Origin of the sequence: Woronichinia naegeliana WA131 (assembly GCA_025370055.1) — a bacterium.
In the GTDB taxonomy this organism is placed as follows: Bacteria; Cyanobacteriota; Cyanobacteriia; order Cyanobacteriales; family Microcystaceae; genus Woronichinia; species Woronichinia naegeliana.
In genome coordinates, this window is sequence record CP073041.1 from 3,344,946 (window position 1) to 3,806,318 (window position 461,373).

General features: G+C 40.8%; 386 protein-coding genes, 1 tRNA gene, 3 rRNA genes, 68 pseudogenes and 2 CRISPR repeat arrays (2 of these 460 running past the window's edge). Of the genes and pseudogenes, 211 read left to right on the forward strand and 247 right to left on the reverse strand.

The window, feature by feature from the left end; all coding sequences use genetic code 11:
- A protein-coding gene (locus KA717_16905) for a ComEC family competence protein (protein ID UXE64054.1) crosses the window boundary here: on the forward strand, positions 1-805 show its 3' end. It extends 1,196 nt beyond the left edge of the window; the window shows 805 of its 2,001 coding nt (coding positions 1,197-2,001); its start codon lies off the left edge, out of view; its stop codon occupies positions 803-805.
- A gap of 303 nt (positions 806-1,108) precedes the next feature.
- Positions 1,109-2,444, forward strand: a pseudogene (locus KA717_16910) (IS5 family transposase).
- 836 nt (positions 2,445-3,280) lie between these two features.
- On the opposite strand, the gene KA717_16915 reads toward KA717_16910, so the two are convergent.
- Together KA717_16915 and KA717_16920 are read right to left on the reverse strand one after the other, a co-directional pair.
- Positions 3,281-3,598 carry a transposase gene (locus KA717_16915; GenBank protein ID UXE64055.1) on the reverse strand — a complete coding sequence of 106 codons (318 nt, stop codon included), beginning with the start codon at positions 3,596-3,598 and terminating at the stop codon, positions 3,281-3,283.
- A complete protein-coding gene (locus tag KA717_16920) occupies positions 3,576-4,184 on the reverse strand; it encodes a transposase (GenBank protein UXE64056.1) in 609 nt (202 codons plus the stop codon). Before KA717_16920 ends, KA717_16915 begins: the two co-directional genes overlap by 23 nt.
- Positions 4,185-4,251: 67 nt before the next feature.
- On the opposite strand from KA717_16920, the pseudogene KA717_16925 reads away from it, so the two are divergent.
- The 4 genes and pseudogenes from KA717_16925 to KA717_16940 all read left to right on the forward strand — a co-directional run bounded on the left by KA717_16925 (position 4,252) and on the right by KA717_16940 (position 7,816).
- A pseudogene (locus KA717_16925) lies at positions 4,252-5,193 on the forward strand (IS630 family transposase).
- Between the two features lie 145 nt (positions 5,194-5,338).
- A complete protein-coding gene (locus KA717_16930; protein ID UXE64057.1) occupies positions 5,339-6,223 on the forward strand; it encodes an IS1 family transposase in 885 nt (294 codons plus the stop codon).
- 55 nt (positions 6,224-6,278) lie between these two features.
- A pseudogene (locus tag KA717_16935) lies at positions 6,279-7,560 on the forward strand (ISKra4 family transposase).
- Between the two features lie 103 nt (positions 7,561-7,663).
- Positions 7,664-7,816, forward strand: coding sequence for a hypothetical protein (locus tag KA717_16940; GenBank protein UXE64058.1), 153 nt, complete (start codon positions 7,664-7,666; stop codon positions 7,814-7,816).
- A gap of 51 nt (positions 7,817-7,867) precedes the next feature.
- Here KA717_16940 and KA717_16945 read toward each other — a convergent pair.
- Positions 7,868-8,089, reverse strand: a pseudogene (locus KA717_16945) (helix-turn-helix domain-containing protein).
- A 125-nt stretch (positions 8,090-8,214) separates the two neighbouring features.
- Between KA717_16945 and KA717_16950 the strand changes: the two are divergent.
- Positions 8,215-8,658, forward strand: a complete 444-nt coding sequence (locus KA717_16950) for a hypothetical protein (protein UXE64059.1) — start codon at positions 8,215-8,217, stop codon at positions 8,656-8,658.
- A gap of 410 nt (positions 8,659-9,068) precedes the next feature.
- On the opposite strand, the pseudogene KA717_16955 reads toward KA717_16950, so the two are convergent.
- The 3 genes and pseudogenes from KA717_16955 to KA717_16965 form a co-directional block, all read right to left on the reverse strand.
- Positions 9,069-10,404, reverse strand: a pseudogene (locus KA717_16955) (IS5 family transposase).
- A 370-nt stretch (positions 10,405-10,774) separates the two neighbouring features.
- Positions 10,775-12,112: pseudogene (locus KA717_16960) on the reverse strand (IS5 family transposase).
- Between the two features lie 641 nt (positions 12,113-12,753).
- Positions 12,754-13,833 carry an IS1 family transposase gene (locus KA717_16965; GenBank protein UXE64060.1) on the reverse strand — a complete coding sequence of 360 codons (1,080 nt, stop codon included), beginning with the start codon at positions 13,831-13,833 and terminating at the stop codon, positions 12,754-12,756.
- 208 nt (positions 13,834-14,041) lie between these two features.
- On the opposite strand from KA717_16965, the gene KA717_16970 reads away from it, so the two are divergent.
- Positions 14,042-14,170 carry a hypothetical protein gene (locus KA717_16970; GenBank protein UXE64692.1) on the forward strand — a complete coding sequence of 43 codons (129 nt, stop codon included), beginning with the start codon at positions 14,042-14,044 and terminating at the stop codon, positions 14,168-14,170.
- Positions 14,171-14,305: 135 nt separating this feature from the next.
- On the opposite strand, the gene KA717_16975 is transcribed toward KA717_16970, so the two are convergent.
- From KA717_16975 to KA717_16995, 5 genes are all read right to left on the reverse strand, one after another.
- Complete coding sequence (locus KA717_16975) at positions 14,306-14,599, reverse strand: hypothetical protein (protein UXE64061.1); 294 nt, start codon at positions 14,597-14,599, stop codon at positions 14,306-14,308.
- A gap of 1,005 nt (positions 14,600-15,604) precedes the next feature.
- Positions 15,605-15,925 carry a type II toxin-antitoxin system PemK/MazF family toxin gene (locus tag KA717_16980; GenBank protein UXE64062.1) on the reverse strand — a complete coding sequence of 107 codons (321 nt, stop codon included), beginning with the start codon at positions 15,923-15,925 and terminating at the stop codon, positions 15,605-15,607.
- Positions 15,919-16,101 carry a hypothetical protein gene (locus KA717_16985; GenBank protein UXE64063.1) on the reverse strand — a complete coding sequence of 61 codons (183 nt, stop codon included), beginning with the start codon at positions 16,099-16,101 and terminating at the stop codon, positions 15,919-15,921. The genes KA717_16980 and KA717_16985 overlap by 7 nt, the downstream gene beginning before the upstream one ends.
- Positions 16,102-16,338: 237 nt before the next feature.
- Entirely contained in the window at positions 16,339-16,653 is a 315-nt protein-coding gene (locus tag KA717_16990; protein UXE64064.1) for a HigA family addiction module antitoxin, read from the reverse strand.
- A 6-nt stretch (positions 16,654-16,659) separates the two neighbouring features.
- Complete coding sequence (locus KA717_16995) at positions 16,660-16,941, reverse strand: type II toxin-antitoxin system RelE/ParE family toxin (GenBank protein ID UXE64693.1); 282 nt, start codon at positions 16,939-16,941, stop codon at positions 16,660-16,662.
- Between the two features lie 159 nt (positions 16,942-17,100).
- On the opposite strand from KA717_16995, the gene KA717_17000 reads away from it, so the two are divergent.
- Both KA717_17000 and KA717_17005 read left to right on the forward strand, forming a co-directional pair.
- Positions 17,101-17,316, forward strand: a complete 216-nt coding sequence (locus tag KA717_17000) for a hypothetical protein (GenBank protein ID UXE64065.1) — start codon at positions 17,101-17,103, stop codon at positions 17,314-17,316.
- The gene (locus KA717_17005) at positions 17,316-17,573 is read left to right on the forward strand and encodes a type II toxin-antitoxin system RelE/ParE family toxin (GenBank protein ID UXE64066.1); all 258 of its coding nucleotides are present in this window, start codon (positions 17,316-17,318) and stop codon (positions 17,571-17,573) included. Before KA717_17000 ends, KA717_17005 begins: the two co-directional genes overlap by 1 nt.
- A 416-nt stretch (positions 17,574-17,989) precedes the next feature.
- On the opposite strand, the gene KA717_17010 is transcribed toward KA717_17005, so the two are convergent.
- The 15 genes and pseudogenes from KA717_17010 to KA717_17080 form a co-directional block, all read right to left on the reverse strand.
- Positions 17,990-18,319: a DUF5615 family PIN-like protein gene (locus KA717_17010; protein ID UXE64067.1), complete on the reverse strand. Its 330-nt coding sequence runs from the start codon at positions 18,317-18,319 to the stop codon at positions 17,990-17,992.
- A complete protein-coding gene (locus KA717_17015; GenBank protein ID UXE64694.1) occupies positions 18,303-18,539 on the reverse strand; it encodes a DUF433 domain-containing protein in 237 nt (78 codons plus the stop codon). The genes KA717_17010 and KA717_17015 overlap by 17 nt, the downstream gene beginning before the upstream one ends.
- Positions 18,540-18,673: 134 nt before the next feature.
- Positions 18,674-19,111, reverse strand: a pseudogene (locus KA717_17020) (DUF29 domain-containing protein).
- Positions 19,112-19,236: 125 nt separating this feature from the next.
- Positions 19,237-19,572, reverse strand: a complete 336-nt coding sequence (locus KA717_17025; protein UXE64068.1) for a type II toxin-antitoxin system PemK/MazF family toxin — start codon at positions 19,570-19,572, stop codon at positions 19,237-19,239.
- Positions 19,565-19,756: a hypothetical protein gene (locus KA717_17030; protein ID UXE64069.1), complete on the reverse strand. Its 192-nt coding sequence runs from the start codon at positions 19,754-19,756 to the stop codon at positions 19,565-19,567. Before KA717_17030 ends, KA717_17025 begins: the two co-directional genes overlap by 8 nt.
- Before the next feature lie 162 nt (positions 19,757-19,918).
- On the reverse strand, positions 19,919-20,140 hold the full coding sequence (locus tag KA717_17035; protein UXE64070.1) for a type II toxin-antitoxin system HicB family antitoxin: 222 nt from the start codon (positions 20,138-20,140) through the stop codon (positions 19,919-19,921).
- A 2-nt stretch (positions 20,141-20,142) separates the two neighbouring features.
- Positions 20,143-20,370, reverse strand: a complete 228-nt coding sequence (locus KA717_17040; GenBank protein ID UXE64071.1) for a type II toxin-antitoxin system HicA family toxin — start codon at positions 20,368-20,370, stop codon at positions 20,143-20,145.
- A 183-nt stretch (positions 20,371-20,553) separates the two neighbouring features.
- Entirely contained in the window at positions 20,554-20,874 is a 321-nt protein-coding gene (locus KA717_17045; GenBank protein ID UXE64072.1) for a type II toxin-antitoxin system PemK/MazF family toxin, read from the reverse strand.
- Positions 20,868-21,050 carry a hypothetical protein gene (locus KA717_17050; protein UXE64073.1) on the reverse strand — a complete coding sequence of 61 codons (183 nt, stop codon included), beginning with the start codon at positions 21,048-21,050 and terminating at the stop codon, positions 20,868-20,870. Before KA717_17050 ends, KA717_17045 begins: the two co-directional genes overlap by 7 nt.
- Positions 21,051-21,241: 191 nt before the next feature.
- The gene (locus KA717_17055; GenBank protein ID UXE64074.1) at positions 21,242-21,571 is read right to left on the reverse strand and encodes a DUF5615 family PIN-like protein; all 330 of its coding nucleotides are present in this window, start codon (positions 21,569-21,571) and stop codon (positions 21,242-21,244) included.
- Positions 21,555-21,791 carry a DUF433 domain-containing protein gene (locus KA717_17060; GenBank protein UXE64695.1) on the reverse strand — a complete coding sequence of 79 codons (237 nt, stop codon included), beginning with the start codon at positions 21,789-21,791 and terminating at the stop codon, positions 21,555-21,557. The genes KA717_17055 and KA717_17060 overlap by 17 nt, the downstream gene beginning before the upstream one ends.
- 703 nt (positions 21,792-22,494) lie before the next feature.
- Entirely contained in the window at positions 22,495-22,677 is a 183-nt protein-coding gene (locus tag KA717_17065; GenBank protein ID UXE64075.1) for a hypothetical protein, read from the reverse strand.
- Positions 22,678-22,960: 283 nt separating this feature from the next.
- Positions 22,961-23,806, reverse strand: coding sequence for a tetratricopeptide repeat protein (locus KA717_17070; GenBank protein ID UXE64076.1), 846 nt, complete (start codon positions 23,804-23,806; stop codon positions 22,961-22,963).
- On the reverse strand, positions 23,803-25,047 hold the full coding sequence (locus KA717_17075; GenBank protein UXE64077.1) for a tetratricopeptide repeat protein: 1,245 nt from the start codon (positions 25,045-25,047) through the stop codon (positions 23,803-23,805). The genes KA717_17070 and KA717_17075 overlap by 4 nt, the downstream gene beginning before the upstream one ends.
- 50 nt (positions 25,048-25,097) lie before the next feature.
- Positions 25,098-25,622, reverse strand: a complete 525-nt coding sequence (locus KA717_17080) for a hypothetical protein (protein ID UXE64078.1) — start codon at positions 25,620-25,622, stop codon at positions 25,098-25,100.
- Between the two features lie 702 nt (positions 25,623-26,324).
- Between KA717_17080 and KA717_17085 the strand changes: the two genes are divergently transcribed.
- Positions 26,325-26,918, forward strand: coding sequence for a DUF3782 domain-containing protein (locus tag KA717_17085; protein UXE64079.1), 594 nt, complete (start codon positions 26,325-26,327; stop codon positions 26,916-26,918).
- Positions 26,919-27,030: 112 nt separating this feature from the next.
- Here KA717_17085 and KA717_17090 read toward each other — a convergent pair whose 3' ends face one another.
- Complete coding sequence (locus KA717_17090) at positions 27,031-29,595, reverse strand: arylsulfatase (protein ID UXE64080.1); 2,565 nt, start codon at positions 29,593-29,595, stop codon at positions 27,031-27,033.
- A 793-nt stretch (positions 29,596-30,388) separates the two neighbouring features.
- A complete protein-coding gene (locus KA717_17095) occupies positions 30,389-30,652 on the reverse strand; it encodes a DUF3146 family protein (protein UXE64081.1) in 264 nt (87 codons plus the stop codon).
- Between the two features lie 161 nt (positions 30,653-30,813).
- On the opposite strand from KA717_17095, the gene KA717_17100 reads away from it, so the two are divergent.
- The 6 genes from KA717_17100 to rrf all read left to right on the forward strand — a co-directional run bounded on the left by KA717_17100 (position 30,814) and on the right by rrf (position 38,094).
- A complete protein-coding gene (locus KA717_17100) occupies positions 30,814-31,656 on the forward strand; it encodes a YaaW family protein (protein ID UXE64082.1) in 843 nt (280 codons plus the stop codon).
- A gap of 258 nt (positions 31,657-31,914) precedes the next feature.
- Positions 31,915-32,628, forward strand: a complete 714-nt coding sequence (gene cysH, locus KA717_17105; GenBank protein ID UXE64696.1) for a phosphoadenosine phosphosulfate reductase — start codon at positions 31,915-31,917, stop codon at positions 32,626-32,628.
- A gap of 499 nt (positions 32,629-33,127) precedes the next feature.
- Positions 33,128-34,620: ribosomal RNA gene (locus KA717_17110) — 16S ribosomal RNA — on the forward strand.
- Between the two features lie 172 nt (positions 34,621-34,792).
- Positions 34,793-34,866, forward strand: a tRNA-Ile gene (locus tag KA717_17115).
- 167 nt (positions 34,867-35,033) lie between these two features.
- Positions 35,034-37,915, forward strand: a 23S ribosomal RNA gene (locus KA717_17120).
- Between the two features lie 61 nt (positions 37,916-37,976).
- Positions 37,977-38,094, forward strand: a 5S ribosomal RNA gene (rrf, locus tag KA717_17125).
- The 16S, 23S and 5S rRNA genes sit together here with 1 tRNA gene alongside, the layout of an rRNA operon.
- 111 nt (positions 38,095-38,205) lie before the next feature.
- Here the strand turns inward: rrf and KA717_17130 are convergent.
- On the reverse strand, positions 38,206-39,486 hold the full coding sequence (locus tag KA717_17130) for an ISKra4 family transposase (protein ID UXE64697.1): 1,281 nt from the start codon (positions 39,484-39,486) through the stop codon (positions 38,206-38,208).
- A 223-nt stretch (positions 39,487-39,709) separates the two neighbouring features.
- Here KA717_17130 and KA717_17135 point away from each other — a divergent pair, with 223 nt between their 5' ends.
- The 6 genes from KA717_17135 to KA717_17160 all read left to right on the forward strand — a co-directional run bounded on the left by KA717_17135 (position 39,710) and on the right by KA717_17160 (position 42,490).
- Positions 39,710-40,036, forward strand: coding sequence for a type II toxin-antitoxin system HicB family antitoxin (locus KA717_17135; GenBank protein ID UXE64083.1), 327 nt, complete (start codon positions 39,710-39,712; stop codon positions 40,034-40,036).
- A 266-nt stretch (positions 40,037-40,302) separates the two neighbouring features.
- On the forward strand, positions 40,303-40,533 hold the full coding sequence (locus KA717_17140) for a hypothetical protein (protein UXE64084.1): 231 nt from the start codon (positions 40,303-40,305) through the stop codon (positions 40,531-40,533).
- The gene (locus tag KA717_17145; GenBank protein ID UXE64085.1) at positions 40,523-40,834 is read left to right on the forward strand and encodes a DUF6516 family protein; all 312 of its coding nucleotides are present in this window, start codon (positions 40,523-40,525) and stop codon (positions 40,832-40,834) included. Before KA717_17140 ends, KA717_17145 begins: the two co-directional genes overlap by 11 nt.
- A gap of 268 nt (positions 40,835-41,102) precedes the next feature.
- Entirely contained in the window at positions 41,103-41,486 is a 384-nt protein-coding gene (locus KA717_17150; protein UXE64086.1) for a hypothetical protein, read from the forward strand.
- A gap of 232 nt (positions 41,487-41,718) precedes the next feature.
- Complete coding sequence (locus tag KA717_17155) at positions 41,719-41,964, forward strand: DUF4926 domain-containing protein (protein ID UXE64087.1); 246 nt, start codon at positions 41,719-41,721, stop codon at positions 41,962-41,964.
- Between the two features lie 238 nt (positions 41,965-42,202).
- A complete protein-coding gene (locus KA717_17160; protein UXE64088.1) occupies positions 42,203-42,490 on the forward strand; it encodes a hypothetical protein in 288 nt (95 codons plus the stop codon).
- A 138-nt stretch (positions 42,491-42,628) separates the two neighbouring features.
- Here KA717_17160 and KA717_17165 read toward each other — a convergent pair whose 3' ends face one another.
- The 6 genes from KA717_17165 to KA717_17190 form a co-directional block, all read right to left on the reverse strand.
- Positions 42,629-42,811, reverse strand: a complete 183-nt coding sequence (locus KA717_17165; protein UXE64089.1) for a hypothetical protein — start codon at positions 42,809-42,811, stop codon at positions 42,629-42,631.
- 652 nt (positions 42,812-43,463) lie between these two features.
- The gene (locus tag KA717_17170; GenBank protein ID UXE64090.1) at positions 43,464-43,724 is read right to left on the reverse strand and encodes a hypothetical protein; all 261 of its coding nucleotides are present in this window, start codon (positions 43,722-43,724) and stop codon (positions 43,464-43,466) included.
- 174 nt (positions 43,725-43,898) lie between these two features.
- Positions 43,899-44,672 (reverse strand): Rpn family recombination-promoting nuclease/putative transposase, encoded by a 774-nt coding sequence (locus KA717_17175; protein ID UXE64091.1) that lies wholly within the window; start codon positions 44,670-44,672, stop codon positions 43,899-43,901.
- 101 nt (positions 44,673-44,773) lie between these two features.
- The gene (locus KA717_17180) at positions 44,774-44,980 is read right to left on the reverse strand and encodes a YgiT-type zinc finger protein (protein UXE64092.1); all 207 of its coding nucleotides are present in this window, start codon (positions 44,978-44,980) and stop codon (positions 44,774-44,776) included.
- Positions 44,981-45,481: 501 nt separating this feature from the next.
- Positions 45,482-48,040 carry a tetratricopeptide repeat protein gene (locus KA717_17185; protein UXE64093.1) on the reverse strand — a complete coding sequence of 853 codons (2,559 nt, stop codon included), beginning with the start codon at positions 48,038-48,040 and terminating at the stop codon, positions 45,482-45,484.
- 48 nt (positions 48,041-48,088) lie between these two features.
- Positions 48,089-48,493, reverse strand: a complete 405-nt coding sequence (locus KA717_17190; GenBank protein UXE64094.1) for a hypothetical protein — start codon at positions 48,491-48,493, stop codon at positions 48,089-48,091.
- Positions 48,494-48,653: 160 nt separating this feature from the next.
- Between KA717_17190 and KA717_17195 the strand changes: the two genes are divergently transcribed.
- A complete protein-coding gene (locus KA717_17195) occupies positions 48,654-48,824 on the forward strand; it encodes a hypothetical protein (GenBank protein ID UXE64095.1) in 171 nt (56 codons plus the stop codon).
- 16 nt (positions 48,825-48,840) lie between these two features.
- Here the strand turns inward: KA717_17195 and KA717_17200 are convergent, their stop codons facing one another.
- On the reverse strand, positions 48,841-49,431 hold the full coding sequence (locus KA717_17200; protein ID UXE64096.1) for a GUN4 domain-containing protein: 591 nt from the start codon (positions 49,429-49,431) through the stop codon (positions 48,841-48,843).
- A gap of 192 nt (positions 49,432-49,623) precedes the next feature.
- Between KA717_17200 and KA717_17205 the strand changes: the two genes are divergently transcribed.
- Positions 49,624-50,622 carry an aspartate carbamoyltransferase catalytic subunit gene (locus KA717_17205; GenBank protein UXE64097.1) on the forward strand — a complete coding sequence of 333 codons (999 nt, stop codon included), beginning with the start codon at positions 49,624-49,626 and terminating at the stop codon, positions 50,620-50,622.
- Between the two features lie 52 nt (positions 50,623-50,674).
- On the opposite strand, the gene KA717_17210 is transcribed toward KA717_17205, so the two are convergent.
- From KA717_17210 to KA717_17240, 7 genes and pseudogenes are all read right to left on the reverse strand, one after another.
- On the reverse strand, positions 50,675-52,048 hold the full coding sequence (locus KA717_17210; protein ID UXE64098.1) for a UDP-glucose/GDP-mannose dehydrogenase family protein: 1,374 nt from the start codon (positions 52,046-52,048) through the stop codon (positions 50,675-50,677).
- Positions 52,049-52,144: 96 nt separating this feature from the next.
- Positions 52,145-53,077, reverse strand: coding sequence for an SDR family oxidoreductase (locus KA717_17215; protein UXE64099.1), 933 nt, complete (start codon positions 53,075-53,077; stop codon positions 52,145-52,147).
- Between the two features lie 111 nt (positions 53,078-53,188).
- A pseudogene (locus tag KA717_17220) lies at positions 53,189-54,514 on the reverse strand (IS4 family transposase).
- Positions 54,515-54,647: 133 nt separating this feature from the next.
- Positions 54,648-56,078, reverse strand: coding sequence for a DUF3370 domain-containing protein (locus KA717_17225; GenBank protein UXE64100.1), 1,431 nt, complete (start codon positions 56,076-56,078; stop codon positions 54,648-54,650).
- Between the two features lie 56 nt (positions 56,079-56,134).
- Positions 56,135-58,156 (reverse strand): ATP-binding protein, encoded by a 2,022-nt coding sequence (locus KA717_17230; protein UXE64101.1) that lies wholly within the window; start codon positions 58,154-58,156, stop codon positions 56,135-56,137.
- Between the two features lie 529 nt (positions 58,157-58,685).
- Positions 58,686-59,840 (reverse strand): ISL3 family transposase, encoded by a 1,155-nt coding sequence (locus KA717_17235; GenBank protein UXE64102.1) that lies wholly within the window; start codon positions 59,838-59,840, stop codon positions 58,686-58,688.
- Between the two features lie 11 nt (positions 59,841-59,851).
- Positions 59,852-60,598: a transposase gene (locus tag KA717_17240; GenBank protein ID UXE64103.1), complete on the reverse strand. Its 747-nt coding sequence runs from the start codon at positions 60,596-60,598 to the stop codon at positions 59,852-59,854.
- A 256-nt stretch (positions 60,599-60,854) separates the two neighbouring features.
- On the opposite strand from KA717_17240, the gene KA717_17245 reads away from it, so the two are divergent.
- Positions 60,855-62,099 (forward strand): bifunctional oligoribonuclease/PAP phosphatase NrnA, encoded by a 1,245-nt coding sequence (locus KA717_17245; protein ID UXE64104.1) that lies wholly within the window; start codon positions 60,855-60,857, stop codon positions 62,097-62,099.
- Between the two features lie 282 nt (positions 62,100-62,381).
- On the opposite strand, the gene petE is transcribed toward KA717_17245, so the two are convergent.
- On the reverse strand, positions 62,382-62,765 hold the full coding sequence (gene petE / locus KA717_17250; GenBank protein ID UXE64105.1) for a plastocyanin: 384 nt from the start codon (positions 62,763-62,765) through the stop codon (positions 62,382-62,384).
- Positions 62,766-63,156: 391 nt separating this feature from the next.
- Between petE and KA717_17255 the strand changes: the two genes are divergently transcribed.
- Complete coding sequence (locus KA717_17255; protein ID UXE64106.1) at positions 63,157-64,677, forward strand: serine/threonine protein kinase; 1,521 nt, start codon at positions 63,157-63,159, stop codon at positions 64,675-64,677.
- 198 nt (positions 64,678-64,875) lie between these two features.
- Complete coding sequence (locus tag KA717_17260; protein UXE64107.1) at positions 64,876-65,952, forward strand: pentapeptide repeat-containing protein; 1,077 nt, start codon at positions 64,876-64,878, stop codon at positions 65,950-65,952.
- A 464-nt stretch (positions 65,953-66,416) separates the two neighbouring features.
- On the opposite strand, the gene KA717_17265 is transcribed toward KA717_17260, so the two are convergent.
- Positions 66,417-66,662 (reverse strand): hypothetical protein, encoded by a 246-nt coding sequence (locus KA717_17265; protein ID UXE64108.1) that lies wholly within the window; start codon positions 66,660-66,662, stop codon positions 66,417-66,419.
- A 72-nt stretch (positions 66,663-66,734) separates the two neighbouring features.
- A complete protein-coding gene (gyrA, locus tag KA717_17270) occupies positions 66,735-69,395 on the reverse strand; it encodes a DNA topoisomerase (ATP-hydrolyzing) subunit A (GenBank protein UXE64109.1) in 2,661 nt (886 codons plus the stop codon).
- Positions 69,396-69,691: 296 nt separating this feature from the next.
- On the opposite strand from gyrA, the gene KA717_17275 reads away from it, so the two are divergent.
- Positions 69,692-70,597 (forward strand): sigma-70 family RNA polymerase sigma factor, encoded by a 906-nt coding sequence (locus tag KA717_17275; GenBank protein ID UXE64110.1) that lies wholly within the window; start codon positions 69,692-69,694, stop codon positions 70,595-70,597.
- A gap of 7 nt (positions 70,598-70,604) precedes the next feature.
- On the opposite strand, the gene KA717_17280 is transcribed toward KA717_17275, so the two are convergent.
- Together KA717_17280 and KA717_17285 are read right to left on the reverse strand one after the other, a co-directional pair.
- A complete protein-coding gene (locus KA717_17280) occupies positions 70,605-71,048 on the reverse strand; it encodes an HNH endonuclease (protein UXE64111.1) in 444 nt (147 codons plus the stop codon).
- 9 nt (positions 71,049-71,057) lie between these two features.
- Entirely contained in the window at positions 71,058-71,315 is a 258-nt protein-coding gene (locus tag KA717_17285; protein UXE64112.1) for a hypothetical protein, read from the reverse strand.
- Between the two features lie 403 nt (positions 71,316-71,718).
- On the opposite strand from KA717_17285, the gene KA717_17290 reads away from it, so the two are divergent.
- The 3 genes from KA717_17290 (at position 71,719) to KA717_17300 (ending at position 75,830) form a co-directional block, all read left to right on the forward strand.
- On the forward strand, positions 71,719-71,901 hold the full coding sequence (locus tag KA717_17290; GenBank protein ID UXE64113.1) for a LysM peptidoglycan-binding domain-containing protein: 183 nt from the start codon (positions 71,719-71,721) through the stop codon (positions 71,899-71,901).
- Positions 71,902-71,990: 89 nt separating this feature from the next.
- Positions 71,991-72,422, forward strand: a complete 432-nt coding sequence (locus KA717_17295) for a CAP family protein (protein UXE64114.1) — start codon at positions 71,991-71,993, stop codon at positions 72,420-72,422.
- A gap of 135 nt (positions 72,423-72,557) precedes the next feature.
- Positions 72,558-75,830, forward strand: a complete 3,273-nt coding sequence (locus KA717_17300; protein ID UXE64115.1) for a glycoside hydrolase family 18 protein — start codon at positions 72,558-72,560, stop codon at positions 75,828-75,830.
- A gap of 206 nt (positions 75,831-76,036) precedes the next feature.
- On the opposite strand, the gene KA717_17305 is transcribed toward KA717_17300, so the two are convergent.
- The 5 genes from KA717_17305 to KA717_17325 form a co-directional block, all read right to left on the reverse strand.
- Complete coding sequence (locus KA717_17305; GenBank protein UXE64116.1) at positions 76,037-76,243, reverse strand: type II toxin-antitoxin system RelE/ParE family toxin; 207 nt, start codon at positions 76,241-76,243, stop codon at positions 76,037-76,039.
- 37 nt (positions 76,244-76,280) lie between these two features.
- Complete coding sequence (locus KA717_17310; protein UXE64117.1) at positions 76,281-76,505, reverse strand: hypothetical protein; 225 nt, start codon at positions 76,503-76,505, stop codon at positions 76,281-76,283.
- Between the two features lie 167 nt (positions 76,506-76,672).
- Positions 76,673-76,882, reverse strand: a complete 210-nt coding sequence (locus tag KA717_17315) for a hypothetical protein (GenBank protein UXE64118.1) — start codon at positions 76,880-76,882, stop codon at positions 76,673-76,675.
- Positions 76,883-77,108: 226 nt separating this feature from the next.
- Positions 77,109-77,378, reverse strand: a complete 270-nt coding sequence (locus KA717_17320; protein ID UXE64119.1) for a type II toxin-antitoxin system YafQ family toxin — start codon at positions 77,376-77,378, stop codon at positions 77,109-77,111.
- Between the two features lies 1 nt (position 77,379).
- Positions 77,380-77,640, reverse strand: a complete 261-nt coding sequence (locus KA717_17325) for a type II toxin-antitoxin system RelB/DinJ family antitoxin (protein UXE64120.1) — start codon at positions 77,638-77,640, stop codon at positions 77,380-77,382.
- 652 nt (positions 77,641-78,292) lie between these two features.
- On the opposite strand from KA717_17325, the gene KA717_17330 reads away from it, so the two are divergent.
- Complete coding sequence (locus KA717_17330; GenBank protein ID UXE64121.1) at positions 78,293-81,085, forward strand: CBS domain-containing protein; 2,793 nt, start codon at positions 78,293-78,295, stop codon at positions 81,083-81,085.
- A gap of 23 nt (positions 81,086-81,108) precedes the next feature.
- Here the strand turns inward: KA717_17330 and KA717_17335 are convergent, their stop codons facing one another.
- Positions 81,109-81,672 carry a Crp/Fnr family transcriptional regulator gene (locus KA717_17335; protein UXE64122.1) on the reverse strand — a complete coding sequence of 188 codons (564 nt, stop codon included), beginning with the start codon at positions 81,670-81,672 and terminating at the stop codon, positions 81,109-81,111.
- 468 nt (positions 81,673-82,140) lie between these two features.
- Here KA717_17335 and KA717_17340 point away from each other — a divergent pair, with 468 nt between their 5' ends.
- Complete coding sequence (locus KA717_17340; GenBank protein ID UXE64123.1) at positions 82,141-82,686, forward strand: Rpn family recombination-promoting nuclease/putative transposase; 546 nt, start codon at positions 82,141-82,143, stop codon at positions 82,684-82,686.
- On the opposite strand, the pseudogene KA717_17345 reads toward KA717_17340, so the two are convergent.
- Positions 82,678-84,003: pseudogene (locus KA717_17345) on the reverse strand (IS4 family transposase). The gene KA717_17340 and the pseudogene KA717_17345 overlap by 9 nt on opposite strands.
- Positions 84,004-84,271: 268 nt before the next feature.
- Here KA717_17345 and KA717_17350 point away from each other — a divergent pair.
- A pseudogene (locus tag KA717_17350) lies at positions 84,272-85,328 on the forward strand (ISKra4 family transposase).
- 68 nt (positions 85,329-85,396) lie between these two features.
- The gene (locus tag KA717_17355) at positions 85,397-85,678 is read left to right on the forward strand and encodes an Rpn family recombination-promoting nuclease/putative transposase (protein ID UXE64124.1); all 282 of its coding nucleotides are present in this window, start codon (positions 85,397-85,399) and stop codon (positions 85,676-85,678) included.
- Between the two features lie 115 nt (positions 85,679-85,793).
- On the opposite strand, the gene KA717_17360 is transcribed toward KA717_17355, so the two are convergent.
- On the reverse strand, positions 85,794-86,210 hold the full coding sequence (locus KA717_17360) for a PIN domain-containing protein (GenBank protein UXE64125.1): 417 nt from the start codon (positions 86,208-86,210) through the stop codon (positions 85,794-85,796).
- Positions 86,210-86,458, reverse strand: a complete 249-nt coding sequence (locus tag KA717_17365; GenBank protein ID UXE64126.1) for a hypothetical protein — start codon at positions 86,456-86,458, stop codon at positions 86,210-86,212. Before KA717_17365 ends, KA717_17360 begins: the two co-directional genes overlap by 1 nt.
- Positions 86,459-86,881: 423 nt before the next feature.
- On the opposite strand from KA717_17365, the gene KA717_17370 reads away from it, so the two are divergent.
- From KA717_17370 to KA717_17385, 4 genes are all read left to right on the forward strand, one after another.
- Complete coding sequence (locus tag KA717_17370; protein ID UXE64127.1) at positions 86,882-87,955, forward strand: hypothetical protein; 1,074 nt, start codon at positions 86,882-86,884, stop codon at positions 87,953-87,955.
- 98 nt (positions 87,956-88,053) lie between these two features.
- Complete coding sequence (locus tag KA717_17375) at positions 88,054-89,379, forward strand: IS4 family transposase (protein ID UXE64698.1); 1,326 nt, start codon at positions 88,054-88,056, stop codon at positions 89,377-89,379.
- A 55-nt stretch (positions 89,380-89,434) separates the two neighbouring features.
- On the forward strand, positions 89,435-90,862 hold the full coding sequence (locus KA717_17380) for an FG-GAP-like repeat-containing protein (protein ID UXE64128.1): 1,428 nt from the start codon (positions 89,435-89,437) through the stop codon (positions 90,860-90,862).
- A 321-nt stretch (positions 90,863-91,183) separates the two neighbouring features.
- Positions 91,184-91,498 carry a VCBS repeat-containing protein gene (locus KA717_17385; protein UXE64129.1) on the forward strand — a complete coding sequence of 105 codons (315 nt, stop codon included), beginning with the start codon at positions 91,184-91,186 and terminating at the stop codon, positions 91,496-91,498.
- Positions 91,499-91,884: 386 nt separating this feature from the next.
- Here KA717_17385 and KA717_17390 read toward each other — a convergent pair whose 3' ends face one another.
- Positions 91,885-93,495: a 2-isopropylmalate synthase gene (locus KA717_17390; protein ID UXE64130.1), complete on the reverse strand. Its 1,611-nt coding sequence runs from the start codon at positions 93,493-93,495 to the stop codon at positions 91,885-91,887.
- 170 nt (positions 93,496-93,665) lie between these two features.
- Between KA717_17390 and trxA the strand changes: the two genes are divergently transcribed.
- Both trxA and KA717_17400 read left to right on the forward strand, forming a co-directional pair.
- Positions 93,666-93,983: a thioredoxin gene (trxA, locus tag KA717_17395; GenBank protein UXE64131.1), complete on the forward strand. Its 318-nt coding sequence runs from the start codon at positions 93,666-93,668 to the stop codon at positions 93,981-93,983.
- A 61-nt stretch (positions 93,984-94,044) separates the two neighbouring features.
- Positions 94,045-95,643 (forward strand): Hsp70 family protein, encoded by a 1,599-nt coding sequence (locus tag KA717_17400; protein UXE64132.1) that lies wholly within the window; start codon positions 94,045-94,047, stop codon positions 95,641-95,643.
- A gap of 724 nt (positions 95,644-96,367) precedes the next feature.
- On the opposite strand, the gene KA717_17405 is transcribed toward KA717_17400, so the two are convergent.
- Positions 96,368-97,282 (reverse strand): ISKra4 family transposase, encoded by a 915-nt coding sequence (locus KA717_17405; GenBank protein ID UXE64133.1) that lies wholly within the window; start codon positions 97,280-97,282, stop codon positions 96,368-96,370.
- A gap of 163 nt (positions 97,283-97,445) precedes the next feature.
- On the opposite strand from KA717_17405, the gene KA717_17410 reads away from it, so the two are divergent.
- Entirely contained in the window at positions 97,446-98,558 is a 1,113-nt protein-coding gene (locus tag KA717_17410) for an IS630 family transposase (protein ID UXE64699.1), read from the forward strand.
- A gap of 12 nt (positions 98,559-98,570) precedes the next feature.
- Here the strand turns inward: KA717_17410 and KA717_17415 are convergent, their stop codons facing one another.
- The 7 genes and pseudogenes from KA717_17415 to KA717_17445 form a co-directional block, all read right to left on the reverse strand.
- Entirely contained in the window at positions 98,571-98,864 is a 294-nt protein-coding gene (locus KA717_17415; GenBank protein UXE64134.1) for a hypothetical protein, read from the reverse strand.
- A gap of 228 nt (positions 98,865-99,092) precedes the next feature.
- A pseudogene (locus KA717_17420) lies at positions 99,093-99,557 on the reverse strand (transposase).
- A gap of 157 nt (positions 99,558-99,714) precedes the next feature.
- A pseudogene (locus tag KA717_17425) lies at positions 99,715-99,999 on the reverse strand (hypothetical protein).
- 34 nt (positions 100,000-100,033) lie between these two features.
- The gene (locus KA717_17430) at positions 100,034-100,696 is read right to left on the reverse strand and encodes a hypothetical protein (GenBank protein ID UXE64135.1); all 663 of its coding nucleotides are present in this window, start codon (positions 100,694-100,696) and stop codon (positions 100,034-100,036) included.
- Positions 100,697-101,074: 378 nt separating this feature from the next.
- Positions 101,075-101,671: a type II secretion system GspH family protein gene (locus tag KA717_17435; protein UXE64136.1), complete on the reverse strand. Its 597-nt coding sequence runs from the start codon at positions 101,669-101,671 to the stop codon at positions 101,075-101,077.
- Between the two features lie 152 nt (positions 101,672-101,823).
- On the reverse strand, positions 101,824-102,405 hold the full coding sequence (locus tag KA717_17440) for a prepilin-type N-terminal cleavage/methylation domain-containing protein (protein UXE64949.1): 582 nt from the start codon (positions 102,403-102,405) through the stop codon (positions 101,824-101,826).
- Complete coding sequence (locus KA717_17445) at positions 102,335-102,919, reverse strand: prepilin-type N-terminal cleavage/methylation domain-containing protein (protein UXE64137.1); 585 nt, start codon at positions 102,917-102,919, stop codon at positions 102,335-102,337. The genes KA717_17440 and KA717_17445 overlap by 71 nt, the downstream gene beginning before the upstream one ends.
- A gap of 464 nt (positions 102,920-103,383) precedes the next feature.
- Here KA717_17445 and KA717_17450 point away from each other — a divergent pair, with 464 nt between their 5' ends.
- Positions 103,384-103,578: a transposase gene (locus KA717_17450; GenBank protein UXE64138.1), complete on the forward strand. Its 195-nt coding sequence runs from the start codon at positions 103,384-103,386 to the stop codon at positions 103,576-103,578.
- Between the two features lie 17 nt (positions 103,579-103,595).
- Positions 103,596-104,771: an IS4 family transposase gene (locus tag KA717_17455; protein UXE64139.1), complete on the forward strand. Its 1,176-nt coding sequence runs from the start codon at positions 103,596-103,598 to the stop codon at positions 104,769-104,771.
- 102 nt (positions 104,772-104,873) lie between these two features.
- Here the strand turns inward: KA717_17455 and secA are convergent, their stop codons facing one another.
- Positions 104,874-107,660, reverse strand: a complete 2,787-nt coding sequence (secA, locus tag KA717_17460; protein UXE64140.1) for a preprotein translocase subunit SecA — start codon at positions 107,658-107,660, stop codon at positions 104,874-104,876.
- A 195-nt stretch (positions 107,661-107,855) separates the two neighbouring features.
- Between secA and KA717_17465 the strand changes: the two genes are divergently transcribed.
- Both KA717_17465 and KA717_17470 read left to right on the forward strand, forming a co-directional pair.
- Positions 107,856-108,173, forward strand: a complete 318-nt coding sequence (locus KA717_17465; GenBank protein UXE64141.1) for a BrnT family toxin — start codon at positions 107,856-107,858, stop codon at positions 108,171-108,173.
- Positions 108,154-108,378 carry a BrnA antitoxin family protein gene (locus KA717_17470; protein ID UXE64142.1) on the forward strand — a complete coding sequence of 75 codons (225 nt, stop codon included), beginning with the start codon at positions 108,154-108,156 and terminating at the stop codon, positions 108,376-108,378. The genes KA717_17465 and KA717_17470 overlap by 20 nt, the downstream gene beginning before the upstream one ends.
- A gap of 21 nt (positions 108,379-108,399) precedes the next feature.
- On the opposite strand, the gene KA717_17475 is transcribed toward KA717_17470, so the two are convergent.
- Entirely contained in the window at positions 108,400-108,624 is a 225-nt protein-coding gene (locus tag KA717_17475; GenBank protein UXE64143.1) for a hypothetical protein, read from the reverse strand.
- A 153-nt stretch (positions 108,625-108,777) separates the two neighbouring features.
- Here KA717_17475 and KA717_17480 point away from each other — a divergent pair, with 153 nt between their 5' ends.
- Both KA717_17480 and KA717_17485 read left to right on the forward strand, forming a co-directional pair.
- Positions 108,778-108,999, forward strand: coding sequence for a hypothetical protein (locus KA717_17480; protein UXE64144.1), 222 nt, complete (start codon positions 108,778-108,780; stop codon positions 108,997-108,999).
- Complete coding sequence (locus KA717_17485) at positions 108,996-109,280, forward strand: type II toxin-antitoxin system mRNA interferase toxin, RelE/StbE family (GenBank protein ID UXE64145.1); 285 nt, start codon at positions 108,996-108,998, stop codon at positions 109,278-109,280. Before KA717_17480 ends, KA717_17485 begins: the two co-directional genes overlap by 4 nt.
- A gap of 207 nt (positions 109,281-109,487) precedes the next feature.
- Here KA717_17485 and KA717_17490 read toward each other — a convergent pair whose 3' ends face one another.
- The gene (locus KA717_17490; GenBank protein ID UXE64146.1) at positions 109,488-109,859 is read right to left on the reverse strand and encodes a DUF433 domain-containing protein; all 372 of its coding nucleotides are present in this window, start codon (positions 109,857-109,859) and stop codon (positions 109,488-109,490) included.
- Positions 109,860-110,167: 308 nt separating this feature from the next.
- Between KA717_17490 and KA717_17495 the strand changes: the two genes are divergently transcribed.
- Positions 110,168-110,746 carry a Uma2 family endonuclease gene (locus tag KA717_17495; protein UXE64147.1) on the forward strand — a complete coding sequence of 193 codons (579 nt, stop codon included), beginning with the start codon at positions 110,168-110,170 and terminating at the stop codon, positions 110,744-110,746.
- Positions 110,747-110,967: 221 nt separating this feature from the next.
- Here the strand turns inward: KA717_17495 and KA717_17500 are convergent, their stop codons facing one another.
- The 4 genes from KA717_17500 to KA717_17515 all read right to left on the reverse strand — a co-directional run bounded on the left by KA717_17500 (position 110,968) and on the right by KA717_17515 (position 118,702).
- Positions 110,968-115,158, reverse strand: a complete 4,191-nt coding sequence (locus KA717_17500; protein ID UXE64148.1) for a PAS domain S-box protein — start codon at positions 115,156-115,158, stop codon at positions 110,968-110,970.
- A gap of 396 nt (positions 115,159-115,554) precedes the next feature.
- The gene (gene larE / locus KA717_17505; protein ID UXE64149.1) at positions 115,555-116,367 is read right to left on the reverse strand and encodes an ATP-dependent sacrificial sulfur transferase LarE; all 813 of its coding nucleotides are present in this window, start codon (positions 116,365-116,367) and stop codon (positions 115,555-115,557) included.
- Positions 116,368-116,392: 25 nt separating this feature from the next.
- Complete coding sequence (locus tag KA717_17510) at positions 116,393-117,889, reverse strand: ATP-binding protein (GenBank protein ID UXE64150.1); 1,497 nt, start codon at positions 117,887-117,889, stop codon at positions 116,393-116,395.
- Positions 117,890-118,108: 219 nt separating this feature from the next.
- A complete protein-coding gene (locus tag KA717_17515; GenBank protein ID UXE64151.1) occupies positions 118,109-118,702 on the reverse strand; it encodes an ISAs1 family transposase in 594 nt (197 codons plus the stop codon).
- A 121-nt stretch (positions 118,703-118,823) separates the two neighbouring features.
- Between KA717_17515 and KA717_17520 the strand changes: the two are divergent.
- Positions 118,824-119,408 (forward strand): annotated as a pseudogene (locus KA717_17520) (ISAzo13 family transposase).
- 5 nt (positions 119,409-119,413) lie between these two features.
- Here the strand turns inward: KA717_17520 and KA717_17525 are convergent.
- Positions 119,414-120,136: pseudogene (locus KA717_17525) on the reverse strand (IS630 family transposase).
- Positions 120,137-120,307: 171 nt separating this feature from the next.
- On the opposite strand from KA717_17525, the pseudogene KA717_17530 reads away from it, so the two are divergent.
- Positions 120,308-121,540, forward strand: a pseudogene (locus KA717_17530) (IS66 family transposase).
- Positions 121,541-121,574: 34 nt separating this feature from the next.
- Here the strand turns inward: KA717_17530 and KA717_17535 are convergent.
- Positions 121,575-122,856, reverse strand: a pseudogene (locus KA717_17535) (ISKra4 family transposase).
- A 73-nt stretch (positions 122,857-122,929) separates the two neighbouring features.
- Between KA717_17535 and KA717_17540 the strand changes: the two are divergent.
- Positions 122,930-123,109 (forward strand): annotated as a pseudogene (locus KA717_17540) (IS66 family transposase).
- Between the two features lie 45 nt (positions 123,110-123,154).
- On the opposite strand, the gene KA717_17545 reads toward KA717_17540, so the two are convergent.
- On the reverse strand, positions 123,155-123,589 hold the full coding sequence (locus tag KA717_17545) for a helix-turn-helix domain-containing protein (protein UXE64152.1): 435 nt from the start codon (positions 123,587-123,589) through the stop codon (positions 123,155-123,157).
- Positions 123,590-123,769: 180 nt separating this feature from the next.
- Between KA717_17545 and KA717_17550 the strand changes: the two genes are divergently transcribed.
- On the forward strand, positions 123,770-124,288 hold the full coding sequence (locus KA717_17550; protein ID UXE64700.1) for a transposase: 519 nt from the start codon (positions 123,770-123,772) through the stop codon (positions 124,286-124,288).
- A 48-nt stretch (positions 124,289-124,336) separates the two neighbouring features.
- Here KA717_17550 and KA717_17555 read toward each other — a convergent pair whose 3' ends face one another.
- Entirely contained in the window at positions 124,337-125,158 is an 822-nt protein-coding gene (locus KA717_17555; protein ID UXE64153.1) for an IS3 family transposase, read from the reverse strand.
- 236 nt (positions 125,159-125,394) lie between these two features.
- On the reverse strand, positions 125,395-125,574 hold the full coding sequence (locus KA717_17560; protein ID UXE64154.1) for a transposase: 180 nt from the start codon (positions 125,572-125,574) through the stop codon (positions 125,395-125,397).
- Between the two features lie 143 nt (positions 125,575-125,717).
- Here KA717_17560 and KA717_17565 point away from each other — a divergent pair, with 143 nt between their 5' ends.
- Positions 125,718-126,329, forward strand: coding sequence for an IS1634 family transposase (locus tag KA717_17565; protein ID UXE64155.1), 612 nt, complete (start codon positions 125,718-125,720; stop codon positions 126,327-126,329).
- A gap of 24 nt (positions 126,330-126,353) precedes the next feature.
- On the opposite strand, the gene KA717_17570 is transcribed toward KA717_17565, so the two are convergent.
- Positions 126,354-127,055, reverse strand: coding sequence for an ISL3 family transposase (locus KA717_17570; GenBank protein UXE64156.1), 702 nt, complete (start codon positions 127,053-127,055; stop codon positions 126,354-126,356).
- Positions 127,056-127,066: 11 nt separating this feature from the next.
- Positions 127,067-127,234, reverse strand: coding sequence for a transposase family protein (locus KA717_17575; GenBank protein ID UXE64157.1), 168 nt, complete (start codon positions 127,232-127,234; stop codon positions 127,067-127,069).
- 275 nt (positions 127,235-127,509) lie between these two features.
- Between KA717_17575 and KA717_17580 the strand changes: the two genes are divergently transcribed.
- Entirely contained in the window at positions 127,510-128,586 is a 1,077-nt protein-coding gene (locus tag KA717_17580; protein ID UXE64158.1) for an IS1634 family transposase, read from the forward strand.
- A gap of 64 nt (positions 128,587-128,650) precedes the next feature.
- On the opposite strand, the pseudogene KA717_17585 reads toward KA717_17580, so the two are convergent.
- Positions 128,651-129,049, reverse strand: a pseudogene (locus tag KA717_17585) (ISAs1 family transposase).
- 147 nt (positions 129,050-129,196) lie between these two features.
- Between KA717_17585 and KA717_17590 the strand changes: the two are divergent.
- Positions 129,197-130,534, forward strand: a pseudogene (locus KA717_17590) (IS5 family transposase).
- Between the two features lie 275 nt (positions 130,535-130,809).
- Here KA717_17590 and KA717_17595 read toward each other — a convergent pair.
- The 3 genes and pseudogenes from KA717_17595 to KA717_17605 all read right to left on the reverse strand — a co-directional run bounded on the left by KA717_17595 (position 130,810) and on the right by KA717_17605 (position 133,589).
- Positions 130,810-131,004 (reverse strand): annotated as a pseudogene (locus tag KA717_17595) (IS1 family transposase).
- 246 nt (positions 131,005-131,250) lie between these two features.
- Positions 131,251-132,588 (reverse strand): annotated as a pseudogene (locus KA717_17600) (IS5 family transposase).
- Positions 132,589-132,632: 44 nt separating this feature from the next.
- Positions 132,633-133,589, reverse strand: a complete 957-nt coding sequence (locus KA717_17605; GenBank protein UXE64159.1) for an IS1 family transposase — start codon at positions 133,587-133,589, stop codon at positions 132,633-132,635.
- Between the two features lie 82 nt (positions 133,590-133,671).
- Here KA717_17605 and KA717_17610 point away from each other — a divergent pair.
- The 5 genes and pseudogenes from KA717_17610 (at position 133,672) to KA717_17630 (ending at position 139,397) form a co-directional block, all read left to right on the forward strand.
- Positions 133,672-134,935: pseudogene (locus KA717_17610) on the forward strand (ISKra4 family transposase).
- 216 nt (positions 134,936-135,151) lie between these two features.
- Positions 135,152-135,346 carry a transposase gene (locus KA717_17615; GenBank protein ID UXE64160.1) on the forward strand — a complete coding sequence of 65 codons (195 nt, stop codon included), beginning with the start codon at positions 135,152-135,154 and terminating at the stop codon, positions 135,344-135,346.
- Positions 135,347-135,363: 17 nt separating this feature from the next.
- Entirely contained in the window at positions 135,364-136,539 is a 1,176-nt protein-coding gene (locus KA717_17620; GenBank protein ID UXE64161.1) for an IS4 family transposase, read from the forward strand.
- 345 nt (positions 136,540-136,884) lie between these two features.
- Entirely contained in the window at positions 136,885-137,988 is a 1,104-nt protein-coding gene (locus tag KA717_17625) for a transposase (protein UXE64162.1), read from the forward strand.
- A gap of 92 nt (positions 137,989-138,080) precedes the next feature.
- Positions 138,081-139,397: a sugar ABC transporter substrate-binding protein gene (locus KA717_17630; protein ID UXE64163.1), complete on the forward strand. Its 1,317-nt coding sequence runs from the start codon at positions 138,081-138,083 to the stop codon at positions 139,395-139,397.
- Between the two features lie 101 nt (positions 139,398-139,498).
- Here the strand turns inward: KA717_17630 and KA717_17635 are convergent, their stop codons facing one another.
- From KA717_17635 to KA717_17715, 17 genes and pseudogenes are all read right to left on the reverse strand, one after another.
- Positions 139,499-139,690, reverse strand: a complete 192-nt coding sequence (locus KA717_17635; protein ID UXE64164.1) for a replication restart DNA helicase PriA — start codon at positions 139,688-139,690, stop codon at positions 139,499-139,501.
- 420 nt (positions 139,691-140,110) lie between these two features.
- Positions 140,111-140,815, reverse strand: coding sequence for a hypothetical protein (locus KA717_17640; GenBank protein ID UXE64165.1), 705 nt, complete (start codon positions 140,813-140,815; stop codon positions 140,111-140,113).
- 438 nt (positions 140,816-141,253) lie between these two features.
- Positions 141,254-142,669: a hypothetical protein gene (locus tag KA717_17645; GenBank protein ID UXE64166.1), complete on the reverse strand. Its 1,416-nt coding sequence runs from the start codon at positions 142,667-142,669 to the stop codon at positions 141,254-141,256.
- A gap of 12 nt (positions 142,670-142,681) precedes the next feature.
- A complete protein-coding gene (locus KA717_17650; protein ID UXE64167.1) occupies positions 142,682-146,023 on the reverse strand; it encodes a hypothetical protein in 3,342 nt (1,113 codons plus the stop codon).
- A 519-nt stretch (positions 146,024-146,542) separates the two neighbouring features.
- Positions 146,543-147,106 carry a Uma2 family endonuclease gene (locus KA717_17655; protein UXE64168.1) on the reverse strand — a complete coding sequence of 188 codons (564 nt, stop codon included), beginning with the start codon at positions 147,104-147,106 and terminating at the stop codon, positions 146,543-146,545.
- Between the two features lie 34 nt (positions 147,107-147,140).
- On the reverse strand, positions 147,141-148,640 hold the full coding sequence (locus tag KA717_17660) for a hypothetical protein (GenBank protein UXE64169.1): 1,500 nt from the start codon (positions 148,638-148,640) through the stop codon (positions 147,141-147,143).
- A gap of 5 nt (positions 148,641-148,645) precedes the next feature.
- A complete protein-coding gene (locus KA717_17665) occupies positions 148,646-149,140 on the reverse strand; it encodes a hypothetical protein (GenBank protein UXE64170.1) in 495 nt (164 codons plus the stop codon).
- Positions 149,141-149,315: 175 nt separating this feature from the next.
- On the reverse strand, positions 149,316-150,578 hold the full coding sequence (locus KA717_17670) for a hypothetical protein (protein UXE64171.1): 1,263 nt from the start codon (positions 150,576-150,578) through the stop codon (positions 149,316-149,318).
- Between the two features lie 344 nt (positions 150,579-150,922).
- Positions 150,923-152,032 (reverse strand): hypothetical protein, encoded by a 1,110-nt coding sequence (locus KA717_17675; GenBank protein UXE64172.1) that lies wholly within the window; start codon positions 152,030-152,032, stop codon positions 150,923-150,925.
- 38 nt (positions 152,033-152,070) lie between these two features.
- Positions 152,071-152,715 carry a Uma2 family endonuclease gene (locus tag KA717_17680; protein UXE64173.1) on the reverse strand — a complete coding sequence of 215 codons (645 nt, stop codon included), beginning with the start codon at positions 152,713-152,715 and terminating at the stop codon, positions 152,071-152,073.
- Between the two features lie 131 nt (positions 152,716-152,846).
- Positions 152,847-153,488 carry a Uma2 family endonuclease gene (locus KA717_17685; protein UXE64174.1) on the reverse strand — a complete coding sequence of 214 codons (642 nt, stop codon included), beginning with the start codon at positions 153,486-153,488 and terminating at the stop codon, positions 152,847-152,849.
- Between the two features lie 92 nt (positions 153,489-153,580).
- Entirely contained in the window at positions 153,581-154,246 is a 666-nt protein-coding gene (locus tag KA717_17690; GenBank protein UXE64175.1) for a neutral zinc metallopeptidase, read from the reverse strand.
- 265 nt (positions 154,247-154,511) lie between these two features.
- On the reverse strand, positions 154,512-154,721 hold the full coding sequence (locus KA717_17695) for a hypothetical protein (GenBank protein UXE64176.1): 210 nt from the start codon (positions 154,719-154,721) through the stop codon (positions 154,512-154,514).
- Positions 154,722-154,870: 149 nt separating this feature from the next.
- Positions 154,871-155,509, reverse strand: a complete 639-nt coding sequence (locus tag KA717_17700) for an ISAs1 family transposase (GenBank protein ID UXE64177.1) — start codon at positions 155,507-155,509, stop codon at positions 154,871-154,873.
- Between the two features lie 50 nt (positions 155,510-155,559).
- Positions 155,560-156,841: pseudogene (locus tag KA717_17705) on the reverse strand (ISKra4 family transposase).
- Positions 156,842-156,896: 55 nt separating this feature from the next.
- On the reverse strand, positions 156,897-157,157 hold the full coding sequence (locus KA717_17710; GenBank protein UXE64178.1) for a hypothetical protein: 261 nt from the start codon (positions 157,155-157,157) through the stop codon (positions 156,897-156,899).
- A gap of 51 nt (positions 157,158-157,208) precedes the next feature.
- A pseudogene (locus KA717_17715) lies at positions 157,209-157,685 on the reverse strand (ISAs1 family transposase).
- 235 nt (positions 157,686-157,920) lie between these two features.
- On the opposite strand from KA717_17715, the gene KA717_17720 reads away from it, so the two are divergent.
- Both KA717_17720 and KA717_17725 read left to right on the forward strand, forming a co-directional pair.
- Positions 157,921-158,136, forward strand: coding sequence for a type II toxin-antitoxin system HicB family antitoxin (locus KA717_17720; protein UXE64179.1), 216 nt, complete (start codon positions 157,921-157,923; stop codon positions 158,134-158,136).
- A 221-nt stretch (positions 158,137-158,357) separates the two neighbouring features.
- A complete protein-coding gene (locus KA717_17725) occupies positions 158,358-158,903 on the forward strand; it encodes a hypothetical protein (protein UXE64180.1) in 546 nt (181 codons plus the stop codon).
- 32 nt (positions 158,904-158,935) lie between these two features.
- Here KA717_17725 and KA717_17730 read toward each other — a convergent pair whose 3' ends face one another.
- From KA717_17730 to KA717_17755, 6 genes and pseudogenes are all read right to left on the reverse strand, one after another.
- Entirely contained in the window at positions 158,936-160,015 is a 1,080-nt protein-coding gene (locus tag KA717_17730; protein UXE64181.1) for an IS1 family transposase, read from the reverse strand.
- A 129-nt stretch (positions 160,016-160,144) separates the two neighbouring features.
- Positions 160,145-160,879: a hypothetical protein gene (locus tag KA717_17735; GenBank protein ID UXE64182.1), complete on the reverse strand. Its 735-nt coding sequence runs from the start codon at positions 160,877-160,879 to the stop codon at positions 160,145-160,147.
- An 8-nt stretch (positions 160,880-160,887) separates the two neighbouring features.
- The gene (locus KA717_17740; protein UXE64183.1) at positions 160,888-161,130 is read right to left on the reverse strand and encodes a hypothetical protein; all 243 of its coding nucleotides are present in this window, start codon (positions 161,128-161,130) and stop codon (positions 160,888-160,890) included.
- A 195-nt stretch (positions 161,131-161,325) separates the two neighbouring features.
- On the reverse strand, positions 161,326-161,976 hold the full coding sequence (locus KA717_17745) for a hypothetical protein (protein ID UXE64184.1): 651 nt from the start codon (positions 161,974-161,976) through the stop codon (positions 161,326-161,328).
- A gap of 240 nt (positions 161,977-162,216) precedes the next feature.
- Positions 162,217-162,573 (reverse strand): annotated as a pseudogene (locus tag KA717_17750) (transposase).
- A gap of 81 nt (positions 162,574-162,654) precedes the next feature.
- A pseudogene (locus KA717_17755) lies at positions 162,655-163,936 on the reverse strand (ISKra4 family transposase).
- 367 nt (positions 163,937-164,303) lie between these two features.
- Here KA717_17755 and KA717_17760 point away from each other — a divergent pair.
- Together KA717_17760 and KA717_17765 are read left to right on the forward strand one after the other, a co-directional pair.
- A pseudogene (locus tag KA717_17760) lies at positions 164,304-165,707 on the forward strand (IS66 family transposase).
- A 35-nt stretch (positions 165,708-165,742) separates the two neighbouring features.
- Positions 165,743-166,456, forward strand: a pseudogene (locus KA717_17765) (IS630 family transposase).
- A 200-nt stretch (positions 166,457-166,656) separates the two neighbouring features.
- Here the strand turns inward: KA717_17765 and KA717_17770 are convergent.
- Positions 166,657-167,322: pseudogene (locus KA717_17770) on the reverse strand (transposase).
- Between the two features lie 146 nt (positions 167,323-167,468).
- Here KA717_17770 and KA717_17775 point away from each other — a divergent pair.
- The gene (locus KA717_17775; GenBank protein ID UXE64185.1) at positions 167,469-168,548 is read left to right on the forward strand and encodes an IS1 family transposase; all 1,080 of its coding nucleotides are present in this window, start codon (positions 167,469-167,471) and stop codon (positions 168,546-168,548) included.
- A gap of 52 nt (positions 168,549-168,600) precedes the next feature.
- On the opposite strand, the pseudogene KA717_17780 reads toward KA717_17775, so the two are convergent.
- Positions 168,601-169,299, reverse strand: a pseudogene (locus KA717_17780) (transposase).
- A gap of 126 nt (positions 169,300-169,425) precedes the next feature.
- Between KA717_17780 and KA717_17785 the strand changes: the two are divergent.
- Positions 169,426-169,749: pseudogene (locus KA717_17785) on the forward strand (transposase).
- 202 nt (positions 169,750-169,951) lie between these two features.
- On the opposite strand, the gene KA717_17790 reads toward KA717_17785, so the two are convergent.
- The 6 genes from KA717_17790 to KA717_17815 form a co-directional block, all read right to left on the reverse strand.
- Positions 169,952-171,262: an IS1634 family transposase gene (locus KA717_17790; GenBank protein ID UXE64186.1), complete on the reverse strand. Its 1,311-nt coding sequence runs from the start codon at positions 171,260-171,262 to the stop codon at positions 169,952-169,954.
- Positions 171,253-171,561 carry a DUF4277 domain-containing protein gene (locus KA717_17795; GenBank protein ID UXE64187.1) on the reverse strand — a complete coding sequence of 103 codons (309 nt, stop codon included), beginning with the start codon at positions 171,559-171,561 and terminating at the stop codon, positions 171,253-171,255. The genes KA717_17790 and KA717_17795 overlap by 10 nt, the downstream gene beginning before the upstream one ends.
- 926 nt (positions 171,562-172,487) lie before the next feature.
- Entirely contained in the window at positions 172,488-173,519 is a 1,032-nt protein-coding gene (locus tag KA717_17800; protein UXE64188.1) for an ISAs1 family transposase, read from the reverse strand.
- A 235-nt stretch (positions 173,520-173,754) separates the two neighbouring features.
- Positions 173,755-174,105: a helix-turn-helix domain-containing protein gene (locus KA717_17805; protein UXE64189.1), complete on the reverse strand. Its 351-nt coding sequence runs from the start codon at positions 174,103-174,105 to the stop codon at positions 173,755-173,757.
- Positions 174,106-174,159: 54 nt separating this feature from the next.
- The gene (locus tag KA717_17810) at positions 174,160-175,335 is read right to left on the reverse strand and encodes an IS4 family transposase (GenBank protein UXE64190.1); all 1,176 of its coding nucleotides are present in this window, start codon (positions 175,333-175,335) and stop codon (positions 174,160-174,162) included.
- A 17-nt stretch (positions 175,336-175,352) separates the two neighbouring features.
- On the reverse strand, positions 175,353-175,547 hold the full coding sequence (locus KA717_17815) for a transposase (protein ID UXE64191.1): 195 nt from the start codon (positions 175,545-175,547) through the stop codon (positions 175,353-175,355).
- A gap of 802 nt (positions 175,548-176,349) precedes the next feature.
- On the opposite strand from KA717_17815, the pseudogene KA717_17820 reads away from it, so the two are divergent.
- Positions 176,350-177,375, forward strand: a pseudogene (locus KA717_17820) (IS5 family transposase).
- A gap of 58 nt (positions 177,376-177,433) precedes the next feature.
- On the opposite strand, the gene KA717_17825 reads toward KA717_17820, so the two are convergent.
- Positions 177,434-178,312, reverse strand: coding sequence for an ISKra4 family transposase (locus KA717_17825; GenBank protein UXE64701.1), 879 nt, complete (start codon positions 178,310-178,312; stop codon positions 177,434-177,436).
- The gene (locus tag KA717_17830; protein UXE64192.1) at positions 178,300-178,542 is read right to left on the reverse strand and encodes a hypothetical protein; all 243 of its coding nucleotides are present in this window, start codon (positions 178,540-178,542) and stop codon (positions 178,300-178,302) included. Before KA717_17830 ends, KA717_17825 begins: the two co-directional genes overlap by 13 nt.
- 60 nt (positions 178,543-178,602) lie before the next feature.
- On the opposite strand from KA717_17830, the pseudogene KA717_17835 reads away from it, so the two are divergent.
- A pseudogene (locus KA717_17835) lies at positions 178,603-178,929 on the forward strand (transposase).
- 445 nt (positions 178,930-179,374) lie between these two features.
- Here KA717_17835 and KA717_17840 read toward each other — a convergent pair.
- Together KA717_17840 and KA717_17845 are read right to left on the reverse strand one after the other, a co-directional pair.
- Entirely contained in the window at positions 179,375-181,828 is a 2,454-nt protein-coding gene (locus KA717_17840) for a DUF3769 domain-containing protein (protein ID UXE64193.1), read from the reverse strand.
- A 130-nt stretch (positions 181,829-181,958) separates the two neighbouring features.
- Positions 181,959-182,075 (reverse strand): photosystem II reaction center protein I, encoded by a 117-nt coding sequence (locus tag KA717_17845; GenBank protein ID UXE64194.1) that lies wholly within the window; start codon positions 182,073-182,075, stop codon positions 181,959-181,961.
- A gap of 135 nt (positions 182,076-182,210) precedes the next feature.
- Here KA717_17845 and KA717_17850 point away from each other — a divergent pair, with 135 nt between their 5' ends.
- On the forward strand, positions 182,211-182,777 hold the full coding sequence (locus KA717_17850; GenBank protein ID UXE64195.1) for a DciA family protein: 567 nt from the start codon (positions 182,211-182,213) through the stop codon (positions 182,775-182,777).
- A gap of 34 nt (positions 182,778-182,811) precedes the next feature.
- Here KA717_17850 and malQ read toward each other — a convergent pair whose 3' ends face one another.
- The 3 genes from malQ to KA717_17865 form a co-directional block, all read right to left on the reverse strand.
- Positions 182,812-184,320, reverse strand: coding sequence for a 4-alpha-glucanotransferase (malQ, locus tag KA717_17855; protein ID UXE64196.1), 1,509 nt, complete (start codon positions 184,318-184,320; stop codon positions 182,812-182,814).
- A 108-nt stretch (positions 184,321-184,428) separates the two neighbouring features.
- On the reverse strand, positions 184,429-185,367 hold the full coding sequence (locus KA717_17860) for a permease (GenBank protein UXE64197.1): 939 nt from the start codon (positions 185,365-185,367) through the stop codon (positions 184,429-184,431).
- Between the two features lie 344 nt (positions 185,368-185,711).
- Positions 185,712-186,590, reverse strand: a complete 879-nt coding sequence (locus KA717_17865) for a hypothetical protein (protein ID UXE64198.1) — start codon at positions 186,588-186,590, stop codon at positions 185,712-185,714.
- Positions 186,591-186,627: 37 nt separating this feature from the next.
- Here KA717_17865 and KA717_17870 point away from each other — a divergent pair, with 37 nt between their 5' ends.
- Positions 186,628-187,275, forward strand: coding sequence for a Crp/Fnr family transcriptional regulator (locus KA717_17870; protein UXE64199.1), 648 nt, complete (start codon positions 186,628-186,630; stop codon positions 187,273-187,275).
- 7 nt (positions 187,276-187,282) lie between these two features.
- Here KA717_17870 and glgX read toward each other — a convergent pair whose 3' ends face one another.
- Positions 187,283-189,538 carry a glycogen debranching protein GlgX gene (gene glgX, locus KA717_17875; GenBank protein ID UXE64702.1) on the reverse strand — a complete coding sequence of 752 codons (2,256 nt, stop codon included), beginning with the start codon at positions 189,536-189,538 and terminating at the stop codon, positions 187,283-187,285.
- Positions 189,539-189,899: 361 nt separating this feature from the next.
- Here glgX and ppsA point away from each other — a divergent pair, with 361 nt between their 5' ends.
- The 4 genes from ppsA (at position 189,900) to KA717_17895 (ending at position 194,389) form a co-directional block, all read left to right on the forward strand.
- Positions 189,900-192,341 (forward strand): pyruvate, water dikinase, encoded by a 2,442-nt coding sequence (gene ppsA, locus KA717_17880; GenBank protein UXE64200.1) that lies wholly within the window; start codon positions 189,900-189,902, stop codon positions 192,339-192,341.
- Positions 192,342-192,459: 118 nt separating this feature from the next.
- Positions 192,460-192,627 carry a hypothetical protein gene (locus KA717_17885; protein ID UXE64201.1) on the forward strand — a complete coding sequence of 56 codons (168 nt, stop codon included), beginning with the start codon at positions 192,460-192,462 and terminating at the stop codon, positions 192,625-192,627.
- Between the two features lie 374 nt (positions 192,628-193,001).
- Positions 193,002-193,196 carry a transposase gene (locus KA717_17890; GenBank protein ID UXE64202.1) on the forward strand — a complete coding sequence of 65 codons (195 nt, stop codon included), beginning with the start codon at positions 193,002-193,004 and terminating at the stop codon, positions 193,194-193,196.
- Positions 193,197-193,213: 17 nt separating this feature from the next.
- Positions 193,214-194,389, forward strand: a complete 1,176-nt coding sequence (locus KA717_17895; GenBank protein ID UXE64203.1) for an IS4 family transposase — start codon at positions 193,214-193,216, stop codon at positions 194,387-194,389.
- Positions 194,390-194,722: 333 nt separating this feature from the next.
- Here the strand turns inward: KA717_17895 and ppk1 are convergent, their stop codons facing one another.
- Positions 194,723-196,903: a polyphosphate kinase 1 gene (gene ppk1, locus KA717_17900; protein UXE64204.1), complete on the reverse strand. Its 2,181-nt coding sequence runs from the start codon at positions 196,901-196,903 to the stop codon at positions 194,723-194,725.
- Between the two features lie 546 nt (positions 196,904-197,449).
- A pseudogene (locus KA717_17905) lies at positions 197,450-197,626 on the reverse strand (ISKra4 family transposase).
- A gap of 397 nt (positions 197,627-198,023) precedes the next feature.
- Here KA717_17905 and KA717_17910 point away from each other — a divergent pair.
- The gene (locus KA717_17910) at positions 198,024-199,103 is read left to right on the forward strand and encodes an IS1 family transposase (protein UXE64205.1); all 1,080 of its coding nucleotides are present in this window, start codon (positions 198,024-198,026) and stop codon (positions 199,101-199,103) included.
- 61 nt (positions 199,104-199,164) lie between these two features.
- A pseudogene (locus KA717_17915) lies at positions 199,165-199,437 on the forward strand (ISKra4 family transposase).
- Between the two features lie 37 nt (positions 199,438-199,474).
- Here KA717_17915 and KA717_17920 read toward each other — a convergent pair.
- From KA717_17920 to KA717_17940, 5 genes and pseudogenes are all read right to left on the reverse strand, one after another.
- Positions 199,475-199,639 (reverse strand): hypothetical protein, encoded by a 165-nt coding sequence (locus tag KA717_17920; GenBank protein ID UXE64206.1) that lies wholly within the window; start codon positions 199,637-199,639, stop codon positions 199,475-199,477.
- Between the two features lie 9 nt (positions 199,640-199,648).
- The gene (locus tag KA717_17925; protein UXE64703.1) at positions 199,649-200,716 is read right to left on the reverse strand and encodes an IS4 family transposase; all 1,068 of its coding nucleotides are present in this window, start codon (positions 200,714-200,716) and stop codon (positions 199,649-199,651) included.
- Between the two features lie 557 nt (positions 200,717-201,273).
- Positions 201,274-202,555: pseudogene (locus KA717_17930) on the reverse strand (ISKra4 family transposase).
- 74 nt (positions 202,556-202,629) lie between these two features.
- Positions 202,630-203,943: pseudogene (locus tag KA717_17935) on the reverse strand (IS5 family transposase).
- Between the two features lie 767 nt (positions 203,944-204,710).
- Complete coding sequence (locus KA717_17940; GenBank protein UXE64207.1) at positions 204,711-206,108, reverse strand: Rieske 2Fe-2S domain-containing protein; 1,398 nt, start codon at positions 206,106-206,108, stop codon at positions 204,711-204,713.
- 492 nt (positions 206,109-206,600) lie between these two features.
- Here KA717_17940 and KA717_17945 point away from each other — a divergent pair, with 492 nt between their 5' ends.
- Positions 206,601-207,158 (forward strand): 1-acyl-sn-glycerol-3-phosphate acyltransferase, encoded by a 558-nt coding sequence (locus tag KA717_17945; GenBank protein UXE64208.1) that lies wholly within the window; start codon positions 206,601-206,603, stop codon positions 207,156-207,158.
- Here KA717_17945 and KA717_17950 read toward each other — a convergent pair.
- Positions 207,141-208,190, reverse strand: a complete 1,050-nt coding sequence (locus tag KA717_17950; protein UXE64209.1) for an ABC transporter permease — start codon at positions 208,188-208,190, stop codon at positions 207,141-207,143. The genes KA717_17945 and KA717_17950 overlap by 18 nt on opposite strands.
- 10 nt (positions 208,191-208,200) lie before the next feature.
- A complete protein-coding gene (locus KA717_17955; GenBank protein ID UXE64210.1) occupies positions 208,201-208,719 on the reverse strand; it encodes an adenine phosphoribosyltransferase in 519 nt (172 codons plus the stop codon).
- 187 nt (positions 208,720-208,906) lie between these two features.
- Here KA717_17955 and KA717_17960 point away from each other — a divergent pair, with 187 nt between their 5' ends.
- The 3 genes from KA717_17960 to KA717_17970 are packed head-to-tail and all read left to right on the forward strand — an operon-like array spanning position 208,907 to position 211,211.
- Positions 208,907-209,536 (forward strand): DUF3038 domain-containing protein, encoded by a 630-nt coding sequence (locus KA717_17960; protein UXE64211.1) that lies wholly within the window; start codon positions 208,907-208,909, stop codon positions 209,534-209,536.
- Positions 209,533-210,207 carry a DUF4335 domain-containing protein gene (locus tag KA717_17965; GenBank protein ID UXE64212.1) on the forward strand — a complete coding sequence of 225 codons (675 nt, stop codon included), beginning with the start codon at positions 209,533-209,535 and terminating at the stop codon, positions 210,205-210,207. The genes KA717_17960 and KA717_17965 overlap by 4 nt, the downstream gene beginning before the upstream one ends.
- A 53-nt stretch (positions 210,208-210,260) precedes the next feature.
- Entirely contained in the window at positions 210,261-211,211 is a 951-nt protein-coding gene (locus tag KA717_17970) for a tetratricopeptide repeat protein (protein ID UXE64213.1), read from the forward strand.
- A gap of 188 nt (positions 211,212-211,399) precedes the next feature.
- Here the strand turns inward: KA717_17970 and KA717_17975 are convergent, their stop codons facing one another.
- The 4 genes and pseudogenes from KA717_17975 to KA717_17990 all read right to left on the reverse strand — a co-directional run bounded on the left by KA717_17975 (position 211,400) and on the right by KA717_17990 (position 214,836).
- A complete protein-coding gene (locus tag KA717_17975) occupies positions 211,400-211,981 on the reverse strand; it encodes a prohibitin family protein (protein UXE64704.1) in 582 nt (193 codons plus the stop codon).
- Positions 211,982-212,080: 99 nt separating this feature from the next.
- Positions 212,081-213,362 (reverse strand): annotated as a pseudogene (locus KA717_17980) (ISKra4 family transposase).
- Between the two features lie 55 nt (positions 213,363-213,417).
- A pseudogene (locus KA717_17985) lies at positions 213,418-214,581 on the reverse strand (ISL3 family transposase).
- A 27-nt stretch (positions 214,582-214,608) separates the two neighbouring features.
- The gene (locus KA717_17990) at positions 214,609-214,836 is read right to left on the reverse strand and encodes a hypothetical protein (GenBank protein UXE64214.1); all 228 of its coding nucleotides are present in this window, start codon (positions 214,834-214,836) and stop codon (positions 214,609-214,611) included.
- A gap of 207 nt (positions 214,837-215,043) precedes the next feature.
- Here KA717_17990 and KA717_17995 point away from each other — a divergent pair, with 207 nt between their 5' ends.
- The 5 genes from KA717_17995 to KA717_18015 all read left to right on the forward strand — a co-directional run bounded on the left by KA717_17995 (position 215,044) and on the right by KA717_18015 (position 219,624).
- A complete protein-coding gene (locus tag KA717_17995) occupies positions 215,044-215,433 on the forward strand; it encodes a hypothetical protein (GenBank protein ID UXE64215.1) in 390 nt (129 codons plus the stop codon).
- Between the two features lie 116 nt (positions 215,434-215,549).
- Positions 215,550-216,593, forward strand: coding sequence for an IS630 family transposase (locus tag KA717_18000; protein UXE64216.1), 1,044 nt, complete (start codon positions 215,550-215,552; stop codon positions 216,591-216,593).
- Positions 216,590-218,155, forward strand: coding sequence for a tetratricopeptide repeat protein (locus KA717_18005; protein ID UXE64217.1), 1,566 nt, complete (start codon positions 216,590-216,592; stop codon positions 218,153-218,155). Before KA717_18000 ends, KA717_18005 begins: the two co-directional genes overlap by 4 nt.
- A 5-nt stretch (positions 218,156-218,160) precedes the next feature.
- Positions 218,161-218,517, forward strand: coding sequence for a hypothetical protein (locus KA717_18010; GenBank protein UXE64218.1), 357 nt, complete (start codon positions 218,161-218,163; stop codon positions 218,515-218,517).
- A gap of 828 nt (positions 218,518-219,345) precedes the next feature.
- Positions 219,346-219,624 carry a type II toxin-antitoxin system Phd/YefM family antitoxin gene (locus tag KA717_18015; GenBank protein UXE64219.1) on the forward strand — a complete coding sequence of 93 codons (279 nt, stop codon included), beginning with the start codon at positions 219,346-219,348 and terminating at the stop codon, positions 219,622-219,624.
- A 303-nt stretch (positions 219,625-219,927) separates the two neighbouring features.
- On the opposite strand, the pseudogene KA717_18020 reads toward KA717_18015, so the two are convergent.
- The 3 genes and pseudogenes from KA717_18020 to KA717_18030 all read right to left on the reverse strand — a co-directional run bounded on the left by KA717_18020 (position 219,928) and on the right by KA717_18030 (position 223,156).
- A pseudogene (locus KA717_18020) lies at positions 219,928-221,209 on the reverse strand (ISKra4 family transposase).
- Between the two features lie 103 nt (positions 221,210-221,312).
- Entirely contained in the window at positions 221,313-221,735 is a 423-nt protein-coding gene (locus KA717_18025) for a TerB family tellurite resistance protein (GenBank protein UXE64220.1), read from the reverse strand.
- A 68-nt stretch (positions 221,736-221,803) separates the two neighbouring features.
- Positions 221,804-223,156: a 16S rRNA (cytosine(967)-C(5))-methyltransferase gene (locus KA717_18030; GenBank protein UXE64221.1), complete on the reverse strand. Its 1,353-nt coding sequence runs from the start codon at positions 223,154-223,156 to the stop codon at positions 221,804-221,806.
- Between the two features lie 462 nt (positions 223,157-223,618).
- Here KA717_18030 and KA717_18035 point away from each other — a divergent pair, with 462 nt between their 5' ends.
- On the forward strand, positions 223,619-225,043 hold the full coding sequence (locus tag KA717_18035) for a hypothetical protein (protein UXE64222.1): 1,425 nt from the start codon (positions 223,619-223,621) through the stop codon (positions 225,041-225,043).
- A gap of 190 nt (positions 225,044-225,233) precedes the next feature.
- Here the strand turns inward: KA717_18035 and KA717_18040 are convergent, their stop codons facing one another.
- The 4 genes and pseudogenes from KA717_18040 to KA717_18055 form a co-directional block, all read right to left on the reverse strand.
- Positions 225,234-225,953 (reverse strand): PEP-CTERM sorting domain-containing protein, encoded by a 720-nt coding sequence (locus tag KA717_18040; GenBank protein UXE64223.1) that lies wholly within the window; start codon positions 225,951-225,953, stop codon positions 225,234-225,236.
- A gap of 216 nt (positions 225,954-226,169) precedes the next feature.
- Positions 226,170-226,901: a class I SAM-dependent methyltransferase gene (locus KA717_18045; protein UXE64224.1), complete on the reverse strand. Its 732-nt coding sequence runs from the start codon at positions 226,899-226,901 to the stop codon at positions 226,170-226,172.
- 61 nt (positions 226,902-226,962) lie between these two features.
- Positions 226,963-228,609, reverse strand: a complete 1,647-nt coding sequence (locus tag KA717_18050; protein UXE64225.1) for a hypothetical protein — start codon at positions 228,607-228,609, stop codon at positions 226,963-226,965.
- 915 nt (positions 228,610-229,524) lie between these two features.
- Positions 229,525-230,593 (reverse strand): annotated as a pseudogene (locus KA717_18055) (IS4 family transposase).
- A 193-nt stretch (positions 230,594-230,786) separates the two neighbouring features.
- Between KA717_18055 and KA717_18060 the strand changes: the two are divergent.
- Complete coding sequence (locus KA717_18060; GenBank protein ID UXE64226.1) at positions 230,787-231,803, forward strand: 2-hydroxyacid dehydrogenase; 1,017 nt, start codon at positions 230,787-230,789, stop codon at positions 231,801-231,803.
- Between the two features lie 628 nt (positions 231,804-232,431).
- Here KA717_18060 and KA717_18065 read toward each other — a convergent pair.
- Positions 232,432-233,769, reverse strand: a pseudogene (locus tag KA717_18065) (IS5 family transposase).
- Positions 233,770-234,406: 637 nt separating this feature from the next.
- Between KA717_18065 and KA717_18070 the strand changes: the two are divergent.
- The 4 genes from KA717_18070 (at position 234,407) to KA717_18085 (ending at position 238,775) form a co-directional block, all read left to right on the forward strand.
- Complete coding sequence (locus tag KA717_18070; protein UXE64227.1) at positions 234,407-234,667, forward strand: hypothetical protein; 261 nt, start codon at positions 234,407-234,409, stop codon at positions 234,665-234,667.
- Complete coding sequence (locus KA717_18075; protein UXE64228.1) at positions 234,664-234,870, forward strand: DUF2283 domain-containing protein; 207 nt, start codon at positions 234,664-234,666, stop codon at positions 234,868-234,870. The genes KA717_18070 and KA717_18075 overlap by 4 nt, the downstream gene beginning before the upstream one ends.
- A 4-nt stretch (positions 234,871-234,874) precedes the next feature.
- On the forward strand, positions 234,875-235,054 hold the full coding sequence (locus KA717_18080) for a Uma2 family endonuclease (GenBank protein UXE64229.1): 180 nt from the start codon (positions 234,875-234,877) through the stop codon (positions 235,052-235,054).
- A gap of 430 nt (positions 235,055-235,484) precedes the next feature.
- Positions 235,485-238,775 carry an efflux RND transporter permease subunit gene (locus tag KA717_18085; protein ID UXE64230.1) on the forward strand — a complete coding sequence of 1,097 codons (3,291 nt, stop codon included), beginning with the start codon at positions 235,485-235,487 and terminating at the stop codon, positions 238,773-238,775.
- Between the two features lie 123 nt (positions 238,776-238,898).
- Here the strand turns inward: KA717_18085 and KA717_18090 are convergent.
- Positions 238,899-240,031 (reverse strand): IS630 family transposase gene (locus KA717_18090; protein UXE64231.1). Its coding sequence is split into 2 segments (ribosomal slippage): positions 238,899-239,611 and positions 239,611-240,031, totalling 1,134 coding nucleotides; the frame shifts between segments, so codons are not numbered across the junction.
- 125 nt (positions 240,032-240,156) lie between these two features.
- Here KA717_18090 and KA717_18095 point away from each other — a divergent pair.
- From KA717_18095 to KA717_18135, 9 genes and pseudogenes are all read left to right on the forward strand, one after another.
- Positions 240,157-240,444 carry a type II toxin-antitoxin system HigB family toxin gene (locus KA717_18095; GenBank protein ID UXE64232.1) on the forward strand — a complete coding sequence of 96 codons (288 nt, stop codon included), beginning with the start codon at positions 240,157-240,159 and terminating at the stop codon, positions 240,442-240,444.
- Between the two features lie 142 nt (positions 240,445-240,586).
- Complete coding sequence (locus KA717_18100; GenBank protein UXE64233.1) at positions 240,587-240,985, forward strand: transcriptional regulator; 399 nt, start codon at positions 240,587-240,589, stop codon at positions 240,983-240,985.
- Between the two features lie 96 nt (positions 240,986-241,081).
- The gene (gene mtnA, locus KA717_18105) at positions 241,082-242,122 is read left to right on the forward strand and encodes an S-methyl-5-thioribose-1-phosphate isomerase (GenBank protein ID UXE64234.1); all 1,041 of its coding nucleotides are present in this window, start codon (positions 241,082-241,084) and stop codon (positions 242,120-242,122) included.
- 15 nt (positions 242,123-242,137) lie between these two features.
- Positions 242,138-243,364, forward strand: coding sequence for an NAD(P)/FAD-dependent oxidoreductase (locus KA717_18110; GenBank protein ID UXE64235.1), 1,227 nt, complete (start codon positions 242,138-242,140; stop codon positions 243,362-243,364).
- A gap of 1 nt (position 243,365) precedes the next feature.
- Complete coding sequence (locus KA717_18115) at positions 243,366-244,295, forward strand: S-layer homology domain-containing protein (protein ID UXE64236.1); 930 nt, start codon at positions 243,366-243,368, stop codon at positions 244,293-244,295.
- 206 nt (positions 244,296-244,501) lie between these two features.
- Positions 244,502-245,839 (forward strand): annotated as a pseudogene (locus KA717_18120) (IS5 family transposase).
- Positions 245,840-246,099: 260 nt separating this feature from the next.
- Complete coding sequence (locus KA717_18125; protein ID UXE64237.1) at positions 246,100-246,345, forward strand: DUF4277 domain-containing protein; 246 nt, start codon at positions 246,100-246,102, stop codon at positions 246,343-246,345.
- Positions 246,336-247,646: an IS1634 family transposase gene (locus KA717_18130; protein UXE64238.1), complete on the forward strand. Its 1,311-nt coding sequence runs from the start codon at positions 246,336-246,338 to the stop codon at positions 247,644-247,646. The genes KA717_18125 and KA717_18130 overlap by 10 nt, the downstream gene beginning before the upstream one ends.
- Positions 247,647-247,851: 205 nt before the next feature.
- Positions 247,852-247,974, forward strand: a pseudogene (locus KA717_18135) (ISAs1 family transposase).
- Between the two features lie 98 nt (positions 247,975-248,072).
- On the opposite strand, the gene KA717_18140 reads toward KA717_18135, so the two are convergent.
- From KA717_18140 to KA717_18150, 3 genes are all read right to left on the reverse strand, one after another.
- On the reverse strand, positions 248,073-248,531 hold the full coding sequence (locus KA717_18140) for a divergent PAP2 family protein (protein ID UXE64239.1): 459 nt from the start codon (positions 248,529-248,531) through the stop codon (positions 248,073-248,075).
- A 59-nt stretch (positions 248,532-248,590) separates the two neighbouring features.
- Complete coding sequence (locus tag KA717_18145) at positions 248,591-249,499, reverse strand: polyprenyl synthetase family protein (protein UXE64240.1); 909 nt, start codon at positions 249,497-249,499, stop codon at positions 248,591-248,593.
- Positions 249,500-249,641: 142 nt separating this feature from the next.
- Positions 249,642-249,974 (reverse strand): hypothetical protein, encoded by a 333-nt coding sequence (locus KA717_18150; GenBank protein UXE64241.1) that lies wholly within the window; start codon positions 249,972-249,974, stop codon positions 249,642-249,644.
- Between the two features lie 1,055 nt (positions 249,975-251,029).
- Between KA717_18150 and KA717_18155 the strand changes: the two genes are divergently transcribed.
- A complete protein-coding gene (locus KA717_18155; GenBank protein ID UXE64705.1) occupies positions 251,030-251,272 on the forward strand; it encodes a reverse transcriptase N-terminal domain-containing protein in 243 nt (80 codons plus the stop codon).
- A gap of 48 nt (positions 251,273-251,320) precedes the next feature.
- Positions 251,321-251,575, forward strand: a pseudogene (locus tag KA717_18160) (transposase family protein).
- A gap of 34 nt (positions 251,576-251,609) precedes the next feature.
- Here KA717_18160 and KA717_18165 read toward each other — a convergent pair.
- From KA717_18165 to KA717_18175, 3 genes and pseudogenes are all read right to left on the reverse strand, one after another.
- Positions 251,610-251,864 (reverse strand): annotated as a pseudogene (locus KA717_18165) (ISKra4 family transposase).
- Between the two features lie 185 nt (positions 251,865-252,049).
- Positions 252,050-252,253, reverse strand: a complete 204-nt coding sequence (locus tag KA717_18170; protein UXE64242.1) for a hypothetical protein — start codon at positions 252,251-252,253, stop codon at positions 252,050-252,052.
- A gap of 249 nt (positions 252,254-252,502) precedes the next feature.
- Positions 252,503-253,582, reverse strand: a pseudogene (locus tag KA717_18175) (ISL3 family transposase).
- A gap of 76 nt (positions 253,583-253,658) precedes the next feature.
- On the opposite strand from KA717_18175, the pseudogene KA717_18180 reads away from it, so the two are divergent.
- The 4 genes and pseudogenes from KA717_18180 (at position 253,659) to KA717_18195 (ending at position 256,828) form a co-directional block, all read left to right on the forward strand.
- Positions 253,659-254,940: pseudogene (locus tag KA717_18180) on the forward strand (ISKra4 family transposase).
- A 177-nt stretch (positions 254,941-255,117) separates the two neighbouring features.
- Positions 255,118-255,424 (forward strand): annotated as a pseudogene (locus KA717_18185) (transposase).
- Between the two features lie 205 nt (positions 255,425-255,629).
- Positions 255,630-255,958, forward strand: a pseudogene (locus KA717_18190) (IS5/IS1182 family transposase).
- A gap of 255 nt (positions 255,959-256,213) precedes the next feature.
- A complete protein-coding gene (locus KA717_18195; GenBank protein UXE64243.1) occupies positions 256,214-256,828 on the forward strand; it encodes a hypothetical protein in 615 nt (204 codons plus the stop codon).
- Positions 256,829-256,983: 155 nt separating this feature from the next.
- Here the strand turns inward: KA717_18195 and KA717_18200 are convergent.
- Positions 256,984-258,320, reverse strand: a pseudogene (locus KA717_18200) (IS5 family transposase).
- Positions 258,321-258,452: 132 nt separating this feature from the next.
- Between KA717_18200 and KA717_18205 the strand changes: the two are divergent.
- The 4 genes from KA717_18205 to KA717_18220 all read left to right on the forward strand — a co-directional run bounded on the left by KA717_18205 (position 258,453) and on the right by KA717_18220 (position 262,125).
- Positions 258,453-259,585, forward strand: a protein-coding gene (locus tag KA717_18205) for an IS630 family transposase (GenBank protein ID UXE64244.1) whose coding sequence is annotated in 2 segments (ribosomal slippage) — positions 258,453-258,873 and positions 258,873-259,585 — 1,134 coding nt in all. Because the reading frame shifts where the segments join, the coding sequence is not laid out codon by codon here.
- Between the two features lie 150 nt (positions 259,586-259,735).
- Positions 259,736-259,936 (forward strand): DUF4277 domain-containing protein, encoded by a 201-nt coding sequence (locus KA717_18210; protein UXE64245.1) that lies wholly within the window; start codon positions 259,736-259,738, stop codon positions 259,934-259,936.
- A gap of 118 nt (positions 259,937-260,054) precedes the next feature.
- Positions 260,055-261,134, forward strand: a complete 1,080-nt coding sequence (locus KA717_18215; GenBank protein UXE64246.1) for an IS1 family transposase — start codon at positions 260,055-260,057, stop codon at positions 261,132-261,134.
- Between the two features lie 184 nt (positions 261,135-261,318).
- Positions 261,319-262,125, forward strand: coding sequence for an IS1634 family transposase (locus KA717_18220; protein ID UXE64247.1), 807 nt, complete (start codon positions 261,319-261,321; stop codon positions 262,123-262,125).
- On the opposite strand, the pseudogene KA717_18225 reads toward KA717_18220, so the two are convergent.
- Positions 262,081-263,125: pseudogene (locus tag KA717_18225) on the reverse strand (IS630 family transposase). The gene KA717_18220 and the pseudogene KA717_18225 sit on opposite strands and share 45 nt — an antisense overlap.
- Before the next feature lie 143 nt (positions 263,126-263,268).
- Here KA717_18225 and KA717_18230 point away from each other — a divergent pair.
- A pseudogene (locus KA717_18230) lies at positions 263,269-263,622 on the forward strand (IS1634 family transposase).
- A 48-nt stretch (positions 263,623-263,670) separates the two neighbouring features.
- Here KA717_18230 and KA717_18235 read toward each other — a convergent pair.
- Both KA717_18235 and KA717_18240 read right to left on the reverse strand, forming a co-directional pair.
- Complete coding sequence (locus tag KA717_18235) at positions 263,671-263,961, reverse strand: IS1 family transposase (GenBank protein ID UXE64248.1); 291 nt, start codon at positions 263,959-263,961, stop codon at positions 263,671-263,673.
- 182 nt (positions 263,962-264,143) lie between these two features.
- A complete protein-coding gene (locus KA717_18240; protein UXE64249.1) occupies positions 264,144-264,272 on the reverse strand; it encodes an IS1-like element transposase in 129 nt (42 codons plus the stop codon).
- A gap of 139 nt (positions 264,273-264,411) precedes the next feature.
- Here KA717_18240 and KA717_18245 point away from each other — a divergent pair.
- Both KA717_18245 and KA717_18250 read left to right on the forward strand, forming a co-directional pair.
- Positions 264,412-265,748: pseudogene (locus tag KA717_18245) on the forward strand (IS5 family transposase).
- A gap of 349 nt (positions 265,749-266,097) precedes the next feature.
- Positions 266,098-266,460: a hypothetical protein gene (locus KA717_18250; GenBank protein ID UXE64250.1), complete on the forward strand. Its 363-nt coding sequence runs from the start codon at positions 266,098-266,100 to the stop codon at positions 266,458-266,460.
- A gap of 111 nt (positions 266,461-266,571) precedes the next feature.
- Here KA717_18250 and dnaN read toward each other — a convergent pair whose 3' ends face one another.
- Together dnaN and KA717_18260 are read right to left on the reverse strand one after the other, a co-directional pair.
- Complete coding sequence (dnaN, locus tag KA717_18255; GenBank protein UXE64251.1) at positions 266,572-267,768, reverse strand: DNA polymerase III subunit beta; 1,197 nt, start codon at positions 267,766-267,768, stop codon at positions 266,572-266,574.
- A gap of 63 nt (positions 267,769-267,831) precedes the next feature.
- Positions 267,832-268,278, reverse strand: coding sequence for a VOC family protein (locus tag KA717_18260; protein UXE64252.1), 447 nt, complete (start codon positions 268,276-268,278; stop codon positions 267,832-267,834).
- A gap of 435 nt (positions 268,279-268,713) precedes the next feature.
- On the opposite strand from KA717_18260, the pseudogene KA717_18265 reads away from it, so the two are divergent.
- Positions 268,714-268,884 (forward strand): annotated as a pseudogene (locus tag KA717_18265) (Uma2 family endonuclease).
- Positions 268,885-268,924: 40 nt separating this feature from the next.
- On the opposite strand, the gene KA717_18270 reads toward KA717_18265, so the two are convergent.
- Complete coding sequence (locus KA717_18270) at positions 268,925-270,067, reverse strand: transposase (GenBank protein UXE64253.1); 1,143 nt, start codon at positions 270,065-270,067, stop codon at positions 268,925-268,927.
- A 129-nt stretch (positions 270,068-270,196) separates the two neighbouring features.
- Positions 270,197-270,352: a hypothetical protein gene (locus tag KA717_18275; protein ID UXE64254.1), complete on the reverse strand. Its 156-nt coding sequence runs from the start codon at positions 270,350-270,352 to the stop codon at positions 270,197-270,199.
- A gap of 134 nt (positions 270,353-270,486) precedes the next feature.
- On the opposite strand from KA717_18275, the pseudogene KA717_18280 reads away from it, so the two are divergent.
- The 4 genes and pseudogenes from KA717_18280 (at position 270,487) to KA717_18295 (ending at position 274,494) form a co-directional block, all read left to right on the forward strand.
- Positions 270,487-270,894: pseudogene (locus KA717_18280) on the forward strand (Uma2 family endonuclease).
- Between the two features lie 297 nt (positions 270,895-271,191).
- Positions 271,192-272,226, forward strand: a complete 1,035-nt coding sequence (locus KA717_18285) for a hypothetical protein (protein UXE64255.1) — start codon at positions 271,192-271,194, stop codon at positions 272,224-272,226.
- A gap of 63 nt (positions 272,227-272,289) precedes the next feature.
- Positions 272,290-273,342, forward strand: coding sequence for a 4-hydroxythreonine-4-phosphate dehydrogenase PdxA (pdxA, locus tag KA717_18290; GenBank protein ID UXE64256.1), 1,053 nt, complete (start codon positions 272,290-272,292; stop codon positions 273,340-273,342).
- 24 nt (positions 273,343-273,366) lie between these two features.
- Complete coding sequence (locus tag KA717_18295; GenBank protein UXE64257.1) at positions 273,367-274,494, forward strand: CIA30 family protein; 1,128 nt, start codon at positions 273,367-273,369, stop codon at positions 274,492-274,494.
- Positions 274,495-274,608: 114 nt separating this feature from the next.
- Here the strand turns inward: KA717_18295 and KA717_18300 are convergent.
- Positions 274,609-274,764, reverse strand: a pseudogene (locus KA717_18300) (IS982 family transposase).
- Positions 274,765-274,968: 204 nt separating this feature from the next.
- Between KA717_18300 and KA717_18305 the strand changes: the two are divergent.
- From KA717_18305 to KA717_18320, 4 genes and pseudogenes are all read left to right on the forward strand, one after another.
- Positions 274,969-275,241 (forward strand): hypothetical protein, encoded by a 273-nt coding sequence (locus KA717_18305; GenBank protein ID UXE64258.1) that lies wholly within the window; start codon positions 274,969-274,971, stop codon positions 275,239-275,241.
- An 81-nt stretch (positions 275,242-275,322) separates the two neighbouring features.
- The gene (locus KA717_18310; protein ID UXE64259.1) at positions 275,323-276,348 is read left to right on the forward strand and encodes an ABC transporter permease; all 1,026 of its coding nucleotides are present in this window, start codon (positions 275,323-275,325) and stop codon (positions 276,346-276,348) included.
- Positions 276,349-276,408: 60 nt separating this feature from the next.
- The gene (locus KA717_18315; protein UXE64260.1) at positions 276,409-276,762 is read left to right on the forward strand and encodes a DUF6464 family protein; all 354 of its coding nucleotides are present in this window, start codon (positions 276,409-276,411) and stop codon (positions 276,760-276,762) included.
- Positions 276,763-276,832: 70 nt separating this feature from the next.
- Positions 276,833-278,158, forward strand: a pseudogene (locus tag KA717_18320) (IS4 family transposase).
- Between the two features lie 158 nt (positions 278,159-278,316).
- Here KA717_18320 and KA717_18325 read toward each other — a convergent pair.
- The gene (locus tag KA717_18325; GenBank protein UXE64261.1) at positions 278,317-278,454 is read right to left on the reverse strand and encodes a hypothetical protein; all 138 of its coding nucleotides are present in this window, start codon (positions 278,452-278,454) and stop codon (positions 278,317-278,319) included.
- Between KA717_18325 and KA717_18330 the strand changes: the two genes are divergently transcribed.
- The 3 genes from KA717_18330 (at position 278,454) to KA717_18340 (ending at position 280,024) form a co-directional block, all read left to right on the forward strand.
- Complete coding sequence (locus KA717_18330; GenBank protein UXE64262.1) at positions 278,454-278,939, forward strand: allophycocyanin; 486 nt, start codon at positions 278,454-278,456, stop codon at positions 278,937-278,939. The genes KA717_18325 and KA717_18330 overlap by 1 nt on opposite strands.
- A 196-nt stretch (positions 278,940-279,135) precedes the next feature.
- Positions 279,136-279,621, forward strand: coding sequence for an allophycocyanin subunit beta (apcB, locus tag KA717_18335; GenBank protein ID UXE64706.1), 486 nt, complete (start codon positions 279,136-279,138; stop codon positions 279,619-279,621).
- A 199-nt stretch (positions 279,622-279,820) separates the two neighbouring features.
- Complete coding sequence (locus KA717_18340) at positions 279,821-280,024, forward strand: phycobilisome linker polypeptide (GenBank protein UXE64263.1); 204 nt, start codon at positions 279,821-279,823, stop codon at positions 280,022-280,024.
- A 96-nt stretch (positions 280,025-280,120) separates the two neighbouring features.
- Here KA717_18340 and KA717_18345 read toward each other — a convergent pair whose 3' ends face one another.
- The 3 genes and pseudogenes from KA717_18345 to KA717_18355 all read right to left on the reverse strand — a co-directional run bounded on the left by KA717_18345 (position 280,121) and on the right by KA717_18355 (position 282,258).
- Positions 280,121-280,891, reverse strand: a complete 771-nt coding sequence (locus tag KA717_18345) for an IS4 family transposase (GenBank protein UXE64264.1) — start codon at positions 280,889-280,891, stop codon at positions 280,121-280,123.
- Between the two features lie 232 nt (positions 280,892-281,123).
- Positions 281,124-281,333, reverse strand: a pseudogene (locus KA717_18350) (transposase).
- A gap of 157 nt (positions 281,334-281,490) precedes the next feature.
- Positions 281,491-282,258: a YdcF family protein gene (locus KA717_18355; protein UXE64265.1), complete on the reverse strand. Its 768-nt coding sequence runs from the start codon at positions 282,256-282,258 to the stop codon at positions 281,491-281,493.
- A 96-nt stretch (positions 282,259-282,354) separates the two neighbouring features.
- On the opposite strand from KA717_18355, the gene KA717_18360 reads away from it, so the two are divergent.
- Positions 282,355-283,487 (forward strand): IS630 family transposase gene (locus tag KA717_18360; protein ID UXE64266.1). Its coding sequence is split into 2 segments (ribosomal slippage): positions 282,355-282,775 and positions 282,775-283,487, totalling 1,134 coding nucleotides; the frame shifts between segments, so codons are not numbered across the junction.
- Here the strand turns inward: KA717_18360 and KA717_18365 are convergent.
- Both KA717_18365 and KA717_18370 read right to left on the reverse strand, forming a co-directional pair.
- Positions 283,466-284,047 (reverse strand): hypothetical protein, encoded by a 582-nt coding sequence (locus tag KA717_18365; GenBank protein UXE64267.1) that lies wholly within the window; start codon positions 284,045-284,047, stop codon positions 283,466-283,468. The genes KA717_18360 and KA717_18365 overlap by 22 nt on opposite strands.
- A gap of 336 nt (positions 284,048-284,383) precedes the next feature.
- A complete protein-coding gene (locus KA717_18370; protein ID UXE64268.1) occupies positions 284,384-284,596 on the reverse strand; it encodes a hypothetical protein in 213 nt (70 codons plus the stop codon).
- A 123-nt stretch (positions 284,597-284,719) separates the two neighbouring features.
- On the opposite strand from KA717_18370, the gene KA717_18375 reads away from it, so the two are divergent.
- The 4 genes from KA717_18375 to KA717_18390 all read left to right on the forward strand — a co-directional run bounded on the left by KA717_18375 (position 284,720) and on the right by KA717_18390 (position 288,233).
- Positions 284,720-285,136, forward strand: coding sequence for a DUF4164 domain-containing protein (locus KA717_18375; protein ID UXE64269.1), 417 nt, complete (start codon positions 284,720-284,722; stop codon positions 285,134-285,136).
- Positions 285,137-285,278: 142 nt separating this feature from the next.
- Positions 285,279-285,680 (forward strand): hypothetical protein, encoded by a 402-nt coding sequence (locus KA717_18380; GenBank protein ID UXE64270.1) that lies wholly within the window; start codon positions 285,279-285,281, stop codon positions 285,678-285,680.
- A gap of 102 nt (positions 285,681-285,782) precedes the next feature.
- Positions 285,783-287,729: a tetratricopeptide repeat protein gene (locus KA717_18385; protein UXE64271.1), complete on the forward strand. Its 1,947-nt coding sequence runs from the start codon at positions 285,783-285,785 to the stop codon at positions 287,727-287,729.
- A gap of 123 nt (positions 287,730-287,852) precedes the next feature.
- Complete coding sequence (locus tag KA717_18390; protein UXE64272.1) at positions 287,853-288,233, forward strand: hypothetical protein; 381 nt, start codon at positions 287,853-287,855, stop codon at positions 288,231-288,233.
- A 140-nt stretch (positions 288,234-288,373) separates the two neighbouring features.
- Here the strand turns inward: KA717_18390 and KA717_18395 are convergent.
- Together KA717_18395 and KA717_18400 are read right to left on the reverse strand one after the other, a co-directional pair.
- Positions 288,374-288,529, reverse strand: a pseudogene (locus KA717_18395) (hypothetical protein).
- Between the two features lie 161 nt (positions 288,530-288,690).
- A complete protein-coding gene (locus KA717_18400; GenBank protein UXE64273.1) occupies positions 288,691-288,801 on the reverse strand; it encodes a PetM family cytochrome b6-f complex subunit 7 in 111 nt (36 codons plus the stop codon).
- Between the two features lie 274 nt (positions 288,802-289,075).
- On the opposite strand from KA717_18400, the gene KA717_18405 reads away from it, so the two are divergent.
- The 6 genes from KA717_18405 to KA717_18430 all read left to right on the forward strand — a co-directional run bounded on the left by KA717_18405 (position 289,076) and on the right by KA717_18430 (position 295,559).
- A complete protein-coding gene (locus KA717_18405) occupies positions 289,076-289,510 on the forward strand; it encodes a hypothetical protein (GenBank protein ID UXE64274.1) in 435 nt (144 codons plus the stop codon).
- 18 nt (positions 289,511-289,528) lie between these two features.
- Complete coding sequence (locus tag KA717_18410) at positions 289,529-290,695, forward strand: lipid-A-disaccharide synthase-related protein (GenBank protein ID UXE64275.1); 1,167 nt, start codon at positions 289,529-289,531, stop codon at positions 290,693-290,695.
- Between the two features lie 241 nt (positions 290,696-290,936).
- On the forward strand, positions 290,937-292,598 hold the full coding sequence (locus tag KA717_18415) for an ABC transporter ATP-binding protein/permease (protein ID UXE64707.1): 1,662 nt from the start codon (positions 290,937-290,939) through the stop codon (positions 292,596-292,598).
- 21 nt (positions 292,599-292,619) lie between these two features.
- Positions 292,620-293,762 (forward strand): DNA replication/repair protein RecF, encoded by a 1,143-nt coding sequence (recF, locus tag KA717_18420; GenBank protein UXE64276.1) that lies wholly within the window; start codon positions 292,620-292,622, stop codon positions 293,760-293,762.
- 77 nt (positions 293,763-293,839) lie between these two features.
- A complete protein-coding gene (locus KA717_18425) occupies positions 293,840-294,733 on the forward strand; it encodes a glycosyltransferase (protein UXE64277.1) in 894 nt (297 codons plus the stop codon).
- 55 nt (positions 294,734-294,788) lie between these two features.
- The gene (locus KA717_18430; GenBank protein UXE64278.1) at positions 294,789-295,559 is read left to right on the forward strand and encodes a glycosyltransferase family 2 protein; all 771 of its coding nucleotides are present in this window, start codon (positions 294,789-294,791) and stop codon (positions 295,557-295,559) included.
- Positions 295,560-295,579: 20 nt separating this feature from the next.
- Here the strand turns inward: KA717_18430 and KA717_18435 are convergent, their stop codons facing one another.
- On the reverse strand, positions 295,580-296,563 hold the full coding sequence (locus KA717_18435; protein UXE64279.1) for an aldo/keto reductase: 984 nt from the start codon (positions 296,561-296,563) through the stop codon (positions 295,580-295,582).
- A 276-nt stretch (positions 296,564-296,839) separates the two neighbouring features.
- Between KA717_18435 and xth the strand changes: the two genes are divergently transcribed.
- Positions 296,840-297,643 carry an exodeoxyribonuclease III gene (gene xth, locus KA717_18440; GenBank protein UXE64280.1) on the forward strand — a complete coding sequence of 268 codons (804 nt, stop codon included), beginning with the start codon at positions 296,840-296,842 and terminating at the stop codon, positions 297,641-297,643.
- Positions 297,644-297,861: 218 nt separating this feature from the next.
- Complete coding sequence (locus KA717_18445) at positions 297,862-298,305, forward strand: sterol desaturase family protein (protein ID UXE64281.1); 444 nt, start codon at positions 297,862-297,864, stop codon at positions 298,303-298,305.
- Position 298,306: 1 nt separating this feature from the next.
- Here KA717_18445 and KA717_18450 read toward each other — a convergent pair whose 3' ends face one another.
- The gene (locus KA717_18450; GenBank protein ID UXE64282.1) at positions 298,307-299,095 is read right to left on the reverse strand and encodes a zinc-dependent peptidase; all 789 of its coding nucleotides are present in this window, start codon (positions 299,093-299,095) and stop codon (positions 298,307-298,309) included.
- Between the two features lie 125 nt (positions 299,096-299,220).
- Positions 299,221-300,732, reverse strand: a complete 1,512-nt coding sequence (ilvA, locus tag KA717_18455) for a threonine ammonia-lyase, biosynthetic (GenBank protein ID UXE64283.1) — start codon at positions 300,730-300,732, stop codon at positions 299,221-299,223.
- 178 nt (positions 300,733-300,910) lie between these two features.
- Between ilvA and egtC the strand changes: the two genes are divergently transcribed.
- Positions 300,911-301,663 (forward strand): ergothioneine biosynthesis protein EgtC, encoded by a 753-nt coding sequence (gene egtC / locus KA717_18460; GenBank protein ID UXE64284.1) that lies wholly within the window; start codon positions 300,911-300,913, stop codon positions 301,661-301,663.
- Between the two features lie 137 nt (positions 301,664-301,800).
- On the opposite strand, the gene KA717_18465 is transcribed toward egtC, so the two are convergent.
- Positions 301,801-302,160 carry a hypothetical protein gene (locus KA717_18465; GenBank protein ID UXE64285.1) on the reverse strand — a complete coding sequence of 120 codons (360 nt, stop codon included), beginning with the start codon at positions 302,158-302,160 and terminating at the stop codon, positions 301,801-301,803.
- Positions 302,161-302,284: 124 nt separating this feature from the next.
- Between KA717_18465 and KA717_18470 the strand changes: the two genes are divergently transcribed.
- Complete coding sequence (locus KA717_18470) at positions 302,285-303,565, forward strand: ISKra4 family transposase (GenBank protein ID UXE64708.1); 1,281 nt, start codon at positions 302,285-302,287, stop codon at positions 303,563-303,565.
- Positions 303,566-303,584: 19 nt separating this feature from the next.
- Here KA717_18470 and KA717_18475 read toward each other — a convergent pair whose 3' ends face one another.
- Together KA717_18475 and KA717_18480 are read right to left on the reverse strand one after the other, a co-directional pair.
- Complete coding sequence (locus KA717_18475) at positions 303,585-303,998, reverse strand: FkbM family methyltransferase (protein ID UXE64286.1); 414 nt, start codon at positions 303,996-303,998, stop codon at positions 303,585-303,587.
- Between the two features lie 82 nt (positions 303,999-304,080).
- The gene (locus KA717_18480) at positions 304,081-305,718 is read right to left on the reverse strand and encodes a Ppx/GppA family phosphatase (protein ID UXE64287.1); all 1,638 of its coding nucleotides are present in this window, start codon (positions 305,716-305,718) and stop codon (positions 304,081-304,083) included.
- Between the two features lie 348 nt (positions 305,719-306,066).
- Between KA717_18480 and KA717_18485 the strand changes: the two genes are divergently transcribed.
- The 7 genes from KA717_18485 to KA717_18515 all read left to right on the forward strand — a co-directional run bounded on the left by KA717_18485 (position 306,067) and on the right by KA717_18515 (position 311,900).
- Entirely contained in the window at positions 306,067-306,258 is a 192-nt protein-coding gene (locus KA717_18485; protein ID UXE64288.1) for a hypothetical protein, read from the forward strand.
- A 260-nt stretch (positions 306,259-306,518) separates the two neighbouring features.
- A complete protein-coding gene (gene metG, locus KA717_18490; protein UXE64289.1) occupies positions 306,519-308,129 on the forward strand; it encodes a methionine--tRNA ligase in 1,611 nt (536 codons plus the stop codon).
- Between the two features lie 116 nt (positions 308,130-308,245).
- Positions 308,246-308,851, forward strand: a complete 606-nt coding sequence (locus KA717_18495) for an NYN domain-containing protein (GenBank protein UXE64290.1) — start codon at positions 308,246-308,248, stop codon at positions 308,849-308,851.
- A gap of 60 nt (positions 308,852-308,911) precedes the next feature.
- On the forward strand, positions 308,912-310,075 hold the full coding sequence (lptC, locus tag KA717_18500; protein ID UXE64291.1) for an LPS export ABC transporter periplasmic protein LptC: 1,164 nt from the start codon (positions 308,912-308,914) through the stop codon (positions 310,073-310,075).
- An 18-nt stretch (positions 310,076-310,093) separates the two neighbouring features.
- A complete protein-coding gene (locus tag KA717_18505; protein ID UXE64292.1) occupies positions 310,094-310,774 on the forward strand; it encodes a response regulator transcription factor in 681 nt (226 codons plus the stop codon).
- 89 nt (positions 310,775-310,863) lie between these two features.
- Entirely contained in the window at positions 310,864-311,373 is a 510-nt protein-coding gene (locus KA717_18510; protein ID UXE64293.1) for a DUF192 domain-containing protein, read from the forward strand.
- A 305-nt stretch (positions 311,374-311,678) separates the two neighbouring features.
- Positions 311,679-311,900: a DUF2949 domain-containing protein gene (locus KA717_18515; GenBank protein ID UXE64294.1), complete on the forward strand. Its 222-nt coding sequence runs from the start codon at positions 311,679-311,681 to the stop codon at positions 311,898-311,900.
- Positions 311,901-312,132: 232 nt separating this feature from the next.
- On the opposite strand, the gene KA717_18520 is transcribed toward KA717_18515, so the two are convergent.
- Positions 312,133-313,278, reverse strand: coding sequence for an alanine--glyoxylate aminotransferase family protein (locus KA717_18520; GenBank protein ID UXE64295.1), 1,146 nt, complete (start codon positions 313,276-313,278; stop codon positions 312,133-312,135).
- A gap of 207 nt (positions 313,279-313,485) precedes the next feature.
- Here KA717_18520 and KA717_18525 point away from each other — a divergent pair, with 207 nt between their 5' ends.
- The 5 genes from KA717_18525 (at position 313,486) to KA717_18545 (ending at position 320,979) form a co-directional block, all read left to right on the forward strand.
- Entirely contained in the window at positions 313,486-315,315 is a 1,830-nt protein-coding gene (locus KA717_18525; GenBank protein UXE64296.1) for a DnaJ domain-containing protein, read from the forward strand.
- Between the two features lie 86 nt (positions 315,316-315,401).
- A complete protein-coding gene (locus KA717_18530; GenBank protein ID UXE64297.1) occupies positions 315,402-315,656 on the forward strand; it encodes a hypothetical protein in 255 nt (84 codons plus the stop codon).
- A 118-nt stretch (positions 315,657-315,774) separates the two neighbouring features.
- The gene (locus tag KA717_18535) at positions 315,775-318,021 is read left to right on the forward strand and encodes a glycoside hydrolase (protein UXE64298.1); all 2,247 of its coding nucleotides are present in this window, start codon (positions 315,775-315,777) and stop codon (positions 318,019-318,021) included.
- Positions 318,022-318,352: 331 nt separating this feature from the next.
- The gene (locus tag KA717_18540) at positions 318,353-318,751 is read left to right on the forward strand and encodes a hypothetical protein (protein ID UXE64299.1); all 399 of its coding nucleotides are present in this window, start codon (positions 318,353-318,355) and stop codon (positions 318,749-318,751) included.
- A 179-nt stretch (positions 318,752-318,930) separates the two neighbouring features.
- Positions 318,931-320,979: an NACHT domain-containing protein gene (locus KA717_18545; GenBank protein UXE64300.1), complete on the forward strand. Its 2,049-nt coding sequence runs from the start codon at positions 318,931-318,933 to the stop codon at positions 320,977-320,979.
- A 167-nt stretch (positions 320,980-321,146) separates the two neighbouring features.
- Here KA717_18545 and KA717_18550 read toward each other — a convergent pair whose 3' ends face one another.
- The gene (locus KA717_18550) at positions 321,147-322,130 is read right to left on the reverse strand and encodes an IS110 family transposase (protein UXE64301.1); all 984 of its coding nucleotides are present in this window, start codon (positions 322,128-322,130) and stop codon (positions 321,147-321,149) included.
- A gap of 610 nt (positions 322,131-322,740) precedes the next feature.
- Between KA717_18550 and KA717_18555 the strand changes: the two genes are divergently transcribed.
- Both KA717_18555 and KA717_18560 read left to right on the forward strand, forming a co-directional pair.
- Complete coding sequence (locus KA717_18555) at positions 322,741-323,046, forward strand: hypothetical protein (protein ID UXE64302.1); 306 nt, start codon at positions 322,741-322,743, stop codon at positions 323,044-323,046.
- Positions 323,043-323,462, forward strand: coding sequence for a PIN domain-containing protein (locus KA717_18560; GenBank protein ID UXE64303.1), 420 nt, complete (start codon positions 323,043-323,045; stop codon positions 323,460-323,462). Before KA717_18555 ends, KA717_18560 begins: the two co-directional genes overlap by 4 nt.
- A gap of 274 nt (positions 323,463-323,736) precedes the next feature.
- Here the strand turns inward: KA717_18560 and KA717_18565 are convergent, their stop codons facing one another.
- The 5 genes from KA717_18565 to KA717_18585 form a co-directional block, all read right to left on the reverse strand.
- Positions 323,737-324,711 (reverse strand): helix-turn-helix domain-containing protein, encoded by a 975-nt coding sequence (locus KA717_18565; protein ID UXE64304.1) that lies wholly within the window; start codon positions 324,709-324,711, stop codon positions 323,737-323,739.
- A 57-nt stretch (positions 324,712-324,768) separates the two neighbouring features.
- Positions 324,769-324,996: a Txe/YoeB family addiction module toxin gene (locus tag KA717_18570; GenBank protein UXE64305.1), complete on the reverse strand. Its 228-nt coding sequence runs from the start codon at positions 324,994-324,996 to the stop codon at positions 324,769-324,771.
- Between the two features lie 2 nt (positions 324,997-324,998).
- Positions 324,999-325,211: a DUF2281 domain-containing protein gene (locus KA717_18575; GenBank protein ID UXE64306.1), complete on the reverse strand. Its 213-nt coding sequence runs from the start codon at positions 325,209-325,211 to the stop codon at positions 324,999-325,001.
- 328 nt (positions 325,212-325,539) lie between these two features.
- A complete protein-coding gene (locus KA717_18580; protein ID UXE64307.1) occupies positions 325,540-325,989 on the reverse strand; it encodes a hypothetical protein in 450 nt (149 codons plus the stop codon).
- 605 nt (positions 325,990-326,594) lie between these two features.
- Positions 326,595-326,915 (reverse strand): hypothetical protein, encoded by a 321-nt coding sequence (locus tag KA717_18585; protein ID UXE64709.1) that lies wholly within the window; start codon positions 326,913-326,915, stop codon positions 326,595-326,597.
- A gap of 278 nt (positions 326,916-327,193) precedes the next feature.
- On the opposite strand from KA717_18585, the gene KA717_18590 reads away from it, so the two are divergent.
- Positions 327,194-327,817, forward strand: a complete 624-nt coding sequence (locus KA717_18590; protein UXE64308.1) for a CPP1-like family protein — start codon at positions 327,194-327,196, stop codon at positions 327,815-327,817.
- A 60-nt stretch (positions 327,818-327,877) separates the two neighbouring features.
- Here the strand turns inward: KA717_18590 and KA717_18595 are convergent, their stop codons facing one another.
- On the reverse strand, positions 327,878-328,561 hold the full coding sequence (locus KA717_18595; protein ID UXE64710.1) for an HAD family hydrolase: 684 nt from the start codon (positions 328,559-328,561) through the stop codon (positions 327,878-327,880).
- Positions 328,562-328,950: 389 nt separating this feature from the next.
- Positions 328,951-329,655, reverse strand: a complete 705-nt coding sequence (gene psb29 / locus KA717_18600; protein UXE64309.1) for a photosystem II biogenesis protein Psp29 — start codon at positions 329,653-329,655, stop codon at positions 328,951-328,953.
- 263 nt (positions 329,656-329,918) lie between these two features.
- On the opposite strand from psb29, the gene KA717_18605 reads away from it, so the two are divergent.
- On the forward strand, positions 329,919-330,365 hold the full coding sequence (locus KA717_18605) for a hypothetical protein (protein ID UXE64310.1): 447 nt from the start codon (positions 329,919-329,921) through the stop codon (positions 330,363-330,365).
- A 1,360-nt stretch (positions 330,366-331,725) separates the two neighbouring features.
- On the opposite strand, the gene KA717_18610 is transcribed toward KA717_18605, so the two are convergent.
- The gene (locus tag KA717_18610) at positions 331,726-332,160 is read right to left on the reverse strand and encodes an acyl-CoA thioesterase (GenBank protein ID UXE64311.1); all 435 of its coding nucleotides are present in this window, start codon (positions 332,158-332,160) and stop codon (positions 331,726-331,728) included.
- A gap of 86 nt (positions 332,161-332,246) precedes the next feature.
- On the opposite strand from KA717_18610, the gene KA717_18615 reads away from it, so the two are divergent.
- Positions 332,247-333,131: an ABC transporter permease gene (locus tag KA717_18615; GenBank protein UXE64312.1), complete on the forward strand. Its 885-nt coding sequence runs from the start codon at positions 332,247-332,249 to the stop codon at positions 333,129-333,131.
- 29 nt (positions 333,132-333,160) lie between these two features.
- On the opposite strand, the gene KA717_18620 is transcribed toward KA717_18615, so the two are convergent.
- Positions 333,161-335,389: an ATP-binding protein gene (locus tag KA717_18620; protein UXE64313.1), complete on the reverse strand. Its 2,229-nt coding sequence runs from the start codon at positions 335,387-335,389 to the stop codon at positions 333,161-333,163.
- 208 nt (positions 335,390-335,597) lie between these two features.
- On the opposite strand from KA717_18620, the gene cobN reads away from it, so the two are divergent.
- On the forward strand, positions 335,598-339,545 hold the full coding sequence (gene cobN / locus KA717_18625; GenBank protein ID UXE64314.1) for a cobaltochelatase subunit CobN: 3,948 nt from the start codon (positions 335,598-335,600) through the stop codon (positions 339,543-339,545).
- 39 nt (positions 339,546-339,584) lie between these two features.
- Positions 339,585-340,460 carry a formylglycine-generating enzyme family protein gene (locus KA717_18630; GenBank protein UXE64315.1) on the forward strand — a complete coding sequence of 292 codons (876 nt, stop codon included), beginning with the start codon at positions 339,585-339,587 and terminating at the stop codon, positions 340,458-340,460.
- Here the strand turns inward: KA717_18630 and KA717_18635 are convergent.
- From KA717_18635 to KA717_18645, 3 genes are all read right to left on the reverse strand, one after another.
- Positions 340,457-341,737, reverse strand: coding sequence for a family 10 glycosylhydrolase (locus KA717_18635; protein UXE64316.1), 1,281 nt, complete (start codon positions 341,735-341,737; stop codon positions 340,457-340,459). The genes KA717_18630 and KA717_18635 overlap by 4 nt on opposite strands.
- Before the next feature lie 130 nt (positions 341,738-341,867).
- Entirely contained in the window at positions 341,868-343,208 is a 1,341-nt protein-coding gene (locus KA717_18640) for a peptidoglycan-binding protein (GenBank protein ID UXE64317.1), read from the reverse strand.
- 133 nt (positions 343,209-343,341) lie between these two features.
- Positions 343,342-344,622, reverse strand: a complete 1,281-nt coding sequence (locus KA717_18645; protein ID UXE64711.1) for an ISKra4 family transposase — start codon at positions 344,620-344,622, stop codon at positions 343,342-343,344.
- Positions 344,623-345,047: 425 nt separating this feature from the next.
- Between KA717_18645 and hemC the strand changes: the two genes are divergently transcribed.
- The 3 genes from hemC to KA717_18660 all read left to right on the forward strand — a co-directional run bounded on the left by hemC (position 345,048) and on the right by KA717_18660 (position 347,903).
- On the forward strand, positions 345,048-346,010 hold the full coding sequence (hemC, locus tag KA717_18650; GenBank protein ID UXE64318.1) for a hydroxymethylbilane synthase: 963 nt from the start codon (positions 345,048-345,050) through the stop codon (positions 346,008-346,010).
- A gap of 49 nt (positions 346,011-346,059) precedes the next feature.
- Complete coding sequence (locus KA717_18655; GenBank protein UXE64319.1) at positions 346,060-346,446, forward strand: hypothetical protein; 387 nt, start codon at positions 346,060-346,062, stop codon at positions 346,444-346,446.
- Positions 346,447-346,604: 158 nt separating this feature from the next.
- Positions 346,605-347,903, forward strand: a complete 1,299-nt coding sequence (locus KA717_18660) for an AAA family ATPase (protein ID UXE64320.1) — start codon at positions 346,605-346,607, stop codon at positions 347,901-347,903.
- Positions 347,904-348,107: 204 nt separating this feature from the next.
- Here the strand turns inward: KA717_18660 and KA717_18665 are convergent.
- Positions 348,108-349,176 (reverse strand): annotated as a pseudogene (locus KA717_18665) (IS4 family transposase).
- An 88-nt stretch (positions 349,177-349,264) separates the two neighbouring features.
- On the opposite strand from KA717_18665, the gene KA717_18670 reads away from it, so the two are divergent.
- Positions 349,265-349,714 carry a hypothetical protein gene (locus tag KA717_18670; protein ID UXE64321.1) on the forward strand — a complete coding sequence of 150 codons (450 nt, stop codon included), beginning with the start codon at positions 349,265-349,267 and terminating at the stop codon, positions 349,712-349,714.
- A 388-nt stretch (positions 349,715-350,102) separates the two neighbouring features.
- Here KA717_18670 and KA717_18675 read toward each other — a convergent pair whose 3' ends face one another.
- Complete coding sequence (locus tag KA717_18675) at positions 350,103-350,654, reverse strand: site-2 protease family protein (GenBank protein UXE64322.1); 552 nt, start codon at positions 350,652-350,654, stop codon at positions 350,103-350,105.
- Between the two features lie 205 nt (positions 350,655-350,859).
- Here KA717_18675 and KA717_18680 point away from each other — a divergent pair.
- The 4 genes and pseudogenes from KA717_18680 to KA717_18695 all read left to right on the forward strand — a co-directional run bounded on the left by KA717_18680 (position 350,860) and on the right by KA717_18695 (position 353,825).
- Positions 350,860-352,197, forward strand: a pseudogene (locus tag KA717_18680) (IS5 family transposase).
- A gap of 379 nt (positions 352,198-352,576) precedes the next feature.
- A complete protein-coding gene (locus KA717_18685; protein UXE64323.1) occupies positions 352,577-353,065 on the forward strand; it encodes a hypothetical protein in 489 nt (162 codons plus the stop codon).
- A 200-nt stretch (positions 353,066-353,265) separates the two neighbouring features.
- On the forward strand, positions 353,266-353,523 hold the full coding sequence (locus KA717_18690; protein UXE64324.1) for a hypothetical protein: 258 nt from the start codon (positions 353,266-353,268) through the stop codon (positions 353,521-353,523).
- Positions 353,517-353,825 (forward strand): putative toxin-antitoxin system toxin component, PIN family, encoded by a 309-nt coding sequence (locus KA717_18695; GenBank protein UXE64325.1) that lies wholly within the window; start codon positions 353,517-353,519, stop codon positions 353,823-353,825. The genes KA717_18690 and KA717_18695 overlap by 7 nt, the downstream gene beginning before the upstream one ends.
- Here KA717_18695 and KA717_18700 read toward each other — a convergent pair.
- The gene (locus tag KA717_18700) at positions 353,822-354,700 is read right to left on the reverse strand and encodes an ISKra4 family transposase (GenBank protein ID UXE64712.1); all 879 of its coding nucleotides are present in this window, start codon (positions 354,698-354,700) and stop codon (positions 353,822-353,824) included. The two genes, KA717_18695 and KA717_18700, sit on opposite strands and share 4 nt — an antisense overlap.
- On the reverse strand, positions 354,688-354,930 hold the full coding sequence (locus KA717_18705) for a hypothetical protein (GenBank protein UXE64326.1): 243 nt from the start codon (positions 354,928-354,930) through the stop codon (positions 354,688-354,690). The genes KA717_18700 and KA717_18705 overlap by 13 nt, the downstream gene beginning before the upstream one ends.
- 48 nt (positions 354,931-354,978) lie before the next feature.
- Between KA717_18705 and KA717_18710 the strand changes: the two genes are divergently transcribed.
- Entirely contained in the window at positions 354,979-355,128 is a 150-nt protein-coding gene (locus KA717_18710) for a hypothetical protein (protein UXE64327.1), read from the forward strand.
- Positions 355,129-355,182: 54 nt separating this feature from the next.
- Here the strand turns inward: KA717_18710 and KA717_18715 are convergent, their stop codons facing one another.
- Complete coding sequence (locus KA717_18715; GenBank protein ID UXE64328.1) at positions 355,183-356,034, reverse strand: hypothetical protein; 852 nt, start codon at positions 356,032-356,034, stop codon at positions 355,183-355,185.
- Positions 356,035-356,080: 46 nt separating this feature from the next.
- On the reverse strand, positions 356,081-357,739 hold the full coding sequence (locus tag KA717_18720) for an ATP-binding protein (GenBank protein ID UXE64329.1): 1,659 nt from the start codon (positions 357,737-357,739) through the stop codon (positions 356,081-356,083).
- Between the two features lie 703 nt (positions 357,740-358,442).
- Between KA717_18720 and ribBA the strand changes: the two genes are divergently transcribed.
- Positions 358,443-360,125 (forward strand): bifunctional 3,4-dihydroxy-2-butanone-4-phosphate synthase/GTP cyclohydrolase II, encoded by a 1,683-nt coding sequence (gene ribBA / locus KA717_18725; protein UXE64713.1) that lies wholly within the window; start codon positions 358,443-358,445, stop codon positions 360,123-360,125.
- Between the two features lie 97 nt (positions 360,126-360,222).
- Here the strand turns inward: ribBA and KA717_18730 are convergent, their stop codons facing one another.
- The 6 genes from KA717_18730 to KA717_18755 all read right to left on the reverse strand — a co-directional run bounded on the left by KA717_18730 (position 360,223) and on the right by KA717_18755 (position 367,331).
- Complete coding sequence (locus KA717_18730) at positions 360,223-362,394, reverse strand: glutamine synthetase III (GenBank protein ID UXE64330.1); 2,172 nt, start codon at positions 362,392-362,394, stop codon at positions 360,223-360,225.
- 304 nt (positions 362,395-362,698) lie between these two features.
- Positions 362,699-363,751 (reverse strand): TOBE-like domain-containing protein, encoded by a 1,053-nt coding sequence (locus tag KA717_18735; GenBank protein UXE64331.1) that lies wholly within the window; start codon positions 363,749-363,751, stop codon positions 362,699-362,701.
- Positions 363,752-363,970: 219 nt separating this feature from the next.
- Positions 363,971-364,780, reverse strand: a complete 810-nt coding sequence (cysW, locus tag KA717_18740; GenBank protein ID UXE64332.1) for a sulfate ABC transporter permease subunit CysW — start codon at positions 364,778-364,780, stop codon at positions 363,971-363,973.
- On the reverse strand, positions 364,767-365,627 hold the full coding sequence (gene cysT / locus KA717_18745) for a sulfate ABC transporter permease subunit CysT (GenBank protein ID UXE64333.1): 861 nt from the start codon (positions 365,625-365,627) through the stop codon (positions 364,767-364,769). The genes cysW and cysT overlap by 14 nt, the downstream gene beginning before the upstream one ends.
- Before the next feature lie 294 nt (positions 365,628-365,921).
- Positions 365,922-366,230, reverse strand: a complete 309-nt coding sequence (locus tag KA717_18750; GenBank protein ID UXE64334.1) for an NIL domain-containing protein — start codon at positions 366,228-366,230, stop codon at positions 365,922-365,924.
- Between the two features lie 60 nt (positions 366,231-366,290).
- Positions 366,291-367,331: a sulfate ABC transporter substrate-binding protein gene (locus KA717_18755; protein ID UXE64714.1), complete on the reverse strand. Its 1,041-nt coding sequence runs from the start codon at positions 367,329-367,331 to the stop codon at positions 366,291-366,293.
- Positions 367,332-367,562: 231 nt separating this feature from the next.
- Between KA717_18755 and KA717_18760 the strand changes: the two genes are divergently transcribed.
- The gene (locus KA717_18760) at positions 367,563-368,315 is read left to right on the forward strand and encodes a Crp/Fnr family transcriptional regulator (GenBank protein UXE64335.1); all 753 of its coding nucleotides are present in this window, start codon (positions 367,563-367,565) and stop codon (positions 368,313-368,315) included.
- 99 nt (positions 368,316-368,414) lie between these two features.
- Here KA717_18760 and KA717_18765 read toward each other — a convergent pair whose 3' ends face one another.
- From KA717_18765 to KA717_18775, 3 genes are read right to left on the reverse strand one after another with little or no spacing between them, the layout of a single operon-like run.
- Entirely contained in the window at positions 368,415-369,629 is a 1,215-nt protein-coding gene (locus KA717_18765) for a type II secretion system F family protein (GenBank protein ID UXE64336.1), read from the reverse strand.
- A 42-nt stretch (positions 369,630-369,671) separates the two neighbouring features.
- Positions 369,672-370,790 carry a type IV pilus twitching motility protein PilT gene (locus KA717_18770; protein ID UXE64337.1) on the reverse strand — a complete coding sequence of 373 codons (1,119 nt, stop codon included), beginning with the start codon at positions 370,788-370,790 and terminating at the stop codon, positions 369,672-369,674.
- A 60-nt stretch (positions 370,791-370,850) separates the two neighbouring features.
- Positions 370,851-372,869 carry a GspE/PulE family protein gene (locus tag KA717_18775; protein ID UXE64338.1) on the reverse strand — a complete coding sequence of 673 codons (2,019 nt, stop codon included), beginning with the start codon at positions 372,867-372,869 and terminating at the stop codon, positions 370,851-370,853.
- 239 nt (positions 372,870-373,108) lie between these two features.
- On the opposite strand from KA717_18775, the gene KA717_18780 reads away from it, so the two are divergent.
- The 3 genes from KA717_18780 (at position 373,109) to KA717_18790 (ending at position 376,995) form a co-directional block, all read left to right on the forward strand.
- Entirely contained in the window at positions 373,109-374,578 is a 1,470-nt protein-coding gene (locus KA717_18780; protein UXE64339.1) for a TldD/PmbA family protein, read from the forward strand.
- Between the two features lie 14 nt (positions 374,579-374,592).
- Positions 374,593-375,570 carry a DUF4351 domain-containing protein gene (locus KA717_18785; GenBank protein UXE64340.1) on the forward strand — a complete coding sequence of 326 codons (978 nt, stop codon included), beginning with the start codon at positions 374,593-374,595 and terminating at the stop codon, positions 375,568-375,570.
- Positions 375,571-375,654: 84 nt separating this feature from the next.
- Positions 375,655-376,995, forward strand: a complete 1,341-nt coding sequence (locus tag KA717_18790; protein ID UXE64341.1) for a TldD/PmbA family protein — start codon at positions 375,655-375,657, stop codon at positions 376,993-376,995.
- Between the two features lie 16 nt (positions 376,996-377,011).
- Here the strand turns inward: KA717_18790 and KA717_18795 are convergent, their stop codons facing one another.
- Entirely contained in the window at positions 377,012-380,017 is a 3,006-nt protein-coding gene (locus KA717_18795; protein ID UXE64342.1) for a DEAD/DEAH box helicase, read from the reverse strand.
- 116 nt (positions 380,018-380,133) lie between these two features.
- Between KA717_18795 and KA717_18800 the strand changes: the two genes are divergently transcribed.
- Positions 380,134-381,426 (forward strand): bifunctional folylpolyglutamate synthase/dihydrofolate synthase, encoded by a 1,293-nt coding sequence (locus tag KA717_18800; GenBank protein ID UXE64343.1) that lies wholly within the window; start codon positions 380,134-380,136, stop codon positions 381,424-381,426.
- 225 nt (positions 381,427-381,651) lie between these two features.
- Here KA717_18800 and iscB (KA717_18805) read toward each other — a convergent pair whose 3' ends face one another.
- Positions 381,652-382,929: an RNA-guided endonuclease IscB gene (gene iscB, locus KA717_18805; GenBank protein ID UXE64344.1), complete on the reverse strand. Its 1,278-nt coding sequence runs from the start codon at positions 382,927-382,929 to the stop codon at positions 381,652-381,654.
- A gap of 961 nt (positions 382,930-383,890) precedes the next feature.
- Positions 383,891-384,220: direct repeats of the CRISPR family, unit length 37 nt; unit sequence TCCCTACCGATTGGGTTAAATCGGATTAGTTGGAAAC.
- A gap of 1,106 nt (positions 384,221-385,326) precedes the next feature.
- On the opposite strand from iscB (KA717_18805), the gene KA717_18810 reads away from it, so the two are divergent.
- From KA717_18810 to KA717_18850, 9 genes and pseudogenes are all read left to right on the forward strand, one after another.
- Entirely contained in the window at positions 385,327-385,578 is a 252-nt protein-coding gene (locus tag KA717_18810; protein UXE64345.1) for an AbrB/MazE/SpoVT family DNA-binding domain-containing protein, read from the forward strand.
- 14 nt (positions 385,579-385,592) lie between these two features.
- On the forward strand, positions 385,593-385,943 hold the full coding sequence (locus KA717_18815; protein UXE64346.1) for a type II toxin-antitoxin system PemK/MazF family toxin: 351 nt from the start codon (positions 385,593-385,595) through the stop codon (positions 385,941-385,943).
- 186 nt (positions 385,944-386,129) lie between these two features.
- A complete protein-coding gene (locus KA717_18820; GenBank protein ID UXE64347.1) occupies positions 386,130-387,788 on the forward strand; it encodes a hypothetical protein in 1,659 nt (552 codons plus the stop codon).
- On the forward strand, positions 387,781-388,830 hold the full coding sequence (locus KA717_18825) for a type III-B CRISPR module-associated protein Cmr3 (protein ID UXE64348.1): 1,050 nt from the start codon (positions 387,781-387,783) through the stop codon (positions 388,828-388,830). Before KA717_18820 ends, KA717_18825 begins: the two co-directional genes overlap by 8 nt.
- 17 nt (positions 388,831-388,847) lie before the next feature.
- The gene (locus tag KA717_18830; GenBank protein UXE64349.1) at positions 388,848-389,705 is read left to right on the forward strand and encodes an RAMP superfamily CRISPR-associated protein; all 858 of its coding nucleotides are present in this window, start codon (positions 388,848-388,850) and stop codon (positions 389,703-389,705) included.
- A gap of 2 nt (positions 389,706-389,707) precedes the next feature.
- The gene (locus KA717_18835) at positions 389,708-390,133 is read left to right on the forward strand and encodes a hypothetical protein (GenBank protein ID UXE64350.1); all 426 of its coding nucleotides are present in this window, start codon (positions 389,708-389,710) and stop codon (positions 390,131-390,133) included.
- 42 nt (positions 390,134-390,175) lie between these two features.
- A complete protein-coding gene (locus KA717_18840) occupies positions 390,176-390,856 on the forward strand; it encodes a hypothetical protein (protein ID UXE64351.1) in 681 nt (226 codons plus the stop codon).
- A 122-nt stretch (positions 390,857-390,978) separates the two neighbouring features.
- Positions 390,979-392,316: pseudogene (locus KA717_18845) on the forward strand (IS5 family transposase).
- Between the two features lie 207 nt (positions 392,317-392,523).
- Positions 392,524-393,573, forward strand: coding sequence for a hypothetical protein (locus tag KA717_18850; GenBank protein ID UXE64352.1), 1,050 nt, complete (start codon positions 392,524-392,526; stop codon positions 393,571-393,573).
- A gap of 103 nt (positions 393,574-393,676) precedes the next feature.
- Here the strand turns inward: KA717_18850 and KA717_18855 are convergent, their stop codons facing one another.
- Together KA717_18855 and KA717_18860 are read right to left on the reverse strand one after the other, a co-directional pair.
- On the reverse strand, positions 393,677-394,279 hold the full coding sequence (locus tag KA717_18855; GenBank protein ID UXE64353.1) for a Uma2 family endonuclease: 603 nt from the start codon (positions 394,277-394,279) through the stop codon (positions 393,677-393,679).
- A 202-nt stretch (positions 394,280-394,481) separates the two neighbouring features.
- A complete protein-coding gene (locus tag KA717_18860; protein ID UXE64354.1) occupies positions 394,482-394,697 on the reverse strand; it encodes a hypothetical protein in 216 nt (71 codons plus the stop codon).
- 168 nt (positions 394,698-394,865) lie between these two features.
- On the opposite strand from KA717_18860, the gene KA717_18865 reads away from it, so the two are divergent.
- Together KA717_18865 and KA717_18870 are read left to right on the forward strand one after the other, a co-directional pair.
- Positions 394,866-395,060: a transposase gene (locus KA717_18865; protein UXE64355.1), complete on the forward strand. Its 195-nt coding sequence runs from the start codon at positions 394,866-394,868 to the stop codon at positions 395,058-395,060.
- 17 nt (positions 395,061-395,077) lie between these two features.
- Positions 395,078-396,253, forward strand: coding sequence for an IS4 family transposase (locus KA717_18870; protein UXE64356.1), 1,176 nt, complete (start codon positions 395,078-395,080; stop codon positions 396,251-396,253).
- Here KA717_18870 and KA717_18875 read toward each other — a convergent pair.
- Positions 396,250-397,206 carry an SAVED domain-containing protein gene (locus KA717_18875; GenBank protein ID UXE64357.1) on the reverse strand — a complete coding sequence of 319 codons (957 nt, stop codon included), beginning with the start codon at positions 397,204-397,206 and terminating at the stop codon, positions 396,250-396,252. The two genes, KA717_18870 and KA717_18875, sit on opposite strands and share 4 nt — an antisense overlap.
- Positions 397,207-397,284: 78 nt before the next feature.
- Positions 397,285-398,610 (reverse strand): IS4 family transposase, encoded by a 1,326-nt coding sequence (locus tag KA717_18880; protein ID UXE64715.1) that lies wholly within the window; start codon positions 398,608-398,610, stop codon positions 397,285-397,287.
- A gap of 819 nt (positions 398,611-399,429) precedes the next feature.
- A CRISPR array of direct repeats spans positions 399,430-399,772; the repeat unit is 36 nt; unit sequence CCCTACCGATTGGGTTAAATCGGATTAGTTGGAAAC.
- Positions 399,773-400,959: 1,187 nt separating this feature from the next.
- Here KA717_18880 and KA717_18885 point away from each other — a divergent pair.
- A pseudogene (locus KA717_18885) lies at positions 400,960-402,285 on the forward strand (IS4 family transposase).
- A 128-nt stretch (positions 402,286-402,413) separates the two neighbouring features.
- On the opposite strand, the gene KA717_18890 reads toward KA717_18885, so the two are convergent.
- Positions 402,414-402,644: a ferredoxin-thioredoxin reductase variable chain gene (locus KA717_18890; GenBank protein ID UXE64358.1), complete on the reverse strand. Its 231-nt coding sequence runs from the start codon at positions 402,642-402,644 to the stop codon at positions 402,414-402,416.
- A gap of 548 nt (positions 402,645-403,192) precedes the next feature.
- Between KA717_18890 and rpsN the strand changes: the two genes are divergently transcribed.
- A complete protein-coding gene (gene rpsN, locus KA717_18895) occupies positions 403,193-403,495 on the forward strand; it encodes a 30S ribosomal protein S14 (GenBank protein UXE64359.1) in 303 nt (100 codons plus the stop codon).
- A 107-nt stretch (positions 403,496-403,602) separates the two neighbouring features.
- On the opposite strand, the gene KA717_18900 is transcribed toward rpsN, so the two are convergent.
- Entirely contained in the window at positions 403,603-403,935 is a 333-nt protein-coding gene (locus KA717_18900) for a hypothetical protein (GenBank protein UXE64360.1), read from the reverse strand.
- A gap of 134 nt (positions 403,936-404,069) precedes the next feature.
- Here KA717_18900 and KA717_18905 point away from each other — a divergent pair, with 134 nt between their 5' ends.
- From KA717_18905 to aat, 6 genes are all read left to right on the forward strand, one after another.
- Positions 404,070-405,155, forward strand: a complete 1,086-nt coding sequence (locus tag KA717_18905; protein UXE64361.1) for a site-specific DNA-methyltransferase — start codon at positions 404,070-404,072, stop codon at positions 405,153-405,155.
- A gap of 63 nt (positions 405,156-405,218) precedes the next feature.
- Positions 405,219-405,998, forward strand: a complete 780-nt coding sequence (locus KA717_18910; GenBank protein ID UXE64362.1) for a site-specific DNA-methyltransferase — start codon at positions 405,219-405,221, stop codon at positions 405,996-405,998.
- Positions 405,999-406,003: 5 nt separating this feature from the next.
- A complete protein-coding gene (locus KA717_18915; GenBank protein ID UXE64363.1) occupies positions 406,004-406,339 on the forward strand; it encodes a nucleotidyltransferase domain-containing protein in 336 nt (111 codons plus the stop codon).
- A gap of 19 nt (positions 406,340-406,358) precedes the next feature.
- Positions 406,359-406,685: a DUF86 domain-containing protein gene (locus tag KA717_18920; protein UXE64364.1), complete on the forward strand. Its 327-nt coding sequence runs from the start codon at positions 406,359-406,361 to the stop codon at positions 406,683-406,685.
- Positions 406,669-409,311: a DEAD/DEAH box helicase family protein gene (locus tag KA717_18925; protein ID UXE64365.1), complete on the forward strand. Its 2,643-nt coding sequence runs from the start codon at positions 406,669-406,671 to the stop codon at positions 409,309-409,311. The genes KA717_18920 and KA717_18925 overlap by 17 nt, the downstream gene beginning before the upstream one ends.
- A 13-nt stretch (positions 409,312-409,324) precedes the next feature.
- A complete protein-coding gene (gene aat / locus KA717_18930; GenBank protein UXE64716.1) occupies positions 409,325-409,933 on the forward strand; it encodes a leucyl/phenylalanyl-tRNA--protein transferase in 609 nt (202 codons plus the stop codon).
- 125 nt (positions 409,934-410,058) lie between these two features.
- Here aat and KA717_18935 read toward each other — a convergent pair whose 3' ends face one another.
- The 6 genes from KA717_18935 to iscB (KA717_18960) all read right to left on the reverse strand — a co-directional run bounded on the left by KA717_18935 (position 410,059) and on the right by iscB (KA717_18960) (position 414,270).
- Positions 410,059-410,343: a type II toxin-antitoxin system Phd/YefM family antitoxin gene (locus KA717_18935; protein UXE64366.1), complete on the reverse strand. Its 285-nt coding sequence runs from the start codon at positions 410,341-410,343 to the stop codon at positions 410,059-410,061.
- A 188-nt stretch (positions 410,344-410,531) separates the two neighbouring features.
- On the reverse strand, positions 410,532-411,575 hold the full coding sequence (locus KA717_18940; protein ID UXE64367.1) for an IS630 family transposase: 1,044 nt from the start codon (positions 411,573-411,575) through the stop codon (positions 410,532-410,534).
- Between the two features lie 77 nt (positions 411,576-411,652).
- A complete protein-coding gene (locus KA717_18945; GenBank protein ID UXE64368.1) occupies positions 411,653-411,880 on the reverse strand; it encodes a hypothetical protein in 228 nt (75 codons plus the stop codon).
- Between the two features lie 325 nt (positions 411,881-412,205).
- Entirely contained in the window at positions 412,206-412,421 is a 216-nt protein-coding gene (locus tag KA717_18950) for a hypothetical protein (GenBank protein ID UXE64369.1), read from the reverse strand.
- A gap of 178 nt (positions 412,422-412,599) precedes the next feature.
- A complete protein-coding gene (locus KA717_18955; GenBank protein UXE64370.1) occupies positions 412,600-412,815 on the reverse strand; it encodes a hypothetical protein in 216 nt (71 codons plus the stop codon).
- Positions 412,816-412,992: 177 nt separating this feature from the next.
- Positions 412,993-414,270 (reverse strand): RNA-guided endonuclease IscB, encoded by a 1,278-nt coding sequence (gene iscB, locus KA717_18960; GenBank protein UXE64371.1) that lies wholly within the window; start codon positions 414,268-414,270, stop codon positions 412,993-412,995.
- Positions 414,271-414,944: 674 nt separating this feature from the next.
- On the opposite strand from iscB (KA717_18960), the gene KA717_18965 reads away from it, so the two are divergent.
- A complete protein-coding gene (locus tag KA717_18965; GenBank protein ID UXE64372.1) occupies positions 414,945-416,228 on the forward strand; it encodes a UDP-N-acetylmuramoyl-tripeptide--D-alanyl-D-alanine ligase in 1,284 nt (427 codons plus the stop codon).
- 46 nt (positions 416,229-416,274) lie between these two features.
- Here the strand turns inward: KA717_18965 and argS are convergent, their stop codons facing one another.
- The 4 genes from argS to KA717_18985 all read right to left on the reverse strand — a co-directional run bounded on the left by argS (position 416,275) and on the right by KA717_18985 (position 419,371).
- Positions 416,275-418,041 carry an arginine--tRNA ligase gene (gene argS, locus KA717_18970; protein ID UXE64373.1) on the reverse strand — a complete coding sequence of 589 codons (1,767 nt, stop codon included), beginning with the start codon at positions 418,039-418,041 and terminating at the stop codon, positions 416,275-416,277.
- A gap of 106 nt (positions 418,042-418,147) precedes the next feature.
- Entirely contained in the window at positions 418,148-418,501 is a 354-nt protein-coding gene (locus tag KA717_18975) for a 30S ribosomal protein PSRP-3 (GenBank protein ID UXE64374.1), read from the reverse strand.
- Positions 418,502-418,531: 30 nt separating this feature from the next.
- Positions 418,532-419,131 carry an aminoacyl-tRNA hydrolase gene (gene pth, locus KA717_18980; protein ID UXE64717.1) on the reverse strand — a complete coding sequence of 200 codons (600 nt, stop codon included), beginning with the start codon at positions 419,129-419,131 and terminating at the stop codon, positions 418,532-418,534.
- A 15-nt stretch (positions 419,132-419,146) separates the two neighbouring features.
- Entirely contained in the window at positions 419,147-419,371 is a 225-nt protein-coding gene (locus tag KA717_18985; GenBank protein ID UXE64375.1) for a DUF2811 domain-containing protein, read from the reverse strand.
- 547 nt (positions 419,372-419,918) lie between these two features.
- On the opposite strand from KA717_18985, the gene KA717_18990 reads away from it, so the two are divergent.
- The 6 genes and pseudogenes from KA717_18990 (at position 419,919) to KA717_19015 (ending at position 425,525) form a co-directional block, all read left to right on the forward strand.
- Positions 419,919-420,137 carry an NAD(P)H-quinone oxidoreductase subunit O gene (locus tag KA717_18990; protein UXE64376.1) on the forward strand — a complete coding sequence of 73 codons (219 nt, stop codon included), beginning with the start codon at positions 419,919-419,921 and terminating at the stop codon, positions 420,135-420,137.
- Between the two features lie 27 nt (positions 420,138-420,164).
- Complete coding sequence (gene mdh / locus KA717_18995; GenBank protein UXE64377.1) at positions 420,165-421,142, forward strand: malate dehydrogenase; 978 nt, start codon at positions 420,165-420,167, stop codon at positions 421,140-421,142.
- Positions 421,143-421,147: 5 nt separating this feature from the next.
- Complete coding sequence (locus tag KA717_19000; protein ID UXE64378.1) at positions 421,148-421,579, forward strand: DUF29 domain-containing protein; 432 nt, start codon at positions 421,148-421,150, stop codon at positions 421,577-421,579.
- Positions 421,580-421,715: 136 nt separating this feature from the next.
- Positions 421,716-423,476, forward strand: coding sequence for an ABC transporter substrate-binding protein (locus tag KA717_19005; GenBank protein ID UXE64379.1), 1,761 nt, complete (start codon positions 421,716-421,718; stop codon positions 423,474-423,476).
- A 112-nt stretch (positions 423,477-423,588) separates the two neighbouring features.
- Positions 423,589-424,927 (forward strand): annotated as a pseudogene (locus KA717_19010) (IS5 family transposase).
- A gap of 253 nt (positions 424,928-425,180) precedes the next feature.
- Positions 425,181-425,525 carry a GGDEF domain-containing protein gene (locus tag KA717_19015; GenBank protein ID UXE64380.1) on the forward strand — a complete coding sequence of 115 codons (345 nt, stop codon included), beginning with the start codon at positions 425,181-425,183 and terminating at the stop codon, positions 425,523-425,525.
- Positions 425,526-425,615: 90 nt separating this feature from the next.
- Here KA717_19015 and KA717_19020 read toward each other — a convergent pair whose 3' ends face one another.
- The 7 genes and pseudogenes from KA717_19020 to KA717_19050 all read right to left on the reverse strand — a co-directional run bounded on the left by KA717_19020 (position 425,616) and on the right by KA717_19050 (position 430,083).
- Positions 425,616-425,912, reverse strand: coding sequence for an antibiotic biosynthesis monooxygenase (locus KA717_19020; protein UXE64381.1), 297 nt, complete (start codon positions 425,910-425,912; stop codon positions 425,616-425,618).
- Positions 425,913-425,918: 6 nt separating this feature from the next.
- Positions 425,919-426,785: a fructosamine kinase family protein gene (locus KA717_19025; GenBank protein UXE64382.1), complete on the reverse strand. Its 867-nt coding sequence runs from the start codon at positions 426,783-426,785 to the stop codon at positions 425,919-425,921.
- 257 nt (positions 426,786-427,042) lie between these two features.
- Positions 427,043-427,423, reverse strand: coding sequence for a hypothetical protein (locus KA717_19030; protein UXE64383.1), 381 nt, complete (start codon positions 427,421-427,423; stop codon positions 427,043-427,045).
- A gap of 190 nt (positions 427,424-427,613) precedes the next feature.
- Positions 427,614-427,871: a hypothetical protein gene (locus tag KA717_19035; GenBank protein UXE64384.1), complete on the reverse strand. Its 258-nt coding sequence runs from the start codon at positions 427,869-427,871 to the stop codon at positions 427,614-427,616.
- A gap of 125 nt (positions 427,872-427,996) precedes the next feature.
- The gene (locus tag KA717_19040) at positions 427,997-428,845 is read right to left on the reverse strand and encodes an Rpn family recombination-promoting nuclease/putative transposase (GenBank protein ID UXE64385.1); all 849 of its coding nucleotides are present in this window, start codon (positions 428,843-428,845) and stop codon (positions 427,997-427,999) included.
- Positions 428,846-428,943: 98 nt separating this feature from the next.
- Positions 428,944-429,042 (reverse strand): annotated as a pseudogene (locus tag KA717_19045) (DUF4351 domain-containing protein).
- Between the two features lie 360 nt (positions 429,043-429,402).
- Positions 429,403-430,083, reverse strand: a complete 681-nt coding sequence (locus KA717_19050; protein UXE64386.1) for a cadmium resistance transporter — start codon at positions 430,081-430,083, stop codon at positions 429,403-429,405.
- 314 nt (positions 430,084-430,397) lie between these two features.
- Between KA717_19050 and KA717_19055 the strand changes: the two genes are divergently transcribed.
- A complete protein-coding gene (locus KA717_19055) occupies positions 430,398-431,666 on the forward strand; it encodes an aliphatic sulfonate ABC transporter substrate-binding protein (protein UXE64387.1) in 1,269 nt (422 codons plus the stop codon).
- Between the two features lie 101 nt (positions 431,667-431,767).
- On the opposite strand, the gene KA717_19060 is transcribed toward KA717_19055, so the two are convergent.
- The 5 genes from KA717_19060 to KA717_19080 form a co-directional block, all read right to left on the reverse strand.
- Positions 431,768-432,697, reverse strand: a complete 930-nt coding sequence (locus tag KA717_19060) for a TauD/TfdA family dioxygenase (protein UXE64388.1) — start codon at positions 432,695-432,697, stop codon at positions 431,768-431,770.
- A 247-nt stretch (positions 432,698-432,944) separates the two neighbouring features.
- The gene (locus KA717_19065; GenBank protein ID UXE64389.1) at positions 432,945-433,175 is read right to left on the reverse strand and encodes a hypothetical protein; all 231 of its coding nucleotides are present in this window, start codon (positions 433,173-433,175) and stop codon (positions 432,945-432,947) included.
- Between the two features lie 197 nt (positions 433,176-433,372).
- Positions 433,373-434,215, reverse strand: coding sequence for an ABC transporter ATP-binding protein (locus KA717_19070; protein UXE64390.1), 843 nt, complete (start codon positions 434,213-434,215; stop codon positions 433,373-433,375).
- 309 nt (positions 434,216-434,524) lie between these two features.
- Positions 434,525-435,589, reverse strand: coding sequence for an aliphatic sulfonate ABC transporter substrate-binding protein (locus KA717_19075; protein ID UXE64391.1), 1,065 nt, complete (start codon positions 435,587-435,589; stop codon positions 434,525-434,527).
- A gap of 37 nt (positions 435,590-435,626) precedes the next feature.
- On the reverse strand, positions 435,627-436,478 hold the full coding sequence (locus tag KA717_19080) for an ABC transporter permease subunit (protein UXE64392.1): 852 nt from the start codon (positions 436,476-436,478) through the stop codon (positions 435,627-435,629).
- Positions 436,479-436,845: 367 nt separating this feature from the next.
- On the opposite strand from KA717_19080, the pseudogene KA717_19085 reads away from it, so the two are divergent.
- The 6 genes and pseudogenes from KA717_19085 to KA717_19110 all read left to right on the forward strand — a co-directional run bounded on the left by KA717_19085 (position 436,846) and on the right by KA717_19110 (position 442,735).
- Positions 436,846-438,504: pseudogene (locus KA717_19085) on the forward strand (iron uptake porin).
- A gap of 566 nt (positions 438,505-439,070) precedes the next feature.
- Positions 439,071-439,649: a Uma2 family endonuclease gene (locus KA717_19090; protein UXE64393.1), complete on the forward strand. Its 579-nt coding sequence runs from the start codon at positions 439,071-439,073 to the stop codon at positions 439,647-439,649.
- Between the two features lie 82 nt (positions 439,650-439,731).
- Positions 439,732-440,865 (forward strand): FAD/NAD(P)-binding protein, encoded by a 1,134-nt coding sequence (locus KA717_19095; GenBank protein ID UXE64394.1) that lies wholly within the window; start codon positions 439,732-439,734, stop codon positions 440,863-440,865.
- Positions 440,813-441,049: pseudogene (locus tag KA717_19100) on the forward strand (MBL fold metallo-hydrolase). The gene KA717_19095 and the pseudogene KA717_19100 overlap by 53 nt, the downstream one beginning before the upstream one ends.
- A 166-nt stretch (positions 441,050-441,215) precedes the next feature.
- Complete coding sequence (locus KA717_19105; GenBank protein ID UXE64395.1) at positions 441,216-441,962, forward strand: sulfite exporter TauE/SafE family protein; 747 nt, start codon at positions 441,216-441,218, stop codon at positions 441,960-441,962.
- 152 nt (positions 441,963-442,114) lie between these two features.
- A complete protein-coding gene (locus KA717_19110) occupies positions 442,115-442,735 on the forward strand; it encodes a hypothetical protein (GenBank protein ID UXE64396.1) in 621 nt (206 codons plus the stop codon).
- A 173-nt stretch (positions 442,736-442,908) separates the two neighbouring features.
- Here the strand turns inward: KA717_19110 and KA717_19115 are convergent, their stop codons facing one another.
- The 7 genes from KA717_19115 to KA717_19145 all read right to left on the reverse strand — a co-directional run bounded on the left by KA717_19115 (position 442,909) and on the right by KA717_19145 (position 449,494).
- Positions 442,909-444,084, reverse strand: coding sequence for an IS4 family transposase (locus KA717_19115; protein UXE64397.1), 1,176 nt, complete (start codon positions 444,082-444,084; stop codon positions 442,909-442,911).
- A gap of 17 nt (positions 444,085-444,101) precedes the next feature.
- Entirely contained in the window at positions 444,102-444,296 is a 195-nt protein-coding gene (locus KA717_19120) for a transposase (protein ID UXE64398.1), read from the reverse strand.
- A gap of 905 nt (positions 444,297-445,201) precedes the next feature.
- Complete coding sequence (locus tag KA717_19125; GenBank protein ID UXE64399.1) at positions 445,202-446,377, reverse strand: IS4 family transposase; 1,176 nt, start codon at positions 446,375-446,377, stop codon at positions 445,202-445,204.
- Positions 446,378-446,394: 17 nt separating this feature from the next.
- A complete protein-coding gene (locus KA717_19130; protein UXE64400.1) occupies positions 446,395-446,550 on the reverse strand; it encodes a transposase in 156 nt (51 codons plus the stop codon).
- 21 nt (positions 446,551-446,571) lie between these two features.
- Positions 446,572-447,747, reverse strand: coding sequence for an IS4 family transposase (locus KA717_19135; protein ID UXE64401.1), 1,176 nt, complete (start codon positions 447,745-447,747; stop codon positions 446,572-446,574).
- 158 nt (positions 447,748-447,905) lie between these two features.
- Positions 447,906-449,261, reverse strand: a complete 1,356-nt coding sequence (locus KA717_19140) for an ISNCY family transposase (GenBank protein ID UXE64402.1) — start codon at positions 449,259-449,261, stop codon at positions 447,906-447,908.
- A 50-nt stretch (positions 449,262-449,311) separates the two neighbouring features.
- Complete coding sequence (locus tag KA717_19145) at positions 449,312-449,494, reverse strand: transposase (GenBank protein ID UXE64403.1); 183 nt, start codon at positions 449,492-449,494, stop codon at positions 449,312-449,314.
- Between the two features lie 410 nt (positions 449,495-449,904).
- On the opposite strand from KA717_19145, the gene KA717_19150 reads away from it, so the two are divergent.
- Complete coding sequence (locus KA717_19150) at positions 449,905-452,286, forward strand: tetratricopeptide repeat protein (GenBank protein ID UXE64404.1); 2,382 nt, start codon at positions 449,905-449,907, stop codon at positions 452,284-452,286.
- A gap of 75 nt (positions 452,287-452,361) precedes the next feature.
- Entirely contained in the window at positions 452,362-455,022 is a 2,661-nt protein-coding gene (locus tag KA717_19155; GenBank protein UXE64405.1) for a tetratricopeptide repeat protein, read from the forward strand.
- 27 nt (positions 455,023-455,049) lie between these two features.
- Here KA717_19155 and KA717_19160 read toward each other — a convergent pair whose 3' ends face one another.
- The 7 genes from KA717_19160 to sbcC form a co-directional block, all read right to left on the reverse strand.
- Positions 455,050-455,874 carry a hypothetical protein gene (locus KA717_19160; protein ID UXE64406.1) on the reverse strand — a complete coding sequence of 275 codons (825 nt, stop codon included), beginning with the start codon at positions 455,872-455,874 and terminating at the stop codon, positions 455,050-455,052.
- Complete coding sequence (locus KA717_19165; protein UXE64718.1) at positions 455,855-456,277, reverse strand: type IV pilin-like G/H family protein; 423 nt, start codon at positions 456,275-456,277, stop codon at positions 455,855-455,857. Before KA717_19165 ends, KA717_19160 begins: the two co-directional genes overlap by 20 nt.
- A gap of 206 nt (positions 456,278-456,483) precedes the next feature.
- Positions 456,484-457,101: a prepilin-type N-terminal cleavage/methylation domain-containing protein gene (locus KA717_19170; protein UXE64407.1), complete on the reverse strand. Its 618-nt coding sequence runs from the start codon at positions 457,099-457,101 to the stop codon at positions 456,484-456,486.
- A gap of 88 nt (positions 457,102-457,189) precedes the next feature.
- On the reverse strand, positions 457,190-458,518 hold the full coding sequence (locus KA717_19175) for a class I SAM-dependent methyltransferase (GenBank protein UXE64408.1): 1,329 nt from the start codon (positions 458,516-458,518) through the stop codon (positions 457,190-457,192).
- A 51-nt stretch (positions 458,519-458,569) separates the two neighbouring features.
- Positions 458,570-459,901, reverse strand: a complete 1,332-nt coding sequence (locus KA717_19180; protein ID UXE64409.1) for a methyltransferase domain-containing protein — start codon at positions 459,899-459,901, stop codon at positions 458,570-458,572.
- A gap of 112 nt (positions 459,902-460,013) precedes the next feature.
- Positions 460,014-461,009 (reverse strand): chlorophyll synthase ChlG, encoded by a 996-nt coding sequence (chlG, locus tag KA717_19185; protein ID UXE64410.1) that lies wholly within the window; start codon positions 461,007-461,009, stop codon positions 460,014-460,016.
- A gap of 125 nt (positions 461,010-461,134) precedes the next feature.
- Positions 461,135-461,373: the end of an exonuclease subunit SbcC gene (gene sbcC, locus KA717_19190; GenBank protein UXE64411.1), read on the reverse strand. It continues 2,785 nt past the right edge of the window; 239 of the gene's 3,024 nt are visible here — the last part of the coding sequence; the start codon falls outside the window, past its right edge — the gene reads right to left on this strand; its stop codon occupies positions 461,135-461,137.

The following is a 461,373-nucleotide window of genomic DNA, read 5'->3' on the forward strand; positions in this document are numbered from 1 at the left end:
CAGTGCGATCTCCGCCTTAGTTATTCCTCTGGCCGGTAGTGCGATCGCCTGGCTTTTGTATTATCCGACTCACTGGTTAATTCTCCTGGCCCAGACCTTTAAACAGTTTCCAAATGTGGCAGTAGGTAATATTTCTGTCGCAGTTTTGGGGTTAACCTATGGGGCAATGATTTTAATTTGGTTACATCCTGAGTGGCAAAAACGTTGGCCTTGGATAACCGTCGTTTTATTGAGTTTTTTAATTCTACCGTTGTTCTATCAGCAGCTTACCCTGGTACGAGTAACCGTTTTTGATCAAACTTCCCAACCGATTCTGGTCATTCAAAATCCAGGTCAAACCATCGTCATTGAAGACGGCAACTCTGAAACAGAGCAATTCCTTCTCAAACCTTTTTTAGCAGCAGCCGGCATTAATCGCGTAGATTGTCGTCTCAATCTAAACAAGGTGTCTCCCCCGCCCTGTACAGAGTTAACCTGGTTTAGCCAGAATCCTCCCATACTCCAATTATCACTCAAAACCAGACGGTGGTTAGTCTTTCCCTCCACCATTCCTGATGCTCTCCCCGATAGTCTATTCAGACAAATTCCTCCCGATGTTGTGGTTTGGGCGGGTAAGTTAACAACAATCGATGGCTTAGAAAAAATACGTCCCTTAACGGCGATCGCGGTTAGTCCCTACGTCAGTAAAAAGTTAAAGCGTCGGTTAACCAAAAAAGGGATTCAACTCCAGGTCACAGGGCAAGAGGGCACAATACAATGGACACCTCAACAGGGTTTTCAATCGGCGGTTGGTTTTCGAGATTAGGGGACAAATATTTCTTTCGCCTTGAAACTCACTTTTTTCGCGCCTTGAAACTAACTTTTTTTGCTCCTTGAATGAGTTGCAATGCTAAATCATCAGAAGTAAAAGGATTATTTTCTTTGTCCTTATCACTACGATTAGATCGCCCATCAATTTTATCTGACAAACTTTTAATCTTAATTAGGGCTTGCTGAAAAAAGCTGAAACCTTTACGGAGAAAAATAGTAGGCGAATTAAGAACCGCTAGAATGCACGAAAATAGGGTAGAATGCCTCAAAACCATTGCATTAAGAAGAGAGAAAGCAGATGTACCGAAAGCAACAGTACTCAATTGAAACACCAGAAAACTTGAAAAATCTGTTCGGCGGGCAGTTAGACGAAGAAAATCGTTGGATAGAAATGTCAAAAATGATTCTTTGGGAAGAATATGAGGAAGAATATGCAAAAAACTTCACAGAAAAAAAGGAGCCCCAGCCAAATCATTTAGAATGGCATTAGGAGCATTAATTATCAAAGAAATTTCAGGAAAAAGTGACAGAGAAACAGTAGAACAAATAAAAGAGAACCCTTATTTACAGTACTTTATAGGAATGGAAAGCTATAGTAGCAAAGAAGCATTTAATGCGTCAATGATGGTTCATTTTCGTAAAAAAATAGGAATGGAATTAATAAATAAAATTAATAAAGAAATAGAAAAAAAGCGACGGGTGTAGCGTCAGAAAAAAAAGAAAATGAAGGAAAGTTATTGTTAGATGCGACTTGTACACCAGCAGATATAAAATATCCAACGGATATAGGAATATTGAATGATGCCAGAGAAAAAACAGAAAAAATAATAGATAAGCTGTATGAAGAAATAAAAGAGAAAAGGAAAGAAAAGCCGAGGACTTATAGGGAAGTGGCAAGAAAAGAGTACTTAGCCATAGCAAAAAAACGTCGTGTGTCAAAAAAAGAAAGAAGAAAAGGAACAAAAAAACAACTAGGATATATAAAAAGAAACTTGTCTGATATAGAAAAAATGATAGAAGAGGGAGCAAAGTTAGAAAAACTAACGAAAAAAGAGCAAGAAGAGCTTGTAACGATAGGAAAAGTGTATGAGCAACAGTTAGAAATGTATGAAAAAAAGACAAATAAAGTAGAAAACAGAATTGTGAGTGTAAGCCAACCTCACGTGCGTCCAATAGTGCGTGGAAAAGCGGGAAAAGCAGTAGAGTTTGGAGCTAAAATATCGGCAAGTAATGTGAATGGCTTTGTCTTCTTAGACAAATTAAGTTGGGATAATTACAACGAATCGGGAGATTTACAAGCGCGAATAGAAGAATATAAAAGGGAAACAGGATGTTATCCGGAATCGGTTCATGTGGATAAAATCTATCGAACAAAAGCGAATCGAGCTTATTGTAAAGAAAGGGATATAAGAATGAGTGGTCCCCGATTGGGAAGACCGCCGAAAGAGGTGAGCAAAGAAAAAAAGAAAGAGGCACGCTCAGATGAAAGAGTGCGTAATGCCATTGAGGGTAAATTCGGACAGGGAAAGAGGAAATTTAGTCTTGGTCGAGTGATGGCCAAACTACCTGAGACCTCGGAAACGGTAATTGCGATGAACTTTTTGGTAATGAATCTTTCTACTCTACTTCAGAAGACAAAAAGTAAAAAGTTGTAGAGTCGTTTTTCTTGTGAAAAATGGTGTTAATTTTCCTCTCTTTTGTGAGGAGTGATTTGTGTTGACCTTTTTAGACAGAAAGGAACAATAGATTAAACAAAATCTGTATTTTGATTTGTTTCCATAAGGATAAGTTATCTATGCTTTTTCAGTCCATACTTCCCTAACCCACATTTCTTTCGTTTTTTGACTTTTTCAGCAAGCCCTAATTACCCGATCGCCTTCATTCCAAAAGTTATCGTTGAGATCAATTCGATATTTTTTCTTTTCTCCTTCTGAAGTGGGAAGTTTTCCATCTGGATCACGTAATTCTAGAAATAATTCGTTATCCTTATTTTTATCAACATCAAAACCAAAATGTAATTCTTCTAGTTTGAGAGAAATATCTAGGGCTTGCTAAATTTTTCCATCAAATAAGCAAATCATCACGTCCGTTGAGAGGCGATCGCCTCTTAGTAATCCAATTTTATTTTTTTCGTCATCAAAACCATCAATCTGTAAATCTGGCCAACCAGCCACAACTTCAGATCGTAATAAAAAACCTGTAATTTCTTTATTTTTATGCGTTAAAGGATTATTATTTAAATCATTTTTTGCATCAGATTTTTGTACTCGTTTAATGCTAAAAGCTCCATCTAATAAAGATTCAACCCAAAACCAGTCTAGTAGGCTTGGGCGGGAATAGAGCGACCGTTTATCATTGCTTTAATGCCTTGCCTTGATAAGTCCATTTGAAGGGTTTAGCCATAGTGCGATTAAAAGATTCAACCCAAAACCAGTCTAGTAGGCTTGGGCGGGAATAGAGCGACCGTTTATCATTGCTTTAATGCCTTGCCCTGATAAGTCCATTTGAAGGATTTAGCCATAGTGCGATTAAAGTAATCAATGAAGTCAAGGATGCGAGTTTTGAGCTGTTCTCTGCTCATGAAATTGCCTCGTCTGAGTAACTTACTCATCAGCATACTGAACCACATCTCAATTTGATTGAGCCAAGAGCAATGCTTGGGGGTGAAGTGGAAGACAATTTTATGACTGGGCTCTCGCAAAAATTCAGAACGGCTTTGCATTGATTGGAGAATGCCTGATTTTCCTTTGATGCCCAAGTCGGTCTCAAGTCCTTCGACTTGCGCCACCCAAGCCTACTAGTGATTCTGATTGATGGGTGTTCAAGCAATCCATCAGCAGGTGCCACTTGACAGTCTTTGGGTCACTGGCAACCAACTGTTGAACATGATTGAGATAGTCTATCTCAGTGCGCGTGTCTCCCACACTGGCTTGGGCAATCTGACCTGAAACCACATTAAAACTGGCAATTAACGTCTGGGTGCCGTGACGAATATACTCAAATTCTCGCCTTTCTGGTTTGCCAGGTCGCATTGGTTGGGCAGGAGCCTTTCGTTCCAAGGCTTGAATGCCGGTCATCTCATCAATGGAAATTGTCTGTTCTCCCTGTTCTGCTCGCTCCATTGCACTCAGGTAGGTCTGACAAATGTCACTAACTTTCTCATCAAACTCAGGGTCGGGGGGAGGATTTAACCAATATTGCGATTGGTGTGGTTTCAAGTCGGCTTCCGCCAGCAATCGTCCCACATGGCGAGGGGAGATGCTCTCAACAATGCCTTGTTTGAGCATTTCATCCGCCAGTTCCCGCGCTGTCCAATGACTGAGCGGTCGGTCATAATCCGCCGGTGGCTCACAAGCTATACTGAACACGGTCACAAGTTGCGAATTTTAAAAATAAGAGATAATATAGTAAAAATAGAAAAAGTAGTCAAGAGGCTGAGAAATGATTAAGTTAGAATTTACGGAAGAAGACAAAAGACTGTTGTCTTACGGTCGGTTTAATCACCCGCATCCTAGAGTACAGCTAAAGATGGAAGTTTTATGGTTAAAAAGTCAGGGATTATCTCATCAAAAAATTGCTCAATTCGCAGGAGTTTCAGTAAATACGGTGACAAGCTATATCCGTGATTATCAAGAGGGCGGGATAGAAAAACTAAAAGAAATAAAATTTAATCGCCCGAAAAGCGAGTTAACAGAGCATCAAGGGAAAATTGAGGCATATTTTGAGTCAAATCCACCAGCAAAAATAAATGAAGCAGTAAAAAGAATAGAAGAATTAACGGGAATAAAAAGAAGTCCAACGCAAGTCAGAAAATTTTTAAAGTCAATAGGAATGAGGTGTCTAAAGGTGGGAACATTTGCATCAAAAGCAGATGTAGAAGCTCAGGATAGCTATAGAGAAAAAGAGCTAGAACCAAGGCTAGAAGAGGCAAAAGCAGGAAAAAGGGCAGTTTTCTTTGTAGATGCCTCTCATTTTGTAATGGGAGCATTTGTAAATTTTATATGGTGCTTCAAAAGGATTTTTATTAAGTCACCATCAGGGAGAAAACGTTTTAATGTGTTAGGAGCATTAAATGCAATTACCCATGAAGTAATTATGGTAACGAACAGTTCTTATATTACGGGAACTCAGGTTTGTGAACTCCTAGAAAAGATAGCAGAATTAGGACTATTAATACCGATTACGTTGGTATTAGACAATGCTCGTTATCAAAAATGCCGAATTGTGCAGGAGTTGGCAGAATCATTAGGAATAGAGTTACTGTACTTACCTCCTTATTCTCCTAACTTGAATTTAATTGAAAGACTGTGGAAGTTTGTGAAAAAGAAGTGTTTATACGCAAAATATTATGAAGATTTTACGCAGTTTTCTGCAGCAATTTGGAACTGGTATCGTCTGATCAAAGTTGGAAAAAGTTATGGCGTAAGGCTTTGAGAAAATAGAAAAATAGTTTAAGACTAAACATCGGCCCGTTTTTATTATACTATTATTATTGTCATTATATCAAAGAAGAAGGAAACAGAAAACAATGTCAATATTAAAGAAAAGCTCTATGGAAATCCTGAATAATGTTGGCTTGTGCCAAGAGAAAGAGGATGCCTTATTCAAGGACAACTGTCCTCATTGCTATAGTGAAAACGTAAAAATACATTCTCATTATCAAACGAAAGGTAACGGGGAACGTAAAATGTTCATTTGTCAAGAATGTAGTTCTTGTTTTGCTGAGACTTATGGTAGCGTAATCGCTGGCTTAGAAACCCCATTAAGTGAAATTGTAAAAGTATTAAAAGCCAGAATGGAAGGAATAGGATTAAATGCAGCAGCTCGAGCATTCGGCTACGCGAAAACAACAATATTGAATTGGGAAAAGAAATTATCAGGATTACAAGAGACATTATTTTTATACGCCTTAGTGAATGAATTTGTTAAATTAGTAATAGAAGGGGATGAACTATACACAAAAGTTGGAAAAAATAAAGAAGCAAGTGCCTCTGAGGGGTGGACAATCGTGCTCATGGACAGGGCTAGCCGCTTTATTTGGCATTTAAAATGTGGTCGAAAAGAGCAGAAATTATTTCTAGAAGCAATGATGACGGTAGCGGAATTATTTGAAAGGAGTGCAGAATCTCTCCAGTTATTTACAGATGGAGAAAAGCGATATAGTCAACTGCTATTTGATATTTGTCACGAAGTATTAAGGACTGGAAAGCGAGGTCGTCCCACCAAAGTATTACCGAAGGGTCTTGTGGTAAGACTAAAAAATAAGAGTAGTAAACGTCGAGATTCTGAGGGTAAACTCAAGAAAGTAGAAACTCCGAAACCAGAACATCCTGAGACAACAGAAAAACCAGAAGAAAAGGACGTCCATGCCAACCACGTTGAGGCATTTAATAGGGGTGTGACCTTTAGTTGATGAAGGAAAAGAAAAGTGTTAACATGAGATGAAAAGTGACAAAGAGGAAACAATGATGACAGCAAAACTAATTAATGTAGAGGGTTCAAAGATAAAAATAGAACTAACATTAGAACTCAGTCGTTCAATGTTGGATACAGAAATAAATATTCAAAAAGGCTTAAACGAAGTAGGTTGCATCGCCAGCAAAGAAGCCTTGAAATATTTAGATACAGATGGTTCACCCTTAAAAATCGGTGAAGAAATCTGGAAGAGTAAGGGAGAGCAACCGAAAGAATATCAAACACCTTATGGTGAGGTTATAGTGAATCGTCATGTATATCAGCGTTCACCTTTGAGGAAAAACGTATTGCCCCTTAGAAAGAGAAGCAAGGATAATCATAACATCAACGCCATTATTGGCAAAACAGGTATCCTCAAAAATGTCAGGGATGGCAGGCAAAGAGGTGAAAAATGATTTATTAGAAAATCATGGTAGAAAAGTAGCGCTATCCTATATCCAAAGATTGAGTGAAGCAGTAGGAAGTGTGGTACAGGCAAAAGAAGAAGCGTGGAGTTATGCCCCGCCCAAGGAGGATAGCCAAATTGCAACAGTGGGAATAGGATTAGATGGAACCTGTATGCTGATGTGTGAGGATGGCTACCGTGAAGCAATGGTGGGAACCGTTTCCCTATACGATAGTGAGGGAGAACGTCAACAGACAATCTATCTAGGTGCGGCACCAGAGTACGGAAAAAAGAGTTTTCTAGAAAGATTGGAAAGAGAAATTGAGCGAGCGAAAAACCGTTATCCAGAGGCAAAATTTGTCGGTATAGCAGACGGGGCAGAATCAAATTGGAAGTTTTTAGAAAAGCAGACGGAAGAACAGATATTAGATTTCTATCATGCCTCTGGTTACTTAGGAGCGTTGGCAGAAGCGTTGCATCCGAATACCGTGTCAAAACAAAAAGAATGGTTGACTGAAAATTGTCGAGAACTCAAGCATGAAAAAGGAAAAGCAGGAGAACTGCTAAATCTGATGAAAGAAGTCAAAGAAGAAAAAAGTCATTCTAAGAATCTTACCGAGAAACTACAAGCGGCGATTACTTATTACGAGAATCATCAGCATCAAATGGATTATGCTGAATACTTAGAGAAAAAGTATCCGATTGGTTCAGGTGTTACGGAAGCAGCTTGTAAGACGTTGGTCAAACAACGATTATGTTGTTCAGGAATGCGATGGAAGGAAAAAGGAGCAGGAATTATTTTGAGCCTACGAGCTTTGGTATTGACCAAGGAACGATGGAGTCAATTTTGGGCAAAACTTGATCAATATGGGTTCCCTGTAGAACCCTGATTACAACAGCTTTTATCAACTAAAGGTCGCACCCTTTAATAGTGCTATCCGACGCTATTTATCTGCCTTTCGTCGTCGTACAAATACTTATGCTAAATCGGTTGTGGGATTACAGCGAGTCCTAGATATTTTCTGGATGGTTCATAACTTTGTTCGCAGCCATTTTACTACGAGAAAAGTTCCTGCTGTAGCTCTCGGTATAATTGAAAAAGGGTTAACTTGGGAGGACTTACTCCAAATTCGCCTGATTTCTTGAACATCCCGTATTGCAACGTTTGTAGCTTCTAGCTAGACGATACCAGTGCCTTATTTCTTTTAGTTTTTCTATCCCGCCCTCTTGATAATCACGGATATAGCTTGTCACCGTATTTACTGAAACTCCTGCGAATTGAGCAATTTTTTGATGAGATAATCCCTGACTTTTTAACCATAAAACTTCCATCTTTAGCTGTACTCTAGGATGCGGGTGATTAAACCGACCGTAAGACAACAGTCTTTTGTCTTCTTCCGTAAATTCTAACTTAATCATTTCTCAGCCTCTTGACTACTTTTTCTATTTTTACTATATTATCTCTTATTTTTAAAATTCGCAACTTGTGACCGTGTTCAGTATATCTCAATAAAATTCCCCTACGAGACCAACAGCCTGCTTTGTTGGTTAACTGGTGCGAGCTGAAAATCTACCGCGAATCCGATGCTCAACTTCTTTATCACAAGAGTTGGATTACCAATCATTTTCTCACCCCTCACATCGTTCTTGATGTCTGTCGTGCTGGACGGACTCGTTGGCGTACTGAGAACGAGAATCACAATATTCTCAAAAATCGAGGCTATCACTTAGAGCATAATTTTGGGCATGGTAAACAACACCTCGCCTCTGTTTTGCTTACCCTGAATTTGCTGGCTTTTCTCTTGCACACGGTTTTAGGTTTGGTTGATGAACGTTACCAGAGAATTCGCGTCCAACGCGGCACTCGTAAGGGATTCTTTCAAGATATTCTCTCTTTGACCAAATATCTGTTCTTTGAAAGCTGGCATCATCTTTTAGATTTTATGCTTGATGACTCAGTTTCTCTCGCTGTCTCGAATTCTTCCTAGTTGATTAATTGGCAATTTTCATAGCAAAACCCTTGCCAGTAAACACATTGAGCTTTTTTGTGCCTTTGGTTACATTCTAAATTTGGAATTGCTGGCCACTTTCCCCTTCAATCTCCAAAGTGATCGCCTCCTCCAATCTCATTCCCACAAAAAGCGATCACTATTTTTAAACAATGCTAAGTAGGGCTTGCTGAAAAAGTCAAAAAACGAAAGAAATGTGGGTTAGGGAAGTATGGACTGAAAAAGCATAGATAACTTATCCTTATGGAAACAAATCAAAATACAGATTTTGTTTAATCTATTGTTCCTTTCTGTCTAAAAAGGTCAACACAAATCACTCCTCACAAAAGAGAGGAAAATTAACACCATTTTTCACAAGAAAAACGACTCTACAACTTTTTACTTTTTGTCTTCTGAAGTAGAGTAGAAAGATTCATTACCAAAAAGTTCATCGCAATTACCGTTTCCGAGGTCTCAGGTAGTTTGGCCATCACTCGACCAAGACTAAATTTCCTCTTTCCCTGTCCGAATTTACCCTCAATGGCATTACGCACTCTTTCATCTGAGCGTGCCTCTTTCTTTTTTTCTTTGCTCACCTCTTTCGGCGGTCTTCCCAATCGGGGACCACTCATTCTTATATCCCTTTCTTTACAATAAGCTCGATTCGCTTTTGTTCGATAGATTTTATCCACATGAACCGATTCCGGATAACATCCTGTTTCCCTTTTATATTCTTCTATTCGCGCTTGTAAATCTCCCGATTCGTTGTAATTATCCCAACTTAATTTGTCTAAGAAGACAAAGCCATTCACATTACTTGCCGATATTTTAGCTCCAAACTCTACTGCTTTTCCCGCTTTTCCACGCACTATTGGACGCACGTGAGGTTGGCTTACACTCACAATTCTGTTTTCTACTTTATTTGTCTTTTTTTCATACATTTCTAACTGTTGCTCATACACTTTTCCTATCGTTACAAGCTCTTCTTGCTCTTTTTTCGTTAGTTTTTCTAACTTTGCTCCCTCTTCTATCATTTTTTCTATATCAGACAAGTTTCTTTTTATATATCCTAGTTGTTTTTTTGTTCCTTTTCTTCTTTCTTTTTTTGACACACGACGTTTTTTTGCTATGGCTAAGTACTCTTTTCTTGCCACTTCCCTATAAGTCCTCGGCTTTTCTTTCCTTTTCTCTTTTATTTCTTCATACAGCTTATCTATTATTTTTTCTGTTTTTTCTCTGGCATCATTCAATATTCCTATATCCGTTGGATATTTTATATCTGCTGGTGTACAAGTCGCATCTAACAATAACTTTCCTTCATTTTCTTTTTTTTCTGACGCTACACCCGTCGCTTTTTTTCTATTTCTTTATTAATTTTATTTATTAATTCCATTCCTATTTTTTTACGAAAATGAACCATCATTGACGCATTAAATGCTTCTTTGCTACTATAGCTTTCCATTCCTATAAAGTACTGTAAATAAGGGTTCTCTTTTATTTGTTCTACTGTTTCTCTGTCACTTTTTCCTGAAATTTCTTTGATAATTAATGCTCCTAATGCCATTCTAAATGATTTGGCTGGGGCTCCTTTTTTTCTGTGAAGTTTTTTGCATATTCTTCCTCATATTCTTCCCAAAGAATCATTTTTGACATTTCTATCCAACGATTTTCTTCGTCTAACTGCCCGCCGAACAGATTTTTCAAGTTTTCTGGTGTTTCAATTGAGTACTGTTGCTTTCGGTACATCTGCTTTCTCTCTTCTTAATGCAATGGTTTTGAGGCATTCTACCCTATTTTCGTGCATTCTAGCGGTTCTTAATTCGCCTACTATTTTTCTCCGTAAAGGTTTCAGCTTTTTTCAGCAAGCCCTAAGTAAGTGGGCTTAATTAGGGCTTGCTGAAAAAGTCAAAAAACGAAAGAAATGTGGGTTAGGGAAGTATGGACTGAAAAAGCATAGATAACTTATCCTTATGGAAACAAATCAAAATACAGATTTTGTTTAATCTATTGTTCCTTTCTGTCTAAAAAGGTCAACACAAATCACTCCTCACAAAAGAGAGGAAAATTAACACCATTTTTCACAAGAAAAACGACTCTACAACTTTTTACTTTTTGTCTTCTGAAGTAGAGTAGAAAGATTCATTACCAAAAAGTTCATCGCAATTACCGTTTCCGAGGTCTCAGGTAGTTTGGCCATCACTCGACCAAGACTAAATTTCCTCTTTCCCTGTCCGAATTTACCCTCAATGGCATTACGCACTCTTTCATCTGAGCGTGCCTCTTTCTTTTTTTCTTTGCTCACCTCTTTCGGCGGTCTTCCCAATCGGGGACCACTCATTCTTATATCCCTTTCTTTACAATAAGCTCGATTCGCTTTTGTTCGATAGATTTTATCCACATGAACCGATTCCGGATAACATCCTGTTTCCCTTTTATATTCTTCTATTCGCGCTTGTAAATCTCCCGATTCGTTGTAATTATCCCAACTTAATTTGTCTAAGAAGACAAAGCCATTCACATTACTTGCCGATATTTTAGCTCCAAACTCTACTGCTTTTCCCGCTTTTCCACGCACTATTGGACGCACGTGAGGTTGGCTTACACTCACAATTCTGTTTTCTACTTTATTTGTCTTTTTTTCATACATTTCTAACTGTTGCTCATACACTTTTCCTATCGTTACAAGCTCTTCTTGCTCTTTTTTCGTTAGTTTTTCTAACTTTGCTCCCTCTTCTATCATTTTTTCTATATGAGACAAGTTTCTTTTTATATATCCTAGTTGTTTTTTTGTTCCTTTTCTTCTTTCTTTTTTTGACACACGACGTTTTTTTGCTATGGCTAAGTACTCTTTTCTTGCCACTTCCCTATAAGTCCTCGGCTTTTCTTTCCTTTTCTCTTTTATTTCTTCATACAGCTTATCTATTATTTTTTCTGTTTTTTCTCTTGCATCATTCAATATTCCTATATCCGTTGGATATTTTATATCTGCTGGTGTACAAGTCGCATCTAACAATAACTTTCCTTCATTTTCTTTTTTTTCTGACGCTACACCCGTCGCTTTTTTTTCTATTTCTTTATTAATTTTATTTATTAATTCCATTCCTATTTTTTTACGAAAATGAACCATCATTGACGCATTAAATGCTTCTTTGCTACTATAGCTTTCCATTCCTATAAAGTACTGTAAATAAGGGTTCTCTTTTATTTGTTCTACTGTTTCTCTGTCACTTTTTCCTGAAATTTCTTTGATAATTAATGCTCCTAATGCCATTCTAAATGATTTGGCTGGGGCTCCTTTTTTTTCTGTGAAGTTTTTTGCATATTCTTCCTCATATTCTTCCCAAAGAATCATTTTTGACATTTCTATCCAACGATTTTCTTCGTCTAACTGCCCGCCGAACAGATTTTTCAAGTTTTCTGGTGTTTCAATTGAGTACTGTTGCTTTCGGTACATCTGCTTTCTCTCTTCTTAATGCAATGGTTTTGAGGCATTCTACCCTATTTTCGTGCATTCTAGCGGTTCTTAATTCGCCTACTATTTTTCTCCGTAAAGGTTTCAGCTTTTTTCAGCAAGCCCTAATTAATTGTTAGATGGTGGAACAGGCTAGAAGCCTGTGAACGGGCAGGATGCCCATCCCACGTTTTATATTTAATTGCAACCAGCTACTTATAGTCAGAACAAAGAGTTTTAGGTGCAAGAATGCAAGTTAAAGACCTAAGTGTTGACGATTTTAAGTTTTTGATTCAAGAAACTGTTACGGAAACAGTTCAATCTCTACTAAGTGATCCAGATGTTGATAAATGACTTAAGCCTGAAGTAGCTCAGTCTCTAGCTGACTCTTTACAGCGAACTCGAAACGGAGAACGCGGGATTTCTGCGGAAGAAGTAGCTCAAAGATTAGGATTAAGTTGGTAATGCGTCACCGTATAGAATTTACCGATAAAGCCGTTGAAGGTTTGGAGTCGCTTACGGCAATGGTTCGGGAGCGTGTCTTTAAAAAAATTCGTTGGATGAGTGAAAATTTTGATGATATTAGACATCAAGGGCACTGGTATCGTCTAGCTAGAAGCTACAAACGTTGCAATACGAGAGGTTCAAGAAATCAGGCGAATTTGGAGTAAGTCCTCCCAAGTAAACCCTTTTTCAATTATACCGAGAGCTACAGCAGGAACTTTTCTCGTAGTAAAATGGCTGCGAACAAAGTTATGAACCATCCAGAAAATATCTAGGACTCGCTGTAATCCCACAACCGATTTAGCATAAGTATTTATACGACGACGAAAGGCAGATAAATAGCGTCGGATAGCACTATTAAATGCCTCAACGTGGTTGGCATGGACGTCCTTTTCTTCTGGTTTTTCTGTTGTCTCTGGATGTTCTGGTTTCGGAGTTTCTACTTTCTTTAGTTTACCCTCAGAATCTCGACGTTTACTACTCTTATTTTTTAGTCTTACCACAAGACCCTTCGGTAATACTTTGGTGGGACGACCTCGCTTTCCAGTCCTTAATACTTCGTGACAAATATCAAATAGCAGTTGACTATATCGCTTTTCTCCATCTGTAAATAACTGGAGAGATTCTGCACTCCTTTCAAATAATTCCGCTACCGTCATCATTGCTTCTAGAAATAATTTCTGCTCTTTTCGACCACATTTTAAATGCCAAATAAAGCGGCTAGCCCTGTCCATGAGCACGATTGTCCACCCCTCAGAGGCACTTGCTTCTTTATTTTTTCCAACTTTTGTGTATAGTTCATCCCCTTCTATTACTAATTTAACAAATTCATTCACTAAGGCGTATAAAAATAATGTCTCTTGTAATCCTGATAATTTCTTTTCCCAATTCAATATTGTTGTTTTCGCGTAGCCGAATGCTCGAGCTGCTGCATTTAATCCTATTCCTTCCATTCTGGCTTTTAATACTTTTACAATTTCACTTAATGGGGTTTCTAAGCCAGCGATTACGCTACCATAAGTCTCAGCAAAACAAGAACTACATTCTTGACAAATGAACATTTTACGTTCCCCGTTACCTTTCGTTTGATAATGAGAATGTATTTTTACGTTTTCACTATAGCAATGAGGACAGTTGTCCTTGAATAAGGCATCCTCTTTCTCTTGGCACAAGCCAACATTATTCAGGATTTCCATAGAGCTTTTCTTTAATATTGACATTGTTTTCTGTTTCCTTCTTCTTTGATATAATGACAATAATAATAGTATAATAAAAACGGGCCGATGTCTAGTCTTAAACTATTTTTCTATTTTCTCAAAGCCTTACGCCATAACTTTTTCCAACTTTGATCAGACGATACCAGTTCCACATCAAGGGTTAAGTGCTAATTTAAGCGGTTTGTTTAAACTTAGAATTGGCGATTATAGGGTGATATATTCTTTTGATGATGAGTTTATTACGATTCATCAAGTTGGTCATCGTCGAGATATTTATTCTGATTGTTTTGGTTTAATCTTTCTTGGGTTAATTCCCCGCTGCTTGCAGCGAAAAATTTAAAGTTGCAATGGAAACCGTCGGTTTGCGAGCAAAACATCTTCCATACCCCGTCCGCTTGCGGCGGGGAAATTTTGATTTATGCCCCATTTCCTACAAGCGATCGCCCCTTACCCTAAAATAAAAAGCGATCGCTATCTATGAATCTGGAGTGAGACGGTTAAGAATTTCCGTTAGTTTTTCATCCATTTGTTCAGATTGAGTCATGTAATAAGCCTGAGCCTCGTAAAAATCCGCTTGGGCTGCCGCTAAACGAGCCATCCATTCAAACACATGAGCGCGGTCACGACGTTGATGCTCTAAAATCTTCTTCATTTCCGCACGATCCTGCTTGGCCTCGTCACGGTCTTGATTCATTTGGTGGGTCAACGCCTCAATACTTTTCGCATTGGATTCAATCAGTGCCTCAATACGTTCTAAGCGATCTGTCATCCGTAAAAATTTCCCTATTTACCTAGCTTCTTGATGTCAATATAACACAGCCCTCAAGTTTGTTATCAATTAGAAAGCACTTCCTCCTCAACAGTGATCGCCCCTTACCCAAAGATAAAAAGCGATCACCTAAAAATCACGATCCACAGTAATAGCGATCGCATACAGCAAAACCTTTAACAGATAGATAATTGAGGTGATCGCGCTTCATCAGAAAAAGTGATGGTAGTGACTTGACAATTAGCCAAAAACACAGTTAAAATGCTTTCATAAGATTCAGCAAAAACTTGAGTCGGCACGCAAGTAAGCCACAATCGAGGATAAAAAAGTGAGCCTGTCAAAATACGTAGTATCTCTTGCTATATCATTACCTACATACCTCGCTATATCATTACCCACAATTGCTAATGCTGCCTTTCCAGTTGGGCAGTGGGAGGCGAAATTCTATGTAGCTGGCAATGGAGCAACCTTTTCCAGTTGGGGGGGAACGTCCCCTCCTAATGGTTCTCTCTACTCTACACATGGTATTTGCATTTCTAGTACAGGCCAATGGTACGGAACTTCCTTCGCATGGCAAGGTTATTGGTTCATGTCAGGTCTGGATGTTCATTTACACGGAAACACTGCCCCACCTTTAACGTGGATGGAGTCAATGGAATTAACTTATATTAACCCAACACTCATGACTGGATATCTACAGGAATGGAAGGTTACTCCCCCCCCCATTGACAATAGATATGCCACAACAGCATGGACGTTTAAATCAGCGACGTGCCTTCCACCGGCGTAAGCCGTAGTATGGGTCAACAGAATGTGCGATATAGCTTGGAAGTGTTTCTCGGTCTTAGTGCGATCGCCGATCTTGTAACTTGGATTAAGGAACGCAACTATGGGAAATGATAACCTCATTGTCGAGTTACTGCAATCACTTTCTCTGATGAAGCGCGATCGCCCTTTACCAATTCGATAAAAAGCGATGCTAAAACCGAACAAATTCAGTAACAATCAGTAGTGAAAAAATTCAACCAATCGATCAGCTGCTACCATTGCTAATTGTTCGTCAAGACTGCCAATTTTGGCAACAATTCGGATCTTGTCAATCGCTCTAATTTGATCTAAAGCGATACTCCCTCGCACATTTTCTTGATCAATTTTGATTCTAGTCGGGTAATTTTTAACAGTACTGGTAATTGGCGCAATAACGACTGTTCTTAACCGAGCATTAATCTCACTGGGAGAAACAACAACACAAGGTCGAGTTTTTTGCAGTTCAGACCCCCTAGTTGGGTCAAGTGCTACCAATACGATCGCAAATCTTTCTACCATTGATTTTCTCGCTCAAACTCGTTTTCTACCTCCAACCAATCCTCTAACTCAGTTTCAAGAGGGGCATCGTCAAACAACTCAGCCCAGCCTTCTCTTACCTTCTTTTTAGCACTCAGAATAACCCTTTTATCCTCAACTATCGCCTCAACTTCCTCTGTGAGTTCACATTGTTCCATTATTGCTTGAGGAATTGTAATTGCTTGGGAATTACCGATTTGTACGATTTTCAGCAACATTTTGACGACCAGATAAACATACGATAATTATATCAATTGATGCTGATCATGGTGCGATCGCCCTTTACCCGATGATAAAAAGCGATCACCGTTTTCCCCTTTATCTTACAAAAGAGATCGCCCCTTACCCAAAGATAAAAAGCGATCGCGATCTGCAATTATAATCCTATTGGAAAATCAGGCAATTTGTTCTGAGATACGGGGCTGAATTTGTTGGATAATTTCATCACGGTTAGGTAATATTTTCAGATCATACATTGCTTGAAGATTAAGCCAGGAAGCAGCATCACCACCAAAATAACGGGCTAATCTTTCCGCAGTATCAGCCGTAATAGAACGACGTTCTTTAACAATTTCGTGAATACGAGACGCAGGAACATTTAAGGCTAAAGCTAAAGCATTTACACTCATATTAAGAGGAACAAGAAAATCTTCCAGCAAAATCTCGCCTGGATGAACGGGACGCATTTGATTAATTGGACGGTTAGTCATGGTTATTTACGAATGATAATCAATAATTTCAACATCAACAGGGCCATTATTTGTCCAGATAAAACATAATCGAAACTGGGAATTAATCCGAATACTGTATTGTCCTTTTCTGTCGCCTTTTAAAGCTTCAAGTTGGTTGTCTGGTGGAGAGCACAGAAATTCTAAGGTTTGGGCCGCATCCAATTGAGTTAATTTCCGAATTGCACTATCTTTGAAAGCACGAAAACGAGGTGGGTCTCCTCCTTCAAAAAGAGATCGCGTCTGCTTGCATCGGAAAGATTGAATCATATTCAAATGTTATTCCGTTTCGCGTAATAGCGCAAGGGCGATCGCCGTTTTCACCTTCACCTTCCAAAAGCGATCGCCTCCTCTAATCTCATCCCCACAAAAAGCGATCACTATTTTTAAACAATGCTATAGTCAGAACAAAGAGTTTTAGGTGCAAGAATGCAAGTTAAAGACCTAAGTGTTGACGATTTTAAGTTTTTGATTCAAGAAACTGTTACGGAAACAGTTCAATCTCTACTCAGTGATCCAGATGTTGATAAACTACTTAAGCCTGAAGTGGCTCAGTCTCTAGCGGACTCTTTACAGCGAACTCGAAACGGAGAACGGGGAATTTCTGCAGAAGAAGTAGCTCAAAGATTAGGATTAAATTGGTAATGCGTCACCGTATAGAATTTACCGATAAAGCCGTTGAAGGTTTGGAGTCGCTTACGGCAATTGTTCGGGAGCGTGTCTTTAAAAAAATTCGTTGGATGAGTGAAAATTTTGATGATATTAGACATCAAGGCTTAAGTGCTAATTTAAGCGGTTTGTTTAAACTTAGAATTGGCGATTACAGGGTGATATATTCTTTTGATGATGACTTTATTACGATTCATCAAGTTGGTCATCGTCAAGATATTTATTCTGATTAGTTTTAGTTTAATTATGCCCCATTTCCTACAAGCAATCGCCCTTTACTAATTCGATACAAAGCGATCACCAATTAAGAAAAACTTTGTAACTCGCACAAATGATCGCCTCTCACCCAAAGATAAAAAGTGATCGCCTCTACGAAATTAATTAGGGCTTGCTGAATAAGTATAGAACCCTTGCCAGATAATGCTTTCAAGCATTTTAAAAACGATCAGGTACAAGGTTATGTCCTTTGGAGGCTCAAAGCCCATGCACGTCGTTGGAAAACTGGGGGTTGAAATTGGAAACAACTCTCTGAAGTCACCATTTTTCGCCTCCTGTGGCATCTAGGTTCGTTTTGTGGACTTTTTCAGCAGACCCTAATTATAACGAGATCGCCCCTTACCCAATAATAAAAAGTGATCGCTGAAAAATATCAAGCAAGGATTAATATTGAGTTAGAATTATTAGAAAAATCCTTGATCTGTTCTTTATATTTTATGATTAATTGCAAGAGAATGTCACGATTACAATTCCCAATCCGAAGCCAAATTAATTTGGGTGGATAACCGTAAAGTAAAGCCCGTTGATAAAAATCCGAATCTTTAGAAATTACAGTAAAATTATTATGTTTGGCATATTCCCAAATTATTTCATCAGCAAATCCCTTCATCCCAATATCCCTAACGTGAAGACTATTAGGAAATTCAGTGATAAGTAAACGCGGCAATTTGGGGGATAAATTTTCATCAAACAGTAATTTCATCGGGAATAATCATTAGATGGCGATCGCGGTCAGCAGCAAAAGCGAAACAGGCTTGTATATCTTCTAAGGTTAGATCGGGAAAATCGTCTAAAACTTCCTCAATAGTCATCCCTCCCCCCAAGTAGTCTAAAACATCATTAACGGTAATCCGAGTATTAATAATACAGGGCTTTCCGCTACGAATGGAGGAGTTAATTGTAATTCTTTGACGATAATTCATCATTTTTTCTCAAAATTAACATAATAAACTCATTTTTGATCGCCCTTTACCTAATGATAAAAAGTGATCGCCAATGTTGATTCAGCTTATCTAACAACAAATTCCCTCTGAACAGGACAATTGCAGTGATCACACTAATTTTCCCAAATATCTTCATTTAAAATTGTCTCAATTGTTTGCTCAAATGGACACTCTTCTGGAAAAGAAACTTTTTGATATTCTTTTTTGACTTTTAATAAAGCCCGCTTCCAGGCATCATTAAAACTGATTTCCCATCGAGATTGAAGACTCGGTACTTAACTAATCAACAAATCAATTTCGGCTCGTTGATTACGAATTGTTCTTTCCCAACCATTGTAATCATAGGGAGAATCTACATAAAGACGTTTCAATAAATGTTCTAGTAGAACCATTAAACGAGAAATTAATTCTTTTTTCTGAGAAATCCCCAATGATTCAACCTCCTCAATTAAATTTTTAATATCTAAATTTTCAAAATCATGTTTTTTTAATTTACTAACGGTATCTTCCACCCACAGTAAAATATCTTTTTCATAAAGTGTGCTATCCATTTTTGTTCCTCTAAAGTTTTTCTATTCATTACTTATTTTATCTTTTTTGATAGCGATCGCCCTTTACCAATTCGATAAAAAGCGATCGCGTTTCATCCCTCAACCTGAAATAACGATCTCATTGCTTAGTCTTCATATTCTTCAGACTCCAATCCCAACCATAGGAGTAAGATAGCTTCTAAGCTTTCCATTTGCTCTGATGTTAGTTCACCCAATTTGCGTAAAAGTTTGGCATGGGGGATTGTAATCAGATTTTGTACATCAAATGCACCTTCTCGTAAAAATTTAGCTTTTACTTGGACTTCAAATCTGGAATCGCGTAAACTTGTTGTATGTGGTACTAGCGTTACTAATGCTCGATCTCTTTCTAGGGTGGGGATGCTGATCACTAAACATGGTCTGACTTTTGCAACATAACCGAGATCGACTAACCAAACTTCTCCGCGTTTGGGACTACTCATAAGCTAATTCTTCTTCATCTAGTGCCAGAAAGATGTCCTCAGCATTCAGCGTTAATTCTTCGTCAGATAATGGATCAAAGTCTAAATAAACTGTGCGTCTTAGAATTTCTGATAATAGGTCTAGTCTTTCTGAATATGTCAGATTGTCAAAGGTATTTAGAAGTTTTTGTACTATGGTAGTCATCGCTTTTCCCTAATTTTTATCTACAGCTTAACATAATCGCCCCTTACCAATGCGATAAAAAACGATCGCCACCCCCAAAAAATTGACTCTCCCAACAATGATCGCCGATTAAGGAAAAATTCGTAACTCACAAAGAGCGATCACCTTTTCAAAAAAATTGCTCTATACAGTGCTTAATGCTTTAACTTTTGCCATCTCTGTTTCTAGGTTGGGAAGTTTTTGGTTATATTTTTGGGCTGTTTCTAACCATAAATTTTTTACTATAATTAATTCCTGTAGGGTTTCTTCTAAGGTTTCACCTTGGGCTAAACAACCAGATAAGGCTGGAATTTCAGCCACAAAACCGCCTTCTTCACAGGGATAAATAATAATTGGATAATTCATGTTTACTTTTCTCCGATGATTTCAAGGACTCGACGAATATAAACAGATTTTACTTTTTTATTGTGAACAGGTATGACCAAAATAAGATCATTTCTTTTAAAAATGTGGTGGCTACCTGTAATTCTATCAAGGGAAAATCCTTCTAACTCTAGCAGTTTACAAATATCGCTAAATTTTCCGTTATTAGGACTATTCTTTAATAGTTCAAGTAGTTTATCTCTTTTAGACACGAGTGAATGCTATTCAATAATAAGCTTGAGCAGAAGTCTATCATAACCTAAAGCGATCGCCACTTTCCCCTTCACATCCCAAATAATGATCGCCGATTAAGGAAAACTTCTTAACCCCCAAAAGCGATCACCCTTTACCATTCGATAAAACGCGATGCTAAAACCGAACAAATTCAGTAACAATCAGTAGTGAAAAAATTCAACCAATCGATCAGCTACTACCATTGCTAATTGTTCGTCAAGACTGCCAATTTTGGCAACAATTCGGATTTTGTCAATCGCTCTAATTTGGTCTAAAGCGATACTCCCTCGCACATTTTCTTGGTCAATTTTGATTCTAGTCGGGTAATTTTTGATGGTACTGGTGATTGGCGCAATAACGACTGTTCTTAACCGAGCATTAATCTCACTGGGAGAAACAACAACACAAGGTCGAGTTTTTTGCAGTTCAGACCCCATAGTTGGATCGAGTGCCACCAAGACGATGGCAAATCTTTCTACCATTGATTTTCTCGCTCAAACTCGTTTTCTACCTCCAACCAATCCTGTAACTCAGTTTCAAGAGGGGCATCATCAAACAACTCAGCCCAGCCTTCTCTTACCTTCTTTTTAGCACTCAGAATAACCCTTTTACCCTCAACTATCGCCTCAACTTCATCTGTGAGTTCACATTGTTCCATTATTGCTTGAGGAATTGTAATTGCTTGGGAATTACCGATTTGTACGATTTTCAGCAACATTTTGACGACCAGATAAACATACGATAATTATATCAATTGATGCTGATCATGGTGCGATTGCCCTTTACCCGATGATAAAAAGCGATCACCGCTTTTCCCTTTACCTTACAAAAAGTGATCGTTGAAAAATATCAAGCAAGGATTAATATTGAGTCAGAATTATTAGAAAAATCCTTGATCTGTTCTTTATATTTTATGATTAATTGCAAGAGAATGTCACGATTACAATTCCCAATCCGAAGCCAAATTAATTTGGGGGGATAACCGTAAAGTAAAGCCCGTTGATAAAAATCCGAATCTTTAGAAATTACAGTAAAATTATTATGTTTGGCATATTCCCAAATTATTTCATCAGCAAATCCTTTCATCCCAATATCCCTAACGTGAAGACTATTCGGAAATTCAGTAGCTAGTAAACGCGGTAATTTGGGTGATAAATTTTCATCAAACAGTAATTTCATCGGGAATAATCATTAGATGGCGATCGCGGTCAGCAGCAAAAGCGAAACAGGCTTGTATATCTTCTAAGGTTAGATCGGGAAAATCGTCTAAAACTTCCTCAATAGTCATCCCTCCCCCCAAGTAGTCTAAAACATCATTAACGGTAATCCGAGTATTAATAATACAGGGCTTTCCGCTACGAATGGAGGAGTTAATTGTAATTCTTTGACGATAATTCATCATTTTTTCTCAAAATTAACATAATAAACTCATTTTTGATCGCCCTTTACCAATTAAGAAAAAAGCGATCGCACTACGAAATTAATTATAACGCGATCACTCTTTACCAACTCGATAAAAAGCGATCGCCTTTACAAAATTAACTATAACGAGATCGTCCCTTACACAATGATAAAATTGATCGCCTTTACGAAATTAGTTATAACGAGATCGCCCCTTACCCTAAAATAAAAAGCGATCGCCTTTACGAAATTAGTTATAACGAGATCGCCCCTTACCCTAAAATAAAAAGCGATCGCCTTTACGAAATTAGTTATAACGAGATCGCCCCTTACCCTAAAATAAAAAGCGATCGCCTTTACGAAATTAGTTATAACGAGATCGCCCCTTACCCTAAAATAAAAAGCGATCGCCTTTACGAAATTAGTTATAACGAGATCGCCCCTTACCCTAAAATAAAAAGCGATCGCCTTTACGAAATTAGTTATAACGAGATCGCCCCTTACCCTAAAATAAAAAGCGATCGCCTTTACAAAATTAACTATAACGAGATCGCCCCTTCCCCTAAAATAAAAAGCGATCGCCTCTACGAAATTAATTATAACGAGATCGCCCCTTACCGAAAAAACTGATCGCCTCTACGAAATTAAGGATAACGAGATCGCCTCTTACCCTAAAATAAAAAGCGATCGCCTCTACGAAATTAATTATAACGAGATCGCCCTTTACCCACTCGATAAAAAGCGATCGCCTTTACGAAATTAGTTATAACGAGGTCGCCCCTTACCCAAAGATAAAAAGCGATCGCCATTCCCAAAAAATTGACTCTCCCAAAATGATCGCCGCCTCCAATCTCATCCCCACAAAACACGATCGCCACCCCCAAAAATTGACTCTCCCAAAATGATCGCCGATTCCCAAAGAAATTGACTCTCCCAAAAATGATCGCCAATTAAGAAAAACTTTGTAACTTGCACAAGTGATCGCTCCTTCCCGAAAGAGAAAAACAGATCGCACTACGAAATTAGTTATAACGAGGTCGCCCCTTACCCAAAGATAAAAAGCGATCGCCTCTAAAAAATTAATTATAACGCGATCGCCACTCCCCAAAAATTGACTCTCCCAAAATAATCGCCTCTTACCAATTAGATAAAAAGCGATCGCCCTATTCAAAAACCAAACAAAAATCCACGGCTTGATTTATAGGCTAATTCACGAAAATAATAAGCTGAGGTATTTGTAGGATCAAGTTGTATTACTTTATTAAAATCAGAAGCAGCCTTCACATACTTTTGTAATTGAAGATAAACATGACCACGCAGATAGTAATTATTTTTATCGTCAGGATCAAGTTCTATCACCTTATTATAATCAGAAATAGCCTTTTCATATTTGTTTAAGTGAACGTAAGTTAAAGCACGATTCCAATAAGCACGTGTATAGTTAGTATCAAGTGTGATCGCTTTATTAAAATCAGAAATAGCCTTTTCATATTCGTTTAATTTAAGGTAAGCATAGCCGCGATTATAGTAAGCAAGATTGGTAGGATCAAGTTCTATCAATTTATTACAACCATAAATTACCCGTGCATAGTCATTTAATCGAAGGTAAGCATTGACACGATTCGTATAAGCAAGTATATAGTTAGGATCAAGTTCTATCGCTTTATTAAAATCAGAAATAGCCTTTTCATATTCGTTTAATTGAAGGTAAGCGTAGCCACGATTATCATAGCAATAAGATATATCGTTGGACTTAAGTGAGATCGCTTTATTAAAATCAGAAATTGCTTTCTCATATTCTTCTAAGTGACAGTAAGCGATACCACGTCGATAGTAAGCATTTGTATGGTTAGGATCAAGTTCTATCGCCTTATTAAAATCAGAAATAGCCTTTTTGTGTTCGTTTAATTCAAGGTAAGCTGAACCACGAAAGCAGTAAGTACTCGGTTCATTAGGATCAAGTGCAATCGCTTTATTAAAATCATAAATAGCCTTTTCGTTTAATTTTTTCATAATTCGTTTAAGGTAAGGTAAGCTACACCACGATTTTTGTAAGCTGGTGCAAAGTTAGGATCAAGTTCGATCGCCCTATTATAATAAGAAATAGCTTTCGCATATTCTTTTAATTCATAGTAAGCATAGCCACGCTCATTATAAGTATAAACGAGTGTATCGTTAGGATCAATAGATTCTGTCGAGCTATATTGCTCTAAAAACCTAATTTGTTCCTCTCTGTAGTATATTTCTGCATTCAAATCACGCTCTTCTTTACAAAGGCGATCATAAACGTCACTTACTTGAGAAACTAATACTTTCAAATCTTCGGAATCCAAACTAAACTGCTGTAAATTGGGAGATTTTTTGAAATGATAGAGGTGATAAAAAGAACAAACTAAACCAATAATATTAGTCAACAAATCGGCAATTTTATCTTGTCGATTTAAACTATAGAGTCCTAATTTTCGATAAAAAGAAGGATCGACTTTTTCTTCTAAGCGAAAATCGTAGTTAACAGCTTCACAACTAAAAGTCGTGTAACTATTTTCTGAATCGGGAAATAAATTCCAGAATCTTAACTGAGGATGAATTCTTTGAATATATTGTTCTTTTGCTTCAACTCCCTGAATCGTGCCATAAACTAAAATAGTGGGAATATCATGTAAAAGGCTCTGAATATAATCTGTATCTAGATCCGCATTAAATAAAGGACGTTTAATATAGCCTGATTTTTTAATAGCTAAATCATGCCAACGAGCTTTATTATAACTCAAATCAAAAGCTGTACTATAATTAACAAAACCTCCTTCTTCATTTTCCGACTTTGAATAGTTAGTATGCCAAAAAGGAGCAATTAAAATTAAAGGTAATTTCGTTTGCTGATAGAATTGCAAAAGATCTTCTCTAGTCTTTTCATGATGATTAGTAAAAGGACTATTCTTTTCCTCTGACGTTTCTTGTCTGATCCATTTTTGCGTTTTTATGTGATAACTCGATTTGATTTCCTCAATTGAATCTTGCTCCTTTACTCTCAAGTCAGAATTAAATGACGCTTCTTCTTTTCTAATGTCAAATGATTTTTCTAACTCGTTCATACGATGATCATGACGCATTGGTTCGAGAAATACACACTGACACAAATTATTAATAAGAGATGCACCAATAGCCCCAGAAGCACTCAAAGCCGCCGCAATAACCGATGTACTAACAGGTTCAACCATAGAGTGTGAATTTAAATCTTCCTTAGTGTCGTTCATAAAAAAACTGCTTTTAAAAATTAAATCTTCAGAAAAAACTTAGGGTTTAATTATGCTGCCCCTAAAATATCAGCACCATAAACGACAAAAACCGTCCCACTATTTTTTTTCTCAACTTTAAAAACATAATGATTACTTTCCCAATGTATAGACAAAATTTTTCCTGTCATTGTCTGTCCCTCTTTCTCAAATACGATCATTTCCCCGTCATGGTAATTAGGTGTTGACTTAGGAAAAGGATTTTGTTCACTGCCACTACGCTGGGTATCAATATGATTTTCATCATTGTTTAATTCTTCATAGCTTGAATGTTGGCTATCATGAAAACCATTTGTTGATGTGTGATTGTGATGACTATCATCGGAGAAATAAGAATCATCAGAATTATAATGATCGTAACTGGAATGATCGTGATCGTTTCCATAATAACTACCATCATTTTCATTATGACTTGAGTGATCATGGTGAGTGTCATAAGGATTATGTTCATGGAGATTACTATGATCATTATAATTAGCTTGATCAATAGAATAATCAATAGAGTGCGAATACAAATCTTCGTTACTGTAGTTCATAATTTTGTCTGACAAGTGGAAGAATCGCAAAAACAAGTGCGATCGTCGACCCTGTAACTTGGGTTAACGAACACAATCCAATGATAACCTCATTTTTGGTTACTGCAATCACTTTCTCTGATGAAGTGCGATCGCCCCTTACCCAAAGATAAAAAGCGTGCCTATACTGGTGTGTCGCAATTATGAGACAGTTTGCGAATTGAGATGTTGATCAACCAACGTAGAAAACTGCTGAATATCCACCTCGTTATATACCTGAACTTGTACCTGAGAATCAACTCGATCCATCAGGGCTTGAAACGCAGCTTGATCGTTTCGATGCTCTAAAACATACTTTTTCAACTCTCGCAGAGTCATTGTTTGAAAATTAGACTTCATTGACAAACCTCCAATTCCCATTTTGGTAAATTTCGATCAAAATTTCTTCTCCTGAGAGAATGATAACATTCCCCGTTCTCTGATCTAACCGTACCAAATCAACAGAGAGATACAGATTGGTTAAATTTTGACATAACTGAAAGCATCGTAATGCCTGTTGAGTTGTTGGCAATCTATTGATCTCCTTTTTTCATCGAATAGCGATCGCCCCTTACCCAAAGATAAAAAGCGATCGCCAGTCTCCCAGAAGATTAGAGGAGCGATTCTTAAAACGTAATTTAGAATGATTAGGATAACCCAATATTCTTTAATACCCAACTTTCCATGCCTGAAAACGCGATTACCTTAGACGACATTTACGCTCTGTTCCGCGAAAGTGAACAGCAACGCAAAGAGTATCAACAAGACTTTGAGGAACGTCAACGTAACCATGAGAACACTTACAAGCAGGAAATGGCTGATCTTCGCCAGATTGTTGCCCAAACCAATAAACAAGTCGCTGGATTAAGCAGTCGGTGGGGAGAATTTGTCGAGAATTTGGTCAAACCCGCCGCCGCCCAATTGTTTCGGGAACAAGGTATTGATGTTCACCATACCGCCTTGCGAGTTGATGCTCAGGATAGCGAGGGTTCCCTGGAAATAGATATTTTGGTTGAAAATACCAATGAAGTTGTGGCGATTGAAGTCAAATCTCATTTAGAAGTCCGCGATGTTAAACGATTTTTACAAACCCTAGAACGTTTTAAAATAGCCTTTCCAAAATATCAAGATTACAAACTCTATGGAGCCGTAGCAGGAATTAAGATAGACGAACGATCTGATGTTTATGCAACTCAGGAAGGACTATTTCTAATTGAACCCGCAGGGGATTCTGTCATTATTGCCAATAGCCAAAAGGTTAAACCGAGAATTTGGTGATTTGTTCTCTTGTTCAGCAATCATCATGCTCAACTTGCGATCGCCTCTTACCCAAAGATAAAAAGTGATCGCCCTTTACCAACTCGATAAAAAGCGATCGCCAAAATTGTCCTTACTCGGAAACAGGATTGTTCCGTTGGGCAGTTTCGAGTTTCTTGATGTCTTCTGGTGACAGTTGAGGGCGATCGAGTTTCACCGTCAGCTTGTTGAGCTTACCAGTGAAAGCAAATGGCGGCTGATAATCCGCATCATTCACCCCCGTCAGGGTATCGGAGCCAACGTCAAAGCTCTCATCCCATTGCAGAATCATCGGCAGGGTCTTGGGCATCGTCTTCGTGGCAACGACTTGGCTGTCAACCTTGAGTGTACCAACGCCAGGACGACCGACACCAGAGAAGTTATTGAACGCAAGTGTACCCGCACCCAGACCATCGTACTTGAAGTCGAACTCCACCGTATGCTGGCCGGGGGTGAGTGCTTCCGTCCCCTCCCACTTGAGTCGTTCCATGTCAACCAGATTCCAGAGCCAAACGGGTTTACCCTTGAGCAGGTAGAAGCCATAGCCTGCAAAGCGACCACCAGAGGTCAGCATAATCCCCTCCGCACCGCCTTGGGGCACCTCAATGTCCGCCGTGACGGTGTAGGAGGTGTTGAGCAAGACCGGAGAATCACCCTGGGGCAGACCGACCATCGGACGAGTGTAAACGAACTCGCTACGGCCTGCGGTAACGTTGGGTCGAGGGGCAACAATACGGGCAGCCACCGAGGCATCCAACGGTAAGACCTGGTACCTTTTGGCCTCTGCCAGGAACTCCTGCCTCATTTCCTTCAGCTTCTGCGGGTTTTGCGCCGCAAGGTCTTGAGTTTGGGAGAAGTCCTCATTCAGGTTGTAAAGCTGGAATACCTGGTTATTGAGCGGATCGGGGTTGGCGGGGCCAAACGCTTCCCAGGGGGCCCGATTTACCTTCGTACTGAGAACCCAGCCGTCCTTATACAATGCCCACTGACCAAACATTTCAAAGTACTGAGTAGTGTGGCGTGAGGGAGTCTTGGCATTCTTGGGGTCAAAGGTGTAGAGAAAACTGGTGCCTTCGATCGGTGCCTGCTTAATGCCATCAACCACTTCGGGTGGGCGAATACCAGCGGCCTCCAGAATGGTCGGCACGACATCGATCACATGGACAAACTGCTCGCGCAAAGCTCCTTTATCCTTGATGCGCGCTGGCCAGGACACCACCATATTCTGGTTGATGCCGCCCAGTCGCGACGCATTTTGTTTGAACCAGTCGAAGGGCGTGTCAAAGGCCCACGACCAGCCGGCCGACATATGGTTGTAGGTTTGATCCGTACCCCAGACATCATAAAATTTCAACTGTACATCGGCGGGTAGTTTATTCAGACCATTGAAGAAAGCCACCTCGTTGGGCGTACCTAGGGGGCCACCCTCGGCACTGGTACCGTTGTCGCCGTTAATGTAGATGACTAACGTGTTGTCAAGCTTACCGATATCCTGGAATTGCTGAACTACACGCCCGACTTCGTAGTCGTTATAGGCACTGTAGGCGGCGAAGACTTCGACCTGACGAATGAAGAGCTTTTTCTCCTCCGCCGTGAGTTGATCCCAAGGTTTCAGGACATCACTGGGCCAGGGCGTTAACTTCGCATCCTTGGGAATTACGCCGAGTTGCTTCTGGTTCTCGAAAATGCGATCGCGTAGCTTTTCATAGCCGTCGTCAAACAAGTGCATCGCGTGAATTTTATCCACCCATTCCTGGGTCGGATGGTGCGGTGCATGGGTAGCACCTGGTGCGTACTTGATGAAAAGCGGCTTGCTGGGATCAATCTGGTGCATCCGCGTCATGTAGTCGATCGCATCGTCGGCCATACCAGTGATCAGGTTCCATTTCCCTTCCTGACCCTTGAAGGGATAAATCTGCGTCGTGTTGCGGAATAGGTTGGGTTGCCACTGGTTAGCATCGCCACCGACAAAGCCGTAGAAGTACTCGAAGCCCATGCCAGTCGGCCATTGATCAAAGGGCCCAAGCTGACTAGCCTGAAACGCGGGTACGTTGTGATCCTTACCGAACCAAGCGGTGGAATAGCCATTGTCCTTCAGCAGGCGGCCGATCGTCGCCTTATCTCGTTCAATGATGCTGTTGTAGCCAGGAAAGCCAGTGGACTGCTCGGAAATCACGCCAAACCCAGCGGAGTGATGATTGCGTCCGGTAATCAGGGCCGCCCGTGTCGGCGAACACAACGCCGTCGAGAACATCCGGTTGTAGCGCAAACCCTCTCTGGCGATGCGATCCATAGTCGGGGTTGGAATCACACCGCCGAAGGTACTCGGTACGCCGAACCCAGCGTCGTCGGTGATGATCAGCAGTACGTTAGGGGCATCCTTGGGTGGCACGATACGGGGGGCCCACCAAGGCTTGGATTGTAGAGCAGCGTCTTTGATCACACCGCCAAATTTGGGAGCGGGGGCTGGAAGTTGCTCCCCACTGATGGACATGGTGGCACTGGGAGAACCTGGTACGCCGTTGATTTTTTGGGCCAGTACAGGAAACCACCAAAAACCAGAGGTAACGACCATCACTAGGGCGAGAAGTCCTGTTATTATCGGCTGGAAAAGATTTGGCAGAAGGCGATCAAGTAGGGATTTTAGATTTTTGAACATGGTCGTTGCATCACAATTTTTCAGGAACAATCAAGAAGTTACAATAACGTTAGCAATGGCAGAGAACAAGCAAGTTATGGGTATAGAAAACATTTGATGTCTATTCTATAGTGAAAACAAATTGTTTTTAGCGTTGGTCTTCCTTTCATCAATTTAACCTAATCTACAAAGCAGCGATCGCACCATGAAGGCGGTAGCACAAGATCACAATTTTAAAGTTTAATCAACAAGATCGGCGCTCTCGCTACAATAACCGAATAAATTCTTCTACACTTAAATCAATACCTCGAAGAATAGCGCGTAGGGTTCCTTTTGCCAATCATAGATGATCTGGTATAAAGACTTGAGTAAAAAAGTGAATAAATAAATCAACTATATTGGTATGTTTTTTAATAGTTTTGAGAACATATTTGTTGGCCAGAAATTGGCCAAATTCCTGACTATATTTCTCAAGTTACTCCCGAAAAGGGGCGATCGCTTTTTCCGCTTCGACTAGCTACTGTAGATGCTTCAAATTGATCACCAAGGATGACAACTGTGCCAGAAAAAACTGTGCCATTGCTTTGCCCCCAATTTTATTTCCTAAAATGACTGGATTTCTACGACTAAATCTTAACGAGGTGATCATACCGCTCAACCAATCTCTTGCCAATCAGGGCATTGCTGATTTGTAGGCTACTACCCTGCAAAAGCTAAACTATTCAGAGGGTACTTACTGGAGCTAGTCAGAGTTGTTCCTTAGCATTTCCTCAGCCCGTTGCTAAAACACCTGAAAAATTTCCTATTTTGTCTCTCATAATTTGGCACGAAGCACCAATTCATAGTCGCTCCCTGGCTCCAATTGATAATCACTGCGTTCTAAAAAGCGACCCAAAGGTTCATAGATCAGCGATCGCCCCAGGGAAGGCTGAACCAATAATCGTCGTCGTCGAAAATGCCACTGGAACTGCCACTGGTAAACATCCGTTTGTATCTCCCCTTTGAGCAAGCCCTCTTGCCAGGATAAATGGGTGACACGAATATGAGCAACGGTTTCAGGAAGAGGTTTAGAGGACACGAATCAGCTCTAGCAACAAAAATTTGTCAGATTAACCATAGCAAACCCCACCCTTTTTGTCAGAAACTCAAAAGTTGGAGCATCGTCAATTCTAAAGTTTCTGCTATAAAATAGGAAAGTTAACAAACTCCTAAATACATTAAGTGGTAGAGGGTAAATCCTTGGATGAACTGCGGTCAGCACTGGAACTAGCCACAGAAGATGAACTAAAACAACTTACCCAAATTCTCTTTTGCCGTAAATTTAATCCGCTAGATTATTGGAAAACACCGCAGCCGATTGAAATACAAAGCCAAGATTGGCAAGCCTGGCTCGATTCCCTTGAAAAGCGTTTTCGTTATCTTGCCGCCGATGGTTTAACGGTATTGCGAGGCAAAACCCGACAATTTAGTTATCGTCAAACACTGATTCAAGTCTGTCACTATTTAAAGGTTCCCTACGCTAACCAGATGGCTACGACTGACATTGAAGCAGAGATATTTTTACATTTGGTTAATAAAGCCTGGAAAAAGCTGCCCAAGAACGAACAAAAATCCCTCTCAATTCGCATTCAACAAGCCCTAGCGCGATCGCCCTGGCCCGAACCCCTACCCGTTCAGTTACAACATAATCCTGTCGATGTGCTATTAAAAGGAGGCAGCGCGATTACCATCAGTTCTGTTCTCAAACCTTGGATTCTTAAACAAATTATTCAGGAATTTACGCTGCATTTTGCCCGTTATCAAGTTGCTAAGACTGCCTTGGTTGAAGGAGGTACAGCGATCGCCCTACAAGTAGAAAGTCAAGTGGCCCTGCAAGCGGCTAGACAAGGAATGACAATGACTGCGGCTCGGTATGGAACAGTTAGAACTATTTTCTCGTTAGTTGGCCCCGTGCTCTGGGGATGGTTTTTAGCTGACTTGGGTTGGCGAGCGATCGCCACTAACTATGGACGCATTATCCCCGTTATTTTTGCTTTAGCCCAAATTCGTCTAGTGCGTACCGAATACTGGCAACTAGCCTAACTTGGCCCTTGGCCGTTGAAATATCAATTTTCCCAAAAAATTTTGTGACTCAGATTACGACGAGAGCAGCGAGGGGAGCGTAAAATGGGATACAGAATTTTTGATATTGTTGCTCTACCAATTTCTATGCCCCAATCGCAACTGATTGATTCTCCCAATGGACAGGTTAAGGCTCAATTTTCTCCCCATAACACTATAACCAACGGGAAAACAGACACAGCAGATTTCAATTCCTTTCCCGATCTAGACTTAGCCTTCATAAACGAACAGTTAGATAAAGCAAAAGCTGAACAGATCGTTGAATGGGCCGACCAAACCTTCGGAGAAGGCCTGGTCATGAGCACTAGTTTTGGAATTCAAGCCGCAGTCATGCTTCATCTTGTTACTCGTATTGTTCCCCAAATTCTCGTCATTTGGATCGATACCGGCTATCTTCCCCCAGAAACCTATCGTTTTGCCGACCAACTCACCCAACGGCTTGATTTAAACCTAAAAGTCTATCAATCGTCCCTCAGTCCAGCCCGTATGGAAGCCCTATATGGGCAACTATGGCAACAGCAAGACCTAGAAGCCCTGAATCGTTATGATCAAATTCGGAAAGTCGAACCCATGCAGCAGGCCTTACAAGAGCTAAAGGCGATTGCCTGGCTAGCCGGTTTGCGACGAGATCAAACAGCCCATCGCCAATCCCTACAACCCTTGGTCAAACAAGGTCAACGCTATAAAGTTCTGCCTATCCTAGATTGGAACGCAAAAGACATCTATCAATATTTAACTGCCCATGACTTGCCCTATCATCCCTTCTTTGATCAAGGATACGTCTCCATTGGTGATTGGCACTCAAGTCGCCCCCTAACCGCTGACGACAATAACGAACGAGATACTCGCTTTCATGGACTTAAACAAGAATGTGGGTTACATCTGCCCCTTAGTGTCGAAGCAGCTCAAAGTCTTGACTCCAGTACCTTATAGACAAAGAAACGACGAATCACTGACTGATTTTCAAGATCACCAGAACTTCATGGGATTGGATATCGTTGGATTACAAAGGGCGTACACCATCATGATGCGAAAAAGGGGCGAATAGCAGTCTTGACCTATCTCCCCCCAGATATTCCTAATTCGCCAAGGACAAAATGCTTAAGCCAAGGAACTAAAAGCTCCATCCCCATCGGCATGAATATCCGTAGAAAGTAAGAAGAGAGGGTGTTGAGTGGTTGTTGTAGAGAGTGTAAAAACTTTTTTTAGAAAAAGGGGTTGACAAAGCAGGGAAAGATCCCTATATTGGTAAATGCGCGGTTGAGAGCGGAAGCGAAGGAAACGCGCCGAACCTAGACAAATCAATAGTTTGAAAGAAAAAGCCAAACCCTTGTAAATTAAAAAACTAATTCTTTCATTGGTGGTTTAGTTTACTAGACATCAGTGAAAAAAGCAAGAAAAAAGAGCCGATAGACTTAATAAATTGGTAAAAACAATGGAGAGTTTGATCCTGGCTCAGGATGAACGCTGGCGGTATGCCTAACACATGCAAGTCGAACGGAGTTCCTTCGGGAACTTAGTGGCGGACGGGTGAGTAACACGTGAGAACCTACCTTCAGAATGGGGACAACAGTTGGAAACGACTGCCAATACCCGATGTGCCGAAAGGTGAAAGATTTATCGTCTGAAGATGGGCTCGCGGCTGATTAGCTAGTTGGTAGTGTAAGGGACTACCAAGGCGACGATCAGTAGCTGGTCTGAGAGGATGAGCAGCCACACTGGAACTGAGAAACGGTCCAGACTCCTACGGGAGGCAGCAGTGGGGAATTTTCCGCAATGGGCGAAAGCCTGACGGAGCAATACCGCGTGTGGGAGGAAGGCCCTTGGGTTGTAAACCACTTTTATCAGGGAAGAAGCTCTGACGGTACCTGATGAATAAGCATCGGCTAACTCCGTGCCAGCAGCCGCGGTAATACGGAGGATGCAAGCGTTATCCGGAATCATTGGGCGTAAAGCGTCCGTAGGTGGTTTGTCAAGTCTGTCGTCAAAGAATGGAGCTTAACTCCATAAAAGCGGTGGAAACTGAGAGACTAGAGTTCGGTAGGGGTAGCGGGAATTCCCAGTGTAGCGGTGAAATGCGTAGATATTGGGAAGAACATCGGTGGCGAAAGCGCGCTACTGGGCCGAAACTGACACTGAGGGACGAAAGCTAGGGTAGCGAAAGGGATTAGATACCCCTGTAGTCCTAGCCGTAAACGATGGATACTAGGCGTAGTCTGTATCGACCCGGACTGTGCCGAAGCTAACGCGTTAAGTATCCCGCCTGGGGAGTACGCTCGCAAGAGTGAAACTCAAAGGAATTGACGGGGGCCCGCACAAGCGGTGGAGTATGTGGTTTAATTCGATGCAACGCGAAGAACCTTACCAAGACTTGACATGTCTGGAATCCTGATGAAAGTTAGGAGTGCCTTAGGGAGCCAGAACACAGGTGGTGCATGGCTGTCGTCAGCTCGTGTCGTGAGATGTTGGGTTAAGTCCCGCAACGAGCGCAACCCCCGTTTTTAGTTGCCATCATTAAGTTGGGCACTCTAGAGAGACTGCCGGTGACAAACCGGAGGAAGGTGGGGATGACGTCAAGTCATCATGCCCCTTACGTCTTGGGCTACACACGTACTACAATGGTCGGGACAACGGGCAGCTAATCCGCGAGGACAAGCGAATCCCAACAAACCCGGCCTCAGTTCAGATTGCAGGCTGCAACTCGCCTGCATGAAGGAGGAATCGCTAGTAATCGCAGGTCAGCATACTGCGGTGAATTCGTTCCCGGGCCTTGTACACACCGCCCGTCACACCATGGGAGCTGGTCACGCCCGAAGTCGTTACTCCAACCGTTCGCGGAGGAGGATGCCTAAGGCAGGGCTAGTGACTGGGGTGAAGTCGTAACAAGGTAGCCGTACCGGAAGGTGTGGCTGGATCACCTCCTTATAGGGAGACCGTACCCACTGAATTCTGAAAGCAATCAGCAAATAAGAAAAAAGTAGGTTATCCCAAGGTCGTGCAAGGGAGAAAAGGTAAAAACTTTCAAACTATTAGAGTCGGTTCGTACCTAAGACTAACTTTCCGAAAGGGAGGGTAAAACTTAGAAAAAACCAGACAAGGGCTATTAGCTCAGTTGGTTAGAGCGCACGGCTGATAACCGTGAGGTCTCTGGTTCAAGTCCAGAATGGCCCACTGGATTAATCTTTTAGATTAATCATCACGAGCGCGTAAAGATTGGTAAAAAGAATCGGCATCCTATCTAAACAGGAAAAACTGTAATAGAGGGAATGCTGGTTGAAAAACCAGTAAGAACCTTGAAAACTGCATAGAAAAAGAGAAAAGCAGGGATAAAAGCCAAAGGTCAAGCTACAAAGGGCTAACGGTGGATACCTTGGCACACAGAGGCGATGAAGGACGTAGTTACCGACGAAACGCTTCGGGGAGCTGGAAACAAGCACTGATCCGGAGATGTCCGAATGGGGCAACCCTAAATACTGCTCACTGAATAAAATAGGTGAGAAAGAGCCAACCTAGTGAATTGAAACATCTTAGTAGCTAGAGGAAAAGAAAACAATTGAGTGATTCTCCGAGTAGCGGCGAGCGAAAAGGGAACAGCCTAAACCAACTTCTACGGAGGTTGGGGTCGTGGGACAGCAACGTGGACTGAATAGATTAGACGAAGCAGCTGAAAACTGCACCAGAGGAGGTGAAAGTCCTGTAGTCGAAAATCGAAGCAGCCTAGCTGAATCCCGAGTAGGCCGGAGCACGTGGAATTCCGGTTGAATCAGCGAGGACCACCTCGTAAGGCTAAATACTACTGTGTGACCGATAGAGAAAAGTACCGCGAGGGAAAGGTGAAAAGAACCCCAGTGAGGGGAGTGAAATAGAACATGAAACCGTTAGCCTACAAGCAATGGAAGGCTGATTAAACGGCTGACCGTGTGCCTGTTGAAGAATGAGCCGGCGACTTACAGGTTGTGGCAGGTTAAGGTGTGTTGCACCGAAGCCAAAGTGAAAGCGAGCCTGAAAAGGGCGATAGTCACAATTTGTAGACCCGAACCCGGGTGATCTAACCATGGCCAGGATGAAGCTTGGGTAAAACCAAGTGGAGGTCCGAACCGACTAATGTTGAAAAATTAGCGGATGAGCTGTGGTTAGGGGTGAAATGCCAATCGAACCCGGAGCTAGCTGGTTCTCCCCGAAATGTGTTTAGGCGCAGCGGTTGTAAAGTCAACTTGGGGGGTAAAGCACTGTTTCGCTGCGGGCTGGGAGACCGGTACCAAGGCGATGCAAACTAAGAATACCCAAGAAGAAACGACCAGTAAGACGGTGGGGGATAAGCTTCATCGTCAAGAGGGAAACAGCCCAGACCACCAGCTAAGGTCCCCAAATCATCACTAAGTGAGAAAGGAGGTGGGAGTGCATTGACAACCAGGAGGTTTGCCTAGAAGCAGCAATCCTTAAAAGAGTGCGTAATAGCTCACTGGTCAAGCGCTCCTGCGCCGAAAATGAACGGGGCTAAGTGATGTGCCGAAGCTGTGGACTACGAATGTAGTGGTAGGGGAGCGTTCTGTATAGGGTGAAGCACTAGCGGCAAGCAGGTGTGGACAGTACAGAAGTGAGAATGTCGGCTTGAGTAGCGAAAACATTGGTGAGAATCCAATGCCCCGAAATCCTAAGGGTTCCTCCGGAAGGCTCGTCCGCGGAGGGTTAGTCAGGACCTAAGGCGAGGCTGAAAAGCGTAGTCGATGGACAACGGTTCAATATTACCGTACTGATTATAGATTGTGGCGGGGGACGGAGAAGGCTAATGCTGCCGGATGATGGTTACCGGTCTAAGCATTCAAGGCGATGAGAGACGGAGAAAACGTCTTGAGCTGAGGTGTGATGGGGAGTCTCCACGGAGACGAAGTGCATGAGGTCAAGCTTCCTAGAAAAGCCCGAACCACGTTAATTTATAATTACCTGTACCCGAAACCGACACAGGTAGGAAGGTAGAGAATACCAAGGGGCGCGAGATAACTCTCTCTAAGGAACTCGGCAAAATGACCCCGTAACTTCGGGAGAAGGGGTGCCCTCAGCAATGGGGGTCGCAGTGAATAGGCCCAGGCGACTGTTTACCAAAAACACAGGTCTCCGCGAAGTCGTAAGACGCGGTATGGGGGCTGACGCCTGCCCAGTGCCGGAAGGTTAAGGAAGTTGGTCAGGAGCAATCTGAAGCTAGCGACTGAAGCCCCGGTGAACGGCGGCCGTAACTATAACGGTCCTAAGGTAGCGAAATTCCTTGTCGGGTAAGTTCCGACCCGCACGAAAGGCGTAACGATCTGGGCACTGTCTCGGAGAGAGACTCGGCGAAATAGGATTGTCTGTGAAGATACGGACTACCTGCATTTGGACAGAAAGACCCTATGAAGCTTTACTGTAGCTTGGGATTGGGTTCGGGCTTTGCTTGCGCAGGATAGGTGGGAGACGTTGAAGTAGTGCTTGTGGGTGCTATGGAGTCAACGGTGAGATACCACTCTGGTGAGGCTAGAATTCTAACTCTGACCCCTAATCGGGGGAGAGAACAATTTCAGGTGGGCAGTTTGACTGGGGCGGTCGCCTCCTAAAAGGTAACGGAGGCGCGCAAAGGTTTCCTCAGACTGGTTGGAAATCAGTCGAAGAGTGTAAAAGCAGAAGGAAGCTTGACTGTGAGACAAACAGGTCAAACAGGGACGAAAGTCGGCTTTAGTGATCCGACGGCACTGAGTGGAAGGGCCGTCGCTCAACGGATAAAAGTTACTCTAGGGATAACAGGCTGATCTCCGCCAAGAGTTCACATCGACGCGGAGGTTTGGCACCTCGATGTCGGCTCATCGCAACCTGGGGCGGTAGTACGTCCCAAGGGTTGGGCTGTTCGCCCATTAAAGCGGTACGTGAGCTGGGTTCAGAACGTCGTGAGACAGTTCGGTCCATATCCGATGTAGGCGTAAGAGTATTGAGAGGAGCCTTCCTTAGTACGAGAGGACCGGGAAGGACGCACCGCTGGTGTACCTGTTATCGTGCCAACGGTAAACGCAGGGTAGCCAAGTGCGGAGTGGATAACCGCTGAAAGCATCTAAGTGGGAAGCCCACCTCAAGATGAGTACTCTCATGGCATAAGCCAGTAAGGTCACGGGAAGACTACCCGTTAATAGGCTCTAGATGGAAGTGTAGCAATATGCGAAGTCAAGAAGTACTAACAGACCGAGGGCTTGACCTTATTCTTATCTCAATTATTTCTCTTTTTTATGCAGTCTTGAGGGTTCTTGTGAGAACCACTTCTTGGTGTGTTTAGCGTCATGGAACCACTCCGATCCCATCCCGAACTCGGCTGTGAAACGTGTCTGCGGCGACGATACTTTTGGGGTTGCCCTCTGGAACAATAGCTCCATGCCAAGATTATTCTTTCTACAATAAACAATTCCTTTCTCATGCAAGTGGGGAGGGTTTTCATTTTTGGGATACTCGTTTTGATGGGGTGCGACCTTTAGTTGATAAAAGCTGTTGTAATCAGGGTTCTACAGGGAACCCATATTGATCAAGTTTTGCCCAAAATTGACTCCATCGTTCCTTGGTCAATACCAAAGCTCGTAGGCTCAAAATAATTCCTGCTCCTTTTTCCTTCCATCGCATCCCTGAACAACATAATCGTTGTTTGACCAACGTCTTACAAGCTGCTTCCGTAACACCTGAACCAATCGGATACTTTTTCTCTATGTATTCAGCATAATCCATTTGATGCTGATGATTCTCGTAATAAGTAATCGCCGCTTGTAGTTTCTCGGTAAGATTCTTAGAATGACTTTTTTCTTCTTTGACTTCTTTCATCAGATTTAGCAGTTCTCCTGCTTTTCCTTTTTCATGCTTGAGTTCTCGACAATTTTCAGTCAACCATTCTTTTTGTTTTGACACGGTATTCGGATGCAACGCTTCTGCCAAGGCACCTAAGTAACCAGAGGCATGATAGAAATCTAATATCTGTTCTTCCGTTTGCTTTTCTAAAAACTTCCAATTTGATTCTGCACCATCTGCTATACCGACAAATTTTGCCTCTGGATAACGGTTTTTCGCTCGCTCAATTTCTCTTTCCAATCTTTCTAGAAAACTCTTTTTTCCGTACTCTGGTGCCGCACCTAGATAGATTGTCTGTTGACGTTCTCCCTCACTATCGTATAGGGAAACGGTTCCCACCATTGCTTCACGGTAGCCATCCTCACACATCAGCATACAGGTTCCATCTAATCCTATTCCCACTGTTGCAATTTGGCTATCCTCCTTGGGCGGGGCATAACTCCACGCTTCTTCTTTTGCCTGTACCACACTTCCTACTGCTTCACTCAATCTTTGGATATAGGATAGCGCTACTTTTCTACCATGATTTTCTAATAAATCATTTTTCACCTCTTTGCCTGCCATCCCTGACATTTTTGAGGATACCTGTTTTGCCAATAATGGCGTTGATGTTATGATTATCCTTGCTTCTCTTTCTAAGGGGCAATACGTTTTTCCTCCTACTGAACGCTGATATACATGACGATTCACTATAACCTCACCATAAGGTGTTTGATATTCTTTCGGTTGCTCTCCCTTACTCTTCCAGATTTCTTCACCGATTTTTAAGGGTGAACCATCTGTATCTAAATATTTCAAGGCTTCTTTGCTGGCGATGCAACCTACTTCGTTTAAGCCTTTTTGAATATTTATTTCTGTATCCAACATTGAACGACTGAGTTCTAATGTTAGTTCTATTTTTATCTTTGAACCCTCTACATTAATTAGTTTTGCTGTCATCATTGTTTCCTCTTTGTCACTTTTCATCTCATGTTAACACTTTTCTTTTCCTTCATCAACTAAAGGTCACACCCTTTTGATGGAGGATGCGGGGGAGAGGTAATACTCGGTTGACTAGTATCAATAATGAGACTATGATCGAGATAAATTTCCTACGGTGAAGCGAAATCCTATCAAGTCAAGCAAATTTTATCTGCTATTGAAAAATTAGAGGCACAGAGCGATGATTAATCCCGATCACTACGTTTATAAGGTTATTTGGTCAGCCGAAGATCAAGAATATGTGGGACTGTGTGCTGAATATCCCAGTTTGTCCTATCTCGATGAGGATCGGCTACAGGCTCTTGGAGGTATCACTGAGTTAGTGCGCTCTGTTGTGGAAGATATGGAGGCAAATGGGGAATCTTTGCTTGAACCGATTCCAGAAAGACAGTACAGTGGCAAGTTTCAAGTTAGGATTACCCCAGAATTGCATCGTCGTTTAGTGATTGAAGCGGCGGAAGAAAATGTCAGTCTCAATCGCTATATTAGCTATAAATTGGCTTCTTAAAAGAATCTTCAATTAAATTAACTAAGCCGACTAAATCTTGAGGGAAGTTTTATATTGAGCCTTATACTAAAGATTACGATGAAGATAAAACGCGATCGCGGTTTTCGGTGAATCGTTACAGGAAAACTCATAGTATAATCTGAATTGGTAGTTCAATGAATCGGGTTTCTAGCAGCAAGATTGGCGAGGCGATCGCGTTACTTGCTAAGAGTTGGAAATTACAACTTAATTTTTTAACCAATTATGATAATTTCTAGGAGGAAAGTATGCGTAAACAAAGAATTGAATATTTTTCGCCGTTAGATGCTTTGATTATGGTTACGAAGCGTCTCAGTCTTTATGAAAATAAATATCAATGGGATTCAGAGGACTTTTTTGACCGTTATAGCAAAGGAAAGTTAACGGATGAGGTTGATTTTATTGAATGGTCTAATGATTACCGTCATTATTTGGCTTTACGTTTAGAATTAGCAAATTTATTAGCCAATGCTGCATAAAATTTTAGAGGATTATTTAAAAGGGATTGAACTTGCTTTACTGGCTTTAGAGCAGGTTTATGTTGAGCGTTATACGGAGGAAATATTAACACCGAATAGAGTCAATTTACGACTTCGTATTCGTTGGCATAAGGGGTGTGTACTGGAAATCAATGAAGCGGTGATTGTTACAGATCATATTTTAACGTTTTTAGATTATCGTTATCATTGTCAAGATCAGCAAAATTCCCTGATTTTTCGTTATGATAGCACCCCTCATTTTCCTAACTTATCTAGTTTTCCTCATCATAAACATTATTAGGAGATGTAATTGCTTGCGAGAAACCTGAACTGATTCAAGTATTGCAGGAAGTTACCATTTTAATTTAGTTTTAACGTTAAAATACAATACGATCGCCATTTAACCCTAACCCAAAACGCGATCACCGATTAATTGATAGTTGATAGTGAATAGTTGATAATTATCCATTGTCAATTGTCTTTAGCTTATTGGGATGCGATCGCATTTTTTACGTTATTAAGTGGCATTAATTAATACATGATCACATAACTGATTATTATATTAAGCGATGAAACATGATTGGCAAGTCGGTGAAGTTTTACCAAAGGCTGCACAAGCAGAGATTGATTTTCGTAAATTTACCGAATATTCTATGAATCCCTCAAATTTGAATAATCAGGGTAAGTGGAAGGCTTTTGATCTGTTAGGTTATAATGTAGATAGTGTTCGAGGTCGTTTTATTGCAACCCAGCACATTGTTGATCAAATTCGATTTCACTTAGAAAGAATACCAGCAATTTTAGATGATCCTAGCCAATATGGAATGCGATTTTCTGTCAAAATCCCTATTATTGGTTTTAATGATAGAAAAGGTATTCTGGTTACAAAATGGCAAATTGACAACAATAAATGTATTCCCAGACTTATTACGAACTGGCTTAAGATTATTTAGGGTTTGCCGAATAAAGGCAGAACCTTTATCAGATAAGCTTTTCAGCCATTTTGAACACGATTAGGTGCAAGCTTATGGCATTTGAAGGCTCAAAATCCATGCACTTTGCTAGAAAATTGTGGGTTAAAATCGGAAACTGATTTCTGAAGTCACCATTTTTCGCGCCCTGTGGCATCTAGGTTCGATTTGCAGACTTATTCAGCAAGCCCTATTTAATAAAGGAGTAAAAATCATGAAAGCAAAACTTTATGATCAAATTGTTACCTTGGTTGATGTGGAGGTTGATTTTGGTCAACGTTTAATTAAAAAAGAAACAAAGGGGACTATTGTAGAATGTTACGAAAATCCCGAAGGTTACGCTGTTGATTTGGCAATTCCTGATAATAATTCTGTGACAGGCTATGATTATGAAAATGTCATTCTTTATCCTAAACAATTCATGATAGCGAGTTTAATTTCTCGAAAATTGGCGGTGTGATGATCGCGGTTTTCCATAATGTTTTTAAGGGGCGATCGCCCTTTAATCCTAACCCAAAACGCGATCGCCGATTAATTGATAGTTGATAATGAATAGTTGATAATTATCCATTGTCAATTGTCCATTATCCATTGGAAACGCGATCGCCTATAAAAAACCTCTATGATAGAGTTACTCAAACTGTTACCAAAGTCACTGACGACATTTTTGTTTGCAGTGGCGGCTTTATTAAGATTTTATGGAAACTCAGACACCATCCTCTTCTCCTTCTTCCCCTTCACCACAATCCAAGGGAGTCTTCTGGTCTTCGCGTTGGGGTCAGCGTCTCTGGTGGTTAATCTCGGCCTTGAGTGGTACGCTGGAAATCGAAACAGAAGGGAAACGACAGCAGCAAGAATACGAATCGAGAATGAAAACCTTGCAGCAAGAGAACGAGAGACTCGCTATACTCGAATCCAAAATAGATGGATTATTCTCCAAATACAACATCAACTCGAAGGCTCATCAGACACCAGAGCAGCCTTGAGAGACTTTCTAGTATTTTTGTCGGAATATGGTGAGTAGAAGGGCGATCGCCGATTAATTGATAGTTGATAATGAATAGTTGATAATTATCTAGCCTTTATATCGTATTGCCTTTATATCGCATTAATCTACTCCTGTTTTAATCTAAAAATAAATTTTCAAATGTATGGGTATTATTCCAGCGATAAGTTAAAAAATCTCGGCGATCGCAGGTTAAAATACGCCCATGACCTAGATGTTCAGCTAAGACAACTAAGGCGGCATCGGCTAAGTCCATCGGCAGATCATCATAACGTTCTAAAAGCTCTTGAACTCTTCTCATTTGATGAGTCTTTAATTCAAAAACTTCAAATCTACCTGCTAAAAAATTTTGAATAAATAGGGCTTGCTGAAAAAGTCCACAAAACGAACCTAGATGCCACAGGGCGCGAAAAATGGTGACTTCAGAGATCAGTTTCCAGTTTTACCCCACATTTTTCCAGCAAAGTGCATGGATTTTGAGCCTCCAAATGCCATAACCTTGCATCTGATCGTTTGTAAAATGCCTGAAAGTATTGTCTAGCAAGGATTTCATCCTTATTCAGCAAGCCCTAAATAGGGCTTGCTGAATAAGTCTGCAAATCGAACCTAGATGCCACAGGGCGCGAAAAATGGTGACTTCAGAAATCAGTTTCCGATTTTAACCCACAATTTTCTAGCAAAGTGCATGGATTTTACGCCTTCAAATGCCATAAGCTTGCACCTAATCGTGTTCAAAATGGCTGAAAAGCTTATCTGATAAAGGTTCTGCCTTTATTCGGCAAACCCTAAATAATACTTGAGAATGATTACCCAGACGGGTTAGTAGTAGATAACAGATTTCTGTAAAAACAAACCAGGTTGTAATTAGTGGTTCTCTAAGATTTTGCATTACCTGTCTCGCTTTTGTGTGATGTTTATCGTCTTGGTTTGCAAGGGCTAACCAAAAGCCTGTGTCAACTATAATCATGCTTTTCAGACCAGGATTCTTTCAATATTTTTTTATAATTAGTTGAAAGGTCGGCATCACTTTTTCCGCAGCCAATAAAGCCACTTTCTTGCCATCCTTTGATGGGATCAGGATCAGCTACCTGAAGTTTTTCGTATTTTTGATTGATAGTCATTTCTAGTAGAGCCAGAATATTGTCTGAACTATGTTGTTCGATAAAGGTCATTTTTTGCCATTGTTCGTCACTGAGATTGAGGGTGATTTCCATTTTTATTCCCAAATTCGACTCGTTTATCACCAATTTAACACATTATCTCAGCTTGCGATCGCCCTTGAACCATAACCCAAAACGCGATCGCCGATTAATTGATAATTGTTAATTGATAGTTGATAATTATCCATTGTCAATTGTCTATTGAAAACGCGATCGCTTTAACAGCCATCAATTATTTCCCCACAATTGAGTTACCTCTTCTCTTGATAATGCCAACATTTCTGCTACTTCATTCACTGAAAAGCCCCGTTGCTGTAATCGTGCAATAAGCTGTTGTCGTTCCTCTTGACGACCTTCCTGACGACCTTCCTGAAAAACTTCACGATAAAATCGGGTTTGTTTAATATCTGTATCGGTAAACATGGCTTGTAAAACCTCCTTAGAAAAATCGGGAAAGCGGTAAATTAACATCTTCTCTACTAATTCTATAAGTTGTTCTTGTAATCTTTCATCGGTTAATGTTCTGAGTTGAGTAACTACTTTTTGCAATCGTTCAGGGACTGTCGCCTCCGATACTGTTACCAAGCTCAACACGGAGGTTCCCAAGGAGTTTGAGTCTAGCTCTTCTAAATAAATTAGGCGTAATAATCCTGCTTCCGCTAGGGCTTGATAATGTCGAGGAATAGGTACGGCGATGCTTTGACGTAACCACAGGGCTACACAGAGCCATTCGCGTTCTGGGCGATATTGCCCCAAGTACAAAAAGGTTTCTGTGATGAGTCGTTCATAGAGGCGTTCATCGGCTTGGAATTGTATTTCCGCAAAATAGATGGGTTGTTGTGTATCATTGTTTTTCGGTAAAAAGACTCCATCAATGCGTCTTGATAGTTCTTTGATTTCTACGGATTTGAACTGATAATCAGCCCCAACTTTTCCCAATAGTTCACTGAGTAGGTTCGGCATCAGTTGAAATAGCTGATAGAAAATAGTATCTGTTCTCATGGATGGTGAGCAAATTCCTCAAGTCTATTATGCACTTTTTCAGGGGCGATCGCCAAATAATTGATAGTTGATAATTACCTGTCTCAAAAAAACAGGAATCTCTAACTAGCAAGAATGGCTGTTTTTTTCTCCAAAACCGTTAGAGCCTCTTGAATTAAATCTACTTCTTGCACCTCAAATAAGACCTCACCGCACTGAGGACAAACCCAAGCGGGAAGAGCATCCCAAGAAACTGAGTACCCAGGGCGATCAGCCCTAAAAGGAGCTTTTTCCCAACGCATTTTTCCCTTACAAGATAAACATTCCATACTACAGTCTCATGATTGAAATCTGATGACCATTGTAACGCATCAGGAAGATAAGCAGTAATAATCGCAAGATACTCATTCTTTGGCGCACAAACAACATGAATCGGACGATTGTTTTGTCCCAAACCTAGAATTAAACAGCTATGCCCCCTTGAGTCTTGAGGATAATCTTCAATTACCTCACCTGTCATAATGATTCTCTCAATTTCCTATGTTGAAATCATACGATCAGGACGTGACATCTGCCGAATGGTATGCGGAAGAAACAACAACTTTTGGGTTGCGGCTTGTCTAACTTGTGCGTAAATATCGTCATTGATCATATTCTATTCTGTAATCTGCGATCGCCTACCCATTATCCATTGAAAACGCGATCGCTTTTTTAATTGATAGTTGATAATGAATAGTTAATAATTATCCATTGTCAATTGTCCATTATCCATTGGAAATATGATCGCGGATTAATTGATAGTGATTGATAATTGTCAATTGGGTTTGGGGTTATTTTTTGAGATACCAGATAAGGATAGTTAAGGCTAGGCCAGCGACGAACCAGAGTCCATATTTTTGTAAACGTTTTCGAGCTAAAGATTTTTCTTTTTTCTGATTGAGTTTACTGATTACCTGTTTGCATTTTTCGATTTTATGATCAAGCCCAAGATTTTGATTGATGGTAAGGGCTTTTTGTAAGTATTCTAATGCTTCGTCGTGTTGATCAAGAAGAGTTAGAGTAAGTCCTATATTATATAATGAAGTTTCTTCTCCATTCATATCGCCAATCTCACGTTTAATTGCCAAGGATTGCTGATAAAAATTGAGAGCCTCTTGGTACTGGTCTAACGAATAATACACACTTCCCAGATTTATTAAAGAATTTGCTTCTCCAGTAATATCGCCGATCTCACGTTTAATCTCTAAAGATTGCTGATGATATTTGAGAGCCTCTTGGCACTGTCCCAACAAATTATATACACTCCCCAGATTGTCTAAAGAATATGCTTCTCCTTGAATATCACCGATCTCACGTTGAATCTCTAAGGATTGCTGATAAAAATTGAGACCCTCTTGGTACTGTCCTAATAAACTATATACAACCCCCAGATTGCCTAAAGCTTTTGCTTCTCCATTCATATCGCTGATCTCACGTTGAATCTCTAAGGATTGCTGATGAAAATTGAGAGCCTCTTGGTACTTCCCTAACGAATCATAAACATTCCCCAGACCCATTAAAGAATATGCTTCTCCTTGAATATCGCCGATCTCACGTTGAATCTCTAAGGATTGCTGATAAAAATTGAGAGCCTCTTGGTACTTTCCTAACGAATTATATACACTCCCCAGATTGCCTAAAGCTTTTGCTTCTTCATTGCGATTGCCGATCTCACGTTGAATCTCTAAAGATTGCTGATAAAGATTGAGAGCCTCTTGGTACTTTCCTAATGAATAATACACATTCCCCAGATTCATTAAAGAAGTTGCCTCTCGTTGAATATTTCCGATCTTACGTTGAATCTCTAAGGATTGCTGATGAAAATTAAGAGCCTCTTGGTACTTCCCTAACGAATCATACACAAGTCCCAGTCTGTTACAAAGCTCTCCATAGTTTTGCCTTTCTTCGATCATTGGTTGCCAATCTTGATGAAGTTGATCATAAAGATCAAGCAATGTTGTGTAATGACCCCGCAATCTTAAACAATTGTCGCAGACCGATACCGCACCAAACGCATCTTGATAACGCCCTAATTGACACTCGTGATAAAAAGTTTCCTCATACTCCGCAATTCCTGATAAGGGCGTATCATTGTCCCAAATTTTCAGACGATGCTCCCAAAAATAAACAATCGCTCGCTCGTGGGCTGTCGTTAAATCCGCCGTTCGTTCCTTCACAAATTCCCGCAAACGAGGCTGAAACCGAAACTCCCCTGGACTCAGATATTGCAGAATAGACCGCCGCTCTAAATCCTCCAAAATCTCCATCGTCACCACTGCATCAGGAAACAACGCCTGGGCAAGCTCCAGCCCAAATGCCCCGCGCAAAACCGACAACTGTGCCAATAACAACCGTTGCGTCTCCGTTAGACGGTCTAAACTCCACTGCAAAACCTGCTCAACCGTTAACTTTTCGCCGCGATGGGAACCCACTAACTGCTGCCAACCTTCCAAAGACTGCAAAAAACGCTGACCTGGCCAAAAAGTCACCCGCAACCAACCCGCTATCAACGACAACGCCAAGGGATTGCCCTGTACCTGCTCCGATGCCCGTTCCCGATTTTGTTGGCTGTCCTCCACTTCCAACGCCGCCAATAACGCCGCACCTTCCACCGTCGTTAAACCTTGATCGAGCAGTTGCCAACGCGATCGCAGAAAACCCAGATAACGGGGCGGATATTCCCGACTCGCTAACAACAGCACACTTTCACTGCCAATATCCTGAAAACCCTGCCAAAACTGCTCATAACCACTCAGCCAGGCTCCTTGGGGCGTTAACACCGATTCCAAATTATCAATGGCCAACAAATAACGCCCCTGCTGAAGTAGCCGCAATAAACGGGGAATGAGGTCTTTTTCCTCGATATTTTCCACCTGTTCAGGCAAAACCCCAAATTCCTGTAAGGCCCTCGCCGCCAACACTGTCATCGAAGTCTGCGATCGCACATCTGCCCAAAATTTGCCCCTAAAATCGGGAGAATCGGCAAAAACCTGGGCCATCAGCGTTGATTTACCGATGCCGCCTTCCCCCCGCAATCCAATCAGAGAAACATGGCGATCGGCCATCCAAGCTCGTAATTCTGCCTGTTGCTCCGTCCTACCCTGGAAAAAACGGCGATCGGGTAAGGGATCACTGTAAATCAAAGAAGCTTGTTGACCATTAATCGTAATGATATTGGTCTGATTATCGACAGAACTTTGGTTGACTACTGCAATTGTTTTGGCTAATGGTTCATTCATTCGTTTACCCAAATTCCGTTTAAATTCCGTAGGGGTTTGGTTTCCAAATCCATAAACCATAATGATTACAGACCAAATCCATAAATTCCGTAGGGAGTTTTCCAAATCCATAAAGCATAGGACTTGGAGACCAAGCCCCTACCTAGACCAAGCCCCTACCTAGAGATTAATGGTGTTGGTTTGATTGGTAATCGGGCCTTGATTAACCACACCAATTTTTTCAGCCAATTTCGTCAGATTAACCACTGCGCCAGGTTGAGCTTGTACAGCCGTCTGGATTGCTTCGGTTAATTTTCGCAATTCCCTATCATTCTGTACCAAATTTTCAACTTTTTCAATCAAAGCTTGCTGACCGTAAACAGTCGGTTGCTGTTGGGCTAATTCAGGTTGTTTGGCCACAACGGCGATCGCTTCAGCCGTTTTCGGGTCTTTTCGTTGCAAATGGGCTGAAAATTTCTCAACGGAGTTCCAAACGCTTTCCGTGAGCTTTTCTCCCGTTTTCTCAAAGGCTTTGGTGGCAATTAAAACAGCGATCGCACTGGCGGTTAAAGTTACAGGTTCCATTGTTAGTCAATTCTCGATCTATTTTTCTCTATCATAAACACTTTCAGTACAAATAAACAAAGGCGATCGCGTTTTTAATAGATAATTATCAACTATTCATTATCAACTATCAATTAATCTGCGATCACGGTTTAGATTTTGGGGGAAGGGGCGATCGCTGTTGGGTTTAATGGTTATCTTCAATGCTTCACTGTTCTGGAATGGCTTGGTTCAAGCCAAAAGTTTAATTCCCTTGGAACTCTATCGGCAGGATCGGCTCAAAGATACCCTCTCAACGGCGACTAAAACGGGGAAACGGGAGGCGATCGCCACCAAGTTATCGCTTTATTGACGTGGATGGCTTGTCTTTATTTGTTTTTTTTCGGGACAGAACTTGGAATGGCAGGCAATACGCTTGGTAGGGTTGGAATCGTTACCAACTGACAATCATTGATCCGTTTAGTTAAGTTAGTATAGTCTAAGCGACCGCCATTGATTTGATACTCATCCCTGGGATTAGGAAGATGACCTCTAGGGGCATTAAGGCTATAATCTAAACCTTGTTTAAATAGTATCCATTCGTTATTTTTACGCCAGCCGACCTGATCTCCAAATTTATCGTAGGCTTCTGGTGCCATTAATCGTCCTGGTTTATTTCCTGTACTAATAAAAATACCGTATTGGACACTAAAGCCAAAACGTCCGTTGGAAGCCTGAGTCCAAAGATCATCCACAGTTTTCAAATCCCAGCAAGCCAGTTTAGCAATATCTTCCGCCGTGAGCCAGCCCTGGAGATCACGATTCATCGCTTTGAGCAGTAGCGATCGCGTCAGTTCATTAGCCTGTTGCCACTTTTGCTCGGCCAGTAAATTTTTTAAAGGAGTATAGTCGATGCCTGTGCTTGGAGAGACCAGGGTCGCGGTCGTGGGGAGAGGGGACACCGTTGGTTTTGGAGACATGTGCGGGGTAAGGGACTGAGCAAAGACACGATCGAGGGGACAGAGTAAAAGCAAGAGTGCCAGAACTACTTTGTTGATTGCCACTATTTTTGTCATATAATTTGCCCTAAAAATGGGAACTCCCAAGAAGAGACATCCGAATCATAGAATAACATAGGAGCCTGTGGATTCTGCTCCTCAGAGTGACAATCAATGATGGGTTTTACTTGGACGCGATCGCATATTTTAGGCTTGTCGGACTGGCAAGCAGCGGAATATGATGCCCTCTTACAAACAGCAACAAGTTTTCGGGATGTATTAGCAGGACAGACAAAAAAGGTTCCGGCCCTTCAGGGTCAGGTCGTTACTAATCTATTTTTTGAACCTTCTACTCGTACCCGCAGTAGTTTTGAATTGGCGGCCAAACGGCTCTCGGCTGATGTGATGAACTTTGCGCCTGGGAGTTCTTCGCTCACCAAGGGGGAAACCATTCTAGATACCGCTAAAACCTATCTGGCCATGGGAACCGATATTATGGTCATTCGCCATCAACAGGCGGGGGTTCCCCAACTAATCGCCACAGCCATGGATCAGTTAGGGGCAGGGGTGAAAGTTTTAAATGCTGGAGATGGTCAACACGAACACCCTTCCCAGGCTCTGTTAGATCTCTATACCATGACCACTTTGCTAGAACCAGAGCAACCCTGTTTAGCCGTCTTAAAAGGTAAAAAAATCGCGATCGTGGGGGATATTCTCCATTCCCGTGTAGCACGGTCTAATATTTGGAGTTTGACAGCCGCCGGAGCCGATGTTCATCTGGCCGGGCCACCCACGCTTTTACCAGAATTATTTGCGAAGATGATCGACAGTCAAACCGCCGGAAAATTAACGCTCCATTGGCAATTGGAACCCGCCCTGGTTGAGGCAGATTTTGTGATGACTCTACGCCTACAAAAAGAGCGGATGACCGCCCATTTATTGCCCAGTTTACGGGAATATCATCAACAGTTTGGCATTACCCGCGATCGCCTTAAGGTCTGCCAAGAAACCGTAAAAGTGATGCACCCTGGCCCTGTTAATCGGGGTGTGGAACTAAGTTCAGATCTGATGGATGACCCACGATTAAGCCTCATTCAAGATCAAGTCACCAGTGGTGTAGCTATTCGCATGGCCTTGCTCTATTTGATCGGAACATCCACCGATACTGAATAGCCACGTTTGAAACTTGAACTTGTCTGAAGCCCAATGGTCGGTGTCAGGTCGTTTACCGATGGCCAATACCAATGTAACGGAAACCGGCTTTTTGTAGTTCTTCGGCCACGAGAAAATTACGACCATCAATAACGAGAGGTTGATTCATTAGAGTCCCCATTTTCTGGAAGTCGAGCTTCAGAAATTCTTGCCACTCCGTCACCAACACTAAAACATCACAACCATCCGCCAACATTTCCGGGTCAGTTTCAATAATCACATTAGAAATGCCATGACTCAGGCCGGATTGAGAAACAATGGGATCATAGGCCTTGACTTTCGCGCCTAAACGATTTAACTGCTCAATAATGTTAAGGGCCGGAGCGTCGCGCATATCATCCGTATCGGGTTTAAAGGTCAAACCGAGCAGCCCCACCACTTTCCCCTTCAGGATTTTGAGTTCCTGTTGTAATTTTTCAATGATAATGGTGCGTTGACGGGTGTTAACATTAACGGCCGCGTTCAGCAATTCAGCCTGATAACCATAGTCTGAAGCCGTGTGAATGAGAGCGGAAACATCCTTGGGAAAACAGGATCCCCCCCAACCAATCCCCGCCGACAGAAATTTGCTACCAATACGGGAGTCTAGACCAATGCCCTGGGCCACCTGGGTGACATCGGCCCCCACGCGATCGCAAATATTGGCAACTTCATTAATAAAACTGATTTTAGTAGCCAGAAAAGCATTGGCTGCGTATTTAATCATTTCCGCCGAATTGAGATCGGTTACGACTACCGGCACAGGAGCCTGGGAAGACTCTTCCGCAAATTGACGATTAACTAAGGGTTCATAGAGCTTTTGCATCAGGGCGATCGCCTTAGCACTATTACCGCCTAGAACAATGCGATCGGGATTAAAGGTATCATAGACCGCCGAACCTTCTCGTAAAAACTCAGGATTACTGACCACATCAAAATTAAAAGTGCTCCCTTTTGTCGGTAGATTATCTGAGTTGAGTTGACGTTCCTTGAGGCCATCTAACACCAGCATTCGTACCCAATCTCCAGAACCAATCGGAACTGTTGATTTATTAACAATAACTCGATAGCCATCATCTAAATGAAAACCAATACCTCGTGCGACAGCTTCCACGTAACGGGTGTCACTTTCGCCCGTCGGTAAAGGCGGTGTGCCTACCGCAATAAATAAAATCTCTCCATGTTTAACCCCTTCCCCTAGATCACTGCTAAAGGTGAGACGATTAGCCTGCATATTGGCCAGCATTAATTCTGACAGTCCGGGTTCATAAATAGGAGATTGACCAGACTTCATCAACTTCACTTTTTCTTCATTATTATCAACACAAATGACCTGATGGCCAATTTGAGATAAACAAACTCCTGTCACTAAACCGACGTAACCAGTCCCGATTACACAAACACGCATGGTTAATAACTCCTCACTTTAAATTAAATAAACTCAATCTTGGCAATATAGACTAAATAGACTAGGAAAGATCTAGGCTTTCGTCAACTTTCCTCTTCAAGTTCCAGTTACCCGCGCCTGAAAATCGGCGATCGTCGTTTTTAAACCGTCATCAAGTGCAATAGTGGGTTCCCAGTTCAAATAGGTTTTTGCACGGGTAATATCAGGCTGACGTTGCTTCGGATCATCCTCTGGTAAGGGCTTGTAAATGAGTTCAGCATGGGGGTTGATATAGCCCTGGATTTTCTGAGCCAATTCTAGAATTGTGTATTCTCCCTGATTGCCGAGATTAACGGGCCCAATAAAATCACCATTCATCAACCTTATTAAACCTTCTACTAAGTCTGAGACAAAACAAAAACTACGAGTTTGAGAACCATCTCCATAAACGGTCAAAGGATTTCCTTGTAACGCCTGAACAATAAAATTACTCACAACCCGTCCGTCATTTTCCAGCATTCTGGGGCCATAGGTATTGAAAATGCGAGCCACTCGAATATCGGTATGATGTTCGCGATGATATTCAAAGGCTAAGGTTTCTGCAACCCGTTTACCTTCGTCATAACAGGCCCGACTGCCAATACAGTTCACATTCCCGCGATATTCCTCTGGCTGAGGATGAACATCGGGATCGCCATAAACTTCTGAGGTAGAGGCCAACAAAAAACGCGCACCGACCCTTTTTGCCAACCCCAACATATATAGGGTTCCCATGACATTGGTTTTAATGGTTTTGACGGGATTGAACTGATAGTGCACGGGAGAAGCCGGACAGGCAAGATGATAAACCTGATCAACTTCTAAACGAATGGGTTCAGTGACATCATGGCGCACGAGTTCAAATTGAGGATGCCCCAACCATTTGACAATATTTTGTTTAGTGCCTGTGTAGAAATTATCTAAGCAAATTACCTCTTGGCCCTGTGCCATTAAGCGGTCAATTAAATGGGAGCCGATGAAACCAGCCCCACCTGTGACAAGAATTCTCATAGTATTCCTTGAGTAGTACTAAAACGGGAGGAGTTCTTTTCTAAAATAGCTTGGGTTGTGACTTTTGATCCTATCTTTATGCTACTTTTGGCGAGGAATCCAGCATCCGTGTCAACTTAAAGGAATGGGTTCCCAAATTTGTTGATTGAGAGCGGCCTTTTCTCGATGTCGCTTTCTCTCAGCTTTGACCAAACCAAATAACTTAGCACGTTCAGCCAGATAGGTTACTGTATCAGGCTTTTCTCCTCTAGCAATAGCCTTCGCTACATAGTATAGACTCCGAAACACCATCTCTACTGAGATTTTTTCTTTCGGTTGATTTAGAGCAATCGCCACTTCCCCTACCAATTGATTTAAGACCGTATAGAAAATCAAAGTGCAAATAATCTGGATTTGGACACCATTCTTATTCCCTACCCATAAATAGGCTAGTCCTAAAAGTCTTTTCGTTAATAAAAAGGCTTCTTCGATTGTCCATCGTCTTCGATATAAATCACAGACCTCTTCGGCGGACAGTTGTTCGGGAGACAACACATTTGTTAAATACTGATACCAGATTGTTCCCCATAATACTGAGACTAATCTCACCGGATGCTTGCAAGGATTAGAACGGTAATTTCCCATAATGATAATCTCATCTCTGTAATGACTACCTTGAGACAATACTTGTTTGGTTTTGTAAGATGTACCCGCTCTAAATCTGGTTAGAAAAAACTTTTTAGCTTCTGTTAACAAATCAAACCACACAAAGCTAAAAAATCCCATATCTACGAGAATTAAACCATTTTCTGGTAATTTAGCTGCCAATTCTTCACACCATATTTTATCATTTGATTTATCATTTTCTGTGTACCATAAAGTAACGGGTCTTTGGGTAAAGGCTTCCACTACCATCATTATTTTACCCCCCAATTTACTCTTTTCTTCTTTACTTATTTTCATATTTTTCCTTATCTGCTCTAGCGTTTAGCCATCTGCTATCCACACTGCACTAAACTTTTCTCTTATTTTTTCCCATTTTTCTCCTACTTGGAGCTTCTTCCCTTTTTCGGCTGCTTTTTCTAACACTCCTTTTAGTAATATTGCAAATATTTCGGCTGGCACATTCATCATTCTTTTTGATACTGCCTGTTTGCTTACTTTTAATGATGCTACCCATAGCAATCCCTCTTCCTCTAACAGTCTTACCGCTTCACTTATACCCGCTATTTGACGATACACTATACTTAACACTAATGCCACCATTACTGGTAAATTTAGCACCCTATCTCTCATCATTTTCTCATGAGTTCCCTGTAAATATTTTAATGGTGTAAACATTGTGGGTTCTAGTAATTCAAACAACTCTTTTGTTATTTCAGGGATTTCTACCCCTGGCTGATTTGTCTTACGACGTAAGTCTGGGTTTCCTTTTCTCCGAGGATGTTGTCTTGCCATTTGTTTTTTGCTCACTTTTTTATATACTAACCTTTTTTTCAGCCTACTCTTACTTCCGCCTGCTTTTAGGCTAATCTTTTGTGAGTAGGCATTTTGGCTTAAGTTGACACCAATGGGAATCCAGTCGCACAGGCTATTTTGTTTTCACCGTGAGAATTTGGGGGGGAGTCGCATCGGGAGGATAAACAAGATCAACTTGTACAGTACGTCGATCGCCGGGAGGCATAGTCAGGGTAACGAGAGCCTCTCCCTGTTGGCCACGACGTTGCACCAGATGAAAATAGCGGTTTTGTGCTGTGCCACGCTCATCACGATAGCGAACCTGTACCGTTCCTCGGAAAAAGACATTTTTGGCGGGGGGGACGAGGAAATGGAGGCCATTCGTTAATTTATCCTTTTTAAGCGGAGTTTCAATGGCGATCGCCACCTGTTGAGTCTGGGAACCCGTATTTTGCAAAGGTAATGTTAAGCTGTACTGAATACCATAGTTGCCATGAGCTTCATAGGCAGTATCAGGATACCGTTCTGCCATTTTAGCGGCTTGATTTTGGTTTGTGCCTAACCGTCCACCTTCTAAAGTACTAATCGCATAGGAATAGGCTTGGCCAGGAGCCGGAATCGCTAAAGTGGAACCATTCGGACTATCGGTTAAGGTGGCCTGCCATTGAGAACCCAGAGAAACTCCAGCTACCCGACTATAAATACGCCGTTGACTGTTGCGGGGAATGCGATCGCGGGGAGTCATCAAACTGGCGTTTTTTAAAAAAGATTCCCACTCCTTGAGGTTGGGTGGACGTTCGTTCCCTTGAGCATCTAGGGGAGCATACATTGCCAGGCTGGCCCCATACACATCTCCATTGCTCTTGAGCCGAAAATAGGCAGAAAAACCATTGCGGGGTAATTTTGATGGCGGTGGTTGACTCGGATCGGGCGTATATTTAACCGGAATAGGCGCGTTTAGCAACATTTGACTTTGACCCGGAGCAAGAATCATTTGAGCAGGAAGGTTAGCAGAGCGTTTTCCCCGCAAAATATCTCCCATACTACGGCTGCCAGGCCCTGAATAAATGTTTCCCGTCGGATCTTCCACTTGAGGGGGTAAGTCTAAAAAGAGAGCATCAGGTGAGGTTAAATAGGCGGCTCCTTGCAAAATATCCACCGTAACGGTTTGCCGACTAGCATTAAAAAATAAAACCCCTAAATACAAGGTGCGTCCTTGGGGAGAGGCCTGCACAACATGGTGCGCGAAAACATCAAAGCGACCCCTAAAAGCAAAATTGAGATGGGCATAGGGACTTTTCATGCCAATGGATGGCAAGGTCGAAAGAATAATACCTTCATTAAAAATGAGTTCAGGGTTATTGCTGTTCAGGACGGGGATATTATCGAGTTTGCCAGATAAAGGTCGAACGGTTTGGGAACGAATAATCTTCTGGGGTTCTTCAATCACCGTCGGAAAAGTTGGATTGGGAGAAGGGGCGGGGGATAGCGGTGGTGGAATTACCTGTATTGGAACGGGATTGACTTGGGCGAGGAAAAAAGGGAGTAACAAAGGAAAGGTCATGGGGTCAGGGCATGCAAGATACTATTTCCACTGGCATTAAAGCATGTCAAAACCGACTAGGAAAGGCTTTTCTTTTTTCGAGGAGAACGACGGTTTTTAATTGGCAGATTGGCGATCGTAGGTTTTTTCGTGCTGCCTTCTCCTTTTCCTTCTGGAGCAATTGGTACTGTGAAATGAAACTGACTGCCTAGACTTTTACCGAGGGATTGGGCCCAAATTTCGCCGCCCCAACCACTGACAATTTGCCGACAAATGGCTAATCCTAAGCCAGTTCCGCCTTTGCTGCGTCGTAAGGCTCCTTCTTCTTGATAGAAACGATCAAAAACGATTTCCAGGCGATTGGGTTCAATGCCCCGTCCCGTATCTGAAATCATCACTTCTAGATAATTTAATTGGTTTTGAATAACGGCGATCGCAATTTCTCCATCAGGATTGGTAAATTTCACCGCATTGTCGAGCAGTTTGGCTAAAAGTTCCACCAACCATTCGCCGTCAGCTTGTACTAGGGGCAAGTCGGCCGAGACTCCATTATGAATTTTAGGCAGTTTATTATGGCGATTATGGGCATTGATATGGCTGAGGGATAATTCCACACATTCCAATAAAGATAAGGCTTCCGTGTTCCATTCAATGCGACCACTTTCTAATTGAGAGAGGGTCAAAAAGTCCTGCACTAATTTCCGCATCCGTTCCGCATCATTGAGGGCAGTGGAAAGCATCACCTGTCGCAATTCCTGGGGCATATCTGGTTCCGTAGCCAGGCTTTCGAGACAAACTTGAATGGTGGACAGGGGGGTTCGCAGTTCATGGCCCGTAATGGCTACCAGATTAGAACGAGTTCGATCCAAGGCTTCTAGTTGTTCATTGAGTTCTTGAAGATTGGCATAGGCTTCGGCCTGAATCAGAGCGACTCCCACCTGAGAGGCGATCGCATCCACTAGGGCCACATCATCAGGACTCCAATTCGTAGGCAAGGGGCCACAGTGGTGTAACTCCATCATCCCCAAAAGGCGATCGCGGTAAAAAATGGGAACCAAAAGCCAGGACAAAATTGAACAACTTTGGACAAGACGAGCGAGGGAGGTGCCAACCTTAGGGGGAATTTCTAGCACAATGCGGGGATCATTGAGAACATTATCAATGGTGATCGCATCCTTTCTCTGGACGACTTGTTGAAAAAGAGGGTTATCTCGCAGGGGCCAGGATTGTCCCTTCAGGGAACTGATTCCAGTGTTCAAAAACTCATGGGTAATGGTAGCGGTAAAATCATCCTGTTCGCAGCGATAAATTAAACAACGACAAACCCCTAAACCTTCTCCTAGATATTCCACTGCCACTTGCAAAATTTCGGCTGGATCAAGGGAACGACGAATGGCGGTAGTAATCGAGTTGAGTAGCCGCTCTTTTTGCTCCTTAATGGAAAGGGAACGATTCGCCTTGATCAGCTTATATTGTCCGGCTTGCAAGTAGGTGACTAAACGCTGAACGAAGGGATCGGGATTATTATAGGGAGAAGTGCTTAACGGGGTAGGGACAACCACCTGAAGATAGCGGGAGTGAGCCACCTGGACTTTGGTGTTTAACTCTGGCCGATAATCCAGAATTTTTTGTAACAACAACGCTGCTGCTTTTTGACTGACCTGACGCTCAAATGTCCAAATCCCTTCAAAACGTCGATTATTATCAATACTACTAGCCGAGATCCTCTCCCGACAAATCAGACAACTGGCGTAATGATTACCGATCACGACTAAATGCCATTCCTGACTTAACGTATCTTCTGGCTCAAAGGCGATCGTTTCATGGAAATCCGAACTATGTTTAAACTCTGTTTCTGGAGCCGCTAAAACATAAACCTGATCGCTCTTTTCGGCAATGCGGCGATAACGATGGGCTTCCTGACGGTAAAAACGTTCTCGCTGAAAACTAGCAATAATCAACGGTTGATCACTGTCCGCCATGACCTGATCTTCCATCGCATGGGACAGGGCCGTCAGGGAAGACTTGAAGTACACTTGTTGTCGCCACTGGGGGAAGACCTGTAGCAGTTCTGTTAGGACAGAGGTTGAAATACTCATTGCTCCTATGTTTAGACGTTCCAGGGAAAGATAAGTCGGTCTAATTCGGTCTATGTATTCAGGATAGCAGGCAGGGAGTTCTATCTTGCAAATCCCCCACTGTCTTTCCCGTCACGAAGGATTCTTATTAGACATCTCCAAAAACTGGAAAGCCTAGTCTAGCAAGCAGTGTAGCTAAATCTAGACTCAGTAGACTTCTTGGTACATAGACGAGTTTACAGGGCTTTCAGACCTCCAAATTCAATTCTGGCAAAAAACAATGACTCATCTTTACCTCAATTACCTGCCCTGATTCGCTACATTTTATAATGCTTAATATCAGCGCATTTATCCTTAGTCTCACCAATCCACATACTGTTGAGATTAATGACTTATATCTTCCCTTTCTTAGTCTAAATTTTTCTTGCATCACTTTGAATACTTTGAGCAATCGAATCATATGTTCAACCACTACTCGTCGAGACGATAACCAACTATTTCTTTCTTTTTCTTCTGGTTCTCCTGAACAAAGAGTGATAATTAAAGCTTATCATGAAAAGCAAGCTAAAAAACGATTTCGCATATTATCAAAGTTCATAAATCCATAAGCTTGACGCTTGATTAGTTTAAGACGATTATTGATGCCTTCCATTGCCCCATTCGTCGTTCGACTCAAAAAGTAGTTACAAATAGAGTCCAAATTCCTACGAATTGTGCTAATTACATCTGTATAAATGCTCTTTGCATTCTCTAACCATTCTGTAAATTTTAATCTTCCTTCTTCCTTATCATTTACTTTTTCATATATCTCTCTAAATGACTCTTTATATTCATACGCTTTACGCAAACGAGCAGATTGCTTTAACACCAATTCTAGTTTTTCTAACTCTTCCTCTTTTAGGTCTTTTTTATTTTTTAATAATAGCCACTTTTCTCCCTTGATTTTTACATTCAATTTTGTCTGTTTACGGATTTTATTCAATTCTTCATTCAACGCCTTCATTACATGAAATCTATCTGTTACAATTACTGCATTCGGAAATACTTTTTCTATTACTTTAGGAAATCCTCCCCACATATCTACACTCACTTGTTCTACTCCTTCCCTCACCTCTAATTCTTTCTCCATCAGCACTTCGATGATTTTATCTTGTTGATGACTATCTATCACTTCTATTAATTCTCCTTTCTCTATATCTCCTAACACTGTTACAAAATTCTGATGACCTTTTCGTTTCGCTATTTCATCCATCCCGAGGTGTTTTACTCCTTGCCAATCTTTTTTTTTAGCTTCACATTGACGTTGGTAAATTCCATTCACTTGATCCCATGATAGAGATTCCTCTCTACCTACTTGTTCCACACTGCTCACATTTACTCGTCCATAAATATATTCTTCATACCTCACTGTGTATTTCCTACGGGCTTCCATAAATTCTAGATTTTCTGTAAAAAACCTTTGACAATCTTTACAGTAAAATTTACGACGAGGGACTTTCAGATATACCATTTGACCAGAGATAGACAAGTCCCTTACTAATACACTGTTCGTCTGATGTAATTCATCCGTTAAGCTACCACAATAATTACATTTGACTTCTTCCTCTTGACAACTCAGTATTAAAAACGCTTGTTTTCCCTCTTGAATCACATTTCTTATGTTTACCTTTGGCAAATCTACCAGATTTTCTAGAAAAAATAACATTGATGCCATCCTCATATAGTGTATCTTATTATACATCTTCTACCGCAAAGCCAGAAGAACCTTTCTTCTTTGCTTAATTCTCGCCCCTTTGGTTTCTTTTTTGGTGTTGTTAATTGGAATTCTCCCTCGTAGGCTTTATCACCTAGAAAGCCTTGTTCTTGATGGAATTTAGCCAATCTTTGACGTAATATTTGTACATCGCTCTTTGAACCTATTTCTCCTATCACAACATCCACAATCTCCTTGATTTTTGGGCAAATGATTATTTGGCTTTTTGAGGTATGCCTTTTTTGTTTACCTGAGTAGTATGGTTTTTGTGCCTCCTGCCCTAAAGGTCTTTCTACTGGTTGTTCTGTCGCATCCACTATTAGTTCATGTTGGATTAGCTCCTCTTTAACTTTTTCTATTTCTTCTGGCAACTTTTTTAGTTGTTCAAATAGACTTGCTGGTAAATTTTCTCCGAATAGTGACTGCCAATAATTGAATATATTATGGGCAGACGATTCACTTATTTCAAACATTATTCCTAGTAGCTGAAAGGTCGGATAATGCCTTAAGTAAACTAGCATTAAAACTATTTGCTCCTCCTCTGATAATTTCGGTTTATTTCCACCACCTGCTTTAATCAGTGTGGTTTTGCTTTCTTCAAATTCTTTTTTAAGTAATTTGCCATAGGTTATAAGCTCTAATAATTTTGGGTACTCTATTCCTAACAACCTCTTTGTTTCTTGAGGCTGTTTTTGAATATAAGCCCACATATAGATGTATTCAGGCATAGTTACTCCTGTCTAAATTTCTATGATTATAGCATATTTGTCGATTTTATAGTATTATGGAGATGTCTATTGGGTATTGGGTTGAGCCATCTGGTCGGCGATCGCTTCTGGGATAGAGGGTTCATCAATCAGCGAATCGTCTATAATTGAAGGTATCTCTGCAACGCCAGAAACATTTTCATTAATTAATCATTTTCAGATTTTCTTTTAATCACTAATTTTTATCGATATTGTTGCGATGAATTCAGATTTTGTTCTTTCGCTTCCGACTAAACATTTTGAAGGGGAATTAGTCACTGATCCCGATGAGTTTGAACTGCTGGCTGTTACGGAGTCGCTGATTCCCGTGAATGGGAGTTCAGTGCTCTATCCTGTTGTCTCTTTACCGTTGGATAAACTTCAGCAACTTTTAGAACGTCATCATCAAGAGCGTCATATTTTAGTGATTCAGGATTTTCCCGATCCTGACGCGCTTTCTAGTGCTTGGGCCTATCAATTAATTGCAGAACAATATGCGATTCAATGCGACATTGTTTATGCAGGAATCCTATCTCATCAGGAAAATATTGCCCTAGTCAAGTTAACCGGACTACCGGCGAAACGTTGGGGGCCGCAAATCTTAAAAGACTGTGATCTTTCTGTTTATCAAGGTTGTGTTTTAGTGGATAGCCAGGGAACCAATAGTCAACTGATGCCTTTAGTCAAACAAGCTCAGATTCCTATCCTGGTTGTAATTGATCATCATAGTAAGCAAGAAGAACTCAATGCTGAATTTCTGGATATTCGCCCCCAAATACGAGCAACGGCCACCATTTTGACTCAATATTTACAGTCAGGATTATTAGATTTTAATAATGCTAATCCGACCCATGTGAAATGTGCCACGGCTTTAATGCATGGTATTCGCTCCGACACGATTAATCTGCTCCAAGCTCAGGAATCCGACTATTTGGCAGCGGCCTTTCTCAGCCGTATTTATGACCCGCAATTGCTTAATTCTGTTCTTCAATCTGCTCGTTCCCGTCGTGTCATGGAAATCATTGAGCGATCGCTGCAAAACCGTATCTTACAAAATAATTTTTCTATTGCAGGTGTTGGTTATTTGCGCTATGAAGATCGGGATGCCATTCCCCAAGCAGCCGATTTCTTGGTTACAGAAGAGAATGTTCATACTGCCATTGTTTATGGCATTGTCCATGATCTTGCCAACGATATTGAATTGGTGATTGGCTCTCTACGCACCAGTAAATTAACCCTTGATCCCGATGAATTTTTGAAGGAAACCTTGGGACAAGATAATCAAGGTCGTTATTATGGTGGAGGGCGTAATATGGCCGGTGGTTTTGAAATTGCTGTCAGCTTTTTAGCCGGTTATAATAATCAATCAGATTATACTAAACTCAAATGGGAAGTCTATGATCATCAGATTAAGCAAAAGTTTTTAAGATTTATTAATCCTGATCATAAGGTTATTCATTCTTGAGATCTTTATTGCTCCTTAAGGCTCAGTTTTAAAACAGCTTTAAAATGGCTTTAAAACAGCGATCGCCGGTTAGTCTCTTTTTTATTTGCGCTCCAGATTTAGGCTTTCTGAAACCCTTATACAGTAAGGCTCGATCTTTTATCTTTGACCCAGCGCGAAAGATTCGTGACACTAACAAAAAAGCCCGCCTTAGCGAGCCAAATAGTATTTAGAATATTGATTGAGTTGTTCTAGGTGCTTCTAATACGTCAAAAAGACAACAGCACCCCCGTTAATTCAGGATTATTGAACGGTTACTGTACCGACCATACCGGCACCACGGTGGGGTTCACAGTAATAGCTATATTTCCCAGGCTCATTGAAGGTCGTTTCAAAGGTTTCGCCAGGAGAGAAGAGCATGGCTTTGTGAGACAGTTTAGTGGCTTTGCTTTCATCAAGACCATCACTTTTCGGGAAAACGACATTATGGGGAGACATTTTATTGTTAACCCATTGGACAGTATCACCCGCTTTGATCGTGACACTAGGGGGATCAAACCCTAAACCACCTACATCGGTTCCCATTTTGACCTTGACCGTGTCGGCTGCGGCTGGATTAACGACGAGGAAAAAGCTAGTAACGACCAGAAAGAGACTGGCCAACAATAATCCTAATTTTTTAGACATGGAGGTTGTTTCCGTTAATAATTTTTAGTAAGCAACTTAAGAAACGCTGCAAGGTCGGGAGCAGTCCTAAAGCTGGCATTAAATTGTTTTCTGAAAATCATTTTACTACGAAGTTTGACAGGTTGTCGTAGAAATTATCAAAGATTTGGGGATCGGACTGGATTGGCGATCGCCCCCTTCTCGTTAGGCGTAAACTTTGGGGTCAAAAGCTCATGGCTGTTATCAACTAACGGGCAAGCTTTTTATGGAGCAACCAGCCATCCCCTGTCAGGTTAAGCTAATCTAGGACAGGGCTGCCGGTTTCTTTTGACCATTGATCCAGTCAGAACAAGAATAAATTGTCAGTAAAAAGATTGATTGCAAGCATTGATGCAGGGGATTAACGATCAAAATGACTACGCCGCTATTAAACAATCGGTATCAAATCCTAAAAACCTTAGGTAGAGGTGGTTTTGGTGAAACTTTTCTGGCGATCGATACCCATATGCCTTCGGCCCGTCAATGCGTAATCAAGCTACTCAAACCTGTGGTTGAAGATCCCGAAATTCCCCAATGGCTAAAGGAGCGATTTCAACGGGAAGCCATCATTCTAGAAGAATTGGGCGAACATAATCCCCAAATTCCTCGACTCTATGCCTACTTTACTGAGCAGGGAAACTTCTATTTAGTACAAGAATGGATCGAAGGGTTAACCTTGACCCAAAAACACGAGCAGATTGGTAATTTTGCCTCCGATACCGTTCAAGATCTGTTAATTAACCTTTTGCCTGTTCTCGATTACGTCCATCAACGTCGCATTATCCACCGCGATATTAAGCCAGACAATATTATTCTGCGGGACAGGGATTGCAAACCAATCCTTATCGATTTTGGCATTATCAAGGAGGCGATCGGTACGCTCGTCAATCCCGATGGCAAAAGTGCTTATTCGATCGCCCTAGGAACGCCAGGTTATATGGCTTCTGAACAGGCAGCCGGTCGGCCGGTTTATTCCAGTGATCTCTATAGTTTGGGTCTAACCGCCATTTTTCTGTTGACGGGCAAAACCCCGCAATATTTAAAGACGGATACCTATAGCGGCGAGATTCAATGGCGTAATGAGTCCTCCCAGGTTTCTTCCCATTTGGCAAATGTTCTAGATCGTTGTATTTGTTTTCATCCCCGCGATCGCTTTGCAACGGCCAAAGATATGCTAAAGGCCCTTGTCAGCCGCATTCCAGACCATACCCCTGCCACTCTTGTCGTTGCAGCCCGGCCCTATCCCCTATCCCGTCAACCTCGTTTTCCCGTCACACCACCGTCGAGCTTAGAGGAAGAAGAAGAGGACAATTCCACTACGCCTAACCCTTTTGTAACCTGGTTTCTGCTCCCCCTCATCTTTTTAGTGGTTATTGTAGGTGGCCTAACGGCTGGCTTTTTAATTGCCACCCATAAACGTCATTCCCCCCAACCAACGCCCACCCCTCTAGAGAGTGTGGAACCAACCTCACCCCCACCAGAGTCCTTTCCGACTCCGACCCCCTCCCCTAGATTGTCCCCTCAAGCAACCCCTACGCCTCAACCCCCCCCCGTTGTCTCCCCCTCTCCCGTTGTCTCCCCCTCTCCCGAAATTTCTCCTTCTCCCGAAGTCTCCCCCTCTCCCGAAGTCTCCCCCTCTCCCGAAGTCTCCCCCTCTCCCGAAGTCTCCCCCTCTCCCGAAGTCTCCCCCTCTCCCGAAGTCTCCCCCTCTCCCGAAGTCTCCCCCTCTCCCGAAATTTCCCCGTCCCCCGTCCCCTCCCCGTCCCCCGTCCCCTCCCCCTCTCCCCTGCCATCCGTCTCCCCGTCTTCCTTGCCTGAAAATCCAAATCCAGCCCCAGCCATTAGTCCCCCTGCCCCACCGGCCATGGAAAAACCCCTGAATGAGCCAAAATAAGGGTTAATTAACGGCAAGAATGGTTTTCTGGAAAATTAAACTATGACCTTGGAATCCGATCGCTCCTCGGCTTCGAGCCAAACAGACCCAGATGTTTCCCTGATATCACCGACTTCAGAGATATCAGCTTTCCCCCCGGCCAAAACCAATGGCAAACTGTTCTACACTCAAACCATAGAACCCTCTAATCCCTGGCCCTTGTTAAGTACCGTAGGGGCAATGGTCTTGGGATTAATTCTGAATTGGCCTTGGTTGGGATTTACGGGAGCGATGGTCGCCTTGCTCCTTGCCCTACAAGTTTTACTCCCTTCTCTCCAGGATTGGATTCGTCAATATTTAACCCCCCAGGAACGTCGTTCGGTGATTGCGGCCGGAAGTTTTGTTTTGGCGATCGCCGTTTTAGGGAAATATTTTGGCTTTTATGACGCAGTCAGTCATTGGTTAAACCAGTTTAAATACGATGAATTTGGTTCCTGGGCAGAATGGGTGGGAGCCTTGGGGCAAATTATGATTGCTATGTTAGCGGTCTATGTGGCCTGGGCCCAATACGTAATTTCTAAGGATTTAACCATTCAACAGAATCGCATTACCCAACAACAAACGATTGATGCCTATTTTCAAGGCGTTTCTGATTTGGCCCTGAATGAAGAGGGGATGTTAGAGGATTGGCCCCAGGAACGGGCCTTTGCGGAGGGGAGAACTGCTGCGATTTTAGCCAGTATAGATGCTAGTGGTAAAGCCAAAATTTTGCGCTTTCTTTCCCAGTCCCGACTCCTCACACCGCTACGTCGAGATTATTACCTAGGCAGACCAATCTTTGATGGTTTGGGAGGCTATCAGGAAGATCGCGTCCATGGCATTCGTGTTATTAACCTTTCCGTGATGTTGGTAGCAGCCGATTTAAGAGGTCAGGATTTGCGTTGGGTCGATCTCAGTGATATTTACTTAATTCGCGCCAATTTAAGAGATGGAGATTTAGTAAAAACTAATTTTGCCCGTGCCGTTCTTTACGAAGCGAATTTAGAAGGAGCCGATGTTAAAGGAACACGTTTTTTCTACGGGCCAGTCCAATCCGCTAGTCCTCGTAGTCGCACCCAAGTCCCTAATTACGAAACGGGTGAATACACTGGAGCAGTGGTGGAGAAGGTTAACTTTACTGGGGTTAAAAATCTCAGCGACGAACTGCGTTACTACTGTTGTGCTTGGAGTGGAGAAGCCAGTCGTCACACTATTCCAGGGGGCTGTGAGGGAATTCCTAATCACCTCGGCCATTAAAAAAGCCTGTTTCCCCTCCTGAATAACATTTCTTATACTTATCTTTGGCAAATTCAGGAGATTTTCCAGAAAAAATAACATTGATGTTATTCTCATCAGAAAAATGGGTAGAAACCTCGTCCTTTAGCGATAGCGGAGGACGACTTTATATGGGGTGGGTTGACACTTTCAACCCACATTCCGCAGGTAGTTCAAGAGATAAAATAGTATTTTTGACAGGAAGAGCCAAGAAAAGAAAGAATATGTTTGTGTTTGGAGGTCAAATTAACGATAGTTTCTTGCTGTAAAATTTTCGTTGATTACATCTGACGCGAGCTCGAAAGCCCTATCGTACCGTTTCACAGGATAATCTATCAACGAATTATTTACAGGTAGAATAATTTCGTCTCATTACTTAATGAAGGCGGATTGACAATCTGTTGGGGGCGCAAAATCGAAAACAAGGGCTTAAGTACTATTGCAAGTTAAACTGATGACAGCTTAGGATCGTTTTTAACAGTTTCCCAGCTTACACGCTCCTGATTTTCGGGAGCAGCTTCTGCAATCATTGCATCTCTAACATCCAATAAATCTTCCAATTCTTCAGCATTAACAACGGCTAAATTTCCTTTAACAATTTGCTCTAATAAGCTATCAATAGAAAGGTTTAATTGATTCGCTAAATCAGAAATACCCTGTAGAATTTCATCAGATAATACAAGTTGGTTCATTGACTTTTTCTCCTAAAAGATTTAATCTACCAATTTTGTGTATGGGCGCATTTTGTACGCCCATAACCTAACTTATTCTCCCTCTTCTCCCTCGCCTTCACCTTCTGCTAAAGGAGGAACCAAAGCTACCGCAGCGATCGCGTCATCCTCATCCAAACGTTGAACTCTTACCCCTGTGGCCATGCGAGATTGGGGAGAAATAGCATCCGCCGCTTGACGGATAATAATACCGCGATTGGTGATTAGCATCAATTCATCTTCCTGGTTAACCACCTGGAGAGCCACTAAGCGATCGCTCTGAGACTTGAAACGAATCGCCTTAACCCCCATACCGGCCCGCCGTTGCAGACGGAATTGCGTCACTGGAACCCGCTTCCCAAAACCACCAGAGGTAATAGCCAATAACCAGGGGCCTTGCACTTCCCCCGTCATTTCCTCCGATTCTGATGTTTCTGCTGTATCGAGTAGTTCTTCCTCCGTTCCCTCCTCATCGCTGACAATTTCCACCTCCGAAATAGACAGAATATCTGTTGTTTCAGCCGTATCGGGGTGATCCTCCGCGAGCGCATTGTCATCACTGGCAATTCGGGCTACCACCTGACTAGGCAAAATATCCATACTAATAAGTTCATCGCCAGATCGCAGTTTCATGGATTTAACACCTTTGGTTGCCCGTCCCAGGGGCCGCAATTGTTCTGCATCGGCTCGAAAATGAATGGCCATACCGTTACGAGAACCAAGGATAACGCTATCTTCCTGTTTTGCTAACCGTACCCAGCGTAATTGATCCCCTTCCACCAGGGAAATGGCAATCAAACCATTGGCTCGAATACTACTAAAGGCCGATAGAGCCGTTTTCTTAATCGAACCCTGACGGGTCAACATAATAAAATAGGTATCTTCCGAAAACTCTGAAACCGCCGCTAAAGAGGTAATTTTTTCATCCTTGGGAATGGGTAACATCTGCACAATGGGAATGCCCCTGGCAGTGCGGGAAGCGACAGGAATTTGAAAGGCGTTTAATCCGTAAACCACACCGCGATCGCTGAAAAAGAGAATCCGATCATGGTCACAACAGGAAATAAAATGTTCAACCCCATCATCTTCCTTAATTTTGGCTCCCGCTTTCCCCCTGGTAGCACGGTTTTGAGTACCAAAAGTATTGGCTGGCATTCGTTTGATGTAACCCTGTTCCGTGAGTAGAATAATCGCCTGTTCATTGGCAATTAAATCCCGATCAAAAATTTCGCCATCATCCTGGATAATTTCGGTACGACGGGGAGACGCATGAAGAGTTTTAATTTGGGTCAATTCTTCTTCGATGAGAGCATCAATGCGTTCACGACGGTCGAGAATATCATTTAAGTCTGTAATTTTGGACTGTAACTCTTCATGTTCCGCCTGAATTTTTTCTGCTTCTAGAGCCGTTAATCGCCGCAATTGCATCTGTAAAATAGCATCAGATTGAACTTCTGATAAACCAAATTCTTCTACTAAGCCAGTTTTTGCAGTGGCGGTATCTGCTGCACCCCGAATCAAACGAATAACAGCATCAAGATTCCCCAAAGCAATCAATAAACCCTGAAGGAGGTGATCCCGTTCAGCCGCTTTTCGCAATTCGTAACGAGTACGGCGGGTGATGGTTTCTACCCGAAATTCCAGAAAAACGGTTAAAAAGTCTCGAATGGTTAGAATTTGTGGTTCGCCATTGACCAAGGCCAGCATATTGGCCCCAAAGTTAGCTTGTAGAGGTGTTTGTTTATAGAGATTGTTTAAGACAACTCGTGGGTAAGCATCCCGTTTGAGTTCAATGACAATTCGCATACCGTCGCGATCGCTTTCATCTCGAATATCGGAAATACCATCAATTTTTTTATCGTTAACTAATTCCGCAATCCGTTCAATCAGGGCTGCCTTATTGGTTTGATAGGGCAGTTGGGTAACAATAATGGCTTCTTTATCTTGGCGACCCCTGGCTTCTACCGTTTCAATCTGGGCCACCCCGCGCATGGTGATCGAACCGCGTCCCGTCTGGTAAGCATCTCGAATGCCTGATCGCCCTAATATTTGTGCGCCAGTGGGAAAATCCGGGCCCGGAATAATTCGCATTAAGTCCGTGTTACTGAGTTCGGGATTATGAATCAAGGCGATCGTGCCATCGATCAATTCCCCTAAATTGTGAGGCGGAATATTCGTGGCCATTCCCACCGCAATCCCCGATGAGCCATTGAGTAAAAGCTGAGGAATTCGTGAGGGTAAAACAGTGGGTTCCTGTTGTGAACCATCAAAGTTATCGATAAAGTCAACAGTATCGGCTTCAATGTCGCGCATGAGGGCATTGGTGGCCAAACTTTGCAGACGACATTCGGTATAACGCATGGCCGCAGGCGGATCATTATCGACCGAACCAAAGTTCCCATGGCCATTGATGAGAGGATCGCGCAGGTTAAAATCCTGGGCCATCCGCACCAGGGCATCATAGACCGCCGTATCACCATGTGGGTGATATTTCCCTAACACTTCCCCGACAACCCGCGCACATTTCCGAAAAGGACGATCCGGCGTTAGTCCCAACTCATACATCGCAAAAAGAATACGACGGTGAACGGGTTTGAGACCATCCCTCGCATCGGGCAAGGCCCGCCCCACAATTACGCTCATGGCGTATTCCAGATAGGAACGCGACATTTCGATCCTGAGGTCGGTGGGAATAATGCGATCGGCGGCGGTCATAAAATCACTCCAAGGGATTGATGCCAGTCAGGTTTTGGGATTAGTCTCTCAACTGAAGACAAGCGGTTATTAGTTTAGCATTTTTAGTTGACATCCTCCCGACTCGGAGCCGATGGAGCCGATGGAGCCAATGGAGATGCACGTCTTGCTCGAATACCAAGAACTTTCTTTCGTCAAAAACGTACAGACAATTGACCAAGAGTTTGATATTCTTGTTTGACAGTACAAACATTAGGCTTATTGTCGCGTTTAATAAAATGACAATGCAGTTATCCCGATCTGAAGAACCACTTCTTTTGAAAAGGTTATGCCAAGGCGATCGCCCAGTTTTTTGGCAGTTGTGGCAACCGTACCAGGATTGTCTTCAGCAAAAATGTTTGCTTTGGATGAATGGCAATGTTGAGAACGCTGAAGATGCGTTTTCTCAGGTCACACTTAAAGCCTGGGAACAATTATTTATCCACGCTGATAAAATCACTCATCTTAAGGCTTGGTTAATTCGTTTTACCTATAATTTTTGTATGGACATCCATCGTGCTAAGGGTAAAACCGCGATCGCGGTGGATAATATTGAGGAATTGGCAGAAGCAACAAGGGCGATTGAGGCACCTGAGTTATCGCCCTTGGGTAGTGAGGTAGAAATAAGGATGCGTTTGGCGATTAATAATTTACCGATGCGACTGCGATCACCTTTTTTGATGCGATTTGAAGAGGAAATGTCCTATGCCGATATTGCCCAAAAACTGAATATTTCTAGGGATAATGTTTATAAACGAATTTCCCAGGCAAGAGCTATTTTAGAACCTCAAATGATGGCCTATTATTCAGACAATAAGGATTTTTCTTTCCTGGAAATTTCTCTGCGTTCTATTAAGAAGGAGTCAGAAATTGAGAATACCATGAATCTAGATTTATCACCCAATTTGTCAACGGAAATTTTACCACGTCAATGTTTGGAATGTTGTTATTGTCAATCTCTTCACGTTCGCAAAAATGGTAAGAAAAGAGGCAAACAAAATTATTTCTGTAAAGACTGCGATCGCCAGTTTGTTGAGTCCCATGCGGTTCGGGGTTACGAAGCAGAAATTAAGGAACGTTGTCTTGCTTTGTACGCTGATGGTCTAAGTTATCGGGCGATCGGACGGAAAATGGGAATTCCTCACACAACAGTTATTAATTGGGTTAAGGAAAAAATTTTATAACCAAAATTTAGGGATTCATTCTTTTGATTGCCGAGGAAGAAGGGTATTTTCTTCTGTTAATCAGCAATTGACGTTCCAATAAACGAGTTTGATCATTAAAACCTAAAATCCTAGCCGTTACTTCCCCTATATTGCTTACGGCTTCAATTACACAATCATTCAGTTTAAAATGTGATCCCCAATTATCCCAACGAGGATGATAAAAACGAGAGAATTCTCTTTTATCTAAAATAATTGAACCAATGTCACTCCCTTTAAAACGATTACAATAGACACAACAATAAGCTAAATTATCTATTTCAGATGAGCCACCGTGTTTTATACTAATAATATGATCAATGGCACATCCTAAAATTGTATCCCGTTCAGAAATCAGGCAATATTCACATAAATAGTCTGCCCTTGTTGCGACCAAACGACGAATTTCTTTGTTTAAATAAAGACGCTCCATAAATAAATCTTAAGTCTCCTGTTGAATAAAATCGTATGCACGAATTTTTGCTAATCTTAATAAATGTTCTATTACTAAATAATGATCTAATTCTAATTTTTCGTTTAGAGAAATTCCTCCATTTTTTTCACGGAAAATCAAGTCGGCAACTCTTTCCTTGACTGACTCTGAGACTTGAAACTGAACGAGGCTTTGAGAGGTAATTCCAGCCGCAAGAAAGTCTATTATTTCTTCATAAGCTGGATGAATATCAATGGATGTTTTCATACAATTGGGATTAAGCTTTGAACGTAGAACAAGTACCTATTCTATGATTTTAACATAACTAGAAAACTTAATAATCTGTTTTGTTCTCAGGGTAAAACTGTGATCGCAAATTTTCGTACTTTCATAACTATAGTTGCAGATAATTTTATTCTATTTCGTGACAAGTTTTGGTTGGTTTCAGAAAAAACATCCTCAAATTGACCAGTAATTGTAAAGATTTGTTGAGAGGCTGTAAGTCTTGCTGTACAAGGGCTTTTTGTTTTGTAAAGGAGGTTTCAGTAGGGAAAAAGCATCAAAAACGGGATCACAAAATTCAGAAAATGACCACTGCGATCGTCTTTGTTAATAGAACATCGCTGAAAAGCAACTGTGAATTCTGAAATTTTAGATAAGGAGAAAAACTATGTCCCGTAAACAAGGTCAACCGCCCTGTCAACATACCGTAGAGTCTGGCGATACGTTTTCCAATCTTGCACTCGCCTACTATGGTGACGGCAGTGATGTAAACTCGCAAAGAATCGCAAATGCTAATCCAGGTGTTTCTGCTACAGGTTTACAAATTGGTCAGCAACTTCAAATTCCGTAAATCTGAATCACAGTAGAAAAGCGACTTGCTACAACAGTCATTAAGAATATTAACAAAGCAAAAAATTAGCCAATTGTGGAGATTTAATTATGTCAATGGCACAAGAGATACTGGATGCTCACAACTCGTACCGATCACAAGTCGGTGTCCCACCTCTTACTTGGTCTGATACCTTGGCGAGGGAAGCCAATGAGTGGGCAAAACACCTTAGTGACACTGGAACATTTGGGCATAGTGGAGCGAAAGGGGAAGGAGAAAATATTTGGATGGGAACTGCCAATTCCTACTCTTTCGCGCAAATGATTCAGAGTTTTGGTAACGAAAAGCAACATTTTGTCGCTGGAACTTTCCCCAATGTTAGTAATACTGGCAATTGGGCTGATGTTGGTCATTATACTCAAATGGTTTGGAGCAATACTACGCAAGTAGGATGTGCGGGTTGGAACCGTAGTGATGGGAAATACGTACTTGTTTGTCGCTACAGTCCTCCAGGAAATGTTTTAGGCCAATCAGTTTTCTAAGCTTTTGTAGGGTGCGGAAACGTGTAACGCATCCTAATAATTCCCCTGTAAATGACTTAAATGACTTTGACACTACTTCAAGTATTGTTCCTGAATCTAAAGCTACTAATTCACGAGAAAAAAAGGAGTTGAAAAATGGGATTTACTCAAGATTATCCAAATGTTCCTGACTGGGTAGCTAACAGTGAAGAAATCCAGAATGGAGAAATGGTCAAGTACCAAGGAAATGTATTTCAAGGTGGCTTCAAATTCCCAAACCAAGCACCAGGGGTAGGAGATCCCGCATATAACGGTTGGCGATTTTACGATGAGTTGTACGATCAAACACCTCACACCCCAACAGAACAAGCTAAAGTCATCGCCTATATTCCTACCTGGAGAAAGGAAGAGGGATTTAATTATGCCAATGATGAGATGTATCAATATATCACGCATGGAATAATCGCTTTTCTTCAATTTAGCGAGATCAATCTGGGTGAGTTTGAACCTAAGTCAGTCAATGATGTTTATGCAGTCCTCTCCGATGTTGTTAACACTGGACATCGCAACGGTACTAGAATCTCAATTGCATTGGGAGGTGCAGTTGATTACGGATTTCTCAATTTGATGACATCTATCGGAAATAACCCTGATAATCCGCTTCTGGATCAAGCAGTCCAAAATGTAGTAAATTTTGTCAACTTAAATAATTTAGATGGGGTAGATCTGGATTTAGAGTGTTGGTGGGATAGAAACGGCGATGCTAGTAAAGAACAAGGGGGAAGGCCTACAAATCAAGGCGCACACCAGGCAGGATATGCTCTGACTTTGTTTGCTCAAAAATTAAAGCAAGCTATGCCTGATAAATTGATCTCAGCAGCTATTTTTGGTACTTCATGGTTTGGAAATAATTATGATCCAAGATTGGCAGATTATGTAGATTGGCTGGGAATTATGACCTATGATCTTACTGGATCTTGGAATGCTTCTCCAGTGGGTCCACATACAACCCTCTTTAAAATTCGCAATCAAGAGTCTTATGTTGAAGAACAACAGGGAGAGTGGCCTGGTGGAAAGGATGAGGCTGGAAATTTCAATAATCCGATTTTTTCAGTCGAGGATTCTCTTTGGTATTGGACTAATCCCTTGTTTATTACTTGGAATGGATCTGGACAGAATGTCCCCAGAAATAAAGTAGCAGGAGGAGTGCCAATCTTTGGCTATGACTTTGCCTATGGAAAAGATCCAGACGATCTGAGTGGTCAGGTAGCTCCAGGATATAAGGTGATTCGGTATAAAGATATTCTGGCTCAATTTCCTGATGCTCATACCGCTCCAAACGCCAATATTAAAGTGTCGGGAAGTACGCCAAGACCTGCTTTTATCTCTGCTTCGGGCAACTATCCCTATGCTCACAATATTTATCTTGAAACTCCAGATACTGCTGTTACCAAACTAAATTTTTTAAAGGATGTCGGAGCGCAGGGAGTGATTATTTGGGAACTTTCCAATGAAGTTTGGGAAGAGGGTAAGAGTATTATTAAAGCACTTTACAGAAATTCGGGAAATCCAGAAACTCGACCAGCATTACCTTCTTCGGAGAATACGACAATTTCCGAGGATTTTCTTGGTGTCTTTAGTGGGTCATGGCTTGCAGTTGATAGGTCTTCCAATGGCTTCCCCCAGAAGTTTACCATTGACCGAAATATTGCGGGACTAAGAATTGCCATGATATCAACAAACATAAGAATATCTGGTACTCCTGCCTTAGCGGAATACAAGGGTAAGCTTTATTGCGTTTATGAAGGTCCAGATCAACAAGGAACGCTATACTGGGCGACTTATGATGGTAGTCAATGGTCTAATGAATCTGACTTTGGCAAAAGGGTTGAAACAACTGGTCCTCCAGCACTTGCAGTGTATAAAGATAAGCTTTATTGTGTTCACAGGGGAGGCAAGGCAAATTCATACTTATGGTATACCATTTATGATGGGGAGAGTTGGACTGACGACATTAATATGTGGCGGGGAGTAGGGACAAGTAGACATAATATGCCTGCTGTCGCTCTAGCTGAATACAATGGGAAGTTATACTGTATTCATGAGGGAGCAGGAGAGTTAAGTAAATTTGGTACATTTGATCCAAGAGGGAGTTTAGGAGATGGATATTTATGGTGCTGCACTTTTGATGGAAATGGTTGGTGGTCAGACGATGTGCGACTGGATATCCCAACATCTGGAGGACCAGGACTTGCAGTCTTAAAAGGTAAATTATATTGTTTTCATGAGGGAGCAGAGAAAGATGGACAACTTTGGTATTGCACTTTTGAAGGTAATACCTGGTCAAAAGATGAGTTATTTCGTGCTTTTAACAGCGACATTTCTGATGGATTTGGTCGGAGTATAAAGGCTCAAACCATGTTTATTCAGAAATCAAGCTCAGGTGAAGGTCGCCCTGTCCCTTTGTCTGGCCCCCCAGCCAGTGCGGTAATGAATGATGCGTTATTCGTCATGTTTCAATCGGAGAACGAATCAGGTACGCTTTTGACTTTAAATAACAATAGAACACATCAGCCTGAACCCCCTCTTCCTGATAATACATTTCTAACGAGTTCCCCTTCCCGTATAAGAATATCCAGTTCACCTGCATTAGCAACATTTAGAGACGGGATTGTAGCCGTTGCAGAGACGGTAGGTGACACGGGTAATCTAGCTTATACAGTTAATACACCAGCACAACAAACAGGAGGTTTTAATTTGTTAATGGGTGAGCGTCCTGCTCCTTACGGGTCACTTCCTCGGTACAATATAGCCTTAAACGAAACTGGGACGAACCCAGAGAACTATCCAGTAGAGCTTACCCGTCATCACATTGTCCCATACAATCGGCTGAGGACTTTATGGAACACGATGGTTCAAAGCGGTAACTTGACCAATTCAGCAGGCGGTTTGTTCGTCGAGATAGGGAAGTTATTGAGAGGTGTCAACAGTTTTAATTTAGCGGAGCAAGACCGATCAGCAGTAATCCAACTTTCGGATGATATTCGTTCTGGAAGAGTCAGTCATAACCCAAATGGTCCCGTCGCAAGTGGCTGGGATTCACTACAACAGGTTTATACATGGTTGCCTGGCAATGTTTTCATTGGACCATCTCAACGCAGTGACGATCCAGGCAACGGCTTTGAAAGGGATGCAGGGAGTGTTGTTGGTAACTTAAGCAATTGGTCCGACTTTAATGCTGCGATCACCACATATGAAAATAACCCGACCAGTGGAAACGCGCAAATGGCGGTGAGAAGACTTGCTCTTATTATTCGACGGCGAAACCAGCCCTTCTCTCTTAACCCTGAGAATTGGATAATATCAAACAATAACGCCAACTCCCCAACCTATCGCCTTAGAAACGATACCGATCATGATGAACTGTAAAGTGCGATCGCCACTTTTATCGGGTGCGTTAATACAACATGACGCATCTTTTTTCATGCCTATCAAATTTATAATATTTGTGCATTACTACTTTTTTCGATTAGGCTTGCAACTCAATGTGAAAAGGCGATTTTTGTAGATTAAATTATTAGTGCGATTAACATTGTGAATTGCGATCAGTATGAAAAAAGGCGATCATTGTGTATCTAGTCATAAACAGATTGACGTGATCCCACTTTAACAACTAAAACAAGCATTTGAGTATCCAAAATTTCACAAATAATACGATAATTCCCCACACGATAACGCCAAAGACCCTGCTTATTTCCCTTTAAACTACGCCCCAATAAACGAGGATTAGATTGAATGGCAACTTGAGTTTTTAGATATTGGATAATTCGTTTCTGTGCCACCCTATCTAACTTTTTTAACTCCTTTAAAGCTCTTGGATCAAACTCTATTTGCCAGCCCAAGTTCCTGCTCCACTTCAGCTAATGTTAAATAGTTTTCAGGACGATTAGATAAACGCTCATTGGCATCTTGAATATCTTCAAAATCCTCTAAATAATTGAGAATTGCCTCTTCTATTAATTCATTTTCTTTGCATCCCATTTGTTGACAGATAGCCAGCAATCGTTCTTCAATACTCTCTGTTAAATTAATCGCTTTGATCATAAAGTAGTCCTCTCTTCGGAACCTGCGGCAATTATTCCTCCCTATTTTATCAGTAAAATAGAGATCCTGGTTGAGAGCTTGTAAATTTTAAAGAGGCGATCGCGGTTTGGTGATTTTGTGAAAAGGCGATCGCGGTATTTCATAACGTTTTTTTCGGCGATCGTGTTTTAGGGTGATTTTGTGAAAAGGCGATCGCGGTCTTTTGTAACGTTTTTTTTTCGGCGATCGCGGTTTAGGATAATTTTGTGCAAAAGTGATCGCGGTATTTCATAACGTCTTTTTCGGCGATCGCGGTTTAGGATAATTTTGTGCAAAAGCGATCGCGGTATTTCATAACGTTTTTTTCGGCGATCGCGGTTTAGGATAATTTTGTGCAAAAGCGATCACGGTATTTCATAACGTTTTTTTCGGCGATCGCGGTTTGGTGATTTTGTGAAAAGGCGATCGCGGTATTTCATAACGTTTTTTTCGGCGATCGCGGTTTGGTGATTTTGTGAAAAGGCGATCGCGGTATTTCATAACGTTTTTTTCGGCGATCGCGGTTTAGATGGTTTTGTGAAAAGGCGATCACCATGATGAAATTTTAGAGAAATCTGAATATTTTTAGTCAAATAGATCACTATGACTCCCTGTTCTAACCAAAATCAACTCAGTTTCTGTGAATTGATAAATCAATAACCAATCAGGTTCAATATGACATTCCCAATAAGCAGACCAATTGCCTATCAAACGATGATTACGATAACGAACATCGAGATTGTCTCCAGATTGCAAAATATTCACAACATTTTCCATTTTGTTTATATCCTTTCCCCTTTTGCTAACTCGTTTTAAATCCTTTTTAAACTGACTGCTGACAACAACGTTAAACAACCTATACCTCCAACTCTTGACGAAGTTGAGCAAAACTTGAATAGCTTGTTAAACCCTCACTATTTTCTACCTTTTCTATCGCTTCCATGGTTTCACGATTTAGATTTTTTTGAATAAAATAAATGTCTTTTGTCAATGCCACTTGACGATAAAATAATTCTATCGCTTCACTTTTTGTCATACCCAACTGCTCAAAAATTGCCTCAGCCATCATTTTGATATTGGATTCGACGGAAATAGTAATTAACTCTTGTTCTTGCATAAGACCAATATACTCTTCAGTAAAAGCTCATCTTCTATTGTAAGGGTAATCTCAGTTTTCGGTAACGTTTTTTGCGATCGCGGTTTAGCTCTTTTGGTGCAAAGGCATCGATACAAGCAATAACTACGTCCGCATTAATCGTCTGACTCGAAATATAAGTCTCTAAATGGTTCTTCCTATTCATTATTCCTAACACATTTAGACGGGGATTTTTACGACTTGGAATTTCTATATATTCTCCTATCTCTTGCCAACCATAAGGTACTCATGGAATTGAGCAAAATCCTGACTCATCTAAGTAATATAAGTCAATTTCTCCCTCTTCATCTAATTTTTTAAAGACTTCCAGTTGTTCCTTTTTTTTTAATATATATGAGGTCATGGTTCACCTCCTACACCTCTACGCATACGATGCCAACTCATTTTCATCTCTTTTAGCACTCTTTTAACTGTTTTTGTACTTATCTCTATTCCCCATTCTTCTTTTATCTTTTGTATTACCTTTTTTACCTGTCTTGGTTCTTTTTTCGTCCACTCCTTAACTTTTTCTTTCTGCTCTTTATTAAATCAAGAGCGTAAATTCTAGTAGTCTTACAGTAATGCAGGCGAAGCCTAGATTCAACTCTGAACGGTATTATTTTGGATCATCGACATGGATTTAATCTTGTGTCATCAAACAGTGGATTTCGATGCTCTAGGAGCGGCGGTGGGTCTCTCTCGACTCAGGCCAGGTAGTCGCATTGTGTTAGCGGGGGGAGCCCATCCTACAGTACGGGATTTTTTAGCCTTACATCGAGACGAATTAGCGTTAATGGAAATGCGAAGTGTTAATCCTCACCATCTTCGATCGCTTTTTATTGTGGATAATCAAAGGCGCGATCGCCTGGGAAAGGCAGCCCAATGGTTAGATTTAGCTCATTTAGCCAGCATTGAAGTTTACGATCATCATTTGCATCAGTCGGGCGATATTCCAGCCACCTTCACACAAATTGAGGCAGTGGGAGCGACCACCACTTTAATCGTGGAAAAGTTACAGGCCACTGAATTACAACTCCAACCCGTAGAGGCTTCGGTGATGGCCCTGGGAATTCATGTGGACACAGGTTCTCTCACCTTTCCCCAGACTACCGTTCGAGATGCTAAGGCCCTAGCCTGGTTAATGGAACAAGGAGCGCAAGTGCGGACGATCGCCGAATATGTGGAGCCAGGACTATCACCCATTTTGCAAACTCTCTTAACGGAAGCGATGGAAAATTTAGAGAGTTCGATGGTTTCTGGTTTTCGGATTACTTCGGTTTTACTGCACACAGATACTTTTATCCCTGGACTATCGAATCTGGCGGAAAAGCTGCTGGAATTGACGGAAAGTGATGCGTTACTGCTCGGTCATGGCTATCGTCAACGCCAGGATGAGGGTTTTTACCCCGATGTGAGGTTAACAGTGATTGGGCGCACCCGCATTGAGGGAACCAATTTGCAGCCCTTGTTTGTCCCTCTGGGCGGCGGGGGGCATAGTCAGGCGGCTTCGGTTAATTTACGGAATGTTGATCCGCAAAGCTGTTTAGCTCAACTGCGATCGCAACTGATTGACCAGATTCCCCAACCCCTGACGGCCAGAGATTTAATGTCTTCTCCAGTGCGTACCATTCGACCCCAGACCACTATTGAACAGGCCCAACGCATCCTATTTCGCTATGGCCATTCAGGCCTGTCGGTGGTGGATCGACCCGAACCCCTGGCCGATCAGGTTCAAAAACCCAACCAGGAGCGAGGGGAAGCCGGGCAAATTGATCGTCTGGTGGGAATTATTTCTCGACGAGATATTGATCTGGCCCTACATCACGGTTTTCGTCATGCTCCCGTGAAAGGCTATATGACCCGCCAGGTCAAAACCATCAGTCCCGATACCCTTTTGCCCGATATTGAAGCGATGATGGTGACGTTTGATTTGGGACGCTTGCCGGTGGTGGATCAAGGAAAATTAATTGGCATTGTTACCCGCACCGATGTTTTAAGGCAATTACACCGCGATCGCCAATTTTTGCATCGTCAACAGAGTAAAGATCCCCTCGTATCCTGTTTATTACCCGATTTCCGCGATCGCCTCCATCCGGCCCTTTGGCAGTTTTTAGAACAAGCGGCCCAAATTGCCCAGGCCCAGGGTTGGCATTTATATTTGGTCGGCGGGGCCATTCGCGATCTCTTATTAACAGGGCAAGGAGAAACCATGCTCTTACAGGATATTGATCTGGTGGTGGATGGTTTTCACGAAGCGGCTGAGGCTGAAGCCGGAGTGCAATTAGCGCGTCATTTACAGAACTGTTATCCCCAAACCCGACTTTCTGTTCACGGAGAATTCCAAACGGCGGCTCTGCTTTGGCATAAAGATCCCGAATTGGGGTCGCTTTGGGTGGATATTGCCACAGCCCGCACTGAATTTTATCCCTATCCGGCGGCTAATCCCCAGGTCGAAGCCAGTTCCATTCGTCAAGATTTGTACCGACGGGATTTTACCATCAATGCTTTAGCTTTGCGGCTGACAACGCCTAATCAGGGGGAATTGTTAGACTTTTTTGGCGGTATTTTAGATCTGCGATCGCGCCAAGTGCGAGTACTCCATGCCAACAGTTTTATCGAAGATCCGACGCGCATTTATCGGGCGGTGCGTTTTGCTGTGCGTTTAGGGTTTGCGATCGAACCTCAAACCGAATCCTACATTCGTTATGCTGTTGAAAGCGGTATTTATGAAAATCTAAAATTAGCGGATCATCCGGCTCCGGCCTTAACCACTCGCCTGAAAGCTGAGTTAAAGATCATCTTAGACAGTGTTTTTTGGCAAGCAGCCCTTAAAAAGTTATCGGATTTAGGCGCGTTGAAATGTTTGCATCCCCATCTGCAATTTAATGCCCCATTAGCTTGGCAGATGCGCTGGATAACACGATTAGAAAATGAGCCTAGAAAATCACGTTTGAGCAATTTTCAGACGACTGCCCTTCCCGAACCTTGGCTAGTGCGTTTGTTGATTTTATTAGCCTCTTTACCGGAGCGCGATCGAGGTAAAATTGCCACTAATCTCCAGTTACCCCAACCTCTGATTGATATTTTACAAAATTTAGCAGAAGCGGAAAAATGTTTAATTGAAACATTACCTCTCTGTCAGCGAGCCAGTGAAATTGCCAAACGATTACGAGCCTATAAACCCATCACATTAATCCTGGTAGCGGTGAGAAATAATAAAGCCATTCGCCGTCAAATTGTCTGGTATATAACCCAACTTTCCCAGGTGCAACTGCTCCTCAATGGCGATGATCTCAAAGCTCTAGGCTATAGACCAGGGCCGCAATTCAAAATTTTGTTAGAGGCTCTATTGATGGCGACTTTAGACAAAGAAATTACCAATCAAGCAGAAGCAGAAGTCTGGCTCAAAGAATTTTATCAAAATTAAGATTAAAATTAAACCCTGTCAATTTAGAGATTATTGAGTTTTTGCCGATCTTGAATGATAATTTTACCGCCTCTACGATAGCTAATAACGCCTTTTAATTGTTTAAATAGACGCGCACATTCTTCATAACTAATACCAATACTACTGCCTATCTGCTCGTAAGTTAATGAAATATTTAATAATTCTCCCGCTTGCAAACGACGAGTTCCATGAACATCTTGATAATATTGAATGAGTTTGACTAAACGCACTATTGCTTTCTCGGCAATTAAGCTATGTACTGTATTATGAAGTTGTTGCAATCTTTGATTATACACGGATAAAATTCTGAAACTAATTTCGGGAGTTTGACTAATTGCGTTCAATAAAGTCTCTCGTTCAATCGTCAATACCTGGGATGGCGTGAGACACAAAACGGTTGCAGGAGCTACTCCATTCCCAAAAATAGCCGAAGCCGCAAACAATTCTCCCCCCAAAATTAAACGGATGATGCTTTCCTTGCCAGTACTGACAGAGAGCTTTTTGAGTTCTAGCGTTCCTTCTCTTAAGCAATATAATTTCGGCGGAATCTGCTCCCCTTCTTTCATAATTATTTCCTTTTATTGATATTCTTGCCAATAACTAAAAGGTAGGAGGGACTGGATTTGTAATGGCTCTAAGTCCTGAAAAATAGAGATTTGTTGGAGTTGAAAAGCCGAGGCACAACCTTTAAGAATCATCTTTTGCTGACCCTCACTACGCTTTCTTGATGTTGTTAACAAAACTTTACCTGAAACTTGAGCTACTTCAAGAAAGAAATCAGAGTCGGATGTCAGAATGCGGTTATTGGGTCGAATATCTATTTCCCCTTATCAGGATCAGGATTAAAAGGATTAAGGGATATTCAGGATTAGATTTTGGTGGGCCAATATAACAAATTCAATTAAACACCATCCTCCCCCTCTCCCCATCCTGTCAATCCTACCATCCTCAAAATCCTGATACTGACGGGAGAAAATAATGGTTGACATCTAAATGGGGGGAAGTTGCGATCGCAGAAATGTTAAAATCTGTCTATGTTTGACACTTTATGCAAATTTCTGGCGGAAAGCTTTTCTGAAGATTATGCGACTTGGTTACTGGGTCGTCCCGTTACCTTGACAAAACTGAGTCCAACAGAGTTATCTTTAGAACCCATTCGTGCAGATTCTCTAATTCTCGAACAATCGGAAGATTTAGTGTTACACCTAGAATTTCAGACGGAACCCGATGAAAAAATGGGTTTTCGGATACTGGATTACCGACTGCGAGTTTATCGTCGTTTTCCTGCTAAAACGATGCACCAGGTGGTTATTTATCTAAAAAAAACCAAATCGCCCTTGGTCTATCAGGATAGTTTTCAAGTGGGAGAAACCATTCATCGTTATCGGGTAATTCGTCTTTGGGAACAACCTTCAGAGGTTTTCTTAAAAAAAGGAGGGTTATTACCGTTGGCAATATTAACCAAAAGTGAGGAGCAAATAATACGGTTAGGGGAGATTGCTCAGAGATTAGATACAATAGAAAACCCAGGGGTGAGGGCTAATCTAGTGGGGAGCATCTCACCATCCGTGTCAACTTAAAGGAATGGGTTCCCAAATTTGTTGATTGAGAGCGGCCTTTTCTCGATGTCGCTTTCTCTCAGCTTTGACCAAACCAAATAACTTAGCACGTTCAGCCAGATAGGTTACTGTATCAGGCTTTTCTCCTCTAGCAATAGCCTTCGCTACATAGTATAGACTCCGAAACACCATCTCTACTGAGATTTTTTCTTTCGGTTGATTTAGAGCAATCGCCACTTCCCCTACCAATTGATTTAAGACCGTATAGAAAATCAAAGTGCAAATAATCTGGATTTGGACACCATTCTTATTCCCTACCCATAAATAGGCTAGTCCTAAAAGTCTTTTCGTTAATAAAAAGGCTTCTTCGATTGTCCATCGTCTTCGATATAAATCACAGACCTCTTCGGCGGACAGTTGTTCGGGAGACAACACATTTGTTAAATACTGATACCAGATTGTTCCCCATAATACTGAGACTAATCTCACCGGATGCTTGCAAGGATTAGAACGGTAATTTCCCATAATGATAATCTCATCTCTGTAATGACTACCTTGAGACAATACTTGTTTGGTTTTGTAAGATGTACCCGCTCTAAATCTGGTTAGAAAAAACTTTTTAGCTTCTGTTAACAAATCAAACCACACAAAGCTAAAAAATCCCATATCTACGAGAATTAAACCATTTTCTGGTAATTTAGCTGCCAATTCTTCACACCATATTTTATCATTTGATTTATCATTTTCTGTGTACCATAAAGTAACGGGTCTTTGGGTAAAGGCTTCCACTACCATCATTATTTTACCCCCCAATTTACTCTTTTCTTCTTTACTTATTTTCATATTTTTCCTTATCTGCTCTAGCGTTTAGCCATCTGCTATCCACACTGCACTAAACTTTTCTCTTATTTTTTCCCATTTTTCTCCTACTTGGAGCTTCTTCCCTTTTTCGGCTGCTTTTTCTAACACTCCTTTTAGTAATATTGCAAATATTTCGGCTGGCACATTCATCATTCTTTTTGATACTGCCTGTTTGCTTACTTTTAATGATGCTACCCATAGCAATCCCTCTTCCTCTAACAGTCTTACCGCTTCACTTATACCCGCTATTTGACGATACACTATACTTAACACTAATGCCACCATTACTGGTAAATTTAGCACCCTATCTCTCATCATTTTCTCATGAGTTCCCTGTAAATATTTTAATGGTGTAAACATTGTGGGTTCTAGTAATTCAAACAACTCTTTTGTTATTTCAGGGATTTCTACCCCTGGCTGATTTGTCTTACGACGTAAGTCTGGGTTTCCTTTTCTCCGAGGATGTTGTCTTGCCATTTGTTTTTTGCTCACTTTTTTATATACTAACCTTTTTTTCAGCCTACTCTTACTTCCGCCTGCTTTTAGGCTAATCTTTTGTGAGTAGGCATTTTGGCTTAAGTTGACACCAATGGCATCTCACTTATGCCATAAGTATTAATACTTATGGGCAGAAAAATAAGACTTTGAACTTTATCGAACTTTATCAAAAAAAGAAATGAGAGTATAATAGTCGAGACCCACTTTCCAAAATCTATCCCAATTGAGGAACAATCTCATGTTATCAGTGTTATCAGAAAATGAAAAAAGGATTCAAGAGTTATGTCAAGAGTTGGGAGAATGTCTCTATCAACAATCTCAAGTTAAAACATTTAATAATTTGGGCGAAATAGAGGAGACTGTCAGAGACTTAATGATTCAGTATGTCAACCCAGAAATAGGTATTTTTTTGTCAAAACAAGTACCGAGGAAACCACAGGTCGGATACGAACAGTAAAAAGTATTTTGGGGGAATTGCCCATTACAGAAAAACAAGCGAAGAAATTAGAACTAAAGCCTCGAACTCAGATGAGTCCAATGTTAGAGAAGAACTGTTTGCTACTGAGTGGCGATGAGTCTTATGAAAAAGCAGCTAAGAAAATCCAATCATTGACGGGAATTGCTGTTTCTCACAGTACGCAACAACGCCTTGTACATCGCTATCATTTTGAAGAATTACCCTCTAACACAGAAGTCGAAGAAATTAGCATAGATGGTGGGAAGGTACGACTCAGAACTCCCAAGGGAGAACCCTTAATTTGGCGTGATTATAAAGGAGTCAGTTTCATCAATTGGGGGTAGCTGCCTTTTTTCAAGATAACTCGGCTTTATTAGATTTGGTTAATTCTCAAATTTTGGCTAAGCCTTTAATTTGTTTGGAAGATGGACATGATGGTATCTGGAACTTATTTCGTGAGATAGGACAGAAACATGAGCGAATTGAAATTTTGGACTGGTATCACTTAATTGAAAACCTCTATAAAGTTGGGGGGTCATTCCAGCGAATTGAGGAGGTCAAGTCTTTTCTTTGGACGGGTGAAGTGGATGCCGCTATCTCCTGTTTTGAGGGATGGTCAGAGCCTCAAGCTGAGAATTTTATCATTTATTTAAACAAGCATAAACATCGGATTGTCAATTATGGTTATTTGCAGGCAGAGGGCATTTCCATTGGCTCTGGCTCTGTCGAATCTCAAGTTAAACAAATTGGTCATCGTCTTAAAATTACTGGTGCGAGTTGGAATTCTGACAATGTACCACAAGTCCTTCGTCATCGCTGTTCCTATTTAAATGATTACCTTTTTTGACTCTTTCATTTACCTCGTTAAGTATTTCTACTTATTGCAAAGGTGAGATGCTCCCTCAGGAAAATCTAGTGGCTGCAACGGCAGTATTCGCAGGATTAGTGATGGAACCTGAAACGATTAAAACAATTTTAAGGAGTGACATTATGAAAGAATCAGCTTTCTATCAGGACATTCTTCAGGAAGGTCGTCAGGAAGGTCGTCAGGAAGGTCGTCAGGAAGGTCTTCTTGAGGGCAAGCTTAAAACAATCCCTCTACTTAAAAAATTAGGATTGACGATCGCAGAAATTGCTGAAGAATTAGAGATTGATATTGCTTTAGTCAATCAGTTTGTGGCTAATCAGAATAATTAAAAAATTAGATAACTATTGATCGGCGATCGCTTTTTATCATCGGGTAAGGGGCGATCGCATTCTCTAAATTTGAGAGGGCGATCGCTTTTTGGCGTTAGAAACAGGATTGATTATTTTATTCAGGCATAACAACAGGAATAATCTGATTTGTATATTGACGATAAATTCTAAAATCACTATCTAAAGTAAAAACACTACTTCCTCTAATTAATTCACTCATTCTCACTAAGCAAGCATCGGCTAAAGACATAGGAACAGCTTGATATTGTTTCATTAAGAGCTTAATTGCTGTTACGTCTTCATTTAAATGAAAAGGTATTTTAACGACTTCTAATTCCAACAAAGATAAAATAGCATTTTCTCCCCCATAAACATTCTGTAATAAAAAACAAGACTCAGCAACAACGGCTTCACAGGTAAACAAAGGAGGATGTAACTTTTTCCATTGTTCTACTGTCCATTGATGAAAATCATCACTTTTATCAACAAAAGCGACCAAGGTCGAGGTATCTATAATGATTGCTGATTTCATTATCTCCCAAATCTCTGAAGATATTTTTTATTAGTAGATAAATCACCTATCTTACTTTCGACAGAACCTGCCCATTCTTTCGCTAAGTCATAGGCAGAAACTTCTTGGTGATCTTGCAATTTATTTTGTGTGCTATCCATAAATTCCACAGAATTTACGATGCTCTGTTGTTGTTCAGGGGTTAGATTTCTGAATTTATCTAACAAGTTATTTTCTTCAATTACAGGTTTGTTGATGGCTTGAGTCATAAGTTCGCTGAAATATTAGATGAGCTTGGTGAAGATCGTATCATATTTTTCTGTTTTCTGTAATCCATTTGGCGATCGCATTCTCTAAATTTGAGAGGGCGATCGCTTTTTTCTTAACTCAGGAAGAGGCGATCGCTTCATGTGAGGTGTTGATGCTTGTCCAAACCCACTTTTCTTTTGCCTGCCCATAACCTTCCAAGTTTTGTTAACAAAACTTTACCTGAAACTTGAGCTACCTCAAGAAAGAAATCAGAGCCGGATGTCAGAATGCGGTTATGGGGTTGAATACCTATTCCCCCCTCTCAGTATCAGGATTAATAAGGATTAAGGAATTTTCAGGATTAGATTTTAGTCAGCCAACCCAACCAATTCCCTTAAACCTTCCCGTCTCCCCATCCCCCCATCCCCCCATCCCCCCAAATTATGAACCTCTCTCTCAGCCTTGTTTACGACCAGTTGAACGCCGTTGCCCAGTCCCCCGACTATTGGACAATTCTCAACACAGCTTTCGGCATTAACTACAACACCACCCTTGCCGCCACGCTCCAACAACAGTGGCAAACAGGAGACTTTAGCGCGTTACCGCCCATTCAAATTCTCAGCAGTGAGGTTTTAGGCAATGCCAGTGGAGCCTATGCCGCTAGTAATAACACCATTTACCTGGCCGATAGCTTTGTTGCCACTGCCACCCCAGAAGCATTGAGCGCGGTCATCCTCGAAGAAATTGGGCATTTTGTGGATGCTCAGATTAATACCGTTGACACCCAGGGCGATGAAGGAGAATTATTTTCGGATTTGGTGCGCGGCATTACTCCCACGGCGACGGAGTTAAATCGCCTGCAAACGGAAAATGACCAGGCAATGATTACCATTGATGGGCAACAGGTGGCGATCGAGATGGCCACGAACGTTTTTACTGAGAAAACAGGCACGGCTAACCCCTTTAATGGCGTTAATGTCGGAGGAAACGCCGCCCCCTTCTTACAAGATATTGATGGCGATCGCGACCTGGATTTGATCGTTGGCAGGGCTGACGGCACTCTCAGTTACTACAAGAACACGAGTACTGCTACCGCGCCTGTCTATACCGCCCAAACAGGTACGGCTAACCCCTTTAATGGCATTGACTCTGGGAATAACAGCACACCCACCTTAGCAAAGGTTGATCAGGATGTCTTGTTTGATTTGGTGGTTGGTAACAATGGCGGTACCTTATCCATCTACAAAAACACAACTCCTAATATTGCCAACCCCGTCTATACCTTGCAATCAAGCTGGATTAACGTTGATGTTGGGACTTACAGCACCCCCACTGTAGTGAATGTTAATGGTGATGGCTTTAATGATGTCGTCTCCGGTGAAAGTGGCGGCGTTATTAACTACTATAAGTACACAGGCTCACTAACTGTGCCTGCCTACACCGCCCAAACCGGCACGGCTAACCCCTTCAATAGCATTAATCTCGGAGCCTCGATTCTTACATTGGTGTCAACTTAAGCCAAAATGCCTACTCACAAAAGATTAGCCTAAAAGCAGGCGGAAGTAAGAGTAGGCTGAAAAAAAGGTTAGTATATAAAAAAGTGAGCAAAAAACAAATGGCAAGACAACATCCTCGGAGAAAAGGAAACCCAGACTTACGTCGTAAGACAAATCAGCCAGGGGTAGAAATCCCTGAAATAACAAAAGAGTTGTTTGAATTACTAGAACCCACAATGTTTACACCATTAAAATATTTACAGGGAACTCATGAGAAAATGATGAGAGATAGGGTATTAAATTTACCAGTAATGGTGGCATTAGTGTTAAGTATAGTGTATCGTCAAATAGCGGGTATAAGTGAAGCGGTAAGACTGTTAGAGGAAGAGGGATTGCTATGGGTAGCATCATTAAAAGTAAGCAAACAGGCAGTATCAAAAAGAATGATGAATGTGCCAGCCGAAATATTTGCAATATTACTAAAAGGAGTGTTAGAAAAAGCAGCCGAAAAAGGGAAGAAGCTCCAAGTAGGAGAAAAATGGGAAAAAATAAGAGAAAAGTTTAGTGCAGTGTGGATAGCAGATGGCTCAACGCTAGAGCAGATAAGGAAAAATATGAAAATAAGTAAAGAAGAAAAGAGTAAATTGGGGGGTAAAATAATGATGGTAGTGGAAGCCTTTACCCAAAGACCCGTTACTTTATGGTACACAGAAAATGATAAATCAAATGATAAAATATGGTGTGAAGAATTGGCAGCTAAATTACCAGAAAATGGTTTAATTCTTGTAGATATGGGATTTTTTAGCTTTGTGTGGTTTGATTTGTTAACAGAAGCTAAAAAGTTTTTTCTAACCAGATTTAGAGCGGGTACATCTTACAAAACCAAACAAGTATTGTCTCAAGGTAGTCATTACAGAGATGAGATTATCATTATGGGAAATTACCGTTCTAATCCTTGCAAGCATCCGGTGAGATTAGTCTCAGTATTATGGGGAACAATCTGGTATCAGTATTTAACAAATGTGTTGTCTCCCGAACAACTGTCCGCCGAAGAGGTCTGTGATTTATATCGAAGACGATGGACAATCGAAGAAGCCTTTTTATTAACGAAAAGACTTTTAGGACTAGCCTATTTATGGGTAGGGAATAAGAATGGTGTCCAAATCCAGATTATTTGCACTTTGATTTTCTATACGGTCTTAAATCAATTGGTAGGGGAAGTGGCGATTGCTCTAAATCAACCGAAAGAAAAAATCTCAGTAGAGATGGTGTTTCGGAGTCTATACTATGTAGCGAAGGCTATTGCTAGAGGAGAAAAGCCTGATACAGTAACCTATCTGGCTGAACGTGCTAAGTTATTTGGTTTGGTCAAAGCTGAGAGAAAGCGACATCGAGAAAAGGCCGCTCTCAATCAACAAATTTGGGAACCCATTCCTTTAAGTTGACACGGATGCGATTCTTACCGCCCCCACCCTAATAGATTTCGATCTCGATGGCGACTTGGATTTGATTGTTGGTTCATCCGATGGTCTTATCTACTACTACAAGAACACGGGCACTAAAACCGCGCCTGTCTATACCGTCCAAACAGGAACGGCTAACCCCTTCAATGGTATTAATATAGGGACTAACAGCATCCCCACTGTACAGGATGTTGATGGTGATGGCGACCTTGATTTGGTTGTTGGTACAAGTACCGGCACTATCCGTTACTTTATGAGTGGCCCTAACACAGCCCCCACCATCACCAGTGGCGCAACAGCCAACTTTGCTGAAAATGGCACAGGCACTGCCTACACCGTCACCGCAACCGATCCTGATGCCGGAACCACTCTTACCTACAGCATTAGTGGTACAGACGCGGCTCTGTTTAACATCAACAGCAGTACAGGCGCGGTCACTTTCAAAACAGCACCCAACTTTGAAGCCCCTACCGACAGTGGCGCGAATAAAGTCTATGACCTCACCGTAACTGCCAGCGATGGTTCCCTCAGCAGCACTCCCAAAGCTGTAGCCATCACTGTCACCAACGTCAACGAAGCCCCCACCAACCTCACCCTACAAAATCAAGTTACCAGCCTAGCGGAAAACACAAGTACTATCAGTCGAATCAAAGTCGCCGATATTACCGTTACCGATGACGGAGCAGGAACCAACACGCTCTATCTAACCGGAGCCGATGCTAGTTTCTTTGAAGCCGATGCGACAAGACTGTATCTCAAAGCCAATACCGCCCTCAACTACGAAGCGAAAACCAGTTACAACGTCACTGTTAACGTAGATGACACCAGCGTCGGCAACACTCCCGATCGCACAACGAACTATACCCTCAATGTCACCAATCAGATAGAAGTAACCATTGCCCCAGGCACCACCCCCGTCGAAGGCGGAACCGTTGGCACTTATACCATCACCCTTGATACCCCCGCCCCTACAGGTGGTCTAGTCGTCAACTTCAATACCACTGGCAGTACCGACACCCTCAATACCGACTACACTCTCTCTGCTGGCAACAACATCAGCAACCTCACCGCCAACAGTTTAACCGTAGCCGCAGGGCAAACCACCGCCACCCTCAACCTCAACGCCCTGAGTGATGTCGTTAATGACCCTGGCGAAACCGTCAAAATCAACCTCACCAGTGGCACAGGCTACAGCCTCGGTCAAAACAGTACCGCCCTTCTCAGCCCCGCAACCAACTACAGCGTCGGGAGTAGTCCCTATTCAGTAGCAGTGGGAGACTTTAACGGCGATGGCAAACTAGATCTCGCCACAGCCAACGCAAACGGCAACTCTGTATCAATTCTGTTGCGAAATAGTGCGAATACGGGCTTTGATGCCAAAACCGACTTCTCCGTTGGGCCTACTCCCCATTCAGTAGCAGTGGGAGACTTTAACGGTGATGGCAAACTAGGGCTTGCTGAATAAGTCTGCAAATCGAACCTAGATGCCACAGGGCGCGAAAAATGGTGACTTCAGAAATCAGTTTCCGATTTTAACCCACAATTTTCTAGCAAAGTGCATGGATTTTGAGCCTTCAAATGCCATAAGCTTGCACCTAATCGTGTTCAAAATGGCTGAAAAGCTTATCTGATAAAGGTTCTGCCTTTATTCGGCAAACCCAAACTAGATCTCGCCACAGCCAACTACAGCAGTAATTTTGCATTAATACTCTTAAGAAATAGTACTAATACGGGCTTTGATGCCAAAACCGACTTCTCCGTTGGGCTTACTCCCTATTCAGTAGCAGTGGGAGACTTTAACAGCGATGGCAAACTCGACCTCGCTACAGCCAACTTCAGTTCTAGCACTGTATCAATTCTGTTGCGAAATAGTGCGAATACGGGCTTTGATGCCAAAACCGACTTCTCCGTTGGGTTTGGGCCCAATTCAGTAGCAGTGGGAGACTTTAACGGCGATGGCAAACTAGACCTCGCTACAGCCAACGAAAACGGCAACTCTGTATCAATTCTGTTGCGGAATAGCGCTAATACGGGCTTTGATGCCAAAACCGACTTCCCCGTTGGTTATTATCCCTATTCAGTAGCAGTGGGAGATTTCTAGATGAATCATCAGCTTTATTTTTATCTTCACCTGGTTTGAAATAGCCACCCCCGTTAAATAGCCTAGGGCTGTTTCATTTCTCAATGGCCGTCGTCCCCTCTCTTCTCATAGACACAAACCCCTGCAGAACTAGTTTCTTTTTGGCGATCGCTGTCCCTAGTCTTCTTGGAAAAATAGGGTCATCGCGGATTTCTCTCTAACAACATAAAAAATGCGATCATAGCTCTTAGTTCGTTTAAAAAATACAAAGAAAATTCATAAAATATGAATGGGTAGAAGTAAGTGCGTATAAAAGTAAAAAGAGTTTACGCAATTACTTCACAAAACGGACTGAAGGCTTCGGGACTAAGTATGTAGTTAATTTTGCATGATCACTTAATAACCCCTTACAACGAAGCCACAATGGGTTCTGATGCCATTGTATTTTGGTTTGCTAAAATAGCCACATAGAGACGATTTAAGCCACTGAGATAGGCTTGGGCCGAAGCCACAATAATGTCGGTATTGGCAGCATAACCCGTATAAATTCGCCCTTCATGACGCAGACGAATGGTAACTTTACCGAGCGCATCAATACCTTCACAAACCGATGTGACCGAATATTCCATCAATTCATTGGGAACATTGACAATCGCAGCGATCGCCTTATAGACCGCATCCACAGGGCCAGTACCGATCGCCGCATCGGTTAATTCTTCACCATCGGGAGTCCGAATCGTCACAGTAGCAGTGGGTTTAGCATGATCACCACAGGAGACTTGTACCAACTCTAGACGGAATAATTCGGGAGCTTTGCGAATTTCATCATTAACAATGGCTTCTAAATCCCAATCGGTAATTTCCTTGCGTTTATCAGCAAATTCTTTAAACCGCAAAAAGGCATTATTTAACTCGTTATCAGTTAATTCAAAGCCCAATTCCGTTAAGCGCGATCGAAAGGCATTGCGTCCCGATAATTTACCGAGAACAATGAGATTATTGGTTAACCCGATGGATTCTGCATCCATAATTTCGTAGGTTAACTTATGTTTTAAAACCCCATCTTGATGAATGCCCGACTCATGGGCAAAGGCATTAGCTCCCACGATCGCCTTATTGGGTTGAACCAGCATTCCCGTTAACTCGGATACTAGGCGAGAAGTCGAGGCAATCTGTTTCGTCTCAATCTGGGTCAAGGGTTGAGTAGAATCGACTGGACGACCGAGGAAGGGATTAAAGTAAGCGCGACGCACATGGAGAGCCATCACTAACTCTTCTAGGGCAGCATTACCGGCCCGTTCTCCAATGCCATTAATGGTGCATTCCAATTGACGCGCCCCATTTTTAACCGCTTCGAGGAAATTCGCCACCGCTAAACCCAGATCATTGTGACCATGCACGGAAATAATGGCTTGATCGATATTGGGTACGTTGTCCTTAATGCCCTTAATTAAGGCTCCAAATTCCGAAGGGGTCGTATAACCTACCGTATCTGGAATATTAACCGTTGTGGCTCCCGCCGCGATCGCTGCTTCTAGAACTTGATATAAAAATTCTGGATCACTGCGGCCAGCATCTTCAGGGGAAAATTCCACATCGTCCACCAAAGACTTGGCATAGGCCACCATTTCCGGCACAATTTGCAACACCTCTGAGCGAGTTTTCTTGAGCTTGTACTCTAAATGAATATCAGAAGTGGCTAAAAAGGTATGGATGCGGTGATGGGCAGCCGGTTTAACAGCATCGGCGGCGGCTTTAATATCATTGCGAGAAGCTCTGGCTAATCCACAAATCGTCGGGCCATTTTCAACCCCAACGGTCTGGGCAATCTTCTGGACTGCTTCAAAATCCCCAGGGCTGGCGTAGGGAAACCCCGCTTCAATCACATCAACTCCCAGTCGGGCAAGGGCGCGGGCGATTGTCAGTTTCTCATCAACATTTAGGGTAGCACCAGGGGACTGTTCCCCATCGCGAAGAGTGGTGTCAAAAATGATAATACGGTCTGGATGAGTTGTCATAAACGCTTGCACTTCCCACGGTCTGGAAATTTGTCACTATCTCTGCATTATAAACGAGGATTGAGTGTGATTAGGTGTAAAAAAATGAGATCCGGTTTTTCCCTTGCTGTCCAGGAGACTCTTTCCTATGGCAAAATCAAAGCATATTCTTCTGGTTGGAGACTGCGATCATGACCGTCAAAAAACAATTTTCCAGTTTTCAAGAAATGTTAAGCCAGGCAAAACGTCCTGTCTTGGTGGATTTCTATGCCACGTGGTGCGGCCCCTGTCAGATGATGGCTCCGATTTTGGAAGAAGTGGGTCTGCAACTCCGCGATCGCGTCCAAATTGTTAAGATTGATTCCGATAAATATCCGCAATTAGCCTCTCAATACCAAATTCAAGCTTTACCGACTCTGGTACTCTTTAAAGGAGGTCAACCGGCTCACCGTATTGAAGGGGTTGTGCCAGCCTCACAATTAGTCCAACAACTACAGATGTTCCTCTAAATCTTTTTTTAGTTAACCATTTTTCAATCATCATTTTTTTATCAACTATTGTCCTTTTCCTGTGTCCTACGCCATCGACTTTGGTACAAGTAATACTGTGATTGCCCGTTGGAATACAATTACCCAGCAGGCTGAGTCCTTAAAGTTAAAAGCTCTATCGGGGCAAATCTCTCCTAATCCTCCTTTAATTCCCAGTTGGGTCTATGTCAACAATGCCGCCTTAAATCAGATCTGGGTGGGGCAAGAAGTGGGCGATCGCGGTTTGGATCTGCGCGGTGATCAACGCTTTTTTCGCAGTTTTAAACGGGGAATTGGCTCTAAGATCCAGGGATTTTTACCGGAACTGGATGAAGTACCGATTTCCTTTGAGCAAGTGGGAACCTGGTTTCTAGATCGTCTAGTTCAAGAATTGGAGCAGGAAGAGGGTCAGAAAATTGATTCTTTGGTTTTGACCGTTCCCGTAGATAGTTTTGAAGCCTATCGTCACTGGTTAAGTCAACGTTGTCAGGCCTGGGGCATTGAACGGGTGAGCCTTTTGGATGAACCGACAGCAGTGGCTCTGGGCTATGAGGCAACCCAGGCAGATATTTTGCTAGTTGTCGATTTTGGGGGTGGTACAATTGATCTATCCCTTGTACAACTTAATAAATCCCAGAAGTCCGATTCTCCCCAGGGCTTTTTGTTAAAGTGGGGCGATCGCTTAATGGGAAATAGTTCAGGACAACGAGCCAAGTTAGCCCAGGTCATTGCCAAGGCTGGTTGTAATTTGGGCGGTACGGATCTAGATCATTGGATTCAGGATTATTTCACCCAAACTCAAGACCTACCTAGCTCGTCCCTCACAACTCGATTGGCAGAAAGATTAAAAATTGAACTCTCTAGGGAAGAATCTGCCACAGAAGTCTATTTTGATGACCAAAGTTTTGAAACCTGGGAGTTAACGCTAGATCGGGCTAGCTTGACGGAAATCCTACAGAAAAACCAATTATTTGAACAATTAGATGCCTTGATGAATCAGGTATTACAACAGGGTCGCCGCAGTGGCATTAGTCCTGAATCGATTGATCAAGTGCTTTTGGTGGGGGGAACGTCCCAAATCCCGGCTATTCAAACCTGGTTACAGAGCCATTTCGCGCCTGCTAAAATTCGCAGCGATCGCCCCTTTGAAGCCGTTGCCCTGGGAGCTTTGAAACTATTTCAGGGGCAAGAAATCCAGGATTTTTTGTATCATAGTTATGGCATTCGCTATTGGAACCGTCGTCAGAATTGTCATAGTTGGCATCCGATTATTAAGGCAGGCCAAGGCTATCCCATGCAGCAACCTTTAGAATTAACCCTCGGAGCTTCCCTCGAAAATCAGCCTAGTATTGAACTGATTATTGGGGAGTTAGGTTCCTCTTTAGGGGCGACTGAAGTTTATTTTGAAGGCGATCGCTTAGTGACTCGTTCTTTAGGCAATGAAGAATTTACGGTGCAACCCCTCAATGATCGCAAAGGCGCACGCACTATTGCTCAATTAGATCCTGCCGGTTTTCCTGGCCGCGATCGCATTAAAGTTCAATTTTGGATTGATGCCCAGCGTTTTCTCCGCATCTCTGTGGAGGATATCTTGCTACAAAAAAACTTGCTTGAGAATCAGATTGTCGCTCAACTAAGCTAGTTAAAATCAAATTAAATAATCTATCTAAGTAGCTGGACAGTGCGAAGTTCTAGGAAAATCAACGAGTTTACTAGGGTTTCAGCCCCCAACGTCCTTCACCCCTCTTCCAGACTCACAATCGCTGAAAGGCTTTCAATGCAAGGCTTTTAGGCATTTTGTCAAAATGTCTGACAGAGAACTTCGCACTCTCCAGTAAGTAGGTAGATCTTAAAATTTATAACCCATATTCCGTACTGATTAAGAGGAAGTAAAAAATAAACTCAGAAATAGCGACGGAATAGCTACAATCAAATTAACCAGTCAATCACCTTACAACCCATATTTCGTACTGATTTTGAAAAAATAAAAATAAAGTGAGAAATGGTAACGGAATAGTTAAAATCAAATAAGCGAATAAACCTCAAGAGAAAATGACTAAGTTAAGCGTTAAAAATCTGGACCATTTAGGGATAATCGCCAGCAATTCCAAATTCAAACGGTAACATAGGATACAGACACGATCTTGTTTTTATGAATATAAGAGATATTAACCTAATCTCTGAGTTTTTTTGCATTCCCCCCTCGAATCTCGGTCTCTTAGAGAGTCAGTAACCTGCAAACAAACTTGATCAATCACTAAATAGAGCATTACATTGATTCTAAATATTGGCATTAAACCCCTTGACCGTAAGCACTTCAGGGATTTTGTATGGGTGCGACCTTTAGTTGATAAAAGCTGTTGTAATCAGGGTTCTACAGGGAACCCATATTGATCAAGTTTTGCCCAAAATTGACTCCATCGTTCCTTCGTTAATACCAAAGCTCGTAGGCTCAAAATAATTCCTGCTCCTTTTTCCTTCCATCGCATCCCTGAACAACATAATCGTTGTTTGACCAACGTCTTACAAGCTGCTTCCGTAACACCTGAACCAATCGGATACTTTTTCTCTAAGTATTCAGCATAATCCATTTGATGCTGATGATTCTCGTAATAAGTAATCGCCGCTTGTAGTTTCTCGGTAAGATTCTTAGAATGACTTTTTTCTTCTTTGACTTCTTTCATCAGATTTAGCAGTTCTCCTGCTTTTCCTTTTTCATGCTTGAGTTCTCGACAATTTTTACTCAACCATTCTTTTTGTTTTGACACGGTATTCGGATGCAACGCTTCTGCCAAGGCACCTAAGTAACCAGAGGCATGATAGAAATCTAATATCTGTTCTTCCGTTTGCTTTTCTAAAAACTTCCAATTTGATTCTGCCCCGTCTGCTATCCCGACCAATGTTGCCTCTGGATAACGGTTTTTCGCTCGCTCAATTTCTTTTTCTAATCTTTCTAGAAAACTCTTTTTTCCATACTCTGGTGCCGCACCTAGATAGATTGTATGTTGACGTTCGCCTTCACTATCGTATAGGGAAACGGTTCCCACCATTGCTTCACGGTAGCCATCCTCACACATCAGCATACAGGTTCCATCTAATCCTATTCCCACTGTTGCAATTTGGCTATCCTCCTTGGGCGGGGCATAACTCCACGCTTCTTCTTTTGCCTGTACCACACTTCCTACTGCTTTACTCAATCTTTGGATATAGGATAGCGCTACTTTTCTACCATGATTTTCTAATAAATCATTTTTCATCTCTTTGCCTGCCATCCCTGACATTTTTGAGGATACCTGTTTTGCCAATAATGGCGTTGATGTTATGATTATCCTTGCTTCTCTTTCTAAGGGGCAATACGTTTTTCCTCCTACTGAACGCTGATAAGCTGTCATCACTCTAAGTGGATATAAGGTAGAATATATAGACTTACTTTTTTGTATGACTATGCTGACGTTAAACTTCTTAGACCAAAAGACCAAGAAAGAGCTACAAAAAGCCCTTAAAACGGAAGAGCACGCAGTTACAAGAGAGAGAATATTGATTATGTTACTGAGAAATGAAGGAAAAACGTATGATGAAATATCAGGATTATTAGGATGTTGCAAACGACAAGTATGGTACTGGTGTAATAATGGAAATCCGAAAGAGATAGAAAGCTTAAGAGACAAAAGAAAAAAAGGAAATCACAGGAAAGTAACAGAAGAATACATAGAGAAATTGACGGAGATAATAATGAAAGAGCCTGAAGAGTTTGGATATGAATTTGGACGTTGGACAGTAGCAAGACTATCAACTCATATGGAAAAAGAAACGGGTATATTGTTAGGAAATACACAACTTAGAAATATTCTTAAAAAAAAGAGATTTGTCTACATCTGGGCAAAATATAGTCTAGAAGATAAACAAGATGAGCAAAAAAGAGAGGAATTTAGAAAGAAATTTGAAGAGTACAAGAAGCTTTTGAAAGAAAAGCCAGAATCAATCCAGATATGGTTTTGGGATGAAAGTGGCTTCAGCTTAAGAGTAATACGGAGAAAACATTGGACAAAAAAAGGAAAGCGTAAAAAAGTGAGGGGAGATAGAAGAAAAGGAAGAGTCAATGTAATGGGTGGTATTAGATATACTGACAAAAAACGGTGGGTTGATTTGATTCCCACTGGTAACTCTCAGAACTTCAAGAGTGTATTATTAAAATTTTACAAAGACATACAAAGAGAATGGATAGAACAAGGAAATAAAAAAGAAGACTTTGAAAAGAATGGTCCGAAGATTGTGATTATTTTAGATAATGCGAGCTTCCACAAAAAGCAAGAAATTCTAGACGAGAGCACGGAAGAAATGCCAAACATTATTTTGGAGTTTTTACCCCCCTATAGTCCCGATTATAATTTAATGGAATTGGTATGGCATTCAGCCAAAGAATATATTGCAAATAAATTATTCAAATCAATTGAAGAATTAGAATCTCTCATCCATAAACTTCTTAATGAAGGTGGATTGACAATATGTTGGGGACGTAAAATCAAAAACAAGGGCTCAAGTATTATTGCAAGTTAAACTGATGACAGCTTATACATGACGATTCACTATAACCTCACCATAAGGTGTTTGATATTCTTTCGGTTGCTCTCCCTTACTCTTCCAGATTTCTTCACCGATTTTTAAGGGTGAACCATCTGTATCTAAATATTTCAAGGCTTCTTTGCTGGCGATGCAACCTACTTCGTTTAAGCCTTTTTGAATATTTATTTCTGTATCCAACATTGAACGACTGAGTTCTAATGTTAGTTCTATTTTTATCTTTGAACCCTCTACATTAATTAGTTTTGCTGTCATCATTGTTTCCTCTTTGTCACTTTTCATCTCATGTTAACACTTTTCTTTTCCTTCATCAACTAAAGGTCACACCCTTTTGTATCTTTAGCTACATTCTGAATCTGGAATTGCTGTCCTACAATACAGGGCAAACGCATCTAAATTCTAGACTCCTTATCTGATAAGACTTTCAGCATTTCATAAAAAATCAATCATGATCTCGGAAACCTTTATCCAGCCTACCTTTCAAAAATAAGATGCGTTCGCCCTGTCCTACAATATTCCTATATCCGTTGGATATTTTATATCGGCTGGTGTACAAGTCGCATCTAACAATAACTTACCTTCATTTTCTTCTTTTTTTTCTACTCCCTCAACCTTCTTTACCATTTCTTTATTGATTTTATTTGTTAATTCCATCCCTATTCTTTTACGAAAATTAACCATCGTTGATGCTTCAAACGGCTCCTCGCTACTGTAGCTCTCTATTCCGATAAAGTATTGTAAATACGGATTTTCTTTTATTTGCTCTACTGTTTCTCTATCACTTATTCCTAACCTTTCTTTAATGATTAATGCCCCTAATACTATTCTAAATGACTTCGCTGGTGCTCCTTTTTCTTCTTTGAAATTTTTAGTATATTCTCCTTCAAATTCCTCCCATGTAATCATTTTTGACATTTTTATCCAACGATTTTCTTCGTCCAATTTCTCCTCAAACAGGTTTTTGAAGTTTTCCAGTGTTTTTTCTGCGTACTGCCTTTTTTGCGATACATACTATTAAGGGGAGGGATGCAAAGTTTTCGGCTCATTTTAGCTTATTTTCCTACACCTTTGACATTGTTATTATGGCTATACTTTTTTCTCTATAAGGGTTTTAGCCTTTTTCAGCAAGCCCTAAATAAATAACGGTTTGATGTAGTTTTCTTTGGGGAAATTTGCGATAGAGCCGCAGGTAATAGTCGGCCATACGAAAAGGAATATTGGCATTAGGTTCGGTTTGAAATTCTAAAGGTAGGACAATTTCTGTAGATTCCAAAAAAATAATCGAATCAGCGCGAATCGGTTCAAGAGAAAGTTCGGATGGTTCAATTTTAGTAAGAGAAATTGGCTCTCCTAGTAACCAATTGGCAAAGTCGGCAGAGAAGTTTTCAGCTAGAAATTTACAGGTATTATCGAACATTATTACAAAATTTCTATCCTCAAGTAATCATAATTTATGGGACAGTTACAGTTGCCGAGCTTGTACCGCTAATCGTATAACCTGTACCCGAAGTAACACTAACAGTGAGACTATTACCTGAAGCCACCGTATTATTAGCCGTAACAACTAAGGTTTTAGAAGATTCCCCCGCCGCCATACTAACCGAAGAGCCAAGACCTGTGAATTTAGAATTTATCCCAGAGGGTGTGTAAGTAGGAGTGTAATTAAGCGTGATAGCATTACTTGTATCTCCCGCTCGACGAAAGGTGAACGTTACGTTACCACCTGTTCCTGCTGTCAGGGTGCTAGGGCTTACGGATACAGAAGCATCGCTAGGTGCTCTGACAAAGGTTTGAGTCACAATCTCATAGGTTGCCATACCTCCTAATCGAGAGGATGTATTAGGGTTGATCCATTGTGTTGTCTGGGCCTTACTAGTGTTAATATCCAATGCCGATGCGCTGAGATGAAGCTCAATCATTTTGTTTTTAGGATCAATGCAGACAAAAAAGCCCTTGGGCGTACCACTTGGGATTCGAGTCCAGGCACTCGGAGTAGTCGGACAGGTAGAACTTTGGGGTGCTTCAGCAATGAGATCAACCAATGGTTGAGGGTTTGTTGGCCATGAACCATAGGAACCATCTGAATTAAGGGCTGGGCCCCACCGATAGATCATATTTTTTCCTAGCCAGGGATCAGTCGTTGTGCCAATACAGTATATTACTGGAGCAGATTGTCCCGCGATATTGAGTCCAAGAATAGGAGTCTGAGTACCTGAATTACAACCTGTGGCCGTACCGAAACTGGTTAAAACTGAGTTTGCCATCTTTATTTCCTCAGTGATAAAGTCGGCCGCTCGATTAAGATTGTACTGAGTATCGCTGGCTATACTGGAGGCCGTATTTTCCCGTAGCATGACTACTGTGCCATAGCCTGCTGCACCTACCACCACTAAAGTCAGCATTGAGGCCATTATTAGTTCAATAAGAGTAAAGCCGGATCGCACTCTTTGATTAATAAGTAGATGATGATAGATTTTCATAAATATTAAGATTTATAACGATGATTTACAATTGTCCGAATAGTCACTGGTTGCATCGGTTACGGCTCCTGTATAAACACCACTTCGCATAATTCCCAGAGCAGAGATCACTAAACAGTATTTTGTACTGGTATTGGGAGAATGAATAATGATCGTTCCCCAATTATTTGTATTGCCTTTATAGGAAAAACGGATGCTTGCACTATTGTTTGCACCATTGAAGTTTTCTAACAAACTTAGATCGGTCAGAACAACTGTTTGACTTAGGCATCCTGCATAGGAATTACCTGCGACACTAGCAGCAACAGCGATGGAGGGAGAATTACTACCGGCGTTAACAGAAACCTTACATTCTTTTCCCATTCTAATCGCATTCCGTTGGGCTTCTTGTAAGGCTCCCTTTACTTGAGCGAGTCCTCCTTGTACTTTGTTTTTTGCAGCCATCGCCATCATGCTCGGTATGGCTAGAGAGGCTAAAACCCCAGCGATAACGGCAACGATCGCCAGTTCCAGCAGTGTCCAGCCTTGGGGATTAACTTGTTTTGGCTCTTGATAAACGATCGCTGGTTTGGGAAGCCAGCCTAGAGAATGGATTACTCTTATCATCATTGTTATAGATGCGAACTAAGCATGAAATTAAAATGAGTATATTCAATTCATACTTAGTTTTCAAGATGATGATTTAAAGATCTAACTTTTTTCTTACTTTCCTTCCCCAAAATGTCCTTAGAGAATTGACCATGCAGCAAAATACTAACGAACTAAAACGCTGTGCTGCAAGTGTTGTTGGTATAGGTTCCTGACCGCATAATACCAATACCGGCGGCAATGACAACACAACGTTGTTCGGTGGTTTTGGTAGAAGCCAAAATAACTGTCAGATTTGCAAAGTCGTTGGTGGAGTTACCTGGATTGCCTTTATAAGAGAACAAAACCGATGATGGCAGCCCCACAGGAGTAATCGTAGAACTCGTTGAAAATGGCCGAGTGTTGGCAGTGAGATTCATGCCAGAAGTAAGGGTGACAGGACTAGTAATACAACCGGCTGGACTCCCTGTTATCCCCATCCCCATAGAGGCGAAATTTACCGTACAAGCCGAACCATTTCTGATGGCTGCCCGTTGAGCTTCCTGAAAGGCTCCCTTAACCTGATTGGCACTGGATTGTAAGGAACTACGACCCATCATGCCCATCATACTAGGAATAGCAAGGGAGGATAAAATGCCAGTAATCACCGCAACAACGGCAATTTCAATTAATGTCCAACCTTGATTATGGACAGGCCATGGCCGCAGAGGGAATAATTTCTGTGTATAAATTCGCCAAGGTTCTAGTATTATCACTGGTTTCCCCTATAGTATAGTTAATCGTTAAAATTTGTGGATTTGGATCAGTCCCTGACGTATTACGAGTCATCGTATAAGATTTACCCATAATAGTCCTGTTCACTGGCGTAGTCGCATCTACTTTTGCCTCTAGTCTTCTCGCGAAACCAGCGTTATAAGTCGGCGTTGTCTGGGGGCAACAAGTGTTAGGAGTGCTAGAAGTGCTAGGAGTACAAGCTGTAACCCCACCAGATGGACTTGTATAAATCGCATCAGTTTCTGGCAAAACTGCTTGTGAACGTATATTTTCTAAATCTTGCTGAATCCAATAATTTGCTTGCGCTTGTCGTTCCGCCTTTACTTGCATCCAAACTGCCATCGTAATCCCGTTCAAGGCTCCCATCAGAAAAGCAAAAGATATCATCAGGGCCGCTAAAACCTCTAACATGGTGAATCCCTGATTGGGAAATGTGGAAGTTAGTAACAACTCTTTGAATGGCAAAAATTGAGCTTTTTTTTCATCAGGAAACATTAAATAGAGAGCGTGTCCGATAAAAATATTAACAGGATTCAGTAGCTCAGATAAAGGGAATCGTATATCTACTTAATAACTATTATCTTGGATAAAAAGTCTGGGTGACAAGAGTGCGTTAGAAAATTTAGTAAAATCTGTGTAAAAACAAGAGAATACTGAGTATTTTGACTAAGGAATTCCGTATTTTCTCAATGGTGTTTTCACTCCCATCAGAGTTAAGCTGTTTTTGCCTGGCGTTCTAACTCGGTAGATAGGTCAGTCTGACTTTTCCCGTTAAGTCCAAAATCCAGCAATGCAAACTTCTAGAGGCTTTATCTGGCAAGGGTTTGAGTAATGATTCTCTTGACAGGAAAAAAATATTCTGAAGCCATCATCCCGCTTATCGTTCAAATTTCAAAAACAAAGGATGAAGGGAGTATGAGACTGTAAAATGGAGAAAATCTTAAAGGGCAGGTCAAAAAATGTTGGAATGGTGGACAAAAAACTTTGCCAGTTGTGAATTGGGAGACGAGAGGCTAAACAATCGTGCCTTCTCGATTGGGAAAAAGTTAAGTGAGGGGTTTGGAAAAGCCTTATCAGAAGTGTTTAAGGGAGGAAACGAGTTAAAGAGGGCCTATGAATTTTTGGGAATCCGAAAACAGACTTTGTCAAGATAATAGAGCCGCACTGTGAAATGACAACTGCCGCCGTAGAAGAATATAAGATAATGCTATCAGTCGGAGATACGACCTTCTTAGATTATCGCAATATCAAGGAAAAAAGGGAAGGGTATGGGCCGACTGGAAAAGGAGGGAATGGATTAATACTGCATAGTGCTTTAGCAATTGAGCCAGAAAAAGGACAAGTATTAGGTTTATTATGGCAAAAACTGTGGAATAGGGAGGTAAAAGAAAAGCCCCCAACAGATGAAACGGCGAAGCAGAAAAAAGAAAGACAGAAAGAACAAAGAAAAGCAGCTCGTCAAAGACCATTTGAGGAAAAAGAATCCTACAAATGGGTAGAGGCTCTAAACACCTGTGAGAAACAGGTAGAAAGTTCAACGAGGGTAATTCATGTATTTGACAGAGAAGGAGATGTTTCAGAAGTCTTTGACTCAGTGCGTCAACTCAAGCATACAGGAGTGCTGGTCAGAGCGTCTCATAATCGTAGTTTAGACAAAAATAGTGAACGACTTTGGCAACATTTGGAATCAGAACCGATTCGTTTTCATCAAGAAATCGAGATTCCGAGTACAGGAAAAAGAAAAGCACGGAAGGTTAAGCTTGCCGTCCGATTTTGCTCAGTTAATCTACGAACTCCCTATCGTTTCGATAATCGTGACCCGTTGAATGTCTATGCTGTTTATGCGACAGAAATCGATTGTCCCGAAGGCGAAACTCCTTTATCTTGGATGCTTCTGACTACAGAAGTTGTTGAGACTATTGAGATGGCTGTCACTATTCTTCGTTGGTACACCTACCGATGGCGGGTTGAAGAATTTCATAAAGTCCTTAAGTCTGGTTGTCAGAGTGAGCGTTATCGACTTGCCTCTGATGGAATGAAAACTCTTTTGGGTTTTTTAAGTGTCATTGCTGTTGAACTTTTACACGTTACTTATCTTCATCGTACCCAGCCCGATGCTCTCGCGATTGAAATTCTTAATCCTCTTCAACTTCAGGTGTTAAAAGCAGCCGCCTCTCAAAAACTTCCCCCTATTTTGACTGTTGCTTGGGCTGTCGAGTCTGTTGCTTTTCTTGGTGGTTATCTTGAACATCGTCGTAAAACTCCTCTCGGTATCCAAGTCCTTTGGCGCGGTTGGTTGAAGTTGCATGACCTTTGCCAAGGCTGGCAGCTTGCAATCCGCACTTAACGGGAAAAGTCAGATAGGTCAGTCTGCGATCGCGGCAATAACTACGATCCAGAAAACCGATCCACAGATCTACCAGGTCTCTGTCACAGGAGAAAAGATCAACTAAACTGCCTGAGGCTGGGGCTGAGGCTGAAACTGGAAGAGAGAATAGACGACATTGCGACGAATATCAATCATCATCTCTAGGAACATTTCATAACCCTCCTGCTTGTATTCAATTAAGGGATCTTTTTGACCATAACCCCGTAAGCCAATCGATTCCCGTAAAGCTTCCATTGATTGCAAATGTTCGCGCCAGAGATTATCAATTTGTTGCAGAATAAAAAAGCGTTCGGCTTCTCGCATCAGTCCAGGACGAACTTGATCAACTTGATGTTCTTTGAGATCGTAGGCTTTACGAACTTCTTCATGGAAGAAAATTTTCATTTCGGGAACCGTCATGTCGCCCATATCTTCCACCGTCACATCTTCCAAAAGATAGATAAATTCCTTGGCTTTGTTAAGCATATTTTCCAAATCCCACTCTTCAGGTGGTAATTCCATATTAACGTAGGCATCCACAATTTCATCCATTGTTTTTTCGGCATAAACTAACACCTGCTCTTTAAGATCAAAGCCTTCTAAGACACGACGACGTTCCGCATAAATGGCTTTCCGTTGATTGTTCATTACTTCGTCATACTCGAAAACCTGTTTCCGAATATCGTAATAATAGGTTTCTACTTTTTTCTGAGCATTTTCCAAAGAACCAGTCAACATTCTTGATTCGATGGGCATATCCTCTTCCACTCGAAAAGCTTCCATTAAACCGGCTACGCGATCGCCGCCAAAAATACGCAGTAAATTGTCACCTAAACTCAGGAAGAAACGGGTAGAACCAGGATCACCTTGCCGTCCCGCCCGACCCCGCAACTGGTTGTCAATACGACGGGATTCATGACGCTCTGTACCAATGACGTGCAAGCCACCCAACTCAACAACTTCAGAGTGTTCCTTACTGGTAAATTTTTCGTATTCCTTGCGGATGAGATTGTAGGCTTCCCGTAGCTTTTGAATCACCAAGTCTTTTGTGGGAGCCTTTTCTGAAGCGATCGCCAATTTATCCTCAGCTTCTAATTCCGTTAAACTTTGCAAGCCGTACTCACTAACGGCTACCTTAACCGCTTCCTTCAGCACGATCTCCGCCTCTTTGGAAATCTGAGTGGGGAAAATTTCTGCTGATACTTGCCAGGTCTTTTTCTTGCCCGTTGCCCCAAAACCCTGGGGACGCTCCCGACCCCCAAAACCTATACCAGCAGTGGTTAACGAACTATCTTCAGGCTGGACAATTTGGGGCATAAAATACTCGCGGACTTTCAAGCGGGCCATATAGTCCGAGTTACCGCCGAGAATAATGTCCGTTCCTCGACCCGCCATGTTGGTGGCAATGGTGACAGCCCCCTTGCGACCGGCCTGGGCAATAATTTCTGATTCCCGTTCCACATTCTCTGGACGCGCATTAAGGATATTGTGGGGAATTTTCATGTCTGCCAATAAACGGGAAATGACTTCCGATTTTTCCACACTGGTTGTTCCCACCAAAATCGGGCGACCTTGTTGATGTAATTCTTCGCATTCCAGGGCGATCGCCTTCCATTTTGCCTCTTCATTTTTATAGACCACATCGGGCCAATCCTGACGACGAGAAGGGCGATTAGTGGGGGTGATTGTCACCTGCAAATTGTAAACTTTTTCTAATTCCGTTTCTTCGGTTTTAGCGGTTCCCGTCATACCGGATAATTTGGGATAAAGCAGAAAGAAATTTTGATAGGTAATGGTTGCTAACGTTTGACTTTCCCGTTGAATTTCTACCCGTTCTTTGGCTTCAATCGCCTGGTGCAGTCCATCACTCCAACGACGACCCATCATAATCCGTCCTGTAAATTCATCCACAATGACCACTTCATCATCACGGACGATATAGTTAACATCTTTGAGAAATAATTCCTTAGCTTTAACTGCATTGAAAATATAATGGGCCCAGGGATCATCCTTATCAAATAAGTCCTTAGTATTGAGTAATTGTTCTGCTTTTTCAAAACCTTCATCAGTCATGAGCACATTGCGTTGTTTTTCATCCACGTCATAATGTTCATCCTTAATGAGTTGGGCAGCGATCGCGGAGGCTTCCATATACTTTTCCGTCGGTCGTTCCACTTGACCCGAAATAATTAACGGGGTTCGCGCTTCATCAATTAAAATCGAATCCACCTCGTCAATCACACAAAAATTAAAGGGACGCTGTACCACTTCTACCATCGTCGTGGCCATATTGTCGCGCAAATAGTCAAAACCTAGTTCACTATTGGTTGTATAGGTGACATCACAGGCATAGTTTTTCTTCCGTTCTTCAGGAGTCATGCCCGATTGCACTAGTCCAACGCTTAAACCGAGAAAACGATGAATTTGCCCCATCCATTCCGCATCTCGTCGCGCCAGGTAATCGTTAACCGTGACCACATGAACCCCTTTGCCCGTTAATCCATTCAAATAGGCCGGTAGGGTTGCCACCAGAGTTTTCCCTTCCCCCGTCTTCATTTCCGCGATCTGGCCTTTGTGGAGAATGATGCCACCAAGTAATTGCACATCAAAATGGCGCATTCCTAGCACCCGCTTGCCTGCCTCTCGGACTACAGCAAAGGCTTCGGGGAGAATTTCATCTAAAATTTCCTCGGTTTCCTCATTGGTTTTAGCTTTTTCCAGTGCCTCCCGAAAAGCGACGGTTTTTTGCTTGAGTTCATCGTCACTCAATACCGCAATATCCTCTTCTAGCACGTTTACTTCGGCAACGTAGGGCTGGAATTTCTTGAGTTTGCGAGCGTTGGGATCACCAAATAGTGCTTTAAACATAGGAATTTTAGACGGTTTAGGCGTTTACGGTTCTGACTGGGGACGACTCCCTGTTCAGTTTGCTATTTTTTAAGTAACGTAACAATCTATTCTATCACTGCTGTTACGGACAGGGGCGGTTCAGGGTAAGTCAGGGGAGACGGCGATCGCCTTATGTATTGACATTATGTATGTCAATAAGTTAATTTTAGGATTATGGATTTTGAGTGGAATGCCAAGAAAAATCAAGCGAATATTGAAAAGCACGGCATTGATTTTGAGTTTGCTAAAGAAATCTTTGCGGGAATTTGGCTCAGTAAGCGCGATAATCGAAAAGACTATGGTGAAGATCGTTTTCTTGCTTTAGGCTTATTCGATCAGTTTGTTTTGTTAGCTGTCTATACCCAAAGAGATCAAAAGATACGCTTAATTTCTGTTAGGCGAGCTAATGCTCAAGAAAGGAGGATTTACTATGGCTATATCGAGAGAGGAACAATTGAAGATTCTTGGTCTGATGCAAGACTCCGAGATTGATTATGCCGATATTCCTGCAACTGATGAAGCATTTTGGCAGGATGCGAGAGTTAATTTTGCGGCGGTTAAAGTTCCTGTAACAATTCGCTTAGAGCCTGATGTTTTGGCTTGGTATAAAGCCCAAGTTCCGCGAGGGTATCAAACCTTAATTAATCACGTTTTAAGAAAGTATATGTTAGAGAACCAACCCATTGAAAAGGTTTAACGATTAATATAGGATCAAAGCTTACAAGCCAGATACTTCTGAGTCCATAATCGCTGCGGTTTGGCATTCTTCTGTCCATCCTAAATCTAATTCATCTATAATTGAACAAGCTTGAGCTAGTTCTTGATCTTCTTGTTGTCGTTGCCATTGTTGCAAGATTGAGATGATTAATAAGTTTTTATCTTCAACTTTTTGGTCGAGATAATAAACTAATTCATCGGGTAGAGAAATTGAAATAGTAGTCATTTTTACCTTTGAGTGAATTTGTTGGCGATCGCGTCTCTACTGGTTAAACTGATCAGCGATCGCACCCATAACATTGTACTAAAAAGTGTTGTTAGAGTTATGTTATAATTTTGATTGTTTAGTGGTTTACGCAAAATTGAAACAAAAAAACAGATGGCTGCAACACAAATTTCCCTATATCAACAAGCATTGGAAGCGGTAGAAGCTTTGTCTGTAGAGGATCAAAGAGAATTAATTGAGACTCTAAATCATCGTTTTAACTTACGTCAACGTCAACAGCTTATTACAGAAGTTAAAGAAGTTCAAACTGAATATGAATTAGGTCAAGTTAAGTTTGGTTCTGTCAGCGATTTTTTAGAGGAGTTAGATAATTGAGAGAAATTGGCTGGACTCCCAAATCTTTGAGGGCTTTTAAACGTCTTGTTCGTAAAAATCCTCACTTACGCTCTTTAGTTGCTAAAACCTTACAAAAACTAACTGAAGATGCTTTTCATCCTAGCTTAAGAACCCATAAGTTAATGGGAGAATTGAGTGATATTTGGTCATGTTCTATTGATTATAACTACAGAATTTTATTTAGGTTTATAGAAGATTCGGAAAATCACTCTTCGTCAATCCTTTTGCTGAATATTGGTACTCACGATGAAGTTTATTAACAATTTTAAGAGAATAAATGGCGATCGCCTCTCTACTGGTTAAACTGATCAGCGATCATGGGGAAGGACGATAGGGCGATCGTTAGCCGCCCATTCCAAAATAACTGGATCTTTAGTATGTATCAGCCTACGTCTTGGACACGAACTAAATCCAGTTCAGGCAAACGTCTCATTAGACCACGCAATATTGCTCCGTTAAAATTTTCGTCACTTAGAAGGCGCATTTTGTCCCGATTCTTTTTGTGACTGACGAGTAAGCAAGCGTTGCCTCAGATCGACTAAGTTGTGTTTTTGGGTAAGTTGTTGTCTGAGTTGTTGAGCTTTTTGATTGCGCTGCTCTAAATAATTGTCAATTTCCTGACGATGGCTCAGATAATAAGCGATCGCACTGTATATGTCTTCTAAACTCAGAACTGAAAATTGAATAGCGATTTCTTCAGGAGTGGAGCCATTGTGGTATGTGGCGAGTAAACTATCTAAAGTCACTCGGCTCGAACCTATACGGATACCTCCCGCTTCATCCCAACGTAGAGGGGGAGAGGCCGCTTGGAATTTCGCTGGGGCGTTCATTAGGGACATATTGCACCTGAGTTGAACTGTGTAAAAATATTGTAGCAAGAAGCATTATGCTTTGTGATTTCTAATAATCTAACTCAAGATCAAATTTTGATTCCGCAAGTATTCTAACCAGACTTTACAAAAAAATCAATTAGCATCGCTTTTCTATTAGATGATTTATGGGCGATCATGGGAAAATATGGCAGGGCGATCGCGTCTCTACTGGTTAAACTGATCAGCGATCGCGATGGAAATAGAGAAGTTTGCGATCGCTCTTATCTTGACTATAATAAAATTAAACCAACCTTATTAAAAAAAGGTGTAAACTTATGCAAGCCCAGACAAAAATTGCTTATACTCCCGAAGAATATCTGGCGATCGAGATTGCCTCGGAGACAAGACATGAATATATTAACGGAGAAATTATTCCTATGACGGGCGGCACTCCAGAACATAATGAAATTGCGAGTATTCTTAATGCCATACTCAGAATTAACCTGAGAGGAAAACCCTATAGTATTTTTATCGCCGATCAAAGACTGTGGATTCCAGAAAGAAAACTTTATACTTATCCTGATGTGATGGTAATTCAACGCCCAATTCAATTGCAAACAGGTCGAAAAGATACGGTTATAAATCCTATTTTTATTGCAGAAGTGCTTTCTCAATCTACTAAAAGTTATGATAAAGATGAAAAATTTGCAGCCTACCGCACTATTTCTAGTTTTCAAGAATACCTATTGATTGATCAATACAGCCAACATATTGAACATTATTCAAAATCTAATTTTAAGCAATGGATTTTTAGTGAATATAATAACTCAGAAGATTTTATAAACCTGACATCAATTTCCTGTGAAATTTCTTTGTTAGAAGTTTATGAGGGCATTGACTTTAAAACTAACTAACTTAAATTATTTAACCGCGATCGCGTCTCTACTGGTTAAACTGATCAGCGATCGCGATGGAAATAGAGCCGTTTAGAGTACAGCTTATCCTTGAGCTTATCCTTGGTCACGGCACGGTAAGACTTCCGCCATTAGATCAGAAGATATCATCAACGAAAAATTTACAGCAAGATATTATCTGTTGTCATAAGAGTTTTTATTATTTTCTTTGTCCTTAGTTTTTAAGTACGGATGTGGGTTGAAAAAATGACTGACTGATTCCGTCCTAGTCTTTTCGCTTCTAATAATGCCTGATCTGCTTCCTCAATCAAGAGCTTAATGGAACTTTCTGGGGTCGGAATTTGAGTGCGAATGCCTAAACTAATCGTAACAACTCTAATATCAGAATCCTCCAGTTTTGAACCTTGGTGGGGAATCGCTAAGGTTTTAATCGCCAGATGGATTTTTTCGGCAACAGTGCTCGCACCGGCTAAGTCAGTGTTGGGCAAAATAACGCAAAATTCTTCCCCGCCCACACGAGCAACCAGATCCGCCGGACGTTTTAAGGTATTACGGACAGTCTGAGCAATCTTAATCAGACAAGTATCTCCTTTGGGATGACCATATAAATCATTATAGTACTTAAAGTAATCCACATCAAATAGGAGCAGTGATAAGGGGTGCTGTTCTCGATAAAGTCTTTTCCATTCCTGTCGAATGTGAATATTAAAGCAACGGCGATTAGCGATCTTAGTTAAAGGATCTTTATTAATTAATTTGAGCAATACTTGGTTGCTTCGTACAAGCTTAATTTGAGTTTTTTTCAATTTTGCTTCGGCGGCTTCGGCCTGTTCTTTGGCTGCAATCAACAAAATTTCTGCCTCTTTGCGATCGCTGATATCCTTCATCATACTGATCACACAATCATCTCCGTTTAGCCAAGTTAAAGCCGCAGAAATTAAAACGGTCTTTCTTTCCTCTGTCGCCGTCCGAATAATAATTTCAAAGTTTTGTACAATTCCTTGCTGAATTAATTGTTGTTTCAAACGATGCAAATTCTCCAAATTGTCCCAGATACTGAGTTCGATACAGGTGTGACCAAGGATTTCTTGCCTCGTTTTCCCTAAAAGTTGACACAGACTGGTATTTATATCAATTAAACGCCCTGATTCTAAATGGGCAATCCAAACAGGATCCGGACTGGTTTGAAAGATGGTGGAAAACTTTTCCTCCGATTCCCGTAGCGCGATTTCAGCCTGTTTGTGATCGCTAATATCTTTAATGTAGCCATACCAAACAGTGCTGCCATCTAGTATGCGTTGAGGAGTTGCGTAACCGATAACCCAAATAACTCGACCATCATCAAAACGAACTCGATATTCACAATGCCAGGGGGCAAGATTAGCCGCCGAGTCTAAAATAGATTGATAAACACGCTCTAGATCATCAGGATGAAGTACACTTAAAACTGGCGTGGCATCTTCTTGAACTTCCTGAGGAGTAACACCATAGATGAGTTGAATACCTTCACTTGCATAGGGAAAATGGAATGACCCATCTACCCGCATTCTAAATTGATAAATCACACCTGGCAGATGACGAGCAATTTGCCTTAAACGATATTCCGATTCCATCTGCTCCGTAATATCTTCAGAAATCCCTAGCAAATATTGAGGTTGTCCAGATTCATCTAAAATTGGAATTTTTTTAGTGTGTAAAATGCGGATGCCTTGATGTTTCGTCTGAATCGTTTCTTGAGGAATATCAACAATACTCGTTTGGGCTAAAACTTCTTTATCCTTTGCATTAAAAAAGGTAGCTTCTTCTGGTGGAAAGAAATCAAAGTCATTTTTTCCTAGTAATTCTTCTCTAGAGTAACCCAATAGCTTTTCTCCGGCTGTATTCAGACGAAGAAATCTCAATGTTTCTGCATCTTTAACAAAAACCATGTTAGGAATATTTTCAATGATCGAATTCAAAAAGTTCTGCATTTTCGCAGTTTCCATCTCTGCTCGTTTGCGATCGCTAATATCCTGGGCCGTTCCCAGGGTTTGCCATACCCGACCTTCCTCCGTGCGAGAGAAGACAAGATACCGACTTAATAACCAATGCCATTCACCCTGAGCATCCCTAACTCGATAATCTAATTCAACGACTTCATCGTGCTTTAAATTCCGAATTTTTTGCAAAGCATCATAAAGTTTGGGCAGATCGTCAGGATGGCTAATGATGTTAAATAAATCTGCTCCCATTGCTTGGATTTCGGTAGAGGAATAGCCCAAAACTTCTGCTACCGAACGATTGGCATAAACATTCCGCTCTTCAATATGGTCATAAATATATAGAAGAGTCGGGGTTGCTTCAGTAATTTGTTCAATAAATCGTTGACTTTCCCTGAGTTGAATTTCTGCATATTTGCGATCGCTAATATCGAGAACAATGCCATACCAAGCAAGTTCACCGTTATCTCGATATTCAGGGCGACAATTAATTTGTAGCCATTTCACCTGCCCACTGGGTGTAATAAAACGCAATTCATTGTTAAGGGGTAATTTATTATCTACATAATCACTAACATTAGCGAGATAATCAATAATCGTTTGTTGATAGCTGGCTACATCATCAGGATGAATTTGTTGTAAACAAAGATTGGCATCGGCGAGAGCAGCTTCTACACTAATTTCGTGAATATTGACAACAGCTGAATTGAGATACTCAAATCGCATGGAGCCATCCACTCCCTGAATCAAAATATAGATAACCCCAGGAGAAGAGTCGGCAATTTTTTGAAAGCGTTCTTCTGAGGCTCGAAGTTCCTGCTCAATTTGTTTAAGGGTTGTAATATCTCGGCCCGCTGACTGAATTTCGATTAATTGCCCTTGCTCATTAAAAATCCCCTGGTTCATCCACTGCGTCCAACCGATCTGTCCATCAGTCCTAAGATCTCGATTTTCGGCAATAAAGCTAGGATGAGCAGGCGTTAAGGTTAATAATTGGTGATGTATGGATTCTAAATCGTTGGCATCAGCAAAATCGATCCATTTCAGTCCTATAACCTCTTCTAAAGGCCGCCCTAAAGCCTTACATAACGCTTCATTGGCAAAGGTAATGGTGGTATCAGGCGAAGAGCGTAGAACAAAGTCTGCTTGAGTTTGCACTACCTTTTGATACATTGCCCTAGAATCTTGCAGCGCGTTTTCTACCTCCTCAAAGGATCGACGCATTTGAGCCGACATCTGATTAAACGAGACCGATAAACTCTTTAATTCCGCGATCGCACTATCTTCTGGTAAAGGTTTTTGCCAATCTCCCTGGGCTAACGCTTGACTCGCTCGGCTCAATCGTTGAATCGGGTGCGTAATCCAACGGGCTGTTACCACTCCTATTAGGGTAGTCGCGACTAGGGTGAGTCCAGAGAGTAAAAGAGTTCGTTCTCGATTGGATTGGATCTCTTTCATAAAATGGGCTTCGGGAACCACTGTCACGACGAGCCAATCTAAGCCATACCGATCTTGATAGGGGCTGATTCTAACCCAAAAATGGGGCAATTCAGGCAATCGCAAAAGTTGTGAGCTAGTAAAGGCTGAAGCAGGAATGGTTTTTAAACTGCCAAATTTTTGGATTAAACCCTGGGTCAGATCACGAATGATCGGGTTTGGGCTAGTTAAGGCTGATTGTCGTTGGGCCTTACCGTTGACGAGGGAAATAGAGGCATCTTTGTCTGAACTAGCAATCATTAATCCCGATCGCTCCAGAATAAAGATTTTTCCTGAGGTATGACGATTGAGGGTTTGCAAAAAATAGCTAATTTGGGAAAGTTCCAAATCAATGCCTAATACCCCCTGCAATTGTTTTTGGGCATTATAGACGGGGGTACTAGCGGAAAGGCTGATGTGATCGGGTAAGTCTGCCCAGGTATAAACATTACTCCAGATCGGTTTACCTGTTTTGACCGCATCCAGATACCAGGCTCGATTATTGGTTTGAGGATTCGCTTCGGTTCCTAATAATTTTTGGCGATCGCCGGTTTGGTTAACGGCATAAGATCGCAGGACATTCGGGTTAGAACGGGAAATTTCGGCAATTTCTAAGATATTATTTTCCCCATTTCCGGATCCAATAAACCCCCCATCGGGACTCCCAAAATTCACATAGGCAAAATCAAAGGACTTTTTCTGACGATAAAAATATTTACCCAGGGCGGAAAAATTATTCAGGTCTAAAACTCCGGCTTGGACGGCTTCCAGATTCATCTGGTTAATTTTTTGGGCATTGCCGAGATAGGTATCCAAATGTTGATTAACGCGATCGCCGATCTCTGCCATTAAGTCATTCGCTAAATGTTCTACCGCCTTTTGACCACTACGATAGGAAAAATAACCGACTAAACCGACAGCTCCCACAATTTGCACCACAAAAGGAAGGATCAACACCCAGCTTAGAGGGATGTTGGGGAATTTTGATCGCTTGGGTGAGGATGAAGACATTTAGAAATTGCGGGGCAAAAAAGACGGATATCACCGAATCAAGATATGAATCTATGGCAATAATCGTTTTAGAGTCCCCTAAAGCCCCGAACATTAGAGGATTTTTGTATTGCAATTTCTGTTACCATGGGAGGTTAGTCGGCTAAAACAGTCCTAAAGACAGCAATTCTAAAGACCAATCGACAATATGGCTCTGTTGGTTGAGTATTTTGGGGAAATTAGCCGATTGAGAGGCAAGAATGGCGGTTTAACTTTCTCTCTAATACAGAAACTTTACTTATCATACCCAAATAAATGGGAACTCTGTCATTCGTATGAAGCCTAATGATGAATAAGTAAATATTATACAGTACCTTGCAGAATACGGTTTAATTTGCCGCTCCGATAACCTTCTAGATCTAACGTGACATATAAGAAGCCAAGCTCCTGAAATTTCTGCACCACCTGGCTAAGCTCCGTTTGTTGGACAAAGGCTTGAATTTGTTCGGAAGGTAATTCAATTCTGGCGGTATCGCCTTCTGACCGCACCCGCAACTGTCGATAGCCCAAGGTTCTCAGATAAATTTCTGCCCGTCCGACCCGTTGTAGTTTAATCAGGTTAATTTCCTCGCCATAGGGAAAACGAGAACTGAGACAGGGTTGGGCCGGTTTATCCCACCAAGGCAAACCTAATAATTGAGATAACTCTCGCACTTCTAATTTACTTAACCCAATTTCGGCCAACGGCGATCGCACTCCCCGTTCCTGGGCCGCCTGAATGCCTGGTCGATAGTCCTGTAAATCATCGCCATTAACGCCATCGATCACATAGGGATAACCCCGCTCTAGGGCTAAGGGTTTAAGGGTATCATGCAGTTCACTTTTGCAAAAATAGCAACGATTCACGGGATTGCTAGTATAGTTAGGATTCAGCATTTCCTGAGTTTCTACCCATTCCTGGGCAATGCCGATCCATTCCGCCTGATCATTGGCTTCCTCTAATTCCTCTGGTAACAATGACGGAGAAATAGCTGTCACCGCCAGGGCGCGATCGCCCAGCACATCGTAGGCCACCTTGGCTACTAAAGCACTATCCACCCCGCCCGAATAGGCAATTAAGGCACAGTCCATCTCCCGAAAAATGGATTGCAATTGTTGTAAGCGTTCCCTGAGCATTTGGTTATCAAACTCCTGATTGTGACTAAATCGGTAGATGTAAGATAAAACAACTACCCTTCCCTTCCTCTGACACTAACGTAATATCGCCTCCATGTAATTGAGCTAACTTTTTAGAAACGGCCAACCCTAGCCCCGTTCCCTTCTGTTTACGGCTTAGGGAGTTATAAATTTGTTTAAAGGGTTGAAATAACAGTAATTGATCCTCTGGCTTAATGCCGATACCAGTATCAATCACCGAAAAGGTTAACTTATTAGAATATCGTTCTACCTTAAGAGTAACAGAGCCGCGCTCAGTAAATTTAATCGCATTGGATAGTAAATTGAGGAGAATCTGTTTTAGACGTTTTTGGTCGGTCATACAAACATCCACATCCTGAGCAATCTCCAAATTGAGATCTATACCCTGTTCCCTCGCCTTGCTTTGCACAATCGATAAAGAGGAAAGACAAATATCCTCTACTGCCACCATTTCTAAAAATAGCTCCTCGCGATGGGCGTCTAATTTAGAGAGATCCAAAAAATCATTCACTAAAGATAATAAATGTTCTCCTGAATTGACAATCCCTTGGATATACTGCTTTTGCTTCTCATTGAGAGGGCCATAAAGTTCCTCCCGTAGCATTCGGGAAAATCCTAAAATTCCTGTGAGAGGTGTTCGTAGCTCATGGTGAATATGAGACAGAGTTTCGCTATTGCTCTGGTGAAAAGCTTCTATCGTTTCCTGATGAAGGGTTAATTCTTGCAGTTTTCGGTGACACTTAAGGGTTTGATAAAGTAAAGCCAATCTTCCACAGATCTGTTCTAATAGTTGAATTTCTTGAGGCGTAAAATTGCGATTAGAATGGGACGTTTTTAAGACCAAATTGGCGACCAATTCTTCTCTAACCACAATAGGCAAGTTGAGCATGGAATTAATGGCACAGCCTGACTCATTGTACCATTCTCCCAAAACCTGATCGGGCTTTTCTTGATCTAATAGAGCAGTATAATCTACCTCAAAGTATTTACCAATTAACCCTAAAATCTTAACGACAATGGCGGGTATATCAAGATTGATATTGAGGGTCTGGGTAATCATTTCTAGCAAATCTCCCCGCAACTGGAGTGGATATTCATTGGCCAGAAAATGATGGATCCAATGCTGACTGCAAGCGTATTGTTCAACAAGTTTTCTTAGTAACTTAATGTCTCTTTCTTCCCCAAAATCATTATCGTCCGAAGAATGAAGATAAATTCCCCCTAAGTACTGCTGCTGATAAAGACATGGCAGGAAAAGATGGGAATAATGTTGGGAAATTGCTTCATTAAGGACAAAAGCTTGACTGTGATCCTGCTGATTACAGCCGAGAAGAATCCCTTGACTGAATAAGGGTTGTTTGGATTCAATAATATTTTGACAAAAAATTAATAATTGCTCTGGTGGTGATGAAGGAAAATTAAAACCATAGAGACGGAGCGTATGATTAGGATGGAATTCCCAGAAAAAGCAACCCTTAGTACCAACTACGATCCGTAGCAACTCAACGGTTTTCAGTCGCATTTCTTGAGTGGCATCTCTGGTGTCTGTGCTTTCTCCCCAAGATGCTGAAAGATTCAGTTTTGGTTGTGGTTGTGTAGAAAACACTGAGGTCTGACTCAAAATGAAAGTTTAACTAAAAACATTATATTTCGACTTTATATTATCGAGTTTACTGTTAAAAAGCAAAGAGAAGGGGAGTTGATGCAGGGCAAACGCATCTTATCCGAGTAACACCTTAAGGAGATAGTTCTCGTCCCAACCAGCGCGTAGCCGTTGATTCTTGATACCAAGTTTCAGAGTATTTTCCTTTGTGAGCAAGTTAAGAGCGATATGGCGTAAGACGGCTAAATTCTCAGGAGCAAAATCCTTACGAATGCGACAAGCATCCTCATTGAAGGCCAAGTCTAGAACCCAATGTAAAGAGTTTTCTATCAACCAATGACTACGAACAGATTGGGATAATTTTTGAGCATTACTCGGCAGGCTACTGATATAGCGGGTCTCATACTCTGTTTTGCCCTTTAATCGTCTCTCCGCTTGAATCATACAGATGCTCGTCAACTTTGCCCATTTTTCCCCACCCAGCAAAAATTCTGTTTGTTCCATCGTCCAGCAACGGCGAATTTCAATCCGTCCATGTCCCTTGTCTATTGTTTGATGGAAATCATGCTTAATTCCCACAAAATTAATCGCTTGAGCATGAGCGAATAATTGCTCAACATCCTCACATAGATTACCTTGATTGCCTTTTAGTGCCAGAACATAATCTCCTCCTCGCTCTACTATCTGTTGGGCAATCTGAGGTGGCCCCAATAGACTGAACAAAAATAGCGGGGAGTAAAGCTCTGAAGTTAACGGACTCCCTAAGAGATAGCCATAAAATAAATGATCCGATAGAATAGCAAAAGACAGTTTTAACAAAAAGGTAAATTGTATGCTGAAAAAATCAGTACCGGAAATCAGTGAAGACCTAAAATCGCTGTACATCGAAACAGCCAAAAAACTAAAAGGTAGCGACAGGAGACAATTCATGGCACAGGTTGTACAAGGGTTTGGGAATAGGGGGACAAACCTTCGCAGAACGCGAATTAGGGTGGAATAGACGAACAATCCGCAAAGGAACAGAAGAATTAACGAGTGGTCAAGCATTCATAGATGGTCGCAGCCGTAGTGGGCGCAAAAAAAAAGAAACAAAATTACCGAATATCTTAGAAGATATAAAGTCGATAGTGGAGCCGAAAAGTCAAACAGACCCAAGTTTTAAAAGTACGCGATTATATACGAGAATAACAAGTGAAGAGGTGCGTAGGCAACTGATTGTACAATCAGGTTATCAAGAGGAAGAACTACCATTATCGGAAACAATCAGAAGAAAATTGAATGATTTGGGGTATAGCTTAAAAAGAGTATTAAAAAGCAAACCGAAAAAAAGATAGCAGAAACGGAAGCTATTTTTGAACAAATCGAAAAAATCAACAGGGAAGCAGATGAAGACCCAAAGACATTGCGTAAGCTGTCATCAGTTTAACTTGCAATAATACTTGAGCCCTTGTTTTTGATTTTACGTCCCCAACATATTGTCAATCCACCTTCATTAAGAAGTTTATGGATGAGAGATTCTAATTCTTCAATTGATTTGAATAATTTATTTGCAATATATTCTTTTGCTGAATGCCATACCAATTCCATTAAATTATAATCGGGACTATAGGGGGGTAAAAACTCCAAAATAATGTTTGGCATTTCTTCCGTGCTCTCGTCTAGAATTTCTTGCTTTTTGTGGAAGCTCGCATTATCTAAAATAATCACAATCTTCGGACCATTCTTTTCAAAGTCTTCTTTTTTATTTCCTTGTTCTATCCATTCTCTTTGTATGTCTTTGTAAAATTTTAATAATACACTCTTGAAGTTCTGAGAGCTACCAGTGGGAATCAAATCAACCCACCGTTTTTTGTCAGTATATCTAATACCACCCATTACATTGACTCTTCCTTTTCTTCTATCTCCCCTCACTTTTTTACGCTTTCCTTTTTTTGTCCAATGTTTTCTCCGTATTACTCTTAAGCTGAAGCCACTTTCATCCCAAAACCATATCTGGATTGATTCTGGCTTTTCTTTCAAAAGCTTCTTGTACTCTTCAACTTTCTTTCTAAATTCCTCTCTTTTTTGCTCATCTTTTTTATCTTCTAGACTATATTTTGCCCAGATGTAGACAAATCGCTTTGTAATTAGTCACCGCAATAAAGAAGGAAATTATTGAGAATGAGAAGCAAATGAAAAAAGTAAAGAATAATGAAGAAAGGAAAGGCGGTTAAAGAGATAGGTTAGAATAGGGAGACTATGAAAAAACTAGACCCAGTTCCAGACTTAAACCAAGAAGAAGTGAAAATGCCATGGCAAAAAGAAGTGGCAAAAGATTGGTATGAAGATTATCAGAAAGAAAAAGAAGAGAACGAAAAGCTGAGAAAAGAATTGGTAGAGTTAAAGAAAGAGATAGAAAAGTTGAAAGAAAAGCTGAAAAAGCTTAACCAAAGAACGAGTGAAAATAGCTCTCAGCCCCCAAGCAGTGACGGTTACAAAAAGAAAGTCGCCAAAACCTTCGGTCAAAAAGGAAAAAAAAGAGGTCCAAAGTACGACCATGTGGGTAAAACCAGAAACGGGTTTGGTCGGGTAGATGAAATAGTAGATTTAAGGATGGAAAAATGCCCAAAATGTGGTGCGTCAGTGGAAAAGCAAAAGGAGACTATCATCAAAAAAAATCAAATAGCTGAATTAGTCAGTAAACCAGTAGAGGTAAGGGAATATGTTAGGGAAAAGTATCAATGCTCAAAATGTGATTGGGAAGGTTATGCCCCACTTCCTTTGGGATGTCGTGAAGATTTTAGCTACGGTGCAACCTTATCCAGCTTAGTGGGATGGCTGGGATATGGGGGAAATTTGACTTGGCTAAAACAACGATACTTGGTAGAAACGGTCTTTGGCATTCCTCTGTCTCAAGGGAGTTTAGCTAAAATGCACCGATGGTTTTGCGAAAGCTTGTATCCTAGTTATGAACAGTGGTGGACTTACATACAGGAGCCTGGAGTCCGTTGTGTGGACGAAACCAGCTATCGCGTCAATGGGGTTAACTATTGGATGTGGGTGGCTACTTCCTCCTCTGTTTGTGTTTTGTTTCTGGCTCCCAGCCGGAGTTCCGATGAGGTTCATTCCCTATTAGGTAAAGATTTTCATGGGCTTCTCAGTACGGACTGTTGGGGGGCTTACCATCGCCAAAATGCCCAGCATAAACAGAAATGTCTGGCTCATATTGGGCGGGAATTGAAGGCCTTGGAAACTTCCCACTTTTCTGAAAATAAACTTTTTGCTCAGAGAGTTTTTCCTATTCTAGAGCAAGCTCGTCAATCCCATCGAGATTATCATCAAGGCAAACTGAGCTTAGAAGCTTTACAACAACAGCGACCCCTAGTAGAAGCTCAACTTCAAGAGGTTCTGGATAATCCGCCGCCCACGGGATGGGCAAGTGATTCCCAATTGTTATCTAATCGCTTTCGACGTTATTGGCATGATTGGTTTACTTTTCTTACTTTTCCTGAAGTTAAACCTGATAACAATGATGCCGAGAGAGCCTTGCGTCCTGTTGTTATTCATCGTGGGTGCGACCTTTAGTTGATAAAAGCTGTTGTAATCAGGGTTCTACAGGGAACCCATATTGATCAAGTTTTGCCCAAAATTGACTCCATCGTTCCTTGGTCAATACCAAAGCTCGTAGGCTCAAAATAATTCCTGCTCCTTTTTCCTTCCATCGCATCCCTGAACAACATAATCGTTGTTTGACCAACGTCTTACAAGCTGCTTCCGTAACACCTGAACCAATCGGATACTTTTTCTCTAAGTATTCAGCATAATCCATTTGATGCTGATGATTCTCGTAATAAGTAATCGCCGCTTGTAGTTTCTCGGTAAGATTCTTAGAATGACTTTTTTCTTCTTTGACTTCTTTCATCAGATTTAGCAGTTCTCCTGCTTTTCCTTTTTCATGCTTGAGTTCTCGACAATTTTCAGTCAACCATTCTTTTTGTTTTGACACGGTATTCGGATGCAACGCTTCTGCCAAGGCACCTAAGTAACCAGAGGCATGATAGAAATCTAATATCTGTTCTTCCGTTTGCTTTTCTAAAAACTTCCAATTTGATTCTGCCCCGTCTGCTATCCCGACCAATGTTGCCTCTGGATAACGGTTTTTCGCTCGCTCAATTTCTCTTTCCAATCTTTCTAGAAAACTCTTTTTTCCATACTCTGGTGCCGCACCTAGATAGATTGTAGGTTGACGTTCGCCTTCACTATCGTATAGGGAAACGGTTCCCACCATTGCTTCACGGTAGCCATCCTCACACATCAGCATACAGGTTCCATCTAATCCTATTCCCACTGTTGCAATTTGGCTATCCTCCTTGGGCGGGGCATAACTCCACGCTTCTTCTTTTGCCTGTACCACACTTCCTACTGCTTCACTCAATCTTTGGATATAGGATAGCGCTACTTTTCTACCATGATTTTCTAATAAATCATTTTTCACCTCTTTGCCTGCCATCCCTGACATTTTTGAGGATACCTGTTTTGCCAATAATGGCGTTGATGTTATGATTATCCTTGCTTCTCTTTCTAAGGGGCAATACGTTTTTCCTCAAAGGTGAACGCTGATATACATGACGATTCACTATAACCTCACCATAAGGTGTTTGATATTCTTTCGGTTGCTCTCCCTTACTCTTCCAGATTTCTTCACCGATTTTTAAGGGTGAACCATCTGTATCTAAATATTTCAAGGCTTCTTTGCTGGCGATGCAACCTACTTCGTTTAAGCCTTTTTGAATATTTATTTCTGTATCCAACATTGAACGACTGAGTTCTAATGTTAGTTCTATTTTTATCTTTGAACCCTCTACATTAATTAGTTTTGCTGTCATCATTGTTTCCTCTTTGTCACTTTTCATCTCATGTTAACACTTTTCTTTTCCTTCATCAACTAAAGGTCACACCCTTCATCGTAAGGTTAGTGGCGGTGCTAGAAGTCATTGGGGCGGACAACTTGTTGCCATGATGTTTAGTTTTCTTGAAACCATGAGACTTCAAGGTAAAAGTGCGGTCGAACAGTTATCTCTTATTTTATCTTCCTCTGGTCTTTCTCCTCCTTCCATTGATGACTTTCTTCCTCTCTAGTATTTTTGGGGCTTAATGAGAATTAAGCCCCACTTATTGCTGTGACTAATTACATCGCTTTTTTTTAAGCATATTTCTAAGTTGTGTATTTCCTAACAATATACCCGTTTCTTTTTCCATATGAGTTGATAGTCTTGCTACTGTCCAACGTCCAAATTCATATCCAAACTCTTCAGGCTCTTTGATTATTATCTCCGTCAATTTCTCTATGTATTCTTCTGTTACTTTCCTGTGATTTCCTTTTTTTCTTTTGTCTCTTAAGCTTTCTATCTCTTTCGGATTTCCATTATTGCACCAGTACCACACTTGTCGTTTGCAACATCCTAATAATCCTGATATTTCATCATACGTTTTTCCTTCATTTCTCAGTAACATAATCAATATTCTCTCTCTTGTAACTGCGTGCTCTTCCGTTTTAAGGGCTTTTTGTAGCTCTTTCTTGGTCTTTTGGTCTAAGAAGTTTAACGTCAGCATAGTCATACAAAAAAGTAAGTCTATATATTCTACCTTATATCCACTTAGAGTGATGACAGCTTATATCGCTAGATGGCAAGGTAGGGGTCAAAGTGGGAGAATTTGACAGGGGTGGAAAAACGCGGGTAAAAACAGAGGCATTCTTACCATGACTTTGGAGCAGAAGTTACTCTAATTCCTTACGGAATTTTTCTACCTGAACAGAATGAATTATCTTTATTTTTTGTGTCGTCCAAATTAACAGCAGATTGCATTGGTGACATATTAGAAAGTTGGTGGGAAAGTGTAAAGCATCGCTTTAGTCATATTGAGAAATTGGTGATAAATCAGGATAATGGACCTGAAAATCATTCACGTCGTAGTCAATTCATGCGGCGTATGATTGATTTTACAGAATCGTCAAAGCTAGATATACAATTGGCTTATTATCCGCCGTATCACAGCAAGTATAATCCGATAGAGCGTTGTTTTGGTTGGTTAGAAAAACATTGGAATGGGAGTTTACTGGATACGGTTGAAACCGTGCTTAATTTTGCTAAAACGCTAACATTCAGGGGTCAAAATCCTGTAGTGAAACTGATAGAAAAAGTTTATGAGACAGGAGTGAAGCTGAGCAAGGCTGGGATGGAAAAGGTTGAAGCACGGATTAATCGCCTTCCTAGCCTCAAAAAATGGTTTGTGGAAATCTTTGCCAAACCGCTATAATCATTGGATCATCTTTTTTTCTGGTGTTCTCTAACTAAAAACGCCCTCTCAAGCCAAATTCAAACTTGTCCAGTAGACTTGGTCTGGCATCTGATATTCTAAAGCTTGATGGAATCGCTCTTTGTTATAGAAATTAAACCATTTTTTTACCTCTTCTGTCAAGTGTTTTCCATCCTCAAAAGAATAAATGTAAATTAACTCGTATTTTAGAGAACGCCACAATCTTTCAATAAAAATATTGTCATAGCAACGTCCCCTTCCGTCCATACTAATTTGGATGTTTTCTTGCTTTAAACATCCTGTAAATTCCTTCGAGGTAAATTGGCTTCCTTGATCACTATTAAAGATGTCTGGTTTGCCATAAATTGACAATGCTTCCTCCAATGCTGACTTACAAAAATAAACATCCATAGTGTTGCTAATCCTCCATGACAAGACCTTACGACTAAACCAATCCATAATTGCTACTAGATAAAAGTGTCCTTTTCCTATTGGCAAATAGGTGATGTCGGTACACCAAACTTGATTGGCTTTTTCAATGCTTAAGTCTCGTAATAAGTAAGGATAAATTTGATGCTCAGGGTTTCGCAACGTTGTTCTTTTCTTGGGGTAAATTGCTTGTATTCCCAATTGATTCATCAATCGTATCACTCTTTTTCGATTTACCTCATAACCTAATGTGTTGAGGTATACTGTCATCTTTCTGCTCCCATAAAATGGTGTTTTCATATATTGTTCATCCAACAGTCTCAATAGTGTCAATTCTTCGGAACTAATTTCCTTTGGTTCGTAATAATAACTCGAACGATTTATTCCTAATAATTCACATTGACGTTGAATGCACAATTCAGAATGTTTGGGGTCTACCAAGGTTTTTCGGTCGGTAGCCCCAATTGTACCGACCTGTCCACTAAAAAATCTCGCTCGACTTTTAGCTTTCCTATTTGCCGATATAGCTCATTTATCTGAGTTTCAGCATTTTCTTTGATTTCTTTTCCTTGGTTTTCTGTTTCAAAGATTTGACTAGTGGCACGTCAACTTTATTTTGATGGGTTGCTAGATTCTCAAAGCCTTGCCAAAATAGACTTACGGGTTCTTGTAGCCCCTCATTTCAAGCTTGATAGACCACTAGCTTCGTCTAATACTTTTCGTTTCCATCCATTAATCATTGTTGGATGAATTTCATATTGACTGGCTAATTCAGATACCGTTTTCTCTCCTCGAATTGCTTCTAAGGCGACTTTGGCTTTGAACTGGGCTCCATACTGTTTTTTCTTGTTGCTCATACCCACATTCCGCAGGTTGTCGAAGAGGAGCACTAGTTCACGCGAGCTAGTATCGGTACTTGTGCATTGATTTCGGGCAAGGATAAAAAATGTCAATAAAGTTCTAAAATGGAGTCTTGTCTTAGATAGAATCAACAGTAAAAATGAATAACCTAAATATTAAAGACCTCGACCACTTAGGAATCGTAGCGGGAATTATAGATGAAATGGGTTTAGTAGAAATTATCGATGAGGAAGTGGGAACTCATCCTCAAGAAAAGCTCAGTGTAGGTACAATAGTAAAAGCAATGATATTAAACTGCTTAGGATGTATCAATGCTCCGTTATATTTGTTGAGTGAGTTTTTTAAAGGAAAAGTATTAGAACACCTATTAGGAGAAGGAATAAAAGCAGAAGATTTAAATGATGACAAGCTAGGAAGGTCATTGGATAAGGTATTTGGAGTGGGGGTAAAAAACCGGTTCACGAAAATAGTCCTAAAAGCGGCAGCAATCTTTGGAATAGAACAAAAGTCAAAGCATTTAGACTCAACCTCAATGTCTGTACAAGGGAAGTATAAGGAAAGGATAGAAGATGAGGAAGACGAGCAGACAAAAGCCATAAAAATAAAATTTGGTTATTCCAGAGATAAACGACCAGACCTAAAACAGTTTATGTTAAATATGATATGTAGTGGAGATGGTGGTGTCCCTCTCTTTATGCAATTAGGAGATGGCAATGAATCGGATAAAAAGGTGTTTCCCCGGTTCTCCTGAACAAAGAGTGATAATTAGAACTTATCATGAAAAGCAAGCTAAAAAACGGTTTCGCATATTATCAAAGTTCATAAATCCATAAGCTTGACGCTTGATTAGTTTAAGACGATTATTAATTCCTTCCATTGCCCCATTCGTCGTTCGACTCAAAAAGTAGTTACAAATAGAGTCTAAATTCCTACGAATTGTGCTAATTACATCTGTATAAATGCTCTTAGCATTCTCTAACCATTCTGTAAATTTTAATCGCCCTTCTTCCTTCTCATTTACTTTTTCATATATTTCTCTAAATGACTCTTTATACTCATACGCCTTACGCAGACGAGCAGATTGCTTTAACACCAATTCTAATTTTTCTAACTCCTCCTCTTTTAGGTCTTCTTTATTTTTTAATAATAGCCATTTTTCTCCCTTAATTTTTACATTCAACCTTGTCTGTTTACGGATTTTATTTAATTCTTCATTCACCGCCTTCATTACATGAAATCTATCCGTTACAATTACTGCATTCGGAAATACTTTTTCTATCACCTTCGGAAATCCTACCCACATATCTACACTCACTTGTTCTACTCCTTCCCTCACCTCTAACGGTTTCTCCATCAGCACTTCTATTATTTTATCTTGTTGATGACTATCAATTACTTCTATTAATTCTCCTTTTTCTAGGTCTCCTACCACTGTTACAAAATTCTGATGACCTTTTCGTTTCGCTATTTCATCCATCCCCACGTATTTTACCCCTTGCCAATCCTTTTTTTTACTTCACATTGACGTTGATAAATTCCATTTACTTGATCCCATGATAGAGATTCCTCTCTGCTTACTTGTTCCACACTGCTCACATTTACTCGTCCATAAATATATTCTTCATACCGCACCGTATATTTCCTACGGGCTTCCATGAATTCCAGATTTTCTGTAAAAAACCTTTGACAATTTTTACAGTAAAATTTACGACGAGGCACTTTCAGGTATACCATTTGACCAGATATAGACAAATCCCTTACCAGTACATTGTTCGTCTGATGTAATTCATCTGTTAAGCTACCACAATAATTACATTTGACTTCTTCCTCTTGACAACTCAGTATTAAAAATGCCTGTTTCCCTTCTTGAATAACATTTCTTATGCTTACCTTTGGCAAATTCAGGAGATTTTCCAGAAAAAATAACATTGATGTCATCCTCATATACTGTATCTTATTATACATCTTTTACCGCAAAGCCAGAAGAACCGTTTCCCCAGATAATCAAAGACTGTCAAGAAACGTTGAATATGGAAGGTTTATCGGTGATGGATGGAGCTTTTTATACGGCGGAAAATGTGGGCATGGCGAGGTCAATTCAATGGTTAAGTCGTGTCCCTCTGAAAGAAGCCACTGAGACTTTGGCAAATATATCAGAAGACCAATGGCAGCAGGGTGAACAGGACGGTTATCGTTGGCAAGTGAGGGCTTCGGAATATGGGGGTGAACAGCAACGATGGCTTGTGGTCGAAAGTGCTCAACGTATCCAGTCCGATAATAAAGCTATAAGTCAAAAAATTGAGAAAGCCGATAAAGTTGTCAAAAAAGAATGGCAGAAACTTTGTGGACAGAATTTTGCTTGTGAGGCCGATGCTCTTACTGAGGCTCAACTCTGGCCAAAAACCTTGACTTATCATCAACTCAGTCAAGTTGAGGTTCAGACTATTCCTTACTATGCCAAGGGAGGAAGACCGAAACAAGGGGCTACCCCTCTCGGTTTTCATTACCGCTTAACTGGGCAATTAAGCCTTGATTCCTCTTGCTTGGAAGCCGCATCTAAACGGGCTGGACGTTTTATTTTAGCTACTAATATTCTTGATTCTCAGGTTTTGAGTCCCGACCAGATGTTGGCTGAATATAAGGCTCAACAAAACACCGAGCGCGGCTTTCGCTTTCTCAAAGACCCTTTCTTTTTTGCCTCTGCTCTTTTTCTCAAGAATCCTCAACGCATTATGGCTTTGATGATGATTATGGTTGTCTCTTTATTGGTTTATACTTTGGCACAACGTCGCCTACGACAGGCTTTGGCTCTTGCCCATCAGACTATTCCTAATCAAAAGGGTAAACCGACCGCCATTCCCACTCTGCTTTGGGTCTTTCAGTCTTTTCTGTTTATCCGTTGGTTAGAGATTGACGGCATTCAAACTATCGTTAATTTGACCTCCAAACACAAACATATTCTTTCCTTTCTTGGCTCTTCATGTCAAAAGTACTACTTTGTCTCTTGACTTACCTGCGGAATGTGGGCTCATAGCTCTCCTGATTTCGATTTAGAGCTTACACTACTGTCCAGTTTTGGGGGGCCACCTCAATCTTTGTCTGGGTTCCCATGGCATCAATTGTGACGATACAACCTTTGACCTCCAGCATTTTCAGGAGTTTGGGTATCGCCGTTATTTCATTCGATTTGCTTTCCACTTTGCACTGTCCTAGCACTAAGCGATTCGCTGTTGCCCATGCACTCACCATCTGAATTGCACCCTTCCCGTTGGCATTGTCATAGGATTGGCGGAGGGTTTTTCCGTCAATTGCTATCACTTCCCCTTCACTTACCTCCGCTATACTTTTGACCCAATCGAGAAAACAGTCTTGAAATTGCTCTGGGTTCAGACTAGCAAATACACGCGCAAACGTATCGTCGGAGGGGATGCCATTCGGCAATTCCAAAATTTTTTTTAGCCATTGATGTTTAGGCACTGGTATCGTCTAGCTAGGGCTTGCCGAAAAAAAGCTGAAACTCTTACGGAGAAAAGATAGTAGCCGAATTAAGGACAGGCAGAATACAGGGAAATAGGTTAAAATGGCTTGAAAACCTTGCCGGAAAAGGAGGCAAAACATATGTACGGAAGACAACAGTACGAAACTAAGACACCAGAAAACTTCAAAAATCCGTTCGATGGGCAGTTAGACGCAGAAAATCGTTGGGTAAAAATGTCAAAAATGATTCCCTGGGAAGAATATGAGGAAGAATATGCAAAAAACTTCACAGAGGAAAAAGGAGCACCAGCGAAATCATTTAGAATGGCGTTGGGGGCATTAATCATCAAAGAAATGTTAGGAATAAGTGATAGAGAAACAGTGGAACAAATTAAAGAAAATCCTTATTTACAGTATTTTATAGGAATGGAAAGCTATAGTAGCGAAGAAGCATTTAATGCGTCAATGATGGTTCATTTTCGTAAAAGAATAGGAATGGAATTAATCAATAAAATTAATAAAGAAATGGTAAAGAAGTTCGAGGGAGTAGTGTCAGAAAAAAAAGAAAATGAAGGACAGCTATTGTTAGATGCAACTTGTACACCAGCAGATATAAAATATCCAACGGATATAGAAATATTGAATGAAGCAAGAGAAAAAACAGAAGAAACAATAGATGAGCTTTATAAACAAATACAAGGAAAAGAGAAAAAAAAGCCAAGAACGTATAGAGTAGCAGCAAGAAAAGACTACCTAGAGATAGTCAAAAAACGTCGTGTGTCAAAAAAAGAAAGAAGAAAAGGAATAAAAAAACAACTACAATATGTAAAAAGAAACTTGTCTCATATAGAAAAAATGATAGAAGAGGGAGCCAAGTTAGAAAAACTAACGAAAAAGGAGCAAGAAGAGCTTGTAACGATAAGAAAAGTGTATGAGCAACAGTTAGAGATGTATGCAAAAAAGACGAATAAAGTAGAAAACAGAATTGTGAGTATAACCCAACCTCACATCCGTCCAATAGTGCGTGGCAAAGTAGGAAAAGCAGTAGAGTTTGGAGCTAAAATATCGGCAAGTAGTGTGAATGGCTTTGTCTTCTTAGACAAATTGAGTTGGAATAATTATAACGAATCGGGAGATTTACAAGAGCGAATAGAAGAATATAAAAAGGAGAGAGGATGTTATCCCGAATCGGTTCATGTGGATAAAATATATCGAACAAAAGCGAATCGAGCTTATTGTAAAGAGAGGGGAATAAGAATGAGTGGTCCCCGCTTGGGAAGACCACCGAAAGAGGTGAGCAAAGAAAAAAAGGAAGAGGCCCGCTCAGATGAAAGAGTGCGTAATGCCATAGAGGGTAAATTCGGACAGGGAAAGAGAAGATTTAGTCTGGGTCGAGTGATGGCCAAACTTCCTGAAACCTCTGAGACTGTGATAGCGATGAATTTTTTGCTAATGAATCTTTCTACTCTACTTCAGAAGACAAAGAAGAAAACAAAAAGTAAGAAGTTGTAGAGTCGTTTTTCTTCTGAAAAATGGTGTTAATTTTCCTCTCTTTTGTGAGGAGTGATTTTTGTTGACTTTTTGTAGAAAGAAAGGGACAATAGATTAAACAAAATCTGTATTGTGACTTCTTTCCATAAGGAAAAGTTATCTGTGCTTTTTCCGTCCATACTTCCCTAACCCACATTTCTTTCGTTTTTTGACTTTTTCAGCAAGCCCTAGCTAGAAGCTATAAACGTTTCAATACGGGAGGTTCAAGAAATCAGGCGAATTTGGAGTAAGTCCTCCCAAGTTAACCCTTTTTCAATTATACCGAGAGCTACAGCAGGAACTTCTCTAGTCGTAAAATGGCTGCGAACAAAGTTATGAACCATCCAGAAAATATCTAGGACTCGCTGTAATCCCACAACAGATTTAGCGTAAGTATTTGTACGACGACGAAAGGCAGATAAATAGGGCTTGCTGAAAAAGTCAAAAAACGAAAGAAATGTGGGTTAGGGAAGTATGGACGGAAAAAGCACAGATAACTTTTCCTTATGGAAAGAAGTCACAATACAGATTTTGTTTAATCTATTGTCCCTTTCTTTCTACAAAAAGTCAACAAAAATCACTCCTCACAAAAGAGAGGAAAATTAACACCATTTTTCAGAAGAAAAACGACTCTACAACTTCTTACTTTTTGTTTTCTTCTTTGTCTTCTGAAGTAGAGTAGAAAGATTCATTAGCAAAAAATTCATCGCTATCACAGTCTCAGAGGTTTCAGGAAGTTTGGCCATCACTCGACCCAGACTAAATCTTCTCTTTCCCTGTCCGAATTTACCCTCTATGGCATTACGCACTCTTTCATCTGAGCGGGCCTCTTCCTTTTTTTCTTTGCTCACCTCTTTCGGTGGTCTTCCCAAGCGGGGACCACTCATTCTTATTCCCCTCTCTTTACAATAAGCTCGATTCGCTTTTGTTCGATATATTTTATCCACATGAACCGATTCGGGATAACATCCTCTCTCCTTTTTATATTCTTCTATTCGCTCTTGTAAATCTCCCGATTCGTTATAATTATTCCAACTCAATTTGTCTAAGAAGACAAAGCCATTCACACTACTTGCCGATATTTTAGCTCCAAACTCTACTGCTTTTCCTACTTTGCCACGCACTATTGGACGGATGTGAGGTTGGGTTATACTCACAATTCTGTTTTCTACTTTATTCGTCTTTTTTGCATACATCTCTAACTGTTGCTCATACACTTTTCTTATCGTTACAAGCTCTTCTTGCTCCTTTTTCGTTAGTTTTTCTAACTTGGCTCCCTCTTCTATCATTTTTTCTATATGAGACAAGTTTCTTTTTACATATTGTAGTTGTTTTTTTATTCCTTTTCTTCTTTCTTTTTTTGACACACGACGTTTTTTGACTATCTCTAGGTAGTCTTTTCTTGCTGCTACTCTATACGTTCTTGGCTTTTTTTTCTCTTTTCCTTGTATTTGTTTATAAAGCTCATCTATTGTTTCTTCTGTTTTTTCTCTTGCTTCATTCAATATTTCTATATCCGTTGGATATTTTATATCTGCTGGTGTACAAGTTGCATCTAACAATAGCTGTCCTTCATTTTCTTTTTTTTCTGACACTACTCCCTCGAACTTCTTTACCATTTCTTTATTAATTTTATTGATTAATTCCATTCCTATTCTTTTACGAAAATGAACCATCATTGACGCATTAAATGCTTCTTCGCTACTATAGCTTTCCATTCCTATAAAATACTGTAAATAAGGATTTTCTTTAATTTGTTCCACTGTTTCTCTATCACTTATTCCTAACATTTCTTTGATGATTAATGCCCCCAACGCCATTCTAAATGATTTCGCTGGTGCTCCTTTTTCCTCTGTGAAGTTTTTTGCATATTCTTCCTCATATTCTTCCCAGGGAATCATTTTTGACATTTTTACCCAACGATTTTCTGCGTCTAACTGCCCATCGAACGGATTTTTGAAGTTTTCTGGTGTCTTAGTTTCGTACTGTTGTCTTCCGTACATATGTTTTGCCTCCTTTTCCGGCAAGGTTTTCAAGCCATTTTAACCTATTTCCCTGTATTCTGCCTGTCCTTAATTCGGCTACTATCTTTTCTCCGTAAGAGTTTCAGCTTTTTTTCGGCAAGCCCTAAATAGCGTCGGATAGCACTATTAAATGCCTCAACGTGGTTGGCATGGACGTCCTTTTCTTCTGGTTTTTCTGTTGTCTCTGGATGTTCTGGTTTCGGAGTTTCTACTTTCTTTAGTTTACCTTCAGAATCTCGACGTTTACTACTCTTATTTTTTAATCTTACTACCATTCCCTTCGGTAATACTTTGACGGGACGACCACGTTTTCCAGTCTTCAATACTTCGTGACAAATATTAAATAGCAGTTGACTATATCGCTTTTCTCCATCTGTAAATAACTGGAGAGATTCTGCACTCCTTTCAAATAATTCCGCTACCGTCATCATTGCTTCTAGAAATAATTTCTGCTCTTTTCGACCACATTTTAAATGCCAAATAAAGCGGCTAGCCCTGTCCATGAGAACGATTGTCCAACCCTCAGAGGCACTTGCTTCTTTATTTTTTCCAACTTTTGTGTATAGTTCATCCCCTTCTATTACTAGTTTAACAAATTCATTCACTAAGGCGTATAAAAACAATGTCTCTTGTAATCCTGATAATTTCTTTTCCCAATTCAATATTGTTGTTTTCGCGTAGCCGAATACTCGGACTGCGGCATTTAATCCTATTCCTTCCATTCTAGCTTTTAATACTTTTACAATTTCACTTAATGGGGTTTCTAAGCCAGCGATTACGCTACCATAAGTCTCAGCAAAACAAGAACTACATTCTTGACAAATGAACATTTTACGTTCCCCGTTACCTTTCGTTTGGTAATGAGAATGTATTTTTACTTTTTCACTATAGCAATGAGGGCAGTTTTTCTGAAATAAGGCTTCCTCTTTCTCTTGGGGTAAGCCAATATCACTTAGGAGGTCAATTGAGCTTTTATTCAATGTTGACAGGGTGTGACCTTTAGTTGATGAAGGAAAAGAAAAGTGTTAACATGAGATGAAAAGTGACAAAGAGGAAACAATGATGACAGCAAAACTAATTAATGTAGAGGGTTCAAAGATAAAAATAGAACTAACATTAGAACTCAGTCGTTCAATGTTGGATACAGAAATAAATATTCAAAAAGGCTTAAACGAAGTAGGTTGCATCGCCAGCAAAGAAGCCTTGAAATATTTAGATACAGATGGTTCACCCTTAAAAATCGGTGAAGAAATCTGGAAGAGTAAGGGAGAGCAACCGAAAGAATATCAAACACCTTATGGTGAGGTTATAGTGAATCGTCATGTATATCAGCGTTCACCTTTGAGGAAAAACGTATTGCCCCTTAGAAAGAGAAGCAAGGATAATCATAACATCAACGCCATTATTGGCAAAACAGGTATCCTCAAAAATGTCAGGGATGGCAGGCAAAGAGGTGAAAAATGATTTATTAGAAAATCATGGTAGAAAAGTAGCGCTATCCTATATCCAAAGATTGAGTGAAGCAGTAGGAAGTGTGGTACAGGCAAAAGAAGAAGCGTGGAGTTATGCCCCGCCCAAGGAGGATAGCCAAATTGCAACAGTGGGAATAGGATTAGATGGAACCTGTATGCTGATGTGTGAGGATGGCTACCGTGAAGCAATGGTGGGAACCGTTTCCCTATACGATAGTGAAGGCGAACGTCAACCTACAATCTATCTAGGTGCGGCACCAGAGTATGGAAAAAAGAGTTTTCTAGAAAGATTAGAAAGAGAAATTGAGCGAGCGAAAAACCGTTATCCAGAGGCAACATTGGTCGGGATAGCAGACGGGGCAGAATCAAATTGGAAGTTTTTAGAAAAGCAAACGGAAGAACAGATATTAGATTTCTATCATGCCTCTGGTTACTTAGGTGCCTTGGCAGAAGCGTTGCATCCGAATACCGTGTCAAAACAAAAAGAATGGTTGACTGAAAATTGTCGAGAACTCAAGCATGAAAAAGGAAAAGCAGGAGAACTGCTAAATCTGATGAAAGAAGTCAAAGAAGAAAAAAGTCATTCTAAGAATCTTACCGAGAAACTACAAGCGGCGATTACTTATTACGAGAATCATCAGCATCAAATGGATTATGCTGAATACATAGAGAAAAAGTATCCGATTGGTTCAGGTGTTACGGAAGCAGCTTGTAAGACGTTGGTCAAACAACGATTATGTTGTTCAGGGATGCGATGGAAGGAAAAAGGAGCAGGAATTATTTTGAGCCTACGAGCTTTGGTATTGACCAAGGAACGATGGAGTCAATTTTGGGCAAAACTTGATCAATATGGGTTCCCTGTAGAACCCCTGACTTTTCCCGTTAAGTCCAAAATCCAGCAATGCAAACTTCTAGAGGCTTTATCTGGCAAGGGTTTGAGTAATGATTCTCTTGACAGGAAAAAAATATTCTGAAGCCATCATCCCGCTTATCGTTCAAATTTCAAAAACAAAGGATGAAGGGAGTATGAGACTGTAAAATGGAGAAAATCTTAAAGGGCAGGTCAAAAAATGTTGGAATGGTGGACAAAAAACTTTGCCAGTTGTGAATTGGGAGACGAGAGGCTAAACAATCGTGCCTTCTCGATTGGGAAAAAGTTAAGTGAGGGGTTTGGAAAAGCCTTATCAGAAGTGTTTAAGGGAGGAAACGAGTTAAAGAGGGCCTATGAATTTTTGGGAATCCGAAAACAGACTTTGTCAAGATAATAGAGCCGCACTGTGAAATGACAACTGCCGCCGTAGAAGAATATAAGATAATGCTATCAGTCGGAGATACGACCTTCTTAGATTATCGCAATATCAAGGAAAAAAGGGAAGGGTATGGGCCGACTGGAAAAGGAGGGAATGGATTAATACTGCATAGTGCTTTAGCAATTGAGCCAGAAAAAGGACAAGTATTAGGTTTATTATGGCAAAAACTGTGGAATAGGGAGGTAAAAGAAAAGCCCCCAACAGATGAAACGGCGAAGCAGAAAAAAGAAAGACAGAAAGAACAAAGAAAAGCAGCTCGTCAAAGACCATTTGAGGAAAAAGAATCCTACAAATGGGTAGAGGCTCTAAACACCTGTGAGAAACAGGTAGAAAGTTCAACGAGGGTAATTCATGTATTTGACAGAGAAGGAGATGTTTCAGAAGTCTTTGACTCAGTGCGTCAACTCAAGCATACAGGAGTGCTGGTCAGAGCGTCTCATAATCGTAGTTTAGACAAAAATAGTGAACGACTTTGGCAACATTTGGAATCAGAACCGATTCGTTTTCATCAAGAAATCGAGATTCCGAGTACAGGAAAAAGAAAAGCACGGAAGGTTAAGCTTGCCGTCCGATTTTGCTCAGTTAATCTACGAACTCCCTATCGTTTTGATAATCGTGACCCGTTGAATGTCTATGCTGTTTATGCGACAGAAATCGATTGTCCCGAAGGCGAAACTCCTTTATCTTGGATGCTTCTGACTACAGAAGTTGTTGAGACTATTGAGATGGCTGTCACTATTCTTCGTTGGTACACCTACCGATGGCGGGTTGAAGAATTTCATAAAGTCCTTAAGTCTGGTTGTCAGAGTGAGCGTTATCGACTTGCCTCTGATGGAATGAAAACTCTTTTGGGTTTTTTAAGTGTCATTGCTGTTGAACTTTTACACGTTACTTATCTTCATCGTACCCAGCCCGATGCTCTCGCGATTGAAATTCTTAATCCTCTTCAACTTCAGGTGTTAAAAGCAGCCGCCTCTCAAAAACTTCCCCCTATTTTGACTGTTGCTTGGGCTGTCGAGTCTGTTGCTTTTCTTGGTGGTTATCTTGAACATCGTCGTAAAACTCCTCTCGGTATCCAAGTCCTTTGGCGCGGTTGGTTGAAGTTGCATGACCTTTGCCAAGGCTGGCAGCTTGCAATCCGCACTTAACGGGAAAAGTCAGGTAGAACCCTGATTACAACAGCTTTTATCAACTAAAGGTCGCACCCTTTCCATAGAGCTTTTCTTTAATATTGACATTGTTTTCTGTTTCCTTCTTCTTTGATATAATGACAATAATAATAGTATAATAAAAACGGGCCGATGTCTAGTCTTAAACTATTTCTCTATTTTCTCAAAGCCTTACACCATAACTTTTTCCAACTTTAATCAGACGATACCAGTTCCAACAATCACCAACTTTGATTAATATTTGTCAAGAGAGGGAACCGTCTGCTCACTCATCTCAAATTTTGTTTATCATTACACTTATGGCTGGAAAACGTTGTATTAACCATGTTGTTGGGATTTAAAACAGAGTTAAAGTTGAATAACAAGCAACGGACAACACTAGCGAAACATGCTGGCACTGCCCGTCATGCTTGGAATCAAGGCTTGGCCCTCACTAAAGCTGTATTAGACCACAATCAAGCCCATCCCGACGACAAGATTAAGTTTCCTTCTGCCATTGACCTACATAAATGGTTGGTCGCCTATGTCAAACCCCAATTCCCTTGGTATTACGAAAGTTCCAAATGCGCTGGACAGTGGGCATTGATTCACTTGAAAGATGCTTGGTCTCGCTGTTTCAAAAAAATCGGCGGCGCGCCTAGGTTTAAGAAAAAAGGGGAGCAAGATTCCTTCACCTTAGATGGAACGCTCAAAATCTTGGGAGCGAACAAAATCCAAGTGCCAGTGATTGGTGTTCTGAAAACCTATGAGTCCTTGCCCCAAAATGTTAAGCCTAAAACCGTAACCATTAGTCGTCAGGCGGACAAGTGGTTTATGAGTTTTCGCCTAGAAATTGACCCAATACCTGTGGAGAAAACCAATCCATCGGTAGGAGTTGATTTAGGGGTGAAGCATTTTGCGACTTTATCAAACGGCGAGGTTTTTGATGTCCCTAAAGATTACAAGCGAATTAAAGCTAAAATTGCTAAACTCCAATACCTCAACCGTCACAAACTCAAAGGTTCCACTAATTGGAAAAAAGCCAATCAACGGCTCGCTCGTCTGTATTACCGTCTCTCCAGTCTGCGGAAGGATTGGTTACATAAGTTGACCAGTTATCTCGCTAAATCCTTTGCGGTGGTCTGCATTGAGGATTTAAACGTCTCAGGCATGATGGCCAATCCTAAGTTAGCAGGGGCGAGCTCGGAATTAGGCTGGTACGAATTTCGTAGGCAATTAACCTATAAATGCGAGTTGTACGGCTCGGAACTTAAGGTAATTAGTAGATGGACACCTTCGAGCAAATTGCATCATCAATGCGATTATAAAAACGAGGAATTAACACTGAAAGATAGAATTTTTGTCTGTCCGAGATGTAATGAATCCCTTGACAGAGACTTAAACGCTGCTCTGAATATTGAGCGTTTCGGACTGAGCCTCAGTTCGTGAAGGTCTGTGGACAGAGTAGTGCCGACACCTCTGGTTGAAGCAGATAAAAACCCTTTTATTAGCAAATGTTAGTGTTTTAGGAGCGGCAATTCATGGCACTGTTCAAAAAATTGAGAAAAGGCTTACTGTGGGGACTCTGCGGCTTATTCCTAAGCTGGTTAATCAGTTGTGGCGGAGGGTCAACGACGACTTCCAACAATTCTACCGCCCCAAATCCGACGGGGGCAGCCAATCTAGCCTTTTGGACAATGCAGCTTCAACCCCAACACACTACCTTTTTTAATAATCTAATTCGTGATTTTAGTCGTGATCATCCTGGGATTCAGGTCAATTGGGTAGATATTCCCTGGGAAGCGATGGCGAGTAAAATTTTAACGGCGGTTTCTGCCAATACCGCCCCGGATGTTGTTAATTTAAACCCGACCTTTGCTTCCCAGTTAGCGGCGAAAAATGCCTGGCTCAACCTTAACGAAAAAGTGCCTCCTGCCGTCAAAGCTCAATATTTACCTAATATTTGGCAGGCTAATACCCTTAATGGAGCCAGTTTTGGGGTTCCCTGGTATCTCACCACCAGAGTGACCATTTATAATCAAGACCTTTTAAAACAAGCCGGTATTCAAAAACCACCCGCTACGTTTGCTGAATTGGCCCAGACCGCAAAAACGATCAAGGAAAAAACGGGCAAGTATGCCTTTTTTGTCACCTTCTCTGCCAATGATTCGGCGGAAGTGTTAGAGAGCCTCGTACAAATGGGGGTTAATTTAGTGGATGAGTCGGGCAAAGCGGCTTTTAATAGTCCTGAAGGCAAAGCGGCTTTTCAATATTGGGTAGATCTTTACCAGCAAGGATTATTGCCTCCTGAAGTTTTAACCCAGGGCCATCGTCATGCGGTGGAATTATATCAATCTGGGGCGATCGCCCTTTTGGGATCGGGAGCAGAATTTTTAAACAGTATTGCCACCAATGCCCCCACCATTGCCAAGATTTCGGCCGCAGCCCCCCAAATTACCGGCAAAACAGGGAAAAAGAATGTGGCGGTCATGAACTTAACCATTCCTCGTACCACAAAAAATGAGGAGGCTGCCCTAAAGTTTGCCCTTTTTGTCACCAATACTCAAAATCAATTAGCCTTTGCCCAGGCTGCTAACGTTCTTCCTTCCACCACTGAAGCAGTCAAACAATACATTGCCGCGATCTCCAAAGAGAAAAAGGTTTCTTCTGTTCAACAGGCCCGACAAGTGAGTGCAACCCAACTCAAAGATGCGGAAGTACTGATTCCGCCCATGAAAAATCTTAATCAGTTACAAAAAGCGATCTATGAAAACTTAGGAGCCGCCATGCTCAAACAAAAAACCGTTGATCAGGCCCTAGAGGAAGCTGCCCAAACCTGGAATTCCCTCGGCTCCTAAATTAAGAAACTCCCCAAAAAGAGAAAGGACGCACTCACCGCGTCCCTCAGCTAGATTATGAAATGACTACATTTCTTGACCAAAAAGGAATGAACTATTTTTCAGGAGACAGCTTGACTAAAACCCTTTAGCCCTGGCGCGTAGGACTCTAGAACGTTACCAGTACTTGTACAATTAATCATGAGATAATCACAGACAGGGCAAGCCGTTTCCGTCACATTAAGATGAACAATTTGTTGACGAACAGCATGATTACCACAATTGGGACAACGAATCGTTTGAGAATGAGTCATAACGGTCTCCTGTCTTAAATATGTTTTTGTATCCAGTAATTTATTCATGGTAGGGAAGCTAGAGTCCTAAAAATATAGATATTTTATTAAATGGGGATCGCCCTATAATTCATAACTTAACATGGGCAGGGATCGAGCGACAACCTTGTTTTCGTTACGTTTTATACATTTTCTTGTTGATCCCCAGCTTTTTTTCTCTCTTTATCCAATATTTGTTAGGGCCAATCTGTTTTATAGGGAATTGTTAATTTAATCTTAAATATTTATTTCACTAAACTTTACGAAGGAAATCTTTCTTTAATAAATCCAACTGGCAATATCACTGCTCAGTCAATACCTTCGATTTCTTAAGAATCAATTAATATTTATTGTATTCTGTTTAGACTACTGAGATTTGGTAAGGGGTAAGGGACGATAAATTCAGAGAGTACCTGTCTGGAGACTATCCACATCAATTTGTCCTTTTTGTACCGTTTTTTGGCGTTGGGGATCATTGCCCACATTTTGCTGGAGCAGGAAAATCTGATGTCCAGAAATCCCCGCCACAATAGCTGTATGGTGGGCATAACTATCCGTCCAGGATTGCCAGGAACCATCGGGTTGAGTAATTTTTTTATAGGTTGAGACATTCCGAAACTGAACAATGTCACCGATTTGCACTGAGGAGAGATTTTTTTGTTGAGGAGTAATGGTCGCAATTAATTTGCCCCAAACATAGTCCGCATCCAATCCGGTGGGCCCTAACTCATCAAAATTTTGAGCTTGAGCCGCTTTGAGCGCGTTGTAAGTCAAGGTTGCACATTCTCCATCTCCGACTTGTTTCCCCAGATGATTGAGGGCATAGTGATAAATTTTTTGATTTAGGCCCCTGGGTTTTGATGAAGAGGGTTGGGAAGTGGGGGAAGTGGGGGAGGATGGTCTCTGGAGGGAATCAAAACATTCCTGTTTACCGGTGCGAGGATTAATGGCGTAATTGAGGCAAGGATAAGCTTGAGCCAAGAGGGGAGAACTCAAACTACTCAAAACTAAAGTACTAAAAAGTAATGTCTTCGGCGATCGCCCCGTTTTACCATTTTTACGGTGAATTGATCCCACATTCAGCAGATATTTTGACAATTTAGACATTTTTAAAATCCTTACTGGGCAATGCTTTTAGAGCTTCACAATTTATTTAGTATTTTAAACTTAAGTGCAGAAAATAGACAAATTTAACTTATTTTCAATTCGTAAAAAATGACAAAAAAATTCAATCATTTGTCCTATGCCCTTCAAGATCCTGTAGCTCAGTACATAACTTGATTTTCTGGGAAAAAGGGCTACACTTCCTATCTAGGATAAGTTAGATTTCACTTAGCTAAATCATTATTTTTACTCTAAAAACCTGCCGGAAATTTTTTAAGTACAAATTATGTGCTGAATGTGGGTTATAACATCATCGGGAACAGGGTTGATCACAGGTTTTGATGACAGAGTTGCTGGCTTTGATGGTAATGGTAGAAGAAGACTGTAGCCAGGTTTAAAAGAGTAATCCCCCAGAAACAGTGCTAACTTTTTATTTTTTCATTACTGCCGAAACTCTCCAGGTTCAGCAACTTGCCAAACTCCTGTCATGATTTCTATAAGCTTGGCAGGGCGTACTAATTGAGACTTAATCAAACTGTTTGTATTTAGAACAGTGAAAATTCCAGCGTTTTTCCTTAAGTAATCAGTAGTAACAAGGTTATTGAAACTTCTCTCAAAGGAAGATGAAAGAATATTGGGAATCAACCATTGATTATTATCTAACTCGACCTGAAGAAAAGCAGGACTAGAATTGTCTGGAGAAATTTCAAACTGTAAAGTCCGACGCATATTTCGACCAACTGAACTTTCGACGGATGCCTTGGTTAAACTAAGAAACCGATGTTTGCTATTCTCAAAGTAGTTAGTGTTTCTACTATTAAACTGCTCAACTAACTCAGTCCACTCTGCTTGTTGATTAAGTTCTTGTTGATTAAGTTCTTGTTGATTAAGTTCTTGTTGATTAAGTTCTTGTTGATTAAGTTCTTGTTGATTAAGTTCTTGAGATGTTGATGGAAATAACGATAATTGAGATTCGATAGGTTTTACTGGTATTATTTCTTCATTTTTATCTGTACCTTTTTTTAAAATTTTAACAATTTTTAAAAATTCTTCCTTAACCAAAGCAGATAAATCTTGAATTGAATAATGGATAATTGAAATATCATTACCAAACCGATTTAATTTTGTTGAGAAAGTATTGATTTTATCTGGCAAGTCCTGCAATGTTTGATCAGATTTCTTTTTCTCATCGCGTATTATATCTGATAATTCCCTCAATGTTTGATCAGATTTCTTTTTCTCATCACGTATAACTCTTCTCTGCTTTTCATTAGCTACAACAAATACAATGGCTAGAACTAATCCACCGATAATGATTACAGTTTGAATTATTTGAAACAATAATAACTTCTGAAGACTATCCTCTACTAGAGAGTATTTGGGAAAATCTAGAAGATTCTTTTTGGAAATCCAAAAATACGTTGCCTGTTTATTTCCTGATAAAAGACGAGGAAACTTTTCTTTGAGAGCTTGAGTTAATTCAACTTGATATTTACATTTATCTTGATCTTGAGAACCCAAATTAGTTTGCTCGATTCTAGCATTTGGATCCAAAATCCGAAAACCATACCCATTTTGCAAATTTGATGAATCAACTGTTAGTGATCCTCCCGTAGAAATATTTAATTCTAATTGATTATTGTTCGCTTTTTTCAGGAAGACTCTATCCAAAGCAATGGGACAATCAACGGCTGCTTTTGCCTGAAGCTGAAAAGCAATGCAAAAAGTAGGAGTTAGCAACAGCAAAACCAGATGATTCCCACAAAAATTTTTACCAAGAAAAAACTTAAACATTGAAGTTTGGTAATATGGCAGAAATGGAATATCCTTTGTTAGAAAAGCCCATAATTTTTTCATTGATCATTTTCCTCAATTTGCAGTTTTAGACCATTGATCAGCAAGAACGCCAATAAAACACCGTAGAGTCAACAAGAAGGCTGGTTCAGGTTCAAACTCAGCAATGGGTCCGTGCTTTTTAATACAGGCATCCCTGACTGAATCTGTTAAAAGACGTTTGATAGAATCTTTCATTTGAAATAATCCCCCCTGATGAAAATCACGCAGTTGGTCAATTTCTTCAATACTTTCATCAGCAATAATCTTGTTAAAGTTGCTAATATAGTTTTCTAATTCCGTAAAAGAGGTAATACGAAAATCATCAATGGTTTGCCAAGTATCTAATAGCATTAAACGATCTTCTGGTGCAAAATCTTTCCCATTAATTGTGCAACTTTCTCCCCAAAAAGGATAATCCTTCTGTTTTTGCGATAATCCCTTTAGTTTAGTAGTACTGGGCAAAACGGAAAGTCCTCCACAGGCTTCCTCCTTTGGTTTTGTGGAAAGGGTCATTAAGTCAGGATAAGGTTGCAATCCAGATGATTTTACTAATATCCCTCTCAAGAGGTCGTTAATTTCTGAATTAGCAGTGTATCGTCCACTGGGACTTAACCAGTTCAGAAAACGCGCACCATTTCCTCCCACTAAAATTGAGGTGACATTTTCAGTTTGAAGTAATAACTTCTCGCTCGGGTGTTGTAAGTATTTATGTAACAAACCAAGGTAATGGTAAAGTCCGCCCCAAGCCAAAGCAACTAGGGTACGAAACTCTCGATTGCGAGGCTTGTTGGAACTCATTACATAACCGTCAGTCAGAATCTCGTTAGCATTAGCTCTCAAATACAAATCCAATGCCGAGTTGAAATTACTAACGGTTTTAAATTCCGAGCGAAAATCGTCGCTATCTTGGACTGACAAGCCAAAAATATCACCTACAAAAGCTAAATTATCCCTTAAAATACGATGAAACATATTGCGTCCAGCATAGGGAACAGAAGCCTGGTGGACCAAAGTGTTTTCCTGCCAAATAGAAATATCTGAGGTTCCTCCTCCTATATCTACGCAGGTAGTATGCACCAAGTTCTTGTTTAAAATATCAGCAAAAAATTGGGCAAAAGCAATACTTTCTGTTCTTAAACCTTGAACGGCGGGATTTTCACTTTCCGTACCTTGGGAGTAGGATTTCCCATTAATGCGATGAGTTTGTTCTGAGAGTTCACTTAATGACTTTAATAAATTTTGCCAAGTTCGCTCATAAAGATTCAGTTTCATCAACGAAAAAGCAGAAGGATAAGATACAACCCAATCAATCGTGTTAACTCCCTCAATTGAGGCTTGGGCCACGATTAATCTTAGTAACTGCCCTAAAAAGGGGCGTTGATACTCGACTTGTTGCCACTTAATATTAGTCTTGATGTAATCCTTGTTAAAATCATACTGCTCTTGTGGAAAATAGGTACGAGCATGGCTAATTAGATCGGGAATCTTGCCCTGAATTTCTTGCCATCCTCTGGTTGTCAAAATACTAGACAACGGAGGATTTTCTCCCCTTGGTAAAAACACATCTGGAATAAAAAATTCCTGGTAGATGAGAGCAGTTTGACTCTCTTCCAATCCACCCTTAGCAATCCGTAAAAGATGCGATCGCAGGTTAATACGATCAGCTTTTCCATTACCTTCACGAACATAAATATTAGTAAAAGACGTGCCAAAATCAACACCAACCGTCCAACTTCCTGCACCACCAGCTTGAATTTTAGGGATAGTCAGAGGTAAAAATCCTAAAAATTGCTTATCTCGATTGATGGCGGACAGTATGCTAGGATAACGCTCACATTTCCAGTATTGAAATTTTTCCTGCCCCGATTCACGAATCTCTTGGGTTGCTTTCTCTGTCGGTTGTTCAATGCTAAAGGCAAGACCTCCCAAATCTTCCGTAACATCAACAAAAACAAAATACTCACGCCATCTATTGGGAGGGATATTCGGCCAAAGAGATAGTTCTGGAAAAGCCAGGAGCATCTCATTTTCGGCCTTGAGGGGGAAATCCTTATAAACCTGATAATCAACTGTTTTTTTGTCAAAACCCGATAATTGAAGACCCAATGTCACCCGTACCCCTGGCCCTTCAGGAGCATTGCAAGAAGTCAACTGAACATTTTTTTCCAAATCTTCGCTACTAAAGTAGTCTTTAAGAATAGGATTCAACGGCAACAAAATCGTAAGATTGTCTAAATTTAACTTTTTATCTAGCCATGTACCAGGCAACAACCCCTTTATTCTTGCGTAGAACAAATTTTCTGTAAACAATTCTGCATCTGTTAAAAACAAAGCATCACTACGACCATGTAAATCACGATTAAAATTAGCTAAAGAAGAAGAATCAATAACAGTAATTTCCCTCGCATCCCGTCCCATTAAGGCAGGCAATTTAATCGGATCAAAAAGATACAATTGTCTGGCGGGTTTTAATCCTGCGGAAACCTTGACCATAACGTTGGACTCTTCTGTCACTCGTTCGACGGGGGCTAGAGCATCCAATGGAGAGGGTGTTAAGGGTTCTCCAAAAGGAATTGCCTTGTCACAAGGCTTAAATACATCTAGCTGACTAATGCCTAAATCAGTTCTAAACTTTTCTAACTCATTTGCGATGCTTCCTGCTAAGTCTATATTCACAGGATTTCTCATTAATTCAGTGCGTAAATTGTTAAGCCAGGAGGCTAATAAGGGCTTTTGAGTTGTATTTAAGCCATTGGCAATGGGATCAACAAAGAAGCCATTTCTAACCCAGGGTATTCGTCTTTCTATGTCTATTTTTAGATAACCAACAGGAACAACCAAGGTGGCTGGACTGGTAAAGCCAATAACGTTCTCTCCCAACTCAAAGAGAAAAAGCTGAGACCAAGAACCACTTGGGGGAATCATGCTCAGAGCAGTGTAGTCATCGCTAGGTTTTAATTTTCCTAAACAACGCCCAAATTCAATTTTTTTGTATAGGCTAGGGTCTCTTTCTTTATCAACATTTCTGTAAAACTCCAAGTCAACCCGCACCGCTTGTAACGATAACCCTAAATTTTCGGAAAGCGCGATCGCCGCTAACAAACCTCGATACTGGGCGATTAACCAGTCCCGACTAGGATAATTAGTCTCTTGTATCGCCGACATAAACTGTAATGATTTCGACCAGGGACTGGGAATCGAATTGATTTCCGTATATTTGGCCGTATCAAAATCCAAATTGTCCGCAATGTCTCTAAACAGAGACTTTTCACCTATAGTCCATTCTCCAGCCGCAACACTACTGCCAAAATTTTTCATTTTCGGCAAAAGGGGACGATATTTCAGCTTTTCCGATTTCTCTTGAGAATTTGACATAATTAATTAATCGCTAAAATTTCATTAACAATAATCGTTGTTTCAAAAAATGGAACAGATAAGACAGCCATATTCCCTGTTTTTTGATTATAGAGACCTTCGTTAAAGGTCAAAATCGCTACAATCGCTACAATCGGTGATCGCTAATCAACAATTCAACCGTTAAGCCAGGCACGAGTATAAGGGTCTTTCCTACAGAACAAAATTTAAGGGAGACAGTTTTCACTAGCATACTAGAAAAATTGAACAATGGTTAAAATTAGGGAAGATTTTTTTACAAATCTTAAGAAAGTCTCAAAACACATCTAATAAATTTGTTCAGGATCAATACCTAAAGAGCGCAAATAGTCGGCCAAAGTGTCAGCCCGTTGTTTTTCCCGTTCGGCGATCACTTTTTCCTGTAAAACTTTCGCTTTTGCCCTTAAGTTAGGCAGTTGGAATTAAATACAAAACGTGGGATGGGCATCCTGCCCGTCCACAGGCTAGAAGCTTCACGATCTAACAATTAATTAAGCCCATTTACTTAATATTAAATATCTCATTAACAATTATTTGTAAATTAGCAAACTGGTTTGAGGTGATCATATTTTCTCCTGAAAAAACTTTTTCATCATAAAGACCTTCATTGAAAGTTAACACAGTAATTTTTTGTAAGAGAGGATCAACAATCCAATATTCAGGAATCTCTAGGGCGGCATATTCCGAACGTTTATAACGATAATCCCTTTGGATAGATTCAGGACTGACAATTTCAATCGCCAACAGAGGGGGAATTTCGGAAATAGCGGATCGTTCCAAGGATTCTAATACCTGACTACGCGAAACCACGACTAAATCAACAATACGAGATTTTCGCCAACCCGTTCGGACTCCCATTTCTGGTAAACAAAATAATGGACGTTTTTCAATAGCGATCGCCTCATTAAGAATGGCTCTGAGTTTATCCGCAATTAATAAATGCCGAAAACTAGGCGGGGTCATAATCTCTAACTGGCCATCAACAAGTTCATAGCGGTTATCGGTGTTGTCATCATAGCAACAATAATCCTCGAAACTATAGGATTTAAGGGCAGTAGTAACCATTGACCTTACCTCAAATTTTGTTCACAGTATTTACCTAAAGTAAACTAAAAAGTTCATGGGCTAATCCAATCACCCCTTTACTCTTTTTACCCTGATCCGCTAACTTATTTTTGAAAGTATCCAGGCGATCGCGGGCTTTTTCTTTGGCACTTTTTTCAGGAAAATCAATAATCAGTTTACTGAGGTCTTCTCCGTAGTTGCGATCTTCTGATTCTAGGTTAAACTCTTTTAAGCGAAAAAGCTGTTCCCCTTTGGGATGGGATTGGGCAATTTGTTGCGCCCAAAGGAGAAACCCCTTTGTCCATTTGGTTAGGGTTTCTGCCTGTTTTTTTTGCTCTTCGTCACCAACTGGTGGCCATCCCGAATCGTCCTCTTTTTTGAGACTGAAAAAGAACCGAAACCAGGGCGCACCGATCGCAAATTTTTTAGCTCCCAAGGTCTGAGCCGCCACTAATTCCAAGGAAAAATTATAATACCAACTATAGGCAAACCGAACCCCTGTGCTGAGGAGCTTTTTCACCTTATCGCTGTCGGGTAAATCCTGCCAACCTAGGCGATCAGGACTGGTGACACTAATATAAGCTGCCTGGGTTTCCTTGTTAATTGGTTGTTTAAAGCCATGGTTAATCGCTAAAGCGGCATACAATTCAACAAAATGGGCCTCATTTTGCTGTTGAGTTCCGCCCGTATGGGATTTATAATTTTTTCTACTTTCATGCCCTATCACATAAACCGTATTAAAGTTTTTGTCGGAATGTTCCTTTAAATGTTGTAACGCTGCTTTAGTATTCAGCGCAAAAAGATGAGTTTCCGCAAATATATCACCATCATTCGGTTTTTCAAAACCAAAATAGGGCAGTAAAACAGAAGCGTTAAGGTGAACGTTATCGCGCAAACTATTTTTGGTTAATTGCTCGGCAATAAGTGTGGCTAAAGTCGGCACACCAGAGGCTCCCGTCCCCCCAAAAATGCTACCAAAAAGATGAATTGAAACTTCTTCACCGTTACCACGAGCATCTTGAACGTCCTTAAAAAGATCTGTCCACTGTTTTTGCCCCGATTCGCTTTCTAAAGTTTGCAATTCCAAACGTCCCATAATTGCCGAACCAATGGGAGGACGACCCCGAAAGCCTACCTTTAAATCAGCCACTTGTTCGGCGGGACTATAAAGCGCATTAAATAACTTAGCTAAAGGCGGTTCACTGCTAGTGAGGGCCTGTTTTTGGAAAATCTTACTCAGATCACTGCTGGAAGTCTCATCACGAAGAGGATTCCAAGGAGGACTGAAATGCTTAAATTTTCCTGCCATAAATTGACTTTTTTCACCTGAATAGTTATCAAAAGCCTCCCGACATTTTAAGGCATTGTCTATATTGATTCGGGTTCGATTGCCGTTACCGTTCTTATGATCAGCATCTACTAACAAAATGTTGAGACAGCTATCTCCAAAGATACCGATCGCGTGCAGAAAAGTTACTGCTTCTAAACATTTGGCTCCACTGCCACCAATACCGATCGCATAAATTCTTCTCATTGGGTTTAACCTCCATAAAGTTTGCGTAATTCAGCAGAAAAAGGGGGGACATAACGTAGAGATTTAGGGGTCGCCAGGGCTGTGGGCAACCAATAAAGAACGATCACATCCACACAGAGACAAATTAAAGAAGCAACTGCTCCTTCTACCTCTCCTAACCAGTTATTCAAGTAAGCAACTAACAAACAAGCGATCGCTCCAATCACCCCATAAAGATAGAAAAGAAACCACCACCAAAAACCATTGCCGATCACTGGTTTAGCCGCCATAAATTGAAGATTATAGGCTCTGATATACCAAAATAAAGAAGTGAGAATGCCTAATAGTAAAATTCCGTTATTGACTGGAGAAAACACCGAGTCCATCCACTCATCTCGCACTTTATTCGTCATCGAAAAGGGAACTTGTTGAAGAAGAAAAGGTTGTAGCCAACCGGCGATCACTATGCCCAGGGTCGTAATACCCACAAGACAAATAACTTCCCTCTGTCGTGTATTCATAAAAATAAACCTTCCAAAAGTTAATTAAGTTTACAATGCCAAAATCTTAACTCAAAAATGAACAATGGCGACAAATGGCAATTTTTCTTAAAGCCCTATAACAAGGGGCTTAAGCAACTTGCTCGTTAGCATTTTAGATGATTGATAGCTTACCTTGTATTATAAATTTAAGAAGCTACTTTTTGTCTTGGTCTTTATCATAGCGGGCAAAGCCTAAACAATACTTAACCGCTTCCTGGGCGGCTTCTTTTTGCTGATTGCCTTGTACCGCATTTTCTACTGAATTGCGTAGTCCTCGAATAAAGTAATCTAAATTCTGGGTTTTTGAACCTTCTGGAGCCTTGGTGTCTGTGTCCCAACCGTCCCAGGTTGCATCATCTAAAGCCCGTTTTTTCAGGGTAATCGTGATAAATTCTCCTTTCTTTTGAGAAAATTTTGTTCGGTCAAGAAGTAGGGTTAAGGCTAACTGATTACCAAGGTCTTTTACCTCTTTAATGGTGACTGCCTGGTTAGAACTTTCAAAGGATTCAGGAGTTAGTTTTTCACTCCCCGCCAAAATAACCGATTTTTGGGAGAGAAGGGTTAATTCTAAAGGTTTTCCGTTACAACTTTGTTCTAAAAATAACCATTGTTCCTGTTGATTTCCTTTCGGACGTTGACGATTAATTGATCCTGTTTGCTCAATACATTCATCAAGTTTATCGGGAACTTTGCTTTTATCCATAACCAATGCATCGCCACCCGCGATCGCAAAGGACGAGGCCCGCAGAGCTTTATTGACATCTCTACCAAAGGATTGAAAACCATCAATAATCCTATCCACTGCTGCACTAGGGCCAGTCATCAGGACATAAAAAGGTCGGCCCTCCTGATCCAAGTCTTTGTCAACGGTCTCGTAGCGGTCATCCTTCGTTTCAGGTTTGTTGTCTAGGTCGGCCTTCTTATCAGGTTCGTCTGCAATAAAAATCGCACCACTATACTGACTGCGGACTCCCAAAAGCACAGCTTTATAGTCGGGATGGGCCTTGAGTTCTTTACTAATACTGTTTACCAAGCTTTCAACGGCGGCATTGTTAGGCTCCAGATCCGTAATTAATATCCTTAATGTTTCTTGCTTGGGATTTGCATCACCAACATCATAAATTTGTTGAAGAGTGCTACCAACACAGGGAAAAGATACCGTTGACGGAGAGAATGTAGTATTTTCATTGGGGGAAACTAAATTTTTCGGACAACCAGGATAAAACTTGCCTGTTTTTGCGATCAAAAAATCTGTGGAACTCAGCTTTTGGGCTTCCACTACATTATTTTTATTGCTACCAATACGCCAAAAACGAGTCGGAATCGGTTTGTTTGTGACTAATTGATTGGCCAATAAAGTGGAAAAAGTCTCAATCGCTTGGCTATAGCGTGTATTTTTTTCTTTGACGTAACCCAACATGGAGGCGCTACCGTCAACACCGATCTCTACCTGAACATTTTTAAAGGGATCGGCCTCATCTTGACCTGATTGATCAACGCATTGCAGACTGTTATTACCGCAACCCGCAAGCAGCAACAGGAGAGTGCCACACCCCAAAGAACGCAAGCTCACAAAACTCATAAGTTTGTAAAAATTGGTATATTTACTATGATAAACAGTCTGATCAGGAAAAATCAGCGTAGGCTCCCCAATGTTTATCTATGATATAACAAAAATCGAAGATGGTACTGTGATTGTTTGTTAGCTGTGGTCTTTGCCGAATTCCTTGTTGAACCCTAGATATGTCAGGCTTGTGGCCTTCAGTCTCTCCTCTGTGCCAAGGAACCCCAATTGCCATTAAGACTTGTAACAATCCGCGAAGCATCCTCATAATTATTGGCGATCGCCCAGGTGTGGCTCGTTTCCCAATTAATTTCTACCAAATAGGGTTGGTTAGGGAGGAAAGGATGATCAGGAGCAGAACGCAATACGTTTTTGTTATGTTTACTGTGAAATTTAGCATAAATTGACGTTTCCCAGGGAATACCACGATCCCAGGCGGGAACGACTAAACAATTTGTAGCGGTAATCAGATTACAAGGAACTAACATCGGGCCTTTGTAAATAGCATAGGCCATAGGCATACAAGTATTAATAATAATACTCACAGGTGGGCCATACAGTAACTCTAATTGTTGTTGCCAACGTTGAACTGCAATGGTAGATTCTAAGCCAGCTTCACCAACGGTTTTAAGCAAATTATTAAATTTTTGATATTGATCTCTTAAGCCTTGAAGTTCTTTTTGCCATTGATATTCTAGGGGGGCTTCTCCGAATTTAATTATGCCTTTTTCTTCTAGTTGCCAACGTTGATTCGTTTTAATATTAATTAATTTAGCAGGTTCTTTTAGCATGAATTCCTGTACGCCAACTTCGGGTACTTTCCCTTCAATACTAAATAAACTTTGCAAACTTTCCAAAGCAGCAATTCTAGCAAAAGCACCAGGTCGTGGTAACAAAAATAAATGCTTTTTTCCGCGTAGTTGTAAGACCCAATAATTACCTAAAGGATTACGTTCTAAAAGTGGGCGATCGCGGTCATAATTAAGGGGAACTGTTGCACGACGACAAACGGATTCTAATATCTGAGGAAGTTCTGAATAAACTTCGATCACCCGACTCAATGGAAGGTCTAGGATTGCGTTACTTTCTTCCGTTGTAAAACCATAATTGCTAACAGGAAATGCTCCTATCCCAGGTTGACTTTCTTCTAGTTTTATTAGTCTATTTTCTAAATCTTCTAAGTCAGTTGTTAGAGTATCTTGACCATTTTTTAAGTCTGTAAACTGCTCAGTTAATTTACGAATATCTCTGAGCAAAAATTTAACGGTATCTAGGGTATTCTCATCCATTGAAGTGTTTAGCCACATTTAAAAAACAAAATTATTCTACAGTAGTTTGTAAGCATTTAATACAAAGCAATATCCTCCTCAAATTCTCGTAGAGCGACACTAGAACCTTTAAACCAAGCAAGTTCGACATATTTAGGCAATAGGGTTTTAATATCCCAATTTTTAAATAAATTACTGTGATTTTTTTCTTGATAATCATTATTTTCAAAAATATAAATTTTCAAATCACCAGGAGAATAAATCCACAGTTCGGGAATGGCTAAGGGGGTATAGGAACCAAGATTGGTAATGGAAGTAAAATCTACTTCAATCGCCAAATCAGGAGGAGGATCAACCGTCAAATTAATACGTTCTTTACCTAAAATTGCTTGACGGTTTTCGATGTAAAAACAAGTATCGGGTTCGACTCCAGCCCGTTTCAATTGTTTAAGGGTAATCGGATCAAAACATTCCCAATCCTTACCTTCAAAATGTAATAGAGCTTTAACTAAATCTCTGAGGGTATCAACTCTTTTTCCGTGACTAGCGAGGGGAGACATAAGACGAATTTCTTGGGTTTGGGCGTTGAAATAGAGTTTAGGCAAGTTCTTATCTTGACGAATAGCCAGCAGGTCTTCGTAGTCTTCCCAGGTCTGATGTCTGAGGATGATTTCACTACCAGGTTCTAGGCTTAGAGTTTCGGGACTAACGGTGATTAACATAATTTTTGATTAAGGGGATTAACATAATTTTTGATTAAGGGGCGATCGCTTTTATAATTTTAACACTTAGCTATTTAGCCCTATTTAGATAGCATAACAAACCTAGCTTATAACAGTAATATTAGCAAAAGCTACTTTAAAATATCCTCCTCAAATTCTCGTAGAGCGATGCTTGAACCTTTAAACCAGGCAATTTCGACATATTTGGGAAATAGGGTTTTAATGTCCCAATTTTTAAATAAGTTACTTTGAGCTTTTTCCTGATAATTATTATTTTCAAAAAGGTAAATTTTTAAGTCACCAGGGCAATAAATCCACAGTTCGGGAATGGCTAGGGGGGTATAGGAACCAAGATTAGTAACGGAAGTAAAATCTACCTCGATCGCCAAATCAGGAGGAGGATCAACACTCAGATTAATGCGTTCTTTACCTAAAATTGCCTGACGATTTTCAATATAAAAACAAGTATCGGGTTCAACGCCAGCCCGTTTCAATTTTTTAAGCGTGATAGGATCAAAACATTGCCAATCTTTTTTTTCAAAGCGCAATAAAGCTTTAACTAAATCTCTAAGAGTATCAACACGGTTTCCATGACTAGCGAGGGGGGACATAAGACGGATTTCTTGGGTTTGAGCATTGAAATAAAGTTTAGGCAAGTTGTTATCTTGACGAATAGTTAACAGGTCTTCGTAATCTTCCCAGGTCTGCTGTCTGAGGATAACTTCACTACCTGGCTCTAGGCTTAAGGTTTCGGGACTGACGGTGATTAACATATTCTTATAATTAAGCGGCGATCGTCTTTATTAGGATGTGTTATTAAAATTTATTTATTTTATAGGGTTGATAAACAGTCAGTTCCTGATTTTTACTCATCTTCGCGCAACAATTGATAAAGACCAAAACCGATCAGAGGTAAAAGCAGTAATAAGACTGGAATCCAAAGGACACCTTTAGCAAAGCGACGAGTTACTTTGGGGGAATTATCATCTAGGGGGGAGGACATGGTTGTCGGTTCGGGTTCTGGCGTTCTGGTTTCATGAGTGGGTTCTGGGTTTGCTGAATCTTTGAAGGCAAAGGTGCTAGAGTCTCCTGTTAATCCTAACCGAAAAGCTTCTTCGCGTTCGGCGGGTGTGCCATGATGGCCCTTATCCCAATAGTCATAGTCACCAGAGGCAAAGGCAAATTTGAGAGCTTCTTCCACATCCCCTTCTTCTAACAAATTTTTCTGTTGTGCATAGCGAGTAAAAACGCCTGCAAATTCATCGGCTTTGAGTTCTCCCTCTTTTGTAGATGGATGAATTTTGGTTTGCATCATGTAGGAATGACCATATTCGTGGGCTAAAACTGCATAGGCAGCATAATCCCCGATCGCCTGATTAGCAATTTTAAGAAGTTTAGTTTCAAGGTAAATGGTGTTATCGCCAGAACAATAGGCAGGTGTAGCAACTTCTCCGCAGGGTGTCATGGCCACACCTTCATAGACAAAAACTCTGGGTGCTTTTATATTTTTCCCATTCGGTAGGGTTTTCACAAATAAATTCAATTGTTCTTCTACATCCTTAAGGGTTTGGTAATTTTAGGCGGCTAAGGTGGGTTTGCCGAAAAAAGTGATAAGTGCGGTGATCGCTAGTATAGTCAGAATTTTCGTTTGATTGAGAGCTAGTGGTAATTTGACAAAATGCTTGGTAGTATATCTTGATTGCATGACAACCCTTGATAAGTAAGACTTTGTTAATAAATTTTAATATTGTTAATAAATTTTAATTAGAATTTGAGTATTTTAGGGAAAGTTGTATTCATCTGCGGCCCAACACAACAGAGATCACAATCGCCGCAGTTGCTGCCAAAATTAGACTAAATGCCAAATTCACAACTTGCTGAGAAGCCTTTTGATAAGTTTCGACTCTATCATTAGTCCTAGTTGTTTCTTGTTTTAAAGATTCCACATCCTCAGTTAAATGATTGATTAAAACTTTGATTTCTGCTAACTGTTCGGAGTCCGTCATTGTATCCCCAGTTATTTAAAGGTATCTGAATTATAGCAAATCGGGAGGTGATTAATCTCTCTAACTTAATGGCAAGTTGCGATCACGGCTCCTGTTTCCCAACTTTATTTCCCTTTGTATTAAAAAATCACCTTCAGGGCAAACGCATCTTATCCGAGTAAAACCTTAAGGAGATAGTCCTCGTCCCAACCAGCGCGTAGCCGTTTATTCTTGATACCAAGTTTCAGAGTATTTTCCTTTGTGAGCAAGTTAAGAGCGATATGGCGTAAGACGGCTAAATTCTCAGGAGCAAAATCCTTACGAGTGCGACAAGCATCCTCATTGAAGGCCAAGTCTAGAACCCAATGTAAAGAGTTTTCTATCAACCAATGACTACGAACAGATTGGGATAATTTTTGAGCATTACTCGGCAGGCTACTGATATAGTAGCGAGTCTCATACTCTGTTTTGTCTTTCAATCGTCTCTCCGCTTGAATCATACAGATGCTCGTCAACTTTGCCCATTTCTCCGCACCCAGCAAAAATTCTGTTTGTTCCATCGTCCAGCAACGGCGAATTTCAATCCGTCCATGTCCCTTGTCTATTGTTTGATGAAAATCATGCTTAATTCCCACAAAATTAACCGATTGAGCATGAGCAAATAATTGTTCAACATCCTCACATAAATTACCTTGATTGCCTTTCAATGCCAAAACATAATCTCCCCCTCGCCCTACTATCTGTTGGGCAATCTTTGTCTGAGTTCCCATGGCATCAATCGTTACGATACAACCTTTGACCTCTAGCATTTTCAGGAGTTTAGGAGGGTGCGACCTTTAGTTGATAAAAGCTGTTGTAATCAGGGTTCTACAGGGAACCCATATTGATCAAGTTTTGCCCAAAATTGACTCCATCGTTCCTTGGTCAATACCAAAGCTCGTAGGCTCAAAATAATTCCTGCTCCTTTTTCCTTCCATCGCATCCCTGAACAACATAATCGTTGTTTGACCAACGTCTTACAAGCTGCTTCCGTAACACCTGAACCAATCGGATACTTTTTCTCTAAGTATTCAGCATAATCCATTTGATGCTGATGATTCTCGTAATAAGTAATCGCCGCTTGTAGTTTCTCGGTAAGATTCTTAGAATGACTTTTTTCTTCTTTGACTTCTTTCATCAGATTTAGCAGTTCTCCTGCTTTTCCTTTTTCATGCTTGAGTTCTCGACAATTTTCAGTCAACCATTCTTTTTGTTTTGACACGGTATTCGGATGCAACGCTTCTGCCAAGGCACCTAAGTAACCAGAGGCATGATAGAAATCTAATATCTGTTCTTCCGTTTGCTTTTCTAAAAACTTCCAATTTGATTCTGCCCCGTCTGCTATCCCGACCAATGTTGCCTCTGGATAACGGTTTTTCGCTCGCTCAATTTCTCTTTCTAATCTTTCTAGAAAACTCTTTTTTCCATACTCTGGTGCCGCACCTAGATAGATTGTAGGTTGACGTTCGCCTTCACTATCGTATAGGGAAACGGTTCCCACCATTGCTTCACGGTAGCCATCCTCACACATCAGCATACAGGTTCCATCTAATCCTATTCCCACTGTTGCAATTTGGCTATCCTCCTTGGGCGGGGCATAACTCCACGCTTCTTCTTTTGCCTGTACCACACTTCCTACTGCTTCACTCAATCTTTGGATATAGGATAGCGCTACTTTTCTACCATGATTTTCTAATAAATCATTTTTCACCTCTTTGCCTGCCATCCCTGACATTTTTGAGGATACCTGTTTTGCCAATAATGGCGTTGATGTTATGATTATCCTTGCTTCTCTTTCTAAGGGGCAATACGTTTTTCCTCAAAGGTGAACGCTGATATACATGACGATTCACTATAACCTCACCATAAGGTGTTTGATATTCTTTCGGTTGCTCTCCCTTACTCTTCCAGATTTCTTCACCGATTTTTAAGGGTGAACCATCTGTATCTAAATATTTCAAGGCTTCTTTGCTGGCGATGCAACCTACTTCGTTTAAGCCTTTTTGAATATTTATTTCTGTATCCAACATTGAACGACTGAGTTCTAATGTTAGTTCTATTTTTATCTTTGAACCCTCTACATTAATTAGTTTTGCTGTCATCATTGTTTCCTCTTTGTCACTTTTCATCCCATGTTAACACTTTTCTTTTCCTTCATCAACTAAAGGTCACACCCGGTTGCTCTCCCTTACTCTTCCAGATTTCTTCACCGATTTTTAAGGGTGAACCATCTGTATCTAAATATTTCAAGGCTTCTTTGCTGGCGATGCAACCTACTTCGTTTAAGCCTTTTTGAATATTTATTTCTGTATCCAACATTGAACGACTGCGTTCTAATGTTAGTTCTATTTTTATCTTTGAACCCTCTACATTAATTAGTTTTGCTGTCATCATTGTTTCCTCTTTGTCACTTTTCATCTCATGTTAACACTTTTCTTTTCCTTCATCAACTAAAGGTCACACCCGTTTAGGAATCGCCGTGATTTCATTCGATTTGCTTTCCACCTTGCACTGTCCTAGTACTAGACGATTTGCTGTTGCCCATGCACTTACCATCTGAATTGCGCCCTTTCCGTTGGCATTGTCATAGGAGTGGCGAAGGGTTTTGCCGTCAATCGCTATCACTTCTCCTTCACTTACCTCCGCTATACTTTTGACCCAATGCAGAAAACAGTCTTGAAATTGCTCTGGATTCAGACTAGCAAATACACGCGCAAACGTATCGTCGGAGGGGATGCCATTCGGCAATTCCAAAATTTTTTTTAGCCATTGATGTTTAGCCTTGCCGAAACTTTCCATGGCTACCCAACCTTCTGCTCCACAAATGACGGCTAAGATGGCAATCGTTAGAATATCAATGAGTTTATGCCGTTTTGTTCGTTCGATGCGAGGGTCATCTATTTCGGCAAAGTGTTCTACCAGTCTATATTTGGGTCGGAGTTTCATCGCTTTTGTTTTCTATGCACTTTCCCTTATTTTCCCTTATCCATCCCTCTATAATGTTCTTGTATCTGTATCATTTTTAGATGCGTTCGCCCTGAAATCACCTTTTCAATTATTGTCGAAAAAGCGATCGCCATATTACAATGTCGAAAGGACTTCCCAGTTTATTCAAACAAAACGCCGAAAATGAAGGTTAAAGAGGTACTGAAAAGATTGCATCTCAATTAGGAGATTAACTATGAAAAAATACACGGTGATTTATGAAAAGGGCGAAACAAATTGGGGGGCGATCGTTCCTGATTTACCTGGATGTGTCAGTATTGGCGATACTTTGGAAGAGGTACAGGAAAATGTAAAAGAAGCAATTTCTCTTTATTTAGAGGTTTTAGCAGAACGAGGGGAAGTTTTACCTGAGCCATTGATGAGGGTTGGATCAGTGGAGGTCGCGGCTTAAAATAGAACATCAAAAATGATTAATTTCACCAACCCCTATAAAAAATCGCCTTTTCAATTATTATCGAAAAAGCGGGAACTGGTATCGTCTGATCAAAGTTGGAAAAAGTTATGGTGTAAGGCTTTGAGAAAATAGAAAAATAGTTTAAGACTAGACATCGGCTCGTTTTTATTATACTATTATTATTGTCATTATATCAAAGAAGAAGGAAACAGAAAAAAATGTCAATATTAAAGAAAAGCTCTATGGAAATCCTGAATGATGTTGGCTTGTGCCAAGAGAAAGAGGATGCCTTATTCAAGAAAAACTGTCCTCATTGCTATAGTGAAAAAGTAAAAATACATTCTCATTATCAAACGAAAGGTAACGGGGAACGTAAAATGTTCATTTGTCAAGAATGTAGTTCTTGTTTTGCTGAGACTTATGGTAGCGTAATCGCTGGCTTAGAAACCCCATTAAGTGAAATTGTAAAAGTATTAAAAGCCAGAATGGAAGGAATAGGATTAAATGCAGCAGCCCGAGTATTTGGCTACGCGAAAACAACAATATTGAATTGGGAAAAGAAATTATCAGGATTACAAGAGACATTATTTTTATACGCCTTAGTGAATGAATTTGTTAAATTAGTAATAGAAGGGGATGAACTATACACAAAAGTTGGAAAAAATAAAGAAGCAAGTGCCTCTGAGGGGTGGACAATCGTGCTCATGGACAGGGCTAGCCGCTTTATTTGGCATTTAAAATGTGGTGGCACTGGTATCGTCTAGCTAGAAGCTATAAACGTTGCAATACAAGAGGTTCAACAAATCAGGCGAATTTGGAGTAAGTCCTCCCAAGTTAACCCTTTTTCAATTATACCGAGAGCTACAGCAGGAACTTCTCTAGTCGTAAAATGGCTGCGAACAAAGTTATGAACCATCCAGAAAATATCTAGCACTCGCTGTAATCCCACAACAGATTTAGCATAAGTATTTGTTCGACGACGAAAGGCGGCTAAATAGCGTCGTAGAGAACTATTAAATGCCTCAACGTGGTTGGCATGAACATCCTTGTCTTCTGGTTTTTCTGTTGTCTCAGGATGTTCAGTTTTCGGAGTTTCTACTTTCTCTAGTTTACCCTCAGAATCTCGACGTTTACTACTCTTATTTTTTAGTCTTACTACAAGACCCTTCGGTAATACTTTGGTGGGACGACCTCGCTTTCCAGTCCTTAATACTTCGTGACAAATATTAAATAGCAGTTGACTATATCGCTTTTCTCCATCTGTAAATAACTGGAGAGATTCTGCACTCCTTTCAAATAATTCCGCTACCGTCATCATTGCTTCTAGAAATAATTTCTGCTCTTTTCGACCACATTTTAAATGCCAAATAAAGCGGCTAGCCCTGTCCATGAGAACGATTGTCCACCCCTCAGAGGCACTTGCTTCTTTATTTTTTCCAACTTTTGTGTATAGTTCATCCCCTTCTATTACTAATTTAACAAATTCATTCACTAAGGCGTATAAAAATAATGTCTCTTGTAATCCTGATAATTTCTTTTCCCAATTCAATATTGTTGTTTTCGCGTAGCCGAATACTCGGGCTGCTGCATTCAATCCTATTCCTTCCATTCTGGCTTTTAATACTTTTATAATTTCACTTAATGGGGTTTCTAAGCCAGCGATTACGCTACCATAAGTCTCAGCAAAACAAGAACTACATTCTTGACAAATGAACATTTTACGTTCCCCGTTACCTTTCGTTTGATAATGAGAATGTATTTTTACATTTTCACTATAGCAATGAGGACAGTTTTTCTTGAATAAGGCATCCTCTTTCTCTTGGCACAAGCCAACATCATTCAGGATTTTCATAGAGCTTTTCTTTAATATTGACATTGTTTTCTGTTTCCTTTTTCTTTGATATAATGACAATAATAATAGTATAATAAAAACGGGCCGATGTCTAGTCTTAAACTATTTTTCTATTTTCTCAAAGCCTTACACCATAACTTTTTCCAACTTTGATCAGACGATACCAGTTCCCACATCACCAGAACCAATCACAATACCAAGCTGTTGATAGTATTGGTAATCAGGGATACGCTGATAATGCTTCGTCAAATAGGCTTGAAAATTCTTTGCCTTCTTGCTTTTGACTCCATCAAACGCATCTATTGCCTTGTTCACAAAACCCCGCCACAGTAAATGCTCCACTGCTTCTAGCCGTTTGAGAGAGCCACCCACTTTGAACAGATTCTCCTTGAGATGATACCAATCCAACACCTCTCGTCGTATCAGCCACGATTGAGTGGCGAAACTCTCTACCGCATTCCAGATTCCGGGATGACCATCTCCCAAAAAGGTCACTATTGGGGACAAAGGTTGAACATTGCTCCAATTCTTTAAGCCCTCTGGGTCTTGGAAAAAGGCTTCACAGACATTGCCATGAAGACTCACCAGTTTATAATCTCGCCACTGTCCCCCTTCCTTCTCCTCGCCCCGCAGACAAATCTTTCCCCCATCTATACTGACCCCCGCACTCTCTGACTGAGCTTGAGCTAAGGGCAGTTCTGTCCGTTCTACCAAGCGATGTAAACTGCTATGTCCTACTTTTATCCCCATCAACTCCTCTATATCTTCTTCTGCTTGTTGGTAGGATGTTTTCGCACTGGCTCTTAGACAGCATTTCTCTAAACCTGGACTTAAGACGATTTTTGGCGACACCTTTAGTTTTCTGGCTTGTTTTTGGCTTATTTCCACTTCTCCGACTAGGGTTTTGATTTTTCGCTTGTTTCCAGACCGTTTTTTTCCCCCTTCTGAAAAAAAAACTCCCCCATTGTTGGCCCCACAATTTCTAACATCTGGGTTCTGACTTCTACTTCGATGCTTCCAAAGTCCTTCTGTTTCTCTGGTTCCGTATATTTGCGCAGGATACGGGCTGATTCGGTGAGATGCTGTTTTAACAGTGCTTTTTCTTCTGGGGGAATCGGTAACATACTTTTTTCGCTCATCAGTTTTTTTCCATTTTACCCCAGATTCTATGTACTACTTTATCCGGGATGTACCCAACATTATTCAGGATTTCCATAGAGCTTTTCTTTAATATTGACATTGTTTTCTGTTTCCTTCTTCTTTGATATAATGACAATAATAATAGTATAATAAAAACGGGCCGATGTCTAGTCTTAAACTATTTTTCTATTTTCTCAAAGCCTTACACCATAACTTTTTCCAACTTTGATCAGACGATACCAGTTCCCAATGCTATGACTAACCTTAAATGACATTTCCTCATTAATTTGATCAACTGGTTCATTTAAATATTTGGTATCCATTTCTGGTAGCGGTTCCCTTTTGTAGGGAGATGAATTATCCGCATCTTTTTCATCTAATTCATTGATATTTTTGTTAATTGAAAAATTAATGCGTGATCCAGCTAGGTATTGATGTCCTTTACAAACCAAAACTTTCCTTACAGGTAACTTCTCTGTGGGTTCTGGATTTGCAAGTGATACCTTCCTAACCTCCTGTTTTTGGGTTGTAGCAGGGAACCAATTAATAGGAATAACACAAAGTCCTAACCCCTCTTTACAATCATTACGAATACTGACTAATATAGGGTCAAACAAATTTAAGCTGCCAATTTTTTTTAAGGCGTTTACTAAATCTAGTCTTCCTATTGCATCTTCTTTTTTTTCAGATGATGTAAACGAACTCCGAACATAGGTATAGTCAGGTAAATCATCACCAACTTTGCCATCCGTCTTTAGAAGCAAACTCAAGTCACTAGTAGTCCAAGGCGTAAGTTTGGGTGCTATAAAATTTAAGCAGCCAAAACCTTCCCCCGATACGTCCATCCGACATTCCGCAGGTTGCCGCCACCTATAGAGTAATTAATTTAAACTACTCTATTCATAGTGCACTAGAACAAATTAACGCCATGCAGAAAGAGCATCTATTTGTATTTATGCGCTATCTGTAGCGTTTGCGGAATGTGGGGTCCATCGAAAGGGCTTCGCCATAGTGCGGTTAAAATAGTCGATGAATTCAAGAATTTGCGTTCTTAAATCATCTTGACTGAGAAAATTTCCTCGTTTCAGTAACTTACGCATTAAAATACCAAACCAAATCTCAATTTGATTGAGCCATGAACAATGCTTCGGTGTGAAGTGAAAAACAATTCGATGATTGGGGTCACTGAGAAAAGTTGCTCTACTCGCCATTGATTGAAGGATGCCACTCTTGCCCTTCTCTCCTAATTCAAGATTAAGTCCCTCAAATTCTGCTACATAGCGAACCAAAGATTCTGACTGATGGGTATTTAGGCAATCCATGCTCAAGTGCCATTTTGCTACATCAGGGCTGGTGGCAATGGTTTTTTGGATATGGCTTAAATAGTCTGCCTCTGTGCGAGTATTTCCGACTGTAGAGCAGATTACTTGACCCTTGGCCACATCAAAACTGGCTATACTAAACACGGTCACAGGTTGCGAATTCTAAAGGGTGCGACCTTTAGTTGATAAAAGCTGTTGTAATCAGGGTTCTACAGGGAACCCATATTGATCAAGTTTTGCCCAAAATTGACTCCATCGTTCCTTGGTCAATACCAAAGCTCGTAGGCTCAAAATAATTCCTGCTCCTTTTTCCTTCCATCGCATCCCTGAACAACATAATCGTTGTTTGACCAACGTCTTACAAGCTGCTTCCGTAACACCTGAACCAATCGGATACTTTTTCTCTATGTATTCAGCATAATCCATTTGATGCTGATGATTCTCGTAATAAGTAATCGCCGCTTGTAGTTTCTCGGTAAGATTCTTAGAATGACTTTTTTCTTCTTTGACTTCTTTCATCAGATTTAGCAGTTCTCCTGCTTTTCCTTTTTCATGCTTGAGTTCTCGACAATTTTCAGTCAACCATTCTTTTTGTTTTGACACGGTATTCGGATGCAACGCTTCTGCCAAGGCACCTAAGTAACCAGAGGCATGATAGAAATCTAATATCTGTTCTTCCGTTTGCTTTTCTAAAAACTTCCAATTTGATTCTGCCCCGTCTGCTATCCCGACCAATGTTGCCTCTGGATAACGGTTTTTCGCTCGCTCAATTTCTCTTTCTAATCTTTCTAGAAAACTCTTTTTTCCATACTCTGGTGCCGCACCTAGATAGATTGTAGGTTGACGTTCGCCTTCACTATCGTATAGGGAAACGGTTCCCACCATTGCTTCACGGTAGCCATCCTCACACATCAGCATACAGGTTCCATCTAATCCTATTCCCACTGTTGCAATTTGGCTATCCTCCTTGGGCGGGGCATAACTCCACGCTTCTTCTTTTGCCTGTACCACACTTCCTACTGCTTCACTCAATCTTTGGATATAGGATAGCGCTACTTTTCTACCATGATTTTCTAATAAATCATTTTTCACCTCTTTGCCTGCCATCCCTGACATTTTTGAGGATACCTGTTTTGCCAATAATGGCGTTGATGTTATGATTATCCTTGCTTCTCTTTCTAAGGGGCAATACGTTTTTCCTCAAAGGTGAACGCTGATATACATGACGATTCACTATAACCTCACCATAAGGTGTTTGATATTCTTTCGGTTGCTCTCCCTTACTCTTCCAGATTTCTTCACCGATTTTTAAGGGTGAACCATCTGTATCTAAATATTTCAAGGCTTCTTTGCTGGCGATGCAACCTACTTCGTTTAAGCCTTTTTGAATATTTATTTCTGTATCCAACATTGAACGACTGAGTTCTAATGTTAGTTCTATTTTTATCTTTGAACCCTCTACATTAATTAGTTTTGCTGTCATCATTGTTTCCTCTTTGTCACTTTTCATCTCATGTTAACACTTTTCTTTTCCTTCATCAACTAAAGGTCGCACCCATTCTAAAAATAAGAGATAATATAATAAAAATAGAAAAAGTAGTCAAGAGGCTGAGAAATGATTAAGTTAGAATTTACAGAAGAAGACAAAAGACTGTTGTAATTAGTCACCGCAATAAAGAAGGAAATTATTGAGAATGAGAAGCAAATGAAAAAAGTAAAGAATAATGAAGAAAGGAAAGGCGGTTAAAGAGATAGGTTAGAATAGGGAGACTATGAAAAAACTAGACCCAGTTCCAGACTTAAACCAAGAAGAAGTGAAAATGCCATGGCAAAAAGAAGTGGCAAAAGATTGGTATGAAGATTATCAGAAAGAAAAAGAAGAGAACGAAAAGCTGAGAAAAGAATTGGTAGAGTTAAAGAAAGAGATAGAAAAGTTGAAAGAAAAGCTGAAAAAGCTTAACCAAAGAACGAGTGAAAATAGCTCTCAGCCCCCAAGCAGTGACGGTTACAAAAAGAAAGTCGCCAAAACCTTCGGTCAAAAAGGAAAAAAAAGAGGTCCAAAGTACGACCATGTGGGTAAAACCAGAAACGGGTTTGGTCGGGTAGATGAAATAGTAGATTTAAGGATGGAAAAATGCCCAAAATGTGGTGCGTCAGTGGAAAAGCAAAAGGAGACTATCATCAAAAAAAATCAAATAGCTGAATTAGTCAGTAAACCAGTAGAGGTAAGGGAATATGTTAGGGAAAAGTATCAATGCTCAAAATGTGATTGGGAAGGTTATGCCCCACTTCCTTTGGGATGTCGTGAAGATTTTAGCTACGGTGCAACCTTATCCAGCTTAGTGGGATGGCTGGGATATGGGGGAAATTTGACTTGGCTAAAACAACGATACTTGGTAGAAACGGTCTTTGGCATTCCTCTGTCTCAAGGGAGTTTAGCTAAAATGCACCGATGGTTTTGCGAAAGCTTGTATCCTAGTTATGAACAGTGGTGGACTTACATACAGGAGCCTGGAGTCCGTTGTGTGGACGAAACCAGCTATCGCGTCAATGGGGTTAACTATTGGATGTGGGTGGCTACTTCCTCCTCTGTTTGTGTTTTGTTTCTGGCTCCCAGCCGGAGTTCCGATGAGGTTCATTCCCTATTAGGTAAAGATTTTCATGGGCTTCTCAGTACGGACTGTTGGGGGGCTTACCATCGCCAAAATGCCCAGCATAAACAGAAATGTCTGGCTCATATTGGGCGGGAATTGAAGGCCTTGGAAACTTCCCACTTTTCTGAAAATAAACTTTTTGCTCAGAGAGTTTTTCCTATTCTAGAGCAAGCTCGTCAATCCCATCGAGATTATCATCAAGGCAAACTGAGCTTAGAAGCTTTACAACAACAGCGACCCCTAGTAGAAGCTCAACTTCAAGAGGTTCTGGATAATCCGCCGCCCACGGGATGGGCAAGTGATTCCCAATTGTTATCTAATCGCTTTCGACGTTATTGGCATGATTGGTTTACTTTTCTTACTTTTCCTGAAGTTAAACCTGATAACAATGATGCCGAGAGAGCCTTGCGTCCTGTTGTTATTCATCGTAAGGTTAGTGGCGGTGCTAGAAGTCATTGGGGCGGACAACTTGTTGCCATGATGTTTAGTTTTCTTGAAACCATGAGACTTCAAGGTAAAAGTGCGGTCGAACAGTTATCTCTTATTTTATCTTCCTCTGGTCTTTCTCCTCCTTCCATTGATGACTTTCTTCCTCTCTAGTATTTTTGGGGCTTAATGAGAATTAAGCCCCACTTATTGCTGTGACTAATTACAGACTGTTGTCTTACGGTCGGTTTAATCACCCGCATCCTAGAGTGCAGCTAAAGATGGAAGTTTTATGGCTAAAAAGTCAGGGATTGTCTCATCAAAAAATTGCTCAATTCGCAGGAGTTTCAGTAAATACGGTGACAAGCTATATCCGTGATTATCAAGAGGGCGGGATAGAAAAACTAAAAGAAATAAAATTTAATCGCCCGAAAAGCGAGTTAACAGAGCATCAAGGGACAATTGAGGCATATTTTGAGTCAAATCCACCAGCAACAATAAATGAAGCAGTAAAAAGAATAGAAGAATTAACAGGAATAAAAAGAAGTCCAACGCAAGTCAGAAAATTTTTAAAGTCAATAGGAATGAGGTGTCTAAAGGTGGGAACAATTCCATCAAAAGCAGATGTAGAAGCTCAGGATAGCTATAGAGAAAAAGAGCTAGAACCAAGGCTAGAAGAGGCAAAAGCAGGAAAAAGGGCAGTTTTCTTTGTAGATGCCTCTCATTTTGTAATGGGAGCATTTGTAAATTTTATATGGTGCTTCAAGAGGATTTTTATTAAGTCACCATCAGGGAGAAAACGTTTTAATGTGTTAGGAGCATTAAATGCAATTACCCATGAAGTAATTATGGTAACGAACAGTTCTTATATTACGGGAACTCAGGTTTGTGAACTCCTAGAAAAGATAGCAGAATTAGGGCTTGCTGAAAAAGTCAAAAAACGAAAGAAATGTGGGTTAGGGAAGTATGGACTGAAAAAGCATAGATAACTTATCCTTATGGAAACAAATCAAAATACAGATTTTGTTTAATCTATTGTTCCTTTCTGTCTAAAAAGGTCAACACAAATCACTCCTCACAAAAGAGAGGAAAATTAACACCATTTTTCACAAGAAAAACGACTCTACAACTTTTTACTTTTTGTCTTCTGAAGTAGAGTAGAAAGATTCATTACCAAAAAGTTCATCGCAATTACCGTTTCCGAGGTCTCAGGTAGTTTGGCCATCACTCGACCAAGACTAAATTTCCTCTTTCCCTGTCCGAATTTACCCTCAATGGCATTACGCACTCTTTCATCTGAGCGTGCCTCTTTCTTTTTTTCTTTGCTCACCTCTTTCGGCGGTCTTCCCAATCGGGGACCACTCATTCTTATATCCCTTTCTTTACAATAAGCTCGATTCGCTTTTGTTCGATAGATTTTATCCACATGAACCGATTCCGGATAACATCCTGTTTCCCTTTTATATTCTTCTATTCGCGCTTGTAAATCTCCCGATTCGTTGTAATTATCCCAACTTAATTTGTCTAAGAAGACAAAGCCATTCACATTACTTGCCGATATTTTAGCTCCAAACTCTACTGCTTTTCCCGCTTTTCCACGCACTATTGGACGCACGTGAGGTTGGCTTACACTCACAATTCTGTTTTCTACTTTATTTGTCTTTTTTTCATACATTTCTAACTGTTGCTCATACACTTTTCCTATCGTTACAAGCTCTTCTTGCTCTTTTTTCGTTAGTTTTTCTAACTTTGCTCCCTCTTCTATCATTTTTTCTATATCAGACAAGTTGGTACTGGTATCGTGTGATCAAAGCTAGAAAAAGTTATGGTGTAAGAGTTTGAGAAAATAGAAAATAACTTACGACTGGACATATTCCCGTTTTTGTTATACTATTATTATTGTCATTATATTAAAGAAAGGGAAAACGGAAAGCAATGTCAACATTGAATAAAAGCTCAATTGACCTCCTAAGTGATATTGGCTTACCTCAAGAGAAAGAGGAAGCCTTATTTCAGAAAAACTGCCCTCATTGCTATAGTGAAAAAGTAAAAATACATTCTCATTACCAAACGAAAGGTAACGGGGAACGTAAAATGTTCATCTGTCAAGAATGTGGTTCTTGTTTTGCTGAGACTTATGGTAGCGTAATCGCTGGCTTAGAAACCCCATTAAGTGAAATTGTAAAAGTATTAAAAGCCAGAATGGAAGGAATAGGATTAAATGCAGCAGCCCGAGTATTCGGCTACGCAAAAACAACAATATTGAATTGGGAAAAGAAATTATCAGGATTACAAGAGACATTATTTTTATACGCCTTAGTGAATGAATTTGTTAAATTAGTAATAGAAGGGGATGAACTATACACAAAAGTTGGAAAAAATAAAGAAGCAAGTGCCTCTGAGGGGTGGACAATCGTGCTCATGGACAGGGCTAGCCGCTTTATTTGGCATTTAAAATGTGGTAAAAAAGAGCAGAAATTATTTCTAGAAGCAATGATGACGGTAGCGGAATTATTTGAAAGGAGTGCAGAATCTCTCCAGTTATTTACAGATGGAGAAAAGCGATATAGTCAACTGCTATTTAATATTTGTCACGAAGTATTAAGGACTGGGAAGCGAGGTCGTCCCACCAAAGTATTACCGAAGGGTATGGTGGTAAGATTAAAAAATAAGAGTAGTAAACGTCGAGATTCTGAGGGTAAACTAGAGAAAGTAGAAACTCCGAAAACTGAACATCCTGAGACAACAGAAAAACCAGAAGACAAGGATGTTCATGCCAACCACGTTGAGGCATTTAATAGTTCTCTACGACGCTATTTAGCCGCCTTTCGTCGTCGAACAAATACTTATGCTAAATCTGTTGTGGGATTACAGCGAGTGCTAGATATTTTCTGGATGGTTCATAACTTTGTTCGCAGCCATTTTACGACGAAAAAAGTTCCTGCGGTAGCTCTCGGTATAATTCAAAAAGGGTTAACTTGGGAGGACTTACTCCAAATTCGCCTGATTTGTTGAACCTCTTGTATTGCAACGTTTATAGCTTCTAGCTAGACGATACCAGTGCCGACAAGTTTCTTTTTATATATCCTAGTTGTTTTTTTGTTCCTTTTCTTCTTTCTTTTTTTGACACACGACGTTTTTTTGCTATGGCTAAGTACTCTTTTCTTGCCACTTCCCTATAAGTCCTCGGCTTTTCTTTCCTTTTCTCTTTTATTTCTTCATACAGCTTATCTATTATTTTTTCTGTTTTTTCTCTGGCATCATTCAATATTCCTATATCCGTTGGATATTTTATATCTGCTGGTGTACAAGTCGCATCTAACAATAACTTTCCTTCATTTTCTTTTTTTTCTGACGCTACACCCGTCGCTTTTTTTTCTATTTCTTTATTAATTTTATTTATTAATTCCATTCCTATTTTTTTACGAAAATGAACCATCATTGACGCATTAAATGCTTCTTTGCTACTATAGCTTTCCATTCCTATAAAGTACTGTAAATAAGGGTTCTCTTTTATTTGTTCTACTGTTTCTCTGTCACTTTTTCCTGAAATTTCTTTGATAATTAATGCTCCTAATGCCATTCTAAATGATTTGGCTGGGGCTCCTTTTTTTTCTGTGAAGTTTTTTGCATATTCTTCCTCATATTCTTCCCAAAGAATCATTTTTGACATTTCTATCCAACGATTTTCTTCGTCTAACTGCCCGCCGAACAGATTTTTCAAGTTTTCTGGTGTTTCAATTGAGTACTGTTGCTTCCGGTACATCTGCTTTCTCTCTTCTTAATGCAATGGTTTTGAGGCATTCTACCCTATTTTCGTGCATTCTAGCGGTTCTTAATTCGCCTACTATTTTTCTCCGTAAAGGTTTCAGCTTTTTTCAGCAAGCCCGAATTAGGACTATTAATACCGATTACGTTGGTATTAGACAATGCTCGTTATCAAAAATGCCGAATTGTACAGGAGTTGGCAGAATCATTAGGAATAGAGTTACTGTACTTACCTCCTTATTCTCCTAACTTGAATTTAATTGAAAGACTGTGGAAGTTTGTGAAGAAGAAGTGTTTATACGCAAAATATTATGAAGATTTTACGCAGTTTTCTGCAGCAATTTCAGGATGTCTTGAGGATGCTAACGTAAAATATAAGGAGGAGCTTGATTCTCTGCTTACCTTACGATTTCAACGCTTTGATAAATCTCAGATTATGAACGTTTGAAGTATATTAACGTTTGAGTGCCGTGACGAATATATTCAAATTCTCGACCTTGAATCTTCCCCTGAGACATCGGAAGGTCTGGTGCTTTCCGCTCTAACCCACATTCCGCAGGTAAGTCAAGAGACAAAGTAGTACTTTTGACATGAAGAGCCAAGAAAGGAAAGAATATGTTTGTGTTTGGAGCCCACATTCCGCAGGTAAGTCAAGAGACAAAGTAGTACTTTTGACATGAAGAGCCAAGAAAGGAAAGAATATGTTTGTGTTTGGAGGTCAAATTAACGATAGTTTGAATGCCGTCAATCTCTAACCAACGGATAAACAGAAAAGACTGAAAGACCCAAAGCAGAGTGGGAATGGCGGTCGGTTTACCCTTTTGATTAGGAATAGTCTGATGGGCAAGAGCCAAAGCCTGTCGTAGGCGACGTTGTGCCAAAGTATAAACCAATAAAGAGACAACCATAATCATCATCAAAGCCATAATGCGTTGAGGATTCTTGAGAAAAAGAGTAGAGGCAAAAAAGAAAGGGTCTTTGAGAAAGCGAAAGCCGCGCTCGGTGTTTTGTTGAGCCTTATATTCAGCCAACATCTGGTCGGGACTCAAAACCTGAGAATCAAGAACATTAGTAGCTAAAATAAAACGTCCAGCCCGTTTAGATGCGGCTTCCAAGCAAGAGGAATCAAGGCTTAATTGCCCAGTTAAGCGGTAATGAAAACCGAGAGGGGTAGCCCCTTGTTTCGGTCTTCCTCCCTTGGCATAGTAAGGAATAGTCTGAACCTCAACTTGACTGAGTTGATGATAAGTCAAGGTTTTTGGCCAGAGTTGAGCCTCAGTAAGAGCATCGGCCTCACAAGCAAAATTCTGTCCACAAAGTTTCTGCCATTCTTTTTTGACAACTTTATCGGCTTTCTCAATTTTTTGACTTATAGCTTTATTATCGGACTGGAGACGTTGAGCACTTTCGACCACAAGCCATCGTTGCTGTTCACCCCCATATTCCGAAGCCCTCACTTGCCAACGATAACCGTCCTGTTCACCCTGCTGCCATTGGTCTTCTGATATATTTGCCAAAGTCTCAGTGGCTTCTTTCAGAGGGACACGACTTAACCATTGAATTGACCTCGCCATGCCCACATTTTCCGCCGTATAAAAAGCTCCATCTATCACCGATAAACCTTCCATATTCAACCTTTCTTGACAGTCTTTGATTATCTGGGGAAACACCTTTTTATCCGATTCATTGCCATCTCCTAATTGCATAAAGAGAGGGACACCACCATCTCCACTACATATCATATTTAACATAAACTGTTTTAGGTCTGGTCGTTTATCTCTGGAATAACCAAATTTTATTTTTATGGCTTTTGTCTGCTCGTCTTCCTCATCTTCTATCCTTTCCTTATACTTCCCTTGTACAGACATTGAGGTTGAGTCTAAATGCTTTGACTTTTGTTCTATTCCAAAGATTGCTGCCGCTTTTAGGACTATTTTCGTGAACCGGTTTTTTACCCCCACTCCAAATACCTTATCCAATGACCTCCTAGCTTGTCATCATTTAAATCTTCTGCTTTTATTCCTTCTCCTAATAGGTGTTCTAATGCTTTTCCTTTAAAAAATTCACTCAACAAATATAACGGAGCATTGATACATCCTAAGCAGTTTAATATCATTGCTTTTACTATTGTACCTACACTGAGCTTTTCTTGAGGATGAGTTCCCACTTCCTCATCGATAATTTCTACTAAACCCATTTCATCTATAATTCCCGCTACGATTCCTAAGTAGTCGAGGTCTTTAATATTTAGGTTATTCATTTGGGTGTGACCTCTAATTGATAAATCCTTGTTTAATGAGTCCTTTTGCCGGTAGATACTTCAGAACATCGTATGTTACGATTGATTGAAAAATCGATGTCCAGTAAACTTTTTAAAAACCTTATTTAATATCAACTAGAGGTCGCACCCATTCATTTTTGCTGTTGATTCTATCTAAGACAAGACTCCATTTTAGAACTTTATTGACATTTTTTATCCTTGCCCGAAATCAATGCACAAGTACCGATACTAGCTCGCGTGAACTAGTGTTCCTCTTCGACAACCTGCGGAATGTGGGCTCTAATGCTTGAATTCCCGTCATTTCATCTAGAGAAATAGTCTTTTCTCCCTTTTCCTCTCCTAAAATTGCACTCTCATAGGCTTGGCAGATATCATTCACTTTTTCCCCAAAATTTGGGTCAGGGGGGGGATTTAGCCAGTATCCTGACTGATGGGGTTTAATATCTGCTTCTTCCCATAATCTTCCTACCTGTCGAGGAGATATACTTTCCACTATTCCTCAGGGTAATCGCATATTAGTAGAGTGGAATCAAAAAAGAAATCTAGCTTAAAAATAGACTATATCAAAAACTAAAAAGAGAAGAAAATCAACTTAAACTCTAAAAGATTAAGTAATTTCGCTAATTCATAATTGTTGGTGTCAATATTTTGCCAATCCTCCTATTTGGGGCTTGCTGAATAAGGATGAAATCCTTGCTAGACAATACTTTCAGGCATTTTACAAACGATCAGATGCAAGGCTATGGCATTTGGAGGCTCAAAATCCATGCACTTTGCTGGAAAAATGTGAGGTAAAACTGGAAACTGAGCTCTGAAGTCACCATTTTTCGCGCCCTGTGGCATCTAGGTTCGTTTTGTGGACTTTTTCAGCAAGCCCTATTTGAAGCTAAATATACTCATGAATATCACTCCCGTGAACTAGCTGCTAAAACCTGTAGAAGAAAATTGTTGTCCATCGCCGCCAAATAACGCTTCATCTTCAAGCTTTTTTGAGATGGCTCATGTTTAAGCAAATTAATACTTAAACGACGGAGCAAGCCCAAATTATCAGCCGCATTACCTTGACGCACTCGACTCGCATCCTCATTAAAAGTGACATCTAAAACCCAATGCAGACTATTTTCAATACTCCAGTGAGAACGAATCACATGGCTATGACGTTCGGCATCCGTAGGAAGACTGCTAATATAATAGCGAAACGTCTCTGTTGTTTTATGACCGAATTGAGTTTTACTTTTAACCATCACAACAGTTGCTAAACCGACCCACTGATTTTGGCGATGCAATGCGGAAAGCTGATTGATTGACACTGTCCAGACTTGACGAGTTTCTAAACGGTAATGTCCTTTTTCTGTCTTCTCATGATAACTGTATTCAATTCCTTGCCAATTCTGAGCGACCGCTTGTTTAAACCAATCCCTAACTTGTTTATTAAGTTTGCCCTGATTTCCTTTGAGAGCCAATACATAGTCACCTTCACCTTGCTTTATTTGTTTTGCGATTTCTGTCTGCGTTCCCATTGCATCTAGGGTTACTACTGCCCCCTTGATGTTAAGTAACTTCAGTAACAAGGGGACTGCTTTTATTTCATTAGATTTACTATCTACTTTCTTTTGCGCTAACATCAGTCCCCGCTCACTACTCCACGCACTTATGCTGTGTAACGCATTTAGTCCTTTTTCCCTATCATAAGAACCTCTTTTCGTTTTTCCATCTATCTGTATCAGCTCTATGTCCATTTTCTCCGTTAGACTGCTTATCCAGCTCAGAAAACTTTTTTCTAGTTCTTCTGTTTCCAACATTCCAAATACTCTTCCAAAGGTATCGTGAGAGGGAATTCCCTTTGGTAACTCTAGAAACATTTCTAGCCATTCTCGTTTGGCTTTGCCATAGGCTTCAATTGCTACGAAGCCATCTGCCCCTGACAATACTGCCAATATTCCTATGGTGACAATTGCTGTTAAGTTATGTATGGTCTTGCCTTCTCCCTGTTCTCGGTTCTTTTAGGCACTGAAAATGTTTCAGTATGCTTCTTTTGATAATTTTGACTTCTTTTTCTTGTTGTGGGGTTAGAACTCTTGCGCCGAAGCCTTTTGCCATCTTTGACCTCACTCACTTACTTTTTTTAAATAATAGCCTTTTCTTCTCTTAGATGACTGCTTCTTTTTTACACTATATTTCTCTCTTTTTGTCTGTATTTTTTGTAACAAATAAGATGCGATTACCCTGCACTATTCCTTGCTTTACTAATTCCTCGGCTAATTCTCGTCCTGTCCAGTGACTTATCGGACGCTCATAATTCTTTGGGTCATCACAGGCTAATTTGAACAACTTCAAGATTTGTTCGGGTTTAAACTTGGCTGGTGCTCCACTACGTTCAGCATCTTTGATTCTTTCTGTTATTTCTATTTCACTTTTCTGTCCTGCTATCCATCTTTCTCTCCATTGACTTGCCATTTTTCGGCTGATTTTTAATTTTCTAGCAATTTCTCGATTATTTTCTCCCTCATCTGCCAGAAGCACTATTTTTGCCCTTAAGGCAATTTGCTGCTCTGTTGTATGACCTGACTTTTCCCGTTAAGTGCGGATTGCAAGCTGCCAGCCTTGGCAAAGGTCATGCAACTTCAACCAACCGCGCCAAAGGACTTGGATACCGAGAGGAGTTTTACGACGATGTTCAAGATAACCACCAAGAAAAGCAACAGACTCGACAGCCCAAGCAACAGTCAAAATAGGGGGAAGTTTTTGAGAGGCGGCTGCTTTTAACACCTGAAGTTGAAGAGGATTAAGAATTTCAATCGCGAGAGCATCGGGCTGGGTACGATGAAGATAAGTAACGTGTAAAAGTTCAACAGCAATGACACTTAAAAAACCCAAAAGAGTTTTCATTCCATCAGAGGCAAGTCGATAACGCTCACTCTGACAACCAGACTTAAGGACTTTATGAAATTCTTCAACCCGCCATCGGTAGGTGTACCAACGAAGAATAGTGACAGCCATCTCAATAGTCTCAACAACTTCTGTAGTCAGAAGCATCCAAGATAAAGGAGTTTCGCCTTCGGGACAATCGATTTCTGTCGCATAAACAGCATAGACATTCAACGGGTCACGATTATCAAAACGATAGGGAGTTCGTAGATTAACTGAGCAAAATCGGACGGCAAGCTTAACCTTCCGTGCTTTTCTTTTTCCTGTACTCGGAATCTCGATTTCTTGATGAAAACGAATCGGTTCTGATTCCAAATGTTGCCAAAGTCGTTCACTATTTTTGTCTAAACTACGATTATGAGACGCTCTGACCAGCACTCCTGTATGCTTGAGTTGACGCACTGAGTCAAAGACTTCTGAAACATCTCCTTCTCTGTCAAATACATGAATTACCCTCGTTGAACTTTCTACCTGTTTCTCACAGGTGTTTAGAGCCTCTACCCATTTGTAGGATTCTTTTTCCTCAAATGGTCTTTGACGAGCTGCTTTTCTTTGTTCTTTCTGTCTTTCTTTTTTCTGCTTCGCCGTTTCATCTGTTGGGGGCTTTTCTTTTACCTCCCTATTCCACAGTTTTTGCCATAATAAACCTAATACTTGTCCTTTTTCTGGCTCAATTGCTAAAGCACTATGCAGTATTAATCCATTCCCTCCTTTTCCAGTCGGCCCATACCCTTCCCTTTTTTCCTTGATATTGCGATAATCTAAGAAGGTCGTATCTCCGACTGATAGCATTATCTTATATTCTTCTACGGCGGCAGTTGTCATTTCACAGTGCGGCTCTATTATCTTGACAAAGTCTGTTTTCGGATTCCCAAAAATTCATAGGCCCTCTTTAACTCGTTTCCTCCCTTAAACACTTCTGATAAGGCTTTTCCAAACCCCTCACTTAACTTTTTCCCAATCGAGAAGGCACGATTGTTTAGCCTCTCGTCTCCCAATTCACAACTGGCAAAGTTTTTTGTCCACCATTCCAACATTTTTTGACCTGCCCTTTAAGATTTTCTCCATTTTACAGTCTCATACTCCCTTCATCCTTTGTTTTTGAAATTTGAACGATAAGCGGGATGATGGCTTCAGAATATTTTTTTCCTGTCAAGAGAATCATTACTCAAACCCTTGCCAGATAAAGCCTCTAGAAGTTTGCATTGCTGGATTTTGGACTTAACGGGAAAAGTCAGGTTGTATGACGATTTATCAGTTTTTCTAGATGTTCTCGTTCTTTTGCTTCCAACTTTAACTCTTCGGGGGCTAATCGGGGCATGACCTTTTCTCCTATATACCTATATTTATCTTTTTATCGGTTGCCTAATAATAGTATCTTAACTTACGCCTTAGACTACTAGTTGGAGCTAAACCTAAACGTTCCTTTTCCATGGCAATTTTTCTAATTTCTATCTCTTTTTATTGAGCTAATTCCGCCTCGTGCCGATTGTCTTCCACTTTTATATTTTTATCATAATAAAGAGATGGGATAGCTATTATTAGAATTAATACAAACATCGCGGTAGCACCTACAAAATCGCCAGAAATTTTTGATTCTCCCTCCATACCTTTTCTAGAAAAATCTATTGCTAGATTGTTTTTAAAAATCCGTAGTTTCTAATATTTTAAAGGAAAACAAAGCGGCTGTTCCAGCCAGAAGCAGACCCGTAATTAGGGCTTGCTGAAAAAAGCTGAAACCTTTACGGAGAAAAATAGTAGGCGAATTAAGAACCGCTAGAATGCACGAAAATAGGGTAGAATGCCTCAAAACCATTGCATTAAGAAGAGAGAAAGCAGATGTACCGGAAGCAACAGTACTCAATTGAAACACCAGAAAACTTGAAAAATCTGTTCGGCGGGCAGTTAGACGAAGAAAATCGTTGGATAGAAATGTCAAAAATGATTCTTTGGGAAGAATATGAGGAAGAATATGCAAAAAACTTCACAGAAAAAAAAGGAGCCCCAGCCAAATCATTTAGAATGGCATTAGGAGCATTAATTATCAAAGAAATTTCAGGAAAAAGTGACAGAGAAACAGTAGAACAAATAAAAGAGAACCCTTATTTACAGTACTTTATAGGAATGGAAAGCTATAGTAGCAAAGAAGCATTTAATACGTCAATGATGGTTCATTTTCGTAAAAAAATAGGAATGGAATTAATAAATAAAATTAATAAAGAAATAGAAAAAAAAGCGACGGGTGTAGCGTCAGAAAAAAAAGAAAATGAAGGAAAGTTATTGTTAGATGCGACTTGTACACCAGCAGATATAAAATATCCAACGGATATAGGAATATTGAATGATGCCAGAGAAAAAACAGAAAAAATAATAGATAAGCTGTATGAAGAAATAAAAGAGAAAAGGAAAGAAAAGCCGAGGACTTATAGGGAAGTGGCAAGAAAAGAGTACTTAGCCATAGCAAAAAAACGTCGTGTGTCAAAAAAAGAAAGAAGAAAAGGAACAAAAAAACAACTAGGATATATAAAAAGAAACTTGTCTGATATAGAAAAAATGATAGAAGAGGGAGCAAAGTTAGAAAAACTAACGAAAAAAGAGCAAGAAGAGCTTGTAACGATAGGAAAAGTGTATGAGCAACAGTTAGAAATGTATGAAAAAAAGACAAATAAAGTAGAAAACAGAATTGTGAGTGTAAGCCAACCTCACGTGCGTCCAATAGTGCGTGGAAAAGCGGGAAAAGCAGTAGAGTTTGGAGCTAAAATATCGGCAAGTAATGTGAATGGCTTTGTCTTCTTAGACAAATTAAGTTGGGATAATTACAACGAATCGGGAGATTTACAAGCGCGAATAGAAGAATATAAAAGGGAAACAGGATGGGGTGCATCCCACTTAAGATAATACATTGACACTCAAAAGAGGAGACTTAAGATAATACATTGACACTCAAAAGAGGAGAGTGATTGAGATAAGCACATCGTAGCCGAAGAATACGAGAAACATTATGAAGATGCCAACGTGCTCCCGACAATTTAACCCTAGCTCCCACCTGTTTAATCTTAGACTCCACATCACCAGAACCAATCACAATACCAAGCTGTTGATAGTATTGGTAATCAGGGATACGCTGATAATGCTTCGTCAAATAGGCTTGAAAATTCTTTGCCCTCTTGCTTTTGACTCCATCAAACGCATCTATTGCCTTGTTCACAAAACCCCGCCACAGTAAATGCTCCACTGCTTCTAGCCGTTTGAGAGAGCCACCCACTTTGAACAGATTCTCCTTGAGATGATACCAATCCAACACCTCTCGTCGTATCAGCCACGATTGAGTGGCGAAACTCTCTACCGCATTCCAGATTGCGGGATGACCATCTCCCAAAAAGGTCACTATTGGGGACAAAGGTTGAACATTGCTCCAATTCTTTAAGCCCTCTGGGTCTTGGAAAAAGGCTTCACAGACATTGCCATGAAGACTCACCAGTTTATAATCTCGCCACTGTCCCCCTTCCTTCTCCTCGCCCCGCAGACAAATCTTTCCCCCATCTATACTGACCCCCGCACTCTCTGACTGAGCTTGAGCTAAGGGCAGTTCTGTCCGTTCTACCAAGCGATGTAAACTGCTATGTCCTACTTTTATCCCCATCAACTCCTCTATATCTTCTTCTGCTTGTTGGTAGGATGTTTTCGCACTGGCTCTTAGACAGCATTTCTCTAAACCTGGACTTAAGACGATTTTTGGCGACACCTTTAGTTTTCTGGCTTGTTTTTGGCTTATTTCCACTTCTCCGACTAGGGTTTTGATTTTTCGCTTGTTTCCAGACCGTTTTTTTCCCCCTTCTGAAAAAAAAACTCCCCCATTGTTGGCCCCACAATTTCTAACATCTGGGTTCTGACTTCTACTTCGATGCTTCCAAAGTCCTTCTGTTTCTCTGGTTCCGTATATTTGCGCAGGATACGGGCTGATTCGGTGAGATGCTGTTTTAACAGTGCTTTTTCTTCTGGGGGAATCGGTAACATACTTTTTTCGCTCATCAGTTTTTTTCCATTTTACCCCAGATTCTATGTACTACTTTATCCGGGATGTACCCAACAGGATGTTATCCGGAATCGGTTCATGTGGATAAAATCTATCGAACAAAAGCGAATCGAGCTTATTGTAAAGAAAGGGATATAAGAATGAGTGGTCCCCGATTGGGAAGACCGCCGAAAGAGGTGAGCAAAGAAAAAAAGAAAGAGGCACGCTCAGATGAAAGAGTGCGTAATGCCATTGAGGGTAAATTCGGACAGGGAAAGAGGAAATTTAGTCTTGGTCGAGTGATGGCCAAACTACCTGAGACCTCGGAAACGGTAATTGCGATGAACTTTTTGGTAATGAATCTTTCTACTCTACTTCAGAAGACAAAAAGTAAAAAGTTGTAGAGTCGTTTTTCTTGTGAAAAATGGTGTTAATTTTCCTCTCTTTTGTGAGGAGTGATTTGTGTTGACCTTTTTAGACAGAAAGGAACAATAGATTAAACAAAATCTGTATTTTGATTTGTTTCCATAAGGATAAGTTATCTATGCTTTTTCAGTCCATACTTCCCTAACCCACATTTCTTTCGTTTTTTGACTTTTTCAGCAAGCCCTAATTACTGGAACAAGATAGAATGAAGATATTACAGAAAGTAGTAAACCAAGTATTACATTGCAGCAATTCCAAATTCAAAACTTGATAGCTCTGAAAACCTTACACCAAGAGGACTTTACAATTCTTGACAATTTGGTGAATCGCTGAAACGACGCAAAATCGTTCTGAATTTATTTTTGCTGTGACAAAAGAGAGATAGTTAGAATTTAGAGGCGATCGCCCTAAAACCCGTCTTGACTAACGAGTGACACCTTGAAGCACTGGATGAATATCAGTTCCCTCAAAAGAGCCAGGATTACCACTCCAGTTAAAATCACTAATCCGCAAATTAATTGAACCGACTTGAAGTTGAGGATTATAACGAAGTTGTAAATTGTAGGTACGACGACTATATTCTAGAAAATAATCAGTACTAATTTCCTTGTTCGCATCAATGCTATAGGAACTTTGCACACCCACTCTAACCGGCCCATAAACCTGCTGAGTAAGGCCCCAGGTTAACACTTGGGTGTCAACAAAACGATCAAAGAGAAAAGGAGAAGCATCTCCTCGTATCGCTTGCTGATAACTCAAATTGAAGCCGGTGTAGTCTAGATAGGGTTCGGAAAAATGACCAAATTGTCCTTGAAAGCCAATATTTCCCGTTAAAGAGGGTTGAGAACTGCCATCACTATAGAAACTGGTAACACCTGTTAACCCAGTAATCAATTGAATATAGGGAACAACGGTAAAAGGAGTATAGCGCAGGCCTTGATCGGGTGTGGGCGGTAAAGCATCTCCAGCCCAGAGGAGGAAAGATTTGCTCAGGGATGCGGCCCCTTGATAACGCATTAAGGTGACTAAATTATTGTCTCGATTGGGACTCAGTAAATTGGTTTGGTCGGTATCCGCTTGAATATCTTGAATGGAGGCTTGATAACTCAGGGCTAAGGACGGATCATTAAAGGTAATGTAGGGAGAGAGGAGCACGGCTCCAAAACTACTATTAACAGTCTGAAAACCAAGGGAGCCATTAAATAAACGTTCTCGATAGTTATATTCCACGCGGAGATCGTAGGGATGATCATTATCGCCGATTTTATTTTGGAGAGCTAATTTGGCCCGCAGCGAATTATCAATTTGATCGAGATTCAGATTAGAAAAATTTAAGGTATTAATTAATTTGGTGCGATCGCTGAAATTGACATCTAGATCAGTAATTAAGCCAAAAACCGCAGGGCAGACCACACAAACCGTTGAATCACTTTGATTAGAAGTGGGAAAAGCATCAGGAAAGAGAGCCTTTTGGATTAGGTATTGGGGTTTAATTTGGAAGCGAGCGACTTTAGTATCAACCACCGTAAAGCCGGATTGAACAAAAAGCCCGCCCCGATCTTGCCCGTCGTAGCCGAAACTGAGAACCCCTGGTTGGCGATCGCGGCGATCAATGGTCAGACGATCCTGAAAAGGTAAAGAAGTTTGTTGATCTAAAACCACCTGTGAACCGCTCAGTTTAACCTCGTCAACTTGGGGGCCAACGTTTTGATAGGTTGCATTTTCCGCCTGAACTTCTAGCTCTGGGGGTGAAAAAGGATCATTAGTTATTCTGACCTTACTAGCATTCCAACCCGCCGAGTCAAAATCCACCCGTTGAGCCTGAAAACGCAGACGATTGACCTGGCCTCCCCTCGGCCCTGAACTGCCCGCCGTCCCAAATTGGTTGAGATTGAAACTGGTTCCCACCGAGATCCCTAAACCTTGATTGGGTGTGACCTGCTGAAGGGGCTGATTCGCAGATAACCGTTCATTGAGGGTTTGGTTAGAAATAATATTGCCGCCTGGATCGGTGGGTAATGCCGGCGCGAGATCCCGTCCTGTGGTGGGCTGATAAATTTCGCCATTGGCGTTGTAAATAACCCCTTTATCCTGTACGAAGAAATATTCAAAGCGTTCTCCTTGGAGTGTTTGATCTCCTCTTGTCAATACCACATTGCCTTCCGCTACTGCAAAGCGATCGGGTAAATTAATTCGCAATCGATCCGCCAATAACACCCCATTGGAAAAGCGCATAACAACTTTGCCGGTGGCCGTCACAATTTGTTGATTCGCCTCGTATTCCTGTTGATCGGAAACCAGTTCTACCACTTCGGGCGTTTTTTCTGACTTAGTAGTATTGACAGGATTAACGGTAGGAGAAGCGGGCTTGGCTAGATCCGTCGGGGCTGCGGGGGGAGGAGTTGCATCAGAGTTTGTTGGTGCTCCACTATTTTCTTGATTAGGATTCTTAGCATCATCGGAGCGAATAATAAATTCTTGAACCTCGCCTTCCCTGGTTTGGGTGATTAAACGTTGCTTAAAATGAAGACGATCGCGGTTTTTACTTAGCCCATAAACTTCCTGGGGGGCGATCGCCGTTAAGGAGCGATTTGGGAAAACTGGCTCAGTGGGAACTTCCTCTCTAGGAGTTTGGACGGAAATGGGTTGACCGAGATCTTGAGCCGCCTGGGGAGGGAGTAATTCAGAAGCGGGAGGTGGCGTAATTTTTTTAGGGTCGGAGTAATAAAACTCAATAACCGAAGGTATAGTAGAAGGGGATTTTGTCGTAGAAGTTCCCGTTGTTTCTGCTACCCAAAAAGGAGTCGTTCTTCTAGGAGTAACGTTTTCGATAACAGATATCGGCGGCGGCTGGGGGGGAAGCGCGAATAGGAACATCTAGGTCAACAACTAAAGCTAGAAATCGGTAGTAGTTACCTCAAACAAAGGAATTAACCACAATAATTGGGACGAGTCAAATCTCGCCCCCGTCGTCTTAATGACCTAACGTTAGCATAGCTTAATGGATTTACTCAAAGTCCTTCCGACCAGGGTTACGGGTGGGATCGCTAGAGAGAAAGCCGAAAATAAACAGGGAGATAAAAAAGCCGACTACAATATAAACGGCAATTTTGAGAGTTAACATAAACGCTCCTAAAGACTGATGGTTAAACGCTGGAACAGCAAAGAAGTGCTATCTTGCCTTAATACTCTATCGCATTTCGGTCTGTCTCTGAGCGGCAAAAATATTCTCCACGAGTGGTAAAAATTAGTTCAAAAAATGGCTTGGAAAGCTTTAGATACCTTACTTCTGGCCCTACAGCAACAACCCAGTTGGGAAGCCTATCGTCAATATCAGCATCTGCTGCAAGTTTGGGAAAAGGTCGTAGAACCCAGAATTTTGGCCGTGACCAAACCGTTAGCTCTCCGTCGTCAAGTGTTTTGGGTTGCCACTATTACCCCTGTCTGGGCCCAAACTCTCACTTTGCAGCGTTATCCTTTACTGAAACAGTTAAATACCCATCTGGCCCAACCCTTGCTGGACTTGCGTTTTTCCTCTGCCCAGGGTTATCAAATTCAAGATTTGCCGCCCTCTCCTCCTCTGGAACCTGTCCAATCCTCTAGCCTCTCTGAAGCAGCGATCGCACCTTTTCTTCCCATTCCCAATCTGGCTGATTCTTCAAGGCCTCCTAAAACCCCAATGGAGGCCTTCGAGCGTTGGAAGAGCGTATTGCAAGCCCGTGCCGAACAATTACCCGCCTGTCCTCGCTGCCAAAGCCCCACTCTCCCTCAAGATCTGGAGCGATGGTCAGTTTGTTCGAGTTGTGTTCGTCAAAGATGGCATTAGACCGATTCTGGAGGATTAAGACAATCTAACCAATCTAACTAAGGCGACGACCATGCAAGGCGGTGAGCCAACCGAGATGTTCACTGAGCCAGGGATGCAGCATTTCCGGTTGATAACGCCAGCCCCAGTTACCTTCGGCGGTTCCAGGCAGGTTCATGCGAGCGTCATTACCCAGTCCCATGACATCCTGTAGGGGAAAAATGGCAATATTGGCCACAGAGGCCAAAGCTAATCGAATTAAGCTCCAATGAATGCCTTCATTACAGATACAGCCCAGGTAGTCAGTGACTCGTTTTTGTTCTTCCGGCGATCGCTGGTTAAACCAACCAACCGTTGTGTCGTTATCGTGGGTTCCCGTATAAACCAGGGCATTGCGATCGTAGTAGTTAAACGGTAAGAAACCATTGCCAGAATCAGAGTCAAAGGCAAAATGCAATACTTTCATGCCAGGGAAATGAAAATCATCCCGTAGGGCCTCCACTGCCGGTGTGATCACGCCTAAATCCTCGGCCACAATCGGCAAATCATCTCCCAATTCTGCTTTGAGGGTAGTTAGGAATTCTCGTCCTGGGGCTTCCACCCATTCACCATTGACAGCAGTTTTTTCGCCTTCGGGAACAGCCCAAAAAGCCTCAAACCCCCGAAAATGGTCAATGCGGACAATATCAACATATTTCAACACAGAGCGAAAACGATTGACCCACCAAGCAAAATCCGTTTCCTGCAATTTTTCCCAGTTATAAACCGGATTTCCCCAAAGTTGACCCGTTTCACTGAAATAATCGGGGGGAACCCCTGCCATGAGAGCCGCTTCTCCCGTTTCCTCGTTGAGACAAAAAATATCGGGATTAGACCAAACATCAGAGCTATCGTGGGCAACGTAGATGGGAATATCCCCAAATATTAAAACTTGATTTTCATTGGCGTAGGTTTTGAGTTCTTGCCATTGACGGAAGGTGAGGAATTGCAAAAATTGATGGTAGCGAATTTCCTCGGCTAATAAATCTTGCCAATAACGGATCGCTTCGGGATGACGTTCGGCGATCGCCAGATCCCAGGTATGCCAACTGGCTCCTAGATGGTGTTCTTTGAGGGCCATAAACAGGGCATAGTCCGTTAACCAATCTGCCTGTTGTTCAATAAAAGCGACAAAATCGGCCTTGAGTTCCGGTAAATCTTCCTGTTGAAACGTACTCCAGGCCTGTCGAAACAGGTTAGCTTTCAAACTTTTTACCGATTCAAAATCGACTCTTTCAGGATTAAGCGTTGGTAGATCGTCCAAAGCAGAGGCAGGGATTAACTCCGCTTCTACTAACTTATCAGGACTAATTAGCAGAGGATTAAGGGCTAGAGCCGAATAACAAAGGTAGGGGGAATTGCCGTAGCCCGTGGGGCCAAGCGGGAGAATTTGCCAGATACGTTGATGACTTTGACGCAAAAAATTAATGAAGTGATAAGCTTCCTCCCCTAAATCACCAATGCCAAACCGACTGGGGAGAGAGGTGGGATGCAATAAAATGCCACTGGAGCGTTGGTTTAACATTCGGGTTGTTTTTGACTTTATCTCTGCGTTTTCATCACTAATAATAGTTGATAAAATCGTCACTCAAAGCAATTTATTGTTGATCTACCTTGATATCCCGTTTTGACATTAGGTGTTCACGAAATTCCAGTAGTAGTCGAGCAGCAGAGCAAATAGTAAAATTGATTGGCCGATAAGAACGATAAAATAAATGAGAGGCTTGGGCTGAAAGGTAATGAACAGGAGTCCTAAGCTCTTCACGTTAAGGATACCGCCAACTAAAAGAAAGGCGAGTACGGCTCCAGACCATAAATGATCCAGGTAAGGCACGAGTAAGGCGTTAGGGATAATTGCCTCTAGGGATAATACAAATCCTAACCCCATCATCAGTAAGGTTTGCTCCAGGGGATTTACGGTTTGTTCTAGGAGAATTGCCTGGGGAATGAGAGCCTGAATCAAGGCCGCGATCGCCGACGCTAACATTAGAATGACACCGAATTCCAGACATTCCTCCATCATATTAATCATCAATAGCCGGAGCTTTTCTGGCCAGGGACGTTGATGAAGTTGAGGAACCGCATACTCATAGATTAAGTTGCCAGTACGTTGTAGCGGATCATGACAATCCTGGGATTCCACAAAGGAACCCGATCGCAAAACAGGAACTCTGGTCAGAGGATTGAGGGGCGGCTCTACCCTAGGTTTTTCTCGGTAGCTACTAAAAATGAGCGCAATGGCGATCGCGATCAACCAGGTCAACAGAATGCGAAGAAAGGCTATCCGAGGTTTATCAACTAGAGTATTGGTTGTACCCAGAATGACCACCAAATTGATGGTCGGAGCAGCAATCAAGGCACTAATGGCTAAGGATAAGGGTGCGCCCTGGAGCAATAAACGCCGCACAATGGGAATGATGCCAATTTGACTGAGGGGAAGAATAAATCCTAAACAACTGCCTACCATGCTACTCAGGATGCGATTGCGGGGAAAACGAGCTTCTAATTTGTGTTCATCCACCAGCACTAATAAGGCACTGGAAATTAAAGTCCCAATTAAGAGAAAAGGCAAGGACAAAAAAACTTGACTCAAAAAAAGCGTGAGTAGATCACTCGGTTGGGGCAGTTGCATCATGGGACAATTTCACTGAGTCAAGGTAGGCATTCTGTCTAAACAACTTATCTTAATCCGACTCTAAACTATCATTTTTGTTATCTTAATGAACTATACCACCGCAATAAAATTTCCTAAAAGCCCTAAAAACAGAAAGAAAGCCAACGACTTGCCGTGTTTCGTCTTGGCTCTCTAACCGGTTCGCTCCTCACATTTTTATAAATTACAGTATTTTTGCCTATTTGTCATCCTTTCCCTAAAAATTTTTATCAGTTTTTGAACTAGTCCAGCGATCGCCATAATTAAAGTTGCGTTGGGGCAGGGTAGCCTAATTTATCAACTAAAAGCTGCTGGAGCAAGGCTTGGGTAATCAGAATCAGGTTTTCCTGAAAGATTTGAAAGTTTGATTTTTGTTGGTGAGGACTTGGGCTTTGATTTTTTCCGTTGCGACTCTGCCAAGCCTGGGCTTCGTAGTCTAAAAATTTTTTGCTAAGAGCCAGTCCTTGTGATTGCCATTGTTTTGGGGAAAGGGTTTCTGGTTGATCTAAGATTCTCAAAACTTGTTCTAGAAGTGTGGATAGGACGGGAGGTAATACTAGGGAGACAACTTCCGAGTTCAGAGGGGAAACCCTGGCCGCATTTTTCTCAATCGTTCTTAAGCGTAGCCAAGCACAAGCCCGCGCATGGGTATATTGGATATCAGCGATCGGGACTGGGGCATCAATACCAATGACTAGAGAATCTCGGCCGATGCTCGTTTGCAGCATTGACTCTAAATAGGTTAGCCAGGGCAACAGCAAATCATAACTAATCGTAAACGTTAACCATTCTGGATGGTGAATCTGTACCGTAAAAGGCAGATCTAAGCTCTGATTGCTCCCCTCTTGTGATTCCACTAATTGCTGTTTAATCTGTCTTGTTAGCTTTTCAGGAGGATCGCCCAAGGGTTGGCAAAATTTTAAGGCGATCGCCGAGTGATAGCATAAGTGTTGCTCTGTTAGGCACATTTTTAAGGGAATTTGCTCCCAGGTAGGCAGAAACGACGAAAATTGAGAAGCGATTTTCTGACCGATGTAATGCTGAAGCTGTTTTTTTAATGACCCAGTAGATAACAACTCTGCTGATTTTTGGTAACTTAACCAGATAAGCTCACAATTGCCCTGGGATAAATTGATGGCCATTAGCGACTTCTCCCCCCTAACCACTTGGCCGGAACTGGTGCAATGGGGCCAAGAACATTACCGCGATCGCACCTTTGCTAAAGATAGCCTGATTCCGACTCGTCCTGGCCTATTGTACCTAGTTCATCAGGGTAGAGTTCGTCTAAGCAGTCAAGCCATGGGCGGGTCTAATTCCTCTTCTGAAAAAGAGCTTGGAGAGGGGGAATTCCTACTCGGATTTTTTGGTCTTGGTCAACCCCTAGAAATTCCGACTCAAGGGGCGTTCCGCTACGAAGCCTATGCCCATCTTGAGCAAACAGCCGTGATTTGGCTCTATTGGAATGAATTAAAACAATGGCCCAGCCTATACTTAACCATTTTGGAACAGTTTCACCAAGTTCAGCAACGTCAACTGGTTTGGATGAGTATTCTTGGTGAAAAATCAACCCTAATGAGATTACTCAATTTTTTGATTTTACTCCTACGGGAAAGTGGAGAGAAAACAGACACAGAATGCTATTTACCCTACTTTATTAGCCAGGCCCAAATTGGCAGTGCGATCCGCTCTAACCGTGTAACCATTACTCGCTTGATGGTTAAATTGCGAGAACAGGGTGTGATTGTTCCCCATGCCAACAATTTTATTATGATTAGCCCTGGCAAACTTTACCAAACCTATGGCATCCGATTAGAAACTGCCCCCTAATTGAAGGCTATTTTGCCATTAATACCACTGAAGTACGAGCTTGCACTAAATAACTAGTTTTGAGAATTTGAGGCGCGATCGCCAACTCACAAAAATCCTGGGGACTCGGCAGAAAGGTGTCAATCACTCGATACCATTGTTTACCCTTCGCTAGGGGCGGTAAATTGAAGACTAACGGCTCCCAATAGGCATTCAAAATAATATGTAATTGTTCTCCAGCCCTGGGATGGTGAAGCGTAAAGGCGAGACTATGGGAATCATAAGACCAGTCTGGTAGGGCCACATCGACCCCATGCCAAGTAACGTGGGGATTGGGATGGCTCTCGGTCATGCCCAAATAGATATGTTTCAGCATTTCCAAATTGACTGGTGGCGGCGGTATTACTTCTCCTGTTTCAGGATGAATTTCCAGTTGCGGTAACTCATTAAATCCCAAATCTAAGATCTCTAAAACCCGTTCTTCCTGAAAAATTTTCAAGGATTGGGTTAACTGAATTAAACCCCTGACAAAATGGGTTTCTTCTGCATGGCTTTCTTCCCCTTGCCAGTCAAACCAACTTAGTTCATTATCTTGACAATAGGCGTTATTATTGCCTTTTTGAGTGCGACGAACTGGATCTCCCATCAACATCATTGGGGTTCCCTGGGAGAAAAAGAGAATGGTTAAAAAGTTTTTAATTTGTCGCAACCGTAGAGCATTAATGAGTGGATCATCGCTTTCCCCTTCAATACCACAATTCCAACTGCAATTATCGTTAGAACCATCTCGATTTTCTTCCCCATTAGCCTCATTATGTTTTTCGTTATAGGAAACTAAATCATTCAGGGTAAAGCCATCATGACAGGTGACAAAATTAATGCTGCGGTTAATATCAGTATCCTTGCGATGGTAAATATCAGGACTCCCTAACAGGCGATCGCCCAGACGTTTGACCATACCACAATCTCCCTTAACAAAGCGACGCACATCATCTCGATAGGGGCCATTCCACTCGGCAAACCAATCCGCTAATTCTACAAATTTACCAACACTATACAAACCGGCCGCATCCCAGGCTTCAGCAATTAATTTGGTTCCCGCTAAAACCGGATCGGATTCGATCGCCCAGATAATATTGGCCGTTCCTCCCTCCACTCCATGAATGGGATTGCCCTTAATATCCCTCGCAAAAACCGAGGCTAAATCAAAGCGAAAACCGTCAACGTGCATCACCGAAACCCAGTAACGCAAACAGTCGAGAATCAGGCCGCCGACCACAGGATGATTGGCCTTGACACTATTACCACAACCACTGTAATTGCTGTACTGACTCTCATCCTCGTCCAAAATATAATAAGTCCGATTATCAATGCCCCGAAAAGATAGGGTTGGCCCATTTTCATTACCCTCAGCCGTATGGTTAAAAACCACATCAAGAATGACTTCAATCCCTGCTTTATGAAGGGCCTTGACCATATCTCGAAACTCGTCAACCGGGCCAATCGGGTCTTGACTGGAACTATAGCCACGATGGGGCGCGAAAAAGCCGATGGTACTATAACCCCAATAGTTTGTTAAACCAGGCTGGGCATCCTCTGGATCAAAATAATGAACCGGCAGCAATTCCACTGTGGTAATGCCTAATTCCTGCAAGTAGGGGATTTTTTCAATTAAGCCGGCAAAGGTTCCCCGTTTGTTCTCTGGTAGAGCGGAATTGGGATTTTTGGTAAAACCACTGACATGCAATTCGTAGATCACACTATAAGCATAGGAAATCCGCAAGGGAGTATCCCCTTCCCAATCGTAATGGTAAAGACTCGTATCAACGACCACGCCTCGCAATGCTGTGGCACAATTATCCACTCCGTACTGCATGGCAACTTTACGATCATAAATCTCATCCCCCACGATCGCTTTTGCATAGGGATCAAGTAAGACTTTACTAAAGTCGAACCGTAATCCCTTTTCTGGTTCAAAGGGACCATTTACCCGATAGGCATAGACCTGACCAGCCTCTAAACCCGGCACAAAAACATGCCAATAGTAAAAGGTCTTATTACATCGAAGATCGAGGGTAATCACCCGTGAAGGTTGGGGCGCATTCGGGTGATCAAATAAAAGTAGGACAACTTCCTGAGCAAATTTAGAGAAAAGGCAGAAGTTCACTCCATCAGGATAGACAGTCGCCCCCAAAGGGGAGGTTTGGCCCTGACGAAGATCCTGATTGATAGGGATGGCCGTTACGGAGGAAATATTTAGGGCTGGGGCAGAACTTGAGATCATCATTACAGAAGAAAGGGAACGGTGAAGCCAGGCGTTTTTTGACAAGACTGACGCGATCGACTTGCCAGATCCGTACTAGGAAATAGTTCACAATTATCCTATCAGTTCTCTGAAAAGTTTTAACAGCAATAATGACAGTTTTGTTAAGATTAAGTAACATAAACTTTGCTGGTTTTGAGATTATAACATTTTCGGTCAATCTTTAGATAAACCTTAAGTATTTATTTGGTTTTATCTATAATTATTGGTATTTTTTTAAGAAGATTATCAACTTGTAAATTAATTCAAACAAATTGGGTATCGCTACTCAGTTATCGTTAGACTAAAGGTATTAATTAGAGGCAATTAGAGGTAAATCGCTATGATCAATACACTGTTAGAAAAACCCTCTACGGTTAATAAAGAAAAGGCTTTTATTCTTTGGTTTGAAGAAGTGGGAACCCAGGATGTGGGCTTAGTGGGGGGTAAAAATTCCTCTTTGGGGGAAATGATCCAAGAGTTAACGACCAAAGGCGTAAATGTGCCAGGCGGTTTTGCGACCACAGCCCATGCCTATCGCTATTTTATTGAGTCTGCCGGTGTTGAAGCTAAATTACGAAAATTATTTGCTGATTTGGATGTTAACAATTTACGTAATCTGCAAAAACGAGCGAAAAAAGCCCGTGCTCTGATTTTAGATACACCTTTTCCTCAAAATTTACAGGATGCGATCGCTGTTGCTTATGCGGAAATGTGCGATCGTTATGGGGAAAATACTGATGTAGCAGTGCGTTCTAGTGCCACCGCCGAAGATTTACCCGAAGCTAGTTTTGCAGGTCAACAGGAAACCTATCTAAATGTGCATGGTATCAAGGGTGTTTTAGAGTCCTGCCATAAATGTTTTGCGTCCCTATTTACGGATCGGGCCATTTCCTACCGTCAAGAAAAAGGGTTTGATCATTTTGCCGTTGCCCTGTCCGTTGGTGTGCAAAAAATGGTACGGTCTGATTTGGCCACTTCTGGGGTAATGTTCTCCATTGATACGGAGACGGGGTTTAAAAATGCAGCCTTAATTACCGCGGCCTACGGCTTGGGAGAAAACGTGGTACAGGGTGCTGTTAATCCCGATGAATATTTTGTCTTTAAACCGACGCTCAAAGAAGGCTTTAAACCCATTCTCGAAAAACGTCTGGGCAGTAAGGCCATTAAAATGATTTATGAAACTGGCGGTAACAAGCTAACCAAAAATGTGGAGGTTCCTCAGGGGGATCGCGACCAATATTGCATTAATGATGAAGAAATTCTACAACTAGCTCGTTGGGCCTGCATTATTGAGGATCACTATACTCAAGTGCGGGGTATGGATACGCCGATGGATATTGAATGGGCAAAAGATGGGGTAACGGGAGAATTGTATATTGTTCAAGCCCGTCCTGAAACCGTGCAATCCCAAAAATCGGCCAATATTATCAAAACCTACGAGCTAAAAGAGCATAGCACTGTTTTGGCAACGGGTCGCAGTGTTGGGGCTGCGATCGGTCAAGGCAAAGCCCAGGTGATTCACAATGTTTCCCAAATTAACCAGTTCCGTCCTGGTGAAGTTTTAATCACCAACCGTACTGACCCCGACTGGGAACCGATCATGAAACAGGCTAGTGCGATCGTGACTAATCAAGGGGGAAAAACCTGTCATGCCGCAATTATTGCCCGTGAGATGGGGATTCCCGCGATTGTCGGTTGTAATGATGCCACTGAAAAAATTCCTACAGGTCAGGATGTAACGATTTGCTGTTCCGAAGGAGAAGAAGGCCGCGTTTTCACAGGTCTTTTACCCTATCAAATCCATGAAACTGCACTCAACAACATCCCCCGTACCAAAACCCAAATTTTAATGAATGTGGGAAATCCAGAGCAAGCCTTTGGTTTTGCGAGTTATCCCGCTGATGGTGTGGGTCTTGCGCGTTTAGAGTTTATTATCGCTAATCATATTAAGGCTCACCCCTTGGCTTTAATGAAATTTGATGAATTAGAAGATCCCGAAGCCAAAGCCGAAATTGCTGAGTTAACGAAACTCTATGTCGGCGATCGCGCTCAATTCTTTGTGGATAAGTTGGCACATGGGATCGGCATGATTGCGGCGGCGTTCTATCCCAAACCTGTAGTCGTGCGGATGTCGGATTTCAAAACCAATGAGTACGCCAATTTACTCGGTGGTCGTCAGTTTGAACCGAAGGAAGAAAACCCGATGATCGGTTGGCGCGGTGCGTCTCGTTACTATGATCCGAACTATCGTGAAGCCTATGCTTTGGAATGTAAGGCTTTGAAAATCGTCCGCGATGAGATGGGCTTAACCAATGTGATTCCGATGATTCCTTTCTGTCGCACGCCTGATGAAGGTCGCAAGGTGATTGCAGAGATGGAAAAAAATGGTTTGAAACAAGGGGAAAACGGCTTACAAATCTATGTGATGTGTGAGTTACCCAGCAATGTTATTCTCGCCGATGAGTTTAGCAAGGTGTTTGATGGTTTCTCCATTGGCTCCAATGATTTAACCCAATTAACATTAGGTTTAGACCGTGATTCTTCCTTAGTTGCTCACTTATTTGATGAACGCAATGAAGGGGTTAAACGCATGGTTAAAATGGCGATCGAGACTGCTAAAGCCAATGGTCGCAAGATCGGGATTTGTGGTCAGGCTCCCTCAGATTATCCAGAGTTTGCGGAGTTTTTGGTTGAGCTTGGCATTGATTCGATCAGTTTGAATCCAGACTCGGTTCTGAAGACTGTTTTACGGATTGCTGAGGTTGAAAAAGCCAAAGGTTAATCTATAATAAGAGTTGGGGGGATAAATTATTCCCCAATCTGCATAACTTAAGAATCAAAATTCTTGACTAAACAATAAACTAATAAACTTTATATGTTTACTAAAAGGAGCTACTGTTATGATTAAGCCACAAAATTCAGAAAATGAAAAATTTGATGAAGGAATTAATAGTCCAGAAAAAACTCAAAATTCAAAAAGTCAAGGTTATGGCAATGTAATCAGCAAAAATAAATTCAGAACGATTTTGCGTCGTTTCAGCGATTCACCAAATTGTCAAGAATTGTAAAGTCCTCTTGGTGTAAGGTTTTCAGAGCTATCAAGTTTTGAATTTGGAATTGCTGCTTTTGTCAGAGCAAGAGAGCTATAATGAAGAAAAAAGGCTAGTAGAACGTCAACTTTATTTTGATGGGTTGCTAGATTCTCAAAGCCTTGCCAAAATAGACTTACGGGTTCTTGTAGCTGACTTTTCCCGTTAAGTCCAAAATCCAGCAATGCAAACTTCTAGAGGCTTTATCTGGCAAGGGTTTGAGTAATGATTCTCTTGACAGGAAAAAAATATTCTGAAGCCATCATCCCGCTTATCGTTCAAATTTCAAAAACAAAGGATGAAGGGAGTATGAGACTGTAAAATGGAGAAAATCTTAAAGGGCAGGTCAAAAAATGTTGGAATGGTGGACAAAAAACTTTGCCAGTTGTGAATTGGGAGACGAGAGGCTAAACAATCGTGCCTTCTCGATTGGGAAAAAGTTAAGTGAGGGGTTTGGAAAAGCCTTATCAGAAGTGTTTAAGGGAGGAAACGAGTTAAAGAGGGCCTATGAATTTTTGGGAATCCGAAAACAGACTTTGTCAAGATAATAGAGCCGCACTGTGAAATGACAACTGCCGCCGTAGAAGAATATAAGATAATGCTATCAGTCGGAGATACGACCTTCTTAGATTATCGCAATATCAAGGAAAAAAGGGAAGGGTATGGGCCGACTGGAAAAGGAGGGAATGGATTAATACTGCATAGTGCTTTAGCAATTGAGCCAGAAAAAGGACAAGTATTAGGTTTATTATGGCAAAAACTGTGGAATAGGGAGGTAAAAGAAAAGCCCCCAACAGATGAAACGGCGAAGCAGAAAAAAGAAAGACAGAAAGAACAAAGAAAAGCAGCTCGTCAAAGACCATTTGAGGAAAAAGAATCCTACAAATGGGTAGAGGCTCTAAACACCTGTGAGAAACAGGTAGAAAGTTCAACGAGGGTAATTCATGTATTTGACAGAGAAGGAGATGTTTCAGAAGTCTTTGACTCAGTGCGTCAACTCAAGCATACAGGAGTGCTGGTCAGAGCGTCTCATAATCGTAGTTTAGACAAAAATAGTGAACGACTTTGGCAACATTTGGAATCAGAACCGATTCGTTTTCATCAAGAAATCGAGATTCCGAGTACAGGAAAAAGAAAAGCACGGAAGGTTAAGCTTGCCGTCCGATTTTGCTCAGTTAATCTACGAACTCCCTATCGTTTTGATAATCGTGACCCGTTGAATGTCTATGCTGTTTATGCGACAGAAATCGATTGTCCCGAAGGCGAAACTCCTTTATCTTGGATGCTTCTGACTACAGAAGTTGTTGAGACTATTGAGATGGCTGTCACTATTCTTCGTTGGTACACCTACCGATGGCGGGTTGAAGAATTTCATAAAGTCCTTAAGTCTGGTTGTCAGAGTGAGCGTTATCGACTTGCCTCTGATGGAATGAAAACTCTTTTGGGTTTTTTAAGTGTCATTGCTGTTGAACTTTTACACGTTACTTATCTTCATCGTACCCAGCCCGATGCTCTCGCGATTGAAATTCTTAATCCTCTTCAACTTCAGGTGTTAAAAGCAGCCGCCTCTCAAAAACTTCCCCCTATTTTGACTGTTGCTTGGGCTGTCGAGTCTGTTGCTTTTCTTGGTGGTTATCTTGAACATCGTCGTAAAACTCCTCTCGGTATCCAAGTCCTTTGGCGCGGTTGGTTGAAGTTGCATGACCTTTGCCAAGGCTGGCAGCTTGCAATCCGCACTTAACGGGAAAAGTCAGGTTCTTGTAGCCCCTCATTTCAAGCTTGACAGACCACTAGAAGCAAGGTGGAGTATATGACAAAGCCAAGAGCCGCAAAACCAACAGTACAATTTATAGATAGCTACGGTAGGGCTTGCTGAATAAGTATAGAACTCTTGCCAGATAATGCTTTCAAGCATTTTAAAAACGATCAGGTGCAAGGTTATGGCCTTTGGAGGCTCAAAGCCCATGCACGTCGTTGGAAAACTGGGGGTTGAAATTGGAAACAACTCTCTGAAGTCACCATTTTTCGCCTCCTGTGGCATCTAGGTTCGTTTTGTGGACTTTTTTAGCAGACCCTAATTATCAAGCTCATGTTCTCGATGAGCTTTGAGGGCCATTTCCATAAAAATAGCCTGGGCACTCTGTTCTTCGTTCGGGTGATTGGGATAACGCTGAATATAACTGCCGTCGGACTGGAGTTCCCAAGCATGGCGATTATCGGCCAACAAAACACCGAGAATTTCCTGTAATTCCTGAGCACTGGTGGGATCTTCAATCGGCGCGATCGCCTCTACCCGACGAGTTAAATTTCGCCCCATCCAATCTGCACTACCGATATAGATTTCGGACTGGCCATGATTGTGGAAATAGTAAATGCGAGAATGTTCCAAAAAGCGACCCACAATACTAATTACCCGAATGTTATCACTAATCCCTTCCACCCCAGGGCGTAGAGCACAGATACCACGCACAATCAGATCAATTTGAACACCTGCCTGGGAAGCTTCATATAAACTGCGGATAATCGGTGGGTCAACCAGGGCATTCATTTTGGCCACAATACGACCGTTAACGCCGTTGCGACAATGGTGAATTTCACGTTGGATCATTTCGATCATGCGATCGCGCATATTAACAGGAGCAACCAATAATTTACGATAGGTTTTTTGGCGAGAATAGCCTGTGAGAAAATTAAATAAATTGGTTAGATCGGCTCCTAATTCCTCTCGGCAACTTAAAAAGCCTAGATCAGTATAAAGTTTTGCCGTTTTAGGATTATAGTTGCCCGTGCCAATATGAACATAGCGACGTAGTTTCTTCCCTTCTTGACGCACAATTAAAATGGTTTTGGTATGGGTTTTTAAGCCCACTAATCCATAGACCACATGGACACCGGCCTGCTCTAACTTTCTAGCCCAAGTAATATTATTTTCTTCATCAAATCGGGCTTTTAATTCCACTAGTACTGCCACTTGTTTGCCATTTTCGGCTGCTGAAATTAGAGCGTTAACAATGGGGGAATCTCCAGAGGTACGGTAGAGAGTCATTTTGATAGTTAAAACCTGGGGATCATAGGCGGCCTGGGTAATAAATTGTTGTACAGAGGCTCCAAAGGATTGATAGGGATGGTGAACTAAAATATCGCCTTCTCGAATGAGGCTAAAAATGTCTGAACCATCCTGTTGGACTTCGCCATCATCATTACCATCGACAATTTCCTTAACCCGTTTTAAGACATTGGGAGTGACCGCTATCCAAGGGGCATCTTTCAGGTGAGGACAGGGCAAAGATTGAAAATAAAACAGATCTTTTAAGCCCAAGAGGCCATCAATGTCGTAAACATCAATTTCTTCTAAACCTAAGTCATTTCTGAGGCGATCGCGGATCGCTTGGGGCGTGGAGACATGAATTTCCATCCGTACCGCAGACTTGCCAATCCGTCGTTTTCGTAATTCCTGTTCAATGGCTAAGAGCAGATCATCTGCCTCATCTTCCTCGACGGCGATATCAGCGTTACGAGTCACACGAAAAGGATGACATTCCTGGATAATCATGCATGGAAACAAGGCTTCTAAATTATGGGCAATGACCTGTTCTAAGGGAACCCCTGTCCAAACCCAGGTTTCTCCTTTGGCCGGATGGCAAATATCTTTGGGTAAGGAGACAAAACGAGGCAGCACTCGTGGGACTTTTACCCTCGCAAATAATTCTTCATCTGTATCCGGATCTCGGACAACAACCGCTAAATTGAGACTTAAATTGGAAATGTAAGGGAAAGGATGGCTAGGATCTACGGCAAGCGGGGTCAATACGGGAAAAATATAGTCTTCAAAATAGGAATGTAGAAAAGCCCGTTCTTCCTGACTTAAATCCACATAATTAATTAAGTTAATTCCCTGAATTCTTAGGGCTTCCTTAAGGGAATATTCAAATAAATGATCCTGTTGCTTGACTAATGGTCGTAATCCATCACTAATGGCTACTAGCTGTTCCTGAGGAGTCTTGCCATCGGGAGTTAATTTTGTTACCTCTGCTTCAACTTGTTGTTTCAAACCTGCGACCCTAACCATAAAGAATTCATCGAGGTTAGAACTAAAAATTGCCAAAAACTTTAATCTTTCTAAGAGCGGTGTGCGTTCATCTAGTCCCTCATGCAGCACCCGATAATTAAAGGCCAACCAACTCAGTTCTCGGTTAAAATAATACTGAGGATCAGTCAGATCAAGAATTTTAGGAGCTACTTTGGTCTGAGTCATGGGAAAAAGAAAGCTTAGTTCGTTCAGGATTGCTCAATTCTACTACATTCCGTTAAAAGAGAAATGATCAACAGGTTAAGGCCAGCAAAAATAAATTTGGAACGATTTTTCGTCGTTTCAGCGATCACTGTAATTGTTAAGAATTATATAATCCTCTTATTACAAGGCTTTTTATGCCATGAAACTCTAAATTTAGAAGTACTGGCTAATAAGACAGGGCAAACGCATCTTATTTTTGAATGATAGGCTAGGTAAAGGTTTCAGCAATCATTATTGATTTTTTATAAAATACTAAAAGGCTTGTCAAATAAAGAGTCTAGAATTTTGATGCGTTTGCCCTGGGGGGACAGACAGGGCGAACGCATCTAAAAATGATACAGATACAAGAACATTATAGAGGGATAGATAAGGGAAAATAAGGGAAAGTGCATAGAAAACAAAAGCGATGAAACTCCGACCCAAATATAGACTGGTAGAACACTTTGCCGAAATAGATGACCCTCGCATCGAACAGGTGCGACCTTTAGTTGATAAAAGCTGTTGTAATCAGGGTTCTACAGGGAACCCATATTGATCAAGTTTTGCCCAAAATTGACTCCATCGTTCCTTGGTCAATACCAAAGCTCGTAGGCTCAAAATAATTCCTGCTCCTTTTTCCTTCCATCGCATCCCTGAACAACATAATCGTTGTTTGACCAACGTCTTACAAGCTGCTTCCGTCAGCAATTCTCAGTTTTAGACACAGCAAGCCTTTTAGGGATTTAAAGAACATTTTAAAGGGGTTTTTGGGGCAATCCTAGATGTACTATTGTGCCTAAAAGCTTGAAGACTCGTAAAATGAACTTGTTAATCCCGTTGAATTTTCCCCCGTATTACGCGAACTAAAACCTGAAACCCTTGCTACAGCCCACATTCCGTACATAAAAAAAGAACAAAGAAAATAAGAAAAGTCATTATGACAAAAGATAATACTGGGTACTGGTATCGTGTGATCAAAGCTAGAAAAAGTTATGGTGTAAGAGTTTGAGAAAATAGAAAATAACTTACGACTGGACATATTCCCGTTTTTGTTATACTATTATTATTGTCATTATATTAAAGAAAGGGAAAACGGAAAGCAATGTCAACATTGAATAAAAGCTCAATTGACCTCCTAAGTGATATTGGCTTACCTCAAGAGAAAGAGGAAGCCTTATTTCAGAAAAACTGCCCTCATTGCTATAGTGAAAAAGTAAAAATACATTCTCATTACCAAACGAAAGGTAACGGGGAACGTAAAATGTTCATCTGTCAAGAATGTGGTTCTTGTTTTGCTGAGACTTATGGTAGCGTAATCGCTGGCTTAGAAACCCCATTAAGTGAAATTGTAAAAGTATTAAAAGCCAGAATGGAAGGAATAGGATTAAATGCAGCAGCCCGAGTATTCGGCTACGCAAAAACAACAATATTGAATTGGGAAAAGAAATTATCAGGATTACAAGAGACATTATTTTTATACGCCTTAGTGAATGAATTTGTTAAATTAGTAATAGAAGGGGATGAACTATACACAAAAGTTGGAAAAAATAAAGAAGCAAGTGCCTCTGAGGGGTGGACAATCGTGCTCATGGACAGGGCTAGCCGCTTTATTTGGCATTTAAAATGTGGTAAAAAAGAGCAGAAATTATTTCTAGAAGCAATGATGACGGTAGCGGAATTATTTGAAAGGAGTGCAGAATCTCTCCAGTTATTTACAGATGGAGAAAAGCGATATAGTCAACTGCTATTTAATATTTGTCACGAAGTATTAAGGACTGGGAAGCGAGGTCGTCCCACCAAAGTATTACCGAAGGGTATGGTGGTAAGATTAAAAAATAAGAGTAGTAAACGTCGAGATTCTGAGGGTAAACTAGAGAAAGTAGAAACTCCGAAAACTGAACATCCTGAGACAACAGAAAAACCAGAAGACAAGGATGTTCATGCCAACCACGTTGAGGCATTTAATAGTTCTATCCGACGCTATTTAGCCGCCTTTCGTCGTCGAACAAATACTTATGCTAAATCTGTTGTGGGATTACAGCGAGTGCTAGATATTTTCTGGATGGTTCATAACTTTGTTCGCAGCCATTTTACGACGAAAAAAGTTCCTGCGGTAGCTCTCGGTATAATTCAAAAAGGGTTAACTTGGGAGGACTTACTCCAAATTCGCCTGATTTGTTGAACCTCTTGTATTGCAACGTTTATAGCTTCTAGCTAGACGATACCAGTGCCAGAATCTTACCGAGAAACTACAAGCGGCGATTACTTATTACGAGAATCATCAGCATCAAATGGATTATGCTGAATACATAGAGAAAAAGTATCCGATTGGTTCAGGTGTTACGGAAGCAGCTTGTAAGACGTTGGTCAAACAACGATTATGTTGTTCAGGGATGCGATGGAAGGAAAAAGGAGCAGGAATTATTTTGAGCCTACGAGCTTTGGTATTGACCAAGGAACGATGGAGTCAATTTTGGGCAAAACTTGATCAATATGGGTTCCCTGTAGAACCCTGATTACAACAGCTTTTATCAACTAAAGGTCGCATTCATCTTAAGTGGGATGCACCCTCGCCGCTTGTAGTTTCTCGGTAAGATTCTTAGAATGACTTTTTTCTTCTTTGACTTCTTTCATCAGATTTAGCAGTTCTCCTGCTTTTCCTTTTTCATGCTTGAGTTCTCGACAATTTTTACTCAACCATTCTTTTTGTTTTGACACGGTATTAGGCTAAGTACAGGACAAAAAATGTAGGGAGTCGAGAAAAAGAGAAAAATTGGGTAGAGAAGGATTAAGAACAAGATGACGAAGATGGTCAAAACCAAGACGAAAAAGACTCTGCGCTAGGCGACCATGTTTCTTGAGGGGAATGGGATGAAGATGATGAATTGCTAGACCAGTTTTGAGAGACCAAGCCAAAGCTAAAGTCAGTAAAGCCAAAAGCTTACGAAGACGCTTGGGGTCAGTAAAGTGAGTAGATTCCAAGCAAAAGCCACGAGTCTTAAAGATGCCAAAAAGGGTTTCAATGCCCCAACGCAGGGCATAATCGTGAATAAGACCTTGGGAATCGGGATGTCCAATGACGATGAGTAGAGAATTATCAGGCAAGCGAAGAGCCTCTACAGAAACAGGATATCCCCAAACCCGACAACTCCCTTGAAGACGTTGAGATTCACCAATAGTAAGATGGGCAAAAATGACTTTGGCGGCCAAAAGCTTGCCATTGTGCTCAATCTTGTCCGTAGCCCGAATTCTCAGACAGAAAGCCAGTAGCGGTTCGAGCAGAAGATAGCGAAGCCAAGCCTGACCAATAAACTCACGGTCGCCACATAAACAACGAATCAGGGCGGTGGGAAAAATCTTGAGCATCTCCTCGATAAAACGCATTCGTTCATCACTGTTAGAATTGCCCTTTTTCTTGCTAAGCATCCACCACAAGATGGGAATGGCTACTCCTTCATGGACAATGCCGACAGTGAGGATATTATAATCATGACTGCCAAACTCCCAGGTTGTGCGGTCAATACTTAATACCCAAGGTTGAGGGATATCCAGCCAACTGACTACAATACGGGCAATGTGATGGTAATCCAGCTCAAATCCTGAGAAAAAGCGTTGTAAGCGTTTGTAATGAGAATCCACCAATGCCCGACCTTCAAAACCCAGGGCCAATTCTTTAAGGTTAACCGTTTTCACTTTGAGGAGGGCGAGTAAGAACAAGGCTAGGAAGGAGAGTCTGGCACCATGCCATCCCAAATGGGGTTTTAGGGCTTGTTTCAATGCGTTATATTGGTTCATGGGTTTTCTTACATTACGTTCATCTTCCATGAAACCCCTTTCTCGTATACTTTTCAAGCCTTTTGTCCTGTACTTAGGGTATTAGGATGCAACCCACATTCCGCAAACGCTACAGATAGCGCATAAATACCAATAGATGTTCTTTCTGTATGGCGTTAATTTGTTCTAATGCACTATGAATAGAGTAGTTTAAATTAATTACTCTATAGGTGGCGGCAACCTGCGGAATGTCGGATGCAACGCTTCTGCCAAGGCACCTAAGTAGGGCTTGCTGAAAAAGTCAAAAAACGAAAGAAATGTGGGTTAGGGAAGTATGGACTGAAAAAGCATAGATAACTTATCCTTATGGAAACAAATCAAAATACAGATTTTGTTTAATCTATTGTTCCTTTCTGTCTAAAAAGGTCAACACAAATCACTCCTCACAAAAGAGAGGAAAATTAACACCATTTTTCACAAGAAAAACGACTCTACAACTTTTTACTTTTTGTCTTCTGAAGTAGAGTAGAAAGATTCATTACCAGGGTGCGACCTTTAGTTGATAAAAGCTGTTGTAATCAGGGTTCTACAGGGAACCCATATTGATCAAGTTTTGCCCAAAATTGACTCCATCGTTCCTTGGTCAATACCAAAGCTCGTAGGCTCAAAATAATTCCTGCTCCTTTTTCCTTCCATCGCATCCCTGAACAACATAATCGTTGTTTGACCAACGTCTTACAAGCTGCTTCCGTAACACCTGAACCAATCGGATACTTTTTCTCTAAGTATTCAGCATAATCCATTTGATGCTGATGATTCTCGTAATAAGTAATCGCTGCTTGTAGTTTCTCGGTAAGATTCTTAGAATGACTTTTTTCTTCTTTGACTTCTTTCATCAGATTTAGCAGTTCTCCTGCTTTTCCTTTTTCATGCTTGAGTTCTCGACAATTTTCAGTCAACCATTCTTTTTGTTTTGACACGGTATTCGGATGCAACGCTTCTGCCAAGGCACCTAAGTAACCAGAGGCATGATAGAAATCTAATATCTGTTCTTCCGTTTGCTTTTCTAAAAACTTCCAATTTGATTCTGCCCCGTCTGCTATCCCGACCAATGTTGCCTCTGGATAACGGTTTTTCGCTCGCTCAATTTCTCTTTCCAATCTTTCTAGAAAACTCTTTTTTCCATACTCTGGTGCCGCACCTAGATAGATTGTAGGTTGACGTTCGCCTTCACTATCGTATAGGGAAACGGTTCCCACCATTGCTTCACGGTAGCCATCCTCACACATCAGCATACAGGTTCCATCTAATCCTATTCCCACTGTTGCAATTTGGCTATCCTCCTTGGGCGGGGCATAACTCCACGCTTCTTCTTTTGCCTGTACCACACTTCCTACTGCTTCACTCAATCTTTGGATATAGGATAGCGCTACTTTTCTACCATGATTTTCTAATAAATCATTTTTCACCTCTTTGCCTGCCATCCCTGACATTTTTGAGGATACCTGTTTTGCCAATAATGGCGTTGATGTTATGATTATCCTTGCTTCTCTTTCTAAGGGGCAATACGTTTTTCCTCAAAGGTGAACGCTGATATACATGACGATTCACTATAACCTCACCATAAGGTGTTTGATATTCTTTCGGTTGCTCTCCCTTACTCTTCCAGATTTCTTCACCGATTTTTAAGGGTGAACCATCTGTATCTAAATATTTCAAGGCTTCTTTGCTGGCGATGCAACCTACTTCGTTTAAGCCTTTTTGAATATTTATTTCTGTATCCAACATTGAACGACTGAGTTCTAATGTTAGTTCTATTTTTATCTTTGAACCCTCTACATTAATTAGTTTTGCTGTCATCATTGTTTCCTCTTTGTCACTTTTCATCTCATGTTAACACTTTTCTTTTCCTTCATCAACTAAAGGTCACACCCCATTACCAAAAAGTTCATCGCAATTACCGTTTCCGAGGTCTCAGGTAGTTTGGCCATCACTCGACCAAGACTAAATTTCCTCTTTCCCTGTCCGAATTTACCCTCAATGGCATTACGCACTCTTTCATCTGAGCGTGCCTCTTTCTTTTTTTCTTTGCTCACCTCTTTCGGCGGTCTTCCCAATCGGGGACCACTCATTCTTATATCCCTTTCTTTACAATAAGCTCGATTCGCTTTTGTTCGATAGATTTTATCCACATGAACCGATTCCGGATAACATCCTGTTTCCCTTTTATATTCTTCTATTCGCGCTTGTAAATCTCCCGATTCGTTGTAATTATCCCAACTTAATTTGTCTAAGAAGACAAAGCCATTCACATTACTTGCCGATATTTTAGCTCCAAACTCTACTGCTTTTCCCGCTTTTCCACGCACTATTGGACGCACGTGAGGTTGGCTTACACTCACAATTCTGTTTTCTACTTTATTTGTCTTTTTTTCATACATTTCTAACTGTTGCTCATACACTTTTCCTATCGTTACAAGCTCTTCTTGCTCTTTTTTCGTTAGTTTTTCTAACTTTGCTCCCTCTTCTATCATTTTTTCTATATCAGACAAGTTTCTTTTTATATATCCTAGTTGTTTTTTTGTTCCTTTTCTTCTTTCTTTTTTTGACACACGACGTTTTTTTGCTATGGCTAAGTACTCTTTTCTTGCCACTTCCCTATAAGTCCTCGGCTTTTCTTTCCTTTTCTCTTTTATTTCTTCATACAGCTTATCTATTATTTTTTCTGTTTTTTCTCTGGCATCATTCAATATTCCTATATCCGTTGGATATTTTATATCTGCTGGTGTACAAGTCGCATCTAACAATAACTTTCCTTCATTTTCTTTTTTTTCTGACGCTACACCCGTCGCTTTTTTTTCTATTTCTTTATTAATTTTATTTATTAATTCCATTCCTATTTTTTTACGAAAATGAACCATCATTGACGCATTAAATGCTTCTTTGCTACTATAGCTTTCCATTCCTATAAAGTACTGTAAATAAGGGTTCTCTTTTATTTGTTCTACTGTTTCTCTGTCACTTTTTCCTGAAATTTCTTTGATAATTAATGCTCCTAATGCCATTCTAAATGATTTGGCTGGGGCTCCTTTTTTTTCTGTGAAGTTTTTTGCATATTCTTCCTCATATTCTTCCCAAAGAATCATTTTTGACATTTCTATCCAACGATTTTCTTCGTCTAACTGCCCGCCGAACAGATTTTTCAAGTTTTCTGGTGTTTCAATTGAGTACTGTTGCTTTCGGTACATCTGCTTTCTCTCTTCTTAATGCAATGGTTTTGAGGCATTCTACCCTATTTTCGTGCATTCTAGCGGTTCTTAATTCGCCTACTATTTTTCTCCGTAAAGGTTTCAGCTTTTTTCAGCAAGCCCTAGTTAAAGGAGATAACAGGGGCGATCGCGTTTTAATGAATAATGGACAATTAACAATGGATAATTATTAACTATTAACTATTCATTATTAACTATGGATAATTATTAACTATTAACTATTCATTATTAACTATCAATTAATCGGCGATCGCTTTTTATCTTTATCGGTAAGGGGCGATCGCGTTTTAATGAATAATGGATAATTAACAATGGATAATTATTCATTATTAACTATCAATTAATCGGCGATCGCTTTTTTCTTAACGGTTAAAAGGGCGATCGCGTTTTAATGAATAATGGACAATTAACAATGGATAATTATTAACTATTAACTATTCATTATTAACTATCAATTAATCGGCGATCGCTTTTTTCTTAACGGTTAAAAGGGCGATCGCCCTCTTCTTGTTGATTAAATGTTAAAAATGCGATCGCTCAGACTATTTTTTAAAGTACAGATTGACATTATAATCTGGCAAATTTCCCAGGAAAGAGAGTTTTGCCTTATCCCCTGCCAAAAAAATAAGGCGTTGCTTAATCAGGGTATGAAATCGAATTTTGCATACATCTGGAAACCAGTCTGAGCCAATGTTTTAAAAGTTGCATCTTTAGAGATTCATACTGTAAATCAGCAACGCCAGATTTTATTTCTTCTCTGGTAAATTACGAGGAGGAATTGGCTGACCTTGGTAAAAAGATTGTTCAAACTTGCCCAAGCCTAACCACAAGATGGCACTCAAGGCAATTATTCCACTGTCTAGAATAGCCATTAGTTCACTATTGATGCCAGTCACCAGAAAAATTGGTATTAAACTGAGGGCGATCGCCCCTAAAATTAGAGAACTAGAACGAAGATGTTTAAGATTTGCTAACGCACCTCGACAACTAGCACATTTTTCTGTATGGGAATGGTAACGATCTAATAAAATTTTGCTGCTTAAGGGAGGCGAAAAGGATGCGTCTGGAAATAATACTACTTGGTAATGATTGACCCACTGGCGAAAACTAGAAACAAATAAATCAGCTTTGGTTGGTAAATAGAAAGCCTTAGCAAAATTTTCACTTCCTCCTAACTCTTCTAGATAACGTTCCTGAAAATGGAGAAAAATCTGATCATCTTCTAAAATACGATTTTGCCCTAAATGGGAATACCAGCGAGGGGTTAATTTAATCGCTAAACGAGGAAATTTTGTTGGAAACTTAAAAGGGAAACGAGCAAAAAGACGACATTCTCCCTGACGAATCGGGGTCGCATAAACAACCGTTAAGGTACGACCGAATTGCTGAGAAGTGAGATCATGCCACATTAAGCTCGGTGCGATAAAAGTTGTATATTGGGTTCCTAATTTTCCTTGCCTTGGCCCCTCCGCCCATATCCCAGTAAAACCCTGACGATCGGCTTGGATTATTTCTAATTCCACTGGCCCCACATTGGCGCGATCACCAACAGTACGATGATGAGTATAGGGAATATGACTGGGATCTAACACATTTTCCAGTAATGTTAAGGCATCGTAGGGCAAATCCCGAAAAGTATTTAAACAGACCCATTCCTCCTCCGACTCATCCAACACATCCACCAAGGGTAAAGGAGTTTGTGTTGCTCGTTCTGGATCACCCGCATAAACAAATAACAGCCCTTGTTTTGCCCTGGTCGGAAAAGATTGTACACAGGCCCGTTGAGAGAGTTGAGCCTGTCCTCCGGCTACCTGTTGGGGAATACTTTCACAGTGGCCCTGGCCCGAAAACGTCCAACCATGATAGGGACATTCCAGCAAACCTTCTTCATTAATTCTGCCCTCTGATAACGGGGCCAAACGATGGGGACAGCGATCGCGAAAGGCTCGCCAACTTTCTGTAGCCTGATCCCACCAAATGACTAGATTCTGACCTAGAAGGGTAAACGTCGTGAGTTTCCGCTTATCTAAATCTTCTAGATAATAAACGGGGTACCAAACTTCCTGCGGATCAAATCGCTCTGGATCGGCTCCTCCTGCGGGAAAAGAAGACTGTACTAAACTGGGTGTGTGTCTGCTGTCCATAATATTTCCCTGCTAAATATTAAGAATTGTAACAAAATCTCTAGCACAAAGTTCTACTTGTAAGTACACTAGTGTTTTTGTACTGTTCTATGGACTGACGATATTGGCTTGAAAAATTTAGAGAGATAAATAGAATCATCAAAAGTATCTTTACGTGAAGATAGGTGATTATTTTTGCAGAACCACTTAAGCTGTAATTTCCTGCTTGCGATTGACTTCATCCAAGGACAACTACCAAACTGTCAAGTTCAATTTTTCCTCTATCTTAGGGAATAGTAAGCTGGAAAGATAATATAGTCAGGATTTTTGTGCGTGATCGTTATCATCTTTCGCTTTCACACCAGACCTATGCTTCTTTCTGCGACAACTTTTGAGCCTAGCGAGATCGGGAAATTTCGGATTTCCCCTTGGTTAATGTCTTTGGTTTACCCTGTTTGTCGGTTACTATTACTGATTCATTTCCGTCAGATTGAGATCTCGGGTCAGGAAAATATGCCGAAACAAGGGCCGGTGATTATTGCCCCTACCCATCGATCGCGTTGGGATGCTCTGCTGGTTTCTTTGGCAGTTGGTCGGGGAGTCAGTGGTCGTGATCTACGTTTTATGGTGACAGCAACGGAGATGACCGGCATTCAAGGTTGGTTTATTAGACATCTGGGCGGCTTTCCCATTGATCTAAAACATCCAGAGTTCACTATTCTGGCCCATAGTGTGGCGTTGCTTAAGGAGGGAGAATGGTTAGTAATTTTTCCTGAAGGCGGTATTTTTCGAGACAATAAGGTTCATCCCTTGAAACGAGGAGTTGGACGCATTGCCCTAGAAGTCTTGGCCCAACAACCTGATAGTTCTATTCAAATTTTACCCATTGGCCTTCAATATGATCCTTCTTGTCCCACCTGGGGAAGCCAGGCTAAAATTGAAATCGGTAAACCCCTGGCCGTATCTGACTATGAGGCAACTTCCATGAAATCTAGTTCAGAAGCTTTAACCTTGACCTTGCAGCAATGTCTTCAAGCCTTGATTGACAAGTCGTTATTTAAGATCAGCTAACTTAATGCGAGGATCAACAAATTTTAATAATAAATCAGCCAGCAAATTCCCAATAATTAACATCGCGGCTCCCATCATCAAGCTACCCATTACCAAATAAAGATCCTGGGCAGTGACAGCTTGCAAAATTAATCTTCCTAAACCGGGCCAATTAAAGAAAAATTCCGCAATAAAGGCCCCACTGAGTAAACTAGCAAACTCGAACCCCAATAAAGTAATGAGGGGATTAATCGCGTTACGCAGAGCATGAACATAAATGACTTTATTTTCTGGTAATCCCTTTGCTCGTGCGGTTTGAATATAATCCTGGCGCATAACATCTAAGAGTTGCCCCCTGGTTAAACGCTGCAAGCCAGCAAAACTGGTAATGCTCAGAGCAATAGTGGGCAGGATCATATGCCATAGAATGTCCCCCACCTTTCTTAGGGGAGAAAATTCAGCATAATCAATACTGGTCATATTGCCGACGGGTAAAAAGGGAGAGACATTTTGGGCCAGGATTAATAACACGAGCGCGGTAATAAAACTGGGGAAACCCTGGCCAAAATAACTCACGACTCGTAAAATTCGATCTAAAACTGTATTCTGTTTAACGGCACTGATAATGCCTAGGGGTAAGGCGATCGCCCAGGTAATAATAATGGAAAAAATAGCCAACAAAAGGGTGGCAGGAACCCGTTCTAAAAGCAGAGAAGAAACAGAGCGACTATAGACAAAACTTTGTCCAAAATTAAAACGACTAACAACTTGCCATAACCAGCGACCATATTGAACATACCAGGGCTGATCTAAACCAAATTGAATTTTGAGTTCCTTGAGGGTTTCGGGAGAGATTTTCGGATTTTGCTGGAGCGTATCCAGATAACTGCCTGGAGCCAATTGAATAATGGCAAAACTGAGCAAGGAGGCTAATAGCAAGGTTAACAATCCTTGTAAGAGTCGCTTGCTAATATACAAAAAAGTTTCACTGGTTAAGCCGCTCAGTAATCGATTGAACCAGTGATTGAGGATTGCTGTAGGGGAATGGGTCATCCGCGATCGCTTAATATTCAACGAGAGTAATAATTGGTATTTCTGGCAATTTTTTTCGTCCTCCTAATGCCTTAAGTTCAATGATAAAAGCAAATCCCAATACTTCACAGCCAATGCGAGATAATAAAACGGCCGTGGCCTTAGCCGTTCCCCCCGTGGCCATTAAATCATCCACAATCAAAACGCGATGATGGGCTTCGAGGGCATCTTGATGAATTTCTAAGATATCTGTCCCATACTCTAGATCATATTCCACTTGATGAACGGCGGCGGGTAGTTTACCTGGTTTACGAACGGGAATAAACCCAGCCCCTAATTGATAGGCTAGGGGAACCCCAAACAGAAAGCCTCTAGATTCCATCCCGACCACGTAGTCAGGGATCAGATCCGCTTCACGACATTTTTGGGTTAAGGTATCGAGGGTATAGCGGAGTCCAGCCGCATCACTGAGCAGGGTGGTAATATCCCGAAAGACAATGCCAGGTTTGGGAAAATCGGGAATATCCCGTATTAATGACTTCAGATCCATGAAATGATTCTTAGTAATTGATAGGATTAATCGCGTGGTTCAGGCTTAGTTATAGCAAACTTTGTATCCCAATTCTTAAACTGTGTTGGGACGAGGGATGATAAGATGGGAAGTCGGTTCTACTCCTCATCCTCTATAATCCCATAGGCAGCTAAAAATGGTTGCACCTAATGAAGCTGGTTTCAGGATGAGTTCAGCCCTAGCCCTAATGTCCGATTCTTCTATTTCCATTGACAATCACCCCGTTATTTTAAAAACGTTGCCAGATTTTCCGGTTTCAGGCCAACGTTGTGCTGCCCAAATTCAACAGCAAATTGATCTCCTACTACTGGCGATCGAGGCTTTGGAATTGGGGGCTTCTGAACAGATGTTGGAAACGATTGAGCAACTAGAATTACAAGCTATTATCAGAAATCGCCTTGACCTCTGGCGGTTGCGTTCTACCAATCCTTGGCGGCGTTCCTATAATCGCCATTCCCTAACCTTAGTGCAGGCAAAGGCCTTAGTTATTATTGCTAATTATCGAGCTAAGCAATCAACCGTGACCATTCGTCAACTGTTGTTGGCAGAACAGCAAATGCGGGAAAAACAGCTACCCGTTGGGACTCATTTCTTGTTATCGGAATATCTAGACCAATTTCGCTCCCATTTTACGAGTCGTATGAATCCCTGTCGTGCCAAGGTTTCCGTTTATCTTGCCTCGGAAGAGGATTTAAATGATTTTGCCCTATCGTTGCTGAAACAATTACTCTTTATCACGGGGACAACGGGAATACAGCGATTTTGGGTCAGTTTGTTTGATGGAGAAGTTGCGTGAATATTCGTCGTCAGTACAGTTTGCCCAATTGCACGCTCATTTTAGAAGGGCTGAGTGATGGCAGTAATCCCCATGATTTCAGACCCCCGCTTACTATTTTGGTCAATGCCCAATGCCAGTTTATGGGCGTGAACCAACGCTTAGAAGGGGGACGGGCTTTTCTGGAAAGTTTGGCTAAGACAGTTAATCGCTATGCTCAGGAATGTTTGAGTGGGGTTCACTATCCTCTAGAAAATGAGAGCAATGATGGCGATCACCTTGAATTAGTTGCATTGGCGGATCCTTCCCTACATCGTCTGATTTGGTATCCTGCCCCCGAACTGCATCAAGCTCCTGTTTCTATTCAGTTATCAACGGTACAGCTTTTTGATTTGGTGGAGGCGGTGGATCAATTCATTGCGGATAGCCAAACCTTGCCCGATTTTTCAGTTAAATTACAACCTGTTCCCCGTCGTTATCGTCAACCCGATGAACCTTTAGCTCAACGGGCTGTTCCGGCGGCTTTTGGACTTCTCAGTTTGGCGATCGCCGGCTTTGCTATTTACTTTCTGCCCCTTCCTAACGTTCGTAAACCAGCGAATAAACCAGTGGCTCCTCCGACTCAAACCCTACCGCCAGGGAATACCAGTCCTCCGCCAACGGCAACACCGACACCCGTAAATCCACGATAGAATAATCGGCAGTTAGGTAAAATAAACCCTTTCGTGAAGGAGCCTTGACGAAAATGGGTCAATCCAGACTGGCAATCTGCTCAAACTATACTCTACAAATAAAATTAGATACCACAGTGCCTAAACGTAATTGGTTATTGTTTCTATTGATGGGAATGGGATTCTGGACTTGGGCAACACCGAGCCAGGGACAAGCACTTTTACCCTATAACCCCAATCTGAATACTGAGCAAATCGAGCAACAAGGATTGTCACTGACAGAGGATGTGATTCAGCTAGTTCGCTTTCAACAGTACGATCTGGCTCTAGCTAGAGCCAAGTTAGCGGTTCAATTAGCTCCCCAACGTTTTCAAACCTGGTTTATTCTAGGTACTCTTTATTTACAACAAGACAAGGTGGATCTGGGTATTCAAAGTTTATTAAAAGCCCAATCAATGGCCCCAGAGGAAGCCGGAATTAAATTTACCTTAGGCAATGCCTATTTCCAGAAAGGAGACTATACAACCGCGATCGCCGCTTTACAGGCCGGTCTGAAGATTAAACCGGAAACCACTGCTGCCCTTTTTGATCTGGGCAATTCCTATCTCAAACTCGGTCAGTATGGAGATGCTATTCTGAGTTACGAAAAAGCTGTCTCTATCGATAAGAATTTTTGGCCAGCTATTAATAATATGGGGTTAGTTAACTTTGAGCAGGGAGATCTAGAAGGAGCCTTAAAAAAATGGGATCAGGCCATTAGCATTGACAAAGAGCAGGCAGAACCCCAATTAGCGAGAGCCGTTGCCCTCTATAGTCAGGGAAAACAAGAAGTAGGGTTAAAAGCTGGAGAAACTGCCTTAAAGTTGGATAGTCGCTATGCTGATCTTAAATTTTTGCAGGAAAATCTCTGGGGCGATCGCTTACTTCAGGAAACGAAGACCTTTTTGAGTAATCCCCAAATTAAAACATTTTTAGCCACCTTACCTCCTCCGTCCGAAAATATAGATAAAAAAGCCGCAGAATAGTTGGTTCTTACTGCCCCCTAGAGGCAATGATTAGAATTTTTGTGATCGTCTTTGCTTTGAGGAAGGCGATCGCACTTTGGAGCATCGTGATTGATCGTGATCGAGGTTTTTTTGTACTAACTAGCCGACGCCTCCAAAGGTTCAAAGAAAAAAATTTTTTTGGATATTTGGAATTGATGCCCCCTTTTTTAAGGTTTATTTTGTCCAGTAATAGGATTAATATTGATCAACGGAATATTATTACCGCCTGTAACCGTAGGCAACTTACCATCCCATTTATCAATTAGCTGCTTTTGAAGAAGTTGGGAAGTTAGAGTTTGTTGGAGTAATTTTTGAGATTCAGCCTCGCCTTTTGCTTTGATAATTAAGGCCTCGGCTTGTTTTTTTGCAGTAACTACTTCCTGTTCCGCAATCTGCCGAGCTTCTGTTGCTTTTGTAAATTCTTCAGATGCGATTAAGTTAACAACCGAAACATCTGCTACTAATACACCAAAAGGAGCAAGACGTTTTTGGATTTTAGTGGCAACTTCTTCCCTAAGTTGTTCACGTTGAGCAAGGGCATTGTCTAGCGATCTTGAGGGAATTGATCCTTTAATGATTTCATCAAAAGCAGGAGTGATGACTTTAATATCAATATCCTGTTCACTTCCTATAGTTTGATAAATTTCTTTTACTTTGAGTGGATCAATTTTCCAATTTAAAGCCATTTCCGTTTGAAGACGTTGTAAATCTTTAGTTCTTGCATTAGATTTAACAACTGTTTTTTGAATTCTTACATTTATTGTTGGCTCTCCCCTTGTCTGTGTGTAATGTTATGTTACGAGTTAAAGCAAGCGGGTGCGACCTTTAGTTGATAAAAGCTGTTGTAATCAGGGTTCTACAGGGAACCCATATTGATCAAGTTTTGCCCAAAATTGACTCCATCGTTCCTTGGTCAATACCAAAGCTCGTAGGCTCAAAATAATTCCTGCTCCTTTTTCCTTCCATCGCATCCCTGAACAACATAATCGTTGTTTGACCAACGTCTTACAAGCTGCTTCCGTAACACCTGAACCAATCGGATACTTTTTCTCTATGTATTCAGCATAATCCATTTGATGCTGATGATTCTCGTAATAAGTAATCGCCGCTTGTAGTTTCTCGGTAAGATTCTTAGAATGACTTTTTTCTTCTTTGACTTCTTTCATCAGATTTAGCAGTTCTCCTGCTTTTCCTTTTTCATGCTTGAGTTCTCGACAATTTTCAGTCAACCATTCTTTTTGTTTTGACACGGTATTCGGATGCAACGCTTCTGCCAAGGCACCTAAGTAACCAGAGGCATGATAGAAATCTAATATCTGTTCTTCCGTTTGCTTTTCTAAAAACTTCCAATTTGATTCTGCCTCGTCTGCTATCCCGACCAATGTTGCCTCTGGATAACGGTTTTTCGCTCGCTCAATTTCTCTTTCTAATCTTTCTAGAAAACTCTTTTTTCCATACTCTGGTGCCGCACCTAGATAGATTGTATGTTGACGTTCGCCTTCACTATCGTATAGGGAAACGGTTCCCACCATTGCTTCACGGTAGCCATCCTCACACATCAGCATACAGGTTCCATCTAATCCTATTCCCACTGTTGCAATTTGGCTATCCTCCTTGGGCGGGGCATAACTCCACGCTTCTTCTTTTGCCTGTACCACACTTCCTACTGCTTCACTCAATCTTTGGATATAGGATAGCGCTACTTTTCTACCATGATTTTCTAATAAATCATTTTTCACCTCTTTGCCTGCCATCCCTGACATTTTTGAGGATACCTGTTTTGCCAATAATGGCGTTGATGTTATGATTATCCTTGCTTCTCTTTCTAAGGGGCAATACGTTTTTCCTCAAAGGTGAACGCTGATATACATGACGATTCACTATAACCTCACCATAAGGTGTTTGATATTCTTTCGGTTGCTCTCCCTTACTCTTCCAGATTTCTTCACCGATTTTTAAGGGTGAACCATCTGTATCTAAATATTTCAAGGCTTCTTTGCTGGCGATGCAACCTACTTCGTTTAAGCCTTTTTGAATATTTATTTCTGTATCCAACATTGAACGACTGAGTTCTAATGTTAGTTCTATTTTTATCTTTGAACCCTCTACATTAATTAGTTTTGCTGTCATCATTGTTTCCTCTTTGTCACTTTTCATCCCATGTTAACACTTTTCTTTTCCTTCATCAACTAAAGGTCACACCCAAGCAAGCTAACAATTTAAGCCGTAGATGCTCAAAATTAGCAAATCCATAACTTTTCCTTTTTATTAATTTAATTTTTGTATTCATCCCTTCCGTTAATCCATTAGTTGTATGGTTTTCAAAATAATTGCATATACCTGTCAAATGAGTTTTCAGCATACCCACACTTTTTTTATAGAATAGGCTCGCTGTTCTCATCCATTTTTCAAATTTTCTCCTTGCACCATTTGTTGTTCTTGAATGCTCATAAATATCTCTAATCTCTTCCTTCATTTCATACGCTATTCCTAAACAAGGATACATTTTCAATATCTCTTCTAACTCTTCTCTTTTTTCTTCTTTTAACTCTTCTTTATTTTTCCATAATAGGTATGTTAAACCCTTTTTATGCATATTCATTTTCTTTCTCAATTTATTCAATTCTTCATTTATATTTTTCATTACATGAAATCTATCATAGACGATTTTAGCATTTACAAATAACTCCTTTATTGCTGACGTAAATCACTCCCACATATCCACACTTACTTCCTTTACATTCTCTCTAACCCTTGCTGGCTGCACCTTTAGGGCTTCTATTATCTCTTCTTTTTTGTGTCCTTTTATTACTTCTAACAATTCCTTTTTATTTATATCTATCACTGTTGTAATAAAGTCTTTTTTTCCTTTTCTATTACTAAATTCGTCTAAACTTATCTTTTCTGGTAATTCCCATTCCTTCTTTTCTGCCTGCTTTGCATACTCTTCAAATATTGATTCCAATGTTCCCCAACTTATTTCTTCTTCTTGCCTTACCTCTTCTACATTTTTCTTTTTTACTTGCTCATAAATCTTTTCTTCATAACGAATTGTATAATGTTTTCTTAGCTGCATAAAGTCCAGTCTTTCTGTTATGTATTTCTGACATTTTTCACAATGGAACTGGCGGCGGGGCACTTCCAGATATACTTTCTTTCCCAATAGGGATAAATCCCGAACCAAATTATATTCTATTTGATTTATATCTTCCAATTCTTTATGACAATTTGGACATTCCATTACTTCGTTTTTCATTTTTAATTTTAAGAACAAAGCACCATCTATTTCTCGATAGTTTACGACTGTTACCTTTGGCAAACCTAGTAGCTCATCCAAGTTTATCCACATACTCCACCTCCTACTGTGATATTACTATTATACACTTTCCACACAGTTGGGGGAAGAGCCTATTGTTTTCCCAGAAGAAACATAGGGAACAATAAAATGAAAACCTTCATCAATAGGCTCATCTTGTAGCTTACCTAAATTGATAATTAGTCCTCTTCCTCCTGGATTAACAATAAATATGGAACCTTTCAATATACTTGAAATACTTATTAAAGCTATTATTGACATAATTCCGTAGGCATACATTTTTTTCATCTGCTTTGATTCCTCAAAATAAGTTGCTTATATTCAGCTATCTGTCTCAAAATCAAAAGTTTCGCAAAACTTAACATTTCTTTACATTGCAGTCGCGATCGCCAAAATCCGAGTCCAAAAAGCGATTGTAAAGTTTTGTAACAAAAGGCGAAACTCCTTCAAAAACCTCTGTTAACTCCCTGTAGTTATCAAATTCCAAACCTTGCGATGCTAAACAAACGATTTGTAAAACGCTTTATCTATTGGTTTATAGGCAAACGGGCGGGAACAACGCTCTTTGGAATGTGGCATTGGCTTTGGGGAGTTCCTGTGGAAAAAGGCGGAAAAATTGCCGTTGAAGTGGCCAAGGAATCCTTGGAATCCATGAAATTGGCAGTGGCAAACTTAACGGATGCGGCGGCAAGAGTGGTCGCGGCTCAGGAAACAGCACGGGCAAAATATGAAGCCAAACGTCAGGAATTTAGCCAATATCAACAACAAGCGTTACTGGCTAATCAGCAAGGTAATCAGGAAGCAGCACGTTTGGCGATGACTAAAGGGGGCGATAGAAGGTCAAAGACAAAACCCAAAAATGGATATTTTGAGGATATTTTATGACTGACGCTACCTACAATCTGAATTTGCCAAATATACTAAACACGGTCACAGGTTGCGAATTCTAAAAATAAGAGATAATATAATAAAAATAGAAAAATTAGTCAAGAGGCTGAGAAATGATTAAGTTAGAATTTACAGAAGAAGACAAAAGACTGTTGTCTTACGGTCGGTTTAATCACCCGCATCCTAGAGTGCAGCTAAAGATGGAAGTTTTATGGCTAAAAAGTCAGGGATTGTCTCATCAAAAAATTGCTCAATTCGCAGGAGTTTCAGTAAATACGGTGACAAGCTATATCCGTGATTATCAAGAGGGCGGGATAGAAAAACTAAAAGAAATAAAATTTAATCGCCCGAAAAGCGAGTTAACAGAGCATCAAGGGACAATTGAGGCATATTTTGAGTCAAATCCACCAGCAACAATAAATGAAGCAGTAAAAAGAATAGAAGAATTAACAGGAATAAAAAGAAGTCCGACGCAAGTCAGAAAATTTTTAAAGTCAATAGGAATGAGGTGTCTAAAGGTGGGAACAATTCCATCAAAAGCAGATGTAGAAGCTCAGGATAGCTATAGAGAAAAAGAGCTAGAACCAAGGCTAGAAGAGGCAAAAGCAGGAAAAAGGGCAGTTTTCTTTGTAGATGCCTCTCATTTTGTAATGGGAGCATTTGTAAATTTTATATGGTGCTTCAAGAGGATTTTTATTAAGTCACCATCAGGGAGAAAACGTTTTAATGTGTTAGGAGCATTAAATGCAATTACCCATGAAGTAATTATGGTAACGAACAGTTCTTATATTACGGGAACTCAGGTTTGTGAACTCCTAGAAAAGATAGCAGAATTAGGACTATTAATACCGATTACGTTGGTATTAGACAATGCTCGTTATCAAAAATGCCGAATTGTGCAGGAGTTGGCAGAATCATTAGGAATAGAGTTACTGTACTTACCTCCTTATTCTCCTAACTTGAATTTAATTGAAAGACTGTGGAAGTTTGTGAAGAAGAAGTGTTTATACGCAAAATATTATGAAGATTTTACGCAGTTTTCTGCAGCAATTTCAGGATGTCTTGAGGATGCTAACGTAAAATATAAGGAGGAGCTTGATTCTCTGCTCACCTTACGATTTCAACGCTTTGATAAATCTCAGATTATGAACGTTTGAAGTATAGTAATGTGGGGGCGATCGGGGATCATAATCAGGTCACTCAGAATATCATTGTGCAATCTCCTGATTATCAAGCTTTGATGGCTGGGATTAAGGATAAAAAAAGGCTTTTACGGCTAGAGACTGATCCTTTAGAAGAATTAGAAATTTCTGGGGAATTAGAACAACTGGAAGCGCAGTTAGAGCAGTTTAAGGAAAATATTGTCAGGTTAGCCGAAATTTTTAGCAAAATCGAAATCAATACGGAACGCCTACGACAAGCGAAGGACTATTTTGATCAAGGGCAATTTCGGGAAGCGGATGCGATTTTGCAAGCGGAAGAAATGGTCAAGGATTTGAATAAACTCCTGCAAAAAGACCAACAGCTTGATCGAGAAAAGGCGGAAGTCAGAGCCAGCCGTGAACAAATCGCCAACGAGTTTCTGATTAAAGCCCAACTCTGGGCCACTTTTTATGAGCAGTCCAACCGCTTTGAGCAGACCTGTGAATATTTTGCTGAGTCCCTACGGGCATTGAAAACAACAGACAATTTATTTGCCTACGCTCATTTTCTGGATGAACATTATCAATTGGATCAAGCGAATCTTTATTACACAGAAGCTCTTGAGATTTGTAGAAATTTAGGGGACTTGCCCGATGTGGCCATTACTCTCAACAACTTAGCTGTTTTGCATGATATTAAAAATGAAAGGTTGATCGCGGAGCAAGAATACCAAGAGGCATTGCAGATTTATCAAGAATTAGCGGTAGAGAATCCCCGTTCTTTTCTGCCCTATGTGGCCACGACTCTCAACAATTTGGCTATTTTGCATAGTGATAAAAATGAAATAGTGATCGCGGAGCAAGAATACCAAGAGGCTTTACAGATTTACCGAGAATTAGCGTTAAAGAATCCCCGTTCTTTTCGGCCTGATGGGGCAATGACTCTCAACAATTTGGCGGCTTTGCATTACGCTAAAAATGAAATGGCGATCGCGGAGCAAGAATACCAAGAGGCTTTGCAGATAAGCAGAGAATTGGCAGTAGAGAATCCCCGTTCTTTTCTGCCCGATGTGGCACAGACTCTCAACAATTTGGCTAATTTGCATCAGAATAAAAATGAAATGGCGATCGCGGAGCAAGAATACCAAGAGGCTTTGCAGATTAGGAGAGAATTAGCGGTAGAGAATCCCCGTTCTTTTCTGCCCGATGTGGCCACGACTCTCAACAATTTGGCTGTTTTGCATAGTGATAAAAATGAAATGGCGATCGCGCTGGCAGAATACCAAGAGGCATTGCAGATTAGGAGAGAATTAGCGGTAGAGAATCCCCGTTCTTTTCTGCCCGATGTGGCCATGACCTTGATTAATCTCAGTATTTTTTATGCACAAGCTCAATCTAAAAAATCTTTATGGTCACGAATCTTTCGCACTGGGTCAAAGACAGAAAATAAAGACACTAACGCAAAATTACTAGCCCAAGAAATGACTGAAATTGCCCAACAGTTTCCCGATCTGCCAAGGGTTCAACAATATGCCGAGGCCGCCCGCCAAGTTTTAGAAAATTTAGGAGCAAATTAAAAATTATGAACAACCTAGAACTACAACATCGTTTAACGGAAAAAATAGCCGCCCTATCTTCAGAAAATCTTCATCTAATCTGGAAAATTGTTGAAGACTTAACTAAAGATGATTTATCGGTAAATAATGAAGAGTATCCGATAGAAACCTTATTGCAAAAATGGCAGTATTTAATTAAAAATAATCAAGAATTAGACCCAGATAAGCCTTTAAATAACCAGGAGATTGAGTTAATTTGTCAATCTTTAAGTCAATCCCAAAAATCTCGTCCTATCGGGCTGGCTGATGGTGAATTCATTGTACCTGATAACTTTAATGAACCGTTACCTGATGAAATTTTAGATTTATTTTATCCCCAATGAGACTATTACTAGACACCCATATTTTTCTTTGGTTTATTCGTGATGATCCTTGCTTGGCCGATTCATTACGTCAGGAAATAAAAAATACTAATAACGAGGTTTTCTTGAGTGTTGTTTCGATTTGGGAATGCGTCATTAAATAGGGCTTGCTGAATAAGTCTGCAAATCGAACCTAGATGCCACAGGGCGCGAAAAATGGTGACTTCAGAAATCAGTTTCCGATTTTAACCCACAATTTTCTAGCAAAGTGCATGGATTTTGAGCCTTCAAATGCCATAAGCTTGCACCTAATCGTGTTCAAAATGGCTGAAAAGCTTATCTGATAAAGGTTCTGCCTTTATTCGGCAAACCCTAAATATGAATTAGGTAAATTAGAATTTCCTGAACATCCCGATAATTATCTCCCTAAAAAAAGAAAACAGCATCTCATTAATAGTCTTATTGTTGATGAAAATAGTATAGTCCACTTAAAAGACTTATCTCCTTTACATAAAGACCCCTTTGATCGTCTTTTGATGTGCCAATCTTTACAAAATAATTTAGTGATTGTCACTGAAGATCAGAAGATGTTAGCCTATCCCAATATTAAATTTTTATTACTTTGATCACAGTTCAACAATATGTAACAATATGTCGAGACCGCCCGCCAGATTTTAGAATGACGATTCAGATTAGGCAATCAGTCAGAATATCCATCTGATCGCCCTAAATCCCCCTTAAAAAGGTGGACTTGGAGATAGGGGTTTGGTTTCCAAATCCAGAGACTTTGTAAATGACAGACCCTTGATTCCAGCTATAATTGATAAACCAAATCACAATAAAACTCCGATGACAACAACCCTGAACTTCAATCAAACCTTTGAGCAACTTTGTGAACAGGCGATCGCAACTCGACAACCCGTAGAAATTCAACAGGAAGGGCGAGAAAATGTTTCTTTAATTCCTACCGCCGAACTTAATAGCCTCCTAGAAACTGCCTATTTATTCAGTTCTCAGGAAAATGCCGATCGCCTTCTCGATTCCCTTAAACGCGCTAAAGCCAGAAGCAATCAACCCAGAACTTTAGAAACCCTACGCCAGGAGTTTCATTTTCATTACAATTCTTAAAATTATTATTTTTCCACCTGTAAATAATTCGTTGATAGATTATCCTGGGTCACGGTACGATAAGAGTTTGGCGATCGCGTCAGATGTAATCAACGAAAATTTTACAGCAAGAAAAACATTCCCATCATCATGTTGATGGAAAACAACAGCATCATTGATAGCGTTAAAACCAAACTTTCGGGAGCATCAGGTTATATTCAGAGACCTTTTCTGGTGAATAAAATAGTACAATTGATTGGAAACCGTTTAGCCAAAACCCCGTTTCAATCGGGTGCGACCTTTAGTTGATAAAAGCTGTTGTAATCAGGGTTCTACAGGGAACCCATATTGATCAAGTTTTGCCCAAAATTGACTCCATCGTTCCTTGGTCAATACCAAAGCTCGTAGGCTCAAAATAATTCCTGCTCCTTTTTCCTTCCATCGCATCCCTGAACAACATAATCGTTGTTTGACCAACGTCTTACAAGCTGCTTCCGTAACACCTGAACCAATCGGATACTTTTTCTCTAAGTATTCAGCATAATCCATTTGATGCTGATGATTCTCGTAATAAGTAATCGCCGCTTGTAGTTTCTCGGTAAGATTCTTAGAATGACTTTTTTCTTCTTTGACTTCTTTCATCAGATTTAGCAGTTCTCCTGCTTTTCCTTTTTCATGCTTGAGTTCTCGACAATTTTCAGTCAACCATTCTTTTTGTTTTGACACGGTATTCGGATGCAACGCTTCTGCCAAGGCACCTAAGTAACCAGAGGCATGATAGAAATCTAATATCTGTTCTTCCGTTTGCTTTTCTAAAAACTTCCAATTTGATTCTGCCCCGTCTGCTATCCCGACCAATGTTGCCTCTGGATAACGGTTTTTCGCTCGCTCAATTTCTCTTTCTAATCTTTCTAGAAAACTCTTTTTTCCATACTCTGGTGCCGCACCTAGATAGATTGTAGGTTGACGTTCGCCTTCACTATCGTATAGGGAAACGGTTCCCACCATTGCTTCACGGTAGCCATCCTCACACATCAGCATACAGGTTCCATCTAATCCTATTCCCACTGTTGCAATTTGGCTATCCTCCTTGGGCGGGGCATAACTCCACGCTTCTTCTTTTGCCTGTACCACACTTCCTACTGCTTCACTCAATCTTTGGATATAGGATAGCGCTACTTTTCTACCATGATTTTCTAATAAATCATTTTTCACCTCTTTGCCTGCCATCCCTGACATTTTTGAGGATACCTGTTTTGCCAATAATGGCGTTGATGTTATGATTATCCTTGCTTCTCTTTCTAAGGGGCAATACGTTTTTCCTCAAAGGTGAACGCTGATATACATGACGATTCACTATAACCTCACCATAAGGTGTTTGATATTCTTTCGGTTGCTCTCCCTTACTCTTCCAGATTTCTTCACCGATTTTTAAGGGTGAACCATCTGTATCTAAATATTTCAAGGCTTCTTTGCTGGCGATGCAACCTACTTCGTTTAAGCCTTTTTGAATATTTATTTCTGTATCCAACATTGAACGACTGAGTTCTAATGTTAGTTCTATTTTTATCTTTGAACCCTCTACATTAATTAGTTTTGCTGTCATCATTGTTTCCTCTTTGTCACTTTTCATCCCATGTTAACACTTTTCTTTTCCTTCATCAACTAAAGGTCACACCCTTTCAATCTAGCCGTTCTTTGGCTCCCAACTAAATCTGTTGTCGAATGGCTTTACGGTAAAGAGTTTGGATTTTACCGAGGAGTTTCTCAATCGGTTTTTTTTGTGTTTCTTGGGCTGGATCAAGTCCTTGTAAAGTCGTTAATAACTTCGCCTCTTGGATCTGGATATCTCCATCGCTGTAAAGTAAACCACTTAGCCTTTCGAGAAGTTCTTGGTAATCTTCCTCGCTATGATTGTCGCCTAGGTAATCCTGTAACCATTGATAACATTCCTGGGGAGAAACGGGTTTTAATTCTGATAACAATAGTTTCAGTTCTGGATCATCTTGTAAATGATGTTGCTGGGCAGTTTGTTTAAGATAGCTTCTTTCTTCGACCTGAATCACGCCATCAATCCAAGCCGCACCGATCAGGATTTTAAGCAATTGTTTCGTTTTTTGATGATCCATCATCGTGAGATACTCCTTTGAGTAAGTTATAGGTCGATCCTGACGTTGTTTCACTGACATTGAGCATTTCTTTATGCTTTCTTCAATTTTGCAATAAAAAAGCCGTCCATGTGTTGTACCTGGGGGAGGATTTGTAACCAACCTTCCTCGGAGGCGATTTTCTTGGCTAGGGAGAGAACTGGTAAAGGAGAGAGATGCCATTGGGGGTGGGTTTGCAGAAATTGTTGAATAATGGCTTGATTTTCCTGAGGGTTAAGGGTGCAAGTAGCATAGACAAGATCACCTTGCGGTTTTACCCAGGTGGCGGCTTGTTCTAGAATTTCTGCTTGTAATAAGGTTAGGGATTGGATTTTGTCAGGGGTTTGTCGCCAACGAATATCAGGATTGCGATGGAGCGTGCCTAGACCGGAGCAGGGAGCATCGACTAAGACTTTATCGGCGAGTTGACCCTCTGGTAATTGAAATTTTCGGCTATCTCCAATCCAGGGATAAATCGATCGCAGTTGGAGACGTTGTTGGCTTTTTTCAAGTTTTTTTAAACGGGAGGTAGTTAAATCACAAGCATAAATAGTGCCGCGATCGCCCATTAATTCAGCAAGATGAGTCGTTTTGCCACCAGGGGCCGCACAGCCATCAATAATTAAGTCCTGGGGTTGGGGATTGAGTATATGGCTAACCAGTTGGGCACTGGCATCTTGAACTGTCCACCAACCATCCCTAAAGCCAGGTAAGTTTTGAATGGTGCGTTCTCCTTTAATTAATCGTAGGGCTTGGGGCAGTCCTGCTAGACGTTGGGTTTCTACAGTAACCTGAGCTAGGGCTTGCTCTACGGTTTCGAGGTCGGTTTTAAGGGGATTAATCCGCAGATCAATGGGGGGTGGTTGATTAAAGTATTGGCAGAGTTCGGCGGTGTTCTGTTCATCCCACTGTTCTCTAAAAAGCTGAATTAACCAATCAGGAAAGCTATAAAAAATTCCTAATTTTTGTATGGGATCAATCGGCAAAATCAAAGGATCGCCTTGGGTGGCTTGAATGCGTAGATAGCTCCGTAAAATGCCGTTAACAACACCCGCTAAACCTTTTAAGCCATTCGCTTTGGCGAGATCAACACTGGTATTAACGGCTGCCGAGGCAGGAATTTGATCTAAATAGCGGAGTTGGTAAAGTCCAATCTGGAGAATTCTTCGTAGATCCGGCGGTTGTTTTTGGTTGTTTTTTTGGCTAAATTGTTCAATTAAATGATCTAAGGTTCTTTGACGACGGATTACGCCATAGACTAGTTCGGTTACTAAACGGCGATCGCTCTGTTGTAAATCGGATTTTTGTAGAATGCGGTCTAGAGCACTGTCAGCATAACTATCTTTGCGGTCAATATCCCGTAATACCTGAAAAGCAGTTTGGCGAGCAGAAGTTGTCGGGGTCATAGACGAATGGAGAGAGCGTAATGATCCTGTAGAATAGAACAGTATTAGACAATTGTCTCTTAGTAAAAAAGAATCAAGCTAAAGATTGTCATCACGGTAAGAGTACCGTCGCAACCGCAAGGCGGGGTATGATGATTTGGTCATGGAAACAGCATCAGGATTGCACAACTTGCGAATTGATGAGCGACAGTTAGCTGCCTAAATTCAAGAATAAGGTTGAAGGGAAAGATAACTGAAGCTTTAGCTGTCGCTATTTCCAATTAAGTCTAATACGTTAGCATTTTTCTTGCGCTTACCCTGAACTCTCCATCATGTATCAAATATCATCTCTTGGAGCTTACCTGAATGCCATCGCCACCGAATACTTTCCAGTCAACTAAACCCAAAATTTCCATTCCTCTTTGGTACGAACGAGGGTTTTCCTTATTAGTGCTACTTAACTTTGGACTTATTCTCTTCGATATGAGTTATATTCCTTTTCGGGATTTTTGGCTACAGGGAAGGGTTCAAATTTCTGCCAAGATTGGCCCCTTTGAACAGAATTTTCCGCCAACACCGCTCAGAATTTTACCGATTTCTGTCACGCCAGGCTATGACTGGGTTAAGGGCATTGAACCCTATCGCAGTACCGAAGAATATTTAGAACTGGTCGATCAGCTGACGAATAAAATTGATCAAAAAGCGTTAGAAACTCCTGACCTCAAAGCTCTCGCCCCAGCCTCAAGCCAAGGTAAGAGTATCGATGAAATTTTAAAGGAATTACAGGCCCAAAGCAAGGAAATGATTCAAACCAATCCCTTCCAAGTTGCTAATAAAACAGGAGCCTTAGAACGAATTAAAAATAAAATGCGAAAGCGAGTTTTTGGGACAACCAAAGCTTCTGCTACTCAAGCTTTTCAAGAATTTTGGACAAGGGAATATCTACTTAAAAATGGTTCTACCCAGGAACTTACCTTTTTTAATGAACAGATTCGCCCCTTAATCGAAACTAATTATTTTCGGGCGATCGCTGAAAATGGTCAACCCATTGATAACTTTCCTTTGCTGGATTTTCCCTTTTTTCTAATCTTCTTAAGCGACTTTTTAGTACGCACTAAATTAATTAGTAGCCAGCAGAAAGGCGTGAGTTGGTTTGATGCCATGCTTTGGCGTTGGTATGATGCTTTTCTTTTAATTCCCGTTTTTCGTTGGCTGAGAATTATTCCTTTACTGATTCATTTGGATCAAGCTCGTTTGATTAGCCTCAAAAAAATTAAAAATCAAGCGGTTCAAGGTTTTGTGGCTATTATTGCTGAAGAAATGATTGAGATTGCGGTGATTCGTCTCGTTGATCAAGCGGAATCTGTAATTCGACAAGGCAAATTAAGAGATTTATTGAACTATCAAGGTAAACAGTCCTACATCGATATTAATAATCAAAATGAAATTGTTGAGATTACCCGTATTGTTTCCCAGGTCATTATTGAGAGAGTTTTACCAAAAATCGAACCAGAGGTTGAAAAATTTGTGATTTATAACCTGGAGCAAATCCTCAATCAATCTGTTGCCTATCAACAATTACAGACTGTTCCTGGTGTTAAAGCAATCCAAATCCAATTGACAGAACAATTGGTAAGCCAAACTTATCAAAAAATCCAAGAAATTTTAGCAATGCTCCTTCAACAAGACCCCACTTTTGATGAATTATTGGAGAAACTAGTGGTTAGTTTAATGAAAGTTACCAATCAGGAAATAAGAAGTCAAAATCATTTAGAGAAGATTGAATATCTACTGATTGATCTCTTAGAAGAAATTAAGATTAACTATCTTAAACAGTTATCCCAAGCTGACATTGATCATATTCTTGAGCAAAGTAGAATTCTTCGTCAAGGGATTGTTTCTAGATAATTCACAACCTGAACAAATTTCGCTAATCCCAGTCGTTTTAATTCGGCTCTAAGAATAGATTTAAGCATAGGTGAAATCATCACTTTGATGGCTAGGAAAGCGAATACAAATAGCCTGCCGGACATCTAAAAAGAGAAGCCCCTATACTTCTAGAAAATTCTCCTTCGTTTTTCACAATTGGTCAGGAAACTTAGGCTTCAGATTCAGCTTTTTTCGCTTTTTTACGGCTAAATTTCCGTTCCATTTTGGCTCCAAATCCCAAGGCAGCGATCGATCCAATGATTGTTAGTGGTTCAGGGACGGCCTCATAGGTTCCCGAAATGGCTGCAACACGAAGACCTACAGGACTAGAGGGAAAAATGTTGGAGTTATTTACCACAAAACTAAGAGTATTGTTTCCGAACTGAAAATAATGATTAATGCTAAAACTATAGGTCTGTTTAAAGCTATTGCCATTAGCCTTAACATTGCCTGTATCAAAGCCATTTAAGAAAATTCGTGCAGTGTTATCTGCTGTCCATTGACCAAGAATTTGAGCCGTGGAAAGAATCGCCTCGTTCGGTAAATTGAAAGTTGTTTGGAAAGTATAATCCCCGGCAGGAGAGGAATTACTGTTGCTTCCAATCCAGTTTGACGTACTACTGTTCGCTAACCAGGGCCCACCATTATTGAGGGGAAATGTACCAGAGGGGACAGTAGAATTGGTGACAACACCGCCACTGGGCTGACTGACAAGGGTATAGTGAGGATCAGTGGTGTTCCCAGGCAGAGCTTGACCATTATTATCAACGCCTGTGTTATACAGACTTTGGATATTCATGGTAACGGCCTGGGCTTTGGTTACGGATAATGTTGCACCTACCACCGCGATCGCAGAAACCGCTAACAAGGGAGAGAACTGATGCAGCATGGGCAAAAGAGACTCATAAAAAGGCGTTTATAATTAACGTTAACAGAAATATTGTCAAAATGTAACGTTCGCGAAGAGAGATTTTAAAAATTATTCCCAGTGATTGTAGGGAAGGGAAACCACTAAGGTCACAGATTAATAACAGATTAAACGAACAACACCATTTTGTATTTTAGATAACTTTAGTTTCCCTTCATTGACTTAAATCAGAAGTGTTTATTCTGAAGCATTAGGCTTGTTTAACTGTATTTTCGCAACAATGGCAAACTGTTGATAACGCATATCCCCCAAATGGCCTCGAAACAATTTATCAAGCCAGGGAAATAACAGTAAAAACATTTGACGACGGCGTGGGGCGACAGCTAATGGGTAATTTTGCTCGCAGGGATGAATTCCTTCAATATTTTGAATTTCATAACCTAATTGTTGAAATAGCTTAATCATACTTTTACGGGTAAAAAAACGTAAGTGAGTACGATCTAAAATCCCTAAATCCTTATATTGCCAATCAGCTTCAATTAATAATTCCCAAAGATTATTAAAATAGCGCACATTCGGAATTGAGGCGACAATCACGCCTGAACCTGTCAGCAATTTTCTTGCCAATATCAAGGCTCTTTCTGGCTCAACGAGATGTTCCAAAACATCATTAAAAATAATACAATCAAAATAGTGCTGGGGTAAGTCTAAATCGTCCTCAAAATTATCACAAATGACTCTATCTAAACATTGAGAAGCCTGCATTGCAGCTTGGGAATTTAATTCAATCCCCCAAATTTCTGCCTCATAATGTTTTTTAATTAAGCGACCAAAGTTGCCTTGGCCACAACCTACTTCTAAAATAATTTTGGCTGTTGATGGAATGTAGGTTAACATTTCAGGGCGATCAGATTGAAAATAAGCCTTGCCTTGTTTTTGGTAAAAATTTGAGAAAGTAGGATTATTCATAGCTTAAAGTATTGGCAATTTTAGTCTAAGTTAACTGTAAAAAACGGAGATGCTAGACAGATTAAAGTTGGGAAAAATCAATGAATCGAATTAAGTGTTTAAGAAAATATTTGAGATTATTTTTACAGTCAATCAAGAACCAACGAGGATTTTTTCTATATTTAGTAATAATTAGTATTATTCTATTAAATAACTTTTTTTTCCTATGAATTTCTAAAATTACCTCTAAAAGGTATTGTTGCAAAACTTGCCAGTCCACTTGATAATTATCTAAATTATTACGAGGATCAGAAATATTAAGTTGAACATCTTGAACAAAACGAGGATGTATATAAACAGGTTTAATCCCTTTTTCTCTAGCATTTTCGATGTAGTGATGACTACTATTCAATACTTTTGTGTTAGAATGAACGATACCAGGTTTGTTAGCCAACCAACCCACTTTATGTTGGATCGTTCCATGATGAGCTAGGTAAAAATCAATAGAATTAGCCCAGATTATAGATTCATATAGTGAACAGCCAACGGTATTATAAATAGCAACATCTGACTGCGATCTTTGATGAATCTTTTTAACAATATCATTTTGTTTTTCGATTGTTTTTAATTCATTGATTTTTCCAGAAAAGAGAGTATCCTCTTGATAAGAAAAACCGTCAAAAACAACTCCTAAGTTAGGAAATTTTTCTGCTAAAGCGTTAATCAGATTTGCAAAACCATTTTCCTGATCTGTCCAAGTCCTATTGTCAACACGAATACTGATCCAAAGTAAAGGATAATGAAACTTCTTAATTGTCTGAATCTGGTTAGGTAAATTAGAACAATTATCTGATTCAATAGCGAGTTGATAAATTCTCTGAGCTAAGGCATTAGAAATGTAACAGTCTCCTACATGTAAACAAAAGTGATTATTCTTAAGTGTTTCTCTAAAAATTTGAATATAAGCTTCTTCTTTATTTACTTTTGTATGATTAATGATAGCTATTTTCTTGATTTTTTGAGGACTAATTTGTGGAAAAATATTCTCGATTTTACCTAACGTCTCTCGCAAAATCCAAAAAGTGTCTATTTGGTTCAATAAATGAGCTTTTTCGAGACGATACAGACCTGATAATTCATTAAAAATATGGTGAGCAAAATTATCATGGCCTAGGCAAACAGCTAATTTTTTGGGATTGCGATTATTTAAGTAAAAGATGACCTCATGATAGTGAGTAACCATGAGAGCTTGAAATGTGGGAATCACTGATGGCAGAACTCCCCACTGGGGGTCATCAGCTTTAATTAATAAATTAAAATCAGGAAAATATAAAGCTCCTTTTTTAAATCCAGTGTTAATATGGGTGGTTAATAAATAAAAAGGATTCTTGCTTTCAAACCGATAGAAAATAATATCAGGAGTAACCCAGAGAGATTGCTCAGTAGCTAATTTTCTTTGGGTAAAAGGACACAGTAGATAAATGAGTTTCTCTCGGACTGCAATCAATTGAAAGCGTCTAGGATCTAAATTTATTTTATCCTGATCACCTTTAATCGCTTTATTAAAATTTTTATAAAGGGTATTAATATAAATTTGCTTCTCTTTAAGAAAGTTTTTTTCAGTTTCACTAATTTTAATAAGACTGATAGTTGTCAAATTTTGATGCTGGGAAAAGTAGCTTTTAATCGCATGATAATCCAAGCTTTCTGTTTTTATTTCTTCCAACAAACAATTCCAAGACTCTTCATTGCCTTGCAATTGTCTCCAGATCTTTTCATAAACTAGATCGTTCATCTTCAAAATTTTAATTCGTTGATTTTGACAGGCAAAAATTGGAAGCGTCCAATCATTTACAGAATTTACAGAGTAAATAGAGTTCTAGGGTTTGCTCTAGAACTATTTTGGGAGGCACTGGTTCAGCCTAGTTGTTAAATAGCCTGAAAGTCTTGCCCTGTAAGGATTTTAGTGATTCAGGGCAAAAATCGTTGTATCCCTTGCTGCACAGGGGTTTGATGCAATTCCAATAATCAGACTGAACCATTGCCATTTTGGGAAGAAGGAACGCTAATTCAAATAAGATGTATATCTCTTTTGTGCCACTGAAGGATATTTTGACGAAATCACAACGTTTCAGCCAACGAGAGATCAAAATTTTAACCCAGTTTGACAGAAGAGAAAGATAGCGTTTTTCATTTTGGTGAGGTATCAATGAGCCTTGCTACAAAGGCATTTAGCCCCTTGTCTGTACCTCATTTGCAGGGCAGACGCATCTTATTTTTGGAATACCTACTGGGCAAGAGTTCTAGCCATCGAATACCGAATACTAAAAAACATGAATCTGTAAAACGCTTACCAGAAAAGGCTTTCATGATTTTCTTGCGTTTGCGCTGACCTCATTTGAATGAAAATTGCTATAATATTAATATCGTGCTACAGCTTATCTTATATAGGGTTTTATTGTCAAGGCTTTTTCTTGGGCGATTATTTAATTAAATTTAAAACCTTTTCTCTTGCTTCCAATTTGGCTATTTTGTTCTTCAGTATTTGTTATGCCAAATATGAGGTTATCTACTCCAGAACCCATGCCAAGAAAGGGTTTCCTTGTCTTTATACTCAATTCATGCCAAATCAACTGACAGTTTTCTAAGTACAGGACAAAAAATGTAGGGAGTCGAGAAAAAGAGAAAAATTGGGTAGAGAAGGATTAAGAACAAGATGACGAAGATGGTCAAAACCAAGACGAAAAAGACTCTGCGCTAGGCGACCATGTTTCTTGAGGGGAATGGGATGAAGATGATGAATTGCTAGACCAGTTTTGAGAGACCAAGCCAAAGCTAAAGTCAGTAAAGCCAAAAGCTTACGAAGACGCTTGGGGTCAGTAAAGTGAGTAGATTCCAAGCAAAAGCCACGAGTCTTAAAGATGCCAAAAAGGGTTTCAATGCCCCAACGCAGGGCATAATCGTGAATAAGACCTTGGGAATCGGGATGTCCAATGACGATGAGTAGAGAATTATCAGGCAAGCGAAGAGCCTCTACAGAAACAGGATATCCCCAAACCCGACAACTCCCTTGAAGACGTTGAGATTCACTCTTTTGCAAGATGGGCAAAAATGACTTTGGCGGCCAAAAGCTTGCCATTGTGCTCAATCTTGTCCGTAGCCCGAATTCTCAGACAGAAAGCCAGTAGCGGTTCGAGCAGAAGATAGCGAAGCCAAGCCTGACCAATAAACTCACGGTCGCCACATAAACAACGAATCAGGGCGGTGGGAAAAATCTTGAGCATCTCCTCGATAAAACGCATTCGTTCATCACTGTTAGAATTGCCCTTTTTCTTGCTAAGCATCCACCACAAGATGGGAATGGCTACTCCTTCATGGACAATGCCGACAGTGAGGATATTATAACCATGACTGCCAAACTCCCAGGTTGTGCGGTCAATACTTAATACCCAAGGTTGAGGGATATCCAGCCAACTGACTACAATACGGGCAATGTGATGGTAATCCAGCTCAAATCCTGAGAAAAAGCGTTGTAAGCGTTTGTAATGAGAATCCACCAATGCCCGACCTTCAAAACCCAGAGCCAATTCTTTAAGGTTAACCGTTTTCACTTTGAGGAGGGCGAGTAAGAACAAGGCTAGGAAGGAGAGTCTGGCACCATGCCATCCCAAATGGGGTTTTAGGGCTTGTTTCAATGCGTTATATTGGTTCATGGGTTTTCTTACATTACGTTCATCTTCCATGAAACCCCTTTCTCGTATACTTTTCAAGCCTTTTGTCCTGTACTTAGGACAGTTTTAACTAAAAGCCTTATACAGCAAGGGTTTTAAGAGTTGATAAGATGACTTAGCATAGTAACTACCGATGAACCTGTTTGCTAACTTAACTTAATTGGATATTTTGAGAATGAAAGTTGCATTTTTCAGTAGCAAATCCTATGATCGTCAATTCTTTGACATGGCCAATATAGAATATCATCAGGAATTAACTTTTTTTGAAGTTCAACTCAATCCTGATACCGCTATTTTAGCGAGAGGATTTCCCATTGTCTGTCTGTTTGTTAATGATTTAGCCAATGCTGAAACCTTGGAAATTCTAGCGGCTAATGGCACTTGCTTGTTAGCTCTGCGATCAGCAGGTTTTAATCAGGTTGATCTCAAAAAAGCAGCAGACTTGGGAATAAAAATAGTACGAGTCCCTGCCTATTCTCCCTATTCCGTAGCTGAACACGCCGTTGCTTTAATTTTAACCCTCAATCGTAAACTTTACCGAGCCTACAATCGAGTTCGAGATGATAATTTCTCCCTTGATGGTTTGCTGGGATTTGATCTTTATGGTTGTACCGTAGGAGTTATTGGCACTGGCAAAATTGGCATGGTTTTTGCTCAGATTATGCAGGGTTTTGGTTCTCAACTATTGGGTTATGATGCCTACCCAAATAGTCAATTTGAGACGATTCCCAACGCTCGTTATGTTTCGTTATCAGAACTTTTAAGCCGTTCAGATATTATTTCTCTCCATTGTCCTTTATTACCTGAAACCCATTATTTAATCAATGCTAAAACCATTGAGCAAATGAAGCCAGGTGTAATGTTAATTAATACCAGTCGTGGTCATTTAATTGATACTCAAGCTGCCATTGAGGGAATCAAATCAAGTCAAATTGGTTATCTAGGAATTGATGTTTATGAACAAGAAGATGGGCTTTTCTTTGAGGATCATTCTGACAATATTATTCAAGATGATACCTTTCAATTGTTACAATCCTTTTCTAATGTGGTGATTACGGCCCATCAAGGGTTTTTCACTCGCAATGCCCTCACTGCGATCGCGGATACCACGTTGGCGAATATCGCTGAATTTGCACAGGGAAAACCCTTAACCCATGAGGTTATTTATCATCACACTATTCCTGTCACTTAATAGTAAGTTTAAATGGTGATCGCTGTTCTGTTTTATCGGAGGCGATCGCCTGCTACTCAACACTGTAATATCCCAATATTGTCCGCTCCAATGATGGGTTATATACTAATCATATCTTGCTTATCGCTTACCTATTAAACCACCTGCCATATTACAACCCACATTCAGCAGATATTTTGTACTTAAAGGAATTTCCCAGCAGGTTTTTAGAGTAAAAAAATAACTCAGCTAATTGCAGTCTAACTCATGCCAGATAGGAAGTTCAGCCTTTTTTCCCAGAAAACCAAGTTATGTACTGAGCCGCAGAAGATTAAAGAATATAGAACTGATAAACGAGGTGTTTTGTCATTTTTTACGAATTGGAATTAAAAATAAGTTAAATTCATTATCTTATGTACTTAGGGCTTGCTGAAAAAGTCAAAAAACGAAAGAAATGTGGGTTAGGGAAGTATGGACTGAAAAAGCATAGATAACTTATCCTTATGGAAACAAATCAAAATACAGATTTTGTTTAATCTATTGTTCCTTTCTGTCTAAAAAGGTCAACACAAATCACTCCTCACAAAAGAGAGGAAAATTAACACCATTTTTCACAAGAAAAACGACTCTACAACTTTTTACTTTTTGTCTTCTGAAGTAGAGTAGAAAGATTCATTACCAAAAAGTTCATCGCAATTACCGTTTCCGAGGTCTCAGGTAGTTTGGCCATCACTCGACCAAGACTAAATTTCCTCTTTCCCTGTCCGAATTTACCCTCAATGGCATTACGCACTCTTTCATCTGAGCGTGCCTCTTTCTTTTTTTCTTTGCTCACCTCTTTCGGCGGTCTTCCCAATCGGGGACCACTCATTCTTATATCCCTTTCTTTACAATAAGCTCGATTCGCTTTTGTTCGATAGATTTTATCCACATGAACCGATTCCGGATAACATCCTGTTTCCCTTTTATATTCTTCTATTCGCGCTTGTAAATCTCCCGATTCGTTGTAATTATCCCAACTTAATTTGTCTAAGAAGACAAAGCCATTCACATTACTTGCCGATATTTTAGCTCCAAACTCTACTGCTTTTCCCGCTTTTCCACGCACTATTGGACGCACGTGAGGTTGGCTTACACTCACAATTCTGTTTTCTACTTTATTTGTCTTTTTTTCATACATTTCTAACTGTTGCTCATACACTTTTCCTATCGTTACAAGCTCTTCTTGCTCTTTTTTCGTTAGTTTTTCTAACTTTGCTCCCTCTTCTATCATTTTTTCTATATCAGACAAGTTTCTTTTTATATATCCTAGTTGTTTTTTTGTTCCTTTTCTTCTTTCTTTTTTTGACACACGACGTTTTTTTGCTATGGCTAAGTACTCTTTTCTTGCCACTTCCCTATAAGTCCTCGGCTTTTCTTTCCTTTTCTCTTTTATTTCTTCATACAGCTTATCTATTATTTTTTCTGTTTTTTCTCTGGCATCATTCAATATTCCTATATCCGTTGGATATTTTATATCTGCTGGTGTACAAGTCGCATCTAACAATAACTTTCCTTCATTTTCTTTTTTTTCTGACGCTACACCCGTCGCTTTTTTTTCTATTTCTTTATTAATTTTATTTATTAATTCCATTCCTATTTTTTTACGAAAATGAACCATCATTGACGCATTAAATGCTTCTTTGCTACTATAGCTTTCCATTCCTATAAAGTACTGTAAATAAGGGTTCTCTTTTATTTGTTCTACTGTTTCTCTGTCACTTTTTCCTGAAATTTCTTTGATAATTAATGCTCCTAATGCCATTCTAAATGATTTGGCTGGGGCTCCTTTTTTTTCTGTGAAGTTTTTTGCATATTCTTCCTCATATTCTTCCCAAAGAATCATTTTTGACATTTCTATCCAACGATTTTCTTCGTCTAACTGCCCGCCGAACAGATTTTTCAAGTTTTCTGGTGTTTCAATTGAGTACTGTTGCTTTCGGTACATCTGCTTTCTCTCTTCTTAATGCAATGGTTTTGAGGCATTCTACCCTATTTTCGTGCATTCTAGCGGTTCTTAATTCGCCTACTATTTTTCTCCGTAAAGGTTTCAGCTTTTTTCAGCAAGCCCTACTTAAAGTCAAAAGTATTAAATAGAGTGTGAATCTCTAAAAGCCTTATCCAGTAAGGTTTTCAAAAAATGTTAATCGTCAAAATACCGGCTGAATGTGGGTCGTACCGAAGACAAAAACGATCACACCTGATGAAATCGGCTTATAAGGGCAAAATTTGCTCTCTTAAGTCTGATTCGAGTTGTTCAGGGTCACTAATGACATAGCCAGCTTGACTTAAAAAAAGAGATTTATCGTTTTCTGGCAACCATTTGAGCAAATAACCTTGAATTTTGGCTTTGGCAACAATGGGATAACCTAGTATATGAGATAAAACGACTTAAACAAAAACTTGATACCGATTCCTTTGCCCATCATCCCCAAGCAAAACTCCTTAAAGCTCTAAATTAAATCAAGGAATTAGGATAACAATTCTCAAAGACCCTTTAGCCAGCTATTTCGCCCTAAAAGTTTCACTACAACAGTTTCGTCGTTTTTAAATCACATCAACGACCCAATAGAGTAACCTACACCATGAGAAGCACTCGTTATTTCCAACAATTTGCTTGTCAAAAGCACCCAGAAATCGAGGAGTCGTGGATCGAGAGAATTTTGGCAAATCCCTTAACAAAAGAGCATCGAGCAAATGGACGCATGGCTTATTGGGGTAACATCGAAGAGGCTGATGGACGAGTAATTAGGGTTATTACCCTTGAAGATAGTGAAACAGTGCATAATGCCTTCTTTGATCGCAACTTTTATAAACGACAACAACGCGGAGAAGAGACCAAATGAAAATTCAATACTTTCCTGAAACTGATACTTTAGCCATTGAATTAACCCGTAACCCCGTTGTTTCAACTGATGCCATATCAGATGATCTTATTTTGGACTATGATGAACAAGGTAAAGTAGTGGCTATTACCCTCGATAATTATTCTCAAAATGTTGATGAAATTAATCTTCAATCCTTTGCTCTACCTTTAGTAACCGCTTAAAACTATGCCTACCCTAGTTGAATCTCCCCCAAAACCATACAGTCTCGCCGAATATTTGGCCCTACAAGAAAAGTCCGAAAAGAAAAATGAATACCTAGACGGAGTGATTGTCCCAATGACTGGTGGCTCAATTGAACATAACCATATTGCTGGAAATATTTTTGCCTGGCTGAAAATGGGTTAGTGTCACCAATCTTTCGCACTGGGTCAAAGATAAAAAATCGAGCCTTACTGTATAAGGGTTTCAGAAAGCCTAAATCTGGAGCGCGAATAAATAAAGACACTAACAGTAAATCGTTGACTCAAGCTTACTATTCACCTCAATCACAGGAATTGGGAGGTTATTTTAAAAACCTTGTCTAATAAGGGTTTCAGAGGATGAGCATTTTAGCCTTTTCAACGAGGATGCTTGGTTTCAGCCCTGTGATTGAGTGCTAATCTTCCAAGTCGTGTCTAGATCTTATTTTTTTAGCGTATATTTTCTAGGTTAGAGTAAATTCTCGTAAGATATTAGGCAAATCACTTTTCCCCTCAGTGGGATCTAAAGGACTGATTTGTGCGTCTGAAGTTAACGAGTTTCCTTCGGTATTCGGTTAAGGTCTTTCCTCTATCCTATGTTACTAAGTATTTCCGATAATTTTATTAAAAAACCGGTTCTAACGACGGTCTGCACCATTGTTATCGTTTTATTGGGCGCGATCGCCTTACCCCTACTACCGTTAGCAAAATTGCCCGATTTGGCTCCTAAACAGGTAACGGTCAATGCCAGTTATGTGGGATCTGACGCTAAGACGGCGGAAGAGAATGTAACAACGGTACTAGAGCGACAGATCAACGGAACAGAGCAGGTCATTTACATGAACTCCTCGACCGATAATACAGGGACAAGTGCAATTAACGTCTATTTCCCCGTCGAAATGGATCGCAATATTGCCCAGGTCTTAGTCCAAAATAACGTTTCCATTGCAGCTTCCAGTTTGCCAGAGGAAGTAAACCGTCAGGGGATTGTCACGCAAAAGCAATCTCCCTCGATCACCATTGCCTACGGCTTTTATTCAGAAAAAGATGCGGAAGGTAAATTTATCTACGACGATCTTTTTATTAGTAACTTTGTTGATCGTGTTGTCAATAACGAAATTAAACGGTTGAATGGGGTTGGTAGTACGGCGATTATTGGGGTGGGTCTTTATGCTATGCGATTTTGGTTAGACCCCGATGCTCTGGCCGCTCGTAGCCTCTCCGCTTTAGATGTGGTTAACGCCATTCGAGAACAAAACATTCAAGTCGGAGCGGGGGGGATTAACCTACCACCAGTGGATGCCGGTCAAAAATTCCAGATTAATGCGAGGGTGCTAGGTCGTTTTGTCAGTCCAGAGGAAGCGGGCGAGATTGTGGTCAAGGCAGGGCAAGATGGAACCTTGATCCGGATTAAAGATGTGGGTTATGCCTCGGTGGGTTCTCAAAGTTATAAACAGGTTTCCCTCTTTGATGGTGCACCGGCGGTGGCTTTTTTAATCTATCAATTGCCTGGCACTAATGCGCTCAATACAGCCGATTTAGTGCGGGAAAAAATGGCTGAGTTGAAACCGCTTTTTCCGCCTGGCTTGAATGCTGCTGTCGCCACGGACAATACTCTCTTTGTAACAGCTTCCTTGGATGAAGCTCAGAAAACTTTAATTGAAGCCATTCTGCTTGTATTTTTGGTCATTTTCGTTTTTCTTCAAAATTGGCGTACTACTATTATTCCGGCGATCGCCATTCCCGTATCTTTAATTGGGGCCATGGCCTTTGCCCTAGTCTTTGGCTTTAGTTTGAATCAGTTAACGCTGTTTGGGGTCATTCTAGCCACGGGTCTAGTAGTAGATGATGGGATTCTGGTGGTAGAGGCGATCGAAACCAAACTATCCCAGGGAATGCGACCCATGCAGGCGGCCCTTGATGCGATGAATGAGCTAACAGGAGCCGTCGTTGCCACCTCAATTGTCTTAATGGCTGTATTTATTCCCGTCACCTTCTTTCCAGGTACAACGGGGATTGTTTATAAACAGTTTGCCTTGATTATGGCTTTCTCCGTAGCCATTTCTACCTTTAATGCCATCAGCTTCTCCCCTAGTATGTCAGCCATTCTGATGCGGCCTAGCACAGAGAAACATGGCCCCCTGGCGGTTTTCTTTCGTTGGTTTAATCGCTTTTTTGATTGGATTCGAGAAGGATATGGAAAAATTGTAGAATTTCTAATTACCATTCGGTTATTGGTGTTGCCCCTCTTTATTGCTGCTTTAGTCGGAACTGCTTGGGTTTATAGCGTTACACCGACGGGATTCATTCCTGAGGAGGATCAAGGTTACTTTTTTATGTTAGGTAACTCGCCGCCAGGGGTATCCATTGAATATACGAAGGATATTATTAGCAAGGTTATTACCATTGTTAAGGAGCGGGAAGAAGTTGAACACGTTTTGGGAATGGGAGGGTTTAGTTTTTTAGGCAATGATAGTAGTAAATCTCTCTACTTTGTCAAGTTAAAAAACTGGGAAGAGCGACCTGGCCAGAAAAAATCGGTGTTTGCCCTCTTAGCAGATATCAACCGAGAATTATCAATGAAAATTTCTGGGGCGCAGGTCATTGCCGTTAATGCTCCGCCGGTGGATGGGCTAAGTAGCACTGGAGGCTTAGACTTCTACCTCCAAAATCGAGGCGATCTACCCATGGATGCCTTTATTGAAAACATCCAAAACTACATGGCGGCGGCTCGAAAGTTGCCTGAACTCAATCCGCGAACGATCTTTACCCAGTTCACCTTTTCGGCTCCTTTGTTTGAAATTTCGGTACAACGCGATAAGGCCAATGCTCAAAACATTGATGTTTCCAGTATTTTTCAGACCCTAGGCGTTTACATGGGTTCGAGCTACGTCAATCAGTACGTTTTAGGTGGTCGTCTCTATCAGGTTTATGCCCAGGCAAAAGGCAGTTTTCGCTCTAACCCCCAGGACATGAGTCGTCTCTATGTGCGATCGCGGGATGGTGCTTTAGTGCAACTAAGTAACGTCGTTGACATTAAGCAAATTAACTACCCACCCATTGTCACCCACTTTAATATTTATCCTGCTGTTGACGTTCAAGCCTCGCCAGCCCAGGGATTTAGTACGGGACAAGCGATGATGGCCATGGAAAAATTAGCCAAGGAAATCATGCCTGTCTCTATAGGTTATGAGTGGTATGGGACAGGTTATCAAGAGAGACAATCCGGTGGTGCGGCTCCAATCATTTTTGGTCTAGCTTTTATCATGGTATTCCTCGTCTTAGCCGCTCAGTACGAAAGTTATATTGATCCCACCATTATTATGATGACCGTTCCCCTGGCTATTTTGGGAGCGATGGGCGCGATTCTGCTACGTGCCAATGCTCAGGTTATGACGAGTGCTGTATGGCCAACGGTCAATAATAATGTCTATGCCCAGGTCGCGCTAGTGATGTTAATTGGTCTGGCTAGTAAAAATGCCATTTTGATCGTGGAGTTTGCTAATCAGGCGATGGACTTAGGCATGAGTATTCCTAAAGCAGCAGCTTTTGCGGCCAAGGAACGCTTACGACCAATTTTAATGACGGCAATTTCGGGTCTAGTTGGTTTCTGGCCCTTGGTAATTGCGGCGGGGGCAGGAGCCATGAGTCGTTGGTCATTGGGAACGGCTATTTTTGGCGGTTATTTGATTTCCACCATGCTGAGTCTTTTCCTTGTACCTGTTTTGTACAGTCTGATTAAAGAGATTGAAGAGCGTTTCTTCAAAGGTGGGGGTGGTAAATCTGGCCCCTCACCAACTGCACAGCCCAAGGGTCAAGCGAGTCAAGTTCCCGAAGAAAGTGGAACCGTTGCGCCGAGTTTACAGGTTTCTCCCCAAAACGATTAGGGCAAATTTCGCCAAAATTCGGGATTGTACATCCAGATCATAATGGTCTGGATTTTTTTTAAGAGGGGACTTGACAAAAAGGTTCTCAAAATGTGAACATTGTGATGCTAATCTAGTGGTCTGTCAATTTTCTATTTGTGGATAAAGACGCTTGAGACGGATACGAGCCTCAGCCGTCGTGAATTGCCAATCTACCGACTTTTGGGAATGATTGCGCTGAGTGTACCAAGCCGTTGTTTCTTGCTCTAAAGTTTCCCGATCTGGAATTCGACGAGCTAGGCATTGCCGAGTCATTGCGGACAGCTCGTTTTCAGCAATATTAAGCCAACTGCCATGTTTTGGGGTATGGTGAATTTCCAACCGTTCGACTAGACGACGAGCCGTGGAAGGCTCAAATGCTTCATATAGTGAGGCAAGTTTGTGAGTATTTAGCTGATCACATACTAAAATGACTTTGTCGTTATCAGCATAGTCGTTATCGAGTAAATTCTTAATTTCTGTTGCCCAGTCAACCGATGTTCTACGTTCACTGACAACTGTCTTTCGCCACCCAGACAAGGGTTCTGTAAACATAAAGATATTGGCTGTTCCATTGCGTTCATATTCGTAATCATGCGCCTCTGGCTGTCCAGGTTTGGCTGGTAGAGGAAGGCGGGTTTCTTTGACCAATTGTATAGGTTGCTCATCCATGCAAATCACTGGACAATTGGGGTCATAGGGTCGGTGATAAATTTCTAGAACATCTTCCATGTTAGACACAAATTCGGCACTCTTTTCTGGTGGAATCACGTACATCTGTCGCAGATGAGGTTTTAGTTCGTTTTTTTTAACACTTGACGCACGGTTTCGTGACTAATTGCTGGCACAATTTCTAACTCGACCGCCTTGTCGGCTAGTAACCTCAATGTCCAACGGGCTTGACCAGCAGGCGGTTCTCCACAACGTAAGGCGATTAGTTTTGCTTCTACCTCTCCATCAATAATCGGTTGACGAGGCGGCGTTTTGCGGGGCTTGCGGCTTAATGCTGACTCCACACCTTCATTGACCAATCGCTCCCTGAGATTGGCGACTGTGTTACGGTGACAACTAAAGGCGGCGGCAGCTTCCTCATCCGTCCATCCTTGTCCATTCACATCAATGTTTAACAGAATATTGGCGTGCTTAATTTTGTAAGCCGCTCCTTTGCCGATGGATACCAAATCTTTTAGGGTCTGACGTTCTTCTTGACTTAATCGGACAATATAGGTCTTGAGCATGGTTACTTATTACGATATCTGTTGAGGTAATGAATAGCCTCTCCATTTTCCCTCAAATTCACAATCTTTAGCTTGACAGACCACTAGCGAAAATACTCACTACAGGGAAGGGCAAAAATACAACGATGGAGTTAGTCGGAAAAGCCAAGCTAAGATCAGATATCAGCAAGTATAGTGGTACAAAAAGAGGGGTTGAAAGGTGGATCAAGATCGTTGAAGGAGCAGAGTGGATTCATATTGAAGAGGTTAAAAAAACACTTCCATCCGCAGATTTTGCTCGTAATACTGAAACTACTATCTTTAATATCAAAGGCAATGATTACAGAATCATTACAAAGATTGATTACTCTCTTAAGCGAATTTACTACCTCTTTTTTTTGCCTCATGCAGAATATACCAAGCGCAAATTATAGAATAGTAAACTAGGAAATTAGCCAGGGAGAACAGCTATTTTTGTCTCCCACTTTCTCTATTGTTTTCTTTGTCCAAGCTTAACCTAGATTAATCATCTCAATTAATCACTCATCCAACCAATTCAAAAAATTTAAACTCAAAATGGCACTAATTATCAACAAAACGATCTATAGCGAACTTTTGACTGCCTTTCAACCTAAAGTTATTAAAACTCAAGCTGAATATGATGAGGCTCATCGCATTCTGGTAGAATTAATCATGCTGCCATCTCTCAGTCCAGAGCAGATAGAATTGCGGGAATTAATTATTGTTTTACTTAAAGAGTTTGATCATAAGCAACCAACACCTGAACCAGCCTCTCCTCAAGAGGTACTTGTTTACCTGATGGAGGAACATCATCTTAAGCAAGCTGACCTAGTTGGAAAAATTGGCTCTAAAGGTGTGGTTTCAGAAATTGTTAATGGTAAACGTTCCATTAGTAAATCTCAAGCCAAAGTATTAGCTGAAATTTTTCACGTTTCTTCCAGTGTTTTTATTTAGTCTCCTGATAGCGATCGCGTTAACTCGCGTTGCATTACGCTGGAACAAGTCTGAAACCCATTTTTAGTCCCTTGCCTTTATACTGACTGTGTATTTATGACTAATCCCATTTATCCCGTCATTTGGCAGGACAATCAAGTTCTGCTCATTGATCAAACCCTATTGCCTAACCAATATCGTCAAGTTGCGATCGCTGACTATCAGGCCATGGCCAAGGCGATTACAACCATGATTGTGCGGGGCGCACCGGCGATCGGGGTGGCAGCGGCCTATGGTATGTATCTAGGAGCTAGGGAGATTGATACCCCAGAATTAGGGGAATTTTTAGCCCGTTTGGAATACGTCGCTGAACAATTGCGTCAAACCCGACCCACTGCGGTTAATCTCTTTTGGGCCATTGAAGAGATGCTAAAGGTGGCCTACCAGAGTGGCGAAGATGTCAATGCCGTTAAACAACAATTATTGGTGACAGCCCAAACCATTCAAGCTCAAGATCTACAAACCTGTCAGGCGATCGGAGACAATGGTTTACAGGTATTACCCCAAACCCCAGAAAAATTAACCTTGTTAACCCACTGTAACGCTGGAGCCTTAGCCACTGCTGGTTATGGAACGGCTCTTGGTGTGATTCGTAGTGCCTGGTCCGCCGGACGACTAGAGCGAGTTTATGCCGATGAAACCCGACCCCGATTACAGGGCGCGAAATTAACCGCCTGGGAATGCGTACAGGAGGGAATTCCTGTTACCTTGATTAGTGATAATATGGCAGCCCATTGTATGCAGCAAAAACGGATTGATGCGGTGGTAGTCGGGGCCGATCGCATTGCCGCCAATGGTGATGCTGCCAATAAGATTGGGACTTATGGATTAGCCGTCATCTCTAAAATGCACCATATTCCCTTTTTTGTGGCCGCTCCCCTTTCCACCATTGATTTTTCCTTGCGAGATGGAACGCTAATTCCCATTGAGGAACGTGACCCCCAGGAAATCTATCAAGTGGGAGAGACTCGTCTTTGTCCAGAGGGCGTTGACTTTTATAATCCGGCCTTTGATGTCACCCCGGCCGAACTCATTACAGCCATCATTACGGAAAAAGGGGCTGTTCCCCCAGACCAGTTAGGAACCATTCGCGGTTAGAACTTTTGAGCAACAATGCAACAATTTGATGTGGTAGTGGTGGGCGGTGGGCCAGCCGGTGGCTATGGAGCTTATTTATTGGCCCAAAAGGGTTATAAAGTGCTGCTTGTAGAACAGCACCCAGACTTTACCAAAAACAATTTTTCCAGTGCTGCCACACCTCTTGAAACCCTCACCCAATTTAATTTGCCCTCAGCCGTGGTCGCTCAGTATTGGCGAAAATTAGCGGTGATTAGCACCCATGAAGCTCAGGAATGGTCATCGGACAAGCCCTTGGGTGCGGTCTTTGATTTTGCGAAATTGCGCTCCTATCTGGCCGAAAAAGTTACACAACAAGGGGGAACGGTTTGGTTAGGTCATCGTTATCTCAATACGGTTCAGGAGGGCGAGAAAACTTTAGTTCAGCTAAAGCGATCAGGGGGAAAGGTGAGCACGATCGCCGCCCAGGTTGTTGTGGATGCCACTGGTTACGCTCGCGCAGTCATGTATCCTCAAAAAAGCGATCGCCCTTCTTTTTACAAAGCCACAGGCATTGAGTATTTAATTACAGTGGACGAACAAACCCATACTCAATATGCCGAATCCTTACTTTTCTTTTTAGGTTATCGTTGGAGTCCGAGGGGTTATTCCTGGATTTTTCCAATGGATAACTATCAGTTAAAAGTGGGATCGGCTTGGATTGATGCGGAACATCAATATTTAAAAACATTAAAGCCTCTACGGGACTATACCAAGGCTTTGATTACCGATTATTTGCAACTAGACCATTATCAATTAGTGGAAATTCATGGCTCTATTTTGGAGTATTCTTCTCATCTAGAGGATACCTATTATCGCGATAATCTCATTGCCATTGGTGATGCTGTTTCTACGGTTAATTTTCTCGGCGGCGAAGGAATTCGTCATGGGATGCAAGGAGCCGCGATCGCTGTTCCCTATATTGAAGCCTATCTTCAGGGCAAAAAAGCAAGCTTCTCTGGCTATGAAAAGGCCATGAAAGATTATTTTGCTCAAAAATGGAATGTCTCAGAGGCGATTAACCGTAAAGTTTATTTGCAATATGATGATGCCAAAATTGATCTCGGTGTTGCCTATCTAAAATATCTGAGTTTTGACGATGCGATCGATATTCTTTTTAATTACAAATTTGATAAACTTTATCGAGGCATTTACCCCTTTATTTTTAAAAAAATCAATAAACTTGTCCAAGGCCTCAAAAGATGGCTAGTTCGCACCCCCTGAAATGATTAAACCCTCTCCCCTGATTCTTCTCTGTTTAAGTTTGCTCACTGGCTGTAGTGGTAGTCCCCTCGCCAACCGCTTTGCCGTCAACCCCGCTCTAGAAGTTTCCCCCTCCCTCTCCCCTCTTCCTCCCTCTCCTCTCCTCTCCCCCTCCTCCCCCGCCTCTCTCTCCCCCTCTCCCCTCCTCCCCCCATCCCCCAGTCCCTCCCCCGGCAGTCCTCTACAATTCAGCGATCTGGCCACGGTTTCCCAACCCTTTCGAGGCTACATCGAAGATCTGGCCCAATTAGGGATTCTTTCCTCTCGAAATGATCAAAATTTCCAGCCCAACAGTCCGATTACACGACGGGAATATGCTCGTTGGTTGATAGCTGCCAATAACCGCTTTTATGCCAATGTCCCGGCCAAACAAATTCGTTTAGGAAGCGAAAATTCTGCGCCCGCTTTTGCGGATGTGTCTAGCAAAGATCCTGATTTTCCAGCAATTCAAGGTTTGGCTGAAGCCGGATTAATTCCTTCTCCTCTTAGTAATGATCCCAGTGCCAGTCTGTTCCGTCCCAATGTCAACCTAACGCGAGAAGATTTGATTGCCTGGAAGGTTCCTCTCGATACCCGTAAAGCCCTTCCCAATGCTTCGATTGATAATTTGAAGGAAACCTGGGGTTTTCAGGATGTGGCCAAAATCGATCCCAAGGTTTGGCGAAGCATCTATGACGATTTTCAAAATGGAGATCAGTCTAATATTCGGCGGGTTTTCGGCTATACAACGCTCTTTCAACCCAAAAAGCCTGTGACCAGGGCAGAAGCAGCGGCCACATTGTGGTATTTCGGTTTTCAGGGAGATGGGCTGTCGGCTCAGGAAGTCCGAGCTATGCCAAAGCCCACACCCTCACCTTCTCCTCTGCTTAATGCCCCGAATCCAAGTAAGTAGGTAGTTGCAATTAAATGTAAAATTGATTACCCTGAAAGCCTTGCTGTGACTCAATTCTCTAAAAAATCAATTGTGCCTACCTAGGGCTTGCTGAAAAAAGCTGAAACCTTTACGGAGAAAAATAGTAGGCGAATTAAGAACCGCTAGAATGCACGAAAATAGGGTAGAATGCCTCAAAACCATTGCATTAAGAAGAGAGAAAGCAGATGTACCGAAAGCAACAGTACTCAATTGAAACACCAGAAAACTTGAAAAATCTGTTCGGCGGGCAGTTAGACGAAGAAAATCGTTGGATAGAAATGTCAAAAATGATTCTTTGGGAAGAATATGAGGAAGAATATGCAAAAAACTTCACAGAAAAAAAAGGAGCCCCAGCCAAATCATTTAGAATGGCATTAGGAGCATTAATTATCAAAGAAATTTCAGGAAAAAGTGACAGAGAAACAGTAGAACAAATAAAAGAGAACCCTTATTTACAGTACTTTATAGGAATGGAAAGCTATAGTAGCAAAGAAGCATTTAATGCGTCAATGATGGTTCATTTTCGTAAAAAAATAGGAATGGAATTAATAAATAAAATTAATAAAGAAATAGAAAAAAAAGCGACGGGTGTAGCGTCAGAAAAAAAAGAAAATGAAGGAAAGTTATTGTTAGATGCGACTTGTACACCAGCAGATATAAAATATCCAACGGATATAGGAATATTGAATGATGCCAGAGAAAAAACAGAAAAAATAATAGATAAGCTGTATGAAGAAATAAAAGAGAAAAGGAAAGAAAAGCCGAGGACTTATAGGGAAGTGGCAAGAAAAGAGTACTTAGCCATAGCAAAAAAACGTCGTGTGTCAAAAAAAGAAAGAAGAAAAGGAACAAAAAAACAACTAGGATATATAAAAAGAAACTTGTCTGATATAGAAAAAATGATAGAAGAGGGAGCAAAGTTAGAAAAACTAACGAAAAAAGAGCAAGAAGAGCTTGTAACGATAGGAAAAGTGTATGAGCAACAGTTAGAAATGTATGAAAAAAAGACAAATAAAGTAGAAAACAGAATTGTGAGTGTAAGCCAACCTCACGTGCGTCCAATAGTGCGTGGAAAAGCGGGAAAAGCAGTAGAGTTTGGAGCTAAAATATCGGCAAGTAATGTGAATGGCTTTGTCTTCTTAGACAAATTAAGTTGGGATAATTACAACGAATCGGGAGATTTACAAGCGCGAATAGAAGAATATAAAAGGGAAACAGGATGTTATCCGGAATCGGTTCATGTGGATAAAATCTATCGAACAAAAGCGAATCGAGCTTATTGTAAAGAAAGGGATATAAGAATGAGTGGTCCCCGATTGGGAAGACCGCCGAAAGAGGTGAGCAAAGAAAAAAAGAAAGAGGCACGCTCAGATGAAAGAGTGCGTAATGCCATTGAGGGTAAATTCGGACAGGGAAAGAGGAAATTTAGTCTTGGTCGAGTGATGGCCAAACTACCTGAGACCTCGGAAACGGTAATTGCGATGAACTTTTTGGTAATGAATCTTTCTACTCTACTTCAGAAGACAAAAAGTAAAAAGTTGTAGAGTCGTTTTTCTTGTGAAAAATGGTGTTAATTTTCCTCTCTTTTGTGAGGAGTGATTTGTGTTGACCTTTTTAGACAGAAAGGAACAATAGATTAAACAAAATCTGTATTTTGATTTGTTTCCATAAGGATAAGTTATCTATGCTTTTTCAGTCCATACTTCCCTAACCCACATTTCTTTCGTTTTTTGACTTTTTCAGCAAGCCCTACTTAGGAATCGTAGCGGGAATTATAGATGAAATGGGTTTAGTAGAAATTATCGATGAGGAAGTGGGAACTCATCCTCAAGAAAAGCTCAGTGTAGGTACAATAGTAAAAGCAATGATATTAAACTGCTTAGGATGTATCAATGCTCCGTTATATTTGTTGAGTGAGTTTTTTAAAGGAAAAGCATTAGAATACCTATTAGGAGAAGGAATAAAAGCAGAAGATTTAAATGATGACAAGCTAGGAGGTCATTGGATAAGGTATTTGGAGTGGGGGTAAAAAACCGGTTCACGAAAATAGTCCTAAAAGCGGCAGCAATCTTTGGAATAGAACAAAAGTCAAAGCATTTAGACTCAACCTCAATGTCTGTACAAGGGAAGTATAAGGAAAGGATAGAAGATGAGGAAGACGAGCAGACAAAAGCCATAAAAATAAAATTTGGTTATTCCAGAGATAAACGACCAGACCTAAAACAGTTTATGTTAAATATGATATGTAGTGGAGATGGTGGTGTCCCTCTCTTTATGCAATTAGGAGATGGCAATGAATCGGATAAAAAGGTGTTTCCCCAGATAATCAAAGACTGTCAAGAAAGGTTGAATATGGAAGGTTTATCGGTGATGGATGGAGCTTTTTATACGGCGGAAAATGTGGGCATGGCGAGGTCAATTCAATGGTTAAGTCGTGTCCCTCTGAAAGAAGCCACTGAGACTTTGGCAAATATATCAGAAGACCAATGGCAGCAGGGTGAACAGGACGGTTATCGTTGGCAAGTGAGGGCTTCGGAATATGGGGGTGAACAGCAACGATGGCTTGTGGTCGAAAGTGCTCAACGTCTCCAGTCCGATAATAAAGCTATAAGTCAAAAAATTGAGAAAGCCGATAAAGTTGTCAAAAAAGAATGGCAGAAACTTTGTGGACAGAATTTTGCTTGTGAGGCCGATGCTCTTACTGAGGCTCAACTCTGGCCAAAAACCTTGACTTATCATCAACTCAGTCAAGTTGAGGTTCAGACTATTCCTTACTATGCCAAGGGAGGAAGACCGAAACAAGGGGCTACCCCTCTCGGTTTTCATTACCGCTTAACTGGGCAATTAAGCCTTGATTCCTCTTGCTTGGAAGCCGCATCTAAACGGGCTGGACGTTTTATTTTAGCTACTAATGTTCTTGATTCTCAGGTTTTGAGTCCCGACCAGATGTTGGCTGAATATAAGGCTCAACAAAACACCGAGCGCGGCTTTCGCTTTCTCAAAGACCCTTTCTTTTTTGCCTCTGCTCTTTTTCTCAAGAATCCTCAACGCATTATGGCTTTGATGATGATTATGGTTGTCTCTTTATTGGTTTATACTTTGGCACAACGTCGCCTACGACAGGCTTTGGCTCTTGCCCATCAGACTATTCCTAATCAAAAGGGTAAACCGACCGCCATTCCCACTCTGCTTTGGGTCTTTCAGTCTTTTCTGTTTATCCGTTGGTTAGAGATTGACGGCATTCAAACTATCGTTAATTTGACCTCCAAACACAAACATATTCTTTCCTTTCTTGGCTCTTCATGTCAAAAGTACTACTTTGTCTCTTGACTTACCTGCGGAATGTGGGCTCCAAACACAAACATATTCTTTCCTTTCTTGGCTCTTCATGTCACAAGTACTACTTTGTCTCTTGACTTACCTGCGGAATGTGGGTTTTAACGCTTAACTTAGTCATTTTCTCTTGAGGTTTATTCGCTTATTTGATTTTAACTATTCCGTTACCATTTCTCACTTTATTTTTATTTTTTCAAAATTAGTACGAAATATAGGGCTTAACTTACTCACAAAAGAAAAGACTCTTAAACTCGGTATCAAGAATAAACGGCTACGCGCTGGTTGGGACGAGGACTATCTCCTTAAGGTTTTGCTCACGTAAGATGCGTTCGCCCTGTGCGTTTGCCCTGATTGATGACACGCTCTAAGTTTTATCGCAAAGATGCCGAATTCTACTCATGTTTGCCAAATGATTTTTTATTAAATTACCCCTAAAAAAAGAAAGGCGATCGCAATTCCCAAGGCCAAACCAACCAGGACTTGAACGGGAGTATGACCGAGGAGTTCCTTGAGACGGACTTCATTAAAACTATTACCATCATCTTGAAAGAGTTCATCAATCATTTGATTCAAAATACGGGCCTGTTTTCCGGCTGCCTGACGAACCCCTGCCGCGTCATACATCACAATAATGGCAAACAGACAAGCGATCGCAAATTCATTACTACCCCAACCCTTTTGTAAACCGACACCTGTTGCCAAAGCTCCTACCAACGCCGAATGAGCACTGGGCATCCCCCCCGTCGAAACCAGGGAACGGATATTAATTTTACCATTGCGAACCAGTTCCACGATCGCCTTTAATCCTTGGGCAATCAAACAAGCGGCCAAAGACACCAACAAAACGTGATTCTCAAGAATACTAGGGAAATCCTGCATAAATCAAGACATTTAAACAATAAATAAGCACTCGGACAGTTTGACACCAGTTTAAGCCCTTAGTGCTTACGGCTAACAATATATTGGGCTAACGATTTTAACGGTGTAGCGGCCTCTCCATAGCAATCCAACGCCGCGATCGCCTCGTCCACCAACTGTTGAGCTTGTTTTTGAGATTCCTCAATTCCCCAAAGACTAGGATAAGTTGCCTTTTGGGCCAATAAATCCTTCCCCGCCGTCTTGCCCAGTTCTTCTTGGGTTGCCGTAATATCGAGAATATCATCCACAATTTGAAAAGCCAGGCCAATATTTTGGGCAAAAGTTGACAATTTCTCGACTTCCGTCTCCGTCGCTCCTGCCAAAATGGCCCCCGAAACCACCGACGTTTCCAGTAAAGCCCCCGTTTTGTGGGTATGAATAAAAGTCAAGGTATCGGCAGTGACATCGGTTTTCCCCTCCGACTCCAGATCCAAGACTTGACCTCCCACTAATCCCTCTGCTCCAACCGTTCTTCCCAAACGAGCGATCACCTCCAGCAAATTATGGGGCGCAACATTACGGGTTTGAGTAACCACAAATTCAAAGGCGTAGGCTAACAGACCATCTCCTGCCAAAATTGCGATATCTTCCCCAAAAACCTTGTGATTCGTCAACTTTCCTCGACGATAATCGTCATTATCCATAGCTGGTAAATCATCATGAATTAATGACATAGTGTGAATCATTTCCAAGGCACAGGCTGTGGGTAGGCACATTTCCAAACTGCCACCATGAAGCTCACCAGTGGTTAAACAAAGGATCGGTCTTAATCTTTTTCCCCCCGCCAGCAGAGAATAATGCATCGCTTCATAAATCTTGGCAGGTCTTCTAATGGGGAGAGATTGATTCAGAGCCTGCTCAACTAGCCCCTGCTTTTCTTGAAGATAGGAAGCAAGGTCAAAGGTCATTGACTTCCTTTGTACAACCATTGTGTCACCCATTTGTGCTATACACAGATATTAAATAACCGACTGCTTCCCTATTTTACAGGTAATGGGAAAGGCCACTGGAAAAAGATTAGAGAAAAAAATTAGAGATTAGAATTCAAGCTTCATAGAGATTAAAGTTTAGCTATTCTGAATCGAAATCCTCATCCTCTAGATTAGAGTCGGGATAGCGAGCATAAATTTGTTCAGCTTCAGGACAATCGTCAGAGATCAATAACTCAGAATTCGAGCGAGAAACGGAAGCCAATTTACGACTCACGGCTCCAATACTTTCTAGACGAACCATTTCTTCCCATGAACTGACTTCATCATCTTCCTCTGTTTCATAGCGAATGGTCACGAGATCCCCTTCGAGGGCGATAATGCGAGCATTTTCAATCCAGCGTTGCTGATCCCGCAAGTAAATGCAAACTTCCTGTCCATCAGTACAAAACTGGTATATCTTGCGGTGTAACATTTTGAGTCTCCTATAAAGCTTAATAATTTTCTCAAGGCAGGCAATCTATAAAAACGACGACGGACTTTGTTCTATACCGCTTCGTCGCTTAGGTCGCTTAGGGAGAATAGGCTGATTGAGAAGGAATAGCTCTGGTCGGAAGAGAACAAGCTGATTTGGGCAGTTTGGACCTAGGGTCAAAAATTTCACAATATTCAACGATGGGAGTCTTGATCCACAAGCTTAATCTTATACCAAAATCTTAGCTTACTGGAAAGAAAGCAGCGGACAAATAAGGAAAAAATACATTTTCAAACAGGGTGATCACCCCCAAAAGAGATTTCCCATGATCCATCAAAAATAGTAATCTAGGACAGCAATTCCAAATTCAAACGGTAACATAAAATACAGACGTTATCTCGCTTTTATGGGGTCAAGAGAGATTTCGCTGATTTCTGACGTTTTTCGTACTTCCTCCTCGAATCTTAGCCTCTTGGAGAGTCAGCAACCGGCAAACAAACTTGATCAATGTGCGATTCGTTTAGCGTGAATCACGGTGAAAGTCCGTAAATAACCGCTCTTTGCCAAGTCTCCCAAGACTAGCTTAACTATCCCCTTGATGAGGGTGAAAGCCCCTCTCCTTAAACTCGAAGGTAACTCCTTATCTGCCCACACTGACACAACTCGGAATTTGTGAGAGTGAAGCTGGGAGCAGGACGCAATCAGATATCAATTGCAGATGGCACTGGCGTTAACAGGGAGTTCCCATGATGAAACAGAGCCTAGAAAAGCAACTTAGTGTTGAAGCAGACATAGTACTTAGAGTCTGACTCCGCCAGAGATTAGTATCCCGCCGAGTTATTGATGATATCGGTAAGAGTAAGGGGTTCTGGCAGTTGAAGTGGCTACATCTAAAGGGACAATCAATCAAAAGGATGGAACGAATAAAAACGAATCTAGGGTCTGAGGGCGGTCGAATCCTCAGTAAACCAGACGAGAGGTGCAATTCCTTAGATTCGGGTAGGACAAGGCGTAATTGCCTAGAGGTATATAGAAAACACAATTGGATGCAGATTATGGTTAGACACGGTATTAACACCAGTGAACTATGGAAGAAACTACCTTGGAAGAAATTCCAAAAGACGCTCTTCCGACTACAGAAAAGAGTGTTCAAAGCAGTTCAATTTGGCGACAAGCATAAAGCTTGGTCACTCCAAAAACTGATTATAAAATCTCAAGCGGCTAGATTACTAGTAGTCAGTCAAGGTAGAACCAGGGCGAACGCATCTAAAAATGATACAGATACAAGAACATTATAGAGGGATGGATAAGGGAAAATAAGGAAAAGTGCATAGAAAACAAAAGCGATGAAACTCCGACCCAAATATAGACTGGTAGAACACTTTGCCGAAATAGATGACCCTCGCATCGAACGAACAAAACGGCATAAACTCATTGATATTCTAACGATTGCCATCTTAGCCGTCATTTGTGGAGCAGAAGGTTGGGTAGCCATGGAAAGTTTCGGCAAGGCTAAACATCAATGGCTAAAAAAAATTTTGGAATTGCCGAATGGCATCCCCTCCCACGATACGTTTGCGCGTGTACTTGCTAGTCTGAATGGGTACGACCTTTAGTTGATAAAAGCTGTTGTAATCAGGGTTCTACAGGGAACCCATATTGATCAAGTTTTGCCCAAAATTGACTCCATCGTTCCTTGGTCAATACCAAAGCTCGTAGGCTCAAAATAATTCCTGCTCCTTTTTCCTTCCATCGCATCCCTGAACAACATAATCGTTGTTTGACCAACGTCTTACAAGCTGCTTCCGTAACACCTGAACCAATCGGATACTTTTTCTCTATGTATTCAGCATAATCCATTTGATGCTGATGATTCTCGTAATAAGTAATCGCCCAGCAATTCTCAGTTTTAGACACAGCAAGCCTTTTAGGGATTTAAAGAACATTTCAAAGGGGGTTTTTGGGGCAATCCTGTATGTACTATTGCGCCTAAAAGCCTGAAGACTCGTAAAATGAACTTGTTAATCCCGTTGAATTTTACCCCGTATTACGCGAACTAAAACCTGAAACTCTTGCTACAGCGCAAATTTAGAATTGCTGGTAATCGCCGCTTGTAGTTTCTCGGTAAGATTCTTAGAATGACTTTTTTCTTCTTTGACTTCTTTCATCAGATTTAGCAGTTCTCCTGCTTTTCCTTTTTCATGCTTGAGTTCTCGACAATTTTCAGTCAACCATTCTTTTTGTTTTGACACTGTATTCGGATGCAACGCTTCTGCCAAGGCACCTAAGTAGGGCTTGCTGAAAAAAGCTGAAACCCTTACGGAGAAAAATAGTAGGCGAATTAAGAACCGCTAGAATGCACGAAAATAGGGTAGAATGCCTCAAAACCATTGCATTAAGAAGAGAGAAAGCAGATGTACCGAAAGCAACAGTACTCAATTGAAACACCAGAAAACTTGAAAAATCTGTTCGGCGGGCAGTTAGATGAAGAAAATCGGGCTCTCCCCTTGTCTGTGTGTAATGTTATGTTAAGAGTTAAAGCAAGCTAACAATTTAAGCCGTAGATGCTCAAAATTAGCAAATCCATAACTTTTCCTTTTTATTAATTTAATTTTTGTATTCATCCCTTCCGTTAATCCATTAGTTGTATGGTTTTCAAAATAATTGCATATACCTGTCAAATGAGTTTTCAGCATACCCACACTTTTTTTATAGAATAGGCTCGCTGTTCTCATCCATTTTTCAAATTTTCTCCTTGCACCATTTGTCGTTCTTGAATGCTCATAAATATCTCTAATCTCTTCCTTCATTTCATACGCTATTCCTAAACAAGGATACATTTTCAATATCTCTTCTAACTCTTCTCTTTTTTCTTTTTTTAACTCTTCTTTATTTTTCCATAATAGGTATGTTAAACCCTTTTTATGGATATTCATTTTCTTTCTCAATTTATTCAATTCTTCATTTATATTTTTCATTACATGAAATCTATCATAGACGATTTTAGCATTTACAAATAACTCCTTTATTGCTGACGTAAATCACTCCCACATATCCACACTTACTTCCTTTACATTCTCTCTAACCCTTGCTGGCTGCACCTTTAGGGCTTCTATTATCTCTTCTTTTTTGTGTCCTTTTATTACTTCTAACAATTCCTTTTTATTTATATCTATCACTGTTGTAATAAAGTCTTTTTTTCCTTTTCTATTACTAAATTCGTCTAAACTTATCTTTTCTGGTAATTCCCATTCCTTCTTTTCTGCCTGCTTTGCATACTCTTCAAATATTGATTCCAATGTTCCCCAACTTATTTCTTCTTCTTGCCTTACCTCTTCTACATTTTTCTTTTTTACTTGCTCATAAATCTTTTCTTCATAACGAATTGTATAATGTTTTCTTAGCCGCATAAAGTCCAGTCTTTCTGTTATGTATTTCTGACATTTTTCACAATGGAACTGGCGGCGGGGCACTTCCAGATATACTTTCTTTCCCAATAGGGATAAATCCCGAACCAAATTATATTCTATTTGATTTATATCTTCCAATTCTTTATGACAATTTGGACATTCCATTACTTCGTTTTTCATTTTTAATTTTAAGAACAAAGGGGTGTGACCTTTAGTTGATGAAGGAAAAGAAAAGTGTTAACATGGGATGAAAAGTGACAAAGAGGAAACAATGATGACAGCAAAACTAATTAATGTAGAGGGTTCAAAGATAAAAATAGAACTAACATTAGAACTCAGTCGTTCAATGTTGGATACAGAAATAAATATTCAAAAAGGCTTAAACGAAGTAGGTTGCATCGCCAGCAAAGAAGCCTTGAAATATTTAGATACAGATGGTTCACCCTTAAAAATCGGTGAAGAAATCTGGAAGAGTAAGGGAGAGCAACCGAAAGAATATCAAACACCTTATGGTGAGGTTATAGTGAATCGTCATGTATATCAGCGTTCACCTTTGAGGAAAAACGTATTGCCCCTTAGAAAGAGAAGCAAGGATAATCATAACATCAACGCCATTATTGGCAAAACAGGTATCCTCAAAAATGTCAGGGATGGCAGGCAAAGAGGTGAAAAATGATTTATTAGAAAATCATGGTAGAAAAGTAGCGCTATCCTATATCCAAAGATTGAGTGAAGCAGTAGGAAGTGTGGTACAGGCAAAAGAAGAAGCGTGGAGTTATGCCCCGCCCAAGGAGGATAGCCAAATTGCAACAGTGGGAATAGGATTAGATGGAACCTGTATGCTGATGTGTGAGGATGGCTACCGTGAAGCAATGGTGGGAACCGTTTCCCTATACGATAGTGAAGGCGAACGTCAACCTACAATCTATCTAGGTGCGGCACCAGAGTATGGAAAAAAGAGTTTTCTAGAAAGATTAGAAAGAGAAATTGAGCGAGCGAAAAACCGTTATCCAGAGGCAACATTGGTCGGGATAGCAGACGGGGCAGAATCAAATTGGAAGTTTTTAGAAAAGCAAACGGAAGAACAGATATTAGATTTCTATCATGCCTCTGGTTACTTAGGTGCCTTGGCAGAAGCGTTGCATCCGAATACCGTGTCAAAACAAAAAGAATGGTTGACTGAAAATTGTCGAGAACTCAAGCATGAAAAAGGAAAAGCAGGAGAACTGCTAAATCTGATGAAAGAAGTCAAAGAAGAAAAAAGTCATTCTAAGAATCTTACCGAGAAACTACAAGCGGCGATTACTTATTACGAGAATCATCAGCATCAAATGGATTATGCTGAATACATAGAGAAAAAGTATCCGATTGGTTCAGGTGTTACGGAAGCAGCTTGTAAGACGTTGGTCAAACAACGATTATGTTGTTCAGGGATGCGATGGAAGGAAAAAGGAGCAGGAATTATTTTGAGCCTACGAGCTTTGGTATTGACCAAGGAACGATGGAGTCAATTTTGGGCAAAACTTGATCAATATGGGTTCCCTGTAGAACCCTGATTACAACAGCTTTTATCAACTAAAGGTCGCACCCGAACAAAGCACCATCTATTTCTCGATAGTTTACGACTGTTACCTTTGGCAAACCTAGTAGCTCATCCAAGTTTATCCACATACTCCACCTCCTACTGTGGTATTACTATTATACACTTTCCACACAGTTGGGGGAAGAGCCAAAATCGTTGGATAGAAATGTCAAAAATGATTCCCTGGGAAGAATATGAGGAAGAATATGCAAAAAACTTCACAGAAAAAAAAGGAGCCCCAGCCAAATCATTTAGAATGGCATTAGGAGCATTAATTATCAAAGAAATTTCAGGAAAAAGTGACAGAGAAACAGTAGAACAAATAAAAGAGAACCCTTATTTACAGTACTTTATAGGAATGGAAAGCTATAGTAGCAAAGAAGCATTTAATGCGTCAATGATGGTTCATTTTCGTAAAAAAATAGGAATGGAATTAATTAATTAATAAAATTAATAAACTGGAGAGTGCGAAGTTCTCTGTCAGACATTTTGACAAAATGCCTAAAAGCCTTGCATTGAAAGCCTTTCAGCGATTGTGAGTCTGGAAGAGGGGTGAAGGACGTTGGGGGCTGAAACCCTAGTAAACTCGTTGATTTTCCTAGAACTTCGCACTGTCCAGTTAATAAAGAAATAGAAAAAAAAGCGACGGGTGTAGCGTCAGAAAAAAAAGAAAATGAAGGAAAGTTATTGTTAGATGCGACTTGTACACCAGCAGATATAAAATATCCAACGGATATAGGAATATTGAATGATGCCAGAGAAAAAACAGAAAAAATAATAGATAAGCGATATGAAGAAATAAAAGAGAAAAGAAAAGAAAAGAAAAGCCGAGGACTTATAGGGAAGTGGCAAGAAAAGAGTACTTAGCCATAGCAAAAAAACGTCGTGTGTCAAAAAAAGAAAGAAGAAAAGGAACAAAAAAACAACTAGGATATATAAAAAGAAACTTGTCTCATATAGAAAAAATGATAGAAGAGGGAGCAAAGTTAGAACCCACATTCCGCAGGTTGTCGAAGAGGAACACTAGTTCACGCGAGCTAGTATCGGTACTTGTGCATTGATTTCGGGCAAGGATAAAAAATGTCAATAAAGTTCTAAAATGGAGTCTTGCCTTAGATAGCTGGACAGTGGGAAGTTCTCGAGCAGGGTAAGTGAGAAAAGAAAATCGGACATGCGATACCCAAGAGTGCCGTTATGTCCGAAACTGGCTGATATAGAAAATAGATAGCCAGTGCTATCTATCAATTATGCAACTATGTCAGCGACTAGAGCAAATCCTAGAGAATCTCCGTCCCGCCTTTAGCCGAGAAGCAACGTACCAATGGTTTATCCTATTAGCCTGGGGAGTAGTGCTCAACAGCCAACCGAGCGCAATAACAAGCTATGTCAATGCCTTAGGGTTAACAGAGAGCTACTACCATCAGGCACTACATTGGTTTGAATCCAAGGCATTTAACGTCAAAGGACTGACCTTGGGATGGTCGAAGTGGGTAAGTCAGCATGAAAATCTATATCGAATCAAGGAAAAACGAGTGTATGTGGGGGATGGAATCAAAGTGGGGAAAGAAGGGCGCAAGATGCCAGGGGTAAAACGACTACACCAAGAATCCGGAAATGTGGCGAAGCCAGAATGGATAAGGGGGCATTACTTCAATGCCTTGAGTGTTTTGGTGGGAGCAGGAAAAGCCTGCTTTGCCTTGCCCTTAGTGTTGCGGCTAGACGATGGCATCAAGTCCAAAGCAACGGCAAAGGAAGGGAAAAAAGGCAGCAAAAAAGAGAAGACTACTCTAGGGCTTGCTGAAAAAGTCAAAAAACGAAAGAAATGTGGGTTAGGGAAGTATGGACTGAAAAAGCATAGATAACTTATCCTTATGGAAACAAATCAAAATACAGATTTTGTTTAATCTATTGTTCCTTTCTGTCTAAAAAGGTCAACACAAATCACTCCTCACAAAAGAGAGGAAAATTAACACCATTTTTCACAAGAAAAACGACTCTACAACTTTTTACTTTTTGTCTTCTGAAGTAGAGTAGAAAGATTCATTACCAAAAAGTTCATCGCAATTACCGTTTCCGAGGTCTCAGGTAGTTTGGCCATCACTCGACCAAGACTAAATTTCCTCTTTCCCTGTCCGAATTTACCCTCAATGGCATTACGCACTCTTTCATCTGAGCGTGCCTCTTTCTTTTTTTCTTTGCTCACCTCTTTCGGCGGTCTTCCCAATCGGGGATTACTCATTCTTATATCCCTTTCTTTACAATAAGCTCGATTCGCTTTTGTTCGATAGATTTTATCCACATGAACCGATTCCGGATAACATCCTGTTTCCCTTTTATATTCTTCTATTCGCGCTTGTAAATCTCCCGATTCGTTGTAATTATCCCAACTTAATTTGTCTAAGAAGACAAAGCCATTCACATTACTTGCCGATATTTTAGCTCCAAACTCTACTGCTTTTCCCGCTTTTCCACGCACTATTGGACGCACGTGAGGTTGGCTTACACTCACAATTCTGTTTTCTACTTTATTTGTCTTTTTTTCATACATTTCTAACTGTTGCTCATACACTTTTCCTATCGTTACAAGCTCTTCTTGCTCTTTTTTCGTTAGTTTTTCTAACTTTGCTCCCTCTTCTATCATTTTTTCTATATCAGACAAGTTTCTTTTTATATATCCTAGTTGTTTTTTTGTTCCTTTTCTTCTTTCTTTTTTTGACACACGACGTTTTTTTGCTATGGCTAAGTACTCTTTTCTTGCCACTTCCCTATAAGTCCTCGGCTTTTCTTTCCTTTTCTCTTTTATTTCTTCATATCGCTTATCTATTATTTTTTCTGTTTTTTCTCTGGCATCATTCAATATTCCTATATCCGTTGGATATTTTATATCTGCTGGTGTACAAGTCGCATCTAACAGTAACTTTCCTTCATTTTCTTTTTTTCCTGACGCTACACCCGTCGCTTTTTTTCTATTTCTTTATTAATTTTATTTATTAATTCCATTCCTATTTTTTTACGAAAATGAACCATCATTGACGCATTAAATGCTTCTTTGCTACTATAGCTTTCCATTCCTATAAAGTACTGTAAATAAGGGTTCTCTTTTATTTGTTCTACTGTTTCTCTGTCACTTTTTCCTGAAATTTCTTTGATAATTAATGCTCCTAATGCCATTCTAAATGATTTGGCTGGGGCTCCTTTTTTTTCTGTGAAGTTTTTTGCATATTCTTCCTCATATTCTTCCCAGGGAATCATTTTTGACATTTCTATCCAACGATTTTCTTCGTCTAACTGCCCGCCGAACAGATTTTTCAAGTTTTCTGGTGTTTCAATTGAGTACTGTTGCTTTCGGTACATCTGCTTTCTCTCTTCTTAATGCAATGGTTTTGAGGCATTCTACCCTATTTTCGTGCATTCTAGCGGTTCTTAATTCGCCTACTATTTTTCTCCGTAAAGGTTTCAGCTTTTTTCAGCAAGCCCTAAGTAACCATGCTCAAGACCTATATTGTCCGATTAAGTCAAGAAGAACGTCAGACCCTAAAAGATTTGGTATCCATCGGCAAAGGAGCGGCTTACAAAATTAAGCACGCCAATATTCTGTTAAACATTGATGTGAATGGACAAGGATGGACGGATGAGGAAGCTGCCGCCGCCTTTAGTTGTCACCGTAACACAGTCGCCAATCTCAGGGAGCGATTGGTCAATGAAGGTGTGGAGTCAGCATTAAGCCGCAAGCCCCGCAAAACGCCGCCTCGTCAACCGATTATTGATGGAGAGGTAGAAGCAAAACTAATCGCCTTACGTTGTGGAGAACCGCCTGCTGGTCAAGCCCGTTGGACATTGAGGTTACTAGCCGACAAGGCGGTCGAGTTAGAAATTGTGCCAGCAATTAGTCACGAAACCGTGCGTCAAGTGTTAAAAAAAACGAACTAAAACCTCATCTGCGACAGATGTACGTGATTCCACCAGAAAAGAGTGCCGAATTTGTGTCTAACATGGAAGATGTTCTAGAAATTTATCACCGACCCTATGACCCCAATTGTCCAGTGATTTGCATGGATGAGCAACCTATACAATTGGTCAAAGAAACCCGCCTTCCTCTACCAGCCAAACCTGGACAGCCAGAGGCGCATGATTACGAATATGAACGCAATGGAACAGCCAATATCTTTATGTTTACAGAACCCTTGTCTGGGTGGCGAAAGACAGTTGTCAGTGAACGTAGAACATCGGTTGACTGGGCAACAGAAATTAAGAATTTACTCGATAACGACTATGCTGATAACGACAAAGTCATTTTAGTATGTGATCAGCTAAATACTCACAAACTTGCCTCACTATATGAAGCATTTGAGCCTTCCACGGCTCGTCGTCTAGTCGAACGGTTGGAAATTCACCATACCCCAAAACATGGCAGTTGGCTTAATATTGCTGAAAACGAGCTGTCCGCAATGACTCGGCAATGCCTAGCTCGTCGAATTCCAGATCGGGAAACTTTAGAGCAAGAAACAACGGCTTGGTACACTCAGCGCAATCATTCCCAAAAGTCGGTAGATTGGCAATTCACGACGGCTGAGGCTCGTATCCGTCTCAAGCGTCTTTATCCACAAATAGAAAATTGACAGACCACTAGTCTGCTTTTGCCTAAATTCCTTGCCGCTAAACTTGACCCTTTTCCAAGTCCTGATAGACTTACTTTGGCCGCATAGTCATTACCTTCTCTGCCATCCATAAACTTCCCACTGTCCAGTTAGATAGAATCAACAGTAAAAATGAATAACCTAAATATTAAAGACCTCGACCACTTAGGAATCGTAGCGGGAATTATAGATGAAATGGGTTTAGTAGAAATTATCGATGAGGAAGTGGGAACTCATCCTCAAGAAAAGCTCAGTGTAGGTACAATAGTAAAAGCAATGATATTAAACTGCTTAGGATGTATCAAGGTACTGGTATCGTGTGATCAAAGCTAGAAAAAGTTATGGTGTAAGAGTTTGAGAAAATAGAAAATAACTTACGACTGGACATATTCCCGTTTTTGTTATACTATTATTATTGTCATTATATTAAAGAAAGGGAAAACGGAAAGCAATGTCAACATTGAATAAAAGCTCAATTGACCTCCTAAGTGATATTGGCTTACCTCAAGAGAAAGAGGAAGCCTTATTTCAGAAAAACTGCCCTCATTGCTATAGTGAAAAAGTAAAAATACATTCTCATTACCAAACGAAAGGTAACGGGGAACGTAAAATGTTCATCTGTCAAGAATGTGGTTCTTGTTTTGCTGAGACTTATGGTAGCGTAATCGCTGGCTTAGAAACCCCATTAAGTGAAATTGTAAAAGTATTAAAAGCCAGAATGGAAGGAATAGGATTAAATGCAGCAGCCCGAGTATTCGGCTACGCAAAAACAACAATATTGAATTGGGAAAAGAAATTATCAGGATTACAAGAGACATTATTTTTATACGCCTTAGTGAATGAATTTGTTAAATTAGTAATAGAAGGGGATGAACTATACACAAAAGTTGGAAAAAATAAAGAAGCAAGTGCCTCTGAGGGGTGGACAATCGTGCTCATGGACAGGGCTAGCCGCTTTATTTGGCATTTAAAATGTGGTAAAAAAGAGCAGAAATTATTTCTAGAAGCAATGATGACGGTAGCGGAATTATTTGAAAGGAGTGCAGAATCTCTCCAGTTATTTACAGATGGAGAAAAGCGATATAGTCAACTGCTATTTAATATTTGTCACGAAGTATTAAGGACTGGGAAGCGAGGTCGTCCCACCAAAGTATTACCGAAGGGTATGGTGGTAAGATTAAAAAATAAGAGTAGTAAACGTCGAGATTCTGAGGGTAAACTAGAGAAAGTAGAAACTCCGAAAACTGAACATCCTGAGACAACAGAAAAACCAGAAGACAAGGATGTTCATGCCAACCACGTTGAGGCATTTAATAGTTCTCTACGACGCTATTTAGCCGCCTTTCGTCGTCGAACAAATACTTATGCTAAATCTGTTGTGGGATTACAGCGAGTGCTAGATATTTTCTGGATGGTTCATAACTTTGTTCGCAGCCATTTTACGACGAAAAAAGTTCCTGCGGTAGCTCTCGGTATAATTCAAAAAGGGTTAACTTGGGAGGACTTACTCCAAATTCGCCTGATTTGTTGAACCTCTTGTATTGCAACGTTTATAGCTTCTAGCTAGACGATACCAGTGCCTGTATCAATGCTCCGTTATATTTGTTGAGTGAATTTTTTAAAGGAAAAGCATTAGAACACCTATTAGGAGAAGGAATAAAAGCAGAAGATTTAAATGATGACAAGCTAGGAGGTCATTGGATAAGGTATTTGGAGTGGGGGTAAAAAACCGGTTCACGAAAATAGTCCTAAAAGCGGCAGCAATCTTTGGAATAGAACAAAAGTCAAAGCATTTAGACTCAACCTCAATGTCTGTACAAGGGAAGTATAAGGAAAGGATAGAAGATGAGGAAGACGAGCAGACAAAAGCCATAAAAATAAAATTTGGTTATTCCAGAGATAAACGACCAGACCTAAAACAGTTTATGTTAAATATGATATGTAGTGGAGATGGTGGTGTCCCTCTCTTTATGCAATTAGGAGATGGCAATGAATCGGATAAAAAGGTGTTTCCCCAGATAATCAAAGACTGTCAAGAAAGGTTGAATATGGAAGGTTTATCGGTGATGGATGGAGCTTTTTATACGGCGGAAAATGTGGGCATGGCGAGGTCAATTCAATGGTTAAGTCGTGTCCCTCTGAAAGAAGCCACTGAGACTTTGGCAAATATATCAGAAGACCAATGGCAGCAGGGTGAACAGGACGGTTATCGTTGGCAAGTGAGGGCTTCGGAATATGGGGGTGAACAGCAACGATGGCTTGTGGTCGAAAGTGCTCAACGTCTCCAGTCCGATAATAAAGCTATAAGTCAAAAAATTGAGAAAGCCGATAAAGTTGTCAAAAAAGAATGGCAGAAACTTTGTGGACAGAATTTTGCTTGTGAGGCCGATGCTCTTACTGAGGCTCAACTCTGGCCAAAAACCTTGACTTATCATCAACTCAGTCAAGTTGAGGTTCAGACTATTCCTTACTATACTTCAAACGTTCATAATCTGAGATTTATCAAAGCGTTGAAATCGTAAGGTGAGCAAAGAATCAAGCTCCTCCTTATATTTTACGTTAGCATCTTCAAGACATCCTGAAATTGCTGCAGAAAACTGCGTAAAATCTTCATAATATTTTGCGTATAAACACTTCTTCTTCACAAACTTCCACAGTCTTTCAATTAAATTCAAGTTAGGAGAATAAGGAGGTAAGTACAGTAACTCTATTCCTAATGATTCTGCCAACTCCTGCACAATTCGGCATTTTTGATAACGAGCATTGTCTAATACCAACGTAATCGGTATTAATAGTCCTAATTCTGCTATCTTTTCTAGGAGTTCACAAACCTGAGTTCCCGTAATATAAGAACTGTTCGTTACCATAATTACTTCATGGGTAATTGCATTTAATGCTCCTAACACATTAAAACGTTTTCTCCCTGATGGTGACTTAATAAAAATCCTCTTGAAGCACCATATAAAATTTACAAATGCTCCCATTACAAAATGAGAGGCAATCTACAAAGAAAACTGCCCTTTTTCCTGCTTTTGCCTCTTCTAGCCTTGGTTCTAGCTCTTTTTTCCTATAGCTATCCTGAGCTTCTACATCTGCTTTTGATGGAATTGTTCCCACCTTTAGACACCTCATTCCTATTGACTTTAAAAATTTTCTGACTTGCGTTGGACTTCTTTTTATTCCCGTTAATTCTTCTATTCTTTTTACTGCTTCATTTATTGTTGCTGGTGGATTTGACTCAAAATATGCCTCAATTGTCCCTTGATGCTCTGTTAACTCGCTTTTCGGGCGATTAAATTTTATTTCTTTTAGTTTTTCTATCCCGCTCTCTTGATAATCACGGATATAGCTTGTCACCGTATTTACTGAAACTCCTGCGAATTGAGCAATTTTTTGATGAGATAATCCCTGACTTTTTAACCATAAAACTTCCATCTTTAGCTGTACTCTAGGATGCGGGTGATTAAACCGACCGTAAGACAACAGTCTTTTGTCTTCTTCCGTAAATTCTAACTTAATCATTTCTCAGCCTCTTGACTACTTTTTCTATTTTTACTATATTATCTCTTATTTTTAAAATTCGCAACTTGTGACCGTGTTCAGTATATGCCAAGGGAGGAAGACCGAAACAAGGGGCTACCCCTCTCGGTTTTCATTACCGCTTAACTGGGCAATTAAGCCTTGATTCCTCTTGCTTGGAAGCCGCATCTAAACGGGCTGGACGTTTTATTTTAGCTACTAATGTTCTTGATTCTCAGGTTTTGAGTCCCGACCAGATGTTGGCTGAATATAAGGCTCAACAAAACACCGAGCGCGGCTTTCGCTTTCTCAAAGACCCTTTCTTTTTTGCCTCTGCTCTTTTTCTCAAGAATCCTCAACGCATTATGGCTTTGATGATGATTATGGTTGTCTCTTTATTGGTTTATACTTTGGCACAACGTCGCCTACGACAGGCTTTGGCTCTTGCCCATCAGACTATTCCTAATCAAAAGGGTAAACCGACCGCCATTCCCAGGTAGTGTTCTGAATCTGTGGAAGCACATCTATCTGAATCTGTGGAAGCACATCTAAATAAGACATCCAAATTCAAAGCGATTGATAAATAATCCAAGGACAATATCGTGCATCACAATAGATTTGGAGAAACAAATCGTTTTTCTCGCTAATCTCTTTATTCGAGTTCTCAATGTCAAGTGCTTTCGTTCGATTTTTTGAGTATTATACTTACCCACCTCATGCAATGCTGGCTCAATATGTCGTTCGTAAGCCCCCCATCCATCTGTATAATATTGAGTAATACCAAAAGGTTCTAACAACTCTTTTAGCCTTAGAAATGCTTCGTCTTTGTGACCAGACAAAACATAAGCTAATATCTCACCTGTCTTATGATCAATAGCGTGCCATAACCATCTTTACTCTTTTTTGCTCTTCACAAAACCCCACATTTCGTCGAGTTCTGCTTCCACGTCATTCCATTGGCAGAGCGTTACAATACTCTGACTGGGTTCCAGTTCTGCTAGTTTTTTTTCGTTGACGAATACTAAACTAGACTCTTTTTTTTTAGTTCACTAATCACTGTTGATGGACTAATCCTCAGCACACGGGCTGTATCCCTTATGCCACTACCATTCATTGCCATTTCGGCAATCTTTTCCTTTACTTCTGGCAAATAACCTTTATAAGTAGGGCTTGCTGAAAAAAGCTGAAACCTTTACGGAGAAAAATAGTAGGCGAATTAAGAACCGCTAGAATGCACGAAAATAGGGTAGAATGCCTCAAAACCATTGCATTAAGAAGAGAGAAAGCAGATGTACCGAAAGCAACAGTACTCAATTGAAACACCAGAAAACTTGAAAAATCTGTTCGGCGGGCAGTTAGACGAAGAAAATCGTTGGATAGAAATGTCAAAAATGATTCCCTGGGAAGAATATGAGGAAGAATATGCAAAAAACTTCACAGAAAAAAAAGGAGCCCCAGCCAAATCATTTAGAATGGCATTAGGAGCATTAATTATCAAAGAAATTTCAGGAAAAAGTGACAGAGAAACAGTAGAACAAATAAAAGAGAACCCTTATTTACAGTACTTTATAGGAATGGAAAGCTATAGTAGCAAAGAAGCATTTAATGCGTCAATGATGGTTCATTTTCGTAAAAAAATAGGAATGGAATTAATAAATAAAATTAATAAAGAAATAGAAAAAAAGCGACGGGTGTAGCGTCAGAAAAAAAAGAAAATGAAGGAAAGTTATTGTTAGATGCGACTTGTACACCAGCAGATATAAAATATCCAACGGATATAGGAATATTGAATGATGCCAGAGAAAAAACAGAAAAAATAATAGATAAGCTGTATGAAGAAATAAAAGAGAAAAGGAAAGAAAAGCCGAGGACTTATAGGGAAGTGGCAAGAAAAGAGTACTTAGCCATAGCAAAAAAACGTCGTGTGTCAAAAAAAGAAAGAAGAAAAGGAACAAAAAAACAACTAGGATATATAAAAAGAAACTTGTCTGATATAGAAAAAATGATAGAAGAGGGAGCAAAGTTAGAAAAACTAACGAAAAAAGAGCAAGAAGAGCTTGTAACGATAGGAAAAGTGTATGAGCAACAGTTAGAAATGTATGAAAAAAAGACAAATAAAGTAGAAAACAGAATTGTGAGTGTAAGCCAACCTCACGTGCGTCCAATAGTGCGTGGAAAAGCGGGAAAAGCAGTAGAGTTTGGAGCTAAAATATCGGCAAGTAATGTGAATGGCTTTGTCTTCTTAGACAAATTAAGTTGGGATAATTACAACGAATCGGGAGATTTACAAGCGCGAATAGAAGAATATAAAAGGGAAACAGGATGTTATCCGGAATCGGTTCATGTGGATAAAATCTATCGAACAAAAGCGAATCGAGCTTATTGTAAAGAAAGGGATATAAGAATGAGTGGTCCCCGATTGGGAAGACCGCCGAAAGAGGTGAGCAAAGAAAAAAAGAAAGAGGCACGCTCAGATGAAAGAGTGCGTAATGCCATTGAGGGTAAATTCGGACAGGGAAAGAGGAAATTTAGTCTTGGTCGAGTGATGGCCAAACTACCTGAGACCTCGGAAACGGTAATTGCGATGAACTTTTTGGTAATGAATCTTTCTACTCTACTTCAGAAGACAAAAAAGAAAACAAAAAGTAAAAAGTTGTAGAGTCGTTTTTCTTGTGAAAAATGGTGTTAATTTTCCTCTCTTTTGTGAGGAGTGATTTGTGTTGACCTTTTTAGACAGAAAGGAACAATAGATTAAACAAAATCTGTATTTTGATTTGTTTCCATAAGGATAAGTTATCTATGCTTTTTCAGTCCATACTTCCCTAACCCACATTTCTTTCGTTTTTTGACTTTTTCAGCAAGCCCTATTTACAGATGGAGAAAAGCGATATAGTCAACTGCTATTTAATATTTGTCACGAAGTATTAAGGACTGGAAAGCGAGGTCGTCCCACCAAAGTATTACCGAAGGGTCTTGTGGTAAGACTAAAAAATAAGAGTAGTAAACGTCGAGATTCTGAGGGTAAACTAAAGAAAGTAGAAACTCCGAAACCAGAACATCCAGAGACAACAGAAAAACCAGAAGAAAAGGACGTCCATGCCAACCACGTTGAGGCATTTAATAGTGCTATCCGACGCTATTTAGCCGCCTTTCGTCGTCGTACAAATACTTATGCTAAATCTGTTGTGGGATTACAGCGAGTCCTAGATATTTTCTGGATGGTTCATAACTTTGTTCGCAGCCATTTTACGACGAAAAAAGTTCCTGCTGTAGCTCTCGGTATAATTGAAAAAGGGTTAACTTGGGAGGACTTACTCCAAATTCGCCTGATTTCTTGAACCTCTCGTATTGCAACGTTTGTAGCTTCTAGCTAGACGATACCAGTGCCGCCGTCTAACATCGGTATTTTCCAACAATGTTGACGATTCCCCCTCTGTTTTGCCCCTCTTTTAGCGGACAATTTGAACCGGCATGACTAAATAGGTCATTTTGGCTCCACCTAGAGGGGTAAAGATCACCGGTTGATTACCCTCATTGAGTTGCATCTGAATATCGCCACCAGGTAACGCTTTTAAACCATCCATCAGATACTTAACGTTAAAGGCAATATCTCCACTCGCCCCTGTAATTTCGGCAGGTAAGGATTCCCTGGCATTTCCTAAATCTTGTGCTTCCACCGAAAGCAAAATCTGGCTATCTTCTGTATTGAGAGAAAACTTGACCAGATTATTTTTTTGATCCGATAAGACGGAAACCCGTTCCAAGCCACTCAGTAAACGTTTTCTTTCCATGCTCACAGTTCGACTGAATTGACGCGGAATCAATTGTTGATAGGCGGGATAGGCCCCTTCCAATTTACGGCTGGTTAGACGCTGATCGCCAAATTCAAAAATAGCTTGAGTATCATCGACAAATAAAGAGACCAGATCACTATCTTGACGAGTGGCTAACATTCTTTCCAGTTCCCGTAAGGCCTTTGCCGGAATTGTGACCGAAAAATTCTCTAAGTTACTACCCTGAATCGCTTCTTCTCCTTCCTCGGCTTCTACCTGGGTGGGGGTTTCCACTAGGGCTAAACGGTGGCCATCGGTGGCCGCAAACTCTAGGGTGTCAGCCGTTCCTTTAAAATGAACTCCGGTCAAAACCTGTTTAGTTTCGTCTGTACTGGCTGCAAATAAGGCTCCCCGCAACCCCTCATTTAGAGCCGCAACGGGTAACATCAAGGGCACACTATCGGCAACGGTCGGCAAGGAAGGAAATTCTTCGGCACTCAGCCCCCGAATCTGGAAACGCCCTGATTGAGAGGTTAGGGTGGCAATGAAACTTTCTGAGTCTGAGGACTCTTCATCGCCTTCGGGAGCAACATCGGTAACACTCAAGGTTAAATTGCCGTCAGGTAAACGGCTGACAATATCTCCAAATAGTTTGGCCGGTAGGGTAATGCTGCCCCCTTCTTGTACATCGGCAGGAAAACTGGTTTGAATCCCTAGACTCAAATCAAAGGCCGTTAAGCGTAATCGTCCTAGTTTTTCATCGGCGACCAACAGCACATTCCCTAAAATAGGATGGGTCGGACGGGAAGAGACGGCTCTACTAACAAAGGATAAATTGCTATTGAGATCACTTTGGTTGCAAATAAGTTTCATGGATTAGTTTAGGGCTGAGTCGTTAGGAGTTAAGAATAGAGACAAAAAAATATTTAATGACCATTAGGGGTCACAACGGATTTCTAGCATAAAGCCATCGGGGTCATAAAAGTAAATACCTTGCCCAGTGGGACGGGTAACGGGGCCATGATCAATAACCACTTGATGGTGCTTTAAAACGGCGATCGCCGTGGGAAATTGGTCAGGGGCAATATCAAAGGCTAAATGATGAGCACGGGTAAAGGGTTGACTGGGATCAGGATGAGGCGGAACTAGGTCAGGCTCCCAAAAAAGGTCAAGAATAGTGCCATCGGGGGTCATAAAATTAGCCACTTTTCCCTGGGCTACCAAGTCCCTAAGCGTACTAGGAATAGCATCGCCCGTAAGTTCGATTAATCCCAAAATATGACCATAGAAGTGACGAGAGGCGGCCATATCTTTAACATTGAGGGCAATGTGGTGAATTTTGCGGAGACTCCCTAAACTTAGTCCAGCAGTCGAGATGGTCATCAAGCTTGCCACTCCTCAATTCAATTTGCAATGCAGGCTAGAATAACACAAACCTTCTTAACTCAGCCTTGGTTGCTCAGGAGGCTGCTACCATGACCTAGGATTCAGGGTGGTTTTGTGGCGGCTAGGAACCTAGAATTTAAGACGATCAAGTTAACTATTTTTGTCTGCAATTCGTCAAAACCTAATTCCTCTCATTAAACAATTTGGGTGACTACATTTCGGGACTTAAATATCAAGTCTTTAAAATTTGGCTTAAAAATAGTAATATTCAAAAAGAAAAAGCACAGGTTATCAAGTTATCTACTACTTAAAAACCAACACTAAAATTATTTTTATTAACATTTACTCTAAATCTAATCAGTCAGTTATAAACAACAAAGTAATTGAAGAAATTATCCAACAACTTTAATCAGAAAATCGAGCAACTTAACTATGATAGCAAATCCCAACAACTTTCCCCAACTTTCCCCCACAGAATATTTTGCATGGGAAGAACAACAACTCGAAAAATATGAATATATTAACGGTGAAGTTTATGCGATGAGTGGTGGTAGCAAAAACCATAGCTTAATCTCCGTGAGATTTATCACTTTATTTTCTAACTGGACAGTGGGAAGTTTATGGATGCCAGATAAGGTAATGACTATGCGACGAAAGTAAGCATATCAGGGCTTGGGGAAGAGGCAAGTTTAGCGGTAAGGAATTTAGGCAAAAGCAGACTGGGTGGACTTTGAGGAAAAATCATTTGGGCTTGATGTTGAAGGGCTAGTTGAGCAATCCGTTCACTAGGGTAGCCATGGGATGGTAATGTCCGAAACCATCGAGGAAAATTAGCCCAAATCCCCTGGGGTAACTCTAAGGCGAGAATTTGAAGTAGCCCTAAAGCAATGGCATTAAGGTTAACAAAACGCTCAAAGGCTTCTACCTTGTTTAAAATCTGAGTCTGAACAGCTTGTGGATAGTCACTGAGGATAAGATTGCTGGGCCAGGTAGGTAAAGTAGGAAGACTCTTAAGCCAAAAACGATAGGCAAAGCTGCCCAAAAGATGGACTAATTGACGAAAAGTGACTTCAATCTTAAATCGGAGACCGTAAGCGGCAATAATCTCAGGTCCAGTCAAACAGAGATCAGTAGAAAGCAGAATCAGTCGTCGTCCGTTAGGCAATTGGGTCAGAACAAACTTGACGAGCTGATGGGGACTATCCCAGTGGAACTCAAAGCACTGATAAGAAACCGTGACTTGTTGACCATAGAGCCAGACTTTAGCTGTCGGAAAGTCCGCCGCCAGAGCGAACAGCTTTTCTAGTTTTATCGAACTCCCCCAAATCCGTGGTCGTCCTCTCCCCGTCAGCGTCGGCACGGAACAAAAGGGGGCATAGGCGACGGTGGAGCAACGCACTCTTGTGATTAGATGCAAGGCGTTCTGGCGAAAACTTTTGAGCACTGGTTCGCAAGCAAAATAAGCATCCAAAATTACATAACTCCCTGCCTCTGCGTAAGTAACACAAAGGTCAGCCATTTTTGTCACCAGGCTCGTCTTCACCTTTTTTTTGCCTTTTCCCTCCCCCTTCTCGGTTGCTTTGGACTTGATGCCATCGTCTAGCCGCAACACTAAGGGCAAGGCAAAGCAGGCTTTCCCTACTCCCACCAAAATACTCAAGGCATTGAAGTAATGACCCCTTATCCACTCTGGCTTGGACACATCTTCCGATTCTTGGTGTAGTCGTTTTACACCTGGCATCTTGCGTCCTTCTTTCCCCACTTTGATGCCATCACCCACATACACCCGTTTCCCTTTAATTCTGTATAGACTTTCATGCTGACTTAGCCACTTTGACCATTGTAAAGTTAGTCCTTCGACGCTAAACGCCTTGGAATCAAACCAATGTAGAGCCTGATTGTAGTAGCTCTCTGTTCAGCCAATGGCATTGACATAGCTAGTTATTGCGCTGGGTTGGCTGTTGAGCACTACTCCCCAGACTAACAGGATAAACCATTGGAACGTTGCTTCTCGGCTAAAGGCTGGACGGAGATTATTGAGGATTTGCTCTAGTCGCTGACATAGTTGCATAATTGATAGATAGCACTGGCTATCGATTTTCTTATATCAGCCAGTTTCGGACATAACGGCACTCTTTTGTATCGGATGTCCGATTTTCTTTTCTCCACTTACACGCCTCGAGAACTTCCCACTGTCCAGTTTCTAATCATCTAGAAACAAGTAACTGCGAAATAGGTAACTCAGACCTAAGAGTTAATATCACTGGAACCAATAACTATACCTATCCAGATGTTAGTGTAACCTGTGATAATCGCGATAAAACCACAACCCAATATGTTACCTATCCCTGTCTAATTGTCGAAGTTCTATCTGCCGGCACTGAAGCCTACGATCGCGGTGGCAAATTTAGAATGTATCGCAATAACCCTATCTTACAAGATTATTTATTAGTTAGTTCAACTAGCATCGAAATAGACCTATATCATCATAAAGAGAACGGTGAATGGATTATCATTAACTACAAAGAAGGAGATACCATCGAACTCAAAAGCATTAATCTTAGCTTTGCGATTGAACAAGTCTATCGTGGTCTTGTACTTAAATTAGAATAATTTGGCTTAAAAATCCTATTAACTTAAACCATGATACTTTTACTATCTTAATGAAGGGAAAACGCAAATAAGTTTATGTAATTTTTTCTACTTTAATGGTAATGTACCTGCCAGTTCCAATCGATTCTATAAATATTGATCAATTTTAGATATAATGCCCTATGAAAGAGCCGAGATACCCAAATAACGAGAATGCGATCGCTACTAACTCACCCCCCATTTCCATAGAACGCAGTTACTATTGCTCTTAAAAATCAAAGAAAAACTGTATAATTTAAAAAAAAGTAAAATTCAGCAATGCCCTTAGAAATCCGTGCCATAAAACGTAAATCGGCTCCAGAGGAGACTCCTGAGCAAAACAAGGAAACTGATATCTCCCAAGAGACTTCTTCGACCAATAAAGATAATCCTCCCAGTAAAAAGAAGAAAAAAACGAATAAAACTGTAGTATCAGAAGCTAAGGTAGAAACTCAGCCTGATCAGGTGCTTGCTCCTGAAAATACTGTTGAAAAACAAGAATCCTCTCCAAAATCAGAGACTAATTCAAGTAAACAGAGTGCTAAGTCTAAGAAATCGGCTAAAAAAACTAAGATTGAAGCTGTCGCTAATTCTGAAATTACGGAAGTTGAGCAAACGCCCCTTAACTCTTCAGACTCCTTACCCTTGGAGCCGTCACCCTCTAAAGCCCAAAAAACTTCACCCCCTCCAGCAACCTTTTTTCAGGCGATCGGCTTCATTCAAGGCGTAATCGTTCTAGGAGAAGATGGACGGATAGCCATTCAGATTGGCTCAGATCTTTATAAACTCTACGCTAAGTCAAAACTTTTCAAAAAACTAGAGATTGGCGAAGAGTATTTATTGAGAGTCTATCCTACTATTGCTAATCAAAAACAAGTCTTTGGATTTAACGCCCTTTCTTGTTATACTGGCGGCCCAGAACAGAAAATTAAACCCGAAGATGCCATTCCAGAGGTATTTACCCTCAGAGGAATTTGGCAGTTTTTCGGTCAATCTCAATACACTACTATTTCTATCTTTCGTAATGAGAAACGGTATCCCCAAGATCGCTGCAAGCCGACTCATCTTCCTGTGTCCTGGCAAAATTCTCCAGTCCCCCCTTTCCGTTTTATTCCAAACCTAACGAAAGAAGATAAAAAGCCAGAACGCTACTTCGTACAGATACAGGCAAAATTTCTGCCAGAGGAAGGATTCTTTGTTTTTGATTCTCTACTGGCCGAGCCTACCCAAAAAATACCCAAATATATAAAAGAAATAAAACCAGACGAAAAAAACAAGATGGAGCAACTAATTCAAGATGGAGCAACTAATTGAACCCCTAGATTCGGCTGGCAATGCAGGCTAGAATAAAACTAACTTTCTTATCCTAATTTTTGGATGTTGTTGATGATAGCCCTCGCCGTAACAATGGGTGATCCCGCCGGAATTGGCCCTGAAGTGGTTTTAAAAGCGTTGGCCGATCGCCCCCTTCAAGAAACTGCTGCCATTACCCTGGTCGGAACGCGATCGCTGTGGCAGCAAACCTATGAACAGTTAAAAGAATTAGGAAAAACCGTTGCCAATCCCGACCATTTTCCCCAACTAGAAGTTGACCTTGATGCGTCTCAGATCGCTCAAATTAAATTAGGCACGGGAAATGCCGCCAGTGGAGCAGCTAGTTTTGCCTATTTAGAAACGGCGATCGCGGCCACCTTGGCTGGAAACTTTCAGGGCATTGTTACTGCTCCTATTGCTAAAGCCGCTTGGAAATTAGCCGGTCATCATTTTCCAGGTCAAACGGAGGTATTAGCGCAACGGGCCAAGATCGATCAATTTGGGATGTTATTTGTAGCGCGATCGCCCCATAGTCAATGGACATTACGCACCTTACTGGCCACCACCCATATCCCCCTGCGCCAAGTCGCGATCGCTCTTACCCCTGAATTAATGAGTCTGAAGCTGGCTTTATTTGTAGAAACGCTGCAACAAGATTTTGGTATTAAATATCCCACCATTGCGATCGCTGGTTTAAATCCCCACAGTGGTGAACAGGGTCAACTGGGGCGAGAAGAACAGGATTGGTTAATTCTTTGGCTCCTCCAAGCTCAACAAGACTATCCTCAAGCTAAACTGATCGGCCCTGTCCCGCCAGATACCCTCTGGGTTAGTCCGGGTCAAGCCTGGTTTAATCAGCAAACAACCTCTGTAGCGGATGGTTATTTGGCTTTGTACCACGATCAGGGCTTGATTCCGGTAAAATTATTGGCCTTTGATCAGGCGATTAATACGACCATTGGACTGCCTTTTATTCGGACTTCCCCCGATCACGGTACGGCCTTTGATATTGCCGGTCAGGGAATAGCCCGATCAGAAAGTTTTCGGGCAGCAATCCAATTGGCCGCCGAGTTAGGTCAACAGCGATTAGTTGACGACTGTACAATGAAAAGGTGAATTTTTAAGGACAGGATTGACTCCATGACGCGATCGCCCCGACAAGCCTGGGATATTAAACGATTTTGGCAAACCCTAACCTATTTTGAGGCCGTTCCCTTCCTCAATTGTTTGCAGCGATTATTTTTTGGGCAATCTAATGTTCCAGTCCAGCCGCCTCTGAAGGAAAATAAAATGATGACAACCGTTTTGGTGATGAATGCCAATAGTTCTGTCGGCGAAAAGGTTATTACTCATTTGCTCAATCGGCAATTTAAAGTTCGAGTTTTAGGAAAAAAACTAGGAGTAGCCCCTAACAACTTTGCCGATCCTGTTGAGGTTTTGACTGTTGAAAATATCACTCCTGCTATCTTTGACTCTGTTTCAATGGTGATTAATTGTAGTCCTCTCTCCAATGAATGGGAATATCAAGAATTATTTAATTTAGCCCAGCAATATTTACTCTCTCCTGATCCAACAATTTTTGATTTTACCCAACCCACGGATGATTTAAAAACTACCTGGGGAGCCGTCGATGATGTGGTGATGGGAGGAGTCAGCAGTAGTCAAATTCAATTGAGCCGCGATTGCGCCATTTTTTCCGGTCAAGTATCCACTGCCAATAATGGTGGTTTTGCTTCCGTCCGCACTCGCAATTTTTCCCCGCCGTTAAATTTAGCACATTATGAGGGCATTGAAATTAGGATTAAAGGCGATGGTAAACGCTATAAATTAATTACCCGTTGTGAAGGCAAATGGGATGGACTGAGTTATTGCTATTCTTTTGATACCTTGAATAATACTCTCCAAACTCTACGTATTCCCTTCCAGCAATGCATTCCCGTTTTTCGTGCTAAAACCGTGCCAGAGGTGGGCAAATTTGATCCCACATCGGTTTATTCCCTACAATTAATGCACAGTAAATTTGAATATGATGGCGGCTTAAATTCAACTTTTTCTCCAGGATTCTTTTGTCTAGAAATTGAAACCATCAAAGCCTACACTTCTAAGGTTAGACCTCAATGGATAGAGATCCAGCCTGTTCTAAACTCTGCTTTCTGCAATGCTGTAGAATCTCTTCTCCACCAAAGTGGTTTGAACTACCGTCTTATTTCTTGTTCAGAAATTGATTCAGATATTGAGTCAACCCTTCAGTCAATAATTGATAGTTAATAATGAATAGTTGATAGTTGACATTGAAAACGCGATCGCCCAATATATTGATAGTGTGATCGCCTTAAGTCCTATCATTTACTGTCGTCTTTCATTAGGTAACGTCAGTTCTGGTTAAGCAGCAGGGGGTAAAGCCCGTTCAAGAGAAAGTCCTGGTTTTTTAGGTTGATGACAGTAGGAAATCAAGCCACAGAGAAGGTTAACCCCAAAATTAACGGGACTGCGTTGACGAGAATGTTCAATCTGAATATTTTTGAGCTGGTCAATAATGGGCAATGGTTCAGTCTGATTATTGGAATTGCATCAAACCCCTGTGCAGCAAGGGATACAACGATTTTTGCCCTGAATCACTAAAATCCTTACAGGGCAAGACTTTCAGGCTATTTAACAACTAGGCTGAACCAGTGCCTGTTTTCCTCAGTTGGTGACTTATTCTAGAATAAAAGCGTCAATCTTTAAAATTGAGGGAATGCTATGACTTCTGATCGGGAAAAAGAAGAATTTCTCTATCCTCGTAGTAAATATTATGGGAACTTTACGCCTCAATCCCTCGTTTTCAATGCCAACTTACAAGAATTTGCCCAGAAAGTAAGCTTGCTCTGCAACTTAGAAACGGGGGGGAAAATTGATCAAGACGCTGCCTATAAACAGATCAAGGCTCTGTGGAAACAGCTTAAGGCCAGTAGAAAACAGTTAGGAATTGAGGTAGAGCCGCCGGAGGTGGAAGACTCTCCTGACCTGGAATAGGGGCAAAATGTCAGGAATGGGTTAATTAGCCGTTAAAATTCGATACAATTCTGGGGATATTATCCCTTTTCTGTCCTGCCTATGTCTCGCGCCAAAGCTCTGCAATACTACATCTCCGCTAGGTTATTGCTCGCGCCTCTGATGATCTGGACGATTGTCACCCTAGTGTTTTTGCTATTGAGGGCCACCCCTGGCGATCCCGTAGATGCCATTTTGGGAAATCGTGCCCCAGAAGCTGCTAAGACAGCGATGCGAGAACAGTTGGGACTGAATAAGTCACTGATTTTGCAATATTTTGACTATCTAGGTCGGTTACTTCATCTGGATCTCGGCAATTCCATTACCAGTAAGGGCACATCGGTTTGGGAAATTATTCAACGGCATTTTCCGGCGACGGTAGAACTGGCCTTTTACAGTATGTTAGTTGCGGTGGGAGTAGGTGTTGGTTTAGGGATGTGGGCTGCTTCTCGGCCAGGAACGGCGATCGATGTAGGGGGAAGGTTGTTTGGGATTATTACCTACTCTTTACCCATTTTTTGGGTGGGGATGTTATTACAGCTAATTTTCTCGGTCAATTTGCACATTTTTCCCCTAGGAACTCGTTTTCCCCTCAATGAATCACCTCCTAATACCATTACTGGTCTTTACACCCTCGATAGTTTGCTCAGTGGCAATGGGCAGCAATTTTTCATGGCTCTTTACTATTTGATTTTGCCGAGTGTCACCCTGGGCGTTTTACTGAGTGGTATTTTTGAGCGTATGGTACGTGTCAACTTACAACAAACCTTAAAAGCAGATTATGTGGAAGCAGCCAGGGCGAGGGGGGTCACTGAAAACCGAATTCTCTTTGCCCATGCCTTGAAAAACGCGCTTATTCCCGTCATTACGGTTTTAGGCTTAACCTTTGCGTCGTTGCTGGGAGGGGCCGTTTTAACGGAAGTTACTTTTTCTTGGCCAGGCTTGGGCAATCGTCTCTATGAAGCTATTTCCGTGCGGGATTATCCGACTGTCCAAGGATTAATGATTTTCTTTGGGGTTATTGTGGTCATTGCCAGTATGCTCATTGATGTGATCAATGCCTATATTGATCCTCGTATTCGCTATTAAATTAAGTCTTATAAGTCTTACCCAAATTTGCGATCGCTTAAATTCTCTTAATTTCACCGCATGGCAGCAGAATTGTTACCGACTGAGATCATTGTGGCCCATCCTCGTCAGTCCTTGGGGAAGGTGTATCTCGATTGGATGCCGCAACCGGGTAATTATCTAGAATTTGCAGGACAGGTTTATGCGGTTTTAGAGCGTCATCACCATTACCAATATAAAATTGGGGGCTATTGCCTCACCAAGATTTCTCTACAGGTCTGTCCAGCCAATGCCTCAGTGGAAAGCGGTGAAACCAGTGAGTTAAATAGAGAGGGGCCCATAGGGGATGTTACCTGTCGCTTTAATGCCCGTTCGGAACTGATCCGCTGTCATTGGTGTCAACTTAAGCCAAAATGCCTACTCACAAAAGATTAGCCTAAAAGCAGGCGGAAGTAAGAGTAGGCTGAAAAAAAGGTTAGTATATAAAAAAGTGAGCAAAAAACAAATGGCAAGACAACATCCTCGGAGAAAAGGAAACCCAGACTTACGTCGTAAGACAAATCAGCCAGGGGTAGAAATCCCTGAAATAACAAAAGAGTTGTTTGAATTACTAGAACCCACAATGTTTACACCATTAAAATATTTACAGGGAACTCATGAGAAAATGATGAGAGATAGGGTGCTAAATTTACCAGTAATGGTGGCATTAGTGTTAAGTATAGTGTATCGTCAAATAGCGGGTATAAGTGAAGCGGTAAGACTGTTAGAGGAAGAGGGATTGCTATGGGTAGCATCATTAAAAGTAAGCAAACAGGCAGTATCAAAAAGAATGATGAATGTGCCAGCCGAAATATTTGCAATATTACTAAAAGGAGTGTTAGAAAAAGCAGCCGAAAAAGGGAAGAAGCTCCAAGTAGGAGAAAAATGGGAAAAAATAAGAGAAAAGTTTAGTGCAGTGTGGATAGCAGATGGCTAAACGCTAGAGCAGATAAGGAAAAATATGAAAATAAGTAAAGAAGAAAAGAGTAAATTGGGGGGTAAAATAATGATGGTAGTGGAAGCCTTTACCCAAAGACCCGTTACTTTATGGTACACAGAAAATGATAAATCAAATGATAAAATATGGTGTGAAGAATTGGCAGCTAAATTACCAGAAAATGGTTTAATTCTCGTAGATATGGGATTTTTTAGCTTTGTGTGGTTTGATTTGTTAACAGAAGCTAAAAAGTTTTTTCTAACCAGATTTAGAGCGGGTACATCTTACAAAACCAAACAAGTATTGTCTCAAGGTAGTCATTACAGAGATGAGATTATCATTATGGGAAATTACCGTTCTAATCCTTGCAAGCATCCGGTGAGATTAGTCTCAGTATTATGGGGAACAATCTGGTATCAGTATTTAACAAATGTGTTGTCTCCCGAACAACTGTCCGCCGAAGAGGTCTGTGATTTATATCGAAGACGATGGACAATCGAAGAAGCCTTTTTATTAACGAAAAGACTTTTAGGACTAGCCTATTTATGGGTAGGGAATAAGAATGGTGTCCAAATCCAGATTATTTGCACTTTGATTTTCTATACGGTCTTAAATCAATTGGTAGGGGAAGTGGCGATTGCTCTAAATCAACCGAAAGAAAAAATCTCAGTAGAGATGGTGTTTCGGAGTCTATACTATGTAGCGAAGGCTATTGCTAGAGGAGAAAAGCCTGATACAGTAACCTATCTGGCTGAACGTGCTAAGTTATTTGGTTTGGTCAAAGCTGAGAGAAAGCGACATCGAGAAAAGGCCGCTCTCAATCAACAAATTTGGGAACCCATTCCTTTAAGTTGACACGGATGATCCGCTGTGCGGTAAATCCGTCTGGCCCCTGTCAAAATTGCCATTTTTTTGAAGCAATTACCCCCTAATCCTCTAAACTAGAAACCAAATCCTAGTCGGTCTTCCTGAGCAGAATGTTACAAACTGTTAAGGAATGATTACGAAGGGGATCACAATGCCTGAGAATAATTGGGACAGGTTGCTGGACGATTGAGTGTCTGCTCAATTGCTCCTATGTAATCCGTCTTGGTTAAAAAGGTCAGCTTAACACCATTCTTAACTTTTATTTTTCGGGAGGAATCCATCAATGAGTATCGTCACGAAGTCAATCGTGAATGCTGATGCAGAAGCTCGCTACCTCAGCCCTGGTGAATTAGATAGAATCAAAGCTTTCGTAACTGGCGGTGCTGCTCGTTTACGTATCGCTGAAACCCTCACTGGTGCTCGCGAAACTATCGTCAAACAAGCTGGCGATCGCTTATTCCAAAAACGTCCTGACATCGTTTCCCCTGGTGGAAATGCTTACGGCGAAGAGATGGCTGCTACCTGCCTGCGTGACTTGGATTACTATCTTCGTCTGATCTCCTATGGTGTTGTAGCTGGTGATGTTACCCCCATTGAAGAAATCGGCTTAGTCGGTGTTCGTGAAATGTACAAATCCTTAGGAACTGACGTTGGTGCAGTGGCTCAAGGTGTCCGCGAACTCAAAGATGTCTCCTTAGGCTTAATCTCTGCCGGCGATGCTTCTGAAGCTGCTGCTTACTTTGATTATGTTGTTGGTGCGTTGAGCTAGTGGTCTGTCAAGCTTGAAATGAGGGGCTACAAGAACCCGTAAGTCTATTTTGGCAAGGCTTTGAGAATCTAGCAACCCATCAAAATAAAGTTGACGTGCCACTAGTCCCTTTTTGGACTTAAACGTAATCAACGAAAAGATTTTCTTTTGTTTGAGCCATTTTTACACTAAGCAAGATTCAAGGAACAAAAAAACTATGCAAGACGCAATTACGGCTGTAATCAACTCTGCTGACGTTCAAGGCAAATACCTTGATAGTAGTGCGATCGAAAAACTAACCAAATACTTCGCTTCGGGTGAACTGCGTGTTCGTGCAGCAAGTGTTGTTAGTGCTAACGCAGCTACCATCGTCAAAGAAGCAGTTGCTAAATCCTTACTGTACTCTGATGTTACCCGTCCCGGTGGCAATATGTACACCACTCGTCGTTATGCGGCTTGTATTCGGGATTTGGACTACTATCTCCGTTACGCTACCTACGGAATGTTAGCAGGCGATCCTTCCATTTTGGATGAGCGCGTTCTCAATGGTTTAAAAGAAACCTATAACTCTTTAGGTGTTCCTATTTCTTCTACCATTCAAGCGATTCAAGCGATCAAAGAAGTTACTGCTAGCTTAGTAGGTGCTGATGCTGGTAAAGAAATGGGTGTTTACCTCGACTACATTAGCTCTGGCTTAAGCTAGATTAATGAGACCTAATAACCAAGTCTGGTTTTAGGATTTTAGGTTCGGGAAGTCTAGAGTGAGTGCTAGAGGGTTTGAAGCTTATCTCTTGTGATTAACAGAATGAGTTTTAACGGTCTAGTATTGACTTCTGACTCCCGATCCTTGCTGTATATAGCCTCATCTTTTTTGATTGAAAGTTTTCAGGAGAAGCTCCCCCATGCGGTTCTTTAAAATTACGGCTTGTGTTCCTAGCCAAACTCGCATTCGGACACAGCGTGAATTACAAAATACCTATTTCACCAAATTAGTTCCCTTTGATAATTGGTTTAGCGAACAGCAACGGATTATGAAAATGGGTGGCAAAATTGTTAAGGTACAATTGGCTACGGGCAAACCTGGAACAAATGCAGGTCTGCTGTAAATACCATTTTTTGAATATACAAGGAGAGGTCTTTTGATGGCCTCTTTTTGTCTTTTGAGGGAAAATTCTGGGTGGTTTATGGTTTTTGTCGGAATTTCAAAGCAACTTAAATTTGTTAGTGTCTTTATTTGTCAAGATAAACCAAGGCTCTTTTGTCTTAAATCCGCCGTAGGTCTTTTTCCATTTACAGGCTAAATTAAATCCTCCAAATCCTTTCATTTTGGTAACGTTTATTTCATTCAAAAATAGACTTGTTCCCAGGGATAATCCCAACGCTCTCATTTCTTGGTAAAGCTGCTCATCTTCCGACACATTTGTCGTCTTTTTCTGTCTCAAACAAAAGTATAGACCCTTCTTTCCTAGCCACTTTCCCAGTGTGACTGAACAGAATTCTCTGTCCCCTAATATCACTATTTTGTATTCTGAGAATAGGCTTATTGCCTTCTCTAATACCCTTTTTTGAGCCGTTAAATTACGATTTCCTTTTTTGTCTAAAAATTCCCAATATACTAACACCGCTCTTTTCTCATAAATTAAGCTTACTGTCAGGATGTTTATTACACCCCAATTTGTTCTATCTATTGCTAGATATACACAACCATTTTTAACACATTTTTCTGGCTTCTTTATTAACTCTTTTACACAGGGAAACCAGATTTTCTCTATACTTAGTTTTTCCAGATTTAAAAATCTCTGTATTTTTCTCCTTCTACTTTCCATTAAGATGGGAATTGGTAGAGCTTCCGCTATTCTTTCTAACCTCATATCTTGTAATATTTGCAAGCATCCTACTACTACAAATAGGAATAAGTATTCGGCTCGACTTAGATTCTCTTGTAGAGTGGCTTCATATTCTTTTGCTATCATGTTTTCCTTTTGGGGTTATTGTACTCTTTTATAGAGTATCTTGTCTTGTTTCTTTCTACTGTAATCCGGCGTTGCTGACTTGAGGTATGAATCTCTAAAGATGCAATTTTTAAAACATTGACTCACACTGGTTTCTAGATGTATGCAAAATTCTATTTCATACCCTGATTAAGCAACGCCCTACTGTAATCCTTGCTACACAGGACTTTTACCTACTCTTGTCGCCCCACCAGAGTAATCGGTTAAGCATTTCTTCTAGTTCTTCTATTGATTTAAATAGGCGATTGGCAATAAACTCTTTTGCTGAATGCCATACTAACTCTATTAAGTTATAGTCTGGACTATACTCTGGTAAAAACTCTATTATTAAATTTGGCATTTTCTCTTTTATTTTCTCTAGAAACTCTTTCTTTTTATGAATACTTGCATTGTCTAATAGAATTTATTTTAATGTCACAGCATTTCTGTTCTTGCTTGCTTCAAGAATGTTCAAGATTAGTCACGAGCAATTTTATCGTTACTATCATCTTAATTTCAGAAAAAGATAGATATTTTGTCAACAGAGGGCAATCATTGAGCAAGACCTTGAGGAATAGAGCTTAAATTGCATAAAGAAAAATCCCTAAATACTCTTTGAGCACTAGAGTCGTTTGGGCTAGGGAATCGACATTGGGAATCAGATTAATTAAGATGGTGCCGAGGGTGAACTGTTCTGTTTGGCCGACCTCAATCCGAAAATCTGTGGGTGCAGCAATAACATCTATTCCTAGTTTTTGAAAAATAAGTTTACTTCTGGGCATATGAAAGGCCGATGTTACCAATAGCACTTGCTTAATTCCCCGTGCTTCTAGGATTTTTTTGACATTGACTCCATTTTCGTAGGTATTGAGGGATAGAGGCTCTTCAACGATCGCCCTAGGGGGGACTCCAAAAAATTCCAACAAACTAGCCATATCTTTGGCTTCGGGTTGGCCTTGACTTAACCAAGTGATTCTTCCCCCGGTAACGATTAATAAAGGAGCTTTTCCTTCACGGTATAACTTGGCTCCATATAAAACGCGATCGCCGGCTTCAGACACTTCAATCATGGGTCGGGGCGGAATGGCGGAATAGATCCCTCCACCTAAGATGACAATGGCTTCGGCAGACGGTAAATGTTGCGGTAAATTTTGGTGTTCAAGGGACGCTAACAGGGCATCACTCACCCAACGATTACCAGTTAAGAGAAGTAATAACAGGGCTAATATTAGGGGAAACTGCAGCCATGATCGCTTTTTCCAGGCGAGATAACTACTGAATGCTATCAGTAAGGTAATCAATCCGAGGGGATAGATGAAAAGAGGCAGTAATTTCGATAAAAATAACAACCTTGGCTCCTAGTGGTCTGTCAAGCTAAAGATTGTGAATTTGAGGGAAAATGGAGAGGCTATTCATTACCTCAACAGATATCGTAATAAGTAACCATGCTCAAGACCTATATTGTCCGATTAAGTCAAGAAGAACGTCAGACCCTAAAAGATTTGGTATCCATCGGCAAAGGAGCGGCTTACAAAATTAAGCACGCCAATATTCTGTTAAACATTGATGTGAATGGACAAGGATGGACGGATGAGGAAGCTGCCGCCGCCTTTAGTTGTCACCGCAACACAGTCGCCAATCTCAGGGAGCGATTGGTCAATGAAGGTGTGGAGTCAGCATTAAGCCGCAAGCCCCGCAAAACGCCGCCTCGTCAACCGATTATTGATGGAGAGGTAGAAGCAAAACTAATCGCCTTACGTTGTGGAGAACCGCCTGCTGGTCAAGCCCGTTGGACATTGAGGTTACTAGCCGACAAGGCGGTCGAGTTAGAAATTGTGCCAGCAATTAGTCACGAAACCGTGCGTCAAGTGTTAAAAAAAACGAACTAAAACCTCATCTGCGACAGATGTACGTGATTCCACCAGAAAAGAGTGCCGAATTTGTGTCTAACATGGAAGATGTTCTAGAAATTTATCACCGACCCTATGACCCCAATTGTCCAGTGATTTGCATGGATGAGCAACCTATACAATTGGTCAAAGAAACCCGCCTTCCTCTACCAGCCAAACCTGGACAGCCAGAGGCGCATGATTACGAATATGAACGCAATGGAACAGCCAATATCTTTATGTTTACAGAACCCTTGTCTGGGTGGCGAAAGACAGTTGTCAGTGAACGTAGAACATCGGTTGACTGGGCAACAGAAATTAAGAATTTACTCGATAACGACTATGCTGATAACGACAAAGTCATTTTAGTATGTGATCAGCTAAATACTCACAAACTTGCCTCACTATATGAAGCATTTGAGCCTTCCACGGCTCGTCGTCTAGTCGAACGGTTGGAAATTCACCATACCCCAAAACATGGCAGTTGGCTTAATATTGCTGAAAACGAGCTGTCCGCAATGACTCGGCAATGCCTAGCTCGTCGAATTCCAGATCGGGAAACTTTAGAGCAAGAAACAACGGCTTGGTACACTCAGCGCAATCATTCCCAAAAGTCGGTAGATTGGCAATTCACGACGGCTGAGGCTCGTATCCGTCTCAAGCGTCTTTATCCACAAATAGAAAATTGACAGACCACTAGAAATAATTTCTGCTCTTTTCGACCACATTTTAAATGCCAAATAAAGCGGCTTGCCCTGTCCATGAGAACGATTGTCCACCCCTCAGAGGCACTTGCTTCTTTATTTTTTCCAACTTTTGTGTATAGTTCATCCCCTTCTATTACTAATTTAACAAATTCATTCACTAAGGCGTATAAAAATAATGTCTCTTGTAATCCTGATAATTTCTTTTCCCAATTCAATATTGTTGTTTTCGCGTAGCCGAATACTCGGGCTGCTGCATTTAATCCTATTCCTTCCATTCTGGCTTTTAATACTTTTACAATTTCACTTAATGGGGTTTCTAAGCCAGCGATTACGCTACCATAAGTCTCAGCAAAACAAGAACTACATTCTTGACAAATGAACATTTTACGTTCCCCGTTACCTTTCGTTTGATAATGAGAATGTATTTTTATTTTTTCACTATAGCAATGAGGACAGTTTTTCTTGAATAAGGCATCCTCTTTCTCTTGGCACAAGCCAACATCATTCAGAATTTCCATAGAGCTTTTCTTTAATATTGACATTGTTTTCTGTTTCCTTCTTCTTTGATATAATGACAATAATAATAGTATAATAAAAACGGGCCGATGTCTAGTCTTAAAATATTTTTCTATTTTCTCAAAGCCTTACACCATAACTTTTTCCAACTTTGATCAGACGATACCAGTTCCCAAGCTTATGGATTTGTTAACTTTGATAATATGCGAAGTCGCTTTTTAGCTTGCTTTTCGTGATAAGTTTTGATTATAACTCTTTATTCAGGAGAGCCAGAATTTTAGATAAATTAACGGCGATCGCGTGTAGATCGTCTTGGGGATTAAGGAGTGCGACCCAATAACCTGTATCTGCAAAAACGGTTCTCACGAATTATCCTGTTGTTGATAATGATCAAAGTTGCGGGCTAAATCGGTAGGAAGTTTGGCCCATTCTTCTTGGGGAACTTGAGCAGAAAGGCGGGCGGCTAATTCCCAAATTGGTTCAGCATTATAGTCAAATTGAATATCACTAGTTTTTTGCTCTGGGTTAGGTAAATTGTTAAGGGGTTTTGATTGGGGATGAATGGGAGTTTTCATAGTTCAGGTTTCACTTCGTATTGATATTTTGATTATACACAGGGTTTAACTGTGCGATCGCGGTTTCTTTTTACGAACAGGGGCGATCGTCTATAATCAAAGTTATTGTGCTGTTAATCCGCGATGACTACCACTCCTAAAACCACCGTCACCTATAGCCTCGAAGACATCCTCGAACGTATTGAGGATAAAATAGATGCGCGTTTCGAGAAGATGGATGCACGTTTCGAGAAGTTGGATGCGCGTTTCGAGAAAATTGATCGGCAGTTTGAACGTCTTGAAAACAAGATGGATAGTCAGTTTGCAGAAGTTAATCAACGTTTAACTAAGTTAGAGGTAGGGCAAGCTGAACTTTCGGGAGATATTAAGGCTCTTGATGAAAGGTTATCGGGAGAAATTAAAACCTTAGACGGGAAAGTGGATGGGCTTGGTAAGCGTTTGGATAATCAAGAGTTTTTGAATCGTGGGGTTGTGGTGGCAGTTTTAGCTGCGTTAATTGCAGGAGGGGCTAAGTTATTTGGATTTTTACCCAAGAGTTGATTTTTGAAGTTAGGGGTGATCGCGGAATAGTTAATAATTGATAGTGAATAGTTAACAGATTTTATGTTGATCAAAGTATTCTTGCTTTTTGGGTTTGATCTCGTTTAAAATAGACAAATAAAACTTTTTAGCAGAGATTTCTATGGATATTGTTTGGTTAGTGGGTTTATTAACGCCTTACTTACCTTTTTTAATGGGGTTGGGGCAAAAAGCGATGGAAAAAGGTTCGGAAAAGCTGGGGGAAAAAGGAGCAGAGGAGATTTGGAATAAGTTATCTCCCCAGATAAACACCGAGCCAGGCGTTTTGGCGATCGCAAAGGATGTGGCGATTAATCCTGATAATGAAATGGCGAAGACGACTCTGGCCTATCATTTGGATAAAATTCTTAATGCGCCAGATAATGCGGTTTTAAAGGCAGAAATTGCTCAAATTCTGGAAGAGGCTCCCGCAAAAAGTAAATTTAATATTGATGCGAAAGGAAGCCAGATCGGGGTGATTGGCGATCGCGGCAAGGTGATCATGAATTTCGGGTCGAAACCGTGATCCCAAAAATCATTCTGTAGGGGCGAATGGCGTTCGCCCATTGAGTTAGGATTTGGAAACCAAACCCCTACCGCATTTTTTAGGATATTTTGAGGATTTTTTATGAATGAGGCTACATACAATCTGAATTTACAAAATAGTCCTGTGGGCGCGATTGGCGATCGTAATCAGGTCACTCAGAATATTATTGTGCAATCTCCTGATTATCAAGCTTTGATGGCTGGGATTAAGGATAAAAAAAGGCTTTTACGGCTAGAAACTGATCCTTTAGAAAAATTAGAAATTTCTGGGGAATTACAACAACTGGAAGCGCAGTTAGAGCAGTTCAAGGAAAATATTGTCAGGTTAGCCGAAACTTTTAGCAAAATCGAAATCAATACGGAACGCCTACGACAAGCGAAGGACTATTTTGATCAAGGGCAATTTCGGGAAGCGGATGCCATTCTGCAAGCGGAGGAAATGGTCAAGGATTTGAATAAACTACTGCAAAAAGACCAACAGCTTGATCAACAAAAAGCCGAAGTCAGAGCCAGCCGTGAACAAATCGCCAACGAGTTTCTGATTAAAGCCCAACTCTGGGCCACTTTTTATGAGCAGTCCAACCGCTTTGAGCAGACCTGTGAATATTTTGCTGAGTCCCTACGCGCCTTGAAAACAACGGACAATTTATTTGCCTACGCTGTATTTCTACAAAAACATAATCAATTGGATCAAGCGAATCTTTACTACACAGAAGCTCTTCAGATTTATAGAAATTTAGGAGATTTGCCTCTTGTGGCCACGATGCTCAACAATTTGGCTGCTTTGCATTACGCTAAAAATGAAAGGTTGATCGCGGAGCAAGAATACCAAGAGGCTTTGCGGATTTATCAAAAATTAGCGGTAGAGACTCCCCGTTCTTTTCTGCCCGATGTAGCCACAACTCTCAACAATTTGGCTGTTTTGCATAGGAATAAAAATGAAATGGCGATCGCCGAGCAAGAATACCAAGAGGCATTGGAGATTAGGAGAGAATTAGCGGTAGAGAATCCCCGTTCTTTTCTGCCCTATGTGGCAGTGACTCTCAACAATTTAGCTGTTTTGCATTGGAATAAAAATGAAATGGCGATCGCGGAGCAAGAATACCAAGAGGCTTTGCAGATTAGGAGAGAATTAGCGGTAGAGAATCCCCGTTCTTTTCTGCCCGATGTAGCCACAACTCTCAACAATTTGGCTGTTTTGCATAGGAATAAAAATGAAATGGCGATCGCCGAGCAAGAATGCCAAGAGGCTTTGCGGATTTACCGAGAATTAGCGTTAGAGAATCCCCGTTCTTTTCTGCCCGATGTAGCCATGACTCTCAACAATTTGGCTAATTTGCACCTTGATATAAATGAAGTGGCGATCGCCGAGCAAGAATACCAAGAGGCTTTGCAGATTTACCGAGAATTAGCGGTAGAGAATCCCCGTTCTTTTCTGCCTGATGTGGCCATGACTCTCAACAATTTGGCTGTTTTGCACCAATGTAAAAATGAAAGGTTGATCGCGGAGCAAGAATACCAAGAGGCATTGCAGATTAGGAGAGAATTAGCGGTAGAGAATCCCCGTTCTTTTCTGCAATATGTGGCCACGACTCTCAACAATTTGGCTAATTTGCATCAGAATAAAAATGAAATGGTAATCGCAGAGCAAGAATACCAAGAGGCATTGCAGATTAGGAGAGAATTAGCGGTAGAGAATCCCCGTTCTTTTCTGCCTGATGTCGCCATGACTCTCAACAATTTGGCTATTTTGCATTGGAATAAAAATGAAATGGCGATCGCGGAGCAAGAATACCAAGAGGCTTTGCAGATTAGGAGAAAATTAGCGGTAGAGAATCCCCGTTCTTTTCTGCCCAAGGTTGCCATGACTTTGATTAATCTCAGTCTTTTTTATAAACAAGATCAACCAGAAGCCTCTATTACTCTCGCAGAAGAAGTTCTGGAAATTGCCCAACAGTTTCCCGATCTGCCAAGCGTTCAACAATATGCCGAGGCCGCCCGCGCAGTTTTACAGGCAATATTAGAATGATGATTCAGACCAAGCGATCAGCCAAAATGTCCTCGTAGGGGTTTGGTTTCCAAATCCATTATTTTATTAAAATTAAAGGGCGATTTGTTAAAATTAAACCATTACACAAACCGAATTTTCAACATGGCACAAATTACCCTAGATATCCCCGATGAACTCCTAGAACAGTTAGAAAAAACAGGAGAAAATCCTGCCGACTGGTTAAGTCAACATCTACCTAATTTTTTAAAAAGTTCCTCCACCTTACCCGCTCATTTATATCACTATATTCTTAATTTTATTGCCAGTAATCCTACCCCCCAAGAAATCTCAGACTTCAGACCCACAGCCGAAATGCAGGAACGCCTAAAAACTTTATTAGAACGCGAGCATGCAGGAAAACTTACCCCCTCAGAACAAATTGAGTTAGATGAATATGAGCGCATTGAACATATTGTCATCATGCTAAAAACAGGCAACCCGACAAAAGAACGATTAGCTGAACGACAACGCCTTGTCCAATGAATAGTTTTGCGATCGCAATTCGCCCCTACAAAATAGCCTGATTTGGTAGGGGTTTGGCTCCCAAATCCATTGTTTTATTAAAATTAAAGGGCGATCTTTTGGTTTATCAATAAAAAGGAAGGATGATTAAAATTAGTATTTTAAAAACGCGATCGCACTACCCGAATCTGGACGGCACAGGCTTTTAACTCTGGTTCATGGGAAATTGGACAGGCGATCGCATGGGTTAATTCATTGGCTTCAGCTTGGTCTGCCCAGAGTGTTCCCCAGTGCATCGGCACAAATACCGTTCCTGGCCTGGTTGTGTCCTGAATCTGTGGATAGGACACGTCACAATGAATAGACTGACTGTCTTCCAGAAATACGATCCACAGGTCTAGAACATTGTCCCAAATAAAACATAGCCTGACATTTGCCCCATCAAAGGATTGACTAGATTTTATCAGGATACTAACTGTTACTCTTCACCACCTTGAAGTTTAATAATCACAAAGCCCCAGGCTAGACCCACTAGGGTTAAACCAATTAAAAGAAAGGCTCCATTGACTAACATACTTTCCGCGCTCATGGTGTGATCTCCTAAAATATTTGAAAAAGCAGCGTTAAACTGTGAAAAGAAGTGTTATTGATTACTTCTACCGTTGAAGGTAAAAAATAATTTTTCTTAAGAAATTATCTCACAAGAGGGTCAGGCTTTTTGCGAGTTGAAAGGTCAATTACTTGCTGGTACGACGATTCATTCTCTAGTTAGTCCCCCAAATTTAGGCAAGGATGAGGTGCTGGCATGGTGGGAAACCGTTCCCTTTAGGGCTTAAATAGAAGAATCTGTTTAGTAAGTTCCGATGCGTGTCATTCGTATTCTTTCCTTCATCCTCGCTCTCTGGTGCTGTTTCTGGCTGACCGCTTGTCAAGCAACGACGGCTCCCCTCGAACTTGCCCCCGATGGTGACATTGTTCAAAAGGCGATCGTCTGGCAGTTAGAGCAAACTCAAGAACGTTTGAGCCAACAACTGAAGACCAGTCCTCCCCAATTAGCGATCAATAAAATTCAGGTTAAGCTCCTAGAACCGATTGTGATCAGTGAGTTACCGGCCTATCATCTGACGGGTTTTTATAATGTCACCCTCACCTTGCCCCGACAAACCGTTACCCAAAAACGGAATGCCTTTGAGATTTATCTGCAACGTCAAAGCGAAGGCAAAAGTTGGCGATTATTACAACGACAGGTCAATGCAGAGGAGAAAACACAATGGTCAAGTTATCTCATTGAACCCTAACTTTCCGATCCTAGCTCTATGAATATTTTATTTTTAAGTAATGGGCATGGAGAAGATCTAAATGCCAGTTTAGTGGTTGAATCCCTTCAGAAACAATATCCTGATCTCTCTCTAGCTGCTATGCCTTTAGTGGGTTTAGGAAATGCCTACAAACGTTTAGGACTTGCCCTCCTTGGCCCCACCCAAAATTTACCCTCTGGGGGAATTATTTATACTAATCCGTTAAATTGGTTAAAAGATATTGCCTCCGGTTTAATTCGCTTAACGATTCAACAAATCCAGACTATCTTAGCCCATCGTCATGATTTTGATTTAGCGGTTGCAGTGGGGGATATTGTACCGATCGCCTTTGCCTATATTACCGGTAAACCGTTTGTTGCTTTTATTGTTTCGACTTCTAGTTATTACGAAGGAACGATTCGCTTACCGTTAATTACTGAATATTGTCTGCGATCGCCCCGTTGTCAAAAGATTTTTACCAGGGATCAATTTACTGCCCAGGATTTACAGCAGAGAGACATGAAAAACGCGGTTTTCGCTGGCTATCCGATTATGGATATTTTAGAGCCTCAAGGTAAAGATTTAAAACCTGATCCTAATCAATCCATGATTGCCCTCTTGCCAGGGAGTCGTGTTCCAGAAGCGATTAATAATTTGGGTAAACAATTACAAGTTTGTGAAGCAATTAGTGAGCAAGAAAATTATTTATTTTGTGCCGCTTTAGTTCCTAGTATTACCGAAAAAAATTTAGCAGCCCTAGCCCAACAATTAAACTGGCAATATTTAGGTTCAGGTCAATTGCTTAAACATCATTGTCGAGCCCATTGTCATTGGGATGCTTTTTCTGATATTTTACAGCAATGTCATTTGGCGATCGGGATGGCGGGAACGGCGGTGGAACAGGCAGTGGGTTTAGGAAAACCGGTTGTACAAATTCCTGGAGATGGCCCTCAATTTACCTATGCTTTTGCGGAGGCCCAGATGCGGTTATTAGGTTCTTCGGTTATTACCATCGGCAAAAATCCTGAGGGGAATACTCTTTTTTCCGAGGCAGCAAATCGTATTATTGCCATTTTAAGCGATAAAAATTATCTTGCTCTTTGTCAACAAAATGGTTTAGAGCGCGTAGGATTGGCAGGTGGATCGGCGGCGATCGCGACACAAATTAGAGATTTATTATCTTGAGATAAGTTTCATATAAATAGGTTAATATTTGATCCTTTTTAGATTATTTAAAATAGGAAAAACAGATAAAAATTGCATTATACCTAGGGAGGTTAACCAATCGGTAACTTTCCTACTCCAAAACAACAAAAATCTGATAGGATCAGAATATTTAGTCAAATTCTGCTGAAAAATTTTGAAGAAACGCTCCCATTATTGGTTATTAATCCCCTACATTCGCCCCCATCTGCGAACCATTTTTCTGGCTTTTCTTTGTACATTGGTATTTACTGTCTTTTGGCCGATCCTGGCCTGGTTGGTAGGACGAATGGCGAAATATATCGGGGCGGGAGATGTGCAAGCCATTGTCACCTTAGCAGGAGTGGCCGCCGGTATTTTTCTGGTTAGGGGAGCAGCCCAGTATGGGCAAGATTCTTTGATGGCTAAAGCTGCTTTAACGATCGCTCTCAATTTACGTCAGCAAGTCTATGCCCATTTACAACGGTTAAGTTTAAGTTATTTTGAAGCCACCAAAACGGGGGATTTATCCTATCGTTTAACGGAAGATATTGATCGCATTGGCGAAGTGGTGAATAAGCTTTTCCATGACTTTATTCCCTCAGTTTTACAGTTAATTGTGGTCTTCGGTTATATGTTTTGGCTGAACTGGACATTGACCCTAGCGGTGTTAGTGGTCGCTCCTTTAATGGGAATATTAATCGGCTTTTTTGGTGAGCAGTTATTAAAATTTAGTCGCCGCAGTCAAAATCGTATTTCTAATTTATCCTCTCTGTTAACGGAAGGTTTAGCGGGTATTCGTTTAATTAAAGCCTTTGCGGCGGAGGATTACCAATTAGGGTTGTTTGCGGAAGAAGCGCGTCAACATCGGCGATCGCAGTTTTTAGCAGAACAGGTTAAGGCTCTACAATTTGTGGTAGTCGGTTTTTTAGAAGCAATGGCAGTAGTCTTTCTCTTCTGTTTAGCAGCTTGGCAAATTTCTGAGAAAAATTTAACTGGTATTGGTTTTATTAGCTATATCACCGCCGTAGCCATGCTCATTGATCCCATTAGTCATATCACCAATGATTATAATATTTTTAAGCAGGGTGAAGCCTCCATTGATCGCATTTTTGAATTATTAGATGTGCAGCCAATGGTTACGGATAAACCCCAAGCGATTAGTTTACCTAAAATTACAGGTAAAGTGGAATATCAACAGGTGGGTTTTGAATATCAAGTCGGAAGACCAGTCTTAAAAAATATTAATTTTATGGCTCAACCAGGGGAAATGATTGCGCTGGTGGGAGCATCGGGAGCAGGGAAAAGTACCCTCGTTAATTTGTTAATGCGTCTCTATAATGCTACCTCTGGCAAGGTCTTAATTGATGGTTATGATGTGCAGGATGTCACTCTGAAAAGTTTACGAGATCAAATTGCCATTGTTCCCCAGGAAAATATGCTTTTTTCGGGCACGATCGCCCAAAATATTGCCTTTGGTCAGAATGATTTAGATTTTTTTCTGATTGAAGAAGCGGCAAAAATCGCTAATGCCCATCAATTTATTACTGAACTTTCCCAGGGCTATCACACCTATGTGGGTGAAAGAGGCGTAAATCTTTCAGGGGGTCAACGTCAACGAATTGCGATCGCCCGTGCCATTTTGCGAGATCCTGGCATTTTGATTTTGGATGAAGCCACCTCGGCCCTGGATTCCGAATCAGAAGCCTTGGTGCAGGAAGCCCTAGACCGCATTACCCAAAAAAGAACGGTGTTTGTAATTGCCCATCGTTTAGCGACTGTTCGCCGTGCTAATCGTATTTTCGTGCTTCAGCAAGGGGAAATTATTGAAGCGGGAACCCATGAAGAATTGATTGCTCAACAGGGGCGTTATGCTGGTTTTCATGCCCAACAATTTGCACTCTAAGGATCTAAATTAATAGAGATAATGTATCTTCAAAGTCTTTATCTAAAAAACTTTCGTAACTATACGGATCAATGGGTAGAATTTAATGCGCCTAAAACGATTCTAGTGGGTCAAAATGCTCAAGGAAAATCCAACCTTCTAGAAGCTATTGAATTGCTTGCTACTCTAAAAAGTCATCGCACCAGCCGCGATCGCGATCTGATTCAAGGTGGCCAGGAAACGGGATTGATAAAAGCGAGATTAGAACGGAATTATGTCGAGCAAGAACTAGCATTAACACTAAGGCAATCAGGACGGAAAAATTTGAGCCTTAATCAGGAAAATGTGCGTCGTCAATTTGATTTTTTAGGCGTTATTAATGCCGTTCAATTCTCCTGTTTAGATTTAGATATTGTGCGTGGTGCACCAGAAGTTCGTCGTCATTGGTTAGATACCTTGCTCATTCAATTAGAACCAATTTATAGTCATATTCTTACCCAATATCAACATATTCTTAAACAGCGTAATGCTCTGTTAAAAAAACTCCGTCAACAACAGGAAGAGTCTCAACCCTTAAACACTTTTGATCTGGAACAATTACCCCTCTGGGATCAACAATTAGCCGAAATGGGTTCCCGTGTTAGTCGTCGTCGTGCTAGGGTTTTAACCCGTCTGGCTCCCCTGGCCCAAGTTTGGCATCAACAGATTAGTGGTCAAACTGAATTTTTGGCGATCGCCTATGAACCCAATATTGTCTGGCCAGAGGATGATCCCCAAAGCGTTCAACAAGCCTTTTTAGCTAAAATTGAACAACGACGCATTGCTGAACAACAATTAGGAGCCTCAGTAGTTGGCCCCCATCGAGACGAAATTGCCCTGAGTATTAATCAAACTCCTGCTAAATCCTACGGTTCCCAGGGACAACAGCGCACCCTGGTTTTAGCCTTGAAATTAGCAGAACTGAGTTTAATTGAGGAAGTGGTGGGAGAACCACCTCTATTACTGCTCGATGATGTACTAGCAGAGTTAGATCTGCAACGTCAAAACCAACTACTCGCCGTCATTCAAGATCGTTTCCAAACCCTGATTACTACGACCCATCTTCAAGGATTTGATGATCAATGGCGAAAAGCCTCTCAAATTTTAACGGTTCAAGGGGGACAAATTTGTGACAATTTAGGATAATCTAGACTCATTCTCTGACTAATTAATAACCTCTTAATAGTCTTTAATACCCTTAATTTATTTCTTGGTTTAAACTGATGTCTGCCCTACACAATTTTCCAACTATTGATGATTATGTCAAAAATTGGCAGCAACTTTCTCCTATTTCTCAATTTAGAGAAGTTCAACTCTCTGAAAACCAGCATGAGCATCGGCCCTTAGTCAGTATCATTACCGTTGTTTTTAATGCAGCTTCTGTCCTCGAAGCAACTCTAGAAAGTGTTTTTCAGCAAACCTATGACCAGATTGAATATATCTTAATTGATGGTGGTAGTACCGATGCAACGTTGTCAATTATTCAGCAATATCAATCCCAAATTAGCTTTTATTTAAGTGAACCCGATCGCGGTCTTTATGATGCCATGAATAAAGGGATTTCTCTCTGTCACGGTCAGTTAGTGGGCATTTTGAATGCCGGAGATGTCTATGTTCCTTCGGCGATCGCTGTGATGGTGGAGCAGCATCTTCTATACTCTCAAAATATTCTAACTGGAAATTGTTATGAAGGGAACGCTAAGGAGCCAGACAAACCCTTTCTAGTCAAAGGAGATAGTCAAAAATTAGCTTATAGAATGGTTCCCCATACTGCTGTTTTTATGCCTCACTACTGTTATCAACAATGGGGACTTTATCATTTAAAATATCAAATTGCCAGTGATTACGATTTACTCTGTCGCTTTAAAGATCAAGGTGTGATTTTTACCAACGTTGATCAAGTTATTTCAATGACTGAACCAAGAGGTGTTTCTGGTAATTACTATCTAACTGAGTGGGAATATTCCCAAATCCGCTTAAGTTATCATTTAGTACCAAAAATTAATGCCCTACTATTTAGTTTTCGATCTTTTTTGACCATCACTATCCATACTATTTTAGAAAAATTAGGACTCTGGCAATGGGTCGAGGAGCGATTGTATCATGGTATCCGTTAGCGTCATTATTCCCTGTTATAATTCTGCCCAAACCATTGAGCGAGCCATTCAATCAGTGGCTAAACAAAGCTTAAGACCCCAGGAAGTGATTGTTATTGATGACGCAAGTTCAGATAATACGATAGAAATTCTGCAATCTTTACAAAATCACTATGGAAAAGATTGGTTAAAGTTAGTAATGTTAGCAAAAAATGCTGGGCCATCTTTCGCTAGAAATCAGGGTTGGGATTTAGCCAGTCAAAACTATATTGCTTTCCTTGATGCAGATGATGCTTGGCATCCCCAGAAAATAGAGCTTCAATATCAATGGATGATAGCCAACCCTAACGTTGCAATGAGTGGTTCTGACGGTTTTTTTCCCACACTTCATTTTTTATCTTATTGCTCCAAAATACTTCACTATGAAGACGCTATGATTGTTTCCATAACTCCAAATCAGATTCTTTTTTCTAATTTTTTTGTTACCCCTTCTGTCATGCTAAAGCGTGGTTTGAATTATCGTTTTGATCCCCAAAAGCGATATTGCGAAGATCATTTACTTTGGATGCAGATTGCTGTCGATCATTATCCCATTTACTTTTTTAGCTATCCTTTAGTTTATATTTTTAAAAGTTTTGGGATTGGTGGCTTAAGTCAACATCTTTGGGAAATGCGATTAGGTTATATAGATAACTGTTGGCAACTTTGGAAGTCCCATAAAATTTCTTTTTTAATGTTGAGTAAACTTGTTATTGTCACCCTATTAAAATTTATGGTTTTAACACTTTTTGGGCCAACTACTATGTCAAAATACAAAAATAATTGGTTGGCAAGAAGGGGAAAATAACGTTAGCATAAATTGAGTAATTAGCGACTTTGAAAGATATTTTGTACCATTGTCTTTTTTAAGCTACCAGCCATGCGATCTAATTCCTCAATTTCTCCTGCATCTAACCACCAACCAACGGCTCCAAAATTTTCTTCAGCTTGGGGAAGGGTTTTGGCTCCAGGGATGGGCATGGTTCCTTTACAAATACACCAATTTAGGGCAATTTGTGCCATTGTTTTCTGTCGAGAGGCCGCGATCGCCGTTAAGCAGGCTAAAAGTGGTTGAATTTGGGGGAGTAATTGACGAAATAGCAAACCCCGCAGACCAGAGGGAAATGGCCCCTGAACAGAATATTTGCCGGTTAATAATCCGAGAGTGAGAGGACTATAGGCAATCAGTTTAATGTTTAATTGATCGCACAAAACCTTTAAATCCAATTGAGTTACGGGATAGGTCGAAAGTAGAGAATACTGTACTTGTAAACTGGCAATCTGAATACCGCGATCGCCGAAAAATTGATGCGCTTTTTGTAATCGCTGGGGGCCAAAATTGGATAGACCGACGGCTTTTGCTAAACCCTGTTCACAAAGTTGGGCCAGCCCTGTCAACAAAATTCGTTCCTGCCAGGGCGCATAGTTAGCCGTTGACCAATGAAGTTGCACCAAATCCAAGGGACGTTGTAAACGCTGGGCTGAGGCTTGACCGGCTTTAAGGACTGACTGTGGTGTTAATCGCCAGGGATAGGCTGCTAACTTAGTTCCCACACAAATATCAGTTCCATGACTGCCTGAATAGGCCTGAGCAAATTCTCCTAACAAACTTTCACTTCTGCCCTGCCATCTTCCTGTCCCGTAGGAATCCCCCGTATCAAAAAAGGTGATACCATGACTTACACAAAAATCAAAAACTTGTTGCAGTTCTCGATCCATTTTCGGCTCATAACCCCAGAGCAACTGGTTTCCCCAAGCCCAGGTTCCACAGCCTAGAACGGGGAAAGCGATCGGGAAATTGTTTTCCATCATACTTGCTTGCCTGAGGGGGAATACTTAGTTTTTTTGAACACAGTTTTTGAAAAGATTATTCAATTTTGCAGTGAATAATATTCGACGATATATTGTAGAATACCTCATGGTGAGTTTGATAGTCAAGACTTTTTCGAGGTCAATCATTAATGAAATTGACAGTTTTTTACCTTACTTTAAACTGATAGCATAGTATTTCTGCTGGGTTTCCATGATTATAGCTAAGAAACTATCTTAGCTGATTCAGCAAAATTTAACAACCTCATAACTAATTAAATGAAAATTGCTACTTGGAACGTCAATTCTGTCCGCAGTCGTCAACAACATCTTCTCGACTGGTTAAAAACAAATCCCGTAGATATTTTATGTTTACAGGAAACCAAAGTTGTTGATCAAGACTTTCCCAAAACCCCCTTTGAAAACCTTGGCTATCATGTCTATATTTCAGGACAAAAATCTTATAACGGTGTCGCTATTTTTAGTCGTGAACCTCTACAGGAAATCTCCATTGGTTTTGCTCCTATTTTAGGAGAAGCATTAACCCAAAATTTTGATGAACAAAAACGGGTAATTAGTGGTGTCATTAATGATATTCGGATTATTAATCTCTATGTTCCCAATGGCTCAGAGATTGGTAGCGAAAAATATCTTTACAAATTAGCCTGGCTAAAATTACTGAAACAATATTTAACTCAACTTAAACAAAGTAATTATCCTGAATTTTGCGTTTGCGGTGATTTTAATATTGCCCCAGAAGATCGTGACATTCATGATCCCAAAGGGAAAGACAGTCATATTATGGCCTCTCCCCTAGAACGAGAAACGCTTCAGGATATTTTAAGTTTGGGATTAGAGGATGCTTTTCGGAAATTTACCCAAGAAAAAGGACATTTTAGTTGGTGGGATTATCGTACTGGTGGCTTTCAACGCGATCGCGGTTGGCGAATTGATCATCACTATTTAACCCCTCAACTCTACAAACAGGCTGTCAATTGCACCATTGATCGTGAACCCAGAACCTGGGAAAAACCCAGTGATCATACACCTGTCATTGTGGAACTAAATCTTAAGAATCGGTAAAAAATAGGTTATCAAAAAATTAAGTTTATTAAATATCAAAAATTAACGAGGTTTTTATAAAATCTTAACATTTATCGCCTATGGTATTGGGCAATGTTCCATCACCATGAGGTTAGAAATTCGCCTTGCTAATAATCTCCCTATTTGTGCTGAAAATTTTTGGAGTTGCCATTCTACTCCTTTTCATTGGAGACTTTCTTTCGACCTTTTTGTATCATGTGCCAGAACATATTTTTGGAAAGTTTCATTCCCTGGTTCACCACAGCAGTAATCGCAGTTTTCTACACTATGCGGTATTAACCCGCAATCCCCTCGTTTTACTGGACGGTATTTTAGGCGCACTGCCCTATTTTGTTTTTGTTCCTTGGCTATGGCAAATTTCCCCCTTAGGCACTATTTTGGGCTTGATTTTAGGAGAATTTCACGTTGTTTGGCGACACGTTTCTGTAATTAAATGGCAAACACCAAAACCCATTTTTCAACTTTGTGAAATACTACAGATCACCACCCCAGAAAGACATTGGCGACACCATCAAGATGCCAGAGCCGCCTTTGGGGATATTTTTAACTTTTTGGATTATCCTGCCCAAATTTGGTTTAAATTTTTACTATCCATGAAATTCAAATGGCGGCACACCTGGAAATCTGTTGTCAACCCATAAATTAGGATAACCAGAGCATGGGATCAAGTTGATAATATTGTTTAAGAATTTGATAAAGTTCGGGATGGTGTTGTTGCAGAGCCGCAGCATTTTCCAGAAAAGTTTCTGTAATCACCGCAAAAAATTCGGCTGGGTTAGTCGCTCCGTAGGGATCAATAATTGTTTTTAACCCATGCTCTAATTGACTCAATAATTGTTGATATTCTTGGCTACAAACCCTTGCCCATTGTTGGTAGTCAGTTTGGGTACGCAGTTTTGGAACACCATCGGCTTGATCTAATTGATGAGCAAATTCGTGAAAAATGAGATTATGGCCATCTTGCCAATCGTCTAAATCTCGACAGATCGTTTCCCAAGCTAAAACCACTTGCCCCTGTTTCCCCCAGGATTCTCCACTGACAATTAACGATTGTTCTTCGACTAAATATTCATCGATCGCGGCGGGTCGTTTAACCTGGAAAATTTGAGGATAGACTAGAATCGTGTTGAGTTGAGGATAATGGCCATCGGGCTGATTAAGGGAAAGTAAACAGGCTTGGGCCGCAATCACTAAACGCATTTCCTCGGTAATCACTAAACCCTGACAGCCAATAAATTGTTTAGTATTTAAGAAGATTTGGATTTTTCCCTGTAGCCGTTGCTGAAGTGGTTGGGGTAAATGAGAATAAAGGGGCGATCGCGTTTCTAGGATTTCTTGCCAAAGTGGTGAAAAAGGGGTTTTGGTAATTTGTTGGTGATAATAATGGATTAAGAAGGGGTGACCCCAAATATAAATAATAACGAGTAACAATAAGAGAAATAGGATTAAACTAGGGAGCATCTTAAGGGACATCCTTCTCAAAAATATTCAATAAAAATATCCAATTTTTTTTGTAATTGGGATGAAAATTTAGGTAAAACTAACCCAGAACTAAACTAGCCCAGAAATAATTTATAAGCTGGATTTTGACTTTCATCCCAGTAAGGATAGCCTAACCCCTCTAAAAAGTCTTGCCATTGTCCTCGTTCATCAGGGGGAACCTGCATTCCCACCACAATTCGACCTGAATCGGCTCCGTGATTGCGATAATGAAACAGGCTAATATTCCAGTTGGGACTCATACTTTTCAAAAACTTCATTAGTGCCCCTGGTCGTTCAGGAAATTCAAAACGGTAGAGTAATTCATGATCCGCTAAAGGAGATCGCCCCCCCACCATGTGACGTAGGTGAAGTTTGGTTAATTCATCATCGGTTAAATCAAGAGTATTAAACCCATTTTTAACAAAAGTTTCCACCATGCGTGTAGCATCACTGCGATTCTGAATCTGTACTCCCACAAAAATATGGGCAATTTGGGAATCAGCAATACGATAACTAAATTCTGTCAAGTTATTTTTGCCTAAACATTCACAAAATTTGCGTAAACTCCCCTGGGCTTCGGGAATCGTGACTGCAAAAATGGCTTCTCGTCGTTCTCCATATTCCGCCCGTTCCACCACAAAACGCAGACGGTCAAAGTTCATGTTGGCCCCACAAGCCACCGCAATTAAGGTCTTGTCGGTAATTTGTTCCCGTTCTACATAAGCTTTCATGCCAGCGATCGCCAAGGCTCCGGCGGGTTCCAAAATAGAGCGAGTATCCTCAAAAACATCCTTAATGGCTGCACAAATATCATCCGTATCCGCCAAAATGACTTCATCCACATATTGCTGACAAAGGGGAAAAGTCTGATCCCCCACTTCTCGTACGGCTACCCCATCCGCAAACAGCCCTACCTGCTCTAACTTGACCCGATGACCAGCCTTCAGGGACAAATACATGGCATTGGCATCCACTGGTTCTACCCCAATAATCTTAACTTCGGGATATAGCCGCTTCACATAGGCAGCAATACCGGCAATTAAGCCTCCACCCCCGATCGCCACAAAAATAGCGTGAATAGGTTGCTGATACTGGCGCAAAATTTCCATGCCAATGGTTCCCTGACCGGCAATCACATCGGGATCATTAAAGGGGTGAATAAAGGTTAAACCCTTTTCCTGCTCCAATTGGCGGGCATAGAGATAGGCATCATCATAGGTATCTCCGTGCAACACCACCACACCGCCCCTGGCTTTAACCGCCTCAATCTTCACCTGGGGAGTGGTCGTCGGCATCACAATAATTGCTTGAGTTCCCAATCGAGAGGCTCCCAAGGCCACACCCTGGGCATGGTTGCCGGCTGAAGCTGCAATGACCCCTTGTTTGAGTAACTCCTGGGACAAATGGGCCATTTTATTGTAGGCTCCTCGCAGTTTGAAGGAAAAGACCGATTGCAGATCTTCCCGTTTGAGGTAAACCCGATTATCAAGGCGAGTGGATAGATTAGGTGCGTAATCTAGAGGCGTTTCGATCGCCACATCATAGACACGAGCTTTGAGGATACGTTCAAGGTAATGGTCGGGCATGGTTGGAAGGGAGATGGGGAGATGGGGAGACGGGGAGATGGGGGAGACGGGGAAGATTGGTTTCTTAATTAATCTTACTTTTGCGGATGTCGATAATGAACGGATTCCAGGACAAAGGATATGTCACAGTGAAGATGCCATCTGTTTCTATTCTCAAAAAGCGTAATCGCGATCGCCTATGTGCCGTTTGCTAGGGTATTTGGGAAAACCCATTCAACTTGATCGACTTCTCTATCAGCCAGAACACTCCCTGGTTGTACAAAGTTATCAGCCGAAGGAAATGACGGCGGGTTTATTAAATGCTGATGGTTTTGGTCTGGGCTGGTATGGACAAGATCAGCAATCCTATCTCTATAAGAATATTTTGCCCATTTGGAATGATATTAATTTGCCCCATCTCAGTCGCTACATTGAGTCGGGTTGCTGGCTGAGTTATGTCCGTAGTGCGACACCACCGTTGGCGGTAGATTTAAGCAATTGTCAGCCCTTTAGTCAACAAAATTTGTTATTTATTCATAATGGTTTTATTAATCATTTCCGAACGACTTTATATCGTCCCATTCGAGAGCTATTAAGTGATCAATGTTATCAGTTTATTCATGGAACAACGGATTCAGAACATATTTTTGCGTTGATAATCAATGAATTACAAAAATCGCCCCATCTTTCCCTGTTTAAGGCAGTCGAAAAGGCGATCGCTATTTTAACGGACTTAGCCAAGCAGAAACATACCTATTTTTCCGCCAATCTGATCATTAGTGATGGTCAGCAGATCGTCGCCTGTCGTTATGCCAATCGTCAACCAGTCCCAAGCCTTTATTGGTTAAAAAATGATATGGGTTATCCAAACGGAATTATTATTGCTTCTGAACCACTTTTTGAGGGAAATTGGCAAGCTTTTGAAGCGAATAAGATTCTTCAGTTTAATTAAACCATGTCCATTTTAGGAACTGTAGTTTTTTAGATACATTTCAGGGACAAGTCCCCCTTTTTAAGGGGGATTTAGGGGGATCAAACGCTATTGTGCAAGAAATCTAGTGAGTCTAAGCAAATTTAAGGTGTTTGAGATTAAGCAGGCTTAGAAACTAGTTTATTAACCAACCATTCCACCATATTGACGCGCTGATAGGGACGACAGATTGAGGCGATCGCGTCTTGATCTAACTCCACATTTAAGGTACTAATGATATTGCCATAGACAGCATTGCTAGAAAATAACGAATCAGTAGTAATATCAAGGCATTGAAGATCAAAAAACTGCTCTTGACTCTGGGGATCAAAATCAATCATTAAACTAGAACCATAACCACAGTCTTTTAAGATGGCAAGACAATGTAGGGTTTTTGCTAAGAAATCCTTTGACCAACCCTTCTGACCTTGATTTTTATTGACTCCTCCTCCATATTCAAACATAATTACTTGAGGCAAAAGTTTAGGGTTAAGTTGCGGTAATTGCTTAATGACATTATATTCCCAACGGGTGTGACCTTTAGTTGATGAAGGAAAAGAAAAGTGTTAACATGGGATGAAAAGTGACAAAGAGGAAACAATGATGACAGCAAAACTAATTAATGTAGAGGGTTCAAAGATAAAAATAGAACTAACATTAGAACTCAGTCGTTCAATGTTGGATACAGAAATAAATATTCAAAAAGGCTTAAACGAAGTAGGTTGCATCGCCAGCAAAGAAGCCTTGAAATATTTAGATACAGATGGTTCACCCTTAAAAATCGGTGAAGAAATCTGGAAGAGTAAGGGAGAGCAACCGAAAGAATATCAAACACCTTATGGTGAGGTTATAGTGAATCGTCATGTATATCAGCGTTCAGTAGGAGGAAAAACGTATTGCCCCTTAGAAAGAGAAGCAAGGATAATCATAACATCAACGCCATTATTGGCAAAACAGGTATCCTCAAAAATGTCAGGGATGGCAGGCAAAGAGGTGAAAAATGATTTATTAGAAAATCATGGTAGAAAAGTAGCGCTATCCTATATCCAAAGATTGAGTGAAGCAGTAGGAAGTGTGGTACAGGCAAAAGAAGAAGCGTGGAGTTATGCCCCGCCCAAGGAGGATAGCCAAATTGCAACAGTGGGAATAGGATTAGATGGAACCTGTATGCTGATGTGTGAGGATGGCTACCGTGAAGCAATGGTGGGAACCGTTTCCCTATACGATAGTGAGGGAGAACGTCAACATACAATCTATCTAGGTGCGGCACCAGAGTATGGAAAAAAGAGTTTTCTAGAAAGATTAGAAAGAGAAATTGAGCGAGCGAAAAACCGTTATCCAGAGGCAACATTGGTCGGGATAGCAGACGGGGCAGAATCAAATTGGAAGTTTTTAGAAAAGCAAACGGAAGAACAGATATTAGATTTCTATCATGCCTCTGGTTACTTAGGTGCCTTGGCAGAAGCGTTGCATCCTAATACAGTGTCAAAACAAAAAGAATGGTTGACTGAAAATTGTCGAGAACTCAAGCATGAAAAAGGAAAAGCAGGAGAACTGCTAAATCTGATGAAAGAAGTCAAAGAAGAAAAAAGTCATTCTAAGAATCTTACCGAGAAACTACAAGCGGCGATTACTTATTACGAGAATCATCAGCATCAAATGGATTATGCTGAATACATAGAGAAAAAGTATCCGATTGGTTCAGGTGTTACGGAAGCAGCTTGTAAGACGTTGGTCAAACAACGATTATGTTGTTCAGGGATGCGATGGAAGGAAAAAGGAGCAGGAATTATTTTGAGCCTACGAGCTTTGGTATTGACCAAGGAACGATGGAGTCAATTTTGGGCAAAACTTGATCAATATGGGTTCCCTGTAGAACCCTGATTACAACAGCTTTTATCAACTAAAGGTCGCACCCTTCCCAACCTTCAATATCTAATTTTAAAATGGTAATTTTCTGAGCCTTAATATTCTCAATAAAAGTGGGTAACGACAGGACAGAGACAGGTTTAAAATTGCGAGAAGAGCCAAACCAATCAGCCGCAAGGGAATTAAAATTATGGTTAAATAAGCCAGCAAAACTGCCGAGATAGAGAGATTGAATTCCGTCTTGATCCGATAAACAACTTTCAATTAAGGTAATGCCATATTGCTGGCTCAGTTTACGAAGTTTATTTACGGGCAACGGCTCAACTGCAATGGTTGGAAACCCTAACTTAGCAAAGATTTCACAGTAAAAGGCAAAAGTGCCAACCCCCACATCAATACAAAGACCCGTTCGATCTGAATCAATTTCAGGCAAAAGATAAGCTAACAAAGACTGACAACAAACTTCAACACGCATAGAATTAAGCTGAATGGGTAATTTTAGGAAAAATAGTGTTAAATTGTTCTAGGTTTTAGGAGACTGCGAGGGTGGCAACTACCTTAACACAAAATTCTTCTTCAAAAACCACTTTTTTATAATCTAAATTCCACAATTCTAAGGCGCAATCATCTTCAGCCTGGGTCGGAAAAAGGTGTAAGTGCAGCTTACGATATTCAGGATCATATTTACAATCCAGGTGTTGAATGGCTCCTGCTTGACGACGATCTAGGGCAACCGCTATTCTGAGGATAGCACTGATTTGACGAACCATTAAACGGTGTATTTCTGATAATTTCATATAGGATTCGTGACGTTTTTTGGGTTTACTGCGGCGATGGTAGCGGGCAATATTAGCCATTAATTCTAATTCAATCTCGGTAAAACCCAGGAATTCAGCATTACGAATGAGGTAATAGGAATGTTTATGGTGGGCAGAGTGACTGATATAAACGCCACAATTATGTAAAACCGCCGCCGCCCAGAGCCATTCCCGTTCTGTCGCTCCCCATTGATGCAAAACTCCCTGTAGCTGGTCAAAAATAGAGAGGGAAAACTGGGCTACTCGTTCTCCATAGACCAAATCGACACGATATTTATGGGCAATTTTCATGACGCTACGTTGACGAATTTCTCCCTGAAAACGCAGGCGATCGCCGATTAATCCATGCGTTAACATCCAATCGACAATGACCCCTTCCCGCAAAGCACGTTCGCAGATGGTAATGGTATCTAGATTGAGCATGGTCATGGCTTCGAGCAGAATCACCGCACCCGCGAGGATAATTTCGGCTCGCTTATCGGACAGTCCAGGGATGGCAAAACGCTGCTCGTAATTGAGAGTCATCAAACGTTTCACCCAGTCCCGTAGATCCTTGCGAGTTAACTGATAGCCCTGGAGAGGATTGGGGATTTCCCGTTGTTGATTCAGGGCGTTAATAATTCCTAGGGTTTCGATTGTGCCGGAAGTTCCCACTAGTCGCACGGTTTCCCCTGCTTGCAGAGAATGCCGCAGTTCATCAATGGGCCGTTCCAGCATCCCCCGGATATAGGCCCGTAAACTGACAAATTCTGTCACACTAATCGGATCGGTCTGAATAAAATCACGGGTGAGACGAACCGCCCCCACTTTAGTGCTACTCAAAAAACGAGGTTCCTGACTATCGGCCAAAATGATTTCGGTAGAACCTCCACCAATGTCAATGATGATATGGGGAAGATTCTGGAAGTCCATTCCTGATAGAACACCTAAGTAGATTCTTCTGGCTTCTTCCTGACCTGAAATTAAATCAACCTGTAAACCGACTTCCGTTTCTATGCGAGCTAGGAATTGGTTGCCGTTCGTGGCTTCCCTGGTGGCACTGGTGGCAACCGCAATAATGTGATCCACTCCCATACTCAGGGCCAGATCATGACAGCGTTTTAAGGCGGCGATCGCCCGTTCCATGGCCGATGAGGACAATTCTCCCGTTTTAGTGTCCCTTTCTCCCAGTCGTACCGTATCCTTTTCCCTGGCTACAATGGTAAACGTGGCTAACATCGGGTCAATACGAACAATGACCATATGAACAGAATTAGTGCCAATATCAATGGCCGCTAACATGCAAGGGTCAATGAGCCGATTGCTGCCTAGATTAGAGATGGCTGCGATCGAAGTACTAGAATCCAGCATGGTCGGCCTCCAAAGTGTCACCTTCATGAGTTTCCCCTAATTTCTGGCTAAAACGAGAAACTCCTTAAAAGAATTTAACCTAAGTGCAGTCATTGCCATTAGGGTTCGAGGTGGAAGTCGTGTTCTAATGTAGTGGCTCAAGCGTTTTGTCTGTGATAGCTGCAATACTTTCTTGGTGTTAGGGTTGAGCCGTTTGATCCTCTAACCGCCGCTATCTCCTCCTAATTTTTCAAGTTTGGTATTGCTGTTCGCCGTCGAAGTGTTACACAAAATTTGTAAAAAATTGTTACAATAGGTGCATTCTCTCTGGCCCTATTGCTTTTCATCCAATATTTAATCTTTGATGGTATGGCTAAAATTTCCCCTATTCTGCAAGTTGGCCTGAGTTGCGCTACTTTTCCCTTGTTGTTAGCTCTAGGAGCTTTACCTTGCTTAACAAAGACGTTGGTAGAACTAGGAGAGATGAGTGAAGAGGTTTTTCGTGGCGATCGCCTACCCGTGTTATCTTTCCCAGAGGCTCAAGAAGGGGAAGAAGCCTAGAGCCAGAACCAAGGTCTAGGCAAAATCGCTTTATTTCGATGGTAACTATTATTTTTATTCCGTACATTTACCCTTTTTAAACGCTTCGTTTATTCGCTATAGTCTTTGACTGTTAAGAAGATCTTAAGGTTTCTCTGTGATCGCCCACTCGCAATTAGGCTAATAACGATATAGCTTAAATCTTTGTTAGATGCGTTGAAAACCTATCGGGTTATAACGTAGCCCTTAGCATCTTCAATGATCATTTTATTTTTTAGTATATGGATCCTGTTTTAAACCCTAAGAAAAAATTTGTTTTAACAACCCCACTTTATTACGTTAATGATGTACCTCACCTGGGGAGTGCCTATACAACCATGGTGGCGGATACGGTGGCCCGTTTTAAGCGGCTCCAGGGTTATTCTGTTTTACTGATTACCGGCACTGATGAACATGGTCAAAAAATTCAACGAACGGCGGAAGCGAAAGGACTAAACCCCCAAACTCACTGTGATGCGATCGCGGCTAGTTTTGAGCAACTTTGGCAAAAACTTAATATTCAATATGATCGCTTTAGTCGTACTACCAATCCACGTCATGCGGAAATCGTTAAAGCCTTCTATAATAGAGTCTGGGAGCAAGGTGATATCTATGGAGCCCAACAGCAAGGTTGGTACTGTGTCGCCTGTGAGGAATTTAAGGAACAACGAGAGTTACTGGCGGATGGTTGCTGTCCTTTGCACCCTAATCTTCGGGCCGAATGGCGGGACGAGGAAAATTATTTTTTTCGGTTATCTCGTTACCAAACCCAGTTAGAAGAACTATACGCCACACACCCCGATTTTATCCAGCCGGAAAGTCGGCGTAATGAAGTTCTCAACTTTGTCACCCAAGGGTTACAGGATTTCTCGATTTCTCGCGTCAATGTGGATTGGGGCTTTCCCGTTCCCAGTGATCCAAATCACACCATTTACGTTTGGTTTGATGCACTCTTAGGGTATGTAACCGCTTTATTAGAGGCGGATCAAGAACCTACCCTTGAAAATGCCCTAGCCCAATGGTGGCCCATTAACCTACATTTAATTGGCAAGGATATTCTGCGCTTCCATGCGGTTTACTGGCCAGCCATGCTGTTGTCGGCTGGTTTGACCCTACCGAAGCAGGTGTTTGGTCATGGTTTTCTTACCAAAGATGGTCATAAGATGAGTAAAAGCTTGGGCAATACTCTTGATCCAGTTGAGTTGGTTGATCGCTACGGCTCCGATGCTGTTCGTTACTATTTTCTCAAGGAAATTGAGTTGGGACGAGATGGGGATTTTAGCGAAACCCGTTTTATCAATATTCTCAACGCAGATTTGGCTAACGATCTCGGCAATTTGCTCAATCGTACTCTAGGAATGGTCAAAAAATACTGTCAGGGTCAAGGGCCTCAGTTAACGGCTCAGGATCTGCCGGCCGGTAATGCTCTCTTCGTCTTAGGCAAAACCCTAGGCGATCGCGTCATTGAAGCTTACGATACTTTGGCTTTTACCCAGGCCTGTGAAGAAATTTTTACCTTAGTACGGGCTAGTAATAAGTATATTGATGAAACTGCGCCTTGGAGTCTTTTTAAACAAGGATTGCAACGGGAAGTCGAAATCGTTTTATACAGCGTTTTAGAATCTATTCGGTTAGCGGCCTACTTACTCTCTCCCATCATCCCTGATCTCAGTACGGCTATTTATCAACAACTTGGGTTTACCTTAGATTTTAACCAATGGTCAGAACTGTTACCCCAAGCTAATTTTGAGATTCATTGTCAATGGGGAGCTTTTCTACTTCCGAAAACCCCTAATCAAGCTAAACCCATTTTTGTTCGCTTAGAATTGCCAACGACTCAAACTCCCACTTAGGAGGGATACATAGAACGGCAATTGTTAGTATAATCTCAATCTTTGAGATAATTTTAGAACTTACGATTTTCTTTTAAAAACGCTTTACTTAATTTTTAACAATGAGGCTTACTAAAATGTTTGAAGATTTTGATAATGATCCGCTATTTACCCCTGATCAATTACTTGAAAATCGTGGTCGGGTTGCTATTTTCATTGATGGTTCTAACCTTTTTTATGCAGCCTTACAATTGGGCATTGAGATTGATTATACCAAGCTGCTTCATCGTTTAACCTCTGGCTCTCGGCTATTACGCGCCTTTTTCTATACCGGCGTTGACCGGACAAATGAAAAGCAACAGGGATTTTTACTCTGGATGCGTCGGAATGGCTATCGCGTGATCGCCAAGGATTTAGTGCAATTACCAGATGGTTCTAAAAAAGCCAATCTAGATGTGGAAATTGCTGTGGATTTAATGGCTTTGGTCGGTTTCTTTGATACGGCGGTTATTGTTAGTGGCGATGGTGATCTGGCCTATGCGGCGGATGCAGTCAGTTACCGAGGAGCCAGGATTGAAGTGGTGAGTCTGCGCTCCATGACCAGCGACAGTTTAATTAATGTTTCCGATCGCTATATTGATCTCGACCAAATTAAAGAGGATATTCAAAAAAATCCAAAGTCTAGTCTGACCTATGGTGGCTTTGCAACAATGGGGATTTTAGATGCCGATAAATCCCGCTAGATTCGATCCTAGACGAGAAATAAGCTAGGATACTAACGCCCCTTTTCCGCGATCGCTCCCTTGTTAAGCTTCTTCCGTCCTCTTGTTTCTCGCTATTGTCCTCAATGGGGATTAGGGTTAGCATTGCTGTTGCTCGGTCTAACGGCTTGTCAACCCCCTGATCCTTCCGTCAAAGTGACTCCTAGTAGTACTCCAACAGTGGAGAGCCATTTAACCCTAAATAAGGCTACCTTGGAACAGAGTAACAATAAGGGACAAACCCTCTGGAAAATCCAGGTGCAGGAAGCTATCTATACACCGGATCGAAAAAATGCCAAACTCTCTCAGCTTAAAGGCGACCTTTATAACAACGGCAAAATTGTTCTCAAAGTGGTAGCAGATCGGGGAGAAATTCAACAAGATGGGGAGTTAGTGATCTTGCAAGATAATATTCTGGCCATTGATCCCCGTAATAAAGTGGTGATTCGCAGTCCAGAAGTGGAATGGCGACCGAAGGAATCGATCATGGTCATTCGTAAGGGTCTCAAGGGCAACCATCCTGAGTTGGAAGTCACGAGCCAAGAGGGCAGCTATGATACCCAACAACAACAACTGACGCTGATGGGGAAAATTGTCGGACTGGCGGAGAAAAAACAACTGACTCTCAAAACGGAAGCATTGCGTTGGTTAGTGCCTCAACACAAAATTATCAGCGATCGCCGCATGGAAATCTCGCGTTTTAAGGGCAAAGAAATTACGGATCAGGTGACAACCTTGAAAGCCGAAATTCAACTGGATCGAAAAATCGTCTTGATTCAAGACAATCTAGAATTTAAGTCCCTCAAGCCGCCTCTGCAATTAGCCGGAAAAGTACTGGAATGGCATTATCAAGACCGAATTGTCACCTCTAGTCAACCCCTGCAAATTTTAGACTATCAGAATAAAATTACGGTGACAGGAAATCAAGGTAAAGTCGATCTCAATCAAAATATGGCCTGGCTCACAGGGGGAACCCAAAGCCAAAGTGAACAAAATCAATCGCAACTGTTTGCCGATCAACTCACCTGGAATATGCAAGCTCAAACCATTGAAGGTCTGGGAAATATTATTTATCAGCAAAATAAAGGCGTAAAATTTAATCTCACTGGGGATAAAGCGATCGGTTCTTTGCAAAACAATAGTGTGATTGTTACTAGTAACCAGCCAGAACGGGTCGTCACTGAAATTTACCCCTCCCCTAAATAGCCAAGGATACTCTTGATCATGCTTTCTCCCCCCTATATTTTTCTGATTCATCCCGATGAGTCTTTCGCCCAAAAAGCCCAGGCGGATCTACAGGATGGTGGTTATAAACCGCTCATTTTGATGAAGATTGCCCAGGTCTGGCAAGAATTAGAACGCTTTAGCCCCGCCATGATCATTCTAGATCGGGTACAGGCGGGGGAGGCCGGCCTTAACCTCTGTCGTCAACTACGGCAACAGGGTTATCAGGGAATTTTGTTAATGCTGGTGGAGCAAGAAACGGTGGAAGAACGGGTTATCTGTTTAGAAGCAGGGGCAAACGATTATTTACTGAAACCTTACCGTTCCGAATCCTTTTTGCAACGAGTTCGCTTTTACCTACAACCGAGTGAACCTCCTTCCGAGCAATTACAATTTACCAATCTTGTTCTCGATCTAGCCGCCCGTCGTCTCTTTCTCTCTGGGAAAGGGATTGATTTAACCATGAAAGAATTTGAATTGCTCAAATACCTGATGGCTCATTCTGGCGAAGTATTGACGAGGGAGCAAATTTTAGATAATGTTTGGGGCTACGATTTCCAAGGAGAGTCTAACATCATCGAAGTCTATATTCGTTATCTGCGCCTCAAAATTGAAGCAGAGGGACAAAAACGTTTGATTCATACGGTTCGGGGAGTCGGCTATGTACTGAGGGATGGATGAAGTTTTCGTTACATTCAAACCGATACTGGATTAGGATTAAAATTCGCTCTTTTTTTGATTCACCTTTATTATTTAGAAACTTTAAAGCCTTGAAACGTCATTTCACGATCCTTTTTTTAGGTCTATTTTTATGGGGCTGTAGCCCTCTTAGCTCTCGATTTTCTGTTCCTCCCCAGGTAATTGCCTCAGAACCATTACCCCAATCCGAGGGACAACAATTGCCGATCGCTGCGACTATGACCATTGGCGATCGCGTTATTGAATTGGAAGTAGCTCAAAGCGAGGAACAGCAGGCTATGGGCTTAATGTATCGGACTCAATTGGCCCCCAATCGCGGTATGTTATTTCCTTTTTCACCGCCCCGTGTGGCCCGTTTTTGGATGAAAAATACGCTGATCCCCTTAGATATGATTTTTCTCTATCAAGGCCAGATCCAGGCAATTCTTCCCAATGTTCCGCCTTGTCATCGTGATCCCTGTCCTGTTTATGGCCCCTTCAAAGAAATTGATCAAGTCATTGAGTTGGCCGAGGGACAAGCAAAAGTGCTCAATTTAACCGTTGGCGATCGCCTAACCATCCAATCCGTAAATTTGCCCTAAAATTTGGGTGTAAAGATTTACAAACTTAAGAATTTCTTCTGAATCTTAATAGACAAAGTTGCGTATAGTATATCGGAAGATAGATCCATATTTCCCTGCTATTGAGATGGGCTAACCAATATTGTTTTCGGGTATTCGGCCTTGCATCGGACATCAACCGAGTTGTCGTCACCCCTAAACCCATATAATGTCGCCACTATAACTGTAGATTTTTTCAGGTGTGAGGAAAAGGAAATCGGGTTTCTCTTTAGACAGTTCCATGACTGGCTAGTGTTTTCCTTTAATTTAAATAATGTTAATTCAAAATGAAGTTTACCAAATCCAACGGCATACTCCCTGTGGCTAATCCTAGATATCCGCTCCTCAATTTTCTGCAAGAAGAATTGGCTTTGTCGCCAGATTCTTTAGCGGTTGCTGAACGCTCTGTGGAAGAACATCATGGTTCTTTACCGATGGTTCTTTGGCAGTATGGGTTAATCAGTCTAGAGGATTTAGATCGAATCTATGATTGGTTAGAGCAGTTTTAGCTGTGCTAGATGAGTCGCAGATTGACAGTACAATGATTGACGCGAAAAAACGGGGCAAAGCTGGGCTTATTTCCTGCTAGAGAAAATCGGCCTGCTTAACTCCCGAAAAGACTGATTAAATTGAGCATTTTCCATTGAATGGGGTTTTAAGGACATTTCGGAGAAAGAACCCTTCGCCCCTTAGATCCGCCCATTCTGTAGAACTTGCTGATACAGATTTAGTCAAAAATGACTAGGGTTTTAAAACCTTTTGCAAGACACCTAACAGTAACAGGACTTTTTCGGGATGGCTGTTATAGCCCATTAGTCCAATCCGCCAAACCTTACCAGCTAATTCGCCCAGACCTAAACCAATTTCCAGATTGTATTCGGTGCGTAATTTGGTGGCGATCGCCTTGGCATCTATACCATCGGGAACCTTGACTGTGGTTAAGGTGGGTAAACGAAAAGCTTTCTCCACATGGCAGCTTAAGCCTAACGCTTCTAATCCGTCCCAAAGTAATTCCGCATTTTCTTGATGACGTTGCCAGCTATTTTCGATCCCTTCTGCGGCTAGGATATACAGTGCTTCCCGCAAAGCATAGTTCATATTAATGGGGGCCGTGTGGTGATAGGTGCGATCGCTGCCCCAATAATGACTGAGGAGAGACATATCCAGATACCAGTTCGGGATAATGGTACTGCGATTCTGCATTTTTTCCACGGCCCGGGGACTCATAGTAAAGGGAGCAATACCCGGAGGACAACCCAAGCCTTTTTGACTGCAACTATAGGCCAGATCAATTCCCCACTGATCTAGAAACAGAGGAACAGCCCCTAAACTGGTGACGGTATCGACTAAGAGCAAACAATTATGCTCACGACACAGTTCTCCTAGCCCTTCTAGCGGTTGCCGTACACCAGTCGAGGTTTCTGCCTGCACGATCGCTAAAATAGCCGGTTTATGGGTTTGAACTGCCGTGGTTAATTCTTCTAGGTTAAAAACTTCACCCCAGGGCTTAGTGATTTTGCGAACATCGGCCCCGTAGCGTCCGGCCATATCCACTAAACGATTACCAAAATAACCCTTCACTGCCACTAAAACCACGTCCCCAGGCTCGACAGTATTGGCCAGGGTTGCTTCCATCGCTGCACTACCTGTCCCACTAACGGGAATAGTCATCTGGTTTTCCGTTTGCCAAGTGTACCGTAGTAGGGTTTGGGTTTCGTTCATTAAGGTCAAAAAGTCGGGATCAAGGTGTCCCAAGGGGGGCAAACTCATAGCCGCCAAGACCCTGGGATCGGCATTGGAGGGGCCCGGCCCAAACAGCCAACGGCCGGAGATTTCTACTTTTTGTGCAGGGAAGCGATCGCGTTCATTAATGGTGAAGGTGGTCATGGTTTCAATTTGGCAATGATGGGAAAATTAAGTCAGCTAACGCCAACAAAGCGGGCCAGATTAGGCTATGAAAGTAGTTTAGGATAGAACCTATTCCCCTATCGGTGGTTCTCCTCTCTATTGATGAAAATGCACACAATTCTTAACAAGGAACAACGATCTGGGACAGCAGGGATTGAAGATGTCGTCTAAGAATTCATTGGAAAAATGATCAATTTAAAAACAGATCAGGGTTTTGTGGTGGTTGGAGCGGCGACAGGTCAAGTGATTGCCAGTCAAATCGGTGGCGTTGGTGTGGTTGGCGGCTTTGGCGGTATGGCTTTGGGAACGCCTGTTATTGTCGTGGGGGGCGCGATCGCCGGTGCAGCGATTCAGGGAATTGTGGAAGGAATAGAAACGGGAGATGTGAAGATTTTAGGGGTGACGACATTGGGATCGGTGTTAGGAGCCGGTTTTTCGGCAGCAGTGGGTAAAGTGGGCGTTGGTGTGGCGGGTAGTGCGTTTGGAGTTGGCATGGGAACAATGGCGGCAACAGGAGGATTATTGGCGTTGGGGGTTTATCAGTTAATTAAAATGTGTGGTAATCATTCTTCCTCAAGTAAATATTTTGAAAACTTGTTATTTCTAGAGCAAATTACTGAAGAATACGAAAACGAGAAAAAATGGCATAATTTAGAAATCGAAAACGAACTGCAAGAATTAAAGAATGAACTGGAGAAAAACCTATTAGAAAATAATAGTCAAGATTACCAATGGCAACCTCTCGAAAATGAAGAAGAATTAGAAAACTTAAAAGAGCAATTGACAACTTATCTGCAAAATGAACATTGCTCGACAAAAACTTTATATGATTCCAATGATTCTCAACAAGAACAGGGCAACATAATTTTGATTAATACGCCTAACTTTGTTTGGGAACCCAGAGATCTTACCCATTTTGAATCCCATCCTGTCAGTGCGGTAGCGATCGCCCCGAATAATCAATATTTCTTCAGTGGAGATAGTAAAGGCATTGTTAACCTTTGGGATTTAAACACCCATAAATTGCTATTTAGTTTTATCGGTAATCGAGAGGAAATTCAAGCGATCGTCGTTAGTCCTGATGGACAAAAACTATTGGCCGCAGGTTTTGATCGCCGCATTAGTGCCTGGCAGATTGAAAGAAAATCTATTTTTTCAGGATTTTATAGTCTGAATTCTCGGTATAGTCATGAAGGCGTTATTCATGCCCTAACAGTAAGTCCTGATGGTCAACTCGTTGTGAGTGGAGGAAGCGATCATAAGATTAAAATTTGGGGAGGAATTACTGGCAAATGGGAACGAACTTTAAATGGTCACACGGATAGTATTTTCGCTTTAGTTTTCAGTACCGATGGAAAAATGTTAGTCAGTGGCAGTGCGGATAAAACCATTCGTCTGTGGCATTTAAGCAATTATCAAGAACCTGAGATTTTACAAGGTCATGATCAACGAATTACTTGTTTAGAAATAACGAATAATAACCAATATTTAATCAGTGGTAGTTTGGATGGCATCATCCATATCTGGGATTTAGTAACTAAAACGATTGTTAAAAGGATCAAGGCTCATTCCCAGGGAATCTTGTCTTTAGCCATTAACAACATTTCCCAAATTTTAGCAACTGCTAATTATCAAGAAATAAAATTATGGGATTTAGAGACTGGGAAATTATTACAAACCTTAGCAGGATGTCATCCGATTAAATTTAGTGCGGATGGAAAGATTTTGGTAACAGGCAATCCTGATCAGAAAAAAGTCTTAACAATCTGGCGATATAATGTAGGTAAATTTAAGCAAGAGCAAGATAATAATTTCGCGTTTGATTTTTCTCACAATTGGTGGGATATTTTAGGCGTTTCACCCAATGCCGATCCCCAAGAGATAAAACTAGCCTATTATTATTTAGCTAAACAATTCCATCCTGATCAAAATAATTGTCAAGAGGCTGTAAAATCAATGCAAGTCATTAATCATGCCTATAATCAATTTCGTCGTTTCTGCCGCGATCGCCCTTAGAGTTTATTTACCTAAAAAAGCTATTTTTAGAAAACTTTCCAGTCAAAAATGTTTATTATCTATAATCAAAATCAGAAAAATCTACGATGTTACAAGAGCTAACAGTGACTTACGACGGTTTAACTTTTCATCCAGAAGAAACTGTTCTTTTAGAACCAAATACCCGCTATCTGATTCAAATTATTTCTCAAGCAGACCAAACCCAAAAAGTCGATAACAATGCTTGGGATATTTTAGAAGAAATGACAGGAACCTATGAAGCTCCTGAAGATTGGTCAAGTGAACATGATCATTATTTATATGGTACTCCTAAGAAAAATTCCAATGATGAGCAAGGATAGACTTTTTTTAGATACCGTTTTTATTCAGGCAATTCTGAATCCTCATGATCAGTATCATACTGCGGCAAAAAAAATCTTACCTCGTGTTAAAACGGCTAACTCCTAACCCTAAAATCCTATGTCTCACCCACTTTACATCGCTTTTATTTGGCATCAACACCAACCCCTCTATAAATCCAAAGATAGCTTCGGTCAGGGACATAGTTACCGTTTGCCCTGGGTGAGGTTACACGGGACAAAAGACTATCTCGATCTCGTTTTACTATTAGAAAAATATCCTAAACTTCATCAAACCTTTAATCTGGTTCCTTCTCTAATTTTGCAACTAGAAGATTATGCTAAGGGCACAGCAATGGATCCCTATTTAGCCCTAACCTTAACTCCAGAGCAACAGTTAACCCTAGAGCAAAAACGCACGATCTTAAATACTTTTTTTGATGCTCATCACCGCACCTTAATTGATCCCCATCCCCGTTATCGTCAACTGTACGGACAAAGACAAGATAAAGGCATAACCTGGTGTTTAGACAATTGGAATTTACAGGATTATAGTGATCTGTTGGCTTGGCATAATTTAGCTTGGATTGATCCGCTTTTTCAGGAAGACGATCAGGAACTTCGCTATTGGTACAATCAGCAAAAAGGCTTTACTCTCAGCGATCGCCAACGAATTATTGCTAAACAACGGCAAATTATTGAGCGCATTATTCCCCAACACCGTCGGATGCAAGAAACAGGACAAATTGAAATTACCACGAGTCCCTATACCCATCCTATTTTGCCCTTATTAGCTGATACGAGATCGGGGCGTGTAGCCATACCAGATATGCCCCTACCCGAACCCCGTTTTTGTTGGTCAGAAGATATTGCTCGTCATTTACAAAAAGCGAAAACGATTTACCGCGATCGCTTTAATTGTCAACCCAGGGGACTTTGGCCGTCCGAGCAATCCGTTAGTCCAGCCATCTTAGCCGATATTGCCCAGGCACGCTTTGAATGGCTCTGTTCCGATGAAATGGTTTTAGGCCATAGCTTGCAACACTACTTTCATCGAGATGAACAGGGTTTAATTGCCGAGCCAGAATTATTGTATCGTCCCTATCGTTTAGAAACCCCGGATGGTGATCTGGCCATTGTCTTTCGGGATCATCGTCTTTCCGATCTGATCAGTTTTACCTATCCCACTTTCTCTCCAGAAGTCGCCGCCAGGGATTTAATTAGCCACTTAAACGCGATCGCCTTTTCATTAAAACAGCGTCAAAGCGATCCGCAATCCTCAGCTTTACAAGAACCTTGGCTCGTGACTATTGCCTTAGATGGCGAAAATTGTTGGGAAAATTATCTTCAGGATGGTTTACCGTTTCTTACCCATCTCTATGAAAGATTAAGCCGTTCTGAGCATCTCCAACTCGTCACTGTGGATGAATTTTTGCGCCAGTTTCCCACCGTTCATACCTTACCGATTAATCAACTTCATAGTGGTTCCTGGATTGACGGGACTTTTCGTACCTGGATCGGCGATCCCATAAAAAATAAAGCCTGGGAATACCTGATTGATGCCCGCCAAATTTTGGCTAATCATCCCGAAGCGACCGAAGAAAATAACCCTGAAGCCTGGGAATCTCTCTATGCCGCCGAAGGTTCAGATTGGTTCTGGTGGTTTGGAGAAGGAAATTCAAGCCGTCAAGATGAAATTTTTGATCAACTTTTTCGAGAACATCTTTGCACCCTTTATCGCTCCCTCAATGAAACCATTCCTGGCTATCTTTACCATCCGTTAGAAAGTTATCCTAAAAAAGGAAAACAAGTTCCCGAAGGTTTTATTCATCCGGTGATTGATGGCATTGGTGATGAAGAGGATTGGGAAAAGGCTGGACGCATTGAGCTAGGGGCTAAGGGCGCAATGATTGCCAATACTTTAGTTCGGCGTATTTTTTACGGTTTTAATCATCAATATTTATACTTTAGACTAGATTTCAAATCAGGAGTAAAAATTGGTCAGGGATTACCCAATGAGTTACATTTATTCTGGTATTATCCTGGCTCAATCCAACCCAATTGTCCTGTCCCTCTGGCCCATGTACCAGAACAACCGCCAGTTAATTATTATTTTCACCACCATTTAGGTATTAATTTACAACGACAGACAACTTGGTTAGAAGAAGTGATCAATCCTTTTCAGTGGCATCCCCGTCCTTGTCAGGCAAAAGTGGCTTTTCAATCCTGTTTAGAAATTGCTATTCCCTGGTCGGATCTCCATAAAGAACCCGATACGGTTTTGCATTTATTGGGGATTTTGGCGGAACAGGGAGAATACCATAGCATGATTCCAGAGGAGTCTTTAATCCTATTAAAAATCCCCTAAAATACTTAATAACTAGATAGGGTTACAGATTGGGTCATGAAGTGGCGATCGCCTTCCATTTTTAGCACTTAAACAGCGATCGCCTTCCATTTTTAGCACTTAAACAGCGATCGCGGTTTTAAGCAAAAATTCTGAACGTAAATCGTAGCTTAATCCTTTCGACAAATAACAAAACTTAATAAAATTTGGTGATCGCCTCTGAACTGATAAATTGCGATCGCCGTTAGTAGATTTTGCTATGATGACATGAATTAACCATGTAGAAAAAGAAGCAGGGAGTAACTCAATGTTTGGCAAGTTTTTCAAAAAACAACCCGATCAATCCCAGAGTATGAGCGGGATTACGGTTAATGGCGGTGTGGTTCAGCAGGGTCAAGCGGGTCGTGATCTGCAACAAGTTCAATCGGGAAATCTGGATACGAAACAACAAATCACGAATATCGAAGTCGTTAAGCAATTGGAACAGTTGGAAAATTCTGTCAAAAGTGCGACCTTACCCCAAGCTCAAAAAGATGAAATTCTAGATTATTTGCGTCCCGCTAAACGTGAAGCGGCTAAGGATTCAGCCAATAAGGATTTGATCGGGCAAAATCTGAAGCAGGTTAATGAGACACTAAAAACAGTCAAGGAAACAACGGAAACAGGAAAAAGTCTCTGGAATACTGCCCAGGAGGTTTTTAAAACGGTTAGCCCCTGGTTGGGTGTTGCGGCACATTTCTGGGGACTGTAGGGGCTTGGTCTCCAAGTCCAATAGACATCTCCAAATTAAGTAAGGGCAATTCATGAATTGCCCCTACCAAGGGTTTCAATCGATGCACTCTTTATTTCTGGAGATATCTAATACTTAATAGATTTGGGAACCAAACCTCTACAAATAATTAAATCGTTATTTATTACGGATTTGCTGTTATGACTTCACAGGATCAAAATATTGATCATAGCGAGATTAACAATAGTAGCGTTCAACAAAGTCAAGCGGGACAAAACGCGGTTAGTTTTAGCAATAGCCGTGATAATCAGGTTGTGATTGAAAATACGTTTTTGCGGTTATTTGGTCGCTCTGAATCGAATCAGGTGGATTGGGATTGGGCAAAATTATTATTAGAAAAAAAGCAATTACCTGAAATTCGTACACGTTTGACGGATACGTTGGGCAGAGAGCGAATTTTGATGGATGTTTCGATTGCAGAACAGCAACAATGGGTGAATCGTTTACAAACGGATCGTCAGTTACAGATTAATGGTAAAAATAGCGGTTTACTTGATCCAAATAAACTATTAATTGAAACTTTTGGACGGGATGATATTGCAGGAAAATTATTGATTTTAGGTGCGCCTGGTTCAGGGAAAACAACGGCATTATTAAGTTTAGCGGAACAATTAGTTATCGGAGCTATTGAGCAATCGCAAACAGTGATTCCAGTTATTTTGGAGCTTTCGACCTGGCGCGAGGATAGTCAAAGTATTGAGGCTTGGATTATTGAGCAGCTGTATGATTTGCATGGGGGAGATCGTAAACAAAAAATCTATGAGAAATATCTAAAGCGACAGGTTTTATTGCCGTTATTGGATGGGTTAGATGAGTTGGGTTTGGAACGACAAAAAAAGTGTACAGAGAAGTTAAATGAATTTGCGCGAACCTATCCGCAATTAGTAGTTTGTTGTCGGGTTAGGGAATTTGAAACGGCGAATATTAAGTTGAGTAATCTGAATGGAGCGATCTGTCTTCAGGAATTATCAGATAGACAAATTGAGGCTTATTTTCAGAGTATTAATCGGGCTGATTTATGGTCAGCAATGAAAACTAATTCGGCGTTACAAGGGTTATTGCAAGCAACGAGAGAAGGTGAGGCTGGTTTATTGCGAGTGCCTTTATTTATTAAGCTTTTGGCTGATGTTTATGATCCTCAACAGCCAATTAAAAATAAAGCTGATTTATTGGAAAAATATATTGAACGTCAGCTATCTTTTGATCAACGTTCTTCAGATCACAGAAAAGGGATGAAAAATCATCGTTGGGCTTATAAAATCATAGAAAAAGAACCAAGATTGGATAAAACGATTAATAGTCTAAGTTGGGTTGCTAGACAATTAAAAGTAAATAATACAGTGGAGTTATTGATTGAGCAAATGCAACCTAGTTGGCTCGAATCTAAGGCTCTAAAATTACGCTATCGGCTGATTTTGGGGCTGATTGGGGGGCTGATTTTGGGGCTGATTGGGGGGCTGATTTTTGGACTGATTTTGGGGCTGATTTTTGGACTGATTTTGGGGCTGATTTTGGGGCTGATTTTTGGACTGAATGATGTTGAGGTCGTCGAAGCCTTTCAAATACCCCGCTCAAAAACTTCCAGACAAAGCTTTTTCAAGGAATTTTGTGAGGGGCTGATTGGGGGGCTGATTGGGGGGCTGATTTGGGGGCTGATTGGGGGGCTGATTTTGGGGCTGATTGGGGGGCTGATTTTGGGGCTGATTTGGGGGCTGATTTTGGGGCTGATTTTGGGGCTGATTTGGGGGCTAAAGCAAGAATTAAAGGAGCGATCACATCCGAATCAAGGCATTTGGAACTCTTTGCAAAGTGTGATTTGGACAACTGCTTTTAGTTATCCTCTGGGCGTGATTCTCAATACTTCATTCTCTTTACTTCGGAAAGCTTCTGTTAAAAATCCTGACTGGCTCCATTTGCTCAGTTCCGCCCTACCCGACTCTCTACTTGCGGGGATTTTCTGGTCACTATTCTTCGGGGTTTGGCTTGGTGGTGGTGTAGCCTGTATGCAACATTTTTCTCTGCGTTTTGTCCTCTGGCAAAGCGGCACTATTCCCTGGAACCTTGCTCGTTTCCTTAACTATTGTGTTGAACGGCGTTTATTACTTAGAGTCGGAGGTCGTTACCGTTTTCTGCACCGTGAACTCCTCGATCACTTTGCCCAATTACCGCCTGGAACACAGATTAAATAGATTACGCTGTGAAAGTCCCCCTTTTTAAGGGGGATTTAGCGATTATCTTGTTTGTCAAGGCCTTGATAGGATCGCTATCAAATAAAATTAGTCAAAACAAACAACTCATCCTCATACAACTCGTCAGAGAATGAGTTATGTTAACTCTTTCAACCAATATCAGAGAATTAGCACGCTTGCAGTTTTTCCTCCTTTGTCTCTATATTTTCAGGACATCGCCAAGGTTTTTGACTCTTGACTATAGCATGAAGAAATCCCAATAGCTTATGAGCGCAGGCAATTAAAGCTACTTTTTTGGCCTTACCTGCCTGGAGCAATTTTTGATAAAACGCCTTAATTACCGGATTGTGTTGTATTGCCACTAGGGCTGACATATACAGCACGGCACGCACCCTTGCTCGTCCACCGATAATACGTCGTTTTCCTCGCATTTGCCCACTGTCACAGTTCATGGGAGCAATTCCCACTAGACTCGACAGTTTCTTCAATGGTAGCTCTCCTAATTCTGGCAACATTGATAGCAAGGTCACGGCCGTTACTCTGCCCACTCCAGGTACACTGGTTAATAGCTCATACTGCTTTTTACTCTCTTCGTTGTCTTGCCGCAGTTGGTCTATCTGCTCATCCATTCCTTTTATCCTTTGTTTGAGCCATTGAATATTAGTCTCAATGTCAGCTTTCGCCGTGCTACTACGAACACTGTGCGCTCGTTTTTGTTCACTGTTTAGCATTTCCACTAACTGACTACGACGATTGACCAAATCGGATAAAGCTACTTGAGATTCTGATGCTAACGGTTTTGGGCTTGGTTGCAAGGCTTCTCCAAAATGGGCTAATACCTCGGCATCTATTTTGTCCGTTTTCGCTAGACGACCTGATGCCTTGGCAAAATCTCTGGCTCTTTTGGGATTAATCACTGCTACCTTGAATTCCTCTTTTTGCAGCTTGTGAGCCACTCCTCTTTCCATTCCTCCTGTTGATTCGATGATGATTAACTCAATTTTGTATTTTTTGAGTTGTTCGCTTAATTCCTGCCAGCCTGACTCTTGATTGGTTACTTGCAAAACCTTATTCGCTGGACGTAAAGCTATGTCCAACTTGGCTTTGCTGACGTCTATACCAACCCATTGGCTTGCTACTTGAGTTTCCATGCTTTTACCCCTTTACTTTGAGTTTTTATCTTCATTACTCGACCTTGTTCACTACGGGTTCGTGACCCTCTCGATTTTTCGAGTTTTTGAAGGATTGATGAGTGGCGACCTAGACTAAATCTCGGCTTTTATAACCAAGGGGGAATCGGTCTACCACTCTTCCTTTAAGATACAAGGGGGATCAAACTCAAGTCTATTGGCTCACAATTGGCTCTCAAAATAATAGTTAATCGCTTTTCCCGTCAATTCCTTTACAGCGATCGCTTTAACCCCTCCTTTACCAGAAACGACCCCTCGCCCTGTTATCAAATTTTAAAAACGCGATCGCCGTCTCTTTGTTGGTTAAAGTTTAAAATAGCGATCGCCCCTTAGCCCAATAAATTGCGATCGCCTTTCAGAGCAAGCTTCGTAGCTTGGGTTGACGAAGGGAAACCCAATATTTCTACACACACAATATCTCCTCTCCAAAACGAATTAACACCATTGTTATTTAATTTGTTGAGTTGCGTTCCTTAACCCAACCTACCGAGTTTTTGAGAAATTTGAGTGTGATCTCGCCGTCTATTTTGTTGATGTTTATAAGTGCGATCACCGTCTATTTTGTTGAAATTTGGAAGAGCGATCGTCGTTTTTTGACGTTCCAGTTATAATAGAAGCAATTACAATTTTTTTTTCCATGAACATTAAAACCCAACTATTAGAGGCAATTGAACAGGCCCCTGATTCAGTAATACAAGAAACGTTCAATTTTTTATCATCAGCCCAATCTGACTATCTCCACTCTCAATCCGCAGGCGATGCAATTTTATCACTTCTCGATCAAATACCTTTAAACCCCGAAGACTTAAAGAATTTGCCCAATGATCTCGCCGCTCAACATGATCATTATCTTTACGGTGTTCCAAAAAGTGATTGAAAATTGCCATGAAAACAATTTTTGCAGATACTTTTTATTGGGTTGCATTGATTAATGATCGAGATAATTGGCATGAGCAAGTTGTGGTCAAAACTCGTGAACTTCAACAAGTTAAAATTATGACAACTGATGAAATTTGTATCGAAGTTTTAAATAACTTATCGGGTTATGGTGAGTCTGTAAGAAGACGAACTTGGCAGCTTTTTCAAGGTTTACAAAACACCCCTAATATCCTTATTTTGCCCCAAACTCGTCAATCTTTTGAAATAGGATTAGAGTTGTATAAGGTTCGCCCAGACAAAGAGTATAGTTTAACGGATTGTATTTCAATGCAAACAATGCGTCAAAGAAATATAACGGAGATATTAACCCATGATAAACATTTTGCACAAGAAGGTTTTATTCTTCTTTTTTAATGATGCAGGCGATCGCCGTCTTCTTGTTGGTTAAAATTTCAAACCGCGATCATTCCTTACAAGAGATAAAACTGCGAGCATTCCTTACAAGAGATAAAACTGCGAGGCTCTGCCCTTAACTGTGTGGAAAATGGGGTTATAGTAATCACTAGCACGGACAAGCGAACAGCAAAAGTATTGCTAAAAAAGGATTCCATAAATTCATAAGCGTGACCTATCACACACAATAGCGGAGAGCCAACTAAATTAGAGTCTAACAAAAAAATCATACGCTTTACTCCTCCATACTTGGACAATCAGAGTTAGAACTAGATGAGATAACCTCTATTGTTTCGTTTTCCATAATTTGGCGTAATTTGTCTTTGAATAAAGGCTTATTCACAGAAGAATTCGTATCATAATCGTTAAACAGAAAATCGTCAGGAATACTAGAAACTAAATTGCCAACAGTCGCTAAATAGTCATTTAACTCCATTTTATGAGCTTGGGCAAATAACTGTAAGGTGGCAACTTTCGTTCCTTCTCCCTTTTCAATCCGACTTACTTGCCTTTCTGATAAACCAATAATATCCGATTGTTTCAGCTTGTGTTGCTTGCGTAAAGCGGCGATCGCTTTTCCAAATAAGACATCATGGGTAAGTCTTTGAGCATCAAATTTGGCTTTAATTTGAGGATTAATTACATAACGCAAAGCATCTAAATCGAGATGAATATCTTGCTTTTCCCAATACAGATAACTCCCCTCCTCGGAGATCATAAAATTACTCTGTTCTGCCGTTGGGATATTTTTTAAACAGGGTAAGTCAGCAAAAGCGACCTCGAATTTTTCCATGCCACAACTTAAAACCAAAAGGCGATCGCCTAGAACCGTTGCCTTGGCAATTAACTGATCCTGTGCTCCCCAACTCCAGGCATTAATGACTCGTTGAGGAAGATTTGATTCTGAATCTTGATAAGATAAAGTATTTCGCAAGGTACGCAAATTTGCCCGCTCTAGTATCTGGGGTAACCAACTTGGATTAATATCTTCCCGAATAAAAAGAACGCGCAGATGATGTTTTTGGTTAGTATTTCTTACTAAAGAAGAAACATTATTTAAATGGGTAGCAGAAGTTAAAATAAATAAATTTGGCACTGACTCCAAACTAGAATCCATACTATTAATTATTTGGACGGGGGGAGAAAAAGATAGATTTTCCTGACTCTTCTGGTCTTGGATCAAAACCGTCATAGTTTGAGTGCTTGACATTAGTAATTCTCCTTAATACACACTTTTTGTTCCCATCCCATCCGGAGAGATTTAAGATTAGTTAAAACCAGTTTTAATCACTCGATAGACTAACCGATGCTTAATATTGATTCGTCGTGAATAACAACCCTTAAGATTGCCCACCAATTTTTCATAATAAGGGGAATTCAGAAAGGGATTTTCCCGAAGAATACCAACAAGTTCCTTAATCTTGTTAAAAAGACCAATATTTCTCAGCTTTTCTAAATCTTCTTGGGCTTTTTTACTCAGAATAACTTCCCACATCCTTATAAACCTAATTCCGTAGCATTAACCCATTCCGATCTCGGACTCTTAATGACTTCTTCAATAGAATCAACATAACCAGGAATAGAATTTAAATAGTCCATATCACTAGTCTTTTGGTATTTACTAGATAAATACTCTGCATAATGAAGAACCTCAACTTGTAGAGATTCAGGTAATTGTTCCAATTGCTCAAGAACCTGCGAACTAATCATAAAATCTACTCAACTCTTTAGGATACTCACCTTAATAAAGATTATACTCCCAATTCTATAAAATATTTATCGTAACAGCAATCGCGTTTAATGATTTAGAAAAAGTGATCACCTTTCCCCTATTGTTAAAATTTTAAAAATGCGATCATTTTTCCTGTTAAAAGTGCGATCCTTTAGTTTTTGAACGTGCGATTACTTTGGCTACTGAAAGTGCGATTATTTTGGCTTTTGAGTGCGATTACTGCAACTGTTGAAAACGCGATCGCTTTAGCTTTTAAAAGTGTAATCACACCCGCCAGTCTAATCCCTTTCATCCTTGTCTCTGTTTTTACCTGCGGAATGTGGGCTGAATCATTTTTTGGAGAATTTCTTCTAGTTCGGTAATTAGGGTATCTAAGGTTCTAGTTTCTTGCTCAAAACAAGCTTGGGGAGGAGAATTGGGTTTAAAAAATAATAGTTTTAGCTGGCCTGGCCCGATCGCCAAGATTGTTACTTCCGTTTGAGGATCATAACCATCTAAAATCCCTAGAATTTCCTGTACTTGGTTGTCAACCTTTTGATTTAAAATCTCTAACTGCGATCGCGAAGCACAGATAAAGTGGGCTTGAGGTAAGAGATCAATCCCTAAAATCGCATCGGCATCTTGCCATTCCTGTTGCAAACCCCAGGCGATCGCCGCCAGAGCCACTTGATAATCTTGAACAAAACGGTTTAGCTGAAACCGCCACTGATTAGCCGCATCATCATCGGGCAAGGAAGCCCCTAAAGGTAACATCATCAATTGTCTAAAAGTCTGATCACGAATCTGATCCTAATCATAACCTCGACTAGGAGGCACACAGAAAACGGAGTTAACCGAAGTTAAACAGCGTCAACTGCTTTATATTCGCTCCCCGATTGACCGATGGAGGCTTACGCTTCCTTGGTTCTAGGGTCTGGGACTTGCCTTTGTCCGTTTTCGCCTCCAATAATCAACTTCCTTGTGGTATCAATTACTGGAAACTTCCGAGTCCGTTCTAGCAATATTTCCTTTGTTTTTTAAAAAACAAGGAGGCGGGGAGTTCAAAATCCTCCCTTCTTGCAGGATACCGTCGGCAACATTGGTATTTGAGTGCAATACGACCCCATTATCTCTGGTAAACTGCTCCCAGCGCGAGCCTCTTTAAGAGTCTCGAACTGAGAATCGAGTTGTGACGTATCAACACTTGTCAATTCCAACAATCGCGCAACCTACGCGATTTGAAACTTAATAACGATTGTAGCAAAAAAAGGGGGGAATTCTCTTATCGACAAGATTCTTTTTGCTCCGATTAACCCCGTTATACTTCGTTATTCCATGATCAGGTGTGTTGACTTAGCCGTGATGCAATTTGACTGCACACCCTAAATGTCTTCCATTTCCAATTGCGCGACCGTAATGGCTCCAAAAGCAAAGGCAAAGACCAAGGGCATCGGACTTTTCAGTATTGTACTTAATGTGGCTCCTAAAACCGTCACCGCGATCGCCGCCGCTAACCAGAAACGTTCCTCCCGACATAGCCCCTTTTTAGATTTGATAAAACGTAAGGTCTTCCAGGGAATAGGTTCAGGCATGACGGCATTGGGAGGAAAGGCCCAGTAATGGTTATAGCGTTCGACAAAAAGATCTGTCCAACCATTTTCTTCACACCATTCTTGAATCCAGTCATCACAAAAATGCTTCATCACTAACTTATTGTTTTAGATAGGGGAAAAATCTGTAAAAAGCCTATTTTTTAACGCTTTCAAAGTTGGATTCTATCTTAGCAAAGGAGATTCTCTACGTCTGCTCACTTCAATAAAACTTAATGTTTCTGCTTAATGTTTCTGCTCAATGTTTCTGCTTGAGTAAAAATACTTATCGTTATAATCTGGAAAGTCTGCGTTAGAATGGTTAACAAATTGCGGTAGTTACGCGACTTGTTAAGATATTGTGTTGTGTTGCATAAATGTATTAGGTAAGAATGAGCGAACAAACTCCCTACCAAACCTTAGGTGTAACGGAAAGTGCCTCTTTTGAAGAGATTCAAGCCGTTAAAAATCGTCTAAGTCAACAGTATCAAGGAGATACTAAAACTTTAGAACTGGTAGAAACTGCCTACGATGCAATTCTCATGGATCGTCTCCGGCTGCGTCAGGAAGGAAAAATTAAGGTTCCTGAAAAGATTCGGTTTCCTGAACGATTAGCAACTGCGCCTAAGGTCAATCAACCTTTGATGTCGGCTCAAGCTTCGCCCTGGCTACAAAAGTTAGTTGATACACCTTCTCGCAACGATATTCTATTACCTCTGGGGATTTTTGGCATTCTGGCTGGCATCAGCTTTTTGAGCCAGGATGCTACGGGATCTTTCCGTCCTTTCCTGTTAGTGATCGGGGTTTTTGCTAATATTTATTTTCTGAATCGTAAGGAAAGGAAATTTGGACGAGCTTTTCTCTTCACCTTAGCCGGATTGGTGTTAGGGGTTGGACTGGGAGCGGGTGTGACATTTCTCCTCAATGCCAATGCTCATCTAGGCGTTAATGGAGAGCAAGTGGCAACCGGAATGACCCTCTTGTTATTTTGGCTGATTAGTAGTTTCATTCGTTAGTTTTCTGAAATAAAGATAAACTCAAACTCTAAACGTGGCAATAAAGGTTAACAAGTTCAGTTACTTCATGGTTAGTACCAAATCAACGGCTTCCTTCAGATTGTTAACGATGAAGTTGGGTTGGTATTGTTCTAGTTGCTGGCGATCGCGGATACCGGAAAGCACTGCAATCATGGGAATCTGTTGGTTTTGCGCGGCCAGAATATCGGCTTCTGTATCCCCAATCATCCAACAGGCTTGGACAGGGAAAAGTTCGGCCATCGCTCTGGCCATCAAAAGCGGTTTGTCCTTAGTGTCAGCCGTTTTAACATAATCATTACTCAGACAATAACGGCGATCGCTGGCAAAAAAACGTCCTAAATTATTTCGTTCAAGGGCTTCATCCAATTCGCTGACACGGCGCATGGTCATCACCACCAGATCAATGTCTAGAGCTTGTAATTTTTCCAGGGTAGCGATCGCTCCTGGCAGGGGTTGGTCATAACTTAAATAGGGCAGGGTATGAACCGTGGCTTTCCGTAACTGGGAAAAAAGCTGGGATTGTTCGTCGTCAAGGCCAGAGCGTTGACCGATTTCCCGTTCTGGGATACGGCTCCGTTTTAATTGCCAAAAGTCTTCCTTTGATAACACTGAGAGCCTTTGGTTCGAACGCTGTACCTGGGCCAGGCAATACTGATAAACACGATAATACCGTTCAGACACATCCATAATCGGCCCATCAAAATCGGTAATCAGTCTCAACATCACGGTAAAGCCCAAAAGGTGTTACATTCGGCTTCCCAATTTACCGTAGTCCTAGCGCGATCGCAATTGTCATGTTGGCAGTTTGAAATCTTGTTTGTTCAAAAAACAAGCTGCCCAAAAGTTCAAAATCGTCAAGTCATGTTGACAAATCGTTACAAACTCTCTATGATTTGAAATGAAAGGTTATACGAACTCCTATACTTAGTATCTTTATCCCTCTACGACAGGTCTAGGGTTAGGCTAATTCGGTACCTTCCATTGACATTGAGTTCTCCTAGATAGGCTCCCCCAAATAAACAGGGGAGTTTTTTTCTGAGTAATGTTGGACAAAAAAAGATCCTACTTTCCAGTAGGACTTAAATCTTAAACTAGCATTTAATCGCCTTTTCCTAGGGAGTAGAAGCCGAATCTGAAGGACTGGAAGCCTGGACAAGTTTTTCTCGTTTTTTGCGCTCCGCTTCCGCCACATCTTCCAAAACCGTGAGGAGTTGATCTACCTTGTCCAAATTGCTGCGATAAAGGTCCAAATCTTTTTGCAGTTTATCTTCTGAACAGTTTAGGGTTACGGCCAACTGATTAAGGAGCAGATTCCGTTTTTCTTCAGAATTTTTGCATTCACTATCTGATTCGGTGATCAGGGTATAAAGTCCGATCGCAAAGGCACGACTGTACTTGAAATTGGTGGTTTGACGAATCCGATTCAGCGTTTGTCCTAAAAGATGATGCTCTGATTCCGTCGTCTGATTTTGGGCTAACTGATCGGCTAGGTCCGTAAAGGAAAGCGTTTGGCCACTCTGAAGGATCGCTTGGGCATCCTGTTGATATTGGTTGGGATTGCCAGCGATCGCTTGAATTAAGGCAGTAAAAATGGAGGCTTTATCTTCTTCCGGTTGATACCCCTTCATAAAACGGTCGAAGGCTGTGACAACCCCAAGGGCAAAGACAGGGTCATAGCGAAAATCAACATTTACCGTCAATAAATGGATCTCTACTAGTAATTCTTCCACAAACCGCCGATAGATCGAATTGATCGGACGACGATACTGGTCGTAGAAGGCTCGCTTTGCTTCTGAAACGGTACGAATTTTAGCCACAACTCCCACTTAACAAATAGTAATGTTATCTTCATTTTCTCCTGTCAGGCCCCCTTTGCCAAGTACTTCCCTCAAAGCCTGCTATTTCAGTCTCTTTTCCAGCCCCTGATCCGCCCACGGCGATCGCCCAAATTCAGACTGATAACGGGTCAATGTAAATTTTTATAACAAAAGATTGCAAAAGGTTACTGATCCTGGCTTGATAAGACAATGAAGAGGCAATTATTTTAATCATGAAACGTCTTTAAAATATTAGCCTATAGATGCAATCTTTAACTATCATTAGCATTAAAAACGAGGAAAGACTATCCATGCTCAAGAAATTATTTGGTGGTAAGAAAGAACAATTTTTTGCACAAATTGATGAATCGCAATTGGCTACTGCGGAAGCACCGGACCAGGCGGAAGTAACACCTGAACCCGTTGCCGTTGTAGAAGAAACCGTTGTCATCGCGGCAGAAACCGTTGTTGCTGAAACGCCTGCTCCCAAAGCCAAGAAAACGCCGGTGAAGAAAAGTAAGGCAGCTAAAACCGCTAAAACGACAGTGGCTCCAACCCCTGCACCTGTAGCCAAGGCTCCGGCCCCCGTTGATCCGAAAGAGGTTGCCTTTGCCTCACAATATTTAATTACCCAAACTCTATCTCGTCGTTTGCCCGGCCCTAGCCTCAATAAATATAAAGATATCGCTCGTCAGGTGACAAAACGTTAATCACCTTGGATTTGATAAGGCAATTCCCAAAATCAGGCCTGTATAGATTAGCCCAGACTCCTTGTTCTGGGTTTATTTTTTGCAAATCTGAGATTATGAAACTGTGGGCAATGTGGCAAACCGATGGATTAATTTTCTGAATTATAGTCAGTTCAGTTATCGAGAAATTACTTAATCACAGATTCAGAACATTACCTAAATGGTCGTCAAGTAAGCAACGTAAGCTGTCAACACTCTAAGTGGATATAAGCTAGAATATATAGACTTAATTTTTGATATAGTTATGCTGACGTTAGACTTCTTAGAAAAAAAACAAAGAAAGAGCTACAAAAAGCTCTAAAAACTGAGGAGCACGCGGTTACAAGAGAAAGAATATTAATTCTATTACTGATGAGGAATGAAGGGAAAAAAATGATGAAATATCAGAATTACTAGGATGTTGTAAAAGACAAGTCTGGTACTGGTGCAACAATGGAAATCCAAAAAATATAGAAAGCTTGAGAGACAAAAGAAAGAAAGGAAATCATAGGAAAGCAACAGAAGAATATATATAGAAATTGACCGAAGTAATAATCAAAGAGCCTGAAGAGTTCGGTTATGAATTTGGGCGTTGGACAGTAGTAAGATTAGCAACACATATGGAAAAAAAACGGGTATATTACTAGGCAATACACAACTTAGAAAGATTCCTTGCTGTAAAATTTTCGTTGATTACATCTGACGCGAGCTCGAAGCTCGAAAGCCCTATCGTACCGTTCACAGGATAATCTATCAACGAATTATTTACAGGTAGATAAATTTCATAATTATCTACTTTTTGTTTTTTTTATGCTACCGTTACTTTTGATTTAGGTTATTATAGTACCTGTATGTATAGGTAATTAATTTTGCATGACTACTTAATTGATTCCTTGTCAATAATTCTGAATAACCAAAGTTCTACGTCCGCTTGCGAATCAGTTTTTATGCCTCTTTAACGTCATTATGCCATTCTATCAATCGCCTGAATGCGTAGCTATACAAGGGTTTTAAGGATTTAAGCAAATATGATACCCCCCTGAACGCTTACCCTTGAGTCATCTAAAGAAGATTTATCTGTGCAAAGGTTTAAATCATTACGAGAGCTGTTGAGCAGCTAAGACAGGCTTCATTTAGTCGTACAAATTATCTTCTTTTGTACTGTATTAGCTTTTTCTTTATGGTCTATGTTTAGTGTTTTACTGGTTAAAAATTCCTATATATAGTGTGTAATCTTCAAATGTTTTTGAGCAGTACTAAATCAGGAGCATTAGCATTTTTTCTACCCTTTTTTCTTGCGCTTACCCTAAGTTGCACATCGCGTTTTGATTTGAATAGATTTTTAAGGGGAAATTAAGGGGTTATCTTTCCATTTTTCTAGACATTGACCAAGAGCAGGGCTGAGGGGAATTTTTTTGCGGGTGTGGGGATGAATACAAACATGGCGAGTTAGGGCTTGGGCCGCAGGTCGTTCCGATCGCCGTTCGGGGTGATCTAGAAAGACTTGATAGGTTAACTCAAAACCATATTCATTGAGTAGATGGCAGGAAAAGTTAATGAGGAGGCGATCGCCACATTGGAGCGGTGCAAAAAAGTCAATTTCGGCATGAACAATCGGTAAAATTATTTCAGAACGGGAGAGGAAAGTTTGTAAAGGAATGTTTTCTTGTTCTAGGGCAAATTCGTAGGCTTCATGACAAATGGAAAGCAAAGAGGCAAAATAAACAACTCCGGCAGCATCGGTGTCGCCTAAACGTAGGGTGCGAGCATAGGTCATGGGCAAATATAGTTTAAAATATGGTTTAGAATATAGTTTAAATTTATTTTAAATCACCGTTTATTTTATCTTTTTTTACACTTTTTATGACGGCTGAATTCATCACTCGATCGCCTTGGCAATTAGCATGGCAACGTTTTAAACGCGATCGCCTGGCTCTAGTCGGAACGGTTATTTTTTTACTGATTTTACTAGCCGTTTTAATTGGCCCCTGGGTTTATCGGGTTCCGATTGATCAAATTGATTTTAGTCAGACGGCGGCTCTCCCCAGTTGGCAACACCCTTTGGGTACCAATGACCTAGGACAGGATCAATTAGCGCGATTATTGGTCGGTGGCCGCATTTCTCTAACGGTTGGCATGACAGCAATGCTGGTTTCGATCACCCTCGGCACAGTAATTGGCTTGTTAGCCGGTTTCTATGGCGGTTTAATTGACACGCTTTTAATGCGAATGACGGATTTATTTTTGTCTTTGCCCCAGTTGCCTTTATTACTGCTCATTGTCTATCTTTTTCGAGATGCGATGAAAGCGATCGCTTCTCCAGAAATTGGCATTTTTTTATTGGTCGTGCTACTCATTGGTGGTCTCAACTGGATGACCGTTGCTCGTTTGGTGCGGGGCAATATTTTAAAACTCAGGGAAATGGAATTTATGAGTGCGGCGATCGCCCTGGGAGCTAGACCGAGAAGATTAATCTGGCAACATCTTTTTCCCAATGTTTTCAACATCATTATTGTGGCGGCAACCTTGGCGATCGGCAATGCCATTATTACCGAATCAACCCTCAGCTTTTTAGGATTGGGATTTCCTCCCGATGTTCCCACCTGGGGACAAATGCTTTATACCGCTAAAGATTATTTAGCAACGGCTCCCCAGATGGTTATTTTTCCTGGATTAGCTATCTTTTTAACTGTTGTCAGTATTAATTATATAGGTGATGGTCTTCGGGATGCCTTGAGCCATCGATAAATAGGAGGAAAAACAGGATGAGAATGCTTCTATTCAGGCAGGAAAAATTGGGCATTAGTTTCCATTTTTTTTGAAGAACTATTACGACTAATATTATTTAAACGTTGTAGTAATAAATCGGGTTGCAAAGGTTTAAGAATATAGTCGTCAATCCCACTTTGGGATAACTCTTTCCATTCACTAGAAGAAATATTTTCACTGAGCAAAATAACTTTTAAGCTATTGACATTGATTTGATGGGAAGCCTTCAGTAAGCGACTGATCTTGGCAACTTCCTGAAAGTCCTGATCAATCAGCACAATTCCTGGCTGTAATAGCTCAATTTGTTTGACCGCATTATTGGTATCAATTAACCAGATGACTTGATAATTGGCCACCGTCAATAATTCACAAATCAAGGTCGCAATTTCTTCATCCTGTTCAATGACAACCACACTGACATTCATTGCTGGAGCAAGTTCCTGCGATCGCAGATCCTTCGGACGTTTAATATAGGATTGATTTTGGTAGGGAATGAAAATAGTAAAAACAGACCCTTTTCCCTTTGTCGATTCCACTTCCACCGTGCCACTATGAAGTTCTACCAATTGTTTGGTGAGAGCTAATCCAATGCCTGTACTTTCATAGGTTCGTTGTCGATTTTCATGGAGTTGTTTAAATGCTTCAAAGAGGTAGGGAAACTGATGGCGATCGATGCCAATACCCGTATCTTCAACCTGAAACACAGCCTGCTTTTTTTCCTTCCAAATGCGGAGTGTCACCCGACCACCATCAGGAGTAAATTTAATGGCATTACTGAGTAAATGGGTCAGAATTTGTTGGATACGGTCAGGATCAGCGCAGAAAGCATCCTGTTCAGCATGGATTTGAAAATCAAGTTTGAGTTGAATATTTTTAGCTTTAGCTAAATTCTCTAGACGATATAAGGCCGCCTGGGCAAGAGACATGAGGGAAAAAATATCAAAATTTAAGGCTGATTTTCCTGATTCTATCTGAGACAGTTCAATAATATCATTGATTAAATCCATTAATTTTTTGCCACTATCCTGAATCATTTTAAGATAGTGTTGCTGCTTATCAACCGGCAGAGAAGTACCTTGATTAAACCAATGTAATAGCGTTCCAGAAAGTCCAATCACACAGGTTAAAGGGGTTCTCAGTTCATGGCTAATATTATCTAGAAACTCGCTTTTGAGATGACTGGCTGCCTGGGCTGCCAATAAAGTATCGCGCAATTCCTGGGTTCTTTCGATAACCCGATTTTCAAAGTTTTGTTTTTGATGTTGCACTTCGGCATAGAGTTGGGCCTGTTTAATGGCGATCGCTAGATGTTCACCAATCTGTCCTAAAAAATTTTTCTCCTGTTCTAACCATGCCCTTGGATAGTGACATTGATGGGCAATTAATAACCCCCAGAGGTAGCCATTAACAATAATCGGCGCGGTCAAGGTAGCCCGAATTTGGTATTTTTTGAGTAAATTTGTTAAACAATAGGAAGAAGAATAAGCTGTTTCCACATCCCGAATGGCGACAACCTGACCGTCTAAATACTTCTGTTGATAGTTTAAAACCTCATAAAAACAATCATTCTCTGTCATCAAACTTAAGGTGGAAGAAATATCGGCAGAATTTTTAGCTTCGTAGGTAATTTTTCCGCCAGCTAGTAAAGGCAAAGAATGTTCATTCGTTAAAGATAATTGAGTTTCGGTAAATTGATAAATTACTAAACGATCAACCTGTAAACATTTTCTGACTTCGGTCACGGCGGTTTCTAAAATGACCGATAGATCTAAACTTTGCCGAATTTGAGCAATGACTTGGCTAAGAAGTTGATCCTGGCTAAAGAAAAGTTGCCCAGATTCAGGGGGGGACAACGACGATACTAGGGGAGGATTAGATTTATTTTCTTTTTCAGCAACATCTTGAGATTCTGATGATAGGATGGTGAGCAAACCGATGGTTAAATGATTTTGGAACTCAGTTCTTTTTTTTGGAGTCGCACGATAATCAAATTTAGGAATGGTTCCCAAATTCCGTTGCGCTAAAAAATCAGCGATCGCTTCATCGGTAAGGGCCAGGAAAACCTGACAATGAGTAGAAGAAAAGTTCTGTGCCTGGATCAAAGCGTTGCCGTAGGCAGTGAACAACCCACAAAATCGTTCTAGTGGTCTTGCCGGTTTGGCATTCTGGGGACTATCAGTTTGATTCAGGTCAGTCCGTAGATGATCATTCGTTAGCAAAACTGCCCGATTCCCCATCGGCTCTGCCAACTGGTACCAAAGAGTCACTAAGGACTCAAAGGTAGTAATCGGTAGAACACGACAAAACGCAGGAGAAAAAGCAGTCATCATGCTTAATGGTATGGAAGAAGGGAAAACGATAAACGTTATCTTTAAACTCTATAATGACGACACTTGCCGGTCGTTCAACAAATCCTAAGCATTACTTAAGATATAAGGAGTTTAAATGCACCGATTAAACGCTCTACCAGGCGGTTGGACACCGGATAGTGATGGGGTAATCTTCATTGAGCAGACCCCAGGGGCAATCATTTTATTAACTGCCGCCGATACCGATATTCAAAGTTTAGCGGCTACTTTTCCCCATTTACCCCCGAATTTTGCCACCCTAAGGGTCGTTAATCTGTTAAATCTTCAACAGCCCTTAAGTATCGATCACTATGCAGAAAAAGTACTACAACATACCCAGATTATTATTTTACGTCTATTAGGGGGAAGGGCTTACTGGAGTTATGGATTAGAAGTGCTCAAAGCTTTGGCCTTGGCAAAGGGAATTAGTCTTTGGGTTTTACCAGGGGACGATCGCCCGGATCTAGAGTTAATGAGTCATTCAACCGTTACCTTGAGCCAGGTAGATCGGCTTTGGCAGTATTGTCGGGAAGGGGGTCTAGAAAATTGGCGTAACGGGCTGCAATGGCTCAGTAATCTTTGTTTAAAAACAGATTATCCCTGTTTACCTCCCCAACAGGTTCCCAACGTAGGTCTCTATTCAGGCAATTTTCAGTTCTCAAGGTTGTCTGTGACCGAACCCATCCAGACTCAGCCCACTGTGGGGATTTTGTTCTATCGTTCCCACTATTTAGCGGGCAATACCCTGGTGATCGATGCTCTTTGTGAGGCGATCGCGGCTCATCAATTAATCCCCATTCCAGTCTTTGTCTCTTCCTTACGAGATGCAGAGGTTCAAGAAGGAGTCCTGAAATATTTTCAAGCCTCTGCTGAGTCAGTCGTGCAAGTGGTTCTCAATACCACCAGTTTCTCCCTCGCTAAATTGGAACGTCAAGGGAGCAGTGAAGAAATCATTCCCCTTTGGCAAAGCTTAGATGTCCCGATTTTACAGGTAATTTTGAGCGGTGGTACGCTAGACCATTGGCAGGAAAGTCAACAGGGCTTAAATCCCCGTGATCTGGCCATGAATATTGCCTTACCTGAAGTAGATGGCCGCATTATTACCCGTGCCATTTCCTTTAAAGCCGTACAGCAATGGCATGAACAGTTAGAAACGGATGTGGTGATCTATCAACCTGTCCGCGATCGCCTGCAATTTGTGGTTAATCTGGCCGCTAATTGGGTTAAATGTCGTCAAACCCCGATTGCTGAGCGTAAGATAGCCCTAATTTTAGCGAATTATCCCAATAAAGATGGTCGTTTGGCCAATGGTGTGGGTTTAGATACACCGGTTAGTTGTTTAAATATTCTCAACGCTTTAAAAGCAGAGGGTTACTCTATTGAAAATATTCCCGCAACCTCTGAAGACTTAATGCAACTTTTAACTTCGGGTGTAACCAATGATCTCGACAGTCGAGCCTGGCGAAAAGTTCATCAGGTTTTAGATCAATCGACCTTTCAAGCCTACTTTCAAACTCTACCTGAAAATATAAAAACTGCCATCAGCGATCGCTGGTCAGAATTGGGCAATTTAGAAGAGCAAGTCAGCAGAAAAGGGATACCCATTCCAGGCATCCAACTCGGCAATATTTTCATCGGTATTCAACCCAGTCGCGGCTATGATCTAGACCCCGGTTTAAATTATCACGCGCCGGATCTGGAACCAACACCTGCCTACCTCGCCTTTTATTATTGGTTAAAAACAGAATTTGCTGCCCAGGCTGTTATTCATCTTGGTAAACACGGTAATCTCGAATGGCTACCCGGAAAAAGTGTCGCGCTTTCTGCCCAATGTTATCCTGAAATTGCCTTAGGAGCTTTACCCCATTTCTATCCCTTTATTGTCAATGATCCGGGGGAAGGTTCCCAAGCTAAACGTCGTTCCCAAGCGGTGATTATTGATCATTTAACGCCGCCTCTCACCCGCGCCGAACTTTATGGCGATTTACAACGTTTAGAAACCCTGATTGATGAATATTATGAAGCTCAGTCTCTTGATCCTCAACGTTTGCCGATGATCCGCGATCGCCTTTTTTCTTTACTGAAAACGACCCAACTTCATCAAGATTTAGGCCTAGCGGAGGTAACAGATCAAAGTATTCAAAATTTTCTCAGTGTTGCGGATGGTTATTTGTGTGAACTAAAAGAAGCCCAAATTCGAGATGGATTGCATATTTTAGGGGAATGTCCTCAAGACCAACAATTACGAGATTTAATCATTAGTATTGCTAGAGCCCCCAGTTATGAGCAAAGGGGATTAACTCAGGCCTTAGCCGAGGATTTAGAGCTAGATTTTAACCCTCTGACAGAATCACTTCAAACACCTTTTAGGTTAAGTGCTGAAACCGTTAGTATTTGCCAAGCAATTAAGGCAGAAGTTTTATTAGCTGGATTAAAAAAGTGTTTGATTGTGGGTGATGTGATTGAGCAATTGGAACTTTATAGTCAGTTATTAGTTGATGCTTTGATTCAGTTAGAGAAAAGGGGATCCCCCCTGCCCCCCTTAAAAAGGGGGGTGAGTTTAGTTGATGACGATAATTCAAAGAAATGTTCTCACTTAGAAAATGGATCCCCCCTGCCCCCCTTAAAAAGGGGGGTGAGTTTGGTTGATGACGATAATTCAAAAAAATATTCTCAGCAAACGACTAAGGTTCTGACCTGGATTGAAAAGACTTTGTTACCGGCTCTCCAAAAAACGGAGCAAGAAATTACCCATTTATTACGGGGATTAAACGGTCAATATGTCCCTAGTGGAGCTTCGGGTGCGCCGACCCGTGGCCGTCCTGAAGTATTGCCCACTGGCCGTAATTTTTATTCCGTTGATATTCGGGCTATTCCCACCGAAACAGCCTGGGATGTGGGACGTAAAGCGGCGGAAATCTTAATCGAACGTTATACCCAGGAACAGGGAGAATATCCCAAAACTTTAGCAATTTCGATCTGGGGAACTTCGACGATGCGAACGGGGGGGGATGATGTCTCTCAAGTGTTGGCTTTGTTAGGGGTAAAACCGCTTTGGGATGGGCCATCTCGACGGGTAATTGATTTTGAAATTCTGCCTATTAGTCTTTTAAATAGACCCCGTATTGATGTTACTGTCAGGATTTCAGGTTTTTTTCGTGATAGTTTTCCCAATTTAGTGCAACTCATGCAGGAAGCGATCGCCGCCGTTTCCCAATTAGCAGAAGCGGAAGACGATAATCCCTTAGCAGCCCAAGTTCATCAGGAGAGTCAATATTGGCAAGGGCAAGGATTCAGTTTAGAACAGGCGATTACTCGCTCCACCTATCGTATTTTTGGTTCTAAACCAGGGGCCTATGGTGCCGGACTTCAGGGGTTAATTGAAGCTCAAAATTGGCAAACCGATGCAGATTTAGCGATCGCCTATCGTAACTGGAGTTGTTATGCCTACGATCAGCAGGGTATTGGTCATGCAATGCCGGACGTTTTTCAACAGCGATTAGAAAAATTGGACATTATTTTGCACAATCAAGATAACCGTGAACATGATCTCCTAGATTCCGATGATTATTATCAATTTCAAGGTGGTTTAGCCGTGGCCACCCGTGCCTTAACGGGTAAAAATCCTCAACTTTATTTTGGCGATAATTCTGTTCCGAGTAACCCAAAAGTCAAATTATTATCAGAAGAAATTCGTAAAGTTTATCGTTCCCGCGTCATTAATCCTAAATGGATTGCCGGAGTCATGCGTCATGGTTATAAAGGTGCTTTTGAGATGGCCGCGACTGTTGATTACTTTTTTGCCTATGATGCTACGACCCATTGCGGAGCGGATTTTATGTATCAAGGCATTGCCGAGCATTATTTACTCGATCCGACGGTGCAGTATTTTCTGGAAACCAAAAATCCCTGGGCCTTGCGAGACATGACTGAGCGACTTTTAGAGGCTCATCAACGGGGATTGTGGTCAAATGTTTCTCCTAAAACCCTCGATCAATTACGAGCGATCGCCCATCAAGCCGAAGGGGTGATTGAAGAAAGGTGATAAAATAGCGCGCGAATAGCATTGTTTTTGTAGGCATCCATGACGGAAGCAATCGTAGAATTTGAAGTTGTCACTGTTGATACGCAGGGTAAAATTCTCCGGCGAGAACGGCGTTGTCAGCCATCCCATATCACGTTATTAAATGAAACGACCAATCTATCGTTAGTGGCAATTCCCCCAGGCCAATTCCTGATGGGGGTTGGCGAAGAGGAGGAAGGTTATCATCGTTCCCAAGGGCCACAACATTTGGTGACGCTATCTGCTTTTTGGATGAGTCAATTTCCCATTACCCAGGCTCAATGGGAAGCTGTGGCTGCTCTGCCAAAAGTTCAGCGATCGCTTGACCCTTACCCAGCGAATTTTATTGGTCAGAATCTTCCTATTGAACAGATTTCCTGGTATGAAGCCCTGGAATTTTGCGATCGCCTCTCCCAGTTCACCCAAAAACCCTATCGTTTACCCAGTGAAGCGGAATGGGAATATGCCTGTCGCGGTGATACTCAAACGCCCTTCCATTTTGGCCCGACCATTACAACGGACTTAGCTAATTATTCTGGTGTGGATTGGGACTATCAGGGTAAGGTCTGTAATCGTGGAGCCTATGGTGAAGGCCCCAGAGGAGAAGATCGGCGACAAACCACACCCGTAGGTTCTTTCGGTGTTGCCAATACTTTTGGTCTTTATGATCTGCATGGCAATGTCAGAGAATGGTGTGCCGATCCCTGGCATCGGAATTATGACAACGCGCCTCAAGATAATCAGGTTTGGCTGATCGAGGGGGATGAACAAAAACGGGTACTTCGCGGTGGCTCTTGGAATGCGGGGCCTCAGAAATGTCGTTCCGGCGATCGCGCTCGTTTTGATCCCAATGGCCGTCTCTATGACATCGGCTTTCGGGTAGTTTGTACCAGTTAAGAGTTCTTTCCCCAAAAGTCCGATAAAGCCTTTGCCATTGCATCATCGTTTTCACGCAGGTAGTCGTAATAAAAAAAGACTTGACCACCTAATCCTTCCTGACGATTATGTTTAACACACTCAACAATTTCTGCGCGAGTTAGTTTTTTTCCATTAGCATAAAAGGCAATACCAGGAACATATTTCTTACGATCTTTTGCGTCCTTAAACTCCGTAGTAATTCTCTTAACTTCATGCTTGTAGTCATCAAAACTAGACTTATAAAATTGAGGATGGAGACGATCAACAATCTCGACCCAAGCATCCGAGTTCTGCATAAGCTTATCCAGACCGTAGGGAAAGGGCGAAGGTGCCATTGAAACAATAAAATCAGACTTGAGATTTTCGATTTTCTTTTCTATTTCAGCTAATTCTTCTTCAGTTAATTTGCTATCTTCGTTTTGTTTCTTTTTCTTAAGGTTTTCGATTTCTTGTTCTCTTACCTCTTTTGCCTTGTTTCTTACTTCTGTGGATAATTTTGTTAAATATTCGGTTAATTTCTCCGCCCTAAATGTAACCCAGTTGTCCCAGTCGGGGTCTTTCTCTGGTTTAGGAGGATACTTAGGACCAAGAGGAGGACATGGTTCAGGTTTAGTTTTGTTATGATCCTTGAGATCCTTGAGATACTTGTTATACATTTCTTTAGTGCCGTCGTCATAGCCAGTATACATTGGCATAGCAGGAAAGTGATCATCACCTTGAATTCCAGCGATACCAGGATACTTTTCAACAATTTCTAGAATTAAATCCCGCATAAAGTCTTGCACATCTTTATTGAGAGAATTCATCCAAGCATGAGTATCAGGTATAACCTTGTCTTTTTTACTATTTGCAGACCATTTAGCAGCCCATTTAGGATATTTTTTAAAAATATGATCCCCATCAGGTTTAGCGGAAGCCATAAAGCCGTACTCAAGCCAAGGAATAACTTTTATGTCGTGCTTTCTTCCTTCCTCAATAATTGTCTTCAAGGGATCGAACCCATCCTTATAAGCCTTATAATCTGTATATTGTCGGGGAAAGCCATGAGACTCCATCACTTCGCTAGGAAAAGCTGTATAACCTTGATTCCAAACTGCGGGAAAAACATAATTAAATCCGCGGTCTGCAAGAAACTTTATGGCATCTTCAATAGTTTTTTCTGATGTTAGAACTGTACTATTGAAAGGCGAGCAAATCCATACACCTCGAATTTCTTCCTGATTTGTTTTTTGAGTTTCTTGATTGGGCTGATTCATGGTTTTTCCTCTTATTCAGTAGAAAGAAAGAAATATTATAAATAACGAGAACTTCAAGACATCCCGAATTTTTTCAGGATTTTAATAGCACATCACTTTTATTACTTTCATAAATTCAATTACAGTTAATCTATGAAAGTAATATTTTTTTATAAGTCTCTCGGTCAACAATTCCAGTCGAATCTAAATTATAATTCGCTTGAAACTGCTTGACAGCTTTTTCTGTGTCATCGTCAAATACGTCATTATTGCTTAATGGAATGTTTAGGCTTCGACTCAAAAGTTCTTTAAGCTGTTTCACATTTTCTCCCGTCATACCTTTTTCAAACAGTACTGACTCTGGCTCTCGTGCTCCAGTAGCTTGAGCAGTTTTTTTCGTGAGGTACGCCCCTTGACTAAAACCAAAAACTGACAGTATCGTCGTATCTACATCAGGTAATGTCACTAAATGTTGAAGTTCGAGAGTACCTAGAAAGTCAAAAAATTGTAAGAGATAAACAACAACAGCAAGGAGAGTAATAAAACTCATTTGAAGGTCGCCAAAGTCCGTATTACCAGTATCGTCAGTGACAAAATCTTTGAGGCCCGCCTGATTATCAGGAGCATTTCTCTTACTACCTGGTTTGCTGTTAACTTGACTTTGAGTAATAACCTTTGCTCCCCCGTAGGTCACAGCACTAATTCCTGATAAAACTAAAAGGTTCTCAGGGATGCTAATTCCCCCAACAAATCCAAAGCCACCATTGATGACACGCAAAACATTAAATGAAATGTAGCTCACTATAACAACAAAGAACCAGATTGCCATTTGAGACTTGGAATTACTCAGTCGTTTGTCTTGACCAACAAAGATGTCATTTAAGTTCGTTCTTGTAGGGATTAATAAGATAAATATGAGGCCGTAAAACACTCCTCCAGAAATTACAATAGCGGCTAAACGTGGTAACCAATCTACTTTTACTATCGCCACAGAAAGACTTGTAAGCTCATTTGTTTTATAGTCATAATCAAGATCAACTAAATCACCCTTAGAAAGATCTAGTAAAATTGCTTGAAACTTTGGCTCTTTGACAGAAAAGGTTACTGGAGTTGAATTTTTACTCAGAACTTCTAAACTAGATTGCTCTGGGGTGATAGCGATATTCGTAATTTTTCCTTTGCTAATAGTGGTTATTTCATTTTGGGAAGTCGTATTTTTTTGTTGGTCATGAGTTTCAGTTTTGGAACTGGGAGGAGGTGTGGGTGTGGGACTGGGAGAAACTTGGGGGCTGGGAGAAGTTTGGGGACTGGGAGAAGTTTGGGGACTGGGAGAAGTTTGGGGACTGGGAGAAGTTTGGGGACCGGGATCATTCACCGCAACAGCGTGAGTGATAACTACGAAAAGAAATGCCAATGAAAGCAAGGAGACTATCAAATATCGCCTGAAGGATTTCTTTACACTAAAACTGTTTTGGCTGTAAATACTTTTCATGTTTTTAATTTTTAAAACTGAATAATATTACTAGGGGCTTCTGTACAGAACAAAAAATAGTGAGAGGGTTGAAAGCATTACAGAAAAGAGGTTTCATAGGGGTGCGACCTTTAGTTGATAAAAGCTGTTGTAATCAGGGTTCTACAGGGAACCCATATTGATCAAGTTTTGCCCAAAATTGACTCCATCGTTCCTTGGTCAATACCAAAGCTCGTAGGCTCAAAATAATTCCTGCTCCTTTTTCCTTCCATCGCATCCCTGAACAACATAATCGTTGTTTGACCAACGTCTTACAAGCTGCTTCCGTAACACCTGAACCAATCGGATACTTTTTCTCTATGTATTCAGCATAATCCATTTGATGCTGATGATTCTCGTAATAAGTAATCGCCGCTTGTAGTTTCTCGGTAAGATTCTTAGAATGACTTTTTTCTTCTTTGACTTCTTTCATCAGATTTAGCAGTTCTCCTGCTTTTCCTTTTTCATGCTTGAGTTCTCGACAATTTTCAGTCAACCATTCTTTTTGTTTTGACACGGTATTCGGATGCAACGCTTCTGCCAAGGCACCTAAGTAACCAGAGGCATGATAGAAATCTAATATCTGTTCTTCCGTTTGCTTTTCTAAAAACTTCCAATTTGATTCTGCCCCGTCTGCTATCCCGACCAATGTTGCCTCTGGATAACGGTTTTTCGCTCGCTCAATTTCTCTTTCTAATCTTTCTAGAAAACTCTTTTTTCCATACTCTGGTGCCGCACCTAGATAGATTGTATGTTGACGTTCGCCTTCACTATCGTATAGGGAAACGGTTCCCACCATTGCTTCACGGTAGCCATCCTCACACATCAGCATACAGGTTCCATCTAATCCTATTCCCACTGTTGCAATTTGGCTATCCTCCTTGGGCGGGGCATAACTCCACGCTTCTTCTTTTGCCTGTACCACACTTCCTACTGCTTCACTCAATCTTTGGATATAGGATAGCGCTACTTTTCTACCATGATTTTCTAATAAATCATTTTTCACCTCTTTGCCTGCCATCCCTGACATTTTTGAGGATACCTGTTTTGCCAATAATGGCGTTGATGTTATGATTATCCTTGCTTCTCTTTCTAAGGGGCAATACGTTTTTCCTCCTACTGAACGCTGATATACATGACGATTCACTATAACCTCACCATAAGGTGTTTGATATTCTTTCGGTTGCTCTCCCTTACTCTTCCAGATTTCTTCACCGATTTTTAAGGGTGAACCATCTGTATCTAAATATTTCAAGGCTTCTTTGCTGGCGATGCAACCTACTTCGTTTAAGCCTTTTTGAATATTTATTTCTGTATCCAACATTGAACGACTGAGTTCTAATGTTAGTTCTATTTTTATCTTTGAACCCTCTACATTAATTAGTTTTGCTGTCATCATTGTTTCCTCTTTGTCACTTTTCATCCCATGTTAACACTTTTCTTTTCCTTCATCAACTAAAGGTCACACCCTTTCATAGAAAGTGGATAGACAATCAGCAAAACTCCTTCAGAGTAGATTAACAGAAGCATCTCAGTTTTGCAATGAGCAATTATACTTGGGGAGAGAATCCTTATATATGGCAAGCCTTTTTGATAGTTCAGAAAATTTAAACAGTTGTCTAAATTGTATGATTGAAACCAGAATCGTTCCTACAAAAAACTTCTCGCTCTCTTGAGCATTTATACTCATTGCAAAGATAGATGCTCTCGTCTGTACTTTCTAGACAGACAGGGGCGGGTAAAGATTTGATTACCAATAAGCGTCTCTACTGATGATATGCTAGGACGAGTGTCTATAATAACCTCCTACTCCAAAGACCAATGACCGTCTCGACTCCCACCCGTACTATTCGCATTGGATCGCGCAAAAGCCAACTTGCCCTAGTTCAAACCTATTGGGTTCAGGAACAACTACAGAAATCCTTTCCTGAACGGCAGTTTGAAGTAGAGACTATGAGTACCCAGGGAGACAAAATTCTGGATGTGGCCCTAGCGAAAATTGGGGACAAAGGATTATTTACCAAAGAATTAGAAGTGGGAATGCTAGAGGAAAGTATCGATCTAGCGGTGCATTCCCTTAAGGATTTACCCACCAAATTACCCGATGGTTTAGTGCTAGGTTGTGTTACGGAACGAGTTAACCCGGCTGATGCCTTAGTCGTTAATGCCCAGCACCAAGATAAGCAATTGGACAGCCTGCCAGAGGGAGCGATTATTGGCACGTCTTCGCTCCGTCGTCTAGCCCAACTGCGCCATTATTATCCCCATCTCACCTTTAAGGATGTGCGAGGCAATGTTAATACTCGTTTAGCTAAGTTAGATGCAGGGGAATACGATGGCATTATTCTGGCGGTGGCTGGTTTACAACGCTTAGGCATGGGTGATCGCATTCATCAGGTTATTCCCTCAGATATTTCTCTTCATGCAGTGGGGCAAGGGGCCTTGGGTATTGAATGCCGTGCCAATGATGCCGAAGTGCTAGAAATTCTGAAGGTGTTAGAAGATATTCCGAGCCGCGATCGCTGTTTAGCGGAACGAGCCTTTTTGAGAGAATTAGAAGGTGGCTGTCAAGTCCCCATTGGGGTTAATACCCAGATTGAGAATGATATTTTAACCTTAACGGGTTTGGTGGCCAGTTTAGATGGGCAACAATTGCTGAAAGAGAGTATTAGTGGCCCGGCTCAACAAGCAGAACAATTGGGAGAAGATTTAGCCCAAAAGCTGCGAAAAGAGGGGGCCGGAGAGATTTTAGCCGCTATCCTTGCTGAAATTGAACGCAGTTAGTTCCAGATTTCGTTAAGATTTGGGATATTGTCACCCTTGTCCCTTTCTTATGCTTGGTACTTTTCAGCAAAGTTCTATTCGGATCGAAATTACTGCCTCGGCCCAAATTATTCGGGACAGTTTAACGAGTATTCCCCAATTGCGTCAGTGGTTAGCTCCTCAACGTCTCTCCTCTGGCTTACCTGAAAAATTGGAGCAGGGCTTAACCTTCACCAGTTGGCTAGGATTAATTGCCATTGAACATCAGGTGGAAAGAATTGAAAACAATGGATTCCGACTCCTCCTGAGTCAAGGCATTGATGGTTATCACGAATGGTATTGGGGAGAGGGTTGGGTTCAGTCTCGTCTAGAAGGGATTTCTTTGCTGCCACTCAATCTAGGCCAAACCCTCAATCTTTTACGATTAAGAACTTTTCTCCGTGAACAGGAGGATTGAAGTGGCCCCAATAGACTGAACAAAGTTGATACGGGTTCTGTGCATCAAAAGCGATCACCCCTTCCTTTCTCAACCAGGAAAAAAGCGATCGCTGTTAGAATAGGTGAGTCTTGATGGGGTGCAGTTTTTGCACTCCTGTAGAACTTGAGGGATTTTCCATGATTGAAGAAGTGACGATTGAAAATTATAAATCTATTCAATCCCTAACCTTACCGTTAGGAAGAGTGACGGTTTTGATTGGGGAAAATGGCTGTGGTAAGTCTAATATTTTAGAGGCGATCGCCCTGGGTTCAGCAGCAGCAGCAGATAAGTTGGATAACGAGTTTCTGGCTTCTAGGGGGATTCGTGTGACTGATCCTAAGTTAATGCGATCGGCTTTTGATGTTGCGAATTTAGATAAAGAAATTAAAATATCTTTTAAATTCGGACTAAAAGATTCTATTACTTATCTCTTGTCACACGATAAAAATACTTATTCTGGCTGGATTTATAAAAAAGAAACACCTTATGATGATGAAGCACACAATACAAACAAATTGATTGTAGAAATTAATGAACTTAGACTAGATTTAATGAATATTATGAATGAATCTTTTGGTTATTTTGATACCCGTGAAAAAGCTTATGATTCCTGTAATTCTGAAAATATTAGAGATACTTACCAAAGAATCAAAACTTTGTTTGACAAAAGCGAAGAGTTAAGAAAACTTTCTGAGAAAAAACAAGAAGAATTGTCTAAAACACATAAAATCCTTATGCCTTGGGCGATTAATTACCCACAATATCATCAAAAATTACAATCATTTTTATTATTTATTGTTGAATTTTCAAGCTTGAAATCATTTGAAAAAGAACGGCAAATCCAACCACTAGGAATTAATGGCGAAGGTTTATTTAAATATTTAAAATATCTTAGCCAAAAAGATGATCTTTCTCAATTAAAAGAAATAAAAGAGAAACTTGAATTGATCGATTGGTTTGAAGACTTTGAAGTATCACAAAACTTATTTTTTGAAGAAAGGGTTCTTAGAATCAGAGATCGCTATATTGATCCTGATTTAGAATACTTTGATCAAAAAAGTGCTAATGAAGGCTTTTTATTCCTACTCTTTTATTTTTGTCTGTTCATCGGAGAAGAAACGCCTAAATTCTTTGCCATTGATAATATTGATAGTTCTCTTAATCCTCGTCTTTGTCGTCGTTTAATTGAGGACTTAGTAGAATTGGCAAAAAAACATGATAAACAAGTTATTTTAACCACTCACAATCCTGCCGTTTTAGATGGTTTAGATTTGCATGATGAAGAACAAAAACTCTATGTTATTAATCGTAAACTTTCTGGTCATACAAGAGCCGATCAAGTTTTTCCACCCAAAGCACCCGAAGGGAAAAAACCTGTTAGGTTATCAGAAGCTTTTTTAAGAGGATATATCGGAGGCTTACCTGAGAATTTTTAATTATGACGATTACATTTGGGTTAGTTACGGAAGGAAGAACCGATCAAGCTGTAATTCGAGCAATTTTGGCTGGCTATTTTGGAGACGACAATATTAGGGTAACATCCTTAAATCCTAGTGATAAAAATAAGCTAGGAGGATGGAGTCAAGTATTTCAGTATTGTAACTCCCCAGACTTTAAGGATGCCTTTGAATCAAAAGATTCTAAGTACAGGACAAAAAATGTAGGGAGTCGAGAAAAAGAGAAAAATTGGGTAGAGAAGGATTAAGAACAAGATGACGAAGATGGTCAAAACCAAGACGAAAAAGACTCTGCGCTAGGCGACCATGTTTCTTGAGGGGAATGGGATGAAGATGATGAATTGCTAGACCAGTTTTGAGAGACCAAGCCAAAGCTAAAGTCAGTAAAGCCAAAAGCTTACGAAGACGCTTGGGGTCAGTAAAGTGAGTAGATTCCAAGCAAAAGCCACGAGTCTTAAAGATGCCAAAAAGGGTTTCAATGCCCCAACGCAGGGCATAATCGTGAATAAGACCTTGGGAATCGGGATGTCCAATGACGATGAGTAGAGAATTATCAGGCAAGCGAAGAGCCTCTACAGAAACAGGATATCCCCAAACCCGACAACTCCCTTGAAGACGTTGAGATTCACTCTTTTGCAAGATGGGCAAAAATGACTTTGGCGGCCAAAAGCTTGCCATTGTGCTCAATCTTGTCCGTAGCCCGAATTCTCAGACAGAAAGCCAGTAGCGGTTCGAGCAGAAGATAGCGAAGCCAAGCCTGACCAATAAACTCACGGTCGCCACATAAACAACGAATCAGGGCGGTGGGAAAAATCTTGAGCATCTCCTCGATAAAACGCATTCGTTCATCACTGTTAGAATTGCCCTTTTTCTTGCTAAGCATCCACCACAAGATGGGAATGGCTACTCCTTCATGGACAATGCCGACAGTGAGGATATTATAACCATGACTGCCAAACTCCCAGGTTGTGCGGTCAATACTTAATACCCAAGGTTGAGGGATATCCAGCCAACTGACTACAATACGGGCAATGTGATGGTAATCCAGCTCAAATCCTGAGAAAAAGCGTTGTAAGCGTTTGTAATGAGAATCCACCAATGCCCGACCTTCAAAACCCAGAGCCAATTCTTTAAGGTTAACCGTTTTCACTTTGAGGAGGGCGAGTAAGAACAAGGCTAGGAAGGAGAGTCTGGCACCATGCCATCCCAAATGGGGTTTTAGGGCTTGTTTCAATGCGTTATATTGGTTCATGGGTTTTCTTACATTACGTTCATCTTCCATGAAACCCCTTTCTCGTATACTTTTCAAGCCTTTTGTCCTGTACTTAGCAAAAGATTATGTGATTATTCACATTGACACCGATATTTCACCACAATATAAAATAGCTCAAATTGATCAAGATGGTAATAGCTTAAGTCCAAACCAATTAATTGAAAACGTTAAGGATAAATTTAAACATTTGCTCGATCCTGAGTTTTATCAACGCTATGGTGAAAGAATTATTTTTGCGATCGCGGTTCATTCCATCGAATGTTGGTTATTACCCCTATATTGTGAAGAAAATGAAAAATCGGCTATTGACAGTTGTTTCGATAAATTGGCTGAAGCCATCAATAAAGAGCCAGAAAAATTAAAAATAATAAAACTGGATAAAAAATCTAAATATTATCAAAAAATTTCTTTGCCCTATTCCAGAAACGAAATATTGTTAAATCATTATTCTCTAAATCCAAGTTTCAAGATTTTTATTGAAGAATTACAAGCGCGAAATATTTCCATCAGTGATTAGATTTGTATGAATAGATTAATGATAAGAGTAATCATATTGATAAAATTTCCTGTTCTTATAAAACCCACATTCCGCAGGTATTTTGACGATTTAAATATTTTTTGAAAGCTTTACGGGACAAGGCTTTTAGAGATTAACAGTCTTTTTGGTATTTTTGGCTTTAAGTACATAAAATGGGTGAATTTAACTTATTTTTAATTCCAATTCATGAAAAATGACAAAATACTTCGATTATTTGTTCTGCATCCTTCAATCTCCTGCGGCTCAGTACATAACTTGATTTTCTGGGAAAAAGGGTTGAACTCCCTATCTGGCAAGAGTTAGACTGCACTTAGCTAAATTATTTTTTTACTCTAAAAACCTGCTGGGAGATTCTTTTGAGTACAAATCAGCTGCTGAATGTGGGCAATAGTCCTAATAAAAAGAGATTTGCAAAAAAAGTGAGCGGATGGCAGGAAATGCGTTTTAAATCTGAAAAAATAAGCGATAAAATGCGGAAACCATCTAATCCTGGTAAAGGCAGCAGGTTAAGAAAACCAATCAGAAAGTTGATCAGTGCAACAATAACCAGTACTTGTACAATAGAATCAAAATACGTACTTTTTTTGAGATAAAGGCAGCATTGCAAAGCGATCGCTAGATTGGTTAAAGGCCCGGCCAGAGCAACGATGGCACGACCCAGACGACCATGCTTAAAGTTATCGGCATTAATTGGCATCATTCCCCAGGCAGCTCCAAAGACAAAAGCACAGCAGAGAGAGACTGCGCCCATATGGACGATCGGGTTTAAGGTGATGTGGCCAGTTTCGTGTGGTGTATCGTCGCCTTGGGAAATGGCCACTACCCCATGAGCCAATTCATGAAGTACGATAGAGCCAATTAGCGTAAATACGGCAATAAAGTAGAAAAAGGAATCTTGCAAGGCAAGTTTAATAAACACAGTGCCCTCTTTTGCGCTTTTAGCAGCAGTTAGGTTTAATTACAGTTCAAGTTCTCGGTGGGTCTATTTTGTTCACGACTTAGGGCTTGCTGAAAAAAGCTGAAACCTTTACGGAGAAAAATAGTAGGCGAATTAAGAACCGCTAGAATGCACGAAAATAGGGTAGAATGCCTCAAAACCATTGCATTAAGAAGAGAGAAAGCAGATGTACCGAAAGCAACAGTACTCAATTGAAACACCAGAAAACTTGAAAAATCTGTTCGGCGGGCAGTTAGACGAAGAAAATCGTTGGATAGAAATGTCAAAAATGATTCTTTGGGAAGAATATGAGGAAGAATATGCAAAAAACTTCACAGAAAAAAAAGGAGCCCCAGCCAAATCATTTAGAATGGCATTAGGAGCATTAATTATCAAAGAAATTTCAGGAAAAAGTGACAGAGAAACAGTAGAACAAATAAAAGAAAACCCTTATTTACAGTACTTTATAGGAATGGAAAGCTATAGTAGCAAAGAAGCATTTAATGCGTCAATGATGGTTCATTTTCGTAAAAAAATAGGAATGGAATTAATAAATAAAATTAATAAAGAAATAGAAAAAAAAGCGACGGGTGTAGCGTCAGAAAAAAAAGAAAATGAAGGAAAGTTATTGTTAGATGCGACTTGTACACCAGCAGATATAAAATATCCAACGGATATAGGAATATTGAATGATGCCAGAGAAAAAACAGAAAAAATAATAGATAAGCTGTATGAAGAAATAAAAGAGAAAAGGAAAGAAAAGCCGAGGACTTATAGGGAAGTGGCAAGAAAAGAGTACTTAGCCATAGCAAAAAAACGTCGTGTGTCAAAAAAAGAAAGAAGAAAAGGAACAAAAAAACAACTAGGATATATAAAAAGAAACTTGTCTGATATAGAAAAAATGATAGAAGAGGGAGCAAAGTTAGAAAAACTAACGAAAAAAGAGCAAGAAGAGCTTGTAACGATAGGAAAAGTGTATGAGCAACAGTTAGAAATGTATGAAAAAAAGACAAATAAAGTAGAAAACAGAATTGTGAGTGTAAGCCAACCTCACGTGCGTCCAATAGTGCGTGGAAAAGCGGGAAAAGCAGTAGAGTTTGGAGCTAAAATATCGGCAAGTAATGTGAATGGCTTTGTCTTCTTAGACAAATTAAGTTGGGATAATTACAACGAATCGGGAGATTTACAAGCGCGAATAGAAGAATATAAAAGGGAAACAGGATGTTATCCGGAATCGGTTCATGTGGATAAAATCTATCGAACAAAAGCGAATCGAGCTTATTGTAAAGAAAGGGATATAAGAATGAGTGGTCCCCGATTGGGAAGACCGCCGAAAGAGGTGAGCAAAGAAAAAAAGAAAGAGGCACGCTCAGATGAAAGAGTGCGTAATGCCATTGAGGGTAAATTCGGACAGGGAAAGAGGAAATTTAGTCTTGGTCGAGTGATGGCCAAACTACCTGAGACCTCGGAAACGGTAATTGCGATGAACTTTTTGGTAATGAATCTTTCTACTCTACTTCAGAAGACAAAAAGTAAAAAGTTGTAGAGTCGTTTTTCTTGTGAAAAATGGTGTTAATTTTCCTCTCTTTTGTGAGGAGTGATTTGTGTTGACCTTTTTAGACAGAAAGGAACAATAGATTAAACAAAATCTGTATTTTGATTTGTTTCCATAAGGATAAGTTATCTATGCTTTTTCAGTCCATACTTCCCTAACCCACATTTCTTTCGTTTTTTGACTTTTTCAGCAAGCCCGACTTAAGTCTCTTCTTCACAATAAATAGAATTTTGTGAAAATTCAAGAATTTTTTTGAATATTTACGAAAAAAAACGATATCATCATAGACAAGCGATCGCCGCCAGGTGTTCTCCCTTGCCTTTATCAACCACAAAAAGATGGTGTTACCATGAAAAGATTTCTCTTTTTAGTATTTTTGCTCGAACTAAGTTTTGTCAAGACTATGCCTGCTAACTCACAAGCAAAATGGGGCGACAACCCTGAAGCCAAAAACTGTTCGGACTCTATCTCTGGCTTAATGCTCAATAGTGGCTGCAATGCCTCTAAACTAGCTCAAGAGAAACTCTGCAAATATAAGGATAAAAACTACCTTGTTGGAGAGATTTATCTGAAGGCAACGACAATATTAGAGGATGTCTATTTTATCCAGCTCGAAAATGGGGACAAATTTTCTACAACCAAAGGGAAAGGCGATATTGGTGATCCGGTTCTTGCGATCAAACAAAGCGGCGATTATTATGTCGAGAAGTTTCAGCCTAAATGGATTGCTGCTCTGCCAGGAGTTAATTTATCTGATCGCAAGATCAATAGTGTCATCAGCCGTTATTTGGAGAAGGGCGAAACAACTGATTCTTTTTGTCCGACAGTATCAAAGTAATGGTTTTAGGTTATACTCTAACTAGCTATAACTTACAACTTTCATTAAAATGCTTTACTCCCCCTAAATCATCCTAAAAAAGGGGGACTTAATTCTAAATTTCAAAAATCTAGATTTGCTACACTAAGAATCTTATTCCTTAAAAAGGGGAAGTTGTTTGAATTTGCAAGGGGTCTAATGACTTCAAATAGGAGGTAAAAATGATTGTTACGATTAGTCAAAATGGTATTTTAGAATTGCCATTAGCGTTGCAAGAGCAACTTCACGAAGGAGATAAGTATAAAGTTTCGATGACTGACACTTCTATTGTTTTGGAGAAGGTTTCTCAACCCTTGACTGTCGAGGAATGGTTTCAGCGAGTGGAGGAATTAGGCCCCGATCCTGATCAACTTAGTCTTGAAGAAATCTGTGAAATCGTCAAGGAAGTTAGGCGAGAAAGGCGCACTCAGCAATGCTAAAAGTTGTCCTAGATACGAATGCTTGGGTTTCTGCTTGGTTGTGGGGCGGTGTTCCCAGTCGTATTTTGCTGCTCTGTAAAAGTCGGAGGTTGACTATTTTTGCCTCGGAGGTTTTATTAGGAGAAATTAAGGGAGTGTTTTCTCGGCCTAAGTTTCGGAAAGTCCTTGAGCGTCTTGATGGTAATGTGGAACAGCTTATGTTAGCGACTCGCCAGTTGGTAACTATTTGTCCTAATTTGATGATTACTTGTCCACAACTACGCGATCCTTATGATCTGATTGTGTGGGTGCATCCCACTTAAGATAATACATTGACACTCAAAAGAGGAGAGTGATTGAGATAAGCACATCGTAGCCGAAGAATACGAGAAACATTATGAAGATGCCAACGTGCTCCCGACAATTTAACCCTAGCTCCCACCTGTTTAATCTTAGACTCCACATCACCAGAACCAATCACAATACCAAGCTGTTGATAGTATTGGTAATCAGGGATACGCTGATAATGCTTCGTCAAATAGGCTTGAAAATTCTTTGCCCTCTTGCTTTTGACTCCATCAAACGCATCTATTGCCTTGTTCACAAAACCCCGCCACAGTAAATGCTCCACTGCTTCTAGCCGTTTGAGAGAGCCACCCACTTTGAACAGATTCTCCTTGAGATGATACCAATCCAACACCTCTCGTCGTATCAGCCACGATTGAGTGGCGAAACTCTCTACCGCATTCCAGATTGCGGGATGACCATCTCCCAAAAAGGTCACTATTGGGGACAAAGGTTGAACATTGCTCCAATTCTTTAAGCCCTCTGGGTCTTGGAAAAAGGCTTCACAGACATTGCCATGAAGACTCACCAGTTTATAATCTCGCCACTGTCCCCCTTCCTTCTCCTCGCCCCGCAGACAAATCTTTCCCCCATCTATACTGACCCCCGCACTCTCTGACTGAGCTTGAGCTAAGGGCAGTTCTGTCCGTTCTACCAAGCGATGTAAACTGCTATGTCCTACTTTTATCCCCATCAACTCCTCTATATCTTCTTCTGCTTGTTGGTAGGATGTTTTCGCACTGGCTCTTAGACAGCATTTCTCTAAACCTGGACTTAAGACGATTTTTGGCGACACCTTTAGTTTTCTGGCTTGTTTTTGGCTTATTTCCACTTCTCCGACTAGGGTTTTGATTTTTCGCTTGTTTCCAGACCGTTTTTTTCCCCCTTCTGAAAAAAAAACTCCCCCATTGTTGGCCCCACAATTTCTAACATCTGGGTTCTGACTTCTACTTCGATGCTTCCAAAGTCCTTCTGTTTCTCTGGTTCCGTATATTTGCGCAGGATACGGGCTGATTCGGTGAGATGCTGTTTTAACAGTGCTTTTTCTTCTGGGGGAATCGGTAACATACTTTTTTCGCTCATCAGTTTTTTTCCATTTTACCCCAGATTCTATGTACTACTTTATCCGGGATGTACCCGATTGTGTTGGGGGCGGCCCAAGCGGCTCAGGTGGAGGTGATTGTCACAGGGGATAAGGATTTGCTGGTTTTGGCAAATTTTGAAGGTATTGAAATTTTGAGTCCTCAAGGTTTTTTGGACTGTTATTTGTTTCAGGAATAAGATAATTTGAATGAAGTTTTTTGTTGATAAAAAATAGTGACAAGTTTTTTGCGATCATTGTGGGTCAGTCTTTGTGGTGGCAGATGAATCACAGCCGTCACCGTCAATACAGATATAGGTAAATTTATCTCCAGTTTTTTTTGCTTGAACAATATACCCGACTAAATTGGGGGACGCACTTATATCTCGATCGCCTTTTTCGGTAAAGCGAACTGTTCCCGTTGCGGCTTGGTCGGCTGGTATTACTACATTTTTAAGAGCGTCAGAAACAGCTTCACGATTTTTATGAATATCTTGGTCACTAGAAAAGTTAAGGGTATCAAGGGCTGCCATTAGAGCCAAAGTAGCGTCATAAGCCATAGCTGAACGCCAGTTTAGTCCATCTTTCTCCCCGATAAATTTAGCTTTGTAGCTATTGACATAATTTTGGACATATCCATTGGAGTTTTCTTGATGCCAAGGTGCAACAAGGGTTAACCTATTATCAATGCCTTGAACAGAAGCCCAACTTATATCTGACTGAATATCTGTATTAAGAGAATCGTTACCGAATAAACCTTTTTTGTTAAATTCTGACTCTTTAAAGATTTCAGCTAGTTTCCATGAGGCGAATTTAGTATCTGTTGAAGCAGCTAACAAAAGTGAATTATAGTTATCTTTGGTGAATTTTTCTTTTATCAACTTTTGTTGATCATCAACTTTAACAGATGTGCCATTGGAAACAGGGAGTGAACATTGGTAATCAAAGTTTGCTTGACCATTCATATTAGAATTATGTTTGTCCTTAACTTGATAGATAGCTCCAAAGCCTCCACTACCAACTTTTTCAACAATCTCAAATCGATCTGTAATTTTGCTGCTAAGTCCTAGCAGTCTTCCGAGATTATTAACTTCTTGGGCTGTCATCAAATTTTCTCCTGAATAATTGTAATGTTTTGAAAATGGTGTTTTCTTAAATGTGATTAAACAAAACTTTCTCCAAATTAGCTTGAATCATCTTTAGATTTTTTTGCAGTAATGAGTTTTTGCCATGAGATTGTTCTAATTCTTTAAAAAAATCGAGCCAGTAATGGTGTGAATTTTCCTTTAAAAACTCTCGCAAAATCAAGCGAATCTGCCTATCTGTCAACTTGCTAATATCAAAATGACTCAACAAGAAGTAATCAGAATCTTCCTGCATTTCCTTAACAAAAACTTGACCTAAAGATTTTAGGGTACATTCCTGTATCACGGGTTGTAAGGAAAAATAACCATTTTGAAGTTTCTCAATCAAAAAACGACTCTTGAGAGAAAGCATCGCAGAAATAACTGTATCCGTCTCAATAAGATCATCGGGGATTGATGCCTGGCTCAAATCACTAAGCGATTGCTTACCCTGAGTAGCAAGATAATATAGTAAATGCCGCTCAACTGAGGTTAAAATCTCCAATTGTCTCTGAATCAAATTACTAAAATTTTGGATCATCTCCGTCAGACTAGACTGATTTATAAAATTATTGATATTGCCTCCCCATAAATCATTGATAATTGGTTTTAAAAACTTTAAAGCTAAAGGGTTATAACCATAAACACGAATGAGATCACGCCAGCCGACTAGCTCGTTTTCAGTGGTTTCTTTTGCCCCTAAAAACTCCAGTGCATTTTCTTCAGTAAAACCAGACAGGTCTAATGTTCTAGTCGGAAGTGTATCTGCCGTTAGAATCTCTCGTGGCTTTTCTCGACTTAATACTAATAAGCAACTGGTATGTAATTCACTTGCTAAACGTTTCAACAATAGTCCGTAGGGTTTGTGATGGGGTTCATAGTCGCCAGCAAAATCTCCTTTTAATAAAACCTGATCAAAATTATCTAAAATTAAAAGACAGCGTGCATCCCGCAAGACGACAAGTAAACGATCCAATGTTTGATTGACAAGGTTTTGGTAATTTAATTTTTGCTCATCTGTAACTTTTCGGAAAACCTTTTTAATTTCCTCATATTTTCCCTTCAGTTTATTAATTAACTCATTCATTTCTGAGTCTAAAGCCTCTGGTTCGATCCACTCTAACCAGTCCTTTACTAAATCTGCAAAACAGGAATCTCCATTCAGCGATCGCCAAATCACTCGATCAAACTCCCGTCCATATTTAGTAGAAAACTTAGTTCCCAGAAAAGTTTTTCCCATTCCAGGTAAAGCATGAATACCAACCAAACGACATTTTTCTGTTAGCACCCACTCGTTAAGATCTTTTAACTCTTTTTCTCGACCAATAAAATTTGCAACATCAATCCGCTCTTGCCAGGATTCCCGTTCCCGTTCAGGAATAGATAAAACCGAAGTTTTCGGAAATCCAATAGAAACTTCTGCATTAACCAGATCAGGACGATGTTCCAAAAATAAAGCAGTTAAAAGATCTCGACGACGACGTTTAATGCCGTCAATCTCGCCAGGAATCTCAAATAAATCACAGAGATTTTCAATATGCTTACGAATCGTCGTCACGGCTGATTCCATTTCCAACGAGATCTCATCATCTTTCTTGCCCTGAAGTAATTGCAAAATAACGTGTCTGGGCTTCGGCGTAATGCCTGAAAAACGCCTGTCAAACTCTTTGCTCGTCATTCGTACCATAAAAATGCACGTTTCAATAGTTTTCTTCTCGGTTTCCGATTATAGAGTGTAATCACAAAATTCGCAAGACTTCTTGTTACAACTTTTCTCTCTCACTTATTCACGATGTCCCTAATCCTTAGCCTAAAAGCTGATTGCAATGAATGAGCAGCCTAAAACCCAAGCATCCTCCCTTAGCCCCGTGAAGATCACCAAGCTACTTTTCATTCTGGTAGTTGTTATTACTCTTACTTTATTCGTATAATTCACTTAATGTATTCGCGTGAGGACTAATCCGTGAGACTATTACTCCCATTGACAACCAATGTCCTTCCACACAAACCTTTAGGGCTAACACAATCTCTCGTTGCAGAGCGTTTTGCCAAGGCTATCTCGACTCTGAAACGCGCAAGGGAATTTATCGAAATTGGCCTAGGGTTGCTTTCCCTCGTCATAATTAGCCCTCCCATCGGGATAATCATGGGGACACTGATCGTGAATTTGATTTTAGTAAAAGATCTTAATGAGTACAACCAACTAGTTATACTATCTCATGGTGGCTTAATAATCGCCCTAGTTTTCTGTATTATTTTCAGTTAACGACTCAAAAGCGATCGCTGCCTTCACAATTTTAATATAACTTAACTTATCGGGGGAGAAGCCGTTACAATCAAGTTACAATAGATCTAGCCCTAAAGCAGCCAACCTAAAAGAAAATTTGCTAGTGCAACCCTCTCCTTCCTTACCCATAGCCTTTGACGGGATCGATGCCGCCCTCGCCGAAATTAAAGCCGGTCGTCCCATTGTCGTAGTAGATGATGAGAATCGAGAAAATGAGGGGGATTTGATCGGTGCAGCCCAGTTTGCCACGCCCGATATGATTAATTTTATGGCGGTGGAGGCCAGAGGACTGATTTGTTTGGCCATGAGCGGTGATCGCCTCGATGCCTTGGATCTACCATTGATGGTGACGAAGAATACTGATAGTAACCAAACTGCCTTTACCGTTAGTATTGATGCGGCTCCCCACTTAGGCGTTAAAACTGGAATTTCAGCTGAAGATCGCGCCCGCACGATTCAAGTTGCGATCAATCCCGCGACCCATCCCGATGATCTGACTCGTCCTGGTCATATTTTTCCCATTCGTGCCAAGGAAGGCGGGGTGCTTAAACGGGCTGGCCATACGGAAGCGGCGGTGGATCTCTGTCGATTAGCGGGTTTATATCCGGCAGGCGTTATTTGCGAAATTCAAAATGCCGATGGTTCCATGGCCCGTCTGCCCCAATTATTTGACTACGCCCGCAAACATCAATTAAAGCTAATTAGTATTGCCGATTTAATTAGTTATCGTCTTCAGCACGATCGCTTTGTCCAACGCGAAACGGTTTGTGATTTTCCCAGTCAATTCGGGAACTTTCACCTTTATGCCTATCGCAATCTCTTAGATCAAACCGAACATATTGCGATCGTCAAAGGGGAGCCTGCTGAATTTGCTAACCATCCGGTAATGGTGAGAATGCACTCTGAATGTTTAACGGGAGATGCCTTGGGATCATTACGTTGTGACTGTCAAATGCAATTACACGCGGCTCTTAAAATGATAGAAAGTCATGGTTTAGGGGTAGTAGTTTATCTACGCCAGGAAGGGAGGGGGATTGGGTTAGTCAATAAATTGAAAGCCTATTCATTACAGGATTTAGGTTTTGATACAGTGGAGGCCAATGAACGATTAGGATTTCCGGCCGATCTCAGGGATTATGGCATGGGAGCGCAAATGCTCAATGATTTAGGGATTAAACAAATTCGCCTCGTTACTAACAATCCTCGTAAAATTTCGGGGCTAAAAGGTTACGGTTTGGAAATTATTGAACGGGTTCCCCTCTTAATTGAAGCGAATAGTTATAACTCTGTCTATCTAGCCACCAAAGCCGAAAAACTCGGCCATTTATTATTAAATACCTATCTGATCACTGTCTCCTTAAACTGGCAAAATCCTCTCCGCACTCCCACAGAACGCTATGAAATCCTAGAAAAATTGCGTCATTTAATTCGTCCGAGTCATTTGCAACTGCAAGAAGAAGTCCGCCCCGTGGCGATCGCCCTCTTTGGTAAACAATCTTTAATCTTTCATCTAGGCTTAGATCAATCAAAGGAAGTGGCCAGTCATTGGTATGAAGAAAAAGATCATCCTTTCCGTTTAACGATTTTAGCGTTTCTCGATCAGATTGTGACTTGGCCAAACCTGGCTAGTTTAGAATTTTTATTATCCAACGGCCATGATCCGATGACGGGACTGCAAGTTAGTCTGGAACGCACCCATTATGGACTAGAAGATCTACTGCCCTCTCAACAATTACAAGCTCTGACCACTCAAACCATCTATAGCTATTCCCAAAAAGTGCAGTAGGGTGATCAACAAGTTAATGCTTGATTAACAAGGGGCTTAAGCCCCTTGCCTATATATCGCACACTGAGATCAAGACCCCACAGTTTACTGGGAAATTTTACTTAATAAACAACATTTCCTGATAGGTCGGTAAGGGCCAGAGATCATCCGCCACTTCCCCTTCCAGCGCATCAGCAAAACCGCGAACCTCATCCATCAAGGGACGGATCACATTCACGAGATACTGCATATGTTCTTCCACTGACGCAAAATCATGATTGCCCAAAGCCAAAGTTAATTTGCTCACTTTTTCCATCATTGATTTAGCCAAGGAAGCCACTTTCTCGATATTTTCGATTTCGAGATCAAGGCCGATTTCCTTTAAGCTGAGGGTGGTATTGGCCAGATCCGAGAGATAGCGCAGAGCCGCCGGATAAATAGAGGTTTTGGCAATATCAATCACCAGTTTGGCTTCAACTTCAATGGAGAGAACATACTGCTCGGCGTAGGTTTCATAACGGCTGGCCAGTTCCACCGGCGAAAGCACTCCCAGCTTGGAGAACAGTTCTTCGATGTATGCTTCCTTTAAAACCGGTAAGGCATCGGCTGATGTCCGTAGGTTGGCTAAACCTCGTTCCGCCGCCAGTTTATGCCATTCTTCTGAATAGCCATTGCCATTGAAAATGACTGCACCATGCTCATCCATCACCTCCTTAAGGATGGTCTGAATCGCCGTGTTGAGTTCTGTCCCCTTGCCCAATTCTGCTTCTAATTTATCCCCGATCCAGTTGAGAGAATCTGCCAAAACCGTATTCATGGCAACTAATGGCCCGGCCACTGATTGCCCCGAACCAACGGCCCGAAATTCAAAACGGTTTCCAGTAAAGGCAAAGGGAGAAGTACGGTTGCGATCGCCGGCATCAGTGGGCAGCATGGGTAAAGTATCCACCCCAATATTCATCACCCCCTTACCCTTGGAGCCTGTAATCTCACCTTGACTAATTTGCCCAAAGACATCCTCCAATTGGGAACCCAAATAGACAGAAATGATCGCTGGCGGAGCTTCATTGGCCCCTAGGCGGTGATCATTACTGGCGGTTGCTACCACTGCTCGTAACAATGGCCCGTATTTGTGAACTCCGCGAATAACCGCACCACAAAAAACTAAAAATTGGGCATTGGAGTGAGGGGTGTCGCCTGGATCTAACAAATTACCTTGAGTCGCATTGCCCACCGACCAGTTAACGTGTTTACCCGAACCATTGACCCCTTTAAAAGGTTTTTCGTGGAATAAACAAATAAAACCGTGCTTTTTAGCTGTATTACGCAGAACCGTCATCAATAACTGCTGATGATCAGTGGCCACATTAGCTGCTTCAAAAAAGGGTGCAATTTCAAACTGGCCTGGAGCCACCTCATTATGTCGGGTTTTGGCAGGAATACCGAGTTTATATAATTTTTCTTCCACATCTTGCATATACACCTGAACCCGCTCAGGAATAGCCCCAAAATAATGATCGTCAAATTGTTGACCTTTGGCGGGGGGCTTGCCAAACAGGGTACGGCCAGAGAGGAGGATATCAGGACGACTATTGGCAAAATTGGCATCCATCAGAAAATATTCCTGTTCTGCGCCACAACTAGAGTTAACAGGAGAAACTTCTGTATTGCCCAGTAGTTTTAAAACTCTAGTAGCCGCTTTATTCATCGCCGCATTGGAGCGCAAAAGAGGCGTTTTTTTGTCGAGAGCCTCCCCTGTCCAGGAGACAAAGACGGTGGGAATACAGAGGGTGGAACCATTATCCGTTTCCATCACAAAAGCGGGACTGGTGACATCCCAAGCCGTATAACCCCGTGCTTCCGAGGTGGAACGAATACCGCCATTAGGAAAGGAGGAGCCATCGGGTTCCCCTTGCACTAGCACTTTGCCGGAAAATTCTGAAATGACGGAACCATCGCTTTGAACAGAGATAAAACCATCATGTTTTTCTGCCGTGGCATTGGTCAGTGGATAGAAGACGTGGGCATAGTATAAGGCTCCTTTGGCGATCGCCCAGTCCTTCATCGCCACAGCTACAACGTCAGCAACGGAAATATCTAGCGTTTGACCGGTTTGAATCGTCTTTTTTACCGATTTAAAAACTTCTTTGGGTAGGCTCTCTTGCATCTTGCCTAAAGTAAAAACATCCGAGGCCCAGAGTTCTTCCAACCGTTTTGGTGCTTTGGGCGGCATCGGCTCTCGGTTGGTAATTTGATAAATTGCTTGCAGACGCGATTCGTTTCCGCTCATAGTTGTCTCCACTCCGGATTTTAAACCTGAATGATTCTACTTAAGATCCGAATAAGGTTTCGTTGCGAAAACTACCGAAAGTCCAAAATGCTGGGATTATTTTCTGAATTAAATTAGTTCAAATCCCCCAAGGCTATAGTATAGTCTATTTAAACTGTTTTTGTGTCAATTTTTGAACTATTCCCAAAACCACTGATAAAAAAGTCCTCTTTTTTAGAAACAATAAGTAAGGGGTTAAGAGGTAAATCCGTAAGCAAAAATTGTACCTAAGTATTTAAGTTAAGCTTTTATACAATACCAACGCTTAAATCGCATAATTTAAAAAACCATTACTATCAGAAAAAATCTTGGTTTGACGGGGTTTAATAAATACTTTTTGCCCCACACTGAGGTTTAAGGTTGCAAATTGTTCGCGGCTGAGATGGGCAATGATCTCCTCCTGCTCCGACAGAATTAATTCTACTTGGATTTCCCAGCCCAGATGGGTAATGCGTTTGACGATCGCCTGGGTATTAATTTCATCCGCTTCTGTTTTAACTTCAAGATCATGGGGTCGGACAAAGGCAGAATAGGAGGCATGAACTAAGGTCTGACCATCATTGTCGCTGAAATGATTCTGAAGCAAGCTTGTCGTACTGGGTAAGACATTGACTTCGCCAATAAAGCTCATCACAAAAGGTGTGGCAGGATGATCATAAATATCAGCAGGAGAACCAATTTGCTCAATTTTGCCGTGATTCATGACCACAATTTCATCGGCCACTTCCATCGCTTCTTCCTGATCGTGGGTAACAAAAATACTGGTTAAATGAACTTCATCATGCAAGCGTCGTAACCAGGCTCTTAATTCTTTTCTAACCTTGGCATCTAAAGCTCCGAAGGGTTCATCTAATAAGAGAACCTGGGGTTGAACGGCTAAGGCTCTGGCTAAGGCGACCCGTTGTCGTTGACCACCGGATAGTTGGGAGGGATAGCGATCTCCTAATCCTTCTAGCTGAATCAATTCCAGTAATTCCTGAACCCGTTTTTTAACTTCTTTTTTGGGATGTTTGCGGATATCCAGACCAAAGGCGATATTTTGACGAATGGTTAAATGTTTGAAAAGAGCATAGTGTTGAAAGACGAAACCAATATTCCGTTTGCGAATATCAACATGGGTGGCATCCTTACCATTAATAATGATAGTACCTTGATCAGGAGGTTCTAAGCCAGCGATCGCTCTAAGTAAAGTTGATTTTCCTGAACCAGATGGGCCAAGCAGGGCAACTAATTTTCCTTCATTCACTTCTAAATTAATATCAGACAGTGCTTGGTAGCTCCCAAATTGTTTGGCGACGTTATTGATGACAATACTCATAAATTAATAGTGAATAGTGGATAGTTGATAATGAATAGTGGATAATTGATAGTAGATAGTGGATAGTTGATAACAAATAGTTAATAATGAATAGAATTGGGCAATTAACCCCTATTACATCTCCTAAGGCATCTTCCTCAGTTTAAAAAGGCATCTTCCTCAGTTTAAATCCTGAAGGGGACAATTGCGATCTCCTAAAAGTGAATATTGGCCCAATCGTTAATGCCCTTTCCTCCCAGTTCGACGTTCCAGAATTTCTTTCACCACCAGAGTAACAGCCGCTAAGAATGCCAGGATCACTGCCGCACTGAAAGCTGCTTCCGTTTGATAGTTTTTGTATTCCTGCTCCACGAACAGAGGTAGTGTACTGGTTTGCCCCAAGATATTGCCGGACACCACTGATACGGCCCCAAATTCTCCCATTGCTCTGGCATTCGTCAATAGCACGCCATAAAGTAAACCCCAACGAATATTCGGTAGGGTAATACGCCAGAAAATTTGCCAATCTTTAGCCCCCAAGGTACGGGCAGCTTCTTCTTGTTCAGAACCCATTTCTTCTAAAACAGGAATTACTTCTCGTGCCACAAAGGGAAGCGTAACAAAAATGGTAGCAATGACCATGCCAGGCAAGGCAAAAATAATTTTAATATCGGCTGCCTGGAAATATTGACCAATCCAGCCTTTTTGTCCATAAAGCAGTACAATCATTAAACCCGCAACGACAGGAGAAATGGCAAAGGGAAGGTCAACCACACTCAAAAATAAGGCTCTGCCTGGAAACTGATTACGAGCTAAAACCCAGGCGGCGCAAAGTCCAAAAATCGTATTGAGAGGGACGGTAATCAGGGCAATAATGACCGTTAATTTAACCGCTTCAATAAAATTGGAGTCTTGTAATGATGTTAAAAAAGGTTTAATTCCTAGACGAAAAGCTTCATAAAATACTGAGATAGTCGGAATCACTAAAATTAGGGCCAGATAGCCTAAGGCGATCGCGATTAGTCCAATTTTTGGCTTAGTCAGTTGCATAACGACGACCCCACTGTTGTAGTAAATTAATTACTAATAAAAGAACCAAAGAAACCATCAATAAAACGGCCCCAATCACCGTTGCGCCAGTGTAGTCATACTCTTCTAAGCGTTGAAAGACTAAAACTGGTGCAATTAAATCTTGATAGGGAATATTAGAAGCCACTAAAACGACAGAGCCAAATTCTCCCACCGCCCTGGCAAATCCTAAGGCAATACCCGTTAAAATGGGAGGTATTAAGGGAGGAAAAATCACTCGCCAAAAGGTTTGAAATTCGGTCGCCCCTAAAGACCAAGCCGCCTCTTCTGCCTCATCTTCAAGTTCTTGTAAAACAGGTTGTAAGGTTCTGACCACAAAGGGTAAAGAAATGAATAGCATGGCAACAAATACCCCCCAACGGGTGAAGGCAATCTTAATCCCAAAGGGAGCAAATAATTGACCAATCCAGCCCTTTTCACTATAGACAGTTGCCAGCACTAAACCAGCTACGGAAGTTGGTAAGGCAAAGGGTAAATCAACAGCGGCATCTATAATTTTTTTTCCAGGAAATTGATAACGCACCAACACCCAGGCGACAATGGTTCCCATCACCCCATTAATTGAACCAGCCGCTAGAGCCGTTACAAAGGTGACATTGTAGGCCGATAGGGCAATTGACCCTGTAGCTACTTGCCAAAACTCTTCCCATCCCAAGGTTAAAGATTTAGTGACTAGGGCGGTAATGGGTAACAATAAAATAAGTAATAAATAAACAACCGTGATCACCCAGGGAATGGAAACTCTTGACCAAAGCTGGACAAAAAGATTGGTTGATTTGGCTGGCACTTTGTCGGCTAAATTGACCATAATAGACTGGTTATAACGAAATTGAAGATAGATTTTGTATTAGACTCTCCCTGTCACCCTTGATAAGGCTACAGTGTACACACATCTTGAAAAAATACACGCTTTGAGGTTTGATCCCCCTAAATCCCCCTTAAAAAGGGGGACTTAAAACCTTTAATTTGTCTTCCCCCTTTCAACGCTGTTCGTTACGCAAATCTCCTGATCAAAAAACTCAAAGCCATACACAGCAAGCTTTTCATCTTCTCCCCCCTTTTTAAGGGGGGTTGGGGGGGATCGAGACTAAGCAAGGTATTATTACCAACGATCCGTTTCTTGATCAGACTTATCTAGTATTTCTATACCTAATTGAGTAAGATAATCCAAGCCATTGTTGATATCGGTGACACTGCCAGTCAGTAACAAATCAAACCAACCATTGCCTTCTCCATTTGCACCGAGCATGGCGGCCAAAATACTAATTTCTAGATGGTAATTGGATGCTAGTTGAGAAATGATCGGTTCCTGTTGATATTGGCTAGGAATTTGAATACGGATGCGGTTTTGAATGATTGAAATAAGGCGATCGCTTTCCATGACATTGGGATTAAGAGTGTTAATAGACATCGGTTTTATTTTTTAAGATTGACCATGAAAATTGGTACGAAAGCTCACCGCCAAGATTGACTATTTTTTAGCAGTGATTTTGTCAAAAATAGCTCCATCGTCAAAGAACTCGGTTTGTACCTTTTCCCAGCCCCCTAGATCTTGGACAGTAAAGAGATGCTTAACGACGGGGTATTGACTCGCATATTCTTTCGCCACAGTCTGATCAACGGGACGGAAACCTGATTCAGCAAAATCTTTTTGGGCTTCGGGTGTAAATAGAAACTTCACAAAGGCCTCTGCCACTTCACGAGTGCCATGTTTATCGACATTACTATCAACTACAGCCACTGGAGCATCAATGGAAATGTTGTAATCGGTGGGGACAGAATAGGGTTGGTTTTCGCCTTTTTGTTTGGCTAGGATGACTTCATTTTCATAGTTCAGCAACACATCTCCCTGACCCTGTTTATAGAAAACATCACTGGCTTCCCTAGCATCTTTGGGCAGAACGGGGACATTTTGATAAATTTTTTCCAAAAAAGCTTGAGCCTGGGCAGGGGTTCCTCCTGATTGGGTCACAGATCCCCATAGTCCTAGGAAATTCCATCGTGCACCTCCAGAGGTTTTGGGGTTGGCAGTAATCACCTTCAGATTTTTTTCGGCCAGTTCTGACCATTGGGCAAGCTTAAGGTCTGGTTTACGGGTGACAAAGGCCACGACGGATTTGGTGACAATACTGTTATTAGGAGCTTCGGCTTCCCATTTTGGCTCAATTAAGCCAGCTTTTTCAATTTTCTGGACATCAGAACTGAGTGCTAGAGCGACGACATCAGCTTCCAGACCATCCACAACGGCACGGGTTTGAGATCCCGATCCTCCGTAGCTCTGATCAAAGGTGACGGTTTTGCCGGTCTTTTCCTGCCACTGTTTCACGAATTTGGGAATAATTTTTTCGTAGGCATTGCGAGTTACTGCATAGGACACCAGGGTAAGCTTCTGGTTTTCTGACTCCTTACCCCCAGTCTGTGCCGTTTCCTGGTTGCCCCCACAAGCCGACAGTCCTCCGAGCAAGAGAACCGCGATCGCCCATAACGCCCAACCTTTTTCAGCCCTAATCATTGTGACAATCAACCCTCAATCAGAATTAAATCTCAGTGCTTTTGCAGTTTATTTTATTTTGGCACGAATTGCAATTCGTTTAGGCTTTAAATCGAATTTATTTGAATGCAGCATGGCTTTTGTGTCATGATCAGAATCAGAAAAACCTAGCCAAGCCAAAGCATTCAGCTTGTCAAGAACAGGCGAATTCACGAGGATATGACCAATAGCCGCGAAACACAGCCCCCGGACTTGCTGGACAAGTTAATTCAAGAAAACTATCTTTTCCGAGATTTGGAGCGGGATTGGCTGGCCAATTATCTTCCGGTCGAAACTCTGAAGCTCGAAAAACTTTTTTCCAATCGTCCTATCTATACGGCTTTTCTGCCCGATCATTTTTTGGATGTTCTCTATGTCATCCTCGGAGAGGGGTTGGTTATTACTCGTAGTACTCCTCTAGATCGGATTATTGCTATTACCTATGCCGGTGGCTGTTTTGGGATGCGAAGTCTAGATTTTAGCTATGGTCTAGCTCATCAAGCCTTTCCTTGCTTAGTGGAAGCCTACAAAACTACCCATGTTTTAAAAATTCCGAGGGAAAATCTGATTCAACTCTATGACCAGAGTGAAATCTTCCGAGAGCATTATCGAATGTTGTTTGAACTAAGACAAAAATTTGAATATCATTTACTCAATTGCAGTAGTTATCCCCCGCAAGCAGTGGCTGCCCTTCTACGAGCTTTAATTTATCAGGAACGGGAATTAAGTCAGCAACCCGATAGTCAGGGTCATTATGTTCTTGATCTTCCTATTGATGTGATTGCCCGTGCTTGTCAACTTAATCAACGCACCGTCGAGCAGGTGATGAAAGGAATGCAGCAGATCGGCTTAGTAACCTCTCAAAAAGAGGATGGCGATGATATTATTCGTGTGATTGCGCCGGAAGGTCTGAAAGAAGTCTATAGTGCGACGCGAGAAAAGGTTTCTTGGTGGCCACTACGTTGAGGTAATTGCTGGCAGGGCTAAAAATTAAAAACCTAAAAAAAAGACTCTCTGTTTTTTCCAGAGAATCTCTTCTTGGGTTTTGAGTTTTGAGAATTAAAATTAACCCATTTTTTCAAAGATTTTGAACATAGGCAGATACATGGATAACAAGATAGTTCCGACCATACCCGCAATGAAAACCATCATCATCGGCTCAATCACGCTAGTTAAGGCTTTAACGGCTTGTTCTACCTCATCTTCGTAAAAGTCGGCCACTTTCATCATCATTGAGTCTAATTCTCCCGTTTCTTCGCCAATACTAATCATCTGGATGGCTAGGGAGGGAAATACCTTAGAACGTTGCAAGGCTAAACTCATCATGCCTCCCTGTTGAATTTCGTCAACGGCTCCGGCGATCGCATCAGAAATGATTTTATTGGGAATCGTGTTACAAACAATGGTTAGGGATTGAATAATCGGAACCCCAGAACGAGTCAAAGTCCCAAAAACTCGACAAAAACGAGCCACAGCCGTCTTTTCATTTAAAGGGCCAAACATAGGCATTTTTAACATAAACTTATCGACTTGACGACGACCGACATAGGTTGCGTAGTATTTCTTGAAAGCAAAAGAGCCCACACCAACCCCAATAATGGGCAGCACCACGAAAGGACTGCGTAAAAAATCACTCAAATTGAGCATAAATTGGGTTAGGGCCGGTAATTCTGTGCCTAAATCCTTAAAAATTTTGGCAAAGACCGGAATCAGAAAAATGGTCATCCCTAAAAAGGCAACTACGGCTAAAAAACCAACCGCGACGGGATAGGCCATGGCGGACTTAATTTGGTTTTGCAGTCGAGCCATATCTTCTAACAGTTGAGATAGGCGGTTCAGCACTTCATCTAAAACCCCACCAGTTTCTCCAGCTTCCACCATGCTGACGTAGAGGTCATCAAAACATTCGGGGTATTTGGCCATGGATTCGGAGAGATTATTCCCTTGTTGTACTTCTCCACTAATCCCCACCAAAGCTCTTTTTAATTTAGGATTGGGGCATTGTTCTCCTAATACACTTAAGCAACGGACGATCGCCACCCCCGCATTGATCATGACGGAAAATTGTCGGGAAAAAACAGCCTTATCCTTAACTGTCACCTTATTCATCAGGTTTTCTAGGAATTCCAGATTAATGCCCGCACTGGCCTCTTTAATCGTTCCAATCGAGGCATATTGCTGCTTCAGCATGGTACGAGCCTGTTCCGCAGACATGGCATCAATCTTTTTTTGTAGAACCTTGCCTTTTCTATCCTTAACCTGGGCAACAAAGGTAGCCATGATTTTTTCCTTTTAATCAATAAATATGGTAAGGCGGTATTTTTAACGAGCTTTGGTTTTGACAGAAGCAGCAGTCGGAGCAGCCCCCCCCACTAATCGTTGTAATTCATCGGGTCTGGCACTTTTGGAAAGTCCTTCTTCCAGGGAAATGGTTCCAGAAACCACTAGGCTTGCTAAGGCCTGTTCCATGGTTTGCATTCCTAACTTTGCACCAGTTTGAATGGAAGAGTAAATTTGCGGGGCTTTTCCTTCTCGAATTAAGTTGGCGATCGCCGGAGTGATGATCATAATTTCCTGAACCATGGCCCGACCAAATTCTCCTGGTTTAGGGGCTTTTTTCTTCACCAGGTTTTGACTAAAAACTGCCAATAGAGAATTGGATAACATGGCCCGAATTTGAGCCTGTTGGTTGGCCGGAAAAACATCTAACATCCGATCCACAGTGCCAGCCGCCGAGTTCGTGTGCAGCGTGCCAAAGACCAAGTGTCCCGTTTCCGCCGCACTAATCGCCAAGGCGATCGTTTCCAAATCCCGCATTTCCCCCACTAGAACAATATCCGGATCTTCCCGTAGGGCTGCCTTTAAGGCATTGGCAAAACTTTTCGTATCTTCTCCCTTTTGACGTTGGTGAAAAAGACTTTTAATATTAGGAAAAACGTACTCAATTGGGTCTTCAACCGTTAAAATATGTTCAGCGCGAGTACGATTAATCAAATCCAAAATGGCAGCTAAGGTAGTCGTTTTACCCGATCCTGTTTGCCCTGTCACCAAAATTAAGCCCCTGGGGCGTTCCGCCATTTCACGCACAATCGTTGGCAAGCCCAATTGCTCAAAATTAGGAATTTTAGAAGATAAAGCCCGCAGACAGGCGGCATAGCAACCTCGCTCTTTATAGACATTAACCCGAAAACGTGCTAATCCCTTTACGCCATAGGAACAGTCTAACTCCCAGTTTTGTTCTAATTCTTTCCGTTGGGAATTATTGAGCATACTAAAGATCAGTTTTTGGCTGTCCTGGGGAGTTAGAAATTCTTCGTTAATCGGGTTTAACTTGCCACTAATGCGAAAATAAACGGGAGCACCAGCTTGAATGTGCATATCTGATCCCCCCATTTCCACTAACTGTTCCATCAGGTCTTCGATAATGTATTCCACTGCCATGTTGAAAATCTCCTAGGTATAATAGGTAAATTGTTAGATAAAATTTAGGTCAAATTAAAATTAGGAAAAACGCGGGGTCATACAATAGGGACAGTCCAGCCATTCCTGTTGTAACTCAGCATCACAAGTCCGACAAGTTAGGGCACTTTTGCGTTTAGCTCGTAACTCCGATTCTAAGCCCGTATCAGTAAAGGTTACTCGTTCTACTTCGTCTAGAGTCGTGTGGCCTTCTCGCACCAGGTTGAGACTATAGGCCAGTAGCGTCACCATCCCCTCTTCCACCGCACAGTCCTTGATGCGATCAGTGGTTGCCCCTTCATTAATTAAAGCAGCGAGGCGTTCTGAATTACGCATGACCTCATAAACGCCGACTCGTCCTTTATAGCCACTACCATTACATTTGGTACAAAGACTACCGTCAGCACGGGCCTGATGATTTTCCTCTGGTGTTAACGTATTGGCTTTGTAGAAGGTAACTTGTTCTTCATCCGCCGCACTGAGGCCAAAATGGGCTAATTCTTCGCGGCTAGGATGGTAGGCAATCCGACATTGGGTGCAGACTCTTCGCATTAAACGCTGGGCTAAGACTCCTAAGAGCGCGCCTGATACCATAAAGGGTTCAACTCCCATTTCATCTAGACGGGCGATCGCCCCTGCCGCATCATTAGTATGCAGAGTTGTCAGAACAAGGTGTCCGGTTAGAGCCGCTTCAATCGCTGTTTTAGCCGTTTCCTTATCTCGTGTTTCTCCCACTAGAATCACATCGGGATCTTGACGCATAAAGGCACGTAAAATAGACGAAAAATCCATGCCTTTTTCCCGAATAACTTGCACTTGGGTAATTCCAGGCAAGGCATATTCAATCGGATCTTCTGCCGTATTGATATTAACCCCAGGACTGTTTCGTTCTGCTAATACAGAATACAAGCTGGTGGATTTCCCCGAACCCGTTGGCCCTGTCACCAAAAATAAACCATAGGGTCTGGCCGCCAACTCTCGCACCACTTGCAGGGTATCAGCACTGGAAATTAAAAAGTCCAAACCCAACTGTGTTGAGGAATTATCCAAGATCCGCAAACAAACCTTTTCTCCATAACGGCTAGGGATGGTATTGACTCGAAAATCCACGTTGCGCCCTTGATAAACCCGACGAATCTTGCCATCTTGAGGTAGGCGACGCTCGGCAATATCCATATCAGCCATGATTTTGAAACGAGCCACCACCGCCGGCGTAATTTTGCGTGGTAAGGGGTCAAAGGCTTGATGAAGAACTCCATCTTTACGAAAACGAATGCGCAGGGCTGTTTCCTGGGGTTCGACATGAATATCCGATGTTCCCTCTTGTAAAGCTTTCGCCAGAACTTTGTTAACCAGATTAATTACTGGGGCTTGATTAGCTTCATTAGAGTCTAGGGCATCTTCCGTTTCGTCAGAGTTATCCTGAAGTGCGCCATTAAAAGAACCGACAATATCCGTCAGATCGGATAACTTCTCCAGTTCCCGATCCTTTTGTCTTTTTTCCTTGGCTTGTTCAATCTCTCCCTGCATACTATGATACTGTTCTAGCAGTTGTTCATAGTCTTCCTTGGTGATAACTAAACGCCGTAACTCTAAGCCCTTGAAGCGTAAAATTCGTTGTAACTCATCCTGAGCAGCGAGATCATCTGGATCAACCATCGCGACTAAAACACTGGGGGGAGTACCGGCCTGCTTGGCGAGGGGCAGAATTTTGTAGCGGCGACAGGTATCTAGGGGAATTAAATCCATGATTAAGTCCGCCATTTCTCGACTAGCCACCGGACGGATCTCTGGATCTAGGCTATCTACTCCATAGAGAACTTTTAATTCAAAGAGATAATGCTTTTTGTATTGACGTAGTAGTTCTGGCGAAAGGGCATGACCCGTAACGGATTGGATTTCTTCCGGTAGCGATCGCCCCGTCTTCTTCATCTGTACCAGGGCTTGCTGGAGTTGATCTGGGGCAACATGACCGCCCGTAACCAATTTGTTGCCAAAGGGAGAAAAATAATTGCGGAGAGCAACAGCACGGGTATTTTTCTTGGGAGAGGAATAAGCCATAGCAAAACAACCCCAGATCCTAGATCCTTGCATTAGCCAGTATGCCTGACTGGTCACAATAAGTATCTATCGTAACGGTAAAATTCTCCCCAGGGGATCAGGGAATTTCTTCAAATTTGAATGATGGTCAGGAATAGCAGTACCCTAACCCTAATACGTTAATGGATCGCATGGAGGCCAGAGAAGAAATGGCTGTGTTAGATTGAAACCTAACCCTGTTGTTCCCCTTTCCTTTTCCTATGTCTTCGACTTTGCTCCTCTCCCAGGAAATCCCCAGCCTTGACTATCGACTAAAGCGCGATCGCTTAGATGAAACTTGGCAACCGGCTCTCGCGACACTTTTAGGCTTAGGAAGAGCCGCAGGAGCCGACTTTGTGGAATTTTTTCTCGAAAAGGTAAATTATGTTAACTGTTTGGCTGAAGAGGATGTGATTACTAGTCTGACACCTCGTTTGTCGAGTGGTTGTGGTGTCAGGGTTTATCGGGGTCAAGCAGATTGTTATGTTAGTACCAACGACTTGTCCTTTCAAGGATTAAAGACGGCTCTGGAAAAAGGATTGTCCATTTTAGGCTTAAATTTACCCTCCCCTCAGTCCCACATTCCAGACATTAATCTAGAACTGCTACGGGACTATGCGGCGGTCAAGGCTAAAGACGATTGGTTAGGTCACTGTAGTTCAATGCAGGAAATGAGTGAAATTCTGCTGCAAGCCAATCAAGTCTTAAATCAAAAAGCGACTCATGTTCAGTCCCGACGGGCTGTTTATTTTCGAGATTGGCAAGAGGTGTTAGTTGCCGCTAGTGATGGTACGTTTGCCAGGGATATTCGCCTCACCCAATCCGTTGGTTACTCCCTACTCTGTGCCGATGGGGCCAATCGTTCCTCCATTGGCAAGCGATCGGGTAATACAAGTGACCCTAGCTATCTTCGTCATTGGGATTATCAAACAGCGGCGGCAGAAGTGGCTGAATCGGCGGGAAAAATGCTCTATGCCGACTATGTGGAATCGGGAAGTTATCCCATCATTATGGCCAATGAGTTTGGGGGAGTCATTTTCCATGAAGCCTGTGGTCATTTGCTGGAAACAACTCAAATCGAACATAAAACTACGCCCTTTATGGATAAGAAAGGCGAAAAAATTGCCCATGAAAATCTGACGGCTTGGGATGAAGGGTTGACCGATAAAGCGTTTGGAACCATTGATATGGATGATGAAGGGATGCCAGCCCAACGCACTTTATTGATTGAAAATGGCATTTTAAAAAATTTCATCAGCGATCGCACGGGTTTTGTGCGTACGGGCCATCCTCGGACGGGTAGTGGTCGCCGTCAAAGTTATGCCTATGCTGCGGCTTCTCGAATGCGAAATACCTACATTGCCCCTGGGAATTATAGTATTGAGGATCTTTTTAATTCAGTGGATAAAGGGATTTACTGTAAACAAATGGGAGGTGGTAGTGTGGGGCCAACGGGAGAATTTAATTTTTCTGTCTCTGAAGCCTATCTAATTGAAAATGGACAAGTGACTAAACCGTTAAAAGGAGCCACGCTCATTGGTACCGCTACCGATATTATGCAGAAAATTTCCATGTCTTCCCGGGATTTGGGATTAGCGGCGGGTTTTTGCGGTTCGGTAAGCGGTAGTATTTACGTCACCGTTGGCCAACCCCATATTAAAGTTGATGCGATCACGGTAGGGGGACGATAGTTACAGCCACTCCTATGACCCAGTTTCCCCATGATCAATTCGTTAAGGAATATTTGCCACAATTGCTCGGCCAATATGGTGAGGTTAAGGCTGCGGAAACGGTGAGTAGTGAACGACGAGAAATTGATGTCTTTTTTCAGCCCCACTATCCAGTACCAACCACACCAGAAACCCTAGGACTACTGGGGAGGCTGGCCCAGCAAAGCTGTTTGTTTGAAGCTTTTCGTAATCCTGTGGTTGAGATGCAAATTAAAGGTTGCCTCAATAAATTACTGGATGTTCAACTGGCCCAAGAACGCGATCGCCATCGAGAAAATCTCAAGGTTTCTGTCGGGAGCTTGCCCTGTTTATGGATTCTGTCACCAACCGTATCTGTGAAAATTTTGGCCGCTTTTAAAGCAGAGCCGAAGCAATCTTTTGGCAGTCAGGGTATCTATTTTTTGCCCGATGCTCTCCAGACAGGAATTATTGTTATCCATCAATTGCCTGTCACCTTAGAAACCCTGTGGTTAAGACTTTTGGGTCGTGGTTCTGTTCAAGAAAACGCGATCGCTGAGTTAAAGAGTTTACCATTAGAACATCCACTAAGAACAAACTCCTTGGAGCTAGTTTATGGATTATTATCGATGCTACAATTTAAGCAACAAAAACGCGAAAAACTTGATAAAGCAGATCAGGAGTTAATTATGAAATTAGCAACTTTTTATAAAGAACAAGTCGCCCAAGAGGTTGCTCAAGGAAGAAAGCAGGGACTTGAACAGGGACTTGAACAGGGACTTGAACAGGGACTTGAACAGGGACTTGAACAGGGGAAAAATCAAGAAGTCGCTTTGATCTGTAGGTTACTGACTCGAAAAATTGGAGAGATTTCCCCCGAATTGCAAACAAAAATCAGCAATTTATCTTTTCAATCTTTAGAAGACTTAGGTGAAGCATTACTGGATTTTCAAGATATGAACGATCTAGTTGCTTGGCTTGCTCACTTAACTTGAAAATTTGTTGTTATTTTTGCACTCTTGCTGCTTGTTGATTTCTGCTAACTATTCATAACGCCTTAAATCTCTTCTTAGACCATTATGTTAAATATTCAAGACCTGGCCCATTACGCTCAAAATAGTGCCCAAAATTTGGGAATTAAGCAATACGATATCTATGGTTCTTCGGTAGAGGAAGCGGGAGTAGAAGTTTCCTTTGGTGAACCGAAGCAAGTCCAAGCCTCTAATCGTTCTAGCGTGATCGTGCGAGTTTGGAATGAGAAAGCCATGATTGGGGTAACAAGTACCACTGATTTAGATGCCAACGGTATTCAATTGGCCCTACAAACGGCTCTAGAAGCCAGTTATTTTGGCATTACCGAAAATGTACCAGAGTTTAGTCCTGAAGCCACCCATCCTGTTGCCGATTTTGGGAATCAAACGGCGGAAGCAGCTCCCATTAATGTGCTCATGGAAAAGTTGATCGCGGCTGAAAAACAACTATTAGCAGCCCATCCTGCCATTACGGGGGTTCCCTATAACGGTCTTTCTGAAGAAACCACTGAGCGTTTTTATCTCAATAGTGAGGGAGCTAAACGCTATGAAGCTCGTTCCTATGCCTCAATTTATCTTTATAGCCGCACGGAACAGGAAGGGAAAAAGCCCCGTAGTGCTGGGGAAATGAAAATTAGTCGCAGTTTAGCAAGTCTTGATATTGCGGGTTGTTTACAAACTGTCACCGATAAGACCCTCAGTTATTTGGACTATCGGGCGATCGCCACAGGTAAATATCAAGTTGTTTTTTCCGCGACTGCTTTTTTAAGTTTATTAGGGGCTTTCGCTAATTTTTATAATGCCCAAAACATTTTAGATAAACAAAGTTTGTCTAGTCCAGAAACCCTAGGAACTCAAGTTGCTTCTCCCTTACTTTCTGTCTGCGATGATGCCTTACATCCCGATAATATTGCCGCAGAAACCTTTGATGGTGAAGGAACTCCCACCCGTCGAGTAGAAATTATTCAAGAAGGCGTTTTAACTGGCTTATTACACAGTGCCGGCACGGCAAAACGGTTTGGAACTCAACCAACTGGCCATGCGAATATTGGGGCAAAAGTGACGGTGAGTCCCCATTTTTACCATGTTTTTCCTGGGCAAGCCTCAGAGGATAGTTATAAACTAGAAGAGGCGGAAAATGTCATTTTAATTGATAAATTACAGGCCCTTCATGCTGGTGTGAATGCGCTGCAAGGTTCTTTTTCTTTGCCGTTTGATGGTTGGTTAGTCAGTAAAGATCAACGAATTAGCATTGATGCTGCCACTGTGGCCGGCGACTTTCTAGAATTACTCAACTCGATTATTTTTGTAGAAAGCGAACCAGAAGTAACGCCTAGGGGGGTGTGTCCCCGTATTTGGGTCAAGGAATTATCGGTGACAGGTGAGTAATGACCTCCAAACTGCCCTAAATCGGAAAGCGTTTCATCATGGCCACCGCTTGTTTGGCATTGCCTTTAAGGGTTTCAGAAATGTGGGGAACCTGGGGAACTTGCCAGAGCAGATCAATGGTGCGGCGCAATAAACGAACCAGATCCCCTTCGTCTAGACTGGTTTGACGACACAATTCATCCCAGGTAAGCCCTAAGGCCCATTGCTCTACTAAACCAAGTAGTTCTACCTCTAACCAGAGAGGAATGGTAATGGCGTAGCGTTTTTGGGATTGAATTAATTTGCGCCGTACTTCCCAAAGATTAGTCCGTCCCAGGTAATAGGCTAAAATCCCTAACTCCCAAAGGGTAAGATTGACGATCGCCGGAAAACGCAGGAGAAAATAGAGCAGATGCAGATCTTGGGAGGGACGCAGAGCGGCAAGTACGTCAGGTGGGGGAGCATAACGAGACCAGGTATCCGGTCGCAGGGTCTCCGTAATTAAACCACTCATCGCCGCCGCCAACTGGTGAGGAGCTAGATTGGTAAATTTTCCTGACATTAAGACTAGTCCTAGCCAAAGTTCATTTTCACCGCGCAAGGTAGCCGCCGCTTCTCCCAGGAGAGTGGGGAAAAATTCGTCTAAGGCCTCTAATTCCTGCAAAATAGCGATCAAATCTAGGAATTCTTGCCAGTAGTAGGATTGACGAGATTGTAAACGCACTAGATCATGTTGACGTTTTTCTAACTCTTCGCGCAGGGAAAGACGTTGATGGTACTGCTCGATCGCCCGACTGGGTTGTTTATGTTGTTGCAGAGGATGGGTCTCTAAAATTTGTCGCACATGATTAACCCGTTCTTGCTGCTCTAAAATTTCCGTCGGTACGGTTAGGGGTAGGGCAATTGGGGCAATCTGTTGGGACGCGATCGCGGTTTCGGGTGTTCCTTTTTGGGGTTTACCTAGTAATAGGGAGTCCAAGGGAGGCAAGGGAAGACTGGTAAGGGGAAAGCCCACTAATTTAGCCCCATTAATCGCAAACACATCACTGGCAGCCGTGCGATACCAACGATTGTCGGCCCCTAAACACAGCAATTCTGGAACCTTACTAAAGCCTGGTAGGGTAGCAATAAAAATGGCTAAAACGGGGGGAGAAACTTTAATAAATTTTCCCTTGAGATGGAGAATTTCTCCCTGTTCAATTTGGGATAGATAGGGGACAATATCTTGTCTTTTGGCTTTCTCTGCCTGTTGTTCTAGGGTTTTGAGTAACCGTTCTTCTTCCCGTAAGCGGGCCCGGAATTTTTCATAACTGCGAATATCGGTTTCTTTAACGCCTGCTAATTTAAAATCCAGTTGGGCAATTTGACTGAGTAGTTGGGAGATCGCTTCCTGAGTCGGTTCCAAGGCCAGTTGCATTAGATATTCGGCAAAACTTCTTTCGAGCAGATCCTTCGCTTGCTCCAAACTATGCTTTTGCAACAAATTCAAGACCATGCCATAGGAAGGAGTAAACCAACTTCGTAGCGGTTCCGCCTCAGCCATGGCCAGAAAAGAGGCCTCCTTGGGCCCTTCAAAGGGGGTTTGTACCGTCACAACCTGACCGGCTTCATCCATCCCCCGACGACCGGCACGACCTGCCATCTGCAAAAATTCCGAGGGAGAGAGCATAGCATGGCCTTCGTCTGTCCGTTTAGAGAGAGCCGAAATTACGGTAGTACGGGCGGGCATATTGATCCCAGCCGAAAGAGTGGCCGTCGCAAAGACCACTTTAATTAAACCCTGTTCAAATAATTGTTCTACCAACTCCTTCCAACTGGGCAAGACTCCGGCATGATGTACCGCAATGCCCCGAATCAAGGGTTCAATTTGTTCAAAACGGGTCATGGGAGAAGATTGAGCCAACCATTGCCAGAGCCGCAACGTCTGTTCTGGTTGAGTGGTGAGATTTTCCAGCAGTGCTTCTGCTTCAGTTTGAGGACTTTCTAAAAAGGTTAAAATTTGAGCGGTCAATTCAGGAAAGCTATGACCAAAATCGGTTTTAAAACTTTCTCGTAAATTGCGATTATGTCCTAGGAAAAAGCTCAGTAGGGTCAATTGAATAATGTGGGATTCTGCCGTGGAAACTAAGGTTAAATGACGCAATTCTTGAACGGCCTGTTCACAGCCCCGACGACTAAAAATCACATAAATAGCGGGTAAAAAATCTCGTTCTCGTAACTGCTCTACAACGGTCAGAACAGAAGGACAATCTTCACGCCGTAGTCGGTTTTTTTTAGGATTGTGAGATATTTTTTTGGGCAGTAATTGAGGATTAACCCCCGTCTTCTGAGCATTTAAGAGAGGAAATAAACCATTTTTAGCACTGAAATGAAAATGCAGAGGAACAGGACGAAAATCGGAGTTAATTAATTCGCAGTGATTCTGACTTTCATCCACCTCTTGCCGACGAATTTGTTTGAGAGATTTGCCTTTCCTGACCTGGTTAATCCAGTCCGTTAACTGTTCGGGGTTGCCGATGGTGGCTGATAGGGCCACAAGTTGAATCGAGGCTGGACAATAAATAATGGATTCTTCCCAAACTGTCCCCCGATCGCGATCGCTGATGTAATGACACTCATCAAAAACCACCGTTTCCACTTCTTCTAGGGAGGTTCCCACTTCACCAATGGGGGTTTCATAGAGCATATTGCGGAAAATTTCTGTGGTCATGACCACAATCGGCGCATTAGCATTAATAACCAGATCCCCTGTAATCAGTCCCACCGTTGTCTCCCAATCCCTTAAACTCTGCTGACGGAGTTTTTCTTGGAAGTCTCGCACTTTCTGATTGGATAGGGCTTTGAGGGGCGTAGTATAAAAGATGCGTTTACCCCTCGCCAGGGCCCGATACATGGCATATTCCCCAATTACCGTTTTCCCAGACCCGGTCGGCGCACAAACCACCACCGATTTATCCGCCTCTAGAGCGGCGATCGCGGCCAATTGGAAATCATCCAGCTTGAAAGGAAAAAGATTGTTTAGGTCTAGAAGGGGGAGTGACACTCAGTTTACCGTTAAAGAGAAGTAAGGCTTGATGATTGTTATCCTAAGCAAAACTGTCTTGGATATTTCCATGCTAAGGCATAATCGATCTTGAAGAACTAATCAGTAGAAGCAATATGGATGATTTCCAAAAACTGGATACCTTGCTGGATGCCTATCAACATTTTGGTGTGCGTTTAGGACTAGACCGGGTAGAAAATTTACTGACCTATTTAGGGAATCCCCAACAGCAAATTCCCTTCATTCATGTTGCTGGCACCAATGGCAAAGGTTCCGTTTGTGCCTACCTTTCCTCTGTATTAACAACGGCTGGCTATAGGGTTGGACGCTATACTTCTCCCCATTTAGTCCATTGGACAGAACGTATCTGTATTAATGAACAACCCATTAACCCCAAACAGTTAGTCAGTTTGCTCAACAAAATCCAAATCTATACTGACGAAGTTGCCGGACAAAAAGGAGATATTCCTACCCAATTTGAGGCCCTGACCGCCGCCGCTTGGTGTTATTTTGTGATGGAAAAAGTTGATATCGCCGTCATAGAAGTGGGTTTAGGAGGACGATTGGATGCAACTAATGTTAGTGATTCTCCGCTTGTTAGTATTATTACTTCCATTAGTTATGATCACATGAGTGTATTAGGCTCTACGTTAGCCGAGATTGGCCAAGAAAAAGCCGGTATCTTAAAGTTTCAACGTCCAGCTATTTTAGGGGATATTCCCCCAGAAGCGATCGCCGTTTTTCAAAATCGAATCACCGAATTAAATTGTCCAGCCCTTTGGGTAGAACCAGCCCAGAAGATTGAACAGGATGGTGCGATTTGGGCCAAGTATCAAGGGATTAGTTATCCTTTGCCCTTGTTAGGGGATTTTCAGTTACTCAATTCGGCTGTGGCGATCGCCGCTATACAATCTTTACAGGAACAAGGTTGGCAAATTAGCCGAGAAGCTATACAGGAGGGCATGGGTCTGGCAAGCTGGCCAGGGCGACTACAGTGGCAAAAATGGCGAAATCAACCCCTGCTAATTGACGGAGCCCACAATCCGGCGGGAGCGAAGGCACTGAGACAATATGCTGATCAGCTAGAGAAACCCATCCTTTGGATTATGGGAATGCTCAACAATAAAAATCATGCTGAGATCTTGCAAATTTTACTGCAACCAGAGGATTCTCTCTATCTTGTTCCTGTACCGGATCATATTACGGCGGCTCCCGATCATTTGGCTGGTCTTGCTCAACAAATTTGCCCTAATTTAACTGAAATTAGAACCTTTCCAGAGCTATCCATTGCCTTAGATCAAGCGATTCTTTCTGAGTCTCCAACCCATTGTCCTATTCTCTGCGGTTCTCTCTATTTAATTGGCTCATTTTTAGCGGTCACGAAGTGTGCCTTCGGCATCGCCGCTTAGAGATCTGCATTTTGTTAAGAGTCTATTGAGTGACCTAAACTGGCCATCAAAATTGACTCCAGAGCAGCAGTTAGAAATTTTAGATACTCATTCCATCTTTGAACGCTTTCACCGTGAGATTGGTCACGGTTCTCATAAGAAAAAGATGGGAGTTTGGAAACTCAGCGTCTTCAGACCTGAGAGGAAAAACGACTCAGGGGAATTTATTCCCCCGTAAAATATGGGTTAAAAACTATAGGAGTAACCATCTTTACGATGAATTGCCCGACAGTATTTATGCCCAATTCCTTGTATTAGCTGTGAGGATGTTGAAATATTGAAACTACCACTAGAACGAACAGCAACTCGTCCAACGTAAGTTCCGATTTTCTTTCCAGAAGTTACGATTGCCTTAACAATGTCACCTGTCTGAAATCCTTTAATAAACTTAAGGCGAGGGACATAACGAGATGGGAAGCCAAATTTATCGGTGCGACACATTTGACGGCATCCATGTCCTGTTGCCTTAATCAATAAAGGCTGCTTGGTGACAATCCGTAAAGAATCAATCGTTCCTACACAAGCGGCATCAATCCAATGAGCTTTAGTTAATTTTAATCGAGTGCGATTAAACTTAGTTTGTCCACCAGATCCCGTAGAAACAGGTAATCCAGTGATCTTTAAGGCATTAAATAAAGCCCAACGGGTCGAATTAACGGCGGCGGCATCCTTTAAAGGAGACTTTGCCTGACTCAATACTCGTTTCAAGACATCAGGTTTTCCTGAAAGAAAGTCTTTAATATCCTGAGTTCCCTTGCCAATATTACAGGGTTCACAGGCTAAACAAAGATTGGAAATGCGATTAGTTCCGCCCTTCGCCTTGGGTTGAATATGCTCAACTTGGAGAGGGATGTTCTTTGCTCCACAATAGGCGCATTGACGGTTCCATTTTTCCAAGAGATATTCCCGCACTTCGTAACCCTGTAACTCTCCTTGTTGGTATTCAATACCAGAGATTTCAGGGTTTTCCATTTTCTGTAAATCGAATCGAACCAACTCCTGAACAATGCTAGTGACAGGACAGTAACGAATCAATTTCTTGACCAAGGTTAGCGTGGTATCTACTCGATGTTGGAGACTGGGAGTTAACCATCCCTTTTCCTTTTTCCGATTAAGGAATCGAGCAGGACGATAGCGAGTTTTACGATTTCGGCGATTACGACGAATAGCGCGACGGGAATCTAAGTCGGACTTGATTTGTTGTCCTCGGTGAGATAATTCGGCTCCCCAAATGACATCTTCTCCATTGAGAATAGCAATCCCTGTTGCTTGAGAGCCTGGGTCGATTTTAAGAGTCAACGAATTGACTTCTACATCTTCTTGCTTCTCCTTGAGAATAATGGTGAAGGGATACCGACGAAATACAGCAGCTTTTTTCTGATTCAGTAACAATCGTGCTTGAGCAGGATGCACTGGATTACAAGGCTGTTTATCGGTATCAATAACAAAAACATAATTAGACATAGATAACTCCAATTTCTTGGGTAATGTTAGCCTCGGTAATGTTTTAAGAGCTTGTTAGGCTGAAAGCACTTCCTTAACCCCGTAAAGATGTTTAACTTTCAACAACACAGCGACAAACTGGCTACGCATTCGTCGGTGTTATGACTCAAAAAACGTAGTCCTCGAAGGACTTAACCTGGTCAGCTAACTGAAGTTAGAGGCACGAAGCCCCCGTACTTCAGTCGGGGGTGCTGACTTCCTCTCTAGTGTTAAGAGATTAGATTGAAAATATTCTATATCTCCCAATTCGCTTGTTATATTTCGCTAATCGGCAAACTCTGTTGGTAAAATCGTTAAAGTTATCCCTATCTCCGACTACCAAGCCTAAACTAATAATTTTTGTGAACTATACCTCAGACGGTGATAATTTACGTTTTTTAGTTTAGCCCCCCTAGCCCCCAACTTTGGGGGGAACCGTTCTCTATTTATGGGTTTCAAAGTCCCCCAGTATTGGGGGATTTAGGGGGGACAAAAATATTAATCTATGACCGTGCCAAGTATTTCTAAATGCACAAAGTATCAGGCAGTCATGGGACGAGATGCGGGTTTTGTTGCAAAAGGTAAACAAACGGGTCAAATTTCAGGAAGACGGTGTAGGATTTTATTGGATTTCTCAAGAAGCCGTTTCTAGGGTACTGGTGATGGGCAGTCTTCCCTCCGAACCGCCTCCAAATGCCTATATTTTCTAGGGTTAGAGCCTGTTTACTGGGACTGTTCTTCTCTCTCGTTTTGACGCACCTCGCCTGATCGCTGAAAGCCTTGATCTCTCGTTGAGATGGGTCGAATGCTGAAGGTGTAAGGGTTCTGGAACTCACTTTTTTCTGTTTTGACAGATTTTAGGAGGTAAGATGACAGTACAAATGTCACATGCGTCGAATTGGCTATCTCTAAGCTGCTCTGGACAGGGCTTCTAGGAGGCTACTCCCTACCGATTGGGTTAAATCGGATTAGTTGGAAACGCAATTCGTCAAAAGTTACAGGGGCGATCGAGATCCCTACCGATTGGGTTAAATCGGATTAGTTGGAAACACCGCTTTTGCTTCCGCTACCTGCGTAGGATCCAAACCCTACCGATTGGGTTAAATCGGATTAGTTGGAAACAAACACCAGTATAAGCACTATTAAAGCAGCTATGCTTTTTCCCTACCGATTGGGTTAAATCGGATTAGTTGGAAACAAGCCTAAGGAGGCTAGAATTACCGCCAACAAAGGAATTCCCTACCGATTGGGTTAAATCGGATTAGTTGGAAACGCAAGGGGACGGGGTGACTTGGTGACAGGGCGAATGGCGATTAATTATTTTTTCTGATTGCTTAAAACCCTTTTTTAAATCTCCTAGTCTCCCCCTCTCCCAGTCTCCAAAATCCCTACCGATTGGGTTAAATCGGATTAGTTGGAAACGCAAGGGGACGGGGTGACTTGGTGACGGGGCGAATGGCGATTAATTATTTTTTGCGATCGCTTAAAACCCTTTTTTAAAATCTCCTAGTCTCCCCCTCTCCCAGTCTCCTCTTCTCCAAAAAGCCCTACCGATTGGGTTAAATCGGATTAGTTGGAAACGCAAGGGGACGGGGTGACTTGGGGACGGGGCGAATGGCGATTAATTATTATTTCTGATTGCTTAAAACCCTTTTTTAAAATCTCCTAGTCTCCCCCTCTCCCAGTCTCCAAAAAGCCCTACCGATTGGGTTAAATCGGATTAGTTGGAAACAAAGTTGATCTGGGTTGATCCAGTTGTGGTCCACGTCCCTACCGATTGGGTTAAATCGGATTAGTTGGAAACGCAAGGGGACGGGGTGACTTGGTGACGGGGCGAATGGCGATTAATTATTTTTTGCGATCGCTTAAAACCCTTTTTTAAAATCTCCTAGTCTCCCCCTCTCCCAGTCTCCAAAATCCCTACCGATTGGGTTAAATCGGATTAGTTGGAAACGCAAGGGGACGGGGCGAATGGCGATTAATTATTTTTTGCGATCGCTTAAAACCCTTTTTTAAATCTCCTAGTCTCCTATTCTTCCCCCTCTCCTCTTCTCCAAAAAGCCCTACCGATCGCCTTTAATCGTATTATTTGTAAACCCTGTAGGGGCTTGGTCTCCAAGCCTTACGCTCTATGGATTTGGGAACCAAACCCCTACGGAAAATTAATGATTACCGCGATCTCGTTTATCGGATTAAATTAAAATAAATTGTAGGGACATAATACCTTTATGTCCTTTTTTATTAATAGAAAATAAGCGCAAAAATAAAGGATTTAAAAGTGTTAAACCCCTACAGTAAATTAAAAATCACAAAAAAAAGACGTTGACATCCTCATTCAAAAGTGCCATTATATAAAGTATAATTTCGCCAGCGATCGCTATGGATATTCAACTCAAAAAATGGGGCAATAGCTTGGGCTTACGCATCCCCCATCAACTTACTAAAAATTTTGGCTGGGATGAAAACTCTACCCTTGAAATAGAAAAAATACAAGATGCTCTAATCATCCGTAAAAAACCAAACTCTGTGACCCTAGAACAACTTCTGGCTAGTATTCCTCCCGATTTTACCTATCCTGATGACATACAAGACTTCACCCATAGTGCGGCGATCGGACAGGAAATTTTGTAACTCTAGAAAAATAGATGTACCCCAAACGCGGAGAAATTATCCGCATTAACCTCAACCCAACTCAAGGACGAGAACAAACAGGAGAAGCCCGCCCCTGCCTTGTGCTTAGTCATACCCGATTTAATCAAACAAGAGGAGGAATTGTCATTGTTTCTCCGATCACCCACACCCTAAAACCCGATATAAAAACCCTAATTCCCATTCCTGAAGGCTTTAAAATCAGGGGTTCCGTCATTGCCGAACAAATTCGTACCCTCGACTTAAATCAACGGTGGTGGATAAGTACAGGAGAAAATTTGCCCCAATCTTTTGTTGATCAAGTTGTCGCTACTCTTCAGATCATCATTGGTCAAAACTTTAGTTAATTCTACCGATAAATAATCGGATTAGTGGGAAACGTAGGGGCGAATTGTGTTCAGTGAGTTGATCAAACTGCGATCGCCCTTATTTGCCAAAAGACCAGACCCCATAATAAGTTTTGTAAACCAAACCATTATCCAAAATCGGTACTGTATTATGGAAACAGAAAGTTTAAAGAGCTGATTAAGCCGATGAGTCAACATACTTATACCGCTATTACTTTTGCTCCTGTTCAAGGCTTTATTGAAAAATCACGCAAATTACGGGATTTGTATGGTAGCTCTTATCTACTTTCCTTTTTAGCAGAAGTTCTCTGTCGTGCTGCGGATGCTGACCCGAATTGCGATTTAATTTCACCCGCTTTAGTTAATAATGCGAAAGGAACACCTAATCAAATTTTGATTGAAGGTGAGTTTCTCCAAGCAAAGAAAATCTTTTTTGAGACTTGGCAAATTATTGTTAAAACGTGTCAAACAAGCATTGAAAAATATTATCTTACCGATGAAAACTATCAGTGGGAACGAGAGTGGAATGCTTGGGGAAATTATGCTTGGGAATTTTTTATCGCAACCGATCAAGAAATCAACACAGTCCGCCACAAACTATCTGAAATAAAACGCGAACGAAACTGGATCGGCATTAATTGGCAAGGAGAAAGTTCTAGTTTAACAGGTCACGATGGTATTGCTTGGCCAGGAATGGATGGCATGAAACCTGATCACAATTATGATGATCAAATTAGACAGTTTTGGCAAAAATTAAATCAATATTTACCAGAATCAATTCTGGATGTTGGGCAAGATAGTGAAGCGAAAAAAGGAGAACAATTAAGCATTCCTGAACTGATTAAACGTTTAGTATTATTAAATGATGAGGTGAATTGGCCAGACGATGAAAAACGAACCATTCCCAAAAGAATCACCAAAAAAGTTAATCAATTGCTTTTTCCAACAAAGAGCCAAAATGATTATGATAGAATCCCCTGGCAACTTTCTGTTAGACCGTCCAAAAGCTTTGAAAAGTTAAATCGTTGGCAAGACAATGAATGGACAGGTTGGTTTATGGGCGATGGGGATAAAATGGGAGAATATCTTCAATCATTGGGTAATGATAATAAAAAATTGAAGGATTTTAGTCATTCCTTGATTAATTGGGGCAAAGAATTAGAAAATAGATTAGATAACTTGAAAATTCCCAAAGTAGATAATCGAATTGTCTATGCGGGTGGGGATGACTTCTTTGGCATTTTATCGGAGAATGATGAGTCGAAAGCTGAGAAAAATCAATCTTTTAAACCTTCAGATTGTTTAGTTTTACTTTATCAATTTCATGATCAATTATGGCAAAAAGGTCTTTCCGATAAACTTCAAGAAAAATATCATCGTCCTTTGATGGCTAGTGTCGGTTTTGTCTGGGCTGCTCCTAATGTTCCCCAACGGGACGTATTACAACATTGTCGAGAAACGGAAAAATCAGCTAAGAATAATGGCCGCGATCGCCTGGCAATCCGTATCTTGTTTAATAGTGGTAATCATTTAGACTGGCATTGTCCCTGGTGGTTTTTACAAGATTTGTTAGAAAGTTACTGCGATCGAGAAGGTAATAAAAATTGGACACATTTTTATAATGATGTAGCGGTTTTAGAATCTCGTCATGCGTTTTCTAAGCAATCATCAGAGGTTGCTCAGGCTTTATTTGAAATTTACTTTGGGGACGAAATTACCCAAATCTTAGAAAATAATGTTCGAGGTACGGATTCACGGACTAAAATTGTATCTGACGTTAAACCTGAAACCTTAAATGAATGGATTATTAATTTAGCAAAAGTGGGGTTTCATCTCTATGACTAAAGCTTTCACTCACTTATTACAAATTACACCCCTGGGTTTGCTCTATGGTAGTGCGGGCGGGTTTCTATCTCCAGAGAATTTAGTCGGGCGATCGGGCAATAAGTTTCCGCCGAGCAGTGCGACAGTTTCGGGTTTATATGCTCAAGTTCAGAGTAATCCAGAAAGAGCAGAGAAAAAAACTTGGCTATTACCTGATTTATGTTTAGCTGGCCCCTTTTGGGCAAAAAGTGAGGAGATTAAACCGGACTCTCAGAACTTTTTTGTGCCAACACCTTTTAATTTTCTAGCTCAAAAACCTTTTGCTCAAGTTAACAAAACCGATCAAGATTTAGGGCAAGTCAAACATCATTTAAAATGGAATGATGCTGATAAAATTTGGCAAGATACTAAAGAGCAATCTATTCAAGGTAAATTTGATCAAGATAGTTGGATAGCCATTCAAGATTGGCAAAATCCTCAGCAAGTTTATGAGTCTCCCTGGAAATATTTGCCCCATTTACATCCTCGCCTTCAGGAGGAACAACGTCACACAAAAGAGGGAGATTTATTTTTAGAAAATGCGGTACAAGTTGATCCTGATATTTCCCTGATTTATCTAACCAATGAAGTGTTACCTGATGGTTGGTATCGTTTCGGCGGTGAAGGGCATTTAGTGGATATCAAATGTTGTCAATTAACTGATCAAAAAATTATTGATCTTTTGCATAAGAAAATAGGAAATACTTTTGCTTTAATTACTCCTGCGATCTGGGGTTCAAATCGCTTTTCCTATCGTTTTCCTCAACTTCCTGAAAGTAATCCTAGTGTGATTGATCCTGACTGGAACTATGACGCACTGATTACAGAGCGACCCCAACCTTTTCGCTATCGTTTAGGCGGAAAATTATCAAGAGGACGTTATGGCATACCCGCAGGTTCAGTCTATGTGCTTCAAAAAGCCTTAGATAAACCCTGGCATGATTGGCCAGAAAATTGGTTTCCCACAGAAGCCTATTCTTTTAAACGTTGGGGTTGTGGTCTGGCTTTACCTTTAGCAATGTAACTTTTTAGGAGTGTTTTATGTATCAAAAAGCCTACGGTATTATCGAAACGCTTGCGCCGCTTCATGTGGGGGCTAGTGCGGGGGAAGAAACGGGTAATTTAAACCTGATTTTTCGGGATCAATTTACGCAAACGGGCATTATTCCAGGTAGTTCGATTCGCGGTCGTTTTAGGGCTGATATGCGTATGAAACGTCTTGCTTTTGTAACTGCTAATCCTGATCAATCAGTGGAGAGAAAAATTGATGATCATTATTGGTATGGACATGAAGCAATTCAAGGAGAAGAGGATGGCGGGACAACCGAAGCCATTATTAAATTTGAGTATGCGTCTTTAGTCTGGCTACCTGTTTTTTGCCCAGGTCAGCCCGTTGTTTGGGTTAGTTGTCCTCGTTTACTAAAGCGATATAAATTATTAACTAATATTGAGAGTCCCATTCCCAAACCTTATACTGCTTCTACTAATTTAACGGGAAGACAAATTCCTGGAGGCAGTAAAATTCTGTTTTTCAACTTAGGATTTATGGAGATTGAGCATTCACAGGATATGACTACTTGGATTCCAAAAGGAACATCTTTAAATGAGTCTAACCTAGTTGTTGTTGGTGACAATGATATTGGTCAATTACATGAAATGGCTTTATATCGTCAAAGTCGTGTAAAACTTCTTGATGATGTTAAAAAAGTAGATACAAAGAAAGGGGCCTTTTTTAATGTAGAAGCCTTACCTGAAGGAAGTATTTTGATCTTTCCTATTGCTCTTAAAGAAAAAGGCTGGAAACCATTTAATGAAGCATCGGAAAAAGATTTATATTTCGGTGGACTTGAATCTATTGGTTTTGGTCATACCCGCGTTATTTTAGCAGGAGATTATTAATTATGGCTTGGCAAACTTATGGACTCGATCAATACGCTCAGAAATTAGTGTTAAAAGCAAAGAAAAAAGATGCTGATTCCTTAAATCAATCCTATAAAATGCGAATGGCAGTAGCCTATGGTCTAGAGCGTTTTTGGGGAGAACATCTACGTTTACAAAATCGAGAACCTAATAAAGCTAAATACTGGAAAAAGACCTGGGATAGCTTAGTAGAAATTATGGCTAAGACAGGAGTGAAAATTCCTAATGATGATGTTCGTGTTGACAGGACAGAAGAGATAGAAGCAATGAGTGCAAAACTTTGGTCTATTCCTCTAGAAGATCAAAGGGTCGCTGTTGCCGTTCTGACTCAATTATGTGATTGTCTGGTCTGGTGGACACAGCGTTATAAGGGAAAAACTGATATTCATTTTGAAGAAGATGAATAACTGAGGTTTGTTTTTGATTGGTAAAAATGGAGAAATTTAAATATGGTTAATATTCCAAATCCTCATAAAAAAGTGCCGATGATGTTTCAGGCACAAATCGGAGGGCGTTGTCAACTTAATTACATTGATAAGAATGCTGATCAATCTGATATTGAGTGTTGGACTTTGGAATGGCTTGAAAGAGCAGATTCAGTTCTCCCTAATTTTGCTCCAGGTGTTGAAACGAAAGCTTATCAAATAAACTGGCGGTTTGTTACCAATGGAGGACAAGATGATGGCATAATTCGCCCTGTTTTAGGGGCCAAAGGAATTCCTTTTTATCCAGGTAGCAGTATGAAGGGGGCTTTTGCCCAGGCTTGTACTTCGGAAGAACGTCGCCGTTACTGTGGTTATGAAATTAATTCTAAAGATATGGCTCCAGGAATTTTAAGATTTCATGGTGGTTATCCGACAAATAATCAATGGCAAGAAAAATTAATAGATATTGTTCATCCTCAACAGCCATGGCAGGTTAAAAGTCAGACAAAGGAAGGGGGAGCCTTTCCCTTAATTTCGCTTTATAAACCTGAGTTATGTTTTGGTATTTCCAGCACTATTCCTTTAGAGGAAACTGAATGGAATGAAATTTGGAATATTTGGGAAAAAGCATTATCATTAGGTATTGGTTGCCGAGTGAGCGCGGGTTATGGACAACCTAAAAAGTTTTCTGGAAAAGTTATTTAGGGCTTGCTGAAAAAAGCTGAAACCTTTACGGAGAAAAATAGTAGGCGAATTAAGAACCGCTAGAATGCACGAAAATAGGGTAGAATGCCTCAAAACCATTGCATTAAGAAGAGAGAAAGCAGATGTACCGAAAGCAACAGTACTCAATTGAAACACCAGAAAACTTGAAAAATCTGTTCGGCGGGCAGTTAGACGAAGAAAATCGTTGGATAGAAATGTCAAAAATGATTCCCTGGGAAGAATATGAGGAAGAATATGCAAAAAACTTCACAGAAAAAAAAGGAGCCCCAGCCAAATCATTTAGAATGGCATTAGGAGCATTAATTATCAAAGAAATTTCAGGAAAAAGTGACAGAGAAACAGTAGAACAAATAAAAGAGAACCCTTATTTACAGTACTTTATAGGAATGGAAAGCTATAGTAGCAAAGAAGCATTTAATGCGTCAATGATGGTTCATTTTCGTAAAAAAATAGGAATGGAATTAATAAATAAAATTAATAAAGAAATAGAAAAAAAAGCGACGGGTGTAGCGTCAGAAAAAAAAGAAAATGAAGGAAAGTTATTGTTAGATGCGACTTGTACACCAGCAGATATAAAATATCCAACGGATATAGGAATATTGAATGATGCCAGAGAAAAAACAGAAAAAATAATAGATAAGCTGTATGAAGAAATAAAAGAGAAAAGGAAAGAAAAGCCGAGGACTTATAGGGAAGTGGCAAGAAAAGAGTACTTAGCCATAGCAAAAAAACGTCGTGTGTCAAAAAAAGAAAGAAGAAAAGGAACAAAAAAACAACTAGGATATATAAAAAGAAACTTGTCTGATATAGAAAAAATGATAGAAGAGGGAGCAAAGTTAGAAAAACTAACGAAAAAAGAGCAAGAAGAGCTTGTAACGATAGGAAAAGTGTATGAGCAACAGTTAGAAATGTATGAAAAAAAGACAAATAAAGTAGAAAACAGAATTGTGAGTGTAAGCCAACCTCACGTGCGTCCAATAGTGCGTGGAAAAGCGGGAAAAGCAGTAGAGTTTGGAGCTAAAATATCGGCAAGTAATGTGAATGGCTTTGTCTTCTTAGACAAATTAAGTTGGGATAATTACAACGAATCGGGAGATTTACAAGCGCGAATAGAAGAATATAAAAGGGAAACAGGATGTTATCCGGAATCGGTTCATGTGGATAAAATCTATCGAACAAAAGCGAATCGAGCTTATTGTAAAGAAAGGGATATAAGAATGAGTGGTCCCCGATTGGGAAGACCGCCGAAAGAGGTGAGCAAAGAAAAAAAGAAAGAGGCACGCTCAGATGAAAGAGTGCGTAATGCCATTGAGGGTAAATTCGGACAGGGAAAGAGGAAATTTAGTCTTGGTCGAGTGATGGCCAAACTACCTGAGACCTCGGAAACGGTAATTGCGATGAACTTTTTGGTAATGAATCTTTCTACTCTACTTCAGAAGACAAAAAGTAAAAAGTTGTAGAGTCGTTTTTCTTGTGAAAAATGGTGTTAATTTTCCTCTCTTTTGTGAGGAGTGATTTGTGTTGACCTTTTTAGACAGAAAGGAACAATAGATTAAACAAAATCTGTATTTTGATTTGTTTCCATAAGGATAAGTTATCTATGCTTTTTCAGTCCATACTTCCCTAACCCACATTTCTTTCGTTTTTTGACTTTTTCAGCAAGCCCTATTTATCAAACTGTTTTAGAAGGTCGGGGAATCGCGTCTAAATTACTGGATAACACAACAGAATTTCGACCGAATCTCTTTAAAGCGTCTATACGAGGTCATGCACTACGGATTTTTGGCGGTTTAACGGATAGTAAAACGGCGGACAAGGCGGTTGAGGGTCTCCTTGGAGGCATTCAAGGCGATGGAGGGACAGTCGGCTTATTGTCTATGCGTTTTGTGGAAAAATCCCTCGCGATTGACACCTTTGGCACAGGCAAATGGCAAGTTTCAACTTATCAAGTGAAAGGCACATTAAGTTGGCTAGTTACTCAATCCTTAGAACCTAAACAATTCAAATTATTACAGGACTTAATCGTTTCATTAGTACGATTTAATATGGTATTAGGCGGTTTTGGTCGTTCCTGGCGAAGAGCAGATCACCGTCTATTTTATAAAGAGTATTACCACCAAGGATCAAAACAAAAACCGTTAATTGGGTGTCATTGGCAATGGCAAGGCGATCGCGCTTTAGCAGAAGATGTAAGTGTTCGTAAATTAGAGCAATTAGGCCCCTTTATTAACAGAGTCAGAGAATATGCTCAAAAATGGTTAGAAATTAACAATTTACCTGTTAACCAAACCAACTATGCTCAAAATTGGCGTGAAGCTTGGCATCCTGATTCTGTTCAAGTTTGGGGACGATTAACGAAGGATGGAGTGGATGACTCCTTAGCTATTCGTTGGTTACACCAATCTTATCGTCCGGCTAATCCACAATTTGGCATTGCTGATGGGAGTATTTATAGGACTCAGATAACAGGAGAAATGGGTCGAGTCGGTCTTCTTTGGCATCGTATGTATCCTGTTGTTCGTTTATTGAAAAATAAAGAGGATGCTAGTAAAAAAATTGGTAAAACGACTTCTGAATATCTAGAATTTTTAACTATTTTTCCTGATGGTTCCAGAGAATCCAGCCAATTTTTAGAGTATCTGAAAACCTCTAACGAGTTTAAACTTTTATGGCCTATTTCTACAGATGATGGATAATCAGCGATCGCCGTCTTTGGAAACGAGAAGGACTTGATCAACTAAAACCCTTTATTAAAGCATTCAAAGATCGAGGTTTAGTTTTTACTTGGGGGAAAAATCTTTAGGCTTGAAAAATTTGAGCGGGAGCAATCTGTAATTCAGCAAAAGTTAGGGAAATGATCTTTTCTTCATCTCTAAATTGCTGTAATGTATATTGATTCTCTTCATTTAGGGTATAAACGGAAATTGTCGGAAACTTGGGATCACCAATTAAGGCACGACTAGCGATCGCTAGGTAATCCACAATCCAATATTCTTTGATTCCTAACTTTTCGTATTCATAGAGTTTGTCAACATAGTCATTTTCCCAGTTAGTTGAAACGACTTCTACTGCTAATTGAATCGGTTCTGTTAAGGCGGCATAGTCCGTTGGTGCGGAACGCCAGAGAGTACGGTCAATGACGCTAACATCAGGAACCCGCCCTTGTTCGTTACCTTTTTTGTTAAAAGTTCGGATAGTTGCTTGAGTTGTAACAATAAAATTGGACTGCGATCGCCGAATTTCATCATTTAACAGAAACAGAATAAATTCAGCAATGATCTTATGTTGACGAGTATTGCTCATTTCTACAATTTCTCCATTAACAAATTCAAAACGTCCTTCATCGGGGCATTGAGCAAGAAAGTTGGCAAAGGTGAGCTTGGGTTTGGTTAAAGTGGTCATTGGTCTCCCTCACAGCATGGGTGTTAGTCTTAAGTTTAGCAACTTAAACGGCGATCGCATCCCTAGCGATGGAGAAATTTTCCCTAGAAATAATTCGAGAAATAACTTGATCAGAAAAAACGCGATCGCTGTTAATCAATTAGTTCTTTTTTGAATTTTCAACCAATTAGCCACCCTTTTTAAGGGGAGTTGGGGGGATCAATTACTGACCACGATAATAACTAAAATCATTAAGAGCAAATAAATCTCGATAACTTTGGGTTTGTTGATCATATTGAGTTAACAAAATTCGCCAATATTGTTGAGTGGCCATTCCCACTAAAATTCCTAAAGCGATCGGCATAGAATAAACTAATTTTATTTCTTCATAACCCTGTTGTTGAGCCTGACTTTTCCCGTTAAGTCCAAAATCCAGCAATGCAAACTTCTAGAGGCTTTATCTGGCAAGGGTTTGAGTAATGATTCTCTTGACAGGAAAAAAATATTCTGAAGCCATCATCCCGCTTATCGTTCAAATTTCAAAAACAAAGGATGAAGGGAGTATGAGACTGTAAAATGGAGAAAATCTTAAAGGGCAGGTCAAAAAATGTTGGAATGGTGGACAAAAAACTTTGCCAGTTGTGAATTGGGAGACGAGAGGCTAAACAATCGTGCCTTCTCGATTGGGAAAAAGTTAAGTGAGGGGTTTGGAAAAGCCTTATCAGAAGTGTTTAAGGGAGGAAACGAGTTAAAGAGGGCCTATGAATTTTTGGGAATCCGAAAACAGACTTTGTCAAGATAATAGAGCCGCACTGTGAAATGACAACTGCCGCCGTAGAAGAATATAAGATAATGCTATCAGTCGGAGATACGACCTTCTTAGATTATCGCAATATCAAGGAAAAAAGGGAAGGGTATGGGCCGACTGGAAAAGGAGGGAATGGATTAATACTGCATAGTGCTTTAGCAATTGAGCCAGAAAAAGGACAAGTATTAGGTTTATTATGGCAAAAACTGTGGAATAGGGAGGTAAAAGAAAAGCCCCCAACAGATGAAACGGCGAAGCAGAAAAAAGAAAGACAGAAAGAACAAAGAAAAGCAGCTCGTCAAAGACCATTTGAGGAAAAAGAATCCTACAAATGGGTAGAGGCTCTAAACACCTGTGAGAAACAGGTAGAAAGTTCAACGAGGGTAATTCATGTATTTGACAGAGAAGGAGATGTTTCAGAAGTCTTTGACTCAGTGCGTCAACTCAAGCATACAGGAGTGCTGGTCAGAGCGTCTCATAATCGTAGTTTAGACAAAAATAGTGAACGACTTTGGCAACATTTGGAATCAGAACCGATTCGTTTTCATCAAGAAATCGAGATTCCGAGTACAGGAAAAAGAAAAGCACGGAAGGTTAAGCTTGCCGTCCGATTTTGCCCAGTTAATCTACGAACTCCCTATCGTTTTGATAATCGTGACCCGTTGAATGTCTATGCTGTTTATGCGACAGAAATCGATTGTCCCGAAGGCGAAACTCCTTTATCTTGGATGCTTCTGACTACAGAAGTTGTTGAGACTATTGAGATGGCTGTCACTATTCTTCGTTGGTACACCTACCGATGGCGGGTTGAAGAATTTCATAAAGTCCTTAAGTCTGGTTGTCAGAGTGAGCGTTATCGACTTGCCTCTGATGGAATGAAAACTCTTTTGGGTTTTTTAAGTGTCATTGCTGTTGAACTTTTACACGTTACTTATCTTCATCGTACCCAGCCCGATGCTCTCGCGATTGAAATTCTTAATCCTCTTCAACTTCAGGTGTTAAAAGCAGCCGCCTCTCAAAAACTTCCCCCTATTTTGACTGTTGCTTGGGCTGTCGAGTCTGTTGCTTTTCTTGGTGGTTATCTTGAACATCGTCGTAAAACTCCTCTCGGTATCCAAGTCCTTTGGCGCGGTTGGTTGAAGTTGCATGACCTTTGCCAAGGCTGGCAGCTTGCAATCCGCACTTAACGGGAAAAGTCAGGTTGTTGAGCAATATTTAAGACTTTAAAGATTTCGCGGCTATATTGTAGCCAATCCTCATCAGCCTGAATCGTTCCGCTTGTTTTACTTTTAAGATAGATAATATCACCATAGTTCTTAATAGCCGAGTCTTCTAAACTAATTTTATGGGAAGCGGCATCAACAACGACACAGACTTTATTTTGAGTTTTAGTTGCTGGCAATAAGGTTCGTTCAAATTTCTCAAATTCAATAATGTCTTCTTTCAGGCGGCGATCACTAATTTCGACGACAGGATAATAGCTATCGGAGGATTTGTTATATTGAAAAACGCGAACACCATCGGTTCCAAAGAGAGTTCCGACTAAAATACCAACGCTAATCGGGCCAATATAAGCTAAATATACAATGGTATTACGAGGAGTTTTAGCTTTTAGTTTTTCTAAGTTATAGCGAACAATTTGCAGAAAGGTTTGTAGTTGAACGCTATCAAATATATCGCCAGAGTAATTAAAAATTAAGTCTTGTTTTTCAATACCAATAATTTTCTGTAAATTATTTTGATGATTCGCATAGTTTACTTCTTCATCTATGATGCCAAAGATGGAACTAAGGGCATTTTCACTGCTACTAGGATTAGAAATATTGATAATAATGGGAAGGGGAATAGCATATTTTTGATAGATAACAAATTTACGCGATTCATAAAAAATACCAACGATTACACCGATTAAAATGGCACAAACGACAAAGATATAGCCGTTGCTTAATTGATTGGCAATTAATCCTAATATGGTTCCAACAAAGAAGACGATGTTGGTGACAGGATTCAGAATAATCGGAACTGGTTTTTGTTGAAATGTTTGCCATATTTCGCCAATTTTGGGAGATAAATACAGTTGAGATTGTAAATTATCTTTTTTTGTTATGGACGAGTTCGGCAATGGTGTTAGATTTGGCATTAAACTATACCTATTTTTTAGAAAAGTCTGACTAAAATTTGAAAAGTTTGGGTAGGGGCGCAAGGCTTGCCATCCGTGTCAACTTAAAGGAATGGGTTCCCAAATTTGTTGATTGAGAGCGGCCTTTTCTCGATGTCGCTTTCTCTCAGCTTTGACCAAACCAAATAACTTAGCACGTTCAGCCAGATAGGTTACTGTATCAGGCTTTTCTCCTCTAGCAATAGCCTTCGCTACATAGTATAGACTCCGAAACACCATCTCTACTGAGATTTTTTCTTTCGGTTGATTTAGAGCAATCGCCACTTCCCCTACCAATTGATTTAAGACCGTATAGAAAATCAAAGTGCAAATAATCTGGATTTGGACACCATTCTTATTCCCTACCCATAAATAGGCTAGTCCTAAAAGTCTTTTCGTTAATAAAAAGGCTTCTTCGATTGTCCATCGTCTTCGATATAAATCACAGACCTCTTCGGCGGACAGTTGTTCGGGAGACAACACATTTGTTAAATACTGATACCAGATTGTTCCCCATAATACTGAGACTAATCTCACCGGATGCTTGCAAGGATTAGAACGGTAATTTCCCATAATGATAATCTCATCTCTGTAATGACTACCTTGAGACAATACTTGTTTGGTTTTGTAAGATGTACCCGCTCTAAATCTGGTTAGAAAAAACTTTTTAGCTTCTGTTAACAAATCAAACCACACAAAGCTAAAAAATCCCATATCTACAAGAATTAAACCATTTTCTGGTAATTTAGCTGCCAATTCTTCACACCATATTTTATCATTTGATTTATCATTTTCTGTGTACCATAAAGTAACGGGTCTTTGGGTAAAGGCTTCCACTACCATCATTATTTTACCCCCCAATTTACTCTTTTCTTCTTTACTTATTTTCATATTTTTCCTTATCTGCTCTAGCGTTGAGCCATCTGCTATCCACACTGCACTAAACTTTTCTCTTATTTTTTCCCATTTTTCTCCTACTTGGAGCTTCTTCCCTTTTTCGGCTGCTTTTTCTAACACTCCTTTTAGTAATATTGCAAATATTTCGGCTGGCACATTCATCATTCTTTTTGATACTGCCTGTTTGCTTACTTTTAATGATGCTACCCATAGCAATCCCTCTTCCTCTAACAGTCTTACCGCTTCACTTATACCCGCTATTTGACGATACACTATACTTAACACTAATGCCACCATTACTGGTAAATTTAATACCCTATCTCTCATCATTTTCTCATGAGTTCCCTGTAAATATTTTAATGGTGTAAACATTGTGGGTTCTAGTAATTCAAACAACTCTTTTGTTATTTCAGGGATTTCTACCCCTGGCTGATTTGTCTTACGACGTAAGTCTGGGTTTCCTTTTCTCCGAGGATGTTGTCTTGCCATTTGTTTTTTGCTCACTTTTTTATATACTAACCTTTTTTTCAGCCTACTCTTACTTCCGCCTGCTTTTAGGCTAATCTTTTGTGAGTAGGCATTTTGGCTTAAGTTGACACCAATGAAGGCTTGCGCCCAAAAGTAAAGGGATCATATCTAAATTTTGTCAGCTTCAATTATTCTGACATAATAGACCTCTTGCAAATTGAAGAAAGTCCCCCTTTTTAAGGGGGATTTAGGGGGATCAAGCGCTATTGTGCAAGAAGTCTAATTCAAACCTATCATCTTTTGATTGCTCAAGTCACGCTCAATCTGTTTTAAACAGCGATCTGTTATACAAGGGTTGCTGAAACCTTGACAGGGACTTGATCCCCCCCTGCCCCCCTTAAAAAGGGGGGAGAATGAGAAAAGTCAGCTTTTGAGTATTTTATGTCGCTGGACGAGATGCGGGCTTTGTTTCAAAAAGTTAACAAACAGGTCAAACCCCAGGAAGATAGTGTAAGATTTTATTGGATTTCTCAAGAAGCCGTTTCTAGGGTGCTAGTGATTGGCAGTCCTCCCTCCGAACCGCCTCCGAACGCCTATATTTTCTAGGTTTAGAGCGTGTTTACTGGGGCTGTTCTTCTCTCTCGTTTCGACGCACCTCGCCTGATCGCTGAAAGCCTTGATCTCTCGTTGAGATGTGTCGAATGCTGACGGTGTAAGGGTTCTGGAACTCACTTTTTTCTGTTTTGACAGATTTTAGGAGCTAAAATGACAGTACCTTTGTCACATACGTCGAATTGGCTATCTCTAAGCTGCTCTGGACAGGACTTCTAAGAAGCTACTCCCTACCGATTGGGTTAAATCGGATTAGTTGGAAACGGTGCAAACGCAATTAAAGATGCAGTAACACCTAAGCCTAAGACCCTACCGATTGGGTTAAATCGGATTAGTTGGAAACAATACCACCGCTTTGCTTGGTGGGGATATTAGCTGGTCCCTACCGATTGGGTTAAATCGGATTAGTTGGAAACAAAGATGATGCTGGCTGCTCTGTCTATAATAATTTGTTGTTTCCCTACCGATTGGGTTAAATCGGATTAGTTGGAAACAGATTAACAGTCAGGGTTTCCTTAACCTTAAATCCACCATCCCCTACCGATTGGGTTAAATCGGATTAGTTGGAAACTCAAGGGGACAGGGTGACTTGGGGACGGGGCGAATGGCGATTAATTATTTTTTGCGATCGCTTAAAACCCTTTTTAAAATCTCCCAGTCTCCCCCTCTCCCAGTCTCCAAAAAGCCCTACCGATTGGGTTAAATCGGATTAGTTGGAAACGCAAGGGGACGGGGTGACTTGGTGACAGGGCGAATGGCGATTAATTATTTTTTGCGATCACTTGAAACCATTTTTAAAATCTCCCAGTCTCCTCTTCTCCCAGTCTCCAAAATCCCTACCGATTGGGTTAAATCGGATTAGTTGGAAACGCAAGGGGACGGGGTGACTTGGGGACGGGGCGAATGGCGATTAATCATTTTTTGTGATCGCTTAAAACCCGTTTAAAAATCTCCCAGTCTCCTCTTCTCCCAGTCTCCAAAATCCCTACCGATTGGGTTAAATCGGATTAGTTGGAAATGCAAGAGGACGGGGTGACTTGGGGACGGGGCGAATGGCGATTAATTATTATTTCTGATCGCTTAAAACCCTTTTTTAAATCTCCTAGTCTCCCGCTCTCCCAGTCTCCAAAATCCCTACTGATTGGGTTAAATCGGATTAGTTGGAAACTCAAGGGGACGGGGTGACTTGGGGACGGGGCGAATGGCGATCAATTATTATTTCTGATCGCTTAAAACCCTTTTTTAAATCTCCTAGTCTCCCCCTCTCCCAGTCTCCAAAATCCCTACCGATTGGGTTAAATCGGATTAGTTGGAAACTCAAGGGGACAGGGTGACTTGGGGACAGGGCGAATGGCGATTAATTATTTTTTGCGATCGCTTAAAACCCGTTTAAAAATCTCCCAGTCTCCTCTTCTCCCAGTCTCCAAAATCCCTACCGATTGGGTTAAATCGGATTAGTTGGAAATGCAAGAGGACGGGGTGACTTGGGGACGGGGCGAATGGCGATTAATCATTTTTTGCGATCGCTTAAAACCCTTTTTAAATCTCCCAGTCTCCCCCTCTCTTCTTCTCCCTCTCCAAAAAGCTCTACTGATCGCGTTTATCGGATTAATTGGAAACGATTAACTTCTGGGCGCACGCCATCATTGGTGTCAACTTAAGCCAAAATGCCTACTCACAAAAGATTAGCCTAAAAGCAGGCGGAAGTAAAAGTAGGCTAAAAAAAGGTTAGTATATAAAAAAGTGAGCAAAAAACAAATGGCAAGACAACATCCTCGGAGAAAAGGAAACCCAGACTTACGTCGTAAGACAAATCAGCCAGGGGTAGAAATCCCTGAAATAACAAAAGAGTTGTTTGAATTACTAGAACCCACAATGTTTACACCATTAAAATATTTACAGGGAACTCATGAGAAAATGATGAGAGATAGGGTGCTAAATTTACCAGTAATGGTGGCATTAGTGTTAAGTATAGTGTATCGTCAAATAGCGGGTATAAGTGAAGCGGTAAGACTGTTAGAGGAAGAGGGATTGCTATGGGTAGCATCATTAAAAGTAAGCAAACAGGCAGTATCAAAAAGAATGATGAATGTGCCAGCCGAAATATTTGCAATATTACTAAAAGGAGTGTTAGAAAAAGCAGCCGAAAAAGGGAAGAAGCTCCAAGTAGGAGAAAAATGGGAAAAAATAAGAGAAAAGTTTAGTGCAGTGTGGATAGCAGATGGCTAAACGCTAGAGCAGATAAGGAAAAATATGAAAATAAGTAAAGAAGAAAAGAGTAAATTGGGGGGTAAAATAATGATGGTAGTGGAAGCCTTTACCCAAAGACCCGTTACTTTATGGTACACAGAAAATGATAAATCAAATGATAAAATATGGTGTGAAGAATTGGCAGCTAAATTACCAGAAAATGGTTTAATTCTCGTAGATATGGGATTTTTTAGCTTTGTGTGGTTTGATTTGTTAACAGAAGCTAAAAAGTTTTTTCTAACCAGATTTAGAGCGGGTACATCTTACAAAACCAAACAAGTATTGTCTCAAGGTAGTCATTACAGAGATGAGATTATCATTATGGGAAATTACCGTTCTAATCCTTGCAAGCATCCGGTGAGATTAGTCTCAGTATTATGGGGAACAATCTGGTATCAGTATTTAACAAATGTGTTGTCCCCCGAACAACTGTCCGCCGAAGAGGTCTGTGATTTATATCGAAGACGATGGACAATCGAAGAAGCCTTTTTATTAACGAAAAGACTTTTAGGACTAGCCTATTTATGGGTAGGGAATAAGAATGGTGTCCAAATCCAGATTATTTGCACTTTGATTTTCTATACGGTCTTAAATCAATTGGTAGGGGAAGTGGCGATTGCTCTAAATCAACCGAAAGAAAAAATCTCAGTAGAGATGGTGTTTCGGAGTCTATACTATGTAGCGAAGGCTATTGCTAGAGGAGAAAAGCCTGATACAGTAACCTATCTGGCTGAACGTGCTAAGTTATTTGGTTTGGTCAAAGCTGAGAGAAAGCGACATCGAGAAAAGGCCGCTCTCAATCAACAAATTTGGGAACCCATTCCTTTAAGTTGACACCAATGAAGGCTTGCGCCCAAAAGTAGCAATTTAATGACTAACACAATTGATCCAAGAGAGCCTTTAATACTATTCAAGTCTTAAGATTATCCAGACCGAATCGCCTTTTCGTCTCAATTGAAACCTTAGGGGGAGTCAATCAGTTCTAATTCCATTTCCCGAAAGTGGGCCTTAAACCGATTCCCAAACTGAACGAGGACAGGAAGGTTGGCACTGATGGGTCTTCCTTGCCATTCTGTCAGAAGTGCGGCTACCTCTCCCGCCATACCTTGCAGATCAAAGGCTTCCTGCTTATGCTGAGGATGATGGTACACAATGACTGAACTGTTTACACGAACGCGATTGCCAACTTGCATAAATCTTTACTCTCTTTTCTGATACATTTATGCGACAAAACGCGATGTATTACCGTATTTTGCAGCAATGTCATCACTCTAGTTAAAAAGAGTGAAGGTCGTACCCGACAAAGCCCCAAAAAATCTTGAGGCACTTTTAAATGTTCGACCTAACGAACTGCCTCTCCCACGGAGGCCGTGACAGGCTTATGACCTGTCGGTTATAGCAAGGTACTTCCCAAAAGGGCAACCAAAATCTTATTTCGATTATACAAGGTATGTGCTTTTAATGTAACATAGCTTGTTCTATCTCAAAATATCGCATTGCATCGTTATTTAGAGATTGAATCTTGTTCCTCCTTAACTCAACAACCCCAAGGCAGGGTGTCCAAACAGCCTTATTATTCTTGCACAGGTATGGCCTCATCTGTCATTTCTACCGGTTTATTAATTAATCCGCCCGCAACAAATGCAAAATCAAATGCCAGTTTGTTGGCAAGCGCCCCACTTCGATGTGGTATGATGAGAAATGCTAATTTTTAGAACCAAACTTCTAACCCCCAAGATCTATGGCTAAGAAATCCATGATTGAGCGCGATAAGCGTCGCGGTATTCTAATTGCTAAGTATGCTGAAAAGCGGGCAACCCTCAAAGAAGAGTTCCGCCAAGCCGAGACATTAGATGAAAAGCTGGCCATTCACCAACAAATTCAAAAACTGCCTCGCAATAGTGCGCCTTCCCGTAAACGCAATCGTTGTTTAGCAACAGGTCGTCCCAGAGGTTACTATCGGGATTTTGGTCTCTGCCGTAATGTTCTGCGGGACTGGGCACACCAAGGTCTTTTACCCGGTGTTGTCAAATCGAGTTGGTAATCAGGTGTTTAGGTAAAAGGGCAAAGTTGCTCAAGCATCGAAAAAACCTCGTCTCAAGGTTTGCTCAGAAGATTTGGCTTTTTACCTAAAATTTTTAACTGACCGTTCTACTGCCCACAACAACGATTAATGCCTAGACTGTCTAGGATTAGGTCACTGACGGCATTGGCGATCGCGAATTCGCTATAAAAACTTTCCCGAAAATCAAAGGCTTGCATCTCTGTGACAATGGCGATGACCAGGGAACCTAAATCATTTTCCCCTTCTAGGCGTTGACGGACATAGATTTGCGTTGCTCGTTCGGCGATCGTGGTATTGATCGCTTCGGGAATAAATTCCGTATTTAACCAAGTCTGCAAATTGCGCTGTAACCATTCTCCTTCTTTAAAAGGATCTTGAAGTGAAGGAAGCGTAATGGGGGGAATAGGTTCAACTGCCATAGGCCAATCATTTTTTTCAAGGTAACAACAGCATACTAAGAATATGCTCATAAGGCTAATTTTAAGAAAACGGTAAGAAAAGATCATAAAATGACTGTGTACCGATAATAGCACTTTATTTTTAGACGAAGACGATGACTGAAGATAAGCTCCCATTAACTTCTCAAGATGTGCTAACAGATAGAATCTCTGTTCTGAGTGAACTATTTCCAGAGGTTTTTGTTGAGGGGAAGATTGATTTTGAGCAGTTAAAATTGGCATTAGGCGAATCCGCTGATGAGGGACGAGAGCGTTACGGTTTGTCCTGGGCGGGGAAAAGTGAAGCAATCCGCAATTTGCAAGCCCAAAGTGTGGGGACGTTGAAGCCTGTACCAGAGGAGTCAGTTAATTTTGAGACTACGGAAAATCTTTTTATTGAGGGAGATAATCTGGAGGTATTGAAGCTATTACAAAAAAGCTATCACAATCAGATTAAAATGATTTACATTGATCCGCCTTACAATACAGGAAAAGAATTTATCTATCCTGATAATTTTCGGGAAGGTTTAGAAGATTATTTGCGCTTTTCGGGACAGAAAAATGGTGAGGGCATTAAGTTAACAACTAATACGGAAACCAGTGGCAGAATTCATTCTAATTGGTTAAGTATGATCTATCCTCGTTTGTTTTTGGCACGGAATTTGTTGAAAGATGATGGGGTGATTTTTGTGAGTATTGATGACAACGAAATTGCTAATTTACGGTTATTAATGAATGAAATCTTTGGGGCAGAAAACTTCATTTGTCAAATTATTATTCAATCCAATAAACGAGGGCAGACCTATAAAGAAATTTCTAAAACTCATGAATATCTTTTGCTATACTCGAAAAGTGATTTTTACAATTTATCTGAAATTTCAAAAGGAAATAGTGCCTTACCTCATCAAGACGAAATAGGCAGTTTTGAGCTTTGGGAACTTCGTAATAGAAATCCTAAATTTGGCAGACATAATCGTCCTAATTTATATTTCCCAATATATGTTTCACCAACAATAGTTGATAGTAATGGTTTTTTTAAAATATCTCTTACAAAATCAGAGGATTTTTCCATTGAGGTATTTCCCAAAAATAGTGAAGGTAATGATAGCTGCTGGAGATGGAGTAAAAATAAAATTGAATCTGAAGGTTTGTTAGGAAAGTTTCCTATCTTAGTCGCTAAAAAAAAGCGAGATAATGGATGAAATATTTATGAAAAATCAAGAAAAAATACAACTAAAGTTAAGTCTATTTGGGATGAAACTTGCATGATTAGTGAGCAAGGAACCATTCAACTTGGGGATCTTCAAATGAGGGACTATTTTGATCATCCTAAACCAGTAGGATTAATTCTTAAAACGCTTAGTATTACAACACAGGGAGATGATATTGTTCTTGACTTTTTTTCGGGTTCTTGTACCACTGCCCACGCTGTTTTAGAGCAGAATCAGGAAGATGGAGGCAATCGTAAATTTATCATGGTGCAATTACCTGAACCCTGTGACGAAAACTCTGAAGCATTTAAAGCAGGTTATCGAAACATTGCTGACATCGGCAAAGAACGGATAAGACGGGCAATTAACAAAATTAATCAAGAAGAAAACGGTAAACTTAATCTCAACGGTTCAGTGCAGGATCGCGGTTTTAAAGTTTTCAAACTTACGGAAAGTAACTTTAAGATTTGGGATGGTTCAGTTCCCAAAGACGTTGAGCAGTTGCAACTTTTACTCCAGGAATTTACCGATAATATTATGCCTGGAAGCACTAAATTGGGAATGCTTTATGAAATTATGCTCAAAGCAGGTTTTTCTCTAACCGCAAAAGTTGAAAAATTAGAGATTGGTGCTCAAGAAATTTATACGATTGAAAACAAAGATCTCTTTCTCTGTTTAGAAGCTGAAATTTTAGAAACGACCGTTAAGCAAATTCTTACCCATAAGCCTAAACAATTCACTAGCTTAGATGCTTCTTTCCGAGGCAATGATCAACTTAAAACGAATACTCAACTACAAATGCGTGACCATGACATTAAATTTAGAACCGTTTAAAACCTATGCAAAACTTCCCCACCGTTGAAACTAAAATTCCCATAGATTACGAGAAAATAGTAGGTTTTTGCCAACGCTGGAAAATCATAGAATTTGCCCTATTTGGCTCAGTTCTCAGAGATGATTTTCAGCCTGATAGCAGCGACATTGATGTACTTATTTCCTTTGCCCCAGATGCCCATTGGACATTGTTTGATTGGGTCGAAATGGAAGAAGATGCTCGACAACTCTTTCAGAGAAAAGTTGATTTAATTAGCCGTCGAGGAATCGAACGTAGTCAAAATTACTTGCGTCGTCAAACTATTCTTAATTCTACTCAAGTCATTTATGCAGCTTCGTGAATTCAATTATTTACAAGATATGCTCAATGCCGCAAAGTTAGCTCAAGATTTTGTAGCAGGAATTGACTGGGCAGCTTTTGAAATTGATTTGATGCGTCAAGCGGCGGTAACTCGTGAATTTGAAATTATCGGAGAAGCGGCGCGCAGAATCTCAACGGAAACTCAATCTACTCTACCTCATATTCCCTGGTCAAAGATTATTGGAATGCGAAATCGCCTCATTCATGAATATGATGACCTCGATCTTGTCATAATTTGGGATACAATTCATACTGCTCTACCCCAACTCATTACAACTTTAGAAAGTATTATTTTTGCTGAAGAAAATTATGAAAATTCAATTTGATAGCCAACAACAATATCAATTAGATGCTGTCAAGGCGATCGCCGATTTATTCGATGGTCAACCCCTAGCCAATGGTCAATTTGAGATTAACGTCAGTCTTGATTTTGGGGGAACTATGACTGAAATGGGTTTTGGTAATCAATTAAAGCTATCGCCCACAGAAATTTTAGCGAATATAAAAACCATTCAAGAACGTAATGAAATTGAGGTTATAACATCAGAAAAAGATACATTCCTTGAACAGGGATTAAATTTTTCCGTTGAAATGGAGACAGGAACGGGCAAAACCTATGTTTATTTGCGAACAATTCACGAACTGAATGCCCGCTATGGTTTTACTAAATTTATTATTGTTGTTCCAAGTGTTCCCATTCGAGAAGGAGTCCTGAAAAATTTAGCAATCACTAAAGATCATTTTCAAAGTCTTTATGGTAATCAGCCCTTTGATTATTGGATTTATAACTCCAAACGAGTCTCAAATTTACGCCAGTTTGCTAACTCGAATCAATTGCAAATTTTAGTGATTAATATTGATGCTTTTAATAAAAAAGATATTAGCATTATTTACAAAGATCAGGACGGCTTATCAGGGCATCGTCCCATTGAGTTTATTCAAGCTACTAACCCAATTGTAATTCTGGATGAACCGCAAAATATGGAATCAGATAAAGCTAAAGAAGCGATCGCCACTCTCAATCCGCTTTGTACTTTACGCTATTCTGCTACCCACAAAAATTTGTACAATTTACTTTATAAACTTGATCCGATCAAAGCCTATGACCTGAAACTGGTTAAACAAATTACTGTCACCTCCGCCTTAGAAGAAAATAGTTTTAACCAACCCTATCTTTATTTAGAATCTATCAAAGCAACTAAGACAAAAATTACAGCCAAATTAGCTCTTGATGTTCAAACTGGAAACACTATTAGTCGCAAAACGATTGCCATCAGCAACAATGGTATTGATCTCTATCAAATATCAGGAGAACGAGAACTTTATCAAGGTTATATTGTGGACTGTATTGATGCAGGTGTTGGTTATATTTCCTTTACTAATGGGGTAAGCTTAAATATTGGAGAAGCGATCGGTAACTATGGCGATGATTTAATGAAAGCCCAGATTCGAGAAACCATCAAAGAGCATTTAGATAAAGAACTAAGTGTGAAAAATTTGTTAAGCGATCGCCCCTTAAAAGTGCTTTCTCTCTTTTTTATTGATCGAGTTGATAATTATGCAAAAACTGATGGTAAACTCCGTCAATGGTTCATCCAAATTTATCAAGAATTGTCTCAATTATCCCGCTATCAAAACCTAAATTTGCCCCCTGTAGAAGAAGTTCATAATGGTTACTTTGCCCAGGATAAACAGGGAAATGCCAAAGATACAAGTGGTTCTAGCATTGCGGATGACACAGCCTACGAATTGATTATGAAAGATAAGGAAAGACTGCTCTCACCCACAGAACCGCTACGATTTATTTTTAGTCATTCTGCTTTGCGCGAAGGGTGGGATAATCCTAATGTTTTTCAGATTTGTATGTTACGCGAAGTACAATCTCAAGTCGGCAGAAGACAAACTATTGGACGCGGTTTACGTTTGCCCGTAGATGCCACAGGGATTCGAGTTTTTGATCCGATCATTAACCGTTTAACTGTGATTGCCAATGAACGTTATGCTGATTTTGCTCGTGCTTTACAAACAGAAATTGAAGAAGATTGTGGTGTGAATTTTGCAGGACGTATTAAAAATAACCGCGATCGCCGCCCCGCCAATTTAATGCCTAAATGGAAAGAAAATAAAGATTTTTTAGCACTTTGGGAAAAAATTAAACATAAAACTCGTTATTCCGTAGAATATAATACTTCTAAATTAATAGAGGATTCAGCCCAACAAATTCAGCAAATGGCTACTATTAATGCCCCAAAAATTCGTTTGAAAAAGGTTTCCTTAAATTATGCCAATACTGGTATTAATTCTCAACTTTTATCCGTGACCAGCAGTAAAACGGAATCTATTATTTTTAATATTCCCGACATTATTGGTTACTTGCAACGCCAAACTGAGCTAACTCGCGATACCCTGTCCCAAATTTTGATAAAATCTAAACGTTTGTCAGATATATTAGTCAATCCTCAACAATTTCTTGAACTTGCAACTAAAGCAATCCGTTTTACTATGCAGCAGTTAATGATTAATGGCATTAAATATGAACGTATTGCAGGCGAAGAGTATGAAATGCGTCTGTTTGAATCCTACGAAATTTCAGGTTTTATTGATAATATGCTATCCGTTGAGCATTCTATCTACGATGCGATCGAGTATCAATCGGAAACAGAAAGACAATTTGCCGACATTCTAGACGGACGAGAAGATATAAAATTATTTCTCAAACTTCCCTCTTGGTTTAAAGTAGAAACCCCTATTGGTACATATAATCCAGACTGGGCGATCGTTAAACAAGAATTTGATGAGGAGCAAAAACTTTATCTCATTCGTGAAACAAAAGCCACGAAAGATCAGTTCAAACTACGAGCAGGAGAAGGGGCAAAAATTTACTGTGGTCAACAGCATTTTGAGATGCTTAATGTTGATGTTGCTGTCGTTACTAATGCCTCAGAAGTTTAGGAAAATTGCTGAAATGTTTAGCCAAAGAATCAAAATCTCTAAAAAAATGGAAATTAATAATGTCATAAACCAATATGCCCAAGGCCACTTTCTAATGGCCGATGAACAGGGAAGTTTAGGCTGGTATTCAAGCCAGCAACGAGCATTAATTCCCCTAGATCACCGTTTTTGCTATCCCAAATCCTTGCAGCGAATCCTCAATCAAAATCGTTTTACGGTGGCGATTAATCGTGATTTTTCTGGGGTTTGTCAAGGTTGTGCCAATCGAGAAAGTACCTGGATCTCTGAAGAATTACTGGATATTTATTGGCGTTTATACCAGGCAGGTTGGGCCTATAGTTTTGAAACCTGGCAAGGGGATAAACTAGCCGGTGGTGTTCTCGGCATTGTTATTCGGGGAGCTTTTATTGGAGAATCAATGTTTTACAACATTCCTGAAGGCTCTAAAGTGGCAATGGTCAAATTAGTGGAACATTTACGATCGCGTCATTTTCTGCTATTTGATGCCCAATTACAAAATCCTCATCTGGCTCGCTTTGGTTCTTATTTGGTTAATAATTGGGATTACCAAGCCTTATTAAATCGGGCCTTTTTAAAATACGACTGTCATTTTTATCCCTAATACTCATGGTTTATCTTGCTGTAAAATTTTCGTTGATTACATCTGACGCGAGCTCGAAAGCCCTATCGTACCGTTTCACAGAATAATCTATCAACGAATTATTTACAGGTAGAGTTAATTTAACTTTAAATTCCATATTTTTGCTGCATTTCTTCAACAAATTTATCTAGAGGTTGAGTATCACCGCTTACAATATCTTCTAATCCTTTTTTAATACCAATAATACTTTCTAGATATTCAATAGAATCGAGCAATTTTTGATAGGATTCTGCATCCTGTACAACCAATTCAGCTTTACCATTGACGGTTAAAACAACAGGATTCCCCGTTACTTTCATTTGAGTAATAAATTCATTGGTGTTGCGTTTAAAGGTGGATAGGAATTGAATATCTCGACTTAGGTTAATCATCACAATTACTTTACATTTAATTTGCATTGAATTTGATGTTAACACAGGAGGATAGATATTGCGATCGCCGATTAGAGTTTTGGCATAATTCCCAAATATTTAGCCGCCCCGCCCAAAACAAGAAGGATTAAACCCGCCAGGATGCTTCGGTTAATAAATTCCTGAAATTCCAATCGCTTACCTATACTTCAAACGTTCATAATCTGAGATTTATCAAAGCGTTGAAATCGTAAGGTGAGCAGAGAATCAAGCTCCTCCTTATATTTTACGTTAGCATCCTCAAGACATCCTGAAATTGCTGCAGAAAACTGCGTAAAATCTTCATAATATTTTGCGTATAAACACTTCTTCTTCACAAACTTCCACAGTCTTTCAATTAAATTCAAGTTAGGAGAATAAGGAGGTAAGTACAGTAACTCTATTCCTAATGATTCTGCCAACTCCTGCACAATTCGGCATTTTTGATAACGAGCATTGTCTAATACCAACGTAATCGGTATTAATAGTCCTAATTCTGCTATCTTTTCTAGGAGTTCACAAACCTGAGTTCCCGTAATATAAGAACTGTTCGTTACCATAATTACTTCATGGGTAATTGCATTTAATGCTCCTAACACATTAAAACGTTTTCTCCCTGATGGTGACTTAATAAAAATCCTCTTGAAGCACCATATAAAATTTACAAATGCTCCCATTACAAAATGAGAGGCATCTACAAAGAAAACTGCCCTTTTTCCTGCTTTTGCCTCTTCTAGCCTTGGTTCTAGCTCTTTTTCTCTATAGCTATCCTGAGCTTCTACATCTGCTTTTGATGGAATTGTTCCCACCTTTAGACACCTCATTCCTATTGACTTTAAAAATTTTCTGACTTGCGTCGGACTTCTTTTTATTCCTGTTAATTCTTCTATTCTTTTTACTGCTTCATTTATTGTTGCTGGTGGATTTGACTCAAAATATGCCTCAATTGTCCCTTGATGCTCTGTTAACTCACTTTTCGGGCGATTAAATTTTATTTCTTTTAGTTTTTCTATCCCGCCCTCTTGATAATCACGGATATAGCTTGTCACCGTATTTACTGAAACTCCTGCGAATTGAGCAATTTTTTGATGAGACAATCCCTGACTTTTTAGCCATAAAACTTCCATCTTTAGCTGCACTCTAGGATGCGGGTGATTAAACCGACCGTAAGACAACAGTCTTTTGTCTTCTTCTGTAAATTCTAACTTAATCATTTCTCAGCCTCTTGACTAATTTTTCTATTTTTATTATATTATCTCTTATTTTTAGAATTCGCAACCTGTGACCGTGTTTAGTATAGTCCAGATACTTTTTCATCTACAAGGCTGATTTGTCCAGAGACTTTCTCATCGACTAGCCCGATCTGTCCTGATAGCTTTTCATCGACTAGGTTGATTTGCGCTGATAGCTTTTCATCGACTAGGTTGATTTGCGCTGATAGCTTTTCATCGACTAGGCTGATTTGTCCTGATAGCTTTTCATCGACTAGGCTGATTTGTCCTGATAGCCTTTCTTCCATTCGGGTCTGATTGATCTTAAGGTCGCTTAGGTTTTCTCGAATATCCTTAAGATCTTTTTGGATACTACCTAGGGCGTGTCATCAATCAGCAATTCCAAATTCAGAATGTAGCTAAAGATACAAAATCCCTGAAGTGCTTACGGTCAAGGGGTTTAATGCCAATATTTAGAATCAATGTAATGCTCTATTTAGTGATTGATCAAGTTTGTTTGCAGGTTACTGACTCTCTAAGAGACCGAGATTCGAGGAGGGAATGCAAAAAAACTCAGAGATTAGGTTAATATCTCTTACATCCATAAAAACAAGATCGTGTCTGTATCCTATGTTACCGTTTGAATTTGGAATTACTGAAACAAGAACTACATTCTTGACAAATGAACATTTTACGTTCCCCGTTACCTTTCGTTTGATAATGAGAATGGATTTTTACTTTTTCACTATAGCAATGAGGACAGTTTTTCTTGAATAAGGCATCCTCTTTCTCTTGGCACAAGCCAACATCATTCAGGATTTCCATAGAGCTTTTCTTTAATATTGACATTGTTTTCTGTTTCCTTCTTCTTTGATATAATGACAATAATAATAATAGTATAATAAAAACGGGCCGATGTCTAGTCTTAAACTATTTTTCTATTTTCTCAAAGCCTTACACCATAACTTTTTCCAACTTTGATCAGACGATACCAGTTCCGGGTAGTATCCTACCAGATAAAGCCGTCCTAGAACGACGGGGTTTCAGACCCAAATTTTTGATGAACGGTGTGATTGGTAAAGTTCTGGGATAGGGCTTTGTAAGACTGGCCATCTTCTACTTTACCGACAAAATGCTTCAGGGATTTGCTCAGTTCGCGATCGCTGAGCAGAGTTGGATTTTTGACCGGATTCACCAATTCAGTTTGAGGAACCAGTAGTCCTGACCCATTCAGTTGGGCCATGCGAACCTTATGGGTGACATAGCGGGATTCACCTCAAAACATCGTTCTGTTTGGGATTTGATTCTACGAACAGTTTGTTGGTGTTCATAAGAAAAAGGTGGGAGTTTGGAAACTCAGCGTCTTCAGACCTGAGAGGAAAAACGACTCAGGGGAATTTATTCCCCCGTAAAATATGGGTTAAAAACTATAGGAGTAACCATCTTTACGATGAATTGCCCGACAGTATTTATGCCCAATTCCTTGTATTAGCTGTGAGGATGTTGAAATATTGAAACTACCACTAGAACGAACAGCAACTCGTCCAACGTAAGTTCCGATTTTCTTTCCAGAAGTTACGATTGCCTTAACAATGTCACCTGTCTGAAATCCTTTAATAAACTTAAGGCGAGGGACATAACGAGATGGGAAGCCAAATTTATCGGTGCGACACATTTGACGGCATCCATGTCCTGTTGCCTTAATCAATAAAGGCTGCTTGGTGACAATCCGTAAAGAATCAATCGTTCCTACACAAGCGGCATCCATCCAATGAGCTTTAGTTAATTTTAATCGAGTGCGATTAAACTTAGTTTGTCCACCAGATCCCGTAGAAACAGGTAATCCAGTGATCTTTAAGGCATTAAATAAAGCCCAACGGGTCGAATTAACGGCGGCGGCATCCTTTAAAGGAGACTTTGCCTGACTCAATACTCGTTTCAAGACATCAGGTTTTCCTGAAAGAAAGTCTTTAATATCCTGAGTTCCCTTGCCAATATTACAGGGTTCACAGGCTAAACAAAGATTGGAAATGCGATTAGTTCCGCCCTTCGCCTTGGGTTGAATATGCTCAACTTGGAGAGGGATGTTCTTTGCTCCACAATAGGCGCATTGACGGTTCCATTTTTCCAAGAGATATTCCCGCACTTCGTAACCCTGTAACTCTCCTTGTTGGTATTCAATACCAGAGATTTCAGGGTTTTCCATTTTCTGTAAATCGAATCGAACCAACTCCTGAACAATGCTAGTGACAGGACAGTAACGAATCAATTTCTTGACCAAGGTTAGCGTGGTATCTACTCGATGTTGGAGACTGGGAGTTAACCATCCCTTTTCCTTTTTCCGATTAAGGAATCGAGCAGGACGATAGCGAGTTTTACGATTTCGGCGATTACGACGAATAGCGCGACGGGAATCTAAGTCGGACTTGATTTGTTGTCCTCGGTGAGATAATTCGGCTCCCCAAATGACATCTTCTCCATTGAGAATAGCAATCCCTGTTGCTTGAGAGCCTGGGTCGATTTTAAGAGTCAACGAATTGACTTCTACATCTTCTTGCTTCTCCTTGAGAATAATGGTGAAGGGATACCGACGAAATACAGCAGCTTTTTTCTGATTCAGTAACAATCGTGCTTGAGCAGGATGCACTGGATTACAAGGCTGTTTATCGGTATCAATAACAAAAACATAATTAGACATAGATAACTCCAATTTCTTGGGTAATGTTAGCCTCGGTAATGTTTTAAGAGCTTGTTAGGCTGAAAGCACTTCCTTAACCCCGTAAAGATGTTTAACTTTCAACAACACAGCGACAAACTGGCTACGCATTCGTCGGTGTTATGACTCAAAAAACGTAGTCCTCGAAGGACTTAACCTGGTCAGCTAACTGAAGTTAGAGGCACGAAGCCCACGTACTTCAGTCGGGGGTGCTGACAGGATGGACTGGATATTATTTGGGGAGTACTCATCGGAAACAGCCCTCCTGGCTCAAATTAGGATTCAAATAGTAATGGGCTGAGAGTTTATTCTATCTAAAGTTTTTGCGCGTCAGTCGGGATCTTCGCTTCCGTAAAGTCCAAATAGCTTTCTGAGAATTCACGTCGGTGCTAAGATCGGGCTAATCAGCTAGAAAACTCTTAATTTTGCAGCTTTCAATTCAAAGCTAAGGCATCAAAATACCAAATGTATGTGATCCAGATCACAATATAAGGACAGATGATGTTAATTATTGGTTTTCCCATTGTATATCAATATTTCCCAAGCGGTTTGGTTAATTCTGTTTAAAAATGCCCCTAAATCTTGCCCTTTTTCAACTCCGTGAAATCTTGGATATTTCCCCTGAAAATATTTTGAACTTATCCGTGGATTTGCGGATGCAAAAGATCAGCACAGACTCTCGTACCTTAGAACCCGGAGATATTTTTCTTGCACTTCGGGGGGAAAGTTTTGATGGTCATCGCTTCCTAGAAATAGCCATTCAAAAGGGGGCGATCGCCTTGATTGTGGAGGAACCTTTACCCTTAGCAAAATCCAGTGCAGTTACCCAGTTTGTTGTTCCCCATACCCTGATTGCTTATCAGAAAATTGCCCATTGGTGGCGCAATCAATTTCAAATTCCTATCGTCGGTGTAACCGGTTCCGTTGGCAAAACCACAACCAAAGAATTAATTGCTGCTGTCTTATCAAAATATGGTCAGGTGCATAAAACTGAGGCTAATTACAATAACGAAATTGGTGTACCGAAAACCCTGTTAGAGATAACAACCAATCATGACTACGCCATCATTGAAATGGCAATGCGCGGGCGAGGGGAAATTGCTTTACTCACTCAGATTGCTCAACCGACTATCGGCTTAATTACCAATGTCGGGACTGCCCATATTGGTCGTCTAGGCTCTGAACAGGCGATCGCTGAAGCGAAATGTGAATTATTAGCCGAAATGCCCGCCAGCAGTATGGCTATTTTGAACGCGGACAATGAGCGATTATGTCGAACGGCAAAAACCTTATGGTCGGGTCAGACGCTAACCTATGGATTAACCCAGGGAGATATGCGGGGAGAATTATTAGATGCTCAAAGATTGCGGGTTGAAAATCAGGTTTTTCCCTTGCCGTTGCCCGGTGCTCATAATGCCTCTAACTATCTCGCTGCTTTAACTGTCGCCCAAGTTTTAGGATTGGACTGGCAACCCTTTACCCAGGGCTTAACGGTTAATTTACCTGGGGGGCGGGCCAGACGGGACACCATCGGTGCGGATATTTTGTTATTGGATGAAACCTATAACGCCGGTTTGGAATCCATGTTGGCGGCCCTGCAATTGTTAAAGGAAACCCCCGGCCAGCGTCAGATTGCGGTGCTGGGAGCCATGAAGGAGTTAGGAGAGCGATCGCCGGAATTTCATCGACGGGTAGGGGAGCGGGTCAAACAATTAGGCATTGACCGTCTGTTTATTTTGGCCAATGACCCTGAAGCAGAAGAGATAGCCCTGGGGGCCAAGAGCATGACCATTGAATTATTTAACACCCATGAATCTCTTAGCCAACGTTTACAGGCCTTTCTCGGAACGGGCGATCGCGTTCTCTTTAAAGCCTCCCATTCGGTGGGATTAGATCGGGTGGTTGAACAATTGCGTCAAGCAGAGCAAAAGGCCATTTAGTCCCATGTAGGGTTGGTCTTGGCGATCGCTTTTTTCTTTTTAGGAATTACATTCTTTCTAGCAAAGGAATGCCCAACAATGACAAGCCCAATGCCAAAGTTCGAGCCGTTAAATCACAGAGAATTAAGCGGGAGGTTTTTACTGGATCTTCTGCTTTTAAAACGGGGCAACTTTCATAGAATTGATTAAATTTTTTGCTCAGTTCATAGAGATAATCACAGAGACGATTGGGTAATAAACTCGTTTCGACTTCCTTGATCACCTCCGTTAATTGTAATAACGCCTTTGCTAATGCCAATTCGCTGACTTCCTGAAGTAAAACGGGCGCGCCTTCCCCTAAAGCTTGCAAATTAATTTGACCTTCACGGCTAATGCTTTTAATGCGTGCGTAGGCGTAGAGCATATAGGGGGCCGTATTGCCCTGTAATGCCAACATTTTCTCGTAGCTAAATACATAATCACTACTGCGATTTTGGCTTAAATCAGCATATTTAACCGCCGCAATTCCCACCACTTGAGCAACATTGGCAATAAATTCAGGCTCTTCCTGTCTTCCTTCTTCCTGAAGTCGTTTTTCTAGATCTTGACGGGCATGATTAACTGCTTCTGTTAATAAATCTTTTAAGCGAATCGTTTCTCCCGATCGCGTTTTTAATTTTTTGCCATCCTCACCCTTTACTAAGCCAAAGGGCACATGAACAACGGTAATGGATTTGGGTAAAATTCCCGCTTTACGAGCGACTTGAAAAACCTGAGCAAAATGATTTCCCTGACTGGCATCAGTCACATAAATAATCTTGGTCGCTTGATCACTTTGAATACGATACTTTAAGGCGGCTAGATCTGTTGTTGCGTAGTTATAACCACCATCGGATTTTTGAATAATTAAAGGTAAAGGATTACCCTCTTTATTGGTGAAACCGTCTAAAAAGACGCACTTTGCCCCCTGATCCTCTGTTAATAAACCAATGGTTTCTAATTCGCTCACAACAGTGGCTAAAAGAGGATTATAAAACGATTCTCCCCGCTCCATTAGAGAAATATTCAGTAACTCGTAAATGACTTGAAATTCTCGACGGGATTGTTCACAGAGTAATTGCCAGGCCTTGAGACTGAGGGGATCACCAGCTTGTAGGGTCACAACGGCTTGACGGGCAGCTTCCTTGAACTGTTCATCAGCATCAAAACGAATTTTTGCCTGTTTGTAAAAAGTAACTAAATCTCCTAGATCAAGCACATCTGCCTGGGTTAAGGCATCAGGGTAAACTTCTTTTAAATAGGTGATTAACATCCCAAATTGAGTTCCCCAATCGCCCACATGATTGAGGCGCAGCACTTCATAACCTCGAAATTCTAAAACACGCGCAATGGAGTCACCAATAATGGTTGAGCGCAGATGGCCAACGTGCATTTCCTTGGCAATATTGGGACTGGAAAAATCCACAATCACCCGTTCTGGTGGAAGAATTTTTTCTACCCCTAGACGGGAATCCTGCCGCATCTGTTTAATTTGAGAGGAGACATAGCCAGATTTCAGGCTTAAGTTGATAAAACCAGGGCCAGCAATGGTTAACGGTTCACAAATTTTATTAATTTCTTCTGGCTTAATCGCAGCAATAATCTGTTCGGCGATCGCCCTGGGTTGCTGTCCTAAGATTTTGGCTAACGGTAGAGCGAGATTGCATTGAAAATCTCCAAATTTCGGGTTAGTCGCTGGAACAATCACGGGGGTAGGATAATCTTGTTCTTCTCCCAATAATTGAGTTAAAGCTGGGATAAAAATTTCATTTAACTGTTCAATAATAGATTTCATAGGATTTTATCTTGTTCCTGACGATTCACCACCCTCTAAATAAATAAGGACAGAAATAACGCCTGTCCTCAATCATTTTTTTAAACCATAGTAGATAGTAGAGCGATTAATTGCTACCACTAAAAACAACTTCAGAAAACTTACCCTGGGCTTCGGCCATCGAAATTTGCTTGTTATGGTTTTTTAAATCTTGCCAGAAGTTAATCACCTCAGTGGCTTGGTTTAACACTTCAATGCGATCTATTTCTGCAATCCAGTGCTTCGCCTCTAATTCATCTTTCAATTGCTGCCAAGCATCATGACGGGGCCAAAAGAAATAGGCTGTTAACGGACTGGTTCCTTTCCCGACGACTTGATCGACGGCGATCGCAACATTTTGATCTAACCAAAGAACTTTAAGAATAAATTTGGTCTCCAATGACCCCTCCAAGCAATCCACAGGACGATTTTGAGTTAGCATGACAATTCTCCATTGTAACCTAAATATACCCTAGTTAAGTACCGTGCGGCTATTGTACAGGCTCATCGTTTTTTCCACTCCTACCCGCAGACTCGATTCGACTGCCTCCACAGCCAGAGCTAAACTTTGTTTTACCAGTATTTCTTCCTCTGGCCGAAAGCGTCCTAAAACGTGGGAAATGGTTTCCGTATTATCCTGAGACTTGCCAATGCCCAAGCGCAGTCGCGGAAAATCCTGACTATTGAGGTGACTAATAATGGATTTCATGCCATTGTGTCCTCCCGCCGAACCTGATAACCGTAAACGCAGTCGCCCCAATGGTAAATCCATATCGTCGTAGATGACCAAGAGGGATGTGGGTGTGAGTTTATACCAGTCCATCACCGCTCGTACGGCTTGTCCAGAACGATTCATATAGGTATTGGGCTTAAGTAGTCCTACCTTATTTCCCTGTACCATCACTTCAGCAAAATGCCCCTGAAAACGGCGGTTTTCTAGGCAATTACCATGCCAAGCTTGAGCCAACGCATCTAGGACTTCAAAGCCAATGTTATGGCGGGTTTTAGCATACTTCGCTTCTGGGTTGCCCAATCCAACAATTAAACGGGGAATGATTCGCTGATCGGCGATCGCATCAGTCATAGTTTAGTCAGGTTGTTTAAACAGGGTTTCCAAATAAACCCGCGCACAGGCTTGGTAGTTTGGAGAAGTCTGTCCCCCATAGCTTCCCTCATTTTGCAGCAAAAATAACGATAGGGCCGCAGAGAATACCCGATCTAAATCCCAGTTAGGATGTTTCTCTAGATATTTGGTCAGAGATTCATGTAAATCTTCGGGAATTTCCGCAAAAATGCTAACAGATGTATCCATACTCGCCTCAGTCAAATTCAGAAACTCCCTCACAAATTGTTTGCTCCTAGGGACAAATCCTGGATGAGCGGTGAGGTTATTTAGGTGTGCCCATTATTTTTAGCGGGGAATGAGGGGACTTGTCAATGCTACAGAATGTTACAGAATTTCTAAATATTTTATTTGCCTAACGAGAAAATAGGTATTTGAGCCACTTTTTTGTTACACAACTTTACAAGAACTCAGTGTCTAGAGTCATCACTTCTCACGATTGTCGTATTCCCCAGCCGAGAAGAATGACCAGGCAAGGGACTACTATCCCTAGGGGGGAGTCCACCAATCTGGCCCCTATACCTAGCTTCAGGCACAAACAAGAGTATTTGTCTTTGGGGAAAAATGTCTATTCCCTGGGGAAAAACTGTCAAAACTGGGGAATAGTCTGGGGACTAGTTGAGGAAAAAGGAGGTAAAAAGCGGTGTTAAAAATAAGAATTACAAAATTTTCGTCATTGCTTTGCTGTATGTAACAATTTACAGAGAAAACCCTCGTGAAGCCCTGAGACAAAATTATGGCGGTTACAATTAAGAAAGGTGCGTTAGTTCGAGTTATCCGGGAACAATTGGAAAATAGTCTAGAGTCCCAAGCCAGCGATCGCCGTTTGCCCAATTATCTTTTTGAGAGCAAGGGAGAAGTGCTAGACCTCAAGGAAGACTATGCCCTAGTGCGCTTCTATGTTCCTACCCCCAGTGTTTGGTTACGCATCGATCAGCTAGAAGTGGCTAGTTAACCTAAATAATCCCAAGGGGTTTTCCCTATGAACACGCTGTCTTACTCCCCCATTGCCTGTCAATCTGCTCGTGTTGCCATTATCGGAGCCGGAAACGTCGGTCGAACTTTAGCCCAGCGTATTGTGAGCAAAAATCTTGCTGATGTTGTGCTACTCGATATTGTCCCCGGCCTTCCCCAGGGCATTGCTCTCGATCTGATGGCGGCCCAGGGAGTTGAAGAACACGACAGTGAAGTTCTGGGTACTAACCAATATGAGGAGACAGCCGGGGCCGATATTGTGGTCATTACTGCTGGTCTGGCCCGCAAACCTGGTATGAGCCGAGATGATCTGCTCCATATCAATGCCAAAATTGTGGTAGAAGCCGCTCAAAATACGCTCAAATATTCTCCCAATGCCATTTTTATCGTGATTACCAACCCTCTAGACGTGATGACCTATCTAGTCTGGAAAGCAACGGGCTTACCTTCTAAGCGGGTTATGGGCATGGCGGGGGTTCTAGATTCCTCCCGACTCCAAACCTTCATTGCTATGCACCTAGGGGTCTGTACGGCGGACATTAGTGCGATGGTTCTGGGCGGTCACGGTGATTTAATGTTACCGTTGCCCCGATACTGTACCGTGCGCGGAGTCCCGATTACAGAACTGATGAGTTTGGAAACCATCGAGCAGTTGGTGGAAAGAACTCGCAATGGTGGGGCTGAAATTGTTAAATTGCTGCAAACGGGAGGAGCCTATTATGCCCCCGCTTCCTCGGCCTGTGTGATGGTGGAATCTATCCTTCGCAATCAATCTCGCCTTTTACCCGCCGCTACCTACTTGAATGGAGAATATGGACTAACGGATGTGTTTATTGGCGTTCCCTGTCGTTTAGGCTGTCGAGGAGTGGAAACGGTACTGGAAGTGAAGTTAACCGATGCAGAAACAGAATCCTTGCATCTTTCCGCCCAATCCGTTCGCAAAAATGTTGATCTTGCTCTTCAGGGCTTAGGATTAGCGGAATGAAGATCATGAACAATTTACTTCATGAACAAGACTTTCTCCGTTGGACAGAAGAACAGACTCAGCATCTTCAAAAACGAGAATTGGAACTGATTGATTGGCAAAATATCGAAGAGGAAATTGGGGCCTTGGGTCGTAGTGAGAAACAGGAGCTAGAAAATCGATTAGAAGTATTATTGGAGCATTTACTGAAACGCGCTTACCTCAACAGCACCTACGATAATCGAGGTTGGGAACTAACCATCAAGGAACAACGGAAACAAATACGACGTTTATTGCGTTTTTCTCCCAGTCTTAAGAGCTATGCTGAAACTATACTTCAAGAAATTTGGCTGGATGCTCTGTCAGATATTCAAGATCTTTATCCTAATGCAAATCTACCTGAAAATAATCCTTTTTCTCAAGATTTAGACTGTCTATTGACGGCAGTTTTTTGGTAATTGTAGAGCAAAGAATTAGTAATCTTGGGCGTTGCTGAATTTACGGTATGAATCTCTAAAGATTCAATTTTTAAAACATTGACTCAGACTAGTTTGTGGATATAGGCAAAATTCACTTTCATCTCCCAATTAAGCAATGCTAAACTTAACTTCGATCGACTTTTTTAATAGGTTACAACTACAACTTCTGCAAGGGAGAAAATGGTTATTCACAGGAAAAAAGCAACGGGAACTATTTTTGGATTTCTATCTCTTTGGTGCGTTTTTTGGGCTAACCCTTTGGCTAGAGCATTCTTCACCGCTTTTAGCCACCCACGAAATAGTCGCCTCTAAGAACCTAAACCAACACTTAACTCCTGTTCGCCTGCAACTAAAATGGAAACATCAATTTCAATTTGCGGGCTACTATACAGCAAAAGCAAAGGGCTATTATCGAGATGCGGGATTAGATGTCAGTTTTCTAGAAGCTCCAGATACCATTGAACCTGCTCAACAAGTCTTACAGGGTAAGGCCGAGTTTGGGGTTTCTAATTCAGATTTAGTACTGTTACGAGGTCGGGGCAATCCCGTTGTCGCTCTAGCTGCCATTTATCAACATTCACCCTTAATTCTTCTAGCTTTAGAAAAATCGGGCATTAATAATGTTCATCAGTTGGCGGGTAAGCGGGTGATGCTCGAAGCCCATTCGCAGGAGTTGGTTGCCTATCTAATGAAGGAGGGCATTGATCCCGATCAGCTAATTCCAGTTCCCTATAGTTTTGATCCTCTGAAGTTACTTCAGGGTAAAGCTGATGCGATGTCAGCCTACTCAACCGATGAACCTTTTTTCTTGCAAAAGGCTGGCATTCCCTATCTGGAATTTAATCCTCGTGTAGGAGGGATTGATTTTTATGGCGATACACTTTTTACGACCGAAGCGATCATTCGTGACCATCCTCAGCAGGTTAAGGCCTTTTTAGATGCCTCTTTATTGGGATGGCAATATGCGATGAAACATCCAGGCGAAATTATTGACCTAATTTTGAAGGAATACAGTCAACGTCATAGCCACGCCCATCTCACTTTTGAGGCGAGGGAAAGTCAACAGTTGATTCTGCCCAATGTGGTGGAAATTGGCTATATGAATCCAGGGCGTTGGCAAGCGATCGCCGACATTTATGCCGATTTAGGAATGTTGAAAGATAATATTAACCTCACAGGGTTTTTGTATGAACGCAATCCGCCGCCACCCTGGAATTGGATCTATGGAATTTTAGTGGGAGTTACGGCAATATTTTTAGGACTGACTTGGATTGCAGCCCGTTTTTACCGCTTAGGGCGATCGCTGCGTCGAGAAATTCAAGAACGTAAGGAAATTGAAGCAGATTTAAGGGCAGCAGAAAAACGTTTTCGCTTTTTAGCAGAAAATACCCCTTTCTCCGTTTTAATTACGGAACTAAAAACGAGTCGGGTTCTATACATTAATTCCCGTGCCGCCCAAAAGTTTGAAGTCGCACCTCATTTTATGCTCGAAAAAACGATATTACCCTTCTATGTTAACCCAGAAGATCGCACAGGCTGGAAAAGTCAATTAGAGCAAAAAGGTTATGTGGAGAATCAGGAAATTCAATTAAAAACAGCGACAGACAGTCATTTTTGGGCTAGTGTTTCGATCACCTTAATTGAATTTGAAGAAAAAGAATGTGCCTTTGTTGCCTTAATGGATGTGACGGAACAACGACTATTAAAACAACAGTTAACCAAGTTAGCCAATACCGATGAATTAACTGGCCTCTTTAATCGGCGATACTTTTTTGTCAAGGGAGACGAGGAATATAAACGCGCTCAACGCTATCAACTGCCTCTTTCTTTTTTGATGCTTGATCTGGATTATTTCAAATTAAATAGGGCTTGCTGAAAAAAGCTGAAACCTTTACGGAGAAAAATAGTAGGCGAATTAAGAACCGCTAGAATGCACGAAAATAGGGTAGAATGCCTCAAAACCATTGCATTAAGAAGAGAGAAAGCAGATGTACCGAAAGCAACAGTACTCAATTGAAACACCAGAAAACTTGAAAAATCTGTTCGGCGGGCAGTTAGACGAAGAAAATCGTTGGATAGAAATGTCAAAAATGATTCTTTGGGAAGAATATGAGGAAGAATATGCAAAAAACTTCACAGAAAAAAAAGGAGCCCCAGCCAAATCATTTAGAATGGCATTAGGAGCATTAATTATCAAAGAAATTTCAGGAAAAAGTGACAGAGAAACAGTAGAACAAATAAAAGAGAACCCTTATTTACAGTACTTTATAGGAATGGAAAGCTATAGTAGCAAAGAAGCATTTAATGCGTCAATGATGGTTCATTTTCGTAAAAAAAATAGGAATGGAATTAATAAATAAAATTAATAAAGAAATAGAAAAAAAAGCGACGGGTGTAGCGTCAGGAAAAAAAGAAAATGAAGGAAAGTTATTGTTAGATGCGACTTGTACACCAGCAGATATAAAATATCCAACGGATATAGGAATATTGAATGATGCCAGAGAAAAAACAGAAAAAATAATAGATAAGCTGTATGAAGAAATAAAAGAGAAAAGGAAAGAAAAGCCGAGGACTTATAGGGAAGTGGCAAGAAAAGAGTACTTAGCCATAGCAAAAAAACGTCGTGTGTCAAAAAAAGAAAGAAGAAAAGGAACAAAAAAACAACTAGGATATATAAAAAGAAACTTGTCTGATATAGAAAAAATGATAGAAGAGGGAGCAAAGTTAGAAAAACTAACGAAAAAAGAGCAAGAAGAGCTTGTAACGATAGGAAAAGTGTATGAGCAACAGTTAGAAATGTATGAAAAAAAGACAAATAAAGTAGAAAACAGAATTGTGAGTGTAAGCCAACCTCACGTGCGTCCAATAGTGCGTGGAAAAGCGGGAAAAGCAGTAGAGTTTGGAGCTAAAATATCGGCAAGTAATGTGAATGGCTTTGTCTTCTTAGACAAATTAAGTTGGGATAATTACAACGAATCGGGAGATTTACAAGCGCGAATAGAAGAATATAAAAGGGAAACAGGATGTTATCCGGAATCGGTTCATGTGGATAAAATCTATCGAACAAAAGCGAATCGAGCTTATTGTAAAGAAAGGGATATAAGAATGAGTGGTCCCCGATTGGGAAGACCGCCGAAAGAGGTGAGCAAAGAAAAAAAGAAAGAGGCACGCTCAGATGAAAGAGTGCGTAATGCCATTGAGGGTAAATTCGGACAGGGAAAGAGGAAATTTAGTCTTGGTCGAGTGATGGCCAAACTACCTGAGACCTCGGAAACGGTAATTGCGATGAACTTTTTGGTAATGAATCTTTCTACTCTACTTCAGAAGACAAAAAGTAAAAAGTTGTAGAGTCGTTTTTCTTGTGAAAAATGGTGTTAATTTTCCTCTCTTTTGTGAGGAGTGATTTGTGTTGACCTTTTTAGGCAGAAAGGAACAATAGATTAAACAAAATCTGTATTTTGATTTGTTTCCATAAGGATAAGTTATCTATGCTTTTTCAGTCCATACTTCCCTAACCCACATTTCTTTCGTTTTTTGACTTTTTCAGCAAGCCCTAATTAATGATAACTATGGTCATGATATGGGCGATCATGTCCTAAAATTTTTTGCTGAATTAATCAGTCCCAGCCTGCGCGAATTTGATCTTTTAGGCCGTTTAGGAGGAGAAGAATTTGCCATTTTATTACCCAATATTGATCAATTGGGAGCCTATAATTTAGCAGAACGTTTACGAGTTTTAGTGGAAGAATCGTCCTTTATCTTTGAAACTCAAACGATCACGCTTACCGTTAGTATTGGTATTAGTTCTCTTAATTCTCCTCTTCAGCAACTCAATGATTTACTGAAACAGGCCGATCAGGCATTATACGAAGCAAAAGGGGCGGGCCGTAATCGGGTAGTGGTGGCAAATAGTAAACTAGATTAGACAAGTGGCGATCGCTTTTTTCGATTGCAGTACGATCACTGAATCTTGTATAATACACTAACAAAATGTAATGCACCTTTAATCTAAACTTTAATCTCCAAAAACTTCATAATGGTGTACCCAACATTCCTCAACGTATTTTTCCATCCCCTTTGGGATAATAGCCCGATCGCAGTTTTGACCGGCAAAAAGCTCTAAAGCCGCCAGAGATTCCCACAGAGAAATCATCACATATTCTTCCGAATGAGGAAGGATTGGTCTGCCTAAATTAAGAGAAACTAAGCCAGGGTATTGTGTGACATAGGGAACCGAGATCGACAAAAATTTAGCTTCAAATTCTTGATGTAATTGTCTTGGTACTCGCACGCGAAAAATACGGGTAATCATCTTGTTTTATGGGTTAAAAAGCTGGTTAATCATCTGATTGGCTTGGGCCGCGTAACTACCACCAAATAAATTAAAATGATTAAGAATATGATAAAGATTGTAGAGAATTTTACGCTGTTGATAGCCTTCTGCTAAAGGAGAAATTTCTGTATAACCTTGATAAAAGGCTGTCGGAAAACCTCCAAATAATTCAGTCATGGCCAAATCTACTTCGCGATCGCCGTAGTAAGTAGCGGGGTCAAAAATCACGGGTTCTCCACTGTCTAGAATTGCCGCATTGCCAGACCAAAGATCACCATGCACTAGGGCTGGTTGAGGCTTTCTATTGACTAACAAATCCCGAACTTTTGTCACCACTTTAGTTGTGTCTGGAAAATGGCCACTGCGACGTTGTGCTAACTTTAATTGATAGCCAATGCGGTGTTCTGCAAAAAAATCAGCCCAATTCTCGGACCAGGTATTTATTTGGGGCGTAGAACCAATGGTATTGTTTCGTTCCCAGCCAAAACGTTGATTTTGACCCTGACTGTGCATCCTAGCTAATTGACGACCGAGGGATCGCCAACTCGTAGAATTACCTTTACCTAAATTGAGCCAACTTAACACCAGATAACTCTGCCGCTCATTAACTCCCCAACAAATGGGTTCAGGAACTTGGATTGTCTGAGTCGCTGCCATCTGTTGTAAGGCGATCGCTTCTGACTCAAACATGGTTAATTGATCAGCCTGGTTGAGCTTAATAAAATAACTTTGGCCCTCAGCCTGGAGCCGATAACCTTGATTAATACAACCACCACCAACCGGATGACGGTGTTCAATCCGAAATGTTTTTCCGGTTACTTGGCTAATTTGAGCGGCAATCTCAGTCCACATGAATCTTAATTTAAGTTATACTAGTTAGGGTAAATCTTAGCAAAATTTACGAGACTGTTAAACCCTTTATTTTCGCACCTATTTTTATATTAATGAAAGAGGACATCATACTATTATGTCCCTACAAATTATTTCTACCTGTAAATAATTAGTTGAGGATTAACAAGATTGAACAGGAAACCAAAGGGAAGTCCCGCAATGATTAAGTTCAGCGACCTTGAGCAAGCTTAAAGCCTTACTACCGCTAATGCTCCAACTTATACCCTTTTTTTCTGACGATGACCAACCACCAAATCTACCCCTTTTTCCATACGACCACTACCAATACTTTTACCGACTTTTCGCCGACCTTCGTAGTTGATGATTTCTGAGTGATGTTTCTCCAAATAACCAATGAGTTCTAATAAGACCTTGTTATTGCGCGGAACAACCTGATGCTTCAAGTAGTTGAGGGCAATGTCAGTCTGACCATGCCATAGTTGTGAGAGTAAAAATTTGACATGATTGGATTTTTCTTCTTTATTGAGAGCAATCATGGACATCAGATTGCGCACTTTTTTGCCAGCAATTCCAAATTCAAACGGTAATATAAGATACAGACATGATCTTGTTTTTATGGATACAAGAGATATTGACATAATCTCTGAGTTTTTTTGCATTCCCTCCTCGAATCTCGGTCTCTTAGAGAGTCAGTAACCTGCAAACAAACTTGATCAATCACTAAATAGAGCATTACATTGATTCTAAATATTGGCATTAAACCCCTTTACCGTAAGCACTTCAGGGATTTTGTATCTTTAGCTACATTCTGAATTTGGAATTGCTGTCCTAATCCATTGCCACATCTAAGTTTTTAGCAATGGTTTCCAATGCCTTTTTGTCTCCCTGTTCTGCTTGAGCTAAAGCCTGATCCAACTTTTCCGACTTGCCCCGCAATCTGTCCCAAAGCTTCTTTCGCAAACTGTCCATCGCGGCGATCGCTTCCGTCGTAAACTTTTTACCTAATTCACCTGCCCCAGATTCTAAAAACTTTTGGAAAGCAAGATTAGCAATGACCGATGCGGTTAATGTTAAGGGCTCTACCATAATGAGCCTATAAACTAGAATCTGCTTTAAATCATACCGCTTTTTCTAAAAAAGAATAACGTTTGCTTAAACTGCTGTATTAAAGATGAGGCGATCGCAACTGAAAAATTGAGAATGCAACCAATCTATTCCCCAATCCGAAACCCTAACCAATTATCTAAATCTGCAAGTTCACCAAAATCCAATAGAGCTTCTCCCAAATCATCCAACTGCTCCAGGGTCAAACTATTAATAATTTGAATACGGCGATCGTTAATCTTCCCAAAACGCCGAGATAACTGACGAATCAGCAAACGAACCTCTCCCTCTTGACGACCTTCCTGACGACCTTCCTGTTTAGCCTCTTGATAGACTTTTGTTTGCTTAATATCACTCAGTAAAAACATCGCTTGAATCTCCTTGCGGCTTAATTGGGCAAATTTGGAAACCAATACCGTCTCCAATAAATCTATAATATCGCGGGTCACTAAAGGATCAACAATTTCTGTCCTGGCTCTTTGTAATAATTGTTGGACTAAAACAGGAGCTTGGGATTCTTGAACTAGAATTAACTCAATCAACCCAACTCCAATAGAACCCGATCGCACCTCATCCAAATAAAGAGGAATAATCCGACCACTATTAATCAATTCCTGTTGGTAAATCGTTAAAGAGATCACTTCAAAACGTCGCTGTGCAAAAAGAGCGACCGCCTTCCAATCTTGAATAGGTTTATATTGATTCAAATAGAGGTTAATTTCAGCGATAAATTCCCAGTAAAAGTCGGGCTTGTTTTGGAATTGTACTTCAACAAAATAGAGCGGCTTATCTTCTCGATCTGGCATAAAAATTCCGTCAAAACGAAAAGCCTTTTCCTTGATTTCAGCAGAGATAAATTGGTAATGAGCCGCATCGTCAACAGGTTCTCCCAGTAATTCAAAGAGAAGAGAGTTAAAGGTTAGGAATAATTGACAAAAGATTGTATCAGTACGCATAATGTTCTGAGATTCAGCGATCGCCCTTTTACTCTAAAATGGGACTCAACCAAGTAATTGCTGCTGTAAATTCTAACAAAATAGACAGCGATCACCCCTCATTCCCCAATCCTCAACCCTAACCAATTATCCAAATCCGCAAACTCACCAAAATCTAGTAGAGCTTCCCCCAAATCCTCCAACTGCTCCAGCGTCAAATGATTAATCACTTGAACACGGAGATCGCTAATTGCACCGCCGACAAGCATTAAGATGCCACTTACCTGCCTCGAGAACTTCCCACTGTCCAGTCAATAGTAACTATTTAAAAAAACTCAGAATTGTTCCCCAAGTAACATCCTTTTCTGAGCTTAACCGTATGGGCAGATAGTCTCAAAATAGCGCGTAATTATATTGGACTGTTAGAGTATATTTTTCATTATCTGGGTTTAGCCTGTCAAATTGAAGGTTAAATTTATGTCACAAATTGTTCAGGTTGTTGCTCGTTTAGTCGCATATGAGACATCGTAAGGAAAACATCAAAGGTGCTCAAAAATGGAGGAAAATTAATGTTTAACTCAACCGAAAGGCCAAAAAAGTTTATAGGATTCATTATCTAAAATAATGCGTAAGCCTAACCACATCAACACAAAGGGAAAGAGTTTACCGGCGTAACGACTTAAAACAAAAGCGATTCCTGGTTGACGAGTAAGATGATAGGACATAAACAACCAGGTACAAACAACGAGATAACAGACTAACACAATAACAGCTAAATTCTGCAAACTACTACTAGCAAAAAGGGGAATATAAATGCCTAAGTTATTTCCCCCATTGGAAATGGTGACAGCAGACACTCTATAGGTTTGGCGATCGCGGATTACATCCCAAAGAGATAAACGCCTAGAATCGAAACCCCGAAATCGCGCATTTTTTTTCAAGTTAACTGACTTATCATAGCTAGAATCATCTTGATTGAGAATTAGTAAGCGTAAATTATTTAAGCCAATGAGTATAGGCAAAATTCCTAATAAACCAATCCAATTAGAAGGAATCGCTAAACCAATTAAAAAACCGACTAAACTAATGCTAATCAAAGCTGTAAATCCCAACAATTCACCTACCACAATGTGTTTAGGACGAAAAGTACGATTTACTTCACTGAAAAAACCTGTTAGATAAATATTGTCATCAAAGGTGGTTGCCACACCCGCCGCTAAACCAATCTTGATGGTTGCCATTAACCAGTCCATTGTCATTTCTTACTCAATAACTTTTTGATAAGACAGAGAGCAATCAGGGCAATTCTTCCAAATACTTTGAGCCAGATCACAAGCTATCAAGTCGGAGAGCTACTTACTGAAAATAAGTAAGCCAATCAATTAGCTCTTTAGTTATAAATAGCCTTGATAACAATAACAGTCAGAGAAGATGATTCTATGTAATCAATGATTCATTTTAATCATAAATTATTTTTATGGAAGCATTTGAGCCTCCCAAATGAGAATTTCGCTATACTTGATCTAAAAATTAGTTTTTAACTCTACCCTTTGATTGGGGTAGTCAGCCTTCCATGATTAATCGTCTGCTTACTAAGACAAGAAAAAAACATCAGCGATCGCTCTCCTCTATCCTTTCGACTTTAAATAAAAATCGGTTTGTAGTTCTATTTTGTATTGGTTTTATTGCCAGCTTACTTTTGGGTCTGATTTTTAGCAGTAATAGTATTGCTGATTCTGGAAAAAATAATAATACTTTTTCTGAACTAATTAGCCAAATTACATTACCCAAAAATTCAACTCGCCGTTTAATAGAAACGATTGGACTTTTTGTTGGTGGTATTATTTTCTGCATTGTCTTAGATCGTTGGTTTTCTCAGCGTTCTAATCCCAATGATAATACCCCCTTAGCCCAACAAGCTAAACGGCTCAAACAACTCAAAATTGGTTATCCAGAGGGCATGACTAATCTAGAAGTTCTTCGAGAACAGAGATTACTGGAAAAACGTTTTGAGCCGTTTGGAGTAACCGTTACTTGGTCAAATTTTTTATCAGCTTCTTCTCTAATTGAAGCCCTAAGTAATGGCACAATTGACTTTTGTGGTGGCGGCGGAACAGCCAGTATTTTTTCCCAGGCAGCAGAACATCTTTTTGTGCGGGTTGCCAGAGAAAAATATACAACACCGAAAGGACAAGCAATTTTAGTGTTAGAAAATTCTCCAATTCAAACTATTGCTGATCTCAAAGGTAAAAAAATTGCTTTCGATCAAGGATCAAGTGCCCATTATGTTTTAATTCGTGCATTAGAAAAAGTAGGGCTGGAATTTAGTGATATTGAGCCTGTTTATTTAACTCAACCAGAGACTCTGCCAAAATTTCGGCGGGGTGAGGTGGATGCCTGGGTAGTTTGGGTTCCCTATACACCGACCCAAACTCGTAGTGATTATCCAGGGCGATCTATTGCTGATTTAGAAAGTATTTTTGGCGATAAGGCTTCTATAGAAGTGCCAACATTATACTACGCAATTCCAGAGTTAGTGCGGGATTATCCTGATGTTTTGAAGGTAATTTTAGAGGAAGTTAATGAGGCGGGAGCTTGGGCAAAAAGACAGGAATTAGAGGCAGCACAACGATTAGCAGAACATCACGAAATTGATCCGGCGATTGTTGAGAGTTTACAACAACGCAGTATTGAGAGAGCCATTATTCCTATTGATGATCCAACTTTGACAGCATTACAACATCAGGCTCATATTTTTCGGGATTTAAGATTGATTCCTGAACGAATTAATGTCAAAGATGGAACCTATAGTTTACAGACTAAACAAAATTGGACTTATTAATTTCAGCTTTGTTAGGAAAATTCAAAAAGACTTACAGCAAAAATCCCCCAGGATTGGGGGAGTTAGGGGAAAAATAAGCTCAATGGTAAAAATTTTAGGGATTAAGCTGCAACTTTTTCAGCAATTTTAGCCTCAGGAATATAACTCGAAGAATTGCCCCTCACGACTTCTCCCCGTTGACCATCAATGCTGATAGGAATATCCCCTGCAATGGTTACACGTTGTACTCGTCGAGGTTGATTACCATAATCGGCGATCGCGTAGTGTTGAGTACTGCGATTATCCCAAAAAGCAATATCTCCTACCTGCCACCGCCAGCGCACTGTATTTTCTAAACGGGTAACGTAGGACTGCAAAAGCCGCAAAGTATCATAGGAATCGAGGACTGAAAATCCCTTAATGTGACGGGCAAACTCTCCCAGCAACAGCGATCGCTCTCCTGATTCGGGATGAACCCGTACCGCCGGATGAATGGTTTCATAGATAGTGGCTTGAAATTCTTTAGCGTAATTCCTGATGGAATCGGAAACATCTACCGTCGAAGCAGCATAATCTGAATCGTTAGTACGCACTACCCAAAGCTGATCAGCCAAAGCTTTAAGATGAGTAGGCAAATCTTCATAGGCGGCCACAGTATTTGCCCAAACTGTATCACCACCATAGGGAGGAATTACTATGGCACGGAGAACAGAACCCAAAGGAGGACGATCCACAAAAGTAACATCGGTGTGCCAATGGTCGGTATAGGGCGTATTGCGACTGTAATCAAGGTCAAAAACTTCAGGATGTTCGGCGATTTTAGGGGAAACGGTGGGATGGGCTGTGGTTAATGGGCCAAAACGATTGGCAAAGGCAACTTGACCCTTTTCATCTAGGTTTTGCCGACGAAAAAAGATGACTTTGTACTTGATTAAGGCTTGACGAATTTCACTAATTAGCTGATCACTCAGATCACTGGCTAAATCAACTCCTCCAATCTCGGCTCCAATACGACCGGCGCTCGGTTGAATATCAAAATTTTCAGAACTCATTGCTTTAGGCTCCTATCTACTTACCGATAAGCCTATTTTTTTGCTGTATTGTTTGTTTTATTCAGTACCAAGTTTTTTGGCGCAAGCCTTGCGCCTCTACAAGGACACAAATAATTTACAGCAATCCGATAGACTTACTTTGTGTTAATAGATAAGACTATAACATGACTAATCTTTAGATATTAATTTCTAAGAGAAAAATCTGTAATCAAAAAGACATTTTATTGGTTTTAGGTTTACACGAGACTTACTTCAAGGACTTATTTTGATAACGTCGTTTCCAATCTAAATAGGCTTCAACGGTGGGAAAATATTGGATGTCATCATCAATTCCCCTAGCCCGATTGGCAAGATAACCTCGAATGTAGTTAGAATCTTGATTTTTGGGTAGTTTTCCTTCTAGGCGATCGCGGCAACCCCTTTGAAAAAGGTCTTCGGCATGTTCCTGAAACAGATGGCTAAAAAGACGACTAAACATAATGATAAACACTCCTAAGAAGGGCTTATCTTTAATCTAACTTTTTGTATTGGTTATAGCAAACAGTTTTTCCTTTTGAAACGATAAGTAAAAGTGATTAAAATTAACATATATAAAAACCATACAAATCATACAGTAAAGCAACTTATGATTAAGATTTATGTCTAAAAATTAATCTACAATTTTATGTCTAAAAATTAATCTACAATTTCTGTTTCAATTTCATCGCTGCGAATACTATTAACGAGAAATTCTCTAGCTTCTACAAATTCCTTGGAAATTCTTAGATTAGTAGCTGTTTCCTCTTCAAGACGATGGGCAAAGGGATTAACAAATTCTTTAACAATACGTCCAGGTCGGGCGTGCATAATAATAATACGAGTGCCTAATAAAAGAGCTTCTTCTACATCGTGGGTAATGAAAAAAATAGTTTTCTGAGTACGTTGCCAAATACCACGTAAATGAATTTGAATGGCTTCACGGGTCAAGGCATCTAAGGCTCCAAAAGGTTCATCCATCAAAATAATTTGGGGTTCTGCGGCCAAAGTTCGAGCGATCGCCGCTCGTTGTTGCATTCCTCCCGACAATTGATAGGGCAAATAATTAGCCGCATGGGTCAAACCGACAATTTCTAAGGTGGTAGCGACTCGTTCTCGCCGTTCCTGTTTATTTACTCCTTTCATTTTAGGGCCAAATTCTACATTACCGGCGATCGTCAGCCAGGGAAAAAGATTGGGACGTTGAAATACCACACCAACATCAGGATCAGGTTTAGTATGTAATTTACCTGCAACTTTTACCTCTCCCGTTGTTAAGGGTTGATAACCTGCCAAGACTCGTAAAAGTGTCGTTTTACCGCAACCCGATGACCCCAAAACACAAACAAAATCGCCCAAATCAAGGTCTAAATTAATATCTCTTAAAACTTCATTGGCATTATTACCGATACCAAAAGTAACACCAATATTAGCAAGGGAGGCGATCGCCTCTTGATCAGTTTTAGGAGTCGTGATCGGCTCCGTAGCAGAAAGAGAAGTCATAGTAAAAATGACAAGTAATAAAGGTTAATTGTTTGAGATTTTAATCCCCCTTTTTAAGCTACTGTGTACACGCAATCTCTTTGCATTCCCAAAAGTTTGATCCCCCTGCCTACGGCATCCCCCTTAAAAAGGGGGACTGAGTTATTGATAGAAATCTAGCCCCCCTTATCAAGGGGGGTTGGGGGGATCAAAACCTAAAAACTTAGACAGAAAGATTTGTGAGTACACAGTAGCCTTTTAAGAGAGATTTAGGAGAATTAATCTAAGATTCAAGTCCCCCTTAAAAAGGGGAATTTAGGCAGATCAAACTTAAAGAGCTTTTGTATAAAGATTCTGCTGATAAACTGCTAAATCAGGAGCAGAGGTAATCTTTTTCTGGGTAACAGCAAAATCCGCTTGACTTTTAAGAATTTTCGCAAGCTCACCAGGCCGATCCGTTGAACCAAGATATTTCGGTTCTTTTTGTTCCGTTGAATCTAACCAGACTAATTCCTTAACCGAAGATTCAGTCTCAGCAGGAGTAATATTTAACTCCTTAGCGAGGGCTGTTGTTGCGGATTTCGGATCAGTTCGATAGGCTTTTACCGCTTCATCTAAAACCCCCACATACTGTTTAACAACATCGGGGTATTGATTAGCAAACTCCGTCCGTACAACCCCTAAATCGGCGGTAACAATCCCTTTTTTTGCTAAATCAGCAGAAGTCACTAAAATGGTTCCCCCTGTTTTTTGTAATTTACCTAAGGTCGGTTGCCAAACGTAACTAGCATCAATATCTCCCCGACTCCAAGCCGCAACAATGTCAGGGGGTTGAAGGTCTAAAATTTGTAAATCTTTTTCGGGAATTCCTTGCTGTTCTAAGAGAGCTTCTAGGGAAAAATGAGCCGTAGAACCAAAGGGAGTAGCCACTTTTTTTCCTTTTAAATCAGCCAGGGTTTTAATGCCTGGTTTGGCAATGAGAGCTTCGGCTGCTCCAATGACATCTTGAATGAAATAGACTTGATATTTTAGTCCCTGGGCTATGCCCACACTGGCAGGAACCGAGCCTAATACCCCGAAATCAATGCCATTAGCAGCGATCGCGGTATTGACATCCCGACCTGAATCAAAGCTAATATATTCAATTTTAGAATTAGGAAAGGCTTTTGCTGCCAACCCCTCGGCTTTTGCTAATAGTTCAGGATTAGGAATAACTTGATAGCCAATACGGATTTTTTCGGGAACTTTACCCGTGTTATTTGCAGCAGGGGAAGCATTTTCTGTTGTTGTCGTGTTAGTGGTTCCTTCCGTTTTTTCCCCACCGCAACTAGCCAGAATAATCGGTAAGCTGGCACTCGCTAAACCTAACAAAACTTCTCGTCGTTTTAAAGCCATAATTAATCACTCCTCACACATTAAATGTTTAAATCCGTTAAGCATCTCGACCAATCCAGGGTAATTGTGTTTTTTGAACCCAACGAATACCTGCATCAATCAAAATTGCAATCAGACCCATAATGATAATGCCAACAAAAATAATATCGCTCCTCAGAAACTTACTGGCATCTAAAACCATCCAGCCAATTCCTGATACGGCGGCTACCATTTCGGCGGCTACTAAAGTTGAATAGGAAACCCCGATCGCCGTTCGTAGGCCCGTAAAAATCTCTGGCAAACAGGACGGAAAAATGACATGAAGAAATAACTGCCATCCCGATGCACCTAGGGATCGCGCTCCATTGATACGATCAATAGAAATGCGTTCAACTCCCGAAACTACCGCTAGAAATAAGGGAGCAAAAGCCGCTAGGAAAAGTAAGGCAATTTTAGAAGGATTTTCAATTCCCAACCAAATCACTAATAAGGTGTAATAGGCTAAAGGCGGTAGGGGACGATAAAACTCAATAATCGGATCAAGAGCCGCTCGTATCGGTTTAGAAAAACCACATAACATTCCCAAAGGAATCGCCGTTACAATTGCCACTAATAAGGCACTAACTAAGCGAAACATACTCTGAAAAATGTGATAACCCAAAGAATTTCCCTTGTAGCCATTTTGCAGAATTTCCACAAACGCTGACCAGACTAATCCAGGAGCAGGTAAAAACAGGGGATTTACCCACTTTAGAGCTGTAACTGTGTACCAAAGCAAGAAAATCACCGCCACTGACCCCAGGGAAATGGCTCTTTCTGAGCTTAGAAATTGAGTAACTAGCCTCAAAATCTTCTCTCCCGAAGACGGTGATCGCCCCGTTAATCCTTCTTGTCCAACTTTTGAAACCATAGTTTTGTAGAAGTCACTACTCCTTTAGGATGATTTTCAGCGAATAAAGTCTCATATATCGATCAAATTAGTGTACTTTGGCGACATCATACAGCAGTTAAAACTCAAAAGTCAATATCATTCGTCACTAAAGTCGGATTTTTAAAATTTATCCATAAATCTTGTTTTCTCCCAAAAAGTGTGTCATACTCAATCCCTATTGCCTAAATTACAGTATATCTATCTAATTACCGTAATTTATTTCTTGATTAGGGAATTTAAGCCAAGACATAATCAAGTTTTTTAGCCTGGCGATGCCTACTCTTAGGAAATTGAGGGTGCAATAACGACAGGCTTTAATTTCAATGTGTGTGGAGTGTATTTAACAATGAAAAATCGTATTTATGGTCAATTATTGACAGGATCAGTCTTTTTTGGGTTAACCCTAGGAATTATCTCACCTAGTCAGGCGGAAGAGATTCCGAATCCTCCCCCAACAGTTTCCGAAACCAGCCTTCCTTCAGATACAGTTCAAGCAGTGGAAACCAATGTCAAAATTCCCTCACCAGAGAATATTGAGTCGGCAAATCCTTTAGAACAAATCACCTCAGTTTCTGAATTAAAAGACGTACAACCTACCGATTGGGCCTATGAAGCTCTCAAAAGTTTAGTGGAACGTTATGGCTGTATTGTCGGTTATCCCAATCAAACCTTTCGCGGCGTTGCCGAAGGCACACTTCGTGACCGCCCCCTGACTCGCTGGGAATTTGCGGCAGGATTAAATGCCTGTGTGAACACTTTAGAGCGATTACTTCAGGAAAATGTCGCCGTTCTTCGGGAAGATATTGATAAATTAACCCGCTTAACTAAGGAATTTGAAGCAGAATTAGTTGCTTTAGGAGCGCGAATTGACAACCTAGAAAGTCGTACTGCTTACCTAGAAGATCATCAATTTTCAACAACAGTTAAACTTTCTGGAGATGTTATTTTTGCTTTAACTGATGCGTTTTAAGGAACCACTGAAGGTAGCAGACCTGTTTTGCAGGATCGCTTACGATTAGTTTTAGAATCTAGTTTTACGGGCAAAGATTTGTTAACCGTTCGACTGGCAGCAGGGAATGCTAAACGATTTCAATTTCCTGGTTATCCCTTTAATGCAGAGGGCAATCAAACCTTTAATTTACCGCCAGGAAATAATAGTATTAATTTAGATTGGTTAGCCTACGAATTTCCCATTAATGATAGTCTATATGCTTATATTCCCGCCTATAGTGGTCGTTGGTGGGATTTTGCTCCCGTTTTAAACCCTGTTTTAGGAGGAGGAACTGGTGGTAAAAAGGCTCTCAGTATTTTTGGACAATTTAATCCAATTTACGCGATCGGTGGCGGTTCAGGGATTGGATTAAACTATAAAATTACCGATCAATTAGTGCTGAGTGGCGGCTATTTTGCAGGGGATGATAGCTCTAGTAGTCCGATTCCAGGCAATGGTTTATTTAACGGTGAATATAGCGCGTTAGGGCAATTAGCCTGGCTACCTGATGATAAGTTTGGGCTGGCGTTTACCTATGTTAATGGCTATCAACCGAATGGCCCTATTTTTGACTTTGGCACAGGGGGAACTAAAATCGGGACGGCTCCTGCTAATGCTCCTTTTGCCAGTCTAAATGTCTCAACTAATTCCTACGGAGCATCTACGTTTTATCGTTTTAGTCCCGAATTCATTGTTAATGGCTTTTTCGGTTATACCAATGCAAAAAATGCTAAAGGTAGCGGTAATGGAGAGATTTGGTATTACGGTCTAGGATTAGGTTTTCCAGACCTATTTAAAGAGGGAAATTTAGGGGGCATTATTGTCGGTGCAGAACCCTACCTAGGAGAAGCTAATCCTAATGATTTATCCCTCCATGTAGAGGCTTTTTACAAATATCAGGTGACAGATAATATTTCGATTACACCTGGTGTTATTTGGATTACTGCACCGAATCAAAATTCTAATAATGTTGATGGTATTATCGGCACAATTAGAACGACTTTTAGTTTTTAAACTCCATCTAACTCGAAATCTATAGTTTTTTGATCTCCCAAGGCGATCCCCCTAAATCCCCCTTAAAAAGGTAGGGCTGATTCATTCTAACAAATCTCAATCAATCAAATCCTTATCTGGCAAGGTTTAAAGGCGATTTCTCAGAATAAATATCTGAAAATTTTTAAAAATACCTTACTTTGCTTACCCCATAAGCGATTGAAGAGAGACAAAAAAGGAATCAAACCAGAGAATGAATCAGCCCTACCCTTAAAAAGGGGGACTTGACTCTAAATTTTAAGGGTTCGATCAATTCAAATTATGACCGTTTAAGGTATATAAGCAACTCATCTGGAAAGGGGTTTAAAAATTTTTCGATGGTGTACAAGTATGGTTAAGGACTGAATAGTGAGTTGTCGTGCCTTTAGATCGCATAGTGATTTTACAAAAAGCCTTGTAACAAGGGACGATCATCCCCTTGACTGTTTGCGCTTTAGATGATGAACAACTTGTTAAGTCAATTGCAGGAATATTTTTGGTATAATCAGCCTATAAAAATCCTTGACCAACACCAGAGAAAAACAACCATGATTGCTCTCCAAAATTATTTTCCCAACGATGAATATCTACAATGGGAAGAACAGCAAAATGAAAAGCATGAATATGTTAATGGCGAAATTTATGCTATGGCTGGAGCCAGTGAGAATCATGTTATTATCACTGACAATTTTTCAGCGATCCTTGTGACTCAATTGCGAGGTGGCCAGTGCCGCTCTTTTTCCTCAGATATGAAAGTTAATATCCTGGAGAAAAGTATTTACTATTATCCCGATCTGCTCGTCACCTGTGATCCACGCGATCGCCAGAATAAACAATATAAAAGTTATCCCTGTCTCATTATTGAAGTCTTATCAGAATCAACGGAAGCTAGAGATCGCGGCGCAAAATTTGCCCATTACCAAACCCTAGAATCTTTACAGGAATATGTATTAGTCAGTCAATGGGAAAAACGAGTGGAGGTATTTCGCCGCACCGATCGCCAATTTTGGTTATTACAAACCTTGACAGACGATGACATTATTGAACTACAAAGTATTAATCTCTCAATTCCTGTGACGGCAATTTACGAGGGAGTGGATTTGTCGCCAGATTTAACCTCTGTCTAATTGCCTACAAATAAACTTCAAAACATTTGTAATTGCTTTCTAATTGACGTAAGATCTGGGTTAACTATATTTAAATTTAGTCATGGCCCCATCTCCCCTCGTTGCTAATCTGACGATTTCTGATACTCCAACTGTGATCGCTATTGTCGGGGCGGGCTATAGTGGGTCGTTAATTGCTACCCATTTGCTGAAAACGGCCACACGACCTTTAGTTATTAAACTGATTGAACGGAGCCACGAGATCGGTCGGGGAGTAGCCTACAGCGCACACAATATTGGTCATTTACTCAATGTTTCGGTGGGGAACATGAGTGCCTTTCCTGATGATCCTGGACATTTATTGCGCTGGCTGAATTATAACTACACGGAACTGGCTCCCTTTCTGCCCTATGACCTAAATGTGAGCAGTTTTATCCCTCGTCAAATTTTTGGGCTTTATATCCAATCCATCCTCGAAGAAGCCGAAGCCACTGCCTCTAGTAATGTCCGTTTAGAGCGGATTAGTGATGAAGTGGTGGGTATTGAACCCCAAGGTAAAAAGGCTAATGTGGCCCTAGCGAGTGGCAAAATTTTTACGGCAGACAGAGTTGTACTGGCGATCGGTAATTCCCCTGCCACTCCCCCCGCTTTAGACAATAATCAAACTAGCTATCTCCGCAATGCCTGGTCAGCCGATGCCCTAACAGATTTAGACCCCGATGCTTCGGTCTTGTTTATTGGTACGGGTTTAACGATGGTAGATATGTTGGTTTCTCTCAATGCCAGTAACCATCGCGGCAAAATTTATGCAGTTTCACGGCGCGGTCTCTTTCCCCTCACCCATCAGGCAACCCAGCCCTATCCTCCTTTTCTGACGACCGAAACGACTCCTAAAACGGTACGGGGTTTAGTGCGACGACTACGCCAAGAAGTCCGAACCGCCCAAACTCAAGGTTACGATTGGCGATCGGTGGTGGATTCTCTGCGTCCCATCACTCAGCGACTCTGGAGCCAGTTAACCAAGTCTGAACAGCAAAAATTTCTACGCTGTCTGACTCCCTATTGGGATGTGCATCGTCATCGGATCGCGCCTGAGATTGGGGCGATCGTACAAGATTTTTTGGATTCGGGACAATTAACGGTTACGGCCGCTCGTATTCAGAACTATCAAGCCACTGCTGAGGGCAGGTACTTTGTACGATACGGTGACACAACGCCTATTTACTTTGCCCGATGAAACGTTAGTTTATCCCGCCCACGATTACCAAGGCCGTACTGTTTCTACCATTGACGAAGAAAAACGGGTTAATGCTCGATTCGGCGATCGCAGCCGTGAACAATTTATTACGATCATGAATAATCTGGGCTTAAGCTATCCTAAAAAGATTAACCAAGCGGTTCCAGCTAATCAATATTGTGGTGATTTTATTCCAGAAATTAACATTGTAGAACAAGCCGAAAGTTTAGCAGAAGAGGAAAAAGTGAAGGGTAACGTTGCTACTAATGAACAAATTTATGATGATGCCTATCTAGGAATGTATATTTAATTTTTTTGGTTTTGATTAATCTTAAATTCTTTATTTAAGCGTGTCAACTCTTCAGTTAACTATTCTCATAACCGTTTTTTTTGTAACTAGCATTATCAGTGTAATTACAGGTAGCACATCTTTAATTACCATACCGATTATGTTGCAAATTGGCATTGAGCCACACACAGCTTTAGCAACCAATATGATGGCTCTAACTTTTATGAGTATCGGAGCGACCTTACCTTTTCTTAAACAAAAAACAATTAATCTGAGTCGTTTACCTGGTCTAATTACTCTAACTTTAATGGGTTCAGGAATTGGGGCAGGATTATTATTGATAGTGCCATCTCAAGCTTTACCAAAATTGGTTTCGATCTTTATGATTGTCGTCGTGATTTTTTCTTTTTTTAATTATCAGGCAGGGGTTATTCCCGAAGAGAAACCATCAAGTATTAATCGAATTACAGGATATTTTGCAACATTTATATTGGGTATGTATGGCGGTTTTTTTAGTGGTGGCTATGTGACAATGTTGACGGCAGCCTATGTGGGATTTTTTCGGATGATCTATGTAGAGGCGATCGCCACCACAAAACTTGTGAATGTTTTTTCTTCTTTGGTTGCGACGACTATTTTTGCCTTAAATGGAATTATTGATCATCTCCTGGGAATCATTCTTAGTATTATAATGTTTCTTGGGGGAATAATCGGCTCAAAGATTGCTCTCAAGATTAATAATCTTTGGTTACGACGTATCTTTTTAATAACAGTTATTACTCTTGCCTTTAAGACGATGACAGGTTAGGATTACTTAATTTTAATCCTCAAAACTGTATTTTTTCTAGGATACAACAATGCAGCCCACTCTATAATAGATAGGAAGGCTTGCTTGTAAGAATATCAATCAGGCAACCTCAAGCATTATCTCAAGCGACTTAATAATGGAGTTTAAAGCCTATGCCGTTTAACAACTACAAAAGTATTGCTAATGTTCTGACTGAATTTCCTTTGACTTATCAAGAAAAAGAATTTATTTCCTCAAACTCAGTCGTTACCCCTGAAATTAATCCTTACTTTCTGGAACGATTACAATTAGTGCTTCAAGAAGGGGTAGTTTTTAATTCGGAATATGCTATTTGTGAAAATGTTATTGCACCTATATTGGTAGAAATTTGGTTACAGTATCGAGATAAATTACAACTCTGGAGCCATCAACCCCTTAATTTTGATGAAAAACTGTCGGGAGTACCAGACTATTTAGTTGCTCGGCGATCGCCTAGGGGAAAAGTAATCTTAGACCATCCCTATTTAGTATTGGTAGAAGCGAAAAAAGATAACTTTGAAGAAGGGTGGGGACAATGCCTAGCCGAATTGATTGCTGCCCAAAAATTAAATGACGATCCGAGTAATGCCGTATTTGGTATTGTTTCTAACGGTAAACTGTGGGAATTTGGTAAATTAAAAAATGATATTTTCACCAAAAATATTCGATATTATACCCTAGAAAATCTATCAATTTTAATGAACGCGCTTCACTTCATTTTCACAGAAAGTATTAATCAAATAATGGAAGTATAGCTAGTTAAAAAAACAAAAGTTTTGATCTAAAAAAAGGCTCATTACTCGTTATTTTTAAGAACAGATAAAAAGTCTTTTGTTCATTGCTCACTTAGAAAGAGGGTTCATCGGTAGTTACTATGCTAAGTCATTTTATCAATTCCTAAACTCCTTGTTCTATCTGACTTTTCCCGTTAAGTGCGGATTGCAAGCTGCCAGCCTTGGCAAAGGTCATGCAACTTCAACCAACCGCGCCAAAGGACTTGGATACCGAGAGGAGTTTTACGACGATGTTCAAGATAACCACCAAGAAAAGCAACAGACTCGACAGCCCAAGCAACAGTCAAAATAGGGGGAAGTTTTTGAGAGGCGGCTGCTTTTAACACCTGAAGTTGAAGAGGATTAAGAATTTCAATCGCGAGAGCATCGGGCTGGGTACGATGAAGATAAGTAACGTGTAAAAGTTCAACAGCAATGACACTTAAAAAACCCAAAAGAGTTTTCATTCCATCAGAGGCAAGTCGATAACGCTCACTCTGACAACCAGACTTAAGGACTTTATGAAATTCTTCAACCCGCCATCGGTAGGTGTACCAACGAAGAATAGTGACAGCCATCTCAATAGTCTCAACAACTTCTGTAGTCAGAAGCATCCAAGATAAAGGAGTTTCGCCTTCGGGACAATCGATTTCTGTCGCATAAACAGCATAGACATTCAACGGGTCACGATTATCAAAACGATAGGGAGTTCGTAGATTAACTGAGCAAAATCGGACGGCAAGCTTAACCTTCCGTGCTTTTCTTTTTCCTGTACTCGGAATCTCGATTTCTTGATGAAAACGAATCGGTTCTGATTCCAAATGTTGCCAAAGTCGTTCACTATTTTTGTCTAAACTACGATTATGAGACGCTCTGACCAGCACTCCTGTATGCTTGAGTTGACGCACTGAGTCAAAGACTTCTGAAACATCTCCTTCTCTGTCAAATACATGAATTACCCTCGTTGAACTTTCTACCTGTTTCTCACAGGTGTTTAGAGCCTCTACCCATTTGTAGGATTCTTTTTCCTCAAATGGTCTTTGACGAGCTGCTTTTCTTTGTTCTTTCTGTCTTTCTTTTTTCTGCTTCGCCGTTTCATCTGTTGGGGGCTTTTCTTTTACCTCCCTATTCCACAGTTTTTGCCATAATAAACCTAATACTTGTCCTTTTTCTGGCTCAATTGCTAAAGCACTATGCAGTATTAATCCATTCCCTCCTTTTCCAGTCGGCCCATACCCTTCCCTTTTTTCCTTGATATTGCGATAATCTAAGAAGGTCGTATCTCCGACTGATAGCATTATCTTATATTCTTCTACGGCGTCAGTTGTCATTTCACAGTGCGGCTCTATTATCTTGACAAAGTCTGTTTTCGGATTCCCAAAAATTCATAGGCCCTCTTTAACTCGTTTCCTCCCTTAAACACTTCTGATAAGGCTTTTCCAAACCCCTCACTTAACTTTTTCCCAATCGAGAAGGCACGATTGTTTAGCCTCTCGTCTCCCAATTCACAACTGGCAAAGTTTTTTGTCCACCATTCCAACATTTTTTGACCTGCCCTTTAAGATTTTCTCCATTTTACAGTCTCATACTCCCTTCATCCTTTGTTTTTGAAATTTGAACGATAAGCGGGATGATGGCTTCAGAATATTTTTTTCCTGTCAAGAGAATCATTACTCAAACCCTTGCCAGATAAAGCCTCTAGAAGTTTGCATTGCTGGATTTTGGACTTAACGGGAAAAGTCAGCTTGTTCTATAAGGCTTTCAGTTAAAACCCATATTTCGTACTGATTTTGAAAAAATAAAAATAAAGTGAGAAAGGGTAACGGAATAGTTAAAATCAAATAAGCGAATAAACCTCAAGAGAAAATGACTAAGTTAAGCGTTAAAAATCTAGACCATTTAGGGATAATCGCCAGCAATTCCAAATTCAGAATGTAGCTAAAGATACAAAATCCCTGAAGTGCTTACGGTCAAGGGGTTTAATGCCAATATTTAGAATCAATGTAATGCTCTATTTAGTGATTGATCAAGTTTGTTTGCAGGTTACTGACTCTCTAAGAGACCGAGATTCGAGGAGGGAATGCAAAAAAACTCAGAGATTAGGTTAATATCTCTCATATCCATAAAAACAAGATCGTGTCTGTATCCTATGTTACCGTTTGAATTTGGAATTGCTGAAAGTCCACCCAGTCTGCTTTTGCCTAAATTCCTTGCCGCTAAACTTGCCTCTTCCCCAATACGTGATATGCTTACTTTGTCCTCATAGTCATTACCTTATCTGGCATCCATAAACTTCGCACTGTCCAGTTAGCAGCGTGAACACTGTATTTTGGGAAATATTGGTTAAGTTTATAGAATAGAAATAAAAACAGCTATGAAGGAAGAAGCACTATTTAACCAAGCAAAGATTTGTCTAGATCAAGGCAATTATGAACCTGACTTTTCCCGTTAAGTGCGGATTGCAAGCTGCCAGCCTTGGCAAAGGTCATGCAACTTCAACCAACCGCGCCAAAGGACTTGGATACCGAGAGGAGTTTTACGACGATGTTCAAGATAACCACCAAGAAAAGCAACAGACTCGACAGCCCAAGCAACAGTCAAAATAGGGGGAAGTTTTTGAGAGGCGGCTGCTTTTAACACCTGAAGTTGAAGAGGATTAAGAATTTCAATCGCGAGAGCATCGGGCTGGGTACGATGAAGATAAGTAACGTGTAAAAGTTCAACAGCAATGACACTTAAAAAACCCAAAAGAGTTTTCATTCCATCAGAGGCAAGTCGATAACGCTCACTCTGACAACCAGACTTAAGGACTTTATGAAATTCTTCAACCCGCCATCGGTAGATGTACCAACGAAGAATAGTGACAGCCATCTCAATAGTCTCAACAACTTCTGTAGTCAGAAGCATCCAAGATAAAGGAGTTTCGCCTTCGGGACAATCGATTTCTGTCGCATAAACAGCATAGACATTCAACGGGTCACGATTATCAAAACGATAGGGAGTTCGTAGATTAACTGAGCAAAATCGGACGGCAAGCTTAACCTTCCGTGCTTTTCTTTTTCCTGTACTCGGAATCTCGATTTCTTGATGAAAACGAATCGGTTCTGATTCCAAATGTTGCCAAAGTCGTTCACTATTTTTGTCTAAACTACGATTATGAGACGCTCTGACCAGCACTCCTGTATGCTTGAGTTGACGCACTGAGTCAAAGACTTCTGAAACATCTCCTTCTCTGTCAAATACATGAATTACCCTCGTTGAACTTTCTACCTGTTTCTCACAGGTGTTTAGAGCCTCTACCCATTTGTAGGATTCTTTTTCCTCAAATGGTCTTTGACGAGCTGCTTTTCTTTGTTCTTTCTGTCTTTCTTTTTTCTGCTTCGCCGTTTCATCTGTTGGGGGCTTTTCTTTTACCTCCCTATTCCACAGTTTTTGCCATAATAAACCTAATACTTGTCCTTTTTCTGGCTCAATTGCTAAAGCACTATGCAGTATTAATCCATTCCCTCCTTTTCCAGTCGGCCCATACCCTTCCCTTTTTTCCTTGATATTGCGATAATCTAAGAAGGTCGTATCTCCGACTGATAGCATTATCTTATATTCTTCTACGGCGGCAGTTGTCATTTCACAGTGCGGCTCTATTATCTTGACAAAGTCTGTTTTCGGATTCCCAAAAATTCATAGGCCCTCTTTAACTCGTTTCCTCCCTTAAACACTTCTGATAAGGCTTTTCCAAACCCCTCACTTAACTTTTTCCCAATCGAGAAGGCACGATTGTTTAGCCTCTCGTCTCCCAATTCACAACCTGACTTTTCCCGTTAAGTGCGGATTGCAAGCTGCCAGCCTTGGCAAAGGTCATGCAACTTCAACCAACCGCGCCAAAGGACTTGGATACCGAGAGGAGTTTTACGACGATGTTCAAGATAACCACCAAGAAAAGCAACAGACTCGACAGCCCAAGCAACAGTCAAAATAGGGGGAAGTTTTTGAGAGGCGGCTGCTTTTAACACCTGAAGTTGAAGAGGATTAAGAATTTCAATCGCGAGAGCACCGGGCTGGGTACGATGAAGATAAGTAACGTGTAAAAGTTCAACAGCAATGACACTTAAAAAACCCAAAAGAGTTTTCATTCCATCAGAGGCAAGTCGATAACGCTCACTCTGACAACCAGACTTAAGGACTTTATGAAATTCTTCAACCCGCCATCGGTAGGTGTACCAACGAAGAATAGTGACAGCCATCTCAATAGTCTCAACAACTTCTGTAGTCAGAAGCATCCAAGATAAAGGAGTTTCGCCTTCGGGACAATCGATTTCTGTCGCATAAACAGCATAGACATTCAACGGGTCACGATTATCAAAACGATAGGGAGTTCGTAGATTAACTGAGCAAAATCGGACGGCAAGCTTAACCTTCCGTGCTTTTCTTTTTCCTGTACTCGGAATCTCGATTTCTTGATGAAAACGAATCGGTTCTGATTCCAAATGTTGCCAAAGTCGTTCACTATTTTTGTCTAAACTACGATTATGAGACGCTCTGACCAGCACTCCTGTATGCTTGAGTTGACGCACTGAGTCAAAGACTTCTGAAACATCTCCTTCTCTGTCAAATACATGAATTACCCTCGTTGAACTTTCTACCTGTTTCTCACAGGTGTTTAGAGCCTCTACCCATTTGTAGGATTCTTTTTCCTCAAATGGTCTTTGACGAGCTGCTTTTCTTTGTTCTTTCTGTCTTTCTTTTTTCTGCTTCGCCGTTTCATCTGTTGGGGGCTTTTCTTTTACCTCCCTATTCCACAGTTTTTGCCATAATAAACCTAATACTTGTCCTTTTTCTGGCTCAATTGCTAAAGCACTATGCAGTATTAATCCATTCCCTCCTTTTCCAGTCGGCCCATACCCTTCCCTTTTTTCCTTGATATTGCGATAATCTAAGAAGGTCGTATCTCCGACTGATAGCATTATCTTATATTCTTCTACGGCGGCAGTTGTCATTTCACAGTGCGGCTCTATTATCTTGACAAAGTCTGTTTTCGGATTCCCAAAAATTCATAGGCCCTCAGCAATTCCAAATTCAGAATGTAGTCAAAGATACAAAAGGCTCGATGTATTTACTGGCAAGGGTTTTGCTATGAAAATTGCCAATTAATCAACTAGGAAGAATTCGAGACAGCGAGAGAAACTGAGTCATCAAGCATAAAATCTAAAAGATGATGCCAGCTTTCAAAGAACAGATATTTGGTCAAAGAGAGAATATCTTGAAAGAATCCCTTACGAGTGCCGCGTTGGACGCGAATTCTCTGGTAACGTTCATCAACCAAACCTAAAACCGTGTGCAAGAGAAAAGCCAGCAAATTCAGGGTAAGCAAAACAGAGGCGAGGTGTTGTTTACCATGCCCAAAATTATGCTCTAAGTGATAGCCTCGATTTTTGAGAATATTGTGATTCTCGTTCTCAGTGCGCCAACGAGTCCGTCCAGCACGACAGACATCAAGAACGATGTGAGGGGTGAGAAAATGATTGGTAATCCAACTATTGTGATAAAGAAGTTGAGCATCGGATTCGCGGTGGATTTTTAGCTCACACCAGTTAACCAACAAAGCAGGCTGTTGGTCTCGCAGGGGAATCTGATTGAGATAACGGCAGTGCCAAATCTCGAAATACTTCCCATTCCAACGTCGGTGTTGAGTGGTTTTGACTTCTCCATTAGCTTCTAAATAGTTTAACCATTCATAGAGTGTGGGATGAGAAGTCGGTAAACAGACGAAGATAAAGTTGAAATCGTGGTCGAGACAGTGCTGACAAGTGGGCTGACGACTGTACAAGTCATCCCCTAGCAGAGTTATCTTCTGTCCCGCAAACAAACTAGCATGGTTACTTATCCAACGTTTCGCCGCATTTTGCTCGCAATCTTGCTTTTCAGACCCGTCTTGAGGGGTAATAAATTCAGGGGGTAAGGAAAAAACTGATTCATGGTCTGGGGAAACAATCACGGGCAATAATGCCTGATGGAAGTAGGTGACTTTTCCCTGTTTTGACGTTTTGGTTGAACAGCATGGACAATTTACTTTTTCCGAACTGTAGTAATTTGTCCCATCCATTGCTACTAGAAGATTTCCCCTCAATATTTCATAGGCTTTCAAGAATCCCATGCTCCTCAATGCTTGGTAAATTAACCCAAACAAAGGGAATAGACTACTCGCTGCTACCCCATCCACAATGTTGCGAATCTGTTCTACTGTTGGTATTTTTTCTAGTCCAAACAAGCTCTGAGCATTATCTCGCCCACAACGGCTGTTAAGCTGACGTTGGTACTCTAAAAATGACTCATTTTGCATAAAAAAGGCGGCAAATGCCCCCAGTATCGCCTCTCTTAGACTATATTTCGTTGCATTACTAACCGAACGGGGGTCATCTATCTTCCCAATGACCTCGTTTAAACAGTGAACGATTCCGTCAAAACTTAGGTCGTTTACTTCCATCTTTCTCTCTGCAAAATCAGTAGACACTTTTCTCTTTATTCATAACTTCCTATAGGTCAAAGTTTTTCTGTCTCTATTTATACCATTTGAATTTGGAATTGCTGATAGGCCCTCTTTAACTCGTTTCCTCCCTTAAACACTTCTGATAAGGCTTTTCCAAACCCCTCACTTAACTTTTTCCCAATCGAGAAGGCACGATTGTTTAGCCTCTCGTCTCCCAATTCACAACTGGCAAAGTTTTTTGTCCACCATTCCAACATTTTTTGACCTGCCCTTTAAGATTTTCTCCATTTTACAGTCTCATACTCCCTTCATCCTTTGTTTTTGAAATTTGAACGATAAGCGGGATGATGGCTTCAGAATATTTTTTTCCTGTCAAGAGAATCATTACTCAAACCCTTGCCAGATAAAGCCTCTAGAAGTTTGCATTGCTGGATTTTGGACTTAACGGGAAAAGTCAGAATTCACAACTGGCAAAGTTTTTTGTCCACCATTCCAACATTTTTTGACCTGCTCTTTAAGATTTTCTCCATTTTACAGTCTCATACTCCCTTCATCCTTTGTTTTTGAAATTTGAACGATAAGCGGGATGATGGCTTCAGAATATTTTTTTCCTGTCAAGAGAATCATTACTCAAACCCTTGCCAGATAAAGCCTCTAGAAGTTTGCATTGCTGGATTTTGGACTTAACGGGAAAAGTCAGAATTATGAACAGGCGATCGCTCTTTTGGGGCAGTGTATTGAAGCCAATGCAGAAGAGATCAACTATTATTGGTATTTGGGATTAGCTTATTTATTAAACAAGCAGGAAGAGTCTGCAAAGAATATCTTTCTCTTAGCTTTCAGTCAAGGTGCTCAGGAGAAAATAGAGAAACAAAAAGATGATTTGATTAAAATTTTAGAAGCATATTGTTTAATGTCTATTGAAAGAGGTTATCTTAATCAAGTTCGAGCCATTCTAAATACTATTTTCTTTTTAAGAGAAGATTATCTAAATCTAGATTTAGATTTAGATTTAGCTATTGATCAAACTCTTAATAGCTTATATCAATCCGGGATTCAATTTGCCCAAAATGAACAGTATCAAAAAGCAGAAGATAGTTTTCTGAAAATTTTGGAACTAGTAGAAGATCCCTTGACGTGGTATAACGTTGCAGTTTTGTACTATAAATCTGAACAATTAATAAAGTCAGAAAACGCAATAAATAGTGCAATTGCACTAAGCCCTCGTAATGCTACCTACTTTTATACTTTAGGTTTAATCTTAGAAAAAAAACAAAAGCTTCAAGAAGCTATTGTAAACTACAAAAAAACAATTGATTTAGATAAATTTTATGCAGATGCTTACAATAATCTTGGCAATTTATATAAGAACATTGATTTAGAAAATGAGGCATTAATAATATGGAAAAAAGCCCTATCTTTTTGTCCTAATCATCATGGTGCATATATTAATTTTGGTAATTTCTATTTACACAAACGAGATTATCAAAAAGCAGAATTGATTTACCAAGCAGCTATTAAAAATAAGATCTGTCAAGTAGAGATTTATGATGGCTTTACTCAAACATTAAACGAATTAGGAAAAACTAAAGAATCTATTGATTTACTCGATCAGGCTGTATTGTTGTTCCCAGATAGTCTATTGCTACTACGAAGAAAAGAATTATTCTTGCCTCCGATTTATGTCGATCAAGAGGAAATTTTTTCTTATAGAGAACATTTTTCTGACGGACTGGAAACTCTAAGCCAGGCAATAGATCTGTCTACGCAAGAGGGAATTAGAAAAGCTTATGAAATTATTAATGGACAAAGTAAAGCTGGACAAACTAATTTCTATTTAGCTTATCAGGGTTACAATGATCTTGAACTACAAAAAAAGTATGGCAGACTAATCAATGATATAATGAAAGCAGCTTATCCTCAATGGGCAAAGCCTTTAAATATAAGAAAACCGACAGATAATCGTAAACTTAAAGTTGGTTATGTTTCCCAACGAATGCAATCATTGCTGGCAAGACTTTTAATTGGTTGGATTGAACATCGAGATCCCAATAAATTTGAGATTTATAGTTATTATATTGGAGAAACAATAGAGCAGAATAATCAATATTTTCAATTATTAAGCGATCACTATTTTCATTTCCCCAATCAACTAGAAGAAGCTTGTAAACAAATAATAGATGATCAAATAGATATTTTAGTTTATTTTGAAATAGGAATGGAGCCATTAATTAGTCAGTTAGCTAACTTAAGATTAGCTCCAATTCAATGTGCAACATGGGGGCATCCAATGACAACAGGTTTTCCAATGATCGATTACTTCCTAAGTAGTGATTCTATGGAGCCAAAAGAAGCACAGTCTCACTATTCAGAGCAATTAGTTCGATTACCAAAACTTGGATTTAATATTGTGCTTCCTCCTTATTTAGAGGCAACAAAAAAAAGAGATTATTTTAATATAGACAATAAAAATATTGTTTATTTATCCTGTCAATATCTACCTAAATATTTACCTCAGTATGATTACATATTTCCTGAGATTTATCAACGTGTTCCTAATGCTAAGTTTGTATTTATCAAACGCACTGGTAGTGAAGCAATTACCGAAGTATTTAAAGAAAGACTAGATTATATTTTTTCTCAGTATCAATTAAATTATAAAGACTCTTGTTGTTTTCTCTTAGGCTTAAACTCTCCTGATTATTTTAATTTTTTACATCTTTCTGATATTTTTTTAGATACAATTGGTTGGTCGGGCGGTTTTACTTCTCTTGATGCGATCGCCTGTGATCTACCTGTAGTGACTTGTCCAGGAGAATTTATGCGAGGCCGCCATAGCTATGGTATTTTAAAAATGTTAGAAATAGAAGAAACCATTGCCTACAGTGAAACTGATTACATTAAAATTGCCATAAAATTAGGATGTAATTCTAAATGGCGAAAAAAAATTCGTGACCAAGTAAGGGCTAATAAACACAAAATTTATAACGATCAATCTTGTGTTTTGAGTTTAGAAAAATTCTACTGCCATGTCTCAAAAAATAAATAAATAATCTCAAAACTAATTTGCAGAATTTCTCTTTTTATGCAACAATATTATTGCTACCGTAGGAGTAAGTCTAACATGAATGATCAAAGCTACTTTGAACAAATTTTGTACTATTTACAGGAAGGTAAATATGAAGAAGCTATCATTCTCTTAAATTCTTTCATTCAAGAAAGCCCAAGAAAATTAGATAGTTATTTGTGGTTGGGTTTAGCTTATTTTCTGCAAGATCAAGAAGAACTAGCTCAAGATATTTGGATGTCTTGCCTCCTCAATAGTGACTCTCGCGATAGTACGCCGAGAATACTAGGTAACCTTATAGCAAATATGATTAATCATCATCTTCTACTTCAATCACCTAATTTTAATATTATTGGTAAACTTTTTGCTGTTCTCGGTAACTTACAAGAAAATATTGACAACCACTTATTAAGGAAAATTAATAAACTTATTGAAATCACCAAAAAAGAAGCTTTGATTTTTGCATTCTCTAAAAAATTTGCTCAAGCCAAAGAAAAATATGAAAATACTTTACTCATATTTCCCGATGACGATGAAGTTTTATATCAATTAGGAATGGTCTATTTTCAGTTAGAAGACTATGAGCAAGCACAAATTAAAGTAACTGAGGCACTAACGAAGAATTCTGAGCCTAGTATTTATTATGAAGGGCTAGGATTAATTTTAGAAAAAATAGAGCAGTTTCATCAAGCAATACAAATCTACGCATTGGCAATTGAGAAAGATCCTAAAAATCCAGAATCCTATATTAAATTAGCCAATTTATTAAAACAATGCTCATTGTCTAGCGAAGCTCAAAAACTTTATCAAAAGGCTTTAGATAATGAAATTAAACACTTTGCTATTTATATGAACTATGGTAATTTACTAATAAACTTAGAAGAATACGAAGAGTCCGTAAATTTGTACCAAAGAGCAATCTTGTTGCAAAAGGATTATGCAGACGTTTATTACAACTTAGCTTTTGCTTTAGAAAAATTGAATCGTATATCTGAAGCAAGTTTATACTACGGGAAAAATGCCTATTATGAAGGCAGAATTGAACAAGCATTTGAATATTTTGAGCAATATCGGTTGTCTGAATATGCAGACTTAGATTTTTATAATGAATTAGGCAATTATTATCAAGCTCAACGCAAACAAAATGAGCTAATTCCTATTGCTAAGGAGGGGATTCAAAAGTATCCAGAGAGTATTCGACAACGGCTTTATTTAATAAATGCTTACCAAAGACAAAATCGGCAAGATATAGCCTTAAAATTGTCAGATGAAGCCATCCATTTTTTTCAAGATGAGCCTAAAAAATCTTTTATTTTTGAAGTTTTTAAGCAAGGAATTTTACCTATTATTTATAATACGATGGATGAAATAGAAATATTCAGAAGGAACTATATTGAAAACTTAAATCTGTTGATAACAAATATAGCTATTGAAATTGAAGATGAATCTCAAAAAGCATTTGCAATGTTTATTCTTAGGAATCGAAATAATTATTATCTTCATTATCAGAATAAAAATGATTTAGAAATACAAATTAAATACGCAGATTTTGTCAAAAAAACAATGAAAATTTTTTATTCCAATTGGCTCAAATTTACGAACTATATTGCTCTAAACACAACGGAAAAAATTCGTATCGGTTATCTTTGTCATCGTTCCCATGGTCTAGGCCAATTATTTTTAAACTGGATTAAACATCGTAATTCAGAAAAATTTGAAACATATTTTTATGATATTGGAAGTGTGGTTGATGTTAACACCGAAAGCTTTCGATTGTATAGTAATTATTATTATCATATTCCGAATGATTTTGAAAAGCTTCTGGAAAAAATCCAAGAAGATTCTTTGCATATTTTGGTTTTTTTAGATATTGGTATTGAACCTGAATTATGTTGTTTATCTGCTCTGAAACTAGCTCCCATTCAATGTAGTACTTGGGGACATCCTATCACATCGGGTTCTTCTCAGATTGACTACTTTTTGGCCAGTGATGCAATGGAACCTCAGAATGCCCAGGAACACTATTCGGAGAAAGTTGTTCGGTTACCAAATCTGGGCATCTCTATTCCTTCACCAGAGATTCCCCAAGAACTCAAAACTCGTTCCGAATTTGAACTTCAAGAAGGGGACATTCTTTACGTTTCTTGCCAAATGACAGCTAAATATTTACCTCAGCATGACTATCTTTTTTGTGAGATTGTTAAACAGGTTCCTCAAGCCAAAATTTTATTTAGTGAAGCCTATGAAAGTCCAGAAGTCAACCAAAAGTTTAAGGACAGACTTAAGCGCAAATTCGACACTTATGGCTTGAATATTAACGATTTTTGTCTTTTCAAACCCAGAATAAACCCCGTAGATTATCGTAATCTTTTATGTATATCAGATGTTTTTTTAGATACTCTTGGATGGTCTGGTGGTCTGACAAGTTTAGATGCTATTGCTTGTAATTTACCCTTGGTAACTCTTCCAGGGGAGTTTATGCGGGGACGACAGTCCTATGGTATGTTACAAATTATTGGAGTCACTGAAACTGTTGCTAAAACGGAGGAGGATTATATTAAAATTGCTGTTCGGCTTGGCTCAGATGCAGTATGGAGACAAACAATCAAAGACGCTTTGAAAGCAAATTCTTTTAAACTATTTAATGATTTAACTTGTGTTGAGGCCTTAGAGAATTTTTATGAGCAAATTGTTCAGAGAGTCTATCATGAATATTAATTGAATATTAATTTGAGTCAAGGAAATTCACTTAACTTCAGGGGGAACCGTAATGGCAAGATTACCATCAGGTTTGGTTGTTATTTGTCCACCCAAGACTTTTATTTCAGCTATCGCTCGTTTAACAGTACGAGGATCAGACGCATTAGATAAAACCAGAACCCAAGCTCCAATTTGGGGGATTTTACTACCGGGATTTTGGGTTAAAAAATTAGCTGTTTGCCGGGTATTGATGGCCACAGATTGACTTTCGGAGTCTTTATAATTTTTAGCCCAAGCTGATGCTTGACGATTAGAATCAGCAGCCGCTTTTGGATTCCCTAAAAAAAGCAATTCATCAACGCCTTTATAAATGGGAAGATAATAGGGAGCGGTACCAGGTGATTTAAAATTTTGAGTAATAGCATTAATACTCTTACCCAAAAGGCTGACACTTAAATCAGGATAACCTGCAAAAAGGGAAGTTGCCGTATCCAGTTTAAGCAGTGCGTCCACAAAACGAGGATCTCGGTTGGCTATTTGAGTAAAATACTGAGGACTAAGAGAGTAACCTATTGTTTCCCGTGCATTGCTATCACCAAAATACTGAATAAACTTCAAATACAACCAATCAGCAAGAATATTTTGAAATCCCAGCGTTGGTAGCGTATTGATTAGCTTAAGTTGACTTCCTTCTTGCTTTTCTTGTACTAAATAATTATTTTGGGTTAAGGTTTGTTTGTAACTTTTGATAGTGGATTCTTGTAGATAGATAATCCCGATTAAACTAATACTTGTAACTAGGAATATTTTGAGAGTCAGGAAAAAAGATATTCGCTTATTATCCATAACTTTAATCCAATAAAATACCACTAATACAACCTGATGAAGCGGTATCACCAACCTCGGTGTCTAGGCTTGGATTAGCACTTTGACATAATTTGACTGAATAACTCTGATCAGAATTGAAATAGACTCCCATGGAATAATGCCGAATATTTTTGTTCTGAGGCTCAAAGGGAACGGCTTGATGCTTGACTACTGTAGAAGAAAGTAAAGTCGGGTTTGGATAGGAGTAGTAACCATTATTTACTGATGTGGCTAGGTTTGACATTTGGTTAGAAAAGCTTCCTTTTTCAAAAAAATATTCTTGTTGAGCTAATCCAATCGCACTTAGATTCATTTTTGCTTCACTTTCCCTTGCTTTACCAATTTGTGACATCACTAAGGGAAAAGAAATAAGAACTAGGATTGTTAGGATTGTAATGACAACCATCAGTTCCAACAGAGTGAACCCTTCCTTCCCGACTGCTGGTTTGAATAACAGTTGAATAAAATACAAAGTAGGTTTAACGGTCATTACAAGAACCTAGCCTATCTTAATTAAGAAAGTACTTTTTTGACCACAGACGAAAAGCGGACGACATGGATGACCAGTCCCCCGCCTAACAACATAAAGATTAACAATCTAGAGAGACTAGACTACTTAACTTCTTCACTTACAGTAGAGCTAACACAGCCAACGGTGGCATTGGAAGTAATCTGCCCACCAGTGATATCGCTAGCAGCTAAAGCATAGGCAGGAGAAGATACCGCACGACAGACGATAGAACTAAACGAGCGACTATTTGTGTTATAAGAGACTCCACCACCGTAGTCACGAGTTCCATCTTTGGGATTATTGGTTCCATTCGCTAATTGAATCCCTGCGGCAGGAACCGTGATCGAGTAATATTTGGTACCAGAGGTGGGAACTTCTAAGTTGGTCGTGCCAGTAGCAAAAGCTCCTTTTTCTGTAAAGTAGCCTTGTTGTGCTCTGTTCAACGCGCCAATAGTGGATTTAGCTTCTGATTCCCGTGCTTTACCCACTTGTCCAAGCAGGTTGGGGAGAGCAATAGCTGCTAACACACCGATGATGATCACAACGACCAACAGTTCAATTAAGGTAAAACCTTTATCTTCTTTCTTAGCAGTGAGATGAGAGAGCAGTTTAAATTTAAAGTTACTATTCATGATCTTCTTCCTTTGGGTTGGGGATAAGTTGATGTCTTGAGACCCTTCTAGCTGTAACTTACCCAAACCCCTCACTTTTCCTATCACCCCCAGGTTTTTTTTTTCAGAAAGCTGAAATCCTTACAGTAAGAGCTTTTTCGGGTTATTCGTAAATTTGAGTATTGTTAATAATTCTTTACAACTGTTGATCCAACAAAATAATGCCTAATCGCTCTTGATCCATTATTGCTTGACTGATGACCATAAATGCGTCTGCTTCTGTCGTGGGGGACAAGGTAACAGGATCCACTGGACGAATAGCCAACCATCGTTGCACTAGCACATGTAATGAGCAAGCTTGTTCCAAGAGTGGAGTAAAAAGAGCTGTCAATAGAGTACGATCTAGCCAAATTTCCTGGGGCAAGAAGGGAAAGTAGTCCTTGAGGTTAAGAGGAAATAAATGAGAACTGGATAGAACTTCTTGTTGAAAGGATTCGGTTTTAAGTTGAGGATGTAAATAGACTTGGATATTCCGCCAATCTTCTGTTGCCTTAATGTTTTCTGTTTTAATAGCTGAATAGGGACGACCACACCAAAAATCCAAAAGCCGTTTGTTGGGGTGAATTAATTCATAAAGAGTTAGTTGTTCCCCTAAGTCTAAATTGGCTAATCCCATCGCTAAAAAAGCGGGCAAGTTATCAGGGTCTTTAAATAGATCAGTGAGTTGCCATTCCCACCAATTTACCATACTAAAAAGTTCCAAGTCAGCCTGTCCTAGAAAATTTAATAATTCTGGTATTGTAAAACCTTTATCATTCTGAAAAAGATAATTCATTAAAATAGTCTCATCTCTGACATCTTCAGGTTTTTGCTGCCCCCAGGTTTTGAGCTTTAAATCAGCTTTATCATCAAGAGCCGAAAAAAAGTCTCGAACGATTCCTAATTCTATTTGGTCTGGATTTCCTTCCATTAAGCCCATCTGTTTAAATAAGGTTTGGGCGCGGTAATAATTAAAACGTTGATAATAACTATGGAGGTTACTACGAATAATGCCTTGGGGTTTTAATACTGTTCCTAACTGTTTGAGGGCAAAAGGAATATCGGGCAAAAGATATAAAATATCGGACGCATTAATATAGTTAAACTGTAAACCTAACTGATTGAGATTTTCTAAGGCTAAAACCTGGTACTCCACGTTGCTAAAGCCATGATAATTGAGACGTTTTTCTGCGATTTCTAAGGATAAAGGTGAAATATCTACCGCAATAATCTTTGCTTTAGGATTTGCTTCAGCAAGAATTAAAGTTGTATAGCCCGTTCCACAGGCTAAATCTAGGATTAAACAATCTTCTAAGGAGGAAATAACCCGTTGGCAAAAACGATAATAAGCCGTAACCAAACTATTTTTGTAGAGAAGCGTTACATTATCCTTCGGAGATTCTTCTAGGGGCGTATCAGGATAGGGATGACTTTCAAATTGTTGTAAGGTTTTATCTTGATAACTCAGGTCAAAGAAACGATTCATAATAATTCATTCAAAAGGTTTGTTTATCATAAATTTAAAATCTGCAAGATTCTATTCAGCCAAAATATCTTCCTTAGTACTTCTAGTATTTACATAAGCTGTTGCCCAAAGATTTAACCCCTCTCGATGAACTTCTACTTGTTCAAATCCAGCTTTTAATAACTTTTCTTTTAGAGTTTCTGCGGTAAAAGCTGTTTTATGAGCCATATAATAATTTCCTTGTTCGATAGAGGTTCCTAAACCGTACAAAATATCGATCGCCGCAATGGGGCCAGCAGGAGAAATATAAAGTGGATTTTCTAAGTTTCCCTGAGCAACTTCTAACGCAACGGCTTGAATATCAGGACAGGTAATCACTGCCATACCATGAGGTTTTAACACTCGCTTAAATTCCCGTAAAGCACGAGGGACTTCATAGGTATAAATATGCTCAATATTATGGGAAGAAAACACCGCATCTACCGACTCATCAGGAACCGCACTTAAATCCGTAATCGTTCCTAAAATATCAGGGTTAACGGCTGGGTTAATATCTAAGCGAATCTCTTGCCACTCCTCTGTTCGTAACTCAGGCGGTAAAGCATCAGGATTATAGGGGCCACAGCCCACATGAAGAACCTTCTTCTTATCACCTTGCTCAAAAATACTGACCAGATTAATGGGATTAAAAGAGCTTTCCTGAATAATAATTGGTTGAATCTCACCTAAACTATTTTGACTATCCCAGGCAATAACACCTAACCCTTGACTGCCAAAAACTTGATTACTATTGCTCTGCCAATCCACAATAATTTTCGCATTGGATTGGGTATTGAGAAAATCTCCAACCGCTTGTCGGACAGGTTGTTTATTTGTATTATTGATAATAATTAATGCTTGCTCTGCTAAAAAATCATTGGCTAATAACAAACTCATTAATATCTGACGATATTCTGGCTCAAAATTATAGATATACAAACCGACTTTATCTTCAGTCCCTATGTCCCGTAAATTCGCAAAAAAATCATCTATTATCTGGTGGGAAAAACAAAACTGTTCTGCAACGCCAAAAGTTTCTAAATTTCCTTGCAATAACTCAATTTTGTTTTCTGCGACTTCTGCTTGAGTCGAGAAAAAATCTACTCCATAAGCAAGGCGATCAGGATGATCCGCTAAAACACCAATTAGATTTGCACCATGCCAACAACCAATCTCGCAGATGACTTCCCCTGGCTCTAAATATTCTGCCGCAGAGGTTAACAATTGTAAAAAATTAGCAGTAGTTGGCTGCTCTACTTTTCCTAAAATTTCTCGAAAGGGTTCTGCTTTCTTTGGTTGCATTGCGGTTGTTCCCCAATGCTCATAGAGACTGGGCAAGCTTTCGAGAAAGGGACGAATCTGCATGGTCGTTATTTGAAGGTTTTAGGGTTTTCTGCGGTCACTCTTTCTCTAATTTTAGGACAGTTATCACAACCGCGATCGCTTTCTGCTTAGGTTTGGCTGTTTAAAGATTTTGCTAAATACCAGCCTGGCCTAGGGCAATACCCGTGATTAACATCCCAATTACCAAAAATGGTTGGGCACTAGCTTGATATTTGACATCATTTTCTAGGGGATTACGGAGAAAATACATATCTTGAAAGGTGATCTGGGGAATAATTAGCAGTAGAACAATAGTCGCATAAAGTCTCTCCTGAATAAAGATTAAATATCCGGCAATGCCCGCTTGAAATAGATCGATCATCACAACACAAATCCAAGCTGCCGTCGTAATCCCAAACATTACTGGTAACGATTTTAATCCCAATTGGCGATCGCCTTCCACACTTTTAAAGTCATTAACAACGGCAATGCCTAAACCAGCCAAACTATAGATCAGGGTCAGGATCATAATTGTACTGTTTAACTCCCCGAAAAGCGCGTGACCAGCCCACCAGGGTAAAGCAATATAACTAGCACCGAGAGCATAATTTCCTAACCAACCATTTTGTTTTAATTTCAACGGAGGAGCCGAATAAATATAGGCAATAAATGCACCTCCTAAAGTTAAAACTGTCATGATCGGAAAATCATGTTTGGCCCAAAGATCGAGCAGATAGGCAACGCCTAAACCGCCACCCAAAAGAATGAGGATTTGCGCGGTTACTTGGGGAATGGAAATTGCACCAGAGGGAATGGGACGATAGGGTTCATTAATAGCATCAATTTCTCGATCATAAAAGTCATTGAGCGTTTGGGTATAGCCGGTCATCAGGGGGCCAGACAGTAACATACAAGTCAAAACTTTTAAGACACTTTCTAATGTCCAGGTATATTCTCCCGACGAAGCCGCACCACAAATGACTCCCCAAATTAAGGGAATCCAGGTGATCGGTTTCATCAATTGCAGGCGAATTTTCCAAATAGAGGATTCTCCCGTAGATGCCCCCTTCATTCCTAATAGTTGGCGGGTTTTTGCACTATTTGACTCAGTTTTTTCGGAGATGGGGTTTGTCGGGGGTTGATTAGACATGAGCTAAGTCATCAAAATAGATTTCTTTATGCTGTCTATTTTACTATTAAATTTTACGATTAATGCTCGTTTTTTAAGGTAATTTTCTTTTCGCGATCGCCACTGTCCCCTAATCCCTAGCAAAATCAACTCAAAATTCGTACTTTTGATCCTTGATCCGATTTTTGCACTTCGATACGCTGTTGAAACGCTTCTTTAAATTGGGGAATATGGGTGACAGTTAAAATACAGGCAAAATCGGCGGCGATCGCGTTAATAGCAGCGACCAAACGTTCACACCCCTCGGCATCTTGCGTTCCAAATCCCTCATCAATAATCAGTAATTGTAGTGCTGTACCGGCTCTTTGGGCAAGCAGTTTTGCTA

Bases quoted from the DNA above. Each gene is read 5' to 3' on its own strand.
- KA717_16930 (UXE64057.1), top strand. From the start codon at position 5,339: ATGTCAATATTAAAGAAAAGCTCTATGGAAATCCTGAATAATGTTGGC.
- KA717_16965 (UXE64060.1), bottom strand. From the start codon at position 13,833: ATGTCAATATTAAAGAAAAGCTCTATGGAAATCCTGAATAATGTTGGC.
- KA717_16975 (UXE64061.1), bottom strand. From the start codon at position 14,599: ATGACAGATCGCTTAGAACGTATTGAGGCACTGATTGAATCCAATGCG.
- KA717_16980 (UXE64062.1), bottom strand. From the start codon at position 15,925: ATGGTAGAAAGATTTGCGATCGTATTGGTAGCACTTGACCCAACTAGG.
- KA717_16985 (UXE64063.1), bottom strand. From the start codon at position 16,101: ATGGAACAATGTGAACTCACAGAGGAAGTTGAGGCGATAGTTGAGGAT.
- KA717_16990 (UXE64064.1), bottom strand. From the start codon at position 16,653: ATGACTAACCGTCCAATTAATCAAATGCGTCCCGTTCATCCAGGCGAG.
- KA717_16995 (UXE64693.1), bottom strand. From the start codon at position 16,941: ATGATTCAATCTTTCCGATGCAAGCAGACGCGATCTCTTTTTGAAGGA.
- KA717_17000 (UXE64065.1), top strand. From the start codon at position 17,101: ATGCAAGTTAAAGACCTAAGTGTTGACGATTTTAAGTTTTTGATTCAA.
- KA717_17005 (UXE64066.1), top strand. From the start codon at position 17,316: ATGCGTCACCGTATAGAATTTACCGATAAAGCCGTTGAAGGTTTGGAG.
- KA717_17010 (UXE64067.1), bottom strand. From the start codon at position 18,319: ATGAAATTACTGTTTGATGAAAATTTATCCCCCAAATTGCCGCGTTTA.
- KA717_17015 (UXE64694.1), bottom strand. From the start codon at position 18,539: ATGAATTATCGTCAAAGAATTACAATTAACTCCTCCATTCGTAGCGGA.
- KA717_17025 (UXE64068.1), bottom strand. From the start codon at position 19,572: ATGAGTAGTCCCAAACGCGGAGAAGTTTGGTTAGTCGATCTCGGTTAT.
- KA717_17030 (UXE64069.1), bottom strand. From the start codon at position 19,756: ATGACTACCATAGTACAAAAACTTCTAAATACCTTTGACAATCTGACA.
- KA717_17035 (UXE64070.1), bottom strand. From the start codon at position 20,140: ATGAATTATCCAATTATTATTTATCCCTGTGAAGAAGGCGGTTTTGTG.
- KA717_17045 (UXE64072.1), bottom strand. From the start codon at position 20,874: ATGGTAGAAAGATTTGCCATCGTCTTGGTGGCACTCGATCCAACTATG.
- KA717_17050 (UXE64073.1), bottom strand. From the start codon at position 21,050: ATGGAACAATGTGAACTCACAGATGAAGTTGAGGCGATAGTTGAGGGT.
- KA717_17055 (UXE64074.1), bottom strand. From the start codon at position 21,571: ATGAAATTACTGTTTGATGAAAATTTATCACCCAAATTACCGCGTTTA.
- KA717_17060 (UXE64695.1), bottom strand. From the start codon at position 21,791: ATGAATTATCGTCAAAGAATTACAATTAACTCCTCCATTCGTAGCGGA.
- KA717_17070 (UXE64076.1), bottom strand. From the start codon at position 23,806: ATGAAAAAATTAAACGAAAAGGCTATTTATGATTTTAATAAAGCGATT.
- KA717_17075 (UXE64077.1), bottom strand. From the start codon at position 25,047: ATGAACGACACTAAGGAAGATTTAAATTCACACTCTATGGTTGAACCT.
- KA717_17080 (UXE64078.1), bottom strand. From the start codon at position 25,622: ATGAACTACAGTAACGAAGATTTGTATTCGCACTCTATTGATTATTCT.
- KA717_17085 (UXE64079.1), top strand. From the start codon at position 26,325: ATGCCTGAAAACGCGATTACCTTAGACGACATTTACGCTCTGTTCCGC.
- KA717_17090 (UXE64080.1), bottom strand. From the start codon at position 29,595: ATGTTCAAAAATCTAAAATCCCTACTTGATCGCCTTCTGCCAAATCTT.
- KA717_17130 (UXE64697.1), bottom strand. From the start codon at position 39,486: ATGACAGCAAAACTAATTAATGTAGAGGGTTCAAAGATAAAAATAGAA.
- KA717_17135 (UXE64083.1), top strand. From the start codon at position 39,710: ATGATTAATCCCGATCACTACGTTTATAAGGTTATTTGGTCAGCCGAA.
- KA717_17140 (UXE64084.1), top strand. From the start codon at position 40,303: ATGCGTAAACAAAGAATTGAATATTTTTCGCCGTTAGATGCTTTGATT.
- KA717_17145 (UXE64085.1), top strand. From the start codon at position 40,523: ATGCTGCATAAAATTTTAGAGGATTATTTAAAAGGGATTGAACTTGCT.
- KA717_17150 (UXE64086.1), top strand. From the start codon at position 41,103: ATGAAACATGATTGGCAAGTCGGTGAAGTTTTACCAAAGGCTGCACAA.
- KA717_17155 (UXE64087.1), top strand. From the start codon at position 41,719: ATGAAAGCAAAACTTTATGATCAAATTGTTACCTTGGTTGATGTGGAG.
- KA717_17160 (UXE64088.1), top strand. From the start codon at position 42,203: ATGGAAACTCAGACACCATCCTCTTCTCCTTCTTCCCCTTCACCACAA.
- KA717_17165 (UXE64089.1), bottom strand. From the start codon at position 42,811: ATGAGAAGAGTTCAAGAGCTTTTAGAACGTTATGATGATCTGCCGATG.
- KA717_17170 (UXE64090.1), bottom strand. From the start codon at position 43,724: ATGGAAATCACCCTCAATCTCAGTGACGAACAATGGCAAAAAATGACC.
- KA717_17175 (UXE64091.1), bottom strand. From the start codon at position 44,672: ATGAGAACAGATACTATTTTCTATCAGCTATTTCAACTGATGCCGAAC.
- KA717_17180 (UXE64092.1), bottom strand. From the start codon at position 44,980: ATGGAATGTTTATCTTGTAAGGGAAAAATGCGTTGGGAAAAAGCTCCT.
- KA717_17185 (UXE64093.1), bottom strand. From the start codon at position 48,040: ATGGATTTGGAAAACTCCCTACGGAATTTATGGATTTGGTCTGTAATC.
- KA717_17190 (UXE64094.1), bottom strand. From the start codon at position 48,493: ATGGAACCTGTAACTTTAACCGCCAGTGCGATCGCTGTTTTAATTGCC.
- KA717_17200 (UXE64096.1), bottom strand. From the start codon at position 49,431: ATGTCTCCAAAACCAACGGTGTCCCCTCTCCCCACGACCGCGACCCTG.
- KA717_17205 (UXE64097.1), top strand. From the start codon at position 49,624: ATGATGGGTTTTACTTGGACGCGATCGCATATTTTAGGCTTGTCGGAC.
- KA717_17210 (UXE64098.1), bottom strand. From the start codon at position 52,048: ATGCGTGTTTGTGTAATCGGGACTGGTTACGTCGGTTTAGTGACAGGA.
- KA717_17215 (UXE64099.1), bottom strand. From the start codon at position 53,077: ATGAGAATTCTTGTCACAGGTGGGGCTGGTTTCATCGGCTCCCATTTA.
- KA717_17225 (UXE64100.1), bottom strand. From the start codon at position 56,078: ATGACCTTTCCTTTGTTACTCCCTTTTTTCCTCGCCCAAGTCAATCCC.
- KA717_17230 (UXE64101.1), bottom strand. From the start codon at position 58,156: ATGAGTATTTCAACCTCTGTCCTAACAGAACTGCTACAGGTCTTCCCC.
- KA717_17235 (UXE64102.1), bottom strand. From the start codon at position 59,840: ATGTTATTTTTTCTAGAAAATCTGGTAGATTTGCCAAAGGTAAACATA.
- KA717_17240 (UXE64103.1), bottom strand. From the start codon at position 60,598: ATGTGGGCTTATATTCAAAAACAGCCTCAAGAAACAAAGAGGTTGTTA.
- KA717_17245 (UXE64104.1), top strand. From the start codon at position 60,855: ATGAATTCAGATTTTGTTCTTTCGCTTCCGACTAAACATTTTGAAGGG.
- petE (UXE64105.1), bottom strand. From the start codon at position 62,765: ATGTCTAAAAAATTAGGATTATTGTTGGCCAGTCTCTTTCTGGTCGTT.
- KA717_17255 (UXE64106.1), top strand. From the start codon at position 63,157: ATGACTACGCCGCTATTAAACAATCGGTATCAAATCCTAAAAACCTTA.
- KA717_17265 (UXE64108.1), bottom strand. From the start codon at position 66,662: ATGAACCAACTTGTATTATCTGATGAAATTCTACAGGGTATTTCTGAT.
- gyrA (UXE64109.1), bottom strand. From the start codon at position 69,395: ATGACCGCCGCCGATCGCATTATTCCCACCGACCTCAGGATCGAAATG.
- KA717_17280 (UXE64111.1), bottom strand. From the start codon at position 71,048: ATGGAGCGTCTTTATTTAAACAAAGAAATTCGTCGTTTGGTCGCAACA.
- KA717_17285 (UXE64112.1), bottom strand. From the start codon at position 71,315: ATGAAAACATCCATTGATATTCATCCAGCTTATGAAGAAATAATAGAC.
- KA717_17290 (UXE64113.1), top strand. From the start codon at position 71,719: ATGTCCCGTAAACAAGGTCAACCGCCCTGTCAACATACCGTAGAGTCT.
- KA717_17295 (UXE64114.1), top strand. From the start codon at position 71,991: ATGTCAATGGCACAAGAGATACTGGATGCTCACAACTCGTACCGATCA.
- KA717_17300 (UXE64115.1), top strand. From the start codon at position 72,558: ATGGGATTTACTCAAGATTATCCAAATGTTCCTGACTGGGTAGCTAAC.
- KA717_17310 (UXE64117.1), bottom strand. From the start codon at position 76,505: ATGATCAAAGCGATTAATTTAACAGAGAGTATTGAAGAACGATTGCTG.
- KA717_17325 (UXE64120.1), bottom strand. From the start codon at position 77,640: ATGCAAGAACAAGAGTTAATTACTATTTCCGTCGAATCCAATATCAAA.
- KA717_17330 (UXE64121.1), top strand. From the start codon at position 78,293: ATGGATTTAATCTTGTGTCATCAAACAGTGGATTTCGATGCTCTAGGA.
- KA717_17335 (UXE64122.1), bottom strand. From the start codon at position 81,672: ATGAAAGAAGGGGAGCAGATTCCGCCGAAATTATATTGCTTAAGAGAA.
- KA717_17340 (UXE64123.1), top strand. From the start codon at position 82,141: ATGTTTGACACTTTATGCAAATTTCTGGCGGAAAGCTTTTCTGAAGAT.
- KA717_17360 (UXE64125.1), bottom strand. From the start codon at position 86,210: ATGAAATCAGCAATCATTATAGATACCTCGACCTTGGTCGCTTTTGTT.
- KA717_17365 (UXE64126.1), bottom strand. From the start codon at position 86,458: ATGACTCAAGCCATCAACAAACCTGTAATTGAAGAAAATAACTTGTTA.
- KA717_17370 (UXE64127.1), top strand. From the start codon at position 86,882: ATGAACCTCTCTCTCAGCCTTGTTTACGACCAGTTGAACGCCGTTGCC.
- KA717_17375 (UXE64698.1), top strand. From the start codon at position 88,054: ATGGCAAGACAACATCCTCGGAGAAAAGGAAACCCAGACTTACGTCGT.
- KA717_17390 (UXE64130.1), bottom strand. From the start codon at position 93,495: ATGACAACTCATCCAGACCGTATTATCATTTTTGACACCACTCTTCGC.
- trxA (UXE64131.1), top strand. From the start codon at position 93,666: ATGACCGTCAAAAAACAATTTTCCAGTTTTCAAGAAATGTTAAGCCAG.
- KA717_17405 (UXE64133.1), bottom strand. From the start codon at position 97,282: ATGTCAGGGATGGCAGGCAAAGAGATGAAAAATGATTTATTAGAAAAT.
- KA717_17410 (UXE64699.1), top strand. From the start codon at position 97,446: ATGCTGACGTTAAACTTCTTAGACCAAAAGACCAAGAAAGAGCTACAA.
- KA717_17415 (UXE64134.1), bottom strand. From the start codon at position 98,864: ATGAAAAGTGACAAAGAGGAAACAATGATGACAGCAAAACTAATTAAT.
- KA717_17430 (UXE64135.1), bottom strand. From the start codon at position 100,696: ATGATCTATCGGTGGGGCCCAGCCCTTAATTCAGATGGTTCCTATGGT.
- KA717_17435 (UXE64136.1), bottom strand. From the start codon at position 101,671: ATGATGATAAGAGTAATCCATTCTCTAGGCTGGCTTCCCAAACCAGCG.
- KA717_17445 (UXE64137.1), bottom strand. From the start codon at position 102,919: ATGTTTCCTGATGAAAAAAAAGCTCAATTTTTGCCATTCAAAGAGTTG.
- KA717_17450 (UXE64138.1), top strand. From the start codon at position 103,384: ATGTTGGAATGGTGGACAAAAAACTTTGCCAGTTGTGAATTGGGAGAC.
- KA717_17455 (UXE64139.1), top strand. From the start codon at position 103,596: ATGACAACTGCCGCCGTAGAAGAATATAAGATAATGCTATCAGTCGGA.
- secA (UXE64140.1), bottom strand. From the start codon at position 107,660: ATGTTTAAAGCACTATTTGGTGATCCCAACGCTCGCAAACTCAAGAAA.
- KA717_17465 (UXE64141.1), top strand. From the start codon at position 107,856: ATGGATTTTGAGTGGAATGCCAAGAAAAATCAAGCGAATATTGAAAAG.
- KA717_17470 (UXE64142.1), top strand. From the start codon at position 108,154: ATGCAAGACTCCGAGATTGATTATGCCGATATTCCTGCAACTGATGAA.
- KA717_17475 (UXE64143.1), bottom strand. From the start codon at position 108,624: ATGACTACTATTTCAATTTCTCTACCCGATGAATTAGTTTATTATCTC.
- KA717_17480 (UXE64144.1), top strand. From the start codon at position 108,778: ATGGCTGCAACACAAATTTCCCTATATCAACAAGCATTGGAAGCGGTA.
- KA717_17490 (UXE64146.1), bottom strand. From the start codon at position 109,859: ATGTCCCTAATGAACGCCCCAGCGAAATTCCAAGCGGCCTCTCCCCCT.
- KA717_17495 (UXE64147.1), top strand. From the start codon at position 110,168: ATGCAAGCCCAGACAAAAATTGCTTATACTCCCGAAGAATATCTGGCG.
- larE (UXE64149.1), bottom strand. From the start codon at position 116,367: ATGCTCAGGGAACGCTTACAACAATTGCAATCCATTTTTCGGGAGATG.
- KA717_17545 (UXE64152.1), bottom strand. From the start codon at position 123,589: ATGACTATGCTGACGTTAAACTTCTTAGACCAAAAGACCAAGAAAGAG.
- KA717_17560 (UXE64154.1), bottom strand. From the start codon at position 125,574: ATGAGCAACAAGAAAAAACAGTATGGAGCCCAGTTCAAAGCCAAAGTC.
- KA717_17565 (UXE64155.1), top strand. From the start codon at position 125,718: ATGAATAACCTAAATATTAAAGACCTCGACCACTTAGGAATCGTAGCG.
- KA717_17570 (UXE64156.1), bottom strand. From the start codon at position 127,055: ATGGATGAAATAGCGAAACGAAAAGGTCATCAGAATTTTGTAACAGTG.
- KA717_17575 (UXE64157.1), bottom strand. From the start codon at position 127,234: ATGGAAGCCCGTAGGAAATATACGGTGCGGTATGAAGAATATATTTAT.
- KA717_17580 (UXE64158.1), top strand. From the start codon at position 127,510: ATGTCATCCTCATATACTGTATCTTATTATACATCTTTTACCGCAAAG.
- KA717_17615 (UXE64160.1), top strand. From the start codon at position 135,152: ATGTTGGAATGGTGGACAAAAAACTTTGCCAGTTGTGAATTGGGAGAC.
- KA717_17620 (UXE64161.1), top strand. From the start codon at position 135,364: ATGACAACTGCCGCCGTAGAAGAATATAAGATAATGCTATCAGTCGGA.
- KA717_17625 (UXE64162.1), top strand. From the start codon at position 136,885: ATGTTGTTGGGATTTAAAACAGAGTTAAAGTTGAATAACAAGCAACGG.
- KA717_17630 (UXE64163.1), top strand. From the start codon at position 138,081: ATGGCACTGTTCAAAAAATTGAGAAAAGGCTTACTGTGGGGACTCTGC.
- KA717_17635 (UXE64164.1), bottom strand. From the start codon at position 139,690: ATGACTCATTCTCAAACGATTCGTTGTCCCAATTGTGGTAATCATGCT.
- KA717_17640 (UXE64165.1), bottom strand. From the start codon at position 140,815: ATGTCTAAATTGTCAAAATATCTGCTGAATGTGGGATCAATTCACCGT.
- KA717_17645 (UXE64166.1), bottom strand. From the start codon at position 142,669: ATGAAAAAATTATGGGCTTTTCTAACAAAGGATATTCCATTTCTGCCA.
- KA717_17650 (UXE64167.1), bottom strand. From the start codon at position 146,023: ATGTCAAATTCTCAAGAGAAATCGGAAAAGCTGAAATATCGTCCCCTT.
- KA717_17655 (UXE64168.1), bottom strand. From the start codon at position 147,106: ATGGTTACTACTGCCCTTAAATCCTATAGTTTCGAGGATTATTGTTGC.
- KA717_17660 (UXE64169.1), bottom strand. From the start codon at position 148,640: ATGAGAAGAATTTATGCGATCGGTATTGGTGGCAGTGGAGCCAAATGT.
- KA717_17665 (UXE64170.1), bottom strand. From the start codon at position 149,140: ATGAATACACGACAGAGGGAAGTTATTTGTCTTGTGGGTATTACGACC.
- KA717_17675 (UXE64172.1), bottom strand. From the start codon at position 152,032: ATGTGGCTAAACACTTCAATGGATGAGAATACCCTAGATACCGTTAAA.
- KA717_17680 (UXE64173.1), bottom strand. From the start codon at position 152,715: ATGTTAATCACCGTTAGTCCCGAAACTCTAAGCCTAGAACCTGGTAGT.
- KA717_17685 (UXE64174.1), bottom strand. From the start codon at position 153,488: ATGTTAATCACCGTCAGTCCCGAAACCTTAAGCCTAGAGCCAGGTAGT.
- KA717_17695 (UXE64176.1), bottom strand. From the start codon at position 154,721: ATGACGGACTCCGAACAGTTAGCAGAAATCAAAGTTTTAATCAATCAT.
- KA717_17700 (UXE64177.1), bottom strand. From the start codon at position 155,509: ATGCTAGAGGTCAAAGGTTGTATCGTAACGATTGATGCCATGGGAACT.
- KA717_17710 (UXE64178.1), bottom strand. From the start codon at position 157,157: ATGAAAAGTGACAAAGAGGAAACAATGATGACAGCAAAACTAATTAAT.
- KA717_17720 (UXE64179.1), top strand. From the start codon at position 157,921: ATGAAAAAATACACGGTGATTTATGAAAAGGGCGAAACAAATTGGGGG.
- KA717_17725 (UXE64180.1), top strand. From the start codon at position 158,358: ATGTCAATATTAAAGAAAAGCTCTATGGAAATCCTGAATGATGTTGGC.
- KA717_17730 (UXE64181.1), bottom strand. From the start codon at position 160,015: ATGTCAATATTAAAGAAAAGCTCTATGAAAATCCTGAATGATGTTGGC.
- KA717_17740 (UXE64183.1), bottom strand. From the start codon at position 161,130: ATGAGCGAAAAAAGTATGTTACCGATTCCCCCAGAAGAAAAAGCACTG.
- KA717_17745 (UXE64184.1), bottom strand. From the start codon at position 161,976: ATGGACGTATCGGGGGAAGGTTTTGGCTGCTTAAATTTTATAGCACCC.
- KA717_17775 (UXE64185.1), top strand. From the start codon at position 167,469: ATGTCAACATTGAATAAAAGCTCAATTGACCTCCTAAGTGATATTGGC.
- KA717_17795 (UXE64187.1), bottom strand. From the start codon at position 171,561: ATGAATAACCTAAATATTAAAGACCTCGACTACTTAGGAATCGTAGCG.
- KA717_17810 (UXE64190.1), bottom strand. From the start codon at position 175,335: ATGACAACTGCCGCCGTAGAAGAATATAAGATAATGCTATCAGTCGGA.
- KA717_17815 (UXE64191.1), bottom strand. From the start codon at position 175,547: ATGTTGGAATGGTGGACAAAAAACTTTGCCAGTTGTGAATTGGGAGAC.
- KA717_17830 (UXE64192.1), bottom strand. From the start codon at position 178,542: ATGAGCGAAAAAAGTATGTTACCGATTCCCCCAGAAGAAAAAGCACTG.
- KA717_17840 (UXE64193.1), bottom strand. From the start codon at position 181,828: ATGTTCCTATTCGCGCTTCCCCCCCAGCCGCCGCCGATATCTGTTATC.
- KA717_17845 (UXE64194.1), bottom strand. From the start codon at position 182,075: ATGTTAACTCTCAAAATTGCCGTTTATATTGTAGTCGGCTTTTTTATC.
- KA717_17850 (UXE64195.1), top strand. From the start codon at position 182,211: ATGGCTTGGAAAGCTTTAGATACCTTACTTCTGGCCCTACAGCAACAA.
- malQ (UXE64196.1), bottom strand. From the start codon at position 184,320: ATGTTAAACCAACGCTCCAGTGGCATTTTATTGCATCCCACCTCTCTC.
- KA717_17865 (UXE64198.1), bottom strand. From the start codon at position 186,590: ATGGCCATCAATTTATCCCAGGGCAATTGTGAGCTTATCTGGTTAAGT.
- glgX (UXE64702.1), bottom strand. From the start codon at position 189,538: ATGATCTCAAGTTCTGCCCCAGCCCTAAATATTTCCTCCGTAACGGCC.
- ppsA (UXE64200.1), top strand. From the start codon at position 189,900: ATGATCAATACACTGTTAGAAAAACCCTCTACGGTTAATAAAGAAAAG.
- KA717_17885 (UXE64201.1), top strand. From the start codon at position 192,460: ATGATTAAGCCACAAAATTCAGAAAATGAAAAATTTGATGAAGGAATT.
- KA717_17890 (UXE64202.1), top strand. From the start codon at position 193,002: ATGTTGGAATGGTGGACAAAAAACTTTGCCAGTTGTGAATTGGGAGAC.
- KA717_17895 (UXE64203.1), top strand. From the start codon at position 193,214: ATGACAACTGCCGCCGTAGAAGAATATAAGATAATGCTATCAGTCGGA.
- ppk1 (UXE64204.1), bottom strand. From the start codon at position 196,903: ATGACTCAGACCAAAGTAGCTCCTAAAATTCTTGATCTGACTGATCCT.
- KA717_17910 (UXE64205.1), top strand. From the start codon at position 198,024: ATGTCAACATTGAATAAAAGCTCAATTGACCTCCTAAGTGATATTGGC.
- KA717_17925 (UXE64703.1), bottom strand. From the start codon at position 200,716: ATGAACCAATATAACGCATTGAAACAAGCCCTAAAACCCCATTTGGGA.
- KA717_17940 (UXE64207.1), bottom strand. From the start codon at position 206,108: ATGGACAGCAGACACACACCCAGTTTAGTACAGTCTTCTTTTCCCGCA.
- KA717_17945 (UXE64208.1), top strand. From the start codon at position 206,601: ATGCCGAAACAAGGGCCGGTGATTATTGCCCCTACCCATCGATCGCGT.
- KA717_17950 (UXE64209.1), bottom strand. From the start codon at position 208,190: ATGACCCATTCCCCTACAGCAATCCTCAATCACTGGTTCAATCGATTA.
- KA717_17955 (UXE64210.1), bottom strand. From the start codon at position 208,719: ATGGATCTGAAGTCATTAATACGGGATATTCCCGATTTTCCCAAACCT.
- KA717_17960 (UXE64211.1), top strand. From the start codon at position 208,907: ATGAGTTCAGCCCTAGCCCTAATGTCCGATTCTTCTATTTCCATTGAC.
- KA717_17970 (UXE64213.1), top strand. From the start codon at position 210,261: ATGGGTCAATCCAGACTGGCAATCTGCTCAAACTATACTCTACAAATA.
- KA717_17990 (UXE64214.1), bottom strand. From the start codon at position 214,836: ATGAAAAAAATGTATGCCTACGGAATTATGTCAATAATAGCTTTAATA.
- KA717_17995 (UXE64215.1), top strand. From the start codon at position 215,044: ATGCTAAACAAACGATTTGTAAAACGCTTTATCTATTGGTTTATAGGC.
- KA717_18000 (UXE64216.1), top strand. From the start codon at position 215,550: ATGATTAAGTTAGAATTTACAGAAGAAGACAAAAGACTGTTGTCTTAC.
- KA717_18010 (UXE64218.1), top strand. From the start codon at position 218,161: ATGAACAACCTAGAACTACAACATCGTTTAACGGAAAAAATAGCCGCC.
- KA717_18015 (UXE64219.1), top strand. From the start codon at position 219,346: ATGACAACAACCCTGAACTTCAATCAAACCTTTGAGCAACTTTGTGAA.
- KA717_18025 (UXE64220.1), bottom strand. From the start codon at position 221,735: ATGATGGATCATCAAAAAACGAAACAATTGCTTAAAATCCTGATCGGT.
- KA717_18030 (UXE64221.1), bottom strand. From the start codon at position 223,156: ATGACCCCGACAACTTCTGCTCGCCAAACTGCTTTTCAGGTATTACGG.
- KA717_18035 (UXE64222.1), top strand. From the start codon at position 223,619: ATGAGTTATATTCCTTTTCGGGATTTTTGGCTACAGGGAAGGGTTCAA.
- KA717_18040 (UXE64223.1), bottom strand. From the start codon at position 225,953: ATGCTGCATCAGTTCTCTCCCTTGTTAGCGGTTTCTGCGATCGCGGTG.
- KA717_18045 (UXE64224.1), bottom strand. From the start codon at position 226,901: ATGAATAATCCTACTTTCTCAAATTTTTACCAAAAACAAGGCAAGGCT.
- KA717_18060 (UXE64226.1), top strand. From the start codon at position 230,787: ATGAAAGTTGCATTTTTCAGTAGCAAATCCTATGATCGTCAATTCTTT.
- KA717_18070 (UXE64227.1), top strand. From the start codon at position 234,407: ATGAGAAGCACTCGTTATTTCCAACAATTTGCTTGTCAAAAGCACCCA.
- KA717_18075 (UXE64228.1), top strand. From the start codon at position 234,664: ATGAAAATTCAATACTTTCCTGAAACTGATACTTTAGCCATTGAATTA.
- KA717_18080 (UXE64229.1), top strand. From the start codon at position 234,875: ATGCCTACCCTAGTTGAATCTCCCCCAAAACCATACAGTCTCGCCGAA.
- KA717_18085 (UXE64230.1), top strand. From the start codon at position 235,485: ATGTTACTAAGTATTTCCGATAATTTTATTAAAAAACCGGTTCTAACG.
- KA717_18095 (UXE64232.1), top strand. From the start codon at position 240,157: ATGGAGTTAGTCGGAAAAGCCAAGCTAAGATCAGATATCAGCAAGTAT.
- KA717_18100 (UXE64233.1), top strand. From the start codon at position 240,587: ATGGCACTAATTATCAACAAAACGATCTATAGCGAACTTTTGACTGCC.
- mtnA (UXE64234.1), top strand. From the start codon at position 241,082: ATGACTAATCCCATTTATCCCGTCATTTGGCAGGACAATCAAGTTCTG.
- KA717_18110 (UXE64235.1), top strand. From the start codon at position 242,138: ATGCAACAATTTGATGTGGTAGTGGTGGGCGGTGGGCCAGCCGGTGGC.
- KA717_18115 (UXE64236.1), top strand. From the start codon at position 243,366: ATGATTAAACCCTCTCCCCTGATTCTTCTCTGTTTAAGTTTGCTCACT.
- KA717_18125 (UXE64237.1), top strand. From the start codon at position 246,100: ATGGGTTTAGTAGAAATTATCGATGAGGAAGTGGGAACTCATCCTCAA.
- KA717_18140 (UXE64239.1), bottom strand. From the start codon at position 248,531: ATGCAGGATTTCCCTAGTATTCTTGAGAATCACGTTTTGTTGGTGTCT.
- KA717_18145 (UXE64240.1), bottom strand. From the start codon at position 249,499: ATGGTTGTACAAAGGAAGTCAATGACCTTTGACCTTGCTTCCTATCTT.
- KA717_18150 (UXE64241.1), bottom strand. From the start codon at position 249,974: ATGTTACACCGCAAGATATACCAGTTTTGTACTGATGGACAGGAAGTT.
- KA717_18155 (UXE64705.1), top strand. From the start codon at position 251,030: ATGGTTAGACACGGTATTAACACCAGTGAACTATGGAAGAAACTACCT.
- KA717_18195 (UXE64243.1), top strand. From the start codon at position 256,214: ATGCAACTATGTCAGCGACTAGAGCAAATCCTAGAGAATCTCCGTCCC.
- KA717_18210 (UXE64245.1), top strand. From the start codon at position 259,736: ATGAATAACCTAAATATTAAAGACCTCGACCACTTAGGAATCGTAGCG.
- KA717_18215 (UXE64246.1), top strand. From the start codon at position 260,055: ATGTCAACATTGAATAAAAGCTCAATTGACCTCCTAAGTGATATTGGC.
- dnaN (UXE64251.1), bottom strand. From the start codon at position 267,768: ATGAAACTTATTTGCAACCAAAGTGATCTCAATAGCAATTTATCCTTT.
- KA717_18260 (UXE64252.1), bottom strand. From the start codon at position 268,278: ATGACCATCTCGACTGCTGGACTAAGTTTAGGGAGTCTCCGCAAAATT.
- KA717_18275 (UXE64254.1), bottom strand. From the start codon at position 270,352: ATGCAACTATGTCAGCGACTAGAGCAAATCCTCAATAATCTCCGTCCA.
- KA717_18285 (UXE64255.1), top strand. From the start codon at position 271,192: ATGCCCTTAGAAATCCGTGCCATAAAACGTAAATCGGCTCCAGAGGAG.
- pdxA (UXE64256.1), top strand. From the start codon at position 272,290: ATGTTGTTGATGATAGCCCTCGCCGTAACAATGGGTGATCCCGCCGGA.
- KA717_18295 (UXE64257.1), top strand. From the start codon at position 273,367: ATGACGCGATCGCCCCGACAAGCCTGGGATATTAAACGATTTTGGCAA.
- KA717_18305 (UXE64258.1), top strand. From the start codon at position 274,969: ATGACTTCTGATCGGGAAAAAGAAGAATTTCTCTATCCTCGTAGTAAA.
- KA717_18310 (UXE64259.1), top strand. From the start codon at position 275,323: ATGTCTCGCGCCAAAGCTCTGCAATACTACATCTCCGCTAGGTTATTG.
- KA717_18315 (UXE64260.1), top strand. From the start codon at position 276,409: ATGGCAGCAGAATTGTTACCGACTGAGATCATTGTGGCCCATCCTCGT.
- KA717_18330 (UXE64262.1), top strand. From the start codon at position 278,454: ATGAGTATCGTCACGAAGTCAATCGTGAATGCTGATGCAGAAGCTCGC.
- apcB (UXE64706.1), top strand. From the start codon at position 279,136: ATGCAAGACGCAATTACGGCTGTAATCAACTCTGCTGACGTTCAAGGC.
- KA717_18340 (UXE64263.1), top strand. From the start codon at position 279,821: ATGCGGTTCTTTAAAATTACGGCTTGTGTTCCTAGCCAAACTCGCATT.
- KA717_18345 (UXE64264.1), bottom strand. From the start codon at position 280,891: ATGATAGCAAAAGAATATGAAGCCACTCTACAAGAGAATCTAAGTCGA.
- KA717_18365 (UXE64267.1), bottom strand. From the start codon at position 284,047: ATGTCAATATTAAAGAAAAGCTCTATGGAAATTCTGAATGATGTTGGC.
- KA717_18370 (UXE64268.1), bottom strand. From the start codon at position 284,596: ATGAAAACTCCCATTCATCCCCAATCAAAACCCCTTAACAATTTACCT.
- KA717_18375 (UXE64269.1), top strand. From the start codon at position 284,720: ATGACTACCACTCCTAAAACCACCGTCACCTATAGCCTCGAAGACATC.
- KA717_18380 (UXE64270.1), top strand. From the start codon at position 285,279: ATGGATATTGTTTGGTTAGTGGGTTTATTAACGCCTTACTTACCTTTT.
- KA717_18385 (UXE64271.1), top strand. From the start codon at position 285,783: ATGAATGAGGCTACATACAATCTGAATTTACAAAATAGTCCTGTGGGC.
- KA717_18390 (UXE64272.1), top strand. From the start codon at position 287,853: ATGGCACAAATTACCCTAGATATCCCCGATGAACTCCTAGAACAGTTA.
- KA717_18400 (UXE64273.1), bottom strand. From the start codon at position 288,801: ATGAGCGCGGAAAGTATGTTAGTCAATGGAGCCTTTCTTTTAATTGGT.
- KA717_18405 (UXE64274.1), top strand. From the start codon at position 289,076: ATGCGTGTCATTCGTATTCTTTCCTTCATCCTCGCTCTCTGGTGCTGT.
- KA717_18410 (UXE64275.1), top strand. From the start codon at position 289,529: ATGAATATTTTATTTTTAAGTAATGGGCATGGAGAAGATCTAAATGCC.
- recF (UXE64276.1), top strand. From the start codon at position 292,620: ATGTATCTTCAAAGTCTTTATCTAAAAAACTTTCGTAACTATACGGAT.
- KA717_18425 (UXE64277.1), top strand. From the start codon at position 293,840: ATGTCTGCCCTACACAATTTTCCAACTATTGATGATTATGTCAAAAAT.
- KA717_18435 (UXE64279.1), bottom strand. From the start codon at position 296,563: ATGATGGAAAACAATTTCCCGATCGCTTTCCCCGTTCTAGGCTGTGGA.
- xth (UXE64280.1), top strand. From the start codon at position 296,840: ATGAAAATTGCTACTTGGAACGTCAATTCTGTCCGCAGTCGTCAACAA.
- ilvA (UXE64283.1), bottom strand. From the start codon at position 300,732: ATGCCCGACCATTACCTTGAACGTATCCTCAAAGCTCGTGTCTATGAT.
- egtC (UXE64284.1), top strand. From the start codon at position 300,911: ATGTGCCGTTTGCTAGGGTATTTGGGAAAACCCATTCAACTTGATCGA.
- KA717_18470 (UXE64708.1), top strand. From the start codon at position 302,285: ATGACAGCAAAACTAATTAATGTAGAGGGTTCAAAGATAAAAATAGAA.
- KA717_18480 (UXE64287.1), bottom strand. From the start codon at position 305,718: ATGCTGGATTCTAGTACTTCGATCGCAGCCATCTCTAATCTAGGCAGC.
- KA717_18485 (UXE64288.1), top strand. From the start codon at position 306,067: ATGGCTAAAATTTCCCCTATTCTGCAAGTTGGCCTGAGTTGCGCTACT.
- metG (UXE64289.1), top strand. From the start codon at position 306,519: ATGGATCCTGTTTTAAACCCTAAGAAAAAATTTGTTTTAACAACCCCA.
- KA717_18495 (UXE64290.1), top strand. From the start codon at position 308,246: ATGTTTGAAGATTTTGATAATGATCCGCTATTTACCCCTGATCAATTA.
- KA717_18505 (UXE64292.1), top strand. From the start codon at position 310,094: ATGCTTTCTCCCCCCTATATTTTTCTGATTCATCCCGATGAGTCTTTC.
- KA717_18515 (UXE64294.1), top strand. From the start codon at position 311,679: ATGAAGTTTACCAAATCCAACGGCATACTCCCTGTGGCTAATCCTAGA.
- KA717_18520 (UXE64295.1), bottom strand. From the start codon at position 313,278: ATGACCACCTTCACCATTAATGAACGCGATCGCTTCCCTGCACAAAAA.
- KA717_18525 (UXE64296.1), top strand. From the start codon at position 313,486: ATGATCAATTTAAAAACAGATCAGGGTTTTGTGGTGGTTGGAGCGGCG.
- KA717_18530 (UXE64297.1), top strand. From the start codon at position 315,402: ATGTTACAAGAGCTAACAGTGACTTACGACGGTTTAACTTTTCATCCA.
- KA717_18535 (UXE64298.1), top strand. From the start codon at position 315,775: ATGTCTCACCCACTTTACATCGCTTTTATTTGGCATCAACACCAACCC.
- KA717_18540 (UXE64299.1), top strand. From the start codon at position 318,353: ATGAGCGGGATTACGGTTAATGGCGGTGTGGTTCAGCAGGGTCAAGCG.
- KA717_18545 (UXE64300.1), top strand. From the start codon at position 318,931: ATGACTTCACAGGATCAAAATATTGATCATAGCGAGATTAACAATAGT.
- KA717_18550 (UXE64301.1), bottom strand. From the start codon at position 322,130: ATGGAAACTCAAGTAGCAAGCCAATGGGTTGGTATAGACGTCAGCAAA.
- KA717_18565 (UXE64304.1), bottom strand. From the start codon at position 324,711: ATGTCAAGCACTCAAACTATGACGGTTTTGATCCAAGACCAGAAGAGT.
- KA717_18570 (UXE64305.1), bottom strand. From the start codon at position 324,996: ATGTGGGAAGTTATTCTGAGTAAAAAAGCCCAAGAAGATTTAGAAAAG.
- KA717_18575 (UXE64306.1), bottom strand. From the start codon at position 325,211: ATGATTAGTTCGCAGGTTCTTGAGCAATTGGAACAATTACCTGAATCT.
- KA717_18580 (UXE64307.1), bottom strand. From the start codon at position 325,989: ATGATGTTACCTTTAGGGGCTTCCTTGCCCGATGATGATGCGGCTAAT.
- KA717_18585 (UXE64709.1), bottom strand. From the start codon at position 326,915: ATGAAGCATTTTTGTGATGACTGGATTCAAGAATGGTGTGAAGAAAAT.
- KA717_18590 (UXE64308.1), top strand. From the start codon at position 327,194: ATGAGCGAACAAACTCCCTACCAAACCTTAGGTGTAACGGAAAGTGCC.
- KA717_18595 (UXE64710.1), bottom strand. From the start codon at position 328,561: ATGTTGAGACTGATTACCGATTTTGATGGGCCGATTATGGATGTGTCT.
- KA717_18605 (UXE64310.1), top strand. From the start codon at position 329,919: ATGCAATCTTTAACTATCATTAGCATTAAAAACGAGGAAAGACTATCC.
- KA717_18610 (UXE64311.1), bottom strand. From the start codon at position 332,160: ATGACCTATGCTCGCACCCTACGTTTAGGCGACACCGATGCTGCCGGA.
- KA717_18615 (UXE64312.1), top strand. From the start codon at position 332,247: ATGACGGCTGAATTCATCACTCGATCGCCTTGGCAATTAGCATGGCAA.
- KA717_18620 (UXE64313.1), bottom strand. From the start codon at position 335,389: ATGGGGAATCGGGCAGTTTTGCTAACGAATGATCATCTACGGACTGAC.
- cobN (UXE64314.1), top strand. From the start codon at position 335,598: ATGCACCGATTAAACGCTCTACCAGGCGGTTGGACACCGGATAGTGAT.
- KA717_18630 (UXE64315.1), top strand. From the start codon at position 339,585: ATGACGGAAGCAATCGTAGAATTTGAAGTTGTCACTGTTGATACGCAG.
- KA717_18635 (UXE64316.1), bottom strand. From the start codon at position 341,737: ATGAATCAGCCCAATCAAGAAACTCAAAAAACAAATCAGGAAGAAATT.
- KA717_18640 (UXE64317.1), bottom strand. From the start codon at position 343,208: ATGAAAAGTATTTACAGCCAAAACAGTTTTAGTGTAAAGAAATCCTTC.
- KA717_18645 (UXE64711.1), bottom strand. From the start codon at position 344,622: ATGACAGCAAAACTAATTAATGTAGAGGGTTCAAAGATAAAAATAGAA.
- hemC (UXE64318.1), top strand. From the start codon at position 345,048: ATGACCGTCTCGACTCCCACCCGTACTATTCGCATTGGATCGCGCAAA.
- KA717_18655 (UXE64319.1), top strand. From the start codon at position 346,060: ATGCTTGGTACTTTTCAGCAAAGTTCTATTCGGATCGAAATTACTGCC.
- KA717_18660 (UXE64320.1), top strand. From the start codon at position 346,605: ATGATTGAAGAAGTGACGATTGAAAATTATAAATCTATTCAATCCCTA.
- KA717_18685 (UXE64323.1), top strand. From the start codon at position 352,577: ATGAAAAGATTTCTCTTTTTAGTATTTTTGCTCGAACTAAGTTTTGTC.
- KA717_18690 (UXE64324.1), top strand. From the start codon at position 353,266: ATGATTGTTACGATTAGTCAAAATGGTATTTTAGAATTGCCATTAGCG.
- KA717_18695 (UXE64325.1), top strand. From the start codon at position 353,517: ATGCTAAAAGTTGTCCTAGATACGAATGCTTGGGTTTCTGCTTGGTTG.
- KA717_18705 (UXE64326.1), bottom strand. From the start codon at position 354,930: ATGAGCGAAAAAAGTATGTTACCGATTCCCCCAGAAGAAAAAGCACTG.
- KA717_18710 (UXE64327.1), top strand. From the start codon at position 354,979: ATGTACCCGATTGTGTTGGGGGCGGCCCAAGCGGCTCAGGTGGAGGTG.
- KA717_18715 (UXE64328.1), bottom strand. From the start codon at position 356,034: ATGACAGCCCAAGAAGTTAATAATCTCGGAAGACTGCTAGGACTTAGC.
- KA717_18720 (UXE64329.1), bottom strand. From the start codon at position 357,739: ATGGTACGAATGACGAGCAAAGAGTTTGACAGGCGTTTTTCAGGCATT.
- KA717_18730 (UXE64330.1), bottom strand. From the start codon at position 362,394: ATGAGCGGAAACGAATCGCGTCTGCAAGCAATTTATCAAATTACCAAC.
- KA717_18735 (UXE64331.1), bottom strand. From the start codon at position 363,751: ATGAGTATTGTCATCAATAACGTCGCCAAACAATTTGGGAGCTACCAA.
- cysW (UXE64332.1), bottom strand. From the start codon at position 364,780: ATGCAACTGACTAAGCCAAAAATTGGACTAATCGCGATCGCCTTAGGC.
- cysT (UXE64333.1), bottom strand. From the start codon at position 365,627: ATGGTCAATTTAGCCGACAAAGTGCCAGCCAAATCAACCAATCTTTTT.
- KA717_18750 (UXE64334.1), bottom strand. From the start codon at position 366,230: ATGTCTATTAACACTCTTAATCCCAATGTCATGGAAAGCGATCGCCTT.
- KA717_18755 (UXE64714.1), bottom strand. From the start codon at position 367,331: ATGATTAGGGCTGAAAAAGGTTGGGCGTTATGGGCGATCGCGGTTCTC.
- KA717_18765 (UXE64336.1), bottom strand. From the start codon at position 369,629: ATGGCTACCTTTGTTGCCCAGGTTAAGGATAGAAAAGGCAAGGTTCTA.
- KA717_18770 (UXE64337.1), bottom strand. From the start codon at position 370,790: ATGGCAGTGGAATACATTATCGAAGACCTGATGGAACAGTTAGTGGAA.
- KA717_18775 (UXE64338.1), bottom strand. From the start codon at position 372,869: ATGGCTTATTCCTCTCCCAAGAAAAATACCCGTGCTGTTGCTCTCCGC.
- KA717_18780 (UXE64339.1), top strand. From the start codon at position 373,109: ATGTCTTCGACTTTGCTCCTCTCCCAGGAAATCCCCAGCCTTGACTAT.
- KA717_18785 (UXE64340.1), top strand. From the start codon at position 374,593: ATGACCCAGTTTCCCCATGATCAATTCGTTAAGGAATATTTGCCACAA.
- KA717_18790 (UXE64341.1), top strand. From the start codon at position 375,655: ATGTTAAATATTCAAGACCTGGCCCATTACGCTCAAAATAGTGCCCAA.
- KA717_18800 (UXE64343.1), top strand. From the start codon at position 380,134: ATGGATGATTTCCAAAAACTGGATACCTTGCTGGATGCCTATCAACAT.
- iscB (UXE64344.1), bottom strand. From the start codon at position 382,929: ATGTCTAATTATGTTTTTGTTATTGATACCGATAAACAGCCTTGTAAT.
- KA717_18810 (UXE64345.1), top strand. From the start codon at position 385,327: ATGGATATTCAACTCAAAAAATGGGGCAATAGCTTGGGCTTACGCATC.
- KA717_18815 (UXE64346.1), top strand. From the start codon at position 385,593: ATGTACCCCAAACGCGGAGAAATTATCCGCATTAACCTCAACCCAACT.
- KA717_18820 (UXE64347.1), top strand. From the start codon at position 386,130: ATGAGTCAACATACTTATACCGCTATTACTTTTGCTCCTGTTCAAGGC.
- KA717_18825 (UXE64348.1), top strand. From the start codon at position 387,781: ATGACTAAAGCTTTCACTCACTTATTACAAATTACACCCCTGGGTTTG.
- KA717_18830 (UXE64349.1), top strand. From the start codon at position 388,848: ATGTATCAAAAAGCCTACGGTATTATCGAAACGCTTGCGCCGCTTCAT.
- KA717_18835 (UXE64350.1), top strand. From the start codon at position 389,708: ATGGCTTGGCAAACTTATGGACTCGATCAATACGCTCAGAAATTAGTG.
- KA717_18840 (UXE64351.1), top strand. From the start codon at position 390,176: ATGGTTAATATTCCAAATCCTCATAAAAAAGTGCCGATGATGTTTCAG.
- KA717_18855 (UXE64353.1), bottom strand. From the start codon at position 394,279: ATGACCACTTTAACCAAACCCAAGCTCACCTTTGCCAACTTTCTTGCT.
- KA717_18865 (UXE64355.1), top strand. From the start codon at position 394,866: ATGTTGGAATGGTGGACAAAAAACTTTGCCAGTTGTGAATTGGGAGAC.
- KA717_18870 (UXE64356.1), top strand. From the start codon at position 395,078: ATGACAACTGCCGCCGTAGAAGAATATAAGATAATGCTATCAGTCGGA.
- KA717_18875 (UXE64357.1), bottom strand. From the start codon at position 397,206: ATGCCAAATCTAACACCATTGCCGAACTCGTCCATAACAAAAAAAGAT.
- KA717_18880 (UXE64715.1), bottom strand. From the start codon at position 398,610: ATGGCAAGACAACATCCTCGGAGAAAAGGAAACCCAGACTTACGTCGT.
- KA717_18890 (UXE64358.1), bottom strand. From the start codon at position 402,644: ATGCAAGTTGGCAATCGCGTTCGTGTAAACAGTTCAGTCATTGTGTAC.
- rpsN (UXE64359.1), top strand. From the start codon at position 403,193: ATGGCTAAGAAATCCATGATTGAGCGCGATAAGCGTCGCGGTATTCTA.
- KA717_18900 (UXE64360.1), bottom strand. From the start codon at position 403,935: ATGGCAGTTGAACCTATTCCCCCCATTACGCTTCCTTCACTTCAAGAT.
- KA717_18905 (UXE64361.1), top strand. From the start codon at position 404,070: ATGACTGAAGATAAGCTCCCATTAACTTCTCAAGATGTGCTAACAGAT.
- KA717_18910 (UXE64362.1), top strand. From the start codon at position 405,219: ATGATTAGTGAGCAAGGAACCATTCAACTTGGGGATCTTCAAATGAGG.
- KA717_18915 (UXE64363.1), top strand. From the start codon at position 406,004: ATGCAAAACTTCCCCACCGTTGAAACTAAAATTCCCATAGATTACGAG.
- KA717_18920 (UXE64364.1), top strand. From the start codon at position 406,359: ATGCTCAATGCCGCAAAGTTAGCTCAAGATTTTGTAGCAGGAATTGAC.
- KA717_18925 (UXE64365.1), top strand. From the start codon at position 406,669: ATGAAAATTCAATTTGATAGCCAACAACAATATCAATTAGATGCTGTC.
- aat (UXE64716.1), top strand. From the start codon at position 409,325: ATGTTTAGCCAAAGAATCAAAATCTCTAAAAAAATGGAAATTAATAAT.
- KA717_18935 (UXE64366.1), bottom strand. From the start codon at position 410,343: ATGATTAACCTAAGTCGAGATATTCAATTCCTATCCACCTTTAAACGC.
- KA717_18940 (UXE64367.1), bottom strand. From the start codon at position 411,575: ATGATTAAGTTAGAATTTACAGAAGAAGACAAAAGACTGTTGTCTTAC.
- KA717_18945 (UXE64368.1), bottom strand. From the start codon at position 411,880: ATGGAAGAAAGGCTATCAGGACAAATCAGCCTAGTCGATGAAAAGCTA.
- KA717_18950 (UXE64369.1), bottom strand. From the start codon at position 412,421: ATGTCAATATTAAAGAAAAGCTCTATGGAAATCCTGAATGATGTTGGC.
- KA717_18955 (UXE64370.1), bottom strand. From the start codon at position 412,815: ATGGCCCAACTGAATGGGTCAGGACTACTGGTTCCTCAAACTGAATTG.
- iscB (UXE64371.1), bottom strand. From the start codon at position 414,270: ATGTCTAATTATGTTTTTGTTATTGATACCGATAAACAGCCTTGTAAT.
- KA717_18965 (UXE64372.1), top strand. From the start codon at position 414,945: ATGCAAAAGATCAGCACAGACTCTCGTACCTTAGAACCCGGAGATATT.
- argS (UXE64373.1), bottom strand. From the start codon at position 418,041: ATGAAATCTATTATTGAACAGTTAAATGAAATTTTTATCCCAGCTTTA.
- KA717_18975 (UXE64374.1), bottom strand. From the start codon at position 418,501: ATGCTAACTCAAAATCGTCCTGTGGATTGCTTGGAGGGGTCATTGGAG.
- KA717_18985 (UXE64375.1), bottom strand. From the start codon at position 419,371: ATGGATACATCTGTTAGCATTTTTGCGGAAATTCCCGAAGATTTACAT.
- KA717_18990 (UXE64376.1), top strand. From the start codon at position 419,919: ATGGCGGTTACAATTAAGAAAGGTGCGTTAGTTCGAGTTATCCGGGAA.
- mdh (UXE64377.1), top strand. From the start codon at position 420,165: ATGAACACGCTGTCTTACTCCCCCATTGCCTGTCAATCTGCTCGTGTT.
- KA717_19000 (UXE64378.1), top strand. From the start codon at position 421,148: ATGAACAATTTACTTCATGAACAAGACTTTCTCCGTTGGACAGAAGAA.
- KA717_19005 (UXE64379.1), top strand. From the start codon at position 421,716: ATGCTAAACTTAACTTCGATCGACTTTTTTAATAGGTTACAACTACAA.
- KA717_19015 (UXE64380.1), top strand. From the start codon at position 425,181: ATGGGCGATCATGTCCTAAAATTTTTTGCTGAATTAATCAGTCCCAGC.
- KA717_19020 (UXE64381.1), bottom strand. From the start codon at position 425,912: ATGATTACCCGTATTTTTCGCGTGCGAGTACCAAGACAATTACATCAA.
- KA717_19025 (UXE64382.1), bottom strand. From the start codon at position 426,785: ATGTGGACTGAGATTGCCGCTCAAATTAGCCAAGTAACCGGAAAAACA.
- KA717_19030 (UXE64383.1), bottom strand. From the start codon at position 427,423: ATGTCAATATCTCTTGTATCCATAAAAACAAGATCATGTCTGTATCTT.
- KA717_19035 (UXE64384.1), bottom strand. From the start codon at position 427,871: ATGGTAGAGCCCTTAACATTAACCGCATCGGTCATTGCTAATCTTGCT.
- KA717_19040 (UXE64385.1), bottom strand. From the start codon at position 428,845: ATGCGTACTGATACAATCTTTTGTCAATTATTCCTAACCTTTAACTCT.
- KA717_19050 (UXE64386.1), bottom strand. From the start codon at position 430,083: ATGACAATGGACTGGTTAATGGCAACCATCAAGATTGGTTTAGCGGCG.
- KA717_19055 (UXE64387.1), top strand. From the start codon at position 430,398: ATGATTAATCGTCTGCTTACTAAGACAAGAAAAAAACATCAGCGATCG.
- KA717_19060 (UXE64388.1), bottom strand. From the start codon at position 432,697: ATGAGTTCTGAAAATTTTGATATTCAACCGAGCGCCGGTCGTATTGGA.
- KA717_19065 (UXE64389.1), bottom strand. From the start codon at position 433,175: ATGTTTAGTCGTCTTTTTAGCCATCTGTTTCAGGAACATGCCGAAGAC.
- KA717_19070 (UXE64390.1), bottom strand. From the start codon at position 434,215: ATGACTTCTCTTTCTGCTACGGAGCCGATCACGACTCCTAAAACTGAT.
- KA717_19075 (UXE64391.1), bottom strand. From the start codon at position 435,589: ATGGCTTTAAAACGACGAGAAGTTTTGTTAGGTTTAGCGAGTGCCAGC.
- KA717_19080 (UXE64392.1), bottom strand. From the start codon at position 436,478: ATGGTTTCAAAAGTTGGACAAGAAGGATTAACGGGGCGATCACCGTCT.
- KA717_19090 (UXE64393.1), top strand. From the start codon at position 439,071: ATGATTGCTCTCCAAAATTATTTTCCCAACGATGAATATCTACAATGG.
- KA717_19095 (UXE64394.1), top strand. From the start codon at position 439,732: ATGGCCCCATCTCCCCTCGTTGCTAATCTGACGATTTCTGATACTCCA.
- KA717_19110 (UXE64396.1), top strand. From the start codon at position 442,115: ATGCCGTTTAACAACTACAAAAGTATTGCTAATGTTCTGACTGAATTT.
- KA717_19115 (UXE64397.1), bottom strand. From the start codon at position 444,084: ATGACAACTGACGCCGTAGAAGAATATAAGATAATGCTATCAGTCGGA.
- KA717_19120 (UXE64398.1), bottom strand. From the start codon at position 444,296: ATGTTGGAATGGTGGACAAAAAACTTTGCCAGTTGTGAATTGGGAGAC.
- KA717_19125 (UXE64399.1), bottom strand. From the start codon at position 446,377: ATGACAACTGCCGCCGTAGAAGAATATAAGATAATGCTATCAGTCGGA.
- KA717_19135 (UXE64401.1), bottom strand. From the start codon at position 447,747: ATGACAACTGCCGCCGTAGAAGAATATAAGATAATGCTATCAGTCGGA.
- KA717_19145 (UXE64403.1), bottom strand. From the start codon at position 449,494: ATGTTGGAATGGTGGACAAAAAACTTTGCCAGTTGTGAATTGGGAGAC.
- KA717_19155 (UXE64405.1), top strand. From the start codon at position 452,362: ATGAATGATCAAAGCTACTTTGAACAAATTTTGTACTATTTACAGGAA.
- KA717_19165 (UXE64718.1), bottom strand. From the start codon at position 456,277: ATGGTTGTCATTACAATCCTAACAATCCTAGTTCTTATTTCTTTTCCC.
- KA717_19175 (UXE64408.1), bottom strand. From the start codon at position 458,518: ATGAATCGTTTCTTTGACCTGAGTTATCAAGATAAAACCTTACAACAA.
- KA717_19180 (UXE64409.1), bottom strand. From the start codon at position 459,901: ATGCAGATTCGTCCCTTTCTCGAAAGCTTGCCCAGTCTCTATGAGCAT.
- chlG (UXE64410.1), bottom strand. From the start codon at position 461,009: ATGTCTAATCAACCCCCGACAAACCCCATCTCCGAAAAAACTGAGTCA.